The 461373-nt window shown below is 70.7% G+C and carries 399 protein-coding genes, 3 tRNA genes, 2 pseudogenes and 3 riboswitches (2 of these 407 cut by a window edge); of the genes and pseudogenes, 209 read left to right on the top strand and 195 right to left on the bottom strand.

Features of this window, described 5'->3' with window-relative positions:
- On the top strand, window positions 1–2476 hold the 3' portion of the coding sequence (locus ACFSL2_RS18320) for a S41 family peptidase (RefSeq protein ID WP_377199213.1). Its footprint begins 977 nt before the window's first position; 2476 of the gene's 3453 nt are visible here — the last part of the coding sequence; its start codon lies beyond the left edge, outside the window; its stop codon occupies window positions 2474–2476.
- A gap of 70 nt (window positions 2477–2546) precedes the next feature.
- On the opposite strand, the gene ACFSL2_RS18315 is transcribed toward ACFSL2_RS18320, so the two are convergent.
- On the bottom strand, window positions 2547–3305 hold the full coding sequence (locus ACFSL2_RS18315; protein ID WP_377199212.1) for a class I SAM-dependent methyltransferase: 759 nt from the start codon (window positions 3303–3305) through the stop codon (window positions 2547–2549).
- Window positions 3306–3522: 217 nt separating this feature from the next.
- Here ACFSL2_RS18315 and ACFSL2_RS18310 point away from each other — a divergent pair, with 217 nt between their 5' ends.
- The gene (locus tag ACFSL2_RS18310) at window positions 3523–4446 is read left to right on the top strand and encodes a cation diffusion facilitator family transporter (protein WP_377199211.1); all 924 of its coding nucleotides are present in this window, start codon (window positions 3523–3525) and stop codon (window positions 4444–4446) included.
- A gap of 41 nt (window positions 4447–4487) precedes the next feature.
- Here ACFSL2_RS18310 and ACFSL2_RS18305 read toward each other — a convergent pair whose 3' ends face one another.
- Window positions 4488–5492, bottom strand: a complete 1005-nt coding sequence (locus ACFSL2_RS18305; RefSeq protein ID WP_377199210.1) for a sugar-binding transcriptional regulator — start codon at window positions 5490–5492, stop codon at window positions 4488–4490.
- Between the two features lie 135 nt (window positions 5493–5627).
- Between ACFSL2_RS18305 and ACFSL2_RS18300 the strand changes: the two genes are divergently transcribed.
- From ACFSL2_RS18300 to ACFSL2_RS18240, 13 genes are all read left to right on the top strand, one after another.
- Window positions 5628–6725: an alcohol dehydrogenase catalytic domain-containing protein gene (locus tag ACFSL2_RS18300; protein WP_377199209.1), complete on the top strand. Its 1098-nt coding sequence runs from the start codon at window positions 5628–5630 to the stop codon at window positions 6723–6725.
- Window positions 6722–7582, top strand: a complete 861-nt coding sequence (locus tag ACFSL2_RS18295) for a triose-phosphate isomerase family protein (RefSeq protein ID WP_377199208.1) — start codon at window positions 6722–6724, stop codon at window positions 7580–7582. The genes ACFSL2_RS18300 and ACFSL2_RS18295 overlap by 4 nt, the downstream gene beginning before the upstream one ends.
- Entirely contained in the window at window positions 7582–8253 is a 672-nt protein-coding gene (locus ACFSL2_RS18290; RefSeq protein WP_377199207.1) for a DUF2291 family protein, read from the top strand. The genes ACFSL2_RS18295 and ACFSL2_RS18290 overlap by 1 nt, the downstream gene beginning before the upstream one ends.
- Window positions 8250–9911, top strand: coding sequence for a sugar ABC transporter ATP-binding protein (locus tag ACFSL2_RS18285; RefSeq protein WP_377199206.1), 1662 nt, complete (start codon window positions 8250–8252; stop codon window positions 9909–9911). The genes ACFSL2_RS18290 and ACFSL2_RS18285 overlap by 4 nt, the downstream gene beginning before the upstream one ends.
- The gene (locus ACFSL2_RS18280; protein ID WP_377199205.1) at window positions 9908–11047 is read left to right on the top strand and encodes an ABC transporter permease; all 1140 of its coding nucleotides are present in this window, start codon (window positions 9908–9910) and stop codon (window positions 11045–11047) included. The genes ACFSL2_RS18285 and ACFSL2_RS18280 overlap by 4 nt, the downstream gene beginning before the upstream one ends.
- A gap of 80 nt (window positions 11048–11127) precedes the next feature.
- Window positions 11128–12102 (top strand): D-ribose ABC transporter substrate-binding protein, encoded by a 975-nt coding sequence (locus ACFSL2_RS18275; protein WP_377199204.1) that lies wholly within the window; start codon window positions 11128–11130, stop codon window positions 12100–12102.
- A gap of 4 nt (window positions 12103–12106) precedes the next feature.
- Complete coding sequence (locus ACFSL2_RS18270; protein ID WP_377199203.1) at window positions 12107–13870, top strand: dihydroxyacetone kinase family protein; 1764 nt, start codon at window positions 12107–12109, stop codon at window positions 13868–13870.
- A complete protein-coding gene (locus ACFSL2_RS18265; RefSeq protein ID WP_377199202.1) occupies window positions 13870–14409 on the top strand; it encodes a ribose-5-phosphate isomerase in 540 nt (179 codons plus the stop codon). The genes ACFSL2_RS18270 and ACFSL2_RS18265 overlap by 1 nt, the downstream gene beginning before the upstream one ends.
- Window positions 14410–14510: 101 nt before the next feature.
- A complete protein-coding gene (locus ACFSL2_RS18260) occupies window positions 14511–16082 on the top strand; it encodes an FGGY-family carbohydrate kinase (protein ID WP_377199201.1) in 1572 nt (523 codons plus the stop codon).
- Between the two features lie 5 nt (window positions 16083–16087).
- Window positions 16088–17017 (top strand): AraC family transcriptional regulator, encoded by a 930-nt coding sequence (locus ACFSL2_RS18255; RefSeq protein WP_377199200.1) that lies wholly within the window; start codon window positions 16088–16090, stop codon window positions 17015–17017.
- Between the two features lie 80 nt (window positions 17018–17097).
- Complete coding sequence (locus tag ACFSL2_RS18250; RefSeq protein ID WP_377199199.1) at window positions 17098–17895, top strand: amino acid ABC transporter substrate-binding protein; 798 nt, start codon at window positions 17098–17100, stop codon at window positions 17893–17895.
- An 87-nt stretch (window positions 17896–17982) separates the two neighbouring features.
- Window positions 17983–18642, top strand: a complete 660-nt coding sequence (locus ACFSL2_RS18245; protein WP_377199198.1) for an amino acid ABC transporter permease — start codon at window positions 17983–17985, stop codon at window positions 18640–18642.
- Window positions 18629–19477: an amino acid ABC transporter ATP-binding protein gene (locus ACFSL2_RS18240; protein ID WP_377199197.1), complete on the top strand. Its 849-nt coding sequence runs from the start codon at window positions 18629–18631 to the stop codon at window positions 19475–19477. Before ACFSL2_RS18245 ends, ACFSL2_RS18240 begins: the two co-directional genes overlap by 14 nt.
- A gap of 9 nt (window positions 19478–19486) precedes the next feature.
- Here the strand turns inward: ACFSL2_RS18240 and ACFSL2_RS18235 are convergent, their stop codons facing one another.
- The 6 genes from ACFSL2_RS18235 to ACFSL2_RS18210 form a co-directional block, all read right to left on the bottom strand.
- On the bottom strand, window positions 19487–20218 hold the full coding sequence (locus tag ACFSL2_RS18235; protein WP_377199196.1) for an ABC transporter ATP-binding protein: 732 nt from the start codon (window positions 20216–20218) through the stop codon (window positions 19487–19489).
- A complete protein-coding gene (locus ACFSL2_RS18230; RefSeq protein ID WP_377199195.1) occupies window positions 20215–21264 on the bottom strand; it encodes an ABC transporter substrate-binding protein in 1050 nt (349 codons plus the stop codon). The genes ACFSL2_RS18235 and ACFSL2_RS18230 overlap by 4 nt, the downstream gene beginning before the upstream one ends.
- Window positions 21261–22064, bottom strand: a complete 804-nt coding sequence (locus ACFSL2_RS18225; protein ID WP_377199194.1) for an ABC transporter permease — start codon at window positions 22062–22064, stop codon at window positions 21261–21263. Before ACFSL2_RS18225 ends, ACFSL2_RS18230 begins: the two co-directional genes overlap by 4 nt.
- Window positions 22061–22354, bottom strand: coding sequence for a thiamine-binding protein (locus tag ACFSL2_RS18220; RefSeq protein ID WP_377199193.1), 294 nt, complete (start codon window positions 22352–22354; stop codon window positions 22061–22063). The genes ACFSL2_RS18225 and ACFSL2_RS18220 overlap by 4 nt, the downstream gene beginning before the upstream one ends.
- A 346-nt stretch (window positions 22355–22700) precedes the next feature.
- Window positions 22701–23681, bottom strand: a complete 981-nt coding sequence (locus ACFSL2_RS18215) for a Gfo/Idh/MocA family protein (RefSeq protein ID WP_377199192.1) — start codon at window positions 23679–23681, stop codon at window positions 22701–22703.
- 73 nt (window positions 23682–23754) lie between these two features.
- On the bottom strand, window positions 23755–26076 hold the full coding sequence (locus ACFSL2_RS18210) for an immune inhibitor A domain-containing protein (protein ID WP_377199191.1): 2322 nt from the start codon (window positions 26074–26076) through the stop codon (window positions 23755–23757).
- 249 nt (window positions 26077–26325) lie between these two features.
- Between ACFSL2_RS18210 and ACFSL2_RS18205 the strand changes: the two genes are divergently transcribed.
- Entirely contained in the window at window positions 26326–27543 is a 1218-nt protein-coding gene (locus tag ACFSL2_RS18205) for an MFS transporter (protein ID WP_377199190.1), read from the top strand.
- Here ACFSL2_RS18205 and ACFSL2_RS18200 read toward each other — a convergent pair.
- Window positions 27524–28132, bottom strand: a complete 609-nt coding sequence (locus ACFSL2_RS18200; RefSeq protein ID WP_377199189.1) for a septum formation family protein — start codon at window positions 28130–28132, stop codon at window positions 27524–27526. The genes ACFSL2_RS18205 and ACFSL2_RS18200 overlap by 20 nt on opposite strands.
- A gap of 279 nt (window positions 28133–28411) precedes the next feature.
- Between ACFSL2_RS18200 and ACFSL2_RS18195 the strand changes: the two genes are divergently transcribed.
- Complete coding sequence (locus ACFSL2_RS18195; RefSeq protein ID WP_377199188.1) at window positions 28412–29725, top strand: endonuclease/exonuclease/phosphatase family protein; 1314 nt, start codon at window positions 28412–28414, stop codon at window positions 29723–29725.
- A gap of 136 nt (window positions 29726–29861) precedes the next feature.
- Window positions 29862–32165 (top strand): S9 family peptidase, encoded by a 2304-nt coding sequence (locus ACFSL2_RS18190; RefSeq protein WP_377199187.1) that lies wholly within the window; start codon window positions 29862–29864, stop codon window positions 32163–32165.
- Window positions 32166–32170: 5 nt separating this feature from the next.
- Here ACFSL2_RS18190 and ACFSL2_RS18185 read toward each other — a convergent pair whose 3' ends face one another.
- The 8 genes from ACFSL2_RS18185 to ACFSL2_RS18150 all read right to left on the bottom strand — a co-directional run bounded on the left by ACFSL2_RS18185 (window position 32171) and on the right by ACFSL2_RS18150 (window position 41809).
- Window positions 32171–33196 carry a glycoside hydrolase family 3 N-terminal domain-containing protein gene (locus ACFSL2_RS18185; protein ID WP_377199186.1) on the bottom strand — a complete coding sequence of 342 codons (1026 nt, stop codon included), beginning with the start codon at window positions 33194–33196 and terminating at the stop codon, window positions 32171–32173.
- Window positions 33197–33560: 364 nt separating this feature from the next.
- The gene (locus ACFSL2_RS18180) at window positions 33561–34676 is read right to left on the bottom strand and encodes a threonine aldolase family protein (RefSeq protein WP_377199185.1); all 1116 of its coding nucleotides are present in this window, start codon (window positions 34674–34676) and stop codon (window positions 33561–33563) included.
- 110 nt (window positions 34677–34786) lie between these two features.
- Complete coding sequence (locus ACFSL2_RS18175; protein WP_377199184.1) at window positions 34787–35572, bottom strand: ABC transporter ATP-binding protein; 786 nt, start codon at window positions 35570–35572, stop codon at window positions 34787–34789.
- Complete coding sequence (locus tag ACFSL2_RS18170) at window positions 35569–36672, bottom strand: ABC transporter ATP-binding protein (protein WP_377199183.1); 1104 nt, start codon at window positions 36670–36672, stop codon at window positions 35569–35571. The genes ACFSL2_RS18175 and ACFSL2_RS18170 overlap by 4 nt, the downstream gene beginning before the upstream one ends.
- Window positions 36662–37648 (bottom strand): branched-chain amino acid ABC transporter permease, encoded by a 987-nt coding sequence (locus ACFSL2_RS18165; protein ID WP_377199182.1) that lies wholly within the window; start codon window positions 37646–37648, stop codon window positions 36662–36664. The genes ACFSL2_RS18170 and ACFSL2_RS18165 overlap by 11 nt, the downstream gene beginning before the upstream one ends.
- Window positions 37649–37661: 13 nt before the next feature.
- The gene (locus ACFSL2_RS18160; protein WP_377199181.1) at window positions 37662–39095 is read right to left on the bottom strand and encodes a branched-chain amino acid ABC transporter permease; all 1434 of its coding nucleotides are present in this window, start codon (window positions 39093–39095) and stop codon (window positions 37662–37664) included.
- A gap of 320 nt (window positions 39096–39415) precedes the next feature.
- A complete protein-coding gene (locus tag ACFSL2_RS18155; protein ID WP_377199180.1) occupies window positions 39416–40696 on the bottom strand; it encodes an ABC transporter substrate-binding protein in 1281 nt (426 codons plus the stop codon).
- Between the two features lie 258 nt (window positions 40697–40954).
- Window positions 40955–41809, bottom strand: a complete 855-nt coding sequence (locus tag ACFSL2_RS18150; protein ID WP_377199179.1) for an aldo/keto reductase — start codon at window positions 41807–41809, stop codon at window positions 40955–40957.
- 238 nt (window positions 41810–42047) lie between these two features.
- On the opposite strand from ACFSL2_RS18150, the gene ACFSL2_RS18145 reads away from it, so the two are divergent.
- Window positions 42048–42251 carry a cold-shock protein gene (locus ACFSL2_RS18145; RefSeq protein ID WP_036971009.1) on the top strand — a complete coding sequence of 68 codons (204 nt, stop codon included), beginning with the start codon at window positions 42048–42050 and terminating at the stop codon, window positions 42249–42251.
- Window positions 42252–42445: 194 nt separating this feature from the next.
- The gene (locus tag ACFSL2_RS18140) at window positions 42446–43198 is read left to right on the top strand and encodes a hypothetical protein (protein WP_377199178.1); all 753 of its coding nucleotides are present in this window, start codon (window positions 42446–42448) and stop codon (window positions 43196–43198) included.
- A gap of 27 nt (window positions 43199–43225) precedes the next feature.
- Here the strand turns inward: ACFSL2_RS18140 and ACFSL2_RS18135 are convergent, their stop codons facing one another.
- On the bottom strand, window positions 43226–47095 hold the full coding sequence (locus ACFSL2_RS18135) for a TM0106 family RecB-like putative nuclease (RefSeq protein ID WP_377199177.1): 3870 nt from the start codon (window positions 47093–47095) through the stop codon (window positions 43226–43228).
- Window positions 47096–47239: 144 nt separating this feature from the next.
- Between ACFSL2_RS18135 and ACFSL2_RS18130 the strand changes: the two genes are divergently transcribed.
- Window positions 47240–48418, top strand: coding sequence for an excalibur calcium-binding domain-containing protein (locus ACFSL2_RS18130; protein ID WP_377199176.1), 1179 nt, complete (start codon window positions 47240–47242; stop codon window positions 48416–48418).
- Between the two features lie 106 nt (window positions 48419–48524).
- Here ACFSL2_RS18130 and ACFSL2_RS18125 read toward each other — a convergent pair whose 3' ends face one another.
- The 4 genes from ACFSL2_RS18125 to ACFSL2_RS18110 form a co-directional block, all read right to left on the bottom strand.
- Window positions 48525–49880 carry a hypothetical protein gene (locus ACFSL2_RS18125; protein WP_377199175.1) on the bottom strand — a complete coding sequence of 452 codons (1356 nt, stop codon included), beginning with the start codon at window positions 49878–49880 and terminating at the stop codon, window positions 48525–48527.
- Window positions 49877–50716 (bottom strand): SigE family RNA polymerase sigma factor, encoded by an 840-nt coding sequence (locus ACFSL2_RS18120; RefSeq protein ID WP_377199174.1) that lies wholly within the window; start codon window positions 50714–50716, stop codon window positions 49877–49879. The genes ACFSL2_RS18125 and ACFSL2_RS18120 overlap by 4 nt, the downstream gene beginning before the upstream one ends.
- Before the next feature lie 166 nt (window positions 50717–50882).
- Window positions 50883–52304: a hypothetical protein gene (locus tag ACFSL2_RS18115; RefSeq protein ID WP_377199173.1), complete on the bottom strand. Its 1422-nt coding sequence runs from the start codon at window positions 52302–52304 to the stop codon at window positions 50883–50885.
- Complete coding sequence (locus ACFSL2_RS18110; protein WP_377199172.1) at window positions 52301–52966, bottom strand: SigE family RNA polymerase sigma factor; 666 nt, start codon at window positions 52964–52966, stop codon at window positions 52301–52303. The genes ACFSL2_RS18115 and ACFSL2_RS18110 overlap by 4 nt, the downstream gene beginning before the upstream one ends.
- Window positions 52967–53078: 112 nt before the next feature.
- On the opposite strand from ACFSL2_RS18110, the gene ACFSL2_RS18105 reads away from it, so the two are divergent.
- Entirely contained in the window at window positions 53079–53876 is a 798-nt protein-coding gene (locus tag ACFSL2_RS18105; protein WP_377199171.1) for a response regulator transcription factor, read from the top strand.
- A complete protein-coding gene (locus ACFSL2_RS18100; protein WP_377199170.1) occupies window positions 53873–54898 on the top strand; it encodes a sensor histidine kinase in 1026 nt (341 codons plus the stop codon). Before ACFSL2_RS18105 ends, ACFSL2_RS18100 begins: the two co-directional genes overlap by 4 nt.
- Window positions 54899–54986: 88 nt before the next feature.
- Here ACFSL2_RS18100 and ACFSL2_RS18095 read toward each other — a convergent pair whose 3' ends face one another.
- The 10 genes from ACFSL2_RS18095 to ACFSL2_RS18050 form a co-directional block, all read right to left on the bottom strand.
- A complete protein-coding gene (locus tag ACFSL2_RS18095; protein ID WP_377199169.1) occupies window positions 54987–55802 on the bottom strand; it encodes an amino acid ABC transporter ATP-binding protein in 816 nt (271 codons plus the stop codon).
- A complete protein-coding gene (locus ACFSL2_RS18090; protein ID WP_377199168.1) occupies window positions 55799–56770 on the bottom strand; it encodes an amino acid ABC transporter permease in 972 nt (323 codons plus the stop codon). The genes ACFSL2_RS18095 and ACFSL2_RS18090 overlap by 4 nt, the downstream gene beginning before the upstream one ends.
- A 31-nt stretch (window positions 56771–56801) precedes the next feature.
- The gene (locus ACFSL2_RS18085; protein WP_377199167.1) at window positions 56802–57728 is read right to left on the bottom strand and encodes an ABC transporter substrate-binding protein; all 927 of its coding nucleotides are present in this window, start codon (window positions 57726–57728) and stop codon (window positions 56802–56804) included.
- Window positions 57729–58007: 279 nt separating this feature from the next.
- Entirely contained in the window at window positions 58008–58184 is a 177-nt protein-coding gene (locus ACFSL2_RS18080) for a methionine/alanine import family NSS transporter small subunit (protein ID WP_377199166.1), read from the bottom strand.
- Window positions 58181–59743: a sodium-dependent transporter gene (locus ACFSL2_RS18075; protein ID WP_377199165.1), complete on the bottom strand. Its 1563-nt coding sequence runs from the start codon at window positions 59741–59743 to the stop codon at window positions 58181–58183. The genes ACFSL2_RS18080 and ACFSL2_RS18075 overlap by 4 nt, the downstream gene beginning before the upstream one ends.
- A gap of 76 nt (window positions 59744–59819) precedes the next feature.
- A complete protein-coding gene (locus tag ACFSL2_RS18070) occupies window positions 59820–61124 on the bottom strand; it encodes an FAD-binding protein (RefSeq protein ID WP_377199164.1) in 1305 nt (434 codons plus the stop codon).
- A 73-nt stretch (window positions 61125–61197) separates the two neighbouring features.
- Entirely contained in the window at window positions 61198–61578 is a 381-nt protein-coding gene (locus ACFSL2_RS18065) for an STAS domain-containing protein (protein ID WP_253878273.1), read from the bottom strand.
- A 264-nt stretch (window positions 61579–61842) separates the two neighbouring features.
- Window positions 61843–62310 carry an aminoacyl-tRNA deacylase gene (locus ACFSL2_RS18060; protein ID WP_377199163.1) on the bottom strand — a complete coding sequence of 156 codons (468 nt, stop codon included), beginning with the start codon at window positions 62308–62310 and terminating at the stop codon, window positions 61843–61845.
- Between the two features lie 87 nt (window positions 62311–62397).
- The gene (locus ACFSL2_RS18055) at window positions 62398–62727 is read right to left on the bottom strand and encodes a DUF2087 domain-containing protein (protein ID WP_377199162.1); all 330 of its coding nucleotides are present in this window, start codon (window positions 62725–62727) and stop codon (window positions 62398–62400) included.
- A gap of 11 nt (window positions 62728–62738) precedes the next feature.
- On the bottom strand, window positions 62739–64781 hold the full coding sequence (locus tag ACFSL2_RS18050; protein ID WP_377199161.1) for a D-alanyl-D-alanine carboxypeptidase family protein: 2043 nt from the start codon (window positions 64779–64781) through the stop codon (window positions 62739–62741).
- 318 nt (window positions 64782–65099) lie between these two features.
- Here ACFSL2_RS18050 and ACFSL2_RS18045 point away from each other — a divergent pair, with 318 nt between their 5' ends.
- Both ACFSL2_RS18045 and ACFSL2_RS18040 read left to right on the top strand, forming a co-directional pair.
- On the top strand, window positions 65100–65369 hold the full coding sequence (locus ACFSL2_RS18045) for a hypothetical protein (RefSeq protein ID WP_377199160.1): 270 nt from the start codon (window positions 65100–65102) through the stop codon (window positions 65367–65369).
- Between the two features lie 183 nt (window positions 65370–65552).
- Window positions 65553–66029 (top strand): hypothetical protein, encoded by a 477-nt coding sequence (locus ACFSL2_RS18040; protein WP_377199159.1) that lies wholly within the window; start codon window positions 65553–65555, stop codon window positions 66027–66029.
- Between the two features lie 95 nt (window positions 66030–66124).
- Here the strand turns inward: ACFSL2_RS18040 and ACFSL2_RS18035 are convergent, their stop codons facing one another.
- Window positions 66125–66715: a hypothetical protein gene (locus ACFSL2_RS18035; protein ID WP_377199158.1), complete on the bottom strand. Its 591-nt coding sequence runs from the start codon at window positions 66713–66715 to the stop codon at window positions 66125–66127.
- 156 nt (window positions 66716–66871) lie between these two features.
- Here ACFSL2_RS18035 and ACFSL2_RS18030 point away from each other — a divergent pair, with 156 nt between their 5' ends.
- The 4 genes from ACFSL2_RS18030 (at window position 66872) to ACFSL2_RS18015 (ending at window position 73762) form a co-directional block, all read left to right on the top strand.
- Entirely contained in the window at window positions 66872–71557 is a 4686-nt protein-coding gene (locus ACFSL2_RS18030) for a DUF3418 domain-containing protein (protein WP_377199157.1), read from the top strand.
- Window positions 71558–71661: 104 nt separating this feature from the next.
- Window positions 71662–71856 (top strand): PspC domain-containing protein, encoded by a 195-nt coding sequence (locus ACFSL2_RS18025; RefSeq protein WP_377199156.1) that lies wholly within the window; start codon window positions 71662–71664, stop codon window positions 71854–71856.
- 119 nt (window positions 71857–71975) lie between these two features.
- Window positions 71976–72167, top strand: a complete 192-nt coding sequence (locus tag ACFSL2_RS18020; RefSeq protein ID WP_377199155.1) for a PspC domain-containing protein — start codon at window positions 71976–71978, stop codon at window positions 72165–72167.
- Between the two features lie 155 nt (window positions 72168–72322).
- Complete coding sequence (locus ACFSL2_RS18015; protein ID WP_377199154.1) at window positions 72323–73762, top strand: alpha-amylase; 1440 nt, start codon at window positions 72323–72325, stop codon at window positions 73760–73762.
- Between the two features lie 115 nt (window positions 73763–73877).
- Here ACFSL2_RS18015 and ACFSL2_RS18010 read toward each other — a convergent pair whose 3' ends face one another.
- From ACFSL2_RS18010 to ACFSL2_RS17995, 4 genes are all read right to left on the bottom strand, one after another.
- Window positions 73878–76289, bottom strand: coding sequence for an esterase-like activity of phytase family protein (locus tag ACFSL2_RS18010; protein WP_377199153.1), 2412 nt, complete (start codon window positions 76287–76289; stop codon window positions 73878–73880).
- A 150-nt stretch (window positions 76290–76439) separates the two neighbouring features.
- A complete protein-coding gene (locus tag ACFSL2_RS18005) occupies window positions 76440–77666 on the bottom strand; it encodes a hypothetical protein (RefSeq protein ID WP_377199152.1) in 1227 nt (408 codons plus the stop codon).
- A 27-nt stretch (window positions 77667–77693) separates the two neighbouring features.
- A complete protein-coding gene (locus ACFSL2_RS18000; protein ID WP_377199151.1) occupies window positions 77694–77864 on the bottom strand; it encodes a hypothetical protein in 171 nt (56 codons plus the stop codon).
- A complete protein-coding gene (locus tag ACFSL2_RS17995; protein ID WP_377199150.1) occupies window positions 77861–78049 on the bottom strand; it encodes a hypothetical protein in 189 nt (62 codons plus the stop codon). Before ACFSL2_RS17995 ends, ACFSL2_RS18000 begins: the two co-directional genes overlap by 4 nt.
- Window positions 78050–78209: 160 nt before the next feature.
- Here ACFSL2_RS17995 and ACFSL2_RS17990 point away from each other — a divergent pair, with 160 nt between their 5' ends.
- Both ACFSL2_RS17990 and ACFSL2_RS17985 read left to right on the top strand, forming a co-directional pair.
- Window positions 78210–79511, top strand: coding sequence for an MFS transporter (locus ACFSL2_RS17990; RefSeq protein ID WP_377199149.1), 1302 nt, complete (start codon window positions 78210–78212; stop codon window positions 79509–79511).
- A 105-nt stretch (window positions 79512–79616) separates the two neighbouring features.
- Window positions 79617–80021 carry a hypothetical protein gene (locus tag ACFSL2_RS17985; RefSeq protein ID WP_377199148.1) on the top strand — a complete coding sequence of 135 codons (405 nt, stop codon included), beginning with the start codon at window positions 79617–79619 and terminating at the stop codon, window positions 80019–80021.
- 8 nt (window positions 80022–80029) lie between these two features.
- On the opposite strand, the gene ACFSL2_RS17980 is transcribed toward ACFSL2_RS17985, so the two are convergent.
- Window positions 80030–80839: a hypothetical protein gene (locus tag ACFSL2_RS17980; RefSeq protein WP_377199147.1), complete on the bottom strand. Its 810-nt coding sequence runs from the start codon at window positions 80837–80839 to the stop codon at window positions 80030–80032.
- Window positions 80840–80935: 96 nt separating this feature from the next.
- Between ACFSL2_RS17980 and ACFSL2_RS17975 the strand changes: the two genes are divergently transcribed.
- Complete coding sequence (locus tag ACFSL2_RS17975) at window positions 80936–84232, top strand: DEAD/DEAH box helicase (protein WP_377199146.1); 3297 nt, start codon at window positions 80936–80938, stop codon at window positions 84230–84232.
- A 142-nt stretch (window positions 84233–84374) separates the two neighbouring features.
- Window positions 84375–85265 (top strand): HNH endonuclease, encoded by an 891-nt coding sequence (locus tag ACFSL2_RS17970; RefSeq protein ID WP_377199145.1) that lies wholly within the window; start codon window positions 84375–84377, stop codon window positions 85263–85265.
- A 109-nt stretch (window positions 85266–85374) separates the two neighbouring features.
- On the opposite strand, the gene ACFSL2_RS17965 is transcribed toward ACFSL2_RS17970, so the two are convergent.
- Together ACFSL2_RS17965 and ACFSL2_RS17960 are read right to left on the bottom strand one after the other, a co-directional pair.
- Window positions 85375–85854 (bottom strand): hypothetical protein, encoded by a 480-nt coding sequence (locus ACFSL2_RS17965; protein ID WP_377199144.1) that lies wholly within the window; start codon window positions 85852–85854, stop codon window positions 85375–85377.
- Between the two features lie 509 nt (window positions 85855–86363).
- Entirely contained in the window at window positions 86364–87041 is a 678-nt protein-coding gene (locus tag ACFSL2_RS17960) for a hypothetical protein (RefSeq protein ID WP_377199143.1), read from the bottom strand.
- A gap of 239 nt (window positions 87042–87280) precedes the next feature.
- Between ACFSL2_RS17960 and ACFSL2_RS17955 the strand changes: the two genes are divergently transcribed.
- Window positions 87281–87493 carry a hypothetical protein gene (locus tag ACFSL2_RS17955; RefSeq protein WP_377199142.1) on the top strand — a complete coding sequence of 71 codons (213 nt, stop codon included), beginning with the start codon at window positions 87281–87283 and terminating at the stop codon, window positions 87491–87493.
- A complete protein-coding gene (locus ACFSL2_RS17950) occupies window positions 87490–88020 on the top strand; it encodes a PDDEXK nuclease domain-containing protein (protein WP_377199141.1) in 531 nt (176 codons plus the stop codon). The genes ACFSL2_RS17955 and ACFSL2_RS17950 overlap by 4 nt, the downstream gene beginning before the upstream one ends.
- Window positions 88021–88024: 4 nt before the next feature.
- Here ACFSL2_RS17950 and ACFSL2_RS17945 read toward each other — a convergent pair whose 3' ends face one another.
- The 13 genes from ACFSL2_RS17945 to ACFSL2_RS17885 form a co-directional block, all read right to left on the bottom strand.
- Window positions 88025–88906 carry a PKD domain-containing protein gene (locus ACFSL2_RS17945; RefSeq protein ID WP_377199140.1) on the bottom strand — a complete coding sequence of 294 codons (882 nt, stop codon included), beginning with the start codon at window positions 88904–88906 and terminating at the stop codon, window positions 88025–88027.
- Entirely contained in the window at window positions 88903–89481 is a 579-nt protein-coding gene (locus tag ACFSL2_RS17940) for a DUF6318 family protein (protein ID WP_377200850.1), read from the bottom strand. The genes ACFSL2_RS17945 and ACFSL2_RS17940 overlap by 4 nt, the downstream gene beginning before the upstream one ends.
- 126 nt (window positions 89482–89607) lie before the next feature.
- On the bottom strand, window positions 89608–94380 hold the full coding sequence (locus ACFSL2_RS17935) for a LysM peptidoglycan-binding domain-containing protein (protein WP_377199139.1): 4773 nt from the start codon (window positions 94378–94380) through the stop codon (window positions 89608–89610).
- Window positions 94380–94865, bottom strand: a complete 486-nt coding sequence (locus ACFSL2_RS17930; protein ID WP_377199138.1) for a pilus assembly protein TadG-related protein — start codon at window positions 94863–94865, stop codon at window positions 94380–94382. Before ACFSL2_RS17930 ends, ACFSL2_RS17935 begins: the two co-directional genes overlap by 1 nt.
- On the bottom strand, window positions 94862–95353 hold the full coding sequence (locus ACFSL2_RS17925) for a TadE/TadG family type IV pilus assembly protein (RefSeq protein ID WP_377199137.1): 492 nt from the start codon (window positions 95351–95353) through the stop codon (window positions 94862–94864). The genes ACFSL2_RS17930 and ACFSL2_RS17925 overlap by 4 nt, the downstream gene beginning before the upstream one ends.
- Window positions 95350–95730 (bottom strand): TadE/TadG family type IV pilus assembly protein, encoded by a 381-nt coding sequence (locus tag ACFSL2_RS17920; RefSeq protein ID WP_377199136.1) that lies wholly within the window; start codon window positions 95728–95730, stop codon window positions 95350–95352. The genes ACFSL2_RS17925 and ACFSL2_RS17920 overlap by 4 nt, the downstream gene beginning before the upstream one ends.
- 3 nt (window positions 95731–95733) lie before the next feature.
- Complete coding sequence (locus tag ACFSL2_RS17915) at window positions 95734–96021, bottom strand: hypothetical protein (protein ID WP_377199135.1); 288 nt, start codon at window positions 96019–96021, stop codon at window positions 95734–95736.
- Window positions 96022–96107: 86 nt separating this feature from the next.
- On the bottom strand, window positions 96108–97028 hold the full coding sequence (locus ACFSL2_RS17910; protein WP_377199134.1) for a hypothetical protein: 921 nt from the start codon (window positions 97026–97028) through the stop codon (window positions 96108–96110).
- Between the two features lies 1 nt (window position 97029).
- Complete coding sequence (locus ACFSL2_RS17905; protein WP_377199133.1) at window positions 97030–97908, bottom strand: type II secretion system F family protein; 879 nt, start codon at window positions 97906–97908, stop codon at window positions 97030–97032.
- Entirely contained in the window at window positions 97905–100877 is a 2973-nt protein-coding gene (locus ACFSL2_RS17900; protein WP_377199132.1) for an ATPase, T2SS/T4P/T4SS family, read from the bottom strand. The genes ACFSL2_RS17905 and ACFSL2_RS17900 overlap by 4 nt, the downstream gene beginning before the upstream one ends.
- A complete protein-coding gene (locus ACFSL2_RS17895) occupies window positions 100874–101773 on the bottom strand; it encodes a hypothetical protein (RefSeq protein WP_377199131.1) in 900 nt (299 codons plus the stop codon). The genes ACFSL2_RS17900 and ACFSL2_RS17895 overlap by 4 nt, the downstream gene beginning before the upstream one ends.
- 5 nt (window positions 101774–101778) lie before the next feature.
- A complete protein-coding gene (locus ACFSL2_RS17890; protein ID WP_377199130.1) occupies window positions 101779–102480 on the bottom strand; it encodes a hypothetical protein in 702 nt (233 codons plus the stop codon).
- A gap of 508 nt (window positions 102481–102988) precedes the next feature.
- Window positions 102989–103882, bottom strand: coding sequence for a sigma-70 family RNA polymerase sigma factor (locus tag ACFSL2_RS17885; protein ID WP_377199129.1), 894 nt, complete (start codon window positions 103880–103882; stop codon window positions 102989–102991).
- Between the two features lie 191 nt (window positions 103883–104073).
- Between ACFSL2_RS17885 and ACFSL2_RS17880 the strand changes: the two genes are divergently transcribed.
- The 9 genes from ACFSL2_RS17880 (at window position 104074) to ACFSL2_RS17840 (ending at window position 116107) form a co-directional block, all read left to right on the top strand.
- Complete coding sequence (locus tag ACFSL2_RS17880) at window positions 104074–104403, top strand: hypothetical protein (protein WP_377199128.1); 330 nt, start codon at window positions 104074–104076, stop codon at window positions 104401–104403.
- A complete protein-coding gene (locus ACFSL2_RS17875; protein ID WP_377199127.1) occupies window positions 104400–105548 on the top strand; it encodes a conjugal transfer protein in 1149 nt (382 codons plus the stop codon). Before ACFSL2_RS17880 ends, ACFSL2_RS17875 begins: the two co-directional genes overlap by 4 nt.
- A 14-nt stretch (window positions 105549–105562) precedes the next feature.
- Entirely contained in the window at window positions 105563–105850 is a 288-nt protein-coding gene (locus ACFSL2_RS17870) for a hypothetical protein (RefSeq protein WP_377199126.1), read from the top strand.
- A gap of 112 nt (window positions 105851–105962) precedes the next feature.
- The gene (locus tag ACFSL2_RS17865) at window positions 105963–106703 is read left to right on the top strand and encodes a hypothetical protein (protein WP_377199125.1); all 741 of its coding nucleotides are present in this window, start codon (window positions 105963–105965) and stop codon (window positions 106701–106703) included.
- Between the two features lie 6 nt (window positions 106704–106709).
- Window positions 106710–110546, top strand: a complete 3837-nt coding sequence (locus ACFSL2_RS17860) for an ATP-binding protein (RefSeq protein WP_377199124.1) — start codon at window positions 106710–106712, stop codon at window positions 110544–110546.
- On the top strand, window positions 110543–112525 hold the full coding sequence (locus ACFSL2_RS17855) for a hypothetical protein (RefSeq protein ID WP_377199123.1): 1983 nt from the start codon (window positions 110543–110545) through the stop codon (window positions 112523–112525). Before ACFSL2_RS17860 ends, ACFSL2_RS17855 begins: the two co-directional genes overlap by 4 nt.
- Window positions 112525–113151: a hypothetical protein gene (locus tag ACFSL2_RS17850; RefSeq protein ID WP_377199122.1), complete on the top strand. Its 627-nt coding sequence runs from the start codon at window positions 112525–112527 to the stop codon at window positions 113149–113151. The genes ACFSL2_RS17855 and ACFSL2_RS17850 overlap by 1 nt, the downstream gene beginning before the upstream one ends.
- Window positions 113148–114446, top strand: a complete 1299-nt coding sequence (locus ACFSL2_RS17845) for a M23 family metallopeptidase (RefSeq protein ID WP_377199121.1) — start codon at window positions 113148–113150, stop codon at window positions 114444–114446. Before ACFSL2_RS17850 ends, ACFSL2_RS17845 begins: the two co-directional genes overlap by 4 nt.
- A 143-nt stretch (window positions 114447–114589) precedes the next feature.
- Complete coding sequence (locus ACFSL2_RS17840) at window positions 114590–116107, top strand: MDR family MFS transporter (protein ID WP_377199120.1); 1518 nt, start codon at window positions 114590–114592, stop codon at window positions 116105–116107.
- Between the two features lie 78 nt (window positions 116108–116185).
- Here ACFSL2_RS17840 and ACFSL2_RS17835 read toward each other — a convergent pair whose 3' ends face one another.
- Window positions 116186–117463, bottom strand: a complete 1278-nt coding sequence (locus ACFSL2_RS17835) for an SMI1/KNR4 family protein (protein ID WP_377199119.1) — start codon at window positions 117461–117463, stop codon at window positions 116186–116188.
- A gap of 62 nt (window positions 117464–117525) precedes the next feature.
- Between ACFSL2_RS17835 and ACFSL2_RS17830 the strand changes: the two genes are divergently transcribed.
- Window positions 117526–118476: a ribose-phosphate diphosphokinase gene (locus tag ACFSL2_RS17830; protein WP_377199118.1), complete on the top strand. Its 951-nt coding sequence runs from the start codon at window positions 117526–117528 to the stop codon at window positions 118474–118476.
- Here ACFSL2_RS17830 and ACFSL2_RS17825 read toward each other — a convergent pair.
- Together ACFSL2_RS17825 and ACFSL2_RS17820 are read right to left on the bottom strand one after the other, a co-directional pair.
- Window positions 118473–119267, bottom strand: coding sequence for an MBL fold metallo-hydrolase (locus ACFSL2_RS17825; protein WP_377199117.1), 795 nt, complete (start codon window positions 119265–119267; stop codon window positions 118473–118475). The two genes, ACFSL2_RS17830 and ACFSL2_RS17825, sit on opposite strands and share 4 nt — an antisense overlap.
- Window positions 119268–119353: 86 nt before the next feature.
- Window positions 119354–120790 (bottom strand): CCA tRNA nucleotidyltransferase, encoded by a 1437-nt coding sequence (locus ACFSL2_RS17820; protein WP_377199116.1) that lies wholly within the window; start codon window positions 120788–120790, stop codon window positions 119354–119356.
- 152 nt (window positions 120791–120942) lie between these two features.
- Between ACFSL2_RS17820 and ACFSL2_RS17815 the strand changes: the two genes are divergently transcribed.
- The 8 genes from ACFSL2_RS17815 (at window position 120943) to ACFSL2_RS17780 (ending at window position 131953) form a co-directional block, all read left to right on the top strand.
- A complete protein-coding gene (locus ACFSL2_RS17815) occupies window positions 120943–121578 on the top strand; it encodes an NUDIX hydrolase (RefSeq protein WP_377199115.1) in 636 nt (211 codons plus the stop codon).
- The gene (locus ACFSL2_RS17810) at window positions 121575–123824 is read left to right on the top strand and encodes a DUF6049 family protein (protein ID WP_377199114.1); all 2250 of its coding nucleotides are present in this window, start codon (window positions 121575–121577) and stop codon (window positions 123822–123824) included. The genes ACFSL2_RS17815 and ACFSL2_RS17810 overlap by 4 nt, the downstream gene beginning before the upstream one ends.
- Window positions 123825–123908: 84 nt before the next feature.
- Window positions 123909–125633, top strand: a complete 1725-nt coding sequence (gene murJ, locus ACFSL2_RS17805; RefSeq protein ID WP_377199113.1) for a murein biosynthesis integral membrane protein MurJ — start codon at window positions 123909–123911, stop codon at window positions 125631–125633.
- Window positions 125634–125799: 166 nt separating this feature from the next.
- Window positions 125800–127662, top strand: coding sequence for a protein kinase family protein (locus ACFSL2_RS17800; protein WP_377199112.1), 1863 nt, complete (start codon window positions 125800–125802; stop codon window positions 127660–127662).
- A gap of 263 nt (window positions 127663–127925) precedes the next feature.
- Window positions 127926–128900, top strand: a complete 975-nt coding sequence (gene trxB, locus ACFSL2_RS17795) for a thioredoxin-disulfide reductase (RefSeq protein ID WP_377199111.1) — start codon at window positions 127926–127928, stop codon at window positions 128898–128900.
- Between the two features lie 70 nt (window positions 128901–128970).
- On the top strand, window positions 128971–129297 hold the full coding sequence (gene trxA / locus ACFSL2_RS17790; RefSeq protein WP_020017340.1) for a thioredoxin: 327 nt from the start codon (window positions 128971–128973) through the stop codon (window positions 129295–129297).
- 183 nt (window positions 129298–129480) lie between these two features.
- The gene (locus tag ACFSL2_RS17785; RefSeq protein WP_465264540.1) at window positions 129481–130791 is read left to right on the top strand and encodes an aminotransferase-like domain-containing protein; all 1311 of its coding nucleotides are present in this window, start codon (window positions 129481–129483) and stop codon (window positions 130789–130791) included.
- Between the two features lie 133 nt (window positions 130792–130924).
- On the top strand, window positions 130925–131953 hold the full coding sequence (locus tag ACFSL2_RS17780; RefSeq protein ID WP_377199110.1) for a D-alanine--D-alanine ligase family protein: 1029 nt from the start codon (window positions 130925–130927) through the stop codon (window positions 131951–131953).
- Window positions 131954–132032: 79 nt separating this feature from the next.
- On the opposite strand, the gene ACFSL2_RS17775 is transcribed toward ACFSL2_RS17780, so the two are convergent.
- The 8 genes from ACFSL2_RS17775 to rpmH all read right to left on the bottom strand — a co-directional run bounded on the left by ACFSL2_RS17775 (window position 132033) and on the right by rpmH (window position 139732).
- Complete coding sequence (locus ACFSL2_RS17775) at window positions 132033–133307, bottom strand: ParB/RepB/Spo0J family partition protein (protein ID WP_377199109.1); 1275 nt, start codon at window positions 133305–133307, stop codon at window positions 132033–132035.
- A gap of 97 nt (window positions 133308–133404) precedes the next feature.
- On the bottom strand, window positions 133405–134427 hold the full coding sequence (locus ACFSL2_RS17770) for a ParA family protein (RefSeq protein WP_377200848.1): 1023 nt from the start codon (window positions 134425–134427) through the stop codon (window positions 133405–133407).
- A gap of 1894 nt (window positions 134428–136321) precedes the next feature.
- Entirely contained in the window at window positions 136322–137011 is a 690-nt protein-coding gene (rsmG, locus tag ACFSL2_RS17765; RefSeq protein ID WP_377199108.1) for a 16S rRNA (guanine(527)-N(7))-methyltransferase RsmG, read from the bottom strand.
- Window positions 137012–137107: 96 nt separating this feature from the next.
- Entirely contained in the window at window positions 137108–137662 is a 555-nt protein-coding gene (locus ACFSL2_RS17760; RefSeq protein WP_377199107.1) for a Jag family protein, read from the bottom strand.
- A gap of 12 nt (window positions 137663–137674) precedes the next feature.
- Window positions 137675–138826: a membrane protein insertase YidC gene (yidC, locus tag ACFSL2_RS17755; protein WP_377199106.1), complete on the bottom strand. Its 1152-nt coding sequence runs from the start codon at window positions 138824–138826 to the stop codon at window positions 137675–137677.
- A gap of 82 nt (window positions 138827–138908) precedes the next feature.
- A complete protein-coding gene (gene yidD, locus ACFSL2_RS17750; RefSeq protein WP_377199105.1) occupies window positions 138909–139217 on the bottom strand; it encodes a membrane protein insertion efficiency factor YidD in 309 nt (102 codons plus the stop codon).
- Window positions 139214–139591, bottom strand: a complete 378-nt coding sequence (gene rnpA, locus ACFSL2_RS17745) for a ribonuclease P protein component (protein WP_377199104.1) — start codon at window positions 139589–139591, stop codon at window positions 139214–139216. Before rnpA ends, yidD begins: the two co-directional genes overlap by 4 nt.
- Window positions 139592–139594: 3 nt before the next feature.
- The gene (gene rpmH / locus ACFSL2_RS17740) at window positions 139595–139732 is read right to left on the bottom strand and encodes a 50S ribosomal protein L34 (RefSeq protein WP_108493057.1); all 138 of its coding nucleotides are present in this window, start codon (window positions 139730–139732) and stop codon (window positions 139595–139597) included.
- Window positions 139733–140164: 432 nt separating this feature from the next.
- Here rpmH and dnaA point away from each other — a divergent pair, with 432 nt between their 5' ends.
- From dnaA to ACFSL2_RS17715, 5 genes are all read left to right on the top strand, one after another.
- A complete protein-coding gene (dnaA, locus tag ACFSL2_RS17735) occupies window positions 140165–141601 on the top strand; it encodes a chromosomal replication initiator protein DnaA (protein ID WP_377199103.1) in 1437 nt (478 codons plus the stop codon).
- A gap of 637 nt (window positions 141602–142238) precedes the next feature.
- Window positions 142239–143369: a DNA polymerase III subunit beta gene (gene dnaN / locus ACFSL2_RS17730; RefSeq protein WP_357465315.1), complete on the top strand. Its 1131-nt coding sequence runs from the start codon at window positions 142239–142241 to the stop codon at window positions 143367–143369.
- 129 nt (window positions 143370–143498) lie between these two features.
- On the top strand, window positions 143499–144395 hold the full coding sequence (gene gnd / locus ACFSL2_RS17725; protein ID WP_377199102.1) for a phosphogluconate dehydrogenase (NAD(+)-dependent, decarboxylating): 897 nt from the start codon (window positions 143499–143501) through the stop codon (window positions 144393–144395).
- Between the two features lie 26 nt (window positions 144396–144421).
- The gene (gene recF, locus ACFSL2_RS17720; RefSeq protein ID WP_377199101.1) at window positions 144422–145663 is read left to right on the top strand and encodes a DNA replication/repair protein RecF; all 1242 of its coding nucleotides are present in this window, start codon (window positions 144422–144424) and stop codon (window positions 145661–145663) included.
- 37 nt (window positions 145664–145700) lie between these two features.
- Window positions 145701–146195, top strand: coding sequence for a DciA family protein (locus tag ACFSL2_RS17715; protein ID WP_377199100.1), 495 nt, complete (start codon window positions 145701–145703; stop codon window positions 146193–146195).
- Window positions 146196–146353: 158 nt separating this feature from the next.
- On the opposite strand, the gene ACFSL2_RS17710 is transcribed toward ACFSL2_RS17715, so the two are convergent.
- Complete coding sequence (locus ACFSL2_RS17710; RefSeq protein ID WP_377199099.1) at window positions 146354–147040, bottom strand: hypothetical protein; 687 nt, start codon at window positions 147038–147040, stop codon at window positions 146354–146356.
- A gap of 561 nt (window positions 147041–147601) precedes the next feature.
- Between ACFSL2_RS17710 and gyrB the strand changes: the two genes are divergently transcribed.
- The 8 genes from gyrB to ACFSL2_RS17670 all read left to right on the top strand — a co-directional run bounded on the left by gyrB (window position 147602) and on the right by ACFSL2_RS17670 (window position 156104).
- On the top strand, window positions 147602–149683 hold the full coding sequence (gene gyrB / locus ACFSL2_RS17705) for a DNA topoisomerase (ATP-hydrolyzing) subunit B (protein ID WP_377199098.1): 2082 nt from the start codon (window positions 147602–147604) through the stop codon (window positions 149681–149683).
- Window positions 149684–149892: 209 nt separating this feature from the next.
- A complete protein-coding gene (gene gyrA, locus ACFSL2_RS17700) occupies window positions 149893–152553 on the top strand; it encodes a DNA gyrase subunit A (protein ID WP_377199097.1) in 2661 nt (886 codons plus the stop codon).
- Window positions 152553–153860, top strand: coding sequence for a DUF3566 domain-containing protein (locus ACFSL2_RS17695; RefSeq protein ID WP_377199096.1), 1308 nt, complete (start codon window positions 152553–152555; stop codon window positions 153858–153860). The genes gyrA and ACFSL2_RS17695 overlap by 1 nt, the downstream gene beginning before the upstream one ends.
- Window positions 153861–154008: 148 nt before the next feature.
- Window positions 154009–154082: transfer RNA gene (locus tag ACFSL2_RS17690), tRNA-Ile, on the top strand.
- A 35-nt stretch (window positions 154083–154117) separates the two neighbouring features.
- Window positions 154118–154237: a DLW-39 family protein gene (locus tag ACFSL2_RS17685; RefSeq protein ID WP_229872280.1), complete on the top strand. Its 120-nt coding sequence runs from the start codon at window positions 154118–154120 to the stop codon at window positions 154235–154237.
- A 12-nt stretch (window positions 154238–154249) separates the two neighbouring features.
- Window positions 154250–154322: transfer RNA gene (locus tag ACFSL2_RS17680), tRNA-Ala, on the top strand.
- A gap of 177 nt (window positions 154323–154499) precedes the next feature.
- A complete protein-coding gene (locus ACFSL2_RS17675; protein ID WP_377199095.1) occupies window positions 154500–154781 on the top strand; it encodes a helix-turn-helix domain-containing protein in 282 nt (93 codons plus the stop codon).
- 3 nt (window positions 154782–154784) lie between these two features.
- On the top strand, window positions 154785–156104 hold the full coding sequence (locus tag ACFSL2_RS17670) for a tyrosine-type recombinase/integrase (protein ID WP_377199094.1): 1320 nt from the start codon (window positions 154785–154787) through the stop codon (window positions 156102–156104).
- Here the strand turns inward: ACFSL2_RS17670 and ACFSL2_RS17665 are convergent.
- Window positions 156076–157206: a ParB N-terminal domain-containing protein gene (locus tag ACFSL2_RS17665; RefSeq protein WP_377199093.1), complete on the bottom strand. Its 1131-nt coding sequence runs from the start codon at window positions 157204–157206 to the stop codon at window positions 156076–156078. The genes ACFSL2_RS17670 and ACFSL2_RS17665 overlap by 29 nt on opposite strands.
- Window positions 157196–157801 carry a hypothetical protein gene (locus ACFSL2_RS17660; protein WP_377199092.1) on the bottom strand — a complete coding sequence of 202 codons (606 nt, stop codon included), beginning with the start codon at window positions 157799–157801 and terminating at the stop codon, window positions 157196–157198. Before ACFSL2_RS17660 ends, ACFSL2_RS17665 begins: the two co-directional genes overlap by 11 nt.
- Window positions 157802–158313: 512 nt before the next feature.
- On the opposite strand from ACFSL2_RS17660, the gene ACFSL2_RS17655 reads away from it, so the two are divergent.
- From ACFSL2_RS17655 to ACFSL2_RS17645, 3 genes are all read left to right on the top strand, one after another.
- Entirely contained in the window at window positions 158314–159363 is a 1050-nt protein-coding gene (locus ACFSL2_RS17655) for a helix-turn-helix domain-containing protein (protein ID WP_377199091.1), read from the top strand.
- 134 nt (window positions 159364–159497) lie between these two features.
- A complete protein-coding gene (locus tag ACFSL2_RS17650; RefSeq protein WP_377199090.1) occupies window positions 159498–159728 on the top strand; it encodes a helix-turn-helix domain-containing protein in 231 nt (76 codons plus the stop codon).
- Window positions 159729–159871: 143 nt separating this feature from the next.
- Window positions 159872–161449: an NAD(P)H-hydrate epimerase gene (locus ACFSL2_RS17645; protein WP_377199089.1), complete on the top strand. Its 1578-nt coding sequence runs from the start codon at window positions 159872–159874 to the stop codon at window positions 161447–161449.
- Here ACFSL2_RS17645 and ACFSL2_RS17640 read toward each other — a convergent pair.
- Window positions 161376–162608, bottom strand: a complete 1233-nt coding sequence (locus ACFSL2_RS17640) for a helix-turn-helix domain-containing protein (protein ID WP_377199088.1) — start codon at window positions 162606–162608, stop codon at window positions 161376–161378. The two genes, ACFSL2_RS17645 and ACFSL2_RS17640, sit on opposite strands and share 74 nt — an antisense overlap.
- A gap of 182 nt (window positions 162609–162790) precedes the next feature.
- Between ACFSL2_RS17640 and ACFSL2_RS17635 the strand changes: the two genes are divergently transcribed.
- Together ACFSL2_RS17635 and ACFSL2_RS17630 are read left to right on the top strand one after the other, a co-directional pair.
- Window positions 162791–163132: a hypothetical protein gene (locus ACFSL2_RS17635; protein WP_377199087.1), complete on the top strand. Its 342-nt coding sequence runs from the start codon at window positions 162791–162793 to the stop codon at window positions 163130–163132.
- Complete coding sequence (locus ACFSL2_RS17630) at window positions 163132–164256, top strand: HAD family hydrolase (RefSeq protein WP_377199086.1); 1125 nt, start codon at window positions 163132–163134, stop codon at window positions 164254–164256. The genes ACFSL2_RS17635 and ACFSL2_RS17630 overlap by 1 nt, the downstream gene beginning before the upstream one ends.
- 327 nt (window positions 164257–164583) lie before the next feature.
- Here the strand turns inward: ACFSL2_RS17630 and ACFSL2_RS17625 are convergent.
- Window positions 164584–164970: pseudogene (locus ACFSL2_RS17625) on the bottom strand (lantibiotic dehydratase); the annotation flags it as partial.
- Entirely contained in the window at window positions 164879–166120 is a 1242-nt protein-coding gene (locus ACFSL2_RS17620; protein ID WP_377199085.1) for a lantibiotic dehydratase, read from the bottom strand. The gene ACFSL2_RS17620 and the pseudogene ACFSL2_RS17625, both read right to left, overlap by 92 nt.
- Before the next feature lie 621 nt (window positions 166121–166741).
- Between ACFSL2_RS17620 and mobF the strand changes: the two genes are divergently transcribed.
- The gene (mobF, locus tag ACFSL2_RS17615) at window positions 166742–170251 is read left to right on the top strand and encodes a MobF family relaxase (protein ID WP_377199084.1); all 3510 of its coding nucleotides are present in this window, start codon (window positions 166742–166744) and stop codon (window positions 170249–170251) included.
- A gap of 796 nt (window positions 170252–171047) precedes the next feature.
- Entirely contained in the window at window positions 171048–171449 is a 402-nt protein-coding gene (locus ACFSL2_RS17610) for a four-helix bundle copper-binding protein (protein ID WP_377199083.1), read from the top strand.
- Between the two features lie 63 nt (window positions 171450–171512).
- Here the strand turns inward: ACFSL2_RS17610 and ACFSL2_RS17605 are convergent, their stop codons facing one another.
- The 6 genes from ACFSL2_RS17605 to ACFSL2_RS17580 all read right to left on the bottom strand — a co-directional run bounded on the left by ACFSL2_RS17605 (window position 171513) and on the right by ACFSL2_RS17580 (window position 177947).
- Window positions 171513–172961, bottom strand: a complete 1449-nt coding sequence (locus tag ACFSL2_RS17605) for a gamma-glutamyltransferase (protein ID WP_377199082.1) — start codon at window positions 172959–172961, stop codon at window positions 171513–171515.
- A gap of 236 nt (window positions 172962–173197) precedes the next feature.
- Window positions 173198–174310, bottom strand: coding sequence for a DUF418 domain-containing protein (locus ACFSL2_RS17600; protein ID WP_377199081.1), 1113 nt, complete (start codon window positions 174308–174310; stop codon window positions 173198–173200).
- 195 nt (window positions 174311–174505) lie between these two features.
- The gene (locus ACFSL2_RS17595; protein ID WP_377199080.1) at window positions 174506–175102 is read right to left on the bottom strand and encodes a hypothetical protein; all 597 of its coding nucleotides are present in this window, start codon (window positions 175100–175102) and stop codon (window positions 174506–174508) included.
- Window positions 175103–175181: 79 nt separating this feature from the next.
- The gene (locus tag ACFSL2_RS17590; RefSeq protein WP_377199079.1) at window positions 175182–177290 is read right to left on the bottom strand and encodes a heavy metal translocating P-type ATPase; all 2109 of its coding nucleotides are present in this window, start codon (window positions 177288–177290) and stop codon (window positions 175182–175184) included.
- An 84-nt stretch (window positions 177291–177374) separates the two neighbouring features.
- Window positions 177375–177671, bottom strand: a complete 297-nt coding sequence (locus ACFSL2_RS17585) for a YHS domain-containing protein (RefSeq protein WP_377199078.1) — start codon at window positions 177669–177671, stop codon at window positions 177375–177377.
- A 60-nt stretch (window positions 177672–177731) separates the two neighbouring features.
- On the bottom strand, window positions 177732–177947 hold the full coding sequence (locus tag ACFSL2_RS17580; protein ID WP_377199077.1) for a heavy-metal-associated domain-containing protein: 216 nt from the start codon (window positions 177945–177947) through the stop codon (window positions 177732–177734).
- Between the two features lie 209 nt (window positions 177948–178156).
- On the opposite strand from ACFSL2_RS17580, the gene ACFSL2_RS17575 reads away from it, so the two are divergent.
- Together ACFSL2_RS17575 and ACFSL2_RS17570 are read left to right on the top strand one after the other, a co-directional pair.
- Window positions 178157–178639, top strand: a complete 483-nt coding sequence (locus ACFSL2_RS17575) for a hypothetical protein (RefSeq protein WP_377199076.1) — start codon at window positions 178157–178159, stop codon at window positions 178637–178639.
- 97 nt (window positions 178640–178736) lie between these two features.
- Window positions 178737–179366, top strand: a complete 630-nt coding sequence (locus ACFSL2_RS17570) for a DUF305 domain-containing protein (protein WP_377199075.1) — start codon at window positions 178737–178739, stop codon at window positions 179364–179366.
- Between the two features lie 63 nt (window positions 179367–179429).
- Here the strand turns inward: ACFSL2_RS17570 and ACFSL2_RS17565 are convergent, their stop codons facing one another.
- Window positions 179430–180062, bottom strand: coding sequence for a TetR/AcrR family transcriptional regulator (locus ACFSL2_RS17565; protein ID WP_377199074.1), 633 nt, complete (start codon window positions 180060–180062; stop codon window positions 179430–179432).
- A gap of 103 nt (window positions 180063–180165) precedes the next feature.
- On the opposite strand from ACFSL2_RS17565, the gene ACFSL2_RS17560 reads away from it, so the two are divergent.
- From ACFSL2_RS17560 to ACFSL2_RS17535, 6 genes are all read left to right on the top strand, one after another.
- Window positions 180166–180333, top strand: coding sequence for a hypothetical protein (locus tag ACFSL2_RS17560; protein WP_377199073.1), 168 nt, complete (start codon window positions 180166–180168; stop codon window positions 180331–180333).
- A gap of 29 nt (window positions 180334–180362) precedes the next feature.
- Complete coding sequence (locus ACFSL2_RS17555; RefSeq protein WP_377199072.1) at window positions 180363–180851, top strand: DUF2269 domain-containing protein; 489 nt, start codon at window positions 180363–180365, stop codon at window positions 180849–180851.
- A 662-nt stretch (window positions 180852–181513) separates the two neighbouring features.
- The gene (locus ACFSL2_RS17550) at window positions 181514–182356 is read left to right on the top strand and encodes a C40 family peptidase (RefSeq protein WP_377199071.1); all 843 of its coding nucleotides are present in this window, start codon (window positions 181514–181516) and stop codon (window positions 182354–182356) included.
- A gap of 106 nt (window positions 182357–182462) precedes the next feature.
- Window positions 182463–182882 carry a hypothetical protein gene (locus ACFSL2_RS17545; RefSeq protein WP_377199070.1) on the top strand — a complete coding sequence of 140 codons (420 nt, stop codon included), beginning with the start codon at window positions 182463–182465 and terminating at the stop codon, window positions 182880–182882.
- A gap of 188 nt (window positions 182883–183070) precedes the next feature.
- Window positions 183071–183721: a TlpA family protein disulfide reductase gene (locus ACFSL2_RS17540; RefSeq protein ID WP_377199069.1), complete on the top strand. Its 651-nt coding sequence runs from the start codon at window positions 183071–183073 to the stop codon at window positions 183719–183721.
- Window positions 183721–184509 (top strand): cytochrome c biogenesis CcdA family protein, encoded by a 789-nt coding sequence (locus ACFSL2_RS17535; RefSeq protein WP_377199068.1) that lies wholly within the window; start codon window positions 183721–183723, stop codon window positions 184507–184509. The genes ACFSL2_RS17540 and ACFSL2_RS17535 overlap by 1 nt, the downstream gene beginning before the upstream one ends.
- A 22-nt stretch (window positions 184510–184531) precedes the next feature.
- Here ACFSL2_RS17535 and ACFSL2_RS17530 read toward each other — a convergent pair whose 3' ends face one another.
- Entirely contained in the window at window positions 184532–184990 is a 459-nt protein-coding gene (locus ACFSL2_RS17530; protein ID WP_377199067.1) for a DUF2752 domain-containing protein, read from the bottom strand.
- A 96-nt stretch (window positions 184991–185086) separates the two neighbouring features.
- On the opposite strand from ACFSL2_RS17530, the gene ACFSL2_RS17525 reads away from it, so the two are divergent.
- The 5 genes from ACFSL2_RS17525 to ACFSL2_RS17505 all read left to right on the top strand — a co-directional run bounded on the left by ACFSL2_RS17525 (window position 185087) and on the right by ACFSL2_RS17505 (window position 191119).
- A complete protein-coding gene (locus ACFSL2_RS17525) occupies window positions 185087–185446 on the top strand; it encodes a BlaI/MecI/CopY family transcriptional regulator (RefSeq protein WP_377199066.1) in 360 nt (119 codons plus the stop codon).
- Window positions 185443–186453, top strand: a complete 1011-nt coding sequence (locus tag ACFSL2_RS17520) for a M56 family metallopeptidase (RefSeq protein ID WP_377199065.1) — start codon at window positions 185443–185445, stop codon at window positions 186451–186453. The genes ACFSL2_RS17525 and ACFSL2_RS17520 overlap by 4 nt, the downstream gene beginning before the upstream one ends.
- 95 nt (window positions 186454–186548) lie before the next feature.
- On the top strand, window positions 186549–187391 hold the full coding sequence (locus ACFSL2_RS17515; protein WP_377199064.1) for a F510_1955 family glycosylhydrolase: 843 nt from the start codon (window positions 186549–186551) through the stop codon (window positions 187389–187391).
- An 869-nt stretch (window positions 187392–188260) separates the two neighbouring features.
- Window positions 188261–189175, top strand: coding sequence for a c-type cytochrome biogenesis protein CcsB (gene ccsB, locus ACFSL2_RS17510; RefSeq protein WP_377199063.1), 915 nt, complete (start codon window positions 188261–188263; stop codon window positions 189173–189175).
- 1797 nt (window positions 189176–190972) lie between these two features.
- Window positions 190973–191119 (top strand): hypothetical protein, encoded by a 147-nt coding sequence (locus ACFSL2_RS17505; protein WP_377199062.1) that lies wholly within the window; start codon window positions 190973–190975, stop codon window positions 191117–191119.
- Between the two features lie 71 nt (window positions 191120–191190).
- Here ACFSL2_RS17505 and ACFSL2_RS17500 read toward each other — a convergent pair whose 3' ends face one another.
- Complete coding sequence (locus ACFSL2_RS17500; protein WP_377199061.1) at window positions 191191–191697, bottom strand: DUF305 domain-containing protein; 507 nt, start codon at window positions 191695–191697, stop codon at window positions 191191–191193.
- 617 nt (window positions 191698–192314) lie between these two features.
- On the opposite strand from ACFSL2_RS17500, the gene ACFSL2_RS17495 reads away from it, so the two are divergent.
- Entirely contained in the window at window positions 192315–192458 is a 144-nt protein-coding gene (locus ACFSL2_RS17495; protein ID WP_377199060.1) for a hypothetical protein, read from the top strand.
- A gap of 328 nt (window positions 192459–192786) precedes the next feature.
- Here ACFSL2_RS17495 and ACFSL2_RS17490 read toward each other — a convergent pair whose 3' ends face one another.
- Both ACFSL2_RS17490 and ACFSL2_RS17485 read right to left on the bottom strand, forming a co-directional pair.
- Window positions 192787–194088 (bottom strand): MFS transporter, encoded by a 1302-nt coding sequence (locus ACFSL2_RS17490; RefSeq protein ID WP_377199059.1) that lies wholly within the window; start codon window positions 194086–194088, stop codon window positions 192787–192789.
- On the bottom strand, window positions 194085–195161 hold the full coding sequence (locus ACFSL2_RS17485) for a PLP-dependent cysteine synthase family protein (protein ID WP_377199058.1): 1077 nt from the start codon (window positions 195159–195161) through the stop codon (window positions 194085–194087). Before ACFSL2_RS17485 ends, ACFSL2_RS17490 begins: the two co-directional genes overlap by 4 nt.
- A gap of 811 nt (window positions 195162–195972) precedes the next feature.
- On the opposite strand from ACFSL2_RS17485, the gene ACFSL2_RS17480 reads away from it, so the two are divergent.
- Complete coding sequence (locus ACFSL2_RS17480) at window positions 195973–197523, top strand: multicopper oxidase family protein (RefSeq protein WP_377199057.1); 1551 nt, start codon at window positions 195973–195975, stop codon at window positions 197521–197523.
- A gap of 12 nt (window positions 197524–197535) precedes the next feature.
- On the opposite strand, the gene ACFSL2_RS17475 is transcribed toward ACFSL2_RS17480, so the two are convergent.
- The 5 genes and pseudogenes from ACFSL2_RS17475 to ACFSL2_RS17455 all read right to left on the bottom strand — a co-directional run bounded on the left by ACFSL2_RS17475 (window position 197536) and on the right by ACFSL2_RS17455 (window position 200467).
- The gene (locus ACFSL2_RS17475; RefSeq protein ID WP_377199056.1) at window positions 197536–197814 is read right to left on the bottom strand and encodes a sensor histidine kinase; all 279 of its coding nucleotides are present in this window, start codon (window positions 197812–197814) and stop codon (window positions 197536–197538) included.
- Window positions 197769–198479: a sensor histidine kinase gene (locus tag ACFSL2_RS17470; RefSeq protein ID WP_377199055.1), complete on the bottom strand. Its 711-nt coding sequence runs from the start codon at window positions 198477–198479 to the stop codon at window positions 197769–197771. Before ACFSL2_RS17470 ends, ACFSL2_RS17475 begins: the two co-directional genes overlap by 46 nt.
- Before the next feature lie 152 nt (window positions 198480–198631).
- Window positions 198632–199341 (bottom strand): annotated as a pseudogene (locus tag ACFSL2_RS17465) (response regulator).
- Window positions 199338–200003, bottom strand: coding sequence for a hypothetical protein (locus ACFSL2_RS17460; protein WP_377199054.1), 666 nt, complete (start codon window positions 200001–200003; stop codon window positions 199338–199340). Before ACFSL2_RS17460 ends, ACFSL2_RS17465 begins: the two are co-directional and overlap by 4 nt.
- A 14-nt stretch (window positions 200004–200017) precedes the next feature.
- On the bottom strand, window positions 200018–200467 hold the full coding sequence (locus ACFSL2_RS17455) for a hypothetical protein (RefSeq protein ID WP_377199053.1): 450 nt from the start codon (window positions 200465–200467) through the stop codon (window positions 200018–200020).
- 336 nt (window positions 200468–200803) lie between these two features.
- Here ACFSL2_RS17455 and lnt point away from each other — a divergent pair, with 336 nt between their 5' ends.
- The 3 genes from lnt (at window position 200804) to ACFSL2_RS17440 (ending at window position 204213) form a co-directional block, all read left to right on the top strand.
- Window positions 200804–202441, top strand: coding sequence for an apolipoprotein N-acyltransferase (gene lnt, locus ACFSL2_RS17450; protein ID WP_377199052.1), 1638 nt, complete (start codon window positions 200804–200806; stop codon window positions 202439–202441).
- 95 nt (window positions 202442–202536) lie between these two features.
- Window positions 202537–203001, top strand: coding sequence for a hypothetical protein (locus tag ACFSL2_RS17445; RefSeq protein WP_377199051.1), 465 nt, complete (start codon window positions 202537–202539; stop codon window positions 202999–203001).
- 474 nt (window positions 203002–203475) lie between these two features.
- The gene (locus tag ACFSL2_RS17440; protein ID WP_377199050.1) at window positions 203476–204213 is read left to right on the top strand and encodes a M15 family metallopeptidase; all 738 of its coding nucleotides are present in this window, start codon (window positions 203476–203478) and stop codon (window positions 204211–204213) included.
- Between the two features lie 833 nt (window positions 204214–205046).
- On the opposite strand, the gene ACFSL2_RS17435 is transcribed toward ACFSL2_RS17440, so the two are convergent.
- Window positions 205047–205649, bottom strand: coding sequence for a TetR/AcrR family transcriptional regulator (locus ACFSL2_RS17435; protein WP_377199049.1), 603 nt, complete (start codon window positions 205647–205649; stop codon window positions 205047–205049).
- On the opposite strand from ACFSL2_RS17435, the gene ACFSL2_RS17430 reads away from it, so the two are divergent.
- Entirely contained in the window at window positions 205650–206510 is an 861-nt protein-coding gene (locus tag ACFSL2_RS17430) for a DUF6544 family protein (RefSeq protein WP_377199048.1), read from the top strand.
- A gap of 69 nt (window positions 206511–206579) precedes the next feature.
- Here ACFSL2_RS17430 and ACFSL2_RS17425 read toward each other — a convergent pair whose 3' ends face one another.
- From ACFSL2_RS17425 to ACFSL2_RS17410, 4 genes are all read right to left on the bottom strand, one after another.
- Window positions 206580–206864 carry a hypothetical protein gene (locus ACFSL2_RS17425; protein WP_377199047.1) on the bottom strand — a complete coding sequence of 95 codons (285 nt, stop codon included), beginning with the start codon at window positions 206862–206864 and terminating at the stop codon, window positions 206580–206582.
- A gap of 280 nt (window positions 206865–207144) precedes the next feature.
- Window positions 207145–207531: an IS701 family transposase gene (locus ACFSL2_RS17420; protein ID WP_377200847.1), complete on the bottom strand. Its 387-nt coding sequence runs from the start codon at window positions 207529–207531 to the stop codon at window positions 207145–207147.
- The gene (locus ACFSL2_RS17415; protein ID WP_377200903.1) at window positions 207474–207770 is read right to left on the bottom strand and encodes a hypothetical protein; all 297 of its coding nucleotides are present in this window, start codon (window positions 207768–207770) and stop codon (window positions 207474–207476) included. Before ACFSL2_RS17415 ends, ACFSL2_RS17420 begins: the two co-directional genes overlap by 58 nt.
- A 131-nt stretch (window positions 207771–207901) precedes the next feature.
- Entirely contained in the window at window positions 207902–209029 is a 1128-nt protein-coding gene (locus ACFSL2_RS17410) for a metal ABC transporter substrate-binding protein (protein WP_377199046.1), read from the bottom strand.
- Window positions 209030–209149: 120 nt separating this feature from the next.
- Here ACFSL2_RS17410 and ACFSL2_RS17405 point away from each other — a divergent pair, with 120 nt between their 5' ends.
- Window positions 209150–210271, top strand: a complete 1122-nt coding sequence (locus tag ACFSL2_RS17405) for a HAMP domain-containing sensor histidine kinase (RefSeq protein WP_377199045.1) — start codon at window positions 209150–209152, stop codon at window positions 210269–210271.
- Between the two features lie 12 nt (window positions 210272–210283).
- Here the strand turns inward: ACFSL2_RS17405 and ACFSL2_RS17400 are convergent, their stop codons facing one another.
- Window positions 210284–211021, bottom strand: coding sequence for a response regulator (locus ACFSL2_RS17400; RefSeq protein WP_377199044.1), 738 nt, complete (start codon window positions 211019–211021; stop codon window positions 210284–210286).
- 15 nt (window positions 211022–211036) lie between these two features.
- Here ACFSL2_RS17400 and ACFSL2_RS17395 point away from each other — a divergent pair, with 15 nt between their 5' ends.
- On the top strand, window positions 211037–211831 hold the full coding sequence (locus ACFSL2_RS17395; RefSeq protein ID WP_377199043.1) for a DUF305 domain-containing protein: 795 nt from the start codon (window positions 211037–211039) through the stop codon (window positions 211829–211831).
- A gap of 820 nt (window positions 211832–212651) precedes the next feature.
- Entirely contained in the window at window positions 212652–213854 is a 1203-nt protein-coding gene (locus tag ACFSL2_RS17390; RefSeq protein WP_377199042.1) for a beta-1,3-glucanase family protein, read from the top strand.
- Window positions 213855–213936: 82 nt separating this feature from the next.
- Here the strand turns inward: ACFSL2_RS17390 and ACFSL2_RS17385 are convergent, their stop codons facing one another.
- Window positions 213937–214995: a hypothetical protein gene (locus ACFSL2_RS17385; RefSeq protein WP_377199041.1), complete on the bottom strand. Its 1059-nt coding sequence runs from the start codon at window positions 214993–214995 to the stop codon at window positions 213937–213939.
- Between the two features lie 123 nt (window positions 214996–215118).
- Between ACFSL2_RS17385 and ACFSL2_RS17380 the strand changes: the two genes are divergently transcribed.
- Together ACFSL2_RS17380 and ACFSL2_RS17375 are read left to right on the top strand one after the other, a co-directional pair.
- Complete coding sequence (locus ACFSL2_RS17380) at window positions 215119–215658, top strand: peptidylprolyl isomerase (protein WP_377199040.1); 540 nt, start codon at window positions 215119–215121, stop codon at window positions 215656–215658.
- 84 nt (window positions 215659–215742) lie between these two features.
- The gene (locus ACFSL2_RS17375) at window positions 215743–216624 is read left to right on the top strand and encodes a rhomboid family intramembrane serine protease (RefSeq protein ID WP_377199039.1); all 882 of its coding nucleotides are present in this window, start codon (window positions 215743–215745) and stop codon (window positions 216622–216624) included.
- Between the two features lie 158 nt (window positions 216625–216782).
- On the opposite strand, the gene ACFSL2_RS17370 is transcribed toward ACFSL2_RS17375, so the two are convergent.
- The gene (locus ACFSL2_RS17370; RefSeq protein WP_377199038.1) at window positions 216783–217055 is read right to left on the bottom strand and encodes a cell division protein CrgA; all 273 of its coding nucleotides are present in this window, start codon (window positions 217053–217055) and stop codon (window positions 216783–216785) included.
- A gap of 146 nt (window positions 217056–217201) precedes the next feature.
- Between ACFSL2_RS17370 and ACFSL2_RS17365 the strand changes: the two genes are divergently transcribed.
- Genes ACFSL2_RS17365 through ACFSL2_RS17350 form a run of 4 tightly spaced genes read left to right on the top strand, consistent with a single transcriptional unit; the run spans window position 217202 to window position 219695 of the window.
- Window positions 217202–218017: a DUF881 domain-containing protein gene (locus ACFSL2_RS17365; RefSeq protein ID WP_377199037.1), complete on the top strand. Its 816-nt coding sequence runs from the start codon at window positions 217202–217204 to the stop codon at window positions 218015–218017.
- On the top strand, window positions 218014–218850 hold the full coding sequence (locus ACFSL2_RS17360) for a class E sortase (protein WP_377199036.1): 837 nt from the start codon (window positions 218014–218016) through the stop codon (window positions 218848–218850). Before ACFSL2_RS17365 ends, ACFSL2_RS17360 begins: the two co-directional genes overlap by 4 nt.
- Window positions 218850–219008, top strand: coding sequence for a hypothetical protein (locus ACFSL2_RS17355; RefSeq protein WP_377199035.1), 159 nt, complete (start codon window positions 218850–218852; stop codon window positions 219006–219008). Before ACFSL2_RS17360 ends, ACFSL2_RS17355 begins: the two co-directional genes overlap by 1 nt.
- Before the next feature lie 9 nt (window positions 219009–219017).
- Window positions 219018–219695: an anthranilate synthase component II gene (locus ACFSL2_RS17350; RefSeq protein WP_377199034.1), complete on the top strand. Its 678-nt coding sequence runs from the start codon at window positions 219018–219020 to the stop codon at window positions 219693–219695.
- 54 nt (window positions 219696–219749) lie between these two features.
- Here ACFSL2_RS17350 and pknB read toward each other — a convergent pair whose 3' ends face one another.
- The 7 genes from pknB to ACFSL2_RS17315 form a co-directional block, all read right to left on the bottom strand.
- Window positions 219750–221789, bottom strand: a complete 2040-nt coding sequence (gene pknB / locus ACFSL2_RS17345) for a Stk1 family PASTA domain-containing Ser/Thr kinase (RefSeq protein ID WP_377199033.1) — start codon at window positions 221787–221789, stop codon at window positions 219750–219752.
- A complete protein-coding gene (locus ACFSL2_RS17340) occupies window positions 221790–223604 on the bottom strand; it encodes a protein kinase domain-containing protein (protein WP_377199032.1) in 1815 nt (604 codons plus the stop codon).
- On the bottom strand, window positions 223601–225130 hold the full coding sequence (locus ACFSL2_RS17335) for a peptidoglycan D,D-transpeptidase FtsI family protein (protein WP_377199031.1): 1530 nt from the start codon (window positions 225128–225130) through the stop codon (window positions 223601–223603). The genes ACFSL2_RS17340 and ACFSL2_RS17335 overlap by 4 nt, the downstream gene beginning before the upstream one ends.
- Window positions 225127–226284, bottom strand: coding sequence for an FtsW/RodA/SpoVE family cell cycle protein (locus tag ACFSL2_RS17330; protein ID WP_465264539.1), 1158 nt, complete (start codon window positions 226282–226284; stop codon window positions 225127–225129). Before ACFSL2_RS17330 ends, ACFSL2_RS17335 begins: the two co-directional genes overlap by 4 nt.
- Window positions 226285–226603: 319 nt before the next feature.
- Window positions 226604–228142, bottom strand: coding sequence for a PP2C family protein-serine/threonine phosphatase (locus tag ACFSL2_RS17325; protein WP_377199030.1), 1539 nt, complete (start codon window positions 228140–228142; stop codon window positions 226604–226606).
- A 7-nt stretch (window positions 228143–228149) separates the two neighbouring features.
- Entirely contained in the window at window positions 228150–228641 is a 492-nt protein-coding gene (locus ACFSL2_RS17320) for an FHA domain-containing protein FhaB/FipA (protein ID WP_377199029.1), read from the bottom strand.
- A 10-nt stretch (window positions 228642–228651) separates the two neighbouring features.
- The gene (locus ACFSL2_RS17315; protein WP_020017306.1) at window positions 228652–229368 is read right to left on the bottom strand and encodes an FhaA domain-containing protein; all 717 of its coding nucleotides are present in this window, start codon (window positions 229366–229368) and stop codon (window positions 228652–228654) included.
- Between the two features lie 239 nt (window positions 229369–229607).
- Here ACFSL2_RS17315 and ACFSL2_RS17310 point away from each other — a divergent pair.
- A tRNA-Leu gene (locus ACFSL2_RS17310) sits at window positions 229608–229691 on the top strand.
- Window positions 229692–229890: 199 nt separating this feature from the next.
- Here ACFSL2_RS17310 and ACFSL2_RS17305 read toward each other — a convergent pair.
- Window positions 229891–230436 carry a GNAT family N-acetyltransferase gene (locus ACFSL2_RS17305; RefSeq protein WP_377199028.1) on the bottom strand — a complete coding sequence of 182 codons (546 nt, stop codon included), beginning with the start codon at window positions 230434–230436 and terminating at the stop codon, window positions 229891–229893.
- A 284-nt stretch (window positions 230437–230720) separates the two neighbouring features.
- On the opposite strand from ACFSL2_RS17305, the gene ACFSL2_RS17300 reads away from it, so the two are divergent.
- Window positions 230721–231569, top strand: a complete 849-nt coding sequence (locus ACFSL2_RS17300) for a class I SAM-dependent methyltransferase (protein WP_377199027.1) — start codon at window positions 230721–230723, stop codon at window positions 231567–231569.
- Here ACFSL2_RS17300 and ACFSL2_RS17295 read toward each other — a convergent pair.
- The gene (locus ACFSL2_RS17295) at window positions 231547–232380 is read right to left on the bottom strand and encodes an alpha/beta fold hydrolase (protein ID WP_377199026.1); all 834 of its coding nucleotides are present in this window, start codon (window positions 232378–232380) and stop codon (window positions 231547–231549) included. The two genes, ACFSL2_RS17300 and ACFSL2_RS17295, sit on opposite strands and share 23 nt — an antisense overlap.
- A 404-nt stretch (window positions 232381–232784) precedes the next feature.
- On the opposite strand from ACFSL2_RS17295, the gene ACFSL2_RS17290 reads away from it, so the two are divergent.
- From ACFSL2_RS17290 to ACFSL2_RS17275, 4 genes are all read left to right on the top strand, one after another.
- On the top strand, window positions 232785–233282 hold the full coding sequence (locus ACFSL2_RS17290) for a low molecular weight protein-tyrosine-phosphatase (protein WP_377200846.1): 498 nt from the start codon (window positions 232785–232787) through the stop codon (window positions 233280–233282).
- A gap of 63 nt (window positions 233283–233345) precedes the next feature.
- Window positions 233346–234281: an NAD(P)H-binding protein gene (locus ACFSL2_RS17285; RefSeq protein WP_377199025.1), complete on the top strand. Its 936-nt coding sequence runs from the start codon at window positions 233346–233348 to the stop codon at window positions 234279–234281.
- Window positions 234278–235492: an alpha/beta hydrolase gene (locus ACFSL2_RS17280; protein WP_377199024.1), complete on the top strand. Its 1215-nt coding sequence runs from the start codon at window positions 234278–234280 to the stop codon at window positions 235490–235492. Before ACFSL2_RS17285 ends, ACFSL2_RS17280 begins: the two co-directional genes overlap by 4 nt.
- 113 nt (window positions 235493–235605) lie before the next feature.
- On the top strand, window positions 235606–235899 hold the full coding sequence (locus tag ACFSL2_RS17275; RefSeq protein ID WP_377199023.1) for a hypothetical protein: 294 nt from the start codon (window positions 235606–235608) through the stop codon (window positions 235897–235899).
- A 15-nt stretch (window positions 235900–235914) separates the two neighbouring features.
- Here the strand turns inward: ACFSL2_RS17275 and ACFSL2_RS17270 are convergent, their stop codons facing one another.
- A complete protein-coding gene (locus tag ACFSL2_RS17270; RefSeq protein ID WP_377199022.1) occupies window positions 235915–236544 on the bottom strand; it encodes a DnaJ family domain-containing protein in 630 nt (209 codons plus the stop codon).
- 85 nt (window positions 236545–236629) lie between these two features.
- Between ACFSL2_RS17270 and ACFSL2_RS17265 the strand changes: the two genes are divergently transcribed.
- Window positions 236630–237799 (top strand): pyridoxal phosphate-dependent aminotransferase, encoded by a 1170-nt coding sequence (locus ACFSL2_RS17265; protein WP_377199021.1) that lies wholly within the window; start codon window positions 236630–236632, stop codon window positions 237797–237799.
- A gap of 11 nt (window positions 237800–237810) precedes the next feature.
- Here ACFSL2_RS17265 and ACFSL2_RS17260 read toward each other — a convergent pair whose 3' ends face one another.
- Window positions 237811–238284 (bottom strand): DUF6328 family protein, encoded by a 474-nt coding sequence (locus tag ACFSL2_RS17260; protein ID WP_377199020.1) that lies wholly within the window; start codon window positions 238282–238284, stop codon window positions 237811–237813.
- A gap of 159 nt (window positions 238285–238443) precedes the next feature.
- Here ACFSL2_RS17260 and ACFSL2_RS17255 point away from each other — a divergent pair, with 159 nt between their 5' ends.
- Window positions 238444–239991 (top strand): hypothetical protein, encoded by a 1548-nt coding sequence (locus tag ACFSL2_RS17255; RefSeq protein ID WP_377199019.1) that lies wholly within the window; start codon window positions 238444–238446, stop codon window positions 239989–239991.
- Between the two features lie 125 nt (window positions 239992–240116).
- On the opposite strand, the gene ACFSL2_RS17250 is transcribed toward ACFSL2_RS17255, so the two are convergent.
- The 3 genes from ACFSL2_RS17250 to ACFSL2_RS17240 all read right to left on the bottom strand — a co-directional run bounded on the left by ACFSL2_RS17250 (window position 240117) and on the right by ACFSL2_RS17240 (window position 242046).
- On the bottom strand, window positions 240117–240488 hold the full coding sequence (locus ACFSL2_RS17250) for a hypothetical protein (protein WP_377199018.1): 372 nt from the start codon (window positions 240486–240488) through the stop codon (window positions 240117–240119).
- On the bottom strand, window positions 240485–241015 hold the full coding sequence (locus tag ACFSL2_RS17245; protein WP_377199017.1) for a SigE family RNA polymerase sigma factor: 531 nt from the start codon (window positions 241013–241015) through the stop codon (window positions 240485–240487). The genes ACFSL2_RS17250 and ACFSL2_RS17245 overlap by 4 nt, the downstream gene beginning before the upstream one ends.
- 170 nt (window positions 241016–241185) lie before the next feature.
- Window positions 241186–242046 carry an SDR family oxidoreductase gene (locus ACFSL2_RS17240; protein ID WP_377199016.1) on the bottom strand — a complete coding sequence of 287 codons (861 nt, stop codon included), beginning with the start codon at window positions 242044–242046 and terminating at the stop codon, window positions 241186–241188.
- A 144-nt stretch (window positions 242047–242190) separates the two neighbouring features.
- Between ACFSL2_RS17240 and ACFSL2_RS17235 the strand changes: the two genes are divergently transcribed.
- The gene (locus tag ACFSL2_RS17235; protein WP_377199015.1) at window positions 242191–242877 is read left to right on the top strand and encodes a PAS and ANTAR domain-containing protein; all 687 of its coding nucleotides are present in this window, start codon (window positions 242191–242193) and stop codon (window positions 242875–242877) included.
- Window positions 242878–242888: 11 nt separating this feature from the next.
- Window positions 242889–243713, top strand: coding sequence for an endonuclease/exonuclease/phosphatase family protein (locus ACFSL2_RS17230; protein WP_377199014.1), 825 nt, complete (start codon window positions 242889–242891; stop codon window positions 243711–243713).
- An 82-nt stretch (window positions 243714–243795) separates the two neighbouring features.
- Here the strand turns inward: ACFSL2_RS17230 and ACFSL2_RS17225 are convergent, their stop codons facing one another.
- Window positions 243796–244164: a hypothetical protein gene (locus ACFSL2_RS17225; protein WP_377199013.1), complete on the bottom strand. Its 369-nt coding sequence runs from the start codon at window positions 244162–244164 to the stop codon at window positions 243796–243798.
- Between the two features lie 191 nt (window positions 244165–244355).
- Between ACFSL2_RS17225 and ACFSL2_RS17220 the strand changes: the two genes are divergently transcribed.
- The 6 genes from ACFSL2_RS17220 to ACFSL2_RS17195 all read left to right on the top strand — a co-directional run bounded on the left by ACFSL2_RS17220 (window position 244356) and on the right by ACFSL2_RS17195 (window position 251241).
- Window positions 244356–245261, top strand: coding sequence for a LysR family transcriptional regulator (locus ACFSL2_RS17220; protein ID WP_377199012.1), 906 nt, complete (start codon window positions 244356–244358; stop codon window positions 245259–245261).
- 118 nt (window positions 245262–245379) lie between these two features.
- A riboswitch (glycine riboswitch) is annotated at window positions 245380–245507 on the top strand.
- 163 nt (window positions 245508–245670) lie between these two features.
- Entirely contained in the window at window positions 245671–248631 is a 2961-nt protein-coding gene (gcvP, locus tag ACFSL2_RS17215) for an aminomethyl-transferring glycine dehydrogenase (RefSeq protein WP_377199011.1), read from the top strand.
- Between the two features lie 87 nt (window positions 248632–248718).
- Window positions 248719–249888, top strand: coding sequence for a glycine cleavage system aminomethyltransferase GcvT (gene gcvT / locus ACFSL2_RS17210; protein WP_377199010.1), 1170 nt, complete (start codon window positions 248719–248721; stop codon window positions 249886–249888).
- Between the two features lie 32 nt (window positions 249889–249920).
- Window positions 249921–250292 carry a glycine cleavage system protein GcvH gene (gcvH, locus tag ACFSL2_RS17205; RefSeq protein WP_377199009.1) on the top strand — a complete coding sequence of 124 codons (372 nt, stop codon included), beginning with the start codon at window positions 249921–249923 and terminating at the stop codon, window positions 250290–250292.
- Window positions 250293–250506: 214 nt separating this feature from the next.
- Window positions 250507–250722: a LuxR C-terminal-related transcriptional regulator gene (locus ACFSL2_RS17200; protein WP_377199008.1), complete on the top strand. Its 216-nt coding sequence runs from the start codon at window positions 250507–250509 to the stop codon at window positions 250720–250722.
- A gap of 93 nt (window positions 250723–250815) precedes the next feature.
- Window positions 250816–251241, top strand: coding sequence for a (deoxy)nucleoside triphosphate pyrophosphohydrolase (locus ACFSL2_RS17195; RefSeq protein WP_377199007.1), 426 nt, complete (start codon window positions 250816–250818; stop codon window positions 251239–251241).
- A gap of 21 nt (window positions 251242–251262) precedes the next feature.
- Here ACFSL2_RS17195 and ACFSL2_RS17190 read toward each other — a convergent pair whose 3' ends face one another.
- Window positions 251263–252078, bottom strand: a complete 816-nt coding sequence (locus ACFSL2_RS17190) for a 2-phosphosulfolactate phosphatase (RefSeq protein ID WP_377199006.1) — start codon at window positions 252076–252078, stop codon at window positions 251263–251265.
- A 203-nt stretch (window positions 252079–252281) separates the two neighbouring features.
- Here ACFSL2_RS17190 and ACFSL2_RS17185 point away from each other — a divergent pair, with 203 nt between their 5' ends.
- The 6 genes from ACFSL2_RS17185 (at window position 252282) to ACFSL2_RS17160 (ending at window position 260568) form a co-directional block, all read left to right on the top strand.
- A complete protein-coding gene (locus ACFSL2_RS17185; protein ID WP_377199005.1) occupies window positions 252282–255878 on the top strand; it encodes a phosphodiester glycosidase family protein in 3597 nt (1198 codons plus the stop codon).
- Complete coding sequence (locus tag ACFSL2_RS17180) at window positions 255875–256093, top strand: hypothetical protein (protein WP_377199004.1); 219 nt, start codon at window positions 255875–255877, stop codon at window positions 256091–256093. The genes ACFSL2_RS17185 and ACFSL2_RS17180 overlap by 4 nt, the downstream gene beginning before the upstream one ends.
- 227 nt (window positions 256094–256320) lie before the next feature.
- Window positions 256321–257565, top strand: coding sequence for an extracellular solute-binding protein (locus ACFSL2_RS17175; RefSeq protein WP_377199003.1), 1245 nt, complete (start codon window positions 256321–256323; stop codon window positions 257563–257565).
- Window positions 257566–257610: 45 nt separating this feature from the next.
- A complete protein-coding gene (locus ACFSL2_RS17170) occupies window positions 257611–258486 on the top strand; it encodes a carbohydrate ABC transporter permease (protein WP_377199002.1) in 876 nt (291 codons plus the stop codon).
- On the top strand, window positions 258486–259409 hold the full coding sequence (locus ACFSL2_RS17165; RefSeq protein WP_377199001.1) for a carbohydrate ABC transporter permease: 924 nt from the start codon (window positions 258486–258488) through the stop codon (window positions 259407–259409). The genes ACFSL2_RS17170 and ACFSL2_RS17165 overlap by 1 nt, the downstream gene beginning before the upstream one ends.
- Window positions 259410–259503: 94 nt before the next feature.
- Window positions 259504–259619: riboswitch (SAM riboswitch) on the top strand.
- 4 nt (window positions 259620–259623) lie between these two features.
- Complete coding sequence (locus tag ACFSL2_RS17160) at window positions 259624–260568, top strand: methylenetetrahydrofolate reductase (protein ID WP_377199000.1); 945 nt, start codon at window positions 259624–259626, stop codon at window positions 260566–260568.
- Between the two features lie 98 nt (window positions 260569–260666).
- Here the strand turns inward: ACFSL2_RS17160 and ACFSL2_RS17155 are convergent, their stop codons facing one another.
- The 3 genes from ACFSL2_RS17155 to ACFSL2_RS17145 all read right to left on the bottom strand — a co-directional run bounded on the left by ACFSL2_RS17155 (window position 260667) and on the right by ACFSL2_RS17145 (window position 264460).
- On the bottom strand, window positions 260667–261311 hold the full coding sequence (locus ACFSL2_RS17155) for a lysophospholipid acyltransferase family protein (RefSeq protein ID WP_357465371.1): 645 nt from the start codon (window positions 261309–261311) through the stop codon (window positions 260667–260669).
- Window positions 261312–261400: 89 nt separating this feature from the next.
- On the bottom strand, window positions 261401–263293 hold the full coding sequence (locus ACFSL2_RS17150) for a glycoside hydrolase family 2 protein (protein WP_377198999.1): 1893 nt from the start codon (window positions 263291–263293) through the stop codon (window positions 261401–261403).
- Between the two features lie 129 nt (window positions 263294–263422).
- On the bottom strand, window positions 263423–264460 hold the full coding sequence (locus tag ACFSL2_RS17145) for a LacI family DNA-binding transcriptional regulator (RefSeq protein ID WP_377198998.1): 1038 nt from the start codon (window positions 264458–264460) through the stop codon (window positions 263423–263425).
- A 146-nt stretch (window positions 264461–264606) separates the two neighbouring features.
- On the opposite strand from ACFSL2_RS17145, the gene ACFSL2_RS17140 reads away from it, so the two are divergent.
- Genes ACFSL2_RS17140 through ACFSL2_RS17125 form a run of 4 tightly spaced genes read left to right on the top strand, consistent with a single transcriptional unit; the run spans window position 264607 to window position 268947 of the window.
- Complete coding sequence (locus ACFSL2_RS17140; protein WP_377198997.1) at window positions 264607–265965, top strand: extracellular solute-binding protein; 1359 nt, start codon at window positions 264607–264609, stop codon at window positions 265963–265965.
- A 14-nt stretch (window positions 265966–265979) separates the two neighbouring features.
- The gene (locus ACFSL2_RS17135) at window positions 265980–266948 is read left to right on the top strand and encodes a carbohydrate ABC transporter permease (RefSeq protein WP_377198996.1); all 969 of its coding nucleotides are present in this window, start codon (window positions 265980–265982) and stop codon (window positions 266946–266948) included.
- Window position 266949: 1 nt separating this feature from the next.
- Window positions 266950–267861 carry a carbohydrate ABC transporter permease gene (locus ACFSL2_RS17130; RefSeq protein ID WP_377198995.1) on the top strand — a complete coding sequence of 304 codons (912 nt, stop codon included), beginning with the start codon at window positions 266950–266952 and terminating at the stop codon, window positions 267859–267861.
- A gap of 15 nt (window positions 267862–267876) precedes the next feature.
- Entirely contained in the window at window positions 267877–268947 is a 1071-nt protein-coding gene (locus tag ACFSL2_RS17125) for an App1 family protein (RefSeq protein ID WP_377198994.1), read from the top strand.
- A 38-nt stretch (window positions 268948–268985) separates the two neighbouring features.
- Here ACFSL2_RS17125 and ACFSL2_RS17120 read toward each other — a convergent pair whose 3' ends face one another.
- Window positions 268986–270236: an NYN domain-containing protein gene (locus tag ACFSL2_RS17120; RefSeq protein ID WP_377198993.1), complete on the bottom strand. Its 1251-nt coding sequence runs from the start codon at window positions 270234–270236 to the stop codon at window positions 268986–268988.
- A 191-nt stretch (window positions 270237–270427) separates the two neighbouring features.
- Here ACFSL2_RS17120 and ACFSL2_RS17115 point away from each other — a divergent pair, with 191 nt between their 5' ends.
- Both ACFSL2_RS17115 and ACFSL2_RS17110 read left to right on the top strand, forming a co-directional pair.
- Window positions 270428–271045 (top strand): TetR/AcrR family transcriptional regulator, encoded by a 618-nt coding sequence (locus ACFSL2_RS17115; protein ID WP_377198992.1) that lies wholly within the window; start codon window positions 270428–270430, stop codon window positions 271043–271045.
- A gap of 30 nt (window positions 271046–271075) precedes the next feature.
- Window positions 271076–271948, top strand: coding sequence for an LLM class F420-dependent oxidoreductase (locus ACFSL2_RS17110; RefSeq protein ID WP_377198991.1), 873 nt, complete (start codon window positions 271076–271078; stop codon window positions 271946–271948).
- Window positions 271949–271951: 3 nt separating this feature from the next.
- Here the strand turns inward: ACFSL2_RS17110 and ACFSL2_RS17105 are convergent, their stop codons facing one another.
- Complete coding sequence (locus tag ACFSL2_RS17105; RefSeq protein ID WP_377200845.1) at window positions 271952–272548, bottom strand: DNA-3-methyladenine glycosylase I; 597 nt, start codon at window positions 272546–272548, stop codon at window positions 271952–271954.
- Between the two features lie 165 nt (window positions 272549–272713).
- A complete protein-coding gene (locus ACFSL2_RS17100) occupies window positions 272714–273601 on the bottom strand; it encodes a TetR/AcrR family transcriptional regulator (RefSeq protein ID WP_377198990.1) in 888 nt (295 codons plus the stop codon).
- A 131-nt stretch (window positions 273602–273732) separates the two neighbouring features.
- Between ACFSL2_RS17100 and ACFSL2_RS17095 the strand changes: the two genes are divergently transcribed.
- From ACFSL2_RS17095 to rlmC, 5 genes are all read left to right on the top strand, one after another.
- Window positions 273733–274698, top strand: coding sequence for an ATP-binding cassette domain-containing protein (locus ACFSL2_RS17095; RefSeq protein WP_377198989.1), 966 nt, complete (start codon window positions 273733–273735; stop codon window positions 274696–274698).
- Window positions 274695–275462, top strand: coding sequence for an ABC transporter permease (locus tag ACFSL2_RS17090; protein ID WP_377198988.1), 768 nt, complete (start codon window positions 274695–274697; stop codon window positions 275460–275462). Before ACFSL2_RS17095 ends, ACFSL2_RS17090 begins: the two co-directional genes overlap by 4 nt.
- A gap of 70 nt (window positions 275463–275532) precedes the next feature.
- Window positions 275533–276153, top strand: a complete 621-nt coding sequence (locus tag ACFSL2_RS17085) for a DinB family protein (protein ID WP_377198987.1) — start codon at window positions 275533–275535, stop codon at window positions 276151–276153.
- A 33-nt stretch (window positions 276154–276186) separates the two neighbouring features.
- Window positions 276187–277503, top strand: coding sequence for a M15 family metallopeptidase (locus tag ACFSL2_RS17080; RefSeq protein WP_377198986.1), 1317 nt, complete (start codon window positions 276187–276189; stop codon window positions 277501–277503).
- A gap of 55 nt (window positions 277504–277558) precedes the next feature.
- On the top strand, window positions 277559–278770 hold the full coding sequence (gene rlmC / locus ACFSL2_RS17075) for a 23S rRNA (uracil(747)-C(5))-methyltransferase RlmC (RefSeq protein ID WP_377198985.1): 1212 nt from the start codon (window positions 277559–277561) through the stop codon (window positions 278768–278770).
- On the opposite strand, the gene ACFSL2_RS17070 is transcribed toward rlmC, so the two are convergent.
- The 3 genes from ACFSL2_RS17070 to ACFSL2_RS17060 form a co-directional block, all read right to left on the bottom strand.
- Window positions 278737–280260, bottom strand: coding sequence for a sigma-70 RNA polymerase sigma factor region 4 domain-containing protein (locus tag ACFSL2_RS17070; RefSeq protein ID WP_377198984.1), 1524 nt, complete (start codon window positions 280258–280260; stop codon window positions 278737–278739). The genes rlmC and ACFSL2_RS17070 overlap by 34 nt on opposite strands.
- 199 nt (window positions 280261–280459) lie before the next feature.
- Window positions 280460–281992 (bottom strand): RNA polymerase sigma factor, encoded by a 1533-nt coding sequence (locus tag ACFSL2_RS17065; protein WP_377198983.1) that lies wholly within the window; start codon window positions 281990–281992, stop codon window positions 280460–280462.
- 140 nt (window positions 281993–282132) lie between these two features.
- Window positions 282133–282354, bottom strand: a complete 222-nt coding sequence (locus ACFSL2_RS17060; RefSeq protein ID WP_377198982.1) for a hypothetical protein — start codon at window positions 282352–282354, stop codon at window positions 282133–282135.
- A gap of 587 nt (window positions 282355–282941) precedes the next feature.
- Here ACFSL2_RS17060 and ACFSL2_RS17055 point away from each other — a divergent pair.
- On the top strand, window positions 282942–284870 hold the full coding sequence (locus ACFSL2_RS17055) for a class I tRNA ligase family protein (RefSeq protein WP_377198981.1): 1929 nt from the start codon (window positions 282942–282944) through the stop codon (window positions 284868–284870).
- Here ACFSL2_RS17055 and ACFSL2_RS17050 read toward each other — a convergent pair.
- Entirely contained in the window at window positions 284867–285709 is an 843-nt protein-coding gene (locus ACFSL2_RS17050; RefSeq protein WP_377198980.1) for an ion transporter, read from the bottom strand. The two genes, ACFSL2_RS17055 and ACFSL2_RS17050, sit on opposite strands and share 4 nt — an antisense overlap.
- Window positions 285710–285919: 210 nt before the next feature.
- Between ACFSL2_RS17050 and ACFSL2_RS17045 the strand changes: the two genes are divergently transcribed.
- Window positions 285920–286186 carry a GlsB/YeaQ/YmgE family stress response membrane protein gene (locus ACFSL2_RS17045; RefSeq protein WP_377198979.1) on the top strand — a complete coding sequence of 89 codons (267 nt, stop codon included), beginning with the start codon at window positions 285920–285922 and terminating at the stop codon, window positions 286184–286186.
- A gap of 47 nt (window positions 286187–286233) precedes the next feature.
- On the top strand, window positions 286234–287136 hold the full coding sequence (locus ACFSL2_RS17040) for a hypothetical protein (RefSeq protein ID WP_377198978.1): 903 nt from the start codon (window positions 286234–286236) through the stop codon (window positions 287134–287136).
- Window positions 287137–287282: 146 nt separating this feature from the next.
- Here the strand turns inward: ACFSL2_RS17040 and ACFSL2_RS17035 are convergent, their stop codons facing one another.
- Entirely contained in the window at window positions 287283–288032 is a 750-nt protein-coding gene (locus ACFSL2_RS17035; RefSeq protein ID WP_377198977.1) for a C40 family peptidase, read from the bottom strand.
- A 1-nt stretch (window position 288033) separates the two neighbouring features.
- Window positions 288034–288230: riboswitch (cyclic di-AMP (ydaO/yuaA leader) on the bottom strand.
- 165 nt (window positions 288231–288395) lie between these two features.
- Here ACFSL2_RS17035 and ACFSL2_RS17030 point away from each other — a divergent pair.
- The gene (locus ACFSL2_RS17030; RefSeq protein ID WP_377198976.1) at window positions 288396–289307 is read left to right on the top strand and encodes a hypothetical protein; all 912 of its coding nucleotides are present in this window, start codon (window positions 288396–288398) and stop codon (window positions 289305–289307) included.
- A gap of 128 nt (window positions 289308–289435) precedes the next feature.
- Here ACFSL2_RS17030 and ACFSL2_RS17025 read toward each other — a convergent pair whose 3' ends face one another.
- The 4 genes from ACFSL2_RS17025 to ACFSL2_RS17010 all read right to left on the bottom strand — a co-directional run bounded on the left by ACFSL2_RS17025 (window position 289436) and on the right by ACFSL2_RS17010 (window position 292112).
- Window positions 289436–290131 carry a C40 family peptidase gene (locus tag ACFSL2_RS17025; RefSeq protein WP_377198975.1) on the bottom strand — a complete coding sequence of 232 codons (696 nt, stop codon included), beginning with the start codon at window positions 290129–290131 and terminating at the stop codon, window positions 289436–289438.
- Window positions 290132–290484: 353 nt separating this feature from the next.
- Entirely contained in the window at window positions 290485–290931 is a 447-nt protein-coding gene (locus ACFSL2_RS17020) for an SRPBCC family protein (protein ID WP_377198974.1), read from the bottom strand.
- Between the two features lie 66 nt (window positions 290932–290997).
- Complete coding sequence (locus ACFSL2_RS17015) at window positions 290998–291555, bottom strand: PASTA domain-containing protein (RefSeq protein WP_377198973.1); 558 nt, start codon at window positions 291553–291555, stop codon at window positions 290998–291000.
- On the bottom strand, window positions 291552–292112 hold the full coding sequence (locus ACFSL2_RS17010) for a SigE family RNA polymerase sigma factor (protein ID WP_377200844.1): 561 nt from the start codon (window positions 292110–292112) through the stop codon (window positions 291552–291554). Before ACFSL2_RS17010 ends, ACFSL2_RS17015 begins: the two co-directional genes overlap by 4 nt.
- A 103-nt stretch (window positions 292113–292215) precedes the next feature.
- On the opposite strand from ACFSL2_RS17010, the gene ACFSL2_RS17005 reads away from it, so the two are divergent.
- The gene (locus ACFSL2_RS17005) at window positions 292216–293325 is read left to right on the top strand and encodes a winged helix DNA-binding domain-containing protein (protein ID WP_377198972.1); all 1110 of its coding nucleotides are present in this window, start codon (window positions 292216–292218) and stop codon (window positions 293323–293325) included.
- A 79-nt stretch (window positions 293326–293404) separates the two neighbouring features.
- Window positions 293405–293923, top strand: coding sequence for a GNAT family N-acetyltransferase (locus ACFSL2_RS17000; RefSeq protein ID WP_377198971.1), 519 nt, complete (start codon window positions 293405–293407; stop codon window positions 293921–293923).
- 7 nt (window positions 293924–293930) lie between these two features.
- Here ACFSL2_RS17000 and ACFSL2_RS16995 read toward each other — a convergent pair whose 3' ends face one another.
- Both ACFSL2_RS16995 and ACFSL2_RS16990 read right to left on the bottom strand, forming a co-directional pair.
- Window positions 293931–294665 (bottom strand): GH25 family lysozyme, encoded by a 735-nt coding sequence (locus ACFSL2_RS16995; RefSeq protein WP_377198970.1) that lies wholly within the window; start codon window positions 294663–294665, stop codon window positions 293931–293933.
- Window positions 294662–295180 (bottom strand): mycothiol transferase, encoded by a 519-nt coding sequence (locus tag ACFSL2_RS16990; protein ID WP_377198969.1) that lies wholly within the window; start codon window positions 295178–295180, stop codon window positions 294662–294664. Before ACFSL2_RS16990 ends, ACFSL2_RS16995 begins: the two co-directional genes overlap by 4 nt.
- Window positions 295181–295261: 81 nt before the next feature.
- On the opposite strand from ACFSL2_RS16990, the gene ACFSL2_RS16985 reads away from it, so the two are divergent.
- Window positions 295262–295519 (top strand): hypothetical protein, encoded by a 258-nt coding sequence (locus tag ACFSL2_RS16985; protein WP_377198968.1) that lies wholly within the window; start codon window positions 295262–295264, stop codon window positions 295517–295519.
- Window positions 295520–295612: 93 nt separating this feature from the next.
- Here the strand turns inward: ACFSL2_RS16985 and ACFSL2_RS16980 are convergent, their stop codons facing one another.
- From ACFSL2_RS16980 to ACFSL2_RS16960, 5 genes are all read right to left on the bottom strand, one after another.
- A complete protein-coding gene (locus ACFSL2_RS16980) occupies window positions 295613–296119 on the bottom strand; it encodes an FBP domain-containing protein (RefSeq protein WP_377198967.1) in 507 nt (168 codons plus the stop codon).
- 447 nt (window positions 296120–296566) lie between these two features.
- A complete protein-coding gene (locus ACFSL2_RS16975) occupies window positions 296567–297385 on the bottom strand; it encodes a MerR family transcriptional regulator (RefSeq protein ID WP_377198966.1) in 819 nt (272 codons plus the stop codon).
- Between the two features lie 40 nt (window positions 297386–297425).
- The gene (locus ACFSL2_RS16970) at window positions 297426–297935 is read right to left on the bottom strand and encodes a VOC family protein (protein ID WP_377198965.1); all 510 of its coding nucleotides are present in this window, start codon (window positions 297933–297935) and stop codon (window positions 297426–297428) included.
- Window positions 297936–297996: 61 nt separating this feature from the next.
- Window positions 297997–298356, bottom strand: a complete 360-nt coding sequence (locus ACFSL2_RS16965; protein WP_377198964.1) for a DUF3817 domain-containing protein — start codon at window positions 298354–298356, stop codon at window positions 297997–297999.
- Between the two features lie 73 nt (window positions 298357–298429).
- Complete coding sequence (locus ACFSL2_RS16960; protein WP_377198963.1) at window positions 298430–299350, bottom strand: DMT family transporter; 921 nt, start codon at window positions 299348–299350, stop codon at window positions 298430–298432.
- On the opposite strand from ACFSL2_RS16960, the gene ACFSL2_RS16955 reads away from it, so the two are divergent.
- Entirely contained in the window at window positions 299349–300761 is a 1413-nt protein-coding gene (locus ACFSL2_RS16955) for an aminotransferase-like domain-containing protein (protein WP_377198962.1), read from the top strand. The genes ACFSL2_RS16960 and ACFSL2_RS16955 overlap by 2 nt on opposite strands.
- Before the next feature lie 66 nt (window positions 300762–300827).
- Here the strand turns inward: ACFSL2_RS16955 and ACFSL2_RS16950 are convergent, their stop codons facing one another.
- The 3 genes from ACFSL2_RS16950 to ACFSL2_RS16940 are packed head-to-tail and all read right to left on the bottom strand — an operon-like array spanning window position 300828 to window position 304731.
- Window positions 300828–302204: an NAD-dependent succinate-semialdehyde dehydrogenase gene (locus tag ACFSL2_RS16950; protein ID WP_377198961.1), complete on the bottom strand. Its 1377-nt coding sequence runs from the start codon at window positions 302202–302204 to the stop codon at window positions 300828–300830.
- On the bottom strand, window positions 302201–303472 hold the full coding sequence (gene doeA / locus ACFSL2_RS16945; protein WP_377198960.1) for an ectoine hydrolase: 1272 nt from the start codon (window positions 303470–303472) through the stop codon (window positions 302201–302203). The genes ACFSL2_RS16950 and doeA overlap by 4 nt, the downstream gene beginning before the upstream one ends.
- Complete coding sequence (locus ACFSL2_RS16940; RefSeq protein WP_377198959.1) at window positions 303472–304731, bottom strand: aspartate aminotransferase family protein; 1260 nt, start codon at window positions 304729–304731, stop codon at window positions 303472–303474. The genes doeA and ACFSL2_RS16940 overlap by 1 nt, the downstream gene beginning before the upstream one ends.
- Before the next feature lie 317 nt (window positions 304732–305048).
- On the opposite strand from ACFSL2_RS16940, the gene ACFSL2_RS16935 reads away from it, so the two are divergent.
- The gene (locus ACFSL2_RS16935) at window positions 305049–308030 is read left to right on the top strand and encodes a glycoside hydrolase family 2 TIM barrel-domain containing protein (protein ID WP_377198958.1); all 2982 of its coding nucleotides are present in this window, start codon (window positions 305049–305051) and stop codon (window positions 308028–308030) included.
- A 102-nt stretch (window positions 308031–308132) separates the two neighbouring features.
- Window positions 308133–309248 (top strand): mannonate dehydratase, encoded by a 1116-nt coding sequence (locus ACFSL2_RS16930; RefSeq protein ID WP_377200843.1) that lies wholly within the window; start codon window positions 308133–308135, stop codon window positions 309246–309248.
- Between the two features lie 158 nt (window positions 309249–309406).
- Here ACFSL2_RS16930 and ACFSL2_RS16925 read toward each other — a convergent pair whose 3' ends face one another.
- Together ACFSL2_RS16925 and ACFSL2_RS16920 are read right to left on the bottom strand one after the other, a co-directional pair.
- Window positions 309407–309886, bottom strand: a complete 480-nt coding sequence (locus tag ACFSL2_RS16925; RefSeq protein ID WP_377198957.1) for a nuclear transport factor 2 family protein — start codon at window positions 309884–309886, stop codon at window positions 309407–309409.
- Window positions 309887–309942: 56 nt separating this feature from the next.
- Complete coding sequence (locus tag ACFSL2_RS16920; protein ID WP_377198956.1) at window positions 309943–310491, bottom strand: carboxymuconolactone decarboxylase family protein; 549 nt, start codon at window positions 310489–310491, stop codon at window positions 309943–309945.
- Window positions 310492–310619: 128 nt separating this feature from the next.
- Between ACFSL2_RS16920 and ACFSL2_RS16915 the strand changes: the two genes are divergently transcribed.
- Entirely contained in the window at window positions 310620–311264 is a 645-nt protein-coding gene (locus ACFSL2_RS16915; protein WP_377198955.1) for a CGNR zinc finger domain-containing protein, read from the top strand.
- 42 nt (window positions 311265–311306) lie between these two features.
- On the opposite strand, the gene dhaL (ACFSL2_RS16910) is transcribed toward ACFSL2_RS16915, so the two are convergent.
- From dhaL (ACFSL2_RS16910) to dhaL (ACFSL2_RS16900), 3 genes are all read right to left on the bottom strand, one after another.
- A complete protein-coding gene (dhaL, locus tag ACFSL2_RS16910) occupies window positions 311307–311939 on the bottom strand; it encodes a dihydroxyacetone kinase subunit DhaL (RefSeq protein WP_377198954.1) in 633 nt (210 codons plus the stop codon).
- A 67-nt stretch (window positions 311940–312006) separates the two neighbouring features.
- The gene (locus ACFSL2_RS16905) at window positions 312007–313011 is read right to left on the bottom strand and encodes a dihydroxyacetone kinase subunit DhaK (protein WP_377198953.1); all 1005 of its coding nucleotides are present in this window, start codon (window positions 313009–313011) and stop codon (window positions 312007–312009) included.
- A gap of 156 nt (window positions 313012–313167) precedes the next feature.
- Window positions 313168–313818 carry a dihydroxyacetone kinase subunit DhaL gene (gene dhaL, locus ACFSL2_RS16900; RefSeq protein ID WP_377198952.1) on the bottom strand — a complete coding sequence of 217 codons (651 nt, stop codon included), beginning with the start codon at window positions 313816–313818 and terminating at the stop codon, window positions 313168–313170.
- A gap of 255 nt (window positions 313819–314073) precedes the next feature.
- Here dhaL (ACFSL2_RS16900) and ACFSL2_RS16895 point away from each other — a divergent pair, with 255 nt between their 5' ends.
- Together ACFSL2_RS16895 and ACFSL2_RS16890 are read left to right on the top strand one after the other, a co-directional pair.
- Complete coding sequence (locus ACFSL2_RS16895) at window positions 314074–314832, top strand: IclR family transcriptional regulator (RefSeq protein ID WP_377198951.1); 759 nt, start codon at window positions 314074–314076, stop codon at window positions 314830–314832.
- A gap of 168 nt (window positions 314833–315000) precedes the next feature.
- Window positions 315001–315816 carry a DUF1206 domain-containing protein gene (locus ACFSL2_RS16890; protein WP_377198950.1) on the top strand — a complete coding sequence of 272 codons (816 nt, stop codon included), beginning with the start codon at window positions 315001–315003 and terminating at the stop codon, window positions 315814–315816.
- Window positions 315817–315871: 55 nt separating this feature from the next.
- Here the strand turns inward: ACFSL2_RS16890 and ACFSL2_RS16885 are convergent, their stop codons facing one another.
- The 3 genes from ACFSL2_RS16885 to dnaB form a co-directional block, all read right to left on the bottom strand.
- Window positions 315872–317041, bottom strand: coding sequence for an AI-2E family transporter (locus ACFSL2_RS16885; RefSeq protein ID WP_377198949.1), 1170 nt, complete (start codon window positions 317039–317041; stop codon window positions 315872–315874).
- 505 nt (window positions 317042–317546) lie between these two features.
- The gene (locus tag ACFSL2_RS16880; protein WP_377198948.1) at window positions 317547–318170 is read right to left on the bottom strand and encodes a hypothetical protein; all 624 of its coding nucleotides are present in this window, start codon (window positions 318168–318170) and stop codon (window positions 317547–317549) included.
- 249 nt (window positions 318171–318419) lie between these two features.
- The gene (gene dnaB / locus ACFSL2_RS16875) at window positions 318420–320210 is read right to left on the bottom strand and encodes a replicative DNA helicase (RefSeq protein ID WP_377198947.1); all 1791 of its coding nucleotides are present in this window, start codon (window positions 320208–320210) and stop codon (window positions 318420–318422) included.
- A gap of 374 nt (window positions 320211–320584) precedes the next feature.
- On the opposite strand from dnaB, the gene ACFSL2_RS16870 reads away from it, so the two are divergent.
- Window positions 320585–321928, top strand: coding sequence for an MATE family efflux transporter (locus tag ACFSL2_RS16870; protein ID WP_377198946.1), 1344 nt, complete (start codon window positions 320585–320587; stop codon window positions 321926–321928).
- Window positions 321929–321954: 26 nt separating this feature from the next.
- On the opposite strand, the gene ACFSL2_RS16865 is transcribed toward ACFSL2_RS16870, so the two are convergent.
- Window positions 321955–322887 carry a winged helix-turn-helix domain-containing protein gene (locus tag ACFSL2_RS16865; RefSeq protein WP_377198945.1) on the bottom strand — a complete coding sequence of 311 codons (933 nt, stop codon included), beginning with the start codon at window positions 322885–322887 and terminating at the stop codon, window positions 321955–321957.
- 398 nt (window positions 322888–323285) lie between these two features.
- On the opposite strand from ACFSL2_RS16865, the gene ACFSL2_RS16860 reads away from it, so the two are divergent.
- Window positions 323286–327395 (top strand): S8 family serine peptidase, encoded by a 4110-nt coding sequence (locus tag ACFSL2_RS16860; protein ID WP_377198944.1) that lies wholly within the window; start codon window positions 323286–323288, stop codon window positions 327393–327395.
- A 110-nt stretch (window positions 327396–327505) separates the two neighbouring features.
- Here the strand turns inward: ACFSL2_RS16860 and ACFSL2_RS16855 are convergent, their stop codons facing one another.
- Together ACFSL2_RS16855 and ACFSL2_RS16850 are read right to left on the bottom strand one after the other, a co-directional pair.
- A complete protein-coding gene (locus ACFSL2_RS16855; RefSeq protein WP_377198943.1) occupies window positions 327506–328597 on the bottom strand; it encodes an inositol-3-phosphate synthase in 1092 nt (363 codons plus the stop codon).
- Complete coding sequence (locus ACFSL2_RS16850) at window positions 328594–329241, bottom strand: PadR family transcriptional regulator (RefSeq protein ID WP_377198942.1); 648 nt, start codon at window positions 329239–329241, stop codon at window positions 328594–328596. The genes ACFSL2_RS16855 and ACFSL2_RS16850 overlap by 4 nt, the downstream gene beginning before the upstream one ends.
- A gap of 329 nt (window positions 329242–329570) precedes the next feature.
- On the opposite strand from ACFSL2_RS16850, the gene ACFSL2_RS16845 reads away from it, so the two are divergent.
- From ACFSL2_RS16845 to ACFSL2_RS16815, 7 genes are all read left to right on the top strand, one after another.
- Complete coding sequence (locus ACFSL2_RS16845) at window positions 329571–332183, top strand: transglycosylase domain-containing protein (RefSeq protein ID WP_377198941.1); 2613 nt, start codon at window positions 329571–329573, stop codon at window positions 332181–332183.
- A gap of 146 nt (window positions 332184–332329) precedes the next feature.
- Window positions 332330–334915: a transglycosylase domain-containing protein gene (locus ACFSL2_RS16840; protein ID WP_377198940.1), complete on the top strand. Its 2586-nt coding sequence runs from the start codon at window positions 332330–332332 to the stop codon at window positions 334913–334915.
- Window positions 334916–335138: 223 nt separating this feature from the next.
- Complete coding sequence (gene rpsF / locus ACFSL2_RS16835; protein ID WP_377182983.1) at window positions 335139–335429, top strand: 30S ribosomal protein S6; 291 nt, start codon at window positions 335139–335141, stop codon at window positions 335427–335429.
- Window positions 335430–335540: 111 nt separating this feature from the next.
- On the top strand, window positions 335541–336095 hold the full coding sequence (locus tag ACFSL2_RS16830; protein WP_377198939.1) for a single-stranded DNA-binding protein: 555 nt from the start codon (window positions 335541–335543) through the stop codon (window positions 336093–336095).
- A gap of 168 nt (window positions 336096–336263) precedes the next feature.
- Window positions 336264–336500: a 30S ribosomal protein S18 gene (gene rpsR / locus ACFSL2_RS16825; RefSeq protein ID WP_116673133.1), complete on the top strand. Its 237-nt coding sequence runs from the start codon at window positions 336264–336266 to the stop codon at window positions 336498–336500.
- A 17-nt stretch (window positions 336501–336517) separates the two neighbouring features.
- A complete protein-coding gene (rplI, locus tag ACFSL2_RS16820; RefSeq protein ID WP_377198938.1) occupies window positions 336518–336967 on the top strand; it encodes a 50S ribosomal protein L9 in 450 nt (149 codons plus the stop codon).
- A gap of 298 nt (window positions 336968–337265) precedes the next feature.
- Window positions 337266–339401 carry a hypothetical protein gene (locus ACFSL2_RS16815; protein ID WP_377198937.1) on the top strand — a complete coding sequence of 712 codons (2136 nt, stop codon included), beginning with the start codon at window positions 337266–337268 and terminating at the stop codon, window positions 339399–339401.
- Between the two features lie 54 nt (window positions 339402–339455).
- Here the strand turns inward: ACFSL2_RS16815 and ACFSL2_RS16810 are convergent, their stop codons facing one another.
- A complete protein-coding gene (locus tag ACFSL2_RS16810) occupies window positions 339456–340232 on the bottom strand; it encodes a DUF305 domain-containing protein (protein ID WP_377198936.1) in 777 nt (258 codons plus the stop codon).
- A 382-nt stretch (window positions 340233–340614) separates the two neighbouring features.
- Between ACFSL2_RS16810 and ACFSL2_RS16805 the strand changes: the two genes are divergently transcribed.
- Complete coding sequence (locus tag ACFSL2_RS16805) at window positions 340615–341865, top strand: LVIVD repeat-containing protein (RefSeq protein WP_377200842.1); 1251 nt, start codon at window positions 340615–340617, stop codon at window positions 341863–341865.
- A gap of 143 nt (window positions 341866–342008) precedes the next feature.
- Window positions 342009–342791, top strand: a complete 783-nt coding sequence (locus ACFSL2_RS16800) for a DUF305 domain-containing protein (protein WP_377198935.1) — start codon at window positions 342009–342011, stop codon at window positions 342789–342791.
- Window positions 342792–342799: 8 nt separating this feature from the next.
- Here ACFSL2_RS16800 and ACFSL2_RS16795 read toward each other — a convergent pair whose 3' ends face one another.
- Together ACFSL2_RS16795 and ACFSL2_RS16790 are read right to left on the bottom strand one after the other, a co-directional pair.
- Complete coding sequence (locus ACFSL2_RS16795; protein ID WP_377198934.1) at window positions 342800–343618, bottom strand: CPBP family glutamic-type intramembrane protease; 819 nt, start codon at window positions 343616–343618, stop codon at window positions 342800–342802.
- Between the two features lie 52 nt (window positions 343619–343670).
- Window positions 343671–344486: a hydrolase gene (locus ACFSL2_RS16790; protein WP_377198933.1), complete on the bottom strand. Its 816-nt coding sequence runs from the start codon at window positions 344484–344486 to the stop codon at window positions 343671–343673.
- A 253-nt stretch (window positions 344487–344739) separates the two neighbouring features.
- Here ACFSL2_RS16790 and ACFSL2_RS16785 point away from each other — a divergent pair, with 253 nt between their 5' ends.
- The 16 genes from ACFSL2_RS16785 (at window position 344740) to ACFSL2_RS16710 (ending at window position 365473) form a co-directional block, all read left to right on the top strand.
- The gene (locus ACFSL2_RS16785; protein ID WP_377198932.1) at window positions 344740–345888 is read left to right on the top strand and encodes a hypothetical protein; all 1149 of its coding nucleotides are present in this window, start codon (window positions 344740–344742) and stop codon (window positions 345886–345888) included.
- Between the two features lie 260 nt (window positions 345889–346148).
- Window positions 346149–347057: a CPBP family intramembrane glutamic endopeptidase gene (locus tag ACFSL2_RS16780; RefSeq protein ID WP_377198931.1), complete on the top strand. Its 909-nt coding sequence runs from the start codon at window positions 346149–346151 to the stop codon at window positions 347055–347057.
- 69 nt (window positions 347058–347126) lie between these two features.
- Window positions 347127–348689 (top strand): sensor histidine kinase, encoded by a 1563-nt coding sequence (locus tag ACFSL2_RS16775; RefSeq protein ID WP_377198930.1) that lies wholly within the window; start codon window positions 347127–347129, stop codon window positions 348687–348689.
- Entirely contained in the window at window positions 348686–349411 is a 726-nt protein-coding gene (locus tag ACFSL2_RS16770) for a response regulator (RefSeq protein ID WP_377198929.1), read from the top strand. Before ACFSL2_RS16775 ends, ACFSL2_RS16770 begins: the two co-directional genes overlap by 4 nt.
- Window positions 349412–349516: 105 nt before the next feature.
- A complete protein-coding gene (locus tag ACFSL2_RS16765) occupies window positions 349517–351217 on the top strand; it encodes a carbon starvation CstA family protein (RefSeq protein WP_377198928.1) in 1701 nt (566 codons plus the stop codon).
- A 3-nt stretch (window positions 351218–351220) separates the two neighbouring features.
- A complete protein-coding gene (locus ACFSL2_RS16760) occupies window positions 351221–351502 on the top strand; it encodes a cory-CC-star protein (protein WP_377198927.1) in 282 nt (93 codons plus the stop codon).
- Complete coding sequence (locus ACFSL2_RS16755) at window positions 351496–352452, top strand: ArsA family ATPase (RefSeq protein WP_377200841.1); 957 nt, start codon at window positions 351496–351498, stop codon at window positions 352450–352452. The genes ACFSL2_RS16760 and ACFSL2_RS16755 overlap by 7 nt, the downstream gene beginning before the upstream one ends.
- Window positions 352453–352736: 284 nt before the next feature.
- Complete coding sequence (locus ACFSL2_RS16750) at window positions 352737–353081, top strand: hypothetical protein (protein ID WP_377198926.1); 345 nt, start codon at window positions 352737–352739, stop codon at window positions 353079–353081.
- A 654-nt stretch (window positions 353082–353735) separates the two neighbouring features.
- Window positions 353736–354635 (top strand): ABC transporter ATP-binding protein, encoded by a 900-nt coding sequence (locus ACFSL2_RS16745; RefSeq protein ID WP_377198925.1) that lies wholly within the window; start codon window positions 353736–353738, stop codon window positions 354633–354635.
- Window positions 354632–355888: an ABC transporter permease gene (locus ACFSL2_RS16740; RefSeq protein WP_377198924.1), complete on the top strand. Its 1257-nt coding sequence runs from the start codon at window positions 354632–354634 to the stop codon at window positions 355886–355888. The genes ACFSL2_RS16745 and ACFSL2_RS16740 overlap by 4 nt, the downstream gene beginning before the upstream one ends.
- Window positions 355885–357666 carry an outer membrane protein assembly factor BamB family protein gene (locus ACFSL2_RS16735; RefSeq protein WP_377198923.1) on the top strand — a complete coding sequence of 594 codons (1782 nt, stop codon included), beginning with the start codon at window positions 355885–355887 and terminating at the stop codon, window positions 357664–357666. Before ACFSL2_RS16740 ends, ACFSL2_RS16735 begins: the two co-directional genes overlap by 4 nt.
- Window positions 357667–357753: 87 nt before the next feature.
- On the top strand, window positions 357754–359370 hold the full coding sequence (locus ACFSL2_RS16730) for an outer membrane protein assembly factor BamB family protein (protein WP_377198922.1): 1617 nt from the start codon (window positions 357754–357756) through the stop codon (window positions 359368–359370).
- A 52-nt stretch (window positions 359371–359422) separates the two neighbouring features.
- The gene (locus ACFSL2_RS16725; RefSeq protein ID WP_377198921.1) at window positions 359423–361123 is read left to right on the top strand and encodes an outer membrane protein assembly factor BamB family protein; all 1701 of its coding nucleotides are present in this window, start codon (window positions 359423–359425) and stop codon (window positions 361121–361123) included.
- A 31-nt stretch (window positions 361124–361154) separates the two neighbouring features.
- The gene (locus ACFSL2_RS16720; protein WP_377198920.1) at window positions 361155–362831 is read left to right on the top strand and encodes an outer membrane protein assembly factor BamB family protein; all 1677 of its coding nucleotides are present in this window, start codon (window positions 361155–361157) and stop codon (window positions 362829–362831) included.
- 101 nt (window positions 362832–362932) lie between these two features.
- On the top strand, window positions 362933–364603 hold the full coding sequence (locus tag ACFSL2_RS16715) for an outer membrane protein assembly factor BamB family protein (protein ID WP_377198919.1): 1671 nt from the start codon (window positions 362933–362935) through the stop codon (window positions 364601–364603).
- Window positions 364604–364687: 84 nt separating this feature from the next.
- On the top strand, window positions 364688–365473 hold the full coding sequence (locus ACFSL2_RS16710; RefSeq protein WP_377198918.1) for a deoxyribonuclease IV: 786 nt from the start codon (window positions 364688–364690) through the stop codon (window positions 365471–365473).
- Between the two features lie 38 nt (window positions 365474–365511).
- On the opposite strand, the gene ACFSL2_RS16705 is transcribed toward ACFSL2_RS16710, so the two are convergent.
- Window positions 365512–366381: a DNA/RNA non-specific endonuclease gene (locus ACFSL2_RS16705; protein WP_377198917.1), complete on the bottom strand. Its 870-nt coding sequence runs from the start codon at window positions 366379–366381 to the stop codon at window positions 365512–365514.
- A gap of 95 nt (window positions 366382–366476) precedes the next feature.
- Between ACFSL2_RS16705 and ACFSL2_RS16700 the strand changes: the two genes are divergently transcribed.
- Window positions 366477–369164: a phosphoenolpyruvate carboxylase gene (locus ACFSL2_RS16700; protein ID WP_377198916.1), complete on the top strand. Its 2688-nt coding sequence runs from the start codon at window positions 366477–366479 to the stop codon at window positions 369162–369164.
- Window positions 369165–369286: 122 nt separating this feature from the next.
- Entirely contained in the window at window positions 369287–370066 is a 780-nt protein-coding gene (locus ACFSL2_RS16695; RefSeq protein WP_377198915.1) for a sirohydrochlorin chelatase, read from the top strand.
- A 50-nt stretch (window positions 370067–370116) separates the two neighbouring features.
- Here ACFSL2_RS16695 and ACFSL2_RS16690 read toward each other — a convergent pair whose 3' ends face one another.
- Entirely contained in the window at window positions 370117–371049 is a 933-nt protein-coding gene (locus tag ACFSL2_RS16690) for a 5'-3' exonuclease (protein WP_377198914.1), read from the bottom strand.
- Window positions 371050–371208: 159 nt separating this feature from the next.
- Here ACFSL2_RS16690 and ACFSL2_RS16685 point away from each other — a divergent pair, with 159 nt between their 5' ends.
- A complete protein-coding gene (locus ACFSL2_RS16685; protein ID WP_377198913.1) occupies window positions 371209–371586 on the top strand; it encodes a hypothetical protein in 378 nt (125 codons plus the stop codon).
- A 54-nt stretch (window positions 371587–371640) separates the two neighbouring features.
- On the opposite strand, the gene ACFSL2_RS16680 is transcribed toward ACFSL2_RS16685, so the two are convergent.
- The 7 genes from ACFSL2_RS16680 to ACFSL2_RS16650 all read right to left on the bottom strand — a co-directional run bounded on the left by ACFSL2_RS16680 (window position 371641) and on the right by ACFSL2_RS16650 (window position 379799).
- Entirely contained in the window at window positions 371641–372036 is a 396-nt protein-coding gene (locus ACFSL2_RS16680) for a fluoride efflux transporter FluC (RefSeq protein ID WP_377198912.1), read from the bottom strand.
- A 4-nt stretch (window positions 372037–372040) separates the two neighbouring features.
- Entirely contained in the window at window positions 372041–372559 is a 519-nt protein-coding gene (locus ACFSL2_RS16675; RefSeq protein WP_377198911.1) for a fluoride efflux transporter FluC, read from the bottom strand.
- Window positions 372556–373017 (bottom strand): universal stress protein, encoded by a 462-nt coding sequence (locus ACFSL2_RS16670; RefSeq protein WP_377198910.1) that lies wholly within the window; start codon window positions 373015–373017, stop codon window positions 372556–372558. The genes ACFSL2_RS16675 and ACFSL2_RS16670 overlap by 4 nt, the downstream gene beginning before the upstream one ends.
- Before the next feature lie 24 nt (window positions 373018–373041).
- On the bottom strand, window positions 373042–374064 hold the full coding sequence (locus ACFSL2_RS16665; RefSeq protein ID WP_377198909.1) for a sigma-70 family RNA polymerase sigma factor: 1023 nt from the start codon (window positions 374062–374064) through the stop codon (window positions 373042–373044).
- Window positions 374065–374167: 103 nt separating this feature from the next.
- A complete protein-coding gene (locus ACFSL2_RS16660; RefSeq protein ID WP_377198908.1) occupies window positions 374168–376363 on the bottom strand; it encodes a SpoIIE family protein phosphatase in 2196 nt (731 codons plus the stop codon).
- 95 nt (window positions 376364–376458) lie between these two features.
- Window positions 376459–379488, bottom strand: a complete 3030-nt coding sequence (locus ACFSL2_RS16655) for a helix-turn-helix transcriptional regulator (protein ID WP_377198907.1) — start codon at window positions 379486–379488, stop codon at window positions 376459–376461.
- A 65-nt stretch (window positions 379489–379553) separates the two neighbouring features.
- Window positions 379554–379799 (bottom strand): hypothetical protein, encoded by a 246-nt coding sequence (locus tag ACFSL2_RS16650; RefSeq protein ID WP_377198906.1) that lies wholly within the window; start codon window positions 379797–379799, stop codon window positions 379554–379556.
- Window positions 379800–380107: 308 nt separating this feature from the next.
- Between ACFSL2_RS16650 and ACFSL2_RS16645 the strand changes: the two genes are divergently transcribed.
- From ACFSL2_RS16645 to ACFSL2_RS16625, 5 genes are all read left to right on the top strand, one after another.
- Window positions 380108–380812, top strand: a complete 705-nt coding sequence (locus tag ACFSL2_RS16645) for a hypothetical protein (protein ID WP_377198905.1) — start codon at window positions 380108–380110, stop codon at window positions 380810–380812.
- Window positions 380813–380964: 152 nt separating this feature from the next.
- Window positions 380965–381336 (top strand): YciI family protein, encoded by a 372-nt coding sequence (locus ACFSL2_RS16640; protein ID WP_377198904.1) that lies wholly within the window; start codon window positions 380965–380967, stop codon window positions 381334–381336.
- Complete coding sequence (locus ACFSL2_RS16635; protein ID WP_377198903.1) at window positions 381324–382586, top strand: RNA polymerase sigma factor; 1263 nt, start codon at window positions 381324–381326, stop codon at window positions 382584–382586. Before ACFSL2_RS16640 ends, ACFSL2_RS16635 begins: the two co-directional genes overlap by 13 nt.
- Before the next feature lie 137 nt (window positions 382587–382723).
- Window positions 382724–382909 carry a hypothetical protein gene (locus tag ACFSL2_RS16630; protein ID WP_377198902.1) on the top strand — a complete coding sequence of 62 codons (186 nt, stop codon included), beginning with the start codon at window positions 382724–382726 and terminating at the stop codon, window positions 382907–382909.
- Window positions 382910–383093: 184 nt separating this feature from the next.
- The gene (locus ACFSL2_RS16625; protein ID WP_377198901.1) at window positions 383094–385082 is read left to right on the top strand and encodes a penicillin-binding transpeptidase domain-containing protein; all 1989 of its coding nucleotides are present in this window, start codon (window positions 383094–383096) and stop codon (window positions 385080–385082) included.
- 93 nt (window positions 385083–385175) lie between these two features.
- On the opposite strand, the gene ACFSL2_RS16620 is transcribed toward ACFSL2_RS16625, so the two are convergent.
- From ACFSL2_RS16620 to ACFSL2_RS16595, 6 genes are all read right to left on the bottom strand, one after another.
- Window positions 385176–385643 carry a hypothetical protein gene (locus tag ACFSL2_RS16620; RefSeq protein ID WP_377198900.1) on the bottom strand — a complete coding sequence of 156 codons (468 nt, stop codon included), beginning with the start codon at window positions 385641–385643 and terminating at the stop codon, window positions 385176–385178.
- Between the two features lie 208 nt (window positions 385644–385851).
- The gene (locus tag ACFSL2_RS16615) at window positions 385852–386256 is read right to left on the bottom strand and encodes an SHOCT domain-containing protein (protein ID WP_377198899.1); all 405 of its coding nucleotides are present in this window, start codon (window positions 386254–386256) and stop codon (window positions 385852–385854) included.
- Between the two features lie 231 nt (window positions 386257–386487).
- On the bottom strand, window positions 386488–387174 hold the full coding sequence (locus ACFSL2_RS16610; RefSeq protein WP_377198898.1) for a response regulator: 687 nt from the start codon (window positions 387172–387174) through the stop codon (window positions 386488–386490).
- Window positions 387171–388556, bottom strand: coding sequence for a sensor histidine kinase (locus tag ACFSL2_RS16605; protein WP_377198897.1), 1386 nt, complete (start codon window positions 388554–388556; stop codon window positions 387171–387173). The genes ACFSL2_RS16610 and ACFSL2_RS16605 overlap by 4 nt, the downstream gene beginning before the upstream one ends.
- An 85-nt stretch (window positions 388557–388641) precedes the next feature.
- Window positions 388642–389877 (bottom strand): amidohydrolase, encoded by a 1236-nt coding sequence (locus ACFSL2_RS16600; protein WP_377198896.1) that lies wholly within the window; start codon window positions 389875–389877, stop codon window positions 388642–388644.
- Window positions 389878–390009: 132 nt separating this feature from the next.
- A complete protein-coding gene (locus ACFSL2_RS16595; protein ID WP_377198895.1) occupies window positions 390010–390306 on the bottom strand; it encodes a DUF4287 domain-containing protein in 297 nt (98 codons plus the stop codon).
- A 212-nt stretch (window positions 390307–390518) separates the two neighbouring features.
- Between ACFSL2_RS16595 and ACFSL2_RS16590 the strand changes: the two genes are divergently transcribed.
- Together ACFSL2_RS16590 and ACFSL2_RS16585 are read left to right on the top strand one after the other, a co-directional pair.
- Window positions 390519–392591, top strand: a complete 2073-nt coding sequence (locus ACFSL2_RS16590) for an NAD(+) synthase (RefSeq protein WP_377198894.1) — start codon at window positions 390519–390521, stop codon at window positions 392589–392591.
- 93 nt (window positions 392592–392684) lie between these two features.
- Entirely contained in the window at window positions 392685–393443 is a 759-nt protein-coding gene (locus ACFSL2_RS16585; RefSeq protein WP_377198893.1) for a copper resistance CopC family protein, read from the top strand.
- 57 nt (window positions 393444–393500) lie between these two features.
- On the opposite strand, the gene ACFSL2_RS16580 is transcribed toward ACFSL2_RS16585, so the two are convergent.
- Complete coding sequence (locus ACFSL2_RS16580) at window positions 393501–394886, bottom strand: MFS transporter (RefSeq protein WP_377198892.1); 1386 nt, start codon at window positions 394884–394886, stop codon at window positions 393501–393503.
- A gap of 275 nt (window positions 394887–395161) precedes the next feature.
- Between ACFSL2_RS16580 and ACFSL2_RS16575 the strand changes: the two genes are divergently transcribed.
- Window positions 395162–395443, top strand: coding sequence for an HU family DNA-binding protein (locus ACFSL2_RS16575; protein WP_253872310.1), 282 nt, complete (start codon window positions 395162–395164; stop codon window positions 395441–395443).
- Between the two features lie 68 nt (window positions 395444–395511).
- Here the strand turns inward: ACFSL2_RS16575 and ACFSL2_RS16570 are convergent, their stop codons facing one another.
- From ACFSL2_RS16570 to ACFSL2_RS16560, 3 genes are all read right to left on the bottom strand, one after another.
- Window positions 395512–398190, bottom strand: coding sequence for a flippase-like domain-containing protein (locus tag ACFSL2_RS16570; protein ID WP_377198891.1), 2679 nt, complete (start codon window positions 398188–398190; stop codon window positions 395512–395514).
- A gap of 107 nt (window positions 398191–398297) precedes the next feature.
- Window positions 398298–399077 (bottom strand): CPBP family intramembrane glutamic endopeptidase, encoded by a 780-nt coding sequence (locus ACFSL2_RS16565; RefSeq protein ID WP_377198890.1) that lies wholly within the window; start codon window positions 399075–399077, stop codon window positions 398298–398300.
- Between the two features lie 68 nt (window positions 399078–399145).
- Window positions 399146–400666: a S10 family peptidase gene (locus tag ACFSL2_RS16560; RefSeq protein ID WP_377198889.1), complete on the bottom strand. Its 1521-nt coding sequence runs from the start codon at window positions 400664–400666 to the stop codon at window positions 399146–399148.
- Window positions 400667–400853: 187 nt separating this feature from the next.
- On the opposite strand from ACFSL2_RS16560, the gene ACFSL2_RS16555 reads away from it, so the two are divergent.
- From ACFSL2_RS16555 to ACFSL2_RS16540, 4 genes are read left to right on the top strand one after another with little or no spacing between them, the layout of a single operon-like run.
- Window positions 400854–401570: a hypothetical protein gene (locus tag ACFSL2_RS16555; protein WP_377198888.1), complete on the top strand. Its 717-nt coding sequence runs from the start codon at window positions 400854–400856 to the stop codon at window positions 401568–401570.
- Entirely contained in the window at window positions 401554–401865 is a 312-nt protein-coding gene (locus ACFSL2_RS16550; protein WP_377198887.1) for a transcriptional regulator, read from the top strand. Before ACFSL2_RS16555 ends, ACFSL2_RS16550 begins: the two co-directional genes overlap by 17 nt.
- Window positions 401862–402779: an ABC transporter ATP-binding protein gene (locus ACFSL2_RS16545; RefSeq protein ID WP_377198886.1), complete on the top strand. Its 918-nt coding sequence runs from the start codon at window positions 401862–401864 to the stop codon at window positions 402777–402779. The genes ACFSL2_RS16550 and ACFSL2_RS16545 overlap by 4 nt, the downstream gene beginning before the upstream one ends.
- On the top strand, window positions 402776–403618 hold the full coding sequence (locus tag ACFSL2_RS16540) for an ABC transporter permease (RefSeq protein WP_377198885.1): 843 nt from the start codon (window positions 402776–402778) through the stop codon (window positions 403616–403618). Before ACFSL2_RS16545 ends, ACFSL2_RS16540 begins: the two co-directional genes overlap by 4 nt.
- 3 nt (window positions 403619–403621) lie before the next feature.
- On the opposite strand, the gene ACFSL2_RS16535 is transcribed toward ACFSL2_RS16540, so the two are convergent.
- The 3 genes from ACFSL2_RS16535 to ACFSL2_RS16525 all read right to left on the bottom strand — a co-directional run bounded on the left by ACFSL2_RS16535 (window position 403622) and on the right by ACFSL2_RS16525 (window position 406848).
- The gene (locus ACFSL2_RS16535) at window positions 403622–406051 is read right to left on the bottom strand and encodes a heavy metal translocating P-type ATPase (RefSeq protein ID WP_377198884.1); all 2430 of its coding nucleotides are present in this window, start codon (window positions 406049–406051) and stop codon (window positions 403622–403624) included.
- Window positions 406052–406139: 88 nt separating this feature from the next.
- Window positions 406140–406448, bottom strand: a complete 309-nt coding sequence (locus ACFSL2_RS16530; RefSeq protein WP_377198883.1) for a heavy-metal-associated domain-containing protein — start codon at window positions 406446–406448, stop codon at window positions 406140–406142.
- A gap of 31 nt (window positions 406449–406479) precedes the next feature.
- Window positions 406480–406848 (bottom strand): metal-sensitive transcriptional regulator, encoded by a 369-nt coding sequence (locus tag ACFSL2_RS16525; RefSeq protein WP_377198882.1) that lies wholly within the window; start codon window positions 406846–406848, stop codon window positions 406480–406482.
- Between the two features lie 88 nt (window positions 406849–406936).
- Here ACFSL2_RS16525 and ACFSL2_RS16520 point away from each other — a divergent pair, with 88 nt between their 5' ends.
- Together ACFSL2_RS16520 and fdhA are read left to right on the top strand one after the other, a co-directional pair.
- Complete coding sequence (locus tag ACFSL2_RS16520; RefSeq protein WP_377198881.1) at window positions 406937–407641, top strand: rhamnogalacturonan acetylesterase; 705 nt, start codon at window positions 406937–406939, stop codon at window positions 407639–407641.
- Between the two features lie 95 nt (window positions 407642–407736).
- Window positions 407737–408957 carry a formaldehyde dehydrogenase, glutathione-independent gene (fdhA, locus tag ACFSL2_RS16515; RefSeq protein WP_377198880.1) on the top strand — a complete coding sequence of 407 codons (1221 nt, stop codon included), beginning with the start codon at window positions 407737–407739 and terminating at the stop codon, window positions 408955–408957.
- Window positions 408958–409024: 67 nt separating this feature from the next.
- On the opposite strand, the gene ACFSL2_RS16510 is transcribed toward fdhA, so the two are convergent.
- From ACFSL2_RS16510 to hemE, 12 genes are all read right to left on the bottom strand, one after another.
- Window positions 409025–409612 (bottom strand): hypothetical protein, encoded by a 588-nt coding sequence (locus ACFSL2_RS16510; protein ID WP_377198879.1) that lies wholly within the window; start codon window positions 409610–409612, stop codon window positions 409025–409027.
- A complete protein-coding gene (locus tag ACFSL2_RS16505; protein ID WP_377198878.1) occupies window positions 409609–410250 on the bottom strand; it encodes a hypothetical protein in 642 nt (213 codons plus the stop codon). Before ACFSL2_RS16505 ends, ACFSL2_RS16510 begins: the two co-directional genes overlap by 4 nt.
- A complete protein-coding gene (locus ACFSL2_RS16500; RefSeq protein WP_377198877.1) occupies window positions 410247–410738 on the bottom strand; it encodes a hypothetical protein in 492 nt (163 codons plus the stop codon). The genes ACFSL2_RS16505 and ACFSL2_RS16500 overlap by 4 nt, the downstream gene beginning before the upstream one ends.
- Window positions 410735–411262 (bottom strand): hypothetical protein, encoded by a 528-nt coding sequence (locus ACFSL2_RS16495; RefSeq protein WP_377198876.1) that lies wholly within the window; start codon window positions 411260–411262, stop codon window positions 410735–410737. The genes ACFSL2_RS16500 and ACFSL2_RS16495 overlap by 4 nt, the downstream gene beginning before the upstream one ends.
- Entirely contained in the window at window positions 411259–412548 is a 1290-nt protein-coding gene (locus tag ACFSL2_RS16490) for a hypothetical protein (RefSeq protein WP_377198875.1), read from the bottom strand. The genes ACFSL2_RS16495 and ACFSL2_RS16490 overlap by 4 nt, the downstream gene beginning before the upstream one ends.
- 1 nt (window position 412549) lies before the next feature.
- Window positions 412550–412840: a hypothetical protein gene (locus tag ACFSL2_RS16485; protein ID WP_377198874.1), complete on the bottom strand. Its 291-nt coding sequence runs from the start codon at window positions 412838–412840 to the stop codon at window positions 412550–412552.
- Between the two features lie 116 nt (window positions 412841–412956).
- A complete protein-coding gene (hemL, locus tag ACFSL2_RS16480) occupies window positions 412957–414327 on the bottom strand; it encodes a glutamate-1-semialdehyde 2,1-aminomutase (RefSeq protein WP_377198873.1) in 1371 nt (456 codons plus the stop codon).
- Window positions 414328–414406: 79 nt separating this feature from the next.
- Complete coding sequence (gene hemB / locus ACFSL2_RS16475) at window positions 414407–415351, bottom strand: porphobilinogen synthase (protein WP_377200840.1); 945 nt, start codon at window positions 415349–415351, stop codon at window positions 414407–414409.
- Window positions 415352–415484: 133 nt separating this feature from the next.
- Window positions 415485–416237, bottom strand: a complete 753-nt coding sequence (locus tag ACFSL2_RS16470; protein ID WP_377198872.1) for a uroporphyrinogen-III synthase — start codon at window positions 416235–416237, stop codon at window positions 415485–415487.
- Window positions 416234–417280, bottom strand: a complete 1047-nt coding sequence (hemC, locus tag ACFSL2_RS16465) for a hydroxymethylbilane synthase (RefSeq protein WP_377198871.1) — start codon at window positions 417278–417280, stop codon at window positions 416234–416236. The genes ACFSL2_RS16470 and hemC overlap by 4 nt, the downstream gene beginning before the upstream one ends.
- A 70-nt stretch (window positions 417281–417350) precedes the next feature.
- Window positions 417351–418766 carry a protoporphyrinogen/coproporphyrinogen oxidase gene (locus tag ACFSL2_RS16460; RefSeq protein ID WP_377198870.1) on the bottom strand — a complete coding sequence of 472 codons (1416 nt, stop codon included), beginning with the start codon at window positions 418764–418766 and terminating at the stop codon, window positions 417351–417353.
- A gap of 88 nt (window positions 418767–418854) precedes the next feature.
- Entirely contained in the window at window positions 418855–419940 is a 1086-nt protein-coding gene (gene hemE / locus ACFSL2_RS16455) for a uroporphyrinogen decarboxylase (RefSeq protein WP_377198869.1), read from the bottom strand.
- A 49-nt stretch (window positions 419941–419989) separates the two neighbouring features.
- On the opposite strand from hemE, the gene ACFSL2_RS16450 reads away from it, so the two are divergent.
- The 3 genes from ACFSL2_RS16450 (at window position 419990) to ACFSL2_RS16440 (ending at window position 423981) form a co-directional block, all read left to right on the top strand.
- Entirely contained in the window at window positions 419990–421432 is a 1443-nt protein-coding gene (locus ACFSL2_RS16450; protein ID WP_377198868.1) for a glutamyl-tRNA reductase, read from the top strand.
- 145 nt (window positions 421433–421577) lie between these two features.
- The gene (locus tag ACFSL2_RS16445; RefSeq protein ID WP_377198867.1) at window positions 421578–422954 is read left to right on the top strand and encodes a hypothetical protein; all 1377 of its coding nucleotides are present in this window, start codon (window positions 421578–421580) and stop codon (window positions 422952–422954) included.
- Between the two features lie 247 nt (window positions 422955–423201).
- Window positions 423202–423981 (top strand): hypothetical protein, encoded by a 780-nt coding sequence (locus ACFSL2_RS16440; protein WP_377198866.1) that lies wholly within the window; start codon window positions 423202–423204, stop codon window positions 423979–423981.
- A gap of 3 nt (window positions 423982–423984) precedes the next feature.
- On the opposite strand, the gene ACFSL2_RS16435 is transcribed toward ACFSL2_RS16440, so the two are convergent.
- Window positions 423985–425322 (bottom strand): CoA transferase, encoded by a 1338-nt coding sequence (locus tag ACFSL2_RS16435; protein WP_377198865.1) that lies wholly within the window; start codon window positions 425320–425322, stop codon window positions 423985–423987.
- Window positions 425323–425423: 101 nt separating this feature from the next.
- Between ACFSL2_RS16435 and ACFSL2_RS16430 the strand changes: the two genes are divergently transcribed.
- The 7 genes from ACFSL2_RS16430 to ACFSL2_RS16400 all read left to right on the top strand — a co-directional run bounded on the left by ACFSL2_RS16430 (window position 425424) and on the right by ACFSL2_RS16400 (window position 435918).
- Window positions 425424–426248 carry a DUF5926 family protein gene (locus tag ACFSL2_RS16430; protein ID WP_377198864.1) on the top strand — a complete coding sequence of 275 codons (825 nt, stop codon included), beginning with the start codon at window positions 425424–425426 and terminating at the stop codon, window positions 426246–426248.
- A 195-nt stretch (window positions 426249–426443) separates the two neighbouring features.
- Window positions 426444–427241, top strand: a complete 798-nt coding sequence (locus tag ACFSL2_RS16425) for a glycosyltransferase family 2 protein (RefSeq protein WP_377198863.1) — start codon at window positions 426444–426446, stop codon at window positions 427239–427241.
- Between the two features lie 39 nt (window positions 427242–427280).
- Window positions 427281–428399 (top strand): diacylglycerol/lipid kinase family protein, encoded by a 1119-nt coding sequence (locus ACFSL2_RS16420; protein WP_377198862.1) that lies wholly within the window; start codon window positions 427281–427283, stop codon window positions 428397–428399.
- A 26-nt stretch (window positions 428400–428425) separates the two neighbouring features.
- Window positions 428426–432748 (top strand): hypothetical protein, encoded by a 4323-nt coding sequence (locus ACFSL2_RS16415; protein ID WP_377198861.1) that lies wholly within the window; start codon window positions 428426–428428, stop codon window positions 432746–432748.
- Between the two features lie 10 nt (window positions 432749–432758).
- Window positions 432759–434030: a serine--tRNA ligase gene (gene serS / locus ACFSL2_RS16410; protein ID WP_377198860.1), complete on the top strand. Its 1272-nt coding sequence runs from the start codon at window positions 432759–432761 to the stop codon at window positions 434028–434030.
- Between the two features lie 129 nt (window positions 434031–434159).
- Complete coding sequence (locus tag ACFSL2_RS16405; protein ID WP_377198859.1) at window positions 434160–434963, top strand: HAD family hydrolase; 804 nt, start codon at window positions 434160–434162, stop codon at window positions 434961–434963.
- Between the two features lie 70 nt (window positions 434964–435033).
- The gene (locus ACFSL2_RS16400; RefSeq protein WP_377198858.1) at window positions 435034–435918 is read left to right on the top strand and encodes an HAD family hydrolase; all 885 of its coding nucleotides are present in this window, start codon (window positions 435034–435036) and stop codon (window positions 435916–435918) included.
- Window positions 435919–435960: 42 nt separating this feature from the next.
- Here the strand turns inward: ACFSL2_RS16400 and map are convergent, their stop codons facing one another.
- On the bottom strand, window positions 435961–436737 hold the full coding sequence (map, locus tag ACFSL2_RS16395) for a type I methionyl aminopeptidase (protein WP_377198857.1): 777 nt from the start codon (window positions 436735–436737) through the stop codon (window positions 435961–435963).
- Window positions 436738–437013: 276 nt separating this feature from the next.
- On the opposite strand from map, the gene ACFSL2_RS16390 reads away from it, so the two are divergent.
- The 3 genes from ACFSL2_RS16390 (at window position 437014) to ACFSL2_RS16380 (ending at window position 440444) form a co-directional block, all read left to right on the top strand.
- Entirely contained in the window at window positions 437014–438405 is a 1392-nt protein-coding gene (locus ACFSL2_RS16390; RefSeq protein ID WP_377198856.1) for an ABC transporter substrate-binding protein, read from the top strand.
- A 180-nt stretch (window positions 438406–438585) separates the two neighbouring features.
- Window positions 438586–439521, top strand: a complete 936-nt coding sequence (locus ACFSL2_RS16385; RefSeq protein WP_377198855.1) for a carbohydrate ABC transporter permease — start codon at window positions 438586–438588, stop codon at window positions 439519–439521.
- The gene (locus ACFSL2_RS16380) at window positions 439518–440444 is read left to right on the top strand and encodes a carbohydrate ABC transporter permease (RefSeq protein ID WP_377198854.1); all 927 of its coding nucleotides are present in this window, start codon (window positions 439518–439520) and stop codon (window positions 440442–440444) included. The genes ACFSL2_RS16385 and ACFSL2_RS16380 overlap by 4 nt, the downstream gene beginning before the upstream one ends.
- A 90-nt stretch (window positions 440445–440534) precedes the next feature.
- On the opposite strand, the gene ACFSL2_RS16375 is transcribed toward ACFSL2_RS16380, so the two are convergent.
- Window positions 440535–441092, bottom strand: coding sequence for a methylated-DNA--[protein]-cysteine S-methyltransferase (locus ACFSL2_RS16375; protein ID WP_377198853.1), 558 nt, complete (start codon window positions 441090–441092; stop codon window positions 440535–440537).
- A gap of 65 nt (window positions 441093–441157) precedes the next feature.
- The gene (locus ACFSL2_RS16370; protein WP_377198852.1) at window positions 441158–442801 is read right to left on the bottom strand and encodes an AlkA N-terminal domain-containing protein; all 1644 of its coding nucleotides are present in this window, start codon (window positions 442799–442801) and stop codon (window positions 441158–441160) included.
- A gap of 149 nt (window positions 442802–442950) precedes the next feature.
- On the opposite strand from ACFSL2_RS16370, the gene ACFSL2_RS16365 reads away from it, so the two are divergent.
- Window positions 442951–448671 carry an SCO7613 C-terminal domain-containing membrane protein gene (locus ACFSL2_RS16365; RefSeq protein WP_377198851.1) on the top strand — a complete coding sequence of 1907 codons (5721 nt, stop codon included), beginning with the start codon at window positions 442951–442953 and terminating at the stop codon, window positions 448669–448671.
- Between the two features lie 40 nt (window positions 448672–448711).
- Here the strand turns inward: ACFSL2_RS16365 and ACFSL2_RS16360 are convergent, their stop codons facing one another.
- From ACFSL2_RS16360 to ACFSL2_RS16330, 7 genes are all read right to left on the bottom strand, one after another.
- Window positions 448712–449740, bottom strand: coding sequence for an alpha/beta hydrolase (locus ACFSL2_RS16360; RefSeq protein WP_377198850.1), 1029 nt, complete (start codon window positions 449738–449740; stop codon window positions 448712–448714).
- The gene (locus ACFSL2_RS16355) at window positions 449737–450510 is read right to left on the bottom strand and encodes an LppM family (lipo)protein (protein ID WP_377198849.1); all 774 of its coding nucleotides are present in this window, start codon (window positions 450508–450510) and stop codon (window positions 449737–449739) included. The genes ACFSL2_RS16360 and ACFSL2_RS16355 overlap by 4 nt, the downstream gene beginning before the upstream one ends.
- A 44-nt stretch (window positions 450511–450554) precedes the next feature.
- Complete coding sequence (locus ACFSL2_RS16350; protein ID WP_377198848.1) at window positions 450555–451475, bottom strand: LppM family (lipo)protein; 921 nt, start codon at window positions 451473–451475, stop codon at window positions 450555–450557.
- Between the two features lie 108 nt (window positions 451476–451583).
- Window positions 451584–453026: an MFS transporter gene (locus ACFSL2_RS16345; RefSeq protein WP_377198847.1), complete on the bottom strand. Its 1443-nt coding sequence runs from the start codon at window positions 453024–453026 to the stop codon at window positions 451584–451586.
- The gene (locus tag ACFSL2_RS16340; RefSeq protein ID WP_377198846.1) at window positions 453023–453742 is read right to left on the bottom strand and encodes an ArsR/SmtB family transcription factor; all 720 of its coding nucleotides are present in this window, start codon (window positions 453740–453742) and stop codon (window positions 453023–453025) included. The genes ACFSL2_RS16345 and ACFSL2_RS16340 overlap by 4 nt, the downstream gene beginning before the upstream one ends.
- 828 nt (window positions 453743–454570) lie before the next feature.
- The gene (locus tag ACFSL2_RS16335; protein ID WP_377198845.1) at window positions 454571–455332 is read right to left on the bottom strand and encodes a sulfite exporter TauE/SafE family protein; all 762 of its coding nucleotides are present in this window, start codon (window positions 455330–455332) and stop codon (window positions 454571–454573) included.
- Window positions 455329–456042: a FadR/GntR family transcriptional regulator gene (locus ACFSL2_RS16330; RefSeq protein WP_377198844.1), complete on the bottom strand. Its 714-nt coding sequence runs from the start codon at window positions 456040–456042 to the stop codon at window positions 455329–455331. The genes ACFSL2_RS16335 and ACFSL2_RS16330 overlap by 4 nt, the downstream gene beginning before the upstream one ends.
- A 107-nt stretch (window positions 456043–456149) precedes the next feature.
- Here ACFSL2_RS16330 and ACFSL2_RS16325 point away from each other — a divergent pair, with 107 nt between their 5' ends.
- Genes ACFSL2_RS16325 through ACFSL2_RS16315 form a run of 3 tightly spaced genes read left to right on the top strand, consistent with a single transcriptional unit; the run spans window position 456150 to window position 460134 of the window.
- Window positions 456150–457484: an SLC13 family permease gene (locus ACFSL2_RS16325; RefSeq protein ID WP_377198843.1), complete on the top strand. Its 1335-nt coding sequence runs from the start codon at window positions 456150–456152 to the stop codon at window positions 457482–457484.
- A 5-nt stretch (window positions 457485–457489) separates the two neighbouring features.
- Window positions 457490–458683, top strand: a complete 1194-nt coding sequence (locus tag ACFSL2_RS16320; protein ID WP_377198842.1) for a CaiB/BaiF CoA transferase family protein — start codon at window positions 457490–457492, stop codon at window positions 458681–458683.
- The gene (locus tag ACFSL2_RS16315) at window positions 458683–460134 is read left to right on the top strand and encodes a carboxyl transferase domain-containing protein (protein WP_377198841.1); all 1452 of its coding nucleotides are present in this window, start codon (window positions 458683–458685) and stop codon (window positions 460132–460134) included. The genes ACFSL2_RS16320 and ACFSL2_RS16315 overlap by 1 nt, the downstream gene beginning before the upstream one ends.
- Before the next feature lie 56 nt (window positions 460135–460190).
- Here ACFSL2_RS16315 and ACFSL2_RS16310 read toward each other — a convergent pair whose 3' ends face one another.
- A complete protein-coding gene (locus ACFSL2_RS16310; RefSeq protein ID WP_377198840.1) occupies window positions 460191–460991 on the bottom strand; it encodes a sulfite exporter TauE/SafE family protein in 801 nt (266 codons plus the stop codon).
- 156 nt (window positions 460992–461147) lie between these two features.
- Between ACFSL2_RS16310 and clpB the strand changes: the two genes are divergently transcribed.
- A protein-coding gene (clpB, locus tag ACFSL2_RS16305) for an ATP-dependent chaperone ClpB (RefSeq protein WP_377198839.1) crosses the window boundary here: on the top strand, window positions 461148–461373 show its beginning. 2402 nt of this gene lie beyond the right edge of the window; the window shows 226 of its 2628 coding nt (coding positions 1–226); the start codon lies at window positions 461148–461150; its stop codon lies beyond the right edge, outside the window.

Raw genomic sequence — 461373 nt, 5'->3', positions numbered from 1 at the left:
GGTGACCCACCGCGCGGGTCCGGCCCGCGCGCTCGTCGCCGACCCGGCGGTCCGCGTCCGGGAGCCCGTGCTGCTCGGCGACACCGGACGCGCCCTCGTCGTGACCGACGCACCCCGCGGCACGGCGGAGGGCGAGAGCCGGGAGGACGCGCTCGAGATCCACGTGCTGCCCAGCGGTCCCGACGACCCCGGTGCCTCGGCCGCCGAGCCGCGGCGCCTGGCGGGCGGCGAGCTCGGCCGGGTGCTGCACCTCGCCGCGAACCCCGCGGGCGACAAGGTGGCGGCCATCTCGCACGACGGCCGGATCAGCCTCGTCGACGTGCCGGCCGACGGCGCCGACGATGCCGCGGCACCAGGCACCGTCACCCCGCTCGGCCGGTCCGGGAACGGCGAGGCGGAGTCGCCCACGTTCTCCCCGGACGGGCGGTACCTGGCCTGGTCGAGCCCCACGGGCAGCGACGGCGGCCACCACCAGATCCTCGTGGCCGACCTGCACGCCGAGACCCCGGCGGCGACCCCGCTGACGTCCGGCCGGTTCCACGACTCCTCGCCGGCGTTCAGCGACGACGGCAAGTACCTGGTGTTCCTGTCGGACCGCACGTTCGACCCCTCGTACGACTCCCACGAGTTCGCGCTGTCGTTCAGCGCCGCCACCCGGCCGTGGCTCATCCCGCTGGCGGCGACCGAGCCGGCGCCGTTCGGCCCGAGCGCCGACGGATGGCGCCTGGGCAAGCCGGACGACAAGCCGGCCCCCAAGGACGGCGGCACGGGGGGCGACCAGCCCGAGGGCACGGCCGACGCTGCGCCGGAGGCCAAGCCGCACACCAGCGACGATGCCTCGCCCGACATCGACTTCGACGGCGCCGAGGAGCGCGTGGTCCCGTTCCCCGTCACGTCCGGCCGGTACCGGCGCCTGCTCGCCGCCAAGGGTGGCGTGCTCTGGGTGCACGAGACCGACGACGCGGGCGTGCTCGGCACCCGGCACGCCGGTACGGAGTCCGACCCGGTACCCAACGTGCTGCAGTTCTGGTCCTTCGAGGCGCGCAAGGCCACGGACGTCGCGGAGAAGGTGACCACCTACGCGGTGTCGGGTGATCGCGAGCGGGTGGTGATCCGGTCGCGGTTCGGCCTCAGCACGCAGTCGGCGACGAGCAAGCCGGGCGACGACGATCCCAGCGCGTTCGACATCGACCTGTCCCGCATCCGCTACGAGGTGGACCCGCGCGCCCAGTGGCGCCAGATGTTCGACGAGAACGCGCGCATCATGCGCGACCACTACTGGCGCGCGGACATGAACGGGGTCGACTGGGACGGCGTCGTGGCGCGGTGGCGTCCGCTGGTCGACCGGGTCGCCACCCACGACGACCTGGAGGACGTGCTCTGGGAGACGGTGGCCGAGCTCAACACCTCGCACGCGTACGTGCGCGGACCGGACGCGCCGGGCGACCCGTCGCGTCGGCTCGGTCTGCTCGGTGCCGACCTCACCCGGACCGCCGACGGCTGGCGGATCGAGCGGGTGCTGCCGAGCGAGTCGTCCGACCCGGGGGCGCGGTCGCCGCTGCGCGCGGCCGGTGTCGACGCGCGGCCCGGCGACCTGATCGTCGCGGTGGACGGGCGGCCGGTGGACCCGGTCGCCGGGCCGGCGGCAGGCCTCGTCGGCGCCGCCGAGATACCGGTCGAGCTCACGCTGCGGCGTCCCTCCGGCACGGCGGCGAGCACCGAGGACGGCGGCAGCCCGACCGGCGACGGCGGGGCGGGCGGCACCGACCGTCGCGTCGTCGTGGTGCCGCTCGCCAACGAGTCCGACCTGCGTTACCAGGACTGGGTGCGTTCCCGCCGCGAGTACGTCGGCGAGCGGTCGGGCGGCCGGCTCGGCTACGTGCACGTACCGGACATGATGAGCACCGGGTGGGCGCAGCTGCACCGCGACCTGCGGCTCGCCACCGACTGCGAGGGCATCGTCGTGGACGTGCGGTTCAACGGCGGCGGGCACACGTCGCAGCTGGTGATCGCGCGCCTCGCCGCACGCGTCGCCGGCTGGGGACTGAACCGGCACTACGACCGGCCCACCGCCTATCCGGAGCGTGCCCCGCGCGGTCCGGTGGTGCTGGTCACCAACGAGTACGCCGGCTCCGACGGCGACATCGTCAACGCGGCGGCACAGGCGCTCGACGTCGGACCCGTGGTCGGTGTGCGGACCTGGGGCGGCGTGGTCGGCATCGACGGCCGCTTCGATCTCGTGGACGGCACGGGGATCACGCAGCCGCGGTACGCATTCTGGCTCGACGGCAAGGGCTTCGACGTGGAGAACCACGGAGTCGACCCCGACATCGAGGTACGGCACACGCCGGCGGACTACTTCTCCGACGTCGACCCGCAGCTCGAGGCCGGTATGGCCGAGGCGTTCCGCCGGCTCGCGGAACGTCCCGCTGCGGCGCCCCCCGCGCTGCCGGAACCGAAGGTGCGTCGCCGGTAGTCCTGCGGCGACCGTCGGGCCTGCCGGTCACCCGGGTGACCGACAGGCCCGACGGGTGACCGGCGACCGGTCAGCCGCGGGTGGCCTGGACGAAGGCGAGCGGCCCGAAGCGATGCTCCACGCGCTCCACCTCCCGGGCGTCGGTGAACCCGGCCTCCCTGAGGAGGCGCACCAGGTCGCCGTCCGGGGACGGGGCGGCGTGCGGGCTGCCGGCGCCGGCGGAGTGGTCATGCCCCGTGCCGCCGTGCCCACGTGCCGCATGGCCCCGCGACCCATGACCCTGCGACCCATGACCCTGCGGCCCATGACCAGGTCGTCCGTGTCCGGACGCGCCGCCGAAGTCCACGATCGTCACCCGCCCACCCGGACGGAGCGCACGGAGTGCCTCGTGGGCGAAGCGCGTCCGGTCCTGCTCGGGCACGTGGTGCAGCGCGAGGGCCGAGACGACGTGGTCGAGCGACCCGTCGTCGGCCGGGAACCGGTCGGCGAAGCCCTGGACCAGCGTGAGCGGCACGCGGCGGCGGGACGCCTTGCGGGCGGCGGTGCGCAGCGCACTGCCGTCGGGGTCGAGGCCGGTCACCACCGCGGCCGGCTGCGCGCGGAGCACGGCGAGCGACAGGTTGCCGGTGCCACAACCGACGTCGAGCACCGCATCGCCGGGCGCGATGCCCGCGAGCGCCGCCACACGGTCGTGCAGGGCGCGCACACCGGCGAGGCGCGAGTGCAGGTCGTACCACGGAAGCAGCCAGAACCTGCCCATTCCCGGCAGGAACTCACGGTCACGTTCCTCGGGCGTGCGCTCGTCCAGGATCCGCACGGTCGTGTTCATCCGGGTGCCTTCCATCGAGGGGTGTCGCGGGTGCGCTCACGGAGCCGCGGCGCGGGTGTCGCTCGTCCCAGCATCGGACAGCCCGCGGTGCGCGGGCAGGACGGATCTCGGCGGCGATGGCACGATCTTTGGTCGTCCGGTGCTGCGGGGGTGCGGTGGACCGCGCGCCCCGACCCCTCCGACGGTAGCGTCGAGCGCGTCACGAGGGAGGGGACACATGGCGCGGGATCGCGGTGGCTCTGGCCTGACGGTGCTGATCGCGTTCAGCGCCAACTTCGCGGTGGCGGTGGCCAAGACGGTCGCGGCGGTCCTCACCGGTTCGGCGTCGATGGTGGCGGAGGCCGCACACTCCTGGGCCGATACGGGCAACGAGGTGTTCCTCCTGGTCGCCGAGCGCAAGGCGAGCCGCCCGGCCGATGCGCGGCGCCCGCTCGGGTACGGCCGGGAGACCTATGTCTGGTCGATGCTGGCCGCGCTGGGCCTGTTCGTCGCCGGTGGCGCGGTGTCGGTCTATCACGGCATCCACGAGTTCGACGCTGCGGGCGAGGGCGGCTCGTACGGGATCGGCTACCTCGTGCTGGCCGTGGCCTTCTGCCTCGAAGGCGTGTCGTTCGTGCAGGCGTACCGCCGTACCCGTGCCGAGGCGCGGGCGCTCGGGCGGGACTTCCTCGACCATGCGCTGGCCACCTCCGACCCGACCCTGCGCGCGGTGCTCGCCGAGGACGCCGCGGCCCTCGTCGGTCTGGTCATCGCCGCCAGCGGGATGGCGTTGCACCAGCTCACGGGCGACGGCAGGTACGACGCGATCGGCTCGATCCTGGTGGGCGTGCTGCTGTGCGTCGTGGCCGTCGTGCTCTTCGACCGCAACCGGCGGTTCCTGACCGGTGAGGTGGCCGACGAACGGATCCATCAGGCGGTCCGCGAGCGGGTCGAGGCGCTGCCCGGCGTGCACCGCGTGGGCCGCCTGCGACTGGAGTTCGTGGGACCGCGGCAGATCGTGCTGGTGGCCAGCATCGACCTGCCGGGCGACGAGTCCGAGACCCACGTCGCGGTCCGGCTGCGCGATCTCGAGCAGCAGCTCGAACGCACCCCGCAGATCGTCGACGCCGTGCTGACCCCGGCCGTCCCGGGTGACCGGTGAGCTCCTCGGCTCCCGGATAGCACGATCCTTCGTCGGACCCGCTAGGAGCGCCTGCCCGCGGCGAGCGAGTCGAGCACCTGGGCCGCGGTCTCCTCGTCGGTGACGAGGGTGTTGAACCAGCCGGCCCGGGCGCCGGCGATGATGCTGGGCACCTTCGTCGCTCCCACGGCCACCGCGATGGTGTGCGGGATGGCGTTGAGCGTCTCGAACGTCGTGGCGATGAGGTACTCCACCTCGGGATAGGGCAGCGGACGCCCGTCCTCGTCGAAGAACCGGGTGCAGATGTCGCCGGCGGCCGTCCCGAGCCAGGGCGCCTCCCGTGGCACGTAGCCGGGCAGGGACTGCCGTGTGAGCGGGGGCGCGCCGACGCCGAGCACCGCGACCTTCGCGCGGTTCCACAGGTCGAGCACCCGCCGGGTGCCGGGGTCCTGCACCAGCAGGCCGTGCAGCTCCGCGCCCGGTTGCGCGGGGGCGTAGAGGAAGACCGGCCGGCCGTCGAGCTGTTCGGCGAACATCCGGGTGATCTCGTTGGTCTGGTACCAGGCCTCGGGCTCGTCCTGCCCGCCGACGGTGGGTGTCACCACCACGCCCGGGAAGGACGGCAGGGCCTCCTGGCTGACCTCCCACACCGTGCGGCCGGACGAGACCAGCAGGACGTCGCCGGCCTTCAGCCCGGTCTCGGTCAGGGCCTCGCCGAGGCGTGCGGCGAGCGCCGCGCCGACGAGCGACGGGTGGAACCCGGTCGCCGCGAGCACCCGGTTGAGGCCGAGCGCGTCGCGCAGCTCCTCCTCGATCCCGGAGGCGCGCTGGGTCGCCGGATCGACCACCTCGATGCGGACGATGCCGGTGCGGCGCGCCTCGGAGAGCACGCGGCTTACGGTCGCGCGGCTGATGCCGAGCTGCTGGGCGACCTGTGCCTGGGTCGCCTCCTTGAGGTAGTAGAGCGTCGCCGCGGCGTGCATGACCTCGGGGGTGAAGCGGGTTCTGGCGGCTCCCGCGGCCTCCGGGGTGGGCGGCTGACCAGGCGCTCCGGCTGTGTACTCCACGGCACCACTCTTCCATAGCCGAACCACCGTTCGGCGTCCGCTGAGAATCTGTTCTGGACATATGTGCTGCACCTGTGGCACGGTGGCGTCAGCTACAGCGATCACCGCAGATCACCACCGCAGTAGGAGACTCCAATGACGCAGGCATCTTCTGGATCCGTTCCGAGCACCATGCAGGCGGTCGTCAGCCACGGCCCCGAGGACTACCGCCTCGAGGAGGTGCCGGTCCCCGTGCCCGGCCCCGGCGAGGCACTGGTGAAGGTCGAAGCGGTCGGCATCTGCGCGAGCGACCTGAAGTGCTACCACGGCGCCGCGAAGTTCTGGGGCGACGAGAACCGCCCCGCCTGGGCCGAGACCGAGGTCATCCCCGGGCACGAGTTCACCGGCACGGTCGTCGCACTCGACGACGCCGCCCAGGAGCGCTGGGGCGTCACGGTCGGCGACCGGGTCGTCGCGGAGCAGATCGTGCCGTGCGGGGAGTGCCGCTACTGCCGCCGCGGGCAGTACTGGATGTGCGCGCCGCACGACATGTTCGGCTTCAAGCGCCGCACCCCCGGCGCCATGGCCGACTACATGGTCTTCTCCTCCGCCTCCCTGGTGCACCGCATCAGCAAGGACCTCCCGCCCGCGCACGCGGCGTTCGCGGAGCCGCTGTCCTGCTCGCTGCACGCGGTCGAGCGGGCCCAGATCACCTTCGACGACGTCGTCGTGGTCGCGGGCTGCGGCCCGATCGGTCTCGGCATGATCGCCGGCGCGGCGGCCAAGTCCCCGGCCCGCGTGGTCGCGCTCGACATGGCCCCCGAGAAGCTGGAGCTGGCCCGGAAGTGCGGCGCCACCGACGTGGTCAACATCCGCGAGGAGGACCCGGTCGAGTTCGTCCGCTCGATCACCGAGGGCTACGGCGCCGACGTCTACCTCGAGGGCACGGGCCACCCCTCCGCGGTCCTCCAGGGCCTCAACGTGCTCCGCAAGCTCGGGACCTACGTGGAGTACGGCGTCTTCGGCTCCGACGTGACGGTCGACTGGAGCATCATCAGCGACGACAAGGAGCTCGACGTACGCGGCGCCCACCTCGGCCCGCACTGCTGGCCGGCCGCGATCCGGATGCTGGAGTCCGGCGTCCTGCCGCTGGACGAGATCTGCACCCACCAGCTGCCCCTCGCCCAGTTCCAGGACGGCCTCGACCTGGTGTCCCGTGGCACCGAGTCGATCAAGGTCTCGCTGATCCCGTGACCAGCACGACGACCACGACGACGGCGTCCACCTTCTGGCTCGGCACGAGCTGGAAGATGACCAAGACGCTGGCCGAGGCCGGTGACTACGCCGACGAGCTGCGTACCGCCGCGCTGGCCGGGCAGGTACCGCCGGAGCTGCGCCTCTTCGTGCTGCCGCCCGTCACCGCCCTCGCCACCGTCCGCGACCGGCTCGACGGTGCCCAGCTCGACCGTGCCAGGCTGCTGCTCGGCGCGCAGAACGCCTACCCCGGCCCGGAGGGCCCGGTCACCGGCGAGGTCTCCATGGGCATGGTGCGGGACGCCGGCGCCCGAATGGTGGAGCTCGGGCACGCCGAGCGGCGCACCCTGCTCGGCGAGACCGACGAGCTGATCGCCGCCAAGGTGGCCGCGGCGGTGTCGGCGGGGCTGATCCCCCTGGTCTGCGTCGGCGAGACCGCCGCCGAGCGCGACCGCGGCGACACCGCGTCGGTGGTCGCCGGACAGGTCCGTGCCGCGCTCGGCGGCCTCGGACGCCTCGCACCCGCCGAGCTGCTGATCGCCTACGAGCCGCACTGGGCGATCGGCGCCCAGGGGCGGGCCGCCGCACCCGACGACGTCGCCGACGGGCTCGCCGTCGTCCGCCAGGTCCTCGCCGAGGAGCTGCCGGACAGCACGACCGGTGTCCTCTACGGCGGCAGCGTCGACGCCGGCAACGCCGCCGACCTCGCGAGCGGCCTCGACGTCGACGGCCTCTTCGTCGGCCGGGCCGCGTGGACGGCGGCCGGCCTGCTCGACCTCGCTCACCGCTGTGCCGACGCCGCCCGCGCGCACAGCACCACCGACCAGGTGCCCGCAATCGTTCGAAAGGACCGGTGATGGGACGCACCCGCCGCTCGACCCCGCTCCGCGTCGTCGGGGCAGCGGTCGTCGCCGCACTCCTCGTCGCGATGACCCTCAGCACCCGCTTCGTCACCCCGGAGGAGCTCGCTTCGATCGGGCCGGAGGCGTTCGACCCGCAACAGGTCGCCGACGAGCTGTTCACGGAGGCGAACGAGACCCTCCCCGATGCGGCCACGCCGCTCCCCGAGCTGCTGACCGGCCTGGAGCAGGACGTGGCCGGGACGGCCGACCGCCTGGAGGCGGTCACGCCGAACGAGACGACCTACCTGTTCCCCGTCACGGGAGAGGCGACGGTCGTCGCGACACAGCCGCAGGCCGTCGAGATCACCGTGGACGGCGTGTCCGAGAAGACGCCCCTCAGCATCGCGGCCGGTCCCGCCGTCAACGGCACGGTGCTGCGCGACGCGCTCGGCTTCCGGTTCGGCGACGCCTCGAACCAGACCACCTACCAGCAGGTGGGCGACGAGCTGAAGGCGCTCGTCCAGGACCAGATCACCGAGAGCACGGGCGACGAGGGCCCGACCGGGCTCGCCAAGGGAACGAAGCTCAGCTTCACCGGGATCGTCACCGTGACGGACACCGGGCTCCCCCAGTCCCCGGCCAAGCCGGTGCAGGTCCAGCCGCTGACGATGGAGGTCGACCGGTGACCGCCGTGGCCCCTGCCCCTACCGATACCGCGGAGATCGGGCAGGTCGTGCTCCGGGCCGTCGGGATCGCCAAGACCTACGGGGTCACCAAGGCCCTCAAGGGTGTCGACTTCGACGTCCGCGCCGGCCAGGTCACCGTGCTCTTCGGCGAGAACGGTGCGGGCAAGTCGACGCTCATGAAGATCCTGTCCGGGGTGGAGCAGCCCACCGGTGGCCACCTGGTCCTGCACGACGAGCGCGTCGCGCTGGAGAACACCGTCGACGCGGTGGAGCGCGGCATCTCGATCATCCACCAGGAGACAAACCTCTGCTCCAACCTCAGCGTGCGGGACAACATCTTTCTCGGCCGCGAGCTGCACACCCGCACCGGCGGGGTCGACTACGGCCGCGAGGCCGAGATCACCGCGCGGCTGATGCGGCAGCTCGAGGAGGACATCGCACCGGGCACCCCGGTGGCCGACCTCCGGATGGGCCAGCAGCAGATCGTCGAGATCGCGCGCGCGCTGGCCGCCGACGCCCGGATCCTGATCATGGACGAGCCCACGTCCGCGCTCAGCGCCAGCGAGATCGAGGTGCTCTTCAAGATCATCCGGGAGCTCACCGCGAACGGCGTGGCGATCGTCTACATCTCCCACCACCTGGAGGAGGCGATCAGCATCGCCGACCACGCGGTGGTGCTGCGGGACGGCGAGATGGTGGCGCACGAACCGGTGTCGGAGATCGACCTGCCGTGGGTGGTGCACCGGATGACCGGCCGCCAGGCCGAGTACGACTTCCGCGACGAGCCCCGGGAGTTCGGCGACGTCGCCCTCTCGGTCCAGAACGTCACGGTGGCCGACCTCGACACCGGACGCGTCATGGTCGACGACGTCTCGGTCGACGTGCGCAGCGGCGAGATCGTGTGCCTCTACGGCCTGATGGGCGCCGGCCGCACCGAGCTCATGGAGGCGCTCGCCGGCCGGGACCCGATCGCGGGCGGCCAGGTCCTCCTGGACGGCACCGACATCGCAGACCTCGACATCGGCGCCCGGATCGCCGGCGGCCTCGGCCTGGTCCCCGAGGACCGGCAGCGCGACGGCGTCGTGCAGATGCTCAGCGTCGGGAGCAACCTCTCGCTCGCCGGGCTGCGCTCCGCCGTCCGCCGCGGGCTGGTCTCCCGGGGAGCCGAGTCGAAGCGGATCAAGCAGGGCATGGCGGAGGTGCGCGTCAAGGCCTCGGGTCCGGGTGCCCCGATCACCTCGCTCTCCGGAGGCAACCAGCAGAAGGTCGTGATCGGGAAGCTCCTCATGACCGACCCGAAGGTCCTGCTCCTCGACGAGCCGACCCGTGGGATCGACGTCGGCGCCAAGGGCGAGATCTTCGCACTGCTCTTCAAGGAGGCCCGCAAGGGCCTCGGGGTGCTCTACGTCACCTCGGAGATCGGCGAGGCCATGACGGCCTCCCACCGCATCGTCGTGATGAGCAAGGGCCGGGCGGTCCGCGAGTTCGACCCCCGCACGGCCACCCGGGCGGAGGTCATGGCTGCGTCCGGCGAGTCCGACGGCCCGGCGCCCACCCCTACCGCACCGCCCGCCGGCGCCGCACCGCCCGCCGACCCGGCGAGCCCGAGAACCACCGACCCGACCCGCACCCACGGAGCCAACGGAGGCCCGCGATGACCGCCACCGACGCGCCGACCACACCGACACCGACCGGACCGGTCCCGGCCGGGCCGGACGGGACGAGCCTTGCCACCCGGCTGCGCTCGCTCAACGTCGGGTCCGTCCTCGTGGAGGGCAGGGCGCTCGTCGCGCTCGTCCTCATCATCGCGGTGTTCGCGGTGCTGAGCGACAACTACCTCGACCCGGGAAACCTGGTGACCATCACCAAGCAGGTGGCCTTCAACGCGATCATCGCGCTGGGCATGCTGATGGTGATCCTGAACGGCGGGATCGACCTCTCGGTCGGCTCGACCGTCGGCCTGACCGGCGCCGTGGCCGGCAACCTGTTCCGCGGCATCGACATGCCGCTCACCCAGGCGATCATGTTCCCGAAGGTCTGGGTGATCGTCGTGCTCTCGGTGGCCGTCGGCGCCCTCGTCGGGTACCTCAACGGGTTGCTGATCTCCCGGCTACGCCTGGCGCCGTTCATCGTCACGCTGGGGATGCTCTACGTCGGGCGCGGCCTCACCGAGGTGCTGCTCGACGGGCAGAACATCACCAACGAGCTGCGCGGGCAGGAGGGACTGGGCAACACCGGTTTCTTCGAGGTCTTCGCCAGCCGTCCGCTCGGGCTGCCGATCTCGGCGTGGGTGATGGTCGCGCTGGCGGTCCTCGCCTCGATCCTGCTGGTCCGCTCGCCGTTCGGCCGCTGGCTGTACGCCAGCGGCAGCAACGAGCGCGCCGCCGAGCTGTCCGGCGTGCCGGTCACCCAGGTCAAGACCCGCATCTACGTGATCGCCGGCGTGTGCGCGGGCATCGTCGGGGTGCTCCAGATCGCCAACATCAGCTCCGCCACCGCCGACCTCGGCCAGTTCTACGAGCTGAACGCCATCGCCGCCGTCGTGATCGGTGGCGCGGCGCTCTCCGGTGGCCGGGGCACGGTGAAGGGCACGATCATCGGCGCCTTCGTCATCGGGTTCCTCGCCAACGGCCTCGTCATCGTCGGCGTCTCGCCGTTCTGGCAGCAGGTCATCACCGGTGCCGTGATCATCCTCGCGGTCGCCGTCGACCAGATCCAGCAGATCGCCCAGCGCCGCGGCGCCGCGAAGCGCGCCGTCGCCGAGGCGCGCACGGCCGCCGCCGGTGCGGCGTGAGCGACCCCACTACCCGTCCGACCAGCCCTCCCCGCAACCAGGCCGCGGTATCTCCACGGCCGATCGAGAGGAAAGACACCATGAAGCGACTTCTCGCCGGCACCGCCGCCGCCGGGCTCGCCCTGAGCCTGTCCGCCTGCGGAGCCTCGCAGGAGACCGCCGCCGGCGCCGCCGACGGCGAAGGCGGTGGCACCATCGCCATCATCACCGTCGACCCGTCCAACCCGTACTGGAAGGCAGAGGTCGACACCGCCGAGCAGGCGGCGGCGGACCTCGGCTACGAGTCCTACACCGCCGCGCACGAGAACGACCCGGACGAGCAGAACACGCTGATCGAGACGGCCATCAACGACGACGTCGACGGCATCCTGCTCGACCCCGCGGGCGCCGACGAGTCCATCGCCGCCGTCCAGAAGGTCGTCGACGCCGAGATCCCGATCGTCCTCATCAACGCGGAGATCTCCGAGACGGGCCTCGCCTCCTCGCAGATCGTCTCCAACAACGCCCAGGGCGCCACGGTCGGTGCCGAGGCCTGGGCAGCGGCGATGGAGTACGAGGGCACGTACGTCGAGCTCTTCGGCGCACCCAGCGACAACAACGCCCAGGTCCGCTCCGACGGCTACGAGCAGGTCCTGGCCCAGTACCCCGACCTGAAGAAGGTCGGCACGGAGATCGCGAACTGGGACCGGCAGGAGGGCCAGGAGAAGATGGAGGCGCTGCTGGCGAAGAACCCTGACATCGACGGGGTCGTCGCGGGGAACGACGAGATGGCGCTCGGCGCCGTCAACGCCCTCAAGGCCAAGGGCAAGCTCGACCAGGTCAAGGTGCTCGGGTTCGACGGCAGCCAGGACGCCGTCAACGCGGTGCGGGACGGCGACCTCGTCGCGACGGTCGTCCAGCCCATCGTCGAGGGCACCACCACGGCGATGAACCAGCTGGACAGCGTGATCCGGACCGGCGAGACGGGCGTGTCCGAGGAGAAGCAGGCGCTCGACTGCGTCCTCGTCACCAAGGACAACGCCGACACCGTCCAGAACTTCGTGGTCGGCGAGTGACGCGATGACACACGTCTACAACGACCCCGACACCTTCAAGGAAGGCGTGCTGACCGGGTTCGCCGCCGCGCACCCGCGGCACGTCGAGCGGGTCCCCGACGCCTCGGGCTTCGTCCGCGCGGGCGGCCCGCTGGCGGGCAAGGTCTCGCTCGTCATCGGCGGCGGGTCGGGCCACTACCCCTCGTACAACGGCGTGGTCGGCCCCGGTTTCGCCGACGGCGCGGTGCTCGGCGACATCTTCGCGTCGCCGTCCGCCGAGCAGGTCTACCGCGTCGCCCGGGCGGCGCACGGCGGGGCGGGACTCGTCCTGGCCTTCGGCAACTATGCCGGCGACCGGCTCAACTTCGGCGTGGCGGCAGACCGGCTGCGCGCGGAGGGGGTCGACGTGCGCGTCGTCTGGGTGACCGACGACGTCGCGTCCGCCCCACCCGAGACCACGGGCGACCGCCGCGGCATCGCCGGGACCTTCACCGTCTACAAGATGGCGGGTGCCGCTGCCGAACGAGGCGACCGTCTGGACGAGGTCGAGCGGCTCATGCGGCACGCCAACGCCTCGACCTTCTCGTTCGGGGTGGCCTTCGACGGCTGCACCCTGCCCGGGGCGAGCGACGCCCTCTTCCACGTGGAACCGGGCCGGATGGACTTCGGCCTCGGCATCCACGGCGAGCCGGGGGTCAGCAGCACGGACTGGATGTCCGCCGCCGACCTGGCCGACCAGCTGGTCGAACGGGTGCTCGCCGAACGGCCGGCGTCGGCCGACGGGCGTGCCGCCGTGCTCCTCAACGGCCTGGGCGCCACCAAGTACGAGGAGCTCTACGTGCTCTGGGGCGAGGTCGCCCCACGGCTCCGTGCCGCCGGGCTCGACCTGGTCGAGCCCGAGGTGGGCGAGCTGGTCACGAGCCTCGACATGGCGGGCTGCTCGCTCACCGTGACCTGGCTCGACGACGAGCTCTCGCCGCTCTGGCGTGCGCCGGCCGACACCGCGGCGTACCGCCGCGGCGAGGCCACGACCAGCACGCTGTTCACCGAACGGGCCGTGGCCGCGGACGCGACGGTCGCGGCAGCGGAGGAGGTGGCGAGCGAGGCGTCCCGCCGGCACGCAGAGGTCGCGCAGCGGCTCGTCGCGACCCTCGCCGCCACCGTGGACGAGCACAAGGTGCGGCTCGGCGAGATCGACGCGGTCGCCGGCGACGGTGACCACGGCATCGGCATGAGCCGCGGGTCCAGGGCTGCTGCCGAGGCGGCCGTCGCGGCCGGCGTGGCCGGGGGCGGTGTCCACTCGGTGCTGCGCGCGGCGGGCACCGCGTTCGGGGACCGGGCCGGTGGCACCAGCGGGATCCTCTGGGGCCTGCTCCTCGAGACGGTCGGCCGGGACCTGGGCAATCAGGAGGCGGTCACGCTCGACCGGCTGTCCGGCGCCGTCCGGACGGGCGCCGCCCGGCTGCGGGAGTTCGGCCGCGCCGAGCCCGGCGACAAGACCATGCTCGACGCGCTCCTGCCGTTCGCGGACGAGCTCGCGCACGGGGCCGACGCCGACCTGCCGCTGGCCAAGGCCTGGCAGGCCGCCGCGGAGCTCGCCACCTCCGCCGCCGAGGCGACCGCCCCGATGGTGCCGCGTGTGGGCCGTGCCCGTCCGCTCGCCGAACGCAGCGTGGGCACCCCCGACCCGGGAGCCGTGTCGTTCGCGCTGATCGTCACCGCGATCGGTGAACAGCTCACCCAGACCAGCCCCACCACTCCCAGCCCCACCACTCCCGAGGAGTCCTGATGACCGAGCCGGAACGAACCACAGCACAGACGGCAGGGAGCACCGGCGGCGGGCTGCGCATCGCCATCGGCTGTGACGACGCAGGCGTCACCTACCGGGACACGATCAAGGCCGACCTGGAGGCCGACCCCCGGGTGGCCTCCGTGATCGACGTCGGCGTCCTGCCCGACGAGCACACCGCCTACCCGCACGTCGCGGTCTCCGCCGCACGGCTCGTGGCCGACGGGCGGGCCGACCGGGCGCTGCTCGTGTGCGGCACGGGCCTCGGCGTCGCCATCAGCGCGAACAAGGTGCCCGGCATCCGTGCCGTCACCGCGCACGACAGCTTCTCGGTCGAGCGCGCCGTGCTCAGCAACAACGCCCAGGTGCTCTGCATGGGTCAGCGCGTGGTGGGCATCGAGCTCGCACGCCGGCTCGCGAAGGAGTGGCTGGGCTACGAGTTCGACCCCGGGTCGGCGTCGGCGGCCAAGGTCGCGGCCATCGACGGGTACGAGCCCGCCGACCGCACCCGAGGACAGGAGCAACCCACGAGCTGCTGACCCGCCACCTCGGTGGAGCGCCCGACGGGGACGGTTAGGATCGACCGGGCCGGCCGGCACGGCCGGCGGACGCAGCGGTCCGACACGACTCGGGAGGGTGCATGGCCGCCTTGGTCGTGGGTGTCGACGTCGGCACCGGGAGCAGCAAGGGCGTGCTCACCACGCCGGACGGTGTCGTGCTCGCCCGGACGTCCCGCCGCCACCAGATGTCGCTGCCCCGGCCCGGTCACGCGGAGATGGACGCCGAAGCCATCTGGTGGGGCGACGTCGTCTCGATCTGTCGTGAGCTGGCCCTGCACGCGCGGGGCCGGCCGATCGCCGGGCTGTGCGTCAGCGGCATCGGCCCCTGCGTGCTGGTCACCGACGGCGACCTGACGCCGCTGCGGCCCGGGATCCTCTACGGGATCGACACCCGGGCCTCGGCGGAGATCGACGAGCTCACCGCACGGTTCGGGGCCGAGGCGATCGTCGCCCGCGCCGGCTGCGAGCTCAGCTCCCAGGCGGTCGGCCCCAAGCTGCTCTGGCTGCGCCGCCACGAGCCCGAGGTGTGGGCACGCACCCGGCGGTGGTTCGGCTCGAGCTCGTACGTCGTGGCCCGGCTGACCGGGGAGTACATCCTCGACCACCACACGGCCAGCCAGTGCGCGCCGCTCTACGACCTCCCCGCCCGGGACTGGGCGGCCGACTGGGTCGAGGAGACGCTCGGGGACCTCCAGATGCCGCGCCTGGCATGGCCGGGCGAGGTGGTCGGCACCCTGCGGGCCGACGCCGCCGCCGCGACCGGCCTGCCCGCGGGCACGCCGGTCATGGCCGGCACCGTCGACGCCTGGGCGGAGGCGTTCAGCTGCGGGGTGCGGCAACCGGGCGACCTGATGCTGATGTACGGCTCCACGATGTTCTTCGTGCAGACCGGGCGGGATCTCACGCCCTGTCCGCCGATGTGGACCACGATGAGCGTCGAGCCGGGGATGATGACCTTCGCCGGCGGGATGGGCACCTCGGGGAGCCTGCTGTCGTGGGTGCAGGAGCTCACCGGGAACGTCGACATCGCGACCCTCGCCGAGGAGGCGGCGCGCACGCCGCCGGGCTCGGAAGGCCTGCTGCTCCTGCCCTACTTCGCGGGAGAGCGCACACCGATCTTCGACCCGCACGCCCGCGGCGTCGTCGCCGGGCTGTCCCTGCGCCATCGACGCGGCCACCTGTATCGCGCCGTCTACGAGGGCATCGCCTACGGGGTGCGCCAGATCCTCGAGCTCCTCGAGGAGGCCGGCGGGCCCGCGTCCCGGGTCGTGGCCGTGGGCGGTGGGACGCGGAGCGGACCGTGGACCCAGATCGTCAGCGACGTCAGCGGGATCCGTCAGCTGGTTCCCGAGCAGACGATCGGGGCGTCCTACGGCGACGCGCTGCTCGCTGCCATCGGGTCCGGCCTCGTGCCGCCCGACACCGACTGGACCCGGATCGTCGGCGAGGTGGTGCCGAACCCCGAGAACCGGGCCGTCTACGACGAGCTCTTCGAGGCGTTCACCACGCTCTACCCCACCACGCGCGACCACGTGCACCAGCTCGCGGAGATGCAGGAGGCCGCGGGCGGGCCGGGACCGGCCCACGCGCCGGACGGAGGGCCGCGGCGGCCGGCGGCGGCCGCAGGCCGCCGGCCCTGGGACGGGACGTAGGCCACGTGTCCGCGCAGCAGCCCGCCGTGCGCCCTCTCCGTACCGTGCGCCCCGACGGCACTCCCGTGTACGGGCATCCGACCCGCCTGGGCGCGCCGCCGGTGCTGGTCACCCGGGTCGACGCCGACGCCGACCACGCGCACGTGCCGCCGGGCCACCGGCACGCGCACGACTTCCTCGTGCTCGTCTACGTCGAGCGGGGTGGTGGGACCGTCTCGCTGAACGGCCGGGACATCCCGCTGCGGGACGGTGACGTGCACGCCGTCCCGCCCGGGCAGGCGATCGACTCGGGCACGACGCTCACCGGGTTCCACCACTGCCGCGCCTGGAGCGTGGCCTTCACGCCCGACGCCGTCCCGTCGCTCGCCTCGGTGTCGCCCCTCGCCTGGGGCCACCATCCGCTCCTGGCGCTCTTCGCGCTCGCGCCGCCGCCTGCCGGGGCGAGCGCCACCGTCCCCGAGGGCGAGCGCCCGCGCTGGTCGGCGTGGCTGACGGAGCTCCACGAGGAGCTCTCGTCACCCGGCCGGCTGGGGGCCCGGGATGCGGCGGCGGCGCTGCTGACCCGGATCCTCATCGAGGCCGCGCGCCTGGCGCCGTCGGCTCCTGGCCCGCCGGACCCGTTGGTCACGCGCGTCTTCGACGAGATCGAGGCGACGTTCCGGGAACCGGTGTCGGCGGCCGACGTCGCCGGGGCGCTGGGCTACACCCCCGGCTACCTGACCACCGTGGTGCGCGAACGCACGGGCCGCACGCTGCTCGAATGGATCACCGAACGCCGGATGACCGAGGTGCGCCGGATGCTGCGCGACACCGATCTTCCGCTCGGCGTCGTGGCCGCTCAGACCGGCCTGCGTGACGCGACCTACCTGGTCCGGCGCTTCAAGGACCGGTACGGCACCACGCCCGCGCGCTGGCGGCGGAGCGAACGGGTGTGAGTTCACCTCGTATATCAGTTAGTTTTGGGTCGCGCATCGGCAATGCCGATGGGTGCCACTCATCGAACGGAGCCCTCACCATGTCCCGCAACCGCGCCTTCCTCACGGCCGCCGCAGCCTCGACTGCCCTCCTGGCTCTGACCGGTTGCGGTAGCTCGGGCGAGTCCGGCGGCGTCGGCGAGGAGCTCGGGCTCGTGTCCGGCGACACGCTCACGGTGGCCACCGAGGGCACGTACCGGCCGTTCAGCTACCACGACGAGTCGGGCGAGCTGGTGGGCTACGACGTCGAGGTGGCCGAGGCGGTCGCCGAGAACCTGGGCCTGGAGATCACGTTCCAGGAGACCCAGTGGGACGCGATCTTCGCCGGCCTGGACGCCGGCCGCTTCGACACCATCGCGAACCAGGTGTCCATCACCCCGGAGCGCGAGGCCGACTACGTGTTCTCGACGCCGTACACGGTGTCGACCGGTGTGCTCGTGGTGCCGGCGGACAACGACACCATCAAGGGCTTCGACGACCTCGACGGCAAGACGACCGCCCAGTCCCTCACGAGCAACTGGCGGGACCTCGCCGTCGAGAGCGGCGCGGAGATCGAGGCGGTCGAGGGCTGGGCCCAGGCCGTGGCGCTGCTGGAGCAGGGCCGCGTGGACGCCACGATCAACGACAGCCTCACCTACCTCGACTACGCGAACGCCGAGGATGCCTCCAGCATCAAGGTGGCGGCCGAGACCGAGGAGGAGTCGCGGTCGGCGTTCGTCGCCACGCCGGAGCGCGAGGCGCTCACCGAGGCGATCGACGGCGCGCTCGAGGAGCTCCAGGCCGACGGCACCCTTGCCGAGCTGGGCGAGAAGTACTTCGGCGAGGACGTCTCCCAGTAAGGTCCGGGGCGAGCGCTCCCCGTAGCTGATCGCGGACGGGTACCGCTGGTCGCGGCCGAGCACTGCTGAGCGCGTGGAAAGGGATACATGGACTGGCAGCTCGTCGCCGACTCGTTCTGGCCGCTCCTGCGGGGCGGCCTCACCGGGACGATTCCGCTCTCCCTCGCGTCGTTCGCGATCGGGCTGGTGCTCGCGCTCGTCGTGGCACTGCTCCGGCTGTCCCCGAACCGGCTGCTGGCGTGGCTCGGCCGCGCCTACGTGTCGCTGATCCGCGGCACGCCGCTGCTCGTCCAGCTCTTCGTCATCTTCTACGGCATGCCGTCGATAGGCATCGTCCTCGATCCGTGGCCCAGCGCGATCATCGCGTTCTCGATGAACGTGGGCGGCTACGCGGCCGAGGTGATCCGCGCGGCGATCCTGTCGGTCCCCAAGGGGCAGTGGGAGGCGGGCTGGACCGTCGGCATGTCCCCCACCCGGTCCCTGCGCCGGATCATCCTGCCGCAGGCCGCCCGGGTGTCCGTGCCGCCGCTGTCGAACACGTTCATCTCGCTGGTCAAGGACTCGTCGCTCGCCTCGCTCATCCTGGTGACCGAGCTGTTCCGCAAGGCACAGGAGATCGCCTCGTTCTCGAACGAGTTCATGACGGTCTACCTGGAGGCCGCCCTCATCTACTGGATGTTCTGCACAGTGCTCTCGGCCGGGCAGAACGCGCTCGAGAAGAGGCTGGACCGATATGTCGCCCACTGACCGTCATGACCGCACCGACCGCCCGGGGTCCGGGAGCCTGCTGACCGCGCGGGGTATCCAGAAGTCGTTCGGCACCAACCACGTGCTGCGCGGGGTGGACCTCGAGGTCCAGCCCGGCGAGGTGGTCGCACTGATCGGCCCGTCCGGGAGCGGCAAGACGACGGTGCTGCGCTCGCTCAACGGGCTCGAGACGCCGGATGCCGGGGTGCTGGAGCTCGACGGCGGCCCTGTGGTCGACTTCGGGGCGCAGGCCGCCGCCCGGGCCGGCGGCTGGGCGCACCGGCGCGCCGGCGTGCGGCGGGCGAAGGTGGAGCGCGCGGCCCTGCGCGACCGGTCGGCGATGGTGTTCCAGCACCACAACCTGTTCCCGCACCGCACCGTGCTGGACAACGTGATCGAGGGGCCCACGCAGGTCAAGCGGATCCCCCGCGCGACCGCGATCGGCCGCGCCGAGGAGCTCCTGGCGCGGGTCGGCCTCGCTGACAAGCGCGACGCCTACCCGCACGAGCTGTCCGGCGGCCAGCAGCAGCGCGTCGGCATCGTCCGTGCGCTCGCCCTCGGGCCCGACCTCCTGCTGTTCGACGAGCCGACGTCGGCCCTGGACCCCGAGCTCGTCGGTGAGGTGCTGAGCGTCATGAAGGAGCTCGCCGACGAGGGCTGGACCATGGTCGTGGTGACGCACGAGCTGCAGTTCGCGCGACAGGTGGCGGACGAGGTGCTGTTCCTCGACGGCGGCGTGGTGGTCGAGCGGGGCGCGCCGGCGCAGATGTTCTCCCAGCCGGCCGAGGAGCGGACGCGCCGCTTCCTCGACCGGATCCTGCACCCGCTCGACTGACGCCCGGCGTCAGTACTCGAGCGCGGTCAGCACCTTCTCGCGGCTCGGGGCCGCGGCGTCCAGCACCACCCGGCCGGGTCGGGCGCCGAGCACGATCACGCGGTCGGCCAGGGCGAGCGCCTCGTCGACGTCGTGCGTCACGAGCACCACCGCGCGCTGCCCGGTGGTCGTGCTCGCCGCGGTGGCCGTGCCCGCCGTGGTGGCCAGGCCCACGCCTGCCAGCCATTCGTTCATGCGCCGCCGGGTGATCGGGTCCAGCGCGCCGAACGGCTCGTCGAGCAGCAGCACCGGCCGGCCGGCAAGGCAGGTCCGTAGCAGCGCGAGCCGCTGGCGCATGCCGCCCGACAGCTCGTGCGGCCACGCCCGCTCGAAGCCGCCGAGGCCGAACGTCTCGAACAGCTCGGCGGCACGCGCCTCGGCGTCGGGCCGTGGCACCCGGGCGATCCGCGCCCCGAGCAGCGCGTTGGACCAGGCCCGACGCCACGGCAGCAGGCCGTCCCGCTGCGGCATCCACGCGGTGGCCGGCCCGCCGCCGGGCAGGGTGGGGACGCTCAGCGTGCCGGAGACCGCCGCGCTCGGCGGCAGCATGCCGCCGAGCGCACGCAGCAGCGTCGACTTGCCACACCCCGACGGGCCGACCACGGCGACGAACTCCCCGTCGGCCACCGCGAGGTCCACCTCGTCCAGGGCGGCGACGGCACCGAACCGGACGCTCAGCCCGTGCGCGGCGAGCACGCTCACGGCCGTCCGGCCGACCCGGCGGGCAGGAACTCGTCGGTCCAGGCGGCGTCGGTGTCGAAGCCCGGCTCGGTCAGGCCCTCGTCCTCGAGGAACGAGACGAACCCGTCCCACACCTCGGCATCCTGGGTGCCCCACTCGCCCGACGTGTACCGCGGGCCCAGCCACCGCGCGCTCGCCGTGACCAGCTCGGGATCGAGCTCGGGTGCCGCGTCCAGGAGCACGCGCGCCGCCCGGTCGGGGTCGGCCGCCGCCTCGTCGTACCCGCGCGCCAGCGCCGCCAGGAAGCCCCTGGCGACGTCCGGCTCGTCGTCGAGCAGAGCTCGTGACGTCGCGACCAGGGGCGTGTACCAGTCGGGGATGCAGTCGAAGTGGTCACGGAACGCGATGGTGTCGACGTCCAGACCGTCCACCTCACCGAGGCGGATCGTGTCCCAGGCGTCGAACACCCAGGCGGCGTCGAACTGGTCCTCCGTGAGCCCGATCCGGAAGTCGTCGCTGACCAGCGGCGCGAACTCGACCTGGGCAGGGTCGCCGCCGTCGCACTCCACGAGCTTGCTGATCAGGGCCTTCTCCAGGCCGGACTCGTAGGACCCGTACCGCTTGCCCTCGAGGTCGCGAGGGCGGGTGATGCCGTCGTCGGACAGGCTGATCAGGGACGACGTGTTGTGCTCGATGACCGTGGCGACCGAGACCACGTCGGCCCCCGCGGCCCGCGCCGGGACCAGGCCCTCCGCGACGGAGTAGGCGAAGTCGGCCTGGCCGGCCGCGACGAGCTGCAGCCCGGACGTCTCGCCGGGCTCGACGATCTCGACGTCGAGGCCCTCCTCCGCGAACCAGCCCTCGGCCTGGGCCAGGTAGAGGCCGGAGTGGTTCGTGTTGGGCGTCCAGTCGAGCACGACGGTGACCTGGCGGGGGCCACCGATGTCCTCGTCGTCGACGACGAACTGCGGGTCGTTCGGGAGGCTGGGGCCGCACCCCGCAAGGGTCAGCGGCGCGACGACCGCGAGGGCCACCGCACGGACGAGGGAGGTCGGGGAGAACTTCATGATTTTCCTCTCTGCCACGGCGTCGCCACGCGGGTGAGCACGGCGACGAGGGCGAAGAACAGGCCGGACAGGAGCGCGATCAGGACCACGCCCACGAAGATCTGGTCCACGGCGTAGGCCTTGCGGGACCGCTGCACGAACACGCCGAGGCCGGACTGTCCGGCGAGATACTCGGCGACCACGGCCGCACCGACCGCATAGGTCGCGGCGACCCGGAGGCCCGCGAGCGCCCCCGGGACCGACGCCGGCAGCCGGACCAGCAGGAACTGGTCCAGACGGGTGCCGCCGAGGCCGGCCACCATGTCGGAGTGCTCGGCGTCGACGGCGCGCATGGCGCTCACCGCCGAGACGAGCACGGGGAAGAACACGGTGAGCGCGACCAGCACGATCTTGGGCAGCAGTCCGAAACCCGCCCACAGGATCATCAGGGGCGCGAGCACCACGACGGGCACCGTTTGCGTGAGCACGACCAGGGGATATACGGCGTCGCCGGTCACGCGTGAGGCCGTGATCAGGATGCTCAGGAGCAGGCCGGCCACGGCGCCGAGCACGAGCCCGGCCACTGCTTCGGTGAGCGTCGTCGCGACGTGCGGGCCGAGCAGTGGCGCCACCTCGACGGCAGTCCGAGCCACCTGGGACGGCGCGGGCAGCACGAACTCGGGTACGCCGGTCAGGCGGACCCACGCCTCCCAGGTTCCGAGGAGCACCAGCACGGTCAGGAGCGGGGCGACGATGCGCCCCGCCCGCCCGCGCTCGGCCCCGTGCCGCCGCGGACGCGGGACGCGGAGCCGCAGGCTCACGCCCGGAACTTGGTGACGAGATCGGCGATGGTGGGCCCGGCGTCGTCGGCGCCCTCGCTGACCTTGATGTTGGACTGGACGCCGTCGGCGCCCGCGGCGATCGTCGCCTCGTGGACGGCACGCAGGAGCGCCCACACCTCGTCGGGGCTGCCCTGGACGAACGTGCCCATGGCGCCCACCTCGTAGGTGAGCCCGGACTCCTGGATCACGGCGATGGCGGCGTCGACGTGCGCGTACTTGTCGTCGGGGGTACCGCTGGGGCGGGGAGAGACCTGGATCTCGGCGAGCATGTGCGACCTCCGTGGGCATGCCGGAGGTCGCCGGTCCCGACAGGGGGCGCCGTCGCATCCCGTTCCGGGACTGCCTCGACCGAACGCCCGTGCCGCCAGGCACGTCCTTCCGCTGGCATTACCCAGTTCAAGTGATCGGGTCGACGGCGTCGGGCACGGATGCCCAGGTCGTCCTCTCAGCCCGGCTACCCCGAGCTCCCCGCGTTGGCGGACATACCGTACCTTCCCCGCCCGCCCCCCAAAAACCCGCCTGCAGAGTTGCTTGCGGCCGCCGGCGACTGCAGACCTGGTTGCGGCTGAGCGCCGTCCAACCGCAGCCAGGTCTGCACGCGCCGAGCGGGGCTCGTTACTCGTTCGGGTAGGTCAGGCCGATCTGGGCGCGGATCTCGTCCAGCGTGGCCATGATCGCTACCGTCTCGGCGCGGGGCAGCAGCGGGCTGTCCAGCTCGCCGGCGGCCACCAGGCGCTCTGCCTCGGCGGCCTGGAAGTGCATGCCGCGGCCGGTCACCTCGGTGGTGAAGGTCTCGGTCTCGGTGCCCGCGGCGTCGTACACGTGAACCGTCGCCGGGTTGTACCAGACGGCGTCGATCTCGATGCGGCCCTCGGTGCCCAGGATCGAGGCCCGGTTGGGACCCTTCGTGTCCGAGGCCGAGACCGTCGTCGCGACCCGGGCGCCGTCGTACCCGAAGATCGTGGCGATGGTCGCGTCCGCGCCGGTCTCCTTGAACGTCGCGTGCGACTGCACGGTGAGCGGCTCGCCGAACACGTCCCACGCGAACGAGACCGGGTAGATGCCCAGGTCAAGCAGGGAGCCACCGCCCAGGGCCAGGTCGTTGATGCGGTGGGCGGGGTCGTCGGGCAGGTCCTGGGTGTGGTCCACCATCAAGGTCCGCACCTCGCCGAGCACGCCCGAGGCGATGATCTCGCGCACGCGCGCCATGTGCGGCAGGAACCTGGTCCACATGGCCTCCAGCGCCACGAGGCCCTTCTGCTCGGACAGCTCCGCGATCTCGCGCGCCTCGGCGGCGTTCAGCGTGAACGGCTTCTCGACCAGGACGTGCTTGCCGGCCTCCAGCACGAGCTTCGCGGCCGCAACGTGCATCGGGTGGGGTGTGGCCACGTAGATGATGTCGACCTCGGGGTCGTTCACGAGGTTCTCGTACGAGCCGTGCGCCGTCGGGATGCCGAAGCGCTGCGCGAAGTCCTGCGCCTTCTCCAGCGATCGTGACCCCACCGCCTGCACGGTGAAGCCGTTGTCGTTCAGGTCTGATGTGAAGGCCGAGGCGATCCCGCCGGCCCCCAGGATTCCCCATCGCAGGTGTGTCATGCGCCCGAGCGTAGTGCCCACGCCGAGGTAGAACCGTGGTGAGACGGTTCTACCTCGGCGCGCTGCTAAGGGGTCAGTTGACCTGGATGGTCATCTTGCCCCGGCGGGTGTCCTGGCTCAGGACCTTGATGGTGGTGCCCGTGGCGCCGACCTTCACGGAGTGGCCCGGGTTGCTCTCGTCCCAGTACGCGTTCGCGTCGGTGTCGTCGAACGTCGACACCGGCTTCTGCTTGCGCTGGAACAGGGTGGTCATCTCCGTCTCCGACACCTCGCGGTGCAGCGAGATCTTGTCGGTCCGGTCCAGGCCGAACGTCGAGTCGAACGACTGGATCCGGTTGCGGGCGATCGTGCCGTCCGACCAGGTCAGGGCCTCCGGCCGGGCGTCGACCGGCAGCGCCTGGCCGCCACCCGCGTGCTGCGACGTGTTGTTGTCGCCGTACAGGCTGTTCACGTACCAGATCAGCAGGCCGTCCTGGTACGGGAAGTGCTCCACCCGGTCGCTGTTGCTGAAGCCCCAGCCGAAGTTGTACGGGCCCTCCTTGAGCGTCGCGTCGTACCCGCCGTACACGCGGTTCTCCGCCACGTAGTAGTGCTGCTTCGCCTTCTCGTAGGAACCGTCGGTGCCCACGACCACGAAGCCGTCGGTGGCCCACTCGGTGATGTCGGCAACCGGGGCGTCACCGACGGTGACGGCGTCGACGCTGATCCCCAGCTCGTTGACTCCACCATCGGACTGGTAGCGGAACCGCAGCTGCGCGTCCTGACCCGCGTACTCCGAGAGGTCGGCGGTGAGGTCGACCCAGGCGCCGCCGGAGGAGCCGTCGATACCGCCACCGGGGTTGGTGTCGCTCGCCGCGGAGGAGAGGTTGGTCTCGAGCGCCGTCCACGACGAACCGCCGTCGACCGAGATCTCGGCGTACGCGTAGTCGTAGCCGACCTCGATCTCGTAGTTCGCCTTCGCCGCGAGCGAGGCACCGGCCGGGACCACGAACGACGGCGAGGTGACCGTGTTGTTCAAGCCGTTGGCCGAGTCCGAGTACACGTACTCGCCGTCGAACGGGTCGACGACCGGGACGGTCTCCGTGCCGTCCGGCAGGTTCACGATCGCGGCCTGCGCACGCGTCGTGGCGTGGAACGAGGGGCCGAGGTTCACCTTCTCGGTAGCACCCGGCTCCACCGTCTCGTAGTCGAGCCAGCCCAGGAAGAGCTTCTCGGTGGCGCCCATGTGGTTGGGCGTGGTGCCGATGGTGCCGTCGCCGTGACCCAGCCACGAGCCGGAGCTCATGAGGTTCCAGAAGCCGGTGCCGTTCTCGCCACCGTTGGTGTCGTAGTAGTCCGGCAGACCGAGGTCGTGCCCGAACTCGTGCGCGAAGACGCCGAGGCCACCGTTCTCCGGCTCCGTCGTGTAGTCACGGATCCAGATGTCGGAGTCACCGATCTTGATGCCGCCGAGCTTCGGGAAGTCGGCCGGGCCGTCAGACCCGAGACCGCCCTGGTTGACCGACCAGCGGTGCGACCAGATGGCCCACGGCGGCGCCCCGGCCTCCTCGCCCTCGCCGGCGTGGATCGCCTGGAAGTGGTCGATGTAGCCGTCGGCCTCGGACGTGATGCCGTCGCCGTCCATGTCGTAGCGGTCCCAGACGTCGAACGACTTCAGGTACGCGTCGATCTCCTCGGCGCTCTTGCCCGCCGCTACCTGCTGCTCGTACCAGGCGTTCGCGGCGTCCTGGATGTACGCCGTCATACCGGCGCCGGTCTCCGCACCGTCGAGAACGCCGTCACCGTTACCGTCACCGTCACCGTAATAGGCTTCCCGGTGCGGCACGGAGACCCAGTCGGACACGTCGCCCTGCAGGTCGAACCGGCCCGACGACATCTCGTCGTACACACCGGCGAACGACTCCCCGTTCTGGTCCTCCAGGCCGGTGAAGAACATCTCCTTGTAGTGCTCGCGAGAGAAGTCGGGCTCCCAGTAGGTGGAGCTGTCGTCCTCGGCCGGCTCAGGGATCTCGTTGTGCAGCGGGCCGGCAGGGGCGTCGGTGTTGGCACCACCGTCGCCGTCGCCGAACTCGACGAGGATGCTGAACAGCTGCGCCGTCTCCTCGACGCCGTACTGCACGTACTCACGCGGGGCGATCTCCACGACCTTCGAGGCGCGCGACCCCTTGCCGCGGGTCTCGACCTTGGCCTCTCCGGTCGCGACCAGGTCGACGGCGGTCTGCCGCTTCGCGATCTGCTTCTCGGCGAGGGCGTCGGGACGGTTGTCCTCCTTGGCCGGCGCCGCCTGTGGCGGTGCTTCCTCGGCATGGGGTGCTGCCGAGGCGGTGATCGGCACTACGGCGGTGGAGAGCAGCAGAGCGGCTCCCGCGCCGACGGCACAGATACGTCGGTTCATCTTTCCTCCGTGAAGAGAGCTGCGTCCGGGACGAGGAGGTGATTCGGGTCACCGGACCTACCGGGACACCAATGTCCCTGGAGGAGGAAAGCAGGGAAATATTACGACAATGTTGCCTACGACACATATCCCGGTCATGACGTAGAGCGGACACGGCGCGATAGAATCGATTCGAGGCCACGTACGTCCGTCGTACCCGCCGGCCGTTCGTCGTCCGGGTGACAGCCTGCCGACCCGCCGGAGAACAGCATGGACGCGACCACGACCGCCACCGCAGCGAGCTTTGCCGCGCCTCCCGTGAACCAGCGGCGGGCGATCGTCGCGCTCCTCGCGCTCTCCGTCAGCGCCTTCACCTTTGTCACCGCCGAGAACCTCCCGGGCGGCCTGCTCACCCTCATCGCCCCCGACCTGGGCCGCAGCACGTCCGAGATCGGGCTGCTCGTCTCGGTGTACGCCGCCGTCGTCGTGCTGACATCGTGGCCGCTCTCGCGCCTCACCCGCCGGTTCCCGCGCCGCTACGTGCTGGCGGCGACCACCGCGGTGTGCACCGTCGGCACGCTCTGGTCGGCGGTCGCCATCGGCTACGCGGACCTGATGGTCGCGCGCATGGTCACGGCACTGGGACAGGCGCTGTTCTGGTCGGTCGTCACCCCGGCCGCCGCCAGCCTGTTCGCCCCCGCCGTCCGCGGAAAGATGATCGCGCGGCTCGCCATCGGCAACTCGCTCGCACCGCTGCTCGGCGTGCCGCTCGGCACCTGGATCGGGCAGCAGACCAGCTGGCGCACCGCCTTCCTGGCGTTCTCCGTGGTGAGCCTCGTCGCGTGCATCACCATGGCGATCGCGATGCCGGACGTCGACGCCGAGCAGAGCGGCACGGCCGTCGGCACGCACCCGAGCATGCGCCGGTTCCTGGTGCTCATGGCCGTCACCGCCCTGCTCGTGACCGGCGGTTTCATGATGATCACGTTCGTCACCCAGTTCCTGCTGGAGACGGCGGGCTTCCCCGACCGGTACCTCAGCGCACTGCTGCTGTGCCAGGGCGCCGCCGGCCTGGCGGGAACCCTGCTGATCGGCCAGGTGCTCGACAAGCGGCCGTGGCAGACGGTGCTCGTGGCGCTCGGCCTGCTGACCAGCGCGCTGCTCCTGCTCTGGGGGCTCGGTCACACCCCGGCCCTCGCCCTGGTCGGGCTGGCCCTGTTCGGGCTCGCGTTCAGCGCGATCCCGCCCGCCCTGTCGTTCCTGTCCATGCAGGTCGCCCCGGGCGCCACCGAGTCGGCGACCGCGATCTCGAGCTCGGTGTTCAACATCGGGATCGGCAGCGGGTCGGCGCTCGGGGCGCTCGTGGTGGCCACGGTCGGCGTCAGCACGGTGCCCCTGGTCGGGGCCGCGTTCGTGCTGGCCGCCCTGGCGGTTCTCGCGATCGACCTGTGGGCGACCGCGCGACGCGCTACTGCTTTGCGTCCTTGAGGGTTCCCGTCACTGGCTCCTCCGAGCTGACGATGCACTGCAGCGTGCGGTCGTCCAGCTGCTCCCAGCTGTCCTTCGTCGGGAAGAAGCCGGTGTAGCCGTACACCGACTCGTCGTAGGAGATGCCGACGAACTTCTCGAACTCGGCGTAGCACCAGTTCTCGAACTTCTTCGCCATCCCCTTCGCGCCCGGGAACTTGTCGGTCTCCATGACGAGCTCCGCGTAGACCTCGCCGGTGTGCGGCTCGGCGCACGGCACCACCGGCACGGACTCGACCTCGTAGTCCTCGCCCTCGGCGTGATCGGCATAGCCGTCCAGCGCCCCGAGGTCGATGCAGTCGCCCGCCAGGATCTCGAAGGCGTCCGCCTCCGCTGATGCGGTGATCTCGCCGCCCGGCTCGTCCCGCGGGGGATCGCCGCCCGACAGCAGATCGTCGAACGCCGTACCGCAGCCCGTGAGCATCGTCAGGGAGACGGTCGCGGCGGCTGCGATCGCCGACAGCCGGGCCGCGCCACCGGAAGTCCGCCGCTCGGACATCCGGCCCGCACGGCTGACGGCGTCGCGGGCGGAACGGAAAGTGCGCTTCATCGACTCTTCCTCGGAGATCTGCACGACGACGGACGTCGACGCCACGGCCTTCAGCCCGCCCCGGAAAACTATCGTCACCGACCCCCGCCCCGCGCGCCGACCTGCAACGATTGGATCACGGCCTCTCATCGGCCGTGCCGTGCTCGGGTCGCCGGGCTGTTCATCCACCGTTCACCTCTGCGCACCGACTCCGCTCTACCGTGACTGCTGCGGAACGCCCGCAGCACAACCACCGCACGGCTCCCGTGGCATCCACGGTCCGGCGAAGAAGGAGCAGTCATGCGAGCCAGTACCCCCGCACGCCTGACCGGCGCGGCCGCGGCAACAGCCCTGCTGGCCGGGGCTTTCCTCGCCTCGGCAGGCACCGCGTCGGCAGCAGGCACCGCCTCGGCGGGTGCGCCGTCGACGGACGGACCGTCGGCCGGTGCCTCGTCCGGTCCCGGCCGGCCCGACGCCGGGCACCGGACCCTGCGCGCCGCCACCTACAACCTGTCGCTCAACCGCGCGGAGGAGGGCGAGCTCGTCGCCGACCTGTCCACGGGCGACGACGCCCAGGCGGCGACGGTGGCCGAGGTGATCCAGCACGCGAACCCCGACGTGGTACTCCTCAACGAGTTCGACTACTCCGGGGACGCCGACCCGTACGCCGCCGCGGACCTGTTCCGCGAGAACTACCTCGAGGTGCCGCAGGGCACCGGTGATCCGGTGGAGTACCCGTACGCGTTCGTCGCGCCGTCGAACACGGGGATCCCGAGCGGGTTCGACCTGAACGACGACGGCACGGTCGGCGGGGGCGACGACGCGCTCGGCTTCGGTCTCTTCCCGGGGCAGTACGGCATGGTCGTGCTGTCGAAGTACCCGATCCAGCACGACCGGGTGCGCACCTTCCAGGACTTCCGGTGGCAGGACATGCCGGGCGCGCTCCTGCCGGACGACCCCGCCACCGAGGCGCCGGCCGACTGGTACTCGGCCGAGGAGCTGGCGGTGCTGCCCTTGTCGAGCAAGTCGCACTGGGACGTCCCGGTCCGCGTGGGCCACAAGACGGTGCACGTGCTCGCAGCGCACCCCACACCGCCGTCGTTCGACGGCGTGGAGGACCGCAACGGACTGCGCAACCACGACGAGATCCGGTTCTGGGCGGACTACGTGCGCGGTGGCCGCGCCGCTCGGTACCAGTACGACGACGAGGGGCGCCGGGGCGGGCTGCGCCCTGGCTCGTCGTTCGTGATCCTGGGCGACTACAACGCCGACCCCCTCGACGGTGACTCCGTGGACACGGCGATCGACCAGCTGCTGCGGCACCCGCGGATCATCGACCCGCAGCCGACGTCGGCGGGCGGCCCCGAGGCGTCCGCGCTGCAGGCGGGGGCGAACCTCGACCACCTGGGCGACGCGGCGCTGGACACCGCGGACTTCGCCGACTCGGCGCCGGGCAACCTGCGCGTGGACTACGTGCTGCCGTCGCGCGACCTGCGCGTCCGGGACGCCGGTGTGTTCTGGCCGGCCGCTGCCGACCCGCTGTCCCGGCTCACGGGTGCGTACCCGTTCCCGAGCAGCGACCACCGTCTGGTCTGGGCCGACCTCAAGCGCTGAGGACGCCGCGCCCGACTGCTCCGAGATAGAGCCGCAGCGAGGTGGACGAGGTAGAACCGCGGCACGCGCTGCGGTTCTACCTCGCCACAGCTCAGCTTCTGCAGCCGGGGCTGCTCCACGCCGATAGGCTTGCGCGGTGTCCGACGCACCGACTCCCCCAGCGACCGAACCCTCCACCGCAGAGTCCCCCCGGACAGCCCGCCGTCCGAGCGAGCGAACGTTCCACGGCGACACCTTTACCGACGACTACGAGTGGCTCCGCCGCAAGGACGACCCCGAGGTCGTCGCGCACCTCGAGGCTCAGAACGCGTGGACCCTGGCCCGCCAGGAGCACCTGGCGCCACTCCGGCAGACGCTGTTCGACGAGATCAAGGGCCGCACCCTCGAGACGGACCTCTCGGTGCCGTCGCGCGACGGCGCCTGGTGGTACTACGCCCGCACGGTCGAGGGCCAGCAGTACCCGATCCACGCGCGCTACCCCGCCGCCGGACCCGACGACTGGACGCCCCGCGTGCTCGAGCCCGGTACGCCGGTACCGGGTGAGCAGGTGCTGCTGGACCAGAACGCCGAGGCGGACGGCCACGGCTTCTTCGCGCTCGGCTCGCTCGACGTGTCCGACGACGGCGCCCGGCTGCTCCACGCCGCCGACACCGCGGGCGACGAGCGCTACACCCTGCGCGTCCGCGACCTGGCGACGGGTGCCGACCTCCAGGACGAGGTACGGGACACCGCGCCCGGCGCGCTCTTCGCCCCCGACGGCGAGCACATCTTCTACCTCACCGTCGACGAGGCCTGGCGCCCGTGGCGGGTCTGGCGCCACCGCCTCGGCACCCCGGCGTCCGACGACGTGCTCGTGTTCGAGGAGCCGGACGAGCGGTACTGGGTCGGCGTCGGGCTCTCGCGGTCGAAGAAGTACCTGCAGATCGAGCTCGGCTCCAAGGTGACGAGCGAGTCGTGGCTGCTGGAGGCCGACGATCCGACGGGTGAGTTCCGGATCGTGTGGCCGCGTCGCGAGGGCGTCGAGTACACGGTGGAACATGCGGTGCTGCCGCCCGCACTGGTCGACCTGCCGCCGGCGCAGGAGGCCCCCGCCGAGACCGCGGCGTCGACGGGCTCTGCCCGCGACGTCCTGCTGATCCTGCACAACAACGACGCGCTGAACTTCGAGCTCGTCTGGTCGCCCGTTCCCGCACCCGGTACGACGGTCGGCCCGGAAGCGGCGACCGTCGTCGTGCCGCACGATGCGGGCGTACGGCTGGAAGGCGTGAGCGCGAGCGAGCGCTACCTGGTCCTCTACTACCGCCGCGAGGCGATCTCCCGCTCGGCCGTGCTGTCCCTCGTCGAGCCCGACCAGAGCGGTGAGCCCGCCGCGAGCGGACCCCGGTCGGCCTGGGCGTTCCAGGAGATCTCGTTCGGTCAGCCGCTGGAATCGGTCGGCGCGGGCGTGGGCGTGTGGGAGCAGCCCAACCTCAAGGCCGGCTACACGTCCTTCGTGACCCCGCAGTCGCTCTACCTGTACGACGTCGCCTCCGGCGAGCGCACCCTGCTCAAGCAGCAGCCGGTGCTCGGCGGCTACGACCCGGACGACTACGACCAGCGCCGGGAGTGGGCAGTAGCCGAGGACGGGACCCGGATCCCGGTCTCGCTGGTCTGGCGCAAGGACGCCGTGCGGTTCGAGCGCTCGGCGGGCGCTGCGGGCTCGACCACGGGCGCGCCGGACGAGCCGGCACCGTTGCTCCTGTACGGGTACGGCGCCTACGAGTTCTCGATCGACCCGTACTTCTCGGTGCCGCGGCTGAGCCTGCTCGACCGTGGCGTCGTCTTCGCCGTCGCCCACGTGCGCGGCGGTGGCGAGATGGGCCGCGCCTGGTACGACGACGGCAAGCTCGCCGCCAAGCACAACACCTTCACCGACTACGTCGCGTGTGGCCGGCACCTGGTCGACTCCGGGTGGACCGCGTCCGACCGCCTGGTGGCCGACGGCGGCAGCGCCGGCGGGCTGCTCGTCGGGGCGGCCACCAACCTGGCCCCCGAGCTGTTCGCCGGAGTGCTGGCCGGGGTGCCGTTCGTGGACGCGCTCACGTCGATGCTCGACCCGACCCTCCCCCTGACCGTCACCGAGTGGGACGAGTGGGGCGACCCGCTGCACGACCCCGAGGTGTACCGGTACATGCGCTCGTACTCGCCGTACGAGAACGTGCCCGACGACGCCTCGCACTACCCCAGGATCCTGGCGACGACGAGCTTCAACGACACCCGCGTGCTGTACGTGGAGCCGGCGAAGTGGGTGGCCAGGCTGCAGGCGGCGGGTGCTCCGGCGATGCTCAAGATCGAGATGTCGGCGGGGCACGGCGGCGTCTCGGGCCGCTATTCCGCGTGGGAGCAGGTCGCGTTCGAGCACGCGTGGGTGCTGGACGTGCTGGGTCTCGCCGACCACTGACCTCGTCAGAGTGCGGCTTTGGCCGTGACGACCCGGGCCGCCGCCGCGTCCACCTTCGCGGCGAAGTCCGGGTCGTCACGTGCCGTCCGGAGCAGTGCGTCCACCATCGCCGGGGCGACCGAGGGCCGGGCCGAGGCGAGCACCAGGTCCACCCCGGCGTCGACGGCGCGCACCGCCCGCCTGCCCGCCGGAACCTCCTGGACCTGGGCTGCCGCGGACAGGTCGTCCGAGATGACGACGCCGTCGAAGCCCAGCTCACGCACCAGGCCCACGACGACAGGGCTGAACACTGCCGGGTTCTTCGGGTCGATCTCCGTGTAGACCGCCGACGACATCATGACGAGCCCGGAGCCCGCCTCGACGCCGGCCTCGAAGACGGTTACCGACGGGGCGTCCGCACCGGTGACCGTGTCGGTCACCCCTGCCGTGTCGTCGGTGTTGCCGGTGACGCGGCCCAGGCCCGGGAAGTGCTTGATCGACGTCTGCACGTCCGCGTCGCGCTGTCCCCGGGCGAACGCGTTGCCGTGCTCGACCACGGACCGGGCGGTGTACCCGTAGTTGCGCCCGAACGCGCCGATCGGCGCGTTCGACGATGCCGTGGCCCTCGGCACGAGATCGAGCACCGGCGCCAGGTTGAGGTTCACCCCGGCGGCGGCGAGCTCGTCGCCCCAGGCCCGGGACCGCGACCTCAGCTCCGCGGGGGTCAGCTCGGCCTGGTCGAGTGCGCTCGGGATGTCGCTGAAGCCGGGTCCACGGAGCACCTGCACGGCGCCGCCCTCCTGGTCGGTCGCCACGAAGAGCGGCACCTTGTCCGCGGCGGCGTCGACGGCGGCGGCCACCAGGTTCTTCACGGGCTGCCGGCCGGCCGTGGTGCGGCCGTGCAGGAACACCCCGCCGATCTGCTTCTCCCGGAGCATGGTGAGCGTCGGCTGGAACGGTCCGCCGACGGGAAGGCCGACCATGACGAGCTGGCCCACCTTCTCCCGCAGGGTCCAGTCGGCCAGGACCGTCAGGTCCGGGGCGCCGGGCACCGGTTCACCGCCGGGCCGAGTCGTCGGCCCGGCGGTCGGGTTCGCGGTGGGGTTCGCGGTCGGACTCGCTGGGGGGCTCGCAGTCGCGCTCGCGGCAGGGCTCCGGGGTGACGCGCTCCCCGACGAAGCACCCGGACCGGACGGCGCGGTGCTCGACGGAGCACCCTGCTGCGCGTCCGACCGGGCAGGTTCGGGCAGGGTCGTCGGATCAGGCTCCGCCGTCGGACCGGTGCAACCGGTCGTCAGGGCCGCGACCAGCAGGGCCGCCGTCGCGAGAGCGCCACGCGGGTGAGACCGGGTCATGCACCTCAGTCTCACCCACGTGTCCACGTCGCGCGCAAGCAGGCGGCGCGCCCGGAACCGCTCAGAGCACGTCGCTGAGCGCCCGCACGAACCCGTCGACGTCCGCCTCGGTGGTGTTCCATGCGCACATCCAGCGCACCTCGACGCGGTCCGGCGTCTCACCAGGCGCCCAGTCGTAGAACCGCGCGTGCGCACGCAGTCGGTCCGCAGCCGGACGGGGCAGGGTCGCGAACACGACGTTCGCGTCGGTGGGGCAGGTGATGCGGACGATCTCGGTCAGCTCTGCCGCCTCGACACCCGCGCGCAGGCGCGCGGCCATCGCGTTGGAGTGCGCGGCGTTGCGCAGCCAGAGCGGCGCGCCCTCCCCGGTGCCGGACGTCGGCGTCCCCGGCTCGCCGAGCAGGGCGAGAAGCTGCGCCGACACGAACCGGGTCTTCGACGCGAGCTGCATCGTGGCCTTGCGCAGGTACGGCACGGCCTCGGCGAGCCCGGCCGCCGCACCGCCGGACCCGCCGGAGCCCGCCGCGCCGTCGGCCAGCACCACGACCGCCTCGCCCAGCATGCCGCCGTTCTTGGCCGCGCCGAGGGACACGATGTCCACGCCGACGTCACTGGTGATCTCCCGCAGCCCGACGCCGAGGGTGGCCGCCGCGTTCGCCAGGCGTGACCCGTCGACGTGCACGCGCAGGCCGACCGAGTGGGCGGTGTCGGCGAGGAGCTTGAGGTCGGCAGGCGAGTAGACGGTGCCGAGCTCGGTGACCTGGGTGAGGCTCAGTACCGCTGGCTGTGCGCGGTGCGCGTTGCCGAGGTCGCCGGCGTAGCGGTCCACGGCGTCGGGCCCGATGCGGCCCTCCACGCTCGGGGCGGCCAGGATCTTGAGGCCACCGACCCGTTCGGGTGCGCCGTTCTCGTCCGTGTGGACGTGCGCGACGTCGCTGGCGATCACGCCGCCCCAGCGCGGGGTGGTGGCCATGAGGCTGATGACGTTGGCGCCCGTACCGTTCAGCACCGGGAAGATGCGGGCGTGCTCACCGAACACCTCGGTGGCACGTTCCTGGAGCCGGACAGAGACCGGGTCGTCGCCGTAGGAGACCGCGGCCCCGTCGTTCGCCGCGATGATCGCGGCCATGACCTCGGGGTGGACGGGGGCGTAGTTGTCGGACGCGAAGTGCTGCACGCCCCTATTCTCCCCCCGCCCCTTCCCGCCCCTTCCCGCTGAGTGCTGGGTATCTGTCGTGCGGAACCGATTCCGACGCACAAATACCCAGCACTCAGCGGGAGGGGTGGTCAGGAGGCCTTGTCGACGTCCTCCGCCAGCGTGCCCAGGTACAGCGAGATCACCTTGGGGTCGGCCTGGAGCTCCCGGCCGGTTCCGGTGTGCGCGTCCGTACCCTGGTCCAGCACGTAGCCCCGGTCGCAGATCTGCAGGCAGCGGCGGGCGTTCTGCTCCACCATGATCACGGACACGCCGGCCTTGTTGATCATGCGGGTGCGCAGGAACGTCTCGTCCTGCCGCACCGGCGACAGGCCGGCGGACGGTTCGTCGAGCAGCAGGACCGACGGGTTCATCATGAGCGCACGGGCCATCGCGACCATCTGCCGCTCACCACCCGACATGGCGCCCGCTCGCTGCGAGCGCCGCTCCCCCAGGTTGGGGAAGAGGTCGGTGATGAACTCGAACCGCTCCCTGAACGTCCTGGGGCGCAGGAACACGCCCATGCGCATGTTCTCCTCGACGGTGAGCGAGGGGAACACGTTGTTGTTCTGGGGCACGAACCCGACGCCGCGCTCCACGAGCCGGTTCGCCTTCATGCCCGTGATGTCGTCGCCCTCGAGGACCACCTTGCCGCTGTGGATCTTCACGAGCCCGAACAGCGCCTTGAGCAGCGTGGACTTGCCGGCGCCGTTCGGGCCGATGATGCCCACCAGCTCGCCCTTGGCCACCTCGATGGAGCAGTCCTGGAGGATGTTGACGCCGGGCACGTAGCCCGCGACCAGGTGCTCGGCACGCAGCAACAGCTCGGGGGTCTTCGCCTCGGCCTGCTGCGCCTGGGAAACGGTCGCCTCGCTCATCGCTTCTCCTCCTCGGCCTCGAGCCGGGCCAGCACTGCGGGGTCGAGCAGCGCGTCGTCACCGAGATCGGTGTCGTGGTGGGCGCCGAGGTAGGCGTCCACCACGGCCTGGTCCTGCATCACGCTCTCCGGCGGTCCTTCGGCGACGATGCGTCCCTCGGCCATGACGACCACCCAGTCGGAGATGTGCCGCACGGCGTGCATGTCGTGCTCGACGAAGAGCACGGTCATGCCCTCGTCCCGCAGCGACTGGACGTGGCCCAGCAGCGACTGCACCAGGGCAGGGTTCACGCCGGCCATGGGTTCGTCGAGCATGATCATGGTCGGGTCGGTCATGAGTGCCCGGGCCATCTCCAGCAGCTTGCGCTGGCCGCCGGAGAGCGACCCGGCGAAGTCGTCCTTCTTGGCGGCAAGGTTGAACCGCTCGAGGATCCCCAGGGCCTTGGCCGTGTTGCGCTTCTCCACGCCCGACCACAACGGCCGGAACAGGGAACCGAACAGGTTCTCGCCCGGGTTCCCGGGCGCGGCGAGGAGCATGTTCTGCAGCACGGTCAGCCGGGACAGCGCCTTGGTGAGCTGGAACGTGCGGACCATGCCGGTGCGTGCCAGCTTCGCGGCGCTCGTCCGAGAGATCTGCCGGCCCTCGAACTCCCACTTGCCCTGGTTGGGCTTGTCGAACCCGGTCAGCAGGTTGAAGAACGTCGTCTTCCCTGCCCCGTTGGGTCCGATCAGCGCCGTGATGGCGCCGCGCTGCACCTCCAGGTGGTCCACGTCGACGGCGGTCATGCCGCCGAAGCGGCGCTGCACGCCGGTGGCCGTGAGGATCATGTCCGGCTTGGCGACGCCGACCTTGGGGTCCACCCGGCTCAGCGTCTCGGTCACCTTCTGGGCGGCCGCACTGCGCTCGGGTGTCGCCGCAGCGACCTCGGCCGCCGCCGCCGAGCCGATCAGCTCGTCGGAGTCGGCCGGGTCAGGGGTCTCGGCGGCGTCGGCCGGGGCGGCCTCGACCGACTCGGCCGTCTCGACCGGCACAGCGGTCTCGACCGGTCCGGCGGTACCGGCCTGCTCGCCAGGCTCGTTCTCGTTCTTGTCAACGGACATCGAAGGCGAGCTCCTTCTTGTTTCCCAGAATTCCTTGCGGCCGGAAGATCACGATGCACATCAGCGCGACGCCCACCATGAGGCCGGCCAGGTGCTCCACGTTCTCCGCGGGCATGATGTCGGTGAGGCCCGCCCGCATGCCGGTACGGAGCAGCATGTAGACGAAGAAGAACAGCATCGAGCCGAGCACCGGACCCCACAGCGTGGCCGCGCCACCGAGCAGCATGACGGTCCAGACGAAGAACGTCAGCGTGCGGCCCATGTTGTCCGGGGCGACGGATATCGGTAGCACGAACAACATGCCTGCCAAGGATCCGGCGATGCCACCAAGGATCAGCGCCTGCATCTTGTAGGAGAAGACGTTCTTGCCGAGGGCGCGCACCGCGTCCTCGTCCTCACGGATCCCCTTGAGCACCCGGCCCCACGGGCTGCGTGTGATGAGCCAGACCAGGAGCACGGCGACCAGCACGAGGCCCCACGCGAAGATCCGGGTCCACCAGGAGTCCGAACCGTTGTGGATGTACTCGAGCGGCCCGATCGCCGTGCGACCGTCCGGCAGCGGGGAGAGGTCCTGGAAGGTGCCCTTGTAGGAGGTACCGGCCAGGCCTGAGGCGCCGCCCGTGTACTCGGCCCAGAGCGTGGACCGCCCGGCGAACCGGATGATCTCCGCGGCGGAGATCGTCACGATCGCCAGATAGTCACCGCGCAGCTTCAGCGTAGGGAAGCCGAGCAGGACCGCGAGCAGCGCGCCGGCAGCCGCCGCGATGAGAAAGGCGAGCCAGAACGGCGCACCCTCGACGGTGGCGATGGCGAACCCGTAGGCCCCCATCAGCATGAAGCCGGCCTGGCCGATGTTCAGCAGCCCGGTGTACCCGAAGTGCAGGTTGAGCCCGATCGCCGCGAGGGCGTAGGCAGCGGTGGCGGGCGCGACCAGCTGGGCGAGCGCCTGGATGAGGATACGAGTCAGTTCGTCCATGACGATTCTCCTTTCAGCCGACCCGCACGGCGCGGCCGAGCAGGCCCTGGGGCCTGACCAGCAGCACGAGGATGAGGATCAAGAGACCCGACGCGTACCGAAGGCTGCTCGGCATGCCGGGGATGAGGGTGGACATCTCGACCACGAGGCCGATCACGATCGATCCGGCCAGGGCGCCGAACGCGGTGCCCATGCCGCCGAGCGTCACGGACGCGAACATCAGGAGCAGCAGGATCATGCCGAGCGTCCAGGTGAACGAACCGAACGAGATGGCCAGCAGCATGCCGGACAGGCCGGCCAGGCCGGTGGACATGGTCCAGACGATGCGGACGATGCGGTCCGGGTTGATGCCGGTGGCCGCCGCCAGCGCCGGATTGTCCGACACGGCACGGGTGGCGCGTCCGATCCGCGTCTGCGTGAGGAACCAGGCGATGACACCGATCACGCCCAGGGCCACGAGCATCGACAGCCAGGACGCGGCGCTCAGGGTGATGCCGGCGATCTCGACCGGGCGGGCGTTCGACGGCAGCACACGCTGCGACCGGCCGCCGATGAACATCTGGATCACGTACTGCAGCGACATCGACAGACCGATGGTCACGATCATCAGCTGCATGACGGGTGTGCCACGTTTGCGCAGAGGTCCCCACAGGACGACGTCCTGCAACCACCCCGTCGCGGCACAGATGACGATCGTGGCGAGGACGGCGGCCCACACGGGCAGGCCCCACCAGTTGATCGAGATGAATCCGAGCAGGGCGCCGAGCGTCACCTGCTCACCGTGCGAGAACGTCGAGATGCCGGTGGTCCCGTAGATCAGGCTCAGGCCCACGGAGGCGAGCGCGAGCAACAGGCCGAACCGGATGCCCGAGCCGAACTGCTGCCAGACCTGGCTGAAGGCGGGCCACCCGGACACGTTCTCGGTGCTTCCCTCGGCTCCGATACCGCTGGCGTCGGCTTCGTCGTCGCCGCCTCCGGCCGTGGTCTCCGAGGGCTCCGTGGTGGAGCCGGTCTCCGCAGGGGCCCCACCCTCCACGATGCGGAACGCGCCGCGCGCCGTCGAACCCAGCTGGGCGACGACCGTGCGCTCCGGGACGTTCGAGCTCATGCCGTCGGGCACCGTCGCCGGGTCCACGGTCAGGGTGTAGCTGCCCACCGTCGGGACCGCGACGGATACCGGCCCGTCGGTGGAGGTGACGACGCCCTCGAACTCCGGGCCGGCGATCGTCACGTCGACACCGGGTACAGGGTCGTTGTTCTCGTCGAGCACGATCGGGGAGACGCACGCGGTCGTCCCGTCAGGGGTGCAGTCGGTGGCAAGGTCCGCACTGGCTGCGGCGGCAGGTGCGGCGAGCATCGCCGCGCTCGCGGTCACGGCCGCGAGCACCGCCACGCCGACGGCGAGGGTTCGCCGCGCCGCGGACGCGATAGGTCGGTCGGCTGTCATGTGCCGGGTCCTCCGTGGTGTCAGGGGCAGGCGCCGGGGTTCTCCCGGTTCCATCGTTCTCCCCGTGATGTAGCAGCCCTGAACGGGCCGTGTATCGCAAGGGTTTTCACAAGCGTGCCGGAAGTGTAGCCGTGGTTTGTGTCACATCTGGCGGGGCCGTGTCACACGAAAGCGCTAGCATCCGGCTCCTCTCCGCCCATGCGTCAGTGCCCTGGGCGGGGTACGACGACGGCCCGGTCACCCTCCGCTCGGAAGGCGATCGGGCCGTCGTCGTCAGGTGATGGCCGACCGTGGCCGGACAGTCACCAGGGAGGCGCGGACTACTCCGCGACCTTGCCCTCGATGGACCGCGCGAAGACGTTCACGTTGTCCTTGTTGTACTCGTAGACGCCGATGAGCGCGGACGTCGGGTCGTTCTGCTCGTTCAGCGGACCCACACCGGACTGACCCTTGTAGTGGATCTCTTCACCGGCCTCGAGAGCCGCGACGCCCTCCTCGAACGAGGTGACCTCGGTGCCACCCTCGGCACCGGAGACCGCCTTGATGTTCTCCGAGATGGTGGCGCCGTCGGTGCCCTCACCGCGGACCGCGGCGAGCGCGGCCAGCATCACGGCGTCGTAGGACTCGGGACCGTAGGAGTAGTCGTCGAGCGGGCTGCCCTCGTTCTCCTCGTACCAGCCGCTCAGCCGCTCCCGGAACTCCTCAGGAGCCTGCGCACCGGGGATGGTGCCGACGACGCCCTCGAGCGTCCCGGGGTCGAAGTCCTCCTCGTACGACGCGGTGTTGCCGTCGCAGAAGTACGTGGTGCCCTTGAAGTCCCAGTTCTGCGCGATGAGCTCCGAGACGATCGCCTTGGTCTCCTCGAAGGCGATGACCGCGATGGCGTCCGGCTTGGACGCCATGGCGTCCGTGACGATCGAGGAGAAGTTGCTCTCGCCAGGGGGGAACTCGTTGCCGCCACCGGTGGCGCCGTACACGACCTCGCCACCGCCGGCCTCGATGGCCTGCTGGACGTTGTCGCGCAGACCGGTGCCGTAGGCCTCGTCCTGGACGATCATGGCGACCTTCTGGTGCCCGCCGTCGAGGATCAGAGACCCGAGAGCCGCTCCCTGCACGGTGTCCGGCGGTGCGGTGCGGGTGAAGAAGTCGCTCGCACCCGAGAGGTCGGTCGCCGTGTTGGCGGGCGAGATCTGCATGACGCCGGCCTCGGTGAACTGGTCCACCACGTTGAGGCTCACGGCCGACGACGCGGCACCGATCACGACCTGGGCACCCTTGCTGATCAGGTCGGTAGCGGTCTGCTGCGCAACGCTGGTGTCCGTGGTGTCGCCGGAGTCGCCCTGCTCCAGGCTGACGTCGTTGCCGAGCACTCCGCCGGCGTCGTTGATGTCGTCGATCGCCAGACCGACACCGGCGACCTCGGGCGGGCCGAGGAAGGCGAGCGTGCCGGTGAGCGGAAGGATGGTGCCGACGATGAGCGGATCCTGCGAGCCGGCATCGTCGCCGCCGCCAGTCTCCGTGGTCGTGGAGCAGGCCGCGAGGCCCACACTGAGGACAGCTGCGATCGCGAGACCGCGCGCCGCCGTGGAACGTCGAATCATTGCGCTGTTCCCCTTCGAGCGGGAGTGAACCTGACGTGGCGACTTGCCTCGTCGTGGCGATGAACGTAGCCACCTTGTGTGACACGAGTGTGTCTAGTCCGTCACACCGACCCGATCGTTACGAGGATGTTACCCAGGCGTGCGGCACACCAAGAATTGGGGCGAAAACAGGGCTCGAATGAGCAAAAGGAATGGGCCGGCAGCGGCGGCGCGAGGCTCATTTCACCGCCCCGACGCACACCGCCGCCGACCCGCCGGTCAGCTCCTGAACTGCGTGAACGCTGCGGTCGCCGGGTCGGAGCCGATCCGCCCCTCTGGCGTGTCCAACGCATTGATATCGGACATCTGCGCCTCACTGAGCGAGAACGAGAACAGGTCGATATTCGTCGCCATTCGCTCCGGGTTGATCGACTTCGGAATGAGGATCACCCCGTGCTGCACCTGCCAGCGGAGCACGACCTGCCCGGGGGTGACGCCCAGCTCGTTCGCGATGCGGACCACCGCCGGCGCCTCCAGGTCGGCGCCCTGCCCCAGGGGTGAGTACGCCTCGGGGACGATGCCGCCGGCCCGGGTGCGCTCGACCGTGGCGGGCTGCCGGAAGGTCGGGTGGAGCTCGACCTGGTTCACGGCCGGCACCACGTCCGTCTCGCTGACCAGGCGGTCGATGTGCTCGGGGAGGAAGTTGGAGACACCGATGGCCCGGACCGCGCCGTCGGCCAGCAGCTTCTCGAACGCACGCCAGGTCTCGACATAGAGGTCGCGGCTGGGCGCGGGCCAGTGGATGAGGTAGAGGTCGACGACGTCGAGCCCGAGCGCCTGCCGGCTGTTCTCGAAGGCCCGCAGGGCGTTCTCGTAGCCCTGGTCGCCGTTGCGCAGCTTCGTGGTGACGAAGATGTCCTCGCGCGGCACGCCCGACGCCCGGACGGCCGCGCCGACACCTTCCTCGTTGTAGTAGGCGGCGGCCGTGTCGATATGCCGGTAACCCAGCTCGATGGCGGTCTCGACGCACGCTTGCGTGCCGTTGTCGGGGACCTGGAACACGCCCAGGCCCACCTGTGGAATTTCGACGCCGTTGTTGAGCGTGACGGACGGGATGTCGGTGGCAGCGTTCATGTCAACCGTTCTAACACCCGCTCCGAGCACCGTCGATGGCAGCCCAGGAGGTGGGCTTGACACGGGCTTGGCGACACTTCGACGTAAGTCACTCAAGATTGATCGGGCTTTCCTGGCCGCGGGCAGGTAGGGTGGTAGGTGTTGCAGTGCCTCGATCGTTCTTCCGTGAGATGACGACGACACCGTGATTACTGCGATCCCGACGGTCGGGGTCGTCGCCTCATGCAAGGAGCAGTACATGGCATTCGGAACCGTCAAGTGGTTCAACGCCGAGAAGGGCTTCGGGTTCATTGCACCCGAGGACGGTGGGCAGGACGTGTTCGCCCACTTCAGCGCGATCCAGTCGAGCGGCTACCGCTCGCTGGAGGAGAACCAGCGCGTCGAGTTCGACGTGAAGCAGGGCCCCAAGGGCCTTCAGGCGGAGAACATCCGCCCGATCTGATCCCTTCAGAATCTTCGCAGCCTCCGCGGTGAGCTCGTCTGAGCTCGTCGTCGGCTGTACGACGTCGGCCCGGTCACCTTTCGAGGTGACCGGGCCTTCGCCATTTCATCCGGTGGACCTGACGGTCCGATGCGGAACCGTTGGACCAGGCCGGGCGTTCCCCACCTGGACCGTCACCTACGAAGGACGACATCATGGGCTTCCTCGACCGACTGCTCGGCCGCGAGCCGCGCGAACAGATCCCCGGCATGTACCAGGGCGGTAGCGCCCCTCGGCAGAACTACCGGCAGCAGCGGGGCCAGACCCCCGAGTACGGCACGGCGCCCGTCTACGGCTCCGCCGCGAGCACGGGCCGCAGCGAGGACGAGGTGGCGATCGAGCGTTACCGCTACCTGCTCCGCACCGCTCCGCCGGACCAGGTCGAAGAGGCGCACGCCGAAGCGTTCGCCCAGCTCACACCCGAGCAGCGGAGGCAGGTCCAGGACCAGCTGAGCGAGACGGTTCCGCCGAACGAGCGCGCGACGTCGGACCAGCCGCGCGACCTGGCCCGGATGGCGACCCGCGCGGAGATGCGGAATCCCGGGACGCTCGAGCGCAACTTCGGCGCGAGCCGGGGGCCGGGTTTCGGCTCGATGCTCGGCGCGAGCATGCTCGGCACGATCGGTGGCATGGTGATCGGCTCGGCCGTCGCAGACATGATGTTCGGCAGCTCCTTCGGTGACCCGGCGCAGGACTTCGCCGGGGGCGAGGAAGGCGGCGGTGCCGAGGGCGGCGGCGAGGAAGCGGGCGGCGACCCTGGTGCCGAGGCCGGCGCCGAGCCGGTCGAGGCGTCAGGCGGCGACGCCGGAGGCGACGCGGGTGGTGACGCCGGCGGCGGGTTCTTCGGCGACATGTTCGGCGGCGGTGGGGACTTCGGCGGCGGAGACTTCGGCGGCGGGGACTTCTAGACCGAGTCGGTCCGACGGTGGTCTCGATCAGGCTCCGATGAGACGCAGGAACCCTCCGAGCTCCATGAGGCGCCGGACCCCGTCGGCGTCCAGGTCACCTGGCAGGTAGTCGGTGATCCGGGGTGACGAGACCACCACCGCGCGCCATTGTGCGCGCGAGACCGCCACGTTGATGCGGTTGCGCGACAGCAGGAAGCCCATGCCACGGGAGACGTCCTCGGGTGTCGACGCGGCGAGCGTCAGGATCGCCACCGGCGCCTCGCGCCCCTGGAACATGTCGACGGTGCCGACCGGTACCTCACCGAGGCCGACCGCCCGCAACGCCTGGCGCACCAGGTGGACCTGTGCGTTGTACGCGGCGACCACCACGACGTCGTCGGGTCCCAGTGGACGGGGCGGACGGTCGCTGCCCGGTATCCACTCCCGGCCGAGCACCTCCTGCACCTGCCGCACCACCTCGGCCGCTTCCTCGGGCGACGACGTCGAGCGTCCCTCGTGCGGGACCGGGACGTGCACCACACCGGGCGGCACGCCGTCGAGCGAGCGCGTGGTCGTGACCGGGTTGGCCGAGAGCCGGCCCGCATAGGACAGCTGGGAGACGGCGGCACAGACCTCGGGGTGCATGCGCCACGACTCGGGCAGCAGGTAGCCGAGCCCTTCGGGGAGCACCGACCGCCCGGCGGCGAGCCAGGCGAGCGCCGACTTGTCCACGGGTTCGGGGTGCTTTCCCTGGCTGACCTGGGGAAGCTGTTGTGGGTCGCCGAGGAGCAGGAGCCGCTGCGCGGACCGGCCGACGGCGATCGTGTCGGCGAGCGAGAACTGCCCCGCCTCGTCGATGACCAGCAGATCGAGGCCTTCGGCGGGCCACCGCTCGTGCGCGAAGTCCCACGCGGTGCCGCCCACGACACAGCCGCCGGCGCTGCTCGCCGCGCAGTCCGCGAGCTGAGCGCTCGTCAGCTCGCGCCACGGCGGGGCGGCGCCGCCGTCGGGGCCGCCCTTCGCCCGCTGCTTCTTCGCCACCTGCTCGACCGGAACGCCCGCCTTGTCGACGATGGCGCTCAGCATGTTCTCGACCGCCGCGTGCGACTGGGCGACGACGCCTACGCGCCACCCTGCGCCGACCAGCTTCGCGACGACGTGCGAACCGACGTGCGTCTTGCCGGTACCGGGTGGCCCCTGCACCGCGAGGTAGGAGTGGTCCAGCCGCTCGACGGCCGCGTACACGGCTGCCTCGAGGTCGAGACCGCCGTCCCCTTCCCCACCGAGCGCGGGCAGGGCAGCGCCGGGCTGGGCAGCGCCGGTCGACGAGCCGACCAGCCGCGGCGGGCGTCTGCGCAGCAGGTCGACCGCGGGGCCCTCGGGCAGCGTGCGATCCGCGCGCCAGGTGGCGAGCGCCGTGCGCGCAGCGTCCTCGATCGCGCACTCCTGTGCGTCATGGGCGGGTCCAGGCTGGGGCGCGAGGGCCACGGGCACCTGCTCGTGCGGTTCCGCTCCCCCGGACAGCCGCTCCCGCAGGATGAGGACGTCGCGCCCCCGTGGCACGTCCTCCCGGGTGCCGTCCGGTTCTCGCACCTCCACGACCACACCGCCGGAGTGCTCGCCCCGCACCGCCCGCGCCTCCAGGTCGTGGCGGCCGCGAGGCAGGGCGACGGGCGGCACCGGCTGGTCGTACAGCACGTACACGGCGTCACCGTCACCGAGGTCGGACCCGTCGACCCGAGAACCGTCGAGCATGCGGCCCACCAGCTCGAGCTCCCGGGTGGGCAGCCGGTCCCGCCCCACCACGCTCCACTCGCGCAGCACGGTCGAACGTTCCACGTGGAACGTCGACCGCCGACCGGGCCATTCGTCGAGCGGCAGCTCCAGCCGGGCGTAGTGCTCCAGCCAGAACGGCTTGGCCTCGCGCTGGTAGTACCCGACCGCTGCACCCAGCAGCGCGAGCGCCTGGACGTCGAGCGAGCGCTGCCCACGGTCGTCCCCGACCAGCCGGGAGATCTCCTCGCCCAGTGCCAGCCGACGTTCCCGTCCTTCGCGCCGAGCCATGGCCCGAGGCGACTCGTCCTCGACCTCGGAGTCGGTCGGCACGCCCCGCTCGACGTTCACCTCGTCGCCGACGCCGGCGACCTGGGCGGGCAACCGGTCGTCCTGCGGGGCCACGGGCAGCGAGAGCGCGCGCACGTCCTCGCTGCTCCCGGCAGGACCGACAGACCCGGCCGAGGCCCGCGCAAACCTCAGCCAGTCCAGCAACCGCAACGTCGACCGGCAGTCGTACTCGTTGTAGTCCAGGATTCGTTGCTTGAGCTCGGCAGCCCGTTCTGCCCCGTCGGCGGCCAGCTTCGCGTATTCCGCGTACTCTGTGACCGAGGCCGTCGCACTCGTGACACCCTCGCGTGCCGGGTCGTCCTGCATGTAGAGCGGCTCGAGCTTCTTGATCGACTTCGACCGGTTCGAGATGCGCAGGGACGGCCGGACCACGGCGTAGAGATCGACCAGCACACCGTCCCGCAGCAGCTGGTCCACCTCGTCCTCATAGACCCCGTGCCGCGCCGCGATCGAGAGCAGGTGGGTCTTCTCGTAGGCCGCGTAGTGGTAGACGTGCAGGTCGGGATATGTCGCGCGGCGCTCTTCGAGGTAGTCCACGAACTCGACGAGCGCGGCACGCTCCCCGGCCAGGTCGTCGGCCCAGAGTCCGTGGAAGGGTGGGGCCGCGTCGTCGGGGCCAGGGCGTTCCACCCAGCCGAAGAGGTAGTCGAGGCCCATGGCCGGCGCCTGGTCGTCACCGGGCAGGCGCGCGGCCTCCCAGAGCGGGTCGCCCTCGAAGTCGAAGAACACGTCGCCGGGACTGGGCGGCGGCAACCGGTCGATGGCCTCGGCCGCGACGAGCTGCCAGCGCAGGCGCGCGTCGGGTCCGTCCGGGTCGACGCCGTCGGGCACCTGGTCGAGAGCGACCGAGCCGTCGCCGTCGTCGAGCCCGAGCTGGAGGCGCGCCTGGGCGCGCAGCCCGGCGAAGCGGGCGGCGGCCATACCGTCAGGCGGCTCCTCGGCGACGGCGAGCGCGTCGATGGTCGAGAGGCCCGCCGCCGCCAGCTTCACCCGCTGCGCCCCGTAGACGCCGCCGACGAGCAGCACGTCGCGGTCGGCGGCTGCGGCCTCCGCGCAGTCGGGACAGTCGCGGAGCCTGCCGCAGACCAGGTACCGGTCATCCGCCCAGCTCACCGGAGCGTCGTCGGCCACGTGGGCGTCGAGGACCTCGACGAGCCGGGCACGCCGCTGACGGAAGACGGGCAGCAGGTCGGCGAGCCGGTGCGACGTGAGCTCCCCCGTGGCGAGCACGAGGTGCACCTCGGACGTCGGGTCGATCCGAGCCTCCAGCAGCTGGTCCGCGTAGGCGGCCAGCTGGAGCAGCGCGCGCACCTTGGTGCGGCGGGCGAGCTTCGAGTCGTGCACGGCGTACCGCGGCTGCCGGGCGAGCCCCGGCTCACCGAGCGGGTCCCGCACCAGGAAGTCGGCCCGGCCGTGGAACCTGCCGTCGAAGAACGACGCCTGGTAGACCACGTCGGCGCCTTGCTCCATCGCGGCCAGCGTGCGGGCGTGCGCGTCGACCAGCTCGTCACGTACCATCCGGCCCGCCGGCGGAACCTCGAGCACCCCGCCCGGGCGACCGTCCTGTGCCGGGCCGAACCGGCGGAGGTGGCCCTCGAGGACGCGGCGCTCGTGGTCCTCGCCCAGGGCCGCGGTGCGGGCGAGCATCTCGTCCTCCTCCCGGGCCCGGCGCGGACTGCGGCCGAGGAGCTCGTCGAGGCGGCGCAGCAGGCGGAACTCGCACTCGCCGGCGATCACCAGGTCGCTTGCCGAGTGCACGAGAGTGCCGGGGTCGTCACGCTCCAGGAGGAACATGCCCCCAGGTCTACCAGTGACCTCTGACACGAGCGCGCTACTGTCGTCGTGTCAGGCGGTAGATATGTCCGGTTCGGCCCCTTGTTCTGGCGCCAACCCGCCTGAATGGCCGATAGTGGGGCCGACCGTATCGAAGGAGCAACCATGCCCGTGCGCTTCAACCCGCCTCCGGGTTGGCAGGTGCCCCCGGGATTCCGGCCCGACTCCACCTGGGCGCCCGACCCGTCGTGGCCTCCGGCCCCGCCCGGCTGGAACTACTGGGTCGAGGGACCCACGCCGCCGCCCGCTGTCGAGGACCGTGCCGCGCCACCCGCGCCACCCGCACCGCCGGCACCCCCCGGGGCGTCCAGCTCCGGCCCCGTACCCGTCTCGGACCCCGCCGAGCAGGAAGATGCCGGTGCGGACACGAGGACCGTCGCGATCCAGGTGGTCGACGCCGCAGCCGGTCGCCCGGCCCCTGCCATGTCGGCGGCGGACGCCATGGGCGCGACCATGACGATGGCGCCGATCGGCGCTCCGCCGGCGCCGGGGGCACCCCGCCCGGGCTCCGGTCCGCAGCCCGTCTACCCGCCCCAGCCCAGCACGGCGCCACCACCGCCCCCACCCACGGACGGGCCGAGCACCGGTCCTGCCGCGGGCGTCCTCGCCGCGCTCAAGGGCCTGGGCGGCAGACGGTCCGATCCGGCCGCCGACCCGTCGTCGGCGAACGGGCCCCGCACCGGTCCCGGTCCCTTGAGCATCGACGACGCCGGGCCCGCACCGATGGCTGCCGGCCCCGTGCAGGTCGCGCCGGCCAGGCCGCACCCCGGTCCGTCCGGGCGGCAGAGCGGTTCGCGCCCCCCGGGTGCCGGGCTCATGGTCGCGATCGCCGTCGCCGGCATCGCGCTCGGCGTGATCGTCGGCGTGGTCGTCACGGCGGGCCAGCAGGCCGACGCCAACCAGGCGATCACCGACGCGCAGGCCCTCCGGTCGGAGATCGACGCGGAGCGGGCCGATATCGAGTCGCGGCTCAACCAGGTCAAGAAGCAGCGGGACGAGGTCGCCGCGCGCGAGCAGGCACTGGGCGAGCGCGAGGCGCAGCTCGAGGAGCGGGAGAAGGCGCTCGAGCAGCAGATACAGCAACAGCAGCAGCAAGAGGAGGAGGAGAGGCAGGAGGACGAGGAGGACGGGAACGGCAACGGCCAGAACCCGGGCACCGTCTTCTACTGGAACTGCGACGCGGTCCGCGCCGCCGGTGCCGCTCCCCTCTCGAACGGGCAGCCCGGATACCTGCCGCACCTCGACCGCAACGGCAACGGTGTCGCCTGCGAGGACGGGGAGTAGCGGTAGAAAGAGAGCGGGCCGAGGCAGATCCCCAGATTCTGCCTCGGCCCGCTCGTGTGTTCCCGGCCCACGCCATCTCCCCAGACGAGACGCGGACCGGGAAGTATCAACCCCCGAAGAGTCCCTCCAGGAGTTCACCGAGGCCGAGGGGATCCTCGTTCTCGGGAGGTGTGGTGGGCTCCTTGGTGGGAGCCGGGTCGGGCGTCGCCTCGCCGGACGGCGTGGGTTCGCCCGCCGTGGAGGCAAGCTGCAGGGCTTCGCTCAGGTCGATCAGGCACAGCCGCCAGACGTCGGCGTCCACGCCCTTCGGCGCCTGCCCGAAGGACTTGCCCGTGAGGTGCTCGGGTGCGGTCCACCCGCTGTCGGCGCGCTGCGCGACGCAGGCCTCCATCGCGGGGACCTCGTTGGCCTGCGCGTCCTCGACCAGCATCGGGGCGAGCTCAGCGACCATCGGCGCGGGCTCCGCGGCCTGCGGCTCGTCCACGGACTTGTCGGCGACGTCGTGGATGACCGCGCACTCGGGCGACGTGCTGCGGCACCATGAGGCACTCCACGTGTCCTCGTTCGAGTAGATGAACCCCCGCGGCTCCGCGGTCGCGCGGTCCACCTGCAGCACCCGCATCCACACGCTGCCGTCGCCGAGCACGTCGAACGGGTTCACCCGGAGCGACGCACCCGCTTCGGGAGCGCCGGACTCCTCGTCGGGCTCCGGTGCCGCGTGCGCCCCCTGCGCGCCCGCGGCACCACCGGTCAGCGGGTCGTCGAAGACCAGGAACTGGTCACCCGCCGTCGCCGCGGACGAGAAGCCGAACACGAGCGCCGGCCCGCCGCCGAACGGCAGGACCATCGCGTCGGACGTGACACCGCGCCAGAGCAGCGTGCCACCGAGGTTCCCCTGGCGAAGGTTCTCCAGGGCGGTGTCACCACCGGCGAGCACCTCCAGGTCCGTGGCGCTGTGGCGGCCGTCGATCTTCGCGAGGGTCACGACCGCGAGGTAGCGGTCGCCGCCGCCCGCGTCCAGACCGAGGTCGAGCACCACGGTGTCCCGGTCGACGCGGTACGACGCGGGTTCCGCGACGGTGCGCACACCCGGCGCGAGGTAGGCGAGCTCCGTCTCCGGCTTCGCCTCCGGGATATCGGTGGGCGACGGCGAGGGCGGGTGCACGTCGACCTCGGCCTCGCCGAGCGTCGAGGCCCCGTCGGTGCTCTCCACCTCGACGGGGGCGTTGCTCCAGAGGCCCGGGATGCCCGGTAGCGCACCCGCGGCGCCTGCCCCCGCGGTGGCGAGCGCCAACGTCGAAGCCAGGGTCACGCCCGCCCGCCGCGTGGCGTGCTTGCGGCGGCTCGACCGCAGCACCCGGTCCAGATCGAGGGTCGACGCGGGTACCGCCGCGTGGGCCGACTCGCGGACCCGCGTGACGAATTCGTCGTCGGGGGTGCCGTGGGAGTGGTTCGTGTTCATCGGGTTCCGCCCAGTGGATCGGCGTCGAGGATCGCGCGCAGGTGGGCGAGGCCGCGCGAGGCCGTGGACTTCACGGTGCCGAGAGGGATGCCGAGCTCGCTCGAGACCTCGGACTCCGACAGGTCCAGCAGGTGCCGCAGCACCACGACACGGCGCTGCTTCAGCGGGAGACGCAGGAGGGCGCGCACGACGGCGTCGCGATCGTCCACGGTGCGCGTGGGCATCCTGGCCGCCGCCCGAGCGACGCGGGCATCGTCCTGGGGCAGGTCGTCGGGCCCGGTCAGGACCTCACGCCGCGTGCGCCGCCAGGCGTCGATGCGCAGGTTGGCCAGCACACGACGGGCGTAGATCAGCGGGTCGCCCTGCCGCGCCTTGTGCCAGTGCCGGTAGCACCGCTCGAAGGTCTGCTGGGTGAGCTCCTCCGCACGGTGCGCATCACCGCTCAGGAGGAACGCCATCCGGTGGAGGGGATCCCTGGCCTCTCGCATGAACGCGGTGAACTCTTCGTTCTTCGAGATCTGTGCGTTCCTGCGCGCGTGAGTGGCCGTAGGCCGGTCTGTCCGCACGGGCAGCGAGGTTACGTCATCGGCGGCCGCCGACCCACCTCGGACCAGTCTGAGCGACCGGGTCGCGGGCACGGGATCGGTCTGTGCCGGGGCGCTGTCCGACTCCGGCTCCGGCGTCGTCGTGGTGGAAAGGGAGTCTGGGGTGTTCTGCTCGGTGGTCACGTTCTCCAGGTCGTCCGCAGAGCTGGAGTCGGCGCGCACGACGTACAGCGTCACGGGCTCGGGGACCCGGGACTCTGGCGCTGGTGCGCGCGGACTCGTGACTGTCACGAACGGAACACGGGCCAGCCGGGGTGAAGGTTCCATCCGGTTTCGCGAATTTCCTCGGAACCGGTGTGACCCGGGTCACCGACCGCACGACGAAGGGCACGTGTCAGACGGGCAGATCACTCGCGTGACCTGCGCGTCCGACACGTGCCCGAGGCTGCGGTTCCGGTCAGCGCCGGAAGTCGAGCGACCCGAGGAAGGTGTGCAGGTCCTTCCAGCCCTGCTCGCCGCCGTCGAAGTCGACCACGAGGAACAGGTTCTCGCCCTGGTCCGCCTGGTGGAGGTAGATGCTCGCGGTGTAGTAGTCCGGTTCTCCGTCCACGTTGTTGAGCACCGGCTGCACCTCGGCGTAGTCGGCGCCCGGGACCTTGATGAGCTGGGACGTCGGCGCCGACATCGTCTGGCTCCACCAGTTCCCGCCAGGCTTGCCGCCCTGCACGTAGACCCGCTCGTACGACGTCGTCTCCCGCGCCGCGCGCGCCTTCTCCTTCTCGGAGGCGTCGGTCCAGAGCTCCAGCGTCGCCGCGTCGATACCCGGCGTCACGTGCGTGACGGTCCTGCCGGTCCACTCGACGCCCGGTGAGAACTGCCCATCGGTCGGCTCGGAGCTCCAGCCCTTCGGCACCGCGAACTTCAGGTCGTTGTGCTCGGTCTTCGTCCAGCCCGCCGGGACGCCCGGTTCGACCGGGTCCAGCACCGGGGTCTCGAACTGGGGCTTGTACCAGTCGGGCTCCCCCGCGTCCTTGAGCCAGAGGTTGCCCACGAAGTTCCGCAGCATGGCCTCGCCCTGCGCGTTCGCCCGGAACCGGGTCTCGATGACCCAGCCCTCCGCACCGCTCCGGATCCGGATCGTCGCGGGACGGACCTTGCCCTCGCGCTCGTGCTGCTCGATCACGACGAGGTCGGCACCCTCGATGTCCAGCGTCATGGCCCCCGAGTCGCGCGAGGGCACCGTCCAGTCGGCAACATCGGTCACGTTGCGCAGCTCGAGCGCCGCGTCCACGTCGTCGATGCTCATGTCGAGCGTGCTGGGCTCGACGCTCATCGCTCGCGGGTCGTCAGGGTCCAGGAACCCGGCCACCCCGCCTGCGTTGACGTCACCGACCGCCGACCACCCACCCGGCGGGACCTCGTACCAGAGCCCGCCAAGGATGTACGGGGCATGTCCGGGACCGTCCACCACGCCACGCTCGACGCCCGGCATCACCGGCAACGTTCCCCCGCCGGTCTTCATGAGCACGGCGGGCGCGTCCTCCGGCGCGCCGCTCGGGCTCGCCGAAGGGCTCGGCGTGGCCGACGGCGAGCCGCTCGCCGGAGCCGACTCGACGGACGTCCGGTCCGTGCCCGGCAGGGGCTCCTGCCGGTCCGCGTAGATCGCACCGGCCGCGCCGATGCCCGCACCGGTCAGCGCGAGCGCCGCGACACCAGCCGTCGCCGCGACCACTATCCGCCGCCGGCGCACGGCGCGCACCGCCCGCGTCGCCATGGCGGCGCCGTCCAGCGACCGGGGCGGGTCGATGGTGGAGCCGGCCGCGCGGAGCCCGGCCAGCATCGCCGCATCCTGCTTCGCGTGGATGTCGTGCACGTTCATGATCGGCTCCTCTCGCCGTCGGAGCCCACGAGGGTGCGCAGGCGTGCCAGGGCTCGTGAAGCAGTGGACTTGACCGTGCCGGCAGAGATGCCGAGCTCCGACGCGGTGTCGGACTCGGAGCGGTCGAGGAGATAACGCAGGACCACCACGCGTCGCTGCTTGACCGACAGCGCCATGAGGGCGCGGACCAGGCGGTCCCGCTCGGCCAGCTCGGCGTCCGACGCCGGAGCGCTCCGCTCCGCGGTGTTGCTCGCCGGGTCGTCGGTGAGCACCTCACGCCGGGTACGGCGCCACGTGTCGATGCGTGCGGTCGCCAGCACACGCCGCGCATACGCGAACGGGTCGCCGTCGCCGACCTTCTTCCAGGCCTTGAACGTGCGCTCGAGCGCGAGCTGCACCAGGTCCTGTGCCCGGTGCTGGTCGCCGCACAGCAGGTAGGCGATCCGGTACAGCGCCGGCGTGCTGGCCTGCGCGAACGCCGTGAAGTCCGCGACGGGGTCCACGCCGCTCCGGACGACCGCGATCTCGCCGGTGCCAGGCTGTACGGCTGGACTCACCGCTACCTCGCTCATCCGGAACACCGCCCGGAGCTGGGGCCGGGGACGTGCCCCGGCACTGGTGCGCGGCGCCGTGCGCGCCGCTTCGTGTACGTCATGCACCATAGACGCAACCCAGGACCACCGGGGTTCCGCTCTTCTGCGAACCGGTTCTTACGAGATGCTGACGATCGCACTCCGCACCGGGTTCCTGCCGTCGTCGCCCGTACCCTGAGGCGTGGCCCGAGTTCTCGTGATCGACGACGACGCCACCGTCGCCCAGGTGGTCGTCGCCTACCTGGAACGCGCCGGCGTGGTGGCGGAGCATGCCGCCGACGGCCCGGCCGCGCTGACGGCCGCCGCGACCAACCCGCCCGACGCCGTGGTGCTCGACCTCATGCTGCCCGGCATCGACGGGCTGGAGGTGTGCCGCCGCCTGCGCGCTGCCCGCGCCGACCTGCCCGTCCTGATGCTCACGGCCCGGGGCGAGGAGGAGGACCGCGTGCTCGGCCTGCAGATCGGCGCCGACGACTACGTGGTCAAACCCTTCAGCCCCCGGGAGCTGGTGCTGCGCGTGCAGTCGCTCCTGCGCCGCGCGGGGACCGCCGTCGCCCCGGCAGCGAGCGCCCCCGGGACGTCGGCGCCGCCACCGCCGGCCGGGAGCCCGGTGCCCGCTCCGCGGCCGGCGGCCACCCTGTACGACGGCGACCTGCGCCTCGACCCGACAGCGCACCGCGTCACCCGTTCCGGCACGGAGCTGCAGCTCACCGTGCGCGAGTTCGAGCTGCTGCGCTGGTTCCTCGCCCATCCGGGGCAGGTGCACGACCGGGAGGCGCTCATGCGCGGCGTCTGGGGCTGGGAGTACGGCGACCAGTCCACGGTGACGGTGCACGTCCGGCGCCTGCGCGAGAAGGTGGAGGCCGACCCGTCCCGGCCCACGCGCCTGGTGACCGTCTTCGGCGTCGGCTACCGGTGGGACGCGACACCCCCCGCGGGGCCGGGCACCGGCGCGCCGGGGCCGGGAGGTGCCGCATGAACGACCTCGAGGGCGTCGCCCTGTCCGTCTCCGTCGCCGCCGGGGTAGGGGCAGTGGGCGTCATCGCCCTGTTCGCCCTCGCCAGGCGCCGGGTGGCGCTCGCCGCGACCCTCGCCCCGCTCGTGGTGGTGGGATCGGTGGCGGCGGGCGTCTACGCGAGCGCGCGGGCGATGTTCCTGTCCGACACCGACTCCACGACCGTCCTGCTGCTCCTGCTCGCGACCGTGCCGGTGGCGCTCGCCGTCGGGCTGGTGCTGACGGCCCGGATCCGGACGGTCACCACGCAGGCCGCCGCGGAGAAGGCGGCCGCGGAACGCGACCGCGAGGTCGAGGTGCGGCGCCGCGAGATGGTGGCCTGGGTGTCGCACGACCTGCGTACCCCGCTCGCCGCGGTGCGCGCCCTGGCGGAGGCCCTGGAGGACGGCGTGGGGCCGGTGGAGGAGCACGTGCCCCGCATCCTGGCGGAGAACCGGCGGATGGCCGCGATGGTCGACGACCTCCTGGCGCTCTCCCGTCTCCAGTCCCCCACGGCGACGCTGCGGCGGGAGCCCGTGGCCGTCGCCGACCTCGCCTCCGACGCGATCGCGGCCGCGCAGCCGCTTGCCGACTCCGGCGGCGTGACCCTGGCATGGAACGTCACGGACCCGGTGGTGACGTCGCTGGACGCCCAGCAGGTCGGGCGGGCGCTGGAGAACCTGCTGGTGAACGCCATCCGGCACACGGGTCCCGGCGGCACGGTCCACGTCGCGGTGACGTGCGAGGAGGGCGGTGGCGCGGCTCCGACCGTGGTGATCGCCGTCGAGGACGAGTGCGGCGGCATCCCGGAGGCCGATCTGGGCCGCGTGTTCGAGGCGGGCTGGCGCAGCTCGGGCGCCCGCACGCCGGAACGGGGCGACAGCCCGGGAAGCGGAGCGGGCCTCGGCCTCTCCATCGTTCGTGGAGTGGCCGAGGCCCACGGAGGTACGGCGAGCGTCGCCAACGTGCCGCGCGGATGCCGTTTCGACCTCCGCCTCCCCGCCTGACTCCAGCGTCGAGTGCTGGATGTTGAGTGCTGGATATCTGCGGGCTGAAAGGTCTCCATCCCGCAAATAGCCAGCACTCAACGGACAGTCAGAGGACGTGCGAGAGGAAGTCCCTCGTGCGCTCTTCCTTCGGGTTGTCCAGGACCGCGCTCGGCGGCCCGGACTCGACGATCATCCCGTCGTCCATGAACACGACGTGATCGGCGACCTCACGGGCGAACCCGATCTCGTGCGTCACCACGATCATCGTCATGCCGGACTTCGCCAGGTCCTGCATCACCGACAGCACCTCGCCCACGAGCTCCGGGTCGAGCGCCGACGTCGGCTCGTCGAACAGCATGAGCTCGGGGTCCATCGCGAGCGCCCGGGCGATGGCGACGCGCTGCTGCTGACCGCCCGAGAGCTGTGCCGGGTAGTGCTCCATCCGGTCGGACAGCCCCACGCGCTCGATGAGCTCCAGCGCGCGCTGCTTGGCGGCCTTCTTCGACATCCCGCGCACCTGTACGGGCGCTTCCATGATGTTCTCGAGCGCCGTCATGTGCGGGAACAGGTGGAACCGCTGGAACACCATGCCGATGCGCGAGCGTTGCTTGGCGACCGCCCTGGGGTGCAGCCGGTGCAGCGTTCCCTTGGCGTCCTTGCGGTAGCCCATGAGCTCGCCGCCGACCTGCACCGAGCCGCCGGTGATGTCCTCCAGCTCGTTGATGCAGCGCAGGAGGGTGGACTTGCCGGACCCGGACGGGCCGAGGATGACCGTGACCTCGCCGCGCGCGACGTCGAGGTCCACCCCCTTCAGGACGTGCACGGCGTCGTGCCCGTGGCCGAAGACCTTGTGGACGGCCCGCACGCAGACCATGTCCGCGGCGTTGGCCGGCGCCGCGGCGGAGTCGGTGACCGTACTCATGGCGTCACCTCCTTGTTGACGTCCTCATGTACCGTCCCGGCGGCAGCGATGGCGGCCTGTCTGCCGTCCGTCGGCCCCTTGTTCCGGCCCCGGCGCCCGGTGGCCGTGCCGAACCCGCGTCCGTAGTACTGCTCCAGGTAGTGCTGGCCCACCATCAGGATCGAGGTGATCAGCAGGTACCAGAGCGCCGCGATCACCAGCAGCGGGATCGGCAGGAAGTTGCGGTTGCCGATCGCGCTGGTCGCGTAGGTCAGCTCGAGCGTGAACGGCACCGCGACCACGAGTGATGTGGTCTTCAGCATCGAGATCGTCTCGTTGCCCGTCGGCGGCACGATGACGCGCATGGCCTGCGGCAGCACCACGCGGCGCATGATCTTGCCGTCCTTCATCCCGAGCGCCTTGGCCGCCTCGGCCTGGCCGGGGTCCACGGACGTCAGCCCGGCGCGCACGATCTCCGCGAGGTACGCGGACTCGTTGAGCGCAAGACCCAGCAGGGCTGCCCAGAACGCGGTGATGACGTCGTCCGTCCGGAACGTGAAGAACTCCGGCCCGAACGGGATACCCAGCGACAACCGGGGGTAGAGCACCGCCAGCAGCCCCCAGAAGATGAGCTGCGTGTAGATCGGCGTGCCGCGGAAGAACCAGATCCAGACCCAGCTCACCCACCGCATCACCGGGTTGTCCGACCGGCGCATCATCGCGAGCGTGACGGCCAGCACGACGGCGATCGCCATGGACGCGAACGTCAGGATCAACGTCCACATCACGCCGCGCAGCACCACGACGTCGCGCAGGTAGAGCCAGACCACGTCCCAGCGGAAGTTCTCGTTGGTGATCAGCGCGTTGGCCGCCATGGCGGCCAGCACGACCACGACCGCGGCCGCGACGAGGCGGCCGGGCCGCGGCACGGGCCGCGCGTGGATCCGGTTGGGCACAGGGTCGGCCACCGGAGTGTTGCTGGAGCTCATCGCACCCCTCTTCTCAGTTCTGGGGCACGGCTCACTCTGCGGGGTTGAGCTCGGCCTCGTCGACGACGACGCCCTCGCTGCCCCAGCTCTCGAAGATCTCGTCGAGCGTGCCGTCGTCGATGAGCTTCTGCACGGCGGCCTGCACGGCACCGGTCAGGTCCTCGTCGTCCTGCGCGACGACGATGCCGTAGGGCGCCGCGTCATTGATCTCGCCGATGGTCTCGACCTCGCCGGACGTCTGCTCCACGGCGTAGGCGGTGATCGGCGAGTCGGCGTACATGGCCTGCAGCTTGCCGCCCACGAGGTTGGTGGTCACGTCGGCCTGCGACTCGTAGCGCACGACCTCGATGGGCTCCTCGCCGTCCTCCTCGCACGTCTTGGTGGCCTCGGTGAGCTCGTCGTCCTGGATGGTCGACGTCTGCACACCGATGGTGCTGCCGCAGAGGCTCTCGGGGTCGAAGTCCTCCGGGTTGTCGGCCGCGACGCCGAACTGCGAGCCCGCGACGGCGTAGCTGATCATGTTCGCCTCGGCGGTGCGGTCATCCGTGATGGTGAACGCCGAGATGCCCAGGTCGTACTTGGAGCCGATGGCGGGGATGATCCCGTCGAAGGGGGCCGACTGGACCTCGGCCTCCAAGCCGAGCACGGAGGCCACCGCGGCTACGGTGTCGATGTCGAACCCGACCGGTGTCTTGCCGTCGACGTCGATGAACTCAGCGGGCGCGTACGCCGTGTCGGAGCCGACGGACAGCGTGCCCTTGTCGGCGATCTCCTTGGGGAGCATCGCGGCGATCTCCTCGTCGACCTCCACGGTCGACGGGTCGAACGATGCCTCGGCGCTGGCCTCGTCGGTGGCGGCATCGCCGGTGGGCTGCTGCGACGCGTCGGTGCATGCGGTGAGGACAAGAGCAGCAGCGGTCAGTGCCGAGGCAGCGGTGAAGGCGGGAAGCCTGCGCATCAGGGGTCTCCTGGGTCGGATCGTTGGTGTGTCACGAGGCGGTACGACCCGGCAGATCTCCGTCGTCAGGGGAGCAGAGGACCCGACGGCGCACATGGCGCCTCGTGTGCGAGTCTCACCTAACCGTGACGTGCCGCTGACGTAAACCCGGAAGATCGAGACCGATGTCACATTGTGATGTATTGCGCATGTCGTGAACGTTTCACCCACGTCTGTGTGTGGTGACCTGCGTAAAGACCCCGGCAAGCCGGCCAGGAGGCCGACTTGCCGGGGTTCCGCTCACGTGTCGTGCTCGACCGGTGCGTCGGGCCGGTCCTCAGGACCGCCCTCGTGCTGCCAGCCGTCCGGCCAGTCGGTCCGTTCCGGGCGGCGTACGAGGGCCACGATGCTTGCCAGCAGCCCACCCCACACGACGATGAGCGAGACGACGAGCAGTGCGATTGCTTCGCTGGTCATGACTTACCTCCGAACCTGGGCCACGCATCGAACGCGTCGGGCTCGACGCGCCACCGCATGAGAGTGAGCAGTGCGGCGCCGACGACGAGCACGACGACGGTGCCCCACCCGGCGATGCCGAGGTACGCCTCCGCGTACCCCTCGTACCCGTCCTGGACGAGGCTGACGATGCGCGAGACGAGCATGTAGGTGAGCACCACGGGCCCGAGCACGATGATGCAGAAGGACCACCAGCGACCCACCCTGATCGTCGACACGGCGTTCAGGTGGAACCGCATCTCCCCGGAGCGCCGCAGCACCCAACCGATCACCACGGTGGTCGCCACCGCGGAGGCGACGATGCCGATGTTGTTGGCCCAGTTGTCGACGGTGTCGAGAGCGATCAGGCCCGTGGTGGTCGAGAAGCCGACCACCGAGAGCACCGCCGCCACCAGGCCGATGCGGATCGCGGCCTGCACGCGGGTCCAGCCGAACTTCTCCTGGAACGACGCCGAGACCACCTGCAGGATCGACAGCAGGGACGTGAACCCGGCCATCACGAGGGAGCCGAAGAACAGTGCCCCGAAGAGGCCTCCCGCCGGCATCTGGGACACGATCGCCGGGAACGTGACGAACGCGAGGATGGGTCCGGTGATCCCCTCGAGCTCGGCGATGGCCATCCCCTGCTGGTTCGCGAGGAAGCCCAGCGCGGCGAACACGCCGATGCCCGCGAACACCTCGAAGCCGGAGTTGGCGAACGCGACGACGAAGCCGGGCGACGTCAGGTTGGCGCGGCGCTTCCGGTAGGAGGCGTACGTGATCATGATTCCGAAGGCGATGGACAGCGAGAAGAAGATCTGTCCGTACGCGGCGATCCACACGTTCGGATCGGAGATCGCGCTCCAGTCGGGGGTGAACAGCGCGTTGAGGCCGTCGGCGGCGCCCGGCAGGAACAGCGCGCGCACGACCAGCGCGCCGAACGCGAGGAGCAGGAGCGGGATGAAGATGAAGTTGACCTTCTCCAGGCCCTTCGCGACGCCGGCGGCCAGCACCACGATCGTCGCCACCCACACCAGCACCAGCGGGATCAGGACGGCGGGCACGAAGTCGAGGGTGAACCAGGGGTCGGTTCCGCCGACGTCGGCCAGCTGGAGGTAGGTACCCGTGAAGAAGCCCGCGGTGTCGTCACCCCAGCGAAGGTCGAAGGAGTACACGAAGAAGCTGAGTGCCCAGGCGATGATCACCGCGTAGTAGATCGCGATCACGAAGCAGATCATCACCTGGAACCAGCCCAGGCCTTCCAGCCAGCGCTTCACCCGGCGGAAGGCCAACGGTGCCGCACCACGGAAGCGGTGCCCGATCGCATAGTCCAGGAACAGGATCGGGATGCCTGCCGTGAGTAGCGCCACCAGGTAGGGCACCATGAACGCGCCCCCACCGTTCTCGTATGCCACCCCCGGGAAGCGCCAGATGTTCCCAAGCCCGACAGCGGAGCCGATCGCGGACAGGATAAATCCCAGCTGTCCGCTGAATTGCTCACGCTTCTCGGGCTCCGCGGTAGTTCTCTGCGCGTCGCTCATACCCTGATCTTCTTGGGAATTCCCCCCGAATGGGAAATCGGCTCGCCGGGAACTTCACCAAAACTTCACCGCGGGGTCACTGCGAGGCTCGCCCGGCGAGCAGTTCACCCACGTATCCGCCGCGGAACTTGCCCGTCGGGTCGAGTCGCGTGGCCAGCTCCGCGAAGTCGTCGAACCGCGGGTACAGGCCCGGAAGGTCGGCCACGGGGACGGTGAAGAGCTTGCCCCAGTGCGGGCGCGCGCCGAGCGGCAGGAGCGCCGCCTCCAGCCCGGGCAGCACCGCCCGCACGGCCGGCCAGTCCTGCTTCCACGTGAAATGGAACGCCAGGCTGTCCTCGGGCGTGGTGCTGAGCCAGAGGTCGTCGCCGGCGATCGTCCGGATCTCCGACGTGAGCAGCAGAGGGCCGATCCGGTCGCCGAGAGCACGTACGGCACGTACGGCGTCCGGCCCCGCCGTGCGCGGCAGGAGGTACTCCGACTGCAGCTCCTCCCCCAGCGACGGCGTGAAGTCGAGCCGGAAATGCGGCAGCCGCTCGAACCACGGCCCGGGTACCCCGCCCTGCTCGGTGCATGCCACGGCGGCGACGTCGGGCAAGGGATGCATCGGCCCGGTGGCGGGTTGGGCGCCCAGGCCGGTCAACAGCTCGGCGGCCGGACCGCCGGCCGGACCCCCGGCCGCGCCCGCCGCGTCGGACGAACCGGTCGAGGCCTGCGACTTGCACCAGACCATGCGGACGTCGGGCTCGAACCAGCTGGTGAAGACGCTGACGGAGTACGCGCTGCCCATGACGGCGTCGAGGTTCTCGAACAGCGCGTCCCACGGCAGCCCGGTGAAGACGTCCTGGCGCACGTCGAACGTCGGCACGGTGGCCAGCTCGACCCGTGTCACGACGCCGAGGGCACCGAGCGCCACCACCGAGCCGGGGAAGTCGGCGTCGCCCCGGCGCAGGGTGAGCACCTCGCCGGCGGCGGTCATGAGCTCCACGCCGACGACGTCACCCGCCAGCGAGCGCGTCCCGTCACCCGAGCCATGGGTGCCGGTGGCGACGGCCCCGGCGACCGAGATGTGGGGCAGGGAGGCCATGGCGGCCACCGCACGGCCCTTCGCGTGCAGGTCCGCCACGACGTCGCCGTAGCGCAGACCGGCGCGCACCGAGGCGACCCCCGTCCCGGGGTCGACCTCGAGAGCCGGCCTGCCGTCGTCGAGCAGGTCGAGTTGTACGTGCACGCCCGTCGTGTCGGCGACGTCGCAGAACGAGTGGCGCGAGCCGAGAGCCCGGACGCGGGGCTCACCGGCGACGATGCCGGCGAGCTCCGCGAGGTTCCGGGGGCGCTCAATGCGCGCGGAGGAGTAGGTGAGGTTCGCTGCCCAGTTCTTCACCGGACAAGGGTGCCACTCCTTCGTCCGAGCCGGACCTGCGGCTCAGGGTGTGGGCCGAGGAACGAGGCGTCGCTCAAGCGCTGGCGGCGGCCTTGCGGACGACGGGGATCCGCTGACTGATACCGACCATGTCCAGGACCTCCATCACCACGGCGGACGGCTCACGAAGGAGGACGGGTGAACCCGTCTCCTCGCCGAGCACGAACACCTGCAGGATGAAGGCCACCCCGGAGGAGTCGATGAACGTGACATCCCGCGCGTCGACGATGACGGGCTCGGGATCGGGTCGTGCGGCGAGCGTGGCCATCGCCTCGCTCGCGTTCTCGCGCAGCAGCGCGTCGATGTCACCCCAGAGGGTCAGCACCGTGCCCTCGTAGGTGTTCCGGCAGGCGATGCCGGATCCCGGGCGTCCGGGAACCAGGTCCTGCGCTGAGTCTGACGGGAGAGGGTCCATGGGGTCATTCGCTCCGTCCTGCATTGGTCGAGCCTCGACTTCGCTAGACACTGACTTCTACACACTGACTTGCACTCTGACTTGGACGCTTCTTGGTGCTCTCTGACCGCCCCTTGATCGGGCTGGGCAAGAATTGCCTAGGGCGAGTGTTCACCCGACATGGGACTTCCGTCCACCCCCACGGCGTTACGGTCACGTTGCACGAAGGAGAACTACCGGCCTCCGCTTCCTTGCGGGCCTGCTCGGCGCCTGCCCGAGGTGCCCTCAGACAGGGTCGGTCACGTCCGCAACCGTGGCGTCGAGCGCCGCCGTGAGTTCCACGGCGTCGACCGTGGCGCCCACACCGTGAGCACCTCCGCCGATCGACACCGGCCCCGGCTCGCTGAGCCGGGAGTCCGCGACGACGGGCCACCTGTGGAACGACCCGAACGGGGTGATGGTTCCCCTCTCATAGCCCGTGACCTCGAAAGCCACCTCCTTGCTCGGCATCGACAGCCGTGAGACGCCCAGCAGGGCACGCAGCTTGGGCCACGAGATCTGCCGGTCACCGGGGACCAGCACGAAGAGGTAGTCCTCGTCCGCCCGGCGCACGACGATCGTCTTGATCAGCCTGGCCGGCTCGACCCCGCGGGCGGCTGCCGCCTCGGCGAGGCTCGCGACCTGGCCGTGCCGCGTCACCTCGAACGCGATGCCCGTCGCCTCGAGTGCCGCGACGGCACGTGCTTCACTCATGACATTTCCTATCCTGAAAATGCGAGTCTTCGTTGTCTCGCAATATGGTCAAGACATCGCCTCGGGGCAACTCGAGCCCCGGACGAGTCACCCGAGGTCGTGCTCGGTGCGTTCGGTACGCCAGTACTCGGCCCCGTCACGCGTCCGCTGCACCAGGCCCTGGTCCACCATCGCACGCCGTAGGCCGGCCGGGTCCTGGGTCAGCTCACGCAGCCGATCGGTGAGCTCACGCTCCGTCATCGGCTCCAGCAGCGTGGGCATCGCCTGGACCGCCAGGTACCGCGTCACGGCGATCTTGTCGCGCCACCGGCGCGGCATCGCCTCGAGGAGCCCGGAACGCAGGAAACGCCGAGGGTCCCCCGTGGACCCTACGGCGCCTGCGGTCGCCCGCTCGTGCGGCGTCTGCTCGACTGTCACGCGACCGCCCGTCAGTCCTCGGCCTGGTCGTCGACCGGCGCGAGCTCGTCGTCGCGAAGTGTCGCCGTCGGGCTGGACGATGCCGAGGAGGTCGGCGTGGGGTCCGGTTCGTCGGTCGGGCACGGGTCATCCGCGCTCTGCTCCTCCTCGGTGGCCGACACCGAGGCGTCGCTCGACGTGGCCTCGCCCTCGTCCGTGCACGCCGGGTCGGACGGCTCGGGAGATCCCGATGGCTCTTCGCTCGGCTCCTGCGAAGGTTCCTCGCTGGGCTCCTCGGACGGTTCCTCACTGGGCTCTTCCGACGGTTCCTCGCTCGGCTCCTCGGACGGTTCCTCACTGGGCTCTTCCGACGGTTCCTCGCTCGGCTCCTCGGACGGTTCCTCACTAGGCTCCTCCGACGGTTCCTCGCCGCCCGAACCGCCGTCTGCCGGCGGCTTCGACGCCCCATCGCCTGGCTTCGTCGGCTTCTTCGACGGCGGGTTGCCGCTCGGCTTGTCCGACGGCTTCTTCTCCGGCGCGCGCAGACCGTCCCCGGACTTGTCGTCCTTGCCGGACTTGCCGTCGCTCGGCTTGGGGTCGAGCGCCGGCTTGTAGCGGGGTGTCGTCGCATCGGTCGGCGACCAGGTACCGACGTCGGACGGGTCGATGGCACGGTTCGGGACGGAGCCCGCCGCGAAGAACTCGAAGTGCCACGGCTCCGGCTTGGAGCCACCGAGCCGGGCCCACGACGGGTTGTCCCAGCCGTAGTCCGGGCCGTGCACCCGCAGCCAGACGTACTCGGAGGAGTTGCCGCCTGCGATGGGGTTGCCCAGGTCCACCGCGATACCCCAGCCGTGGTTCGAGGTGCCAGGGATCGCCGCGAGGTGTGGCTTGGCGCTGGCCACTGCCACCTGGAGATCGTAGGACCGGTAGGAGTCGGTGATCGGGATCGGGTAGCCGAATTCCCTCTCGAACTGCTCGTTCAGCGCGGTGAACCGCTCCGCCGCGTCGCAGCGCAGCATGTGGCCGGGTGCGAAGTCGAGCGGGCACAGGACGTCGGCCGGGATCCGGCCGTTGGCGTACCCCGTGGTGGTGCCGCCGAACCTGCTCACGACGTCGAGCAGGTTCGCACGGAGCGAGAAGCCCCGGCGCTGCTCGGCCTTCTGGTCCTCGCCCTGCACCTCGACCAGCGCGTTGGGGACCGACGGGTCCAGCATGTTCGCGAGGCGCACCGCCGCGATGACCACCTCGTCGTAGGTGACGTAGCCGGCCTGCGGGTCGTCGTCGTGCGGGTCGATCACGGAGGTGCGCTCGTTCGACACCTGGACGGCGGGCGGGACCTCGTCCTCAAGCCCGGGCACCTCCGGGGTCTTCTCGCGCTCGGTGCCCGTGTCGTCCTGTTCGGTGTCGTCCTGCTCGGTGTCGTTGCGTTCGGTGTCGTTGCGTTCGGTGTCGTTGCGTTCGGTGTCGTTGCGTTCGGTGTCGTTGCGTTCGGTGTCGTTGCGTTCGGTGTCGCCCTCGCGCCTGTCGGCACCGCGCTTCTCACCGTCGCGCTTGTCGGCACCGCGCTTCTCACCGTCGCGCTTCTCGCCGTCGTCCGTGTCGGAACGCCCCGCGTCGTCGGCGGCCTGCTGGGACCCGCGCGCCACTGGTGCGTCCTCGATGCGCAGGCCCTCGTTGTTCTCGCCGAACGCCAGCTGCTGCATCTGATAGGTCGTGTAGAGCATGCCGAGCTCCGCGGCGGCCTGCGCGACGGCGGGGCTGAAGTCGGGCCCCTGCTCGTGCGCCTGCTCCTCGGCACGTTCGAGAACCGCCACGATCTGGCTCAGCGTGACGCCCTCCGGGGCGGTCTCCGCCTCGCCCACCGCGACGCTCTCGATGAGCCCGTAGAGCCGGATCGGCAGCTCGCCGTCGTTGCCGCCGGACGGGTGCGAGTCGGGAACACTCGCCGACGCGGTGAACAGCACGCCCGCGGCGATCACGGTGGCGACCACGCCGGTCCAGGCAGGACGGGCGAACCTGTGCAAACGGGTGCGGAAGCGCTGCGGAACGAGCTTCTTCGGCTGGTCGTTCACGCGTCGCCCCCTCGGTCGGTGCGCCATCTCATGGTGCGCAGTACGTGCCGTTTCGGATCCTTGCACAGGACTATCACGCCTAGGTGAACTCAAGTGGCGTAATTTTCAGCGCTCAGGTGAACCGCTCTCCCCCCAGGGAGAGCACAGGCCCTGGCATCGGGTGACGCACCACGACCCCAAGGGTAACGATTCGGGCGAACAACGCAATGAAGGCTTCCGGGTACATCTCGGATGATCCACACTGGCCCGCGTCCGTACGAGCGCACCCGCGCCCGCAGTCGAACGGCCGGAACAGTGGCCGTGAAAGGAACGTCCCTCATGACCGAGACCCCCACCGCGACCGCCGTCCCGGGCGCGGTCCAGGACCCGCAGGCGAACACCCTGGCCATCGTGGGCTTCATCCTCGCGTTCATCGCTCCCCCGATCGGGATCATCGTCTCGGCGATCGCCGTCTCGAAGGCCGGCAAGGCGGGCCTCGACAGCAAGCTCTCGAAGTGGGGCCTGGGTCTCTCGATCGTCTTCACGGTGCTGTACCTGGTGCTGGTCGGCGCCGGCGTCTATGCGGCGCTCGCCATCCCGACCATGTGACTCGAACCGGTCGAGGCGTCCGCGCGAACCCGGCCGCGTCGCCAGCAGCACAGAGGCTGCCGCTCCCGGAGCGGCGGCCTCTGCCGCTGGAGTGGCCGATACCGGCCTATCCAAGACCATTCGGATACACCACAATATGGCCTGACATTTCATAATGACCTGCAACCAGGGGAGCATGACCACATGACCACGCCCGACACCACGACTCCAGAGGCCACCGTCGACGAGAGCACGGCAGCGGCCGCCACCCAGGTCGTGGAGGCCGAGCCCGCAGCGTCGGAGGTGACGTCCGAGGTGCAGGCGGAGACCGAGGCCTCCAGCACGGCGGACCCCACCGAGGCCGTCACCGAGGCCGCGGTCGCCGTGGCCACCCCAGCGCCCGCCGAGACCGCCGTCGCCGCCCCGGGCGCCTCCGCGGAGGCCGCCGAGGAGGAGGACCCGCAGACCACGGTCTTCAGCCTCCTGACCTTCTTCCTCGCTGCGCTGCCGGTCATCGGCGTCGTGCTGAACGCGATCGCCGTCGCCCGCGCCGGCAAGGAGGGCTTCGACCTGTGGCTGGCCCGCTGGGGTCTCGCGCTGGCCATCATCGAGACCATCGGCGCCCTTGCCCTGGTCGGTCTCGGCTACTACCTGGGCATGCTGACCGCCGGCGCGGTCTGAGCCGGCCGAGGCGGCGCACCCGCCGCACACCCGCGAGCGTGTCAGAACCTCAGGTCACTCGAGTGACCTGAGGTTCTGACATGTTCCGGGGGCGGTTACTGCGGCTGGTCCGGGTGGCTGACCCGGACGTAGGAGAGTGCCGCGTAGAGCGCCTCTTCCGCGTCCCGAGCCGACTCGTAGGCGTCCTGGCAGGCGGCGTACCCGGCGCAGGCGAGGTCGAGCACGGCGATCGCGGCCTGGGAGGCTCCCTCGGCGCGGTCCGGGTCTCCGCCGCTGTCGATCGCCGGAAGCACTGCCGCGCGCTGCTGGGCGACGCGGAGGCTGGCGATACCCCCGGCATGCCGCGCTCGTCCGGACTCCAGGGCGGACGCGTAGGTGTCGAGCACCTCGGCCACGGCTCCGAAGCCGGGCGCACCGTCCCGCACGGTCCGCGCCCCTGCCCGGACCGCGACGGGATCGCCGTCGGGCAGGCGGCCCACCGCGGCGTCCCAGCCGGACGCCGTGACTCCCAGGTCGGCCAGCATGCTCGCGACCCGCTCCGGCGCACCACCGTGCTCGAACGCCTGCCGGGTACGGCTGAGACCGTTGATCCGGCCCTCGCACAGCTCGATCAGCTCGGCGAGCGTCATGTCGGCCCGTCGGCGACGGTCCGCCGCACCGGCGTCTACCTCCAGCTGCTCACGCATCTCGCTCCCTCTCTGGCATCCCCGCACGTCACAAGGATCTCGGCAGCCTAGGTCCGATCCGGAACCGACGACATGGGGAGCGATCCCCATGCTCGACAGCAGGCCGCCGCGTGATCGCAGCAAATCACCTTGCCGCGCCTGGGACAATGAGGGGTTGTGAGTACCGAGCCTTCTTCCGCCCCTGTGTCCGACGGCGATCGCGGCCGCCCGGGCGGAGGCCGGAACCGTCGCCGCGGGGCGGGCCGACAGACGGACAAGCAGAACCGCCGACCGCGCCGTACCGGGCCGCACCGTGTCTCGACCGCCCAGCTCGAGGCGGCCGCCGCCAAGCGAGCCGCCGTCGAGGTGCCGCCCATCACGTACCCGGCGCAGCTCCCTGTCTCGGCGCGCCGCGCGGACATCTCTGCGGCGATCCGCGACCACCAGGTGGTGATCGTGGCGGGCGAGACCGGCTCCGGCAAGACGACGCAGATCCCGAAGATCGCGCTCGACCTGGGCCGGGGCCGACAGGGCCAGATCGGCCACACGCAGCCCCGGCGGCTGGCGGCGCGCACGGTCGCCGAGCGCATCGCCGAGGAGCTCGGCACGCAGCTCGGTGGTGTGGTGGGGTACCAGGTCCGGTTCACCGACCAGTCCAGCGAGGACACGCTGGTCAAGGTCATGACCGACGGCATCCTGCTCGCGCAGATCCAGCGCGACCCGCAGCTGCTCGCCTACGACACGATCATCATCGACGAGGCACACGAGCGGTCGCTGAACATCGACTTCCTGCTCGGCTACCTGTCCCGGCTGCTTCCCCAGCGGCCCGACCTCAAGCTGATCATCACGTCGGCCACGATCGACTCCGAGCGGTTCGCCGCGCACTTCTCCCCCGCCGCCCTGGCACGCCGGGGCGGGGCACCGGACTACGTCACCGACGTACTCCCCGACCTCGCGCCGATCGTCGAGGTCTCCGGCCGCACGTTCCCCGTGGAGATCCGCTACCGCCCGCTGTCGCCGGACGAGAGCTCTGACACCGGTCCCGCCGCACGAGCCGAACCCGCCGAGACCGACCGACCCGGCCGGCAGGCGCCAGCGAAGAGCTCTCGACCCGGGCGGCCGGCGGCAGGACCCCGGTCCCCCAAGAACGCGCGCGAGGAGAAGGACCTCGTCACCGGCATCATCGAGGCCTGCGACGAGCTGTTGCGCGAGGGCAACGGCGACATCCTGGTGTTCCTCTCGGGCGAGCGCGAGATCCACGACACCGCCGACGGTCTCGCCGGCCACCTCAAGGAGCGCGCCCGGGACCCGAAACATCCGCAGCACGTCGAGATCCTGCCGCTGTACGCGCGGCTGTCGAGCGCGGAGCAGCACCGGGTCTTCCAGCAGCACTCCTCGCGGCGCATCGTGCTCGCCACCAACGTCGCCGAGACCTCGCTGACCGTCCCGGGGATCCACTACGTGGTCGACCCTGGCACGGCCCGCATCAGTCGCTACTCCAAGCAGACGAAGGTGCAGCGGCTCCCCATCGAGCCCGTGTCCCAGGCCTCCGCCAACCAGCGCAGCGGCCGGTCCGGCCGCGTCGCCGACGGCATCGCGATCCGCCTCTACTCGGAGGAGGACTTCGACGGCCGCCCGGAGTTCACCGAACCGGAGATCCTGCGGACGTCGCTCGCGTCGGTGCTGCTCCAGATGATCTCCGTCGGCGTGGTCGCCACGCCGGACGACGTCGCTCGCTTTCCCTTCGTCGAGCCCCCGGACACGCGCGCGATCCGCGACGGCGTCCAGCTGCTCACGGAGCTCGGCGCGCTGGAGACGGTCCCGACCGGCGAGAGCGGCTCGACAGGCGGGACCGTCACGCGGCTCACCGACGTCGGCCGCACGCTCGCCCAGCTCCCCATGGACCCCCGTCTGGCCCGCATGGTCATCGAGGGTTCCCGGCACGGCGTGGCCCGCGAGGTGGCGATCGTCGCGGCGGCGCTGTCCATCCAGGACCCGCGCGAACGCCCTGCCGAGCAGCGCGCGCAGGCCGACCAGCAGCACGCCCGGTTCGCCGATCCGCGCTCCGACTTCCTCACGTACCTCAATCTCTGGGAGTACGTGCGCGAGCAGCAGCACCTGCTGTCCGGCTCGGCGTTCCGCCGCCAGTGCAAGGCCGAGTACCTGAACTTCCTGCGCATCCGGGAGTGGCAGGACGTCGTGGCGCAGCTCCGCGAGATGTCGAAGCCCCTGGGCATCGAGATGTCGTTCCAGCCGCGTCGCCGCCCCACCGACCGACCCCGGATCTCGCCGGACGACGGCGACCGCGCGGCGGCAGAGGGCGCCGAGGCGGCGTCGTACCGGCAGACCTGGGACGACGACACGATCCACAGGTCACTCCTGGCCGGGCTGCTCTCGCAGCTCGGGATGCAGGACACCGGTGAGGTGAAGGCTTCGGCGGTGGCCCACCTGCGCGGGCAGCAGCGAGAGGTGGCGCTGAAGCGCGCCAAGAAGCAGGCCCGCAACGAGTACATCGGCGCCCGCGGGGCGCGGTTCGCCATCTTCCCCGGCTCGCCGCTGTCGAAGAAGCCGCCGGTGTGGATCATGGCGGGCGAGCTTGTCGAGACCAGCCGCCTGTGGGCCCGCGACGTGGCCCGCATCCAGCCCGAGTGGGCCGAGGATCTGGCCGGGCCGCTCGCCAAGCACACCTACTCGGACCCGCACTGGTCGTCCAAGCAGGGTGCGGCGATGTGCACCGAGAAGGTGCTGCTGTACGGGGTACCCATCGTGTCCGACCGTCGCGTGCTCTACGCCAAGGTCGACGCGGAGGCGGCGCGCGAGATGTTCGTGCGGCACGCGCTCGTGGAGGGCGACTGGACCACGCACCACCGGTTCTTCCACGACAACCGCGCGCTCCTGGAGGAGGCCGGCGAGCTCGAGGCCCGCTCCCGGCAGCGGGGCCTGGTCGCGGACGAGGACGACCTGTTCGCCTTCTACGACGAACGCGTCCCCGACTCGGTGGTGTCCGCCGCACACTTCGACCGCTGGTGGTCGCGTGCGCGCAAGGAGACGCCCGACCTGCTCACCTTCACGATGGAGCAGCTCGTCGGCGACGCGTCGGTCGACACCTCCGAGTTCCCGGGGGCGTGGCCCCAGGGTGAGCTCTCCCTGCCGCTCACCTACCAGTTCCAGCCCGGGTCCGACGCCGACGGCGTCACCATGCACATCCCGGTCGCCGTGCTCGCGCGCGTCGTGCCGGACGGGTTCGACTGGATGGTGCCGGGACTCCTCGAAGAGCTGACCATCGCGACCATCAAGTCACTGCCCAAGGCGGTGCGGCGCGAGCTGGTTCCGGCGCCCGACGTCGCGCGCGACGTCGTCGCCTGGATCCGCGCGGAGTGTCCGGCCTGGGAGGACATCATGCGTGCCGGCGACATGGCTGAGTCCTATGTCGCCGCGTTCACGCGGGCGGTCCGGGCCCTGCGCGACGTGGTGGTGCCACCGGAGGTCTGGGACGACGAGCGGGTCGCGCGCCTGCCCGGCCACCTCCGGATGACGTTCCGGGTGATCGAGGAGCGCGGGCGGGGCCGTGACGCGTCGTCGATCGTGCTGGACGAGTCGAAGGACCTGGTGCTGCTGCAGCGCAAGCTGGCGGGGCGGGCCGAGGCTGCTGTGCGGTCTGCTGTACGTGGTGCTGTGGGGGCTGCTCTGGCTGAGGCTCGGGCCGCTTCAGGGGTTTCCAGGGCTTCGGGGGAGGCGGGTGCGGCGGGCGAAGACCCGCGCGCGACACACTCACCCGCCCCAGGGGGCGCTCCGTTCGGGGATACGGTCGCGCGCGGGTCGTCGCCCGCCGCACCCTCCGTAGTGCCGTCACCTTCCGAGGTGGGGGCACGCGGCTCAGGTGCTGAGGGTGGTGTCGTCGGGGAGCAGAGCGGGCTTTCTTCTTGGCCTTCGGGGCTGCCTGACGGTGTGCTTCCGCTCTCCGTGTCTACCGATGTGGGGGCCGGGGTCGTCGTGCGCGGGTTCCCTGCGCTCGTGGAGGAGGCTGCTCCCAAGGTGAAGGGGCAGGCTCGGTCCATGGGGGTGGCCCTGCGGATCCTGGCGGACGAGACGCAGCGGGACACGCAGCATGCCGCCGGGGTGCGGCGGCTGTTGCTGTCCGAGGCCGCGCTGGGTACCGGGCGGATCACGTCGCGATGGACCGGGACGCAGTCGCTGACGATGGCGGCCTCGCCGTACTCGAACACGGAGGCTCTGGTCGCTGACCTGCAGCTGGCGGCCGTCGTCTCGCTGACCTCTGTCGGGGACTCGGCGCGCTACGACACTCCGCCCGGCGGACCCGACGCCGCGTCGATCCGTTCGGCCGCGGCCTACGCCGACGCGCTGGCGTTCGTGCGCCGGCACCTGGAGGACGAGGTGTACCGCGTCGTCGGGCACGTGGTGGCCGCACTGTCCGCGAGCCGGACGCTCGAGGCGGAGGTCCGCGCGTCGGGCAGCCTGGCACTGCTGAACACGCTGCAGGACCTCCGCGAGCACCGTGCGTCGCTGATCCACGACGGGTTCGTGTCCGCGACGCCGCCACGGCGGCTGCCGCACCTGGCCCGCTACCTGCGCGCGGACTCGCACCGCCTGACGAAGGCCGCGGACAACCCGGGACGCGACGCCGACCTCGCCTGGCGGATCGGCGACGTGACGGCCGCGTACGAGAAGGCGCTCGCCACGTACGCGGCGGGCTCTCCCGACGCCGCACGCGCCGCCGAGCTGGCCGACGTGCGCTGGATGCTCGAGGAGCTGCGGGTCTCGCTGTTCGCGCAGCAGCTCGGCACCGACGGCCCGGTCAGCGAGAAGCGCATCCGCAAGGTGCTGGCTCCGAACGGGTGGTGACACCCACCCGGGAGGCCGGACGTGCCACTCCTGGGGTTCGTTCAGGGACAGGCCAGGGGATCACCGGATACTTCGAGCGCCGCGTCCCGCGTAGCGTCGAGGACATGAGCACACCTCGACTCTTCCGGCCCCGTCAGGGGCGCATCATCGGCGGCGTCTGCGCCGGTATCGCCCGGCGATTCGGCTGGGACCCCACGGTCGTGCGGGTCGTCACCGTCGCCTCGATCCTCATCCCCGGACCCCAGGTCCTGGCCTACCTGATCTGCTGGGTCTTCATCCCGAACGAGCGCACCGCCTGACTGCCGCAGCCGCCACCGTCGGCGCGGATCTCACCCTGAGAGCTCCCCGGGCAGGATCAGGGACCGACCGGGGCATCACCGGATACCCTCGTGCCGCCGACGTACGTACCGTCGATGACATGAGCACAGAGACACTTTCCCGCCCGCGCCGGGGGCGCATGATCGCCGGCGTCTGCGCCGGCGTCGCCCGCCGATTCGGCTGGGACCCCACTCTGGTGCGGGTCCTCACCGTCGCGTCCTTCCTCATCCCCGGACCGCAGTTCCTCGCGTACATCGCGTTCTGGATCCTCATGCCGAACGACCCCGAGTAGCGCGGCGCCCACTTCCGACACGCCAGGACCCGGAACTTTCACCCGGGGGGGCCTGGCGTGTCGTCGTACGTTTCTGCAAGGCTTGCAGCAAGATCCGGAAAAGGGCGTGCAACGCCGCACGCACCCCAGCCGGGACAACGCCGCAAGGAGCCGCAATGACGCGCCGTCCGAACGTGCCCCGACGCCTGCTCGCCACCCTGACGACCTTCGCCACAGCTCTCACCCTCGGCCTGGTGGCGACCACGGCCACGCCCACCGCCGAGCCCGCCCGTGCCGCGACCCCGGTGCACGGCGACGGAGACGTCATCCTCAACCTGTTCCAGTGGACCTGGGACTCGGTCGCCGCGGAGTGTGCCGACGTGGTCGGCCCGGCCGGGTTCGGCTACGTGCAGGTCTCTCCGCCGATGGAGCACGTCCGCGGCTCCCAGTGGTGGACGTCCTACCAACCGGTCAGCTACCGGATCGACTCGAAGCTCGGAACCCGCGCCGAGTTCGCGAACATGGTCGCCACCTGCGACGCGGCCGGCGTCGGTGTGATCGCCGATGCCGTCGTCAACCACATGGCTGGGGCCGGCCAGTCGGGGACCGGAGTGGCCGGCACCGCGTACTCGGACGACAACTTCACCGGCACGTACGGCGCACAGGACTTCAACGACTGCCGCACCGATATCGCGGACTACACGAACCGCTACGAGGTCCAGCACTGCCGTCTGGTCGCGCTGCAGGATCTCCGCACGGGCTCCGACTACGTCCGCGGCAGGCTCGCCGCCTACCTCGACGACCTGGTCGCGCTCGGCGTCGACGGGTTCCGGATCGACGCCGCGAAGCACATCCCGGCGTCAGACCTCGAAGCGATCAAGGCGCGGATGAGCAATCCGGACGTGTACTGGGTGCACGAGGTGATCGGCGCCGCCGGCGAGCCGATCCAGCCGTCCGAGTACCTGGGCAGCGGCGACTCGCACGAGTTCGACTACGCGCGGCAGCTCAAGCACGACTTCGACGGACAGATCAAGAACCTGCGGTTCATCGGCGACGGCAAGCTGCCGTCCGAACGGGCCGGCGTCTTCGTGGCCAACCACGACACCGAGCGCAACGGCGAGTCCATGAACTACCGGTGGGGCGCCAAGTACGTCCTGGCCAACACGTTCCTGCTGTCCTGGCCGTACGGCTCCCCCACCGTGTACTCGGGCTACCGGTTCTCGGACACCGACGCGGGCGCACCCGGCGCCACGTCGACCACCGTCGCCGACGCGACCTGCGGCGTCGGGCAATGGACCTGCACCCAGCGCTGGACCGAGATCCGCGGCATGGTCAGGTTCCACAACGTGGTGGCCGGCACCCCGGTCACGAACTGGTGGGACGACGGCGGCAACCTGGTCACCTACGGCCGGGGCGACCGGGGGTACGTGGTGCTGAACAACACGGCGTCCACGGTGCAGCGCTCGTTCCGGACTCCGCTCCCCGCCGGCACGTACTGCGACGTCGTCGCGGCCGCGGACTGCTCGGTGACGAGGACCGTCAACGGCGACGGCTGGTTCACGGCATCGGTACCGGCCTACGGTGCGCTGGCGATCCACGTGGGTGCACGAGGCTGAGCGCGTCGCCCGGGGGCGACAACACGCCTGCGGGGTGGGTTGCGCTGGGTAGACCGTGTCTACTCAGCGCAACCCACCCCGCAGGTCTGTGGTTGCCGTGAGATGCCAACCGCACTCAGTGGAACAGCTTGCGCGCCTTGCCCAGGTCGAGGAAGACGGTCTCCCCCGTCGCGTCGTCGACGCCGTCGTTGTCCGTCACCGCGTACACGCGGCCGTCGCCACCGATCGTGAGGCCCTCGAGCTTCTCCTGCGTCCAGCCGTTGGTCGCACGCAGCGCGGGCAGGACGTCGATCGCGAGCTCCTTGTCGAGCACCGGGACCTGCCCCGGGCGCGGATCGCGCTCCGGGAGGTCGACCGTGTAGACGGCCTTCAGCGCCGCCGCCGGACCGTTGAGCTTGTCCCGCTCGATCACGGCGAGCGTGTCGCGGTCCACCACCGTCACCTCGGACAGGCCCACCCAGTCACCGTCGGCGGTCGGCGCGGACAGCGGGTAGCCGAACCAGGTCCACTCGCCGGTCGCCACGTCGTAGCGACCGATGCGCGCGTAGCCACCCACGCCGGCATCGCTGGTCAGGCCGCGCTGGAGCGCGACGAACAGGTGCTCGCCCGTGCGGTCCACGGTCCCGGTCACGCCCTCGATGCCCCACTTGCCCAGGCCGGCGACGACGTCGTCGGGCAGGCTCACACGCTCCTGCACGTGGCCCGACGCCGACACACGCACCAGCGCGTTCTCCGGTCCGGTAGCACCCTCGACGCCGAGCCAGAAACCGCCCGCCCTGCCCTTGACCGACGGCCTGGCCCAGATGCCCTCGGCGTCCAGGCCGACGGGCTCGCCGCCCTCCGTGAGGACGATCTCGCGGTCGATCACGGCAGGAGCGGCCTTCTTGCCCCGCTGGCCGGCGGTCGAGACGGAGAGGATCGACGTCGGCGACATGGCCGCGTCAGTCACGGTCCACAGGTGGTCGCGCCTCGTCGGGTCGGCCGAGAGCGCACCGAGCGCGGTCCAGCCGATCGGCCTGGCCACCCCTGCCGAGGTGCGCACGTCGGCGGACACGATCGACGGGAAGGCGGGCGTGCCTGCCGCACGCCGGTAGCCGTTCCCCTTGCCGAACACGGAGACGGAGGCCCGGACGCCGTCCTCGGCCGAGTCCTCTTCGGAGGAGACGACGAGCAGGTTCCGCGACGGTACCGGCAGGAGCCCTTCCGGACCGTTGGTCGTGGCCAGGACCTGCACGAACCGCGGGGAAGCCGGGTCGGACACGTCGTAGACGGCCACGAAGTTGGACCGCTCGGAGCCCACGAACGCGTACCGGACGCCATCGAGCGTCGCGACCGCGAGGCCCTCGATCTCCACGCCCTTCTTGCCGGCACGGTCATCGTTGTGCAGACCCACGCGGACGGCGAGCTCCTCGAGGTCGGTGCCCGCGTCCCACACGACGTCGCCCGTCGTGGAGTCGAACACCGTCCAACCGCGCGTACCGCCCTTCCAGTCGCCCTCGTTCGCGGTGGCGACGTGCTCGTCGTCCACCCAGCCGATCGCATCGGGCTCGCGCGGAACCGCCTCGATCGAACCGGTCTGGTCGATGGCACCGTCGTCGTCGACGTCCACGCCCTCCAGCGCGACGTCGCCGGCCGAGAACACGCTCTCGAGCGCGCCGGAAACGACGTCGAGCACCGCGACGCCGTTGTTCTCCTGGAGCGTCACCGCGACCTTGGTGTCGGACGGGTTGATCGCCACGTACTCCGGCTCGACGTCCTGCGGGGTGTCGAGGCCGGCCGCGGCGAGTGCCGCGACGTCGAGCGTGACGGGGCGGGTCTGCCAGGTCTCCGGGTCGGTACCCGCGAGATCGACGAACTGCAGGAATCCGGCGGGCGCCTGCGGGAGGTCACCCTCCTCGCCCGCGCCGGTGTCGGCGAGCACGTCCTCGTCGCGCTGGTTCTCCATGGCGATCACGGCCCGGGTGCCGTCGTGCGTGATCGCGATCGAGTCGGGCTGGCCACCCAGGTCGATCGAGCGCACGCGGGTGCGGGTGGCGAGGTCGACGACGTCGAGGCGGCCGGACGGCGCGGTGAACGACGTCGAGCTGTCGACCACGACGAGCACGTGATGACCGACGACGGCGACCGACGTCGGCTCGTCGTGCTCCGAACCGAGCTCGGCGAGCGAGAGCGAGCCGAGGCCCTGGGGCGCATCCGGGTCGCTGATGTCGAGGAACCCGATGCGGCGCGCGGCGGCGTCTGTGTGGACGAGGGTGTTGCCGTCCTCGCTGACGGCGGAGATCTCGGCGACCGTCTCGTCCTCGGGGTCGGTGCCGGCGGGGGCGTTCTGGAAGACGGGGTAGGTGGCGAGCCGGTGGAAGGTCTCGTGGTGCTTGGCCGAGCCGGGGCCGAACGTGCTCGCCGAGAACCCGCTCGTCGAGCTCGTCGAGACCTGGTGGCCGACAGCGGATGCCGGGAACGCGCTCAGCCCCAGTGCGAGGGCGGCGCCGGAAGCGATGAATGCCGCGTGGCGGCGGTTGGGGGACACGCTGCGCACGCTGGCCTCATCGGGTGGCGACCCGGCTGACCCGAGATGTCGGCAGGGCGACCTCGAGGTGAACTTCCCTACGGGCGCGCGGCGTGGGAGGCAGGTCTCGCACCCGCGCGTCGACCCGAGCCCTGCTCCGGCGTGCCGGGGTCAGAGGACGCGGAGACCTGCCTCCGCGGCCTGTCGGCGCAGCTCGCCGACCGCCGTGCAGGTGAACGGCACCTGGGAGTCGTCGTCGAGCACGAGCCAGTGCCGACGCGACGCGAGGGCGCGCGGCTCTCCGCTGATCAGCGCGCGCGCCGTCGCCTCGAGGCCGCCAACGCGCACCCTGCCGCCATCGTGCAGCTCGATCCGGGTCTTGCCTGGTGGAACGGAGGTCGGTCCGGGAGGAGGCACGTCGTCGGACAGCACGTGTACCGCGAGACCGGGGCCGCCTGATCGGGCAGCCAGGTCCCTGACCAGGAACGAGCCGTAGATCAGAAGGGCCGGGACCGCGACGATCCCCACGCCGGCCACTACCTCCGTGGTGGTGATACCGGACCGGGCCCGGACCGCGAGCACGAGGACGCCCGCGAAGGCCACCGGAAGCATGCGGAGCCCGTGCCGACGCCAGCTCGCTCCGGATCCGGCGCGTGGCTCGTCCTGCCCGCGCAGCACCCGCCAACCGGTCCAGCGGCGCACGTCGTCGTTCTCGAGCGCGATCAGCGCCATCCCGTCACCGAAGCGCCACCAGGCCCGAGCGGTGGCGAACAGCGCGGTCAGGAACACGGGCACCGCGGCGGGGAGCAGCACGGCAGTGCCCGCGAGGTCGTCCTGGTCAAGGGCGATCACGACGAGGAGCAGTCCCACGGCGAGGACCACGGGATAGAAGCACGCCCGGAGGAAGTCGAGAAACCCGTCGACGCCACCGTGGGAACGGAATCCGAAGGTGTTGACGAGCTCGGCGCGGTCCCGGGTGCGATAGACGCTCTGGTTCTCGGGATCGGTGCCCCACTCCGACGACGTGCCGCGCTCGGGCAGCGCCAGGACGTCGGGTCTGCGGATGGCTCGCGACCAGGCGTGACGCAGTCTTCGCGCTCGCGCCCAGTCGCGGCGGTACCAGAACCACCAGACCAGGGTGCCGAGCACGAGCGCCGCACCGACGACGAGCGCCGCGGTGTCCGCTTCTTCCCCCGCGCTACCGCCCCCGAGCAGCACCACGAGCGGTGCCGTCGCCATGTTCAGGCCGACGACGGTGAGCAGCAGCATCCCCAGCCCGGCCACGAGCCGCCGTGCGCCGGAGTCCTTCTTCTCGGCCCGGCCCAGGTTCACCGCCGCCAGGTCGTGCCAGTCGCCGAACGTCGCCGGGAGCGGCACCTCGTCGGGAAAGGGGGGCAAGGGCCGTCGCGTTCTCCTCGCCATCGATCAGGCCTCCGACGGCGGGGCACTCGCCCCGTTCGTCGGCGGACCGGAGGCAGGCTCGTACTCGGCCGCCTGGTAGACGAACCCGGAGAGATCCACCCAGTCATCGGGGACGCGGGTGCTCAGCGTCCAGCGCGTCGGGTTGTCGGCCTCGGCCGAGGTCGGGACCGTCACCGGGCCTCCTGGTTCTCGAGAGTGTTGGCAAGCAGCGCGCCGTCGCCGTCCCGCTTGACGTTCCACCCCATGTTCATGGCACCCAGCGGGTTGGTCACGATCCAGGTGGCTTGGTCGATGGTGACGTCCAGCGCGCGCCAGCCTAGCTCGGCGGTCGTGGCGATCGACCCACCCCTGGCCGCCATGCTGAAGAAGCCGGGGAACGCGGCGAAGACCGCCCCTGCACCGAGGGCGGTACCGATGGCCCCGACGATGACCCTGTCCCAGTACTCGTCCTGCTCGGCCTCGGTGGCGTCGTCCCCGGGTAGCCCTACCCATGTCCGGCGGCCCCACTACTGTGAGCGAGTGACGGTCCTTGCAGAACTACGTGCGCTGCTGCGCCTACCCGGGTTCCGCAAGCTGTTCGCGGTGCGCCTGGTGTCCCAGGCCGGCGACGGCATGTTCCAGGTAGGCCTCGCCAACCTGCTGTTCTTCAGCCCGGAGTCGCAGGGGTCGGCGGCGGCGATCGCCGGTGCGTTCGCCATCATGCTCGCTCCCTTCACGCTGGTCGGTCCGTTCGCGGGCGTGTTCCTGGACCGGTGGCAGCGGCGGCAGGTGCTGGTGATCGGCAACGCCGTCCGCGTGCTGATCACCGGCACGATGGCCGTACTCATGCTCACGCAGGGCGTCACGCCCGCTATCTACGTGCTGGGGCTCGCGGCCCTGAGCGTGAACCGGTTCCTCCTTGCCGGCCTCTCGGCGGGCCTGCCCCGTGTGGTCCAGGGCGACCTGCTGCTCACGGCGAACGCCCTCACACCGACGCTCGGTGCGGGGGCGGCCTTCCTCGGTGGCGGCCTGAGCTTCGTGCTGGGCTTCGCGATGCCGGCCGGCCGCATCCAGGACGCGACGGCCCTGACCTGCGCCTGCATCGTCATGGGCTGCGCCTCGCTGCTGGGGCTACGGATGTCTCGCACGCTGCTGGGCCCGGTGCGGCCCGCCGTGGGCTCCATCCGCAACGAGGTGGTCGTCGTGGCCCGCGGCCTGGTCGACGGCGCCCGGTACCTGGCCGCCCGCCGCACCCCCGGCCAGGCGCTGCTGGTGATGGCGATGCACCGCTTCCTGTACGGGGTGGTGTTCATCGCGTCGATCCTGATGTCCCGCAATCTCCTGGCCGAGCCGGGCGACCGCACCGCGGGCCTCGCCACGTTCGCCACCGTGATCGGCGCCACGGGTGTCGGTGGTGGGCTCGCGATCCTGCTCACCGCCGTGCTGGCACGCCGCATGGCCCCGCAGTCCTGGATAGCCGTCATGCTGCTCGTGGCCGGGGCGTCCCAGCTGATCCTCGTGCCCGAGCCCGGCGTCGTCGCGGTGGTCACGGCGGCCGCGTTGCTCGGACTCGCGGCGCAGGGCGCGAAGATCGCCGTCGACACCATCGTGCAGCGCGACTCCGAGGATGCCTACCGAGGCCGCGCGTTCGCCTTCTACGACGTCCTCTACAACGCGGCCTTCGTGGGCGCGGCCGCCCTGGCGGCCTTCCTCGTGCCCGACGCCGGATGGTCGCCAGGACTCTTCGCCGCCCTGTCCGTGGGGTACCTGGCGGCAGCGATCCTGTTCGGCATGCGAGGCGCACGCACGGCGGCGCTGGCGAGGCAGTCCCCCAACGGGTGAATTTGTGGATGAGGTCCGGTCCCTGGAGCCGATCATGTCTGATTTGCGTGCAGAACGGTGCAAGGATTGAGACAACTTATCTACAGGGACTGGAGGTATCCGCTCATGTCCGACGCACCCGCCGTCACCCCCACACCCAACTGGGGCGAGGTGTTCCCCTGGTTCCGCGAGGTCATGGCCGAAGACGACGCCTGGTACGTCGGTCGGGTCGACACCAAGACCGACGTCGGCACCGCCCGCCTTGCCGAGGCCGCCGTGACACGACTCAAATCGCTGCCCGTCGGCCGCCTCTTCCCCGCAGTGCGGCGGGTAGAGCGCCTCGACGACCTCGGCTGGCCCAAGCACCGACTCCTCAACGCCCTGCACCGTGGCGGCTGCTTCACCGGGGACGACCTGTCCTACATGGTGATCGCCGAGATGCTCTCGTGGGAGTCCGTCGGCCCGATCATCGTCAAGCAGATCCTCGAGGTCGTCGCGCTCGAGGAGATCCGGGTCAGCTCCGCGAAGTAAGGGCCGGATCAGCTGCCGGCCTGGCCGACGCCGGGCCGGCGGGCCGCCGCGAGCCGCCGCGCTGCCAGGACGGCGAACGGCACGGCCGCCAGGGTGATCAGCCCCTGCACGATCAGGACTACCCCGTAGGCCTCGCCGAAGAAACCCACCGCGCCGGTCACCGCCACGATCCCGAGCACTCCCACGACGGCGGCCAGCAGGGCACCGATCCGCCGCGTGGTCGGCGCGGCCCAGCCGCACAGCGCCGCCGCCGCGACGACGAGCAGGCTCAGCACCATGTTGAGGAGCAGGGACCAGATCATCCCGGTCGGTGGCCCCCCGTAGGGCAGCGTCGCGACCACCGGCAGCAGCACACTTTTCCACAGTGTGTGGATAACCGCTCCGACCAGGGCGACGACGAGGCCGGCCCGCCGCGCCGTCGCCGGAGCCCGCACGAACCGGGCGAGCAGCACACCCGCCAGGGCCAGCAGCAGCACGAGGATCCCGGCGAGGGTGCCGAGAACCAGCTCGGGCCGGGCGCCGTCCAGGAGCTGTACGCCTGCGGTACCGACCTGGAGCAGCAGGTGCAGCCCGACCACCACCACCGCTCCGGTCAGGACTCGCCGGGCCCGGACCGCCGCGGCTCCGACCGCGAGCACCACGGTCCCCGCCATCGCCGCATTCTCGATCACGAAGACCGCGTTGTTCACGGTGAGGTCCAGGTCGAGCTCGTTGCCGGGTATGAGCAGGCGCAGCGGGACCGCCATCCACAGGGCGATCGCGAGGACGAGGACGCTGAACGCGGCGGGCCGACGTCCGGCATCGGGCAGAGTGTGCATGGCGACACTCTCCCAGAGGGCACCAACACGGTGGGATCGACGGCACACTGTGGATAACTTCGCGGTCCGGTCGTCCGGTCGTGGAACCATGGAGGGGTGCCCACGCCCGTCCCCGCCCCGCGTACCCACCCCGCGGCGATCAAGCTTCTGGTGGGCAGTGGCGCCTTCCAGCGCGGGGAGGACTACCAGCAGCAGGGCCGGGTCATCTCGTGGGAGTGGCTACCGGACGACCTCCTCCTCATCTCGTGGGTGCGTGGCAGCGGGCGCAGCACCTACTCGTGCTCCATCGAGTTCAAGACCAACGCGCCCGGGCCGCCGGTCGTCGTCGGCACGGACTGCACGTGCCCGGTCAGGTCGGCGTGCAAGCACGTGGCAGCGACACTCCTCGAGGCCGGGTCGGACGGGCTCGCCTCGATGGTCCGGCCCGCGTCGTCCCTGAAGCGCACACCGCAGGTGCCGGGCTGGAAGGCGGCGGTGCAGCAGCTCGTTCCGACGGCGCCGACCGAGCCGGCGCCCGCGCAGGCGGCAGCCGAGCCGCGACCCGAGCTGGCACTGCAGTTCCGCGTCGACGGCACGCCCTCCGCCGACAGGCGGTCCCTCTCCATCCGGCCGGTCCAGCGCAACGACCGCGGTGCGTGGGTGGGCGGCACCGCCTCCTGGAACTACATCCGACACGGGTTCCTCCGCGGCCTCGACCCCAGCGTCCGGGAGTGGTTCACCACGCTCGACGCACTGCGTGCCACCAGCCCGCGGGGGTACGGCTACGTGAGCGCCGGCGACTGGATCGGTCTGGACGACGTGCTCCCCCGTCCGTTCTGGCGTCATCTCTCCGACGCCGCGGGCCTCGGCATCGAGCTCGTCGGTAAGTCCAAGCGGGAATCGGTGCGCCTCGCCGGCGAGGCGACCGTCGCCCTGGACCTCTCGTTGCCCGACGGCGGTGCGCGCCTCGAACGGACCGTCGCCTTCGACGGCGCCGTCAGCCTCGCGGCGTCCGTGGGAGCACTCGGCCACCATGGTCTGTTCGCGGTGGAGGAGTCGTCCTCGGGCCGCACCATCACCCTCGGCCCGACGGCGGCGCCGCTCACCGATCAGGAGCACGCGGCGGTCCACCTGGCCGACGTCGCGATCCCTGCCGACGCGGTCGACGAGTTCCTGGCCGACTACCTGCCGCTGCTCCGCCGCGAGGTCCAGGTCCGCGCCGACCCCGGCGTCGAGCTGCCGGAGCTGCCCCGGCCGGAGCTCGTGGCCACGGTCAAGGCGGTATCCCCCGCAGAGATCAGCGTGGCGTGGCGGTGGGCGTACCCGCCGTCGGACAAGGAATATCCGCTGACGACGGCCCTGGAGGCGGGCGCGGACCTGCGCGACCTCGCGGCGGAGGCCGCGACCCTGGGCTCCGTGGTCGCGGCCGCGCGCGAGGTCCCGGGCTTCGGCCATTTCCACGTGGCACCGGAGGTGTTCCGGGGCCTGCAGGCGATGGACTTCGCCACCATCCTGCTGCCGGTGCTCCGGGAGCTGCCGGACGTTCGCGTCGAGAGCGACGAGCTCCCCGAGTACCAGGGCCTCGAGGCCACCCCCGTGGTCAGCATGCGCGCGGACGACAGCACCGACCTGGACTGGTTCGACCTGGGCGTCCTGGTGACGGTCAAGGGTCGCGAGATCCCGTTCGGACCGCTGTTCGACGCGCTCGCCCGGGGCAAGAAGCGGTTCATGCTGACCGACGGCACCTGGCTCCGCACCGACCTGCCCGTGTTCGCGCAGCTGCGAGCGTTGATCGACGAGGCGCAGCGACTGTCGGACCAGCCCGGAAAGCTGCGGATCAGCCGGTTCAACGCCGGCCTGTGGGCGGAGCTGGAGCAGGTCGCCGACATCGTCGAACAGTCCGACCGATGGCGGCGCTCCGTGAGCGACCTCGTCGCGCTGACCGCCGACGACGTCGACGGTCCGGAACGCATACCGCCGCCAGTCGGGCTGAAGGCCGAGCTGCGGCCGTACCAGCAGCACGGCTTCGAGTGGCTCACCTTCCTGTGGCGGCACGGGCTGGGCGGGATCCTCGCCGACGACATGGGGCTCGGCAAGACCGTGCAGACCCTCGCGTTCGTGGCGCAGACCCGGCAGGAGCTGCCCGCTCATCCGGGTGCGCGCGGTCGTGCTCCGTTCCTGGTGGTCGCACCGGCTTCCGTGGTCAGCAACTGGGCGGCGGAGGCCGCCAGGTTCACGCCCGACCTGAAGGTCGCCACGCTGTCGACCACTGCCGCGAAGGCACGGACCACGGTCGCGCAGGTGGCGGCGGACGCCGACATCGTCGTGACGTCGTACGCGATCTTCCGGCTCGACTTCGACGCGTTCACCGATGTCGAGTGGGGCGGCCTGATCCTGGACGAGGCGCAGTTCGCGAAGAACCACCAGACACGGGCGAACGAGTCGGCCCGCCGGCTCAAGGCGCCGTTCAAGCTGGCGATCACGGGCACCCCCATGGAGAACAACCTCATGGAGCTGTGGGCGATGCTCGCGATCGTGGCGCCCGGGCTGTACGGGTCGCCCACCAAGTTCCGCGAGGACTACGTCAAGCCGGTCTCGGGCGAGGGTGATTCGACGCCGCTCCTGGCCCGGCTCCGCCGTCGGATCCGGCCGCTGCTGCTGCGCCGCACGAAGGACCAGGTGGCGCCCGAGCTCCCCGAACGGCAGGAGCAGGTGCTCCGCGTGACCCTCGACGCCAGGCACCGCCGGATCTACGACACGCACCTGCAGCGAGAACGGTCCCGCCTGCTGGGCCTGCTCGAGAGCTTCGACGAGAACCGGGTGGCCGTCTTCCGCGCGCTGACCACGCTGCGCCGCATGGCGCTGGACGCGTCGTTGGTGGACCCGGAGTACGAGGGGGTGCCGTCGGCGAAGCTGAGCCTGCTCGCGGAGCACCTGGCGGAGGTCGCGGCCGAGGGACACCGGGCGCTCGTGTTCTCGCAGTTCACGTCGTTCCTGGCCAAGGCGGCCGAGGTCTGCGCATCGCTGGGCATTCCGTACGAGTACCTCGACGGGTCCACCCGGAAGCGGGCCGAGGTGATCGGCCGGTTCAAGGAGGGCAGGGCGCCCGTGTTCCTGATCAGCCTCAAGGCCGGCGGGTTCGGGCTCAACCTGACCGAGGCCGATTACGTCTACCTGCTCGACCCCTGGTGGAACCCGGCGACGGAGGCGCAGGCGATCGACCGGACGCACCGCATCGGGCAGACGCAGAACGTCATGGTGTTCCGAATGGTCTCGGAGAACACCATCGAGGACAAGGTCATGGCGCTCAAGGAGCGCAAGGCGCGGCTCTTCGACGCGGTGCTGAGCGACGACGCGGGGGCGTTTGCCGGGGCGCTGGGGGCCGAAGACATTCGGGGCCTGCTGGAGGGTTAGTCGTTGGTCGCGGACCCGGTCGAGCGGCTCGGTCACTGGTGGCACCTTCGCTGTGGGTGTGGTGGACGGCATTGTCCGATCCGCGAGCAACTCACCCCGTCAACAGGTATCCCGTCCGCCCTTCATCTGATGAGCTGTGCCCATGGAATCCGCGGTAGAACGTGCCCTGCGCACCCGCATCATCACCTGGGTCCAGGAGCGCGCTGAAGCCAACGGGGGCTTTCTCCACCGACTCGAGCTCCTGGACTTCCGGATCGATGATCAGAAGCTGCCCATCATCGACTATTCCCGCGGCATTCGTAACCCGGCGTCCTTCGAATCGACCCTGTCGATCGTCAGTGCCACTGATGGCCCTTACGACGATACGGAGTCGGGTGATGGCTTGCTCCACTACGCCTACCGCGACGGCGACCCGTGGTCCGGCGACAACCGGAAACTACGCAATGCGATGACCACGGGCGCACCTCTGATCCTGTTCCGGAAGGAGGTGCCCAACATCTACACGCCAGTCGCCCCGGTCTTTGTCGTCGAGGACTATCCGGAGGAGCGCACGTTTATCATCGCGCTCGATGAGTCGTTCAGCTTCGTGCCCGACATCCGACACATGCCCGAACCCCAGCGCGACTATGCTCGCCGCCTGGCGAAGCAGCGGTTGCACCAGCCGGCATTCCGCACCCGGGTGCTTGTCGCTTACGAGACTCGATGTGCCGTGTGCGAACTCAAACATGGTTCCCTGCTCGACGCCGCGCACATCGTTCCCGACTCCGACGAACGTGGCGTCCCCACGGTGAACAACGGCCTCGCGCTGTGCAAGATCCACCACGCGGCCTACGACCAGAACATGCTTGGCGTGACACCGGATTTTGAGGTTCGCATCGCCCACAAGCTCCTCGCAGAGGTAGACGGACCGATGCTGAAGCATGGGCTCCAGGAGATGCACGGGCGCTACATCGAGCTTCCCAAGCGACGGGCAGATCGGCCTAGCCCGGAACTGCTCGCCTGGCGCTACGAGAGTTTTGGAGCGCACGCCTGATCCAGCCCCTTGCCTCTGGCGACGCCCGCGGGCAAATGCGACGAGCGATGATGGCGCGCGTCGAGTGGAATCTGCCTATTGGCTTGTGACGGCTCGCGTGCCGGTGGGACTAGTCCTGCACGAGCATCTGGAGCTCGCCAATCCGGATCTGTGTGCTGTTGCTCGGCGCCGTGAAATCGATATGGCCCTCTTCCGTGCCACCCTCCCATTCGACCGACCAGTGCGCCGTACCCGTCAGGGTCAGGTTGCCGGGGCTATTGTTCAGGTCGGCCCCGAATCCGCACGTGGGCGACGGTTCCGCGACGTTGCGGCCGTCATAGGGCGTGCCCGGAGCGTTGGCCCCTTCGCACGAAATTGCGCCGACTGTGGTGCCATTCGCGTTCGTCAGAGTCCACTCGACCCGATCGAGCGTTCCCGTGGCGGTGACGGTCAAGGATCCACCACTCGCTGAACTGACTATCGGGCCGACGGCGTTTTCTGAATCGTCGGCGATCCACAACCAGACCGGGAGGCCAATCGTGCCCACGGAATTCGGGGCACTACTGGAGGATGGCGGCGTCGATCCGATCTGGCCGGTGGTGAGGTTCATTTGGGCGACGGCGCGTTGGGCGAGCTCTTCTGCGGAGGGACCGACAGGAGCGGCCGGAGTGGCTGACCAATAGTACGAATGCCCCGGGCAGTTCTCCAGGTTCCCGCCTGCTTCAGCACAAGCAGGCGGCGTGCACTCAAGGACCACCCCGTCGCCGTCGGGTTCATGACCTTCCCACGCCGGGTCACCAGCAGGGGGCTGCGGGCTTGCATTTCGCACATAGCAGTCGCCGTCCCATGCACCATACTCAGTGCCACATGGCACTATTTCGTCAAGGTCGCGGCAGATATTTGAGCCTCCGCCACCGCCCGTATCGCCGCCATCTTCTCCCCCACCTTCGCCACCATCACCGTCATCCGTGCAGGGAATCACAACGCCGTTTGGAAGCGGCGTAGGCGTACATTCGTCTGCGACTGCAACAGGAACTGGCAGGAGCACGACAATAACCGTCGCCATTACTGCGACTGAGGCGATCAGGCGTCGTTCAAGCATCTGTGTCAATGGCGAGATCAGCATGCCTGCTCCGGATGCGGGTGCTGCTCGTTAATCGTCCAGTAGCTGTCTGGCCCCTGGTGACGCATTACATAGTCGAATTGGTAACGAACAGGAGCACCAGAAGTTCGAGGAATCTCCTTGCCGTCTTGCGAGAAGTTGCGCACGTCACCAAAATGGACGCAGGCGTTGAGATGCACCTCTTCGTTGCCAACGTCCGAAGTCTTGTATTTGGTTGGATTCATGGACTCAACTGATGCTGCGCCGGTCGTGTAATCACCCGACGCGGCAGAATCCGAATAGGCAGCTCGAAGTGACGAACGCAACGCCGGGTGCCCCCAGAACGGCCTAAGTTGCGTGTCCCAATCCTTATATCCGTTATTCGCCACCGCCGCCGTGGTCTCGTAGTACTCCACGAGCCGGGCCTTCGCCTCAGCGATGTTCTTCGCCTTGATCTGCGCCGGCGTGGTCGGCTCGGGCGACGCCGTCGGAGTCGGGGACGGCAGAGCCGTAGGGCTCTCGGAGGCTGAAGGAGAAGCGGACGGTGATGACGAGCCAGGACCGGGGATCGCACCTTGGACCGTCTCCGGCTCGAACACTCCCGAGCGCACGACCGCGAACCCGGCTACCGCAATGACTGCGACTCCGATGAGGACGGCGATGGTGCGCGTGGGCGTGATGGCGGACGAGACCATCCGGCGACTCCCTCAACTTCGGGCAGAACTCAATGAACACGGCCGTAAGCAAGGGTGCGCTACATCGGTCTTCCTAGCAAGGTGTCTCCGTGATAATTCACAACACCTCACCAACGTTGGACAACGAAGGTCCAGTAACTCGTCATGAGTCGGCTCCAACCCGTAAGCCGCTCGTGTGTTTTCGTTGCTTATATGCAACTCGGGTAGCGGATGCTGAAGTATCTCTACAGGCTTGGTCCATGAGCGATTCCAACCACTGTGCCAGCGAAGCGGAGCTGGTCGACCATGCCGAGTACATCGCGGACCTCAAGCCCCACGTCCGCGACGCACCGTTCCGCGCAGCCCACGCTGCGTGCACCGGAGCACTGCGCCGCTACTGGTCGACTGGTCTCGATCTGATCAAGTGCCGGGCTGCCGTCGTCACTGATGAGATCACGAGGACCCGGTCATGAGCTTCTTCCAGCGCACCGAGGACTTCCGGCCCGAAGGGTTCGAGGACGTCGTCGGCGAGCTCGTCGAGTCGATCCGCCGCTCGTTCACCGGCGTCGTGGTGGACCATCTCGAGGACCTGCTCGCCGTGCCACCACGCCATATGTGCCTGGTCGACCGACACCTGAGCATCACCGAGGACGACCGCGACTACACCATCCACCTGCTGCTCTTCCACGTCATCCAGATGCGCTACATCGCCATCCAGGTCCAGGCCGGAAGGTTCGATCCCGCCCTGGTGGCCCGCACTCGCTACACCCTCGATCTTGTCGACGACCTGGTCCGGGTCCCGGAGGCCCACCGCAGCAGCGTGGGGGTACTCCTCTGCACCGACGGCCCGGCCGACAAGGAACCCGGCCCGGTCGCCATCACCCTCTACGACGACGTCACACCGGCCGAACAGGCCGAGCTCCCGCTTGCGCTCGAGCTCACCGCAGTGATCGACCGTTGCCTCGATACTCGCGGCGCACCTCCCTCGGCGGCTCCGTAAGCACTTATCCGCCGTACAGGTCTTCCACCAGCCGCGCCCTCGCTTCAACGATCTCCAGGCTGTCCGACGACGACACCGTGGTGCCCTCTCCCGCCACGTCGTGCCAGGTCGGCTCGCCTGCCAAGCGGAACTGACCATGCCAGGTAGTGGTGAGCGAGATGGTGGCCACGCCCTGCTTCGCGTAGGCGTGCGCGATCGTGTGCGCGGGATAGGGCGTACCGGGGTGCGTGGTGACCAGAGGTGCAGACCCGTCACCGAAGTCCCACGAGTAGTTGCTCGGTATCGCGCGGATCTCGACGGGTATACCGAACAAACTGGTGCTCATTGTTCGGGGCGTGGTGTCAGTGAAGGCGATCGTCTCGACGTTGACCAGCGTCCATCCGTCCGGTGGTTGCACATTGATCTCTGACGGTGCGATCTGCATCTCCTGGAACGCCCGTGCCGCGGCCGCCGGGATATCGACCTGCTGCCGGCGTTCGGCCAAGCAGGACTCCTCCTCGACCATGTCAGCGTCCGACCATCCGTCCGACTCCCGGCGCTGCTCGAACAGGGCACCGACCGCCTGCTCATCCTCCTCGCAGTCGATCCCGGCGTAAGCGAGCTGACGGCCCTCGTTGCAGGACTCGGCGAATGCGGTGGCCCCGCTGAGGTCGCCCAGCAAACACATTGCGGGTGTGACACGCCATTGACGCACAGGAGGAGCTGTCGCTGCCGCATTGGTGTTAGGTGAGTCCGTTGGCGCAATCGCTGCACCCGGCTGCGCAGGAAGTTCCGCAGCAACGTTCACACTCCCACCGGAGGATTCGCAAAACATATCATCACTGCAGAATTCGGGACGGGTTAATGCGAGCCCACTGGCCAACGACAGCATCAGGAGCGCACTCATGACTCGGCTCCAGGAACTGGCGCAACAGTCACAACGACCCAGGCGCCATCTTGCCGGCCCATCTCTATCCGACGGATATCTGTCGCCCTTTTCGATTCATCGATCACCTTGCCGCTGGAACTTCTGGTCGTATATGCAGCCTGAGTGATTTGGATGTCGAGAGGGAAAATCCCTGTCAAATCGTCCCGAACGTACTCATCGAGCACCTCCGTGGCGAGTTTCCCACCCGTGAAACTTTCCCCATTTGCCTTAATTTCTTTCGCCCGCTCGCTCACGGTCTTACAAAAGCTGCACGCTCGATGCGACATCGTGTTCCACTCTTCGGTATCACCAGTCGCCTTGGTGTAGGAGTAGAGGGATAAGTAGTACTCCGCCGCAGCAGCAGCACCCTTCGCGTCCTTCCGCTTCATCGCATCCGGCCGCTCCGGCTTAGCCGGCCCGGGCGGAGACGAAGACGGACCAGGGGCCGGCGCAGCCGACGTCGGCTCACCGGACGGAGAAGGTTCCGCATCCGGAGGGCCGGTACAAGCGGACAACGCCAACCCGACCCCTACGACCAGCCCCGCCACACGCATCGTCGCGCTACCCATTCCGCGTCCCCTTGCCGCTCACGCCCCGCCGTTGCGTATCCGCAACAGCCGGTCACGACGCTAACCGGCCCTACTTGATCCGGAAAGCGGGCCCTGTGGAAAACCTGTGGATCAAGCCCGCGGTGTCCGGCCCGCGTCGGCTCCACGGCGACGGTCCTGCTCGTCCACCTGCGCCAGCAGCTCCTCGGTGTCCGGCTCGGGTTCCATCGCGAGCTGCTCCAGGTGGTCGCGCAGACGGTCCACGAGCCGGCCCACCGCATCCCGCCGTCCGGAGGCGATCTCGGCGCGGATCCCGTTGCGCCACGATCGCTCGTCCACCGGGTCGGCGAGCCGGCCCACCTGCGAGGCATGCCGTGCCATCGCCACGTCGCCCGCGAGCAGTGCGCGGCGCGCCACCTCGTGGGACACGTCCACCACGCCCGACGAGATCGTGTGCATCAGCTGCTCGGCCCAGACGTACTTACGCAGCGGCACGCCCTCGAACGGCCGTCCACGCACCAGGTCCAGCGCGGCCAGCAGGTCCGGCGTCGGGGTCTGGGTGAGATCCGAACCGACCAGGTCGCAGAACGTGTGCCAGTCCGTCTTCACGCCGCGCAGCCGATAGCCGGCGGACTCGAGGTCGGCCTGGCCGCCGTCGTCCGCGGACCAGTAGCGGGGCAGGTACTCGTAGCCTCCTGGGTCCGTGCCCAGCCAGCGGCGGGCCCGCGACACGGCGGAGCGCCGGGTGGCGAGGTTCGGCTCGCGCGACGGCCACAGCGCCTGCGAGATGTCCGACCCCCGCGAGCCCGGGTTGAACGCCAGGAACGCGATGAGTTCGGTCGCCTGCCGCTGGTGCGTGGACGGCAGCTCCACGCCCGTCGTACCGGCAAGCTCCACACTGCCGAGCACCCGTACGACCGGTGCCTCGACCGTCCGCGGTTCCGCTTCGACGGGCTCGGGGACCACACGGGTCTCGATGGTCTCCGACGGCTGGGCCTGCACCCCGGGCTCGGTCCGCTGGCCAGGCACGACCGGCGTGCCCAGCGGCGGTGTCGCCACGCTGACCGCAGCCGTGGCCCACGGTGCGAAGCTCTCCCGTCGCCGGCCCGACGTCGTCGGGACCCCGCCAGTGCCGCCGGTCCCGTAACCGGGCGCCGGTGCGGGTCCCGACGCCTCGCCCACCGCGACGTCCGAATCCGCGGCACCGGCGCGGACACCGTCGTCCATGGGGATCTCCTCCAGCGTCGGTTCCGTGCGGTCGATCGAACGGCTCCAGCTGGGGCCAGGTGCGGTCTCGGGGTCGGCCAACAAGGCAAGCGCTTGGGCGTAGGTGACGGCGTCGAGCTGCTGCGGGCGCACGGCGATGTAGGCGGGCATGAGGATGCCGCGGGTGGTGTCGCCGTTGGTGAGCTCACCCGTGAGGTCGAGCACCCAGTCGCCGACCTCCGCACTGGAGGTCACGGCCGCGATCCCCACGCCGGGCACCCGCTCGACCAGACCCGCGAGCTTCGCGCGCTCGACCAGGCCGAGCTGCTCCCCCACGAGCAGGATCTCGGGTGTCCAGGCATCCGTCGCCAGCCCGCGACCGCGCGCATCTGCCACCGAGGTGGCCCCCACCTGGTCGAGGGTGCGGTCGACGTCGGCCGCACGGGCCTCCAGCTCGCGGATGATGCCCGCCAGGCTGGACACGTGCCGGACCCGGCCCGTGTCGACCACGCCCGGCAGCTCACCGAGAGTGCCGACCACGGTGACCTGGAGATCGTCGGCCCAGAGACTCGTGGCCAGCTCGACGGCGAGCGCCGCGAGCGTGGCCTGCGCGGCGGCGTCCGTGCCGCGGATGTCGAGGCACCCGAGGTGCTCGAGGTCGAGCATGAGGTGCGTGTTCTCGTCGTCGTGCCCGACGGTGACGAGGGCCGGGTAGGGCGCTTCGCCGTCCTCGGCGGTCGGGGTGGTCGCGACCTGGGCCGCGGCGTCGGCGTCTCCGGCCGCGAGCTGCCAGACGAACTGGTCGGTGGTGCTGGCCCAGGGCTCGGGCAGGTCGGCCGCGCGCTCCAGATAGAGCTCGACGAACTCGCCGCTCTTGAGGCGGGCGAAGCGCAGACCCGGCAGGGGCAGTCCGCGTTCACGGTGCCATTGCGCGAGGCTGCGCAGCGCACGGTCGACCTGGTCGCGCCCGAAGGGGTCCTCGACGGTGCGCAGGTCGCGCTCGAGCGCACCCGCCGCGGTGTCGGGTCCGGGGACGACGATGGTCTGGCCGGGCTCCCGGCTCTTGCGCGCCCGGCGTCGCTTCACGGTGACCAGGGCGAGCAGCCCTGCCGCGAGCAGCCCGCCGACGCCGGCTGCCGTGCGGATGCCCACGGACTCGTCGACGTCCTCGATGGCGTCGGAGACGACGTTGCCGACCGTGTCCAGCAGCGGTGCGGCTTCGCCGGCGGCCGTGGCGGCAACGCCGCCGGTCGCATCGGCGGTGGGTACCGCCGTGGTGGCTCCCGCCACGTCGACGGGTGGGAGCGTCTCCCGGGCTGCGGCTGCGTCCACAGGTGCATCGACGGGCGCGGCGGCTTCCGTGGGCACGAACGTCTCCACGGCGACCTCGGGGGCGCCGTCCTCGACGATCGGCTCGTCCCCGGCGATCTCGTCGGGCAGGACCTCGTCGGTCACCGACCCGCCGGCCGACCCACCGACCGAGCTGTCGGACTCGGGCACGGCGGGCACGGTCGGCGCGGACTTCTCGGCCGGGCCTTCTCCACGGTTCTCGACGGCGGCGTCGCTGTCCGGCGTCGAATCGCTGCCCCAGGTCGTCCCGTTGCCGGACGCCGTCTCCTGGTCGGAGGGCTTGTCGGCTCCGTCCTGCGGCAGGAGCTCGTCGGCGATCAGGCCTTCGCCGGGGATGGGGTCGCCCGGCGCGCTGCCGCCCAGGGGCTCCGACTCGCCCGGCTCGAGGTTGGGGTCGTTGCGGAGGTCCTCCGGCGTGACCTCGTCGTACTGGGGCACAGGAGTGTCCCGTGGGGCCGGCGGAACCTGGGGAACGAGAGTCCCCTCCGCCGTCTTCTCGGGCGCGGGCTCCTTCTTCTCGGGAGCAGGATCCTTCGCCTCGGGGCTACCGATACCCGCGGTCCCGGTCCCGACGTCGGCGGGGTCGGGTGTGTCGGACCCTTGCTGCCCCGCGCCGCTCTGCCCAGCATCCCGGCCCGCACCGTCCTGGTCCGCGGCGGGCACCTTGGGCCCCGCGTTCTGGCCCATGCGGCTCGGCTGCGGACCGACCGGGGTCTCGCCCGCCGGCTGCTCGCCGCGTGGCCGCTCCGCGGACGGCGTGTCCTGCTCGACCAGGTCGTTCCCCGCGCCGCCAGGCTCCTCGATGTCCTCGGGCTCGACCTCGACGGCGCCCTCCGGCGTCACCTCCGCGGACGGCGTGCCCTGCTCCGACCCGGACTTGTCGGACTGCTCGGCACCCGGCCGCTCGGAGCCCAGACCGGCAGCCCCACCGGCGGATTCCGCCGTGTCCGGCTTGTCAGCACCGGAGCCCTCCGGCGTCGACTCCGGTGACGCGGTCGACTCCCCGGCCGCATCGTCAGGGGTCGCCTCGTCCGCGGCGGCCTTCTCGTCTCCAGCGTCGGAGGCTGCATCAGAACCTGCGTCGGCAGCCGCGTCGGACGACGTGTCGGCAGACTTGTCAGCGCCCGGTGACCGCTGAGCGGCGTCGTCGGTGCGCCCGCCCTCGGTCCGGGCCCCCGACGTCGACTCTCCCGCACCGGGGACGGTCACGGTCCAGCCGGGAAGGATGAGGTCGGGGTCGGTGAGCCGCGCCCCGCCCGGCTGTTCCGTGTCCCGGGACGCCTCGAAGACCTCCGGGTACTTGGTCCCGTCGCCGAGCTCCTCCTCGGCGATGCCCCACAGGGTGTCGCCGGACTCGACGACGACCTCGGCGTTCTCCGGCGCAGCGCCACGGTTGCGCACGTCGACGGTTCCCACCGAGTCGTCCGCGGCACCCTGGTCATCAGCGCCACCGCCGGCCTGCTCGTCCCGGTCGTCCGAGCCCGCGCCCCGCGCGGAACCCTCGTCGTCCGAGCTCTTCGACGGTGCGATCCCGACCGGTTCGTCCTCGCCGGCACCGGCACGGCCGGTCGACGTCGGCGTGACTCCCGCCTCCGCCGACGCTTCCGCCGGCAGCAAGAGCACCCAGCCCGGCTCGATCCAGTTCCCGGCGTCGAGCGCGCCTCCGTCGGCCTGCGGCACGCCGTAGTTGAGGTCGGCGATCTGCTTGAACCGCGCGCCGTCGCCGAGGGTCTGCTCGGCGATCCGCCACAGCGAGTCCCCCGGCTGCACGGTGTAGGTCGGCGGCGGCGCCGCGTCCTCCCCCGCGTTCTCTCCGGCCTCCGCCGCCACGCCACCGGTCGGCACGGCGGCACCCGGCAGCACCGGCGCGGACACGACGGTCCCGCCGGCACCGGTCTCGAGCGGCGTGGTCGCGGCCATCGCCGGCGCCACTGACGGCGCCGCGACGAGCATCGTGATCACCGCACCGACCAGTACCGAGGCGGCACGCTGCTGCGCCCCGAGCCCGCGCACGTGCGGCGAGCGACGGCCACGCAGCGCCGCGACGACCTCGATCACCACGGCGATCGCGAAGGTCAGCCACCCGACCCAGCCGACGACCTTGACCAGCCCGAGCAGCACCGACCCCGTCACGTCGGGGCTGCTGAGCACCGAGACGACGCGGCTGAGGCTGACGGGGCCGGTCCAGATCGGCCCGCCGAGGAGCCACAGGCCGATCGGGATACCGACGACGAGCGCGACGAGCAGCAGGGCCGCGCCCAGCCCCCGCACCACGCGTGCGCCCGTGCCGCGCCGCGGTTCGTCGGGCCCGCCCGACACCGCCCTACCCTGGACCGTCGAGGTGCTCATCAGGGTTCCTCCTGCCCTATCCCGCGGACTGCCCGCGCCTCGGCGTCAGCCGTGACACTGAGCGAGCTGATTCCGATCAACGTCAGGAACGTGGTCTCGTAGGTGACCTCGGTTCCCACGTTGACGGTGGCGCCGTTGACGGCGGTCACGCCGCCCTGCACCCCGAGCGCACCGAGCGTCTCGGCGGCAGCCTGGTTCGCGCGCGCGGGGTCCACCTCGGGTGGCAGCCCCAGCTGGGCGCGGTCGATCCGGATCTGTTGTGCCGCGGCCCGTGCGGCCTGGTCGGCGGCGTACTCGGCCTCGTCCTCGGCGTGCAGCCGCCCGCCGCCGTCGACCACCAGGCCGATCGCGATGATGAGCGCGGGCACCATGCCCGCCGCGAGGATGTTGACCTCACCCCGCTCCCGTACCGTCGCCCGTGCACCCCACGGTGCTCCTCCGGTCCGCACACGCCACCCCCACATCCGCCCGACCCCCCTGGTCATGACCGCCCCCGGTAGGCGTCGAGCACCGACGTCCCGGTAGCGCTGATCGTTCGTGAGCCGGGCGCGCCCGGCAGGCCGAGATCCCGCAGCGGCACCACACACTCCACCCGCACAGTGATGGTCCCGACGGTCCCGAGCGGCAGCGCGAACGCGTCGGTCGCCGGGTCCACCGACGTCGACGCACACCGCACCCCGGAGTTCACCAGCGTCGAGGTCGCCGTCGACCTCGCCTGCGTGTCGGCCATGCTCACCGTCCGGCTGATCGACGCCGCCCGCGCCGCCTCGTTCGCGGCCGACTGCACCACCCCCTCGGCCAGCACCAGCCGTCCCGCCATCACGAGCAGCAGCCCGATGAGCAGCAGCATCGGGAAGACGACGGCGGTATTGATGGCGACGTTGCCGCGCTCGGGACGAGCATGCATCTGCTGCCAGGCCGAGGCGATTTCTGGCAGCAGGTGCGTGGTCACCTCTCGGTGGCCGCCGCTCATGGCCCCACCACCGCCGAGGTGAACCGCTCCACCGGCCCCGTGGCCGACTGCTCGACCCGCAGCCCCTGGAATCCCGGCACGATCGACGGTGCGAGCCCGGTGACCCGCGCGGTGGCCATCTCTTCCCCGCGCGTGACCGACACGTTGACCGACGCGAACGCGTCGCCCCCACGATCGAGGCGCGACGCCGCCTCCGCGTAACCGGCGTCGACGCTGCCGCCCTCGACGCGCGCGGCCTGGACGGCCCCGTTCGCCACGGACTGAGCCGTGTTCTGCGCGTGGAAGTAGAGCATTCCTTGCACCATCGCGAAGATGAGCATCAGAACGATCGGGTACGTCAGAACGGTCTGGAGAGATGCGGCACCACGCTCGTCCATGCTTTACGGCCCCCCGAGCTGCGCCATGTAGCGGTCGACAAGTCCCTTGATCGCCGCACCGAGCGCGATGGCGATACCGAGGCCCACGACCGACAGCACGACCACCTCGATGGACTCCAGACCGGCGTCGTCCTCCGAGTCGGCGGCCAGCCGACGGCGGAGCTCGGCCGAACGCTCGGCAAAGCGGGTGTTCAGGGCGTCGACGCGACCACGCGCCGCCGCCGCGCCCAACGACGCCCGTGCGGCGACGCGCGACGTCGCCGACCGGCCCTGGCTCAGGTGCTGGTTCATGTTGACTCCTGGGGTGCTGTCGACTTCAACAAATGGGTAAGAACCGGTTCGTGTGACACGGAGGCGCCATGGGGGACGTCCCTGGTTCAGGGGGCAGTCTGAAACATTGTGACCCCGATCGGGAAAATGAGCATCAAAAAGTACACGAAAACGGTCATGGTTCCCGGCACCGTCATGCGGACCGTCGCATCGTGAGCAAGCTGCTGCTCGACGTCCAGCTGCGCGTCCCGCATCGCCGCCGCCTTGGACTGCAGCTGGTCGTGGATCGCCGAGCCCTGCGTACCGGCGAGCTCCACGATGGAGGCGACCTCACCGAGCGCGTCCACCTCGACCTCCTCGCCCAGCTCTCGCAGCGCCACCCACGGCGCCTGCCCCTCCCATCGGCTCCGTTCGAGCGTCGCGGCGATCCGCCGGAAGGGCCATGAGCCCGCGACCTGTGCCGCGGCGAACGTCGCCTGCGTCGCGCCGGCGCCGGAGATGCGCTCGATCGCGAGCAGCTCGAGGTACGTCGACACCGCCCGGGCGAACTCCTGCCGCGCCCGCTTCGCCTTCGCGCGGGCGTCGAGGTCGGGTAGGAACCAGGCGCCGAGCGCGAACACGAGCGACGCCCCCAGCGGCACCGAAACCGGCATCCCCAGGTTGAGCAGCCCCACGCACAGGCCGAGGAACGGCACGGAGACCAGCGCGATGACCGTGCCGAGGGCCTTCTCGCCGTAATGGTCGGTGGCGGTCTTGCCGATCAGGTCGAGGTCCGCGCGGGTCGGGCCGCCCCGCCCCAGCACCGAGACGGGGAGCCGGCGCTGGGCCCAGGCACCGAACACCTGGGTGTACCGCTGGGTGGCGGTGAGCTCACCGCCGTCGGACACCGTGATGGGCTCTACCCGGTCGTCGCCGCTCAGGCGGTCCAGCGCGGACTGGAGGCGGGGTGTCGACGGCAGCAGCTCACGCACCACGAGGAACAGACCGAGCCCGGCGACCAGGCCGCTTCCCACTGCCCATGGCCACATGTCAGACCCTCCGCTCGTCGGGGAGGAACCGCGGGATGGGCTGGCCCAGGCTGATCTTGCGCATCCACAGCAGGCACACGACGTAGGCGCAGAAGAGGACGACCGCCACGACCTGGCCCAGCGGCGAGTCGTAACCGCTGAGGTATCCGGACATCGCCGTGGCGGCCAGCACCACGAGCGTCACGATGGTCACCCAGCGCACCGTCGCGCGACCGGTCGAGCGTTCGGTCTCGATCTCCCGGCGGGCCTTGGCCTGTGCCGACAGGGACTCGGCGAGCTGCCGGAGCGCCGGTGCCACGGCTCCCGTGCGGTTGTCCGACTCCAGGATCATCGCCGACGCGATCATGTCCGCCGAGTAGTCGTCCATCTCGTCGGCCCACCGGTACAGCGCCGGCTTGATGGGCTGGCGCGCCTCCAGGCGCGCGACGAGCCGCGCGAGCGAGGGCCGCACGGAAGGTGCCGCGCTGTGCAGGGTCGCCGCGATCGCCTGCTCCAACCCGACGGCGCCGCCGGACAGCACGCCGATCAGCGATCGCACCCAGGCGGTCAGGTCGGTCAGCTTCTCCACCTCGTTGGAGTGCGTGGTGGTGCGGAACAGGGACGGCAGGCCCACGATCAGCACCGGCACGATCAGCACGAGCGACCACCAGCCGGTCACGATCCCGGCCACGAGTCCCGCGGCCGCACCGATACCCAGGATCTTGCGCTGCGGGTACAGCGGGCCACCCTTGGTCAGACCGAACAGCCGGAGCAGACCGTGGAAGGGCGGAGTGGACCGGACCGGCTTCGGCGTCGCCTCGTACTTCTGCGCGCCGACGACCACGAACCACAGACCGAGGCCCAGACCGAGGCCGGTCAGCACGGCGATCAGCATGGTCATGCGGTCCCCCAGAGCCCGTCCCGGTAGTTCAGGAGGTTGGCGTCGAAGCCGACGGCCTCCAGGTCGGCGAGGAAGGACGGGGTCGTCTTCGGCACCGCGCGACCGTTCGTCCCTGGCTCGAAGACGTCGGTGATCGCCACCGGGTTGCCGGCCTCGCCCCGCGTCACCTCGATGACCTCGGAGACGTAGCGGTGGCGGCGGCCGTCGCCGGCCGCGTCGACCCGGAGGAACACGATGAGGTCCACCGACTGTGCCACCTGCCGGTACGCGTACGTCTCCGACAGCGTGGAGTCCTGCACGGCCATGCCGACCAGACGTTCGACGACGTCGCGTGCGCCGTCGGCGTGCACCGTCGACAGCGAGCCGTTGCCCATCTGCATCGCCTGGAACATGGACACGATCTCGGGCCCGCGCACCTCGCCGACGATCACGCGGGAGATGTTGTGCCGCAGCGACTCGTACACGTTGACGTTCGTGTTGATCTCGCCCACGCGGCGCCCCGTCGCGTTCATCTCGCCGGAACCCTCGCGCGTGCGCAGGGCCACCACCCGCTTGTGCTTCTCGGGCTCGAGGTGCAGGTAGAGCTCGTAGTCGGTCTCGATGGTGGCGATGGACTCCCAGGAGTCCAGTCCTGCACAGAGTGCCCTGAGCAACGTGGTGTTGTGAGTCGCCACGAACTGCCTCGTCACCAGGTATAGCGACGACGGCGAGTCCACGGTGATGCATCGGACCGGCACCGAACGGACGGGGCGGATGTCGACCACGTAGCGCCACTCGGGACCGCCACGCTTCCCGAGCGCCTGCCGCTCCAGCTTGCGCGGGAGCCTGAACATGGGGTCATGGGTCGTCCATGACACGGTCCAGCTGTGACCGACGAACTGGCCCTTGAAGATCACGTCCTTCTTGCGCATGTGTGGCTTGTAGCCAAGGCCCGCGGTCAGTTCACGCACCTGCTCGGCCAGTACCTGGAGCGTCGAGCTGAACTCGCACGTGCCCGTCTTGGTGCACGTACCGTCGGAATCCATCAGTCCCTGGAGCAGTGCCAGGCGCTGATCGACATCTCCGCGCAGGTAGATCGCCGGGATGTGCTTGTCACCGATGAGTCGCTGGTGGCGAAGCTTGCTCTGCAGGTTTCCGGCGACGCCGTAGTCGTACTTCGTCCGGCCGACCTTCGTGCACGGGTAACCGGCGTGAGCGAACTCAGACAGGACTTCCGGGTCAGCCGTCGCGATACGGGCTGTAGCGGTCGCACCGTCTCCGAGCCAGACCCCAAGCACATAGGGATTGATTGGCTGGTCGGTCCGTTCGTACTGGATCGGCTTCGTCAGGTTGATGGCGAAGTCGCGTGTCTTCCACTTCGCCTCACTGTGGCTCCACAGGCCGCTGTCGACCATCTCCTGCGTGGTCATGACGACCGTCTCGGGTGCTCGCCGATTGGCGCCCTTGGTCGGAGTGTCACGTGCAACAGACAGTGCCTTGGCCAGATCCTGCCGGGAGTACGCCTTCATCGGACGTCCGCCACGGAGGCCGTCGTGCCGCACCCACGACACGTAGGTGTGGCCAGCCGGCCCGAGACGGTTTGCTTCCCGCTGGATGATGTCGCGGTGCTGCGCACCGGCCTCCTGCGAGAACTCGGGCACCGTGACCAGACGATCCTCGTCCTGGCTGGCCCGCTCAGCGAGAGCTCGGAGCCGGGCGCGCTCGGCCTCGTCGACGTAGTGTGCGGGATCCTTGCGCCGTGCGAGGTTCGCCTTCTGGTGTGCTTGCCGAAGAGTCCGGCGACTCACTCGCCAGAGGTGGTCCGCATCCGCCGTGATCACCGTGCCGTCGTCGAGCTCCACCTCGTAGCAGGCGCGGTCGTACTGGTAGTCGTGAGCGGCGAGAACGGTGCACGGCGTGCCGTCCTCGGCGAAGACCTGGTCGCCCGCGTTCAACGCGCCCATGGTCGTCCAGCCGGACGGCGTCGGCACCTCGGTTTCGAGGGCAAGCGCCTTGCCGCTGCCCTGGCCCTGCCCCGACACCACTATCGACTTGCGGGCGCGGACCGCCGCGTTCAGGAACTCGGCCAGCACGGTGTCGACCGTGCTGTTCCGGCGCAGCAGCTCGAGGTCGACGGACTGCAGGCGCTGCAGGCGGATCGTGACACGCGGCCACGGCACCACCCAGCCGACGGCGGCGAGCCGCACGCGTCCGGGCAGGTCCAGGTTGAGGAACGGGTTGGCCCGCGTGAACGACCGCTCGTTGGCCGGGTCGCGCGCCGCGAGGAATTGGAGGAAGTCGATGAGCTCGGCATCGGAGTCGGCGATCGGCTCTGCGTACGTGCGGCGCCCGTCGCCCATCAGCAGGAGCACGGGCGCCGTGCCCGTGATCTCGATGTTCTCCACGTCAGGGGTGTCGATGAGCGGCTGCAGGCGGCCGAGCCGGAAGAGCGCGTCGAACAGCGCACGCGTGACCTCCACCTGGTACTCGGGCGTCCAGTTCCGCTGACCGCCGGAGAGCAGTGCGTCGTTGTGGTCCCGCACCACCTGCTGGATCAGCTCCTGGCCCAGCGCCTCGCGCTGCTCCTCGTCCAGCTCGCGGGTCGCCAGCGCGGTCGTGAGGCGGGCGGACACCTCGCCGCGCAGGCTGTTGACCTGACGCCAGAACTCGGAGTCCCGCAGGCGGGGGTTGCCGGGCTGCCCGTGGTACTCCCGGCCGGCGCGGGCGACCGCCCCGACCCAGGGCGAGGTGCCGTTGCCGGACGAGGGCGGAGCTCCGCCGTTCACCGTGGCGGGCCCCGAGGCAGCGCCCTGCCGCCTCCCGTTGGTCTGCTCGACCGGAACCGCTCGGCTCCGGGCCGGGGCCGAGTGCCCGCCCTGTCCCGGAGCACCGTCGGTGGGACGGGTGCGTCGCGGCAGTGCGCGCGGCTCGTCGTCGGCGTCGTGGAAGATCGGTAGCGACGAGAGGTCGGGGAACTCGGGCGGGGTCATGCGTTCCCCCGGCCCTCGCGCCACGGTCCGCCGCCCTGCACGGTCGCGGCACCGTCCGCGTACTCGGGCGCGCGCCGGGGTCCGGAGGCGCTGCCTCCGTCCCGGGGGCCGGTGGCGAACCGAGCGCGACGCTTCTCGATGCGGTCCTGGATGCGCGAGATCACGGGCCCGGCGGACCGCACGAGCGGCGACGTCGGGTACCGGCGCCCCGCGGGGGAACCCACGGACAGCACCTCGGCGTTGACCGGGTCCCAGGCCAGGGCGCCCACGGTCCCGAGGCCGAGCGTCCGTGCTATCTCGCCGGCGTCGTACGGGCGACCGGGGCCGACGGTGAGCGCGGTGAGGTTGGTGAGCTCCCGCGCCGCGGCGTCGACCACGGAGGTGCGGGACTTGACGAGCTCTCGTGTCACCGCGATGTCGGGCAGGCGGGAGCCGCTGGTGATCAGCACCTGGTCCGCGAGGCGGACGATCGGCTCCCGGTCCTCGCGCACGACGCCGCCCGTGCCGAGTCGTCCGAGGTCGACCAAGACGTCGATGCCACCGCGCTCCAGCGCCACCAGCTGATTGGCCAGCGGTCCCCAGAGGTTGGCGACGGCGGGAGCCGTGTGCGGGCTGACGATGCCGGGCAGCAGCTTCTTGTCCGGATCGTTGCGCACGAGCGGGATGGCCTGCTCCCAGAAGGAGGCTTCGAGGTCACCGTGGGAGTGCGCGATCGCGAGCGGCTGGAGGCCACGGTCGTGCGGCAGCTGTCCCCGGAAGTACCCCGCCAGGATCGACGATCCGGCGAGGTCGGCCTCCACGAGCAGCACGGGACGGGGCCACTGGAGCGCCAGCACGAGGGCCGCCGTCGTGGTGCCCGGCGAGCCCTTCGCGTTGGCGAGGGCGACGAGAGCCACGCGGATCACCCGTCCCCGTCGACGATGAGGGCGACGCGGCCGGTCGCGGCCCGGGCGGCGAGCGCCGGTGCGTCGCTCGAGGCGACCTCGACGTCGACGACCGTCTGGTCGGCGAGCATCTCGTCGTCACTGACGCCGAGCACGACCGCGGAGATGGTGAACGGCGCCTCGTCGGGCGGTTCGCCGCCGGTCGCGGGCGTCTCGACCACGCGCACGGTGTCGCCGGCCTTCAACGGCTCCACACCGGGCATCTGGTGGGCCGCGAGGGCGATGCCGACGACGGACCGGCCGGCGGCCGGCTGGAGCTCGTCCGCGAAGCTCGCGGACGTCAGGAGCTGACCGTTGCGGAGGTCAGCCGTTGCGACCTTGCCCTGGTCCGCGATCTGATCGAGCTGCGCGGCGGGCAGCGACTCGAGCGAGGTGGGCCCGATGGGCAGCTCGACGACTCCGATGTGGGACGACTCGATCTCTGCGCCGCGCGGGACGTCGGCCGTGACCGCGAGCACCCGCTGGGTCTCGCCCAGCGTGGTGGCGAGGTACACGGAGGCGAGCACGCTGAGGGCGACGAGCGCGAGGCCCAGGGCGATGAGCGCCGGCCGACGGCGGGCGCGCGTCGGTTTGAGCGGCCCGGGGGGTGCGGGCCGTTGGGGTTGTGCCGCTGGCCGGGCGTGCTTCTCCTGGTTCGCGACCTTCGTGTTACTGCTCACCGTGCCGTCTCCTCCGAGCCCGTCGGCGGAGTCCGCCTCGGGTTCCCCCGGTGCGGGACCCATCGAGGTTCCCATCCGTGCGCCTGTCTCCACCGTGCTCCTGCCCGTGCTGATCGAGGGCTTCCCCGCGGTGGCACACGTGTGTCACCGCAGGCAATCCTCAACCACACGGGCTGACCCGGCAGGTTGAACGCTAATCAGGGTTCCGGGTGCCCGCTAGGTCAAGCAGACTTCAAAGTTGTGGAGATGGCTTGAATATTGAGTGACCTTGAAACGATCTGCCGCTTACGTGCCAGAACCACAGTCGTGGTGTTGACTCCGCAGGTCAGGCCGTGAGAATAGCGTCTCGCACGCCCTGCCCTCCGCAAAGGCCATCCCCGGGTGACCTTTACATTTGGTGCGGTTCGGGAGGTATGCGGACAGAACGAGAGGGCCCCGCTGGCGGTGGGGCCCTCTCGCGATGAGGTGAACTTCGAACGACTTCAGGGCTTCACGCACCCCCCAGTGCTCAGCCCGTCGGTCGTCCTCGTTCCTCACCGTCCCGTTCGCCCGGCTGTCCCCCAGACAGACCACCGGACTGAACGGCTTCCGCCAGCCGTCGCACTGCGCGACTCGCCCGCTGGCGCAAGGCTGCGTGCGAGATGCCCAGCTCGTGGGCAACCCGCCGCTGATAGTTCCCGCGACCCGAGCCGAGCTCGGCGTACTCCGGGAGATCGGGGTCCGGCGCGTACAGCCGCGCCAGAAGAGCTGACTCGTCCCGCGTCAGCGCGCACTGGTCGAGGCCCCACGCGATGACGTCGAGCACCTCGCCCGTGGTGCCGAGGGACATGCTCGAGAGCGAGTAGACGACGTCCGGCCCCTGCTCGGGGGGCGTCGGCCGCTCGAGCACGGTCAGGGTGAACGCGTCGGTGGGGATCTCGGCGACCCGCGGCCCGCGGCTCGCCCGGCCACCCTGGGCGTGGGGTGCCCGGTCGCCGACGACGCGGGTCAGGGTGTGCCCCTGCAGCCGCATCGCGACCCGGCTGCTGCGGTCGAGGTCGTAGTGGGTGATCGCGTCCCACATCGCTGCGGCGGCCTCCTGCTCGAGGTCCTGCACGTCCGGGTAGTGCCGGCGCGAGCGACGCACGATGGTGCGCACCGCGGGGAGCATGCACTGCAGCACCGCCCGCCCGGCGGCGAAGCTGCCGGCGGCGTGCTCGACGATGAGCGCGTACAGCACCTCGTCCGCCTCGTCGGGAGCGAGCTGGACCGCCTCGCCCGTGCGCAGTCCCGCGATCTGCGGAAACCGCGTGGCGAGACGCTCGATCTCGGTCGCGAACGATCGTGTGCGGACCAGGTCGGCCCAGTCGTGGTCGAGCTCGCGCATCAGCGTCCCTGCTGGTGCAGGTGTCCGTGCAGGCATGGCGGTTCCCCCCTCCGGTCTGCCCCGAGTCCATCGGGGGGGTGTTGCCCGCCACTGTTGCCCGCTCCTCCGGAACTGATGTGACCTGCGTCACAGTTGGCAGAAACCCGTGGACTACCGATGTCACACGAACTCGTCACCTGCCATTTGTGCTCAGCAGACGTAAGAGACGGAGAAACGGGAGAGGCGAGATGAGCAAGGACGAGCTCGACCAGGCGCCCGGCGCCGGACTCGGCGGCACCGACCTCGGCAGTGCGGGCGTCCGTAGTGCGGAACCCGACGCACCGGACTTCGACCACACGTGGTCCCTGCTCCGCGACACCGCCGAGGTGCACGCGGCCCGCGGTGAGGTGGCGCCCCTCGTGCGCGACCTCATCGCATCCCTCACCGAGGATCCCCTCGGCGAGGAGGACACGACGGTCCGCCTGACCGAGGCGCTCGACAGCCCCCGCGCGCGCAGCGCCCGTGAGGCCCGCGAGCGCATCCGGGCAGACCTGCAGAACGAGGTGCGGACCCGATGAGCTCGCTCCTCGTCCGTCGGCGTGGCAAGAAGGCCGCCAAGCCGGCCGAGCTGCCCGCGCCGGCCGACGGCGCCTCCAGTACCGGCTCGCCGTGGACCGGCGGGCCCGACCGGCCCGCGACGCCCCCTTCGTCGTCGGGCGGCAACGGTGACGGCGAGAAGCCGGCCCCCCAGGTCGTGGAGTGGTCCAACGGACCCGCGCTCGTGACCAAGGCATGGGGCGCCGTGCTTGCGCTCGCGCTGCTGGCCGGACCCGCCGCGCTGGTGTGGACCGCGCTGCGGCCGGAGCCGGCCCCGGTGGCCGCGTCCGCCGGTGGGGCGAGCACGACGGAGGCCGCTGCCGCGAACGAACGGGCGGTCGAGCTCGTGGAGACCTGGCTCCGGGCCGACAGCAACGACCAGCAGCTCCTCGCCTCACTGACCAGCGCGCCGGTCGGCTCTCTCCCCCAGGAGGGTCTGACCATCCGCGACTCGTCGGTGGCGCAGGTCGAGCAGGCGGACGACGGTGTGTGGTCGGTGACCGTCGGCGTGGACGTCGCCGAGCCCGCACCCGGCTCCCCGCCCCCGGGAGAGGGCGGCGGCGCCAAGGCCGACAAGAAGGCGGAGGTGTCGCTCGTATGGGTGCGGCGCTACTTCCAGGTGCCGGTCCTCGTGGAGCGCACGGACACCGAGTGGTCCGGGCCGGACCTCGCCGTGACCGCCCTCGCCCTGCCCGCGCCCGTCCCCGGCCCGGCAGCAGCCGCTGATCCGCCGGACCTCGACTACTCGGAGACCATCTCGCCGACGTCGGCGGCCGGTCAGTCCGTCGCCGGGTTCCTCACCGCGATGGTCGCCGGCGACGGCGAGATCACGCGCTACCTGCGCCCCGGGACGTCGATCCCCGCGGTGACCCCCGCCCCGTACTCGGCCGTGGCCGTGACGGGCATCAAGGGGTCGCACGAGGTCACCGAGGACCCGGCCGACGGCGACGGCACGCACGCCCTGACCACCGTCGAGCTCACCCGGCTCGACGGCGAAACGACCACCGCCCAGTACGTCCTCACGCTGGTTGCGCGAGACGGCCGCTGGGAGGTTGCCGGCCTCGAGCCGGCCGTCCGTATCGACACGACGCCATCCGGCACCGACCCCGGCACCGCCGGGAAGTAACGAAGGAGAGAACCATGATCAACGAGATCGTCATGGCCAGTGGTGGCTTCCTCGACCTCATCACCGTCAAGTCCGAGGAGGTCAAGAGTGCCATCGAGTCGGTGACCTTCGTGGTCGTCATCCTCATGGTCGTCATCACCGCCGTGAAGACGAAGATGTCGATCGCCGCGATCCTGATGTCCGCGATCGTGGGAGGACTCGTCCTGTGGCTCGTGAACGGAGGCATCAACGTTACCTCCGACCTCGCGAGGGACGAGTTCGACTCCGCACCGGCGATCGTGAACACGCAGACGGTTCTCTGACTGCCGCTGGGGCCCACGAGGCCAGGAATATGGGCAGGACGCCGAGGGCACGACACAGGGTTGGTCAGGCGGGCGCGTTCGCGCGCCCGGCATGTGGTGAGGAGGGTGACCGGTGACCGAGACCGCGAAGTTCTACACGAAGGCCCGACGCATCCCCATGCTGGTGGGGAAGCTACCCAGCGGCGGGCGCATCTGGGGCGGCCCGTACACGATCACTCAGGTGGGAGCGGGCGCCGTGGTGGCGTTCGCGCTGTGGAAGACCGCTCCGCTGTGGGCACAGCTGGGCGGGTTCATGAACATCGTGGTCGCCGTGGGGGTGGTCGTGGGCGTGGTCTGGGCCACCGGCAAGCTCCCGAGCAGTGGCCGCAACCCCATCGCGTTCGTCATGGACGCGATGAACCTGACCTCCAGCCCTGGGCGGCTGGTCGGCGGTCAGGTCGCGCTGTCCAAGCCGCGGTTGCTGACCCACCGGGTCATGGTGGTGCTGCCGCGGCCGGCCACGGTCGCCGCTCCGCGTGCCGAGGCGCCCGCCGACCTGCCGGCGGCCCGGGCAGTCGAGCCGCAGCGGCCCGCTGCGGTCCAGCCGATCCCGACCGAGCTGCTCCCGGAACTGACCAGCCGGGGACCGGCGGACGCGACCCTCGAGGGCCGGCGACTCCACCCCGCACCGGCCCGGGAGGCCCAGCCGCTCCCGGACAAGCGCTCGCCGGCGGACTGGGCGGCGGCCGCCGCGACCGCCGCGACGACGGCGCCGGACCGCAAGAAGGCCGACCTCACCGGCGTCGGGCAGCTGCTCGCCGGGAGACCGCAGCATCCCGACCACACGGCACCCACCACCCCGCGAGAGGACTGAGCCCCCATGCTGAGCCACATCTCGGCCCTGACCGACGGCCTCATGTGGACCCGCACCGGGACCGTCTGGGCGGTCTGGCGCGTGTCACCCGTGCCCTACGCATTCCAGCCCGACGACAAGAAGCACGCGGCGCGGCGGCACCACACCGCGCTCTACCGGGCGCTGCGTGGCGAGTCCCTGCACCTCGGCCTCACGGCCGCGACCGACCCGGCGTCGGTGGTGCTCTCGATGATCGAGGGCGTCGACCTGACCGAGCGCGAGGCGTGGGCCGCCGAGTGCGAGGCCACCCTCGACTTCCTGGAGCAGATCCCGATCGGACGGCGCGTCCACTGGATCGCCGCACCCCTGGCCAACCCGGGCGCGAAGGCGTTCCTGGAACCGCTCCACGCGAGCTGGACCACGCTGCAGGACACGATGATGATGCCGCGCTCGGTGCCGGGCCGGCACGCGATCGGCGAGCGGGCCGCGCAGGCGGAGGCGCTGCGCAAGGAGATGCCCTCGGCGTTCGACCCCCGGCCGGCGACCGTGGCCGAGATGGCGTGGATGTTCGGGCACGCGATGCAGCGTGGCCTGGGCCTGGACACCGCGGTACCCGTCGACGGATCGCTCGACGCCGAGATGCATCTGTCCGGGCCCTCCGTGCTGCCGTCCGCGCTCGTGGACCCCGCCGGGCAGACCGACTCGGAGAAGAAGCTGGGCCCGCTGCAGATCCTGAAGCGGCCCTACGTCAAGGTACTCGACCCGACCAGCCCCGAGCTGGCCTCGTACCAGACGACGCTCGTGGTGAGCGACACCCCGTCGGGCGGCATCGTGTATCCCGGCTGCGAGTGGATCGGGCGCGTCGACGAGTCGGGCGTGCCGTGCGACTGGGCGATCCGCATGACCGTGCGCTCGCGCGACGAGGTGACCAACCGCAACCGGCGCGCGGTGCGCACCCTGAACGACCAGTTCGACCAGCGCTCCGAGGAGGAGCGCGCCGGGTCCTCCCTGGACACGACGGCGCGCGCCCTGGGCGAGTACCAGGCGGTCATGGACGCGGACGAGCTCGAGGTCGAGGTCGACGCCACCACGATGTTCACCGTCTCCGGCCACACCCCCGAGCAGGCGCTCGACGACGCCCGGGACCTGACCAAGTACTTCGCCGCCATGCAGTTCTCGCTGCGCACCGACCCCACCATCCAGCCGACGCTCTTCGAGGCCACCCTGCCCGGCATGCCGACGCCGCGGGCTGTGCGGGAGTACTCGCAGATCACGACGGCCCGGGCGTTCTCGGCCGCGGTGCCGTTCGCGACCACCGAGCTCGGCGACACCTCCGGTGCGCTGTTCGCCCTGGAGATCTCGAACGGGGCCGCGCGGCCGAACCCGGTCTTCGTCAACCTGGCAGGCGCTACGGACAAGCTGGACGTGGCGCTGGCCATGGGATTCGTCGGCGAGCTCGGTGCAGGTAAGGCGCTCGCGCTGGACACGCCCATCCCGACGCCGAGCGGCTGGACCACCATGGGCGACCTGGCGCCGGGCGACCGTGTCTTCGACGAGAACGGTGTGCCGACGGAAGTCGTCGGTGTCTCCCCTGTCATGCGGGATCACCAGTGCTACGAGGTCGTCTTCTCTGACGGATCCACCATCCTGGCCGACGCCGACCACCTGTGGACAACCGTCCCTCGTCGCGCGCGCGACCACCAGGCGAAGCTGAACCACAAGCGCAAGCAGCGTGGCGAGGCGTCCGTCGACCTGCTTGACGTAGCGCTCGACCTCAGCGGACCCGGATGGCACGAACACGGCACGGTCGCGACGACCGAGCAACTCCGCGAGACGCTGCTGGCGGGCAGGCAGCTCAACCACGCGGTACCGGTCGCCGGTGCCCTGAAGCTCCCGCCCATCGACCTCCCGATCAATCCGTACTACCTCGGCCTCTGGCTCGGCGACGGGAGCGCTCGGCGCTCCGAGATCACCACCGCGGACCCCGAGGTGCTCACCCGTCTCGAGCTGTGCGGCTACGAGGTCAGTAAGCTCTCGGCCACCTACGCGTACGCCGTCCGGCTCCCGCACGAGGCGGACGACGCCTGCACACCATTACAGCGGGCCTGCATACAGTGCGGAGCCGAGTACGTCGCGAGGTACGAGCAGCGCCGCTACTGCAGCAAGGCCTGCGAGTCCGCCGGCCGCAAGGCCGGTGTGCCGCCTCTGCCACCGCGCCGGTGCGGGCGTTGTGACAAGCCCATGCTCAGGACCAGCACCGGCCGACGTTGTTCGGACTGTCGCAAGGCCTCCACCATGACCGGGCGGCTGGACTCGCTCGGCGTGCTCAAGAACAAGCACATCCCCACCGCATATCTGCGCGCAGGAACGATCCAACGCAAGAGCCTCCTCGCCGGTCTGATGGACTCCGACGGCACCGTGACTCCGTCGGGCAGCGTGGAGTTCACGAACACGAACGAACTGCTGGCGCGGGATGTCCATGAGCTCGCACTGTCACTCGGGTACCGGTCGGCCCTCCGGGAGGGCCGTGCCCGCCTGAACGGGCGCGAGATCGGCCCGAAGTGGACGGTCACCTTCACGACCCCGGACGACGTCTTCATGCTCCAGCGAAAGGTCGATGCGCATCTCGACCGCGGTGAGAACGTCAGCCGCGCCCGGAACGCCTACCGGTACATCACCGAGATCCGGCCAGTTGGCTCCGTGCCGGTGCGGTGCATCCGGGTTGCCGCGGAATCGAGTCTCTTCCTGGCCGGGGACGCGATGATCCCCACCCACAACTCGGTCAGCATGAAGACGGTCGCCATGGACAACGTCGACATGGGTGCCACGCTCATGGCGGTGGACCACACCGAGATGGGTGAGTGGGGCATCGCAGTGTCCGAGATCCCGGGGTCCCAGGTCGTGGAGATCTCGGAGGACGCTACGGTCTCGATGGACCCGCTGCGGATCCTGCCGCCTGCGCAGGCTCCGCGTGTGGCTCGCTCCTTCCTCACCGTGCTGCTGTCCGTGCAGACCAAGTCCGAGCAGAACGTCCTGCTGTCCAAGGTGCTGCAGACCGAGTACATGTGGCGGCACAAGATCACCTCACTCGGTTCCCTGGCGCGGCACCTGGAGATGGACTGCGAGTTCATGGGCGCCAAGCAGCTCGCCGACGAGATGCGGATCTTCTCCGAGCTCGACTTCGGGCGTGCGCTCTTCGACGACACGCTGCCTCCGCTCGACCTGAGCTCGCCGGCGATCGTGCTGCACACCCACAAGATGCAGCTGCCGTCCAAGGCCGACATGGAGCACGGGCACCTGTTCGCCGAGCTCAAGGCGGAGAAGGTGTTCGGCCGTGCCACCTTCGCGCTGATCGCGGCCCTGGCCCGGTACCGCTGCTTCGCCGACCGTTCCCGCCTCGACATCTTCGCCGCCGACGAGGCGTCCAAGACCATGTCGTCACCGGAGGCCGCCGAGGAGATCAGCATGTTCATCAGGGACGGGCGCAAGCACAAGGCCGCACTCCTGCTGGGCAGCCACGACGCGGAGGAGGACTTCGGCAACGAGGTGGTCCGCGGACTCATCCCGTTCCGCGTGCTGCTGCGCCACCGTGACGCGAACCTCGCCCGCCGCGGGCTCCGCTGGCTACACGGACTGCCTCACGACGCATCGGTGGACGAAGGCCTGGTCAAGCTCGTCACCGAAGGTACTGCTCCCGTGATCGACATCTCGGGCGTACCAGAGGAGCGCCGCGGAGAGTGCCTGATCCGCGACTTCCAGGCCCGGTACGGCCGGGCGAAGGTCATGGCGCCCCTGGTGGACAAGCGCGCAGCCACGGTCAAGACCACACCGACCAGCTCGACCGGCGCGGTGATCGGGTCATGAACCGGCTGGCTCCCCTGCCGTCCGCCGACCCGGGGGGCGGCCTGAACCTCGAGGACACGCACGGCGTGGGCGTCGACCGGTTCACCCTCCAGTGGGACACGGGCTCGCCGTGGAACCCCTTGAACGTCGACTCCGAGATCTTCTCGACCCTCGCCGGCATGTTCTGGGTCTGGTACCGGGACATGGTGGCCGTGCAGATCTGGGTGCTCGACTGGGTGCTCGGGATGGACTGGCTCGGCTACATCCTGGCGCCGCTGGCCGGCCTGAGCATCATCGTGCAGGGCATGATCGCGCAGATCGGCCTGCTCAACCTGATGCTCATCATCCTGGCCTTCGTCGTGGGCTTCTGGCTGCTCAAGGGCAGGTTCGCGGGCGGCTTCATGGAGCTCCTGATCGGCTGCCTCATCGCAGCCCTGGCCACCGGATTCCTCGCCAACCCGATGGCGACCGTCGGCGGCGATCAGGGCGTCATCATGCAGTCACGGAACGCCGGCATGGACATCGCCACCGGCTTCGCGACCGAGGGCGCGTCCTTCGAGCGGGACTCCACGGTGATCCGCGACGGCCTCAAGGGCCAGCTCGTGGACACGCTGCTGCGCGCACCGCACCAGATCATCAACTACGGCACGGTCATCGACGGCACGGGCTGCGAGGACACCTACACCGAGAACGTGGGCCGGGACGACGCCGTCGACGAGATCGGGTCCTGCGACTCGGCCTACGGGGAAGCGGCCTCCACGGTCGACGCCGGCACCGTCGTCTCGACGCTCAGCCTGCTCACCACCGGGTTCGTCTTCCTCCTGCTCTCCGTGGTGATCGTCGGCGGCACCATCTTCGCGGTGCTGCTGCTGGGCTGGTCCGCGATCAAGCTGCTGTGGCAGCTGCCCGTGGGTGTCGTCTCGAGCGGTACCCGCGCCCAGCTGTTCCGCACGTTCGCGAGCGTGGGCTTCGGCTGCATCCTCGTCGCGATGGCCACGATGTTCCTGGTCGCGTGGATGAAGATGCTGCTCGGCTTCTACGACGCGACGAGCGGCCTGCCGTTCCTCGTGCGGCTCTACCTGTTCAACACGCTGGTGATCGCCGGCGCCGTCTTCTACGTGCTGATGGGCGCGAGCGTGCGGCAGGGCCTGCGCGCCCTGGCCGACAAGCTGGCCGCGGCCGGCGTCCCCTCCCAGGTGGGCGAGCCCGCCGCGATGCCGTGGGACGGCACCGCGAAGTGGCGCGGCCGCTACAACAAGGCCAAGGAGTGGGCGGGTGTCGGTCTCGGCCCGGCACCGGTGAAGCCCAACGACCAGGCGCTCGACGTGGACGACGGCGACGTCCCCGCCGCGGGTCCGGCCGCCATGGACGGAAACCCGGGCGGTGGCACGGTCGGCAGCACCACGGGTGGTGTCTCGGGCGGTGCCTCGGGTGGTGGCTCAGGTGACGAGAACCGCACCATGCCCATCCCGGTCGACGGCTCCGGCGCACCGGGCGGCGCACCCGGCGACGACGGTCGCGGTAGCGCGTGGACGGCTGCCGCACGCAGCGTGCAGGACGGTGCGCCCGACGGGGGCCGCGCCGGGGGCGACCCGCTGCCGGACGGCACGAACGCCGGCGAGAAGCCGTCGAACGAACCGAGCCCGCACCTGCCGCCGACGGCCGGCGAGCGCCTCAGCGACCGGCTGGGCGGCGCACGCCGCACCGGAACGTCGGTCGCGCTGCAGGCGGGGGCCATGGTCGCGAGCGGTGGCACGTCCGGCGCGGCGGTCGGGGCGTCGCGGGCGCTCAGCGTGGTGCAGAAGGCCCGGCAGGCCAAGCAGGCCCTCGGGGCCGCCCGCGGCCTGGGCCGCAGCGGCGAGCGGTCGCAGAGCGCGGCCCGGCTCGCCCAGTCGCTCAACGCGGCACGTCAGGGCGGGGCGCCGCAGGCCGGCGGGCCACAGCCCTCGGCGATCGTGCACAACCCCGGCCGCCGTCAGATGCGAGGGCTGGGTCGCTGATGAAACGTGCAGTCATCGTGGCGATCACGGTGGTCGCCCTCGCGATCGGCACCTGGGTCGGCTGGCCGCGTGAGGGCGGCCCCGTCGACCCCACCGCCCAGGAGAGCGCGGGCGTGCTCGCGCCCGGGGGGCAGGACGACTTCGATCGCCCTACGGGTCCGCCGGGGAACGACACGGACGGCGCGACCGCCACCGAGGAGGTCGAGGGGCAGCCGGAGGCGGGCGACCCCGCGGTCGAGGTGTCGGCGGAGCCCGAGTTCGACGAGACGGCGCCCAGTGAACCCGTCGAGGCATCCTGGGACGAGAACGTCCGGACGGCGGCGCGCGACGCCGCGCGCGCGACCATCACCGCGTTCGCGCAGACGGACCAGAACGCGGACGCCTGGTGGTCCGGCCTGAAGCCGCTGCTGACCCCGCAGGCGCGCCCCGTCTACCAGGACGTCGACCCACGGCTCGTCCCGGTCACCGAGGTGACGGGCGAGCCGGAGGTCACCGACGAGACCTCGACGCTGCTCGCCGAGGTAGCGGTGCCCACCGACATCGGCCCGTACACGGTGCTCCTGACCCGGGCCGACGGCGGGGCACCCTGGCTCGCCGAGCAGATCAGGCCGCCGGAGGGGTCGTGAGCGGGCGGGGCACCGCAGGGCTGGCGACGCGCGTCGCCGCGCAGGCGGTCCGGTCCCGCGGCGGGCGGCCGGGCAGGGGCGGGCGGAAGGACGACGCGACGCGGCGAGCCGTGCTCGTCCTGGGCGTGCTGGTCGCCGCCGTCTTGGCGGTGCCCGCGGCGGTCGTCGCGATGGTCGTGCTGGTGGGCGGCGCCGTGAGCGAGAGCCATTCGCAGAACGGCTGCAGCCTGTCGGCGTCGGTGGTGCCGGCCGGCGGGCAGGCCACGTCGGCCGGCGGCTTCACCGGCGAGCAGCTGCAGAACGCATCGGTGATCCTCCAGGTGGGGCAGGAACGTGGGGTGCCGGGCAGGGCACAGGCCATCGCCGTGATGACCGCCCTCGGTGAGTCCGGCATGCGCAACCTCGACTACGGCGACGACCGGTACGGGGTGCGCAACCCCGACGGCACGCTGACCTCCTCGATCGGTATGTTCCAGGAGCAGAAGTGGTACGGGACGGTCGAGGAGCGCCTGGACCCCGTGCAGTCGTCGGGTCGCTTCTACGACCGGCTGCTCGCCGTCACCGGCTGGGAGACGCTCGAGCCGACCATCGCGGCGCACAAGGCCCAGCGGAACGCCGACCCGTACCACTACCAGCAGTACTGGGACCAGGCGCTCCAGGCCATCCAGCTCGCCAGCGGCGCGGACGAGCAGGATCTCGAGGCGCTGTCCCGGTCCATCCAGGGAGCGGCGGCCGGCGCACCCTGCATGACCGGCTCGGTGAGCAGCGCCGCCGTCGGCGCCGGTGGCTGGGCCAACCCGGCCGTCGGTGCCAAGGCATCCGGGTTCGGGCCGCGCAGCACCGGCATCGCCGGGGCGTCGACCTACCACCTGGGTCAGGACATCGCTGCGTCGTGCGGCACCCAGGTGTTCGCGGCCGCCGCGGGGCGCGTGGTGATCTCCGGGGCGACCGGCTGGGGAACCGGCAACACGATCCGCATCGAGCACGGCATGGGCCTCGACTCCACGTACGGCCACCTGCTGACCGGCACCAACCTGGTGCGCGTCGGCGACACGGTCCGGGCGGGACAGCAGATCGCGGCCATGGGTGGCGACTCGCGCATCGACCCGGCGGGCGCCGGCACGTCGTCGGGCTGCCACCTGCACTACGAGGTGCGGATGAACGGTCAGGCGGTGAACCCGGAGCCGTTCATGGCTCAGCAGGGCGTGACCCTCGGGGTGGCGGCCCCGGTCACGGAGTCGGTGGCGCCGGACGACGCACCGGACAGTGTGGAACCGGCGGACGCGGACCGATGATTTCTGCTGGCGGCAGACGTCGGTAAAAAGAGGTCGCGATCTTCGGCGGGAATACCCGACGATGATCCGGCGTCGTTAGACGTAGGTCGTGTGCAGTGTCGCTCCCGATCTCGGCCCGCGCGCACCGTACCGAGAGGGAACGCATGAGTACCGACACCATAGGATCGCCCGACCAGCTGAGCGATCCACCCACCGACCTGCCCTCGGCGAGCGAAGCCGCCGCCCCGTCGCGCACCGACAAGCTGGCCCCCGGGCACTTCCGGGCGATCGCGCTGCTCATGGCGAGCGCGTTCACGGTGATCCTGAACGAGACCACGATGTCGGTGGCGCTCCAGCCCATCATGGATGACCTGAACATCACCGCGACGACCGGTCAGTGGCTCACCACGGCGTTCCTGCTGACGATGGCCGTCGTCATTCCGGCCACCGGGTACCTCATCAATCGGCTCGGTACACGCGGCGCGTACCTGTTGGCGATGTCGCTGTTCACCGTGGGTACCGCCCTGGCGATGGTCGCGCCGAACTTCGCGTTCCTGGTGACCGGCCGAGTGGTGCAGGCGATCGGTACCGCGATCATGCTGCCGCTGATGATGACGACGGTCATGACCATCGTTCCGGCGCACATGCGGGGCCGCGTCATGGGCAACGTCACGCTGGTCATCGCGCTGGCACCGGCGCTCGGCCCCACGGTCTCGGGCGCCATCCTCGAACCGCTCGGCTGGCGCTGGGTCTTCGGCGTCGTGCTCCCCATCGCGGTGCTCGCGCTGGGCGCAGGCCTGCTCTGGATCCGGGACGTGTCCGACAAGGAGCACCACCACCTCGACCCGCTGTCGCTCGTGCTCGCGCTGATCGCGTTCGGTGGCGTCGTCTGGGGCCTCTCCGGGCTGGGTGAGGCGGCGCAGCACGGTACGCCGATCAACCCGTGGATCCCTCTGGGTGCGGGGCTCGCGACGCTCGGCCTCTTCGTCTGGCGGCAGATCGCACGGCAGCGCACCGACTCCGCGCTGCTCGACCTGCGCACCTTCCTGCAGCCGAACTTCCGCCTCGGGGTCGCCATCATCGCGGTCGCGATGATGGCGATGCTCGGCACGATGATCATGCTGCCGCTCGTGCTGCAGGACGCCCTCGGTATGGCGCCCCTGACCGTCGGCCTGATCATGCTGCCGGGCGGTGTCGCGATGGGTCTGCTGGGGCCCGTCATCGGCCGCCTGTACGACCGGGTCGGCCCGCGGCCGATCATGATTCCCGGTACCGCGCTCGTCACCGTCGCGGTCGGCATGCTCGCGTTCCTCACGCCCGAGACCTCGCTGTTCTACGTGCTCGGCGCGCACATCCTGCTGATGATCGGTCTGGCCTCCGTGTTCACGCCGCTGTTCAGCTCGGCGCTCGGGGTGCTGCAGCCGCACCAGTACTCGCACGGTTCGGCCACGATCAACACGGTGCAGCAGGTCGCGGGTGCCGCGGGCACCGCGCTGTTCGTCGCCATCATGACCATCCGTTCCGAGGCACTGACCGCGGCCGGGGCCCCGCCCGCCGAGGCCATGACCGGTGGCGCGGGCCTTGCGTTCGGGATCGGCGCCGGGGTGATGGTCGTGACGATCTTCCTCGCGTCGCTCGTCAAGCGGCCGGAGACCGACGGCGAGTTCCACGGCGGCCACTGAGCCAGCCGGCTGACGAGGGCGGGAACCCAGGTCCGGGTTCCCGCCCTTCTCGTGTCCGGAACGGCCCGTGGCGCCGCGTCAGCGGTCGAAGAGCCGGTCGAGGAGGCCCTTGCGCTCCGGACGGGTCAGCCGAGTGACGTCGATCGGTGCGAGACCCCGCAGTTCGAGCAGGCCGTTCGCCGCCGAGATCACGTCGGGCAGAGCCGGCGGGTGCGCGCCGTCGGGCACCAGGCCCGCGGCCTTCAGCGTGGCCGGCACCGACCCGGCGGCCAGGCGCCGGGTCCATCCGGCCGGGTCCAGGTTCAGGAACTCGTCCCGCGCGGAGTGGTCACTCCGGGCAGTGCCGTCGTCGGGGTCGGGCGCCGCCCGGCTCGTTCCGCGGGACGGTTCCGCGGAGCTCGCCGTCCGCTCGACGAGCAGGGCGGTCAGGCTCTCCGCCCGGTACACGGCCCCGGCGCGCAGCTCATGGTCCAGGAACACGATCTGCCCGAGATGACCGTGCACACCCGGGGCAAGATCGGCGGCGTAGACGTTCCCCGCCCCGTCGGTCCCCACAGGGAACCAGAGCGGCGAACCGATTGCCGCCCGCACCCGCCCCGCGGGATCCTCGGGCGCGAACGTCCCCGCGTCGGCGGTCCACGTGTCGAAGCGGGCGGCGGGCAGGAACGCCTCGCGGAGCAGGCTCTCGTTCAGCGGCACGATCTCGAACCCGCCGAACAGGCCCTCCGCCGGCGAGAGCGTCAGGCTGCCCGACCGGGCCGCCGCGTACAGCGCCCGCACCTCCTCGGGCAGGCGGACGCCGCCGGGCAGGGCAGCCTCGGCGGCGGCGATCGCCTCGGGAGCGGCGCCGACGGCGTCGGGCATCCGTTCCGCGACCACCCGCGTCACGGCGTCGGGATCGGCTGACCCGGCCGGCACGGCGTCCGGGGCGGGCCTGATCGGTTCCAGGTACTGCGCCGGGAGGGCTCCCGGCTCCAGCACCACCTCCAGCACGGGGGTGTAGCGCCCGGAGACGACAGCGGGCGGCATCGTGATGAGCTCGACCACGTCGTCCTCGACCCGGTCGGCGGCGCAGACCCGCACGGACCGCTCGGCGTCGGGCGTGAGCTCGGCGATCGCCCGCAACGCGTCGTCGAGGTCGGCCCGGGGACCCCGGGTACCGGCGCGTGCGGCCTCACGGGCCAGCTTGCGGTCGTGCCGGCGGCGGGCCTCGGTGTCGCCGTCGTCCCGGTACGTGCCCTGCCACGTCCCGCGGCCGACGGTGCCGACGAACTCGCTGACTTTCGTACCGGGCGGCGCGGAGCGGCGCAGCGCGTCGACGAACGGTTCCCAGGTCTGCCACTCGGTGAGGCTCACGAGCCACATGATGCCGTCTCACTGCTAGGCGTGGCGGCTCGACGTTCCGTAGACTTCCAGCCATGGCCGAGGTGCGGGTCTTTGCTGGTACCGGGGGTCAGCGCTTCGCTCACGAGATGTGCGCTGATCTCGACGTCGCGCTGAGTCCGATCTCGATCCAACGCTTCGCGAACGACTGCCTGCAGGTGCAGCTGTTGGACAACTGCCGTGAGCGCGACGTCTACCTGGTGCAGTCGGTGGTCCGTCCTGCGCAGGAGAGTCTGATGGAGCTCCTGCTCATGGTCGACGCCGCCAAGGGCGCGTCGGCCGCCCGGATCACCGCGGTCATGCCGCACTTCGCGTATGCCCGCTCGGACAAGAAGGACGCGCCGCGGATCTCGCTCGGTGGCCGGCTTGTCGCGGACCTGCTGGAGACGGCGGGGGTGAACCGCATCCTGACGATGACGCTGCACGCGCCGCAGGTGCACGCGTTCTTCCGGGTGCCGACCGATCAGCTCAATGCGCTGCGCGAGCTGGCGGGGCACTTCCTGCCGAGCGACCTGTCGAAAGCGACCGTGGTGTCGCCGGACCTGGGCAACGCCAAGAGCGCCTCCGCGTTCGCCAAGATGCTCGGCATACCCGTCGCGGCGGCCGCGAAGGAGCGGTTCGACGGTGACCGGGTCGAGATCACGTCCCTGATCGGTGACGTCACGGGCCGCGACATCATCGTGCTCGACGACGAGATCGCCAACGGGTCCACGATCATCGCCATCCTCGACCTGCTGCGCGAGCACGGCGCACGCACGGTGCGGATCGCCTGCACGCACGGGATCTTCGCCAACGACGCCGTCCACCGCATCGCGGCCGACCCCGACGTGGTCGAGATCGTCACGACGAACACCGTGCCGTCGGCCGGCCTGCTGGCGCACGACAAGCTGACGGTGATCAGCGTGGCGCCGGCGTTCGCGGAGGCGGTGCGCCGGATCCACAGCGGCGAGTCGGTCAGCGCCCTCTTCGACCCGACGCACGTCTAGCGACCGCGCCCCAGCGCCGCAACCATGAACTCCTCGGGGTACGGCGAACGCGCCACTGCCTGCTCCACGCCGAGCGTCCCGGCGGCGACCTTCCGGCACAGCTCGGCGACCAGCTCCAGCTCCGCGCGCTGACCGTGGACGAAGTCCCGGCCGACCGGATCGCCGTGGCCGGGCACCACGATCGGCGCGTCCAGGGCGAGGATGCCGTCCAGCGCGGCCGGCCAGTCCTGTGGAAAGGCGTCGCCGAACTGTGGCGGCGCACCGTGCTCGACGAGGTCGCCCACGAACACAGCGCCGGCGTCCGGCACGTGCACGACCACGTCGTGGTCGGAGTGCGCGGGCCCGAAGTGCCGTAGCTCCACACGGCAGCCGCCGAGATCCAGCTCCGCGCGGTGGTCGACCAGGTGGTCGGGCAGGACCAGGCGCACGGCCGCGATCCGGTCGCCCACCTCCACCTCACCCCGTTCGCGGTATCGCCGCGCCCACTCCTGGCGTTGCCGCTCACCGGTGGCCACGAGATCGGCGTGGCACCGCCGATGGGCCCACACCGTGCAGGGGACGAAGGCTTCGGTACCGAAGCTGTGGTCGAAGTGGGAGTGAGTCAGCACGACCTGCCACGGCAGCGACGTCACCTCGCGCACGGCGGCGGCGAGCTCCGCACCCTGCGCCGCGTCGCCGCCCGTGTCCACGACGAGGCACGAATCGTCACCCACGACGAGCCCGATGGAGAGGTCCAGCTCCTGATAGCGCCGCACGAGCACGCCGTCCGCAACCTCGGTCCACGCGTCCATGAGCCCGACCCAAGCAGACCGACGAGACCGGCCACAACCAGAGCCGGTCGCCGTCGGACCGACCGCGACCGGACCGGGTCAGCCAGCTACCGCTGGGCCCACCACTTCTTGAGCTCCTCCGTCGCCAGGTCCTCGCCCAGCGGACCCTGTTCCATGCGCAGGCCCAGCAGGTACTTGTACGCCTCGCCGACCTGGCGGGACGGCGGGATCCCGAGGATCGCCATGATCTGCGTACCGTCCAGATCGGGACGGATCGCGTCGATCTCCTCCTGCTCACGCAACGCGCTGATCCGGTTCTCCAGGTCCGTGTACGCGTCGGACAGCCGCTGGGCCTTGCGCTTGTTGCGCGTCGTGGAGTCGGCACGGGTCAGGCGGTGGAGGCGCTCGAGGAGCGGTCCGGCATCCGTCACGTAGCGGCGGACGGCGGAGTCGGTCCACGCGCCGTCGCCGTAGCCGTGGAACCGCAGGTGCAGCTCGACGAGCCGCGACACGTCCTTGACCACCTGCTTCTCGAACTTCAGGGCCTTGAGCCGCTTGGCCGTGAGCTTGGCCCCGACCACCTCGTGGTGGTGGAAGCTGACTCCCCCGCCGGCCTCGAACCGGCGGGTGGCCGGCTTGCCGATGTCGTGCAGCAGCGACGCGAGACGCAGCACCAGGTCAGGCGCCGGCACAGGGCCGTCAGGGCCTGTCTCCTGTGCGATCGCCTGCTCCAGCACGGTGAGCGAGTGCTGGTAGACGTCCTTGTGCCGGTGGTGCTCGTCGATCTCGAGCTGGAGCGCGGGCAGCTCCGGCAGCACCTGCTCGGCAAGGCCCGTGTCGACGAGCACCTCGAGACCGGCACGCGGGTTGTCGCTCAGGAGCAGCTTGGTGATCTCGGCCTGCACGCGCTCCGCCGAGACGATCTCGATCCGCTGGGCCATCGCGACCAGCGCCGCGAGCGTCCCTTGTTCCACGTGAAACGAGAGCTGAGCGGCGAACCGCGCCGCGCGCATCATGCGCAGGGGGTCGTCGTCGAACGAGCGCTCGGGCGCGATGGGGGTACGCAGCACGCCGGCCGCGAGGTCGCTCAGGCCGCTGAACGGGTCCACGAAGGTCAGGTCGGGCACACGCACGGCCATCGCGTTCACCGTGAAGTCCCGGCGGGACAGGTCGCCGTCGAGCGTTTCCCCGAACTCGACGAGCGGCTTGCGCGACGCCGGGTCGTACTTGTCGGTCCGGTACGTCGTCACCTCGACGACGACGTCGCCCCGGCGCGCGCCGATGGTGCCGAACTCCCGGCCGATGTCCCAGTTGGCGTCGCCCCAGCGCGCGAGGATCTTCTGCGTCTGGCTCGGCGAGGCCGACGTGGCGAAGTCCAGGTCGTTGCTCGCGCGGCCGAGGAACGCGTCCCGTACCGGTCCGCCGACCAGCGAGAGCTCGTAGCCCGCGGCCAGGAACTGGTCGCCCAGCTCCAGCGCGGCGGGGGCCATCTCGGTCAGCACGCCGAGCGCGCGCCGCAACAGATCCTGCTCAGGGGTAGACACAGCCCAAGATTCTCCCAGACGCGACCCGACAACACGCACCGCAAGACCGAACCGCTCGGGGTCGCCGCGCTGCGCGCCGCGACGACCGCTGTGCCCGGAACCGCCCGCACCCCCTGACCGGACCCACCGTGCTCAGTCGGTAGTGTTGGGGCATGTCCACCCCTGTTCCGGCGAGCGACCGTCCACATGGTCGCCCGGAGGTGCCTCCGCCGCCCGGCGGAGCACCGTTGCGGGTGAATCCTGCCCGGCGGGCCGTCTCGACGAGCAGCCCGGCACACCTGCCCGTCGTGGACGAGACGTCGGCGGGCGGCCTGGTGCTGCGTGGCGGTTCCGAACGTCCCGAGGACTTCAGCGCAGCAGTGCTGCTGCGCCGCAACCGCACCGGCCGGCTGGAATGGTGCCTCCCGAAGGGACATCTCGAGGGCCGCGAAACGCCGCAGGAAGCGGCGATCCGCGAGATCCACGAGGAGACCGGCATCCGCGGCTCTATCCAAGCGGAGCTCGGCGTGATCGACTACTGGTTCACCGGTGAGGACCGGCGAGTCCACAAGGTGGTGCACCATTACCTCTTGCGCGCGGAGGGCGGTCGCCTGACCGTGGAGGACGATCCGGACGGCGAAGCCGAGGACGCCCTCTGGGTCAGGATCGACGAGCTCGCCGAGCGCCTGTCGTACCCGAACGAGCAGCGACTGGCCGCTGCCGCCCTGGACCTCCTCGTCTCGTCGAGGAACCTCCGGGACGCGCTGCGGGCTGACGCCTTCCCCACGGAGCGCCCCGACCTGCCATGACGCAGCACCCCGACTTCCTCCGCAGTTCCGCTCCCCGCCGACTGACCCGCCGTACCGGCACGTCGGTCGCCGTGCTCCTGGCGGCCGTGCTGCTGGTCGGGCCGATGACCGTCCCGGCCGTCGCCACCGGTCCGGCGCCGGAGCGATCCGCCGTGCGCAGCAGCGCCGAGACCCACCCCCCGACGCGGTCCGCCGCCCAGGGATCGATCGACGTGTCGATCGTGAAGATCTCGCACCCGGTCGCCGAGCCCGGCGACGAGGTGACCATCCGGGCGAAGATCACCAACACGAGCGACACCACGTTGACCGACGCGGTAGCCGAGCTGACCGTCGACCACCTCGCACTCACCACCCGCGCGGACATCACCGAGTGGTCCACGGCGGACCTGCTCGACCCGGTCCGGGGCGAGCCCACGGCGGAGCCGGTGTCCGAGCTGGCGCCGGGCGAGTCCACGAACGTCTCGTACACCTACGACCCGGCAGCCCAGGTGTTCCGGGGCTTCGGCGCGCGCCGCCTCGCGGTCGCCGTGAGTGACGCATCTGGGCGGCTGGGCATCGCCCGCTCGTTCCTGGTGTACGACGCCGACGGTCTCGAGCGCGAGCCCATGCGGATCAGTGTCCTGGCCGCCGTGACGAGCCCGCCGACCGACCCGTCGGACCCGAGCGCTGCCGAGATCGAGCTGGCACAGCAGACCGCCGACGGCCAGCGCCTCGACGGTGTGCTGCAGGTTGCGGAGGACACCGACCTGTCGCTCGCGATCGACCCCGACGTGCTGGCCAGGGCGGTGAAGTCGGAGGACCCGGCACTCACGGAGTGGTCCGACCGGATGCTCGACGCGGCCGAGCAGACAGCTACCTACACACTCCCCAACCATGACCTGGACCTCGCCGCGCTCGCGCACGCCGAGGCGTACGCCACGGGGCGGCGGAGCTTCGTGCGCGCACCCACCATCCCCAGCTGGACGGTTCCCGAGGGGTGGAACGAAGACCTGGCCTGGCCGGCGGACGGTGTGGTGCCTGACCTCGAGACGCTCGACCTCGCCGTATCCACAGGGAGGCAGAACGTCGTGGTCGGCGGGGGCGGGCTCGCGTACGAAGGGTTCGGCACGGTGACCGGCCGGGCAGACGTCGAGACGCCGTCCGGCACCGCACGCGCCGCGGTGACCGACACGGTGCTGACGGAGAGCTTCGTCTCGGCGACCGACCTGTCCGGGGTGGGCGCCGGGTCCACGGAGGAGGTGAGCAGCACCGCGGCAGACACGTCGACCGCAGCCACCACCGCGGAGGGTACGCAGCGCCTGCTCGCGGACACGGCCGCGATCGTGAGCCAGTCGCCGACCGCCCCGCCGACGGTGTCGATAGTGGCCCCCCGCAGCTGGACGCCGGACGCCGAGGCCGCGATCTCGATCCTCCGTACGCTCAACGACGAGGCGGGGTGGGTCGAGACCACGACGCTCGACACCCTGCTCCGGCAGGACGCTCAGGACGAGGGTCGCACTCCCCTGCCGAGGCACCGCGCCGCCAAGGCGGAGATCAGCCCCAACGACGTGGCGGCGCTCGAGCACGCGCGCGACGCGGTCGTCACGTTCTCCTCCGTCGCGGGCGATGCCGGGGCGCAGATCTGGCGCCCGGGCGTGGTCCGTCTGATCGCGCCGCTGTCGGTCGCGCACCGTCAGGACCCGGGCCGCAGGGACGTGATCGTCCAGCAGGTCCTCCAGGCCACGAACGAGCTGACGCACGAGTCGATCAAGGTGGTGCCTCGCCAGGACATCAACTTCATCACCGACGTCGGCAACATCCCGGTGCGCGTCCGCAACGAGCTCGACCTGGACGCAACGGTCACCGTGGTACTGCGCCCCGACCATCCGCGACTCACCGTCGACGCCCGCCGCGCGGCGACCATTCCGGCTGGTCAGGAGGTGGACGTCCAGGTACCCGTGCGCGCTATCGGCTCGGGTGACGTCGAGGTCACCGCGCAGATCCTCACGCCGACCGGTGCCAAGATCACCGACGACTCGTCGTTCCAGGTCCGCGTCCGTGCGGGCTGGGAGGAGGTCGGTACCTGGATCGCTGCCGCGCTCGTCGCCCTGCTGTTCCTGGCCGGGATCTGGCGCACGGTGCGTCGCGGGAAGTCGCCGTACCGTGCCACCAGCAAGGACGTCGAGGAAGCGGCCGGCACGTCTGCCGAGACGCTGGAATCACCGCCGACCACCTCGGCGAGCTCGATGGCCGTCCCGGCGGAGTAGTGTTTCGGCCGCCGCACCTGTCGGCAGAACCACGTCGGGCAAGGCCCAGACCACGGGAGTAGTCGCTTGACCCAGGAGAACACCGTGACCGTACCGACCGATCCCGCCTCGGACCCCGGCGCCGAGGCCGCGAGCGGTCCGGGCGCGTCCGCCGCGCCGCCGTCGCGCGGCCTGGGCCGCAACTCGATGGTGATGGCGGCCGGCACCGCCGCCTCGCGTCTCGGCGGCCTGGTCCGCAACATGATGCTGGTGGCCGCGATCGGCTCCGCCGGCACGGTCGCGAACGCGTTCGACGTCGCGAACAAGCTGCCCAACGTGCTGTTCGCGATCCTCGCGGGCGGCATGCTGAACGCCGTGCTGGTCCCGCAGATCGTCAAGGCGTTCCGCGCGCACAACGCGCAGGAGCGGATCGACAAGCTGCTCACCGTCTCGGCCGTCGGCATCCTCGCCATCACCGCGATCCTCACGGGCGCCTCCGCGTGGGTGGTGATGCTCTACACGGACGGCTGGACCGCCGAGCAGCTGGCGCTGGGCACTGTGTTCGCGTACTGGTGCATCCCGCAGCTGTTCTTCTACGGCCTGTACACGCTGCTGGGCCAGGTGCTCAACGCGCGGGAGCAGTTCGGACCGTTCATGTGGGCGCCGGTGGCCAACAACGTCGTCTCCGTCATCGGGTTCGGCATCTTCCTCGTGGTGTTCGGCACTGCGCCGGAGCTCGGGATCAACGACCTCTCCGAGTGGGACACGCCGCGCACGGTCCTGCTGGCGGCCACGGCCACGCTCGGGATCGTGGCTCAGGCCCTGGTGCTGCTCGTCCCGCTGCTGCGCTCGGGTTTCCGCTGGAACTTCCGACTCGGCGTGCGCGGCATCGGCCTGCGCTCGGCCGGGTCCGTCGCCCTGTGGACGTTCGCCGCGGTGGTCCTGGAACAGGCAGGCGTTCTCTACCTGACCCGGGTCGCGGCCGAGGCCGGGGCCTCCGGCGGACCGGGAGTCGAGTTCGCTGGTAACGCGGCGTACACGCAGGCGCTGCTCATCTACCTGCTGCCGCACTCCCTGGTCACGGTCTCCATCGCGACCGCGCTGTTCACCGGCATCAGCAAGGCCGCGCACGACGGCGACACCGACCGGGTCCGGGCCGATCTCTCCCTGGGGCTGCGCACCATCGGTGTCTTCACGGTCTTCGCCACCGCCGCGCTCACGGTGCTGGCCGCGCCGGCCACGGCGTTCATCGTGCCGACGGCGGGCGCGGAAGGCACCGCGCTCATCGCGCCCGTGCTGGTCGCCCTCTCGTTCGGCCTCGTGCCGCTCGGCGCCATGGCCCTCATGAAATGGGTCTACTACGCCTACGAGGACGGCCGCTCCGTCTTCTTCATCACCGTGCCGTCGACGCTCGCCCTGGTGGGCGGGCTCGTCGCCGCACAGATCTGGCTGGCGCCGCAGTACTGGGTCATCGCTGCCGGTGGTGCGTACGCCCTGTCCAACTGGATCACGGTGCTCCTACGCACCGGTGGCCTCCGCAGGAAGCTCGGCGGACGGCTCGACGGAGGCCGCGTGCTCGCCCTCCACGCGAAGACGCTGCTCGCAGCCGCGGTCTCGGGGGTCGCCGGGTGGGGCCTGTACCGGCTGGTCGGCGGGTTCGACGCGCTCTCCTTCGGCAGCGGCTGGGTGCTGACGATGCTCAGCGGCCTGTGGGTGACGGCGCTCTGCGGCCTGGCGATGCTCGGTGTCTACGTGCTGCTCCTCCGCCTGCTCAAGGTCCGGGAGCTCGACCGTCTGCTCGGTCCGGTGCTCGCTCGGCTCAAGCGCTGAACCACCCGCGCGGCCAGGTCGCCGGAACGGACGGCCGGTTGACACTTCGGTTGCGAAGGGGCGACATTTCGGCGGGTTGACGGCGGATCCGCGTAGCATGGCGACGGTGCGTGATCCGTGCGGTCACGTACCTGCTACTGTCCCCCGACCGAGCGAGGAGGTCCGCGTGAGCACCGTCGAGCCAGGCAGCGTGCTGGTCGAGAGGTACAGGCTGAGCCAGCAGGCGTCGACCGACCTTGCCGCGGCAACTGCCTGGGAGGCACACGACCTGGTACTGGATCGTGCGGTCCGGGTCACGCTCGTCACCGGCCCTTATGCCGGCGACGCCCTCGACTCTGCCCGCCGCGCTGCACTGGTGACCGACCCTCGTCTGGTCCGGGTGCTCGACGCCGGCTCCGACCCGGATGGTCGCAGGTACGTCGTCACCGAACCGCACACCGGCACCACCCTGACCGAGATCGTCTCGAGCGGACTGGTGGACGAGCAGCAGGCCCGCGCGATCGTCGGTGAGGCTGCCTCGGCCCTCCGGGTGGCACACGCCCGCGGCGTCCACCACACCGCACTGCGCCCCGAGGCGGTCCGCGTGGACGGCCACGAGATCCGGGTCACGGGTCTCGGCCTCGACGGCGGACTCGCCTCCGGTGACACGCTCAACGTCAAGCCGGTACAGCTCGATGCCCAGGGTCTGGTGGCTCTGCTCTACTACGCGATGACGGCACGCTGGCCCGGTCAGGACCTCGAGGCAGCCTGGATCGCGAAGGACACCCTGATCCCCCTGCCCGCACAGCTCGACGATTCCGGCGCTGTGGCGCCACTGTCCACACTGGTTCCCCACGTGGACACCGACATCGATGCCCTGGTGGCCCGGGCGTTCAACGCGCCCGGTGGTACCGACGGACCGATGAACCCCGACGACGTGACCGCGGCTCTTCAGCCGTGGGGAGAGGTTTCCGTAGTGGCATCGCTGCCTGGATTTGTGCAGCCCGAGCCGGAGGGGCCGCGGCGGCAGTCCATCGCCGACGCTTTCGGGGGCGAGGGCACACCGCCCGTTCGACGCCCCGTCACCGGCCGGATCGCGCGTAACGACGAGACGATGGCGACGGGGGCGGGCAACGTGCCCGCCGGCTACCCGGAGCCGCAGAACGACTACACCTATGAACCGCAGGCGTACGGCGGGCATGCGCCGGTTCCGCCGCCACCGGACGGCGCCCCGGCCGGTTACGACCAGTTCGGTCAGCCGGTCGCCCAGGGCCAGTACGGCTACGACCAGGCGCAGTACGCGCAGGAGGGTGCGCCACAGCAGTATCCACCGCAGTACGCGCCGGGCGGATACGACCCCAACGCCGGCTATTACGAGCAGGACGGCGGGTTCGCCACCCAGCCCGCACCCAAGCGCGGTGGCGTGAACCCGACGCCGATCGTGCTGGGCCTCGTCGGCGTCGCGGTCGTGGCCGGCCTGATCTGGGCGATCAACGCCGTGCTGGCGCCGACGCCCGACGTCATCGCCGACGCCTCCCCTACGCCGACGGTGAGCGCGTCCGCGGGTGGCGAGAGCGAGGACGAGGGTGCGGGCAGCGCGCCTCCGTCGCCGCCCGCGCAGACCGAGGCGCGGCCCGTGATCGACTCGGCGGCCCTGCTGGGCACGCTCGACTGGGAGGGCCAGACGATCGACCACCCGGAGACGGTCGAGCGTGCCTACGACACCGACCCGGCCACCTTCTACTTCACGACCACGTACCAGCAGGCGGCGTTCGGCGGGTTCAAGGAGTCGCTCGGGATGGAGCTAAGGCTCCGCGAGCCCGCCTCGGTCACCAAGGTAGAGCTGCTGACCAACACCCCCGGTGGCAAGGTGCAGATCCTCAAGGGCGGCGCCGGTGGCGAGGTGCTCGCGGAGGGGGCGTTCGCGGAGACCACGACGTTCGAGCTGAGTGAGCCGGTGGTGAGCAACTCGTTCACCATCTGGATCACCGAGCTGCCGCAGGTCCCGGACGGCTTCCGGCTGGAGCTGAACGAGGTAGTGCTGAGCTAGCCGGATCTCGGACCGCACCGGGGCGAGCCCTCGCGCGCGGACGTCGCAGCTTCCCGACAGGGAGGACCCCTCGTGGTCCGCGAACACGTCCGCGCGCGAGGGCTGGCCCCGTTCTTGTCCCCCGGCCCTGCCATACATCGATGTCTGTCGATATTATGTGGCGAGACTCACGCCGACGATCGCGCCGCAGTCGGCATCGGCTGGAACACTGGGACCCGCCCGCGTGTTGTTGCGTGTGCCCCATGGAACTCGAGGAGATCGCCTTGACCGAACAGACCACAGCTCCGGCTGCCGGGACAACCGACGCCCCCGTGCTCGACGTCGTCATCGTGGGGTCCGGCCCCGCGGGATACACCGCAGCCATCTACGCGGCGCGAGCAGGCCTTGCGCCCGTTGTCGTCGCGGGCTCGGTCACCGCGGGCGGCGCCCTGATGAACACCACCGAGGTGGAGAACTTCCCTGGGTTCCCCGCGGGGATCCTGGGTCCCGACATGATGGACGCCATGCGCGAGCAGGCCGAGAAGTTCGGCGCCCAGGTCATCTGGGACGACGCCGAGCAGGTCGAGCTCACCGGCGACGTCAAGACGATCGTGACGGGTGGTGGCGACGCCTACCGCGCTCGCTCCGTCATTCTCGCCACCGGTTCCGCGTACCGGGAGCTGGGCCTCTCGGACGAGAAGCGGCTCTCCGGCCGAGGCGTCTCGTGGTGCGCCACCTGCGACGGCTTCTTCTTCCGTGACCAGGACATCGCCGTGGTGGGCGGTGGCGACTCCGCGATGGAGGAGGCGACCTTCCTCACGCGGTTCGCCTCGAAGGTCACCGTCGTGCACCGCCGCGACGGCCTGCGCGCCTCGAAGATCATGGCCGAGCGGGCCATCGCGGACCCGAAGATCGAGTTCGCGTGGAACAGCGAGATCGCAGGCATCACCGGCGAGAGCAAGGTCTCGGGCATCAGCCTGCGCGACACCGTCACCGGCGAGGTACGGGACCTGGACGCGACCGGGCTGTTCGTCGCCATCGGTCACGAGCCCCGCACCGACCTGGTCAAGGGCCAGGTCGAGCTGGACGAGAACGGCTACATCCTCGTCGAGGGCCGGAGCACGCGCACCAACCTCCCCGGCGTCTTCGCCTGCGGCGACGCCGTCGACCACACCTATCGCCAGGCGATCACGGCCGCCGGCTCGGGCTGCTCGGCAGCGCTCGACGCCCAGGCGTTCCTGGACTCGCTGAACGACTGATCTCCCGGTCGGCTCCCACCGACCGCGCCCCACTCGGCCCCGCACGGGGCCATGAACAAGGAGATGCTGGATGAGCACCATCAAGGTCACCGACGACACCTTCAAGGCCGAGGTCCTCGACTCTGACATTCCCGTCTTCGTCGACTTCTGGGCCACCTGGTGCGGGCCGTGCCGCATGGTCGCGCCGATCCTCGAGGAGCTTTCCGACGAGTACGAGGGCAAGATCAAGATCGTCAAGATCGACACCGACGAGAACCGGCAGACCGCCATGGACTACGGCATCGTGTCGATCCCGACGCTCAACGTCTACAAGGGCGGCGAGGTCGTGAAGTCGATCATCGGCGCCCGGCCCAAGCGTGCACTGACCGAGGAGATCGACGAGGTCCTCGCGGGCTGAACCTTCGCCCCGGGGGCTAATCCCTCGCACACCGCGACGAAGAGCACGTGCCCGTCCCGCCTGATCACCTCATCAGGTGCGGCTCCTGGCACGTGCTCTTCGTCGTCCGGATCCCCGTAGTCTCACCGTTTCGCCACGAACGGACACGGAGCCGCACACCGGCCGCGTGCGAGACTGGGCGTCGTGAACGAGCTTCCCGAGACCGCCGGTACCCGCCTCGACCCGTGGTTCGGTTCGTACGCGGCGCGAGCGCACGGCATGCGCGCCTCGGAGATCCGGGCACTCTTCTCGGTGGCGAACCGCCCGGAGGTGGTCTCGCTCGCGGGTGGCATGCCGTACCTCGAAGGTCTCCCCCTCGACGTCATCGCCGAGACGATGCAGCGCCTCATCGCCACCAAGGGCACCACCGCTCTGCAGTACGGCTCCGGCCAGGGTGAGGAGAGCCTGCGCGAGCACATCACGCAGGTCGTCGCGCTCGAGGGCGTGTCGGCACACCCTGACGACGTCGTGGTGACCACCGGTTCCCAGTCGGCACTCGACCTGGTCACGCGCATCTTCGTCGACCCGGGCGACGTGGTGCTCGCCGAGGCGCCGTCGTACGTCGGCGCGCTGGGTGTCTTCCGGTCCTACCAGGCCGACGTGGTCCAGGTACCGCTCGATGCCGACGGCCTCGTTCCCGCCGAGCTCGACGCGACGCTCACCCGGCTGGCCGGCGAGGGCCGCCGCGTGAAGTTTCTCTATACCGTCCCGACGTTCCAGAACCCCGCCGGTGTCTCCCTGTCCGCCGAGCGGCGCCCGCAGGTGCTGGAGATCTGCCGCCGGCACGGCGTTCTCGTCGTCGAGGACAACCCGTACGGCCTGCTCGGCTTCGACGACGAACCGCTGCCAGCGCTGCGGTCCTACGACACGGACGGCGTGCTGTACCTCGGATCCTTCTCCAAGACCTTCGCCCCCGGTTACCGGGTCGGTTTCGTGATCGCGCCCCACGCGGTACGGGACAAGCTCGTGCTGGCCAGCGAGTCCGCCGTCCTCTCGCCGTCGAACGCGTCGCAGCTCGCAGTGGCGACCTATCTCGAGACGTGCGACTGGAAGGCGCAGATCAAGGCCTACCGGGAGCTCTACCGCGAGCGACGTGACGCCCTGGTCGGCGCGCTCGGTGAGCACCTCCCGGGCGCCTCGTGGAACGTACCCCGGGGCGGTTTCTTCGTGTGGGTGCGGCTCCCCGAGGGCCTCGACGCCCGGGCGATGCTGCCGCGTGCGGTCACTGCGCGCGTCGCGTACGTGCCCGGCACCGCCTTCTACTTCGACAGCCGCGGTGCCGACCACATGCGGCTGTCCTTCTGCTTCCCCACGCCGGAACGTATCCGCGAGGGCGTGCGCCGCCTGGCGGGCGTCGTCAACGGCGAGGCCGAGCTGGTGCAGCTCTTCGGCACGTCGGCGCACCCGGACCCCGACACGGACGACGTCGAGGCCCCCGGTCCCGACCTGGCGTGACGCTGCGCCCTCGTGCCTGCGCCCTCGTGCCTGCGCCCTCATGCCTGTGACCGGAGCCCGGGCGTCGGCTCGCCCGGGTCTCTGACACGATGGCGCTGACCCGTTGACCGATCTCGACCGAGTGAGTCCCTCGATGACCAGTTCCGCCGCCGCACCGGCCCCGTCCGACGCTCCCGCCGGCTTGTCCGCGCCTCCCTCCAGTCGTGACGCCGCGGACGGCACTCCCCTCGTCGTCGTGCTGGCCGGCGGGCTCTCGCACGAGCGGGACGTGTCCCTCCGCTCCGGTCGTCGGGTTGCCGAGGCCCTCCGCTCCACCGGACTCGAGGTCGTACTGCACGATGTCGACGCGGACCTCCTGGCGTTCCTGCGCGAGACCCGGCCCGACGTCGTCTGGCCGCTGCTGCACGGCGCGTCCGGCGAGGACGGCTCCGTACGCGACGTGCTCGACATGCTCGGTCTGCCCTATGTGGGCACGGGCCCGCGAGCGAGCCGCGTCGTCTGGAACAAGCCGATCTCCAAGGCGGTCTTGCTGGAGGCGGGCCTCGCGACGCCCGACTACGTGACTCTGCCGCAGAGTCTGTTTCGCGACCTCGGGGCGCAGCCGGTGCTCGACACGATGGTGCGCCGGCTCGGTCTGCCCCTGGTGGTCAAGCCGACCGAGGGCGGCTCCGCCCTCGGGGTCACCGTCGTCACCCGTGCCGAGCACCTGCCGAGAGCGATGGTCGAGTGCTTCGCCTACGGCGAGACCGCACTCATCGAACGAGCGGTCACCGGGGTCGAACTGGCGGTCAGCGTGATCGAAGGCCCGCAGGGACCCGAGGCGCTGCCCGCCGTGGAGATCGTCGCCGACGGCGGCTACGACTACGCCGCCCGCTATGTCGCCGGCGAGACCGAGTTCTTCTCGCCGGCTCGCCTCACCGCGGACCAGGCCGCACAGGTCGCCGACGTCGCCGTCCGAGCCCACGAGGCCCTGCATCTGCGGCACCTGTCCCGCACCGACCTGATCCTCGACGGCGCAGGCACCGCGCACGTCCTCGAGGTCAACGTGGCTCCAGGGATGACGGAGATGTCCCTTCTCCCCCAGGCGGTCGCGGCGAGCGGCCACGACCTCGCCGGGCTGTATCGCAGGATCGTCGACACCGCGCTGGCCCGGGCACGGTAGTGCGCACCACGTGAAACGACACCGGGCCGGCATCTCCCAGGAGGAGAGGCCGGCCCGGTTCTCGCAGGTGCGGTAACCGTCAGGTGTCGGACTGCGGCTTGAGCAGGCCACGCTCCTCCGGGGCCATGACATTGAGGATCCGGTTGAGGTCCTCGACCGACGCGAACTCCACGGTCATGCGGCCCTTGGTCTTGCCGAGTGCCACCTTGACACGGGTCTCGAACCGGTCGGAGAGCCGGGTCGCCAGCTCGTCCACGGCTTCACTCCGGGTGCCCGCGCGGGGCGGCTTGCGCGTCTTGCCGTTGGTGCCGTCGGATTCCGTCATCATGACGATCTCCTCGGTTGCGCGGACCGAGAGTCCTTCCGACACGATGCGCTGAGCGAGTCGTTCGATCTCGGCTCCGTCACTCAGCCCGAGGAGCGCACGAGCGTGGCCCGCCGAGAGCACACCCGCCGCGACACGGCGCTGCACCAGCGGAGGGAGACGCAGCAGACGCAGCGTGTTCGAGATCTGCGGGCGGCTCCGCGCGATCCGGATGGCAAGTTCTTCGTGCGTGCACCCGAAGTCGTCCAGGAGCTGGCGGTATGCCGCTGCCTCCTCGAGCGGGTTGAGGTCCGAACGGTGCAGGTTCTCCAGGAGCGCGTCCCGGAGCATGTCGCCGTCCTCGGTGTCGCGGACGATCGCCGGGATGGTCTCCAGCTCGGCGGCCTGCGTCGCGCGCCAGCGCCGCTCACCCATGATGAGCTCGTACTCGCCCGGGTGTTCCTTGTCGGGCCGCACGACGATCGGCTGGAGCACGCCGATCTCCTTGATCGACTCGACGAGCTCGTCGAGGTCTCCCTCGTCGAACACCGTGCGCGGCTGCCAGGTGTTCGGCCGGATCGCGCTGACAGGCAGCTCGGCGAAGCGCGCTCCCGGGACCGGCACCAGGTCTGTTGTTTCACGTGAAACGTCGCCTGGCGCACCCTGCTCACGGCTGAAGAAGGTGTCGTCCAACGCTGAGGCGGAACCGCCCTCCGCGGCCTCGTTGGCCACGGACAGCCTGCCGCTGGCGATCGCGGAGTCCCACTTCACGGTGCTGGGACGCGGTCCGGAACTCTTGACCGTCTTCTTCTCCGTCGACGTCTCAGCCGGAGCGGAGCTGACCGAGACCGTGCTGACCGGGATCTCGTCCGTCGCGTCGAGCGCCGGCGACGGTCGCTCCTCGACGACGGTTGCTACGGATCCGCCCAGTGCGTTGTCGGCGCCGTCGGACTCGCCCGATCCTGCTCCGGGTGCCTGCTCGTCCAGCTCAGGACCCGTCGGGATCAGGGCGCCCAGGCCCCGCCCGAGCCCGCGTCGCTTCGCACTCATCGTGTCTCCTCGTCGGTTCCGGTCGCGCGCCCCGCGCGGACTGGCTTCGTCTCCATCGTCACGGTGCGCATCCGGCCCCGTTCGGCACTGCGAACCATCAGTCCTGCGCCCCGACCGGCTCCGCCTGTAGCGCACGGCGCGGGCTCGACCCACCCTGGCCGCGCTCCGCCAGTTCACGGGACGCCTGAAGGTACGCCAGCGCACCGGTAGATGTCGCGTCGTAGGTCATGACCGTCTGGCCGTAGCTCGGAGCCTCGGAGATGCGGACCGAGCGCGGGATCGTCGTCTTGAACGTCTCCGCCGGGAAGTGCGACCGCACCTCCCCCGCGACCTGCTGCGCGAGGTTGGTCCGGCCGTCGTACATCGTCAGCAGGATCGACGAGACGCGCAGTTCCGGGTTGAGGTGGGAACGAATCAGGTCGATCGTCTTGAGCAGCTGGCTCAACCCCTCGAGCGCGTAGTACTCACACTGGATGGGGATGAAGACCTCACGGCCCGCCACGAACGCGTTGACCGTCAGGAGACCCAGGCTGGGCGGGCAGTCGATGAGCACGTAGTCGATGCGCTCCTCACCAGCAGCGACACGGTCGGCAAGGTACTTGTCGATCGCCTTGCGCAGTCTCGTTTCACGTGAAACGAGCGAGACCAGCTCGATCTCGGAGCCCGAGAGATCTATCGTCGCCGGCACGCCCCAGAGGTTCGGGACGTCGGGGCACGGCTGGACCGTGCTCGCCAGCGACTCGCCCTCCACGAGGACCTCGTACACGGACGGTGTGCCCGCTCGGTGCTCGATCCCCAGCGCGGTGGAGGCGTTGCCCTGGGGGTCGTTGTCGATCACCAGCACGTTCAGGCCGGACTGTGCCAGCCCGGCGGCGACGTTGACCGTGGTCGTCGTCTTGCCGACGCCGCCCTTCTGGTTCGCGACCGTGATGATGCGGGTCTTCGGTGGACGCGGGAACCGGCGCCCCTGGAGCTCGATACGTCGGCGAGCGTCCATGGCGAGCTCGGCGGCGACAGGAGTCGTGTCGTCAACGGCCGGGACGGTTGCGATGAGGGCTGATCGACGCTCGTCATCGCCACCGTGCGGGCCGCCCGTGGGCTGCTGGGTGCCATGGGGCATCTGCACGGGCCCAGCAGTTTCACGTGAAACACCGGGAGCGGAGAGGCCCTGCACAGGAATCGGATCCGTCACGCGGCTACTGTAATCGCTGGCCGCACCATCTGGCTCGGACTCAGACTCAGTTTCTCCGGCGAAATGTGCGAGTTCGGCATCCACCAGGGAGCCTGCCTCCTCCTCCGGCGGGCGGGAGGCGGATCCGATGACCGCCGGCGCCGCGTTGACCGCTGCGTCCAGTGCCTCGCTCGCCCGTCTGATCGCGTCCGCGGGAACTGGTCGATCAGTGGGCGCCTCTTCCATCTGATCCGGATCCTCGTTCTCTGGACCATCGGGCTGTTCCGTACCTGGCCCCGCCTGCGGTTGTGCTTCCTGCGCCGCACCGGACTCGGCCCGCGCAGGGATCGCCTCCTCGGCCACACGGGAGAGCTGCTCCTTGTCTCCGGGCGCCGACATCGTGACCGACTCGATCAGCTGGCTCAGCGCGGCCACCTTCGTTCCCTCCGGTTCGGGACGATCCTGGCCCCACACCTCGTCGCGCGGGCCGTCACCCACGATCTCAGGCAGGGGTGGCGCCATGTCCTCGGAGGACGGCACATCCGCGGCGGCCGCTCGTTCGAGGACCGACGGGGTCGTCGGCGCCGAGACTCCCCCGGACCCTCTCTGCTCCGGACCGGCCGGACCATGTGCGCCATCCTGGAGCTGGCGGTCGGGGGCAGGGCTGTCCGCACTGCCGTCATCGGCTGGGTCGTCGCCGTCGGTGCTGCTCTTCGTGACGTCCTCATCGACTTCGCCGTCGGTACTGCTCGTCGCCGCGTCGTCAGCCGCGCCATCAGCGGCTCCGACGCTCTCCGGAACGCTGCCGTCCGTCGCCTGCGAGGGAGACGTGGCGTCAGAAGTGGCGTCGCCAGCATTGCTCCGCAGCACAGCGTCGATCTCGGAGGCGCTCCCGCCGTCCGCCGCGGAAGTATTCTCATCGTCCGGCGTGGCAGATCCCTCGCCGAACTGGAACTCGGGCTTCGACCCAGGATCAGGCTGGGCTGTCGACAGGGGCTCAGGCTCGTCAGGGTGGTCGCCTCCCGCAGGCGTTGCGGTCCGGGCCGCCGGACCGGCGAACCCCTCCGTCTCGGGCGAGCTATCTGATCCCGACTGCCCGTCCTCCCGTGCCGCATCCGTCGGCGCGCCCTGCGCGACCAAGTCGGGCGCCTCAGATTCCGACGCCTCGCCGGCACGGCCCGGCGTGGACTGATTCGGGAGCACAGCGCCAGTCGTCGTCTCCGGATTGGCCGCGCCGGATCGGGCTGGCTCTGCCGCGGACTTCCCCGGAGCAACGGCCGGTTCAGAAGCGGACGAGTCGGACGCCGTGGCGGTGGCAGCCGACGCCGCAACGGACTTGGCTGCCGCTACTCGCTTGGACTTTCGTCTGAAGAAGCACACGCGTGTAACGCTAAGGTCGTCAGCCTGCTCAGGCGTGTCGAAACGCCGACTCCAGGCTGATCGATTCCTCGTGCCGCCCTGATTCCTTCTTTGCGTCCTGGGGCACCGGCAACAAGCTGGCCTACAACTCGTCGTTGACCCGCCTTCCCCGCCCGCGGACCGGGCGTGCGGCTTCGGGGTTTCACGTGAAACAGCGACCCGGACGGGACTGGTCCTCCGGTGCCGGGTGTTCCCACCTCCCTGTGTCAGCTTCACGCGATGAGGTTCTGGCGTCGACGGTTTCACGTGAAACCGTCGCCGGATCGGCGCCTGGCTATGAGCCGCCCGTCGTCGAGTTCGCCCACCCCGGTGACGTCCCGGGACGCAGTTCAATCCGCGGCACGGGCTACTCGCAGAGAAGACGGGAGCGGCCACCTCCAGGCAGCCGCTCCCGTTCCACGTGAAACATCGTCCTCAGTACCGACTACTTACCGCGCCGCACCCGGACGATCGTCGTTGCCTCCACACCCTCGACAGTGCTGCCCTCCAAGATGTCCGGATCTCCCGCGCCGTACTTTCGGAGAACCTTGCGCGCCGGCTCCACCTCTTCGGCCACGCTGCGCCCCTTGAGGATCACCATCTCGCCGCCCACGCGGACGAGCGGCATGCTCATCCGTACCAGCTTCGACAGTGCAGCCACGGCACGGGCCGTCACGACGTCGACCTCGAAGGCGCCGTGGTACTCCTCTGCCCGGCCGCGCTTCACCTCGACGTTGGTCAGCCCCAGGCCTGTCACGACCTCGGTGAGCCAGGTCGTACGTCGCTCCATCGGCTCGATGAGGATCACCTGGAGCTCCGGTCGCATCGCCGCGATCACGATGCCCGGCAGCCCGGCGCCGGAGCCGATGTCAGCCACCGTGCCGACCGGCGGAAGGTGCGGGACGACCGCAGCCGAGTTCAGGATGTGCCGCTCCCAGATGCGCGACACCTCCCGCGGGCCGATCAGTCCTCGCAGCTCGCCCTGATCTCGGAGCATTTCCGCGTACTGCGCGACGCCGTCGTACGCGTCGCCCAGGTACGCCCTGACAGCGTCGCTCGCGCCGAGCGTCTCGCCGTCCGGTACCTCAGCGCTTGCGCCGGTCTGCCCCTGCGCCGCCACGTCCGAACCTTCCACGTCCCGTCCTCCAGTCGCTCTTGAAAGTAGCCAAACACAGCGAGGGCCGGCGCACGTCCTCGGGACGCACACCGGCCCTCGGCCGAGGCCTGTGAATCAGTCGGTGACCGACGCCGTGTCGGCCGCCGGCTGGACCACGACGTAACGCTCGGGCTCGACGCCCCGCGAGTCACTGACCAGGCCCGCTGCCGCGACGGCGTCGTGCACCACCTTGCGCTCGAACGCGTTCAGCGGGTCGAGCTCGACCTCGGCGCCGGAGCTGCGCACCTGCTCGACCGCAGCCTCGGCGATACGCGTCAGATCGACGCGGCGCGCTGCCCGGTAGCCACCGATGTCGAGCATCAGCCGGCTCCGCTCCCCTGTGCGGGTCTGAACTGCGAGGCGCGTGAGCTCCTGCATCGCATCGAGCACCTCGCCCTCGTCACCGATCAGGTGTGCGAGCGACGCGGAGTCGTCCGCCACGACCTCCACCGCGGCACGGTCGTGCTTGATGTCCAGGTCGATGTCGCCGTCGAGGTCGGCGATGTCGAGGAACTCCTCGAGGTAGTCGGCGGCGATCTCGCCCTCTTCTTCGAGGCGCTTGGTCCGGTCCGCCGGATCCACCACTGGAGCCGCGGGGTCGGGCGCGGCCGTACCTGTGCTCGCGTTCATCGCGTCTTCCTCCTACTTCTTCTGCTTGCGCTTGCCCGACGACGTCTGGGAGGCCCCAGGCGTCGTGCCGGACGGCTTCGGCTTGGAGCCAGGCTGCTTGCCCGGCGTGCCGGACGGCTTCGGCTTGGACCCGGCCTGCTTCCCGGACGTCGTGTCGGGCGCATCCTGCGGTGCGGACTGCGCGATGGCGGGCCGCGTGGGCTCCGGGCGAGTCGCGCCCTTCTGCCGGTCCTTGCGCTTGGGCTGCACCCGCTGACCGGTCTTGGGCTGCTCGACCACGGGGGTCTCTTCCTCGATGACCTCGCCCGTCTTCGCAGCACGCTTGGCTGCCTTCGCCGCCTGCCGCTCCTTCATCTGCTTCTCGGCGATGGAGCCGGGCGTCGGCATGCGCTTGATCGTGTAGTACTGCTGCCCCATCGACCAGATGTTGGTGACCGTCCAGTAGATCAGCACACCAACGGGGAAGTTCACGCCGGAGATCGCGAAGACGAGCGGCAGCATGTACAGCATCATCTTCTGCGTCTGCGCCATCGGGCCCTCGAGGGCCGACGGCGGCATGTTCTTCATCGTCAGCTGCCGCTGCGTGGTGAAGGTCGTGACGCTCATCGCGACGATGAGCACGATGACCACCGCCCGCGAGGCCCAGGAGTCGGTCTGGAGGAAGACGTCGCTGAGCTGGGCCCCGAAGAGCGTGGACGACTCGATGTCCGCGGCGACGGACTGGGTGATCGGGCCGATCGGCTCCGCGTCACCGGTCGAGATGCTCTCCAGGCCGTTCAGCACCCGGAACAGGGCGAAGAAGATCGGCGACTGCAGCAGGATCGGCATGCAGGAGGCGAACGGGTTCGTCCCGTGCTTCCGGTAGAGCTCCATGGTCTCGCGAGTCATGTTCTCGCGAGAGGCAGGGTCCGTCTTGCCCTTGTACTTCTTCTGGACGGCCTGCAGCTCGGGCTGGATCATCTGCATCCCGCGCGAGGCTTTGATCTGCTTGAAGAAGAGCGGGATGAGGACGATGCGGATGACGATCACCAGGGCGACGATCGACAGTACCCAGGCGGTGCCAGGGCCGGCCGCCATCCCGAGTGTCGTGAAGAGCCAGTGGGACCCGTAGATGATCCAGGCGACGACCCATTCGATCGGCCAGAGGAATGCGAAGAAGTCCATCGGTCAAGAAGCTCCAGAGTTGGTGACGCGAAGTCTGCGGGGAGGTGCGGGTGTCGTGTGCGGCACCACGAGCCGGAGCCGGTCAGCCCTCGGTGTGGGTGTGTGCGCCGCGCGCGGGCGGCACGTCGTCGACACCGCCGAGACTCCACGGGTTGCACCGCAGCAAGCGCCACAGCGCCAGCCCCAGCCCGCGCAGCGCACCATGGCGACGGAACGCGATCAGGGCGTACTGCGAGCAGGACGGGTAGTACTTACAGCTAGGGGGGCTCATCGGGCTGATGAACGCCTGGTAGAACCGGACCATCCCCACGAGGAGGGTCACCGGAAGCCGGCCGATCAGCGAGGGCTCTCGCGGCGGCGCCTCGCCGTCCGGTGCGGGGGCGGTCGTCATCTCTTCGCGTCCCCGGTTGCGCGTGCGACGGCACGGCGCAGGCACGAGTCGAGATCGCGCTCGAGGTCGGCGAACGTGGCCGACGAGGACGGTGGGAGGGCACGCACGACAGCGCGGGCAGCACTCGGCATCGCCGAAAGCTGCCCGGACGCGGCGGCACGGAGCCGACGCTTCACCAGATTGCGCTGCACGGAGTTACCCACAGCCTTGGAAACGACAAAACCGACCTGTGGAGTTCCCGATCCTGGGTCCGAGACGTTTTCGTCCGGCACCAGGAGGTGAACCACCACGGTCGATCGACCTGCACGCGTGCCGCGGCGCACCGTCCGCTCGAAGTCGACGGAACGGCGCAGTCGGTGCGCCGCGGGCAGCATGGCTCAGGCTGAGAGCTCGGCGCGACCCTTGCGACGGCGGTCCGCCAGGATGGCGCGGCCGGCGCGGGTGCGCATGCGCAGCCGGAAGCCGTGGGTCTTTGCACGACGGCGGGTGTTCGGCTGGAAGGTCCGCTTGCTCACGAGGTACTCCAAGAACGTCGGGGTAGGCACACCGTCAGTCCTCGACGATGCAGTGAATGTTGGCTGATCCGTACAGCGATCTGCCGAGCCGACCCGGGGCCTGGTCCACTGGTCGCGGCCAGCGTCTGAGAGACGCGGCTCGAATCCGTGTGTGGGCGCGCAGAAGTACCTGGAACGGCTGTATGACGTTACGCCGTCCGCACCCTTCCGGTCAAACCAGAACGGCGGGACGATGCCTGTCAGGCGCACCACACCGGGCCTGTCCGACGGGCCGTACGGAGGGCTCGATGACCTGCCCGTGTACCACTTGTTCAGCGGTGATCCGCGCCATCCACAACCTGTGGACAACTGTGTGGACGGTGCCCCATCATGGCAGACTCCAAGTCACCCCCCAGTACTTGCGGCACCCGCGCACGAGACGAAGGAAAGCCAGTGGCCAACCCGGACGAGAACATCGGCGACGTCTGGGCACAGACCCTGACGGCGCTCGAGGCCCGGCCCGACATGAGCCCCCGGCAGCTCGCCTTCATCCGCCTGGCCAAGCCGATGGCCGTCCTGGACGACATGGTGTTCATCGCCGTCCCGCACGAGCAGACACGTACCTATCTGGAGACGGCAGTTCGCGACGATCTGGTCTCGGCCATGTCTTCGGTGCTCGGCCGCGACGTGCGCTTCGGCATCACCGTGGACCCCGAGCTGAGCAGCAGGACGCTCGCCGGGCCGTCGCAGATCTCCGGTCCCGCCGCGCTCTCCCTGGAGCACGAGCCGCCGGAGCCCGAGCAGGCGCAGATGCCGATCGCGCCGCAGCCGGCCCCGAAGCCCTCGGCCGAGCCCACGAGGCTGAACCCGAAGTACATCTTCGAGACGTTCGTCATCGGCTCGTCCAACCGGTTCGCGCACGCGGCAGCCGTCGCTGTCGCCGAGGCACCGGCCAAGGCCTACAACCCGCTCTTCATCTATGGCGACTCCGGGCTGGGCAAGACTCACCTGCTCCATGCCATCGGGCACTACGTCCACAACCTGTACCCGCACATCCGCGTGCGGTACGTGAACTCCGAGGAGTTCACCAACGACTTCATCAACAGCATCGGTGAGGGCAAGGCCGGCGCGTTCCAGCGCCGGTACCGCGACGTCGACGTGCTGCTCATCGATGACATCCAGTTCCTGCAGGGCAAGGAACAGACGATGGAGGAGTTCTTCCACACGTTCAACGCCCTGCACAACGCCAACAAGCAGGTCGTGATCACCTCGGACGTCCCCCCGAAGCAGCTGAACGGCTTCGAGGACCGCCTGCGTTCCCGCTTCGAGTGGGGCCTCATCACCGACGTCCAGCCGCCGGACCTCGAGACCCGCATCGCGATCATGCGGAAGAAGGCGGCGAGCGAGCACCTCGACGTGCCGGCCGACGTGCTCTCCTATATCGGCTCCCGCATCTCGACCAACATCCGAGAGCTGGAAGGCGCGCTGATCCGCGTCACGGCGTTCGCGAACCTCAACCGCCAACAGGTGGACCTGGCCCTCGCCGAGATAGTCCTCAAGGACCTCATCACCGATGACGACGACACCGCGGAGATCACACCTGCCGTCGTCATCGCGCAGACCGCCGCCTACTTCGGCCTCACCATCGACGACCTGTGCGGCTCCTCGCGGTCCCGTGTGCTGGTGACCGCCCGGCAGATCGCCATGTACCTGTGCCGTGAGCTCACCGACCTGTCGCTGCCCAAGATCGGCCAGCAGTTCGGCGGACGCGACCACACCACGGTCATGCACGCGAACAAGAAGATCGCGGGCCAGATGGCCGAGCGTAGGTCGACCTACAACCAGGTCACCGAGCTCACGAGCCGGATCAAGCAGCAGCAGCGCGGCTGATCCCAGGACGGTCCCCCGCCCGGCCATAACTCCGGCACTCCGCCTGTTTCCACACTTATCTCCACCCCTGTGCACAGCTCGTCCGGTGCGCAGGAGTGTTGCATATGCGCACCTCCACAGGTCTATCCACATGCAGATCCCCGGGTTCCGGCGGTTCGGCTTCCTCCGTCCCCAACGCTGTGGACGAGAACTGTGCAGAACTCGACCTGCGGCGCTGACCTGCCGATACACACCTGGGGACAAGGCTGTGGACGGCTGTGGACGAACCCCAATTTTCTGTGGGCGGAGACCCCTCGATCGGTGGACGGCCTGTGTGTAAAAAACGGCCCTCCACAGGGACCCCTAGTTCATGCACAGCTGGACCCACAGTTCCTCCACAGGCGAAAAGGGGCTCTGACCTGCGCCAAGACCGGATATCCCCAGTTTCCACAACACCTACTACTACTACGACATCTATCTCTAAGGGGGAATCTGCGCGCCTTCATCAGGCGGTCCGAGCGCTCGGGGCACCTCTTCGAACACTAGTACGAGAGCCAAGGCGAAGTCCATCCACAGCCCTGCCCTTCGAGTGCCACGCGGTCACCAACTCGCGTAGGGTTTCCCTCGACAGTCCAGGAACAAGAGGAGATGCAACGGCATGAAGTTCAGGGTCGAGCGCGATGTCCTCGCCGATGCCGTGACATGGACCGCTCGCACGCTCCCCACGCGCCCGCCGGCTCCCGTCCTTGCCGGCGTCCGTATCGAGGCCGACGCACAGGGCGTGATCAACCTCGCGAGCTTCGACTACGAGACGTCCGCGCGGTCGGAGATCCCCGCCGAGGTGGCAGAGCCGGGCACTGTGCTGGTCTCCGGCCGGTTGCTGGCAGAGATCTCCCGGGCGCTCCCCAACAAGCCGGTGGACGTGGCGCTCGAGGGCAACAAGGTCATCGTCACCTGCGGTGCCAGCCGGTTCACGCTCCTCACCATGCCTGTGGACGAGTACCCGGCGCTGCCGGGGCTCCCGGAGGTCAGCGGCACGGTCTCGGGTGACGCGTTCACCCACGCCGTCGCGCAGGTGACCGTCGCAGCCAGCCGCGACGACACCCTGCCGCTCCTGACCGGCGTCCGGGTGGAGATCGAGGGCGAGCGCATCACGCTCCTGTCCACGGACCGCTACCGGCTCGCTCTGCGCGAGCTCACCTGGACCCCCGCGACGCCCGGCTTCTCCGCCGTCGCCCTGATCCGTGCCCGCACGCTGAACGACGTCGCCAAGTCGCTCGGATCGGGCGGGCTCGTGAACCTTGGGTTGTCCACAGGCCAAGGCCTCGACCTTGTGGGTTTCGAGGCGGGCGGTCGCCAGACCACCTCCCAGCTCGTCGAGGGCGACTATCCCGCGGTCCGCCGTCTGTTCCCCGACAGCACGCCGATCCACGCCGTGGTGGCGACCGCGCCTCTGATCGAGGCCGCGAAGCGCGTGAGCCTGGTCGCAGAGCGCAACACCCCGATCCGGCTCTCGTTCAGCGAGGGCCAGGTGGTGCTCGACGCCGGCCACGGCGACGACGCGCAGGCGTCCGAGGCGCTGGAGGCAGTGCTGGTGGGGGAAGACATCGCCGTGGCGTTCAACCCGCAGTTCCTGCTCGACGGACTCGGCGCTCTGGGCACCGACTTCGTTCGGCTCTCGTTCACCCACCCGAACAAGCCGGTCGAGTTCACCGGTCAGGGCAGCCTGGACGGCGAGGACGACTCCGCCTACCGGTACCTGCTGGTCCCGATCCGCTTTACCGGCTGACGGGCCGGGGCACGCCAGCGGACGTGCCCCGGTATCCACAGCCCACAACCGCCAGTCTGCACAGCCAGCCTGCACCAAGGACGGCCGCCACCAGCGAGCCCGTTGATCGACCCTGGAGGAAGCACGCACATGGTCACCCACATCGGCCTCGTCGGCCTGGGGAAGATGGGCAACAACATGCGGTCCCGCCTGCGGAACGGCGGTATCGACGTCACCGGGTTCGACCCGCGGCCCGAGGTGTCGGACGTGGCGACGCTCAGTGACCTGGCGGCGGCGCTCCCGCCCGAGAAGCGGGTCGTCTGGGTCATGGTCCCCGCCGGCGAGCCGACGCGTGGTGTGCTCGACCAGCTCGCTGAGATCCTCTCCGATGGCGACATCGTCATCGAGGGCGGCAACTCGCACTACGTCGAGGACCAGGAGCGTGCCGCGGAGCTGGCCGAGAAGGGCATCGGCTACCTCGACGTCGGCGTGAGTGGCGGTGTCTGGGGTCTTGAGAACGGGTACGGACTGATGGCGGGCGGCACGGCGGCGGACGTCGAGGCCGTCATGCCGGTCTTCGACGCGCTGCGTCCGGAAGGCCCCCGCGAGGAAGGCTTCGTGCACGCCGGAGGCGTCGGCGCGGGCCACTACGCCAAGATGGTCCACAACGGCATCGAGTACGGCCTCATGCAGGCCTACGCCGAGGGCTACGAGCTCCTGGCCGCCAAGTCCGACGTCATCACCGACGTGCACGGCACGATGCGGGCGTGGAGCCGCGGCACCGTCGTCCGCTCCTGGCTCCTGGACCTCATGGTCAAGGCGCTCGAGCAGGACCCCGAGCTGGCGCTCCTGGACGACTGGGTCGACGACTCCGGCGAGGGCCGGTGGACCGTCGACGAGGGTATCGACATGGCCGTTCCGCTGCCTGTGATCTCTGCCGCACTGTTCGCCCGATTCGCCTCCCGCCAGGAGCAGTCGCCGGCCATGAAGGCGGTGGCCGCACTGCGCCAGCAGTTCGGCGGACACGCGGTGAAGTCGGCGGAGTAGCGAGCGGGACGTACGATCACCTACCGATGTACGTCTCCCACCTCTCCCTGCTCGACTTCCGGTCGTATGCGTCGGCCGACGTAGAACTCGATCCCGGGGTCAACGCCTTCGTCGGGCGCAACGGTCGGGGCAAGACCAACCTCGTCGAGGCGATCGGCTACGTCGCGACGCTCGGTTCGCACCGGGTGGCCACCGACGCGCCGCTCATCCGGTCCGGTGCCGACCGTGCCGTCGTCCGCACGCGGATCGTCCGAGGGGACCGCGCGAGCACCGTCGAGCTGGAGATCACCCAGGGCAAGGCGAACCGGGCGCGCATCAATCGTGGCCAGGCGGTGCGGGCGCGGGACGTGCTGGGGGTGCTGCGCACGGTGCTGTTCGCACCCGAGGACCTCGCGCTGGTCAAGGCAGAGCCCGACGGGCGACGGCGGTTCATGGACCAGCTGCTGGTCCTGATGATGCCTCGGGTGTCCGCGGTGCTCTCCGACTACGAGCGGGTGCTCAGGCAGCGGTCCGCACTGCTCAAGTCGGCGCGGGCCTCGCGGCGAGCGGGCGGCTCGGCACGAGCTGAGAGCGCTGCCGCTGCCGAGCTCGCAACGCTCGACGTCTGGGACGCTCGGCTCGCGGAGCTCGGTGCCGAGATCCTGTCGCTGCGGATCCAGCTCGTCGATGCGCTGCGCCCGGCCGTCGCCGCGGCGTACGAGCAGGTGAGCGATGCTGATGGGCATGCGGAGATCAGCTACCGGTCGTCTCTTCCCGCGCTCTCGGCGGGTTATACACCGGAGTTGTCCACAGGGTCTGGGGATAACTTCGCGGACGTGGGACAGCTGCGCGACCTGTTGCTGGACGCCCTGGTCACAGCTCGTCCGCAGGAGCTCGACCGCGGGGTCAGCCTCGTCGGCCCGCACCGGGACGACCTCGTCCTGACGCTCGGCGGACTGCCGGCGAAGGGCTATGCGAGCCACGGGGAATCCTGGTCGTTCGCGCTCGCGTTGCGGCTCGCCTCGTTCCGTCTTCTGGGCGGAGATCCGCAGAATTCGGCCGATTCACCCGCCTTTTGGGATCCCGAGCTGGGTACCGATGCCGATCCGGTGCTCATCCTCGACGACGTGTTCGCCGAGCTCGATGTGCGCCGGCGCCAACGCCTCGCCGACCTGGTCCTTCCCGCTCGCCAGGTGCTCGTGACGGCCGCCGTGCCTGAGGACATCCCAGCGGCTCTGGAAGGCGTACGGTTTCACGTGGAACCCGGGACGGTGACCCGTGACCGATGACTCTCCACAGGGGCCTGTGGATAACTCTGAGCCCCCGTTGACGCCCGCCTCCGAGGTGGCGCGCGCAGCCCTCAACCGGGCGAAGGCAGCGGCCCGCGCCCGCGGGCTGCGGCCCGGATCGCCGTCGCGTCGCTCTCCCCTGGCCGAGCCGCGCTCGAGCGGAGCGGGACCCGGTGCGCGCGACCCGCAGCTGCTCGGGGCGGTGGTCGGCCGGCTGCTACGGGAGAAGGGCTGGACCGAGGACGTCTCGGTGGGCGGCGTCATGGGCCGGTGGCGCGAGGTCGTGGGCTCGGAGATCGCCGACCACTGCACGCCGGAGACGTTCGAGGACAAGGTGCTCGTGGTGCGGGCGGACTCGACGGCCTGGGCAACGCAGATGCGGCTGCTGGCGCCGACGCTGCGACGCAGGATGGCGGAGGAGATCGGCGAGGGCGTCGTCGAGGAGGTCACCGTGCTCGGACCTGCAGGCCCTGGGTTCCGGAGAGGGCCACGATCGGTACGAGGTCCGGGCCCACGGGACACCTGGGGCTGAGCCACTCCCCCGGTTCGTCTGTCACTGCGGACGGACTCGGCACGAAGGCAGCAACGATCGCAGACAGCAAGAAGGGCTCCCCGGCTACTACCGGGGAGCCCTCCTCGAATCAGCCGCGCCGCAGCGTCAGCCGGGGGCTATGGGTTCAGGCGTTGTGTTCAGGCGTTCTGCATGCGCCTACGGGCCCAGACGAGGGCGATGCCACCAGCGGCGAGCAGTGCGGCGAACGCGATGGCGCCACCGACGGTCGCACCGGTCGCGGCGAGCACCTCGGGCTCCTCGGCGGCGGGGCTGGGCGAAGCGCTCGGCTCCTCGGTGACGGGCGCGACGGACGCCTCGTCCGTCGGCTCCGTGGTGGGCTCGGTCGGTGCGGTCGGCTCCTCCGAGGGCTCCTCCGAGGGCTCCTCCGACGGCTCCGCGGTGACGGGAGGTTCGGTCGGCTCCGGGGTGGGCGCTGCCTCGACGCAAGCCTCGATGGTGCCGCCGAAGTCCTCGACCCCCTGACCGTCCGGCGAGTCGAAGGAGACGGACCAGCTGTGTTCGATCGTCGGGTCGAGCGTGTCGAACTTCTTGTCGTAGCTGTACTCGTACTGCGCCTCGTTGTTGCCGGACTTGAAGCCGATCTGGTCGAACGTGCCTGACTCGACCTGCTCACCGTCGATGATGACGGTGACGCTGGCGTCGGCGGGGTACATCTTGGCCTGGGCCGAGACGTAAGCGAGGTTGGACTCAGCGACGCACTGTCCATCGGCGCCGGGGATGTGGGCGGACGCGGGTGCCGCGCCGACGACGAGGCCGCCGAGCGTGAGAGCGGCGAGGGCGCCGCCCGCGAGGAGTTTCTTCACAGGGAAGTCCTTCGAGAGAGACTGGGCGCAAGTTGCGCATATGACCGGTCGGCGCCATTAGAGCAGAAAACGACAAATTAGAGAAACATCACCTTCTACCCAGAAAGGAGTTGCCCTTCGTCATACAGGGGCGTGACGAATCGCAGACGCATTCCGGTGCTGCCGGCGCCGCCTACCGAACGTGTGTGCGGTGGTTGCGCCGGCATCGCCGGTCACCCCGGGCAGGTGTGCAGGGACTCCGATCGAGGGTCCGACGGTCGCTCGCGAACCCTGTCAGGAGCGCAAAAATCACCCTGTGGAGAAAGGTTGTGGAGGAGTGGCCACAAACCGCCTCGGATCCCGGGTTTTCGCCGCTCAGAAGGTAGTATGAGGGGGTCAACCGCGCCGGGTTCCCAGGATCGTCCTGAGGGCCCGGAACGCTGAGCACCGACGAGCCGTCGGACCGTATGTCAGCACCCGAGCACGGCATGGACCCGAGGGGTCCGAGCCGCTCGTGCAGCCCGCTGGTACGTCCGTCGTCGTGCACATCGTGTGCCTGAAAGACGAGGAGCAACCCCGCCCGTGACAGAGCGAATCGACGGCGGCTACGACGCCGGGAACATCACAGTCCTGGAAGGTCTCGAGGCCGTTCGTAAGCGACCGGGCATGTATATCGGATCGACCGGTGAGCGTGGGCTCCACCACCTTGTGTACGAGATTGTGGATAACGCTGTGGACGAGGCCCTCGCGGGCCACGCCTCCGAGATCGACGTGCGGCTCATGGCCGACGGCGGCGTCCGGGTCACCGACGACGGCCGAGGCATCCCGGTCGCGATGCACCCCACCGAGGGCAAGCCCACCCTCGAGGTCGTCATGACGATCCTGCATGCCGGCGGCAAGTTCGGCGGCGGCGGGTACGCCGTCTCCGGCGGCCTGCACGGTGTCGGCATGTCCGTGGTGAACGCACTGAGCCACCGGTTCGTGTCCGAGGTGCGCCGCGACGGGTACCACTGGCGCCAGGAGTACACCGAGGGCGGCAACCCGGTCACGGGTGTCGACCGCCTCGAGCCGCTGGGTCCGGACGAGCACACCGGTACGACCCAGACGTTCTGGGCCGACGGGTCGATCTTCGAGACCACCGAGTACGACTTCGAGACGCTCCGTGCCCGGTTCCAGCAGTACGCGTTCCTCAACAAGGGCCTGAAGATCACGCTCACCGACGAGCGTGCAGGCCACTCCTCCCCCACCGACGAGGTCACGGGCGCCGAGCCCGAGGTCGCGGCGGACGAGGTGGTCGGGACCGAGATCCTGCCGGACGCGGACGGGCAGCCGCTGGACGCGGACCAGGCTCCGGGGAGCTGGCGCACCGTCACGTACAAGTACGAGCACGGCCTCATGGACTACGTCCACCACCTCAACTCCGCGAAGCGGGTGGAGTTCATCCACCCCGAGGTGATCTCGTTCGAGAGCGAGGACACGGAGCGCAAGATCGCCGTCGAGGTCGCTCTGCAGTGGACCAGCGCCTACAGCGAGTCGGTGCACACGTTCGCGAACACGATCTCCACCACCGAGGGCGGAACGCACGAGGAGGGTTTCCGCGCGGCGATGACCACGCTGGTCAACAGCTATGCGCGGGACAAGGGGATCATCAAGGAGAAGGACGACAACCTCACGGGCGACGACATCCGTGAGGGCCTGACGGCTGTCATCTCGGTGAAGCTCGGCGAGCCGCAGTTCGAGGGACAGACCAAGACGAAGCTTGGCAACACGGAAGCGAAGACCTTCGTGCAGCGTGTGGTGCGCGAGCAGCTCGTCGACTGGTTCGACGCGCACCCGAACGAGGCGCGCGACGTCATTCGTAAGGCGATCTCGGCCTCGCAGGCCCGCATCGCGGCACGCAAGGCGCGCGAGGCCACGCGCCGCAAGGGTGTCCTGAACGGCGGCGGCATGCCGGGCAAGCTCAGGGACTGCCAGTCCCGGTTCCCCGACGAGTGCGAGATCTACGTCGTCGAGGGTGACTCGGCCGGCGGTTCGGCGGTGCGCGGGCGCAACCCGCACAACCAGGCGATCCTCCCGCTGCGCGGCAAGATCCTGAACGTGGAGCGGGCTCGCCTCGACAAGGCGCTGTCCAACGCCGAGGTCCAGGCGCTGATCACCTCCTTCGGCACGGGCATCGGCGAGGACTTCGACATCTCGAAGCTCAAGTACCACAAGATCGTGCTCATGGCCGACGCGGACGTCGACGGCCAGCACATCTGCACCCTGCTGCTCACGCTCCTGTTCCGGTACATGCGTCCCCTCATCGAGCACGGCCACGTGTACCTCGCGCAGCCTCCGCTGTACCGGATCAAGTGGAGCAACGCCCCGCACGACTACGTGTACTCGGACCGGGAGCGTGACGCGTTGCTCGAGGCCGGCACCGCGCAGGGCAAGCGAGTCCCCAAGGACAACGGCATCCAGCGCTACAAGGGTCTGGGCGAGATGGACTACTCCGAGCTCTGGGACACCACGATGGACCCGGACCACCGGACGCTGCTGCAGGTGACCATGGACGACGCGGCCGCGGCCGACGAGATCTTCTCCGTGCTCATGGGTGAGGACGTCGAGTCCCGCCGCACCTTCATCCAGCGCAACGCCAAGGACGTGCGGTTCCTCGATATCTGAGGAGTGAGCTTGCGAGCCCCGGAGGATATCGAAAACAGCAGAGTTTTCCTGAGGAGTGAGCTTGCGAGCCCCGCAGGATATCGACATCAGCAGAGTCCTCTGAGGCGTCCCGGAGCGGCCACCCCTCAGGGGGTGCGGCACCAGGGCACGACATGGCGGCCCAGAAGACGAAGTGACACGCCCACCGGCGTGGAAAGGAAGTACAGACGGTGACGGACGAGACTCCCGGCGTGGACAACTCCGACGACGGCATTCCCCTGGAGGACGCGCGAGTCGCGGTGCACCACGGCCGCGTCGAGCAGGTAGACCTGCAGCTCGAGATGCAGCGATCGTATCTCGACTACGCGATGAGCGTGATCGTGGGGCGTGCACTGCCCGACGTGCGGGACGGCCTCAAGCCGGTGCACCGTCGTGTCATCTACGCGATGTACGACGGTGGCTACCGCCCTGACCGTGCGTTCTCCAAGTGCTCGCGCGTCGTGGGCGACGTCATGGGCAAGTACCACCCGCACGGTGACACCGCTATCTACGACACCCTGGTCCGCCTGGTCCAGGACTGGGTACTGCGCTACCCGCTGGTCGCCGGCCAGGGCAACTTCGGCTCACCGGGCAGCGACCCCGCGGCCGCCCCCCGGTACACCGAGTGCAAGATGGCACCGCTCGCCATGGAGATGGTGCGGGACATCGAGAAGGGCACCGTCGACTTCCGGCCGAACTACGACGGCCGTACGCAGGAGCCGGTGGTCCTTCCGGCACGCATTCCGAACCTGCTGGTGAACGGGTCGGCCGGCATCGCGGTCGGTATGGCCACGAACATCCCGCCGCACAACCTGCGCGAGGTGGCCGAGGGCGTCCGGTGGCACCTCGCGCATCCTGAGGCCACGCGTGAGGAGCTGCTGGAGGCGCTCATGCAGCGCATCAAGGGCCCCGACTTCCCGTCGGGGGCACAGATCCTGGGCCACAGTGGCATCGAGGACGCCTACCGCACGGGCCGTGGCTCCATCACGATGCGTGCCGTGGTGAACGTCGAGGAGATCCAGAACCGGATCTGCCTCGTCATCACCGAGCTGCCGTACATGGTCAACCCGGACAACCTGGCCTCGAAGATCGCGGATCTCGTCAACGACGGCCGCGTCCAGGGCATCGCGGATATCCGTGACGAGACGTCCGGCCGCACGGGGCAACGCCTGGTGATCGTGCTCAAGCGCGACGCCGTGGCGAAGGTGGTGCTGAACAACCTCTACAAGCACACGCAGCTGCAGGAGAACTTCAGCGCCAACATGCTCGCGCTGGTCGACGAGGTGCCTCGCACCCTGAGCATCGATGCGTTCGTGCGGCACTGGACCACGCACCAGATCGAGGTCGTGCGCCGGCGCACCGAGTACCTCCTCAAGGAGGCGCAGGACCAGATCCACATCTACGAGGGCTACCTCAAGGCCCTCGACGCGCTCGACGAGGTCATCGCGCTGATCCGTCGCTCCCCCGACGCCGACGGCGCCCGGACGGGCCTGATGGACCTGCTCACCATCGACGAGCAGCAGGCGAACGCGATCCTCGCGCTTCAGCTGCGCCGCCTGGCCGCGCTCGAGCGCCAGAAGATCCTCGACGAGCACGCGAAGCTGCAGACCGAGATCGACGACTACCTGGACATCCTCGCCAAGCCGGAGCGGCAGCGGTCCATCGTGGGCGACGAGCTCAACGAGGTCACCGACCGCTGGGGCGACGAGCGGCGCACCACGATCCTCCCGTACGACGGCGACATGTCGATGGAGGACCTGATCCCCGAGGAGGACGTGGTCGTCACCATCACACGGGGCGGCTACGCCAAGCGGACACGGACGGACAACTACCGTTCGCAGAAGCGTGGGGGCAAGGGCGTGCGCGGCACCCAGCTGCGCGAGGACGACATCGTGGACCACTTCTTCACGACGACGACCCACCATTGGATGCTGTTCTTCACCAACCTCGGCCGGGTCTATCGGGCCAAGGGGTACGAGCTGCCCGAGGGCAGCCGGGACTCCAAGGGTCAGCACGTCGCGAACCTGCTCGCGTTCCAGCCGGGCGAGAAGATCGCCCAGGTGCTCGACATCCCCGACTACGAGGCGGCGGAGTACCTGGTGCTGGCGACGCGTCGCGGGCTCGTGAAGAAGACCCGCCTGAGCGAGTACAACTCGCCGCGTTCGGGTGGTCTCATCGCGATCAACCTGCGTGAGGACGCCGACGGCGCCGCGGACGAGCTGGTGTCGGCTCGGCTCGTGAACGCCGACGACGACCTCATCCTCGTCTCGCGCAAGGGTCAGTCGATCCGCTTCCACGCGGACGACGAGTCGATCCGTCCGCTGGGCCGTGCCACGTCGGGCGTCACCGGGATGAAGTTCCGGGAGGACGACGAGCTGCTCTCCGCCGCTGTCGTCATCGAGGGAGCCGACCTCTTCGTCGTCACCGAGGGTGGCTTCGCGAAGCGGACCCGCATCTCGGAGTACCGGATCCAGGGTCGCGGGGGCCTGGGGATCAAGGTTGCGAACCTCGTCGAGGCGCGGGGTGACCTGGTGGGTGCGCTCGTCACCTACGCCGACGACGAGGTGCTGGTCATCATGGAGCGCGGCAAGATCGTCCGTTCCGCTGTTGCCGAGGTCAATCTCACCGGCCGGAACACGCAGGGGGTAACCTTCGCAAAGCCGGACAAGGGCGACAGGATCATCGCCGTCGCACGCAACGCTGAGCGTGAAGATGTGGTCGATGTTGCGGGTGCTGTGGACGAGAACTCCGACGGCGAATCCGCGGAGCGGGTTACCGTGGAAGAGATTCCGAACCCTGACGAAGTTCCGAGCACCCCTGAGCAGGACAGCACCGGACGCGAGGACAGCTGATGACCAGTGACAAGAGCGGGCCCGTTCGTACGGCGTCGCCTGCGCTCGACGAAGACCTGGAGACCACCCGGGTGCGGAAGGACGTGACCGGGGATCAGGCTCCGGCCGAGGCACCCGGTGCTGAGCAGTCCGAGTCGGGTTCAGGCAACGGGACGGCGTCGAAGAACGGTGCCGCCTCGAACGGTGCCGGCTCGAACGGTGCCGCCTCGAACGGCGCTCCGCGGGCTGACCAGAACACCGAGCCGCGGTCCGGGCCGGGAGCGGTACCCGCGCCACCGCCGCCGGCACCGGCGCCGTCCGGGTCCACGTCGCCCGCCGCCCAGCCGCGCACCGAGGCGCCGGTCCCTCCGGCACCGGAAGACGCCGGTCCGGGCGTTCCGACGACCGGAGGTGTCTGGCGGTCCGCGTACGAGGCTGGCCGTCCTGGCAAGGAACCCAAGCCCGCCGGCCCGGCCGCGGCCGCGAAGGGCGAGCCCAAGGCCCCGCCGGGGCTCGTCTCGGCCATCGGTCGCGTGTCGGAGAAGCCCGACGCCACGGCCGCCGAGGGAACTCCGACTCCGCCGAGCGCTCCGGCGCAGGAGCCGGACACAGACGCGAAGTCCTGGAACCGGGTTCCGGCGCCCGGTGCCCCGCCGGCCCCTCCGACGGGTGCCGCCGAGGGTACGGACGGCGTTCGGGCCGGTGCGATGAAGGCAGCCCAGGCTGCCCTCGACGCGGCCCGCAGTGCAGCCAAGAAGGTGACGTCGATCATGCCTGACGATGAAGGGCGGACGGCCACGCCCGCCGACGAGTCCAAGACCCGGCCCGAGATGCACTACACGGCGGCAGGGGTACGTGGGACCGCCACGCCGGCCGACCCGCAGACGGCGCCCGCAGGCGGGCCCACGGCTCCCGCACAGCCGACGTCGGCCCCGACGCCAGAGGCGGCGCGTCCGGCCCCGGCAGGTCCGCGGCGCGTGCGTCTCGCCATCTCCCGGGTGGACCCGTGGTCCGTCATGAAGCTGGCGTTCCTGCTGGCCGTGGCGATCGCGATCATGACCGTGGTCGCTACCGCGGTGTTCTGGTCGGTCCTGAACAGCTTCGGCGTGTTCACCACGGTGCAGGAGTTCGTGGTGGATGCCGTGGGGCCCCAGAGCAACGTGAACCTCACCCAGTTCGTGGAGTTCCCCCGCGTGATCTCGCTGGCGACCCTGATCAGCATCTGTAACATTGTCTTGTTGACGGCGATCGCCACGATCATGGCGTTCCTGTACAACATCACCGCAGCACTCGTCGGCGGCGTGCACATGACGCTGACCGACGACTGACGTTCTTTTCGGCGTCACCCAGAGCGTTCTCGTGCGCAGTTGCGCGCGACTCGACGCACGTCACACCGCGGACCGCGATTTCGGTTTGGGACATCGTCCCTACCTGGGGTAATCTCCAGTGTCGCGTGAGCGTGCGGAACGCTCGCCCGGGGCTATAGCTCAGACGGTTAGAGCGCTTCCCTGATAAGGAAGAGGTCGGAGGTTCAAGTCCTCCTAGCCCCACTCCCGGACCTGCAGAGGCTCCTCAGGAGGAACTCGTGAAGAAGCTGCTCGTAGTGCTGCTCGCTGCCGGCGCTGGCTACGTTCTCTGGCGCAAGCTCAGTGAGGACGCGGCAGGGCGCGACCTCTGGTCCGAGGTCACCGACTCGATTGACTGAGCGGCCCTCAGCGGGGCCATGGCGCAATTGGTAGCGCACCTGCTTTGCAAGCAGGGGGTTGCGGGTTCGAGTCCCGCTGGCTCCACCTGGTGAAGGCCGTTGACCTGCTGGTCAACGGCCTTCGACGTTCCTCGTGAGGCATCGACGAAAGAGCGATGCGATGAGGATGACACGGTTCGTGACACGGTTGCGGCGCCGATGGTTGCCCGCGACCGACGGTGAATGCGCGCGAGACCTGGTCGCTACTGGACTCGTGATGGGTATGAGCACGACGCCCGACGAGCAGCAGTACCCCCGGTTGGACCGCACTCCAATGTGGACGCTGGAGGAGTTGTGCGCGCTGGTGCGCACGACGCCGGCCACGGTGCACACGTGGCGCAAGCGCGGCACTGGTCCGCGCGCTTACAAGGTCGGGCGACACCTGCTGTTCGCAGAGGCGGACGTGGCCGCGTGGTTGGCCGCATGCGCCGCCGCTGCGGAGACGGACATCGACGGTGAGTCGCACGGCGAGCGAGGCTCTGCTGGCAACGGGTCGGGGTGGTGACTCGTGGGCAAGCAGAAGCTGCAGCCGGGCGAACATGGAGAGATCTTCCTTCAGGAGACCGGCCCGAACAAGTGGCGTGGCCGCACGCGGCTATGTCTGTGGGACAGCTCAGAGGTGTGGGTCTCCCGCAACGCGCCGACCGACGATGCGGCCCGGTTGAAGGTGCAGAAGGGAGTGACGGAGCGCCTCACCGCGGCGCGCGGCTCGGACGACCTGAAGCCAACGTCGAAGGTCGGACTCGCGTGTCGGCAGTGGATCGAGGAGATGCGGGAGCGGTCGTCTTGGCCAAAGCCGCCGATCCTCCCGCAGTCCGTGGACGAGTACGAGCGGGTCATCGGCAACCATGTCGTCCCGCACCTGGGCCAGCGGCGGTTGAACGAACTGACACCGGCGCTGTGCCAGAAGTTCCTGGACTCCCTTCTGAAGCAGGGCAAGGGCGGCAAGAACAACATGGTCACTACGACGCGGCAGGCTCGAAACGTGGTGAACCAAGTGCTTGACCGTGCCGTCGTGCACGACGCACTGCGGGACAACCCGATGCGCAAGACGATCGCGCCGTCGAAGGTGAAGCCGGTACCGAAGGCGATCACCGCTCTGGAGATCGGCCGCCTGCGAAGGATCGTGCGTAGCTGGGAGGCGTCGAGGGAAGGCAAGTTGGGGCCGAAGCCGACCGGGCACCTGCGCGTGGCGGTCGACGTGATGCTTGGAGCCGGTCTGCGGATCGGGGAGGTAATGGCACTGCGTTGGGGAGAGGTGAACCTCTCCCCCGACGGTCTGCCCACGCTCGCCGTGGAGGCCACCATGACCGACATCAAGGGTCAGGGGGTGGTGCGGCAGGGGAAGCCGAAGACCGAGGCCGGCATGCGCACGATCATCCTCCCGCCGTTCGCGGTTGATGCGTTGAACTCGATCCGGCCCGCCGTTACGTCCGCCGAGATGGCGGTGTTCCAGGGCCGGCTGTTCAAGGACGGACGCAACGCTGGGCGGCCCGTGTCGACGCACAACCTCCGCCGAATGCTGCGCACAGCGCTGGAGCTCGCGGACATGAAGGGAGCGGTGCACCCGCACCTGTTGCGCTCGACCGTGGCGACTCAAGTGGCCCGCAAGATGCGAACAGCAGACGCAGCCGCGCTGCTCGGTCACGCGATCGACGCCGGAATCACCGGCAGGTACTACATCGAACGACTCCGGCTGGCGCCAGACACCTCGGCGGTGCTGCAAGCCATGGTCGAGGCTGGAGACGCGGAAGCGGCACGCGAAGCAGCCGAGAACGACGAGGTCGCAGCGGGCGCACCTACCAGAGCGGTGGCTGCTCTTCGTTGACGGCGTGACCCTGTGCTCCGGATGGCTTCTTGCGCCGGAGCGCAGGGTGTCGCTTGTGGCGGGCGGCGTGGATGTCAGTGCACAGGTGGTCGAGGCGTTCGGTCGCGCGGTGCAGACGGGCGAGATCGACGCTGGTCGCGCTTGCGGAGAGAGCATCGACGTCGGCGTGGTCGATCCACTCGTCCAGGTCTGCGACCACCTCGGCAAGCGGCCGTGTCGCAGCTGACATCGTTGATTGACCACCGTCGTCGGGCGAGCGTGTCTTGGAGCGCGGTTTGCGTGGTCGGGCGAGCGCGGCCTGTGCGACGGCGGCCAGGTCAGCGGGATCGTCCTGCGCGTCGTCTGCTGAAGGCGCGGCGCTGGTGGCGTCGTGTTCAGTGATCGCCGCGCGGATCTGCTTCCACTGCTTTTCGGGAGAGGCACCGTTGGTGGTGATGTCGTGCCAGGCGGTCTCGGCCATGGTGCGAATGTGTTCGGGCATGTCGGGGTCGTCGCGGGTGTCCTTGATCCGACCGGTGTGTTCAAGGCGGGTATAGGACTTGGCGCCGGTGACCATCTGGGCGGCCTTGGCACGCGCGTCACCATTCCGGCCCGGAGCTGCCTCGGTCTCGTGTCCCGGTCCCGCCGATTCGGCGGGGCCGTTGCTGTCCCTTTTGCCCCCGCCGTTCGTGTTGCCGTCCTTCCAGCCTGCGTTGGTCGAGTTCTTGGTGGCGCGGAAGCGGGTGTTGTGCTGGCGCAGGGCGGCTTGTTCGGTCTCGGCGGCCTTGTATTCGCGGTACAGCTCTTCGGCGGTCTCCAGCGGCAGGGGTTCGCGGATAGTGTTCTCGTCGTGCTCGGCGATCAGGTCGCGCAGCCCTTCCGTGGCACGGCGGACGAACACCGGAACGGTCTTCCAGCCGAGCAGCTTGACGGCTTCCAGGCGTCGCCACCCACACAGCAGCAGGCCGTCCGGGGTGACGGTCAGGGGACACAGCAGCCCGACACGACGGATCGAGACACACAGCGCCTGGAGGTCTCCGAGATCGCGCCGGTGCCGGTACCCGACGGTGATGGAGTCGACGGCGCGGTCCAACCGCAGTCCGTCGGTGTCGTCATGCGGCATGTCCGGCCTCCCGAGCATCGAGGTGGTGTGGCGGGGTCAGGTCGTGTGCGTCCTGCTTGATTACCAGTCGTGCCGTGTCGCCGGCCAGGAGGCGGTGCAGCAGACCATCGCGGGTCGGAGTGCCGAGCACGGCCGAAACCAGGCGGGTCCATACCGACTGGTCGACGTCCAGCGCAGCAGCTGGCTGGCGGTCCTTACGGAGCCGTTCCCGCGCAGCGGGCACACCTCCTGCGGCGGTCAGGATGGTGCTGATGTGCTCCAGCCCGCGCCGGGCCACGTCGTCGGGCCACCCGACCGCGACCAGAACCGCGACCGCCGTCCGCATCACAGCCCGGACCTGGCGCACGACCTCGGCCGTCCTCGGGTCGACGTCGCCGGCCGAGGTCATGCCCGGGCGTGCAGTGGCCAGCGCCAGCTCGAGCCAGGGCGCCGTCTCACCGCCGTGGGTCGCGTTCGGGACGGAGGGGTCCCCGATGCGCATGGCGGGTGGCAGGTCGGTGCGGGCCATCAGGCGCCGCGCGCGGTCCCGGGAGCACAGCAGCTCATCGGCCCGGGCCTCGGCCCGCAACGTACGGGCCACCGCAGTGGTGACCACCGCCCATGGGTTTCGTGCTCGTCGCACCGCTGGGCTGCGGAGCGCCTCGAACGCCGCAACGGCGGCATCATGTTTGGTGAGGTGATGCTTGCGTGCCAGGTGTCGATACCGGTCGGCGCAGTACGCCAGCAGCTCCGCAGCCTCGGGGGCGGTCGCCCACGCATTGTCACCTGCCTCGGCGAGACGATCGAGCAGTGCGCGGAGTCCTTCCGGGGTAGCGAAGGATGGCTGAGACCCGGCGTGGCTCGGGCCTTCGCGGTCGGCAGGAACGGGCTCGACAGTGCCGTCTGGGCGCGACAGGATCTTGGCGGGCTCGGATTCGGGGTGGCGGTCCGGCCCTGCCGTCCGAACTGCGCCCGTTGTGTCGTCGCTCATCATCAGCCCCAGCCACGGCTCGCGTCGGCGAACAATGGCTTGTGTACCACGGTAAATCCCAGGTCCGGAATGTGCAAGGCTTACACACAACCAACTCGGGTGCTCGGAACATGCACTCTCTGGATAGCCTGGTGCTCATGGGACAACCCATCGAGCCTCAGCACCCCGGCCCGCGCGCCGGAATCGGCCGACCCGGTCGCGCACCCACGCATGACGATGGCCAGGCGTGGTCGAGTTCATGGACCGCGGGCATCGGGGAGCGATTGCGCTCCGCCCGCCGGGCCGCCGGGTTAACGACGCAACAGGTCGCCGACCGGACCGCCGAGCTGGGCTATCCGATGGCTCGAGCGAGCATCGCGAACCTGGAGACCCGGCCACGGGAGAAGATCTACCTGCAGGACGTCACCGTGCTCGCCGCAGCCCTCGGAGTCTCGCCGATTGAGGTGCTGTACCCGCTAGAGGCCAGCACCGTCCCGATCGCCACACCTACGCCAGTTGGTGTGGTTCGTCGCGGCGTACTGAAGAACACCAGCACCCAGACACTGCCCGGCCACACCGAACGCACTCCGGTCGCCGCCGCGTGGTTCACCGGCGGATACGGCCGAGTCCTCGAAGCGCGCCTGGCGGCAATCACCGCCTACGGCAGGTTCGAAGCCCGCGGCCAGCTCCTGGCGATGGTCATCGACGAAGAAGAAGCCGGCACTCTGGAAGCCAGAGCCCAAGCTGCTGAGGCACCCGCACCTGCCCAGTTCATGAGCGTGCTCCGGATGGAGGTCTACGACCTCGCGCGACGGGCCCTCGGCGCGATCGCCACCCACCAGCACCTCGCAGCCAGGGTTGGCGACACCAGGCCGGCGGTCGGCGACGAAGAACGCGAGATCGCCGAGCACATTGCAGCTGCGCCCCCGGCTGGGTACGTCGAGGACCCGTACGCACGGCCCTACGTACACGGAGTGCTGACCATCGGCGCCCCTGAACCTGGAGCCACACCCTTCTACCTCCAGGACGACCCCGATGACCGCTGGACCCCACCCGACCTGACCCGGCCCGCCACCGCATTCGAAACCACCCCGCAGAACACACCACGCCGTACCAAGCCCAAGCCGCAACAAGCCGAGCCCTGGCCCTTGCCCGCCGGCCCACCGCGCCGACGAGGCGACGGAGGCATCGCTGCACCTGGACTGTAGGAGCGCCGCATCGGGACAAGCATTGAGTGACGCGACGTCGGACCACTCGGGGTCGGATCGGGGACAGCCTGCGCCGCATGGTGAGTCCTGACGGACACCGCGCGTAGGACGGACTGCTGCGGCACGATGGTTTCGTGATTGCCCGACTCACCGTTGACGAAGCAGCCGATGTGTCCCGCCGGCACCGGGTCACGCTCTACAAAGCCCTGCAGGCGAAAGAACTGCACGGCACTCAGCGCATCAAGCGCGGCAAGTGGCTGATCGAGCCCGATTGTCTCGGCGCCTGGATCGCGAACCGCCAATGCCCACACGCTGCGGTGACCGACCTTGGCGCCTACCGGGCTGGCCGTGGGAGGAGCGCCTGAAGACCCTACAAACTAGACACCCGCTTAATGTAAGCGGGTGCGCACGACGCTGGCAGCGCCAGGTATGTAGGCCGAATCAACACGGGCGGGAGAATATGAGCCCTCGGTGGCACTCGACTCGGCTGGTGTGACACGGTATCGCCGTGACCTCGGGCAGTGTTATCGACGCGTACACCAGCGAGCAGGTACAGACGGCCGTAGCAGGCGCCCTGGCGGTTGCGCGCAGCGATGACGAGCTGATCCGGAGGGCCGCGTTCGGTCTGGCACAGGTGTGCCTGACGGAGCTGCGGGACAGGTTCGGATCGGCGCATGGACGCACCGTCGTGCTCCTAGCCGGCATGGGCAAGAACGGCGCGGACGCGATGGTCGCGGGCAAGCATCTGCGTGAGCGTGGAGTCGCGGTGCGCGCGGTCGCGACCAGCGGCCACGTGGATGCGATCGGGACGCGTCATCTCCAGGTCCCGGTCATCGATGCGACCGATTCAGCGGGACTCAAGCAGGCCCTCGACCTGGTCGCGGGTGCGGACATGGTGGTCGACGGGATCGTCGGTGACGCGATGGTCGGTAGCCTCCGCACTCCGGCGAGCGATCTCGTACAGGCGATCCCGGACACTGCTCTGGTCGTCGCGGTGGATCTGCCCAGCGGTGTGGACCCAGACTCGGGCGCGATCAGCGGCGTCCATGTACGGGCGGATGTCACGGTCACGTTCGCGGCATACAAGCGGTGCCTGCTGCTGCCTCCGGCCTCCCAGGTCGCGGGACGCGTGGTGTTCGTCGATGTCGGGATCACGCCCCGCCTCGCCCCTATCGGTCAAGTGCAGCGCCTGACCCCGTCGGGTGTCGCGGATCGTTGGCCGACGCCAGGACCGGGCGATCACAAGTATTCGCGTGGTCTGCTTGGCATCGTCGCCGGATCGGACCGATACCCAGGGGCGGCGGTGCTGGCGTGCCTGGGCGCCTTCGGGACAGGCGTCGGCATCGTCCGCTACACAGGCCCACGCCATGTCGGAGACCTGATCCTGCAGCACGTTCCAGAGGCCGAGCGGTACCCCGGGAAGGTCGACGCCTACCTGCTCGGCTCAGGGGTTCTCGATGACGCGGACCAGGATCGCGCGATCGATGAGGCTCTGGCGACCGGGTTGCCCTGCGTCGTTGACGCCGGTGCGATCGAGACGTGCGTGAGCCGACGCGCGGGGGGCGACCGCCCCACTCCCGGAGATCGCGTCCTCCTAACTCCGCACGTGGGCGAGCTGGGACGATCGTTGTCTGCGATCGGGTACGACGCGACGACGGCCGGCATCCTCCAGCGGCCTTATGAGCACGCCCTGAGGGTTGCGGACGCGGCCGACGTGACGGTACTGCTGAAGGGCTCGACCACGATCGTCGTTGGGCCGGATGGGCGGTCCTTCAGCCAGGATGACGGGCCTGCGTGGCTGGCGACCGCTGGCTCTGGTGACGTCCTGGCCGGCATCGCCGGAGCGCTCACCTCTGCAGGCCTCCCCGCACTGGACACAGGTGCCATGGCTACGTTCGTGCACGGGCGCGCGGCAGCCCTCGCGGCGAACGACGGGCCGCTGCGAGCCAGTCAGATCGCCGAGCACGCGCCGACGGCGGTGCGGGAACTGCTGGTGGAAAAGGAAACGTCGGTCAGGCCGCGAGCAGGCCGCCGCGGCGGGCGAGTCCGTGGACATGCGGGCGGGCGCGGGCGCGGTCGCGAATGATCAGCTCGCGCAGCAGCTCGCGGACGATCGTGGAGTCGTGAACCTCGTCGGAGGAGATCAGTTCGGCGTCCAGCAGGACCAATGCTGCGGACTCGTCCTCGCCGCGTCGCACGAAGCCGCGCGCCGTGGAGATCAGCGCGGCTGACCGGCGCTCCACGCTCGGGATGTTGTTCAGGTTGAGGCGGGCGGACAGCTCGACGACGTCGTCCGGTCGCCCGAGCTCGGCGTTGATCGCCACGGCATGGATGTCGACGTTCCCCGCGCCGAACTTCGTCCACGGGTCGTAATAGCCAGGCCCGAGAGCATGGGCGGCGTCTTGCGCGACGCGGTGGAACGCCCAGGCGCGGCCGTCCTGATCGGACTGTGCGGCGCTGACCGCCGCCGCCAGGTGCAGCATCCCGTACGCGCCCAGGAGGTCCTTGCGCGGATTCGCAGGGTCGATGCGGGTATGCACCTCGTCGGCAGCGGCCAGGCACAGCCGGGTGGCTTCGTCCTGGTGACCGGCTCTCCGGTACGGACCGGACAGCGCCCAGGCAGACAGTGCGATGAGGTACGGGTCGTCAGCCTCGCGAGCGATATGGGCAGCGCGGTCGGACACGACCCAGGCCAGGTCCCCGGACGGGACGTGGTGCAGCCACTGGCGCGTGATCTGGTAGGCGCCCGCCAGCGCACGAGCGCTGCGCTTTCGGTCCGACGACGAAGCGTGGGCGGCGTGCGCATCAGCAACGAGCGCGGGAAGTAGGGCGCCGACGCCACGGTGCGCCGAGGGCGACTCATGCCAGATCGTCCAGGCGTCGTCGACGCGCTCTGCCACGTCGGTCAGGTCGGGTGCCAGGTCCGTGATCGGGATCGGTCCGGCGGTGCGCATGATGACCTCGCGCAGCGCGGTCACGGTCTCGGTCTGCGAAGGACCGGCGCCAGGGGTCAGAGCATCCAAAGGTCTGCCGATCAGGTCATCGACGGTGCAGCCGATGACCGACGCGATCCGGACCAGGTCGGTGAGCCGCTCGGCATGCCGGCGGCCCTGTTCCACAGCGGAGACCCACTGCACGGACTTGCCGATGCGCTCGGCGAGCGAAAGCTGCGTCACGCTCGCCGCACGACGGTGAGCGGCGATTGCCGCTCCCACGCCACGCAACAGGTCGGCGTCGTTTGTCATGACCACCACGATAGGCGGCTTGCGGGGTAACCAACAGGCTCAGACTGCTACGCGTGTAGCAGCCATCGCAGGTCGCTCACTCATAGCGTCGTTCCTCGTCGGCGGGCCGCGCCCCAGTAGCGGCCCGCCGACCGCCAGAGCACCGACCACGCAGAGCACCGACGCAGCTGCACGAGGGAGACGTGATGGGACTTCGAGGCCACGACCTGGAACTGGTCATGCACGATCGTCCGGCGCCGGTCGATGAGCGTGCACCGCACGACGATCTAACGCGTGCGCTGGACGACGCATTCACTGCAATTCGGGCCGCCGGTCCCGACCGGATCGAACTGGTCACCGTGACCAAGGACCGGATCTGCCTCCAGCCCGCAGACCTGGAAGACGGCGAGCAGATCGCGCACGCTCTGGGCTGCGATATTCCACTAGATCACCGGATGCTCGTACCAGGGCACACGCTCTGGACCGGAACTCGCCACGGCCTGGAAATCCAGGTCCGGTCAGTGCTGCGTCAGATGGTGGACTGATGAGCGCCGCGACCGTCACATGCACCCGAATGCTCGTGGCTCTCGACATCGACGGGACGCTCGTGGACGACGGGAACAAGATCCCGTCCGGCACCGTCGAAGCGCTGGACCTGGTCCGTGCCGCCGGGCACGAGGTCGTGCTCGCCACCGGTCGATCACTGGTCGGACTGGTGCCGCTCGCAATCCGGCTCGGGCTGACCAATGGATGGAGCGTCTGCTCTAACGGCGCTCTGACAGTCCGTCTGGACCGGACCGCGCCCTCAGGCTATGACGTCGTTGCCGCCCGCACCTTCGACCCGGGCGCGGTGATCCGACGCGCCGTGGACATGATTCCGAGTGTGCGAGTCGCGGTGGAAGAGGTCGGTTGGGGCTGGCGGACCAACGCCCCGTTCGAACTGGGCGAACTGAATGGCCAGCAGAAACTCGTCCCGCTGAACGACCTGCTCGCGGAGTCTGCCACCCGAATCGTGCTCGTCGCGCCGGGAATCCGTAGGTTCATCGAGGCACTGCACGCCACCGGGGTCACCGTCACCCCGATGGGACCGGACTGGCTGGACATCGCGGCCCGGGACGTGAACAAGGCGGTCGCGCTCGACTACGTGCGCCGACACCTGAACATCCTGGCCGAGCGCACCGTGGCTGTCGGGGACGGGATCAACGATCTGGGCATGCTGGCCTGGGCCGGACGCTCTGTCGCGATGGGGCACGCACCCGCAATCGTGCGCAGCGCCGCCGACGAGACCACCGGCACCATCGATCAGGCCGGCGCCCTGTCGATCCTGCACTCCGTCATCCCTGAGGTAGACGGTTCGTTGTCACCACTGGCCGCGCAGATCGCTACCGCCGTAGCCAGTGCACCGGGCCCGGTGGTCTTGCGGGTGTGGCACGGCACAGGTGCGGACCTGTCTCGGTGCGAGGCCTGGAGGCTTCAAGCTGGTCAATGGGTGAAGCATGCGCCGATCCCGTCCGGCGTCGGAACCACGATGCGCGCCATTGAAGCCGCCGCGCGGGAGGCGGACCTGCCCTTCCCGCGCGGGGATGAAGGCCGTCGCCGCGCCCAATGGCGCAGCGTCACCACAAACACCGGCCCGGCCGGGTTCGAACTCCCACTCAACAGTCCCTGACAACCCAGACTGCAGCCGCTCCCGCAGCTCGCCTGACTGCCCGCCAACCCCAAACTGGACGGGCAACCCCAGCGGTGGGCTGGTCCACGCCCCTGGTCCGGCCCGTCTACACCCCCCGCCACGACGCCTCGCACGAACTGACGGATCGAGGGAAAGCATGCGCAGCACGAGAACGCAGACGACACACCAGCTCGTCGCCGATCGCCTGCCCCAGCGGCTTGCAGGGGCCGACGTTGTGCCACGGCCCGGCTGATCCCGGGGGCGCCGTAGCACCAGATCGTCCAGAGGAAGGTCGTCCGGCCCGGGCTCCGTCCCGACACCGATCCTGGTCGGGGCAAAGCCGGTCGGCATGGCAACCGTGCCCAGCCTCGACGAGCGAGGGCGAACCACCACCTCCGCTATCGGCGCCTCGTCGCTGTCGCGCTGCTCGACGTCCATGGGTAGCAGCGAAGCGAAGCGGCCGATGCTTGACCCGGCATCCGCGGTGCACCCGAAGTACGCAGCGAGCTGGTACCGCCCAGACGCGAAGTCGTCCTGTGTTGCCGCGACGACGCGGGCATAGAGCTCGGCGCTCGGAGACGGTAGGACACCCTCGTCAGGAACCCGCAGAGCATTGACCGTCTCATCGTCGAGAACTACCGCTGCCTGACAACTCGCTGTGGCTGCAGCCACGAGTCCCGACAGGACCCCGGGTGCGGGCTCGGTCGGGCTCATCGCGCCCACGGCTCGGCTCGACATCCGGGTCCCCGAGGCCGGCTACGGGGTCGACGACATCGAGCAGCGCAACCCGCCTGTCCGTCCCGTACTTCTCGACGAAACGAGCATGGTAGGAGTCCAAGGTGGCATTCGTGGGGGTGATGCTCCACAACACCCCGGCAACCTCCGCGGCCTCGGCGAGCAGCCGTGCCGGGAGACGAATGTCCGCGTCAGCCACGACATCGACGGTGATTGGGCTCTCTTGGCGGGCGATCGTGTCGCACAGATCGCGCGCCGTTGTCAGCGCCACGACCCGTTCCGACGCGCCCGGCGGGTACAGGTCTGCCTCGTGGAGGTGCTTGCGGATCACGGACAGGGACTCGGTCAACCCATCATCCGCAGGAAGCATCGACAACACCTGCCCCAACGGATCGTCGGCGACGTCGCCGGGAAGCAGATCAGTCAGGAGATAGCCGCTGCGGACCATTTCCAGGACCACCTCACGGACTCGATCCCCGGGAGCCTGCGGCCAAGCGGCAGCGACCGCCGCGATGACGGCCTCAAGGCCAGCGCCGTTCCGACAGACCTCGAGGATCAAGCTGACGGCCGGCGTTGCCCGCATGGTGATCCGTGCCGACGACGTCGTATCGGCTGTCTGCTCGTTCTCGTAACGGCCTCCGCGCCGTACGACCAAATTGTTCGACGTCAACCGTAGGCGCGGCAGGACGCCTGGCGCCTCGATGAGCCGCTTGGACAGGTCGCTCAGCCAGGCCGACGACGGCATACTCCGCGCCCGGTGAGCCGAACCCATCCGGAAGCTCGCGGAAGAGTCCACTGCGTGGGCGACCTGGACGCCTGCGAACGACCCGCGCGGCGTCGCGCGCATACGAGCCCGTGACTCATATGCACGCACCGTCGTCGCAAGCCGCCCGCCAGCATCCAGATCGCCAGGCGTGACGCTGCCGAGGGAACGAGACGCGAACCGCACCGCTTCAAGAAGCGGCCCAGCCAGGACCTCCTCATCCGGGTCGTCCGGTCTCACCGGAAGCATCGGGATGCGTGCCAGGACCGGGAACTCCTCGTCCCGGGTGTACGTCCGCGCCCGTCCCATCGGTGCGCCGCCTACTTGCAGTTGTTGCAGGAGGGGGTGCAGGTACAGCTCGGGCACTCCGTGCCGGTGCACCCATCCTTCGTGGTATCCGTATCGGCGGCCTCCCACACGCCGGGCACGGGCATGACCCGGACGTCGAGATCGAACAGATCGGCTGTAGCGCGGTCCAGGACCGCGGTGTTGTCGCTCATGGATTGCCCTTTCGGCTGGTCGTGACACTGGTCAACGACCATCGAACGTGCGCAGAGCTCCGGGGTACAGAGCATTCACCGGGCATGTTCCGAGCAACGCTCAGACAGCACCGCAAATGACCGGGAGGTACCTGGCCGCGTTGGGCTTGGCCCCACCTGGGATGCGTCACAGAGCATGGTCCAGGACCCGCGGAGTGCGGCGACTCCGACGATGGGCGGGGGTCCCCCTCCCGCGGCTCATCCCAGATCTACGCCCCCCGCTTGGCCCTCCAGACCACTCCCACACCACCCCAGACCCGCGCATCTCACCCCCAAATCCCTGCAGCCCCACCATTCCCCAACAAATCAGTCTCCCAATACCTCCCCCAGATCCCTTCCCAGGCCCCTCCCCCAAATCCCATCACGCCTCTTGCAGATCGAGGCACCTAGAGCTATCTGGCTCGGTGGTGCGGGCGGGACACCTCCTGCTGTAGGAGGTGTCCGGCGGATGACTGTGACGATTGCCGTGATGTCGGCGGGGGACGGGTACTCGTACTTCATGAAGTCGGTCGCGGCCGGTGATGGCGACCGGTCGATGGGTACCCCGCTGACGCGGTACTACACCGAGACGGGCACGCCGCCGGGCCGGTGGATGGGTGCCGGGGTTGCGAGCCTGGGTTCGGATGAGCTAGGTCGCCTGCTCGTGGGGGGCCTGGTGACCGAGGAGCAGATGGCCCAGTTGGCGGGCAAGGGCCTAGACCCGATTACCGGCGAACAGCTCGGCCGCGCCTACCCGGTCTACGGGAAGGGCAGCGGCGGAAAGCCTCGGCGTGCGGTGGCGGGGTATGACTTCACGTTCTCCTTGCCGAAGTCGGCCTCGGTGTTGTGGGGTGTGGCCGATGCCGGGGACCAGGAGCAGATCGTGGCTGTCCACCGTGCCGCTGTGGTCAAGGTGTTCGAGTTTATGGAGCGCGAGCTGGCCGCGACTCGGACCGGTGCGTCTGTCGCCGGGAACGCGGCGAGCGAGGCGGGGGAGGGCGGCGCAGTCGCCCAGGTCGGTGTCACCGGCTTGATCGCGATGACGTTCGATCACTGGGATTCGCGGACCAACGACCCGCACCTGCACACCCACGTCGTGGTCTCCAACAAGGTGAAGACGCTCCTGGACGGGAAGTGGAGGTCGCTGGACGGGCGGGGGTTTCACGCCGCGACGGTCGCGATGTCGGAGCTGCACGAAGCGATCGTGATGGACGACCTGACCCGCACCCTCGGTGTGGGATGGGAGCTGCGGGCCAGGGCCGGACAGGGCCGCAACCCCGGCTGGTCGATCAAGGGCGTCACCGACGACCTGGTGGCAGCGTTCTCGCAGCGTTCCGAGCAGATCAACCCCCGCGCCGATGAACTGATCGCGCAGCACGTCAAGAAGTACGGGCGCCGGCCCGGCCGGAGCACGATCGACAAGTACCGGCAGAGGGCCAGCAAGGAGACCCGCCCGGACAAGACCCACTACTCCCTGGCCGACCTCACCACGGTGTGGCGGCAACGCACCGCCCAGATCCTGGGCCGCGACCCCGCCAAGTGGGCGAGCAATCTCGTATCCGGGACGCCGCCGCGGACGCTGCGGGCCGACGACGTCCCGCTGGACCTCATCGACAGCCTCGCCCAACTGGTCGTGGTCGCGGTCTCGGAGAAGAAGCCGACCTGGCGGCACTGGAACCTGTACGCCGAAGCTGTCCGGCAGACCAAGGCCCTGCGGTTCGCCACCGCGGAGGACCGCATAGCCGTGGTCGCTGCGATCACCGCCCGGGCCGAGGCTGGTTCGGTGCGGTTGACGCCACCCGACCTGGCCGCCACGCCCGCCGAGTTCGCCCGCGAGGACGGCACCAGCATCCTGCGGCCGAAGGACTCTGCCCTGTACTCCTCACAAGCCCTCCTGGATGCGGAGGCCCGGCTCCTGAACCGGGCGGGTATCCGCACCGCACCGACCATAACCCTGGACGCCGTCGACCATGCCATCACCAGGGGCGTCCCCGGTGGGTGGTCGTGGGTGGTCTCGGGCGAGCAGGCCGAAGCCGTTGCCCGTGTCGCTGTCTCGGCCCGGCAGGTGGACCTCCTGGTCGGCCCGGCCGGGACCGGGAAGACCACGACTATGCGCGCACTACGGGCGGCGTGGGAGCACGAGCACGGGTCAGGGTCCGTCGTCGGGCTCGCGCCGTCCGCTGCTGCCGCAGCGGTCCTGGCCGAGGACCTGGGCATCGCGTGCGAGAACGCCGCCAAGTGGCTCTACGACCACGTCCACCAGGCCGCCGACTTCCGTGCGGGGCAGCTCGTGATTGTCGATGAGGCCACGCTCGCCGGGACCCTCACCCTGGACCGCATCACCGCGCACGCAGCCGAAGTGGGTGCGAAGGTACTGCTGGTCGGTGACCCGGCCCAGCTCCAGGCCGTCGAGGCGGGCGGAGCCTTCGCCCTCCTGGCCGCCGCCCGTCAGGCTGAGGACGGTGTCCCGGAGTTGAGCGAGGTGCACCGCTTCACCCACACGTGGGAGAAGCACGCCTCCCTCGCCCTACGTCACGGGCGCGACGAGGCGATCGACGCCTACCTGGACCACGGCCGGGTCCGCGACGGCGACGCAGACGCGATGGTCGAGGCCGCGTACGCCGCCTGGCAGGACGACCTCGCCGCAGGCAAGGCCTCCGTGCTCATCGCCGGGGACAACGAGACCGTCCGGGCCGCAAACGAACGAGCACGAACCGAACGACTCCAGACCGCAGCCACCGACCCCGGCCAGTCCGTCAACCTCGTTTGCGGGCTCCAAGCCTCGGCCGGGGACGCGGTCATCACCCGACGCAACGACCGCCGCTTACGCACCCGCAACGGTTCGTGGGTGCGCAACGGCGACCGGTGGACCCTCGTCCGAGTCCGCGACGACGGATCCGTCGTCGTGCGCCGCCCCGAGGCGAAGTACGGCAACACGATCGTGCTGCCTGCCGCCTACGCCGCGGAGCACCTCGACCTCGGCTACGCCGTGACCACCCATCGTGCCCAGGGGCTCACGGTCGACACGAGCCACCTCATCACCGGGCCGGGCATGACGCGGGAGAACCTATACGTCGGCCTGACCCGCGGCCGGGAGACCAACACTGCCTACGTCATCACCGACACGCCACTGGAGATCACACCCGACGACCACGAGGACCCCACAGCCAGGAACGTCCTGGCCGGGATCGTCCGCACAGTCGGAGCCGAGAAGGCCGCCACCCAGGTCGGCAAGGATGAGGCGGAGCGGTGGGGCTCGGTCGCGCAGCTCGCAGCCGAGTACGAAACGCTGGCCGGCGCAGCGCAGCGCGACCGCTGGACCAGACTGCTCCACCAGTGTGGACTCTCACCTCGGGACGCCTACGGGGTCATCACCGCACCCGCGTTTGGCGCACTGACCGTCGAACTGCGCCGCGCCGAAGCCGACGACCACGACGTCAAACACGTGCTGCCACAACTCGTCTCCCTGCGTGGCCTGGATGATGCCGACGACCCCGCAGCCGTACTGCACCACCGCCTCGCTACCGCCACCGCACGACCGGTCCGCCACGACGGGCTGACCATCCAACGATGCGCACCCCGCCGAATCGCCGGCCTCATCCCCGAAGCCGCAGGGCCCATGACCGACGAGTACCGGCAGGCGCTGCAGGAGCGGGCGTACCTGATCGAGCAACGCGTAGCTGCCCTCGTCCATCGGGCTACACGCGACCACGAGCCCTGGATGGCCATTCTCGGTTCCGAACCCGACGACATCGACGCCCGCCACAACTGGTTGGCCGCCGCCCGCACGATTGCCGCCTACCGGGACCGCTACGGCATCGCTAGCAGCGCACCACTCGGGGACAACGCAGTCAGCACCGACGCGCAGGCTGTAGACGCCGCGCGGTGCGCTGCATTACTACGTCGAGTGCCACGACACCAGTCGGCGCATAGACGGCGGCTAGACGCTACAAGCCGCGAGCGAAGCATCGGCATTTAGCGATGGTCCTCGCAGCGTGTAAGGCGCGCGCCCCTGCCTAAACCCTTTGAAGATATCGGCGAAACTTAGGTACGGCTGGGGAGTACGGCCTGTACAATTTCGATTGCGCCAACGCAATTATCTTGGCGCGCTGTGTGTTCGATCGAATTGCTCATTGGCCTTATCTCCGAAGATTCCTGTTGACCATTGAATCCGACCCGGGTGTCCAGCGCCGTGGCTGGGAGCCATAACGGCGGTAGCGACGTCTCCAGGTGCGCACTCAACTGCTTCGCAGAGTCGGGCCGGCTCTTGCACCACGATGAGCAGTTCCTGTGTCTCGGGCACCATTTCCACAGTGGCTACCCTTCTCCATGAATCCAATCCGGCGCTGCGGTGCCCTCGCGACGCCATCGTTGTAATAAGGACCATGCACCACAAGGTATCGTCCAGGAAATGGCGATGCGACCGTGCTCGAAAACAATGACGAGTACGGCCGCATCGCACAGGTTCCACCCGATCAGATGGTCGACGCAGTCTACACGGCCCTGGGAGTGAGGCGTCGGCGGCGGAGAAAGCGAACGTGATGGTCGCTGAGGCCACCACCGTCGTGTACGACCTGCCCCCCAGTGCGCCTGTGATGATCGCATCCTGATCGGTCGGACCAGTCCAGGTTCGGGGCCTGGCGGTGCTCGGACAGTTGAGTCGGACGCCCAGCCGTGCTGATTGCGAGTCGCTAGGTGCATTCTTACCGTGAATACGACAGCGGCGGCGTGGCCCGACGGCAGCGGCGCCTCAGAGGACCCGGAGAAGAGACGCCATGAAGACCAGCGAGATGCTCGAGACCTATCCGAAGTCGATGAACCTCGACCGCACGCTACTGGCGAGGGTGATCGAAACCATCGTCGAGTGCTCCCAGGTGTGTTCCGCATGTGCAGATGCGTGCCTCAGCGAGGACGCTGTGGCGGACCTACGCAAGTGCATCCGCACCAACCTGGATTGCGCCGACGTCTGTGACGCGACTGCTCGTGTGCTGTCGCGGCACACCGGCTATGACGCGAACATCAGTCGCGCGCTGCTGGAGGCATGCATCGCCGCGTGCAAGGCGTGCGGGGACGAGTGCGAGCAGCACGCGAGCGTGCACGAGCACTGCCGGGTGTGCGCCGAAGCCTGCCGCGCCTGCGAGGCGGCCTGCCGGGAGCTGTTGAGCACGATGCGCTGAACAGACTCCCGACAGGAACCAACCGGACCGAAAAGGGTTGGCCGCGTGACCGACGCTCTCGCGTCAGCCGTCCGCTCTGCCCACAACAAAGCCTGCCGATCGTCGTTTGTCGGCGAAGCTGCTCACCCCGCCGGTCTCCCAGTCGATGGCGAGTGCCTGGACGGAGCCGTAGTTGGCCTGGGATGCCTCGTCGGCTACGACGACGTCGTAGCCCAACGCGCGCGTTCCGTCGGCGAGCTGTGGAGTCTCCAGGCGCAGCTCGCCGTCGGTCAGGATGAATCGGCCGGCGGGGATCGCGGTCTTCAGTGGCTGGCCGTGCAGGGCCCAGCGGGTGATGACGCTTGCGGTGGTGCTAGGTATCTGGCGGCCGCCCGGGGTGCCGATCACGAGCACTGGCCGTTGTTGCGCGTCGAGGAGCATGGTGGGCGAGCTCCAGGTCACCGAGCGGCGCCCGGGCTCGGGAAGGTTCGTGCTGGCTGCGCCGATGTCGCTGAACCGTTCGAGCTGGTCGTTGAGGAAGAACCCGGCGACGTACTGCCCGCTTCCCCAGTAGTTCGTGATGGTGTTGGTCATTGAGACCGCCACCCCGTCCGCGTCGATCACGGAGATGTGCGTGGTGTTGGGCGCGCTCTCGTATCCGCCGAGTGCGGCTGATCTGTTCGTCGTCTCGGTGGCGTTGGGCAGGGTGGCGGCGATCTGTGCGTTCTCCTGTGGATCGGTCAGCCGCTCCACCGGGACGTCCACGAAGCGGGGGTCGCCGAAGTGCTGCTGCACGGAGGCGTCGGCGACCTGCCATGCGCGGGACAGAAGGTCGACGAACTCGGGTGATTCGGGCTCGACGTCGGCGATCCCGGAGGCTTCTGCGATCTGCACCATCTGGATGATGGCGGCGCCGGGCAGGGCCGGCGCCCCGGAGAGCATCGTGTACTCGCCTACCGGGCCCGCGGCGGGCTCGAAGACGTCGACCTGGTAGGCGGCCAGGGTTTCCTTGTCGATCCCGGGGGTCTGGCTCAGTATCTGGGCGAGGGTGCCGGTGTAGACCGATTCGGGGCCCTCCTCGGCGAGATTGCTCATGGTCTCGGCCAGGTCTGTCTGGACCAGCAGGTCGCCCTCCTGCAGGGGCGTGCCGTCCTCGCGCTGAAACTGTGGCAGGGATCCGGTGATGGCTTGGCCGTACGGGCTGTTGATCGAGGAGGCGAGGTAGCGTGAGACCGGCCCGCCCTCGTCGGCGATCTGGATCGCGGGGGCGAGGAGATCGGCCCACGGCAGGTTCCCGTGGTCGCGGTGCAGGCGTTCCATCCCGGCGACGAAGCCCGGGATCCCCGCACCACTTTCAGGGATCTGGCCGACTTGGTTGACCACCTCGCGGTACTCGTAGTTGCTCGCTTCGCCATCCGCGACGACGATCGAGACGCCTCCGCCGCCGATGCCGGAGCTGGCCGGCTGCATGACGGCGTCGGCGAATGCGGCGGCGATCGCCGCGTCCACCGCGGTGCCGCCGCGTTGGAGCATCTGGTCCCCGGCCTGGGCGGCCAGTGGGTGCCCGGCGCTGACCCCGTATCCACCTAGCGCCGGCTCAGGCGCAGGCGCAGGCGCGGGGGCTGAGGGCGAGATCGCCGTGGTCGGGGTCTGGCGAGACGGAGGCGGGGGCGATGTCGCCGCGCAGGCGCTGAGCCCTACTGCGACAGCGGCGGTTACGAATGCCGTCACGATGCCGGGCCGCCTGCTCTGATCACTCTTCGTCACTGTTATTTGGTCCTTTCCGACACAAGGGTTGTCTGCTTCTGGGTGCGCGTGGGCGCTGCGGGCTGGTAGAGCCAGGTAGTGCGCAGTAGCCGTTCGAGCGGGCCGGGCCACCCCGTCCGTTCCCACAGGACGGCGAGCATGAGCACCGCGGACACGAAGGTGACACTGACCAGCAGGCCTTCTCCGAACGTGAAGCCCTGTTCTGGCTTGATCAGTGCGAGCACCACAAAATGGGCCACGTAGAGGGTCAGTGAAAGTCGGCCGCACTCGACCAGCCAGCCGAGGACTCTCGATCGGTTCGACCGGCGCAAGACCAGGGAGCAAACCGCGACCACGGCGAGCGCTCCTGCGATGCTGCTGGCCAGCCACAACGGCATCTGGCCGTGGGCGGCGCCGGTCAGCAGCCGCCACGGGCCGCGGTTCGCTCCGGGCCCGATGAGCGCGTACGTCAGCTGGGAGACAGCGGCTGCCCCGACCGCCACAGCAGTACCCCCGACGGCAAGGCGCCGCAGGACCCGCGTGTCAGTGAGATCCAGCCGGGCGACACACAGGCCGACGACGAACGGCACGGTCCAGCTCGCCAAGGGGTACGGGCCGGTCAGGGCGAGTGAGTGCACTGCTTCCCATGGTCCGGTGCCGAGGGTGACCGGGTCGAGCAGATGTGGTGCTGGCCGGATCATCTCGTGGCCGACGATGATGGCTGGCCCCACAAGCGCGAGCGCGATTCCGCCCCCCAGGAGCAGAACCCGGGTGGGTAGCCGCCATAGCAGCGGCGCCAGCAGGAACAGGACGGCATAGGTGGGCAGGATGACGTTGACCCGGTCGGTCAGTCCCTGGAGTGCGACACCTCCGGCGAACAGGAGCAGGGCACGCCAGGTGACGGTCGACCACCGTTCCCGCTCCGGGCGCCGCGTCAGGAGGTACCCCATCCCGATGCCTGCAACGACGACAAAGAGCACCGAGGCCCGCCCGTAGGGCAACAGGTAGAGACGTTCAGCAAGGGACTGCGGGTTCACGGGTCCCACGTTGACGATGATCATCCCGAGCAGGGCAAGGCCCCGTGCGGCATCAACGCCGACGATTCGGTGCTGTCTGGTTTCGCTGGCAGGCCTCACGGCCGTTTGCCGAGCAGGGCGGTGCGACTCGCGCGCAAGGGCGAGCGCAATGGTTCTGGATTCACTTCTCTCTTCACTTTCCCCGGAACGGCCGCGACGGCCCGGTGCGTTGCACTCGGGCGGCACCCGTCCGTGTACGACACGCAACCCGCGACGGGTGTACGCCCGTGCGAGGTCGCTACGACAGGATGAGGATCAGGTGAGGGAAGTGATCGAAGGTGGTGCGCGGGACCCGCCTGGCAGGCTGGTCCACAGCGTGAAAAGCGGGTGGTGCGCCTGGTCCAGCGCCCCGCTGGTCCGGTCGGCCGGTGCAACACCGGGCTGGTGCACGAGCCGGTGCAGGGCCACCCGGATCTGGCGACAGGCCAGGTAGGCAGCAGCGGCACCACACGCCTGCACGACGGCGGCGCCGGCAAGCGCAAGCGCGAGCGGCGCGGCGTGTAGGACGGCACCGTCCAGCACGTAGAGGGAGTCAAGGGCGAGCGACGCCACGAGCGCGACGAATGCGATGTCCAACGCGGCGGCCCGGGCATTGTTTGAGCCGCCAGGGCCGGTGTCTGGGTGTGAGCTGCGCAAGGCGATCCTGCCTGCGCCGGTCAGACCCACCACGGCCAACATGGCCAGCACCACTGGCGCAAGCGCAAGCATGGTGGACGACACCGCCGAGGACACCAGGCCGGCGCGTTCAAGCATCCCGCCGTGCAACCAGTGCGTTGTCAGGACAACCGAGAACGCGAGGCCGACGGCTGCGGCACCGGAGGTGGGTCCCGACGACACGACGGGATCGCTCATCGCTCCCACCTCCCGGACGCCGCAGCACAGATCACCGAGAAAGTCTCGCATGCCCGTGGCGCGGCTCAACCACCACCGCTCACTTGCTCGGGCGCAGGTCGAGCCGCCGTAGCAACTGGGCGTTGAGCGCGACCACGACGGTGGAGAGCGACATGAGGACTGCGCCGACGGACATCGGCAGGACGAAACCGATCGGGGCGAGCACGCCCGCGGCCAGCGGTACGGAGATGAGGTTGTACCCGGCTGCCCACCACAGGTTCTGCTTCATCTTGCGGTAGCTTGCACGGGACAGCTCGATCACCGAGAGCACCGAGCGCGGGTCGTCGCTGGCCAGGATCACTCCGGCGGACGCGATCGCGACGTCGGTGCCTGCACCGATCGCGATCCCGACGTCGGCCTGGGCGAGGGCCGGGGCGTCGTTGACGCCGTCGCCGACCATCGCGACCTTGCGTCCTTCGTCCTGCAGCTGACGGACCTTCGCGGACTTGTCCTCCGGCCGAACCCCGGCGAAGTACCGGTCGATGCCGAGCTCGTCGGCGACGGTCTTGGCCACGGCCTCGGCGTCGCCGGTGATCATGACGACCTGCACACCCTGGACGTGCAGCGCGTCGACGGCCTCGCGGGACTCGGGGCGGATCTCGTCGGCGAGCTTGAGCGCACCGGCGACCTGACCGTCGACGAGCACGTGCAGGATGATCGCTCCGTCCGCGCGCCACCGGTCGCCGACCTCCAGCTCGCTGGCGCCGTGCTGGTCGAGCAGGTAGGGGCCGCCCACGGCGACCTGCCGGCCGTCGACGGTTGCGCTGACGCCCACGGCCGGTGACGAGGTGAAGTCGGAGGCGCCGGGAACCTCGAGGCCGCGGGAGCGAGCCGCCTGCACGACCGCGCGTGCCAGCGGGTGCTCGGAGTCGGACTCGGCGGCAGCGGCCAGCGCCAGGATGTTGGTGGCGTCGTTGTCGTCAGTGGGGTGGACGTCGGTAACGGTGGGCTGACCCTTGGTGAGCGTCCCGGTCTTGTCGAACAGCACGGACGTGACGGTGCGCATGCTCTCCAGGGCGAGCCGGTCCTTGATCAGCACGCCACCACGTGCCGCCCGCTCGGTCGCGATGGACACCACCAGCGGGATGGCCAGGCCGAGCGCGTGGGGGCAGGCGATGACCAGCACGGTGATCGTGCGTACGACGGCGGCATCCGGCATCCCCATGACCGACCAGACCAGCGCGGTGATCACGCCGGCACCCAGCGCGAACCAGAACAGCCACCCCGCGGCGGTGTCGGCCAGCCGCTGCGCCCGCGAGCTGGAGTTCTGGGCGTCGGTGACCAGGCGCTGGATCCCGGCCAGGGCAGTGTCCTGACCCACGGCGGTGACCTGGACGCGCACCCCGGAGTCGGTCGCGACGGTACCGGCGACCACCTTGTCCCCGTCGCTGCGACGTACCGGGCGAGACTCCCCGGTGATCATCGACTCGTCCATGCTGGCCGAGCCCTGCACAACCCGGCCGTCGGCGGGCACCCGGCCGCCCGGCCGCACGACCACGACGTCACCCACCCGTAGGTCGGACGGCGCCACTGTAACCACGCCGTCGCCCTCGACGCGTTCCGCCTCGTCGGGCAGCAGCGCGGCCAGCGAGTCCAGCGCCGAAGTCGTCTGGGCCAGTGACCGCATCTCGATCCAGTGGCCGAGCAGCATGATCACGATCAGCAGCGCCAGCTCCCACCAGAAGTCGAGCTGATGGTCCAGCAGCCCCAGCCTCGCGCCCCAGGACGCAAAGAAGGCGACCGTGATCGCCAGCCCGATCAGGAGCATCATCCCGGGCTTGCGTGCGCGGATCTCCGATACCGCGCCGGTCAGGAACGGCTTCCCGCCCCACACGTACATCACCGTGCCGAGCACCGGGGACACCCAGGCCAGGCCCGGCACGTCCGGCAACGTGTAGCCGAGGATCATCGCGAACATGCCCGACAGCGCCACTACCGGCACGGCCAGAACGAGCATGATCCAGAACAGGCGCCGGAACTGGCCGACATGGTCGCCGTGCCCGCCGTGCCCGCCGTGCCCGCCGTGCCCGCCGTGCCCGCCGTGGTCGGCGTGCATCGCGTGCTCATCGGCTCCGCCATGCCGGTCGTGCGCCGGATCGACGACGCCCTGGCTGACCTGTTCGTGGTGGTGCTGGTGGTCCTGGCTCATGGTGGACAGCCTTCGCTGGGTCGGGTGAATGGGCAAGAGGGGGCGGTCGTGGGCGGCCAGGTGGTCGCCCACGACTGTCGGCGGTCAGGCCGCAGTGACGTACCGCTCGGGGTCGGCGTCGAACAACGGCCCGCACGCGTCGCAGCAGAACCAGTACCGGGCGCCGTCATGGTCGCGGAACAGGCCAGCTGCCTCGGCGTCGGCCTTGATGACGGAGCTGCCGGGCATGACGGGGCAGTCCGCGACGTCCTCGGTGTTCAGTCCGCTGGTGTCCGCGGCGTGCCCGCAAGCGGCGGCCGGTGCGGCGCCGTCGTGCGCGTCACCGTGGTCGTCCGAGCTGTGCTCAGGGGTGCCGTGGTCGTGGGTGTGCTCGTGCGACATGAGAAGTCCTCCGGGTCGAGGTTCGGTAGGGTCAGGACGCGTTCCCGCCGGTGACAGCGCTCAGGCCTTCTGGGCGCTGTAGCCGGCCTCGGCGACCGCAGCCAGCACGTCCGAGTCGTTCACCGGAGCCGAGCTCGTCACTTCCAAGCTCCCCGTCGAGGCGCTGACCTTCACGCCATCGACCCCCGGTATCTGAGTGACCTCCTCGGTCACGGACACCTCGCAGTGACCGCACGTCATTCCGGTGACTGCATAGGTCGTCGTGGTCTGGCTCAAGGATCTATCCCTTTCGTCGAGTACCCATAGGGGGTATGTTCGGGTGAACATACCCAGCCGGGGTAGCCTATGCAAGGGGTAAAGGTGGACGAGTTCGACGCGGTCGTGGTGGGTGATGGTGCGGGCCGCCGCCCGAGGACTCGGGCATTCGGTCTCACGCGCCTGAGTGCACTTACAACTCTGCTACTCGCGATTAGGCTGAACCAGTCATGAACGTCATCGCCACCCTCCGGTCGCTGCTCGCGATATCTCAGCGAGGCGCCACTGGTGTGCTCCTGATCGCTGTGGTGATCGCGGGCGTGGTGTCGATGCACTCGATGAGCGGCTCACCCAGCGCGCACATGCCGCCGCCCGGAGTGGTCGCGCCGCACGCCGTCGGGCAGCATGGCTGGTCCGGAGCAACGTCAGCCGAGGCTGTTCACCCGACATCGACCCAACCGGACGCCCCGGCAGTGCGCGCTGCAGACGACGCCGTGGGCTGTCCGGCTGGCTGTGGTCCACACGACGCGCACGACATGACGACGGCGATGTGCCTCATGGTGCTTGTCGTCCTGTTGACCCTCGCCGCACCGCCGGCGAGCTTCTTCAACTCGATGTTGCTGTCGCTCGCCCGGCGGATCCTCGTGGACGTGCCGCACTGGCACCTGGCCCCAGCGCCGTCGTTGCATGCACTGGGTATTTCTCGGACGTAGAAGCACACGCTCGCCGACCACTTGCAGGTCGGCCGTCCCGCGACCCCTCGAGGCCGCGCCGTGTGTCAGCTACTTCGAACCGAAAGGCCCTTGAACCATGAAGCGCATCCTTGCGCCCAGCCTCGTGCTGGCGACCGCCCTGGCCCTCTCTGCCTGCGCGGGCTCCGACGACCCGACGATGGACATGCCCGGCATGTCCGCGTCCGAGAGCCCATCATCCTCGGACGGCGTCCACGATGGCGAGGCATTCAACGACGCGGACGTGATGTTCGCGCAGATGATGATCCCGCACCACGAGCAGGCCATCGAGATGTCCGACGTCATCCTCGGCAAGGAGGGGATCGACCCGGAGATCACCGACCTGGCTACCCAGATCAAGGCGGCCCAGGGCCCGGAGATCGCGCAGCTCAACATCTGGCTCGACGAGTGGGGTGCCGAGCAGCCCGACGACTCCATGGGAGACATGGACCACGGTGACATGGGTGACGAGTCCATGGACGGGATGATGAGCGAGGAGGACATGCAGGCGCTCGAGGGTGCCGAAGGCGCTGAAGCCGGTCGGCTGTTCCTGGAGCAGATGATCGTCCATCACCAGGGGGCCGTCGAGATGGCCCAGACGGAGGTCGAGGACGGCTCGAACGCGGCCGCCATCGAGATGGCCAGCACCATCGTCAGTACCCAGTCCAGTGAGATCCAGACGATGGAGGACCTGCTCGCCGGTCTGTGAGACCCAGGGTGGTGCGCCGCAGTTCCGCGGCGCGCCACCCGCTCTGCTCATCGCGTGGCACAGCTAATGGAGTCGGCGATGATTCTTGACCACTGAGGTCTGGCCGCTGTCCCGGGCCTGCGTTGGGTAACCGAGCCCGTCCAGAACCACCCGCGTCAGGCGGGCGGCTGTGTCGAGGTCTCTCGCCTGGCCGGACGCTTCCAGTGCGTGGCGGCAGTACGCGGCGAGCTCATCTGGGCTGGCGTCGGTGCGCACCAGACCTCCTGCTGCTGCCTCCGCGATCAGGTCGACGAAGAGGGTGTGCAGGCGAAGCTCCGCGTCGGCGACCTCGGGTCCTCGATGAACCAGCGCGCTGATGTCGGCGGACGCATGCCGACCGCGATGGAAACAGATGGACGCATAGGCGTGAGCGACCGCCGCGAGCCGAGCGCCCGGAGACGCGGATTCTCCGCGAAGGTCCTCAAGGGCCCGGAGGTGTTCGTCCACGTGTCGCGCGTGGTGAGCCACCAGGATCGACTCGATGTCCGCGAAGTACTTGTAGAGCGTTGCGCGCCCGATCCCAGCCGCCCCTGCTACCTGGGACATGGTCAGTGACAGAGGGCCGTGTTCCTCGGCCAACCGCCAGGCGGCGTCTGTGATGGCGTCGCGCACTGATCGGCGATGCTCGTCGATCGATTCCTCCCACAGCTTCGGCACCCCATCATGATACGCCTCGTCACTGGCGCGACACATTGACGTTATGCGATACACTTTGTATCGAAAGGTCAGTGTGACGATCAGGCGACCCGAGGAGACGAAGATGGCTGAGAACGCACCGGATCCGACGGCGGGCAAGGCGCCGCAGGGCCATCCTGGACTGCCTCGATGGGCCAAGTTGCTGGCGCTGGGCGTCGGCATCGCCCTCGTCGTGCTCGTGGTGGCGATGTTGCTTGTCGGTGGCGAGCACGGCCCCGGGATGCACGGCTGATGCAGATGTCTCCGGGGTTTCGGAAACTGATGCTGACCGTCCATGTCGCCAGCTCGGTGGGCTGGATCGGCGCGATAGTCGCGTACATCGCCCTCAACATGCCCGTCTATTTCAGCAACGACGAGGAGGCCGTGCGGGCGGCGTGCCTGATGATGGAGCCCGTTCTGCGGTATGCCCTGATCCCGCTCGCCGCGGTGGCGCTGGTCACCGGGATCGTCCAAGCGCTAGGTACCCCCTGGGGCCTGCTGCGCCACTACTGGGTGACGATCAGCCTGGTCCTGACGGCCTTCGCTTTCGTGATACTCGTGCTCCACCTGCCGGCGGTCGAGGCGATGGCCGCCGTCGCGGCGGACCCGATGGCCGACACGGGCCAGCTCGGCGGTGACCTCTTCCACGCCGTGGGCGGCCTGGTGGTGCTGCTGGTCCCACTGGTCCTGAACATCTACAAGCCGCGTGGGATGACCCGCTACGGCTGGCGCCGCGCGCAGGACCGTCACACCGCCAGCCCACGCGCTTGACCTGCATCGTCAGTGCCCCTTGTGGCGTGAGCGAGGATTTGGACGGCCCGCATTGCAGCGCGGTGTTGCCCAGTACCGTGTCCATACCGTTACTCTGGGGCTCGCTATGAACCTGACACGTGCCGCTCGCTCGCAGCTCGCCGATCCTCGGCGTGGTTTCGCGAGCGTCGTGACGGTCATGTTCCTCGTGCTCGCTCTCCTGGGCGTACAGGCCGTGTGCAGTGTCCATCTCGACACGGCCGACCACAGCAGTGGGGCCACGCATGGCACTGTCGGGCAGCACGCTGCGCCCGCCGCAGCGGCGGCTTCGGATCAGACCGCGCACTCGGACCGGGGGCATCACGGCGAGGACCCGTCCGACTGCGCTGAAGACCGCACGGTGACAGCGCGGTACGACCGGACGGCGTCGCCTTCCACGGACCTGGACGGTGCGCCGCCTCGGGCCGTGCAGTGGCACGTGCCCGGCATCGCGCCCGACCGCCCCCGGGCGCCTTCGGGCCTGGCTGCGGCGCCCGCGCCGTCGCTGCACGCCTTGGGGATCTCCCGGACGTAGACCACCACCTCCCGTCGACACCACCCCATACGGGTGTCGACCGGTTCAGCGCGCCCCGAAACCGGGCCGCGTGTGTGGTTCTACTCCGATCCGAAAGGTCCCAGCTTTCATGGAGCCCAGCTTCAACTCGAACCCGACCGTGCGCGGTCGTGGTCGTCATCGGGCGGCACACCGCCCTGTCCTGGCCGACGTCGCCCGAGCCGCCACCGAGCACGTCACCACCTTCGCCGGGCGAACCGCCGTGGCCGCCGCGGCCGGTTCCGGCGTCCTGCTGTCTCTGGTGGCCACCCCCGCCCAAGCAGCACCGGCCACGGAGTCGGTCAACACCGCTCTGGCCGGCAAGGCTGTCAACGGCGCGCTCAACGCGGTCGACCTGAACGCCTTGACCTCTCAGGCCCGCGAAGCAGTCGCCGCGGCCCCCGTTGTGACCGTCGCCCCGGATGCGGAGCTGAAGGTCGAGACGGCGGCAGTCTCCGTCGTCTCCGCCGAGGAGAACGACGAGTACCAGGCGCAGCTTGCCGCCGAGGCGGAGGCCGAAGCCGCCGCGGAGGCCGCCGCAGCCGCGGAGGCAGAAGCAGAAGCGGCTGCCCAGGTGGCCGTGGACATTCCCGCCTCGGCCAAGGGGTCCGCGATCGTGTCGATCGGGATGCGCTATCTCGGAGTGCCGTACCTGTGGGGTGGGGAGACCCCGGCCGGGATGGACTGCTCTGGGTTCACCTCGTACGTCTTTGCACAGGTCGGGATCACCCTGCCCCGGACGTCGTCCGAGCAGCGCTACGCCGGCACCGAGGTGCCCTGGTCCCAGGCGCAGCCCGGTGACCTTCTCTGGTCGCCCGGACACATCGCGATCTATGCGGGTGATGGGATGCAGATCGAGGCACCGGTCCCGGGCCAGACGGTCCGGTACAGCCAGGTCTGGCAGTCCAACCCGGTCGTCCTACGGGTCGCATGACTCACCCGGTGTGAGGGGCGGGCGGTCTGCCAGCCCCTCACACCGCCCACCGGGCGGCGCGCTCGGTCATTCTGAGTTCTAGGTACCACTTGAGCCGAAAGTTCCCATGCGCACTCACGTCGGTCTTGCTCAAACGGAGGCCGCGACGCCGACCCGCCGCTCCCGACTGCTCGTGACTGGTGTCGTACTGGCGATGCTGTTGCCGCTCGTGCTCGGCCAGCTACTCGCGGCCGGGCACGACGAACCGCTGTCCTCCACCACGTCCACCACACCCACGGCCGGGGTCACACCGTCCCCATCCGAAGCCCAGATGCTCGACCGGGCAGGGCTGAGATCTGTCTCCGTAGTGCCCGCAGCGCGCTCGTCGGAAGCAGCAACGAGCGAACACCACCCCACTGTGGCGGGGGTCCCAACCCCGATCGCCGTGCCTGTCGGCGCGATCGTCCTGGTGCTCGTGGCCCTTCTGGCGGTCACGGCACTCACGCGGCGTCGTCATTACGGTGCTGACCCAGGCAAATCGACCTGAGTAGCGACAGCGTCGAGCAAGGTATCGCGACAATCGTGTGCCTTGGGTCTCCCATGCCCCGTGAGGCCAAGCCAGTACCTGCTGGAGACCTCGTGCATGAAGCTGGCTGGAGGGCGCCGACCCATAACTACTATGCTGTCTAGTAGTAGACTGGGTGCAGTCCGTCAGTCACGAGGAGGAACGCGTCGATGAGTGTCACTGGTATCCCCGGGCGGGCTGGCGCGCCCGCAACGACGTGGCGCGTTCGTGGTCGTCGTCGAGCTATCGCGGCACTCGCCGTGGGCCTGGCCACGGTCGTTGCCGGATGCGCTGCTCCTTCTGGTGCAAGCCAGGTCGCAGACCAGGGCTTTGTCTCCGGTGACGGTTCGGTACGGACCTGGGATCCGGGTGACCGCGACGGTCCCGTACGGGTCGCCGGAACCGACTTCGAGGGAGTGGAGATCGACACGGACGAGTGGGCAGCTGACGCACTTGTGCTGAACACCTGGTACGCCGCGTGCCCGCCGTGCCGCGCAGAAGCGGCGGACCTGGCGTCCATGGCCGAGGAACTCGAGTCGGACGGCGTGCGATTCCTCGGGATCAACACCGAGGACGAGGCGCCGACCGCTCAAGCTTTCGAGCGCACCTTCGACGTTCCCTACCCGAGCATCGAAGACCACACCGGTCGGGTCGTGGCCGACCTGAACGGCGTGGTCCCGCTGCAGGCGGTCCCGACCACCGTGGTGGTGGACGGCGACGGGATGGTGGCCGCACGTGTCATCGGACAAATCGACCGGTCCACGCTCGAGACGCTGGTCAAGGACGTGCTCGCCGAGGGCGCGGCGTCGGGGAGCGCCTGATGGCGACTGGTTTGGCCGATCTGGCGTTCAGCGGCTCGATGCTGCTCGCCGTACCGGTAGCAGTCCTCGCGGGCGCAGTGTCGTTCGCGTCTCCGTGCGTGCTGCCGCTCGTGCCCGGGTACGTGGGCTACGTGAGCGGGATGGCGGCGTCCGGCGCGGCGTCCTCGGGCTCGCGCTCGGGTGGGACGCTGGCGCGCGGACCGGGCTTGTCCGGCCGCGGTCGTGTGGTGCTCGGCGTCGCGCTCTTCGTGCTCGGCTTCACCGTCGTGTTCGTGTCGCTCATGGCCGCGGCCGGCGCGATCGGCGTGTACCTGGTCCGTTGGGAAGGCGTACTCACGCGCGTCCTGGGCGCCGTCGTGATCCTGATGGGCCTCGCGTTCCTCGGCGCCGTCCCGTTCCTGCAGCGTGAGGCACGGCTGCACGTCGGCCCCCGCGCCGGCCTGTGGGGCGCGCCCCTGCTAGGCATCGTGTTCGGGCTGGGCTGGACGCCCTGCATGGGACCGACCCTTGCGGCCGTGCAGGCGCTCGCCCTGGACGAGGCGTCGGCCGGGCGCGGGGTAGGCCTGGGCCTGGCTTACAGCCTGGGGCTCGGCGTCCCGTTCTTGTTGGTGGCGCTCGGCCTGGGGTCGGATCGGATGCTCGGGTTCCTGCGCCGGTACAGGCTCGCGATCATGCGGGCCGGCGGCGGGATGCTGGTGCTGATCGGCCTGGCCCTGGTCACGGGTCTCTGGAGCTACCTGACCGGCCAGATGCAGGGGTGGATCGGCGGGTTCGAGACGCTCCTGTAACACGTGCCGATACGTGTCGGGGTCAGAGCCAGGTGTGGGTGCCCTCCATGAGTAGATCGGCCCGCAGCTGCTGGCGGACTTCGAGCGAGACCAGCAGCACGAGGGCGACGGCGATTGTCCAGCGCCGTCGGGCGGGAGTCCATCCGATCTTCAGCGTGAGCCAGCGCTGGGTGACCAAGCCGACCCCAGCCCGGGCGACCGCAGCCAGTGCGCCGTACACGATCACGATGCTCAACGGGTTGTAGCGCCACGCCTCGGCAAGGTTCCCTTGCGCGGCGTACCGGGCCGCGCGGGTACCACCGCAGAACGGGTCCATGGCCCCGACCAGGTGTAGCGGTCCGTGCAGGTCGACCGGAGGCAGGCCGAAGGTGGCGATCACGGCCGCAGCGGCGAGGGTGAGCGCCGCTCCGGCTGTCAGCCACCGGTGGCGATCAACGCGCTCGACCCGAAGACAGAGGAAGGTGTCCGTGGCTGTCGGCATGCAAGACCTTGGGTCGTGGGGAACGCTGATCTACTATCCTGCATAGGATATGCCGCCAGGGCGGGTAGGCAAGGTCGGTGACGGATGGGGGCAAGGATGCGGAAGCTGGGTGACCTGGAGGCGCTCGTCATGGAACAACTCTGGGCTTCGAGCGAGCCACTGTCGGTGCGCCAGGTGCTCGAGGCGCTACCGGACGGGCGGCCCCGTGCCTACACCACCGTCATGACGGTGCTGGACAACCTCTTCCAAAAGGGCTTCGTCGAGCGGGAGCGTTCCGGCCGGGCCTACGAGTACTGGGCGACGCAGGACCGTGCCGCACACACTGCTAAGGCGATGGAGGATGCACTGGCCAGCGGTGGCGACCGCGGCGCGGCGCTGATGCACTTCGTCGAGCAGCTCACCCCCGAGGAGTCCGCGCAGCTCAGGGCACTCCTCGATGAGGCGAATCCGTCGTGACGGCCGCACTTCTGCTCCTTCTCGCCGTCGTCGCTATCGGCATGGTTGCCGCGCAGCTGCTGGTGCAGGCCCCGTGGGCGACGTCCGTACCTCGGCTGGCCGTCGCCTCCTGGCACTTGCTCGGTCTCGCCTCGCTCGCGTCGGTGCTGCTGGTCGGCTTGGCATCGGCGCTGCTCGTGGTGCCGCCGAGCATGGTCGACGCGCTGGGCGACTTCCTCGCGCACTGCGCGCTGGCCCTGCGCTCCGAGTCCACCGGTCCGCACGGGGCCGCTCTCGGCGTCGCCGGGATGCTGCTGGCCCTTGCGGTCGGGACTCGGCTGCTGGGAAGCCTCATCCGGGAGTCCCGGCGGGCGCGGTGCGAGCGGCTCGACCAGCTCGACCGGCTCGCACTCGTCGGGCGGCGGCTTCCTGGTGTACACCGGGAGGACCGCGTTCTCCTTGACGATGCCCGTCCCGCCGCGTACTGCCTCTCTGGTGGCCTGGCGGGCAGGGGCACGATAGTCGTGAGCTCGGGCGCTCTGGCCTTGCTCGACGACGACCAGGCGCGGCTCGTGCTCGCCCACGAGAGTGCGCACCTGCGTCAGCGGCATCACCTGGCGACGCACCTGTCCGTGGCCCTGGTGCATGCGTTCGGCAGAATATGGCTGGTCCGACAGGCGGCGCAGCAGATTCCCCGGCTCCTGGAGATGGCGGCCGACGACGGAGCCATGCGCGTCGAACGCGCGGCGACCGGGACAAGAGATCGGGCTGCCGTACGCCGTCGGCTGGCTCACGCACTCGTGACAATGGCAGGCGCCCAAGCCGCTCCCGCAGGCGCGCTCGCCGCAGGTGGTTCGGCGGTGGCACGTGTACGCCGGCTCAGCACGTCCCGCGTGCAGCCGCGGCCGGTCGGAGTCGCCCTGCTGACCGTCGGTTTCGGGGTGGCGCTGGCCGAGCTACTGTTCGTTGCCACCTCGCCTGCAGTGTGCGCGGCGGCAATGCCGGTCTGCACGGCCGGACTGGGCTGACCCGTCATCCGCATCATCTACTATTCGCTATAGTAGAAGCAGTTCAGGAAGTACTACCGAGAGGCTCAGCCGTGGCTCGACGAAGGTCCGTTCTGATGGCAGTGGCCGTCATGCTTGCCATCGGCCTCGTGGTGGCCGCGGTCTTGGTCCTGAGAATGAACGACGAGCCTCCTGCCGACGCCGGCGGTGGAGCGTCCGCAGAGATGGAACACATTCACGGGATCGGAATCGATCCCGGCGACGGCTCCGTCTACGCGGGGACGCACTACGGTCTGTTCCGGATCGCTGACGGCAGCGCGACGCGGGTCGCCGACCGGGTGCAGGACTACATGGGGTTCACCGTCGCAGGAGCGGGCCACTTCCTGGCCAGCGGGCATCCCGGGGAAGGGCAGGGTGGCCCGAGCTCGGTCGGGCTCATCGAGAGTACCGACGCCGGCGAGACCTGGGAGACGCTCTCCTTGAGTGGTGAGGCGGACTTCCACGCGCTCGAGTACCGCCACGACCGCGTGTACGGGCTCAATTCCATGACGGGCCAGATCCTGACCAGCACTGACAAGCTGTCCTGGGCCGAGATCAGCAGCGCGGAGATCGCGGACTTCGCAGTCAGCCCAGACGACCCCGACGTGCTCGTGGCGACCACCCAGCAAGGCCTGACCCGAAGCACCGACGGCGGGGCCACGTTCGAAGCAGTTGAGTCAGCACCGATAATGGTCTTCGTCAGCTGGGCCGACGACGGAACGCTGGCCGGCGTGACTCCGGACGGCGTCGTTTACACGGCACAGGAACCGGCCGGGGAATGGACCGAGCAGGCAGCCCTGGACGGACAGCCCGAGGCCCTGACCATCGATTCGGCCACGCAGATCTACGCTGCCGCCAACGGCACCGTACTCGCCTCCACCGACGGCGGCGCCACATTCCGGCCGATGCTCGATCGGTGAACTGTGCCACGGTCCCGACGGCGTGCAGGGGCACGGGTGCATTGGTCTGCACCTCTTCATCGCTCACGTGCCGTTCAGTTGGTGTCCCCAGCGGGAATCGCCCTCGCCGTGGTGCCCGCTCGCCGAGACCTTCGTCGGCAGGTTGTTCGGGAGCATCGAGGCGCCTCTAGTTTGATCCGCACGATACGTGTCCCAGCCCGACGTCGAGCAGGTTCGAGCGCCGTGCAACTCGTGCTGGTGATCGCGCTGCTTGCCATGACCGGATTAGCCGGCGCTACCGTCGCGGGGCCACGGGCTGTGGCGATGAGCGTGGCGCCTGCGGTCGAAGCGACTCCCGGGTCCGGCAGCGAGGTTCCAGTCTTGGCCGACGACGACCGATCGCATGCCCGCGACACGATCACCCTGCTGTGCCTGTGCGCGCTGGCAGCGGTCGGGATCCTTCTTACCGCGGGGCTACGAGCGCCGCGCCACTGGTCGCGGCGACGTACTCAGCGGACTGCACTGCTGCCGCGCTTGGCGTGTACTTCCTCTCCGTTGATGTCGGCGGACCCGTTGTCGTGGGGCGTGTGCCGGATCTAGATCGCGCGGGCGTTCGATGGTGAACGCACTCTCGCCGTGCTGCCTCTTAACCGCTTCGGCGCCCAGCCGGTGTGCGACCGGTTACTTCGCTGACTACTCGAACATGGCCACATGGCCACATGGCCACATGGCCACATGGCCACATGGCCACATGGCCACCGTTCAACGGTGATTGGTGACACCGCCGCTGTTCAGAGTCATTCTTCCGCGCGTGTTCCGCGCCGTCTAGAACTGCCATTGGCCCACCCGCCGCGCCGTGGGTTCGGCCGATTCTCTGAAAGGACCCTCTGATGGAGATCTCTGCCCTGAGCGTGCTGCTTGTCTGGTCGACGGCCACCGCCCTGGTGGTGGCGCTCATCGCTTTCGCGATCGACCTGTCACGACAAGCGGAACATCGTGCAGCACCCGTCTTTGCCGGGCTGCCCGTATCCATGGCTCCCCGCCGCGCCGCGGGTGTCGGCGTGTCTACGACGTGGCTGGCCACAATTCTTCTGATTGTGGCAATCGTCTTACGCGGTGTCGCGGCCGGTCGTACGCCGTGGTCGAACATGTACGAGTTCACGCTCGTGGGAGCGTGCGCGTCGCTGCTCGCGTTCGTCCTGCTCAATCTGCGTCGGGACGTGCGCTTCCTGGGAACGTTTGTGACAGGCGTCGCGGCACTGTTCCTGGTGCTGGCCGTCAATGCGTTCTATCTACCGGCGACCGGTCTGTTCCCGGCCCTGCAGTCCTACTGGCTGGTCATCCATGTCGGCGTCGCGGTGGGCGCGGCAGGGATCTTCACCGTCAGCTTCCTCATCTCGTCACTGCAGCTCCTGCGCGACTCCCGCGACGACGGCGGCGCACTGACAGGGCGGGACGGGTGGCGTTGGCTGGAGAACCTGCCCTCCGCCAACACTCTGGAGGCGCTGTCATTCCGGCTCAACGCTGTCGGGTTCGTGGCCTGGACGTTCACCCTCATCGGCGGAGCGATCTGGGCCGAGAGCGCCTGGGGGCGGTACTGGGGGTGGGATCCCAAGGAGGTGTGGAGCTTCATCATCTGGGTCGTTTACGCGGCCTATCTACATGCCCGTACTACCCGCGGCTGGGCTGGCCGCAGGAGCGCGTACTTCGTGCTCGTCGGGTACGCCTGCGTGCTGTTCAACTTCACCGTGGTCAACTTGATCATCAACGGCAAGCACTCCTACTCGGGACTGACTGCTGGGTGAACGCATTTTCCAGCAGGTTCACGGTTTCCGAAGCCGACGGCAGCTGGAACTCAAAGGCTTGACGCTCGCGCAGCTGTGATTCTGCCGTGAGTTCAGTACAGGCTGACATGCAAGAGCCCGTGCAATGAGCGCGCACCACGTGCGACCACCTGGCGAGGTTTCTGAGCCGTAGCGAGCTCTCGCAGTCCGGCACTGAGTGCGTCCACACCGCGAATCGTAAGCGGGTCCCCGAGCTGAGTCGGAGCCCGCTTCGTTGTTCTTCCGGTTCGCCCGCGCGGCGCCGGTGTCCTCAGCCACGCCTTCGGCCTGGAGCGCGAGGTCGCCGGGGCAGACGCCGGTCTCGGGTAGGGCGAGTTCGACGGTCGTCACCGCAATCACGGCTCCCACTTCTACGTGGACACTGTCTGATCTCTGAAATAGAGCACGTCCGCGTGGCTTCGTAGCTGATCTCAGGGGCCACGGTTCACCGACCGACGCCCGCGATTCGGTCCGAGCCTGGATCGCCTGGCGGCCGGGACGAGCGGATCGAGACACATGCAGCGTCTGGAACTAGAGTTCATGCAACTCTTGGTGATCGCCGCTGACAACTCAGCGGCACCTGGCTTGGCGCGCCCGACTGAGCCCCAACACGACCTTCAGAATCGTCTACGGGCGCACCCCACCAGCGCGCGGCAACCCCGTCATCCAAGGGCCCCTTCGACTACGGTCCTTGGCAGGTACCCCAGCTGGGAGTAGCCTCCATTGCAAACGGCAGTCGGCAATGGTGCCCCCGGCCGCGACAGTGAGGGCTCCAATGAGAAGAAGAAGATTGACTGCGAGTCAATCTGCGGCGCTGATGTTGCTAACGATCACATCTGTGCCCGCGCACGCCTCCGTGCCAACGACGGCCACACCGCTGCACGACGTGGTCTGTACCTCCACCATCGGAACCCCCTTTAAGTCCACGGCTACGGCGGTCGGGGTCTACGGCGAAGTCCGGTGCAACTATTCACCTGACGCAGCAGTGACCACTGTTCAGTTGCAGCGAAAAGTCAACGGCGTCTTTCAAAACTTCGGGAATTCCGTTAGCAGCTCCAGCACCGCTACGTACCTGAGGATCTATGATGGGGCGGGTGTATCCTCGGGTTGCCATCGCTTTCGGGGTCGGATTCATCGTGAAGCCTTTCACGGAACCTGGGGTTATACAACCAAGTACGGCACGCCCGTGGACATCTGCTTCTGAGAGAGGTACTGACATCACTTCCTGGCGTGACACAAGACATCGCCTTCAAGCCGGCAACAGGACCATCCTGGTCGAAGCTTCTGATGACTCGGTCTACGTTGCGCTCGTTCTCGACGAGGCGTATCCGCTGACGGCTCGCGCACATGCGTTGGTCGTGCGTGCCGACGATGGGCGTGTTCACGAGCTGAATCCTATGCTCGCCGTGCAACTGACAGATGAGGAAGCTCTCTATACCGGTGTAGTCGCTGCAGAAAAGGACGCCCCTCCGTTCGTCCACTTTGTGTTTGCGAAGGGTGCTCCGGGTCGAATCGCGGCGGGCCTAGCTCCCGATGGTTCGCCCGTCGCGGTCGACCTATCCCCTAATGGATGGGGAGCAGCAGTCCACGCAGCAGATTCGCGTTCACCAGGTTTCGAGTTCTGAGAGCGTTATTCAGCCGCTCGGGCGTGGTCATGTGGACATAGTCGCGTGGCCCGCATCGTTGCTGGTCAGCGTCAGGATTGGACATGTAGTGCACGGGCCCTTGCGTCCGGTTTGATCGGGTTGTCGAGATACGATCGAGCCGAACGAAGGACCCGTGCGCTACAACGCTACTACCGGACTGACCCCTGCCCAGAGCACCGAGCTGATCGCCCGCATGTGGCAGGTTCAGACCGCCCGGCCACGCGGTGAGCGGTACGACTTCACGATGCCGTTCGGTGAACCGGCTACCGCGGCAGGCTGAGCGAACTACCAAGCGTGATCCACATGATCACAAACCTCGAGTTCTACCGTCAGGCCACATGAATAACGCACTCAGCCTGTGGGGCACTGACGGCTCGCAGGCTCCGAGAACTCCGGGACGGCTCGGGCCTGGGCCTCTGCAGGCGTCTCCGCGATGCCGTTGCGGGTGATGTCGTCGATCAGCCAGTCCATCTCGAGGATCTCGCGGCGCTGGGCCTCGCTGATCTCGACGGCGAGCTCACACACCCGTACGTCCTGGATCTGCGCGCGCTCGGAACGGGTGATGGCCAGGGAATGGTGGGGGATCATCGCGCGCATGAACGCGGTGTCATCCACCGTGACCTGACTGCGGTCCAGGAACGCTCCGCCACCCAGAAGCAGAACACTCACCCCTACCACCGCGACGTTGGTCTTGGCGCTCTTGTACATGTTGAGCATCCACGCGAGCATCACCAGGCCCATCGCGCCGCCCATGGTGAGAGCCATGAACACGCGGCTCTGGCTGAAGCGAACGTGGCTCCACTCCCACGACCCGACGAACATAGTCCAGTACATGACCACCATCGCGGTGAGGATCATCGCAGCGAACCGCAAATACATCCTCGAACCATGAGACTGCTGCTGCTCGGCGTGCTTGCCAGGTTCTATCGTCGACACAGGTCGAACTCCTCACTGGGCTCACGGAAGATTTACTCCCTCGGTCGGCCTCGAACGAACCACTTTCCTGTCGGAGATGGCTTTCAGCGACGCGGAGCAGGTGGGTTTGTCGATTGCACGGGCGAAGCTTCCGGTCGAGGCTGATGCTGGGCCGGAGAGGCCTTGAGCATGGTCGTAGTCTCATGGCCTCTCCTCCGGGGCGCGGTGTCCACTGGCCAGCCCAACCACGCTATTGAGCGTCATGACCGCTCGCACTCGGGCGGTCTACCAGTTCGCCAACAAGGACTCTTGAGATCCATCCCGCCCATGGCAGCCCTGGGCGGAACACCGGCCAGGCTCGGTGTCGGGTTCTGCGCCACCGACGTGGTGAACTTCCCCGTCATCCTCGGCTGGTCCGAGGTCGCGGAGGCCATGTGCCCGGCCACCGGGCTGCGCATCCGCGTCGTGCTCAGCCCTACCAGTGTGCTCGAGCTGGACCTGCCCAAGGCCGTGGTCTCCAAGGTGCATCTGTCCCCGCCGGTGAAGAACGTGCGGGACCTGTGCGACTTTTTCAGCTCCCCGCAGATCGCCGGGGCTGGCCACGGGCGCACCCCGAGGGCGAGGTCGTCCCCGTTGCCGAAGAGTTCGAGATCGGCTGGCGCGCGGTGGACAAGCTGGGCTGGACAGCACTCGCGACGGGCTGAACTATACGAGAGTTCGTGCTGATGTCCGGCGCGTCGGCGGTGTGGCGACACCATCGGCTGGTCCCATGCTTCGCTCATGCGCTGAACTGTCGAACGCCGCCATGCCCCCGCTGGCCGCCAGGGGGATCGACGCCATCCATGCACCGATGTTCTGTTGAACATAGATCAGCGACAGCACGCGCTCACTCGGGCTGCGCCACTATTCTTGGCGGTCCATCCAGCCGAACCACCAGAGGCCCCTGGCCGCGACACCGATACCAAGCGCTCGCGCCCGAGGGCCAGGGGCGGGCAGCAGGGTACTGCCCGCCCCTGGCCCTCGGGTTCGGGATCAGACCGTCGCGGGCCGTAGCTCGGTCGAGGCTGTGGGCGTTGTGAGCCTGCCGGTGCGGTGCAGGCCGTACACAGCCGCCGCGCACACGAGACCGAGCGCGACGAGCGTGATCCATGGCAGCGCGGGCATCCCCGCGCTACGGGCCGCGTCCATGGATGCCCCCGTGAGCAGGTTTCCGAGCGTGATGCCGACACCGCAGATCGTGTTGTAGAGCCCGTAGTGCGTGGCCACTAGGTGGTTGCCGGAGAGGCGGACGATCATGTCCATCTCGAAGGGGTAGGCGATCATCGTGCCGACTGCGAGCAGCAGTGCGGTAAGCATCGGTGGACCCGCCGCGAGAAGCCACAGTCCCACCCCGGATTCGGGAACGGGCACGACGGTGGCCAGCACGAGCGGGACGAACGCGAGGCCCATGACGGCCAGGCCTCGCACCAGTGTCTGGCCGGGGTCGTACCGAGCCCTGCACCAGGCGGTCACCCTGGTCTGGCCGATGATCGTGCTCAGTCCGGAGACTGCGAAGAGCATCCCGACTGCCGCCGTGCCGAGCTCGCCGTCTCCACCGAGCCGTCGGATCTCGAGCGGCAGGGCCAGGTAGACCTGGAACGTGAGGACGTACGAGCCGATCATGGCGCCGGAGAAGAGCAGGAATGGCCGGTTGGCGACGATGCCGCGCCACTGTGCCAGGAGGCCCTGCCGGCTGTCGCCGTCCGGCCCCGCGGGTTCCTTCTTCCGGGCGGGCAGGGCGCGGATCTGTACGACGCTGAGCAGCGCGAAGATCCCCGCCGACACCAGGCAGGTGATGCGGAAGTCGACACCGGTCAGCAGCATTCCCACCAGCGGACCCAGCAGGATTCCGGCTTGGTAGAAGACGTTGAACAGTGCGAACGCCTCGACCTTGCGCTCCCCCGCGTCGGCGGCGAGGTAGGCCCGGACCGCTGGGTTGAACAGTGCCCCGGCGAGCCCGATCGCCGCGGAGGCGGTGATCAGCGCGGCGAGCGAGTCGACCAGGCCGAGGGTGGCGAAGCCGACCGTGCGCAGCATGCATCCGGCTACGATCAGCGGCTTGTAGCCGAACCGGTCGGCGAGCGCACCGCCGACGAGGAACATGCCCTGCTGGCTGAAGTTCCGCACGCCGAGGACGAGGCCGACGACCCAGCCCGCCAGTGCGAGGGTGCCGGAGAGGTGGGCCGCCAAATACGGCATCAGCATGTAGAAGCCGAGGTTGATGCTGAACTGGTTCATCATCAGCAGCTGGGTGCTGCGCTCGTAGGTGTGTACCTGTGCGAAGGTGCTCTTCATTCCGGCAGGCCCGCCCGGGTGAGCGGGTCGATCACGTCGGTGCACCTGGTCCAGCGAGTGACTTCTTTCTCGTCCACGCGACCGATGGTCTCGGGTTCGGCAGCCGGTGGGGAGTCGAGCAGGCCGTGGGCGGCGCAGTAGTCATCGTCGAACACCGTCCCGAGATAGCGCTGCGGGCCGTCGGGGAAGACTGCCACGATCCGGGTGTCGGCGGGCGTCGTCCTGGCCAGCCATCCCGCGACCAGGGCGACCGCCCCCACGCTCCACCCGCCGCTGGCGTAGTGCGAGGCGGCCAGCTGCCGGCACGTCCACACCGCCTCGGCCGGGGCTACCCAGTGCACCTCGGAGAAGTTCTCGTAGGCGACGTTGCGGGGGTAGATGCTCGATCCCAGGCCCCGCATCAGCCGCGGCCGGGCCGGCTGCCCGAAGATGGTGGAGCCGATCGCGTCCACCCCGACCACCTTCAGGTCGGGGTAGAGCTGCTTCAGGACGCGGGCGACGCCGGCGGAGTGCCCGCCGGTGCCCACACTGCACACCAGCACATCGATGTGCCCCAGCTCAGAAGCCAGCTCCAGTGCGAGGGGTGTGTAGGCGGCGACGTTGTCGGGGTTGCTGTACTGGTCCGGGCACCACGAACCGGGGTGTTGCGTCAGCAGCTGCGCCACGCGGTCACGGCGGGCCTGCTGCCAGCCACCGGTGGTGTGGGGCTCGGCGACGACGTCGACCGTGGCGCCGTACGCGGTCAGCAGGCGGACCATCGAGATCTCCAGGCCCGGGTCGGTGACCAGGGTGACCGGATGGCCGTGCACCATCCCGGCGAGGGCCAGCCCCAGACCGAGTGTGCCGCTGGTGGACTCGATGATCCGGGCGCCTGGCCGCAGGTCGCCTCGGGCGCGGGCGCGTTCCACCATGTGCAGCCCGGGCCGGTCTTTGATTCCCCCGGGATTGAATCCCTCTAGCTTTGCCCAGAAGCCGCGGTCCATGGAGGTCAGTGGCTCGGACACCCGCAGCAGCGGTGTGTCCCCGACCAGAGCCGACAGGGCGGACCGTTCAGGCGTGACAGCAGTATTCATAGTGACTGCACCTCTTTGTTCTAGTTCGATGAATGCGCTACGTGCGTGCTCATCTCGCGCGACGGCCACAAGGCCTAGGGACGGACTTGTGCAGCCGTTGCGCGGCAGCCGGTACGGCTGGCTGCGATCGAGAGGTCTAGACGCGCCAGCGGGAGGTGCGGACGAGGACTGCCCGGCCCGTGCGCGTCCTTCGGCGCGTGGGCGGTCCACTGCGTGCCTGTGGTCGGCCCAGAACCGCAGAGAGACTGGCGAGTGCAACCCATCCCGCACCCGACGCCGGGTGCTCTTCAGCTTGAACCGCCGCGCGGACGGCGCCGTCCGAGGAGCATTCCTCGTCCTCGTCGGGATGGGGCTCGGGTGGCACCGCATCGTCCACCGCTGACACTGCGGATGCGGTGCCGGGCGGCGCCGGCAGGTCTGTCTCGTTCGTCGGCCCGGCGTGTACGACGGTGCACAGGCCAATCGCTATCAGCAGGCTCACCAGCGCCAGCGAGCTGAGCGCGCGCAGCCGTCGTGCGCTGATCAAGGCGCGCCGGAAGGGAGACTGCGAATGGGGGCGTGGCGGCACAGGTCGTCCGTGCACCACCGCATCCGGCCACGGCGGCCGAGCCAATATCACCCGGTGAGGCTAACTTCGATGACGACTTCCCGCAGACCTTGACGCGAATACGGCCTCCTCGCCTCGTTGGTCGACGGCGGCAGCAGTGCCGAACGCCGACCACAGGACGGCACTCTTAGGCAGATCTTCATCGAAAGACGACCTCAGATGCAGTCCAGGTCGACGACGGTGGAGTGCGTGAGCAGAAATCCGATGCCTTCGATGACTCGCCGTACCTTCGTCCGCGGTATCGCCGGCCTGGCCGGCGCCGTCGCCCTCGGCGGCCTCGCGGCCTGCGGCAGCACCGGCCCGGGCCCGAGGACGGTGGGCCCACGTTCAGCCGCCGTACTGGAGGCCGAGCGGGCGCGCCGGGTCGCCGGCCGCTCGACCGTGACCGCCCGGCTGACGCCGCGGCCGGTCACAGTCGATCTCGGCGGCCGGACCGTCAGGACCTGGGCCTACGGCGACGAGCTGCCCGGGCCGTTGCTGCGGGCGACGGCGGGTGACCTGCTCAAGGTCACCGTCGACAACCAGCTCCCGGCCGAGACCAGCGTGCACTGGCACGGGCTTGCCCTGCGCAACGACATGGACGGCGTCCCGCACCTCACCCAGGACCCCATCGCCGCCGCCGGGTCGTTCGCCTACGAGTTCGTCGCGCCGCACCCGGGGACGTACTTCTATCACCCGCACACCGGCGTCCAGCTCGACCGCGGCCTGTACGGGGCGCTGGTGATCGACGACCCGGCCGAGCCAGGTGACTACGACGACGAGTGGGTGGTCGTGCTCGACGACTGGATTGACGGCACCGGCCGGACCCCTGACGACGTCTACACCGAGCTGACCAAGAACAACGGTTCCGGCGGGGAGGACTCCGGCGACTCGATGGAGGGCATGGATCACGGGCCCATGGACATGGGCGATGACATGGATATGGAGGACATGCCCGGCATGGAGGAGTCGATGAGCTCGCCGCTGCTCGGCGGAGCCGGCGACGTCGACTACCCGCACTACCTGGTCAACGGCCGCATGCCGGATGCGCCGCAGCAGCTCACTGCCCGGCCCGGGCAGCGGGTCAGGGTCCGGTTCGTGAACGCCGGTACGGACACCGCGTTCCGGGTCGCCGTCGGCGGGCACCGCATGACGGTCACCCACAGCGACGGGTTCCCCGTCACGCCGGTGACCACGGACGCTCTCCTGCTCGGGATGGGCGAACGCTTCGACGTCACCCTTACCCTTGGCGACGGGGTGTTCCCGCTGGTGGCGTCCGCCGAAGGGAAGAAGGGCCACGGGCGGGCGCTCGTTCGGACGGGCGGGGGCCGCGCACCGTCCGCGGACGCGAAGATTCCCGAGCTGAGCCGGCGAGTGCTGCTGGGCACCGAACTGACCGCCGCGGACTCGGTGCTCCTCCCGGCCGGCAAGGTCGACCGGCGGCACGACGTCACCCTCGGCGGATCGATGAGCCCCTACCGGTGGACCCTCAACGGCGCCACGTTCCCGGACGCGCCCCCGCTGCCGGTCCGATCGGGCGAACGGGTGCGGCTGCGGTTCGTCAACGACACGATGATGTTCCACCCGATGCACCTGCACGGCCACACGTTCGGCCTGGTCGACGGCGGCGCCCGCAAGGACACCGTCATCGTCCGGCCGAAGGAGACGCTCGAGGTCGACTTCGACACGGACAACCCCGGCCAGTGGGCGCTGCACTGCCACAACATCCTGCACGGCGAAGCCGGCATGATGACCAGCCTGTCCTACCGCGCCTGACGCGGTCGCTGCTCAGGCGGCGGGGCCGCGCTCCGGGAGCACGACGACGAAGGTCGCGCCCCGGCCGGCCCCGTCGCTGTCGGCGCTGATCGTCCCACCGTGGGCCTCGACCAGCGCCTTCGCGATGGCCAGCCCGATGCCGGAGCCGCCACGCTGCCGGTCGCGCGCGGTGTCCACCCGGTAGAACCGCTCGAAGACATGCGGCAGGTGGGCCGGGTCGATCCCGTCGCCAGTGTCCGCGACGGTCAGCCGCAGCCCGCCGCCGTCCGCGCGTGCCGCGCCGACGCGCACGATTCCGCTCGCGGGAGTGTGTGCAGCAGGGCGTTGTCCAGGAGGTTGCCCAGCACCTGGCCGATGCGGTCGCGGTCGACGACGACGTCGGGCAGGCCGTCGTCGGTGTCCACGATGAGGCTGACATCGCGGGCCGCGAACCGGCCCCCGGCGGAGCGTGCCGCCACGGTCAGCAGCTCGGCGGGGGCGGTCGGCTCCGGGTGGAGAGCGAGGTCGCGGCTTTCCGCCCGGGTTACGGCGGCGAGCCGGAAGAGCCGCGAGCCCTGCGCGCGCAGGACGGCGATCGTGTCCGGGGTCAGGGACTCCACCCCGTCCCCGACGCCCTCGAGATAGGCGGTGATCGTGGTGACCGGGGTGCGCAGCTCGTGCGCGACGTCGGCCAACAGCCGACGGCGCAGCGCATGGCTCTCGTCGAGCCGGGCGGCCATGTCGTTGAACGCGACCGCGAGGTCCTCGAACTCCGCACCGATCCCCGGAGGAGGGACGCGCGCGTCGAACCGCCCGCCCGCGACCCCCGCCGCGGCGGTGGACAGCGCGCCCAGCGACCTGTCGATCCGGCGGGTCAGGAGCAGGCTGGCCACCAGCGAAGCCAGCGCGGCAGCGCCGAGCGCCAGGCCCAGCGACGTCGCGCTCGCGGACCGAAACGCCTCCTCCGCGTGCAGCATCCTCGTCCAGGCCCGCCGCCAGCATATGCCGGCGGAAGATGCCGGGTCCGACCGCACCGACGACCAACCAGGCGGTCAGCCCGCCACGAGTGCCATGGCGACCAGAAGCCGGCCGGCGATCCCTGGCCTCCCGAACCTGCCCGGGGCTGCCGTCATGTGCCCGGACCGATCCGGTAGCCGACGCCGCGAACTGTCCGCACGAAGCGCTGCTCGGCGGCCGTATCACCGAGCAGCACGTGCACGTCCACCAGATGCTCGTCGCCGACCCAGCCTGTCCCCCAGACCGCCTCGATCAAGGCCCGCCGGGTGAAGACCGCCCCGGGGACGGGACGCGAGGGCGGCCAGGATGTCGAACTCCGTGCGGGTCAGCAACACCGGGTCGGCGTCCACGTGCACCTCGCGGCCCTCGAGATCGATCCGCAGCCGGCCGACGGTCACCGGCTCGGATCCGGGCTCGGCAGGGCGGACCGCCTGGGCGATGCGCCGAGGACGGCGGAGCAGCACCCCGACCCGGGCGGCCAGCTCGCGCGGGCTGAACGGTTTCGTCACGTAGTCGTCGGCGCCGACGGATAGGCCGACCAGGGTGTCGACCTCGTCCGCGCGGGCCGTGAGCATCACGATGTAGCAGTCGGAGAAGGTTCGCACCTGGCGGTACATCTCGATGCCGTCCAGGCCGGGCAACCCCAGGTCCAGCACGATGACGTCCGGGTCGACGGCGCGCGGCCTCCAGTCCGCCCGGACCGTCGAGCGCCTGGTGCACCTCGAGCCCGTCGCGCTCCAGATAGCCGGTAACCAGGCGAGCGAGGTCCTGCTCGTCGTCAACCACCAGGGTACGCCGGGCCGGCGGCGGAACAGCTGTCATGGAATCATTGTCACCGGCCGCTGGACCGCCCGGAGTGCCACGACGACTACCGCCGCGCCCAGGCCGTAGATCGGGCCCCCTGAGACGACCCTGCGCCGGGGAACCCTGTCACCGGTGCCGGCGGGCTCGTAGAGAGCCTTCACCTGGGTCGTACGCGGGAGCTCTCCCCCCGCGATCGCCGGCAGCCACGCCTCGACGAGCGTGCCGTCGTGGGTGAGTTCGGCGTCGGTGAACCATCGGCCCGTCGAGGGCACCTCGAGGGTGCCCTCGAAGTCAAAGCCGTCGCCGGTCTGCCGCAGGTCAGCGGTGACCTCCTCGCCCGTGCGCCGGGCGACCAGCCCGCGGGGTACCAGGTCGTCGCAGTGCTCCGCCACCGCCGTGCTCATCGTGATCTGACGACCGGAAACCTCCGCCGTGATCGTGGCCGGCCCGACGTCCTTGCCCTGGCCGGGATCATGCGCCGACGCCGGTTCGGGAGCAGACAGTACGAGGACCGCACCGAGCACGACCACCGCTGCCGCGGGGGCCGCCCGGACGGCGAAACGCCGGAGCATGACCACCGCGAACAGGACGGTGACCGGCAGTGCCGTGATCGCCACCGCGTCGGCGGCTGGGCTCGCCAGCCCGGTCAGCGGTTCACGACGTTCTCCCTGATAAGCCAACTGACCAAGTGGGGCTATGGCGCTGTGGCGGGTCGGAGGCCGATGAACTTCATCCGATCTTCGCCGTAGAAGCAGGTCTGCAAGGCGAGGTCGCCGTCGAGTCCGATGAGGTCGTGTGTAGTAGCCCAGGTCTTCGGTGTGTAGCGGATATCGACGACCTCGTAGATCTGGTCGCTGCCCTCGATACGGACGTTCTGCCCGGTCTCCCAGGGCAGGATGGCATCTCCGTCGCACGAGTTGTGTGCCGCCCAGACTGGCGGCACGTCATCGTGTGCGTAGGACTTCATCTCAGTGAACGTGCCGTCGCACCGGTCGAGTTCGGGTATACCACCGGAGGCTCCCAATCGAATGGTCGGAATTTCGCCGGTGAAGCGTTCGCGGGTGGTATCGATCACGCCATCGGTAGTGGTTTTCATCGTTCCGTATACCCCTTCGACCGCCTGCGGGGCAAAGAAGTTGCCCACGCTGAGCGACCCCCCGGCGGCGAGTAACAGGCCTCCAATGAGACCGACCACGGTTTCTATCCGACGGTGCCGGGACCTGCGTGCGTGCCGCCTATGCGGCGCCGCAACCGAACGTATGAACGCCATGACCACATCATGCCCGCAGAACTACTATTCTGCATAGTTGACAGTGTGGAATCGTGGGAGTCGCCGACGCCACGCCGCGACGATCGGACACCAGCCGAGCATGGACGGATCAAGCCCTTGACACGAACAGTCAATCCGTGGCCAACGAATCGGTTCGCCGACGCCGCTGCCGGGCCGCACCGACGATGGGCGGGCCGGACCGCACACACGATGGTGGACGCCGAGCGTCCGCTCGTGCCGTTGCCGGCAGCTTTCGTTGTGGCAGCGGTTGGCGGGGTCGCGCTCGACGCGTCGTTCCCCGCGCTCGGCTGGTGGCCGCTCGCGTTCGTGGCCGTCGTGCTGGCGCTGGTCTCTCTCGTCGGGCGGACAGTGTGGGACGGGGTGCTCGTCGGTGCGGCCTTCGGTGCGGCGTTCTACTTCCCGCACGTGTCGTGGGCCTCGCAGTTCCTCGGCGACGACCCCCTCGGCTGGGTGCCCTGGGTGGCGCTGGCGACTGCGGAGACCCTCGTCCTCGCGGCGCTCTCGCCGCTCGTCGTGCTCGCCTACCGATGGCTGCCGCGCTGGCGGGACACCCCCACCGTGCGCCTCGTGGTGCTGCCGGTACTCGTGGCCGGGGCGTGGATGACGCGGGAGCTCGTCCTGGGCTCCTGGCCCTATGGCGGGTTTCCGTGGGGGCGCCTGGGGATGAGTCAGTCGGAGAGCCCGATCGGTCCCGTCGCGTCCTGGCTGGGCGTGTCCGGGCTGGGGTTCTTGATGGTCGTCCTGTGCGCCGGCGTCATCGAGGTCGTTCGGTGGGAGGCCCGAGGACACGCACCGCTGGGTACGGACGGCAGTACCCGGCCGCGATTCGATGGTGTACTGCCACGTACGATCCCCTTGGGTCTGCTCGCCGTGGTCATGCTGTTCGTTCCCCAGTTCCCGACCGCCGACGCCGGCACGATCCGGGTCGGTGCCGTGCAGGGCAACGGGCCCGCCGCCTACGCTGACGAGCGCGCAGCGCTCGAGGTGCTGGAGTCGCAGTTGGCAGCTTCGACGCCGCTGGAGAGCGCGCAGGTGGACGTGGTGCTGTGGCCGGAAGGCGGCGTCGACAGCGATCCTGTCGCGGAACCGGATGCCGCACGGATCCTGGACGCGGCAGCGGCCTCGTACGGAGCCCCGGTCCTCGTCAACGCCGCATCCGCAGTCGGAGACCTCTTCTACAACACCTCGTTCCTATGGACGGACAACGGCGCGGAGGCGACGCACGCGAAGCGCCACCCCGTCCCCTTCGGTGAGTACGTGCCGAACCGGGACGTGTACGGCGCGATCGTCCCCGGCCTCGTCGGCCTCCTGCAGCGCGAGTACAGCCCTGGCGAGGACTCGCCGGTCTTCGACCTGGGCCAGGCGAAGGTGGGGCTGGCGATCTGCTTCGACGTGGCCTTCGACGACGTCATCCAGGAGGGCGTGGACGACGGCGCGCAGGTGTTCATGTTCCAGACGAACAACGCGGACTTCCGGGGCACCGACGAGAACCTGCAGCAGGTCGCGATCGCACGCATGCGCGCGATCGAGACCGGGCGCAGCGTGGTCAACGTGTCCACGACGGGCACCAGCCAGATCTTCGCGCCCGACGGGAGCACGGTTGAGACGCTTGCGAGCGACGAGTCAGGACTCATGGTCGAGGAGATCGAGCTGCGCGACGGTCTCACCGCGGGTGTTGTGCTCAGTCCTTGGATGCAGGGGACCCTCTTGTGGGGAACCGTCCTGAGCCTGGCCGTCCTGGCTGTCCGCGTCCCACGGTCGATGAACCGGCCGCGCGGCAATGCCGGGCCTGCCGGGGAGGCTGTCCCCGCGGTCTACCCGGTCTGACCAGCACGGCCGCCGTCCGGGCCAGCACGACTCCCTGCGCGCCGGCCGGGACGGTGGTTCCACGCCGTTACCTTTCCGTTACAGTAGTGCCCACCATGATCCTGACACGTCGCCTCCGCTCGCTGATGGCCGGTTCCCGGCACGGAGCGACGGCCGTGGCCGCTGTCATGCTCCTTGTGCTTGCCGTCGTCGGCGCGCACAAGGTGTGCGTGCACCTGACCGAACACACGGGCGGCGTCGCGCAAGCTCATGGGGGACATGGTCACGGCGGTGAGCACTCGCGCGGTGGCGGGGCAATGGCCGTGCACGCCGTGGCGACGGGTCGAGTCGACGTCGTTGAGCCCGAGACCGACGGTTCTTCCGGCTGCGCCGACCACGACACCGTCACGGCGCAGGCCCAACCGCTCCTTCTGCCGTCGTCCCTGGTCTTGGCCGCATCGCCAGAACGTACGGCCATCCGTCTGCCGCGCGCTGCCGTGTACCAGGACCATCGGATCACTTCCGCCTTGGCTAGGGCGGCTGCGCCGTCGCTACATGCCCTGGGGATCGACCGGACGTAGACCAGCGCACCGCCGACCTCACCCGAGCGTCGGCCGGTTCAGCGTGCCCGTAGAACGGGCTACGCCAGTGGTACTAGTCCGATCCGAAAGGTCCCCGCTTTCATGGAGCCCAGCTTCACCCAGAACCGGCCAGTGAGCGGCCGTGGTCGTCATCGGGCGGCCGACCGCGCGATGCCAGCCGCCGTCGCCCGAGCCGGCTCAGAGCACGTCACCGCCTTCGCTGAGCGCCCCAGCGCAGAGGCCAGGTCCGGTGCCCGGCGGTCCCTGACCGCTACCCCCGCAGTTCAGGGGGCACCGACGTCCCCGTGGCTGAGCGCTGGGCTGTCCAGTAAGCCAGTTCAGGGCGCGACCAACTCAGCGGACACCAACGCCGGCTCGGCGACGCGGGCGCGGCGAACCAGAGGACGCCGTAGCAAGGGCCGGCACGCGGCCTCGCCGAAACCTGCGCTGCCCCCTGCAACCGGGCGGTGGCCGTTGACACTCGGTCTGGGGATCGCTCTGGCCACCACGACGTCGTTCACGGTCGCCGCTGTCGGCGGTTCCGGGAACGACGAGCGCGTCCAGCCAGGGGAAGCCGGCGCCGCGGTGGCATTCACCGGTCCGTCGTCGGGCGCGGCGGCTGCGGTGCCCGATCGGCAGAGCGGTGCCTCGCGCAACCAGGAGCGCGAACCACTTGAAACTCCTCGAGCTGGCATCACCGTCCCACGTGACGCGTCGATGCCCGTCGAGGAGGCGGCTCCCGTGCAGGTCGAGGCGCCGCCTGTTCTGCCTGGCTGTGATGGTGAAGCGACAGGCTCTGGGCTCAACGGTCAAGTGCCGGAGAGCGAGTTGTGCGCCTTGTGGGACGGGTACCCGCCGATCCGGGCCGACGCGGCCGTCGCCCTGGCTCGTCTGAACCTGGCGTACACCGAGCAGTTCGGCGAGCCGATGTGTCTCACGGACGGCTACCGCAGCTACGCGCAGCAGGTCGCGGCGAGGGCGGCAAAGCCGACGCTGACAGCAACGCCAGGACGGTCCAACCACGGCTGGGGCCTTGCCGTGGACATCTGTGCGGACAGCTACGCCGGTGAGCGCTGGGACTGGCTCAAGGCACACGGCCCGGAGCACGGGTGGGACAACCCGCGGTGGGCACAGCCCGGCGGCTCCGGACCGTATGAACCGTGGCACTGGGAATTCACGGCGGCCGTGGCACAGATCGATGACCACCACTGAAAGTGCTGCCTGCCCCTGGGTGTCATGAGTACGGCGATCGCCGTACTCCGGGCACTAGTACTACAGCCGTAGATCGGGCCGCTGGGCTGCGGTGATGCTGCCTTCGCGTCTTTGGTAGTGGGCGCGGCGGGCGTGGTGTTGGTGTCGTCGTCTCCAGCGGACCAGGCCAGATCCGTTCGACGGTCCTGGAGGCGGTCGCGGTGAGGGCGGTGAACAGTCGTCTGGCCTCGCCCAGGGTGATCGGGACGAGCCCGCCGCTGTCGTGGTCGGGCACGGTGTCTTTCGTAATGGTGGCGAGGATGGTGAGGAAGGCGTGGGCGAGCATCGCCAGGGTGGTCCACCGGTGCCAGGAGTCCCGGCGGCGGACCTGGTGCTCGTCCAGGCCGGCGTGGCCCTTGGCGGCCTGGAAGTTCTCCTCGACCGGCCACCGGCCCCCGCCACGCGGGCCAGGTCGCCGATCGCGACCAGGCGCGGTGTCCAGCAGCGGTACCAGGCCAGCTCCCGGTGGTGTCGTTGCGCTCCCACGTGCGCTGCGTGGTGAGCGGGACGTCCAGGATTTCGACCAGGAGTTGGTCGATCGGAACGCGCTGGCGATGTGCGCTGCCGGCCCGACAGACAAGTAAACCCCAACTGCTCAACTTTTCAGCCGCCGCTACCTGCTCAGTTTTCGGCCGCCGTCGACGTGGGGTGCCGTTGCGCTGGAAATGAGGCGCGCAGGAGGGTCCCTGCCCAGTGGCGCGGCCGGCGCATTCCGCTTGTTCCGGCCATCCTCCCGGCGGAGTCGAGCCCATGAGGGTCGGAGGGGCGTGATCCTCGTTCTCGGTGGTGTGGGTCTACCGCATCGGCTCTGTTGCGAGGAGATCCATGAGGGCCACGGTGAGTACCTGACGAAGGCCTTCGAGGTCCGCATCGCCGGGATGGAGTGCCCATTGCTGGGAGATGCCGTCCAACATGCCGAGCACGACCAGGCCCGGCTGATGGCGCAGCCGGACGCACCTGAATCGGCTCGCTGCGGCCTGGAGCAGTTCATCGAGGGCATCACGTAGGGCGCGGTAATAGCCGCCCAACAGCGCGGCGGCTTCAGGGTCACGGACTGCCTGCAACCGCGACTCCAGGGACAGCACGACCGCCTCCGGAAGGTCGCGGATCTGCGCCAGCCAGAGCTCGACGAGACCGTCTACGAGTTCCGGCAGGGACTGAGCGGTCTGGGCCAGCGCACGCAACGGCTCCAAGCCGGAGGCACGATGGGCGATCAGGGCCTGGAAGAGGGCGTGCTTGCTTGCGAAGTGATGGTAGACCGCCCCCTTGGAGGCGCCTGCCTCGGCAGCGACGTCATCGATGGTCGCCCTGCCATAGCCGCGACGTGCGAACACCCTTGCTGCGGCTTCCAGCAGCAACTGGCGGGTCTGCGCGGCCTGACGCTGTCGCAGTGTCACGTGACTCAGCCCTTCTCCGTACGAATCTTGACGTATTCGGGCGGTCCTACAGACTTGCCAGTCGGTCACATACTAGCCAGTCTGTCAATCCAGCCCGACATCACACGAAGGGAGCTGTCCTCCGTGGACACATCCAGAGCCGGTTCCTCCCACAATCCAGAGCACGCTCCTCCTGGCCCTCTGTCCGGACAGGTGCCGCCGGACGCCGCCCGCTATCTCACCCGTGCCATCCCACCGGGAAGGCCACTAGCCCGGCAGGTGGTGATCACCTTCTCGGGGTGGGTACGTTTCAGGCCCGGCGGGCCACGAATGCCCTTCCGCGCCACCGAGACGATCCGGGCCGGAGTCTCCTACCAGGTGACCGCGCACGCCCGCCGGGGACTCGTTCGGGCAACCATCGAAGACGCGTATGAAGGCGGGCAGGCGAGCTTCCGTGTGCGCGCGTTCGGGATCATCCCCGTTCGGATACAGCGCGGGCCCGACCTGGCACGCTCCGCCCGCTCCCGACTTGTCGTCGAATCCACATGGCTGCCGTCGGCTTTCCACCCGTCGCTCGGAAGTGAATGGTCCGAGGGCCCTGACGGGAGCCACCTCACGATGCCTGTCGATGGGCAGGACATTCACGCTGACTTTCTCCTCGGGTCACGCGGTGAGCTGGCCGAGCTACGCCTGTCACGGTGGAGCAACCTCACCGACTCGGGAGCGTACGACTGGGTCTCTTTCCGAGCGCGCACCGAGGCGGAGCGTTCGTTTGACGGTTACACGATCCCCTCGGAGATCCGGGCCAGCTGGCGGGCGGGTAGTAACCAGGAGTTCGACTTCTTCCACGCCATCGTCGAAAACGCGCGCTTCAGCGCTTGACGTCTTGCACCAGTTGGGCGATCACCGGCACACGATTCCGGCCGCCCCGGGCACGTCTTCGAGCTGGTACTACAGCCGTAGATCGGGCCGGTGGGCTGCGGTGATGCTGCCTTCGCGTCTTTGGTAGTGGGCGCGGCGGGCGTGGGCGAGCATCGCCAGGGTGGTCCATCGGTGCCAGGAGTGCCAGCGGCGGACCTGGTGCTTGTCGAGGCCGGTGTGGCTCTTGGTGGCCTGGAAGTTCTCCTCGACGGTCCACCGGCGTCCCGCCACGCGGGCCAGGTCGCCGATCGCGACCGGCCGCGGGGCACAGCAGCGGTACCAGGCCAGCTCTCCGATGGTGTCGTTGCGCCGCACGAGCAGGGCGTGGTGACCGGACCGAGGTCGGGCCGTCGGGCTCAGCCTGCAGCTCGAGGACGGCCCAGGAGTACCAGCGCCGCCCTTTGGACCCGTCGCCGCACGACATCCGAGCCCAGGCGCCGGGCGGGAGCAGGTCGGTTGCCTTGTCGGCGCGCAGCGGTCTGGCGCCGGTCGGCGCGGCGCGGTTGCAGCCGATCGCGAGCACGTAGGACAGCCCGAGGCGTCGGCAGGTGGCGCGTAGGTGCCGGTCGGCGCCGTAGACCTCGTCACCGGCGAACTACCGGGCCGGTGTCCCGGCGGCCAGCGCGTCGGTGATCATCTGCGTGGCCAGGTGCGGCTTGGTCGCGAACTCGGCCTCGTCCGGGACGCCCGCCTCGTGGCGACGGGCTGGGTCGCTCGCCCAGGAATCGGGCAGGTAGAGGCGCCGGTCGACGAACGCGTGCCCGCGCCCGACAGCGTAGGTCAGGAAGACCGCGACCTGGCAGTTCTCGATCCTCCCGGCGGTGCCGGAGTACTGCCGCTGGACCCCGACCGTGGCGGTGCCCTTCTTCAGGTCGCCCGTTTCGTCGACGACCAGGACCGCGTTGGGGTCGGCGAGCCGGGCGATCACGTAGTCGCGCACGTCGTTGCGGACGGCGTCGGCATCCCAGACCGCCCGGCCCAGCAGGTGCTGGAGCCGTGCGGGCTCTCGTGGCCGGCGTGCTCGGCGATCGTCCAGCAGTTCTTCCGCTCCAACGGGGCGACCAGCCCGGCCAGCAGATCCCGGGCCGCCCCGCGGGCGTCCCGGCGCGCGAACCGGGCCGCGACCTGCTCGAACGCCGTCTCGAACTCGGCACGCCACGCTTGAGGGTCTACGCTGTTGGCCGCGGCCACCGCCACGGTCTTCTTGTTCCACACAAGCAACGAAGCATCCAGGCGGTGGCCGCCCCGCGTCCAGCGTCATTGCAGGTCAGCGACCGATCTACGGCTAGTAGTACTAGTGCATGGAAGCCCCGCACCGCAAACGTGGTGCGGGGCTTCGCGGCGCCGTTCGGTCAGGAGCAGGTGAGCCCGTCGGCGAGGGCGTCGAGGTTGGCCTCCATGACGTCGAGGTAGTCGGCGTCGGCATCGGTCTGGCCCTCCACCGGGTCCAGGGTCGCGGTGCTCACCCCGAGGTCGGACGCCAGGGCCTCGACCGCCTGGGGGTCGGCGATCGTCTCGACATAGATGGTCGAGACGTTGTCGGCCCGCACGATCTCGCGGATCTCGCGCATACGAGCGGGCGCGACCTCGGACTCGGGGTCGATCCCGGCGATGCCGACGAGGTTCAGGTCATAGCGGCCGGCGAGGTAGCCGAACGCTTCGTGCGAGGTAACCAGCGTCGCGTCGGCGCATGGCGTGAGCCGTTCGGTGTACTGCTCGTCCAGTGTGACCAGGTCCGCGTCGAGTGCCGCGGCGGCCTCGGCATACGCATCGGCGTTGTCCGGGTCGACTGCGGCGAGCTCGTCGGCGACCTGCTGCGCGACCGCGGCCAGCCGGACCGGGTCGAGCCAGAAGTGCGGGTCCGTCCCGCCGTGCTCGTCCTCGGCGCCCTCCTCGCCCGCTTCCTCTTCGGCGTGCTCCTCGGCAGCCTCGCCTTCATGGCCGCCGGCGGGGTCCTCTTCGAGTTCCGCGGCGTCGGTGGCGTCCACGACATGCTCGGGCGCGCGCTGCTCGACGCCGTCGTCGACGGCGGGCTGGAAGCCGGGGAGGTAGACCACCAGGCCCGCGTCTCCGATCGCACGGACCTGAGCCGGGGAGAGCTCCAGGTCGTGCGGCTCGGCGGACGGCGGGGTGAGGTTGTCGACCGTCACGTGCTCGCCACCGACACGCTCGACGACGTATTGCAAAGGGTAGAAGGATGCGAGCACCTGGACTGTGTCCGCCTCGTCAGTACCGCCGGGCGCGGCCGAACCGCACGCCGTGGCAGTCAGGGCGAGAGCGGCGATCGAGCCGGCTGAGAGCAACCGTGATATCTGCATGGACGCATGGTTGGGTAGGTGAGAATGAAAGTCAACATCACCTCGGTCGCCGCGCTTGCGCTCGTCCAGGTACTTCGACAGCGTGAGCCGGGCGACGGCGTCGGCCTTGATCCGGCGTAGCCTGTCGAACCGGCCGTCGGACCGGGGGGCCGAGCGTCTCACCCATGCAGAGATCGCAGGCGGTCAGGCCGGGGACGATCGGGCATCGCGCGGCGTCTCGTGCAAGAGGCGAGGTCTACTCCCTACGGGTTTGAGCTCCTGGGTCGCGGAGAGGAGTCGGGTGTGAGGTTCGGCGGTCGCCTGGTCGTGTCGATGGCCCTGGTGATGCTGTGCGGCGTCCTTGTCGCCTGGCTGGTGGCGCAGGCCGTCGGTCCAGGGGTGTTCCGTGACCACATGGAGCGGGCGTCGCACGAACCGGGCAGTGTTGCCGCGCACGCCCTGGAGGCGTTCGTCTCGGCGAGCACTGCCACGCTGGCGGCCGCGCTGGGCGCCGCGGTTGTGACCTCGTTGCTCGCTGGCTTCCTGGTGTCGCGGCGCGTCGCGTCGTCGCTGCGAAACACCGCGACGGTCGCGGCCCAGGTGTCGGCCGGCCGGTTCGACGTGCGGGTGATGCCTCCCGGCATTGGTTCGGAGTTCGACGAGCTGGCGGGCGCGATCAACGCGATGGCCCAGCGCCTGGGCCGTAACGACGCGATGCGCCGGCGGCTCATGGCCGATATAGCGCATGAGCTGCGCACACCGGTCGCCACAATTTCCGCGTACCTCGACGCACTGGACGACGGCGTGGAGGTGCTTTCCCCGGCGACGACCGAGGTGCTGCAGGCACAGGCCTCGCGCCTGACGCGCCTGGCAGACGACCTCGGCGCGGTGATGCGGGCCGAGAGCGGCGCGATGCCTCTGGACCTGGTGCCGGTCGACCCGCACGAACTGATCGAGCTGTGCGCGGAATCGCTCCGGCCCCGGTACGAACGGTCGGGGGTGGCGCTGGTGACGGAAGTACGTCCGGGTACGCCACGGATCCTGGCCGATCGGGACCGCATGGGGCAGGTCCTGGGGAACCTGGTCGACAACGCCGTGCGGCATACCCCGGCCGGGGGCACGGTACGGCTCACCGCCGAACCCCATGGTGCCGTGGTCCGGTTCGCGGTCGCCGACACCGGCGATGGCATCGAGGCCGAGCACCTGCCGTACGTGTTCGAGCGGTTCTACCGGGTCGATGTGGCTCGCGACCGCGGGCACGGCGGGTCCGGGATCGGGCTGGCGATCGTCCGCGCGCTGGTCCTGGCCCACGGTGGGACGGTGTCGGTGCTCAGCCCTGGAAAGAGCATGGGGACCACCTTCGTCGTCGACCTGCCTGCCCGGCCCGACGGGCCCCGCTGGCACCCCTTCTCCCGCGGCCACTGACGGGCGGGATGCTCATGCTCCCGTTCCTATCCGGTACCCGACCCCGCGGACGGTACGGACAAACCGCTGGGCGGTGGCCGAGTCGTTGAGCTTCTGCCGCACGTGCAGGACGTGCACGTCGACCATGTGGTCGTCGCCGTACCAGGCGGGGCCCCAGACGGCGTCGACCAGGGCCCGGCGGGACATGGCCCGGCCGGGGTGGGCCGCCAGGGTCGCGAGCACGTCGAACTCCGTGCGTGTCAGCGGCACGGGGCGCTCGTCGAGGAACACCTCGCGCGCGTCGACATCGATCCGCAGCGGCCCGATCTCGATCGCCGGGTTGCTCCCCGTAGAAGCCGGAACCGCGTAGCGCCCCCGGCGTGGCCTACGCAGCATGGCCTGCACTCGGGCCATGAGCTCGCGCGGCCGGAACGGCTTGGTCACGTAGTCGTCCGCTCCGACAGACAGCCCGACGATCGTGTCGATCTCCTCGGACCGCGCGGTCAGCATCATCACATAGCAGTCGGAGAACGTGCGCAGTTGCCGGCATACTTCGACCCCGCCAAGGCCCGGCAGGCCCAGGTCGAGCACGACGACGTCCGGATCGACTTCGCGCAGGACGTCCAGCGCGTCCAGGCCGTCGTGGACGAGACTCGTCTGGAAGCCCTCCCGCTCGAAGTACCCGCCGACCAACCGGGCCAGCGGGACCTCGTCGTCGACGACGACAGCACGCAGCGGAACGGGGACGGCAGTGGGGTTGGGCGGGTGCACGAAGACATTCTGCCGATGCGCACCAAGGCCCTGCCCGAAAGCGGCCTCCAGCAGGGTTCTTCATCGAATCTTGATCGACCGGCGAACGGACCCGCGTCCCGCACGGCACAGACTTGTCACTGCCGGGCCCGGACATCGAGGCCCGACACCACCGCCGCAGCGGCCGCGGTGCAGCCAGAAGGGAACCTCTTTTTCGTGAACCTGAACCTCCGTCGAATCATCAGCGCCACCACCGTCGCCGTCGTGCTCGGCACGACACTCGCCGCCTGCTCCGGTGCCGATCCCGCCGACGACACCGCGTCGCAGGCTGGTTCGGGTAGCAGCGAGCACAACGACGCCGACACGCAGTTCGCGCAGATGATGATCGTCCACCACCAGGGCGCACTCGAGATGGCTGAGCTCGCCGGTGAGAAGGCGCAGGACCCTGCCGTTCAGGAGCTGGCCGCCGGGATCGCCAGCGCTCAGCAGCCCGAGATCGACACGATGACCGGCTGGCTGGAGGCATGGGGCGAACAGTCCGACGGCATGGCGGGCATGGACCACTCCGGCATGGACATGGAGGGGATGGACATGAACGGCATGTCCCAGGAAGACGTGATGGCTCACCTCGAGACACTGGACGGCACCGAGTTCGACGCATCGTTCCTCGAGCACATGATCGCCCACCACGAGGGCGCCGTGACCATGTCCGAGGCTGAGATCGAGGACGGAACCAACCAGGACGCCACTGCCCTGGCGCAGGCCATCATCGAGGACCAGACCGCCGAGATCGCCGAGATGGAGCAGCTCACCAGCACCATCACCCAGTGACCGTGGGTCCACGGGGTGGTCACGAGGTGCCCCGGCGGGCTGCCCGCCGGGGCAGGGGCGATTTCGGCTCAAGTCTGTCCGTATTGCGGTTCGAGCCGTGACACGATTCCTGACACGGTTGCCGCCCGTGACACGCAACATGACACGGTTCCAGTGACCACCGGCGACAACGCTTGCCTACGAATGCCAACCGTGTCAGGCTGATCCCGAGCGGCGCAGGAATGGCGGAATCTAGCCGTTTCTGCACCACCAACAGGGCTAACACCAGCCCACTCAAGACAGCCTTGTGAGCGAGCGTCGAGACCCGCTCCACCAGCAGGGGGTTGCGGGTTCGAGTCCCGCTGGCTCCACACCGTCCCACCTGCACTGATATCCATCGGTGCAGGTGGGTTTTTTCGTTCTCGGGCCGAAAGGCCCCGTCGGGGCCGATGGTGCGTCATCGTCGTGATCCGTCGGCCTGATGAGCACCGGAGCATGCGCATGGACGCCACCGGCACCAGGAGCCATGTCCGCTCGCCGGGAAGCTAGACCACCGGAGAGCCAGCGAACTTCTCGAGCAGTTGTGTTCGACAGGAGTGAACTTCCGAGGCCGTCTCGCACTTGCGTCCGGGCTTCTGTCGTCTCCGTGGTCGGGCCCGCCCGAGGCAGCGGAAACCCGTAGGCCGACCCTGTGGGTTTCTCGTAAATTCGCCCGTTCCGGGCAGTTTTCACCCGCGATCGCGGCCGGGGCACTGACAAGTCAGGACCCCTTCCATAACCTCGAACGCGAGGGGCACGCACCACCCAACCGACCGGCCCCTCGTGACCCGAGGAGGACCGCGTGTCCCTGACCAGGAAACTCATCGGCACCGTTGCTGCGCTGACCGCCGCTCTGTCGGCAGTGGTCGTCGCCATGCCGGCAGCCACCGCAGTACCCGACTCCATCCCGCTCACCATCACCAACGACTCGGGTCGTGGCGACCAGGTGTTCGTCTATGTGCTGGGCGAGTCGGGTGGCGAGCTCGGCTACGCCGATGCCACCGGCACGTTCCACGCCTGGCCGAACGCGGGAAGCGTTCCAGAGCCGGCTCCGGACGCATCGATCGCCGGCCCGGCGGACGGGCAGGACATCACGATCCAGCTGCCCAAGCTGTCGGGCCGCGTCTACTTCTCCTACGGCAGCAAGCTGGACTTCAAGATCGTCAACGACGGTCAGCTCGTGCAGCCGGCCGTGCAGAACCCGAGCGACCCCAACCGGGACATCCTGTTCAACTGGACGGAGTACACGCTCAACGACTCCGGCCTGTGGATCAACAGCACCCAGGTCGACTTCTTCTCCGCGCCCTACCAGACCGGCCTGCGTTCCTCGAGTGGCGAGCTCCGGCACACCGGCATGCTCAAGCCGGACGGGTGGGACAACGTCGTCTCCGCACTGGCGCAGCAGGACGGCTGGGACGGTCTCGCGCAGACCGGGCCCGACGGGTCGGTGCTGCGTGTGCTCTCCCCCGGCCACGCGGTCGGCACGGGCCAGATCGATGCGGACATCATGTCCGACTATGTCGACCGGGTCTGGAGCAAGTACGCCGGCGAGACCCTGACGGTCGTGCCCTACGGCGACCGGCCGGACACGAAGTTCCTGGGCACCGTCTCCGGCAACACCATGACGTTCACGGACACCTCCGGTGCTGTCATCGCGACGTTCCCGAAGCCGTCGGGCGAGTCGATCTTCGGATGCGCAGGCGACCTGGCTGCCCCGAACGACGACGTCGGCGCCATCGCCCGCACCCTGTGTGCCGGCTTCAACCGGTCCTCCCTGCTGGACAGCGCCACCCAGCCCACCCAGGACCCGGCCGGCTTCTACCAGGACCCGGTGACCAACTACTACGCCAAGTACATCCACGCGCAGATGGCCGACGGAAAGGCGTACGCCTTCGCGTTCGACGACGTCGTCAACCAGGAGTCGCTCGTCCACGACGGTGACCCGACGGCGGCGTTCATCCAGCTCGACCCGTTCACCGGGGCAGCTACACCGATCGGCGGTTGAGGCGGCGATCTCCCCCGAACGGCACAGGAGGGCCCGACCATGGTGGCCGGGCCCTCCTGTGGCGCTCAGGGAGAAGTCGAGGTCAGCCCTCCTGCCTGCGCTCCTCCACCGGCTCGGGATCCGCGGGCTTGTCGACGACAGGGTCGCCGACCGCAGGCTCTGTCGGTGTCGACGTGCCTACCTCGGAAGCAGGGACGGCGGCGGCGGGACCGAGGTCGGCCGCCTCCGGGGTCGCCACGACGGGGTCGCCACTGTTGGTGCGGCCCTTCTGTGCGGCGTCGGACATGGCGCTGCTCGCCTTCTGTGCCGACGACCACGCGGCGTCGAAGACCGGAGCGGCCTTCTCCTTCGCGGCGTCGAACACAGGCGTCGCCTTGCCCAGCACCGGAGCTGCCTTCTCCTTGGCCGCCTCGAACGCGGGGCTCGCGGCCGAGTATGCGCGGACGCCGAGGTCCTTGGCCGTCTGTGCGGCCCTGGCCCCCGCCTCCTTGCCCTTGGCGACGGCGGAACCAGCCGCTGATCCGACGCCGGACGAGTGCCTCGCGGAGCCATCCGTGTAGTCGGCGCCGGTGGCCTGCTCCCAGGGCTCTGCCCACGGGTCGGTCTGCGGCTGCGCGCGCTTCCAGAAGACGTAGCCCGCGACGGCGACGCCGCCCGCGGCCAGCGCCACGAGCCAGCCCTTCTTGGAGCCCTTCTTGTTCGCCTTGTCCGCCGCGGCAGTGACGGATGCGGCGAGCGACGCCTTGCCCTGTGCCGATGCGGCGTTGGACGCGGCGTCGTTGAACGTGGCGACCATCTTCGGAAGCAGGTCGTCCACGAGCTTGTCGTGTGCGGTGTCGATGAGCGGCGCCGCCTTGCCCGCGACCTTCTCGACCTGCGGCGCGGCAGCCTGGAGGCTGTCCTGCCAGGCCTTCTCGGCCCGTGGCGTCAGCCAGGCGATGAAGTCGTTGACGCGGGGCTGAGCCCAATCCTTGGCGCTCGAGGCCTGGCCCTTCGCCTGTGCGGCGAGAGCCTCGGCCTGGACAGCGGCCCTGGAGCTGACGTCGGACAGCAGGGCTGAGGCCTCCGCGGCCCTCTCTTTGACCTTCTCGGTGTCGATCTTGCTCGTATCCACGTAGTCGGTCACCTTCTTGCGGGTCATGAAGCTCCCCCCGAACTGTTCAAATACTCCTCAAGGTGCCACTCTGCCACCGCCTGCCCCTGCTGGCGAGGCCGGGCGAAGACGATGCAGCGCCGGCGGGCCGCTCCGTGGGAGGATTGATGCATGTTCGCAATCCTGCACACCACCTCCGGTGACATCCGAATCGAGCTCTTCCCGAACCACGCGCCCAAGACTGTCGAGAACTTCGTCGGCCTCGCGACCGGTGAGAAGGCCTGGACGGACCCGCGGACCGGTGAGGAGCGCAAGGACCCGTTCTACGACGGCCTCATCTTCCACCGCGTCATCGACGACTTCATGATCCAGGGCGGCTGCCCGCTCGGGACGGGAACCGGCGGTCCGGGGTACACGTTCAACGACGAGATCCACCCGGAGCTCCAGTTCAACGAGAAGTACATCCTCGCGATGGCCAACGCCGGCAAGCGCCGCAACCCGGTGACCGGCGAGATCGAGGGGACCAACGGTTCGCAGTTCTTCCTCACCACCGCAGAGACCCCCTGGCTGAACGGCAAGCACACCATCTTCGGCAAGGTGGCTGACGACGCGTCGCGACTGATCGTCGACGAGGTCGGCAAGACGCGCACGCGTCCTGGCGACCGCCCCGTTGAGGACATCACGATCACGTCCGTCACCATCGAGCCCTGAGGCTCGGCGGCGAACGCGCGGCTCCGGCTGGACCAGCACGTTCCGGAGAGTACTGAGGACCGAGGGGACTGAGGACGTATCGCGATGAACGACCCGGCCGCCGAGGAGCCGACCGAGGCCGAGGCTCCCGTCTGCCCGCGCCACCCCGACCGGGTGGCCTACGTGCGCTGTCAGCGCTGTGGCAGACCGGCATGCCCCGAGTGTCAACGGCCGGCGGCCGTGGGCGTGCAGTGCGTCGACTGCGTCCGGGAGTCGAAGCGAACGGCCCCTCGGGTCCGGACGGTCTTCGGCGGTGCTGCCGACAGCGCCGCCGTCAACGGACGCCCGATCGTCACCCTGACGATCATCGGGATCTGCGTCGTGAGCTGGCTGCTGCAGCTGGTGACGTCGGGTGCGTGGACCGAGATGCTGTGGTTCTGGCCGTGGGGCGGCCTGATCGAGCCGTGGCGCTTCCTCACGGCCTCGTTCCTGCACTCCACGTCACCGATGCACATCCTGTTCAACATGTATGCGCTGTGGATCACCGGGCAGTTCCTCGAGCCGCTGCTCGGTCGGCTGCGCTTCGGGGTCCTGTGCCTGCTCTCCGCCGTGGGCGGCTCGGTCGGTGTGCTGCTCCTCGCGGGCGACCCGGCCACGTCGGACGCCTGGGTCACTCCGGTGGTCGGGGCCTCCGGGATGGTGTTCGGCCTGTTCGGTGCGATGCTGCCCGTGATGCGGCGGCTCGGCCGGAGCATGGGTCAGATCCTCGTCCTGCTCGCGATCAACGGCGCCATCGGGTTCATCGTGCCGAACATCTCCTGGCAGGCGCACCTGGGCGGGCTCGTCACGGGAGCCCTGGTGGCCGCGGCATACGCGTATGCACCGAAGGACCGCCGGGCGGCCGTGGCCTGGGCAGTTCCGCTGGTCGGCATGGCCCTTCTGATAGGCCTGGTCGTCCTGCGCTACAGCTCGGTGGGTGTCCTGTGAACGACCGGAGCCGCCTCGGCAGGTCCGAACAAACCGCGGAACCGGGCCGATCTGCAGGCCTGGCGGTGTACCACCACTCTCTTTTCCCCAGCTTTACCCACAGCTGTGGATAAATGGGGACACAGTTCCGCGGCCGCCTCGACGCGGCCGCGGAACCGTCACTTCCAGCGGGTCGTGAGACCGAAACCGACGATGATCAGGCCGAAGCCGACCGCGAGGTTCCACTGGCCGAGCTGTGGGATCGGCAGGCCGAGGTCCGAACTCGTGAGGTAGAACGTCACGATCCAGACGAGGCCCAGGATCATCAGGCCGAGCATGACCGGGGCGAGCCAACGCGGGTTGGTCGCCTCGCCGGGCAGGCCGACCTTGGCCTCGGACTTCTCAGTCTTGGGCGTGGCCTTCTTCTTGTTGCGGGACTTCGACTCGGGCACGAGGCAGGCTCCTGTCCTGGTGTGGTCCGCCCGACGGGTGTGCCGAGCCGACGTCTGACTTGCTCGTGGACTAGCGTAGTGCTCCACAGGCCGCAGGCGTGACCAGACGCGTCCGTGGGTTTGTCGAATATTGCAGGAGGGACGCGGTGACCGGAGCCGAGCCGACCCCCGTGCCGTCCCCCACGGGTGGCGCGACGGGCTTTTTCCGCGCCACGATGCGTGCGCGGTGGCGCTCCTGGGTCAGCGTGGGCGGGGTGGCGGTGCTGGCCGGCCTGATGTTCAGCGCCAGCGCGCGACTGGCCGACGGCGGCGGCGCCGACACCCGGGACCCGCAGGACCTCGCACAGCTGGTGGACGCCGAGGCGGAACGGGTCACCGAGCTCACCCAGCGCACGAGCGACCTCGACCGCGAGATCGAGGCGCTGAGCGCGCGGGCAGGCATCACGGTCCCCACCCAGGACGGCGACCTCGTGGCGCGCGAGGGCGTGGTGTCGGGCTCGGAGCCGGTCTCGGGCACCGGGCTGACCGTCACGCTCGACGACGCGCCCTCGACGTCGGTCGGTGCGGGCCCCGGTGGCGTGGAACCGCAGCCCGACGATCTGGTGGTGCACCAGCAGGACCTCCAGCACGTCATCAACGCGCTGTGGGCCGGTGGGGCCGAGGCGATGACGCTGCAGGGTGAACGCGTGACCTCGACATCAGCGTTTCGGTGCTCGGGGAACATCCTGTTGCTGCACGGAAAGGTGTTCTCACCGCCCTACAAGGTGACGGCAGTCGGAGACCCGGCGAAGATGGAGTCGTCGCTGATGAGCTCCGAGGGTGTCCAGACGTATCTCGAGTACGTCGACTGGGTACACCTGGGCTGGGATGTACGACGCAGCGACGACCTGGACCTTCCGGCGTATGACGGCGGCGGTCTGCAGTATGCGACGGTTCCCGACGGTACGGAGGTCTTTGGATGACCCACGCGCAGGCCGGCCACAATGTGCCGCTGTCACAGGAGGTCTTCCCCATCGCGTATCAGCGCGGTCCCTCCGGCATGGGCCCGCGCAATGCGCGGCGCCCCCAGCGCGGTTCGACGGCACCCATGCGGCCCGTCGCCTGGCTGATCGGTGTGCTGGGTGAGCTCCTCGTCACCGCCGGTCTCGTGCTCGGGCTGTTCGTGGTGTGGCAGCTCTGGTGGACCGACGTCGAGGGCGCGCGGGCCCAGAGCGAGATCATCGCCGAGATGGACTGGGAGTCCGCTCCGCAGGGGCCCGGTGCCGCCACCGAGAACCATGGGCCACCGCCGGTCATGAAGGAGCCGCCGGAGGCCGGGGGGCTCTTCGCCCAGATGTACGTCCCCCGGTTCGGCGACGACTACGTCAAGCCGGTCGCGGAGGGCACGGACAAGGCGACGGTGCTCGACACGATCGGTATCGGACACTACGTGGACACGGCAATGCCCGGCGCCCTCGGCAACTTCGCCCTCGCCGCGCACCGCACCACGTACGGCAAGCCGTTCAACCAGATCGCCGAGCTCAAGGACGGCGACGCTCTGGTGGTCCGCACCAAGGAGACCTGGTACGTGTACAAGGTGACGGAGTCGAAGATCGTCTACCCGCAGAACGTCGAGGTGATCGCGCCGGTGCCCGGCGTGACCAGCGACCAGCCCATGCCCGAGCCGACCAAGCGGTTCATCACGCTGACCTCCTGCCACCCCATGTTCTCCGCTACCGAGCGGTACATCGTGCACGGTGAGCTCGAGTACTGGTCGCCGGTGGGCGAAGGAAAGCCGAAGGAGCTGGTGAGCTGATGTACGCGCTCCTGTGGCGGGTGATCCCCGGACCGGGCTGGTTCAAGTTCCTGGTCTGCCTCGTGCTCGTGTTCGGCCTGGTCGCCGTGTGCTTCACGCAGTTCTTCCCGTGGCTCAGCGACTACATGCCGTTCAACGAAACCACCGTCGGCGCGTAGCATTCCTGCATGACGCGCATCCTCGTCGTCGACAACTACGACTCGTTCGTCTATACGATCGTCGGCTACCTCGACCAGATCGGCGCCCGGACCGTGGTGGTCCGCAACGACGCCGTGCCCTCCCCCGACGCCGACGGCCGCTACTGGTACGACGCGGGGGACGGCTCCCCCGTGCCCTACGACGGCGTGCTCGTGTCGCCCGGGCCCGGGACGCCCGCCGAGGCCGGTGCGTCCGAGGACGTGATCCGCGCCTGCGCCCGGTCCCGAACCCCGATGCTCGGCGTCTGCCTGGGACACCAGGCGCTCGCCGAGGTGTACGGCGGCAAGGTGACGCATGCGCCCGAGCTCATGCACGGCAAGACGAGCCAGGTGTTCGCACAGGACACCGGCCTGGACCGGCCGACCGTGCTTGCCGGTCTGCCGGCGCCGTTCACCGCCACGCGCTACCACTCGCTCGCCGTGACCCCTGACAGCGTGCCGGCGGAGCTCTCGGTCACGTGCGCGACGGAGTCGGGCATCGTCATGGGCCTGCAGCACCGCGAGCTGCCGCTGCACGGCGTCCAGTTCCACCCGGAGTCCGTGCTCACCGAGGGCGGGCACCGGCTCCTGGCGAACTGGTTGGAGACGTGCGGGCTCGACGGTGCCGTGGAGCGGGCACAGGGAATGGCGCCGCTGGTCACCTCGTGACCGACGACGCCATGCCAACCCTGCGCTGACCGGTTCCCCGGTCAGCGCAGCGGACTACGGGAAGATGGGCTCTTCCCCGCCTTCACCCCCGCCTTCTCCTTCGTCCCCGCCGTCACCCTCCGGGTCGGACGCGATGACGAGGCTGATGGTGGCGCCCTGCTCGACGGTGGTGCCCGGCTCCGGTTCGGACCGGATCACCTGGCCGGGCTGGACGGCGGTGGACGGCTCCTCCGACCCCTTGACGCAGGTGACCTGCGCTCCCGTGCACGAGACCTGAGCTTCCTCGAGCGTCTTGCCGACAAGGTCCGTGGGGACCGTCGTCTCCTTCGGTTCCGGCGCCGTCGCGATGTAGACCGTGACCGTCGTGCCCTGGGGCACATCACCGGCCTCGGGGTCGGTGCGGGCGACGGTGCCGGCCGGGACCTCGTCGCTCTCCTCCTCGTCCCAGTTGATGGTGCCGAGGCCGATGTTCGTCAGCTGCGGCTCGGCGGCCTCCCTGGTCTGCCCGACGACGTTCGGGAGCGTGGTCTGGCCCGTCGAGAGGTACAGGGTGACCTCGGCGCCCTCCTGCACCGTCTGCCCGGCGCTGGGCTCGCTCTTGGTCACCATGCCCTCGCTGACGCTACGGCTGTTCTCCGACTCCGTACCGCCGACCGTCAGGTTGTCCTCCTCGAGCCGGCTCCGGGCGTCGCTCTCGGACAGTCCGCTCACGTCCGGGATGGTGACCTGGCCGGGCGCGCCCGCGACGAAGACGACGACCGACGAGTCCGGTTCGACCTCTGAGCCCGCGGACGGCTCGGTCCGACCAGTGGTCTGACCCTCTTCGAGGTCGGACTCCTTGTCGATGGCCCGCTCGAACGTCAGGCCCGCCGCCTCGACCTGGGCACGGGCCTCGTCGACGCTCAGGCCCTCCGCGATCGTGGGCACGGAAACGGTCGTCGGCTCCTGGTTGGCCGCGTTCTCGATCGCCACGGCGATGGCGATGGCTGCGACCGCCGCCAGGGCGATCCCGAGGAGCCACCACATGAGCGCCTTGCTCTTCTTCTCGGGCTCCTCGCCGCGGGTCGGCTGGCCCGGGTATCCCCCACCGGGGGTGACCGGGCTCTGGGTGGCCGTCGTGGGGCCCCAGTTGGCCTGGGTCGGCGACATGACCTGAGTGGCACCGTATGCGGGCTGGCCGGCGACCTGGGTGGCGCCCATCATGGCGGCACCGACCATCGGCGCGGTGACCTGGCCGCCGCGCATCGCGGACTCCAGGTCGCGCCGGAACTCGGCGGCCGTGCTGTACCGCTGCTCGCGATCCTTGGTCAGTGCCTTGAGCGTGATGCGGTCCAACACGTCGGGAACGTCGGTTGCCACCTCCGACGGGCGCTGCGGCTCCTGGCCCACGTGCTGGTAGGCGACCGCCACGGGCGAGTCGCCCTGGAACGGCGGCCGACCCGTGAGCAGCTCGAACAGCATGCAGCCGGTCGAGTAGAGGTCCGAGCGGGTGTCGACCTGCTCGCCGCGGGCCTGCTCCGGGGAGAGGTACTGCGCGGTGCCGATCACGGCGTGCGTCTGCGTCATCGTCGCGGCGGAGTCCGCCATGGCGCGCGCGATGCCGAAGTCCATCACCTTGACCGCGCCGGTGGGCGTGATCATCACGTTCGCGGGCTTGATGTCGCGGTGGACGATGCCCGCGTGGTGCGAGTACTCCAGCGCACTCAGCACGCCGACGGTGATCTCGACGGCCTCCTCGATGGGCACGGCGGCGCCGTCGGTCAGGATGTCGCGGACGGTGTGGCCCTCCACGTACTCCATGACGATGAACGGCACGTGCACGTCCTGGCCGGAGGCATCCTGGTGGATGTCCTCCCCCGTGTCGTACACCGCGACGACCGCAGGATGGTTCAGCGCGGCGGCCGACTGCGCCTCGCGCCGGAACCGCACCAGGAAGGACGGGTCGCGGGCGAGGTCCGAGCGCAGCACCTTGATCGCCACCGTACGACCGAGACGGGTGTCATGGCCGATGTGCACCTCGGCCATGCCGCCACGGCCGACCAGCTCGCCGACCTCATAACGGCCGGCGAGTACGCGGGGCGTGTTCTCCACCACTCATACGTCCTTTGATGTCGTGGCCGTCTGCCTCAAGGCATACGGCTCGTTGAAAAGCATCATCCCAGAAGCGGCTGTTGCGGCCGCTGCCGGGGAACTCAGCGTTTCGGCGTAGATTTCGGAGGAACCCCACGGCTCCTGGAGAGCGCTGTCGTTGCCGCTTCCGGTGACCAGCGTGATGATGAGCACCACCAGCAGCAATGCGACCAGTGCGACGAGCGGCCAGGACACGCGGACGCCGATTCGGTCCTCGATCCCGCCCACCCAGCGTTGGATGTCCGACGACAGATTTCGTCTCTTCCCAGGGTGCCCCCCGGAACGCCCTTGCTGGGGGACCCTTCGCCCGTCCTGGCGTGTCGAGTGCAGATCGCGGCGCGACGGGTACGACCGCGCGCCGTTCCCCGCTCCGGTGCCGCCTCCGCTGCCCGACGGCGGAGGGGCGTACCCGGAACCGTGGGGGCGACCGTAGGCGTCGGTGCCGTGCGCGCCGGACGTGGTGCCGTATCCCGCGGAGTCCGTGCCGTAGCCGGCCGAGTCGGAACCGTACCCGGCCGAGTCCGTGCCGTACGGACCTGATCCAGGGCCACCGGCCGGTGTACCCGGAGCCGGCGAGTACGGACGTCCGTAGGAGTCTGTGCCGTAGGTGCCCGACGTCGTTCCGTACCCGGCCGAGTCGGAACCGTAGGCCCCCGACCCGAAGGGACCGGAGCCGTAACCGCCCGCCGGAGTTCCCGAACCGTAGCCGCCTGCGGGCGTGCCCGACCCGTAGCCGTGGGCGGGTGTGCCCTGCTCGGGGCTGGGCGGCGCCGACTGCGCGTTCGCCACCGTGGTGTGCCGGCCGCCGCTGGACTGGCCGAACGGCGCCTGGCGGCGCGCATGGGACGGGCCCGGCTGTGCCGCGCTGCTCCGGCCGTTGCCGGACCGCTGCGAGCTGGACGGCTCACCGTCGCGGCGGTTGCGGCGGGCGAAACGCGAGCTGCCGAACGGGTCCTCCGCGATCTCCGCGGCGAGCACGTCGAGGTGCCGCGCGAGCTGGTCCGCCGAGGTGATGCGCTGCGCCGGGTCCTTCTCCAGCATCTTGGTGATGGTCTCGGCGAGCCCCGGATGGACCGACGTCGGCAGGAGGGGGACCGGTGCGTTGACGTGCGCGATCGCGATGTCGACCGGTGTTCTTCCCGTGAACGGCCGTCGGCCGGCCGTGGCCTCGTAGGCGACGACGCCGAGCGCGTAGATGTCGGACGCGCCGGTGGCCGACTGACCGACGGCCTGTTCGGGCGACAGGTACTGGGCGGTGCCCATGACCATGCCGGTGGCAGTCATGGGCACCTGGTTCTGCGCCACCGAGACACCGAAGTCGGTGATCTTCACGGTGCCGGAGTGCTCCAGCAGGATGTTGCCCGGTTTCACGTCGCGGTGCACCACTCCGGCGAGGTGAGCGGCGTGCAGGCCACGCGCCGTCTGGGCCAGGATCGGCAGCAGGCGGGCCGGGGGCAGCACCGGCTCCCGCTCGAGCAGGTCCGCGAGCGGTTCGCCCAGGACCAGCTCCATGACGAGGTAGCCGGCGCCACGCTCCTCTCCGTAGTCGAACATCTGCGCGATGTTGGGGTGAACGAGGGTCGACGAGTTCCGGGCCTCCGTGCGCAGGCGACGAAGAAAGTCCTCGTTGCCCGTGTACTCCTCGCGGAGCACCTTCACGGCGATCTCCCGCGCGAGCTTCTCGTCGCGCGCGACCCAGACCTCGCCCATGCCGCCCATGGCGATACGCCGCACCAGCGTGTAGCGCTCACCGAGCGACAGACCCTCGACCGGCCTCATTTCGAGATCGCCGCCTGCATGATCTGCTGGGCGATAGGGCTGGCGAGTGCGCCACCGGTGGTCTCGTTCGTCGACTGGCCCTGGTTCTCCAGCACCACGGCCACGGCGACCTCCGGGTCGTCGGCCGGGGCGAACGACGTGAACCACAGCGTCGGCGCCCGCGTGTCGTCCTGAGCGGTGCCCGTCTTACCTGCCACCTCGACACCCGGGATCTGGGCGCCCGTCCCGGAGCCGTCGTTGACGACGGTGACCATCATCTCGGTGAGCGCGTCGGCCGTGGAGGACGAGAACGGGCTCTTGTAGCGGCTCGGCTTGGTCTGGCTGACGAGCTCGAGGTCGCTGTCCCGCACGCTCTGGATGAGGTAGGGCTCCATGAGGTCGCCGTCGTTCGCGATGGCAGCCGAGATCATTGCGACCTGGAGCGGCGTCATGCGCACGCTTCCCTGACCGATCCCGGACAGCGCGATCCTGGCGTCGGAGTCGTCGTCGTGCTCACCACCGATGAGACCGGGGTAGGCGCCGATCGAGGTCGACATCGGGACGTCGATCGACTCGGTGAAGCCGAACTCCTCGAACATCCGCTGCATGTCGTCCTTGCCGACGTCGACGGCCAGGTCGGCGAACGCGGTGTTGCAGGACGTCCGGAGGGCGTCCTTGAGCGTCATCTCGCCCGTGTCGGAGCAGGACCCGCCACCGAAGTTACCGAGCGGCGTCGACGTGCCGGGCAGGATGTACTCGGTCGGCGCGGGGATCTGGGTGTCCGGCGTGATCCCGCCGTACTCGATCGCTGCGGCAGACGTGAGCAGCTTGAACGTGGAACCGGGCGGGAACGTGGCGTTGATCGTCCGGTTGATGGTGGGACCGTAGATGCTGGGCACCTTCGACCCGTCCTCCGCGTTGACCTCAGGCTTGGCGTTGATCAGCTCCTCGGAGGCTTCCTTGACCGCCGCGGCGTCGTGCACGGCGAGCTCGTTCGGGTCGTACGACGGCTTGGAGACCATCGCCAGGATGCCGCCGGTCTTGGGATCGATGGCCACAGCGGCTCCGACGTAGTCGCCCAGAGCGTCCCAGGCCGCCTTCTGCACCTTGCGGTCGATGGTGAGCTCGACCGAGGAGCCCTGCGCCTCCTCACCGGTGATGAGGTTCTGCAGGCGGTCGAGCCACAGCGAGTCGTCCTCGCCCGCGAGGTAGCTGTTCGCGTACCGCTCCATCCCGGTGACCGTGCCGTTGATCGCGAAGTATCCGGTGACCGGCGCGTACACGCTGGCCGCGCCGGCGTCGCCCTCGGAGTAGGTGCGCTGGTACTTGAAGTTGTCGTCGACCGGCACCGAGGTGGCGATCGCCTCGCCGCCGCGCACCACGATGGGGCCGCGGTCACGCGCGAGGGCGCTGTAGATGCCCCGCACGTTCCTCGGATGCTCGTTCAGGTCGCCCGCGGCGACGAACTGGATCCACGAGGTGGACACCATGAGGGCCATGAACATGACCAGCACGACGGTCGACAGGCGGCGCAGGGTCGCGTTCACCGGTCCACCCCCCGCACGATCTGGGTGGCGTCGTCCGGCGTCCCGCCGCTGCCGGCACCGGCCTCGGTCTCCGCCTGGACGGGGTTTCCGCCCCCCACCTCGATGGCGCCACCGCCCACGACGGCAGGCGCCGGGTCGGCCAGGGCGCCGCGGGTCGGCAGCGCGGACGGGCGTCGGGCAGCATCGGAGATGCGCAGCATGAGGGCGATGACTATCCAGTTCGCGAGCAGGGACGAGCCGCCCTGAGCCATGAACGGCAAGGTCAGGCCGGTGAGCGGGATGATGCGGGTGATGCCGCCGACCACCACGAAGAGCTGCAGGGCCATGACGAACGCGAGGCCACCGGCGAGCAGCTTGCCGAAGCCGTCCCGCACACCGACCGCGTGCCGCAGGCCGCGCTGCACGATCACCAGGTAGATGAGCAGGATCGCGAGCATCCCGGTGAGGCCGAGCTCCTCGCCGAGGGCGGCATAGATGAAGTCGGAGAAGGCGAACGGCACGTACTGCGGGTAGCCCTCGCCCCAGCCGGCACCGAACATGCCGCCGTACGACATGGCGAACAGGCCCTGGACCAGCTGGTACGACGGGCCGTCCATGAGGTCGGGGTTGAGCGCGTCCAGCCAGATGTTCACGCGGAGCTGCACGTGGCTGAAGATCGACCAGGCCACGACGGCACCGCCGGCGAACATCGCAAGACCGATGACGATCCAGCCCACCCGGTCGGTGGCGAGGTACAGCATGCCGACGAACAGGCCGAAGAACAGGAGGGAAGTACCGAGGTCCTTCTCGCCCACCAGAACAGCCAGCGACACGGCCCAGACGATGAGGATGGGGCCGAGGTCACGCAGGCGGGGAAGCTGGAGACCCATGAACTTCTTGCCGGCCAGCGCGAGGGTGTCGCGGTTGGCGACCAGGTAGCCCGCGAAGAAGACGGCGAAGGCGATCTTGGCGAACTCGGCCGGCTGCGCGGAGAACGGGCCGATGAAGATCCAGATCTGTGCGCCGTTGATCTCGCGGCCCAGGCCGGGATCAGCGGCAGGATCACCAGCACGATGCCGACGATCATCGCCGTGTACGTCAGGCGCCGCAGGCTGCGGTGGTCCTTGATCAGGAAGAGGACCACGCAGGCCACGATGATCCCGAGCGCCGTCCACATGAGGTGACGTGACGCGTCGGCGCCCCTGATGTCGACGAGGTCCTGCCGCAGGATCATCGCCATGCTCACGCTGTTCAGCAGGACCACGGCCGGCAGGATCACCTGGTCGGCGTAGGGCGCGCGGAGCCGCAGCACGATGTGCGCGGTGAAGGCCAGGGCGGCGAGCACGATCGAGTAGGTCCAGAACCCCTCGGGCAGGCTGTCCTCGAGCGAGTAGCCGACCATCCACATGCCGCCCATGCCGAGCGCGAGCGCGACGACGAGCAGGACGGCCTCCGCCATGCGCGACGGGGCGTTCTCCTCGGGGCGGAGGGCGCTCATCCGTTCTTCTCCTGGCCGGAGTCGTTCTGGCCGGAGTCGTTCGAAGCCTTCTGGGCGTTCGGCGAGGAGTCTCCGCCGGGCTCGTCGGTCGCGGTGGGCGTCGGTGTGGACGTGGGTGAGGGCGACGGGGAGGGATCGGTCTCCTCGACGGCCTCCGCGACGAGGCGGTCGGCGCGCCCCCGGGCATCCTCGAGCGACGTGGCGCGGATGGTCTCGTTCACGCGGGCGGCGACGAACTCGGGCAGCTCGTCGACCCGCGTGCCCGTGAGCTCGACCGGGGTGGAGAAGGTCAGTGGGCCTACCGTCGCCGGGATACCGCGGAACACGGCGACCTGGCCGTCGGACTCGCCGACGTAGTACTGAGTCTGGGTCCAGCGGAAGCCGCCCCAGCCCGCGAGGACGAGGCCGACGACGAGCAGCAGCGCACCGAGAACGGTCAGCCAGACACGCTTCCTGCGCGGGGTCTCCTCCTCGTCGGCCGCACCGTCCGCGTCGTCGTCGGGCTGGATGTCCGGCTGGTACTGCTCCTCGTCGTGCCCGCCCGCGATCATGGCCTGCTCGAGCGTGTCGGCGAGGCCGTCCTGGGCCACGGCGTCGGGCAGCACGCTCACGGCGATGGGCGAGGTGGTGGGCTGCCCACCCCCCGGGACCGTGGACCGGGTAAAGCTGGTCACGGTGTCGCCGTCGATGTCCGAGCCGGGCAGCGCGGTGGGCGAGAGCGGGTCGGCGCCGCCCGCGGTCACACCGGCGAGAGCGGCCGAGCCGACGATCTCGGGGGTGACGGTGGCGGCGGTCGTGGCCGCGGCGGCCTCGTCGAGGACGTCGGCCACGACGACGGTGATGTTGTCGGTGCTGCCGGCGCGCATGGACATCGAGACGAGCCGCTCGACCGCGTCCTGCGGCGTGGTGACCGAGCTGAGTACCTCGGCGATCTCGTCGTCGGGCACGAACCCGGACAGACCGTCCGAACAGAGCATCCAGCGGTCGCCCGGCACGGCCTCGCGGATCGACAGGTCGGGCGTGAGGTCCAGGTCGAAGTCGCCGAGCACCCGCATGACGACGTTGCGCTGCGGGTGGGTCTCCGCCTCGTCGGGCGTGATGCGGCCCGTGTCGACCAGGTGCTGCACGAAGGTGTGGTCGACCGTGACCTGCGCCAGGGTGCCGTCGCGCAGGAGATAGGCGCGTGAGTCACCCAGATGGGCCATGGCCAGTGTGTTGCCGGACTTCAGCACCGCCGTGACGGTGGTCCCCATGCCGGCCAGGTCCGGGTCGGCCGTCGTCGCGTCGACGAGGTCCTGGCGCGCGCGGTCGATCGAGCGTTCGAGCTCGGACATCGACTGGTCGGAGCTGTGGTCGGGCCGGTCGAGACCCACCAGGGCTGCGATCGTCAGCGCGGACGCGACGTCGCCGCCGGCGTGCCCGCCCATCCCGTCGGCCACGACAAGGAGGTTGGGACCCGCGTAGGCGGAGTCCTGGTTGTTGGAGCGGACGAGGCCGACGTCGGAACGCGCGGCATACCGCAAGGTCACGGTCACGTGATGGTCATCCCTGGAGCTCGACGACGGACTGTCCGATCTGCACGCCCACACCTGGAGCCAGCGGGATGATGCCCTGTACCCGCTCCTCACCGATGTAGGTGCCGTTCGTGGACCCGAGATCCTCCACGAACCACTGGCCGCCCTGGGGGAAGATCCGTGCGTGCCGGGACGACGAGTAGTCGTCGTCGAGCACGAGGGTGCAGCTCGGCGCGCGTCCGATGAGTACGCCGGACGACGTGAGCGGGATGGTGGTGCCCGTGAGAGGGCCCGCCACCACGACGAGCCGCGAGGGGCCACCGCGCTGGGGAGCGCGGGGCGCGCCGCCACCGGGGGCCGGCGTCGCGGCCGGCCCCGCGAGCTCCGGCCGGCGCCGCCGGCTGCTGGCGGTGCGTGGTCCGGCCAGGTCGCGCCGGAGCACGGCGACGGCGGAGAGCACGAACACCCACAGCAGCACGAGGTAGCCCAGCCGAAGCAGGGTGAACGTCAGCTCGCTCATGTCGGGATTTTCACCAGTCCTCGTTGTCTGCACCGGAGGCACTGCCGGTCCAGAACATGATGCGGGTACGGCCGATGGTCATCGTGTTGCCGTCGAGCAAGGTCGCGGCGGGGACCTGGTGGCCCTCCACGTACAGGCCGTTCGTGGAGCCCATGTCGGTCGCCACGACGCCGTCCGGCGTCACGCGGATCTCGAGATGGCGCCGGGAGACGCCCGGGTCGTCCACCACGATGTCCGCCTCGGCGTCCCGTCCGATGACGGTCACCGGGCCGGTGAGCAGGTAACGCTGTCCATCGATGTCGATGAGCGGGTGTCGGCCGGTCGGCGCGCCGGACGTCGCCGGGGCGACGCTCCCCTGCACGCTGCGCGAGCGCACCGTGAAGCGGCCGGGAACCAGCTCGTACTGCTCGTCGAACGTCACGCTCACGGGGCCCACGAACGCATAGTGCTGCGTCGCGGCGTACGCCGTGATGTTGGACGCGAGCTCGTCGGCGAGGGTCTGTGCGCCCCACGCCTCGATCTGGGCGAAGTCGTCGGGAGCGAGCTCGATGGTGAACTCGTTCGGTGCGACGGTACGGTCGCGTCCGACGACCGCGGCACGGTCATCGAGCTCACGCCGCAGCCTGCTCGCCAGTTCGACCGGCTTCACCTCGCCACGTCCCACCTTGGCGAACGCGTTGTTCATCATGCGCTCCACGCTCTTCTCGAAGCGGTCCAGGGCGCCCATGCCACCTCCTTCCGGGGTCTGCGCCGGGCAGACTACCTAGATCGTATAGACCGGTAGGTCCCCGCAGACTCCAATACTGTGGATGTCCTGCGGATCTTCTCCGATCTTCCCTCAGGTGGCGCGGTGAAGAGAGGTGTGGGCGGGTCCGCACGCTACTAGACCTGCGGCGGGACGTGAACCACCTCACGGTTATTGGATTCGGAGTCACCGTCCGTACCGTGCTAGCCTCAACCAGCAGCGCGCGAGTGGCGGAATAGGCAGACGCGCACGGTTCAGGTCCGTGTGCCCGAAAGGGCGTGGGGGTTCAACTCCCCCCTCGCGCACGTTGTTACGAAAGGCCCCGGCTCATCGAGTCGGGGCCTTCGTCATGCCCTGGGAGCCCGGTCTGGGGTGGCCTCGCGCCGCGAGTTCGGTCTTTTGGCGGCCCCGTAGCTCGACTTCGGTCCGTTGCATCGAGATCGGTCCAGTGATTGACCGATCTCGAAGCATCCGACCGATCTCGCATTTTGTGGCGGGCATCCCTCAGATGCAGCGCGCCATCTCGATCTCTTGGCCGAGCGCGCCGTCCAGCCGGACCCCTGTCGGTTCGAACCCGCACTTCCGGTAGGCGTCCTTGGCCCGACGGTTCTCCGCGTGGACGTAGAGCCTGACCCGGCTCAGGCCGCGTTCCTGCGCCCAGTCGAGGCTCGCCTCGAAGAGCCGCTCGACCAGCCCGGATCCCCGGTGCCGCGGTTCGATGAACACACCGACGACGTGGCCGCCAGAGCTCTCGACGGTTCTGCCCTCGAAGTCCTTCTCGCCCGCCGACTCGACGATGACGACCGACGTGCCGACCCAGCCGTCGTCGTCCGCAACCGCCACGAACTGCCGGGCGCCGGCTTCCGGCCCCGCGTCGACAGAGGACCCGGCCGCGCGGTCGATCCAGAAGCTGTCGGGCATCGCCGCACCCTCGTCGTAGGACTCGACGAAGGCGAGCGGAGCCGCGTCGTCCTCGAGCCCGGCGAGGCGCAGGGCACGAACCTCCCGCCACTCGGAGGCCCGGATCGGTCGGATCGTGTAGTTGCTCACCCCGCAGCATCTTGCCACCTTGCCGATGCCGAACCTGCCGCGACGACGCGTCACACGCCGCCGGTGACGTGCAGCGTCGCGGCGTCGAGCAGCGCGCTGGCCGGGCCGGTGCCGACGGCGTCGTGGGAGGTGCCGGACATGAGCCTGACCACCCGCAGCGGAGGCGATGTCTGCGCAGGTGATGGTTCGTTTCTGGGTATCGGTTCCCCCATCGGACCGACTCCTCCGGTCGTGTTTGCCCCAGTGTTACCCCCTTGGCCCTACTTTGCGCCACAATCTCCACCATGCTCGACGTCTCGATCGCCCCAGCTCCGGCGCCGGACGCGCCGTTCGAGGACCACATCGAATGGGCGCGCAACGCCCCCGCAACCCCCTTGACCCCCACGGCGCTGTTCGCCGGCGGCCTCGCCGACACTCCGGTCGACGACCGCCTCACGATCGATGCGCCGGAGTGGGACTACCCCGCCCTCGCTCGCGAGGCCGTGCTCAGGTCCCGAGGTGCCGTGCTCGACATCGGCACCGGCAACGGTGACTTCTTCGCCGGCCTCGGGCCGCTCCCGAAGGGTTCGGCCGCCACGGAGACGGGCCCGGCCTTCCTCACTGCTCGTCGCCGCCTGGAACCGCTCGGCATCGACGTGCGCCGGGCCGAGGCGTCCTGGACGGGCGACGTGCTGCTGCCGTTCTTCGACGGTCAGTACAGCGTGGTGCTCAGCCGGTTCAGCACCATCGAGCCCAACGAGGTGGGCCGCGTGCTGGAACCGGGCGGGACGTTCCTCACCGAGCAGGTGGACACCCGGGACGGCATAGTCCTCAACCGAGCACTCGGCGTGCCGCTCGGCTGGGACCCGGACGCCGTCACCCTCGACGTCGTCTCCGACGGTCTCGTCGCCTCCGGCCTCGAGATCGTGGAAGCCACCGAGTACGCGGGCACGCGCACGTTCAAGGACCTGTCCTCCGTGCTCTGGTACCTCCGGATGGCCGCGTGGCAGGTGCCCGGCCTCGCCGACCTCACGCCGGCAGCCGTCGCGCGGCACGAGGCGGGGCTCCGCGCGCTCCACATGCACTTCGCGACGGGGAACGAGCTCGTCGACGAGGCGCCGCGCATCCTGGTCACCGCCCGCCGGTCCTTCTGAGCAGTCCCGCGACGGCGTCCGCCATCGCTTCCGGGGGCACGTCCGTGCCGTGCCCCGGCAGGGTCACCCGGCGGCCTGCCGGCAGCACGGCGGCCAGCGACTCCGCGGCGACCGCGACCGGGGCGGCGCTCGCGGCGCCGTCGACCACGAGGACCGGCTGGCCGATGGTGTCCCACCGGCCCATCAGGGCGCGCCGGCCGAGGGCGACACCGGCGAGCACCCGGCCGTCATAGGCGATGGTCGGTGCGATCGCCTCGAGGTCGGCCCACGACGGCGACTCCCGCATACGCGGCAGCAGCCGGCACGGCATACCGACCACGTCGAGGAACAGCTCGACGGCGCTCCCGGGATCACCCACCTCGATGCAGTTCTCGACCCCCGCGATCATCCGGGGGTCGGTGGGCGCGGCGCCGCTCGCGACGTCGTACGGGGGCTCGTAGCAGAGCACGCCGGTGACGCGGGACCCGAGGTCTGCCGCCGCGCGCAGCGCGAGAAAAGCACCGGACGAGATGCCCAGCAGCGCCGCCGGGCCTGTCACCTCCAGCAGTGCGGCGAGGTCGTCGATCTCCCGGTCCACGCTGTACGGGGGAGTGTCGCCGCTGTCGCCACGACCGCGCCGGTCGTAGCGCAGGGTGGTCGCGCGGTCGCCCAGCTCCGTCGCCACGGCGAGCGTGATCGGCAGCCGATGGGCGAGCACGCCGTCGACCACCACGATCGCCGGTGCCAGACCCGGGTTCGGACCGGTCAGGTCATAGGCGATCCGGGTGCCGTCTGCCGACGTCGTGAAGGCGTCGGCGGTGGTGGTCGTCATGCAGGGCTGACGGACGGGAGACGCAAAAGTCGTCGCTCCCGAGCCGGTGCGGCGCGCCGAGGATTTCGCCGCGAGGAAAAAACCTGGGCGCCCGCCCTCCCGAGGCGTAGGTTCGTGGGCACATGAGAAGGGAGGTGATCCGAGTAGTGATTTCACATCGGACCCATGAGGTGGTCGCGCGCTAGTCGCGTGACGCGCAAGCGTTTCGCGTCGACACAGGTCGGCAGGCTCAGCACGGGGCCTCGCTGATCTGTCCGGCGCAACGGGACATGGTGGCGAGTTTCTCGCGACCACCGGAGCCCGCGGGTGCCGTGCCCTCGTCCAGCACGGCTGACTCAGGTCGCCCCGCGGGCTTTCCCGCGCCTCCGGCCGGAGAGAATGGACGCGTGACTGCCTATCGCGTGATGACCGTCTGTACGGGAAACATCTGCAGGTCGCCGATGGCCGAGATCGTGCTCCGCGACCGCCTCGATGCCGCGGGGCTCGGCGACTCCGTCGTCGTGGACTCGTCCGGCGTGAGCGACGAGGAGCACGGCAACCCGGTGGACCGGCGCGCCCGCGCAGTACTTGCCGAGCACGGCTACTCCACCGGTGTGGGGCATAGCGCGCGCCAGGTGACCGCGGACGACGTCGGATCCCGGGACCTGCTCCTGGCCATGACGACCCGGCACGCGCGCGGGCTGCGCGACCTGGCCGGTCGGGTGCCGGGCGACGCCACCATCCGGATGTACCGCTCGTTCGACCCGGCGGCGGACGGGCTCCCCGAGAACGAGCTGGACATCGCCGACCCCTGGTACGGCGGTCCCCACGACTTCGAGGTGTGCCTGGCCCAGATCGAAGCGGCCGCGGACGGCGTGGTCGAGTTCGTCCGAGCGCGGCTCGGCGTGCCGACCGACACATGATCTGCGCGGGGTTTCACCCCGTGCTGCCCGCCTCCGTGACGGTCTGCCGATTACCGTGTGGGAATGACGTCCGCGTCGCCCGGCCGGCTGGTCGTCCTCACCGGGGCTGACGGCCGCCTGGGATCCAGGCTCGCCTTCCGTGTAGCAGCGGCAGGTGGCCAGCAGCGCCTGCTGGTGGGCGGCCGAGGTGCCGCGCCACGGCTGCCCGACGGCACCCCGCTGCCGGAGACGGAGATCGTCGCCGTGCCGTCCGGAGCGGGCTCCAGGATGCTGGCCGGTGCGTTCGACGGCGCCTATGCCGTGTTCCTGGCGCCCGGCAGGGAGCATCCCGGCCGGCTCGGCAGGCACCGCGCGGTGATCGACGCGGCGGTGCTCGCGGGCGTGCGGCACGTGGTCTACGTGTCGTCGGTGGGTGCGGCGCCGGACGCCGTGGCGTCCGTGGCCCGTGACGACTGGCTCACCGAGGAGTACCTGCGCGGTACCGACCTGGCGTGGACGATGCTGCGGACCGCGATGTTCCACCGCACCCTGACCTTTGCCGTCTACGACGAGTCGCACGGGTCCGGGGCGGGCGCGGTGCTCCGTGCGCCCGCGGGCGACGGCCGGGTCGCCTGCGTGTCGCACGACGATGTGGCCGACGTCGCCACCGCGGTACTCCTGGACGAGGACCCGAGCCGGCACGCGGGGCGGATCTACCACCTGACCGGCCCGGAGGCATTGCGTCTCGACGAGGTGGCCGCGGCCCTCTCCACGGCCGCCGGACGGACCATCCGGTACGTGCCGCAGACGCTCGACCAGGCGCGCGCCCTGTTCTACCGGTCGACCGCCGCCGAGGTCGAGGACTGGATCACCCAGTGCCAGGCGATCGCGGAGGGTGCGCTCGCCGAGGTGAGCCCGGACGTCAGTCAGCTGGCCGGGCGGCGAGCGCGTTCGCTGGAGGCGTGGCTCGACGACTATCCGACGGAGTGGGCGCACCTGCGGTTACCGTCGGTGGGATGACGAGCCTCTCCCCGGGTCTGGACGACGGAACGACGCCGGAGCCCGTGTGGGAGCCCGACGTGCTGCCGGGCTTCGAACGCCTGACGCTGCCCCTGCAACCCGACGAGGACGAGCCGGAGGTCGTGGCGACCCTGGTACGCCGCGCTCGCCCCGTACCGGACGAGGACTCGGTGGAACCGCCCGACGACGCCGAGCCGCGACGCGGCATGCGCCGCGTGGGCGCCGACAACCCGCAGGTGGCGCGGCTCTGGGACGAGCTGTCGGAGCTGGGGCGGCGGCTGCACCTGCGGGGTGCGGCACGCCAGCACCCCGCTGCGGCGGCCGAGGTCGAGGCGGGCACGGCACCACCGGCACCGGTGCCCGACGCCGGCACCGACGTGCTGTACGTGCACGGGTGGCTCGACTACTTCTTCCAGACCCACCTCGCGGACTTCTGGGAGGCGCAGGGTGTGCGGTTCCACGCCCTCGACCTGCGGCGGTACGGCCGCAGCCTCCGAGCGGGCCAGACGCCGGGATACGTGCGCAGCCTGACCACCTATGACGAGGAGATCGAGGCCGCGCTCACGGCCATGGGCCACGGCCGTGACGCCGCACCGGAGCGCAAGCTCCTGCTCATGGGCCACTCCACCGGGGGGCTCACCGTCAGCCTGTGGACGGCACGCAACCAGGAACGGGTGGCGGGGCTCTTGCTGAACTCGCCGTGGCTGGAGTTCCAGCCCCGGGAGGCCGTGCGCAAGATCATGGAGCCGGGCATCCGGGTGCAGTCCGCGCTCGTGCCGCGCAGCCAGCTCGTCAACCTGGACCGTGGCCTGTACGCCCGCTCCATCTCGTCGCGGTTCGACGGCGAGTGGGACTACGACGTCGACTGGCGTCCCGACGCCGGCTGGCGCGCCACCCCTGCCTGGCTCTCGGCGATCTTCCGCGGGCAGGACCAGGTGGCGCGGGGACTTGGCATCGACGTGCCGGTCCTGGTGCTGCTCAGCACGCGGAGCACCATCCCGACCCGGTGGAGCGAGGACATGAAGAGCACCGACTCGGTGCTGGACGTGGTCGGGATCGCCCGCCGCGTGCCGGATGTCGGGTCCCGCATCACCCTGGTGCGGATCGCCGGCGGGCTGCACGACGTGACCCTCTCGGCGAGGCCGGTCCGTGAGCAGGTGTGGCGCGAGACGGGCCGCTGGCTCCGCGGTTACGTGCTTGCCCAGGACTGAGGCCCTGCCTCGCTCCCGCCTACCCGGGCCCCTGGCGAGGGCGCGGTCATGGTGCGATCCTGGAAGGGAATCGAGGTGCCCACACCGATGTTGGGCACGAGGGGCGATGCGCCATGACAACGCACCAGGAGACCCATCCCCGGGCTCGCCGGGGCGGGCCGTTTCTCGCTCGCGGGGAGACCGCCGCAGGGCTCGCCGCGTTCGTTCTCGGGATGCTGATCTCGCAGGGAACCGCCGAGGGGGTGACGATCGCCGGCTGTCTCGCCATGGCCGCCGGAGCGCTCTCGAGCAGGTTCGGCTCCGGCTGGGGCCGGATGGCCGTGGCAGCGGGGCTGGGCTTCACGCTCGGTTCCGTGCCCTACTGGCTGATGACCGTCCTGGTCATCGCGACCACGTACGGGTTCTGACCCGCAGCCGGCACGTCACCAGAACTTCCACCACGGCCGGACCTTCGACGTCGCCGGCTCCCGCCGGGTAGTCGGCGTCGGGTTCCGGCCTGCCGCTCGGCGGGCGGCTCGGCGGGCTTGCCAGCTGCGCACCTCCTCGTCGACGTCCCGGGTGGGGGTGACGACGGGTGGGCCGCCCTGGAGCTGGCGCCGCGCGTCGACGATCCGCGAGTTGAAGTCCGTGACGATCTCCCGCACCCGCTCCTCCATCGCCTCGAGGTCGAGCCTGGCGTCCAGCTCCGCGTCGTCCTTGCGCAGCTGCGCCGACGGCAGGACGCCGGTGATGTTCTCGCGCTCGATCAGGCCCTTCAGCCACCAGTCGGGGTCGTGCGTGCCGCTCAGGCCGGGAATCGGCTTGCCCTGCAGGGGCAGGTTGTCGAACTCGCCGCGCCGCATCGCCTGGTCGACCACCGTGTCGACGTAGCGGGAGCGTTCGTCCGGGCTCATGCTCCGGGTCGAGGGCTGGACGGTGACGTCCTCCGGCGCTGCTTCCTCGGGCTCGGCGTCCCGCGCGGCGCTCTCCTCGTCGGCCACCCGGTCCACGCGGTACTGCGCGGCCCTGCGGAGCGGGTCGTTGTCTGCGTCGGTGCGCCGTTCCTGCGCCATGGCGCCATGTTACGACTTTCACAAGCGGCCCGGAAGGGCCGGGCCGTTCACGCGAACACCGCCGGATCCGGGCATGATGGGCAGCATGAAGGTTTCTCGCCGGTCGCTCGTGCCCCCGTTCGCCGTCATGGAGGTGCTCGCCGCCGCGAACGCGCGCCGCGCCACGGGCGCGGACGTGCTCAACCTCTGCGCGGGGGAGCCGTCGACCGGAGCGTCCGACGTGGTGCGCGAGCGTGCGATCGCTCTCCTCCGGGACGGGACCCTCGGCTACACCGAGGCGATGGGTGTTCCGGCGCTGCGCGCGGAGATCGCCGGCCACTACGCGCGCTGGTACGACGTCGACGTGGATCCGGCACGGATCGCCGTCACCACGGGTTCGAGCGGCGGGTTCGTGCTCGCTTTTCTCGCGTCGTTCGACGTCGGTGACCGGGTGGCCCTCGCCCGGCCCGGTTACCCCGCCTACAAGAACATCCTGTCGGCGCTGGGCTGCGAGGTCGTGGAGCTCGACTGCGGCCCGGAGACCCGCTACCAGCCCACGGTGTCGCAGCTCAACGAGGCGTACTACGGCGGAGGGCTCGACGGCGTCATGGTCGCCTCTCCCGCCAACCCGACCGGCACGATGATCACGCCGGCGGAGCTCGCCGCCATCGCCGAGTGGTGTGCCGAGCACGAGGTGCGCCTGATCAGCGACGAGATCTACCACGGCATCGCGTACTCGCACGAGGTGGCCCAGGCGACGGCGGCGACGTTCGTCGGCCAGGGTGCGGTCGTCGTCAACTCGTTCTCGAAGTACTGGGCCATGACGGGCTGGCGGCTCGGGTGGCTCGTGCTGCCCGACGAGCTGGTCGCACCGGTCGATGCCCTCGCGGGCAACGTGGCGCTCTCGCCCCCCGCGCTCGCGCAGCACGCGGGGATCGCCGCGTTCACGCCCGAGGGGTACGAGGCCGCTGCGCAGAACGTGGCGCGTTACGCGGCGTCGCGCACCCTGCTCCTGGAGCGGCTCGGCGAGCTCGGCTGGCGGCCCGTGGCACCGGCGGACGGTGCGTTCTACCTGTACGGGAACATCTCGGCGTTCGGCCTGGACTCCGTGACCTACTGCGCGCGGCTGCTCGCCGAGGCCGACGTGGCGATCACGCCCGGCACGGACTTCGACGGGGTGCACGGGCACGAGTGGGTGCGGCTGTCGTTCGCGTCCTCCCTGGACACGGTGTCGCGTGCCGTCGACCGGATCTCGGCCTGGCACAAGACGCTCTGACCGGCTGCTGATCAGTCGCGGCGGCGCAGCACCTCGGGGAGCACCACCCAGACGATCGAGAGCAGTACCAGCACGCAGGAGCTGACCACTATCCCCTCGGTCCGTCCGACCACGACGTCGAAGACGAGCAGCGTGGCGCCGGTGATCACCAGACCGAGCACCCCGAGGGCGACCCGCGTCAGCCGGTCGCCGAGGGTGACGATGTGGGACTTCATCTGCTTGCGGAAGAGCGACCGGTGCACGCTCACCGGAGCGACGATGAGCGCGGTGGCCGTCACCGAGGTCACGACCAGGACCAGGTAGACCGTGCGCTGGTAGCTGTCGAGGTCGGCGAACCGCGCCTGGAACGGCAGCGTGAGCAGGAACCCCGTGAGGATCTGCACGCCGGTCTGCATGACCCGCAGCTCCTGGAGGAGCTCGTTCCAGTTGCGGTCGGCCCGTTGGGCCGGTGACTCACTGCGTCCGTCGCTCTCCACGGTTCCCATTGTGGCGCGATTCGGGCGGTCCGGGCAGCCGGAACACTTTTCACCCGCTCGCATCACCACCTCCCGTGGCCCGCCTCCCTCGACCGGGAGAACATGCGGCTGGGGCGGGACGCGTCCGCGTCCCCCGGGACGAGGGGGCCTGTAGTGATGAGATCGATGATGCGAGTACCGCTGAGCGTCGCGCTCGGCGCGACACTGATGGTGAGCGGCGTGGCGGTGACGCCGAGCGTCGCCGCCGACGTGGGGTCGGCGGACACCGCTGGTTCGACGGGTTCGACGGCGATGACCACGCGGGTCGACGATGTCGTCGTCACCGCGAAGATCTCGCTCCCGCCGGGGTCACAGGTGGAAGGGTCCATCGTCGGGACGTTGAGCATCACGCACAACGGAACGTCCGCGGCGATGCGCTCCGGGCGGATGACGATGGTCGACCCGGAGGGCCGGGACCTGGTGGGCGCGCAGTTCGTCGCCTCGGGCACCGCCAACGCCTGGACGTCGACAGTGCCGCTGTCCGCGGACGCAGCATCGGGGATCTATCAGGTCAGCGTGGCCGCGGAGGTCGCGATCACCACCGACGACGGTGTGGTCAACGTGCCGATCCGCACGTCGAACCCCGTCGCGGTGCCGTTCCGGTCGCAGCGGAACATCCCCATGATCTGGACGTCGCCGTCGAGCGCGCCGGCGGGCTCGACCATCTCGGTCTCGGGCGCCGCCAACATGAAGAACCTGGGCACCGGCGACTACTCGCCGGCGACGGCCCAGGAGGTCAAGGTGTACTTCGACCCCGCCGGTGACGCCCCGGAGACGCTGCGGGCGACCCTCACGACCGACGCGCGCGGCTACTTCACGACCCGGCAGAAGGCCGGCGCGTCGGGAAAGTGGCGTGCGGAGATGCCGATGACCGACTCGGGTGCGCGGGCCGTGTGGACCATCACCTCCGCGGAACGGGAGCGTAAGACCCGGCTGCGGCAGGGTTCGGTCAGTGCTACCCAGAACGGCTTCACGGCGGGCGACCACCTGATGACGCACGACGTGGTGGTCGGTCTCGCTCCCGTGCAGCGTCGGGTCGACGTCGGCAGCCTCGGCTTCAGCATCGGTGGGAAGTCGGGCTGGGTCAGTGCCGACAGCCGGCGCGGCGAGGGCAGCTTCCCGGACGGGTTCCGGGTGCAGAAGGAGCTGGTGCACTCCGGCGTCGGTACGAGCCACGTGACGTTCACCTTCAACCCGACGCTGCCTGCCGGTGTCTACGACCTCGGCATCCGCGACGCCATGAAGGCCTGCTCCGCGCCGGACTGGGTCGAGAACGACGCAGCCAGCGGTGCGAGCAACTGCACGCACGACGTTCTTGTCCAGGACCCGACGGTCGCGGTCATGCGGGTCAGGCGCGCCAGCACCACCACCGTCTCGGCGTCCTCGACGTCTCTCCCCAGCTCCGGGACGATCACGCTGCGCGGTGAGGTGCGCAAGGTGGTGCTCGTGAGTGGCGGCGGTGCCCAGGACAAGCCGGCGCCGAACACGGCGGTCAAGCTGTACTTCGACCCGGCAGGTTCGGCAGGGCCGGTCTACAAGAAGACGGTCACCACCGGATCGAACGGTGCCTACTCGACCCGGGTCGTGACGAGCACCTCGGGCCGGTGGATCGCGAAGTACACCGGTACGGGTCTGCAGGCTCCGTCGCGGGCGAGGGTGGGCATCACGGTCGGCTAGCTCGAACCCGGCCGACCGAGCCACAAGGGTCCGCCTCCGCCCCGCGATCCGACATGCGTTCTCGTCCGAGAGCATGCCGGATCGCGTGGTGGAGGCGGACCCATCTGCGTGCCTGGGACCGAACCTCAGTCGTAAGTGGGGAGCGTGGCGTTGTCCGGGACGGTCACGCGCGGTGCTGCGGGTACCGCACGCCCTCCGGGGCCGGGTTCCAGCGGAACGACGCGTTGACTCGGGTCGATCCCCACCAGCTCACGCAACTGTGCGCCACCCGGCACTGCTAGATCACCCACCCCCGGTACGGGCACCGGTCCCGCCAGGGCCAGCGAGAAGACGACGGCGGCCGCCGTCGTACAGGCGCCCACCGCCTGCCAGGACCGCCGACGCCGCAGCGCGCGCCGGCTGGTAGCCAGCACGAGGGCTGCGTCGAACCGGTGCTCCTCGACCGTGTCGACACCCGCCCGCAGGAGGGTCAGCACTTCCGTGTCGTCGAACGTCATCGCGCACCCTCCCCGAAGATGTCGCGCAGGCGGGCGATCCCGCGCGCGTTGGCGGACTTCACGGTCCCGAGGGCGATCCCGAGCTCGCGGGCGGTCTGCTCCTCGGTGAGGTCGAGCAGGTGGCGCAGCACCACCACCCGGCGCTGCGCGAGGGGCAGCCGGGACAGCGCCCGCATCACCTCGTCCCGCACGGCGACTCCGTCGGCGGGTCCGATGACCGCCTCGGCGGGGACCATCTCGGACACCACCTCGTGACGTGCCCGGCGCCAGCCGTCGATGCGGAGATTGAGCAGGATCCGGCGGGCGTAGGCGCGGGGCTCACCGTCACGTGCCTTGTGCCACGACCGGTAGGCGCGTTCGAAGGTCGCCTGCACCAGCTCCTCGGCCCGGTGCGGGTCGCCGGACAGGAAGAGGGCAGTCTTGTAGAGGTACGGCCCGGCGTCGTGCACGAACGCGGTGAACTCCTCGTCCTTGGTCCGGGCCACGTCGATCCGGACCAGCGGGTCGTCGCTCACCTGGGTGGACATGGTCGTGCGCTCTCCCTCGTCATGTCCCCCACCACGCACGGGGTTGCGAGAAAGGTTCCACGCCAGGGAGAGCCGGTCGAATCCGCAGGTCAGGCCGTCTCAGCGCACCGATCGACCGCACTCGTGGACGCGGGTAGCGCAATCTGGCCGGCCGAGGCCCCCCGGCCCGCTCAGAACACCGGCTTGCCCCCGGTCACACCGAGCACCGTGCCGGAGACGTACGACGCCGTCACGGGAGACGCGAGGAACACGAACGCCGGTGCCACCTCCGCGGGCTGCCCGGCACGGCCCAGGGGAGTGTCGGAGCCGAACGACGCGACCTTCTCCTCGGGCTGGGTCGCCGGCTGCAGCGGTGTCCAGATCGGTCCGGGAGCCACGGCGTTCACCCGGATCTTGCGCGGCCCCAGCTCGGCGGCGAGATTCACCGTGATGTTGTTGATGGCGGCCTTGGTGGCCGCATAGTCCAGCAGCGAGTTCGACGGCTGGTACGCCTGGATCGAGGAGTTGTTGATGATCGCACCGCCCTCGCCGATGTGCCCCAGTGCCGACTGGGTCACCCAGAACAGGGCGTAGAGGTTGGTCTTGAGCACGCGGTCCAGCTCGTCGGTCGTCACGTCCTCGACCGAACCGCGCCGAGCCATCTGGTAACCGGCGTTGTTCACCAGCACGTCGAGTCCGCCGAGCTCGCCGGCCGCCCGGTGCGCGACCCCGCGTGCGGTCGCCTCGTCCCTGAGGTCTCCGGGGAGCAGGGCACACTGGCGTCCCGCCTTGTGTACCCACTCCGCCGTCGCCCTCGCGTCCTTCTCCTCCTCGGGGAGGTAGGAGATCGCGACGTCGGCTCCCTCGCGCGCGAACGCGATGGCCACCGCCCGGCCGATGCCGGAGTCACCGCCCGTCACGAGCGCCTTGTAACCGACCAGCTTCTCGCTGCCGACGTAGCTGGCCTCGCCGTGGTCCGGCGTGGGGATCATCTGATCGGTCGTGCCGGGCGGATTCTGCTGCTGCGGTGGGAAGGGCTGGTCCTGGCTCATCTTGTCCTCCATCGTCGTGGGCGTGTCCGACCGACGTGGTGGCCTCTCCTCGACCCTCGAAAACACGCTAGCCCGAGCGCTGTCATGTCGCATATCCCGTACTGTCAGAGCACCGGTTCTCCGAACTGTTCTGGAAGGAGCCTCGTGACCTCCCCAACGACGCCCAGTGAGCCTCCGCTCGACGAGACGCTCGAGGAAGCGCTTGCCGGAGGCGCCCGCCCGCCCGTCGGGCGGTATCGGCTCGATCTGGCCACCGGCCAGTGGGCATGGTCGGACGAGGTCTATGTGATGCACGGATTCGATCCGGGGCAGATCGTGCCGACCACGCCGCTCATGCTGTCTCACAAGCACCCCGACGACCGGGCACGGGTCGACGGCCTCCTGCGCCGTGCGGCCGAGACGGGGCAGCCGTTCAGCTCGGTGCACCGGATCCGTGACGCCCAGGGAAAGACGCGGACCCTGGCCGTCACCGGGCAGGGGCGGCGCGACCCCGCGACGGGCCGGGTGACGGAGCTGTTCGGCTACTTCATCGACGTCACCGAGTCGCACCGGGAAGCGGCGGCGCGGGACGCGACGGCCTCGATCCGGGCGTCGGCGGAGCGACGGGCGGTGATCGAGCAGGCCAAGGGCGTGCTCATGGTGGTCTACGGCACCGACGAGGAGTCGGCGTTCGAGCTGCTGCGGCAGGCCTCGAACCTGGCCAACATCCCGGTCCGAGACATCGCCCAGACGCTCGTGCACCTGTTCTCCGGACCGGATGTCACCGTGTTCCCGACGCGCGAGGCGATCGACGCGTTCCTGGACGACCCGGTACCGCCGGGCGACGTCTGACGTCTCAGCACGTGCGCATCGCCACGTTCAACGTCCAGCACGGCCGCGGCCCCGACGGCCGCGTCGACAACGACCGGCTGGCCGACGCGGTCGCGGCGCTCGACGCCGACGTGGTCGGGCTGCAAGAGGTGGACCGCGGGCAGGCGCGGTCCGGGGGAGCGGACCAGGCGCGGCTCTGCGCCGACGCGACGGGGGCGGTCGACCACCGGTTCCTGCCCGCGCTCGCCGGGCCGTTCCGCTACCCCGGCGTGCGGCGCCGCGCCCGCAGGGTGGAACGGCCCGATGTTCCCGGATACGGCATAGCGCTGCTCTCCAGGTACCCGGTGCGGAGCTGGCACGCGGTCCTGCTACCGCCCGCCACCCCGTGGGTGTGGGGTCGGGTGCAGCTCGGAACCGACGAGCCGCGCGTGGCGCTCGCGGCACAGATCGACGCGCCGTCGGGTCCGCTCACCGTCGTGTGCACGCACCTCAGTGTCTACCGGTTCCCGGACACGACCGGGATGGCGGGGCTGGCCCGGCGTGCCATGGGTCATCGCAGGGGCACGCCGGGAGAACGGCACGCGGAACGCCAGGTGGACCACCTCCGGCGTCGGCTCGCAGGGCTGCCACGGCCAGTGGTTCTGCTGGGTGACTTCAACCTGCGCGGATCGGTGCCGGCCGTCCGGACCGGCTGGCACCCGCTCGCGAGCGGCGACACGTTCCCCCGGCACGACCCGCGGTTCCAGATCGACCACATCCTGTGGGACGGCGGGGTGGCGCCGGCCGCCGAGGGCCGTGCGGTCGACACGGGGGTCTCGGACCATCGGGCGCTGGTCGTGGACCTGGCCACAGAATGACCGCGGAATGACCATGCACCTGCTGCCGATCAGGGCCTCAGATCGGCAGCAGGTGCATGGTCATTCCACGGTGCGCAGCGCGTCAGGCGGCCTCGGCGTAGGCGCGGTGGCTGACGGCTGCGGGCTGGCCCAACGAGACCGGCTCGTCCTGCACGGTGTCCTCGACGACCGTCAGCGCCGGTGCTTCTTCCTGTGCCCGGCGGATCCGGCCGCGGATCACGGTGAAGAGCGCGTTGCCGCCGATCACGATCACCACGATGTTCGAAGCGGCGGACGGCCAGACGCCGTTCGCCGCGGCCACGGTCATCAAGATGGTGGCCGCCAGCACGTTGGTGCCCTGGAACGCGAAGGAATCGGCGCTCCAGCGACCCCGGCTGACCATGGCATAGGCCACGAGCCCGGCGAGCGCGCCGAACCAGCCGAGGACGGTGACGACCATCATGAGGGTCATGGCAATACTCCTGGGAAAAAGACGGATCGAAACGATTCGAGGATGCGGTGGAGACCGAGAGCCGGAATCCATGTGGGGGTGTGGGCATCTGGTCGGAGGAGCTCGGTCCGACCGCCGCCAAGATCAAGCATGAGGCCTGATCGCGTTCAGCACAATCGAATGTTTGTGACTCCGGGATGTAGCATTGCTACATGCCAACCGACCCGCGCAGACTCGCCTTCCTTCTTGCCGTGCATCGTGCCGGCGGAGTGCTCGCAGCGGCTGATCTACTGCATGTGACGCCGTCCGCAGTCTCGCAGCAGATCGCCCGTCTGGAGGCCGAGGAGGGTATCGACGTCCTGGATCGAGGGCCGCGCGGAGTAACCCTCACGCCGGCCGGCCGGGTGCTCGCCGACGCGGCCGAGAGCATCGAGGCGGAGCTGGTCCAGGCGCGCCAGGCCGTTGCCGCGTTGGGCGGTGAACTCACCGGACGGGTTTCGGTCGGCTCGATCCAGACCGCCATCCGAACGGTCGTCGCGCCGATGCTCGTCTCGCTCGCCGAGCGGCACCCGCACATCGAGGTGGACGTGCAGGAGTATGACCCACCGGAGGCGACCCGTCGCCTGCGCGCCGGCGACCTGGACGCCATCGTGCTCGAGCGGGACGTCGAGGTCGACGCCCCGGCCCCGCGCGGCGCCCACGACGTGCCGCTGCTCGACGAACCGTGGCGCATCGTGGTTCCCACGAGCCTGCCCGAGCCGGAACGCATCGACGACCTCGCCGGACTCGTGTGGGTGGGGCCGCAAGCCGGCTCCGCCGCGGACCGCGCGGTCGGTCGCCTGGCCGCCCAGCTCGGTACCGCCTTCGACATGCGGCACGCCTACAACGACTTCGACACCGCGATCTCGCTCGTCGCGGCCGGCCAGGGCATCGCGATGCTGCCCGCGCTGGCCCTGCAGCAGGACGTGCCCGACGGCGTCGCCGTGGTGGCGCTGGCCGGTCTCGGCTCGCGGCGCATGGTGGTGCGCCACCGGCAGAACCGGCACGAGCCGGGGCCGGCGGTGCGGGCGGTCGTGGACGAGATGGTGGCGGCGGCTCGCGACATCGACCTGGGGTAGCGCTCGCTTCCGGGCTCCCTTTCCGGTGCGGGTGCCCACGCCGCTACGATGTGGGCATAACTGAAGATCTTCAACGGTCCCGGGGCTCGAGGAGCTCGACCACCGGGGCCGTGCCGCCAGAACCGTGACGGGAGAGTCCGGCCGGGCGCGCACCACCGCCGTCGGCGGAGCGCCTCCGGAGCACCGGCGCCGAAGGAGCAATTTCCTCCCCGGGAATCTCTCAGGCCCCCGTACCGTCACAGTGAGGCAACTCTGGAAAGCGAGCAGTCGCGGCCGGGCAACCGGCCGTGGAGGCTCCACCGACGGTGCAAGTCGGCGCGTCCCGCGCCTCCCCGGACGTCCGGGGAGGTCACGACGGACCGGCAAAACTCTCAGGTAGACGTACGCCCCCGCGCGGGCACGGCGTCCGATGACAGAGCGGGGAGGGACCGCAGTCGTCCCCACGCCCTCGGACAGCCAGGAGCCCGCCGTGAGCACGCCCCACAATCCCGACGTCTTTGCCGACCGGCACCTCGGCCCCCGCGGCCGCGAGGTCGCCACCATGCTCGACCAGCTCGGCATCGACACCATGGACACGCTCGTCGACCGGGCCGTCCCCCAGGCGATCCGCAGCCAGAAGCCGTTGAGCCTGCCCGCCGCACGCACCGAGCCCGAGGTGCTGGCCCACCTGCGCGAGCTCGCCGGCAAGAACCAGGTCAAGACGCAGATGATCGGCCAGGGCTTCTACGGCACGCACACGCCCGCCGTCATCCGCCGCAACGTGCTCGAGTCGCCCGCCTGGTACACGGCCTACACGCCGTACCAGCCGGAGATCAGCCAGGGCCGGCTCGAGGCGCTCCTCAACTTCCAGACCGCCGTCGAGGACCTCACCGGTCTCGAGATCGCGAACGCCTCCCTGCTCGACGAGGCCAGCGCCGTCGCCGAGGCGGTCGCCCTGATGTGGCGCGGGTCGAAGGCCACGGAGGGGTACGTCGTCCTGGACGCCGACCTGTTCGGGCAGTCGCTCGCGGTCGCTCGTGGCCGCGCCGAGGCGATCGGCCTCCCGGTCGTGGTGGCCGACCTGAGCAACGGCCTCCAGGCAGGCCTCCCCGCAGAACTGCCCGCCGGCCCCATGGTCGGTCTCGTGGTGCAGCAGGCCGGGGCGTCGGGTCGCGTGCTCGATGCGCGCGGCGTGATCGCCGAGGCCAAGCAGGCGGGTGCGCTCGTCACGGTGGCCACCGATCTGCTCGCCCTGACGCTCCTGGTCAGCCCCGGCGAGCTCGGTGCCGACATCTCCGTGGGCTCCGCGCAGCGCTTCGGCGTCCCGCTCTTCTACGGTGGCCCGCATGCCGCCTACATGGCGGTCCGGAAGGGTCTGGAACGCCAGCTGCCCGGCCGCCTCGTCGGCGTCTCGGTCGACGTCGACGGAGCCTCCGGCTACCGCCTCGCCCTGGCCACCCGGGAGCAGCACATCCGGCGCGAGAAGGCCACGAGCAACATCTGCACGGCTCAGGCGCTGCTGGCCATCGTCGCCAGCATGTACGCGGTCTACCACGGTCCCGAGGGCCTCAAGGCGATAGCCCAGCGCGTCCACACCCACGCGACCACCCTGGCCGAATCACTGCGCGCGGCAGGCGTCGAGATCGAGCACGACACCTTCTTCGACACGATCCGCCTGAACGTTCCCGGCAAGGCGAAGGATGCAGCAGCCGCGGCAGCCGAGGCGGGCTACAACCTCTTCGTCCCGGACGCCGACCACGTCCAGATCAGCCTCGACGAGACCACCACGCAGTCGGATACCGAGACGGTCGCCACCATCCTCCTCACCACGCTGGGTCTAGAGCCGAACGCAGAGGCTCCCGCGCGAGCATCCGTCGACTTCCCCGCCGGGCTGAAGCGGGAGACGAACTACCTGCAGCACCCGATCTTCCACACGCACCGCTCCGAGACCAGCATGCTCCGCTACCTGCGCAAGCTCTCCGACAAGGACCTCGCGCTGGACCGGACCATGATCCCGCTGGGCTCCTGCACCATGAAGCTCAACGCGACCGCCGAGATGGAGGCCATCTCCTGGCCCGGTTTCGCGGACATCCACCCCTACGCACCCGTCGACCAGACCCACGGCTACGTCGAGCTGGTCTCGGCGCTCGAGAGCCAGCTCGCCGAGATCACCGGGTACGCGGCGGTCTCCCTGCAGCCCAACGCCGGCAGCCAGGGTGAGTTCGCGGGTCTGCTCGCGATCAAGGGGTACCACGCGTCGCGCGGCGACGCGGGGCGCGACATCGTGCTCATCCCCGCATCGGCGCACGGCACGAACGCGGCGTCGGCGGCGCTCGCGGGCCTGCGGGTCGTCGTGGTGGCGACGGCGGACGACGGGGAGATCCTGCTGGACGACCTGCGCGCGAAGCTGGACCAGCACGGTCCCCAGGTCGCCGGGATCATGATCACCTACCCGTCCACGCACGGTGTGTACGAGGAGCACGTGCGGGAGGTCTGTGACCTGGTGCACGACGCCGGCGGGCAGGTGTACATCGACGGCGCGAACCTGAACGCGCTGGTGGGGCTGGCGCGACCGGGCGAGTTCGGCGGCGACGTCTCGCACCTGAACCTGCACAAGACGTTCTGCATCCCGCACGGCGGCGGCGGCCCCGGTGTGGGTCCGGTCGCGGTGGCCGAGCACCTCGTCCCGTTCCTCCCCGCCGACCCGACGCCGGGGGCGGGAGCGCCCGAGGCCTCGACGGGTTCGACCGGCACCCCGGTGGCCTCGACGCGGTACGGCTCCGCCGGCATCCTCCCCATCTCGTACGCCTACGTGGCCCTGATGGGTCCGGACGGGCTGACCGAGGCGACCAAGGCCGCCGTCCTGACGGCGAACTACGTTGCCTCGCGCCTCGACCCGTACTTCCCGGTGCTGTACACGGGCCCGAACGGGCTGGTGGCACACGAGTGCATCCTCGACCTGCGCAAGATCACCGCGGAGACGGGCGTCACCGCCGAGGACGTCTCGAAGCGGCTGATGGACTACGGCTTCCACGCGCCGACCCTGGCGTTCCCCGTCCCGGGAACGCTGATGGTGGAGCCCACCGAGTCGGAGGACCTGGCGGAGCTGGACCGGTTCATCACCGCGATGATCGCCATCCGGGGCGAGATCGACGCCGTCTCGGACGGCCGCTGGACCGTCGCCGACTCGCCGCTGCGCGGGGCGCCGCACACGGCGGCCTCGCTGATGACGGACAAGTGGGACAAGCCGTACCCCCGCGAGCTCGGGGCCTTCCCCGTCGCGTCACTCCGTGCGAACAAGTACTGGCCGCCGGTCCGCCGCATCGACGGGGCCAAGGGCGACCGCAACCTGGTGTGCTCCTGCCCGCCGGTCGAGTCGTACGCCGAGTGAGCTGTCAGACGATTCCCCACTGGTCAGAAGCACAGGACACCCCGGTGACCTCTCCTCCTGACCACCTGCAGACGAGAGGAAGTTTCGATGGGTGAGGACCGCAAGACACCCCTCCACGACGAGCACGTGGCGCTCGGCGCCTCGATGACGCCGTTCGGCGGCTGGCTCATGCCGCTGCGGTACACGTCCGACCTGGCCGAGCACCGGGCGGTGCGCGACGCCGCCGGGCTGTTCGACCTGTCGCACATGGGCAACATCAACGTGACCGGTGCCGATGCGGCCGCGTTCCTCGACCACGCTCTCGTCGGGTACATCTCGAAGGTGCGCGAGATGGGCGCGCGCTACTCGATGATCTGTGCCGAGGACGGCAGCGTGCTGGACGACCTGATCGTCTACCGCATCGGCGCGGGCGAGTACTCGGTCATCGCGAACGCCGCCAACGCGGAGCTCGTCCTGGCGCAGCTCCAGGAACGTGCTGCCGGGTTCGACGTGGTGCTGGAGGACGTCCAGGCCGACCACGCGCTGCTCGCCGTCCAGGGGCCGCGGGCCGCCGAGATCCTGCGCGCCACTGCCGGCCTCGCCGAGGACGCCGAGATCTCCGGCGGCACGGCGTTCGCCGACCTCAAGTACTACGCCTGCCTGCGCATGCGCTTCGAGGGCGAGCCGGTGCTCGTCGGCCGTACCGGCTACACCGGCGAGGACGGGTTCGAGATCTGGGTCGCGGCAGGCCAGGCCGTCGCGCTGTGGCGTGCGCTGCTCGCGGCCGGCGAGCCGCTGGGCCTCGTCCCGGCGGGTCTGTCGGCGCGCGACTCGCTGCGCCTCGAGGCCGGCATGCCGCTCTACGGGCACGAGCTCGACACCACGACCACGCCCTTCGAGGCGGGCATGGGCCGCGTGGTGCGCCTCGACAAGGTGTCCGACGACGGTACGCCGGTCCCCTTCGTGGGTCGCGACGCCCTTGCTGCGCGCAAGCAGTCGGCGCCCGCCCGCGTGCTCGTCGGCCTGCGCGGTGAGGGCAGGCGGCCCGCGCGCGCCGACTACGACGTCGTGCGCCGGGGCCCGGGCACCGAGCCGGGAACAGCCGTCGGCCGGGTCACCTCCGGCGCGCCGTCGCCCACGCTCGGCTACCCGATCGCGATGGCGTACGTGACGCCGGAGGTGTCGGCGGAGGGCACCGAGCTCGCCGTCGACGTGCGCGGACGGGCGGAACCGTTCGTGGTCGTGCCCATGCCGTTCTACCGTCGTCCCCAGAACTGAGATCCTCCACCCGAGACGCGCAAGGAGCTGTCATGGCTGACTTTCCCGAGAACCTGAAGTACACCACCGAGCACGAGTGGCTGGACGGGTCCACGCCCGCCGTCATCGGCGTGACCGATGTCGCGGCCGAAGCGCTCGGTGACGTGGTCTACCTCGAGCTCCCCGACGTCGGTGCCACCGTCGAGGCGGGCGCCGTGGTGGGCGAGATCGAGTCCACCAAGTCCGTGTCCGAGCTGTACACCCCGGTCAGCGGCACCGTCACCGAGGTGAACTCCGAGGCTGTGGACAACCCCGAGATCGTGAACCAGGACCCGTACGGCAAGGGCTGGCTCTTCAAGGTCGAGGTCACCGGCGCGGGCGAGCTGCTCACCGCGGCGGAGTACGCGGCGCACACCGGGAGCTGACCGCCCGCCGCGTTGCGAGACCGGTCCCGAACCGCCCTCCAGGTCGCCCTTGTGCGCATCTGGGGGGCGGTTCTGGTCTCGGAAAGGTAACGGTCAAAGAGATCATCCAGAACCGCGTCATGAACTCCGTACGAGCGGCTTTATCTCGTAGCAGCAACCGTAGGCCGGAACCCCAGAACCGGCCGCTGTGTGGAGGAAACCGATCATGACTGCGATGACCCTTGACCACCGTGTGCCCAGCCTCACCCGTCGCGAGCGGGTAATCCTGGCGAACCTCACCGAGGACGCCACGCTCGAGCAGATCGCTCGACGCCTGTATGTCACCCGTAACACGGTGAAGACGCAGGTGCGTAGTGTCTACCGCAAGCTCGGCGTGTCCTCGCGTGCGGAGGCCATTGCGAAGGCGAACGAGTACCAGATCGCTGACTGACACACAGGTCTACGACGACGGCGCCCGTCCCCAGAGGTGCCGTCGTCGTCCTGTGTCGGTCGCCGAGCGGCTCCGGATGGAAGACTGCTCGGCATGCAGGAGACCTTGATCGACGTCGTCGCCGCCGTGATCGTCGACGACCTCGACCGCCCTACCCGGCTGCTCGCCGCCCGCCGGTCGGCCCCGGAGGCGCTCGCCGGCCGCTGGGAGTTCCCGGGCGGCAAGGTGGAACCGGGCGAGGAATCCCTGGCAGCGCTGCGCCGCGAGCTCACCGAGGAGCTCGGGGTGGCGGTTGCCGTCGGTGCCGAGCTGCCGGGGCCCGACGGCGGCGCGTGGCCGATCACCAGCAAGCACCGGATGCGAGTCTGGTTCGCGGGGCTGCGAGCCGGCACGCCACAGCCGTTGGAGGACCACGACGAGCTGCGCTGGCTGTCGGCGGCAGAGCTGGGCGACGTCCCGTGGCTGGACGGAGACGTCCAGATCGTGGCGGCCCTCGCCGACCACCTCGTCCGGAACTGAGCCCCGGCGAGCCGGACCGGCTCAGCGCGCGCCCGCGCCCACGCCCCTGCGGGCGGCCGCGACACGGTGTCCGAGCGGCACGAAGGCGCCGTCCATCAGGACCGGCACCACATCCGTCGCGTCGACCTCGGTGGCGATCGTGACGTCGTCGGCGAACCCGGAGTCGAGCAGCTCGCGGCCGCTCGCGGTGCCACCCACGGAGTCCACGGTGTCCGTGGTGCCCTTCCACAGGGTGACGGTCGCGGCGGTCTCGGGCGAGATGCTGACGGTGGGCAGCATCGCGGTGAGCCGCGCCGCGATGGCCCCGACGGCGAGGTAGTCCTCGAGGGCGGGACGCAACGTGTCGTCGGGCCACCGCTCGCCCACCGGGACCAGCACCACGTCGTGCTTCTCCGAAGCGTCGAGGTGGGCCGCCGCGAGCCCGGCCACTGCCTTCGCGTTGCGAAGGCTGCCCGCCACGATGAGGGCACCCCGGTTGGCGATGGTGTGGCAGATCTGGGCGGCGCTGGGTGATGGGATCACGAGGCGTTCGGCGTCGAGGTCCTGCAGGGACGCGGGGGAGATGCTGATGCCGTCCTCCCAGCGCGGGCCGGCGAGGGCCGCGCGCATCGTCCGCGCGAGCCGGGCGGCACCGGCGGGATCGTGGTACGGGAACGGATAGACGCCGGCGCCCTGCTCACAGGCGACGGTGACCGTGGTGGAGAAGGAGAGCACGTCCACGACGACCACGAGCGACGAGCGCGCATCCGTAGCGGTCAGGGCGAGCGCGCCGGAGATGCCCCAGTCCGTGCGCACACGGGCGGGACGCTGGTCGAAGGCGGGGGACGTATTTGCCACGAACGCATCGTAGTGTCACCCGAACTCGCCCATGTTTCGCGCTCAGCGAACAGCGTTGCGGTTCCGTCACTATTCACGCTCCCGCCGCCGGGCCATAACCTCGCCGCGCCACGCTGCCGCCGAACGCTCCCCCCGAGCCCCCAGAAGGAACGAGCATGCGACGAGTGATGCCAACGGTGTGGACGGCTACGCCACACCGAACCTTGACCAGTGCGCTGACCTGCGGAATCACCGCCGTCCTGCTGATGACGCCCGCCGTGGGGGCCTCGGCCGCACCGAGCCCGTGGCCCGACGACGTGCCCCGCAGCGCCACCGCGCTGACCGCCCCGACACCGTTTGCGAAGACTCCGCCGAGGTCCGGGCGGCCTGTCGAAATCGCCCCAGATGTCACCCGGCTCGACCTGGATGACGACGGCGACGCCATCGTGACGCGCCGGGACGAGCGGCGCATCGCGTCCGGGCTGGAGCTCACCCAATTCGCCCGGATGAGTGCGGACGGCTGGCTGAGCGGCGAGGTGCTGGTCGCGGACCTCGGCTCGTCGGACGGAGGAGCGGCTGGTGGCGAAGGGGTGCGGGTCGGCTACGTCGGTCCCGACCACGTCGCCGACAATGCCACGGTCTCCGAGATGGCGGCCTCCCACGGAGCGATCGCCGCGGTGAACGGCGACTACTTCGACATCAACAACTCCGGCGCGGCGCTCGGCGCGGCCGTCGACGACGGCACGCTGATCAAGTCCGCGTCCCCCGGCCGGGAACGTTCGGTCGTGTTCGGGTCCGACGGCGCGGGACGGCTCGCGCAGATCTTCCTCGAGGGCTCGGTGAGCTGGGACGCGACAGCGGGTTCGGGCCACCGCACCGAGCTCCCCGTCAGCGGCCTGAACGTGACGGCCCTGCCCGCGGGCGGGGTGGCCGTGTACGACGCCGGCTGGGGCGACTTCACGCGGACGCGTCCGCTGGCCGCCGGCGAGCGCGGCGTCGAGGTGACGGTCGACGCCGACGGGACCGTCACCGCCGTCGGGCAGCCCACCGGCGGGCAGCTGCCGGACGGGACCCGCGCCGTCGTGGCGCGGCCCGGTGCCGCGGCCGAGGCCCTCGCGGGCCTCCGGCCCGGTGACCACGTCGACGTGACCTACGGTCTGCGCGAGGACGCGGGCGACGTCGCCGTCGCGATCGGTGGCGGACCCGAGGACCCGCTGCTGGAGGACGGCGAGGTCACGTCCGCCACCGGCGACCACGTCGAGCTGCGGCACCCCCGCACCGCCGTCGGCTTCGACGAGTCGGGCGACCGCGCGTACTTCGTGGTGGTCGACGGCCGCCAGTCCCACAGCACCGGCATGAACCTGTACGAGCTGGGTGAGCTCATGGCGCAGCTCGGCGCCGACGACGCGATCAACCTCGACGGCGGCGGTTCCTCCGAGATGGTCGCCCGCCTGCCCGGGGACACCGGCACCACGATCCTGAACAGCCCGTCCGACGGCTACGAGCGCTCCGACGCCAACGGGCTCGGTCTGTTCGTGCCGGCGGGCTCGGGCCGGCTCGAGGCCTTCGACGTGCGCACCACGGTCCCGGCCCCCGATGCCGACCGGGTCTTCCCGGGCCTGCACCGCACCCTGGTCGGCAAGGGGTACGACGACGCGATGGGCCCCGTCGCCACCGAGCCGTCCTCGTGGCGCACCCGTCAGGGATCGGTCGCGTCGGTGCGGGACGGCGTGGTGACCGGTCGCAAGCCCGGCAGCACCACGGTCACCGCTGCGTCCCTCGGCCGTACCGGCCTCGCCACCGGGACCACGGAGATCGAGGTGCTCGGCAGCCTGGTCCGGACCGGTGTCGACACCCCGGTGATCGGGCTGGACGACGCCGATGCCACGGCGCCGCTGGTCCTGACGGGCTACGACGCGCAGGGCTTCGCCGCGCCGATCGAGGCGCGCGACGTCACCGTCACGGTGGCCGGGGCCGCGACGGGCACGGCGGGGGACGGCCCGGTGGCCGAGCTCGTTCCGGCGCCCGACGGTTCGTTCGAGGTCCGTGCGCTCGCCGAGGTCGGCGGCACCAGCTTCGAGCTCTCGGTGCCCGGCCCGGACGGGACGGAGCTGACCGCCGAGGTCGCCGTGACGGTGAGCCTGGAGGAGGAGGTGGTGGCGGACTTCGCCGATGCCGCCTCCTGGACGTCGGCCCACGCCCGCGCTCCGGGCGGCTCGGTCGCGCCGGCGGACGGGTACGACGACGCTGCTGGCCTGCGGATGACCTACGACTTCACGCAGTCCACGGCGACCCGCGGCCAGTACGCGGTGCTGCCCGAGGCCGCGACGGGCGGGCGGGAGCTGCCTGGCGCGCCGCGTGCGGTCACCATGTGGGTGAACGGTGACGGCAACGGGGCCTGGCTGCGGCTCCAGGTGCGGCAGGGCGACGGCGTGGTGAGCCAGCTCGACGGACCGGAGGTCACCTGGACCGGGTGGCGCCAGGTCACCTTCCCGGTGCCCGACGGTGTCGAGCTCCCGCTGCGGCTCCAGCGGATCCGGGCCCTGGAGACGGCGGCGGGTACGCAGTACTCCGGTGCCCTCACGTTCTCCCGGGTCGCGGCGCAGGTCCCGCCCGCCGTGGACGCTCCGGAGTCTTCCCGCGTCGAGGACCCGACGGTGGCCGCGGACGGCGCGACCGACGGCTCGCCCCTGCGGGTGGCCGTGCTGTCGGACGCGCAGTTCGTCGCCCGTGACCCCGGGTCCGGGGCGGTGGCCGGCGCACGGGACGCCCTCCGCGAGATCGTCGCCGACGAGCCGGACCTCCTGGTCATCAACGGTGACCTGGTCGACGAGGCCTCGCCGGCGGACTTCGACCTCGCCCGGCAGATCCTCACCGAGGAGCTCGCCGACGCGAGCTTCCCCTGGTACTACCTGCCCGGCAACCACGAGGTGATGGGCGGTTCGATCACCAACTTCGAGGAGGAGTTCGGCGACCGGACCCGGGTGCTCGACGTGCCGACGCCGGGCGGTGCCGGGACAGGCCGGGCCGCCGGCGGGACCACGCGGCTCGTCATGCTCGACTCGTCGGCGGGCCGACTGGGCGCGGACTTCGCGCAGGTGCAGATGCTGCGCGACGCGCTCGACGACGCCGCGGCCGACCGTTCCGTCACGGGCGTCGTCGTGTTCGCCCACCACCCTCTCGACGATCCGCTGCCGACCAAGGCCAGCCGGCTCACCGACCGCCTGGAGGCGGACACGCTGCGCGACTGGTTCGAGGACTTCCGGGAGACCTCCGGCAAGTCGATCGCGTCCGTCGGCTCGCACGTCGGCGTCTTCCACGCGAGCACGCAGGACGGCGTCCCGTACCTCGTCAACGGCAACTCCGGGAAGGGGCCGGCCAGCACCCCGGCCGACGGCGGTTTCACCGGCTGGTCCATGCTGGGCGTCCGCCCGGCGTCGGGCGCCGACGCGCGGGGCACGTGGCTGTCCTGGGAGGTCAACGCCCGTGCCGAGCAGGTCACCGTGTCCGGACCCCGGTCGCTCGAGGTCGGCGGGTCCGCAGCGGTCACCGCCGTCGTCGTGCAGGACGGGACCCGCGAGGTGCCCGTCGCGTGGCCGGTGTCGTCGGCCTGGGCCGGCGAGCGGGTGTGCACCACGGACGAGACCGGTCGTGCGGCCCTGCGCGAATGCCCGCGTGGCACGGTGCTCGCGCTCGACCCGGACACGCACGAGCTGACCGCTCTGCGCGCGGGTGAGGCCACGGTGACCGTCACGGTCAACGGGCAGACCGGCGAGCTGTCCGTCCGGACCACCTCGGAGGACGGTAGATTTGCCTCATGAGTGATTTCGAGGTGGCCCGTAGGCAGAAGCAGGAGCCGACCGCGACCCTGCTGGTACGTGCGATCGTGTGCTTCGCGCTGTTCCTCGGTGGGTTCGCGCTGATCGGTATCGGCGCGATCGGTGGCGCGGCGTCGTCGCCGTACCTGTTCGTGGCCGGCATCCTGGCCGTCGGGCTGGCGTTCGGCCTGCCGATGGCAGGTGCCACCGAGCGCTGAACTCCGAGCGCTGAACTCCGAGCGCTGAACTCCGGCGGGGACTCCGCCGACCGAGCGAAGAAGGGCCGTAGCCGCGCGCTGCGGCCCTTCTTGCTGCCGTTTTTCCGGTTCCTACCGTGCTGTCGGAGCCCTATGTCACTCGTCGGTCACAGGTTTGTTAGAACTGTTGACAGATTCGGGGGCAAGTGCAAACGTGACCTGCACCACCACGAAGGAGAGGGACGGTAATGGCTCAGTACAAGAGGCTCGGCGGGATCATGGCGATCACGCTCGCCGCGACAACGGGACTGACGGCCTGCGGGTTCGGCGGGTCGAGCGGTGAAGAGAGCGGCGACGGAGCCACCCTCGATCTGCTCGTCCCCAGCTACTCCGACGCGACCCAGGGTCTCTGGGAAGACGTGATCACCGGCTTCGAAGATGCGAACCCGGACATCAACGTCAAGCTCCAGGTCGAGTCGTGGGACAACCTCGAGTCCGTCATCGCCACGAAGATCCAGGGCGGCGACGCGCCGGACATCTACAACGGCGGCCCCTTCGCCGGCTTCGCCGCCGACGATCTGCTGTACCCGGTCGAGGAGGTCACCTCCGACGAGACCTACGCGGACTTCCAGCCAACGTTCCTCGAGAACGCTCAGGTGGACGGGACCACGTACGGACTGCCGTGGATCGCCTCGTCCCGCGCGCTGTTCGTCAACGACGCGCTCCTCGAGGAGGCGGGCGCCGAGGTGCCGACCACCTGGGACGAGCTGCTCGAGTCGGCCAAGAAGGTCTCGAAGCTGGGCGGCGGCGTGGCCGGCTACGGCATGCCGCTCGGTTCCGAGGAAGCGCAGGCCGAGGCAGCGGTGTGGCTGTGGGGCGGCGGCGGAACGTTCGGCGACGCCGAGCAGATCACCATCGACACCCCCGAGAACCTCGTGGGCGCAGAGTTCGCCGAGAAGATGATCGACGAGGGTGCGACGCAGGCCGACGCCGGTGCGTCCGACCGCAGCCCGCTCTTCGACATCTTCGTCCAGGGCAAGATCGGCATGCAGGTCGGCCTGCCGCCGAGCGTGGGCCAGATCGAGTCGGACAACCCGGACCTCGAGTACTCGATCCACCCGATCCCCACCGAGGACGGCAGCCCGTTCACGCTGGGCGTGGCCGACCACCTCATGGCGTTCCAGAACGACGGTGACAAGCAGGAGGCCATCACCTCCTTCTTCGACTACCTGTACACGGCCGACGTCTACGTCCCGTGGGTCGAGGCGGAGGGCTTCCTCCCCACCACGCTGTCCGGCTCGGAGCCGCTGGCCGACGACGAGGCGCTCGCCCCGTTCCTGGAAGGGTTGCCGGACGCACAGTTCTACCCGAGCACCAACCCGGACTGGAACGCCGCGGACTCCGCGTTCAAGGCGCTGTTCGGAAAGCTCGCCGGCGACACCTCGGCGAAGGACACCCTCGCCGAGATCCAGGCACAGGTCGACGCGGGCTGATGCCTCCCGCACACGCAACGCTGAACTGAAAGCGCGGGGAGCCTCGTGAAGGACCTGTTGAAGGCCCTGCCGTGGATCGGGCCCGCGGTCGCACTCATCGCGGCCGTGGTCCTGTTCCCGGTGGGCGTCATGTTTTGGAACTCGACGCGCGACATCAGCCAGAGCGGGCTGGACGACGGTGGGGTAGGCCTCGCGAACTTCGCGGCCGTGGTCGGTTTCCAGTATTTCTGGCCGATCCTCGGACGCACCGTCGTATGGGTGGTCGGCGTCGTGGGCGCCACCCTCCTGGGGTCGCTCGCGCTCGCCGCGCTGCTGAACAAGTCGTTCCCCGGTCGCCGGCTGGTGCGCATGGCCGTCATCGTGCCGTGGGCGTCGAGCGTGGTGATGACGACGATGGTGGTGCACTACGGCCTGGAGCCGTACTTCGGCATCATCAACTCGTTCCTCGTCGACGTCGGCCTCATCGCGTCGCCGGAAGGCTACGGCTGGACCAGGCACCCCGTCACGGCCTTCGCCTGGGCCATGGTGGTCGCGGTCTTCGTGTCCTTGCCGTTCACCACCTACACGATCCTGGCCGGGCTGCAGACCGTCCCGGGCGAGACCGTGGAGGCCGCCCGCCTCGACGGTGCCGGCGGGCTACGGACGTACTTCAGCGTGGTGCTGCCCCAGCTGCGGGGTGCGGTCTCGGTGGCCGTGCTGATCAACATCATCAACGTGTTCAACTCGCTGCCGATCCTGCGGGTCATGACGGGGTCCATCCCGGGCTACAGCGCCGACACCATCATGACCATGATCTTCAAGTATCTGCAGAACCAGCGGCAGATCGACCTCGCCAGTGCACTCTCCGTGATCGCGTTCTTCGTGGTCATCGTCATCGTGGCCGTGTACGTGCGGGTCGTCCGCCCCCTCAAGGAGGTCTGATGACTGCGATCGCCGAATCGGGGACGACCCCACGCCAGGCGACCCGTCCGCCGTCGGACAACCGCCGGCGGGTGCGGAAGTACACCGCTGACCAGGTGCCGATCGGGTCGGTCCTGCTCCGCATGTTCACCGGGCTCGTCGTGGTCGCTGTGTTCCTGCTGCCGTACCTGATCATGTTCTTCGGCTCGGTGAAGACGAAGGCGGAGATCAGGTCGGTCGATCCCACCTACTTCCCCACGGAGTGGCACTGGGAGAACTACGTCACGATGTGGTCGACGCCCGAGACCCCGCTGGCGCAGAACGTCATCTCGACCCTGGTGATCTCGCTCTGTGCCACCCTGCTCGTGCTAGCGGTCGCGCTGCCTGCCGCGTACTACACGGCGAGGTTCCGGTTCCGGGGGCGGCTCGTCTTCCTGTTCCTCGTGATCGTCACCCAGATGATCCAGCCGGCGGTGCTCACCTCGGGCCTGTTCCGCGAGTTCATCGCCATCGGGATCCTCGACACGTGGGCGGCCATGATCCTGGTCAACGCGGCGTTCAACCTCTCGTTCGCCACCTGGATCATGCACAGCTTCTTCGCGGCGATCCCGCGGGAGGTCGACGAGGCGGCGCAGATCGACGGCGCCGGCACCTTCGCCGTCCTGACGAAGATCAACCTGCCGCTCGTGTGGCCGGGCATCGTGACCGCCGTCATCTTCACGTTCGTCGCGTCCTGGAACGAGTTCGCGGCCTCGCTGGTGCTGCTGACGACGCCGGGCAACCAGCCGTTGTCGGTGGCGCTCACCAAGTTCGTCGGCCAGTACGAGACCTCCTGGCACTACGTGTTCGGGGTGTCGATCGTGGCGATCGTCCCGGTGATCATCCTGTTCATGGCCATCGAGAAGCGGCTGGTGGGTGGCCTGGTGGCGGGCTCGGTGAAGTAGCGAGGCGCCGCCCTCGGGTACCAGGTGAACCAGGGCGTCTCGACCGCCGGACGGAATCCGTCCCAGTGCTGGACAATCGCTTAGCATGGTGGCGATCCCATCCAGAGCGGTCGAGAGTCCTGGCTCCCTGACACCGCAGCAACCTGCAGACTTCCTGCCCCGCAGCCGTGGCGCGTGGACGTAAGGTGCTCACGCCAGGTTCGATGGAGCAACCATGGTTGTCGAGGCATATCCGCACCGCCCCACAGTGTCGTTCGAGCTGATGCCACCGCGTCGGCCCGAGGCCGCGCCCAACTTCTGGGAGACGGCACAGCGGCTCGTGGCGGCACGGCCGGACTTCGTCTCCGTCACCTACGGCGCCGGCGGGGGTGACCGGGCCACCTCGCGCGAGGTGCTCGCCACGCTGCTCCGGGGCACCCCGGTGCTTCCGGTGGCCCACCTGACCTGCGTGGGGGCGTCCCGCGAGGACGTGTCCGAGGTGATCGACGAGTTTCTCGAGGCCGGCGTGCGCTCCTTCCTCGCCCTGCGTGGCGACCCGCCGCGCGACGAGCCGGACTGGCGTCCGTCGCCGGACGGTGTGCGCTCCAGCGTGGACCTGGTCCGGCTGCTCACCCAGGTGGACCAGCGCCGCGTCGCCGCTGACGCCAGCGCCGCCCTGCGCGCCGCCACGCGCCCGCTCACCATCGCCGTTGCGACGTTCCCGGACGGGAATCCGGGAGCCGGCACCACCCGGGACCAGGAGGTGCGGCGACTGCTGGAGAAGCAGCAGGCCGGTGCGAGTTTCGCGATCACCCAGTTCTTCTACCGGGCCGAGTCCTACACCGGGTTCGTGGAGGCTGCCCGGTCGGCCGGGGTGACCATCCCGATCCTCGCCGGGATCCTGCCCACCACCGAGGCACGCCGGCTCCGCCGCGTCCAGGAGCTCACGGGCGTGGTCGCACCCGCAGGCCTCCTGCGGGACCTCGACGGGCTCACCGCGCCCGACGGCGCCGTCGACGCGGAGGCGCAGCACGAGCACGGCATCCAGTACTCCGCCGCCCTGGCCCGCGAGGTGCTCGACGCCGGTGCGCCCGGTGTGCACGTCTACACGTTCAACAAGCACCGCCCGGCTCTCGACCTGCTAGAACGCGTAGGCCTGTCAGGCCGCGCCGCCGCCTGACTGCCGGCCCCCGTGATTGCCGAGCGCAGAGTTGGTCGCGGTTGAGGACTCTTCAGCCGCGTCCAACTCTGCACTCGGCAGCCGCGGCGGTAACCATGTCAGGTGTCGGCGCGCTCCTGGCCGCTCATCGCCTGGATGGACTGCATCACCTGTTCGGTCAGCTCTCGTCGCGCCTGAGCGGGCTTGGTGCCGGCCGCGATCTGCCGCGAGGGGTCGATCGGCACGCCGAAGTGCAGCTCGACCCGGGCGAACCGCGGCATCTTGCCGATGGGCTTCACCTTGTCCGTGCCGAGGAGGGCCACCGGGACCACCGGTGCCTTGCCGGTCAGGGCCAGCCAGGCGACCCCGGTGTGGCCCTTGTGCAGCTTGCCGTCGCGTGAGCGGGTGCCCTCGGGGTAGATGCCGAACGCGCCGCCGCGCTGCAGCACGGCCAGCGCGTCCTCGAGCGACCGCTGCCCGGCGCGCGGGTCGTCCCGCTGCACCGGGATGTCCCCCATCTTGGTGAAGAACCAGCGGGAGAGCCGCCCCTTGATCCCCTTGCCCGTCCAGTACTCGGCCTTGGCCAGGAACGCGACGTGCCGCGGCGCCATGATCGGGATGAGCAGCGAGTCGATGAACGACAGGTGGTTGCTCGCCAGGATCACGGCGCCGCGCTTCGGGATGTTCTGCAGGCCAGTGACGCGCGGGCGCAGAAGCACGAGCACGAGGATCGAGAGGATGAGCTTGAGGAACCGGTACGTCACCGGCCTATTGTGCACCCCTCAAGCGACCCTGTGGACGGGGTGATATGTGGTGAAAAAGACTAAAGAGACCTACAAACCCCCGGGGGAGATCAGGAGGCTCGGTCGCCCGAGTCCTCGCCGCCGTCGACCGTCTCGACCGCCGCGACCTGGGTCTGGACCTTCCGGACCCGGGCTACGTCGAGCTTCTCGCTGCGGTCGAAGCGGTAGACGCCGTTCTCCTCCTGAAACACGTCGGTGAGCTGCGTGTAGCAGTAGCCGAACATACGGGGGTCACCGAGCAGCGCCTCGGTGAGCCCACGGAACCGGGCGTGGAACTCCTCCTCGTCCGCGACGCGCTGGCCGTAGCCCCAGGAGTCCGGTGAGCTGCCCGAGGCGGTGGCGGCCGCCTCGGGATTCCACCAGATGCCGCCGTACTCGCTGACGAAGTAGGGCTGGCCCCGGTACGGCACCGACAGCTTGGTGCCGTTGTCACGCGTGTTCTCGTACGGGCGCCCCTCGGCGAGGCCGCCCACCTGCTTCGCGAACTCGGCCGGCTCCTGCTCGTACAGGTGCGAGTCCCAGATGTCGGTCTCGAGGACGCGGTGCGAGTAGCCACTGGCGTCCAGCACCGGCCGGGACGGGTCGGCCACCTTGGTGGCCAGCCACATGGCGCGGGTGACGTCGTCGAGCTGGGTGATGCGGTCGTGCAGGTCCTGGTGCGTCTCGTTGAGCGGGCACCAGCCGATGATCGACGGGTGGGAGTGGTCGCGCTGCAGCGCCTCCATCCACTCCGCGACGAACGACGTCGTGGGTCGCTGGCCGTCGGCCGGCGTGCCGTAGCCGCTGACGCCCCAGTCGCCGAACTCGCCCCACACCAGGTAGCCCAGCCGGTCCGCGTGGAACAGGTAGCGCTCCTCGAAGACCTTCTGGTGCAGCCGGGCGCCGTTGAAGCCGGCCGCGAGGCCCAGCTCGATGTCGTGTGTGAGCGCGTCGTCGGACGGCGCGGTCATGAGCGACTCGGGCCAGTAGCCCTGGTCCAGGACGAGGCGCTGGAACACCGCATCGCCGTTGATCCGTACGACCTGCCCGTCGATGGAGACGGAGCGCAGGCCGGCGTAGGAGCGCACGGAGTCGACGAGGGTGCCGTCGGCGTCGTGCAGCGTGATGTCCACGCCGTACAGGTGCGGATCGCCGGGGCCCCACGTGCGCAGCCGCTCGGACGGGACGACGACGCGCAGCGCCGGTGCCAGGTCCAGGTCGGCGCGGGCGGTGGCGGTCGCCACCTCGCCCTCGGCGTCGGTCACGGTGACCGTCACCGCGTGCCCGCGCCGGTTCGCGGACAGCGGCACCACGACGTCGAACGCCGAGCTGGCGAGGTCCGGCGTGATCCGCGGGCGGCGCAGGTGCGTGGCGGGTACGGGTTCGAGCCACACGGTCTGCCAGATCCCCGTGGTGCGGGTGTAGTTGCACTCGAAGTTCGCGTAGCGGTTGCTCTGCTTGCCGCGGGCCTGCGGCCCGTGGCGCGTGTCGCGGGCCCGCACGACGACGGTCACCGTGTCGCCGGGAGCCGCGATGCCGTGCAGGTCGGCCGTGAAGGGCGTGAAACCTCCGCGGTGTCGGACGACCTCCGTGCCGTCCACCCACACGGTGGCGTCGTGGTCGACGGCGCCGAAGTGCAGCAGGACGTGCGGGTCGTCGCCGACGGCGGACCAGTCGGCGGGGACGGTGACCTCGCGGCGGTACCAGACGGCCTCGAGGAAGTCGGTGTTCTCGATGCCGGAGAGCTGTGACTCGGGCGCGAACGGCACGACGATCTCATTCTGGAGCGGCCGCTGGACCAGCCCGCGCTCCAGGCCGGAGTCGCCCGGGTCGATCTCGAACTGCCAGGTGCCGTTGAGATTGAGCCAGTGGTCCCTGGCCATCTGCGGGCGGGGGTACTCGGGGCGCGGCACGGCGGTGGCCGTTGGAGCGCCGGCGGGTGAGAAGCGGTCGAGGAAGGTCATCAGCTGCTCCATTGCGTCTACGACAGGTGCGCGGCGATTCAACACGTCTTCCGATCGGAATGCAACGTTGTATCACCGAAGCGCGCGTGGCGGGCACGCCGTCGGGGGCCCCGCAGGCCCCCCGACGGCTCAGCCGCGGCTGCTCTCGCGGACCAGCAGCCGGTGCGGGACGAGCGCGTCGACCGGGTCGGCGGCCTGGTCGGCGAGCTGCGTGATGATCCGGTCCACCGCGGTCTCGGCGATCGCCCGCAGGTCCGGTGCCACGGTGGTCAGCGAGGGGTTCGAGAACCGGCCGTCCTCCGTGTTGTCCCAGCCCGTGACGGCGAGGTCGGCGGGGACCCGTACCCCGTTCAGGCGCAGCGCGTGCAGTGCGCCGAGCGCCAGCTCGTCGTTGGCGCACACCAGGCCGTCGATCTCACCGATCCGGGGCAGCACCTGCTCGACGGTCGCCGCGCCCGACGAGCGGGAGAACTGGGGGACCTGGAGCACCCAGCGCTCGTCCGCCTCGATGCCGGCGGCGGCGTGGGCGTCGAGGAAGCCCTGGACCCGCTGGGCACCGGTCCGGCCGGCACCGCGTGGCTCGGCACCCAGAAACGCGAGCCGGCGGCGGCCGCTCTCCAGCAGGTGCGCCGTGACCTGGGCGGCGGCATGGACGTTGTCGATGCTCACGTGGTCGGTGCGGCGCTCTCGGGCCGGGTCCGGATCGGCGCGCTCACCCAGCAGCACGAGGGGTACCGAGCCGCGTGCCTCGTCGATCTCGGCAGGCGTCAGCTCCAGCGGCGAGAAGATGATGCCGTCGATCGCCTGGACGTCGAACCCGCGCGCCACCTGGAGCTCGGTGTCGCGGGAGGACCGGGTCTCCTCGATGAGGACGCGGTAGCCGCGTGTGCTGCCGACGTCGATCACCTCGTGGGCCAGTACCGAGAAGTACGGCGCGTGCACCCAGGGCACGGCGAGGGCGAGGGTGTTGGTGCGGCCCCGACGCAGCTGCCGTCCGGCGAGGTTGGGCCGGTAGCCCAGCTCGACGATCACGGCCTCCACCCGTGCCCTGGTCGCGTCACCGACGCGGCCGGTGTCGTTGACAACGTTGGAGACGGTCTTCCAGGAGACCCCTGCCGCGGCGGCCACCTCCTTGATGCCGACTCGGCGGCCCGCTTGCTCCGACAACCCTTCACTTCCTTCCGCACCGTTGCCCCTTGACGGGACGCCCGGCCTAGTCCATCGTGATCCAACGTTGGAGCGCAACGTTGCACCATAGGAGGTCGACGATGACCGTGCTACGAGGACGTGGCATCCCGGGGCAAGGCAGCCCCGTGACCGCGTCAAGAACCCGCAGTCGTGCGGAGAATTCCGGCGGCCTGAGCCGCCGCGACCTGCTTCGCGCCGCCCTGGTGGGCGCCGGCGGAGTGGCGCTGGGCGGGACGCTCGCCGGCTGCGCCACGCCGGACGCCGCCGGCTCCGGCCGGACGGCGGTCATGATCTGGGACCTCTTCTCGGGCGGCGACGGTGCGCTCATGCAGGAGATGGTCGGCGTGGTCGCGTCGGCCAACCCGGACATCGCCCTCGACTCGACGACTCTCGCCTGGGGGCCGCCCTACTACACGAAGCTGGCGATGGCGTCGTCGGGCGGGCGACCGCCCGAGGCCGCCGTCATGCACATGTCACGCCTGGCCGGGTACGCGCCGGGCGGGCTCCTGGAGCCGTTCGACCTGGACGCGCTCGCGGACCTCGGAGTGGGCGAGGAGCACTTCGCCCCCGCCGTGTGGGAGAAGGCCCAGTTCGACGGGCAGCTCTATGCCCTCCCCCTGGACACGCACCCGTACATCGCGTTCCACAACCCGACGCTCATCCAGGAGGCGGGTCTGGCGACGCCGGACGGCAAGCTCGACCTGGACGCGGTCGCCGGGGCCGACAACTTCCTCGCGTCCGGCCGTGCGCTGGCCGAGGTCACGGGGGAGACCGGCGTCGGATGGGGCTACCAGCGCGACCCTGCCGGGTGCTGGCGCATGTTCTGGGGCCTCTACTCCCAGAACGGCGGCGGCTACGAGCTCACGCCGGGCCGGCCGGCCGCCCTCGACGAGGAGGCAGCGGCCGAGGTCTTCGAGTTCCTGCAGGCCATGGTCGACGGCACGGTGGCCGCGAAGAACCAGGACGGCAACGCCGCGTCCGCCCGTTTCATGGCGGAACGTACGGGCATCATGTTCGCCGGCGAGTGGGACCTGCCGATGTTCCGCGACGCGTTGCCGGACGTCGGGGCCACGCAGTTTCCCGCGATCTTCGACACCCCCGCGAACTACGCCGACTCGCACGCGTTCGTGCTGCCCCGGCAGGCCCAGGCAGATCCCGCCGCCCGGGAGGCGACGTACCGGGTCCTCGCCGGACTCCTCAAGGAAGGCCTCACCTGGGCCTCGGCCGGGCACATCCCCGCCTACCAGCCCATCGTCGAGCAGCCGGCGTACCAGGAGCTCACGCCGCAGCGTGACTACGCACCCGCGGCAGAGGTCGCCGTCTTCGACCCCGATGCCTGGTTCACGGGTGGCGGCAGCGACTTCCAGACGCGCATGGCCGACGCGATGACGGACACCCTGGCCGGCAAGGCTCCTCCGCGTACCGCCGTGACCCGGATGCTGAGCGAGATGGACCGGTTCCTCGCTCTGCCCAACCCCGCCTGATCGAGAGGACGACGATGACCGCCTCGAACGCCAGCGTCACCGCGCCCCCTGGGCGGGCAGTGCCCGTCCGGCGGGGCTCCGCGAGCCAGTCCGGCACGCGCACCGAGACTTTCCGCAGATCCATGCGCGAACGGGACCGCTCCGGCTACCTGTTCGTCGCACCGTTCGCCGTCGCCACCGGGCTCTTCCTGGTCGTGCCGACGCTCTACGGCCTCTGGATGAGCTTGACCAACCAGAGCCTGACGGGCACCGGGAGCGAGTTCATCGGCTTCGCCAACTACCTCGAGGCCTTCGGTGATCCGCAGGTCTGGCAGACCCTGGGGAACACCGTGTGGTTCACGCTCCTCAGTACCGTCCCACTGGTGCTCTTCGCCCTGGTGATGGCGTTGCTCGTCCACACGGGTCTGCCGGGGCAGTGGGTGTGGCGCATGTCGTTCTTCGCGCCCTACCTGCTGACCAGCGCCGTGGTCTGGCACCTGAGCAACTGGATGTTCCAGCCGGACATCGGTCTGCTCGACACCTGGATCAAGGGTCTGGGCCTGCAGCCACTCGGCTGGCTCACCGACGAGAACGTCGCGATGTTCTCCATCGCGGGGGTCACCGTGTGGTGGACCGTCGGGTTCAACTTCCTGCTCTACCTCGCGGCGTTGCAGGGCATCCCGGCCCAGCAGTACGAGGCGGCGACGATCGACGGTGCGGGCGGGTGGCGGCGGCTGTACTCCATCACGCTGCCCCAGCTGCGCACGATCACCGGCGTCATCGTGGTGCTGCAGCTGCTGGCCTCGCTCAAGGTGTTCGACCAGATCTACATGCTCACCGCGGGCGGGCCGAACGGCAGCACGCGGCCGATCCTCGAGTACATCTACGACACCGGCTTCACCAACTACCGGCTCGGCTACGCCTCGGCGATCTCCTACGTGTTCTTCGCGCTGATCCTGGTATTCACGCTGGTGCGGCTCCTGCCCGCCCGGAAGGAGGCTTGAGATGGCTGTCGCCGACATCACCGACGTCCGCCGGACGAAGGTAGCGCAGGACCGGGCCGAGAACCGGGCCCTCACCAAGCTCACGATCGGCCCGTCGCCCTGGGCGCGCGCCGGGGCCCTGGCGGCACTCGTCGTGCTTGCCGGTATCTGGCTGGTGCCGCTCGCCTGGGGCGCGGTCACGAGCTTCAAATACGAGGCCGAGGCCGCCCTCCCCGCGTCGTGGTGGCCCACCATGGGCTGGACGCTCGACGCGTACCGGTCGGTGCTCAACAACAGCGACCTCCTGCTGTGGATGTGGAACAGCCTGGTGGTCGCCGCGCTGGTCACGGCGCTCACGGTGCTGATCTCGGCGATGGCGGCCTTCGCGTTCTCGCAGACCCTGTTCAAGGGCCGGGCGCTGATGCAGTGGCTCACCCTCGCGTCGATCATGATGCCCGGGCAGATCCTCATCGTGCCGCTGTTCCGGGAGATGCAGGTCCTGGGGCTCGTGGACACGTTCGCCGGCATCGTGCTGCCGCAGATTGTGGCGCCCGTGATGGTGTTCATCCTCAAGCGGTTCTTCGACGCGATCCCGCGGGAGCTGCTCGATGCCGCCCGGATCGACGGCGCCGGGCCGTGGCGGCTGTTCTGGACGATCGTGCTGCCGCTGTCGAAGTCGATCCTCGTCGCCGTGGCGATCTTCGTGTTCATCGGTGCGTGGAACAACTTCCTGTGGCCGTTCATCGTCACCACCGACCCGCAGTTCATGACGCTGCCCGTCGGGCTGTCGACGGTCAAGGACGCCTACGGCGTGCAGTACGCCCAGAACATGGCCTCCGCCATGATCGCGGCGCTGCCGCTGCTCATCCTGTTCATGCTGTTCCAGCGACGCATCGTGCATGGCGTGGCGACGACCGGCATGGGTGGCCAGTAGCAGCCACAATCGGGTGTGGCTACTCCTACTCCGCACCCCTCACAGCGCCCGCACCTCGCCGCGGTGGTGGAGGACCACTTCTACGCCGCGGCGGGGTGGGCGCTCGCCCGCGCCGGCTGGCGGCCCCGCATCGAGACCTATACCGGGTACGGCACGCCGGACCAGGTGCGGGTGCTCGCGCGCGTGCTGCTCGCCCGGCCCGGGCCGGCCGCACCGAACCGTGACGCGCTGCGCGCGGGTCGGCGCGGGTTCCGCCACTTCTTGACCGTGCCGGCGCCGCACCGGCGGGTACGGCTCCAGGTGGGTGACCACACGTCCGTGGCGACGAGCGACCGCGCCGGCTACGTCGACGTCGAGCTCCCCACCGACGCCCCGTTGCCCGCCGGCTGGCGGTCCGCCGTCCTGACGTACCTCGACGGGCCCGATCCGTGCCCGACCGACGCCGCGCTGCTGATCCTGGACGGGCACACGCGGTTCGGGGTGATCAGCGACATCGACGACACCACCATGGTGACGGCGGTGCCGCGGCCGCTGCTCGCGGCCTGGAACACGTTCGTGCGGCACTCGAGCAGCCGACGCGCCGTGCCGGGCATGCCCGAGCTGTACCGGGAGCTCCACCAGGCACATCCGGACGCGTGCTTCTTCTACCTGTCGACAGGGGCGTGGAACACCGCGGGCACGCTCCGGGCGTTCCTCTCGCGTCACGCGTACCCGTCCGGGCCCCTGCTCCTGACCGACTGGGGACCGACTCTCACGGGATGGTTCCGCCGGGGCCCGGCACACAAGAAGGCGAGTCTCGAGCTGCTGATGTCGTGGTTCCCGCACGTGCGCTGGGTGCTCTTCGGCGACAACGGCCAGCACGACGTGCAGATCTACCAGGAGGCCGTGCGGCGCCGGCCGGACCAGGTGCGGGCCGTGGCGATCCGCCGGCTCACCGGCGGGCAGCAGGTGCTCGCCGGGAACGTGCCGGACCCGGATGCCGAGGTGGAGGGATCCGACGTGCCGCAGGTGCCGACGGTCACCGGTCGCGACGGGGCCGAGCTCGGCCGCCACCTCGCCGCCGTGCCGGGCGTGCTCGACGGGTGAGTGCTCCGTGCGCCTCCGGCTCAGAGGCGATCCGGCTCTCAGGCGGTGATCAGGTAGTCGTCGGTGTCGTCGTCCCAGGCCAGCGCAACCGTGCCGGCGGCCTCCGCCGCCTTCGCGAACTGGAGAAAACCGCGGAAGCCGAGCGCCTTCTCCGAGAAGTCCGGGCGCTTCTTGCGCACGGCGTTCTTCAGCCCTGACAGGGCGGCCGAGCCGCCGGACTCCTGCACCACGGTCCGCAGCAGACCGAAGGCCGCGTCGGTGTCGCCCTGCTCCGGCAGCGACACCTCGGGGTCACCCGCCGACGGTCCCGTCGCGAGCTCCACGAAACCGCGGTCCGCGAGGAAACGCAGGAACTCGCCGAACGTACGGAAGCCGTAGTCGGACTCGCTGAACGTCGCGTCCTTGCGCAGCAGGGTCCGCTTGAGCGCGGACGCGGTCACAGGGCCGCTCGTGGAGGACTGCAGGTCGGCGAGGGTCTGTGCCACGCGCACCTCCATCGGCGCGTCGCTCGACGCCGGTGCCTCGTCCTCCTGCTCGGCCACGTCGATCTCGGCCTCCGGCGCGACCTCGACGGGCGCGGGGACGGGCTCCGCCTTCTTACGACGGCGGGTGGCCGGCTTGGTCTCCGCCTCGGGCTCGACCGCGGCCGGTGCGGCGGGCTCGGCGACGGCCTCTGCCACCGCTTCGGCGGCCTTCGCGCGGCGTGATGTGGTGGGGGCCTTCTGGGTCGCGGCGCGCTCCGGCGTCGCGGCGGGCTTGCGCGAGCGGGTGCCGCGCTTCGGGGCGGGTGCGCGCTGGTCCTCGTCGGGCACCTCGACGCCTTCGAGGCGGTCGTAGAAGAGGAACTCGTCGCAGGCCGCGGGCAGCAGGCGGGACGTCGACTTCTCGACACCGACGCCGATGACCCGCTTGTTCAGCTCGCGGAGCTTGTGGACGAGCGGCGAGAAGTCGCTGTCGCCCGTGCACATGACGAAGGTCGAGATGTAGTCGCGCTCGAAGGCCATCTCGATGGCGTCGACCACCATCTTGATGTCAGCCGCGTTCTTGCGGGAAGCGCCCATGCGCTGCGTCATCTCGATCAGCTCGACCTGGTGCCGGGTGAGCATGCGACGGTCCTCGTCGAAGTACGACCAGTCCGCGTAGGCCCGGCGCGCGACCACCCGGCCGCGCACGGCCAGGGCGTCGGCGATCGGGCCGAAGTCGAACTGCATCCCGCCCAGGTGCTCGCGGGCGCCCAGCGCCAGATTCTCGTAGTCGATGAAGACAGCAAGGCGTTCTTCGAGGTCCATACTCGCCACCCTATGGGGTTTCCAGGCCACAGGTTTCGTGTCCGTCCGCGGCCCGGGGCGGCCGAAGCGGGTCGGCCGGCCGGGCGGGCACGGAGGGACCGGACCGCCGGCGAGCGGCGCGAAAGGGTGAAATCTGCCGTGTCGGGCGTGCTGCCCCGGCCCGGATGCCGCCCCCTGCCTACGATCGAGGCATGGCCGAGGCGACAGCTGGGTACGACGATGCGATCTCCAGCCGGAGTCGGATCATCGCTGCCGCGGTCCGTCTCACCTGCGCCGACGGCTGGTCGAAGGTGACGATGGGACGGCTGGCGACCGAGGCAGGTGTGAGCAGACAGACCGTCTACAACGCCGTGGGCAGCCGTGAGGACCTCGCCGAGGCGATGGTGCTCACGGAATCGGCAAAGTTCATCTTCGAGATCGTCGGGGGCTTCGAGAACCACCCGGACGACCTGCTGGCGGCGATCCACGAAGCGGTCGAGAACACACTCGTCCTCGCCGAGGGGAACGCGCTCCTGCGGGCAGTCGTCTCCGCGACGCACGGAGCGGACACCGAGCTGCTGCCGCTGCTCACCACACACTCGGAACCACTGCTCGGCACGCTGCTCGTCGTGGTCCAGGACCGGGTGGACCAGTACGAGATCGATCTGGAGCCCGAACGGATCTCGGCGGTCATCGACATCACGGTGCGGACGGCGCTGAGCCATGTCATGCAGCCGACGGCGACACCCCGGCAGACCGCCGACTCGATCACCTGGCTCGTCGCGCGGGTCCTGGGCCGTACGGACGAGCTCGTCGCCTCTCGCACTTGACGCCGCGGGACGGCGTAGGAGGATCGAGGCATGCGAATCGGCACCCACTTCATGCGTTTCGACTCGATGGAGCCCGCCCGGATGCGGACCGAGCTGGCGGACGCCGCCCGGTATGCGGACGACGGCGGCGTCGCGTGGATCTCCGTGATGGACCACTACTTCCAGATGGAGCACCAGGGCTTCCCAGCATCGGACCCGATGCTGGAGGCGTACACGACCCTGGGTTACCTGGCGGGCGTGACCGAGAACGTACGGCTCGGCGCACTGGTCACGGGCGTCACGTACCGCTACCCGGGCCTGCTGGCGAAGATCGTCGCCTCGCTCGACGTGGTCTCGGGCGGGCGGGCCACCTACGGCATCGGGGCGGCGTGGTACGACAAGGAGCACACCGCTCTCGGGGTGCCGTTCCCGCCGCTCAAGGAACGCTTCGAGATGCTCGAGGAAACCGTGCGGATCGCGCGCCAGATGTACGACCCGGACAACGACGGTCCGTTCGAGGGCAAGCACTACCAGCTGGCCGAGACGATCTGCTCCCCGCCCCCGCTCTCCGGACCGGAGATCATGATCGGCGGATCCGGGGAGCAGCGGACCCTCCGGCTCGTCGCGCAGTACGCGGACGCCTGCAACCTGTTCGCCGAGACGCCCGAACGGCTGCGGCACCTGCTCGAGGTGCTGCGGCGGCACTGCGACGACGTCGGACGCGACCCGGCCGACATCCGCGTCACGATGCTGCACCGCGGCGCACCGATCGGTCCGGGGGACACCGCAGCGTTCGTCGAGGAGATGCGCGGGTTCGCCGAGCACGGCGTGGACACCGTGATGCTGCGCCCGCCGGCCACGTCGCTCGCCGAGTGGGTGCGCGACGCCGTCCTTCCGGTCGTGGAGCCGTGCGCGGACCTGTGACGCTCAGCTAGCCGATGCCGGCCGGGCGCGCCGCAGCACCACCGGGCAGGTGGCGACATGGTCGTCGACGAGACCGCAGGCCTGCATCGCGGCGTAGGCGGTGGTGGGCCCGATGAACCGGAATCCCTGCTGCTTCATCGCCTTGCTCATGGCCTTCGACTCGGCGGTCCAGCCCGGTACGTCGCCGAAGCCGGCCGGGCGCTCGCGGTCGACCGGACCAGGTGCGAAGGACCAGAAGAGCTCGTCGAGGGTGCGGCCCGCGTCGTGCAGCGCGACCACGGCCCGCGCGTTGTCGATGGTGGCCTCGATCTTCATCCGGTTACGGATGATGCGGGCGTCGGCGAGCAGCCGCTCGACGTCGTCGGCGCCGAAGGCAGCCACCCTCTCCGGGGCGAACCCCTCGAAGACCTCACGGAACGCCGGACGCTTGCGGAGCACGGTGATCCAGGAGAGCCCCGACTGGAACCCCTCCAGGGCTATGCGCTCCAGCAGGGCCTCCTCGCCGTGCACCGGCACGCCCCACTCGTCGTCGTGGTAGGCCTCATAGAGCGGATCACCGTCGCCGAAGCACCGCGGGCCCGCACCGGCCGGCTCCGGCACCGTCTTGTCGTCTGTCCTGGGATCACTGGTCAGATCACTGGTCACGGCACCACTCTGACGCACCTCACCCACACTCCACACGTTCCGGCCGCTCACCTGTGGAAGGCGTCCGAAAGTCGCTGCCTGTGGTCGCGCCAGGACCGGTGTGCTGCCGTATCGAGGGGCTCATGACCCGTCGTCGGGAATCGCGCCGCGTTGCCGCAGGTAGGCCTCGACACCGTCCAGGACGATGGTGATTCCGAACGCGATGTCGTCCGCCAGCGGTGAGGGCTGCGACGGCCCCGTCCAGGTCGAGAAAGCCTCGAACAGGTGGGCGTATCGAGTGGGTTCGGCGTACTGGGCGAGCACCGTCTCGAAGTCGGAGTAGGGGTCGGCCGCTTCGATCGCCGCGGGATCGAGCTCGGACTCGGGCGTCCCCTCGGGGAGCCCGCCGGCCCGCCGCACCTGCTGGACGGCCGCGCGCCGGGACTCGATGTGTACCCGAGCCTCCCCCAGGACGTGCTGTGCGAGCAGGCCGATGATCGCGAGCTTCTCGTCGGCGGCGAGGTCGACCTGCCGCAGGACGCCGAACGCCTGGTCCATCCAGCGCAACCGGTTGGGTCCTGGCAGCACGGCCGACAGCGGCAGGTCGAGGATCCACGGCCGGTCCAGCCCCAGGTCGATCTGGATGCGCGTCCAGATCTCGAGCCCGGCGCGCCAGCCGATGTCGGCCGGCAGGTCGGGCAGGTCGCGCGCCACGGCGTCCGACATCAGGACCAGCAGCTCGTCCTTGCTGGAGACGTGCCGGTACAAGGCCATCGGGGTGTACCCGACGGCCTGCGCGACCCGCGCCATCGAGACGGCGGCGAGGCCCTCGGCGTCGGCCAGGTCCATCGCGGCCTGCACGATCTGCGCGACGGACAGCGCGGGCTTGGGCCCTCGGCGGCGCGGCGCGGCCTCCCCCCACAGGCGTTGGACGGCAGCGGGCAGCTCGGCCCGCGGGCCCGCGTCCTGCGGCCGCTCGTCGTGGCCGTGCGGCCGCTCGACGGGCTCGGGCGTGCTGTCGGTGCTCATCGGTCTCCATCCTGCCCGATCCGCGGCGGGCCCGGGCGCGAAACTCTCTTGACCACATACTGTTTACGGGTCACACTAAAACGCGTACGGCATAAACAGTATGTGTTGACGTCGAGAGGAAGAAGAAGACCATGGCCGCGATCGTCACCGCAGAAGGCCTGCACAAGTCCTTCGCCCGGCGAGGTTCGACGGGCCCGCCCGTGCTCGACGGGCTCGACCTCGAGCTCCAGGAAGGGCAGGTTCTCGCGCTGCTCGGCCCCAACGGCGCCGGCAAGACCACCACCGTCCGCATCCTGTCGACACTGCTGCGGCCCGACGCCGGCCGGGCCACGGTCGCCGGGTTCGACGTGGTGCGGGACGCGCGGCGCGTCCGCGAGATCATCAGCCTCACCGGCCAGCAGGTCGCCGTGGACAACAAGCAGTCCGGGGCCGAGAACCTCACGATGATGGGCCACCTCGCGCACCTCCCGCGCCGGGTGGTGCGCAGCCGGGTCTCCGAGCTCCTCACGGCGTTCGAGCTGGCGGACGCCGCCGGGCGCCGGGTCGATACCTACTCCGGCGGCATGCGGCGCCGGCTCGACCTCGCCGCCGGGCTGCTCACCCGGCCGCGCATCATGTTCCTCGACGAACCGACCACGGGCCTCGACCCGAGATCGCGGCAGGCGCTCTGGGACGTGGTCCGTGGCGTGGTCGACGAAGGCACCAGCGTCTTCCTCACCACCCAGTACCTCGAGGAGGCAGATCGCCTCGCCCAGCGGGTCGCGCTCGTCGACGGCGGCCGCGTGGTCGCCGAGGGCCCGCCCGCGCAGCTCAAGCGGGAGGTGGGTGACGCGGGCGTCGAGCTCACCTTCGCCTCCGTGTCCGACGCCGACCGGGTCGCCCCGGCCCTCGCGGCCACGGTCGACGGCGCGCGGGTGCGGGTGCCCACCGACGGTTCGGTCGCCCACGTCCGGTCCGTGCTGTCCGCCGTCGAGGCGACGGGGGTGACGCCCGACCACTGGGAGGTCCGCGCACCCACCCTCGACGACGTCTTCCTCGCGCTGACCGGCCACGTCGGCCAGGAGCACTCGGCGCGACCAGCGGGGGTGGCAGTATGACGTACCTGCTCCGAGACATCTCGACCATGACGGTGCGCGGCCTGCGCCTCGTCTCGCGCGACCTGGACGCCATGATCACCGCGGTGGTGCTGCCCGTGATCATCCTGCTGATGTTCGTGCTGGTCTTCGGTGGCGCGATGGACACCGGTACCGGCTACGTCAACTACGTGACGCCGGGCGTCATCCTGCTGACCGCCGGGTTCGGTGCCGCGAGCACGGCCGCGTCGGTGGAGTACGACATGTCGAGCGGCATGGTCGAACGGCTGCGGTCGATGCCCGTCACCGCCTGGACCGTGCTCTCTGGACACGTGGCCGCCAGCCTCGTGAAGAACCTGGTCACCACCGCCATCGTGTTCGGGGTCTCGATCCTGTTGGGCTTCCGCCCCGAGGCCTCCCTGCTGGGGTGGCTCGCTGCCGTCGGGATGATCCTGCTCTTCGTCGGGTGGGTCACGTGGCTCGCGGCCCTGGTGGGAGTGCTGGTCCGGTCGCCGGAGGCCGCTGCCGGCTTTTCCTTCTTCGTCATGTTCCTGCCCTACGTGTCCAGCGCGTTCGTGCCCGTCGAGACGCTCCCGGGCTGGCTGCGCGGTTTCGCGGAGCACCAGCCCGTGACGCCGGTGATCGAGACGGTGCGCGGCCTGCTCGCCGGCGACGTCGCGGGTATCGCCGACCCCACCGGCAGCGCCGTGCTCGCCGTCGTCTGGTGCCTCGGCCTCGGGCTGCTCTTCGCGGTGGCAGCAGGCCTGGCGTTCCGCACCCGGCGATGACCGCCACCCGGCAACGTGCCCGGGTAGACCGGGCTCGTGAGATGTCGGTGGCGGGGGACACACTGTCTCCATGGCGCAGACGACTGACAGTTCACCCGGCGACAACGAGCTCGAACAGAAGCAGATCCTGAAGCAGTACCTTGCCGAGACCCGTGAGGCCCTCGTGTGGAAGCTCGAGGGCCTCACGGAGAAGCAGGCGCGCTGGCCGCTCGTGGCGTCGGGCAACAACCTGCTCGGCGTGGTGAAGCACTGCGCCAACACCGAGATCGGGTACTTCGGCGTCTGCTTCGGCCGGGAATGGCCCCACCCGGAGGAGATCCCGTCCGACCAGGCGCTCGACGACGACCCGCAGGCCGACTGGTACGCGACGGCGGACGAGTCGATCGCCTCGATCGTGGACCTCTACCGGCGGGTCTGGACGTTCAGCGACGAGACCATCGACACGCTGCCGCTGGACACGGTCGGGCGAGTGCCCTGGTGGGGCGACCGCGAGGTCACGCTGTTCCGCATCATCACGCACGTAGCCAACGACATCACCCGGCACGCGGGCCACGCGGACATCCTGCGCGAGCTCACCGACCGGTCCGTGGGACTCCTGCCCCACAACACGAACATCCCGGACTGGCAGGCCGGCGAGGCCGCCGTGTACATCGACAAGCTCAAGAACCTCGCGGAGCGCGCAGACAACTAGCGCCAGGGTCGCGGATTCGCCAAACTTCGGGCCATGTCCCTCAACGTGGAGCCGTCCGCAGCCGCCGAGCCGCCCGCAGCCGCTGACCCGTCCGTGGGTGCCGAGCCGCCCGAAGGCGCCGATCGGTCCAGGACGGACGCCCCGGCGGACGGCGGCTCCATGCGCCCGCTGATCGTCTTCCTCGTCACCACGGCGGTCGCGCTGGTGGCCAGCATCCTGTTCGCGCTCGTCCACGCCGAGAGCGAGCGCGAGCGGGCGGCGGCCCGCACCGACGTCGTGCAGGCCCTCGACGACGGGCGCGCCACCCAGGAGGACCTGGCCGAGCAGATCACGAAGGCTGAACGAGTCCTGGCCACCTCCCGGGGCAAGGTGGCTGACGACGCGGTCCGCACCGACCTGGCCGAGCACATCGCCGCGGCCAAGGAGCTCGGCGCCGCACAGCCGCCGCCCGTCCCTGGCCCCGGCGGGCTCGAAGCCCAGGAGGACATCGACGCCCTCGGCACCCAGGTGACCGAGTGGACGACCAGCCTGCGCACCACGTCGGCCACGCTCACCACGGCGACCGAGGACGTGCGGACGGCGACCCGGAAGTGGCGGCAGGACCGCAAGGACGCACAGGCCGAAGCCCGCGCCGCCGCGGAGCAGGCGAAGAGGACGGCCGAACGCCTCGAGACGGCGAAGAAGACGCTGACCCTCGTGACGGCACAGCTCGAGATCTCCGTGCGCGACTCCGAGTACACGCTGAGCTGGAGCGCGGACAACGGCGCCCCCGCAGCGGTCCGCGACACCCTCGCGACGCACCGCGCGGAAGGCCAGGCGGCGCTCGCTGCCGGGGCCGACCCGGACGAGCTGAGCTCCGTGGAGGACCTGGGCGAGCGGCGTGAGGCGGCGCGCGCCGCCATAGAGGAGGCAGCGTGGGGCGCCCGCGCCACCGTCGCCGACGGCTCCAACGGGCGGCTCGACCTGGCGGATCTGTGCAAGGTCGGCATCGGACCGGAGGGACAGGACCAGTACCTGCGATGCGATGCGGCCGAGGCATGGAAGAAGCTGGGGGCGGAGTTCGAGACGAAGTTCGGCAAGCCGTTGCGCGTGGAGTACGGGTACCGGCCCTACGACTGGCAGCTCCAGGCGCTCGACGAGTTCGGCAGCGGCCAGGTGGCGGCACCCGGGACCTCGAACCACGGCTGGGCCCTGGCGATCGACGTGCCCACGGACGACGGCTTCCGCTTCGGCCGGCCCGAGTTCGAATGGCTCGCCGCGAACGGGCCCGAGGTGGGCTGGCACCATCCGGAGTGGGCGCGAGCGGGCGGTGGCCGCGAGGAGCCGTGGCACTTCGAGTTCACCGGATGACGGCCCCACGCGGACGCTGAGCGGGGCGCTTGCGCAAGGGCTGGATAATGGGAGGGTGCAGTGCCCCCACTACGACGCCGGCCGCTGCCACTCCTGCACCCTCCTGGAGATCGACTACCCCACCCAGGTGCTCGACAAGGAGCGGCACGTCGCCACGCTCCTCGAACCCGTCTCGACCCGCCCGACCAGCGCGCGGACCGGCCCGACCGCCGGCGCGGGCCTCACCTGGCTCCCCGCGGTCAGCAGCCGCGAGTCCGGCTTCCGCAACAAGGCGAAGATGGTGGTCAGCGGAACGGTCGCCGAGCCGGTGCTCGGGATTCTCGACCGCGGTGGCCACGGGGTGGACCTCACGGACTGCGGCCTCTACCCGCCGGCCCTCCAGGCCTCCTTCGCGCCCCTGGCGGCCTTCGTCACGCGGGCCGCGCTGGAGCCGTACCAGGTCGCCGGCCGGGGCCGACGTGCACAGCAGCGCGGCGAGCTCAAGTACCTGCTGGTCACCCTGTCGCCCGACGGCGAGCTCATGGTGCGGTTCGTGCTGCGCTCGCAGGAGGCCATCGCCCGGATCCGCAAGCACCTGGACTGGTTGCGGGCCGAGCTACCGGCGCTCGCCGTCGCGTCGGCGAACATCCAGCCGGCGCATGCCGCGGTGCTCGAGGGCGATCTCGAGATCCCGCTCACCGAGCGCACCACGCTGCCGATGCGCATCGACGACATCTCGCTCGACCTGCGCCCGCAGAGCTTCTTCCAGACCAACACCGCGGTCGCCACGGAGCTCTACCGGCAGGCCCGCACCTGGGTGGACGAGGTAGGGCCGAGCACCCTCTGGGACCTGTACTGCGGCGTGGGTGGTTTCGCGCTGCACTGCGCCGCGGCAGGCCGCGCCGTCACGGGCATCGAGATCAGCGCGGAGGCGATCGCCGCGGCGTCGGGCACGGCGGACAGGCTCCGTGCGGGCGACGGGGCCGACCGCTTCCGTGACGTCACGTTCGCCGCGGGCGACGCGACGGCGTTCGCGGTAGGACCGGGTACGTCCGAGCTGCCCGAGATGGTGATCGTGAACCCGCCCCGTCGGGGCATCGGCACCGATCTGGCGCAGTGGCTCGAGGCTTCCGGGATCGAGCACGTCCTGTACTCGAGCTGCAACGCGGTGACGCTCGCGCGGGACCTCGCCGCCATGCCGTCCCTGCGGCCGGTGCGGGGGCGTCTGCTGGACATGTTCCCGCAGACGTCGCACTACGAGGTGCTCGTCCTCCTGGAACGGGCGTGATCGGGCGGTCCCGTTCGGCGGTCCCCGTCGTCTCCGCGAGCACTGTCCGGCACGGGGTGCGGGCTTCCCTGCCCGCGGCTCGGTCCGGCCGTTACGGACCCGTCCGGGCGGCCCGCCGACCCTGACCTGCCGGGCGACGTGCCGTCCTTCTCCTGAGCCGGCGCGAGCTGCTCCTGCCTCGTCTGGCCCGGCGGATCGATCTTCTGCTTCGACTGTCCGGGGGGAGTCCCGCCGTTCTGCGCGAGGCCCGGCGGTGTGCGGCCCGTGCCCGGCTGCCCGGGCGTGGCGACCGTGCCCGGCTCCGTCGGCATGGCGGGGTCGTCGACCCCTGCTGCCGGGCCTGTCGGCGGCGCCTCCTGCCTGGCCAGGCCGGGTGGCACGACGTCCTTCTTCCCGAGGCCCGGCGTCGTCCCACCCTGCTTGGCGAGGCCCGGTGGCACGGCGTCGCCTCGTGCCAGACCTGGGGGGACGAACCGCGTCGACTCCGGACGGTCCGACGGGTCCTCCGCCGGGGACGTCGGCACGACGTCGGGCACCGCGGCCCGCGCGTCGTCGGGTGCGGAGACGGAGACCGTGCCCATCTCGAGGAACGCCGGCAGTGCTCCGGCGTCCCGCGCCACTCCGGTGGTGACGGCGGTGGTGAGGAAGATCCCGCCGGCCACGGTCGCCGTCAGGCTGACGGGGTCGGTCAGCGCACTACGGATCGTCAGCATCACGCGCGTGCTCAGCGTGGCGAGCCCGCCGCCGAGGCCGGCGCCCGTCGCGGCGACACCCGCACCGGTCGCGACCGCGGTGCTCGACTGCGCCGCTGTCACGGCGCCGAGCAGCAGGACCGGAGCCGCGGCGCGGAGCATCCAGTAGGACTCCCGGACGTCGACGAAGGCGCGGGTGCAGCCGGCGCACTGCACCGTGTGGTCCTCGACCTCCTGGCGGCGGCGCGGCAGAAGACGGTTGCGGACGAAGTCGTGCAGCGCGGACCGCGTGGACTCGCACTCGACGTCGTCGGCGGTGCCCGTGTGCGTCTCGGCAAAGCTGCTCGCGAGGCGGTTCTCGGCGCGGCGCAGGCGCCGCTTCGCGGCGTACGGGAGCACGCCGATCTCGTCGGCGATCGCGGCCACCGGGCGGGATTCCACGTGATGATCCCAGAGCAGCTGCTGGTCCCCGGCAGGCAGCCGTTCCATCGCCGTGGTCAGCACCTCGAAGTCGAGAGCTCGCCGCACCGGCGCCGTCATGACCTCGCTCGGTGCGCCCTGGCCGTCGGGTGACGGTTCGTCGTGTGCCATCGCCAGACCCACGTCCACCGCTGCGGCGCTCCAGAACACGACGGGGTCGGGCACGTCGCCGTGCTTCAGCAGCTCGAGACACAGGAGCTCCAGGCCACGGCTCGCGGCCAGCTCCGGATCGATGCCGGGTACACGGCGGGAGACCGTGAGGACGACAGCACGGCGGTGCGCTGCCCACTGGCTGAGGTCCGCGCTGGTGACGGTCACGTCTCCCCCCTCCTGCACACGACGGGGCGCCGCATGCGCCAACGGCGCACGAAGCCTCGGGCGTGCATGGTCGCAAAGAATGCAACCGCATGGAAGGAAGTGGCGTGATCAAGGGGCGATCTTGGGCTGTCGCCCAGAAGGACTGTGCGTTCGCACAGCAGCGAGGAGGTGCGGGCCAGGTACCGAGCCCGCACGGCCATCAGTCCCCGGTCGCTGTCTGCGCGTCGTCGACGGCCTGTCCGGCGCCGGCCGCGGCCGTACCGAAGAGCAGTGCCCAGACCTCGTTCAAGGTGGTGGTCGCGATATCGACACCGGGCAGGTCGCCGAGACCGAGACTGGCGAGCAGGTCGTCCACCGCGGTGCCGAGGCCCGGATCGGCCGGAGCCTCCGGCGGGTCCGGCAGGCTGGGCGGCGGCTCGGCCGGCTCCTCCGGGGCGGGCTTGATCGGCGGCGGGTCGGTCGGCGGAGCGGGGTCGGGCTTGTCGGTGCCGTCATCCGGCGCCGGGTCGGGGCCGGGGTCCGGACGGGGTGCTTGCGGTGCGTCGTCCGGCGCGGGAGCCGGGGCGGTGCCGGTCGCGCCCTGATCGGCTGGGGCCACCGGGTTCGCCGCCGGGACAGCGTCTTCCTTGGGCGTGGTCGCCGGGCGCGGCTGGGGGTCGGCGGGCGGGATGGACGGTGGCTGATCCTGCTGGGGCTGCTCCGGGGAGTCCGAGGGACCGTCGCCGGTGCCGGCGTCACTGCCCGCACCGCCGCCACCGCCACCGTTGCCGCCCGCGCCGCCGCCGCCCGCACCGTCGCCACCTGCGGCGGCGCCCGCACCGTCGCCACCTGCGGCGGCGCCCGGGTCGTGGATGGCCTGGGCGGGGGGTTCGTCGTTCTGGTTGGCGATCAGGGCGGCCGCGCCGCCGCCGATCGCGAGGGCGGCCAGCACGCCGGCGGCGACGGCGGTCTCCTTCGGGCCGAACGACCGTGGCCGGGTCCCCGCAGCACCCACGCCGGCGAGGCCGGCACCGGCCGCACCGGTGACCAGCCCGCCGGCCACGAGATGCTGACCGAGGTCACGCAGCATCCAGGACACTTCCCGCACATCGATGAACGCCCGGGTACATTCCCCGCACCCGTCCATGTGGACCTCCAGACGCCGCTGCCGCCGCGGCAGGAGGCGTCCCTTGAGGTAGTCGTGCATCGCGGCGCGGGTGGTGCGGCACTCGGGCTCGTTGACGCCCTGGGCGTGCGCGGCGGCGAACGCGCCGGCCAGGCGCTCCTCGGCGCGGCGCAGCCGCATCGTGACGGCGTGCGGGCGCACACCCAGGTCGCCCGCGATATCGGTCACGGCCTTGTCGTGCACGTGCCGTTCCAGCAGGATCTGCCGGTCGTCGTCGCCCAGGTCGGACAGCGCGGAGCGCAGCATGCTGACGTCGGCCTGACGTTCGGCGTCCAGCTCGGCACCGGCGACCGGGGGCGTCAGGCCGTCCAGGGTGTCGTCCTCGACCGGGCGGGTGCGTCCGGCCTCGCGGGTCATGCTGATCGCCTCGTTGACCGCGGCGCGTCGCCAGTACGGGGCGGGGTCCTCGATCGTGCCGCCGGTGGACACGATCCGGACCATCTTCTCCAGCGCGCGGCTGGCGGCCTCCTCGGCATCGATCCCGGGCACCCGAGCAGCGACCGAACGCACGACATTAGGACGATGCACGACCCAGTCGTCAATCCGCAGATCACCAGTCGTGGTCACGCGGTCCTGGCCCCCTCTGCCCTGTGTGTCCGGTTTTGATGCGCTGGCCAATGATCGCACCACAACTCCGGTTCTGCGCAAGTCTCCGGGGTCGTCGGCTCCAGGATCTTCGGCGGCGGAGTCGGTTCTGTTCATCGGTGTTACCTCCGGTTCGTCGAGAATGTGGTCGATACCGCGTCGAGGCCCTGCGGTCCGGCGGTCGCGTGGATCACCGCGAGGGCGACTTCGCAGGTGGCGGCGATGAGATCGCTTGCACCCCACGCGTCGGCGAGGCGGTAGAGATTGACGGCATCGCCGTCCGCGTACGCGCGCAGGTATTGGGCGCCCAGACGAACAAGTTCGGGGTGCTCGGTGTGTTCCATGCAGCCCAGACGCGCGAGACGCCGGGATGTCACAGCACTTGTGGGAGTTTCTTCGATTTCTTCTGCTCTGTCCGGTTTCGAGGGCGTGCCGACCGTATGGCACCGCGGTATCTGGCCGCTCGTCCCGCGGCGTTCACCGTGCGCCGTGCGACAGGATCCGGTAGGTGTGTGACCCAGGCCACATGAAAAAGCATCCTCAGTGCTGTGACTTCCGGGACGTGCCTGCGTCCTAGGTGCGACGCGGACGACGTTCGGACCTCGCTGGGGGCGGGCCGAGCTGCGGCGCGTCGGACGGGAGCCGTGGCTCGGAGTGCGCTGGGGGCACGCCGAGCCACGGCCCCCGTTCTCGGCGCGAGCGCCGGCTCGGACCTCGCTGGCGGCGGACCGAGCCGGCGCTCGCACCTCTACGTCATGCCTTTACGCCGTGCGGCCGGCCCGCATATCGTGGGGGCATGCGCCACGCACGCTCGCTCCTCGCCTAGCCGCATCGGATCCGCCCTCGATCGGGCACAACCGGTGCGGCCGCCCCTCCTTGCGAGGGGCTTTTTCGTGCCCGGACCCGATCGACGCACCGGAGGACGAGAGCGATGACCGAGACGTACCGCACCCCAGGCCCGCCCGGAGAGGTCCCGGCGGAGGGCCACCTGTTCCAGGCGTCCGACGACGGCGCCCGTCCACGCCGCTATGTGTTGACGATGTTCCCGTACCCGTCGGGCGACCTGCACATGGGCCACGCCGAGGTGTTCGCGATCACCGATGTCGTGGCGAGGTACTGGCGGGCCAAGGGTTTCGACGTGCTCAACCCGGTCGGCTGGGACTCGTTCGGCCTGCCGGCGGAGAACGCGGCGATCCGCCGGGGCGAGCACCCCGCCGTGTTCACCGAGGCGAACATTGCCACCCAGGCGGCGTCGATCCGTCGCTACGGCGTCTCGTTCGACTGGTCGCGGCGGCTGCACACGCACGAGCCGCAGTACTACCGCTGGACCCAGTGGCTGTTCGCCCGGCTGCACGAGCGCGGTCTGGCCTACCGTGCCGCGGCAGAGGTGAACTGGTGCCCGAGCGACCGGACGGTGCTGGCGAACGAGCAGGTCGTGGACGGCACGTGCGAGCGCTGCGGAACGGCCGTCGTCGGCCGCACGCTGACGCAGTGGTTCTTTCGCATCACCGCATATGCCGATCGCCTGCTGGACGACATGGCGGTGCTGGAGCCGGGCTGGCCGGCGCACGTGCTGACGATGCAGCGGAACTGGATCGGCAGGGAGCACGGGCCGGCCGGCACCACCTACCGGCTGCACGACTGGCTCGTCTCGCGGCAGCGCTACTGGGGTGCGCCGATCCCCGTGGTGCACTGCCCGGCGTGCGGGGAGGTGGTGGTGCCGGACGACCAGCTGCCCGTCGAGCTGCCGTACCTGGAGGGCGACCAGCTGGTGCCCGGCGACGTCTCGCCCCTGGCGGGGGCGCACGACTGGGTGCGGACGACCTGTCCACGGTGCGGTGGTCCGGCCGAACGGGACACCGACACGATGGACACGTTCGTGGACTCGTCCTGGTACTTCCTGCGCTACCTCTCGCCGGGCTACGACGGTGGCCCGTTCCGCCCGGAGGACGCGGCCCGGTGGATGCCCGCGGCGCTGTACGTCGGCGGTGTGGAGCACGCGACGATGCACCTGCTGTACGCGCGGTTCGTCACCAAGGTGCTGTACGACATGGGCCTGCTGCCCTCACCGGAGCCGTACGCCCGCCTGCTCAACCAGGGTCAGGTGGTCAACCGGGGCCGGGCGATGAGCAAGTCGCTGGGCAACGGCGTGGACCTGGCGGCGGAGCTGGACCGGCACGGGGTCGACGCCGTGCGGCTGGCGATCCTGTTCTCGGGGCCGCCGGAGGACGACGTCGACTGGGCGGACGTGTCGCCGGAGGCGATGCGGAAGTTCCTGGCCCGGGTGCTGCGCCTGGTGCCGTCCTCGTGGTCGAGCCGGTCGAGATCCGGGCCGAGGGGTGCCGGCGCCGACAGCCTGCGCCGGGCGGTGCACCGCACCGTGCACGACGTCGACACGCTCGTCGCGGCCGGGCGGTTCAACGTCGCCCTGGCTCGGCTGATGGCGCTGGTCGGCGAGGTGCGGCGGGCTGGGTCGGCCGGCGCCGGTGTGGCCGACGGGGACGGTGAGCAGGTCTACCGCGAGGCGGTCGAGGCGGTGGCGGTGCTGCTCGGCCTGTTCGCGCCGCAGACGGCCCAGGAGCTCTGGGAGCGCCTGGGGCACACGACGCCGGTGGCGGGCCGACCATGGCCCACCGTGGAGCCGGAGCTGCTGGTGACGGCCGACGTGGAGGGAGTGGTCCAGGTGGACGGCAAGGTCAGGGACCGGCTGTCGGTGCCGGCGGACATCGCGGCGGCCGAGCTGGAGCGGGCCGTGCTGGCCCGTCCGGCCGTGACGCGGGCCGTCGGCGGGCGGCCGGTGCTGCGCGTCGTGGTGCGGCCGCCCCGCCTCGTCAACGTGGTGGTGGCTCCACGCCGTTAGGAGTCGGCACGGTCCTCGCCGACCGTCGCGCGCAGCGCGCGCAGCGCGCGCAGCTCGGCGAGGATCTCGCGGTTCTGCTCGGCCAGGGCGTCGAGCCGCTCGTCCTTCTGCTCGTCGTCCTTGCGCTCCTCGTCGGTGATCTCCTCCATGCCGCTGACGATGACGGCGATGAACAGGTTCAGCACCGCGAAGCTGACCACCAGGATGTAGAGCACGAAGAAGACCCACGCGGAGGGGTGGGCCACCATCACCGCGCGCGCGATGTCCGGCCACGCCTCGCCCGTCATGGCTTGGAACAGCGTGAACAGCGAGATCCAGAGGCTGCCGAAGTACTCCTCGGAGGTCTCGCCGAACAGTCCGGTGGCGATGACGGCCGACACGTACATGACCAGGATCAGCAGCGCGCCCACGGCACCCATCCCGGGTACGGCGCGCAGCAGGCCGTCGACCACGCGGCGCAGGGACGGCACCACGGTGATCACGCGCAGCACCCGGAGCACCCGGAGCGCACGGAGCGCCGAGAGCGAACCGCTGGCCGGCAGGAACGCGACACCGACGACGAGGAGGTCGAACACGCTCCACGGGTCGGTGAAGAACCGCCGGCCGTTGGCGAACAGCCGCAGGAGCAGCTCGACGACGAAGAAGACGAGCATGGCGTGGTCGATCGTGTGCAGCACGGACAGCGCCGTCCCCGTCACCATGGTCTCCGCACCCAGCACCAGGGCGTTCGCCAGGATGACGCTGAGCACCAGGCGGCTGAACCACGTGCGTTCGAGCAGGATGCGGACCCTGCCCCGTAGCGTCCGCGGCTCGGCCTCCGCGCCGATCACCTGGTTCATCGACTCCCCTTGTCCGTCACGTGCCCGGAGGCCACGCTCCGGTACCACTTCTCGCACTTGCCCGGGCGAACTGTAGCGCGCCGATGGTCCGCCGATTCACCGGGCGCATTGTCCGGATATGCGCCTGATTCGGCGGGTCCGGTGGCGCGTTCGTTCAATCGGTGCTGGGGTGGTGCGCAAGCAGTCAAACCACTCTGGAGGAAACACACCATGGGCTTCTGGGCCTTTCTTATCCTCGGACTGATCGCCGGCGTCATCGCCCGCATCGTCATCCCGGGCAAGCAGCCGGGTGGCTTCTGGCTCACCCTGCTCCTCGGTGTGCTCGGCGCCATGCTCGGCGGCTGGTTGGGCGGCCTCATCTTCAACGTCGACCTGATGGAGAACTTCTGGTCCTGGTCGGCATGGCTCACCTCGGTCGTCGGCGCCATCATCGTGATCCTGATCGTCCAGGCGATCTTCGGCCGCAAGAAGGCCTGATCGCAGCATCCCGCGGCCGCGCCGTCATCGTCGTCCTCCTGGCGTCGTTGACCGGTGCGGCCGCGGTCTCGTGTGCGGCGGGCGGCCCACGGCCGCCGTCGTCCACCGTGGGCCCGGTACCCGACGACGTCGGCCCGCACCTCAGCGTCGAGGTGGAGCAGGGCCGTACGCAGTACGCCGACCGCGAGATCCTCCTGGCGGTCACCAACGGCTCGGACCGGACGATGACGCTCCTGGCCGGGGCGTTGCACGCCGACGGGTTCGGGCCGTCGCACCAGACCAAGGACCGCCCGCGTACCCTGCGGCCGGGCGCGACGCGGGACGTCTACGTCGGGCTGGGCGAGGCGGAGTGCACGGGGTTCCCGGCAGGGCCCGCAGAGCCGGAACCGGACGCCACACCGTCCGCCACGATCACGGTGGCCCTGGGCGAGGGCGACGACCACGGTCCGGCGACCGACCTCACGGTCCGCGAGGTGCGTGACACCGCCGGGCACCTCGCCCGCAACCACGCCGTGGACTGTGCCCGGGCAGCGGTGGAGACCGGCGTGCGACTCGCCGTGCAGCCCGACGTGCCGGTCGAGATGCGCGACGGCGAGCTGACGGCGTTCGTCACCGTGCGGGTCGAACCGGTCGACGGCGGCCCCGAGGTCACGATCGACCACGTCACCGAGACCACCCTCCTGACCAACCCCGACACCCGCGGAGGCGCCGCGGGCTGGACGGGGCGCAGGCTGGACGGGCAACGGTCCGGCGAGATCGTTCTTCCGGTGGTGCCCACCCGCTGTGACGCGCACGCCGTGGGCGAGGACAAGCGCGGCACGTTCCTCCCCGTGCTGGCGAGCGTCGACGGCACGGCGCAGCACGTGTTCTACGTGCCGATGCCGGACGCCGCGCGCGCTGCCCTGTACGACTTCATCGGGGACAGCTGCGGCTGGCCGGAGGCGGAGTAGCCGGGCCGAGCCCGACGTCACATGAGCCGGTGATCGACCCGGGCACGCGAACGGCGCCGCCTCCGGTGCCGGACGGTGACCCGGCACGGAGGCGACGCCTCGCGGTGCACTGCTACGGCGCTCGCGCGCCGGTGACTCAGACCACGTCAGACGACGCGGATGAACGTCGGGTTGTTCTGCCACATCTCGGTGTAGCGCACGGGCATGCCGGCGGCCCACGCCTCGATGACCATGCCGTCACCCGCATACAGCGCGACGTGGCCGGGCGTCCAGACGATGTCGCCGGGCTCGGGGGTGGTCACCTGGTAGCCCGAGTTGAGCTGGGCGGTGGACTGGTGCGGCAGAGGCACGCCGAGCTGGGCGTACACGTACTGGATCAGCCCCGAGCAGTCCATGCCCTCGGCCGGCGAGTTACCGCCCAGCACGTACGTGATGCCGAGGTAGTTGAAGGCGATATTGATGGCCTGCTGGCCCACCGGGACGGGGTCCGGTGCGTCGACCGAGACGACGGCAGGGCCTTCGCCCTCCTCGCCGCTACCCGTCTTGCCGTCCGCGTCGGACGAGGTGCCCAGGGCTTCCATCTCGATCGGCATCTTTGCGTCGGCCGGGACGGTCACGGTGGGGGAGTTCACGACGGCCTGCTTGGCCACTGCGGTGAGGGAGTTCAGGTCGACCGAGTTGAGCTTCGCCGTCTTCACGTCGGTCTTGAGGTCCATCGCCGGGGCCGCGTGGGCCGTCGTCGCGATGGTCGAGATCAGAACGCCACCTGCAGCTGCGGCGATGGCGCCGCGGCGGGCGACGGTGCCGGCGTTCTCCGTGGCGGTACGAGCAAGGATGGTCAGTGGTGTCATGGCCGGCCGGCTGTCACGATGCCGGCCGCGGATGGAGTTCGTCACCTAATGTCTCCTGTACCGCCTGCGAGGTCAGCTGTCGGGTTCGGGTAGGAGTACACACCCGGCCGCACGGCTACTGGGGGGTTCCGTCCGGCTTCACCCCGAGGGTGACGATCGTGCTGTCACCCGGGAAGTGGGTCCCCCGCTCCTGTCTCGAACGTCTGGTCATGAACCGGTGACAGGATTCGGCGTCCGGCTCACGGCTCCACCGTTGCGGGGGAGCAGAAGTCAAAGTACACACGTTCACGGAAAAAGTCACGATCGGGTTACGCATTACGGTCTGACCCCACGAAGGCGCAGATTTACGCCGTTCCGGTCTTGAGTGGTTATGACCGGCATCACACACATCCGCTACCGTTCGGCGGCATGGCCGAAAGTGCGTACCGCATCTCCGCCTGGTGGGTGCTTCTCATCAGTGCCGCCGCCTGGTGGCTCTGCGGCTTCCTCCCCTGGCTGCTTCAGGCGTTGTACGAGGTCACCGGCCTTGTCGGCGGTCCAGCGGTGGGCGGCGCAGGCTTTCTGCCCCTCCCGTACACCGCCGACGACGCGGTGGCCGGCCTGGTCGTCATGGCCCTGATCGGCGGCCTCCTCGGGGGCGCCACGGCAGGCATCCCGGCGTCGGCCAGGGCGGGGGCCGCCGCGGCGATCGTGGGCACCGTGCTGGCGATGGCCGCCACCGGTGGCACCTCCTGGTGGCTCGCGCTGCGGGGGAGCGTGCCCGGTGACGGTGCGCCGTTCGGGATGCTCGTGATCACAGGCGTCGCCGGATCGGTCGGTCTGGCGGCCGGCCTGCTGACCGCGCTCGGCCCTGCGCCCCTGCGTGGTCTCGCACTGGCGCTGCCGGTGGTGCTCGTCGACGGCTGGCTCTGGGGCCTCCTGCCGGGCAACGCGGTGTCCCCCACCGGCACGTGGTGGCTCTTCGCGGTGGCCCTGGGCGTCGCGTTCGGGCTCGCCGTGGACAGCAAGCCGATCGAGCTCCTGGGCTGGCTGCCCGCCGCCGCCGTCGTGTGGGTCCTGCAGGCCACCTGGCCGGCCCTCCTGGCCGTGCAGGAGAACATCTGGCCCGGGTCCGAGCTCACCGAGAACCCGCTCGTCGCAGCGGACATCGTCTGGAACGAGCTCGCCTCGGCGGCGATCGTGCCAGACGGGCACCAGCTCGGCGCCTGGGTGGTCGCCCTGTTGCTCGGCGCCACCATCGCGGCCCTCCGGCTCTCGCGCGAGGCGGAGCGGAAGACCGGCGAGGAAGCCGAGGACGAGCTCTCGCAGGCCTGGGCCTGAGACTGCTACCGGCCTCCGGTCGGTGGGCGTGCTCGTCGCGACGAGACCTTCGTCCGAGGCGCCACGAGCACACCCACCAGCCAAGGGGGCCGGCCAGCAAGGGGTGCCGGCCAGCAAACGGGTGCCGGTCAGTACGGGCGGATGTAGACCGCGTAGTCCTGCCACTGGGCGGTGTGGCGGACCGGTGTGCCGTAGTTGGCGGCCTCGACCACCATGCCGTCGCCCGCGTAGAGGGAGACGTGCCCCTGGGTCCACACGATGTCGCCGGGGATCGGCGACGTCACCTGGTAGCCGGAGGACACCATGGCCGACGACGAGTGCGGCAGCGGGACACCGAGCTGGGCGTACACGTACTTGATCAGGCCCGAGCAGTCGAAGCCCGTGCCCGGCGACTCGCCGCCGTACGTGTAGGCGATTCCCAGGTACTGCATGGCGATCGCCACGGCCTGGGCACCGATGGACCCGTCGGACGCGTAGTCCGGGGTGGCCGGCTCGGCCGGCTCGACCGCCGCGGCCGGCTCGGCCTGCGCCTCGGGTTCGGTGCCGGCCTCGACGACGGGCTCTGGCTCGGGCTCTGGTTCGGGAGCGGGGGTTACCTTGACGGCCTTGCTCTCGATGCGGAGCTTCGCATCGTTCGCGACCTGTACCGCCGGCGCCGCCGCGAGCTCCTTGCGGGCGTCCTGCGTCAGTGCGGTCATGTCGACGCTTGCCAAGCGGTTCGAACCGTCTCCCATGACGGCGTGTGCGCTGGGTGCGAACGCCGTCGCGAGAAGTCCGGACGATGCCGCGATCAGTGCACCCGAACGGGCTGCTGTACGGGTCACGGTCATCAGGGGAGTGCTAGGAGCATGATCGGCGCGGTGTCGACCGCGTCGGACGGTGGTACTCACCGATGTTCTCCAAGTCGCCGGTTGCGCGGGCCCGTACCGATCTGGGGAATGGGGCCCACGGTCGTGCCTCCGGTGGCACAACGGATCCGACGCTACATACGGGTTACGACCTTGTCTCGATCAGATAACAGTTGTCGTGAAGTATCAGGCTCTCTGGAACGCGCGTAATTTTTCGACCAGATGCCTTTTGCCAGCGTAAGAGGCCATTGTGAAGGGCAAGACGGACATCCGGACGGCACAAAAAAGGGGAAAAGAAATGTTGCGACACGCCGGTCTCCGGCGGCGTGTCAGCTCCTGTCCCGGGCGCGGGCCTCGGACTCGGACTTCAGGTCGGCCAGCTCCGTGTCGACGAGCTCTCGGGCCCTGGAGCCCTGGACCAGGTTCGTCAGCCCGGCGAGCATGCCGCTCTGCGCGACCACCAGGGTGACCTCGCACGCGGCGTCGGACACGGGTGCGACCTGGTGCGCGGCGCCCGTGCGGACACCAGGGGTGGTGCTCGACCAGGAGAAGCCGCGGCCCTCGACCAGGCCGTCGACCTCCCAGGTGGCCTGGGGGAGGCCGGGCTGCAGGACCTCGACGCGGGAGCCGACGGCAATCCTGGCCGCCGGCCGGACCAGGGTCACGCTGGTCATGGAGCTGGTCCAGGAGGGCATGCGCTCGACGTCGGACAGCACCTGCCAGACGATGTCGGCGGGTGCCTCTACCCGGGTGCTGGTGCGGTACGCGTGGGCCACGGGCCCCAGGCTACGCGCGGCTGCGGAGCGGCCGGTACGTCCGGAGGCCCGTGGCGAACCGCCAGGTCAGGGACCCGTGGAGAGCTGGAGGGTCACGATGGAGCCCCAGGTGCCCAGGGTGCCGGCCGCTGGGTCGGACGAGATGACGGTCCCGGCCGGCACCGTGTCCGACGTGGTGTCCACGACCGTGCAGGTGAGATGTGCCTGCTCGCAGGCGACCCCGGCGTCCTCGACGGTCATCGCGGTGAGGTCGGGCACCACGACGGAGTTCTCGACGGGCTCGCCCTCGTCGCTCGGCCGGTCGTCGTTGCTCGAGGTCGAGGGTGGTCCGCTCGGATCCGGCGACGGTTCCACCTCGAGCGTCATCGAGCCGCCGGGCAGGGCGGTCCCGGGGGCTTCCTGCGTGATGGCGGCCCAGGCGCCCCCGCCGAGCACCAGTCCCAGGGCCAGGGTGGCACCGCCGACCCGCGCGGCCCGCCGTCGTCGTGCGGCGGGGACCACGTGGGTGACGTCGACGTCGATGGTCGGCGCCACCCGGCCGACCCGGTCGCGCAGGATCTCCACGAACTGCTCGTCGTTGTTCATGACCCGCTCCTCACGCTCGTGGTGTCCGGTGTCGTTCATGACGTACCCGCCGCGTCCTCGGCCTCGAGCACCTCGCGCAGGCGGGTGATGCCGCGCGAGGCCGTGGACTTCACCGTGCCGACGGAGACGCCCACCGCGTCGGCGACCTCGCGTTCGGTGAGTCCTTCGAGGTGTCGGAGCACCACGATCCGGCGCTGCTTGGTCGGCAGCAGCAGTGCGCGGGTCAGGCGGTCGCGCTCGGCATGCTGATCGGCCGGGCTCTGGCCGGTGTCCGTCCGGTCGGGCAGGGCGTCGGAGGCCATGAGGACCTCTCGACGGCGCCGGCGCCACCGGTCAATCCGCAGGTTGGCGAGGACGCGCCGCGCGTAGGCGAGCGGTTCTCCCTGCCGGGCCTTCGGCCAGGCCAGGTACGTCTTCATCAGGGCCTGTTGCACCAGCTCCTCGGCCTGGTGGGTGTCACCGCACAACAACCAGGCGGTCCGTGCCAGGGCGGGAGCCGACCGGGCCATGAAGCCGGCGAACTCGGCCTCCGTGTCCGCCACCACCACGATGTCTATCGCCTGGACCTTGTCGGGGCTCGATCTCCCCGCGACCATCGGCATGCTCATGCCTCCTTCACGGTCCGGGAGGCCAAAAGGTTGAGTGGACGCTCGACAGCGCGTGTCGGTCCCTCCGTATCCTCGCCCGTATCCTCGCCGCATGGCCACGCATCGGCTCACCGTGCAGCAGGCACGTCGTATCGCGCTCCGTGCCCAGCTGCTCGACGCCCGGCGTCCGGTCGACCTGGTGCACCTGGTGGAGGACCTGACATTCCTCTCGGTGGACCCGACGTCGGCCCTGGCTCCCGCGGTCGACCTCGTCTGCTGGTCGCGGCTCGGCAACGAGTACTGGCAGGGCGCGGTGGACGACGCGATCTCCGACCGCATGCTGTTCCAGCTGCGCGGCACCGTGCGGTCCATGAGCGACCTGCCCCTCTACCTGGAGCAGATGGACCGGTGGCCGCAGAACGAGACGATGCGGCAGTGGCTCGCCGACAACGCCGGCTTCGCGCGCGAGGTGCTGGAGCTGGTCGAGGCGGACGGGCCGGTACTCGCCAAGGACGTGCCGGACACGGCCCGGGTGCCGTACACCTGGGGCGCCGAGGGGTGGAGCAGCCGGCGCAGCGTGGCCGAGATGCTCGAGGCGCTGAACATGCAGGGCCGGCTCGCGATCGTGGGCCGCAAGGGCAGGCAGCGGCTGTGGGACCTGGCGGAGCGCGCGTACCCACAGGTCGAGGCGGTGCCGCTGGAGCAGGCCCTCGTGGAGCGGGTGGAGCGGCGGTTGGCGGCGGAAGGTATCGCCCGGCGCCGCACGCAGGGTCGAGCGGGCGACGGCGTCTACTGGGTGGATCTGCCGGGCGAGGCGGTGCAGGTCGAGGGGGTCGACGGCGAGTGGCGGGTCGACGGCGACCTGCTGGAGCGTGCGGACGAGCCGTTCGAGCCCCGCACCGCCCTGCTGTCCCCGTTCGACGCGATAGCGGCCGACCGGCCCCGGCTGCTCGACCTGTTCGGCTACGAGTACATGCTCGAGATGTACAAGCCGAAGGGCAAGCGTCGCTGGGGCTACTTCGCGCTGCCGATCCTGCACGGCGAACGGTTCGTGGGAAAGCTCGACGCCAAGGCGGACCGCAAGGCGGGCGTGCTGAACGTCTTCGCCGTGCACGAGGACCTGCCGTTCGACGGAGCCACGATGGACGCGGTGCACGCCGAGGTCGAGCGGCTCGCCGCATGGCTGGGGCTGGGCCGGATCGACTATGCGAAGGGCGCGTAGCCCCGCTCCTGACCGCGGGTCAGGTGGTTGAAAGTTTCACCAGTCCCAACCGGCTGGAAATGCGACTATCATCCGCGAGGTGACGTCGCAGATGATGGTCGACCTGGTCCCTGTGGACGAGGCCGTGCTCGAAGATCTCCTCGCCCTGGCCGTGGCCGAGGCCCGACCTGGCGAGGTGATGCCGCCCGCAGCCGGAGAGACGACTACCGAACCCCGCACGACCTGGACGGATCAGCGGAAAGAGGCGTTCCGTGACTATCACCGCCGGTGCCGGGTCAGCACGCAGGCGCCGGTCGCCGAGGTGACCTGGGCCGTGACGGCCGGCGGCCGGATCGTCGGTGCCGCCCGCCTCGCCCTGGTCGACGACGACCCGGAGGGCCGGGAGGTCGGCCTCTGGCTCGGCGAGTCGCACCGGGGTCAGGGCATCTCCGGTGAGGTGGCCTACTGGGCCCTCGCCGCGGCACAGACGATGGACGCCAAGCGGCTGGTCGCCCGCACGACGGTGAGCAACTCCATGGCGCGACGGTCGCTGGAGCGGATCGGCTTCGAGCTGGCCCACAGTGGCAGCGACCTGGTCGGCACCATCTCGCTGCCCTGAGCCGGGATCAGTCGAGTGTGAGCGCTTCGAGCTCGGCGCGGTCGCCCACGAACACGTTCATGTCGATGTAGGGCTCCACGCCGTCGTACCCGCGCAGCCGGTCCCGGTTCGAGTACTGCCAGACCGTCCAGTCGCGACCGTCCGACAGCCGGGGTGCCCACGCCACCGACCGGATCCAGACGGGCAGGTCCGGGTAGCGGCCGGCGAGGTACAGGTCGTACGCGTCCTCGGTCGCGTACACGATCGGAGCGGCACCGTAGTGCTCCTCGATGCCGGCGACGAGCGGGTCCAGGATCGCGTGCGCCTCGTCCGCCGTCGGTCGGTCCTCGTGGAACCCGCCGTAGAACTCGAGGTCGATGACCGGCGGCAGCGTGCCGGCGGTGGCGGGTACCTCGGACGCGAGGTGTGCGGCCTGGTCGGCACCAGGGCTCTCGAAGCTCATGAAGTGGTACGCCCCGACGAGCAGGTCGGTCTCGGTGGCGTCCGCCCAGTTCTCGGCGAACCGCTCGTCGGTGTGCGATGAGCCCTCGGTGGCCTTGATCCACGCGAAGTCGAGATCCTGCGCGGCCAGCACGTCCCAGTCGATCGCACCCTGGTAGTGCGCGACGTCCACACCGCGCACGTCGTACCGGGCGGCGAGGATCCGGTTGGGCCAGACGATCCCGTTGGCCACGAGCAGGCCGAGCACCGCCACGAGCATGACTCCTGCTGCCGCTGTCCACAGGGCTCTGCGAGTCCTCATTCGCCGGTCATACCGCCCGCCAGCTCGGCCGAGATGTCCAGGTGTCCCGCGTGCCGGGCGTACTCCTGCAGCACGTGGAAGCAGATCCAGGCGAGGGTGGGCGGGTCTTCGGTGAACCGGCCTCCGAGCGCGCCGTGCTCGTCCAGGCCGTGCGTCGCGAGCACGTCACTGGTCCTGCTGCCGCCGGTGTGGAGCGCCTGGAGCAGCTCGTCCAGGCCGACGCCGTCGGGCACCACCCACGGACCGTGCGGCTCCTGGCCCGCATGGTCGCCCCAGGGGCGGTCGACCGGCTCGGCCAGGAAGCCCCACCGGAACCAGCGCTGCTCCATGTGCACCAGGTGGACCAGCAGCTCGAGCGGCGACCAGCCGGACGGGAGCCGGGAGGTGCGCAGCTCGGCGTCGGACAGGCTGCGCAGCTTCCGGTCGACGGCGTGCCGGTAGTAGTCGAGGTAGCCGGCGAACAGGGCAGCGGGATCGGTGGTGTGGGGAGGTGGCTCGCGGTCGGAGAGGGACACGTCGTGAGGCTACTGCGAGACACCGACAAACTCGGTCGCCGAAGTGCTGTGACATCGGAGCGGTCGGTGCGTCCGTAGTGCATGACGCAGACAAAGGGCAGGACCTACGGCCTCGCTTCGAACCCCTCGGAGTGGGCAGCGCACCGCCGGGCCGTCGTCTTCTCCGTGCACCGGATGTTCCCCGGGGTCGACGCCGAGCGCGCGGCGACCGAGGGCCTGGGCGAGCTGTGCCGCCAGATCGTGGTGCACGGCGCCGTCGACCGGCCCGCCGTCGTGTGGTGCGAGGCCGCCATCGCGGCCGCCGCGCGCCTGCGGACCGGGGCGGGCTCGCCGGCATGAACCGACGATGGTGCGCCCCGCCACCGACCGCAGTGCCCCACGTGCGCATGTCGGACGCACAGGCCTACGGGACCTGTGCGTCCGACGGGTACGTCAGCGCGTGCTGCCGACCTCTGCGACGAACCGTGCGGCCCGCTCGCGCAGACCGGCGATGCGACGGGCGGTGATCAGCTCCTGCATGTCCGGGTCGTTGCCGGCCTCCGTGAACGTCGGTGGGCGCCGAACGTTCCGTGAACAGCCGAACTCGGTACAGATGAGCGTGCCGATCGTGTTGCCGTTGCGCCCGGAGGCGCCGCCTCGGCGGGCGACGTACAGGGACACGTCGTCGGTGACCACGACGTCCTCGCACCAGGCGCACACGCCCTTGGCCCGAGGACGGCCGCCCTTGGCGTCGGCGGCGCGCAACAGCACGCCGGTGGGCCGGCCGTCGAGCTCGAGCACGACGTACGCGGACAGCGGCGCCTTGCGGTCGCGCCAGCCGACGTAGTCGAGGCGCTCCCAGTCGAGCGCCTCGAGGTCGGGCAGGGTGGCCTGCGCGGCCTCCCGCTTGCTCGTGTTCAGGAAGGACGCGCGGATCTGCTTCTCGGTCAGGGGATTCATGGGTATCGGCTTCCGGTCGCTCGGAGGGCGCCGGCAGGCGTGGCTGTCGTGAACGTGCACGGTGAGCGTGTACGACGGCGCCGCGGTCACCGAGGCGTATCGGTCACCGGGCCGGCCAGCGGCAGGGCAGGGGACGATGCCGCGCCCGCCCTCCGACGTCGGGCCGCTGCCCGCACGACCGCCGCAGCGGTCGACGCGGCGTGCTGCCGTGCCTGGTCAGAGAGTCGTGACGCGGGTCGGGAAACTGCCCGAGCAGGCCTGTACGGCCGCCCCGCATCCCGCGGTGAGTTCCCGCATCTCTCGCTCCTCGTGTCCGATGGGCCGGCCGGGCACGAATGCCGCACGGCCGACGGCTCGATGCTACGACACGGCTCCGGCCGAGGTACACATGGTTTTCGACACGCCGTTTTCGGCACAGCGTTTTCGGCACAGCGTGCCGGTGCCGACTCACTCCCAGGTCGCGGTCTCGGGGTCGACGCCATGGGACCGGGCGTTGGCGTCGATCGCCTCCTTGAGCCAGTCGGCGAGGCCGGGCCCGAGGTCGTCGTGAAACGCACGGAAACCGGGGTCCGTGACGTACGTACGGCCCAGGCAGATGTGCATCGAGTGCGTGCAGTCGAAGGAGGAGCCGAGCGACGCCCGGTGCCGCTCGGCCAGGGCGTTCGCCTCCGCGCTCCCGGGACGCACGCTTCCGCGGGCGGCCTCGGCGAGGTCCGTGTGCAGCGCCTCGACGTCCTTGCTGATCCGGCGCCAGTCCTCGGCGCTCCGGCCCGCCGAGCGTTCCGCGTGCTGCGCCCACTGGAGCGTGTCGCCCCAGCGCTCCCGCGCGCCGGCCTGCCAGGACGGCCGCCAGTCCTGGCCGAAGATCGCCACCTGTTCCTCGGGGGAGAGCAGGATGCCGGACCGGCGGGCCTCGATCAGCCGGTCGAGCGCCTCCGCGGACCGCTCCAGCTGCTGGATGCGCTCGCGGACCTGGTCACGCTGCGTACGCAGGGACAGCTCGGCGTCGTCGGCCGGTGCGTCCAGCAGCGCTGCGATGTCGGTGAGGGGCACGCCGAGGTCGCGGTAGAGGCGCACCCGGTGGAGGCGGGCGACGTCGGCGGCGTCGTAGAGCCGGTGGCCACCGGAGGTGCGCCCTGACGGGCGTGCCAGCCCCGTCTCGTCCCAGTGGTGCAGGGTGCGCACGGTGACGCCCACGACGGACGCGGCGCCGCCGACGGTCAGGCCGTCCGGCGGCACCGCGTCGTGGCTGCCCGGATACGTCATCCTTCCCAGTCTCGCAGCCGGGCCGGGTGGCCGGTCGGCGTCACGCCGAGGGGCCCTCGATGCCCAGGTCGTCACGCAGGTTCTGGGCCTCGGCGCTGGTCGGGTCGTAGGGACGAGCGGCGGTCATGGTGACCCGCATGTTCTCCGGCGTGATCACGTCCACGTCCATCGTGTTCCAGGGTGTCGGGCGCGGACCGGTCGTGCTGCCGGGCAGCAGCTCCGCACACGCCGCGGCGATCTGGTCGAGCTGGTTCAGCACGCACGAGAAGCTCACCGTCGCCGCAGGCGGGTTGTCGGCGGCCTGCGCCGGGACCAGCAGGACGTCCTGGAACGCCCACCGGCGCAGGTGCGTGACCTGGCCGGGGGCCGAGAAGAACTCGAAGAAGCCGAGGCCACGTGTCCAGAACTCCACGGAGGCGGCCAGGTCGCCGGTGGGTACGGAGACGAACATCGGCATGCCGTAGATGCCGCGAAACAGCTCGGCGGGTTCGGCGTCGGTGGCGGGAAGGGGCACGGGGCCCATGTCGAAGGCAGGGTAGATCTCGGTCATGCAGTCAGCGTTGTCCCTCACGTGGCGTGAGGTTCAAGCCGTGCCGGCTGACCAGGAGGAGCTACCGGGTGGCCTGCAGGTCCGCCGGTGTCCGTGCGCCCGCACGATCGGCCGGGTCGGCGAGGTGGCCGGACCGCTTCAGCCACCACTCGGCGAGCAGCGTCGTCAGCGGCGGGATCGACGAGGCGAGCGCCACCAGCGTGCGGAACCAGCCCCAGCGCAGCTTGACCGCCACGAACAGGGTGACCGCGACGAACAGCACGAACGCCCCGCCGTGGAGTCGGCCGAACAGCCAGACCCCGGCCTCGGTGGTCTCGGTGACGTACTTGAGGAACATCCCGACCAGCAGTCCGGCCCAGGTGAACGCCTCGATCCAGGCGACGATGGCGAACAGGCGGCCGAGGCGAGACAGCGGGGGCATGCGGAACCTTCCGGAGGCGAGGCGGGTGCTCCCCCAGTCTGCCCGACGTCCGGCGGTGCTCCGTATCGCCCCTCTACCGCAGCCGGGACCGGACGGCGACACCCGCGCACACGATCACCGCCGCCCCGCCGAGCACCGTCGGCCACGTGATGTGCTCGCGCAGCAACAGCGCCGCCCAGCAGATGGTCAGCACGGGCTGGACGAGCTGGACCTGGCTGACCTGCGCCATCGGGCCGATCCCGAGGCCTCGGTACCAGGCGAAAAAGCCCAGGAACATGCTCACCACCCCGAGGTAGCCGAACAGCGCCCAGTCGAGCGGGGTGCCGGTCGGCGTCCGCTGCGCCATCGTGAAGACGGTGACGAGCGCCATCGGCACCCCTGCGAGCACGAGCGCCCAGGAGATCGTCTGCCACGCGCCGAGCTCACGGGCGAGCAGCCCGCCCTCCGCGTAGCCGACGGCGCACGCGACGACTGCGGTCAGCAGGAGCACGTCGGAGCCGCGCAGGCTGCCGAGCCCGCCGCCTTGAACCGCGGCGAACCCGACCGCGGCGATCGCGCCCAGTGCGGCCATGACCCAGAACGACGTGCGCGGCCGTTCGTGCCCGCGGAGCACGGCCAGGACCGCCGTCGCCGCGGGCAGCAGCGCGATGACGACGGCGCCGTGGCTCGCGGACGCCGTCTCGAGCGCGAACGACGTCAGTACCGGGAAACCGACGACCACACCGGCGGCGACGACGGCGAGCCGCACCCACTGCCCGCCGCGCGGCAGACGCTGTCGCGTGATCGTGAGCGCGGCCGCCGCGAGCACGGCGGCGACGACCGCACGGCCACAGGCCACGAACAGCGGCGACATCCCACCGTCGTCGACCACCACGCGGGTGAACGGAAGGGTGAACGAGAAGGCGGCCACGCCGAGCAGGCCCCACCAGAGCCCGGCCCGCGAGGTAGATAGCGGCGGCGCCGCCATGAGAGTAGCGCTACTGTTGTCTGTCATGTATGACGATAGCAGTGCACGGATCGTCGCAGGCCTGCACGAGTGGATGGCCACCGCAGCCCCGGGAGCCCGGCTACCGTCCAGCCGTGCGCTGGTGGCGCAGTACGGCGCCAGCCCGGTCACCGTGCAGAAGGCGCTGCGCACCCTCGCCGCGCAGGGAGCGGTCGAGAGCAGACCGGGCGTCGGGACCTTCGTCCGGACGGTTCGGGTGGCCCGCCCCAACGACTACGGCTGGCAGACAGCGGCCCTCGGCCCGCGGCCGAAGTCCGCTCACCAGCTGGCCACGGCCCTGCACACCCCTCCGAACGACGTGGTCGCGCTGCACTCGGGCTATCCGGACCGTGAGCTGCTGCCCGAACGGCTGGTCCGGGCCGCGTTCACCCGGGCTGCCCGCAGCGCCGCCGCCGTCGCCAGACCGCCGGCCGCCGGGCTCCCGGAGCTGCAGAGCTGGTTCGCGGCAGAGCTGGGCGGTGCGGCACCCGCCGGCGTCGCGCCGCCGGCGCCGAGCGACGTCGTGGTCTTTCCCGGGAGCCAGACCAGCCTCAGCACGGCCTTCCGTGCCCTGGTCGGTGCGGGGCGACCGCTACTCGTGGAATCGCCTACCTACTGGGGCGCGATCCTCGCCGCGGAGCAGGTGGGCGTGCAGCTCGTACCGGTGCCCAGCGGGCCGCACGGGCCCGACCCGGAGGAGCTCGCGCGGGCTTTCGACCGGACCGGTGCGCGCGCCCTGTACGCGCAGCCGAGCTTCGCCAACCCGACCGGCGCCTGCTGGTCGCCCGACCTGTCCGACGAGGTGCTCCGGCTGGCCCGCGAGCACGGCGCCTTCGTGATCGAGGACGACTGGGCGCACGACTTCGGGATCACCCAGGACGTGGTCCCGCTCGCCGCCCGGGACGACGGCGGGCACGTGGTCTACCTGCGCTCCCTGGCCAAGAGCGTCTCGCCCGCGGTGCGCGTCGCCGGGCTCGTCGCCCGGGGCCCGGCCCGCGAACGGATCCTCGCCGACGCGCAGGCCGAGGCCATGTACGTGAGCGGCCTGCTGCAGGCGGCGGCCCTCGACGTCGTGACCCAGCCCGCCTGGCGCACCCACCTGCGTGGTCTGCGCCAGCAGCTCGCCGCCCGCCGCGACCTGCTGCTCGGCGCGCTCCGGGAGCATGTCCCGGAGGCACGGGTGGAGTCGGTCCCGCAGGGCGGGCTGAACCTCTGGGTGCGGCTGCCCGACACGACCGACGTCGCACGCCTGGTCCGCGACTGCGAGGCCGACGGCGTCATCGTGGCCGCGGGCGATGAATGGTTCCCCGCCGAGCCGACCGGTGCGTACCTCCGGCTCAACTACTCCGGGCCGAATCCCGGGGCCTTCCCGGAGGGTGTTCGGGTGATCGGCGAGATGCTGGCGCGGCAGCCGACGTGAGTGTGGTCAGCATGCATCTGCTGCCAGAAACCAACGGTTCCTGGCAGCAGATGCATGCTGAACGGATCAGTCCTTCTTGGGGCCCACCCAGACCTGCTGGGCGTTCACGAACTCCCGGATGCCGTGCGGCCCCAGCTCCCGGCCGTAGCCCGAGCGCTTGATGCCGCCGCTGGGCAGTCGCGGGTCCGACTTCACGATCCCGTTGACGGAGACCTGTCCGGCGAAGAGGTCGCGGGCCATCGCCTCGCCGCGCTCGGCGGTGGTCCAGACGCTGGCCGCCAGCCCGTACGGCGTGTCGTTGGCCAGGGCGACCGCCGACTCGGCGTCGTCCGCGGCCAGGACGACGGCGACCGGACCGAACGTCTCCTCCCGGCAGGCGGGCATGTCGGGACCGACGCCGGTCAGCAGCGTGACCGGGTAGAACCAGCCGTCGCCGTCGGGCAGCTCGCCGCCGAGCACGCACTTCGCGCCGGCCGCGACGCTCTCGGTGACCTGACGGTGGAGGTTGTCGCGCAGGTCGGACCGTGCGATCGGCCCCACCTGGGTGGCATCGTCCCGCGGGTCGCCGACCACCAGGGCGCTCAGTCGTTCGGCGAGCAGCTCGACCAGCTCGTCGTGCACCGGCCGCTCGACGATGATCCGCTTGGCGGCGATGCAGGACTGACCCGCGTTGATGATGCGGGACAGCGTGATGACGTCCGCTGCCTGGACCAGGTCGGCGTCGGCCAGGACGATGCAGGGGTCGGAACCGCCGAGCTCCAGCACGGTGGGCTTGATCTCGCTCGCCGCGATCGAGGCGACCGCCGAGCCGCCGCGCTCGGAGCCGGTGAACGACACCGCCTGGATCCGTGGGTCGCGGATCGTCTGTTCCACGTCGGCGGTCTCGGCGAGCAGGGCCTGGAAGATGCCGGGCGGGGCGCCGACGGCGTCGAAGGCTCCGGCGATCGCCTCGGCACAGCCGGGCACGTGCGGATCATGCTTCATGACGCAGGTGTTGCCGGCCATCAGCGCCGGTGCGCAGAACCGGAACGCCAGCCAGAAGGGGGCGTTCCAGGGCAGCACGCCGAGCACCGGCCCGAGGGGCAGGTACTGGACGTAGCTGGAGGTCGCGTCGGAGGCGATGACGTCGTCGGCCAGGTATGCCTCGGCGTGCTCCGCATAGTGCTCGGCCGCCCAGGCTGCCTTGTTGACCTCGCCCCGCGACTCGGTCATGGGCTTGCCCATCTCCTCCGTCATGACCATGCCGAGCTCGTCCACGTTGTCGCGCATGTAGGCGGCCACCGCACGCAGGACGTCGCTGCGCTCCTCGAACGACGTCGTCCGCCAGCTCTCGAAGGCCGTCTGGGCGCGGTCGATGGTGGCCGTGATCTGTTCCGGCGTCGCGGCGGGGACGCGCCGGACCACGGCGCCGGAAGTCGGGTCGGTAGCGGTGAGGAAGCTCATCGTTCTCCTGTTCCTACGGCTGTCGCTACGGTGGCCTCGGCCTCGGCGGGCTCTCCGCCCGTGTCGGGCTCGAGGTCGGCCACCGGCGTCAGCGTCGCCTGGTCGGTGGCGTGCACGACGAAGTCCTCGTCCAGACTGAAGAACGACTCGCACCCGTCGTCGGTGATGCGGATGGTGTCGGAGATGCCGACGGTCTTGTCGCCGTCGACCCCCCACATCCACGGGATCACGTGGAAGGTCATGCCCGGCTCGAGCACGGAGAAGTCGCCGGGGTTCAGCGAGAGGATGTACCCCTCGTCCCAGGACGGCGGGAAGGCGATGCCGATCGAGTACCCGGACCGGGTCACCAGCCTGGCACCGACCTCGTTGTCCGAGATGATGCGTCGCACGATCGAGTCGGCGTCGGACACGGTCATGCCCGGGCCCATCAGGCTCTTCAGCTCGGCCAGCGCCAGCTTCATGCGTTCCTGCGACCGGTACATCGAGTCCGACAGCTCGCCGGTGACCGCCGTGCGCATCATCGCCGTGTGGTACCTGCGGTAGCAGCCGCCGATCTCGAGGAGCACGTGGTCGTTCGGCTGGATGACCCGCCCCTCCCACGTGGCGTGGCCGATCATCGACCGGGGTCCGGACGCCACATAGGGCATCACCGACGGAAACTCGCCGCCGGCCCGGAACATGGCGGACGAGATGGCGGCGGCGACGTCGTTCTCGGTGGCTCCGGGGACGGCGGCCGCCAGGCCGGCGGCCATGCCCGCCTCGGTGGCGCGCGCCGCCTTCCGCATCACGTCGATCTCGACGTCCGACTTGCGGAGTCGTCCGGCCTCGACGATGCCGAAGCAGTCCAGGAGCACCCCGTGCTGGAACGAGGTGTGGATCCGGTCCTGCTGATAGGCGGGGAAGAAGTAGCTGTTGCGTTCGTAGCCGACCCGTTTGTGGCCGAGCCCGGACTGGTTCAGTGCCAGCACGAGCTCCTGGATGGCGTCGCCCGTGTCGGGGTACGGCCGGGTGTGGTCCACCCAGGTGCGCTCGATGACGTTGGACTCCTCCATGGCCCGGGTGATCATCAGCGGGTCGCCGTCGAGCGGGACCACGAGCGCCTGGAAGAACGAGTACCCCGTGGTCTGGTAGTCCGTCAGGTACATCAGGTTCTCGGGGTCGGTGATGACCACGGCGTCCAGGCGCCGTCTGGCCATCCGTTCCCGCAGGTCGTGCAGCCGGCGCTCGTACTCCTCCGGTGGGAAGGTCATGTCGTCGCGGGCGCGCATCACGCCACCTCCGCCGCCGTCGCGATGGCCTTGTCGAGGATGTCCAGGCCCTCTGCGAGGTCCTCGTCGGGGATCGTCAGCGGCGGGATCAGCTTGATCACCTGCCCGCCGGTCCCACAGGGGCCGATCAGCAGGCCGGCCTCGAAGGCCGCCTGCTGCACCCGCTTGGCGAAGGCGCCGTCGCCGGTGTCCAGACCCTGCATCATGCCGCGACCGCGCACCTCCCAGTCCTGCTCCGGGTGGGCGGCGGCGATGGCCTCGAGGCGCTGCCGCAGGACGGCGCCCTTGGCCGCCACCTCGTTCATCAGCACGTCGTCGGTGAAGTAGTCCAGGGCGACGGTGCCCGCGACGAACGACAGGCCCTGGCCACGGAACGTGCCGGTGTGCGCGCCGGGCGACCAGTTGTCGTCGACGGACGGCTTGTTCAGGTTCATCGCGATCGGGGTGCCGAACCCGCCGAGGCCCTTGGCCAAGGTGATGATGTCGGGGTCGAGGCCCATGCCGTCGAACGAGAAGTAGCTGCCGGTGCGCCCGCAGCCCGCCTGGATGTCGTCGATGATGAACAGCGCGCCGACCTCGCGGGCGAGGTCCTGGATCTGGTGCAGCCACTCGGCGGTGGCGAGGTTGACGCCGCCCTCGGCCTGCACGACCTCGACGAGGAACGCGGCCGGCGGGGTCAGACCGCTGGACGCGTTGCGCAGCGCCGCCCCGTAGTCGGCGACCGCGGTGTCACCGCCCGGCGAGGTCTCGAACGGCAGGCGCACGACGTCGGCCAGTGGTACCCCCGCCCACTTGCGGAACGCGTCGTTGGCGGTGGCGGCCAGGGCGCCCAAAGTCATGCCGTGGAAACCGTTGCTGAAGGCCACGATCTCGCGGCGTCCGGTGGTCAGCCGGGCCAGCTTGAGGGCGGCCTCCACCGCGTTCGTCCCGGTGGGACCCGTGAACTGCATGCGGTGGTCCATGCCCCGCGGCTTGAGCACGACGTCCCGGAACTTCTCGATGAAGTCCCGCTTGGTCGTCGTGTAGGTGTCGAGGCTGTGGGCGACGCCGTCGCTCTCGAGGAAGGCGATCATCGCCGCCTTCATCCGGGGGTTGTTGTGCCCGAAGTTCAGCACTCCGGCCCCGGCGAAGAAGTCGATGTAAGACGTGCCGTCCTCGGCCGTCTGCCGTGCGTTGGACGCCGAGGCGAACACGGTGGGATAGGCGCGGCTGTAGCCGCGGACGCTGGATTCGGACTGCTCGAACGGGGTCATGTCCATGCCGCACCTCTTCGGGTCGTACAAAGGGTCTGTTGTGGGTCTCCTCGTTGCCGGCGGTTGCCGGGATGGCAAAATGCGAAACTTCCTGCGTCGGAGGTGTCTTCACCCCGGAGCAGGAAGCCAACAAGTACAGAGTGAACCCCAACCTGTCCGGGGGCAACCCCTGTCCTGGCACCTCTTTCCGGCGGAAATCTTTCCGCGATCCGGCGCTGTGATCAGGGGGTTTGATGCGGGCTCGGCGGGCGATCCGCTGTAGCGTCTCGACCGGCACATTTGCCGATCCATTGCCTCACCCGCTCCCGCCGCCTGGAGGAGTCATGACCATCACCCACGAGTCCGTCGCCACGCCGGACGGCGTTGTCGCACCGCGGTTCCGTCCGCCGGCCGGTGCCTCCAGCGCGGCCGTCCTGGCGCTGGACGGTGAGTGGCGGTTCCGCCTGTTCCCGCACCCTGACACCGGGGTGGACCGCACCGAGCGTGGTGACGACTGGGACCGGCTGACGGTGCCCGGGCACTGGCAGCTCGCGGAGGCCCCGTACGCCTGGCCCTACGGCGTGCCCGGGTACAACAACGTGCTCTACCCGTTCCCGGTCGACCCGCCGCACGTGCCCGACGACAACCCGACGGGCGAGTACCGCACGACCTTCGGGCTGCCCGCCGACTGGCCGGAGGGCGGCCGCACCCTGCTGCGCTTCGAGGGTGTGGACTCCTGGTTCCAGGTGGCGCTCGACGGCGAGCCGCTCGCCACGTCGCACGGCTCGCGCCTGCCCACCGAGGTGGACCTGACCGGCCGGCTGCGCGCGGGAGGCGAGCACCTCCTCGCCGTCCGTGTCGCCAAGTGGTCGGCCATGTCCTACCTCGAGGACCAGGACCAGTGGTGGCTCTCCGGGATCTTCCGCAGCGTCACGCTGGAGCACCGGCCGGACGGCGCGCTCGACGACGTCCGCGTGCACGCGGCGTACGACCACACGACCGGCGTCGGCACGCTGCGGGTGGACGCCGCGACCGTGGTACCGACCCCCGGTGCCGTACCGGCGCGGGTGACGGTGCCTGAGCTCGGCGTCGAGGCCGTGGCCGGCGAGGAGCTGCGGGTCCCGGTCGAGCCGTGGAGCGCGGAGCAGCCGCGGCTCTACGACGTCGTCGTGGCGACGGAGACCGAGACGGTGACCCTGGCCGTCGGTTTCCGTACCGTCTCGATCGAGGACGGGGTGTTTCTCGTCAACGGCCGGCCGGTCAAGCTCCGCGGCGTCAACCGGCACGAGTTCGACCCGCTGCGCGGCCGGGCCGTGACGCCCGAGCGGATGCTCGAGGACGTGCTGCTCATGAAGCGGCACCACATCAACGCCGTCCGCACGAGCCACTACCCGCCGCACCCCCACTTTCTCGACCTCTGCGACCGGCTCGGCCTGTACGTCGTCGACGAGAACGACCTCGAGACGCACGGTTTCCAGCCCGGCGGCTGGGTCGGCAACCCGGTCGACGACCCCGCGTGGACGGAGGTGCTGGTCGACCGCGCCACCCGCACGGTGCGCCGCGACGCCCACCACGCGAGCATCGTCATGTGGTCGCTGGGCAACGAGGCGGGCGGCGGGCGCAACATCGCCGCGATGGCGGACGCCGTCCGTGTGCTCGACCCGAGCCGACCCGTCCACTACGAGGGCGACTTCTCCAGCGACCACGTCGACGTGTACTCGCGCATGTACGCCGGCAGCGAGGAGGTCGAGCTGATCGGCCAGGGCGTCGAGCCGCCGCTGGAGCGCGCCGACGCCGATGCCCGCCGTCGGGCCATGCCGTTCGTGCTGTGCGAGTACGCGCACGCGATGGGCAACGGCCCGGGCGGCCTCGCCGACTACGACGCGGCCTTCGACCGGCACCCGCGCCTGCTCGGCGGGTTCATCTGGGAGTGGATCGACCACGGCCTGACCCGGGCCGACGCCGACGGGAACCTGTTCTCGGCGTACGGCGGCGACTTCGGTGAGCAGTTCCACGACGGGACCTTCATCGCCGACGGCCTGCTGCTGCCCGACCGCACGCCGTCACCCGGGCTGCTCGAGACGGCGGCGGTGTTCGCGCCGATCCGCATCGACGCGCAGCCGGACGGCACGCTGCTCGTCCGCAACCGTTACTCCTTCCGCGACACGAGCCATGCCGAGCTGCGCTGGACGCTGCACCGCGGTGCGGACGAGCTCGCGACGGGCGTCCTGGACCTGGTGCTGGAGCCGGGGACGTCGACGGTGGTGCGCCCGCCGTCCGACCTGGTGCTGCCGGACCCGGGCGACGCCCCGGTCTGGTGGACCGTACGCGCCGTCCAGCAGAAGGCGGAAGCGTTCGAGGAGGCGTGGTTCGAACCCGGGTTCCAGCTCGGCGCGGGGCAGCTCCTCCTCGTCGCGCCCGCGTCGCTCGCGGCCCCCGCGGGCCGGGTGTCCACCGAGGCGGACGGCGGTTTCCGCGCCGGTCCCGCCCGGTTCGACCGCCGGGGCGACCTCCGTACGCTCGCCGGCCGGGCGGTGCACGGCTTCCGGGTCGATGCCTGGCGTGCCCCGACCGACAACGACCGCCGTCCGGCGAAGTGGCGCGGGTCGGCCGACGAGGAGAAGTGGCGCAGCGCGGGCCTGAACCTGCTCGCCGAGCGCAAGGACGGTGTCGGGGTCACGGACGACGGCGCGCTGGAGGTCGACGCGCGGATCGCGGGGCCCGCGACCCGGGCCGGGTTCGCCGCACGCTACCGCTGGCAGCCCGTCACCGACGCGCCGGACGCCGTCGACCTGCTCGTCGACATCCGGCCGGAGGGCCGCTGGCCCGAGAACGTGGCCCGTCTCGGGCTGCTGTTCGCGCTCGACGAGCCGGCGGCCGCCGAGACCGGCGTGCGGTGGACGGGGCTCGGGCCCGACGAGTCGTACGCGGACTCCCGGCAGGCGGCGCTCGGGGGCTCGTGGCAGCACACCGTCGCCGACTGGCAGACGCGGTACACCCACCCGCAGGAGAACGGTGCTCGGCGGGGTGTGACGAGTGCCGTCCTGTCCTTCGCCGACGGCTCCGGTCTGCGGATCGATGCCGGCGACGTGACGGTCGGTGCGCGGTCGCGGCTCGGGTTCGAGCTGTCGCTGCGTCCGTGGTCCGACGACGCGCTGGATCGTGCGGCCCACCCCCACGACCTCGTGCCGGACGGTCGGCTGTGGCTGCACATCGACGCGGCCCAGCACGGCGTCGGGAGCGCTGCCTGCGGGCCGGGTGTCCTGCCGGACGCACAGCTCCACGCAGCGCCCGTCCGGATGCGGCTGCGCCTTACCGCTCTGTGAACACCTGCCCGCTCTGTCGCACAGGGGCGGGCATGATGTATACAAGAACGGCTATGCAAGGTCGGTTATACAAGGGCGACGACGAGGAGTGCACCCGTGAAGATGGGCTTCCGCTGGTACGGCGACGGCAACGACACCGTGACCCTGGAACAGGTACGCCAGATCCCTGGCGTGGAGACCATCGTGTGGAGCCTGCACCACAAGCAGGCCGGTGAGGTGTGGGAGCAGGCGGAGATCGACGCCGAGGTCGAGCGGATCACCGGCCTGTCCGACGAGGTGCGTGCCCAGGGCGTGACACGGACCTTCGACGCCGAGGTGGTCGAGTCGGTCAACGTGCACGAGTCGATCAAGCTCGGCCGGACCGTCCTCGGGATGAGCCGGGACGAGGCGATCGCCAACTACGTGACGACGATCGAGCGGCTCGGTCGCGCCGGCGTCAAGGTGGTCTGCTACAACTTCATGCCCGTCTTCGACTGGCTGCGCACCGACCTGTGGCACCCGTTGCCCGACGGCTCGACCGCGCTGTTCTACGAGAAGGCCGTCGTGGACAAGATGTCGCCCGAGAGCCTCATCGCCGACATGGAGGCGAACACGCACGGGCTCACCCTCCCGGGCTGGGAGCCGGAGCGGCTGGCGAGCTTCAGCGAGCTCAACGCGGCCTACGTGGGCGTGACCCACGACGACATGTACGCCAACTACCGGTACTTCCTCGAGGCGGTGATCCCCACCTGCGAGAAGTACGACGTCAAGCTCGCCGTGCACCCGGACGACCCGCCGTTCGACGTGTTCGGGTGGCCGCGGGTGGTCTCCAGCAAGGAGGGGCTGGCCCGGGTGCTGGACCTGCACCCCAGCCCGTACCACGGCCTGACCCTGTGCCTGGGCAGCTTCTCCGCCAACCCGGAGCATGACGCCGTCGACGCCGTGCGCACCTTCATGGACCGCATCCACTTCTCGCACGTGCGCAACATCAAGCACTTCGACAACGGTGACTTCACCGAGGTGGCGCACCGGGCCGCCGAGGGCAGCGTCGACACGACCGGGATCATGAAGGCGTACGCCGAGGCGGACTACCAGGGCTACATCCGGCCCGACCACGGTCGTCACCTGTGGGACGAGAACACCACGAACAAGCCTCGCCCCGGATACGGGCTCTACGACCGGGCACTCGGTGTGCAGTATCTCCTCGGTGCCTGGGACGCTTTCCGCTACCGGGGCTGAGCGGCAGCACGACCGCGGCGGGGGGCCACGCGCCGTGGGGAACGTCTACCTCGCGGGGGCGTGTTGCTGTGCGCAGACACTGTCTACGCACAGCAACACACCCCCCCGCGAGAGCTACTTCGGGTGCACGCTCCGCCCCGGCGTCCTCGCCGCCCTGGTTACTGGAGAGGGATGTCCTCGTTCGTCCAGAAATCCACGCCTCGCTCGTGCTCGGGGCGCGGGCCGAACCAGCGGCGGTCGGTCTCCGTGATGGTGGTGTCGTTGATGCTTGCCTCGCGGCGGCGCATCAGCCCGGACTCGTCGAACTCCCACAGCTCGTTGCCGTAGCTGCGGAACCACTGCCCGGTCTGGTCGTGCCACTCGTACTGGAAGCGGACGGCGATCCGGTTTCCACCGAAGGCCCACAGGCTCTTGCGCAGTGCGTAGTCCTGTTCGCGTTCCCACTTCGCGGTGAGGAGCTCGACGATCGCCGCGCGGCCGGTGACGAAGGTGTCACGGTTGCGCCACACCGAGTCGGGTGTGTACGCGAGGCTGACGCGGTGCGGGTCGCGGGTGTTCCACGCGTCCTCGGCGGCCTGCACCTTGGTCAGTGCACTGTCGAGGTCGAACGGTGGAAACGGTGGCCGGGACTCGGTCATCGGGAATCTCTCCTCGCTGGATGGACGGAGCGGGTCGGGTGGCGGAGCGCGTCGCGTCAGACGGTGACGCGCGGGGTGACGACCGGCCAGTCGTTCTCGACCTGGCTCAGCACGTTGAAGTAGTTGGTCAGCACGTTGAGCGCGATGTGACCCACCACCTCGCCGATCTCGGTGTCGGTCACGCCGGCCTGGCGGGCGGCCTCGAGGTCCGCGTCGTCGATGGCGCCGCGGGCGCCCAGGACGGCGTTGGACAGGGTCAGCAGAGCGGCGGTGTGCGGGTCGTTCGACTCCGCCGACCGGGCACGCTCGAGCTCGTCGGCCTCGACATGGGCGATGTTGGCGCCGATGTAGGTGTGGGCCGACAGGCAGTACTCGCAGCCGTTGGTCTCCGCGGTCGCAATGGCGAGACGCTCGCGCACCGCCGCCGGGATCACGCCGCCACCCAGGGCCCCCGACAGGGCGAGGTAGCCCTTGAGCAGCGCGGGGCTGTTGGCCATCACCTTGGTCATGTTCGGCGTGACGCCGAGCGACTTCTGCACCTGCGCCAGGAGCTCGGCGGCTGCGCCGGTCGCGGTTGCGGGATCGATCTGAGGCAGCTTCGACATCGGGGTTCCCTCTCCAAATTCTAATGGTTAGCACGTTTGCTAACCGTGAGAGCATCATGCACACATGCCGGGGCATCTGTCAAACGGTTAGAGAGGTCCCTAACCGTTAGGTGCGGTAGACTGGGTGCATGACCCCCACTGCTGAGCCGACCCAGGCACCACTGCTCGGCGAACCGCTTTCCGTAGAACTGATGAACACCGTCTGGGCAGACCGCGGGCACGTCCACGACGCGCTCAGCACCGACGGCGAGGCACTCGCGTGGCTGCGCGCGGTCGGTCCACGCCTCACGGCGATCGCCCCCGACGTCGCCACCTGGCTCACGACCGACCGGCCTGTCGACCTCACCACGACGGCCGCCGACCTGCGCCGACTGCGCGACGCGCTGCGCCGCCTGGCGGCCGACGCCACCCACGACCCCCGGCCCGCCGCCGCGTCCGCCCTGCGCGACCGCGACGCGGCACGCGCGGTGCTCAACCAGGCCGCGGCGGCCGCCCCGCCGTGGCCGGCCCTCGACTGGTCGCCCGACGGCGAACCCGAAAGCACCCTGCACGTCGCGCACCCGGCGGGGGCCGGTATCACCGCACTGCTCGCGACCGAGTTCATCGACCTGCTCACCGGCGAGCAGCGGTCCCAGCTCCGAGCCTGCCTCGCACCCGGATGCGTCCTCTACTTCGCCAAGGACCACAACCGCCGCGAGTGGTGCTCCCCGGGCTGCGGCAACCGCGCCCGCGCCGCCCGCCACTACCAGCGGCGCAAGTCCGCCCAGGCCTGACAGCGCCCACACTTCGTCGACCACATCGTCTGGCCGGCGGGCTCAAGCGCTGAGCGCCGCTGCCCCCGCCTCGAAGAAGATGGCCACGGTGACCGCGCCGGGGTCCTCCACGCCGAGCGCCAGGTCGCCGACGTAGCTGGCGCGACCGCGTGCGGCCAGGAGGTCGGCGGTCGAGGCTGCGCCTGCTCGCGCCGCGCGCGCCGCCGAGGTGAGGGCCTTGTCGACGGTCAGACCGCCGGTGGACGCGTCGAGGAGGGCCTGCGAGGCCGGGGCGAGCGCGTCGATCATGGTGTTGTCCCCGACCGAGGCACCACCGAGCGTCTGGACCTTGGCGAGCCCTGCCGCGACGCCCTGCGCCAGCAGGTCGGTGTCGGTGCCCTCGGTCGCGGTCGACCGCGAGACCGCTCGGAACCACATCCCGAACAGAGGGCCGCTGGTGCCCCCGGTGGCGAGGAACCCGTTGGCAGTGGCTGTGAACACCGATGCGAAGGTCGCGTCGTCGGCGGTGGGCAGCTCGGCAACGACCTTGCGCAGTGCCGAGGCGATGTTCGTGCCGAAGTCGCCGTCGCCGGCCTGGCGGTCGAGGTCCGTGAGCGCCTGCTGGGCGGCGTGGAAGTCCTCGGTGAACGTGTTCATCCAGCTCAGGGCGAGTGCGCCGTCGATGTGGTCGGTCATGTCTGTCTCCTGTGCTCGGTGTCGGTGTCGGTGTCGGACTGCGCGGTGTCGGACTGCGCGGTGCGGGTCACCAGGTGAGGGACGGCGTCCGCACCGGTGCGTCCCACGCGCTGACGAGGTCGTCGTCGGCGACGGTGAGGGTGACCGAGGCGCCGTGCATGTCCAGCGACGTCACGTAGGAACCGGTCAGGGTGCGGGCCACGGTGATGCCACGCGCGGCGAGAAGCCGGTGGACCTGGCGGGTGATGACGGCCAGCTCGAGCGGGTAGGTGCTGCCCAGGCCGTTGACCACGGCGATCACGCCGTCCCCGCGCCCCAGCGAGAGGTCCTGCACCAGGGGGTCGACCAGCTGCTCGACCAGCTCGTCGGCCGACGCGAACGGGATGCGGCCCGTGCCACGCTCACCGTGGATGCCGACCCCGAACTCGACCTGGTCGTCGGGCAGGTCGAAGGCGGGCCGGGACTCGCCAGGATGCGTGCAGGCGTCGAGGGCGATGGCGAGGCTACGGGACCGGGCCACCACGTCCCGGCCGCGGGCGGCGACCGTCGGCAGGTCGGCGCCGGCCTCGGCGAGCGCGCCACAGACCTTCTCGACGACGACCGTCGCCGCGGTCCCCCGTCGGCCGGGGCCGCCGTTCGTGCTGGTGGTGGCGAGGTCGTCGTCGACGAGCACCGACTCGACGGAGACGTCGTCCTCGGCGAGCTCGGCGGCGATCTGGAAGTTGAGCACGTCCCCGGTGTAGTTCTTCACGATGTGCAGCACCCCGGCACCGCTGTCGGCCAGCAGTGTTCCCGCGCGGACCTGGCTGGCGGTGGGGCTGGCGAACACCGCGCCGGCGACTGCGACGTCGAGCATCCCGGCCCCGACGAGGCCGGCGTGCAGCGGCTCGTGCCCGGATCCGCCACCGGACAGCAGTCCGACCTTCTGGGTGGCGGGCTCGGCGCGTGAGACCAGGCGCTCGGACGGGTCGAGCTTCAGCAGACGCGGGTTGGCCAGCACGAGGCCCTCGAGGGCCTCGTCGATGACGTCGTCCGGGGCGTTGACGAACTGACGGCGTGCAGGCGTTGACATGGCTGCTCTCCCTTGAACGACGGTGCGACCGACTTCGGCCTCACCGAATGGCATTCGGCATTATCGAATGCTGTCTCCGCAGGGAGATGTTGTCAAGAGGGGTGGAACCGGAGTTGGCTGCTCGTGTCGAGTGCCGGGCAGGGGCGAAGCGCCGGCCTATTCCTGGGCGACGGCCTCGGCGAGGGCGATGACCAGCATCGTCGCCGACGCGGCCCCAGGGTCCACGTGACCGATCGATCGCTCGCCCAGGTAGCTGGCCCGGCCCTTGCGCGCCAGCATCGGCGCGGTCGCCTCGCGTCCCGTGACGGCCGCCGCCGCGGCGGCAGCGGTCGCGGGTCCGAGCCCTGCGCCGTCGTCGGCCGCCTTCCGCAGTATCTCGACCGCGGGGTCGAGTGCGTCGAACATCGTCTTGTCGCCGCTCTCCGAGCTGCCCCGCCGCACCAGCTCGACCAGCCCCGCCCGCAGGCTGTCGGCCAGCTCGTCGGCATTCAGCCGGGTGCGCTCGCCGGCGGCAGCACCGGCCCCCAGGAACAGGGCACTGTACAGCGGGCCGGCCGCCCCGCCGAGGGAGGTGAGCAGGTCGTTGCCGACGTGCTGGAGGAGGGCGCCGGTCGAAGCGTCGGGCCCGGTGGCCTGGCGCTGCAGCATCTCGACCACCTGTGCCAGGCCGCGGTCCATGTTCACTCCGTGGTCCGCGTCGCCGATGGCCGAGTCGAGCTCGGTCAGGTAGGCGCGCTGCTTGGCGACGATGTCGTGAAACCGGGCCAACCAGTCGATGATCACCTCGTTGGTCACTGCGGTGGCCATGCTCTGTCCTCCCGTGAAGCTCCCGATGCGTGGCACCGGATCGGTGACACCGTGCGCCGGTCCCTGTACGAGCGTGCCATACGGTGAATGCCCCGGCCTGCGGGTGCGGCCGACGGCGACAGCAGGTCCCGTCGTCGGAACCTCATTCGGTGATGCCGAAGCCTCTCCGCTGTCGTGGGACCGTGTCAAGGCTCCTGTGTACGGTTGCCCACAGGGCTCCTCATGCAGAGGTGGAATCCGAGGAGGGACAGACCCGTGATCCAGGCCATCGACCGTGCCGCCATGGTCCTGTCGTCGTTGCAGGGGGCGCGGCGGCTGGGGATCTCCGAGCTGTCGACCGCGCTTGCCCTGCCCCCGTCGACGGTGCACGGCATCGTCAAGTCGCTCCAGCAGCACGGCTTGGTCGCCAAGGAGCCCGGGGGCAACAGATACATGCTCGGGCCGGCGTTGCTGAAGCTGAGCAACGTCTACCTCGACACCCTGGACGTGCGGGCGCGTGGCATGCGGTGGACCCATGAGCTCGCTCGGCGCACCGGTCTGGCGGTGCGTCTGGGGGTCCGGCTGCTGGACGAGGTCGTCATCATCCATCACGACAGCCGGCCCGACGGCAGCGAGCAGATGCCGGAGACGGGCCTGGCGATCCCCGCGCACGCCTCGGCCATGGGCAAGGTCCTGCTCGCCTACCAGCCGCACGACCAGACGGCGTCGCTGAGTCTCCGCAGCCTGACCGGGGACACCATCACCGATCCGGGAGTGTTCCGCGCCGACCTCGAGAAGGTCGTCGACGAGGCCCTGGCGACGGAGAAGAACGAGGCGATCCTGGGGGAGTCCTCCGCCGGGGCGCCGGTGGTCGACCACTCCGGTGCGGTCGTCGCGGCCGTGGCCGTGGTCATGCCGACCACCGAGTTTCCCCCCGCACCGACGGTGCTCAACGACCTGCGCGAGACGGCCCGCAACATCTCCCGCGAGCTGGGTGCGGCCCAGTGGCCGCCGTCAGCGACTCTGGTCCGATGACCGCACCGGCGTGGACATCGGCACGGGCGGCGGCACGATGAGGTATGGGAGCGCGAACCCGGCCGGGTACTGATGGCGTGTCGTGCTCCGCGCAGGGGTGCGGACCGCGTTGAAGTACGCGATGGTGTTTCTCCGCCGCGATCGGCGCGGCCCGACGGAGGTGTGCGCGTGTCCGAGAAATCCTTTCCGGATGCCCCCGACGCAGCCCGGCGGGCCCAGAACAATGATGCCGTGCGGGGCCTGGCCCGCGGGGGCTACGTCGCCTCGGGCGTGCTTCACCTGCTGGTCGGGTGGCTGGCGGTCCAGCTCGCGCTGGGCAGGCCCGCGGCACAGGCCGACGGATCGGGAGCCTTCCGCATGCTGGCCCAGATGCCGGCCGGCGACGTCGTGCTCTGGGCGGTTGCCCTGGGGTTCGCCGCGCTGACGGTGTGGCAGCTCGCAACGGCCGTCGTGGGAGTGCCGAACACGAAGCACCAGGCGGCGGCACGTGCCAAGAGTGTCGCCAAGAGCGTGCTCTACGGGGTGCTGGCGGCGACCGGCGTCCGGAACGTGCAGGGTGCGGGCGGATCGAGCAGCAGCGAGGAGAGCATGACCGCCGGCGTCCTTGGCATGCCGGGTGGTCCCTGGCTGGTTGGCCTCGCGGGTCTGGCCATCGTCGCTGTCGGCGGCTACCACGTCGTCAAGGGGGTGCGGAAGAAGTTCCTGGACGACCTGACCGGGACGGGCGGCAGTTCCGTCCGCCCGGTCGTGGTGCGGCTCGGCCAGGTGGGCTACGTCGCCAAGGGGATCGCGCTCGGTGTCGTCGGTGGTCTGCTCGTGGCCGCTGCGGTGACAACGAATCCGTCGCGGGCCGGTGGGCTGGACGAGGCGCTGCGCACCATGCGCGACCAGCCGTTCGGCACGGCGCTGCTCCTGGTGATCGGGCTAGGGATCGCCGCCTTCGGCGGCTACTCGTTCGCGCGTGCCCGCTTTGCCCGGCTCTGAGCCGGACGCCGCCGGAACGGGGCGAGCGTGCACGGATCTGATCGGCTGCGCGCCCTCAGACCGTCTCGGCGCGCTTCTTGCGGGCGAACCGTGCCGGCAGGTCGGGTCCGTCCCACACCTGGATCGCGCGCCAGAGCGACGCGGCGATGGGCACGGCGAGCACGGCGCCGGTGATACCGACGAGCACCGTCCCCGTCGTCAGGGCGAACAGGATCACGAGCGGGTGCAGCCGCAGGGTCCTGCCCATGACGATCGGCTGGAGGAAGTCGCCCTCGAGCTGGTTCACGCCCACGACGATGGCGACGACGATGAGCGCCTCGACCGGTCCGACGGCGACGAGGGTGACCAACGCCGCGAGGATGCCGGCCAGGGTGGCGCCGACCAGCGGGATGAAGGCGAGCAGGAAGACGAGCACCGACAGCGGGATGACGAGCGGCACGCCCACGATCGCGAGGCCGATCCCGATGCCGACCGCGTCGACGGTCGCCACGATCGCCGTTCCCCGCACGTAGCCGCCGAGCGTGCGGATGGTCGCGCCGCCGACCCGCTGCCCGCGCTCGTACCGGTGCCCCTCGAACGGTCGCAGCAGGAACTCCCACATCGCGGGGCCGTCCTTCAGGAAGAAGAACAGCACGACGATCATGATGAAGAAGCCCGCGACGAAGTCGGCTGTCTGTGAGACACCGGCGATGGCACCGGAGCCCACGGCGTCGGACTGCAGCAGGCTCACGGCGGACTCGCGCACCGACGCGATCTGCTCGTCGGTGATGTTGAAGGGCAGGTTCTGGATGTAGGTCTGCAGGGAGTCGAAGCCGTCCAGGGCCTGGCTCCGCAGCTCGTCCCACTGGTCCACGACGGCCAGCACGACGAGCCACACGATCGCCGACAGCAGCGCGACCAGCGTCAGGAGCGAGATCCACGTCGCGAGCAGCGGCGGCAGTCCGTGGCCTCGCAGGAATGCGACCAGCGGGTAGATCGCCGCGGCCAGCACGAGCGCGATGAGGACGGGGACCACGACCAAGGTCAGGCGGGTGCCCACGAAGCCGAAGACGGCGACGACCGCGACGACCGCGAGGATCTGCAGCGACCGCGTGCCGACGCGGCCGAAGCCGTCCGACCACAGCCGGGACGCGCCGCGATCGACGTGTCCGTCGTGCTCGGCGGGCGGCCGCGCCTCGACGTCCGGACGGGCGGGGGGCGGTGTGCGGCGGCGGAAGAGACCCATCGTCTGACCTCCTTGTACTAGGTCCGGCGGGCGCCGGATGTGTTGACGCTATTGCGGCCGGGCCCAGGTCGCGCGGTGGCCTCAGCGGAAGACGGCCGATGTTCTGCCGGTAGGTTCGCGGGACTGGTCGAGATCAGTCGATCGACCGGGTCCCGCGTGGTGATGCCGACACACCTCCGGTCTTCTCCAGGAACCGCTCTGCGGGTTCGACTATGCGTTCGGCAGCCGGAATCGCGTCGGCGACGTCATCCATGGTTGCTGTCGGTCGGTACTCCTCGCGGTACTCCGTGTCGTTGTGCGCGCGGCGTCGTACGCCATCACGAATGCTGCGGCGACATCGTCTGTCGTCGCGAGCAACCGGGCAGAACCCAGATGCTTCCGAGCCTCCGCAAGGATCGCCAGCGCATGGCCGGGGTTGGCATTGACCTGCTCGATCTGGCCGCGTCCGAGCAGATAGGCGGTGGCCGGTGCATCTGGCCGCCAGGCAAGTCCTGCGGCGCTCTGCTCACGTGGACCGTTCGCTGGAACTTTCCCCGCCCGGACGGCCGGTCTGCGCCCCCGTCAACTGAACTTTCGGACGCGATGCGACCGTGGCAAGGAACGGATCGGTCCTCGCCGCCCACGCTTCAGTCGACGTCCGATGGACATTGACCTCGGTATGCAACCTCGCACTCGCCGCCTCGGCGACATCGAGTAGGTCCGTGCGTGACGCCGTGCCGACCACCAGAACGTCGAGATCCCGTGGCGGCGGGCCGGGCTGGCCCGCACGGCGCGCCGCCCACGATCCGTAGAGGTAAGACTCAACGACACCGGAGACGTCGGCAAGCAAGCCCTGCAATACGGGCACGGGCCCATAGGTTTCAATGACGAGCTGCGACATCAAAGACCACAAGGGATGCTCTGTGTTTGCGCGGACGAGCCGGTTGTTGCCGTCTCGTCGGTCATGCAAGACATCGGCTTCGATGAGTCGTGTGAGTTCGCGGTGTGCAACGGCTGGCAAGACACCTGCTCTGCGCGCCACCGATGCGAAGGAGAGTTCGACGGCAGGGTCGAGCATCGTCTCCGCGAGAATCGCACCCTGTGCGTCCGAGCGGAGGAACGGTGTCAGCGCGGAGTGCCCGGTCTTCACATAACGTGATGCTACGTTCACGTTATGTGAATGGCAGTCTGGCGGCCCGACCTGTTGACGCGCAGTTCAGAATGCGCGAAGACCGGGTTTGAGCGCGGCTATCGCGGCGGACGGGTCATCCTGATCGCTTGAGCACCGTCGTCGATCCTGCTCCGCCCGTCGGTCAGGCCCCGCGCCTTGCTCATCGCCGCGTGCTGGCCACGAGCCATGAGAAGAGTTGGCTGCGCGTCGACAACCGGTGCAACGCCGTCACACCTGCATGTCGACGAACCGCTGGTAGTGGCCCTGGAACGCCACGGTGATCACGTCGGTGGGCCCGTTACGGTGCTTGGCCACGATGAAGTCCGCTTCGCCGGCGCGCGGTGACTCTTTCTCGTAGGCGTCCTCACGGTGCAAAAGGATCACAACGTCGGCATCTTGCTCAATTGACCCACTTTCGCGCAAGTCTGACATCTGCGGCTTCTTGTCGCTGCGCTGCTCAGCGCCACGGTTCAGCTGCGAGATCGCGATCACGGGCACCTCGAGCTCCTTCGCGAGGAGCTTGAGCGAACGCGAGAACTCGGAGACCTCCTGCTGACGCGACTCGACGCGCTTGCCGGACGACATCAGCTGGAGGTAGTCGATGACCACGAGCTTGAGGTCGTGCTTCTGCTTGAGCCGTCGGCACTTGGCGCGGATCTCCATCAGCGACATGTTCGGCGAGTCGTCGACGAACAGGGGCGCGTCGGAGACCTTGCCCATGGTCGCGGCGAGCTTCTGCCAGTCACCGTCGTCCATGTTGCCGCTGCGCATCTTGGTGAGTGGCACGCGAGCCTCGGCAGCAAGCATTCGCATGACGATCTCGTTGCGGCTCATCTCCAGGGAGAAGATGACTGCGGCCTGGTTGTGATGAATCGCTGCGTGGGCGGCGACGTTGATACCAAGAACCGAGTTGTGGGTCGGGACCATCGACCGGCTCGCCAGATAGAGGTGCGACGGGTGCTCCACCTCGACGCAGCGGACGGCTACCGACTCGATCTGCCGGACGGACTTGAACCCGAAGACCTGGCGCGCGCCGGCGTGGCCTGGCCCGATGGACAGGTCAGCGCCACCGGCGAGCTTCCCAGCGATCTCTTCGGTTGTCAGGATCTGAGCGTCGGCCGCCGCGCCGACGGCCCACTGGTGCTGAGCATCCGCCACGATCACCGTGCCGTCGTCGAACTCCACCTCGTAGGTGGGGCGACCGTGCATGACCTCGGTCGCCCCGACCACCCGTGTCGGGGTGCCGTCCGCAGCCAGGATCATTTCGCCGACGGCGACCTCGCCCATGGTGGTCCATCCGGTGGGCGTCGGAAGTGGTGTGTCGAGGGCCAGCGCCTTACCCACTGCAGGTCGGGCAGCCACGACGATCATCTGGCCGCCGTGCAGGCCGTTCGTCAGGCGGTCGAAGTCCGAGTACCCGGTGGGCACGCCGGTGAGTCCCTCACCACGGCCCTGTGCGGCGTCGATCTCGTCGAACGTCGGTCCGATGATGTCGGCCAGCGGCAGGTAGTCCTCCGACGCCCGGCGTTCGGTCACCGCGTAGACCTCGGCCTGCGCGTTGTTGACGACGTCGTCCACCTCGCCGCCGTCGGTGGCATAGCCCATCTGGACGATGCGGGTGCCCGCCTCGACCAGGCGGCGCATGATGGCGCGCTCGCGCACGATCCGGGCGTAGTAGCCGGCGTTCGCGGCCGTGGGCACACCGGCCATCAGGTCGTGGAGGTACGGGGCACCGCCGACCCGGGCGTGCTCGCCGCGACGCTGCAGCTCGGCGAGCACCGTGATGGCGTCGGCCGGCTCGCCCCGACCGTAGAGGTCGATGATCGCGTCGTAGACGGCCTCGTGCGCCGGGCGGTAGAAGTCGTTGCCGCGGATCTGCTCGATCACGTCGGCGATCGCGTCCTTGGACAGCAGCATGCTGCCCAGCACGCTCATCTCGGCGGCGATGTCCTGTGGCGGCGTGCGGTCGAGGCCGGGGTTCCGGCCGGAATAGCTCGACTCGAGCTCCTCGATCGACATCCGCACCTCCTGCCTTCCTCGTCTCATGACACCCCGGCGCACGCTGCGCGCGCGCTCGGTCGGCGTCCTACATCTGTTCTACTCCTCGCCGCTCGGCACTCTCGGGACGTCGACCACGACACGCCTTTGTGTCGTGCGCGACGGTCCCGAGGGCATCGGGCCGGCAAGGAGGTTCCGCTGACGGTAAGCCCCTGTGGACCCCGACGCAATGAGACCTGTGGACAGGCCTGTGTACATCATGTGGAAAGGTGGCCCTCGCCTGTGTACAGCAGGGTGGACAACCCTGTCCCCAGCTGTGGATAAACCCTGTGTAAAACGTCACCATGTGGTCTGACCTGCGTCGACGTAACCCCCAGCCTGTGGAGGAAAGAAAGTTGGGCGAGCCTCGCCACACCCCGGGTCTTCCGCGGTCGATCGACCGGGAGATCCTCGCCCTCGCGGTACCCGCGCTCGGGGCGCTCGTCGCCGAGCCGGTCTTCGTGCTCGTGGACAGTGCGGTGGTGGGGCACCTCGGCACCGCCCAGCTGGCCGGCCTCTCGCTCGCGAGCAACGTGCTGCTCACGCTCGTCGGCCTGTGCATCTTTCTCGCGTACACGACCACGGCGTCGGTGGCCCGGCTCACGGGCGCGGGCAAGGAACGCGCGGCGCTGCAGTCGGGCATCGACGGGATCTGGCTCGCCCTCGGGATCGGTGCCGTCCTGGTCGCCGCGCTGCTGCTCGGTGCCCCGCTGATGGTGACCGCCCTGGGAGCCGACGGCGACGTCGCCCAGCACGCGGTGACCTACCTGCGGTGGTCGGCTCCCGGGCTCGCCGGGATGCTCGTGGTCCAGGCTGCGACGGGCGTGCTCCGCGGCTTGCGCGACACCCGCACGCCGCTCGTCGTCGCGGCCTCCGGTGCCCTGCTGAACACCGTGCTGAACGTGGCGCTCGTGTACGGGGTGGGGATGGGGATCGCCGGTTCCGGCCTCGGGACGGCCATCACCCAGCTGCTCATGGCAGTGGTGCTCGGCGTCATCGTGGTGCGTGGAGCCCGGAGCCGCGGTGCGAGCCTGCGCCCGCACCGGGCGGGCATCCTGTCGGGTGCTCGTGCGGGCGTACCGCTGGTGATCCGGACCTTGAGCCTGCGCGCGGCGATCCTGATCACGGTGGTCGTCGCGACCGACCTGGGGGCCGTCGCCCTCGCCGGGCACCAGGTGGTGAGCTCGCTGTGGGGCCTCGCGGCGTTCGCGCTCGACGCGCTCGCCATCGCGGCACAGGCGCTCGTGGGCCACGGCCTCGGTGCGGGCGACGTCGGCCACGTCCGGCTGCTGCTGCGCCGGTGCCTGCGCTGGGGGATCGGGTCGGGCGCCGCGATCGGTGTCGTCCTGGCGGCGTCGGGCTGGTGGATCGCTCCCCTCTTCTCGCCCGATCCCGACGTGCGCGTCGCGATCACCCTCGGCATCGCGGTGTGCGGGGTGCTCATGCCGATGGCGGGCTGGGTCTTCGTGCTGGACGGCGTGCTCATCGGTGCGGGCGACGGCCGCTACCTCGCCTGGGCGGGCATGGCGACGCTGGTGGTCTACCTGCCGTTCGCCCTCGCCGTCTCGGCCTGGGCGCCCGACGGCGCGCGCGGGCTCGCCTGGCTCTGGCTCGCGTTCGCCGGCGTGTTCATGGCGGCCCGAGCCGTGACGACCGGGTGGCGCGCCCGCGGTGACCACTGGCTCGTCACGGGAGCATGACCGAGGCCGGACCCCCGCCGGACCGCCTAGACCCGCACGTTGAGCCGGTAGCCCACGCCACGCACCGAGGCGACCTCCACGTCGCGCACCGGCGCCAGCCGCTTGCGCAGCCGCTTCACCGCCGACGTCACCGGGTCGGAGTCGCCGAGGTAGGGCAGCTGCCACACCCGTGCGGTGAGCTCGGCGAACGACCACACGCGCCCTGCCTCCAGGGCGAGCGTCGCGAGCAGGTCGAACTCGCGTGCCGACAGGTAGACCCGCCGGCCGAGCGCCGTGACCTCCCGGCCGGCCAGATCCACGAGCAGCGGTCCCGCCACCAGCGGTTCGACGGTGGGCGGCGCGACCATCGGCACCGAGCCGGTGACGGCGGACACGGCACCCGTGTCCGTGCGTCGTGGGCGGGGTCCGGGGCCGGGGCCGTAGCCGGTGCCGCCCGTGGCGGGCCCGGCGGTCCCGGTCGCGGGCCGTCGTGGTGCCGGGAGGGTCGCGTGCAGCACGGGTTGTGCCAGCACGCTGCCCGATGCCGGCCGGAACCGTCCGCGGCGACCGGCCGCCCCCGCGTCGGGCCGCCCGGGAACCGGAGGTGGCGCAGCGGCCGGGGACACTGCCGGCGAAGGCTGCTCCGCGGCGCGGGACGACGCCTCCGTGGGGTTGTCGCGCTCGGGGAAGCGGCCGCCGGGATGCTCCGGGAAGTGCCGGCCATAGGTCTGGTCGGCCGTCGGGCCGGGGTTGTCGTAGCGCTCGGACTGCGCGTCGCCACCACGCCGGCCGACGACGCCGTCGGTCCGCCGGGGCGCGGCCTGGTTGTCCAGGACGGCGCGGGCGCCCTCTGCGTCGGGCGTGGCGAGCACCGTTGCTCGGCCACGGAGCAGATGAGCGATCTCGATGATCTGGTCGGAAGGGAGGCCTACGCAGACGACGAGGCCTGGGGCGGAACCTGGTGCGGGGTCGAACGTCACGTGCGTCACCCTCCATGGGTCGGCCGTTCAGGTGCGTCCGGGTCGGACCCGGGCAACGCGTGTCAGTTTGCCCCCGAGTCGTACCGTTGAGGTCAATTTTTCGTTACCTCCCGGTTGCGTGCCGGAAATGACACATTCCCGCCTGGTTGGCGCTTTTACGCCAGTGGTGTCCTGATAGCGGGTGAATTCCTGTGATAGCCAGGGTGAAAAAAGCGGCCGACTATTGACAAGGGCAATTGCCGTTTGGTCGACCACATTTTGACCGACAAATGACCCACGCCTGACCGTGAATCGACCTTGTCGCAGAGAACTGCGCAAACGACGGTGGGGGCTGGCCCACGACCGTGGTCCGTCCAAGCGCATCCGATGTCGCGGATGCGCCGGGTAATGGAGGGTTCATGCACCGTCGAACTGCTCTCGCACAACGCTCGGCAACCGCTACAGCGGTTCTCGCGCTTGTTGCGACATCAGCGCTGAGCGTCGCCCCGGCGGCGTTCGCAGGAACGTCACCGACAACGGCAGCGACCACGACGAAGACCGTCGCGGCCGATCCAGAGGACAAGTTCACCGACTTCGCCAGGGAGATGCTGACCGAACGCAAGACCGCCGACTTCTGGGTGGAGCTGGCCGACGAGGCCGACCTCTCGGAAGCTCGCGGCATCAGCAGCTGGGACGAGCGGGGCCAGTACGTCTACGACGCGCTGACCAGCACCGCCAAGACGTCCCAGGCCAGCCTCATCAAGGAGCTCAAGGCAGTCGACGCCGACTACGAGAGCTACTGGATCAGCAACCGGATCCTCGTCGAGGACGGCACCCTCGCCCTGGCGGACAAGCTCGCCAAGAGCGCTGAGGTCCAGCGGATCAGCGAGACCGTCCAGCTGAACCTGGTCGAGCCGGTCAAGCGCGCACCGGTCGGCGACCAGGGCACGCAGGCCGTCGAGTGGGGGCTGGACGCCATCAATGCCCCCGAGGTCTGGGACATGGGCTACACGGGCGAGGGCATCACCGTGTCGAACATCGACACCGGCGTGCAGTACGACCACCCGGCGCTGGCCGACAAGTACCGCGGCATGCAGCCCGACGGCACCGTGGTCAACGACTACAACTGGCAGGACACCAGCGGGTCGGCCGAGCTGCCGTTCGACGACAACGGCCACGGCACGCACACCGTGGGCACGATGGTCGGCGACGACGGTGCGGGCAACCAGATCGGTGTCGCCCCCGGTGCCGACTGGGTGGCCACGAACGGCTGCGACACCTGCGCCGACGTGGACCTGCTCGAGTCGGGCCAGTGGATCCTCGCCCCGACCCGTACCGACGGCACCGGAGCCGACCCCTCGATGCGGCCGCACGTCGTGAACAACTCGTGGGGCGCCCGAGCGGCCGGCTCCATCGACGACTGGTACACCGAGACCACCGCGGCCTGGGAGGCCTCGGGCATCTTCGGCACCTGGTCCGCGGGCAACTCGGGACCGTCGTGCCAGACGACGTCGTCCCCCGGTGCCAACACCGGGTCCTACTCGGTCGGCGCGTTCGGCGTGTCCGGCGCCATCGCCGACTTCTCGTCGCGTGGTCCGGGTCAGGACGGCATGGTCAAGCCCAACATCGCGGCCCCCGGCGTGAACGTGCGGTCGTCCGTCCCCGGTGACGGCTACTCCGCCTTCAACGGCACCTCCATGGCGGCCCCGCACCTCGCGGGCGCCATCGCACTGCTGTGGAGCGCCGCACCCGCGCTCGTCGGTGACATCGAGGGCACGCAGGCGCTGCTCAACGAGACCGCCGTCGACACCGACGACACCTCCTGCGGCGGCACCGCCGACAACAACAACGTCTGGGGCGAGGGCAAGCTCGACGCCGCCGCCCTCATCAACGCCGCCCCGATCGGCGCCACCGGTTACGTCGCCGGCACCGTGACCAACGCCGACGGCGCCCCGATCGCGTCCGCCGACGTCGTCATCGACGGTGAGCACGACCGCACCGTCCGCACCGGCACCGACGGGACGTTCACCGCGCGCGTCGCCACCGGCGACTACGCGGTCTCCGCGTCCGCCTTCGGCTACCTGCCGTCGGCCCCGGCCGCGGCGACCGTCACGGAGGACGGCACGGTCGACGTGCCCATCACGCTCGAGGCCGCCCCGTCGCACGCCGTGACGGGCACGGTCACCTTCGCCGGGTCGGGAGACCCGGTCGCGGGTGCCCCGGTCAGCCTCGGCAGCCACTTCGAGGACGTCACCACCGGCGCCGACGGCACCTTCGCCTTCGCCGACGTCCCCGAGGGCACCTACCCGCTCACCGTGACGATGGGCGGCTGCGCCTCGTCGTACGAGAGCGAGGTCGTGGTCGACGGCGCGAAGGACGTGCCGGTCGAGATCACGGCGGTCACCGACGACTTCGGCTACTCCTGCGCGACGTCGACCGGTGACTACCTGCAGGGCGACACCCTTGTCGACCTCACGGGCGACGACGTCCAGACGTCGATCGACCTTCCGTTCGACTTCCCCTACTACGGCGTCGGCTACGACTCGGCGTTCGTCACCTCCAACGGTCACCTGAACTTCCTGGGTGCCAGCACGACGTACACGAACAGCACCATCCCGAACAGTGCGGTACCCAACGCCGCCCTGTACCCCTTCTGGGACGACCTGCGCATCGACGCCGAGTCGGGCCTCTACACCGGGACCACCACGGTCGACGGCGAGGACGCCTTCGTGGTCGAGTGGCGCAACGTGCGCAAGTACTCGCCGTCGACCGACCGCCTGAACTTCTCGGCCACGCTCGTCGCGGACGGCACCGTGCTGTTCGGCTACGGCGCGACCACCGACACGGACACCGCCAAGGGCAGCTCCGCGTCGATCGGCATCGAGAACGAGTCCGGCACCGTCGGGCTCCAGTTCTCGAACAACACGCCGGTTCTCACCGAGGGCCTCACCGTCACCTACACGGCGCCCGTGCTCTCGTACCTCGACGGCACGGTCACAGACCGCAACACCGGTGAGCCCGTCGAGGGCGCGACCGTGACCGCGGTGTCCGGCGACATCACCCGGACCGCCACCTCGGGGGCGGACGGCACCTACACCGCCATCGCGCTGCCGGGCGAGTACACGGTCGACATCACGGCACCCGACTACGAGGCCACGTCCGGCGCGGTGACCCTCACCCCTGAGGACACCAGCACGTTCGACGCGGCGCTCGCGGCGGGCATGCTCGCGGTCAGCACCGAGTCGATCGACGCCACCCTGCCGATGGGCAGCTCCACGTCCAAGCGGTTCACGGTGACGAACGAGGGCACCGCGCCCGCCGCCGTCGAGATGCGGGGTACCGGTGGCGCGTTCGAGATGCTGGGCATGGACGGCGCCGCCACCATCCAGCACCCCGAGGGCAAGGCCACCGTGGTCGAGTCCACGAAGCCGTCGGTGACGCTCGGCGGTTCGTTCGGTACCTCGGACTCGCGGCTCCAGGCCGCGGGCAAGGGCACCACGGGGCAGAGCGTGACACCGGAGTCCATCCCGGTGCGGCCCGACGCCACGAACCTCACCCACTCGGCCTCGCAGGAGATCACCGAGCTGAACTCGGCGTCGTGCGGCAGCATTGCCGGAACCACGGAGAACCATTTCTTCCGGACGTTCACGCTGAGCGACTTCGGCATCGACGGCGGCTTCGACGTCTCGGAGGTGTCCTTCGGCGTCGAGAAGGCCACAGCCCAGACGCTGACCGTCAACCTGCACACGCTGGACGGCGAGCTGACCTTCGCAAACCTGACGTCGATCGGGACGGCTGAGGTGAACATCCCGGCGTCGACGCTGACGATGGTCTCGGTGCCCGTGACGGGTGAGGTGCCCGCGGGCGCCACGCTCGTGGTCGAGGTCGTCTCGCCCAACCAGCAGTCGAGCGGTGGAGTCTTCTACATCGGGTCCAACGCCGCGGGGCAGACCGCGCCGTCGTACCTCTCCGCCACCGACTGCGCGCTCCCGGAGCCGGCGACCACCGACTCCATCGGCTGGCCCGACATGCACATCGTCATGAACGTCTCCGGTGAGACCGCCGGCGGCGGCATGGACTGGCTGACCATGGACCCGACCGAGTTCACGCTCGAGCCGGGCCAGAGCAAGACGATCACGGCAGCCATGAGCGGTGTGGTGGCCCAGCCCGGCACCTTCACCGGTTCGCTGGTGGCCGACGCGGAGACCCCGTACACCGCCCCGTCGGTGGACGTCTCCATGACGGTCAACCCGCCGAAGAGCTGGGGCAAGCTGGCCGGCACCGTGGGCGGCTTCACGCCCGACGGCGTCGTCTCGCTCGGCGACTCGGTGGTCCAGCTCAACGGCTACTACTCGGCGGTCACCCTGGTCACCGGGGCGGACGGCGGCTACGAGTACTGGTTCGACAAGTCGGAGCGCAAGACGCAGATCATCGCCACGGCCAACGGGTACGTCCCGGAGGTCGCCACCGCGAAGGTGGCGGCGGGTACCACCGTCGTGACCGACTTCGAGCTGGACCCGATGGAGTAGACGGGGTCTGATCCCTTCGTTCGGCAAAAGGTCAGGTGATCGGCAGCCCGAGCTGCCGATCACCTGACCTTCTACCGACTATCCGGGCCCGGCGCCCGGCGCCGGGGGCTTCAGCGCTCGATGTCGCCGCGGATGAACGACTCCAGCTGGGCGCGGCCCGCGGTGTCCTCCATCTGGACCGGCGGCGACTTCATGAAGTACGTGGACGCCGAGAGGATGGGGCCGCCGACGCCGCGGTCCTTGGCGATCTTCGCCGCCCGGACCGCGTCGATGATGATGCCCGCGGAGTTGGGCGAGTCCCAGACCTCGAGCTTGTACTCCAGGCTGAGCGGCACCTCACCGAACGCGCGGCCCTCGAGGCGTACGTACGCCCACTTGCGGTCGTCGAGCCAGGCCACGTAGTCCGACGGGCCGATGTGGACGTTGCGGTCGTCCTTCTTGCCGGCCAGCGCGCCCGTCAGGTTGGAGGTCACGGACTGTGTCTTGGAGACCTTCTTCGACTCCAGGCGGTCACGCTGCAGCATGTTCTTGAAGTCCATGTTGCCGCCGACGTTCAGCTGGTACGTGCGGTCCAGCACCACGCCGCGGTCCTCGAACAGCTTGGCCAGCACGCGGTGCGTGATGGTGGCGCCGACCTGCGACTTGATGTCGTCGCCGACGATCGGCACGCCCGCGTCCTCGAACTTCTTGGCCCACTCGGGGTCCGAGGCGATGAAGACCGGCAGTGCGTTGACGAAGGCGACACCCGCGTCGATGGCGCACTGGGCGTAGAACTTGGCGGCCTCCTCCGAGCCCACCGGCAGGTAGCACACGAGCACGTCGACCTCGGCGTCGCGCAGGGCCGCCACGACGTCGACGGCGTCCTTCGTGGACTCGTCGATCGTCTCGCGGTAGAAGTCACCCAGGCCGTCGAGGGTCGGTCCACGCTGGACGGTCACGCCGGTCGGCGGCACGTCGGCGATCTTGATCGTGTTGTTCTCGGACGCGGTGATGGCCTCGGCCAGGTCGAAGCCGACCTTCTTCGCGTCGACGTCGAACGCCGCGACGAACTCGAGGTCCGACACGTGGTAGTCGCCGAACTGCACGTGCATGAGGCCCGGAACGGTGCTCGCCGGGTCGGCGTCACGGTAGTAGTGCACGCCCTGGACCAGGGACGAGGCGCAGTTTCCTACGCCGACGATGCCCACGCGGATGGAGGTCATCCTCGCTCCTTCTTCGTTTGTTCCTGCTGCGGTGGGCGGTTCTGCGCCGCGGCGCGTCCCCGCTCGGTGGAGATAAGGCTGTCGAGCCAGTGCACTTCGCGCTCGACCCGCTCGAGCCCGAACCGCTGGAGCTCGAGTGCGTATTCGTCGAGCCGCGAGCGGGGGTGCGCCGCGGCCTGGCGGAACGTCTCCAGGCGCTCGGTCAGCCGGCTACGCCGGCCTTCGAGGACTCGGAGACGGGTCTCGGCGTCGGTCTGCGCGAAGAGCGCGAACCGCACGTCGAAGTTGTCGTCCTCCCAGGCCGCGGGCCCGGCGCTGGCCAGGACGGTCTGGAGGTACTCCTTGCCCTCGGTGGTCAGCTCGTAGACCACACGACGCCGTCCGAGGGGCTTGGGCTTGGGGGTCCGCCCGGGAATCCCCGCCTTCGTCCTGCGGGGCGGGGGCGGCAACGGGTCGGTCTCCGTCGTCGCGATCAGACCACGCAGGACCAGCGCCTTCAGGGCCGGGTACAGGGTGCCGTAGGAGAAGGCGCGGAACGAGCCGAGCACCAGGTTCAGGCGCTTGCGCAGCTCGTACCCGTGCAGCGGGGACTCGTTGAGCAGGCCGAGCACGGCGGTCTCCAGTACCTCGGACCGGCTGCGCACGGTGGCCTCCTCTCGAGCCCGGCGCGGTTGCCCGGGCAAATCAGTTGTGGACGATGTATCGACTCGATACATCGTGAGGATAAGCATCCGGATCGTCGCGCGCAATTCGCCGCACCGCACCGGCCTCCGCCGGTCCGCCCCGTGGACGAAGTGTGAAGCGGGAGCAGACGGACTGGGCTGACTCTGGGGTAAATGTCCGGAAGCGGGGTCGTGGGGCCGCCTCGGGGTACTGCGGCCCGCAGGGAATCCCCTAGGGTTTCGGGTTGTCTGCCGTGGCATGTGCGTCAACCGCGCCGGCGGGCGCAAGTCGAACCGAGGAAGAGGCTGACGTGTCGAACTGGAGTCCCCCTCCGATCTGGCCGCAAACTCCCCGACGGCGGCAGGGAATCTGGAACTACCCCCGTCCGCACCGCACCGGGCTCCGGGCCTGGATCCCGTCGTGGCGGTTCGTCGTGGGCGCGCTGCTGACCGGTACGTCGCTCGTGGCCGGCGTGGTCATGGCCGCCTGGGTGAACGTGACCGTTCCCGAGGAGCTGGGCACGGTCCGCTCCGAGACCACCACCGTGTACTACTCCGACGGCAAGGTGCTCGGAACCTTCGCAGAGCAGAACCGCACCATCATCTCGTTGGACGACCTGCCGCCGCAGGTGACGGATGCGATCGTCTCGTCCGAGGACCAGAGTTTCCGGTCCCACCCCGGCATCAACCCTCAGGCCATCGTCCGAGCGGTCCTCAACAACGTGACGGGTGGCGCGCAGCAGGGTGCCTCCACCCTGACCCAGCAGTATGTCGAGAACTACTACGTCGGCGTGGGGGACACGACGTACGTTGACGAGTTCCGCGAAGCGATCCTCGCCCTCAAGGTGACGCAGCAGCAATCCAAGGACCAGGTCCTCGAGGGATACATCAACACCATCTACCTCGGACGTGGCGCGTACGGCGTCGAGGCGGCGTCGCAGGCGTACTTCGGGCACTCGGCCAAGAAGATGACCATCTCGGAATCGGCCTTCCTCGCTGGGATCATCCCAAATCCCACATACTGGGACCCCCGCCAGGGCGAAGCGGCCGAGGCGCAGGCGAAGGCCCGCTGGGAACGCACCCTGAACCTGATGGTCGAGCAGGGCAACATCACCGAAGAGGATCGCGCCGCCGCGGAGTACCCCAAGGTCATCGAGTACAAGCAGGGCTCGGGCAACAATCGGACCGCGTACCTGCTGGAAGCAGTGGCCAGAGAGCTCGCCGATCCCGACGGAGCCGACATCTCCGAGGATGCGTTGACCAGGAACGGTTACACCATCAAGACCACCCTCGACTCGAGGCTGCAGAAAGCGGCGACCGACGCGATGACGCTCCCGGAGGATGCGGATCCGCGAATCCGCGCGTCGCTCACGTCGATCGACCCCTCGTCGGGTGCGATCAGGGCGCTCTACGGGGGGCCGGACTACTCGGAGTACAAGACCAACGCGGCGACGCAGGACATCGCCCAGGCCGGATCGACCTTCAAGCCGTTCACCCTGGTCGCGGCCCTGGAAGAGGACATCCCGCTGACCAAGACCTACGACGGTACGTCGCCGCAGGAGATCGAGGGCTACACCACCTGGAACGCCGAAACGGGGGAAGAGGAGCAGGCTCCACTTACCAACTTCGGTCCTCTGCCCTACGGCGAGAGCTACCCGAACGTCTCGCTGCTCGACGCTACGGCGTACTCGGTCAACACCGCGTACGTGCATCTCAACAAGGAGGTCGGGCCGGACAGGACGAGGGACGTCGCCCTCCGGGCGGGCATACCGCAGACGAATTCGGGAGGCGACGAGATCGTCGCCGCGAACCTGGCGAACGTGCTGGGAACTGCGAGCGTGCGCAACATCGATATCGCACACGCCTATTCGACTTTCGCGGCGCAGGGTAGCCGTACCACCCCGCACCTGGTGGACGAGGTGCGCAACGGTGACAATCTCACCCACGAGTGGAGCGGGATCCCCACGGAGGAGTTCGACTCCGAGGTGATGGCCGCCGCGACGTACGCCATGACCCAGGTTGTCGAGAAGGGCTCGGGCGAGCCTGCGTCGGAACTGACGGGTCCGAACGGCGAGAAGCGGCCGGTTGCGGGCAAGACCGGTACGTCGAACAGCAATAAGTCGGCTTGGTTCGCAGGATACGTGCCACAGCTGGCGACGGTCGTCGGTCTCTACCAGTACGACCTCGAGGCGCGGGACGGCAAGGGCGAGTACATGCAGATCGCTCCGTTCGGCGAGTGGAAGGACATGGGGGTCACCGGCATGACCGGTGGTTCGTGGCCGGTCACGGCCTGGGCGGACTACATGGCGAAGGCGACCGAAGGCATGGACGTCGAGGAGTTCCCCGAGTACACGCCGCCCGCGCCGCCGGAACCGACGCAGTCGCCGTCGCCGTCGCCGTCCACCAGCCCGTCGGAGGAGCCCGAGGAAGAGAAGGTCGAGGTGCCCACGGGTCTCGTCGGCAAGCAGTACACCGCTGCCGCGTCGGCACTCGCCGGGGTCGAGCTCATCCCCCACCAGGTCGACGTCGACAGCGACCAGCCGGCCGGCATCGTGCTCTCCGTCGACCGCGAGGGCCAGGAGGTCAACCGCGGCGACACGATCCGGGTCGAGGTCTCGAACGGCTCCCAGGTGGAGCAGGAGACCACGACAGTGCCCTGGGGCCTGACCAACCAGGACCGCGGCTACGCCGAGGAGCAGGTCCGTGCCGCGGAGCTGACGCCCGTCGTCCAGGAGGCGCCGTCCGACTCGGTGGCCGAGGGACGCGTGATCTCGGTCGACCCGAGCGAGGGTTCCGAGGTACCCAAGGGCAGCCAGGTCACGCTCGTCGTCTCGACCGGGCCGGAGGAGGGTGGCGGTGACCCGACCGGCGATCCGACCGGTGGCGGCGACGGGGACGGTGACGGCGGGGGAATCTTCGGGTAGGCGGGTGAAAAGCGGGCATAACCGCTGCTCGAACACGGGGCGTACACAGAGAAACCGCGTTTGTACTACTTGGTGTGAACATCGATCCTCTATCGTTTTCGGGTTCAGTGTGCGATCACTGGATCGATACGAGGAACGAGGAAGACGTGGCGAACAGGAGTCCTTCTCCGATCTGGCCGCAGACGCCCCGGCGCCGACGGGGAGTCTGGAACTACCCGCGACCGCACCGCACGGGCCTCCGTGCGTGGGTGCCGTCGTGGCGCGTTGTCGTCGGTACCGTCCTGACCGGGATGTCGCTCGTGGTGGGCGTGTTCACGGCAGGGTGGATCGGCTGGGCCGTGCCCGACGAGCGTAAAGAGGTCGGTTCGGAGACCACTACCGTCTACTACGCGAACAACCAGGTGATGGGTAAGTTCGCGGCGGTCGACCGCACGATCCGGAGCCTGGACGAGATGCCCCCGTACGTGGGTGCGGCCGTGCTGGCGTCCGAGGACCAGAACTTCGAGAACCACATGGGCGTCGACCCCATGGGCATGGCCCGCGCCGTGATCAGCAACGTGACCGGTGGCGCACGGCAGGGTGGGTCGACACTGACGCAGCAGTACGTGGAGAACACGTACTTCGAGCCGGGCCAGACGTCCTATGCGGACAAGTTCCGCGAGGTCATCCTGGCCATCAAGGTGGACCAGGAGAAGTCGAAGGACGAGATCCTCGAGGGCTACGTCAACAGCATCTACCTCGGCCGTGGTGCCTACGGTTTCGAGGCCGCCGCGAAGGCGTACTTCGACAAGCCGGCCGCGAAGCTGACCATCTCCGAGACGGCGATGCTGGTGGGGATCATCCCGTCGCCGTCGTACTGGGACCCGCGCTTCGGCGAGGAGTCGCGGGCCGTCGCCGAGCAGAAGTGGGCGCGCGTGCTGCGCAACATGGCCGAGCAGGGCGTCATCTCCGAGGAGGACCGCGCCGCTGCCACCTTCCCCGAGCCGGTCAAGTACAAGCCGGTGTCGCGTGCGGGACAGGTGGGCTACCTGCTCGAGGAGGTCCGCAAGGAGCTGGCCGACAAGGCCGACCTCGATGAGGACGACCTCATGAACAACGGGTACGAGATCCACACCACGATCAACCCGAAGTGGCAGAAGGCCGCGGTCAAGACGGCGAACACCATCCCGACGGAGGGTGAGGCCGCCGCGTCGAAGCGGCTCGGTGTCTCCATCGTGTCCGTCGATCCCAAGGACGGTGCCATCCGGGCCCTGTACGGCGGCAAGAACTACGAGAAGAACCAGTACAACGCCGCCACGGACGGCGAGGCGCAGCCCGGCTCCACGTTCAAGCCGTTCACCCTCATCGGTGCACTCGAGGAGGGGCACGAGCTCAACGAGTACTACTCGGGCAACAGCCCCATGCAGATTCCGGGCTGGACCGACGTGGTCGACGGCGTCGAGCAGGAGAAGGAACTCACCAACTTCGGCCCCGTGGGCTCGGGCGGCGAGTCGTTCGGTGACATCGACCTGATCGACGCCACCGCGAACTCCGTGAACACCGTCTACGCGCAGCTCAACGTGAAGATCGGGCCTGAGAAGTCGCAGGATGTCGCGATTCGCGCCGGGATCCCGAAGGAATCGACGAACGCCACCCTGTCCAACGTGCTCGGCACCGAACCGGTGCACGCCGTCGACCTCGCGGGCGCGTACGCCACCTTCGCCGCGCAGGGCACCCGCACCGAGCCGCACATCGTGACCTCCGTGAAGGACGGCGAGCAGCTCCGCTACGAGTGGTCCGGCATGCCCCAGCAGGGGGCCATCGATCCCGAGGCGATGACCAAGGCCACGTACGCGATGCAGCAGGTGGTCGAGAAGGGCTCCGGCACGCCGGCGCTGGAGCTCCTCGCCCCCGACGGCAACCCGCGTCCGGTCGCCGGCAAGACCGGGTCCACCAACGACAACAAGTCGGCCTGGTTCGCCGGCTACACGCCCCAGGTCGCGACGGTCGTCGGCCTCTACCAGTCGACGGAGGACGGGGGCCAGGCCCCGATCACACCGTTCGGCGAGTGGGCGGACGTCAGCCTGACCGGTGGCACGTGGCCGGTCTGGGCGTGGACCGACTACATGAAGACGGTGACCGACGGCATGGAGGTCCAGGAGTTCCCGGCCTACGAGCCGCCGCTCCCGCCGGCGCCACCCTCGCCGAGCCCGACGCCGTCGCCGACGATCTCAGACGACGCGGAGGAGAAGGTGCTGATCCCGGCCGGGCTCGTCGGGCAGCAGATCACGCCGGTCGCGGCGGCGCTGTCCAACGCCGGAGTGAATCCCGTGCCGGTCGAGTCCGAGAGCGAGTACCCCGAGGGGACCGTCCTGTCCGTGCAGCACGAGGGCCAGGAGGTCAAGCGCGGCTCGGACATCCGGGTCGAGGTCTCGACCGGCCCGGCCGAGGAGCAGACGACGCGTGTACCGAACGGTCTGATCGGCGGCGACGAGGGCAACGCCCGGGGCAAGATCCAAGGTGCCGGGCTCGAGCCGGTCGTCGAGTACCAGGCGTCCGAGGACTATCCGGAGGGCGTGGTCATCAACGTCGATCCCGGTGAGGGCTCCGAGGTGGCCGCCGGCAGCAGTGTGCGAGTGCTTGTGTCCTCCGGACCAGCGGACATCGGCTTCCCGACCGGAGAGCCGACGGACGGGGACGGCAACGGCAACGGGAACGGGAACGGCGGCGGAGGCGGGAACGGCTCTCCGTAACCACCGTCGCGCCGTTCGTCCCACGGAGGGGCCGTCTCTGCCGGAGACGGCCCCTCCGCGGGTTCCGCGGACGCCAGCCGAACTGCGGACCCGCGCGTGTGAGAGGGGTCTCGCCCGCTCGATTCCGCCGTCGTGCACATGGCAGGTAGGCTTGGCCCTTGCTGTGAACCCTCCTGTCACGGAACGACCGTGACCGCTGAGACCAGAGGAGGTGGGTATACACATGCGTCAGTACGAACTGATGGTGATCCTGGACCCGGAGGTCGAGGAGCGCACCGTTGCCCCGTCGCTCGACAAGTACCTGTCGGTCATCACGACCGAGGGTGGCTCCGTCGACAAGGTGGACATCTGGGGGCGCCGCCGTCTGGCCTTCGAGATCACGAAGAAGACCGAGGGCATCTACGCCGTCGTCGACTTCACCGCGACGTCTGCCACCGCCAAGGAGCTGGACCGTCAGCTGGGCCTCAACGAGGTCGTGCTGCGTACCAAGATCCTGCGCACCGGCGACAAGTGAGTCGTCGGAGCTGAACCTTCCTGCGCCCGCGCGAGTGTCAGTGGTTCGTGGTTGCATTCACCGCGAACCTAGATATCGCGCACGGAACGTCGACTGAATCGAGGAATTGGCATGGCTGGTGAAACTGTCATCACAGTGATCGGGAACCTGACCGGGGACCCGGAACTGCGCTTCACCCCTTCAGGTGCTGCGGTCGCCAACTTCACGGTGGCGTCGACCCCGCGGACCTTCGATCGCCAGAGCAACGAGTGGAAGGACGGGGAGACCCTGTTCATGCGCTGCTCGATCTGGCGCGAGGCCGCGGAGAACGTCGCGGAGTCGCTGACCAAGGGCACGCGCGTCATCGCGCAAGGTCGCCTGGTCCAGCGCTCCTACGAGACCCGTGAGGGCGAGAAGCGCACCGTTGTCGAGCTGCAGGTGGACGAGATCGGTCCGTCCCTGCGCTACGCCACGGCCAAGGTCACCCGGGCCCAGCGGTCCGGTGGTGGCGGCGGCTTCGGTGGTGGCGGCGGCGGTGGCTTCAGCGGCGGAGGCGGTGCCCAGCAGGGCGGCGGCTCCGGTGGAGGATTCAGCTCTTCCGGTGGCGGTCAGAGCAATGACGACCCGTGGGCCACGGCAGGCCCGGCGTCGTCCGGTGGTTCGTTCTCGGACGACCCGCCGTTCTGATGCGACAGAGGGCGCAGCGCAGGGTGAGAGCCGAGGAACGAGGCACTCGCCCGAAGCGGAGCCCGACAGAGCATCAGTACTAGATCTGATCGACACCCCCCGTTCACCTTTTTTCGCTCGTCCGGCCCGCCAAGCCGAGTGAGCAGCACCTGACAAAGGAGCAACGCCATGGCGAAGCCTGTGGTGCGCAAGCCCAAGAAGAAGATCAACCCGCTCAAGTCGGCGAAGATCCACAACATCGACTACAAGGACACGGCGCTCCTGCGCAAGTTCATCTCCGACCGCGGAAAGATCCGCGCTCGTCGTGTCACCGGCGTCTCCGTGCAGGAGCAGCGTCAGATCGCGAAGGCCGTGAAGAACGCCCGCGAGATGGCCCTGCTGCCGTACACGTCGACGGCTCGCTGAGGAAGGGATCGAGAACAATGGCAAAGCTGATCCTGACCCACGAGGTGACCGGCCTGGGTGAGCCCGGCGACGTGGTCGAGGTGAAGGACGGGTACGCCCGTAACTTCCTCATCCCGCGTTCGCTGGCGACGCCCTGGACCAAGGGCGCCGAGTCCGACATCAACGCGATCCGCAAGGCTCGCAAGAGCCGCGAGATCGCCTCGCTCGACGAGGCGAAGGCTCTGGCCAGCTCCCTCTCCGCGAAGCCGGTGACCGTCACGGCGAACGCCGGCCCCGGTGGCCGTCTGTTCGGTGCGGTGACCACGGCGGACATCGCCGGTGCGGTTGCCGCCGCCGGCGGCCCGTCCGTCGACAAGCGCAAGATCGAGATCGGTCAGACCATCAAGGCGACCGGTGACTACACCGTGTCGATCCGCCTGCACCCTGAGGTGTCGGCCAAGATCGGCGTGAAGGTCGTCGCCGACTGAGCTAGTGCTCGGTTGATCGTCTGATCACGAGAGGCCCCGGCTTCCCCTTGGGGAGCCGGGGCCTCTCGCATGCCGGGACGAGATTCGGGAGACCCGGCATCAGGGGGTGATCTTCCGTCTCTTTACTGAGTTGTGATCAATAGAGCGTTCCGCAGGGCACGAACCGCCGGTACCTTCAGCGCAGACGCCCGCGATATCGGGCTTCGTGCTCGCCAACGGCGGCGAGCCCGGCGGACAGTGGCGCCGGTCGGACAACTTTTCGCGGGGCGACGACGCCCGCGGGACGAGAGGCGAACCGATGACGCAGTTGCACGCATCCCGAGCAGCACAACCAGGGCCGGCACCCACGATCCTGATGGCGGTGGGCGTTGCCTTCCTGCTCATCGGCGCGATCGCGGCCACGGCCTTCATGCTGCTGTTCCACGGCTCCGTCGCCGCAGGCGCCGGCCAGCTGGCCAGCGGCGCCGGTGAGCTGAACGACGGCGTGCAGGCCGAGCTGGTCTCGGGCGTCGGGGACCTGAGCGCTGGGGCCACCGACCTCGACGCGGCCGTGCAGAACGACGTGGTGCCGGGCGTCGAAGCCTTGGCAGACGGTGCAGGCCGGCTCGACTCCGGTGCCGGCGAGCTGCGGGCGGGTGTGGTCAAGCTGCACGACGGCTCGAAGAAGATCGCCGACGGCACCGCCGAGACCGCGAAGGACGTCGCCGACCTGGCTGACGCGTCGCTGCGGCTCACGGCGGGTTCCACGCAGCTGAATGACGGCCTGGGCACACTGAACGGCAAGGCGCCGGAGCTGGCTGACGGTGCCGAGCGGCTCGCGGCGGGGTCCGGCGAGGTGCGGGCTGGCGTCGCGAAGGTGAGCGACGGTGTGGCGCCGATCGACGCCGGTGCGCAGCGCTTGGCCGGCGGGTTGAAGAGCGTGGCGGCAGGGGCCGGCCAGGTCGATGCCGCTGCGATCCAGCTCGCTGACGGTTCGTCGCAGATCTTTGCGGGTAGCCAGGTGCTCAACAACGGGCTGTCGCGGCTGGCTGCGGAGAACGACGCCATCCTGGGCGGGATCTCCCTGCTCCAGGAAGGCGCAGGCAAGCTCGCCACGGGGGCAGCGGTCCTGGACGCCGGCGCCGACCAGGTGGCTGGTGGCCTGCACGAGCTCAACGCGGGTGCACCGGAACTGGCCGCGGGTGCCGACAAGGCGGCGACCGGGGCTCAGGATGTCGCCGATGGCGTCGGGGCCGTGGCCAGCGGTGTCAGTGCTGCGCATGGTGGCGCAAACACTCTCGCAACAGGCATCGGCGACGTGGTCGACGGGGCGGCGGGTGTACAGGGGGGAAACGAGGCGCTCTCGGCCCAGCTGACGCAGCTCTCCGAGGGCAGCGACGACCCAGGGCTCAAGGAAAAGCTTGAGGCGCTCGCCAAGTCGGCGGGCACCCTCGCCCACGGGGCGGGGGAGGTCAAGGCCGGTGCCGAACGGGCACGGTCCGGTGCCGCCGACCTGGGCACATCGCTCGGGGCCCTGTCGGTCGGGGCTACCAAGGCTTCGACCGGAGCGTCCGATGTTGCCGCGGGTACGGCGAAGGTGTCCGCAGGTGCGAGCCGGGTCGCGAGTGGGCTCGGCCAGCTCTCGCCCGGCGCGAACGGCGTCGCCGTCGGTGCGGAGGAGATCAAGAACGGCAGTGCCAACCTCCACGGAGGGTTCGGGCAGATCGCTCCGGGCATGCGGACCTACGTGGCCGGCGTCGGTTCGGCGTATGCCGGAAGTGCAACGTTGGTCGCGGGCTCGGGACTCGTCGCTGGAGGCAGTGCTCAGCTGGCGCAGAACACCCCAGTCCTTGCCGCCGGCGCGGCGAAGTTGGCGGACGGAAGCCTGGAGCTGGCCGCCGGAACCGGCCGCCTCAAGGGCGGCCTGCCCGCGCTGCTCTCCGGTGCCACCCGGGTGGCTGACGGCAACGCCGACCTGGCCGGCAAGACACCGGAGCTCGTCGACGGTGTCGGCAGGCTGCACGCCGGCTCCGGTCGCCTCGTCGACGGCATCATCGAGGTCCGTGACCGCGTGGTGCCGAAGGTCGAGAAGTCACAGCGCCTCGCCGATGGGTCGGTCAAGGTCCGCGACGGGCTAGAGGACGCCCGGCAGGGCACCCGGACGCTCGTCAACGGCACGGGTGCGCTCGATGACGGCACTCAGGCCCTGGCCGCCGGCGCCGTCACTCTCGCGGACGGTACCCAGCAGCTCGCCGACGGCTCCGTCCAGCTCGCCTCGGGAACCACCGAGGTGGCGTCCGGCACGGACCGCCTGTCTGCTGGGACCGGCAAGCTCCGTACCGATGTGGACGCCGCACCGGCGGGTGTCATCGGCATCGGCGCCGTCCTCGCCGCGGCGCTCGGTCTGCTGGCAGCCCTCGCGGGCCTGATCCTGCTGAACCGGCGCCGCGCCTGACCTGACCGGTCGCCGGGGCGGGCGGAACCCACCGTTCTGCCCCGGCGACCGCGATCACAGCTCGGCGAGCATGTCGGCCATCCGGTCGATCTCAGCCATCTGGTCGGCCGCGATGTTCGTCGCCAGCTCGATGACCCGCTCCTCGCTGCCGGAACCCGCCACCTCCTCGCACATGGTGAGCGCACCTTCGTGGTGCTTGATCATGCCCTCGAGGAAGAGCCGGTCGAACTCCGCCCCGGACGCCTTCTCCAGCGCAGCCATCTCGACGTCCGTCAGCATCCCGGGCATGTCCTCGGCGTCGTGCTCGTGCTCCGGAGCACGGGGTCCGGAACCGTCGCCACCCTCGACGTCGAGGGGGACGGGATACTCGTTCTCCTCGAGCCAGCCGGACATGAGATCGATCTCGCTGTCCTGCACCACGTCGATGCGGGCGGCGAACTTCTGCACCTGCTCGGACGCACTGCGCTCGGGGACCAGGCCGGCCATCTCCGTCGCCTGCCCGTGATGCAGGATCATGTCGCTCAGGAACCTGGCGTCGGCCTTCGTGAAGGGCGCCCGCGGCGCCGGACCCTCGTAGTCCTCCGGGGCGATCGTCTCCGCCTTGTCACCGGGCTTACCTGGTTGCAGAACGACGGAGCTGGGTGTCGAGACGGCTTCCGGCTCGTCGTCCGACCCGGTGCACCCGGCCAGCCCGAGCGTGAGTGGCAGCAGGGCGACCAGGCCTGCAGCGGCCGCTCGGGGTGGCAGCAGGAACCGCCGTAGCGCGCGGTGCCCGCGTGCCGGGCCGAGCCGCAGGACCTTCGGGGACCCGACCTCGATCTCTGTCTCCACGCGACGATCCTCCCGGCACTTTGTCACTGCTCGGACAATGCTTGACTCAGACCTGGCCTCAAATTGAGGTGTTGTACGGCACTCGCGATGGACCATACCAAGAAGGTGGTGGTCTGGTGTCGCTTGGGGCAATTGTCACCACTGTGTAAAAAGTCGCCAGGAATCCTGGTGCTGGGAGCTTCCTGTGGGTGAGACTGCCTCAACCGACCTAGGAGGTGTGACGCCCGTGCGTCGTCCAACCTTTACTCGATCTCGCGCTCGGGGCGCCACTGGCGTCGCCCTGACAGCGTTCTTCGCTGCGGCGGCTGTGGCACTCGCAGGACCCGTGGCGGCCTCGGCCGCCGAGCCGGACGTTCCGCCCGGTGAGACCGCGTCGTGGAACATGACCCACTTGAGCAACCAGCCCAAGAACGGCGCGCTCATGAGCACCGGCTCGGACATCGCGTTCCAGGGCAAGTACGCGTACGCCGGCAACTACGACGGGTTCACCGTCTACGACCTGTCGGACAAGGAGAACCCCGAGCAGGTGGTGCAGGTCTCCTGCCCGGGTGGCCAGAACGACATCTCCGTCTACAAGGACGTACTGGTGCTGTCGACGGACTACTCGCGCAGCGACGACTCCTGCGAGTCGACGTCGATGGACGCCACGGAGAAGGAGGCGTGGGAGGGCATCAAGGTCTGGGACATCTCGAACCCGCTGGAGCCCGAGTACGTCCAGTCCGTCGAGACCAGCTGCGGTTCGCACACGCACACCCTGGCCCCGTCGAAGAACGGCAGGACGGTCTACGCGTACGTGTCGTCGTACTCGCCGAGCGCCGCGTACCCGGACTGCCAGCCGCCGCACGACAGCATCTCGATCGTGAAGATCCCGGTGAAGGACCCGGCAGCGGCCGAGCTGGTCGCCACGCCGAACCTCTTCCCGGACGGTGGCTACGAGGGTGACCGGGACCGTCGGGCGTCCACCACGAGTGGCTGCCACGACATCACCACCTACGTGAAGTACGACCTGGCTGCCGGTGCCTGCATGGGTGACGGCATCCTGATGGACATCAAGGACCGCGAGCGTCCGCGCGTGATCAGCCAGGTCCGGGACACGGAGAACTTCGCGTTCTGGCACTCGGCGACGTTCAACAACGACGCCACGAAGGTGGTCTTCACCGACGAGCTCGGCGGCGGCGGTCTCGCCACGTGCACCGAAGAGTTCGCGCCGGAGCTGGGCGCCAACGGGATCTACGACATCGAGCGCTCGCGCGGCACGACGGAGCTCGAGTTCGCGTCGTACTACAAGATCCCCCGGCTCAACACGGCCGCGGAGAACTGTGTGGCGCACAACGGGTCGCTCATCCCGGTCAAGGGCAAGGACCTGATGGTCCAGTCCTGGTACCAGGGCGGCGTCTCGGTGTTCGACTTCACCGACTCCAGCAACCCGCGTGAGGTCGCCTGGTTCGACCGTGGCGAGGGTGTGAGCGGCGGCGGTACCTGGTCCACGTACTACTACAACGGGTACGCCTATTCGAACGACCTCTCGATCGGGTTCGACACGTTCGACATCGACGACTCGATCGATGGCAAGGCCGAGCGGGTCAAGCAGCGGGAGCTGAACCCGCAGATGCAGATGCCGTTCCGCGGCTGACCGTAGCGGCGTCGTCGCAGCGAGGGCCGCACTCACCCCATGGGGCGGGTGCGGCCCTCGCCGCCGTCCGGCGAACCGCCCGGTGGACGGGCGGCAGGTCCAGGCCTGGCGCTGCCTCGACGATGTATGGGAATCTCCCCTCCATGACAACCCGGGACGCCACGACCGACGACACGACCCTGCCGTCGGGCGACGCGCCGGACACGACGGAGGCCACGCCGCCGTCGTCCGCGTACGGGCTGGGGCGCCGCCTCCGGATCATGGGTGCGGTGCTGGCCGGTGGGCTCGCCGTCGTGCTGGCGCTGCTGCTGTGGCTCGGTGTGCTGGTTCCGGCGAAGCAGGAGGCGGCCGGGTACTCCGCCGCGGACTCCGCGTACGCCGCGGTGGCGATCGAGCACAACGCGCAGGCGGTGCAGCTCGCTGCGCTCGCGCCGGGGCGCTCCACCGACGATGACGTGCTCGCCCTCGCGGTCGAGGTGGGCGAGACCTCGGCGAACCGGGTGGGTGCGCTCGCGGCCTGGCTCGAGGAGCGGGAGATCGCGGTGCCCGCCGCCGGCCGGGAGGCACTGGCCCTCGCCGCGGACGGTCTCGACACCGAGCTGCCCGACAACGGCAGCGGCCCCCGGGCCGGGGCCGGCGCGCATTCCCACGAGGGCGGCAACCACGGCATGCTCACCGACGAGCAGGTCGACGCGATCGCCGCACTCGACGGGTCGGAGTTCGACATCGCGCTGCTGTCCGCGCTCGTCGAGCACCACTACGGCGGGCTGCAGCCGGCCGACGAGGAGATCACCGAGGGGAAGGACGCCGACGCGAAGGCGCTGGCGCAGGCCGAGGTCGACGCCATCCGCGTGGAGGTCGTGGAGGTCCGCGCCGTGCTGGCCGCCATCGGCGGCCCGGGGTCCAACGACGGGTCCGGTTCCTAGCCGAGCGGTCAGGGAGCCGTGACGAAGACGTCGAACAGCTGCGGGTGGTGCCCGTGCACCAGGACGGCGAACACGACGGCGTCGAACAGCAGGTGCACTGCGACGACGTAGCTGAGCGACTTGAACTTCGCGAAGATCCAGCCCTGGACGAGGGCGAACGGGACCGTGAGCAGCGGGCCCCACTCGCGGTAGCCGAGCTCCCACAGGAACGACACGAAGATCATCGACTGCAGCAGGTTGGCCTGCCACATCGGGAAGTGGCGGCAGAGCAGGGCGAACACCACGCAGATGAAGAACAGCTCGTCCCAGATGCCGACGGCGTTCACACCGACGAACAGCCGCCAGATGTCCTGCGTGCCCTCCAGGTCGGGCCAGTTCAGGTACGCGCCCGAGCCCAGGAAGTAGAACGGCAGCAGCACGTACCCGAGGGCCACGACGGCGGCGAGATAGACCCACTGCCCGCGCGTCCAGCGGCGCCCGGTCAGCACCGGAAACTGGATGGTGTCCTGCTTCAGTACGAACCGGGACAGTGCCCAGGGCACGAGCACCGACCCGCCGAGCGCGAGCGTGAAGCGCAGCATCCCGGCGTCGGACAGGTCCGCCTGCAGCGAGATCATCGAGATGATCCCCATACCGACGCCGATCAGCGCCAGGTCCCGCCCCAGAGCGCGGTCGGCCCACAGGCCCAGGGCGATGCCCACCACGAGCGGCACGTAGGCGACCGGTCGGATGTGGATGGCGAAGAGCAGGATCGCCGAGGCCGACACGAGAAAGGCGGCGGTCAGACGCGCTGGGCCGACCAGTGAGGCCGGCAGAGTGGAGGTCACGGGGTCGAGGCTCCCACATCCCGGACCTCCCGTGCGCCGAGCGGCACGTCGGCTAGGTGAGGTGGTCGAAGTCGCCGCGTGTCCAGGCGGCGTGCCGTTCTGCGGACCGCAGCACGATCTCGCGGGCGTTGGTGGGGATGATGCCGTCGAAGTTGTTGTAGAGCCGGTCGAACTGGAAGCGGCTGACGTGGTGGGCGATGCGTTGGACCACTGGTCCGGACAGTGGGATCCGGTTGGGGTAGCTGCGCATGAAGGACACGGAGGTGCGGTCGGGGTTGGCGAAGATGGTGTCGCCGCTGAGCAGTACGCCGTGGTCGGAGGCGCCGGCGGACCAGTGGGCGACGGCGGAGCCGGGGAAGTGTCCGCCGGGTTGGCTCAGGGTGATGCCGGGCAGGATCTCGCGGTCGCCCTTCCAGGCTTCGATGGTGTGGTCGGGGCGGGCGAGCCATGTGGTGTCGGGTTCGCTGATGAGGATGGGGACTTCGCCGAGTCGGTGGCTCCATTCGACCTGGACGCCGTACATGTGGGGGTGGCTGGCGACGATGTAGGCGAGGCCGCCGAGGTCCTGGACGGCGGTGACGGCGTTGTCGTCGAGGTAGCTGGGGACGTCGAACATGAGGTTTCCGGCGGTGGTGCGGACGATCTTGGCGGTGGGTCCGATGCCGACGTCGGGCACGGTGCGTAGGCCGAACAGGTCGGGTTCCAGCTCGTGGACCGTGATGCGTTGTCCGTCGGTGGCGAGCTCTTCCAGGGTGGTCCAGTGCTGCCCGTCCGCCGGCACCCACTGGCGTTCGTCGGCGCAGATGGCGCACACATCGGGCCGGGACTCGTGCTCCACGCCGCACGTGCGGCAGATCCAGAACGTCATCGTCGACAGCTCCCCTTCGTCGGGCCGGTGCATCGTCACGATGCGCCAACGCGGTGGTCGTGTCCAGCATTTCCCGCGCGGACGCGAAAAGCTCCGGCAGCCCGCGCGGCGTGGCGCACCGGCGCGTCGGCAGGTGAATCGTTTTGGATCGGCGCAGACCCTGGTGCGGCGGCCGTTTCGTCCATACGCTCGGGACAACGATCTACAACGTTGTAGTACAGGAGCCCTCAAGAGTCCTCAAGGAGGAGTGACCATGGCACCAACGTCACAGCGTCGCCCGCGGCTTTTTGCCGCAGGGGCCGCAGCACTGTCGATAGTTGTCTCCCTGCTCGTCGCACCCGGAGTCGCTGCCGCGCCCAGCGGTCCGGCCCCCAGCGGTACGACCTCCGGTGTCGTCCAGGCGGCTGCCTGTGGCGACGGTGCTGACGCCCTCGTCACCGGGAGCCAGTCGTCCGGGTTCACTGCGACCTATCACGGGCAGACCGTCTACCAGGGCCCGTACTACATCACCGCGATCTGGGAGGCGATCGGCGCGCTCGACCCGGGCCGGACCAGCCAGCAGAAGGTATCCGTCATGGCCAGCGCCTGGATCGGCAACAACACGATCGACCTGCCGAGCCACACGGCGTTCGAGGTCTGCGGCACCCTGGACACGGGGAACGTCGCGGGCCGGGGCGCCATCCAGGCCATCGGGGTGCGGGACGTGTCCATCCCCCACCTGAACATGACCGGGGCGCCGTACTTCGGCCTGCGCTTCGCGGACGTGCACGGCTTGCACCTGGGGCAGATCAACCTGCGGATGAGCGGAGGCCTGGGCATCCGGTTCGAACGTGACCTGCCGGGCAGCACCGACGTGCGGATGGACGACATCTACGTGTCGGGCACGGGGAACCACGGGGTCGAGACCTGGCACGTGGACGGGCTGCGGATCGGGACCATCACCGCGCGCGACGTCGCGTACGCGGGCCTGCTGCTGAACAGCACGCGCAACGCCACGATCGGCACGGTCGACGGCGAGAACGTCGCCACCGGTACCGGCTACGCCACGTTCCGCATGGCCAACGGCAACGGGCCCGGCATCACCGTGGACCGGGTGCGCTCGCGCGGCGGCGGCCGGGGCGTGTTCTGCGTGTCCAGGTCGCAGGGCGCGCGCATCAACTCCGTCGACCTGGCGAACAACGGCAACAACTCGATCCTCATCGAGAACTGCTCGGACATCACCATCGGTGGTGGAACCGTCAACGGTGGCGGCGAGGTGCGGCTCGCCGCTCGCTCGGAGTTCCCCAACAACCGCAACATCGACATCACGCTCCGCGTGGACAACACCTCCGTGCGCGAGTCGCCGTGCGGGGAGAACACCACGTGGAACCTGAGCGGGAACGGCGCGCGCAACATCTGCTGACCCGGCACGGCCTGCGGCCGCCGTGAGCACGACCTGCGGCCGCCGTGAGATGTACTGCGGTACTGACTCGCCGTACCGGGTACGGCGAGTCGGTACCGCAGTCCGACACCGGTCCAGACCCGCGCCGCTCGGTCTCCGGCTTCGGACTCCCGGCTCGGTCGCCCGGCTCCGCCTCAGGGCGGAGGCGGTCCAGACCCTGCGGCTCCTACGTTGGGCGCCATGGAGACACGTACGCGCGCCTCGAGCCGACGGACCCTGCCATGAGCCGGCCGGACCCGGACGCCACGACGGCGCCCGACGGAACGCCCGCCGTCCCCCCGGCGACCGCTCCCTACGCCTGGCTACCTTCGCTGATCGCCGCGGGATGCCTGGTCGCGGCAGTCGTGGCCGGGGGCCACCCCGTTGTCGGACCGGTGACCGCAGCGGTCTCCGCCGCACTGGTCGCCGGGCTCAGCGGGTGGTTCCGGGCACGCCACCGCCCGCCGTCCGGTGCCCGGCCGTCCGGTGCCAAGAGTGTCGCGGCGCTCGCGGCCTGCGTCGTGGCGGCCGTCTGGGTGCTGCGCGTCGCCGGGGGAGCACTGGAGGGCGCGGGCTTCGCCGGTGCGAGCTCCATGGCGCTGTGGCCCCTCCCGCTCGTCCTCGCCCTCGGTCTGTACGTGCCGCTCAGCCGGGTGCGAGCGCTCGGGCTGGTGGACGACTGGCTCTTCCGGGGCACGGTGGACCGGCGGGGTCTCTGGCTCCTCGCGGCGATCGTGCCGGTCTCCGCGCTGGCGCTGGTGCTGTGGGCGTGGACGACAGGAGAGGACGGCAGCGGGTTCGCGGCGTACCGCCGGATCGTCGCCGACCACGGCGTCGTCGTCATGGCGCTCGGGGCACTCGTGTTCTCGTCGGTCAACGCCGCCGCGGAGGAGTGTGCCTACAACGGCGTGGCGCAGCGGGCGTTCGGGCTCGACGTGGGCCGCGTCGTCGCGGTGGTGCTCGCCGCCGCGATGTTCGGCGCATCCCACTGGTACGGGTTCCCGAACGGGTGGTGGGGAGTCCTCCTCGCGGGCGGCTACGGCCTGGTGCTGAGCGCGCTGCGCCAGGTCTCGCGCGGGCTGTTGCTGCCGTGGGCGGCGCACGTGCTCGCCGACCTCACGATCGTCGCCGTGCTCGTGACGCTCTGGTGACGTCCGCGCTGGGCTGACTCCTCCTTGAGGCGGAAGCGATCTCGCGCGCGGAGTTCTTACCCTGGGGGCATGGTCCATGCCCCGCCCCAGCCCGACGGCGCCCGGCCGGCCGGCGCCCAGTCGGACGTCGGCCGGTTCGGTGCGTCTCGGCCCGGTGTGCGCCGGTCCGTCGAGAGCCTCGCCGGTCGGCTGCTCGACTGGTTCGGCGTCGACTCCGACTGGGAGCGGGTGCCGGCCGGACGCGACGCCTACCGGAAGGATCTGCTGCTGGGCGCCGGGTTCGCCGTGCTGGCGGCCATCTCCGTCGAGCTCGGCCGCAGTATGGGCCTCTTCGAGGAGGTGCGGGAGCCGCTGTGGCTGATCATCCTGCTCGCGGTCGTCAGCACCGTGCCGCTGGCCTGGCGCCGTCGCTACCCGCTGGTGTCGCTCGCGCTCGTGTACGCGGTCTGGCTCGGGCTCGGCCTGACGATCAGCGGGATCACCGTGCTCATGCCGATGCAGGTGATGTACTTCGTGGCCCTGTTCACGGCGGTGGCCTGGGCGCGCGACCGGCGGGCGATGCTCGTCGTGGTCAGCATCTGCGTGCTGATGATGTTCACCTGGCTCGTCTGGATGTTCGCGGTGGGGCAAGGCATGGAGACGCTCTTCGACGAGTACTCGACGCGTGCGGACTGGCCCGGCGTCGTGGAGCCGTATCTCGCGAACGCGGTCTACCAGTTCATCACCAACATCGCGTTCTTCGGCGGCGCCGTGGTGGCCGGTCAGATGCAGTGGAACGCGGCGCGCCGCCGGCAGCAGCTCGCGGGCCAGGCGGTCACCATCGAGAAGCAGGCCGCGGCGCTCACCGATCAGGCCATCGTGGCCGAGCGGGTACGGATCGCCCGCGAGCTGCACGACGTCGTCGCGCACCACGTGTCCGTGATCGGCATCCAGGCGGCCGCCGCCCGCCGAGTGCTCGACCGGGACCCGGCCAGGACCGCGGAAGCGCTCGTCACGATCGAGCGCGAGTCGCGCGAGGGGGTCGCGCAGATGCGCAACCTCGTCGGCACGCTCCGCGCGGTGCCCGACGGGGGCACCGCGGGCGGCTCGACGGGGCCGGACGGCGGGGCCTCCCGGTCGCCGGAACCTGGCCTGGCCGACCTGCCGACCCTCACGGCTGCCGACCACGACGGTCTGGACACCACGTTCCGTCAGGTCGAGGAGCCACCGGGCGCCGTGGCAGACGTACCGGACCCCATGGGGCTCAGCCTCTACCGCACGGCCCAGGAGGCGATGGCGAACGTGCGCAAGCACTCGACGGCCCGGTCCGCGACGGTCACGCTGCGCGTGGTGCGGACGCCCGAGACGCTGGCGGGCCGGCAGTTCGAGCACGGCTTCGCCGAGGTGGAGGTGCTCGACGACGGCCGCCCCCGCCACGGCACGTCCGGCTCCGGCCTGGGGCTCCTCGGCATCCGGGAGCGGGTGGCGACGCACCAGGGCGTGGTCGAGATCGGGCCGCGCGCGACCGGCGGGTACCGGGTCCGGGTGCGGCTACCGTTGCCTGCGCCGGGTCCCGCTGCCGTGTCGTCCGCGGAGCCCCCGGTGACGACGGCGGGTGCCGCGTCGACGGCCGAGTCGGAGGTTGGCGGATGACCCGTGTGCTGCTGGTGGACGACCAGGCGCTGGTGCGTTCCGGCTTCTCCCTCATCCTTTCGGTGGAGGACGACTTCGAGGTGGTCGGTGAAGCGGGTGACGGCGCCAGGGCGATCGAGCTGACCCGCGCACTGCGCCCCGACGTGGTGCTGATGGACGTGCAGATGCCGGTCATGGACGGCATCGAGGCCACCCGCCGGATCGTCGCGGAGGATCTCGCCAAGGTGCTGGTGCTGACCACGTTCGACCACGACGAGTACGTGTTCGACGGGCTCGCCGCCGGGGCATCGGGCTTTCTGCTGAAGAACTCCGACGCCGAGCACCTGGTGGAGGCCGTGCGCACCGTTGCGGCGGGTCACGCCCTGCTCGCGCCGCAGATCACGCGGCGGGTGATCGAGCAGATGGTGGCGGGGGAGCGGTCGTCCGCTCCGGTGGTCACCCTTCGGCAGGGCGCGGAGGCGGCGCCCGTGGCGAACGCGAGCGCGCGGCCGGCCCCCGAACCCGGTAACGAGGCGGCCCTGGCCGGTGTTGCCCTGCTCACTCCGCGCGAGCGCGAGGTGCTGGAGCTGGTGGGCACGGGGCTGTCGAACGCGGAGATCGCCGCGACCCTGTACCTCGGCGAGGCGACGGTGAAGACCCACGTCTCCAACGTGCTGTCCAAGCTGCACCTGCGGGACCGGGTCCAGGCGGTCGTCCTCGCCCATCGGGTCGGTTTGGTCTGAATCGGGAAGAAAGTGCCGGAGGGCCGGTCAACCCTCTGTATAGGGAATCATCGAAACTAGTATGGTATGCCGGTCCCCCGTCGACGATGACCCTGGAGGCCCCCCGTGAACTCCCTCGTCCTGGCCGTCATCGGTATTGCACTGATGGTCGCCGGATACCTGCTGTACTCGAAATATCTCGGTAAGAAGGTCTACCGACTCGACCCCGCTTTCAAGACCCCCGCGCACGAGCTGAACGACGGTGTGGACTACGTCCCCACCAACAAGTTCGTGCTCTGGGGCCACCACTTCACCTCCGTAGCGGGTGCCGCCCCCATCGTGGGGCCGGCCGTCGCCGTGATCTGGGGCTGGCTGCCCGCGGTCCTGTGGGTGACGATCGGCACCATCTTCTTCGCCGGCATGCACGACATGGGTGCCCTCTGGGCGTCGCAGCGCCACAAGGGCCAGTCGATGGGCATGCTGTCGGGCAAGTACATCGGCCCGCGTGGCCGGGCCCTGTTCCTCGTCGTGATCTTCCTGCTGCTGCTCATGGTCGTGGCCGCGTTCGCCGTGGTCATCAAGAACCTGCTGATCGGCACGCCGAGTGCCGTCATCCCCGTGTGGGGCGCGATCCTGGTGGCCCTCGTGATCGGGCAGATGATCTACCGCTGGAAGATCAACCTGCTGGTCACGACCATCATCGGCGTCGTGGCGCTCTACTCGCTGATCATCGTCGGCAACGCCAACCCCATCGTGCTGCCGGACCCGATCCTCGGGATGTCGCCGGCGACGTTCTGGATCGTGGCGCTGTTCGTCTACGCGGGCATCGCATCCCTGCTGCCGGTGTGGGTGCTGCTGCAGCCGCGTGACTACATCAACGGCGTGCAGCTCTTCATCGGCCTGGGCATCCTGTTCGGCTCTGTGCTGCTGTCGGCCCCGGCGATCGTCGCCCCCGCGATCAACCAGAACGTCCCGGAGGGCACGCCGCCGCTGGTGCCGCTGCTCTTCGTGACGATCGCGTGCGGTGCCATCTCGGGCTTCCACGGCATGGTGTCCTCCGGCACGTCGTCGAAGCAGCTCGACAAGGAGACGGACTCCCGGTTCGTCGGCTACTTCGGTGCCGTCGGCGAAGGCCTGCTGGCGCTCGGTGCGATCATTGCCGCCACGGCCGGCTACCGGACGCTCGCCGACTGGGAGGCCGTCTACTCCGCCTTCAACGAGGGCGGCGTCGCAGCGTTCGTCGAGGGGGGTGGCAACATCCTCAACGCCGGCCTCGGCCTTCCCGTCGGCCTGTCGGCCACGATCCTCGCCACCATGGCCGTCCTGTTCGCGGCGACCACCATGGACACCGGGGTGCGGCTGCTGCGCTTCGTGGTCCAGGAGGCCGGCGAGCTCGTACGCGTCAAGATCGGCGGCCTGCTCGGCACCGTGATCGCGCTCGTCGTGGCCGTCGGCCTGGTGTTCAGCCTCGGCGCCGACGGCGCGGGCGGCATGCTGATCTGGCCGCTGTTCGGTACCACGAACCAGCTGCTCGCGTCCCTGACACTGTCGGTGATCGCGGTCATCCTGCTGCGCAAGAAGATCAACCCGCTCCCGGTCATGATCCCCCTCGCGGTGGTCATGATCATGTCGATCTACGCACTGGTGCTGCAGCTGGGTACCTTCTACGCCGAGCAGAACTGGATGCTGCTGGTGCTGGACGTCGTCATCCTCATCGCGTCCCTCTGGGTGGCGCTCGAGGCGTTCATCGCCATGGCCAAGGCCCGTGGCGGCATCGAGGACGAGGACGACGCCGACAACAAGCCCGTCGCGAGCGTCGAGGGCTGACACGTGCTCGGCCGCCGGTTCGGCACCGCCCGCCGGCGGCTGAGCGCTGTCTCCGACGGGTTGCGCGAGTTCTACGTGGCGCCATACCGGCGCACGTTCGCGCGGGCCCAGCGGGACGAGGACGACCTCTTCATGCTGCTCGTCCTGAGCGAGGTCCTCGGGGTGCCGAACCCGGCGTCCTACTACACGGCCGAGCTGCTGCCGCTCGTCTACGAGCGGGTGCACGAGTGGCACACCCGTATGGGCATGGACCGATCACCGCTGGAGGACGTGTCGTGCTGCTGACCGACGTCGTACGGGGTCGGCGCGTGCTGTTCCTGGGGGGCAAGGGCGGCGTCGGCAAGACCACGACGGCGTCCGCGCTGGCGCTCGTGCAGGCCCAGGAGGGGCGACGGGTGCTGGTCGTCTCGACGGACCCCGCGCACAACCTGGGCCACCTGTGGCAGCGAGAGGTCGGGGACACCGTCGTGCCGCTGTGGCGCGGCGCGGGGCTGCTCGACGGGGTAGAAGTCGATCCGCGGCGGACCACCGACGCGCACCTGGCCCAGGTCGGCTCCACGCTGCGCCGCCTCATGCCGGACCATCTCGCCAAGGAGGTGGACCGGCATCTCGACCTCGCCAGGGACGCTCCGGGGACCCACGAGGCAGCGGTGCTCGAGCGGATCGCCGACGCCGTGGAGACCGGCCTCGCCGACTACGACCTGGTGGTGTTCGACACCGCGCCGTCGGGGCACACGGCCCGGCTCATGGCGCTGCCCGAGACGATGTCCGCCTGGACCGAAGGGCTGCTGCGCCGGCGGGACCGGGCCGACAAGTTCTCGGGCGCCCTCTCCGGGCTGGGCGTGCGGGACCCCAAGGCCGAGCGGGACAGCGAGATCCGGCGCACGCTGCTGCGGCGCCGGGAGCGCTTCGAGCGGCTGCGATCGGTGCTCACCGACCCGGAGACGACGTCGTTCCTGCTGGTGCTGGCCGCGGAGCGGCTGCCGGTGCTGGAGACCGTCGAGCTCGCCGGCACACTGCGGAAGCTCGGCGTGCCGGTGGGCGGGCTGGTCGTCAACAAGCGCTCCCCCGACGGCGCGGGCGGGCTGCTCGCTGCCCGGCGTGCCCACGAGGACGAGTGGCTGGCCGTGCTGGACGCCGAGCTGGGTGACCTGCCGCGCGTCGAGTGCGAGCTGTTGCCCGGTGAGGTCACGGGCGCCGCGGGGCTGGAGCAGTTCGGGGCAGCGCTGCGCTAGAAATGTCAGCGGTCTCTGACATTCGTGGCTTTGCCGTGAAAGCACGCAGAAGCGAGACCTCGGGAAAGGAGCTCGCTTCTTGGTGCCCGGTTATGCCGGAATGTCCAGCAGTAAAACTGGACTATTCGGAAGGTGCCGTTGAAGGTTCGGTTGACGGCTCGGTTGACGGGTTTGTCGACGGGTCCGGAGAGGGCTCGCCCGAGGGCTCCTCCGACGGTTCGGCGGTCGGCTCCTCGGTCGGGTCTGCCGGCGGCGGATCGGTCGGTTCTTCGGAGGGCGGGTTCGTGGGCTCCTCCGACGGCGGGTCTGTCGGCTCAGGATCCGGCGTCGGTGTGGGCTCCGGGTCCGGCGTGGGCGTGGGCGTCGGAGTGGGCGTCGGGTCCGGCGTCGGTGTCGGCTCCGGCGTCGGCCGGGGCGACTGCGTCGGTGGCGTGGTCGGCGACTGGCTGGGCGGCGTCGTGGGATGCACCGTGAACCCGTCCGACGGCGTCGAGGGGCTGCTGGACCACGCCCCCTGGCCGAGGCCGGGGGGCGGCGGCGGCGTCATCGTGAAGCTGCTGCCCGGCTGGTCCGTGGGCGTGTCGGCCATGTGCTTCGGGCTGTACGTCGACGTGGGCGGGGGTGTGTAGGTGAACGGGTTCTGCTCGGGCGCGGGCGTCGTGCGTACGTCGACCGTGCCCTTCTCACCCCGGTGGGACGTGGGCTCGCGCTTCACCATCATGGGCGGCAGGCCCTGCAGCGCGTCGGGCACGACGGGTGCCGCCGTCGTGTCCCGGTCCTGCTCCTGCTCGGGCTGCACTGCTACGGCACCCACGATCCCCGCCGTCAGCACCATGGCCGCGGCTGTTCCTGTGACGATCAAACGCTTGCGCACGCTTAGCTCCCCCTGCGGGTTCAGATACTGCCTTGTGCCCCTGTGCTGTGACGTTTCGGCCTGGTGCGCCGAACCGCGAAACATCCGCCGGAATGCGGTGCTCGGCTCTCCGGGGACGGGCTGTTCAACCGTGCAACGCCGCTATCGTTCGTGCGGCGTTCCGGATGGGACAATACGTGGCAGAACACCATCGGCAACCGGGGCCTGTAATACCAGGTCAGGGGCCCCGTGAATGCATGTGCACATACTGCGGTCGGCAGAATGTCATGAGATCGGCAACTCGAAATACCGATCATCGGACAATTTGCCGACCACCCGGCTGCGAGGCCGAGCAGGCCCACCAGAAGGCGGAGGAGGGTTCCACCTCGCGGCGGATCCCTCGCCGCCGGGGGACCCATAGCGTGCTGCCATGAGCGATCTGGAAGTGCGGGAGCTGACCCGCGTGTTCTCGACGGGCGGCACGCCCCGGCGAGCGGTGGACGGGGTGTCCTTCACCGCATCGTCGGGCCTGCTCACGGGGTTCGTGGGCGGCAACGGTGCCGGCAAGACGACGACCATGCGCATGATCATGGGCGTGCTGGCGATCACGGACGGCGAGGTGCGGTTCGACGGCGCACCGGTCACCCGGCACGACCGCCGCGAGTTCGGGTACATGCCCGAGGAGCGTGGTCTCTACCCGAAGCAGCCCGTTCTGGAGCAGCTGGTCTACCTGGCCCGGCTGCGCGGGATCGCGGCGCCGGTGGCCCGGCGCGAGGTGCTGGAGCACCTCGACCGGCTCGGCCTGGCCGACCGGTCGAAAGACCACGTGGAGAAGCTGTCGCTCGGGAACCAGCAGCGCGTGCAGATCGTCGCGGCGATCATGGGGCGACCGAAGGCACTCGTGCTGGACGAGCCGTTCAGCGGCCTGGACCCCGCCGCCGTCGACGCCATGGCCGACCTGCTGCGGGAACACACGCGGCGCGGGGTCCCCGTGCTGTTCAGCTCCCACCAGCTCGACCTCGTGGAACGGCTCTGCGAGCAGCTCGTGATCCTCGGCGGCGGCCGGGTCCTCGCGAACGGCACGCCCGACGACCTGCGCGCCCAGGGGGTGACGCGGCACCGGCTGGTGCTCACCGGCGACGCCGGTTTCGTCCGCGGCGTGCCCGGCGTGCTGGCGGTGGACGTCGACGGCCCCTCCGCGCTGGTCGAGGTGCACGACGACGCGGCGGCCGGCCGCCTCCTGTCCGCCGCCCTGGAACGGGGCGCGGTCCGGGAGTTCTCCCCGGTACGGCCCACGCTGGCCCAGATCTACCGCGAGGTGACCGCATGAACCGGAACGAGGCCGCCGGCTCGACGAGCTCGACGAGGAAGGGCGATGGCGTGAGCAACGCATGGATGGTCGTGGCGACCCGCGAGATCGTGGTGCGGGCGCTCAACAAGGGATTCCTGATCGGCCTCGGGGTGACCGTCGCCATGATCGGCGGACTGATCGGCTTCACGTCCTACATGGAGAGCCGCACCCAGTCGTTCGACGTGGCGGTGGTCGCCGGCGACGAGTCGGCGGCGACGGCGCTCGAGTCCGCTGCCGCGGAGGCGGCGTCGGACGACCGGAAGGTCGAGCTGAGCGTGGTGCGCGTGGACGACGTGGCCGCGGCCGAGCAGGCCCTCGACGAGGAGACCGCCGACGCGTGGCTCAGCTCGGGCGCCACGCCCGGCACCGACGGCTGGACCCTCTCGGGCTGGCGGGAGCCCGACACCGACCTCACCCAGCTGATCGAGACCACGGTGCGCGACCAGGTGCTCGCCGGGCACGCGGCAGAGGCCGGAACCACGATGGCCGCCCTCACGGCGGGCAGCGAGGTCGAGACCGAGCGCCTCGACGGCAACCCCGTCGACCCCGAGATCGTGTTCGTGGCCGGCTTCGTGCTCGCGTTCCTGTTCTTCATCGGCGCGGTGGGCTCCGGCCAGATGATCGCGGGCAGCGTGATCGAGGAGAAGCAGTCCCGGCTGGTCGAGATCATCGCGACGGCCGTACCGCTCCGGCAGCTGTTGGCGGGCAAGATCATCGGGAGCTCGGTGATCGCGCTGGGCCAGAACCTGCTGCTCGCCGTCGTCGGGCTCGTCGGTGCCTCGTTCACCGACCTGTCGGCGATCCTGCCTGCGATGACGACCACCATGATCTGGTTCGTCGTCTTCTTCACCGTGGGCTTCGTCGCGGTGGCGGCCCTGTACGCGGTGGCCGGTTCGCTCGCGTCGCGCACCGAGGACCTGCAGTACACGACCAGCCCGCTGATGATGCTGCTCATGGGCGTGTACGTGGTGACGTTCTCCGCGGACGGCGTGCTGGAGCGCGTCCTGTCCTACATCCCGCCGGCGTCGATCGTCTCGATGCCGGTCCGGGTGCTCAACGGCGACGCGCTCTGGTGGGAGCCGCTCGTGGCGCTCCTCATCCTCGTGCTGGCGACGTTCGGTGCGGTGCTCCTGGCCGAGCGGGCCTATCGCGGAGCGCTCATGCAGACCGGCGGCCGGGTGACCTGGAAGACGGCCTTGGCCGCGGATCGGGGCACTACCCTCGGGGCGTGACCGAACGCACCCAGCACGACGATGCCGCGCCCGGGAGCCCTGAGCCGTCGGAGGTCCACACCTTCGACCTGATCGACGAGGTTCCCGGCGTGTCCGGCGGTGCCGACGACCCGGACGGTGCCGATCCCGACCCGGAGCACCCGCCCGCCGGTCCGGACGAGACCGACGAGCCGGCCCCCCGGTCGCCCGGACGCCTGGCGCTCGCGCTCACGAGCGCCCGCGCCGCCGTCGCGCGGACGGTGCGGCGGGGCGGCGCTGCCGTTCGGCGCCGGCTGCCCACGTCTCGCCGGGGGCGGGTCCTGCTGGTCGGGGGGACGGTGTCCGTGGTGGTGGTGGCCGTGGCGGCCGGTGTGCTGGTGGACGCCCAGCTGCGGGAGCGTGCGCTCCTCGCGACGCCGGGCGGGGTGCGGAGCCTGGACGTGCAGCCGGCCGAGCGCTGGTCGATCGATCTCGACAACCCGATCGCCGCGACCCTGATCGAGATGCCGGGGGTCCTGGCGGTCGCCGGCGGCACGGAGGTGCGTGGCGTGGACCCCGCGTCCGGTGACGTGCTCTGGACCGTCGAGGTCGGGGACGACGCGCACTGCGGACCGGGGACGCCCCTGGGGATCGGGGGTCCGGCGTCGGCGGAGCCGGCCGACCCGCTGGTCTGTATCGCGTCGTCCGGCGGCGGCGCCGGCGGCGGCGACGAGAGCCCGCGGGTCGTCACGGTCATCGGCGCGGACGGTGCGGCGCGGACGCGTGAGCTCGACTCCGATGCGGTGGTGCTGCCGGCCGCCGGTGGCCGGCTGATCCGGCTGGAGCCGGCGGGGGGCGACCAGGAGCGGCGCCCCGTGGTGGTCGACAAGCTGGGTGTGCCGCACCTCCCGAAGGACTTCGCGGGACCGGACCTGACGGTCCGGGTGGAGGACGCCGCGACGGGCGCCGAGCGCTGGAGCGACACCGTGGAGTTCGGGGCCGCGCGCCCGGACAGCTGTGTGACGTATGCCGACAACGCGCCGGTGCTGGATGTCGTCGGCGCTCTGGGCTGGGACCTGCACGGCAGTCTCCTGGAGGTCCAGGGCTGCGGTGTCTCGGCGGCGTTCCTGCTCGACGGCACCCGGCTGGACGATCCGGCGGACCCGGCGGACCCGCCGGCGGACGGCGTGGACACCGCGTCCTTCGCGCCGTTGCCCGGTGGCGGATGGGTGGGGCCGGACACGACGGCCGCCGAGGGCACGGTCTCCGGAGACGTGGTACACCTGGAGCACGGGGGCACGTTCGCGCTCGACGGCCAGGCCCTGGTGCCCTGGGCCACGGACGGCCGCGACCCGGGTCTGCTGCTGGAGCGGGCAGGCACCCGTCTGGGGGCCAGGTCCACCGCCGAGGACGACGCCGGGGCGCGGCTCTGGTCGATGGCCGACGTCCGGGCGACGACGGTGCTGGCCCGCGTGTCGGGTACTGCCGTCGTCGTGGACGAGGACGGCGCGGTGCGTGCGATCGACGTCGGTACGGGCGCGGACCGTTGGACGCTCGATCCCGAGGTGCTCTCGTTCGGCGACCAGGTCTGGGCGGCGGAGTCGACGATCTTCGGGGCGTACACGGACGGCAACACCCTGCTGCTGCCCGTGACCGCCGACCCCAGCGGCAGCACTCCCGGCCTACGGCTGCTCGCGGTAGACCTCGAGGACGGCGCGGTGCGCTGGGAGATCGCACAGGACACCCCGTACACGCAGCTGATCAGCATCGACGGCCATCTCGCGCAGATCACGCAGCAGGGCGTGGTAGGCCTCGGCTGACCGGCAGGCTGGTGGTTGAGCCGCACCGCGCCCGCGCCGTCGGCAGGGCTCGGACGGACCCGCAGGTCGCGCGAGTAGGCTCCGGCCATGCCACGGCCTGACGAGCAGGAGTCCGTTGTCTTCGACCTGGTCGAGGGCCAGGGGCCGGACCCAGCTGCGGGGGATGCTCGGGTCCACGTCGACGAGGCCGCGGACGACGTGCCGGGCCGGGGGCCGGGCCGCTGGTCTCGGCCGCGGGGCCTCTCCCGGCGCACCTGGGTGGTCGCCGCGGCGGTGGTGACGGCTGCTCTGCTGACGGTCACGGCGGTCGACCTGGTGCGCGACCATCGGCGCGCGGAGCTGATGCGCACCTCGTCGATCGGCCTGACCTCGCTCGCGGAACCGCCGACGGAGACCTGGACCGTGCCGTTCGACGTGCTGGCCGGGCAGGGCGATGTCTCCTTCGACCAGGAGGTCGTGACCATGGGGGGTCTGCTGGTGGTGCCCCCGTCGAGCGCACAGCACTTCTGGGTCGACGCGTCCACGGGCGGGACCGAGCCGCGTCCGACCGGGTTCGAGGACGTGGTGGCCATCGAGCCAGGGTCTGGCGAGGTGGCCTGGCGGGTGCCGTTGGGCGAGCGCCCGGACTGCGGCCCGACCGGTTTCGACGCGTCGGCGTCGACCGACACGCTGGTGTGCGTGCACGGTCCCGACGACGCGCGGGAGGTACTGGTGATCGCACCGGACGGGACCGCTCGCACGCGGTCCGCCGACTTGGCCACCGGCGAGCAGCTGTTCGCCGGGCCCGGTGGCACGGTGGTGCGGACCGTCCGGACCGGGGAGCCCGTGGGGACGGTGGAGTGCGACTCGTCGGGAGAGTGCCCGCCCGAGGCGGTGGCCGCTGGCCGCGACCTGCTCGTCACAGCAGAGGACGCGGGCACGGGCGTCGAACGCTGGGCGAGCACCGTGGAGTTCGACCAGGACTTCGCGTACGGCTGCCAGGCGACGTACCCGTCCGACACCGGGTCGGACACCGGACCGGCGATCGACCCGGACGCGGTCACGGCCCGCGCGGCGGTCGAGCTGGTGTACGTCGACGGGTGCGGTGTCTCGGCGACGTTCTCCCTGCCCGGGGCCCGGCTGGACCAGGCCGGTGACGGCACGACGCCGCGCTGGGTGGACGAGCTGGGCTCCGGCCGCTACGCCGTGGACCGCAGCGGCATGACCACGCTGGTGGTGGACGCCGCAGGGGAGGTCGTGCGGACCCTGGACGGGAGCCTGCGTACCGACCCTTCGGCACCCGACGCGCCCGACGACATCGTGTTCGTCACCCGGCCGTCCGGCAGCGGGTTCGAGGCGGTCCGCGAGGACGGGTCGGTGGCCTGGACCGAGCGGTCCGCGCGGGACGCGCTGCTCGTGGGCCGGGACGTGGTGGTCGTGGACCGCGGGAACCGGCTGGTGGGTCTCGACCGCACCACCGGTGCCGAGCTCTGGACCGCCGGTGCCGAGGACCTGGCGACGATGGCTCGGCTGCGCACCCTGACCGACGGCGAGACCGTCGCCGCACAGTACGTGCCGAACGACGGTGCGGAGGGCGGCATGCTGGTCGCTCTCGACCTGGCCACCGGCGAGCGCCTCTGGGACGTGCCGATGGCGGGCAGGGCCATCGCCGTGGACGGGCACCTCGTCGAGATCACCAGGGAGGGCCTGCGGGGCCTGGGCTGAGGTGCGCGGGGACCGGCTGAAGCGCGGGACGCCCGGCGCTACGCTCTGGCGCATGGCGCGGGACCCGGAGGAGGGGGATGCGTTCGTCTTCGATCTGGTCGAGGACGACGCGGCCGGTGCTGCGCCGGCGGGGTCCACCGCCGGGTCGGCCGCGGGCGCGGGCGACGCCGGGGACGACTCGGACGGCCTCGCGAGGGCGGGACCGTCCGCGGCGGGCAGCCCGGGCCGGAAGCGGCGCGCGACGGCGCAGGCCGCGGCGGTCCTCGCGGTGGTGCTCGGGACGGGCGTCGCGGTCGAGGGCATCCGGGACCACGAGCGGATCGAGCGGATGCGTGAGCTGCCCGGTGGCGTCGCCGACGTGTCGTCGCCCCTGACGGAGACGTGGGCATGGCACGGGACCGTCGGCCCGGACGGGAGCACCACCGACGTCGCCGTGCTGGGGGACGTGCTGGCGTTCGTGTCGGACGGCGAGCTGGTCGGGCTGGACCCGGCGACCGGTGAGGAGGCCTGGACGGTGGCGCTCGGTGCGGACGCGGAGTGCGGGCCGACGGCCTGGTCGCCCCCGAGCGGTCCCGCGACCTCGTCGCTGGTGTGTCTGCAGGGTGCGAGCGCCGACCGGGAGGTCGTGGTGGTGGGCCCGCAGGGGGCGGCCTCGGCCCCGCGTACGCTCGACGACGCGGCCGCCCGCCGCCACGGCCCGCCGCGTATCGGTCCGGCCGCGACGGTGCTGCGTGCGAAGCGGGTGGGTCCGCTGTCCGCGATCGACGTCGCGGGCGTCCGGTGTACCGACGGGGGCGAGTGCAGGGGCACCGTCGAGGCGGGACGTGACCTGGTGCTCCGTGCCGAGGACGCGGCGACCGGCGTGGAGCGCTGGGCGGTGACGGTCCCGTTCCGGGCGGCGGACGCCACCCAGTGCACCCGTACCTTCGGTGGGTCCTGGGGGAGCTCGGCGACCCGCCTGGTGTTCAGCGGGGAGCTGGCCCCGGACGCTTTCGGCGGGTGGGCCACGCCAGATCGCATCGACCTGAACGGCTGCGGCATCCAGGCGGGCGTCACGCCGGACGGCGTGGTGCTCGGCACCGAGCTCGAACCGGGCAGGGGCGGTGTGGTCGGTCTTGGTGCGACCGGGTACGCCGTGACGAGGTTCGACGGCGTGGTGCGCGCCACCGTGCACGCCGTCGACGGTGCCGTGGTCGGTGACGTCACCGGTTACCCGCTCGTGCCGCGGGCCGTCGACGAGGCGGGGCCCACGATGGTGCTCGGGGTGGATGAGGTCGGGCGGCGCCTGCGCGCCTACGGGCCGGACGGGACGGCCCGTTGGGACATCCCGCTGCAGTCCGGTGGGCAGGACTTCCTCGCGCAGGTGGGCGAGGTCGCCGTGGTCACGACCGGGGCAGGCGGTGTGCGCGGGCTGGACCGGGGCACGGGGGCGGAGAAGTGGGACTGGAACGGGTCGGACCCGGCCTCGGGGGGCGGCTCCGGCTACTTCGGCACCGCCTACGTCGTCCAGGCCTTCACGGACGGTGAGTCCGTGCTGCTGCGGACCGAGAGTGACACCGGCGGGACGCACGGCCTGGTGGCGCTCGACGCGGCGTCCGGCGCCGTGGTCTGGGACCGGCCGGGTGGCCGGCCGGTGCCACCCTTCGACCCGTTGGGCGGCGACGTGCTCGGGCAGGGTGTCGTCGGGGACCTGGTCGCGGTGGACGGGCATCTGCTGGAAGTCACCCCCCGTGGTGTCCGGGGTCTTGGGTGAAACGGCGGCAGCCCGACATACCCTCGTTCGCATGGCACGCGATCCGGACCAGACTGGTGCGTTCGTCTTTGACCTGGTCGACGACGACACCGACCTCGAGCCACCCGCCGCCGCAGCCGGCTCGGCTGCCGCGGAGACGCCGGACGACGACGGCGCGGAGCACGTCGGCCCACCGCCGTCGGGCTGGCTGGGCGGTCGGTTGCGCGTCCTCGCTCCGGTCGCGGCGCTCCTGGCCGTCGTGCTCGGTACGGGGTTCGCCGTCGACGGCGTCCGGGACAGCGTGCGGATGGAGCGGATGCGTGATGCGCGGGGCGGAGTGGTGGACGTGTCGTCGCCGCTCGAGGAGACGTGGGCCTGGGAGGGCGCGGTCGGCCCCTTCGGGTCGATGACCCGCGGATTGACCAACGACGTGGCCGTGCTCGGTGGTCTGCTCGCGTTCCAGTCGGAGCGCCGGCTGGTGGGCCTGGACCCGGCCACCGGTGACGAGGCCTGGGTGGTCGAGCTGGGCGCCGCTCCGGACTGTGGGCCGATGGGGTACGCGGGCCTGGCCGAGATCACGACATCGACCCTGGTGTGCGTGGCCGGTCCCGACCGGGACCGGCAGGTCACGGTGGTCGGCCCGGACGGTGTGGCCGGTGCTGCCCGGAGCCTCGGTACCGCGGACCTGCGCCGGTACGGACGCGCCCGTCCCGGGTCGGACGGCACGGTGCTCCGCGCGCAGCGGGTCGGGCCGGAACCGGTGGGAGCCCTCGACTCCGTCGAGTGCACGGAGTCGACCTGGGAGTGCACCGGCACCGTCGAGGCGGGTCGCGACCTCGAGATCCGTGCCGAGGACGCCGTCACCGGCGAGGAGCGCTGGTCCGTGACCGTCCCGTTCCGGCCGACGGCGGCCGACCGGTGCAACAACTGGTCGGGCACGTCATGGAGCAGCACGGGCGGAACGACGGACTTCGAGCAGATGATCGACACGGAGGGCTTCGGCGCACGGACCACCGGGGAGCTCGTGCGGCTGTACGGCTGCGGCATCGAGGCCGGCGTGACGACGACGGGGGAGGTGCTCGGCCTGGGCCTCGAACCGGGGATGAGCGAGGTGTCCCCCGTCAGCGGCGGCGGGTACATCGAGTACGAGTACGACGAGGACGAGGACGATGTCCGCATCACGCTCTACTCGGCCGAAGGTGACGTGGTCCGCGAGTTCGACGGGCGTAGGCGTGTGCTCGAACCTGACGCGGTGGACACCGTGGAACCGGGCCTGCTCATCGCCGTGGGGCCGGACGCGCCGCGGTTGCGAGCCTACGAGGTGGACGGCTCGCAGCGCTGGGGCGTCTCGTCGCCGGCCGATGTCACGCGCTTCATCGCTCAGGTGGCGGGGACCGCCGTCGTCGCCTCGTGGTCGGGGGCGGTCCACGGGCTGGACCTGGCGACCGGTGCGGAGCGGTGGTCGTGGAACGGCTCGGACACGGACGAGGCCCAGCCCGGAGAGTGGTACGAGATGCGCGGGTTCACCGACGGGGACTCCGTGCTGCTGGCCACCCACAGCGGAAACGGGGGCATCGGCATGGTGTCGCTCGACGCCCGCTCGGGTGCCGTGCTCTGGGAGCGGGAGGCGTCCGCCGACCGTACTGGCGGGGGATTCGACAGAGGCCTCGTCGCGGTGGACGGCAACCTGGTCGACGTCACGCCCCGGGGGGTACGCGGCCTCGGCTGAGCGGCAGGTCGCGCCGGTCGCGCCGGCCTGCCCGGTCCCTGACCGGCAACGAACCGGCCGCTATCGGTGAACCCGCGTTCCGCCCGGCATACTCTCGGCGCATGGCACGTGAACCCGAGGAGGACGACAGCCTCGTCTTCGACCTCGTCGATGACGCGGTGGGTGATGACGACGCGGCGGGCGACGACGCGCGCACCGGTGCGCCGGACGGGGCGGATGAGCCCGGGTCCCGGACGGGCGGCCTCCTCGGGGACACCGGCGTCCTGAGCGCACGACTGCGCACCCTGGCCCCGTTCGCGGCGGTGCTGGCGATGGTGCTCGGTACGGCGTACGCCGTCGACGGGGTGCGGGAGGCCGACCGTGTCGACCGCATCCGTGCCGTGAACGGCGGTGCGGTGGACGTGTCGTCGCGGCTCGACGAGCTGTGGGAGTGGAAGGGCACCGTGGGTTACGGCGGATTCGGCAGGGAGGGCGGCACGGCCCAGGTGGCGGCGCTGGGCGACCTGCTCGTGTTCGTGTCGGCAGGCGATCTGCTGGCCCTGGACACGGCCTCGGGCGCGGAGGCCTGGGAGGTCCCGCTGGCCGAGGAGCCCGAATGTGGACCAGTCGGCTATCCGGGCTGGGAGCCGGTGGCCACCGCGAGCGTGGTGTGCGTCCACGGGCCACGCACCGACCGGGAAGTCGTCGCCGTGGGCCCGGACGGCGTCCCGTCCGCACGGGTGCTCGACGCCGCGGACACGGCCCGGTACGGGACCGCCCGGCCCGGTCCGGGCGGAACGGTGCTGCGCGCCCGGCGCGTCGGTCCTGCGGCGGCGCCGGACCTGGGAGCTGCCGTGTGCCGGCCGTCGGGCGAGTGCACGGGGACGGTGGAGACCGGCCGGGGCATCGCGGTACGCGCCGAGGACGCGGTCACGGGCGCGGAGCGCTGGCAGGTGACCGCTCCGTACGTGGCCACCCCGGCCGCGGCCTGCGTGCTGCCGTGGGACCGGTCCTGGGACGGGCTGCCCAGCCGCGGCCGCGACGGCGACCTGCCGGACACCGAGACGTTCGGCGCGCAGATCAGCGCCGATCGCGTGGACCTGTACGGCTGTGGTGCCCATGCCTCGGTCACGTCGGACGGCGCGCTGCTGCACGAGGCGGGCGAACCCGGGGACGCCGGCCACATCGCAAGCCTCTCTACCGGCGGCTATGTCGCGCTCGGACTCCGCCGCGGTACGCGCGACATCCTCTACTCCGCCGACGGTGAGGTGCTCGAGACCGTCACCGACAACCCGTTCGAGGCCAGCGTCATCGACGGCACGGGCATGCTGCTCGGCACGGACACGGACACGGGCACGGGCGAGTCCCGCCTGCAGGCCTACGAGTCCGACGGGACGCCGCGCTGGGCGGGCACGTCCGGGGCGACGTTCGTGTGGTTCGCCGCCGAGGCCGCCGGGACGGCCGTGCTCCTGGCGGAGGACGGTGCCGTGCACGGCCTGGACGCGACCACCGGCGCGGAGCGGTGGGTGTGGGCCCCGGCGGCACGCCGCGACGGCGCGCCGATCTGGAGCAGGTTCCCGCACCAGGCGTTCACCGACGGCCGGTACGTGCTCCTCTACCTGGAGGATGAGGCCGGCAGTGCGACCCTCGTGTCGCTCGACGCCGCCTCCGGCCGGCTCGCCTGGGACGTGGCCATGGCCGACGTCCTCAGCCTGCGGCAGGAGACCCCGCTGGTCGCGGTCGACGGCAACCTGCTGGCCGTCAGTGCGGGGAGCGTGCGCGGGCTGGGCTGATGCCGGGTGCCGACCCGCCACCGCCGGCACCGGGCGCCACTGCGGGCCGTCGCCGTGTCGGTGTGCCGTTCTATGGTGGGGTCCATGGTGAAGATCGGCGCACACGTGGACCTGACCGACGCGATCGGGGCGGCCAAGACGCTCGGTGCGGACACGGTGCAGGTGTTCCTCAGCGACCCGCAGGCGTGGAAGGTCCCCGAGCTGCCCTACGAGGGTGGCGCTGAGGCGCTGCGGGCCGACGCCGCGGCGGCCGGTCTCGACCTCTACGTGCACGCCCCGTACGTGATCAACGTGGCGTCCACCAACAACCGGATCCGCATCCCGAGCCGCAAGCTGCTGCAGCAGATCATGGACGGTGCCGGGGCGATCGGTGCCAAGGGCGTCGTGGTGCACGGCGGGCACGTCACCGCGAACGACGAGCCGGCCAAGGGCTTCGACAACTGGCGCAAGGCGATCGACGCCCTGGAGACCGACGTGCCGGTGCTCATCGAGAACACGGCGGGCGGCGACTACTCCATGGCGCGCCGCCTGGAGCGGATCGAGGCGCTGTGGGCGGCCGTGACCACGGCGAACGGTGGGGACAACGTCGGGTTCACCCTCGACACCTGCCACGCCTGGGCGGGCGGGATCGACCTCGTGACGGCCGTCGAGCAGATCCGTGCGATCACCGGCCGCATCGACCTGGTGCACGCCAACGACTCCCGGGACGTCGCCGGGTCGGGGGCCGACCGGCACATCCACTTCGGCGAGGGCCAGATCCCGGAGGAGCTGCTGGTCGGGGTGGTCGCGGCGGCGAACGCCCCCGTCATCTGCGAGACGAAGGGCGACATGGCGCCCGACATCGCCTGGCTGCGTGAGCGCCTGGGCTGACCGCCCACCGTAGTCACGGCCACGTCGGTCGAGACCGCTCAGGTGCGGGGCAGGACGATCTGGTCGCTCGTCCTGATCTCCGACCACGTTCGCGCGCGCGGGAGCCGGTGGATGGTGATGTCCGTGGGCCGGGTGCCCGCCGGTGTCGGGGGCGGCACCGCGAGCACGTCGGCCGCGGGGAGTGGGCCGAGGCCCAGCCGGGTCAGCGCCGCGACGTCGGCCACCGGTACCTGGTAGGTGCGGAACGGGCCCAGGGGCGGGATGTCGTCCCGGGCCAGTGCCTGGGTGGTGACCTCGTCGAGCCGGGCGTCGTCGAGCTGGGGGGTCTGGTCCAGCACGAAGCCCGTGCACCGCAGCACGTCGCCCGGACCGACCCACGCGACGACCTTCCAGAACAGGCGCGGGATGTGTACTCCCCGGTAGGGCGGGTCGTCGGCGGCGAAGACCGGCCCGGTCTGCACGGCGATGCGGTGGTCGTGGGCTGCGGCGTACGCGAGCACATGGTCCTCGAGGCCGTTCCACAGCTCCTTGGACTGGTTGAACCTGTTCACCTGCGGTGCGGCGTTCGGGTAGGTGAACGTGTCGTGGTTGGCCCGGGTGGCGGTCTCGGCGTCGCCCCAGACGGGGTCGAGGCGGCGCACGAGGTGACCCCGGTCGAGCGGGTTGCCCGAGTACAGCTCGTTGCCCGACTGCTCCTCGGTCGGGACCCGTTCGTCGAGCCGCCACCGGCCCGTCCGGCGCAGGGCGAGGAGGGATGCGCCGTCGACGACGCAGGCGGTGGCCGCTGCGAGGCGGCGGTCCGGGTCGAGCAGGACCGAGAAGTGGGTGTAGTCCAGCACACGAACCTCGACCGGTGAGACCGGGAGCGGGACGGTGAAACCGAGGAACTCTGCGTCATAGCCGGTCACAGACAGACAGCCAACCAGAGCGGGACAGGTCATGACCAGACCAACAACCGGACACGATGAACAGGCATTGGCAATCTCGTCCTAGGCTCTAGCCCGTGAGTGAATCAACTCAGACCGTTCGCGGCAACGCCCGGCACGAGGTACCCGACCCGCTGCGCGAGGACGTGCGCCTCCTTGGCGGCCTTCTCGGCAGGATTCTCCGCGAGGACGGGGGCCAGGACCTGCTGGACGACGTCGAACGTCTGCGAGAGCTGACCATCCGTGCCTACGGCGACCCATCGCCACGCGCCCTGGACGAGGCGGCGGACGTGGTGGCGTCCTTCTCGGTCGAGCGTGCCGAACAGGTCGCCCGCGCGTTCACCTGCTACTTCCACCTCGCCAACCTGGCCGAGGAGTACCACCGCGTCCGTGTGCTGCGCTCCCGGGAGGCCGAGGCGAGCACCGGACCGGCCGTCCTCGAGGACACCATCCCCGCCGCCTTCGCCCGGCTCACCGAGGAGGTGGGGCGGGACGAGGCGCTGCGCAGGCTCGGCGAGCTCGAGTTCCGGCCGGTGCTCACGGCCCACCCGACCGAGGCTCGCCGCCGCGCGATCAGCGGCACCATCCGCCGGCTGGCGGACCTGCTGGCCGAGCGGGACACCCGGCGCCCCGGCGGGGTCAGCCTCGCCGAGAACGAGCGGCGCCTCCTCGCCGAGATCGACACCATGTGGCGCACCGCGCCCGTGCGGACCAGCAAGCCGTCGGTGATCGACGAGGTCAAGACGGTCATGGGCGTGTTCGACGCCGTGCTCGTCGACGTCTTCGGCGACGTGTACCGCCGCCTCGACGACTGGCTCCTGGCCGACGACGCCGGCCGCGCCACCCCTGTCGCCAAGCCGTTCGTGAAGCTCGGGACCTGGATCGGTGGCGACCGCGACGGCAACCCGAACGTCACCGCGGAGGTCACGCGCCAGGCCGCGACGCTCGCGGCCGACCACGCGCTGGCAGCGCTGGAACGCCAGGCGGTCGAGACCGGGCGCAAGCTGACGCTCGACGCCGAGGGCACCACGCCGTCGTCGGACCTCAATGCGCTGTGGCAGCGGATCCGCCAGATGTCCGACGGCGTGGCCCGCCGTGCCGAGGCCGCGTCGCCGAACGAACCGCACCGTGCCGTCATGCTGGCGCTCGCCGAGCGGGTCGCCGCCACCCGGTCGCGCGACGCCGACCTCGCGTACGCCAACGCCGAGCAGTTCGAGGCGGACCTGCTGGTGGTGCAGGACTCGCTGGTGGCGGCCGGCGCCGCACGCGCGGCCTACGGAGACCTGCAGCGCCTGGTCTGGCAGGTGCAGACCTTCGGGTTCCACCTGGCGGAGCTCGAGGTGCGGCAGCACTCGCAGGTGCACGCCGCGGCGCTCGAGGAGATCCGCGAGCTGGGCGTCAACGGGGCGCTGAGCGACAAGACCCGCGAGGTGCTCGACACCTACCGTGCGCTCGGTGCCATCCAGCGCCGGTTCGGTGAGCGCGCCGCGCGCCGGTACATCGTGTCGTTCACGCAGGCGCCGGAGCACCTCGCCGCGGTCTACGAGCTGGCCTCGTACGCGTTCGCCGACGACCCCGAGGCCGGACCCGTCATCGACGCGATCCCGCTGTTCGAGACCTTCGCGGACCTGCAGAACTCGGTGCCGATCCTGGACTCGATGCTCACGCTGCCCGCCGTGCAGAAGCGGCTGGCCGAGAACGGCCGACGGGTCGAGGTGATGCTCGGCTACTCGGACTCGTCCAAGGACGTCGGCCCGGTGGCGGCGACGCTCGCCCTGCACGACGCCCAGTCGCGCATCGCCGAGTGGGCACGTAACAACGAGCTGAAGCTCACCCTGTTCCACGGCCGCGGCGGTGCGCTCGGCCGCGGTGGTGGCCCCGCCAACCGGGCGGTGCTCGCCCAGCCGCCGCACTCGGTGGACGGCCGGTTCAAGCTGACCGAGCAGGGCGAGGTCATCCTCGCGCGGTACGGCGATCCCGTCATCGCGTCCCGGCACATCGAGCAGGTGGCCGCCGCGACGCTGCTCGCCTCCGCGCCGTCGGTCGAGGCCGTGAACGAGAACGCCACGGCCAAGTTCGCCCCGCTCGCCGAGGCGCTCGACGCCGCGTCCCGCGATCGGTTCCACCAGCTCGTGAAGGCCGACGGGTTCCCGCAGTGGTTCGCGCAGGTCACGCCCCTGGAGGAGGTGGGTCTGCTGCCGATCGGGTCGCGCCCCGCCAAGCGTGGCCTCTCGGTCAACTCGCTCGACGACCTGCGTGCCATCCCGTGGGTCTTCTCGTGGTCGCAGGCCCGAATCAACCTGGCCGGCTGGTACGGCCTGGGTACGGCGCTGGCGGCGTGCGGCGACGTGGAGCTCCTGCGGTCCGCCCGCAACGAGTGGCCGCTGTTCGCGACGCTGCTCGACAACGTCGAGATGTCGCTCGCCAAGACCGACGAGCGCATCGCGGCGCAGTACCTCGCCCTGGGTGACCGGGACGACCTGGCGGAGATGGTGCTCGACGAGCTGCGCCTCACCCGCGAGTGGGTGCTGAAGATCAGTGGCAACGAGTGGCCGCTGGCTTCCAAGCGAGTGCTGGGCCGGGCCGTGCAGCTGCGGTCGCCGTACGTCGACGCCCTGTCGTTGCTCCAGGTCCGCGCGCTGCGCGGCCTGCGCACCGGGTCCGACGGAGGCTCCACGGTCGACGGCGCCTACGCCGGCCGACTGCAGCATCTGCTGCTGCTCACGGTCAACGGCGTCTCGGCGGGCCTGCAGAACACGGGCTGAGGTGGGCGGTCGGCCGCTCGCTGGCCGGGAGTGAGTTCGGTCGGTTGATCTGAGTTCGGTCAATTAATGGACCGATCTCACGTCAACCGACCGAACTGAGGCTAGAGGGACGAGGAGAGACGATGAGCGCGGTACTGGTCGGGACATCCCACGGCACCGACGACCCCGCCGGGCAGGCGGCCGTGCGAGCCCTGCTCGCCGGTGTCCGCGCGGCCCGGCCGGAGCTCGACGTACGCGAGGCGTTCGTGGACGTCCAGCAGCCCGACGTCGGCGAGGTACTTGTGGGTGCCGTGCGGGACGCGGGTGCTGCCGTCGTCGTGCCGCTGCTGCTGTCCACCGGGTATCACGTGCGGCACGACATCGCGCAGGCGGTCGCGGGGGTCAACGCCAACGGCCCGGACGGCGGCGCCGCCGGTGCGGACGGAATCGTCGCCGGTGCGGTTGCCGCCGATCCGCTCGGGCCGCACCCGCTGCTCGTCGACATCCTCGCCGACCGGTATGCCGCTGCCGAAGCGGCACACGGCCCGTTCCGGTCCGACGACGCGGTCGTGCTCGCCGCGGCTGGTTCCTCGGTAGCGGCCGCGGCGACCGCCGTCGAGGAGGTCACGAGCGCCCTGGCCCAGCGCCTCGGGCGTCCCGTGACCCCGTCGTACGGTGCGGGCGCGGAACCACGGGTGCCTGCGGCGGTGGCGGCGGCCCGAGCCGCCGGCCAGGGGACACGCGCGACGCGAGTGATCGTCGTGTCGTACCTGCTGGCGTCCGGATACTTCCTGGACCGCGTGCTGGAGGCGGGTGCCGACGTCGTGACCGACCCGGTAGCAGGACCGGCCGGAGCCGAGAAGGCCGACCCGCGCCTGGTCCAGGTGGTGCTGGACCGCTACGACGCGGCTGTCCGAGCCTGACCCACGTGCCTGACCCACGTGTCAGACGCTGACCGACCCGTCGTGGGGGCTCAGGCCCAGCCGAACGCGGTGCGTACGCGCTCCACGCTGGACTTCAGGCCCCACTGCGCGGTCAGTGCCTCCAGCGCCGCCGGGTCGGCGGGGGCCGCTGGCACCGCCGGATCGAAGGCGGGCAGCGGCACGTCCCGCGCCACCTGCACCACGACGGGTGCCACCCGCAGGTACGGGTCGGCCTCCTGGAGGCGGCGACGCTGCGTGGTCGTCAGGCCCTTGTCCCCGTCATCGCGTGCCGTGAGGATGCCGGCCAGGGTGCCGTACTGGGCGAGCAGCTTGGCTGCCGTCTTCTCGCCGACCCCCGGAACCCCCGGCAAGCCGTCGCTCGGGTCGCCCCGGAGCGTCGCCATGTCGGCGTAGGCCTGGCCCGACGTGACGCCGTACCGCTCGGCCAGCCGCGCCTCGTTCACCACGTCGGGATCGCGGATGCCCCGGGCGGGATACAGCACACGCACGCCCGCGGCGTCGTCGACCAGCTGGAACAGGTCGCGGTCGCCGGTGACGATGTCCACGGGACCGGCCTGCTGCTCGACCGCGCGCGTCGTCAGGGTGCCGATGACGTCGTCCGCCTCGTAGCCGGGTACGCCGACGCGCGCGATGCCGAGCGCCGCGAGCACGTCCGCGATGATCGGGACCTGGGCGCGCAGCACCTCCGGCACCTCCTCGATGCCGGTGGTGCCCGGCACCTCGTGCGCGACGCGGTGCGCCTTGTAGCTCGGGATCGCCTCGACCCGGAACGCGGGGCGCCAGTCGTCGTCCCAGCACGCGACCATGCGGTCGGGTCCATGGGTCGTGGCCAGCCAGGCGATGGTGTCGAGCAGCCCGCGGACGGCGTTCACGGGCATGCCGCTGGGCGCCCGCAGCGAGTCGGGGACGCCGAAGAAAGCGCGAAAGTACAGCGAGGCGGTGTCGAGGAGCATGAGGCTCATGGGGGGAAGCCTGCCACGGCACACCGACACGCGTACGTTGAGCACGCTGGAAGCGCCGTAGGCCGCAGTACGGGAACAATCTGGGGGAAATGCCGCCCGAAGACCGGTTTCGGCGTGGCGTGCCCGTAGTGTCCGAACATGGCAAGCAAAGAACAGCAGGTGACCGAGGTCATCGAGGGCCTCGGCCTTGGCCTGGCGGCGATCGGCGAGGTGCGAGTGACCTCCGCGAAGGCGGATCTCGATCGTGCGCTGAGCTACGCGTGGTCGAGCTGGGAACACACCAGCGACTACCCGTTGATCGAGCGGGTGCAGAAGCCGGAGAACGAGCTCCGGGCCGGGATCAGCGGGTCGAGCCGGCGGACGAACGCTGCGGTCGTGTGGCGGGAGGGCGACGGCTCGTTCGTCGTCGACATCGCGCTGGTGAACCGGACGCCTGAGGAAGCGGCGCGCTTCGTCGGCGATCGACCGCTCAAAGAGTGGACGCACCTGGCGGAGCTCTTCCGCAGCGCGATCAACCCTGGCGAGGCGCCTGTGTGAAGAACGCCCGGAGCGCACCGCCGACGGCGACCGGCGGTGGCGCTCTGACGCAGGTCAGCTGAACAGGGCGCCCACCGCCGTACCCAGCCCGGCGGCCAAGACCGTCACCGCCAGCGTGCCCAGGGCGTTCGCCAGCGCGAGACGCAGCCGGCCGGACTGCGCCAGGCGTACCGATTCCACCGTGGCCGTGGAAAAGGTGGTGAATCCGCCGCACAGGCCCACGGCGAGGGCGATGTGCAGCAGATGGGCCAACTCGCCCGGCACGCCCCGCTGGACGAGCGCGAAGAACAGCATCGAGAACACCCCGATGAGGAACGAACCCACCACGTTCACGACGAACGTGCCCCACGGGAACCCGCCGTTGTGGCGGCTGCGGATCTCCCCGTCGACCATGAAGCGCGCGGCGGCACCCACACCGCCGCCGACGGCCACGACGAGCAGCTCGATCATGTCGTCACCTGGCCCCTCGACGTCGGGCGGCGCGAGCCGCGACCCCGATGCCGCCGAGGCACGCCGCCGTGCCGCCCGCGAGGGTGAGCACGACGTAGAGCACGGCGATCCCGACCGGAGCCTCGACGAGCAGCCTCTGCACCTCGAGCGCCAGCGCCGAGTACGTGGTGAAACCTCCGAGCACCCCGGTGCCGATGCCGAGCCGGATCTTCCGGCGCCGCACGGTCTCCCGGCCCTGGCGCGAGAGGGCCTCCAGGAGGTATCCCAGGGCGAACGCGCCCAGGACGTTCACCACGAACGTGCTGACGGGGAACAGGAACAGCACGGGGACGGCGATGGTGCCGGCCGGCACCGCGTTCAGCGGCGCGGTCGCCCAGGCGCCCACGAGATACCGGGCGGCCGATCCGCAGGCGCCGCCGAGCGCCACGAGCCCGACATAACGCCAGTCGCGGTGCGGCGCGTGTGTCACCCGGTGCGTCCCCTCGTCAACGTCCGACAGGTTGAGGAAGAACCTATCGCTCATGAGGCCGACGCCGGCTCAGGCAGTACCACGACGGGGCGGGGCTGGTTGTGGATGAGCCGGCCGGCCACGGTTCCCCCCACGACGTTCGTCGCCCAGCTGCGCAGGCCGGGCCGACGGGAGCCGACGACGATCATCGCGGCGCCCACCTCGTCGGCCACCCGCCCGAGCTCGGCGGCCGGGTCGCCCGCGCCCCGCAGTGCGCACCAGGGCAGTCCGACGTCGGCCATCGCCCGGTTCAGCCCGGCCAGGACGTCGGCACCGTAGGCGTCCGAGGACACGGCGATGTCCGGGTCCACCGAAACGGTGAATCCTCGTGAGTCGGCGACGGCTGTCTCGTCGACCCACACACATACGAGCTCGATCAGGCTTCCACCCAGGGACTGGACGAGCGCCGCTGCTCGTCGAGCCAGGTCCGGGTGCTTGTGGTCAACGCCGACCACCACGGATCGCACAGTCACCCTTGTGAGGGTATGGCCAAACGCCTAGTCCAGGTGGTCCGGCAGGCCGAATCGGGAGAACCACTTCTCCGTGTCGAGAAATGTGGTGATGCCGGTGACGTGCTTGCCGTCGTTCTCCAGCACGACGATCCCCCACGGGAAGTGGCCACCCTTCGGGTCCGGCCGGTACTGGGCGAACCCCGGTGTGCCGTTGACATGGATGGGCACGCAGCGCGAACCCTCGCACCCGTAGCCGGGACCGGTCAGCCACGCCTGGATGTTGTCGATACCCTCCAGCCACATCGCGTACGGCGGCATGTTCATGACCGCGTCCTCGCGGAGCAGGTTCGCCAGGGCCTTCATGTCGTACCGCTCGAACGCCGTCACGTACCGCTCCAGCAGCTCGGACTCGTCCGCCGACGGCGGCGTCGTCGGCTCCGAGGCGCCGGACCGGTCCGGGGCCTTGTCGGCGAGGGTGGCGCGGGCTCGTTGCAGCGCACTGTTCACGGACGCCACCGAGGTGTCCAGCAGCGTGGCCACCTCCGCCGCGGGCCAGCGCAGCACCTCCCGCAGGATGAGCACCGCACGCTGCTTGGCCGGCAGGTGCTGCAGCGCCGCGACGAAGGCGAGCCGTACCGACTCCCGTGCGACGGCGGTGTCGGCGGGGTCGCTGGCGCCCGGGAGCACGTGGTCGGTCGGGACCGGCTCCACCCACGCGTACTCGGGGAGCACGGTCGCGAGGCTCTCCTCGACCGGGTCGACCGCGGCGCCGAGGCCCATGGGGCGCTCGCGCTTGGCGCGGCTGGAGCCCAGCTGGTCGAAGCACACGTTGGTGGCGATCCGGTACAACCAGGTGCGTAGTGAGGAACGGCCCTCGAACCGTTCGTACGACCGCCACGCGCGCAGGAGGGTCTCCTGCACCGCGTCGTCGGCGTCGAAGGCGCCGCCCAGCAGGCGGTAGCAGTATCCGGTGAGCTCGCGGCGGTAGACCTCGAGCTGCGCGGAGAGCTCGTCCGCTGCCAGGCCCTCATCGGTGCTCTGCCTAGGGTGTGACGCTGTCTGTGCCATGGATCACACGGTACGCGGCACCACTGACACGCTCCCGTGGATTCGATCCAGGCCGAAGCCGGCACCCCGAGCCCCCGGTCGGGTGCTGCCGCATCTCGCGCGGTCAGTGCAGGTCGAGCTCGAACCAGACGGTCTTGCCGGTCCGCCGGCTTCCCCGCCGGCCGGCGCGCTGCTGCGTCGTCGTGGGTTCGCCGTGGCGGTCCACGCCCCACCGCGACGCGAGCCGTTCGAGGAACTGCACGCCGCGGCCGCCGAAGTCGGTGACCGTCGGGTCGCGCAGCTCGGGCTGCGCCGTGGACGAGTCACGCACGCCCACGCGCAGGCGCTGCATGTCCACCTCGACGGTGGCGGTGAACGGCGCCTGCCCGTGGTCGACGGCGTTCGTCAGCGCCTCCGACGTCAGCAGCATCACCGTGCGGCGCAGGGGCATCGGTACGCCACAGCTCTCCAGCACGTCGTCGACCCAGATGCGGGCAGGTCCCACGTCGCAGAGCGACGGGGCCAGCTTGCGTTCCGCGGTGGCGGGTCGGCCCGGCGACGGCGGGCCGGACGGCGAAGCGGCCCGCACCCGGACGGCGAGCACCGCGACGTCGTCCCGCTGCTCGTCGGACGCGAGGCGGCGTACGAGGGTGACGGGCAGCGCCGCGGTCGCCGTGTCGCCCAGCACGCCGAGCGTCTTCTGCAGGCGGTTCAGCCACTGGTCGGGCGTGGTCCCGCGCTGCTCGGCGAGCCCGTCGGTGTAGAGCAGGAGCGTGTCGCCGGGATGCAGCGTCGTGACATGGTCGGTGCGTTTCGCCGTCGGACGCACGCCCAGCATCATGTCCGGCTGCACCGAGAGGCGCTCCACCGAACCGTCCTCCCGGAGCACGAGCGGAGGCGGGTGGCCGGCGGTGGACCAGGTGAGCTGGTAGGACCCGGCGACCCGCTCCAGCCGGGCCACCACAGCGGTTCCGCTGGCAAGCAGGCCCAGGCCCGCATTGGCCTTGTCGAGCAGGGACAGCAGGGCCGACGGCGACTCGTCGTGGCTCCACGCGAACGCCCGCAGCAGGGACCGGAGCTGGCCCATCTTCGCGGCGGCGCGCATGTCATGACCGGTCACGTCGCCGATCATGAACATGGTCGCGTCGTCGTCCACCGCGACGGCGTCGTACCAGTCGCCGCCGATCTGGTCGGAGCGCGTGGCGGGCGAGTACGTGGCCGCCATGTCGAGGTGCGGCACCTCCGGCAGGCGGCTGAGCATCGCCCGCTGCAGGGTCTTCGCCGACTCGCGGCGCTCCTCCAGGAGGCGGGCGCGTTCGAGGGCGTGCCCCGTGTAGTGCGCGAGGCCGGTCTGGAGCGCGTACGAGTCCTTGTCCGGTCCGCGGTCCCGTTCCCAGGCCAGCACGATGACGGCGACCACGACCCCGGCCGTCACCACCGGGAGGAACGCACGGGCGCCGACCCCCGGGTCGCAGAGGTCCGTGAGCGCCGGGAACGCCGACAACATCTCGTCGCTGGTCCGGAACAACAGGGGCCGCCCGGTGCGCGCCGCCTCGGAGACCGGTCGGTGGTCGTCCAGCTTCGCCTGCCGCATCCGCTGCGGGAACTGGGGCTCGGCGTGGACGAGCGACCGGTAGGTGATGCCCCGCCCGTCGGCGTCGGCCACGGCGAAGGCGCAGTAGCGCGCGCCGATCCCGGCGGTACCCACCTCGACGATGACCGCCTCGACCTGGTCCATGGTGTTGGCGTTCGCGAACGCCTCGCTCAGGGAGAGCAGGAACCGGCTGCGCCGGTTGGCCCGGACCGCCGTCTGCTGGATCCGGCGTGCGCGCTCCCGCTCCGCGCGCAGGCGCAGCTCGGCGGTGCAGGCGGCGGCGAGGTCGGCAAGGGACGCGCGGTCGTCCTCCGACCACTCGCGTGGCTCGTCCACCACCGCGCACAGGGCGCCGACTGCGCGCCCGCGCAGATCGAAGACGGGATAGCCGGCGACCGCGACGAGCCCCATCTCGCGCACGAGGTAGCAGTCGCGCAGCACCGGGTCCAGGCGGGCGTCCGACAGGACCAGGGGCTCCGCGCGCGTGGCGATCAGGGTCGTGAGCGTGCCGGGGTACTGCAGCAGGCGCTTCGACTGGAGGGGCTCCGGCATCCCGGACGCGCCCGCGAGCACCTGTCCCTCCGGGACCACGAAGTACACGACCGCGGCCGGCACCTTCAGATGGCGCCGGACCAGGCGCGCGAAACGGTCGAAGGCCTCGTCGGCAATGGGTGCACCGAGACCGACGTGCTCTAGGTCCCGCAACGCCTGGAGGTCCGTCGGCATCTTCTCAGTATTGCGAGAGAAGGGCGTGTGCGCGACAGATGTACCGGATGTGTCCCTTTTGCGCCTGGCAGGTAACCTGCGGCCTCCTCGTCACGTCAGACCTCGAGGAGACCCCGCTGATGCGCGAGGCTCACGGCCTCCGCCCGGCCCGAGGCACCGAGCTTCGCCAGCAGGTTGGACACGTGCACGCTCACCGTCTTGGTGGAGATGAACAGGCGCTCGCCGATCTGCCGGTTCGACAGCCCCTGTGCCACGAGGCCGAGCACCTCTTCCTCGCGGTCGGTCAGGGTCGACGCGGTGGCGCGGCGCACACCCGGCAGGTCGAGCCGTGCCCGCCGGGCCAGCGCGCGGACGGCATCGGCCAAGGGGGTGGCGCCCATGCCCTGTGCCTCCGAGAGGGCCTCGGCCGCCTCGACCTCCGCCGCCTCGCGCTCGCCGGCGCCGAGCAGGGCCTCGGCCCAGCGATAACGAGATCGCGCCACCTCGTAGCGGTAGCCGAAGTCGAACGCGTTCACCGTGTCCTGCCAGGCCGCGGCGGCTTCCCGCCACAGCAGGCCGGGGGCCGGCTCGTCCCCGGCCGCGTCCATCGACGCCGGCACGTGCCCGGCGGCGGCGTGCAGGCGGGCGTTCTCCGCGGTCGCGCGCTGGAGCCACGCCTGGCCCTCGGGGCCGAGCACGCCACCGCGCGGGCGACCGCGCTGGGCGGTCTCCCTGGCGATGGCCAGAAGTGAGTCGCCGCGCTCGATCCGGGCGGCCGTACGAGCCTCGACGGCGGTCGCGGCGGGCGAGCCGGGTGCGCCGACGCGGCCGGCCGACCGGTCGGCCTCCGCCGCGTCCGCCAAGGCGGCGATCGCCAGCGCCGACAACCAGATCCGGCCGAGGAACACCTCGGTCCACACCTCGCCGAGATGATCGGTGATCCGCACCGCCAGGGCCGCCGCGTCGTCGTACCGGCCCGCCCACGTCAGGGCGTCGACCAGGCAGCCGCCGCCGAGCAGGGCGATCTGACCGTCGCTCTGCCAGTGGTCGAACAGGGCCTCGCCGCGAGCGATCACGTCGTCGTCCCCCCGGGCGACCGCCGCGTACATCCGGCTCGCGTCCAGGATGTGCTTGGACGTGGCGGGCACGCCGTCAGCGGCACGTGCCGTGAGATCGCCACGGAAGTAGAGCATGACCTCCCGCAGGATCCGCAGGTTGACGGTGGGCGCGCTCCAGGCCAGGCCGAGCTCCTCCGCCCGGTCGAGCGCGTGCTGTACCCGCTGCTCGGCGGGTTCGAGCTCACCGGCGTAGAAGCGGTTGGCGGTGGCGCTGTACAGCGTGCGCATCTCGGTGAGCGCGTCCCCCGCCTCGATGGCGGCCGTGCGAGCCTCGTCGAACAGCGCCGCGGCGCGGTCGGGGTCGGCGACGTCGAGCACGGCGAGCGTCGACAGCGCGGCCGCGAGGGCGCCGGACTGCCCGACGGCTCGCGCTTCCTCGATGGCGCACTCGGCGTGCTCACGGGCGTCGTCATCCTGGTCGGGGATCATCAGGACCCGGGCCAGCAGGGCGTTCGTCCAGATCCGCTCGGGGCTGCGCTGCGGAAGTATCTCGAGGGCAGATCGCAGGTCCGCGATCGCCGCCTCGACCTGGCCTGGCTCCTCGTCCCACGTCGGCAGGTCGAGGTACCGGTGCACGAGCACGTGCTGCAGGCCTGCTCGTCGCACGGGGTCGTCGACGCCGTCGGCCGCGCGCTGGGTCAGCTTGACCGCGCGCATCGGGTTGCCCGCCCGGGCGGCCGAGTCGCCCGCGAAGAGCGCGACGTCGACCCGGTCGCAGCCGAGCCGTTCCTCGGCGTCGGGCACCGACTCCCAGAGGGCCAGCACCTGCTCCCAGTGCCGTAGCTCCTCCTCGGGCGCGAGCAGCCGGCGGGCCCGCAGGGCGGCGTCTCGCGAAGCGCTCAGCGCCGCGGGCAGATCGTGGCCCTCGAAGGCGTGGTGCGCACGCTCGGCCGCGCTGCCGATCGGCATGCCGTCGGGGCCGTCCTGCTCGATCACCGCGAGGTAGGCGCGGTGCACCGCCGAGCGTTCACCCGGAAGCAGGTCGGCGTAGAGCGCCTCGGCCAGCAGTGCGTGCCGGAACTCCAGGTGCGTCCCCGACACGACGAGCACCTGCTGCGTCACGGCCTCGCGCAGTGCGGCGTCGACGTCCAGCGTGCCCCAGCGCGCGCTGGCGGCCCGCAGCAGCTCCTCCCGCACGCGGCGTCCGGCGACCGACGCGATGCGCAGCACCTGCTGCACCTCGGGGTCCAGCCGTTCGAGCCGGGTACGGAGCACCTCGGTGAGCGTCCAGGGCAGGCTGGCCGAGTCCGGCCCGGCGTCCAGGAGCTCCTCCGCGAAGAACGCGTTGCCCTCGGACCGCTCCAGCACCTCGGCGAAGCCGGAGGCCGCCAGCGGCCGGCCGGCCAGGGCGGTGGTGAACTCGCGCAGCTCGGCCTCGTCGAACGGCCGCAGGTCGATGCGCTCGACGTGCTCCAGCCGGGACAGCTCGGCGAGCAGGGGCCGCAGCGGGTGGCGCCGGTCGACGTCGTCCGCGCGGTAGCTCACCACGAGCAGGACGTGCTCGGACCGGGCGCGGGCCGCGAGGAAACGCAGCACGTCACGCGTCGAGGCGTCGGCCCAGTGAGCGTCCTCGACCACGAGGACGAGCGGCCGCTCGGGCGCGCCCGCGACCGCGAGGCCGCGCGCGATGCCCTCGAAGAGCTGCAGCCGCTCGTCATGGTCGGCGTCACCGGTACCGCCCGGCTCCAGGAGCCGCCACAGGGCCGGCCGCTCGGCCACGAGCTCCGCCACCCGGGCGGCGGCCTCCGGTCCGGCCGCTCCGGCCTGCAGCTGGGTCAGCGCCTCCGTGAAGGGGAGGTACGGGATGCCGACCTGCCCCAGGTCCACGCAGTGCACCACGACGGCGCTGGCCCCGGCCTGCTCCGCCGCCTGGGCGACATGGCTGAGCAGGCGCGTCTTGCCGACGCCGGCGTCGCCGCCCACGAGCACCAGGCCGGGGCGGCCCGCCGAGGCGCGCCCGACCGCCAGGAGGAGGGAGGCGACCTGCTCCTGCCGGGAGATCAAGGGGATCGTCGTAGAACGTCGCACCTGCACATCGTCCCACCGGCCACCGACAGTGCCCGCCACCTGGTGCCCCTCGGCGCTCCCGTGGTTCACGCGAACCGGCCGCGGTGCGTGGTGCCCGCCACCGGACGCATACCGGCGATGCCCTCCCTGATCTGCTCGGTGCGGTCGGCGCGCACCCGGTGCGCCGACCTGCGCTCGGACCGGCGTGCCGCGCGGCGCCGGGACCGGATCAACCGGTCCGCACCGCTCGCCCGGTGGCCTGCCCATGCCTTCCGTACCTCTGCCTGCCGGTACTCGACCTCCGCCTCGATGGCGGGTCCCCACAGCGACATGATTCCTCCGGATGTCCCCGGCGGGCCGTGTGCCCGTCCGGCTGCTGAGGAAGACACTCGTCCTGAGCCCGGGGGTCGCGGATCGGTCGGTCGGGCAGTGCTGGCGGGTGAGGCACGGCAGGCCCGCGTCTGAGGTACCCCTGAGGTGCCTCTGAGGTGGCCCCGACGCGGTCTGAGGTGCCTCGGGCTCGTCTCCGGGCACCGGTGCGGCGGCCGCGATCCAGGCAGTTCACAGGCTCGCTATTGCGATCTACGTCACACCAGACGCACACTGGAACAAGAAGCGGACCCAATTCGGGGGTGGAATCGTGACCGGAACCGAAGCTGGAACGTACGACATCTTGCCCATGCTCGGTCGTGGGAAGCACCGCAACCCCAAGAAGGGTGCGTGCTTCATGGAGCTGGCATCCTTCCTCGCAGGCGAGAAGTGGAGCGACCACCCCGCCTGTACGCACCCGCTGATCGCGATGCTGGCCCGTGCGGTGAACGACCTCACGGCGGACCAGGCCCGCCCCCAGCTCGCGCCACTCATCCCGTCGGTCATCGGCCTGACCAGCACCGATCCGCGCTGGGACGTGCGTATCGCGCTGCGTGCGGCGCAGACGGCGCTGCCCGTGTCGCCCGCCGACCGCCAGCAGACGCTGGCCGTCGCGATCCTCGGGTCCGAGCGCATGCTCGACGTCCTGGAGGACCGCCCGTCCGGCACCCTCGCACCGGAGAGCAAGGACGCGCTGGCGGCCGTACCGAAGACGGCGGCCTGGGCCGAGCGGTTCTGTGCGGGCACCAGCGTGCGGCCCAAACGGTTCGTGCGCGACGCCGCACCGAGCGTGGTCTCCACCGCGGTGCAGGGCATCTCGGAGGCCTTCGTGCCCGACGTCGACGCGCGGCTCCGGGAGCTGCTCGCGGCAACGATCGCCGATGCGCGCCACTGGGCGGGGAACGCGGACGACGATGCCCGCTCCCTCGACCCGCTGGCGTGGGGCCCGGTGGTGAAGGCGGCGCCGACCGCCTGACCTGCCCGGCCGAACAGGGGGAACCGGGTCGGGGCGCACCAGGGGGTCGCCCCGGCCCGAGTCATGTCCGACGAGTTCGGCGGTTCTGTCGATCGGGTGCCCACGAGATCGTCACCCCAGTGTCAGACAGACACCGACCGGAGGACAGAACCATGCGCTACACCATCCTGCTGCACTACCCGGAGCTCACGCCGGAAGACCTCGGCGCCGGCGGCTGGGAAGAGGGCGAGCGCGCGTTCGACGCGTACGCCACCGCACTCGACCAGGCCGGGGTGCTCCTCTCGGCGGAGGTGCTGCAGCCGTCGTCGTCCACGACGACCGTCGCCGTGCGCGACGGGGAGCTGCGGGTCCAGGACGGCCCCTTCGCGGAGACGAAGGAGCAGCTCGGCGGTACCTTCGTCGTCGACGTACCGGACCTCGACGCCGCGCTCGCCTGGGCCCAGAAGGCGCCATCGGTCCAGTGGGGCGCCGTCGAGGTGCGCCCCTCGGCCACCCACTTCGAGAACGGCTCGTGGACGCACTGACCGGGCACGACGACGTGCGGGCCGTCGCGGAAGCGGCGGCCCGCACGTCGTACGGCCGGCTGCTGGCGCTGCTCGCCGCCCGCGACGGAGACATCCAGCGCGCCGAGGATGCCCTCGCCGAGGCGTTCGAACGTGCCCTGCGGCACTGGCCGGACGACGGTGTGCCGCACAACCCGGACGGCTGGCTCCTCACCGTGGCCCGCAACCGCCTGCGTGACCTGTACCGCTCCGCCGCCGTGCGGACCGCGGCACCGGCGGAGGCGGCATCCGACGCAGCGGTCCCGGCCGAGGAGCCCGACCCGGACGCCCTCGGCGACCGTCGGCTGGAGCTCCTGTTCGTCTGCGCCCACCCTGCGGTCGAGGCGGGGATCCGCACCCCGCTCATGCTGCAGACCGTGCTCGGCGTCGAGGCACGTGACATCGCCGCGGCGTTCGCGGTGCCCGCGCCCACGATGGCGCAGCGCCTGGTGCGAGCCAAGCGTCGCATCCGCGACGCACGCATCCCGTTTCGCGTCCCGGCCCGTGACGAGGTGCCCGACCGCCTGCCCCCGGTGCTGGAGGCCGTGTACGGCGCGTACGCGATCGACTGGCGCGGCGCGGCGCCCGAGGTCCGGGACTCGCTCACCGGTGACGCGCTCACCCTCGCGCTGCTGCTGGCGCACCTGCTGCCCGAGCCGGAGGTCCTCGGCCTGGCGGCGCTGCTCTGCTTCTCCGTGGCACGTGCGGGCGCTCGCGAGTCGGACGGAGTCTTCGTTCCGCTCGACGAGCAGGACGTCACCCGCTGGGACGGGGCGCTGATCGAGCGGGGAGAAGCGCTGCTCCGGCGTGCCCTCGGTGGTTCGGAAGCCGCGAGCGAGCCCGCAGGCCCGCCAGGCAGGTTCCAGCTCGAGGCCGCCGTCCAGTCCGTGCACTGCGCCCGCGCCCGCACCGGGCGTACGGACTGGCCGGCGCTGCTCACCCTGTACCGGGCGCTGCTCCGTGTCGCCCCGACGCTCGGCGGACGGGTGGCGCTCGCGGCGGTGCGCGGCCGGGTCGACGGCCCGGAGGAGGGGCTCGCCGAGCTGGACGAGATCGCGGAGCTGGACCCGGCATCGGGCCGGTTCCAGCCGTGGTGGGCCGCCCGCGCGCATCTCCTGGCGCAGGCGGGCTCCGTCGACGCCGCCCACGCGGCCTATGCCAAGGCGCGCTCGCTCACGACCGACCCGGCCCTGCGGGCCTTCCTGGCCGGCCGGGACGCAGCTGTCCGATGACGGCCGCGGCCGGGTGAATATTGTCGCCGCGGTCACAAACCGCGGGGTGGTTCTCTCCCTACCCAACGAAACGAGCTCCAGGTACGTCCTGTTCAACTGAGGGCGCCCACTCGAGGGGCCGGGAACGGGGACCGACCATGACGACCACGACAGCAGCGCTCACCGGCAACAGCGTCGCCGCGATCGAGCGTGACCTGCGGCGCATGGAGCTGCTCAACCGGCGGGAGCACAGGATGCGTGCCGCCGGCCGTCCGGCGCCGATGATCTCGTATCTCAAGCTCGCCACGCGCCCTCGTGACCGCTGGCGGTACCCGGACGCGTGACGTGTCGACGGGCGGGGCCGCAGATCCAGGGGGTTCGGCGGCCCCGCTCTCTTTCACCCAGGAAATTGCACGTGGCCCCCATGACGTTCCCCTTAGGCTCCTGAGCATGAGTGGACACCCTTCACCCCATCTGCCTGCGGACGGTCATGCGCCGGTACCGCCTCCCCCGGGTGGGTACGCGGCGGTGCCCCCGACAGCAGGACCGCCTGCCGCGCCGCCGGCTCCACCACGGAAAGGCCGCCCGGCGCTGATCGTCGGCATCGTCGTCGTGGTCCTGCTCGCCCTGGGCGCCGGTGCCTGGTTCCTGTTCCGGGAGCCGCCCGTTCCCGAACCGGAGGCTGCCGCAGCGGAGCTCGCGGCCGCGCTCGAGGCCGGCACGCCCGCGGAGGTCCCGCTCGCGCTGGAGACATCCGCGTCACCGGACGAGCAGTACGCCCGCGTGTTCGAGCAGCTCGTCGCCGCCGTCGGCGAGGACGCGGGGACCGTCACGGTGAAGAGCGTGACGCCGGTGGAGGAGGGCGCGGACGGCACGGCCACCGCCACGGCCACCCTGGCCTGGACCTGGCCCGTCGCGACGGAAGCCGCCTGGGAGTACGAGACGGTCGCGAAACTGACCTACCCCGGCCCGGTGGACGGCGAAGCCGGGGCCTGGGAGGCGACCTGGAACACAGGGGTGCTGGTCCCGGGACTGGAGCCGGGCGAGCGGCTTGCCGTCGACCGCACCGAACCGGCGCGCGGCGAGATCGTCACGACCAGCGGCGAGACGATCGTGGGCATGACGCCCGTGCACCACGTCGGCATCGACAAGACCCGGCCGGGCTGGGACACGGCAGCCTCCCAGCTCGGCGACGTGCTGGGCTTCGACCAGGAGACCACCGACGGCATCGCCGCCCAGGTCGACTCGGCCGGGGAGAAGGCGTTCGTCGAGGTCATCACCATCCGCGAGAACGACCCGGAGTACGACTTCGACGCCGCCATGGCGATCGACGGCGTCGTGGGGATCCCGGACGAGCTGCCGCTCGCCCGGGACCGGGACTTCGCGCGTGCCCTCCTCGGTACGGTCGGTGAGGCCACCGCCGAGATCGTCGAGGAGTCGGAAGGCACCATCAAGGCAGGCGACATGGTCGGCCTGTCCGGCCTGCAGGCCGCGCACGACGAACAGCTGCGCGGCGTACCGGGCCTCGCCGTGACCATCGAGCCCGCCGAGGGCGGCGAGGGCCGTGAGGCGTTCACCATCGACAAGAAGGATGGCGAGCCGGTAGCGGTCACGCTCGACCCCGCGACGCAGGTCCGCGCCGAGGCGGCACTGGCCGGCTTCGACAGCCTGGCGAGCGCCATCGTGGCGATCAAGCCGTCGACCGGTGCGGTGCTCGCCGCGGCATCCGGCCCCGGTTCCGAGGGGTACAACACCGCGGCGCTGGGCCAGTACCCGCCCGGGTCCACGTTCAAGATCGCGACGGCGCTCGCGATGCTTCGTTCGGGGATCACGCCGGAGACGCCGCTGCCCTGCACCGCGACGATCAACATCGAGGGCCGCGAGTTCCAGAACGTGCCGGGGTACCCCGAGCCCGCGATGGGGGACGCCGTGCCGTTCCGTACGGTGTTCGCGAACTCGTGCAACACGGGCTTCATCTCGCAGCACGAGAAGATCTCGCAGCAGCAGCTGCACGACGCCGCTGCGTCGCTCGGCCTGGGCGTGGAGCCCGCTGCCTTCGGGGCGGCGGCGGCGCTCGGCGACGTCCCGACGGAAGCGGCGGGCACCGAGCATGCCGCGTCGATGATCGGCCAGGGTCAGGTGCTGGCCACGCCGCTCGCGATGGCGACCGTCGCGGCGAGCGTGTCCGCGGGGCACACCGTCTCGCCGTGGCTGGTGGAGGCGTCGGGCGAGGAGGCGGCCGAGGCGCCGTCGGGCGATCTGACCGCTGACGAGGCGGCCACGCTGCGCGACCTGATGGGCGGTGTGGTCAGTGAGGGTTCGGCCAAGGCGCTGCAGGACGTGCCCGGGATCGTCGGGGCCAAGACGGGTACCGCGCAGTTCGGCGACGGGAGCAAGGCGCACGTCTGGATGCTCGCCATCGCGAACGACCTGGCGGCGGTCGTCTTCATCGAGGAGGGCGAGCTCGGTTCGACGACGGCCGGCCCGGTGATGCACGAGTTCCTCACGGGCAGCTGACCCGGGAGCTGCTCGCCACCGGTCGGGCGGGCCGCCGGTGGCCGGGCTCGTCGAGACCCGTCTCGACGAGCCCGGCCACCGGGCGCCGGGGCGTCAGCCCTTGAAGCCGGCGTCCTTGCACGTGCGCTCGTAGTCCTCGATGGCCTTCTCGACCGCCGTAGGGCGGGCGATGGAGCCGTCGAGCGCCTGGTCGAACGGCGCGCGCACCGCCTCGAGGTGGGCGATGCTGACCTCGTCCGACTTGCCGATCAGCAGGCCGAGGCTGCTGCTGATCTTGCTGACGACGCCGGTCAGATCCTCGTCGAGCGGAGCCTGGACGGCGGCCGCCGTCTCCGAGACCCTGGTGACGATCGCGCCGGTGAAGAACGCGTTGCACGACTCGACGAGGTCGTACTCGCCGGTGCTGACGGGGGAATCGACGACGGGCGAGGGTTCACTCTGCTGGAGGTCCTCGCCCGAGGGGCTGAAGTCGCTGGCCATGTCTTCGAGGGCGGCGCATCCGGACAGCAGGAGTGCACAGGTGACCAGTGCGGCCGTTGCCCAGTTCTTGCTGGTGCTCACGATCTACTTCCCTCACGTCATCGGGTCAGAAAAGTGCAATTCCGTCGCACTCGCCCGCGAGTCTAGCGGCACGGTCGCAACAGAGGGCCAATCGTTGCCGGCCCCGGCTCGCTCCCGCATCAGGCACCCGACCGCCGACGTGCCGGGCGCCCGGGCCACCGGAGTGGCCCGGGCGCCCGGCACCGTGCCGAGGACCGTCGAACGACCGTCAGCGGTCGCCCTCGGCGGGCGGCTCGTCCTGCGGTGTGGGGGCCGCGGGCGGCGCGTCGTGCGCCGTGGGGCCGGCGGTGGGGCCGGCACCCGGGTGGGCCGTCGGATAGGGGTCCGCCGACCGGAGCACGGCGAGGCGAGAGCGGTACTCGGCCTCGTCGATCTCCCCGCGGGCGAACCGGGTGCCGAGCAGCGTCACCGGATCGGTACCGGCCGCCGCGTGCGCCGCCCACGGGCCGCCCCATCCGCCCCGTGGCCCGCGGCGGGCACGCCGGGCGATCAGGACGATCACTGCCGCGAACAGCAGGAACCAGAGCAGCGGGATGATGAAGAAGAACGGGCCGGGTCCGTCCCAGCCCTCGTGGGGCCCGTTGGCGAGGACCTCCGTCGTCGCGGTGAGCATGTCGACCTCCAGCATTCGGTGCGGCCGGACGTTCCGGCACGGCACCAGGCTCCCGCCGTCCGCCGCCGTGGTCGTCGGCCCCGCGTACCTGCGTCCCTACCCCCGTGGTGCCGTATCCCGGCCTCCGGGCGGGTGCCTCGTTCCTCAGCCCCCACCCTGCGCTGCACCTCCGGCCCAGCTCAGCGGTTCCGGCTGGGCCTGCGGTTTCGCTCCGGGCGGGTGCCTCGTTCCTCAGCCCCCACCCTGCGCTGCACCTCCGGCCCAGCCGGGCCGGACGAGGCCCGCCTCGTACGCCAGCACCACGAGCTGAGCGCGGTCCCGTGAGCCGGTCTTCATGAGCACTCGCGAGACGTGGGTCTTCACCGTCGACTCCGAGAGGTACAGCCTGCGGGCGATCTCGTCGTTCGCCAGCCCTCCGGCGACCTCGATGAGCACCTCGCGCTCGCGCGGCGTGAGCTCCGCCAGCGCGGGCACCGGCCGCACGGTGCGCGTCGCCTCGGCGACCTTCGCCAGCAGGCGCCGTGTCACCGTGGGCGACAGGAGCGCGTTGCCCGACGCCGCCACCCGCACCGCACGGACGAGCTCCGCCGGTTCCGTGTCCTTGACCAGGAAGCCGGAGGCCCCGGCACGGATCGCCTCCGTGACGTACTCGTCGAGCTCGAACGTCGTCACGACCACGACGTGGACGTCGGCCGCACGCGGCTCGGCGATGATCCGCCGCGTCGCCTCGAGCCCGTCCAGTCCCGGCATCCTGATGTCCATGAGCACCACCTGGGGCAGGTGCTCGAGCGTGAGGGCGACGGCGTCGTCGCCGGTCGCGGCCTGAGCCACGACGCGCATGTCGTCCTCCGAGTCGATCAGCGCGCGGAAGCCACCACGCACCAGGGCCTGGTCGTCGGCGAGGAGGACATCGATCATGTGGGCTCTCCGGGCTCGGGTGGGCTTGCCGGCCGCGCGGCGGGATCGCCGTGGGCCGGCTCGGCCGGCGGTTGCGGTGCGACCGGGAGCGTAGCCCGGACCTCCCAGCCCGTGCCGTCCGGGCGCGGGCCCGCGGTGAGCGTGCCACCGGAACCCTCGACGCGTTCCCGCATCCCGAGCAGCCCGTAGCCCGGCTCGACGGGTTCGCCGGCGCCGCGTGCCTGGACGCCGTCGTCGGCCACCACGACCACCACACCCGCGTCGCGGGTGACGCGCAGGCTCACCCGGCGGGCCGACGGCGCGTGCCTGCGCACGTTGGTCAGTGACTCCTGCACCACGCGGTGCACGACGCCGGCGACGTGGTCGGGCAGTTCCCCGAGACCGGGGTCGAGCTCGACGGACACGTCGAGCCCGTCGGCGCGAGCCTGGTCGGCCAGCTGGCGCAGCCCGGTGAGGTCCCAGGTCGGCGCGAGCGGGACGGTCTCGTCGGCCACCGTGCCCGGAGCAGGCGTGACCGTCCCCTCGCGCACGATCCCCAGCACCGTCCGGACCTCGCTGAGCGCGTCCTTGCTGGTGTCGCGGATGTTGGTCAGCGCCTCGCGCGCCTGCCCGGGATTCTTCTCGAGCAGGTGCAGCCCCACGCCCGCCTGGACGTTGATGGCGGACAGGGAGTGGGCGAGCACGTCGTGCAGCTCGCGCGCGATCCGCAGCCGCTCTGAGGCGACGGCGGTGCGCTCGCGTTCCGCCGCGGTCGCCCGGGCCGCGGCGCGCGCCGCCGTCCGCCGTGCGATCCGGTCCCGTGCGGTGCTCGCGATCAGTAGCGCGACGGCGAGCCACGCGGCGCTCGCGATCATCGACTCGGGCGCGAGTAACCAGAAGCCGTCCCCGTCGCCCCAGCCGGCGTCAGGCCCCCACCGTCCGTGGGGCCGGTGCGACACGTCGGAGCGGAACCGCTCCACCCGCGGCGCGATCAGTGCGCCGGCGGTACCGACGCCACCGGCGAGCAGGGCGGCGCCCGACCACGCGATCAGGCGGGCCCGCCGTACCTCACCGCTGAGCATGACGCCCGCGAGCACGGCGACCGGCCCCAGGAAGACCGGGCCCCACGGGTGGCCGAGCAGCAGGAACGTGACGGTGGCCGCCACGGACAGGACGGTGGCGAGCGCGGGGCGGCGTGGCAGGAGGAACAGCAGTGCCGCCGGCGCGACCAGCAGCAGGAGCGTGCCGAGGAGGCCCGGTTCCGAGGCCCACGCCTGGCCGCGGGACGCGGCGATCGAACCCAGGTGGGTGACGACCGCCACGGTCACGGCGACGAACGCGCGCGGACGCGTTCGGTCGAACGGCCCGGAGGCGTCGTTCGGAGGTCGAGTGGTGCCCAGCATGCTCGCACGCTACGCCGGGTTGCGGTCCGCCACGTCGGTCTGCGGTGCCGGTGCGCGTCGTACCGAGGTACTGGGATGCGTCCGGTCAGGCGAAGCGAGCAGAGCGTTCCACCACGCGGCCCGCGCCACGGCCGCCGTCCGCGGCGGGGTCCCAGGCGTAGACCTCCGTGCCCGTGATGAAGACGCGCTCCGCACGCGCCGTGGTGTCGAGCGGGTCGCCCGACCAGAGCACGACGTCGCCGTCGAGCCCCTCCTTGATCGCGCCCACCTGTGCGTCCAGGCCGAGGAACGACGCCGGGTTGGTGGTGATGGCGGCCAGTGCGGTGGTCCAGGGCAGCCCGTCGCGGAGGGCGAACGTCGCCTGGTGCACCAGGAAGTTGATGGGGATGACGGGGTGGTCGGTGGTGATGGCGACACGGACGCCGGCGTCGGCCATCTTGACCAGGTTGAGGATCGACCGGTCGCGCAGCTCGACCTTGGAGCGGGACGTGAACATGGGGCCGTAGATGACCGGCACGTCCTTCTCGGCGAGGACGTCGGCGATCTTGTGGCCCTCGGTGCCGTGGTTGATGACCAGCCGGTAGCCGAACTCCTCCGACAGACGGATCGCCGTGGCGATGTCGTCGGCCCGGTGCGTGTGCTGGTCCCAGGCGAGCTCGCCGGCCAGCACGCGAGCGAGGGTCTCCTTGGCGAGGTCGCGCTCGAACGGCTTGCCCTCGGCCACTGCGGCGTCGCGCTTCGCGACGTAGTTCTGCGCGTCGACGAAGGCCTTGCGGATGACGTTGGCGACGCCCAGGCGGGTGGACGGCAGCTGGCCCTTGTCCCCGTAGACCCGCTTCGGGTTCTCGCCGAGGGCGGACTTCACCGACACGCTGTCGCTCACGAGCTGTTCGTCGACCGTGCGGCCGCCCCAGGTCTTGATCGCGACGGTCTGCCCGCCGATCGGGTTGCCCGAACCCGGCTTGATGACCGCCGTCGTCACGCCGCCGGCGAGAGCGTCGCGGAAGCCTTCCTCGTCCACCTGGATGGCGTCGAGCGCGCGCAGCGCGGAACCGTCGGGACCCGTCATCTCGTTGGTGTCGTTGCCGGCCCACCCCTCGCCCTCCTCGTGCACGCCGAGGTGGCCGTGGGCCTCGACGAAGCCCGGCAGGAGCCAGCGGCCCTGGGCGTCGATCGTCTCGACCCCCTCGGGGACGGCGACGTCCTGGCCGACGGCGGTGATCACGCCGTCGGTGATGAGCACTGTGCCGTTCTCGAGGGGTTCGGTGGCGACGGGAACCACGTGGGCGTTGACGATGGCGATGGTGGAGCGGGTTGTCATGGGTACATCATTACCTGGGCTAACGAGATCCCGGCAATGCGCTCGGTCAGGTCGAGCCGGGCAGGGCGACCCCGACACTCGACACGCCATCCTCGGCGTGTCGCAGGCATGGTGTTGGGGTCGACGGCTCGGTCAGCCCGGCGTGGCCGGGTTGGTGGCCTTGCCGTCGATCCACAGGGTGTCGGTCGCGTCGCGGTGCGTGCCCGACGAACCGACGTGCTTGGCGCTGATCTGCGGCCCCTTGGTGATGACATGGACCATGGCCATGCCGTGCCCGCGGCCCAGGCCGTAGTCCTCCTTGAGCCACTCGAGGATCGGTCCGGCCTTGGTGGACGCGTCGAACCCGCGTTCCTCGGCCAGCGTGATGAGCTCACGCGGGGTGTGCCCGGTCTTGTCCTCGACGGCGTCGAGGTAGGCCTGGAATGACATGGGACTTCCCTTCACATGGCGGTGCGGTGCCGGTCGGCACCGCGCTCTAGCAGGTCAGACGTCGGCGGATCGCGGAACTCATCGCTCCGTCCAGCCGCCGCGTCTCTACCCAGCGATTCCGCCCGAAGACCCCGGGGTGTTCGGGCGGAATCGCGGGGTAGAGACGCACCTCGCGACGCACCCCCTGCGAACGCATCCATAGACTCGACACCGTGGACTTCTACAACGCCTACGCCCAGGGGTTCGCCCGGGTCGCGGCCTGCACCATTCCCGTGGCCGTAGCCGACCCCGCGGCCAACGCCGCGGCGGTCCTGGACCAGGCCCGTCGCCTGCACGCCGACGGCGTCGCCGCCGCGGTGTTCCCCGAGCTCTGCCTGAGCGGCTACGCGATCGACGACCTCTTCATGCAGGACGTGCTGCTGGAGTCCGTGCTCGACGCGCTCGCCGACATCCGGCAGGCCACCCTCGAGCTCACCACGATGATCGTGGTGGGCGCGCCCCTGCTGGTCGGCAGCCGCCTGCTGAACACCGCCGTCGTGCTGCACCGCGGGCGGATCCTCGGCGTGGCGCCCAAGTCGTACCTGCCGAACTACCGCGAGTTCTACGAGAAGCGGCAGTTCGCCCCGGGCGACGAGCACCGCGGCACCCTCAGCCTGCTCGGCGAGGACGTGCCGATCGGCGCCGACCTGATCTTCCGGGCCGACGACGTCCCCGGACTCGCCGTCCACGTCGAGGTCTGCGAGGACATGTGGGTGCCCGTACCGCCGAGCGCCCTGGCTGCGCTCGCGGGCGCGACCGTGCTGCTGAACCTGTCGGCGAGCCCCGTGACCGTGGCGCGCGCCGAGGACCGCCGTCTGGTCGTGCGGAGCGGGAGCTACCGCTGCAGTGCCGCCTACGTCTACACGGCGGCGGGTCAGGGCGAGTCCAGCACCGACCTGTCCTGGGACGGCCAGACGATGGTCTACGAGGCCGGTGACCTGCTCGGCGAGACCGAGCGGTTCCCCGAGGGTGCCCGCGCGACCGTGGTGGACGTGGACCTGGACCGGCTGCGCCAGGAGCGCCTGCGACAGGGCACGTTCGACGACAACCGGCGGGGTCTCGGCATGGCCGCCACCGGTGCGGCGGACGGGGCCGGCGAGTTCCGGGAGATCACCTTCGGTGTCCAGCCGCCGTCGGGCGACATCGGCCTGCGGCGCAAGGTGGACCGCTTCCCGTTCGTGCCCGACGACGTCGACCGTCTGGCCCAGGACTGCTACGAGGCGTACAACATCCAGGTCACCGGGCTCGAGCAGCGCCTGCGTGCCATCGGACAGCCGAAGGTCGTGATCGGCGTCAGCGGCGGTCTGGACTCGACGCACGCGCTGATCGTCGCCGCCAAGGCGATGGACCGGCTGGGCCGGCCGCGCACCGACGTCCACGCGTTCACGATGCCGGGCTTCGCGACGGGCGCCGAGACCAAGGACCGGGCGGTCCGGCTCGCCGAGGCCCTGGGAGTGACGTTCCAGGAGCTCGACATCCGGCCCGCCGCCGAGCAGATGCTGCGTGACCTGGACCACCCGTTCTCCGACGGGATCAAGCAGTACGACGTGACCTTCGAGAACGTGCAGGCCGGCCTGCGCTACGACTACCTGTTCCGGCTCGCGAACCATCGTGGCGGGATCGTGCTCGGCACCGGTGACCTCTCGGAGCTGGCGCTCGGCTGGTGCACGTACGGCGTGGGCGACCAGATGTCGCACTACGCCGTGAACACCGGCGTGCCCAAGACACTGATCCAGCACCTCATCCGGTGGACGATCGACAGCGGCCAGTTCGCGCCCGAGGCGGACAGCCCGGTCAACGCCGTGCTGTCCGAGATCGTCGAGCAGGAGATCACGCCGGAGCTCATCCCGACCGAGGAGGGCGAGGTCCCGCAGTCCACGGAGGCGACCGTCGGCCCCTACGCGCTGCAGGACTTCACGCTGTTCCACGTGCTGCGCCGCGGCTACCGGCCGTCGAAGATCGCGTTCCTGGCCTGGCACGCATGGGCCGAGATCGATGCCGGCGACTGGCCGCCGGGTTTCCCGGCCGCGGGGCGCACCGCCTACGACCTGGCGACCGTGCGGCGCTGGCTCGACGTGTTCGTGCGCCGGTTCTTCGCCTCGCAGTTCAAGCGTTCGGCCCTCCCGAACGGGCCGAAGGTGTCCCCGGGCGGCACGATGTCGCCGCGTGGTGACTGGCGCATGCCCTCGGACGCGACGGCCGCCGCCTGGCTGGCGGAGCTGGAGAAGAACGTCCCGGAGGCCTGATTCCCTGCGCGGGTGCCGCCGGGCCGTTGCGCTCGTCGCGGACAGGCTGCCGCAACGGTCCGGTGCACATCCTGGGCGAGTAAGGTGCCCCACATGCCTGCTGTCTCCGTAGCCCTGGCTCGGCCCGGGAACCGTCGCCTCGTCCGCGTGATCACCGTGTTCGCAGCGGTCCTGACCTTTGTCGCGCTGCTGCTGGTGGGTGGCCCGGCGAGCGCGCACGACCAGCTCCTGTCGTCCGACCCCGAGGACGGCGCCACGCTCGACCAGCACCCGGCGAGCATCACGCTCACCTTCAGCTCGTCGCCCCTCGACACCGGCATCGAGGTGGCGCTGATGGGCCCCGACGGCACCACCACGAAGGGCCAGGACATCCAGGTCGACGACGAGGTGGTGACCGCCCGGCTGGACGGCGACCTGCCCGCGGGCGCCTACGACGTCGCGTGGCACGTGGTGTCCTCCGACGGGCATCCGATCGACGGTGAGTTCAGCTATGTGGTCGAGGAGGCCGCCGGGCCGAGCGAGACGCCGAGCGGCGAGCCCACTGCCGAGCCGACCGGCGCCGCCGCCGTTCCCACGCAGGAGACCGAGGCCCGTCCGCTGCCCGAGGGCGCGGAGGAGACCACCGCGCCGAGCGAGCTCGCCGGCGCGGGTGACGGTGCGGGGGCGAGCGGCCTGGCGATCACCGCCGGCGTCCTGGCGGCGGTGCTCGTGGTGCTCGGCGTCGTGGTGATGACCCGCCGCAAGATCCTCGAGAACGACAGGCTGCGCCAGGCCAACGAGGCCGACTCAGAGGGCCTGGACGGCGACAAGCTCAACGAGAACCCGGACGACAAGGACAAGCCGTCCAACTGAGGCGCGGACGGGGTGCGGGCGGTCCGCCCGCACCCGCCGGACCGGCCCGCACCCGGGCTAGGGCGCCGGGCGTGCCCGGACGGCGAGGATCACGGTCACCACGGCGGGTACCAGCAGGACGGCGCCTGCCGTGTTGACCGCCTGGAACCCGCCCCATGCGAGCAGCGGGCCGGCGAGGGCCGCGGCACCCGCACCGAAGTAGTTCATCAGCGCGTCCGTCGCGCCCTGCAGCGGGAGCTTGACGTGCGGCTCCGCCACGGACGCCAGCACCGCCGACGACGCGATCACGCACGCCGACCAGCCGAGCCCGAGCAGCACGAGCGCCGCCGCGGTGAGCACCTCCGTGTTGACCACCGGGACGGCGGCACCGTGCCCGGCGTGCGTCCCGGCCGCGGGCACCAGGGCTGCCGCGGTGAAGCCCAGGGCGACCGCCGCGCCCTGGAGCGCCATCCCGCCGACGGCGACGCGCAGCGGGCCGAACCGGTCGGCCAGCCAGCCGAACACCGGGCTGAACGCGAACATCCCCAGCACGTGCAGGCTGATCACGATGCCCACCAGCCGCAGCGACATCCCGCCGTGCTGCATGTGCACCGGCGTCATGACCATCACCATGATCATCACGCCGTGCGCCACGGCGGTGGTCACCACGGCGAACCGCGCCCGGGGGTGGGCCCAGGCCCACCGGAGCGCGGCGAGGGCCCCCGTCCGCCGGGGCTCGGCGGGCCGCGGCTGCCCGACGGCGGTGGTGGCGCTCGCCACGGCGGCACTCCCCACCGGGTCGCGGTACAGGGCGACGAGGAGCAGTCCGGCCAGGAGGTACGCGACGATCGAGAACAGGTACGGCCCGCCCAGGTCGGGGACGCCGAACCCGCTGCCCAGCGCCGCGCCGGGCGCCGCGAGGTTGGGCCCCACCACCGAGCCGACGGTCGTCGACCAGAGGACGATCGACATGGTCCTGGCGCGGGTGCCGGAACCGACGTTGTCGGCGGCCGCGTAGCGGGACTGCAGGTTGGTCGCGTTCGCCACGCCGTAGAGCGTGAGGCCCACCAGCAGCACGACGAACTGACCGAGGACGGCCGCCGACACGATGAGCAGTGCGCCGACCGTGGAGAGGCCGTACCCGAGGGACAGCGCCCAGCGCCGTCCGCGGACCTGAGCGAGGGTCGCGAGCGGGATCGACGCGATCGCGGCGGCGAGCACGCCGACGGCCTGGGAGAGGCCCGCCATGGACGTGCCGCCCAGGCGCTCGGCGAGCAGCGCGCCGACGGCGGCGCCGGACGCGACACCGACACCGGCGAGCAGGTTGCTGAAGACGAGCACGACCAGGTTGCGGCGCGCGTGCGGCAGCTTTTCGGGCACCGGAGCGGCCGGTTCAGCGGCGGTCCCGGTGGTGTCCACGGCGCCCGCAACGGTGGCTGGGACCTCGGACGGCGGTTTCTCCACGATTTCCTCTCATTGGCGTAGCACCTACCGGAACGGTAGACCGCTATGGGTTGCGGAAGTCATCGGATAATGCGAGGTGACACTGCCTCAGGAGCCTCTGCACCGTCGTCGTCCACAGGCTCGTACACAGGTTCGCGTCCTCTGAGAGCAGAAAGTTACCCACGACTCGCCGTAGAAGTGCCCGTTCTCCGCGAATTCCTGCCGATCTGCTGGCAGTATGGGGCCTCGTCGTCGGGCGGGTACCGCCGCACGACGTGACCGAAGAAGGGAACCGCATGTCGCTCAACAAGTCCGAGCTCGTCTCGGCCATCGCCAACAAGGCTGAGATCAACAAGACCGAGGCCGAGGCCGCGCTCAACGCCTTCCAGGAGGTTCTGATCGAGTCGCTCGCCAAGGGCGAGGCCGTCAAGGTGACGGGCTTCCTCTCGGCCGAGCGCGTCGAGCGTGCCGCCCGCACGGGTCGCAACCCGCGCACCGGCGAGGAGATCCAGATCCCGGCGAACTTCGGTGTCAAGATCAGCGCCGGCTCGCTGCTGAAGAAGGCCGTCGCGAAGTGACGCTTCGCCGCTGATTTCTACAGCGACGCGAAGGCCCGGCTCCCGCAGGGGGCCGGGCCTTCGCATGTTCAGAGATCGCCCTTGCGCTCGAGGTACCGCATGGCCACCCAGCCCAGCGGCACCCGGCCCCAGTAGGTGCACAGGCGGTACAGGATGGTCACCGAGAACGCGATGGTCGCGGGGATGCCGGCGGCCGACAGGCCGGCCGTCAGGGCGCCCTCGACACCACCCAGGCCACCGGGCGTCGGGATGAGTGCGCCGAGCGCGTTGCCCACGAGGTTGACGAGGGCGATGTCGACCAGGGAGAGCGACTCCCCGAACGCCGCGAGGCAGCACCACAGGGCGACGATGTAGCCGAGCGTCATGATGAGGTTCCCCGCCACCCCGAGCGCCAGCCGGCCCGGGTGGCTCAGCATCTGCGCGAGCCGCGGCCACACCTGCCGGATCCGCGGCCGCACGTACCCCATGCCCCACCGCCGCACGGGCGGCACCAGGAGCGTCGCGACGACCGCGAGCGCGACACCGGCCAGCGTGATCAGCACGGCGGGTGACGGCAGCTCCACGAGCGCCCCGGACCCGGTGAAGATCGACAGGGCCACGAGCAGCAGCACGGTGACGACGAACTGCGACACCTGTACCAGCGCGACGGTGGCGACCGCCATCGACATCGAGACGCCGCGCTGGGTCAGCAGCCGCAGGTTGAGCGCGGCCGGGCCGATCCCGGCGGGAGCTGCCAGTGCGACGAACGAACCGGCGGCGGCGGTGAGCGTGGCCCGCCCGATCGGCACGCGGGCCGGGGAGAACGCGACGAGCGTGAGACCGGCCCCGAGCCAGGTGAGGATGGCCAGCGCGAAGGCCAGCGCGATCCACCACGGGTTCGCCTCGCGCACTGCTTGGGCGATCTCGTCGAAGTTGATGGTGGTGACGATCACGGCGATCGCGATGATCATCAGCGTCGTGGTGAGCACCGTGCGGGCACTGAACCGGGAGATGCGCTGCGGCTGCACGCTGGCCTCGGGCAGGCGTTCGACGAGGGCGTCGCGCAGCTCCCCCAGGAGGCCCTTCGAGCGTCGCACCTCCTCGCGCGTGGTGCGGGGCAGGGCGATCGACTGGATGAGGGGTCCGATGGCGGCGATGTCGGCGTCGGGCAGGGCGCGGACCGCGGAGGCGACGGCGCGGCGTGGCCCGACCCGCAGGCCGAGGAGCGCGAGCATCTGCACGAGGTCGAGCCGGCGGGACAGCGGCGACGAGGCGATGTCGCCCTGCTCCCAGCCGGTGATCCACACGTGCGCGCCACCACCGCCCCGCGCGGGGCTCCCGCCGGCCGGGGGCTGCTCCGGGGAGCCTGCCGGGACGGGGTCACGGTGCGTGAGCAGGACGTCCTGGGTGAGGGCGCGGTGCGTGAGCCCCACGGCGTGGGCCCGGCCGAGCTGTTCCCAAGCCTCGGCGAGGAGGTCGTCGTGCACCTCGTCGTCGGGCAGGTCGCGGAGCGAGACGGCGGGGGAGGCGTGCTCGAGGACCAGCGCTATCGAGTCGCCGAACTCGCCGATGCCGAGCAGCCGTGGGGTGCGTACCCCGGCGGCGGTGGCCGCGTAGGACAGCAGGGCGGTGCGCTCGGCGACCGCCTTGAGCGAGATGGCGGCACGGCCTTCGATGCCCCGTAGGCGCAGGGCTCGCCACAGGCGCGTGATGAGGCCGACGACCTGGCGGTCGCCGTCGAGCACGACGACGTCGCGGCGTACACCGTCCTCGCAGTCCAGGGCGTACACCCGATGGTCGCCGGCGCGGCTGAGGGCGATCGCTACGGCGTCGTCGGCCGTGGCCTCCGGCGGGGCGCCTGGCTTGGCGTCCTGCGGGGCGGCCAAGGGGCCGGCGTCGGCGGGGGCGCGGGTGCCGCCGTCGGGTGCCGTGTCCCCGGGGGTCGCGCCGTCGGCGTCCGGTTCACCGGTGTGTGCAGCCGGGGAGTGCACCCGGACGAGCGACGTCGGCCGGTAGCCGGCGCGGCGCACGGCGGCCACCAGCTCGGCCCCGTAGGCACGCTCGCTACGGGTGCCGGACACGTACTGCACGGACGAGCCGGCGAGCCGGCCGAGCAGCAGCGCGACGAGCACCCCCGGCAGAGACACCTGCCCGGTGATCAGCACGATCAGCAGGGCCGCGAACAGGAGGTTCCACGAGATGCGGACGGTACGGCGCCGGGTCGCGGGCCCCGCGACGGTGAGCAGCGCGGTCACGGCGACGGCGTACTCCGGGATGGTCAGCACGTACCCGGTGCCGCGCTCCCACACCGACAGGCCCCGTACGAGCTCGTCGGAGCCGAAGTGGAACACGAGCACCGTGGTGAGCACGCCGATGAGCAGGCCGAGCACCGCGGCGACGATGGACTCGACGATCTGCCGGCCCAGGCGGCGGACCCCCAGCTCGATGAGCACGGCGACCGGGGCGAACAGGCTGACCAGACCCTGCAGCACGGCGACGGGGATGAACAGGATGGTCGCCAACAGGTCGTTGAAGCCCCGGACGTCCTCGGTGACGCCCTCGGTGGTGCCGTGCGCGACGACGGACAGGATCATGACGCCGGCGATGCCGAGCGCGCACGCGACCATCCAGACCAGCGCGCGGGGGTGCCGCACCCGCTCCTCCGGCGAGTCGACGACGCGGACGAGGCCGGGCTCGGCGGGCGCTGTCTGGGGTGCGTCGGACGGTTCGGCACCGGCATCAGCGCGGCCGGTGCGCGAGGTGGACATGTTCCGGATTCTAGGGGCGTTGGCCAGCACATGACCGGAGGGTCGAGGGTGACGCCCGTTATATCCGGGTCAGGTCGCGGGCGCCCCTTGGGTCTGCCGCACCGCGCTCACCGGATCCCCAGTGCCTCGCGCCATTCCGCCGGCACCAGCGCGTAGCCGACGAAGGCCACCACGTCGAGCAGCGTGTGGGCGACGATCAGCGGTATGACGCGGCGCCGTCCCTCGGCCTGGAACCTCGGTGAGGTGTAGAACCACGAGAAGACGACGCCCATGACCACGTTCCCCAGGAACGGCCCGATGCCCTGGTACAGGTGGTACGACCCGCGCAGGAGCGAGCTGGCCACGATGAACTTCACCCGGTTCCAGCCGAGCTGCCGGGTACGTTCGTAGAGGTAGCCCACGGCGATCACCTCTTCGACCACGCCGTTCTGGAACGCGCTGAGCAGGAGCACCGGGACGGTCCACCAGTGGACGTCCAGGGCGCTGGCCTGCACCTCGACGGTGATGCCGAGCGCCCGACCGAGGGCGTAGAACGCGAGGCCCGGGATGCCGATCGCGGCAGCGAGGACCACGCCCCACCCGAGGTCGCGGCCGGGCCGGCTACCGTCCAGGCCGAGGCTGCGGACGGCGCTGCGGCCCTGCCCGCTGAGCAGGTACAGGGCCAGCGCCACCGGGACCAGGGCGAACCCGATGCTCAGCAGCTGGTACACGAGGTCCAGGTACGGGCGCTCGGACTGGCTCGCGTTGAGCGTGGCGGTCTGCTCGGCCAGCGGCGTGCCGGCGGTGAGCCGGGCCGCGATATTGACGAGGGCGTACACCGCGGACTGGCCCAGGCTGAGCCCGAGCACGATCCACACCTCGGCGGCGACGCGACGGTTGGAGGACACGGCCCGTTTATAGCAGCCGCCGCTGAGCACGGGCCGCACCTGCGCTCAGCGGCGGCCGGGGAGCCGGGTCAGTGGCGGTGGGACGTACGACGCACGAAGTCCGCGAGGTCGGCCGCCTGCGCGGTCCGCGACTCCGGGTGGACGTACATCATGTGTCCGGCCGGGTACACCCGCGTCTCGATGCGGTCGCGGTAGGACGCCGGGATCGCCATCTGGTCGAGGCTGTACTCGATCGCCTCGACGGGGACACCGCCGTCGTACCGGCCCATGGCGATGTGGACCCGCAGGTGCGGGTTGATGATCATCGCGGTGGCGAGCTTGTCGGCGACGTCGACGGCCTGGCCCTCGAACTCCTTGTAGGACCACGGGTGCACGTGGCGGGACAGCACCTCGTAGACCGCGTCGTGCTCGTACCCGAGCTCGCCCCGCAGGTAGTGGTGCAGCGCCGCCGTGTACGGCCCGGCGATGGCGGTCATGAACGGGTCGTACGGCATCTGCTCGTGGATGTAGTGGTCGGCAGGCCCGGTGAACCGGGTGTCGAGGCGGCCCGTCACGAGGCGGCGCGAGCGCAGCAGCTCCGCGTAGACGCGGGTGTGCTCGAGCCGCAGGTTGGCCCGGTCGACGTAGTCCTCGCTCAGCCCGGTCAGCGAGGCGATCTTCGTGACGGCGGCGGCGCGCTCGTCGTCGGGCACGCGGGCTCCGCGGGCCAGGACGGAGGCGTAGGTGCCGGCCCAGTCCCGGGCCTCCGCCACCACGTCGTCCAGCGTCCGGTCGCCGAGCAGGCCGTGGTACTGCGCCGTCGCGGCGTAGAGCGGCAGGAACAGCGGGTGCGGCAGGTTGGAGTGCTCGCCGTCGAACAGCGCCTCCAGGTTCAGTGCGGGTGCCACCAGCATGACGCCGTTGAAGAACATGCCGAAGCGCTGCTGCAGGTACTCGGCGAGGGCCGCGCCGCGGGTTCCGCCGTACGACTCGCCGATCAGGTACTTGGGGCTCATCCACCGGTCGTTGCGGCTGGTCCACAGGCGGATGATCTCGCCGACGGACTCCAGGTCGCCCGTGAACCCGTGGAACGGCTTCGCCTGCTCGCCCTCGGTGGCGCGGGAGAAGCCCGTGGAGACGGGGTCGATGAACACGAGGTCGGAGACGTGCAGCAGGGTCTCCAGGTTGTCGACCAGGCCGTACGGGGGCGGGGTGAGGTCGTCGACGTCACCCGAGTCGACCCGGCGCGGGCCGAGCAGACCCAGGTGCAGCCACACCGACGACGATCCCGGGCCGCCGTTGAACGCGAACGTCACGGGGCGGCGCGTCACGTCGATGTCGGAGTCGCCCGGACCCGTCGACGAGTCGAGCGTGTAGTAGGTGATCGAGACCTCGGCCTTCGCCTTGCGGCCGTCGTACTTGTCCTCGGTCAGGACCTCCTGGCGCAGCACGACCCGGCCGGTCGTGGCCGTGTAGGCGAGGTCACCCTGCGGGGTGTGCAGGGTGTGGCTCGTGGTCACCAGGTCGTCGGCGGGCTCGGGCCGCTTCGGCTCCTTCGGGGCCGTCGGCGTCGCTGCGTCGGTCTGCGTCGTCTTCTCGTCGTCCGTCACGCGGGGAACCTACCCCGACCGGTGCGGCCGTCTCCAGGGCGAATCCGTTCGGCAGTTCGTCAGGAGGTCGGCAGCTCGGGCTACCGATCTCCTGACATCCTGCCGACCACACCGGAACTTCCTTGCATTCTCCTGGCGTGCACGGCAAAGTAGTTTGCAGTACAAACCAAACGACGAGGTGGGGACGATGACGGACGACAACCCGGCGGGCGAGCGGGCTCCAGCAGGTGGCGACCCCGAGACCGTGCCCGACGGCGAGCTGGGCCCCGCGGAGACGCTCCGGATGATCCGGCAGCAGCAGGAGGCGGCCCGGGACGCCACGGAGCCCGACGGCCGCCTGTTGTTCGCGGCCTGGGGACTCGCGTGGCTGATCGGGTACCTGACTATGTGGATCACAGCCCGCGACACGGGCACCCCTGAACGCTGGGCCGGGTGGGTGCTCGGCGGCTGCATCGTCGGCGCGATGGCGTTCACCATCGTGCACAGCATCGCGCGGACCGCCGGCACCCGCGGAGCGAGCGCCCGCACCGGCGCCCTGTACGGGTGGACCTGGTTCCTGGCGTTCACGACCTTCGGGGTGCTCCTCGGTGCCCTGGGCGACGCCGGCGCGTCCTCCGAGGTGATGGCGATCGCCGCCAACGGCGTCGCCTGCCTCATCGTCGGTCTCATGTACATCGCCGGCGGCCTCCTCTTCGAGGAGAACCGGATGTACGCCGTCGGCGCGTGGATGCTGGTCACCGCCTGTCTCGCGGCGCTCGCCGGGATGCCGAACACCTACCTCGTGATGGCCGTGGCGGGCGGTGGCGGGTTCCTCACCATGGTCGTGGTGGAGCAGGTCATCCGCACCCGCCGTCGGTCGCCCCGAACCGCCGCACGGCCGCAGGGCGGTGTACGGAGTGCCTGACGAGCTCGACCCCGTGATCCACGCCCCGGCCCGGCTGCGGGTGGTGGCGGCGCTCGCGGCGCTGGGCCGCGGCGACGAGGTGGCCTTCCCGAAGCTGCGCAAGCTGCTCGACATGACCGCCGGAAACCTGTCGACCCACCTGCGCAAGCTGGAGGACGCCGGGTACGTGCGGGTCACCAAGACGCACGAGGGCAGGATGCCCGCGACGTACCTCGCCCTCACCGATACCGGCCGCACCGCGTTCGCGGACTACCAGGCGGCACTGATGGACCTGCTGAAGGGAGCACACGGATGAGCGCGGTAGAGGTCAGGGGCGTGACACGGCGCTTCGGCGACGTCGTCGCCCTCGACGACGTCTCGGTGGAGGTGGGGCACGGCGAGCTGGTGGGCATGCTCGGCCCCAACGGGGCCGGCAAGTCCACGCTGCTGTCGCTGGTCAGCGGCCAGCGACGGCCCGACTCCGGTGCCGTGCGCCTCGGCGGTCGCGACCCGCGCGACCCCCGGGCGCGCACCGTGCTCGGCCTCACCCCGCAGGAGACAGGGCTGCCCCCGACGCTGCGGGTGCGCGAGGTGGTCGACTTCGTGGGCGGCCACTATCCCGACCCGGTGCCGACGGCCGAGCTGCTGGAGCAGTTCGGGCTTGCCGACCTGGGCAGACGCCAGACCGGCTCGCTGTCCGGCGGGCAGAAGCGCCGGCTCGCCGTCGCGCTGTCGCTCGTGGGCCGGCCGAGCGTCGTGCTGCTCGACGAGCCGACGACCGGGCTCGACGTGTCCGGCCGCACCGCACTGTGGGACGCCATCCGCGAGTACCACGCCGGCGGCGGCACCGTGCTGCTCACCTCGCACTACCTGGAGGAGGTACAGGCCCTCGCCGAACGCGTGGTCGTGATCGACCACGGCAAGGTGCTCGCTGACGACTCGCTGACGGCCGTCCTGAACCGCGTGGGCATGCGCAGGGTGCAGCTGACCACCCGCGGGGCCGACGTGCCGGGTGCCCCGGCCACCCGGACGACCTCGACGCCGGACGGGTGGGTGCGGCAGGAACACCTCGTCCCCGACTCGGACGCCTTCGTGCGTGACCTCGTCACGTCCGGCGCCGAGTTCCGCGACCTGGAGATCCAGGGCGCGTCGCTGGAGGAGGCGTTCGGGCAGCTCGTCGGCCACGAGGGCACGGCCACGACCACGGCCACGGAAGGAGCAGGCCGATGAGCGAGGCGACCAGCACGACCACCACCGCACGGACGGAGCGAGCGGTCACCGACCCGCCCGCTGGACCGGCCGCCGGCGGGTACACCCGGCCCTTCCTCACCCTCTCCTGGCTCCACCTGAAGTACCAGTTCCTGGAGACCGTCCGGATCCCCATCGCGGTGCTCGGGAACATGCTGTTCCCTGCACTGTCCATGTTCTTCTTCGTCGTGCCGCAGCCCGTGGTCGCGGACAACCCCGAGTTCGCGACCACCGCCGTCGCCGGCCTCAGCCTGTTCGCGGTGTGCTCAGCGAGCCTGTTCACGTACGGGCTCGGCGTGGCCGAGGACCGCCAGCTGCCGTTCTACCCGTTCCTCCGGTCGCTGCCCGCCGGGCCCGGACCCCAGATGGTGGCGCGTGTGCTGAACGGCGGGATCTTCTCGCTGTTCGGCCTCCTGCCGCTGATCCTCATCGCCTGGCTGTTCACGGCGGCCACCGTGACGCCGGCGCAGCTCCTCGCGGGCATCGGGACCATCCTCGCCGTCTCCGCACCGTTCGTGCTGCTGGGCATGGCCATCGGATACGCGCTGTCGGCCAAGGCCGCCCTGCCCGTGGTGCAGGTCGTCCTGTTCCCGATGGCCTTCGCGGGTGGACTGTTCCTGCCGCCCCAGATGTTCCCCGGCTGGCTGAACACGATCTCGCAGCTCACGCCCGCCCGCGCCGGCCGTGACCTGCTGGTCCAGGCCACCACGGGGGCGGAGGCCTACGCCCTGGCCCTCCCGATCCTGGCCGGCTGGACCGTGCTGTTCGCCGTGCTGGCCGTGGCGGCCTACCGCAACGACGAGGGCCGCCGCTTCCGCTGAGGGTCAGAGCGTGTTGCGGAGGCGGAGGGAGTTCGTCACCACCAGGAGGCTGCTCGCCGCCATCGCCCCGCCCGCGATCATCGGGCTGAGCAGGCCGGCCGCCGCCAGCGGGATCGCCGCGACGTTGTACGCGAACGCCCAGAACAGGTTCTGCTTGATGACCCGCAGAGTCTTCCGGGACAGGCGCACGGCGCTCGCGGCGGCCCGCAGGTCACCGCGGACCAGCGTGATATCGCTCGCCTCGATGGCGACATCGGTGCCGGTGCCCATCGCCAGACCGAGGTCGGCGGTGGCGAGGGCGGCGGCGTCGTTCACACCGTCGCCCACCATCGCCACCGTGTGCCCCTCCGCCTGGAGCCGAGCGACCACGGAGGCCTTGTCGGCGGGCAGCACCCGGGCGATGACGTCGGCGACGGGGATGCCGACGGCCAGTGCGGCCACGCGGGCAGCCCCCGGGGAGTCCCCGGTGAGCAGGTAGGGGCGCAGGCCGAGCTCCTGGAGCTCGGCCACCGCACGGGCCGACGTCGGCTTGGCCGGGTCCCGCAGCGCGATCACCCCGCCGGCGGTGCCGTTCCAGGCCACGGCCACGGCCGTGGCTCCCGCCTCCTCCTGCTGCGCGACGGCGGTGCGTACCTCCTCCGGGACCGTCACACCCTGTTCCGCGAGCCAGACGGGCCGGCCCACCAGGACGCGGCGCGTGTTCAGCGCACCGCCCGGTGCGAGCCCGGAGTGTGAGCGGCGCACCAGGCCCTCGACCCCGCCGCCCGCGTGCGCGACGAAGCCCATGACCTCCAGTGGGGACTCGGTGTCCGGCTCGGCGGCCGCGCGCCCCGCCGCGGTGATCGCCTGCGCGATCGGGTGCTCGCTCAGCGACTCGACGGCGGCGGCGTACCGGAGCACGTCGGGCGCGTCGGTGAGGTGGTTGGCGTCGTCGGCGGTGTCGACCGCCTCGGCGGGTGGTCGCACGCCCGGCTGCTGCCGGGTGCCGGTGCCCCACACGTCGACCACGCGCATGCGGCCCTCGGTCACGGTGCCGGTCTTGTCCAGCACCACGGTGTCGACGCGCCGCGTGCTCTCCAGGATCTCCGGCCCCCGGATCAGCACGCCGAGCTGGGCGCCGCGGCCCGTGCCGACCAGGATCGCGGTGGGGGTGGCCAGTCCGAGCGCACAGGGGCACGCGATGATCAGCACGGCGACGGCGGCGGTGAACGCGGCCTCGGCGTCGCCGGTCACGGTGAGCCAGGCCGCCAGGGTGAGCACGGCCAGCACCAGCACCACCGGTACGAAGACCGCCGAGATCCGGTCCGCGAGCCGGGCAACGGGCGCCTTGCCGGTCTGGGCCTGAGCGACGAGCCGCCCGATCCGGGACAGCATCGTGTCCTCGCCCACCCGCGTGGCACGCACCAGCAGGTGCCCGGAGGTGCTCACCGTGCCGCCCACGACATCGTCGCCGGGCGCCACGTCGACCGGCACCGGTTCGCCGGTCACGAGGGAGCTGTCGAGGGCGGTGGCACCCTCCACCACGGTGCCGTCCGTGGCGACCGTACCGCCGGGGCGCACCGCGAACACGTCCCCCACCTGGAGGGCGGCGATGGGCACCGCGGTGGTGCGCCACCCACCGTCGGGCAGGTGCAGCGGGGTGCCGTCCGGGCCGAGCGCGATGCGCTCCGCGTCCTTGGCGCCGAGGTTGAGGAGGGCGCGCAGCGCATCGCCCGCGCGGCGCCGTGACCGGTGCTCGGCGTACCTGCCGGCCAGCAGGAACGTGGTGACCACGGCGCCGACCTCGAAGTAGAGGCCGGGCCCCGGACCGGCGTCCGCGGGCCGGACCAGGTCGGCGACCAGGATCCACAGCGACCACAGGGTCGCCGCGAGCACACCGATCGACACCAGGGTGTCCATCGTGGAGCTCCCGTGCCGCGCGGCGCGCGCGGCGGCGGTGTGGAACGGCCAGGCACCCCAGGTGACGACGGGCAGCGCCAGGGCGGCGACCAGCCACTCGCTGCCCGGGAAGAACAACGCCGGGATCATCGACAGCAGGAGCACCGGTGCCGTCAGCACCGCGGAGACCCGCAGACGGCGCAGCAGGTCGGCACCGCGGTACTCGGCACCGACGGCCGCACCGGGGGCGCCGCCGCCCTGGGCCTCGGTTCCCGGTGCGGCGTCCGCACCGAGTGCCCGGTCCCCGTCCGAGGTCCGCCGCCGTGTCACGCGCGCCTCGTACCCGGCCGACTCGACGGCACCGACCAGGTCCTGGTCGGTGACCTGTGTCGAGAGCACGACGTGCGCGGACTCCAGCGGCAGGTTGACGGTGGCGGCCACCCCGTCGAGCCGGTTGAGCTTGCGCTCGACCCGGGCCACGCACGAGGCGCACGTCATCCCGGACACGGCGAGCTCTACCTCGCCGACGGGATGCTCTACCTCTGCGGTGGTCACGGACTCTCCTCGAAGCTGGTCGGTGCTACCCAGCGGAGGTCCTCCACCGGCCTGGCGATGTGCGGGGCGGCGGGCGCCGCCCCCGCGATCAGGACGAGACGATGGGCAGCGTCCGGTTCGCCTGGCGGGCGGGGGCCTGAGCGGCGGACTCGGCGGCGACCGCGTTCTCGAGCACGTCGACGTCGGTCACGTCGTAGCCCGCCTCGTCCACGGCGTCCCGCAGGGGAGCCTCGGCGAGCGGCAGCTTGGAGATCACGCGCACCAGCGAGGTCTCGCCGGCGTGCAGCTCGACGCTGACGTCCTGGACGTCCGGCACCTCCTTGAGCTCGTTGGTCACGGCGGACACGCAGTGCCCGCAGGTCATTCCGGTCACGGCCAGCTTGGTCACGGTGGTCATGGCATCTCCTCTGTTCGCGGCGGGTGGGGCTTCACATGCGGACGAGGCGGGCGATCGCCTCCGAGGCTTCCCTCACCTTGGCGGCGCCCCCGTCGTCGGACGCCTTGGCCGCGTCCACCACGCAGTGCCCCAGGTGGTCCTCGACGAGCGCGAGACTCACGGCCTGCAGGGCCTTGGTCACCGCGCTGACCTGGGTGAGCACGTCGATGCAGTACTCGTCCTCGTCGATCATGCGCGCGATGCCGCGCACCTGCCCCTCGATCCGGCGCATCCGCTTGAGGTACGCGGGCTTGTCGGACGTGTAGCCGTGCGGACCCTCGTGCGAGCCGTCCGCGTCGTGGTGGTCGTGGTGCCCGACGGCGACCGCTGCCGCCTCGGTGGTCTCCGTCGCCTCGGTCATCTCTCCATCACATACCCCTCCGGGGTAAAGAGTCAAGTGCCCAGGCCACGCCGCTATCATCCAGGTTTCCGTACGAGAGGCCTAACCCATGCCCCAACGCATCCACATCGCCGGCGATTCCACCGCGGCGCAGAAGTACGCCGTCGCCGCTCCCGAGACGGGCTGGGGGATGGGGCTGCCCTGGTTCCTGGCGCCCGGGATCGAGGTGGCCAACCACGCGATGAACGGCCGCAGCTCGCGGAGCTTCGTCACGGAGGGGCGCCTCGCCGCGATCGTGGACGACCTGCGGCCCGGGGACCTGCTGCTCGTCCAGTTCGGGCACAACGACCAGAAGACCGATCCGCTCATCGGTACCGACCCGTGGACCTCCTACCGGTCCCACCTGCGTCGCTACCTGGACGCGGCGCGGGAGCGGGGCGCGGAGCCCGTGCTGCTGACCCCGGCGGCGCGCCGGCGGTTCGACGACGACGGCAACGCCGCCGCGTCCCACGGGTTCTACCCCGACGCCATGCGGGCGCTGGCCGCGGCCGAGGGCGTGCGTCTGATCGACGTCACCGCGCAGACCCTCGCGCTGTGGCAGGAGCTCGGGCCGGACGGGAGCCTGCGCGTCTTTCTGCCGGAACGGCAGGACAACACGCACTTCAGCCCGGCGGGCGCCGGACTGGTCGCGCGCCTGGTGGCGCGCGGGCTGCTCACCACCGGGATCCTCGCCGAGCACGAGGTGCGCCGTCTCGACGAGGACGTGCCCGTGGAGTGGTTCACCTGGCCCGAGGCGGCGGTCGCTCCGGGCTGAGGGCCGGCGTCGGCGTGCGGCCCTGCCGGTATCGCGCGTAGCGTGACAAGGGACCGACACCCAGCTCAATGACGATCTGGAAGGGGTAACCCGATATGCCTGGAAACAAGGCCATCGCCTACCGCGAACCCGGGGTGGTCGAGGTGGTCGACATCGACTATCCGACGTTCGAGCTCCGGGACGGCCCGGGGGTCAACCCGGCCAACGTGGGCCGGAAGGTACCGCACGGCGTGATCCTCAAGACCGTTGCGACGAACATCTGCGGCTCCGACCAGCACATGGTCCGCGGCCGTACCACCGCGCCGCCAGGCCTGATCCTTGGCCACGAGATCACCGGCGAGGTGGTCGAGAAGGGCTCCGACGTCGAGTTCCTGGACGTCGGCGACATCGTCTCCGTGCCGTTCAACATCGCGTGCGGACGATGCCGCAACTGCAAGGAGCGCAGGACCGGCATCTGCCTCAACGTCAACCCCGAGCGGCCGGGGTCGGCGTACGGGTACGTCGACATGGGTGGCTGGGTCGGCGGGCAGGCGGAGTACGTCCTCGTGCCGTACGCGGACTTCAACGCGCTCAGGTTCCCTGACCGCGACCAGGCGCTCGAGAAGATCATGGACCTGACGATGCTCAGCGACATCTTCCCCACGGGCTTCCACGGGTGTGTGAGCGCGGGCGTGGAGGTCGGGTCGACGGTGTATGTCGCGGGCGCTGGGCCGGTGGGACTGGCCGCCGCGGCGTCGGCGCACCTGCTGGGGGCGGCCGTCGTCATCGTGGGCGATCTCAACCCGGACCGGCTGGCGCAGGCACGGTCGTTCGGCTGCGAGACGGTCGACGTCTCCGCCGGGCCGGTCGGCGACCAGATCGCGCAGATCCTGGGTGAGCCCGAGGTCGACTGCAGCGTCGATGCCGTGGGCTTCGAGGCCCGCGGGCACGGTGCCGATGCCTCGACCGAACAGCCGGCCGCGGTGCTCAACAGCCTCATGGAGGTGACCCACGCGGGCGGTTCGCTCGGCATCCCCGGTCTGTACGTCACGGGCGACCCCGGCGCGGCGACCGAAGCGGGAAAGGTCGGCTCGCTGTCCCTGCGGCTGGGCCTGGGCTGGGCCAAGTCCCACACGTTCACGACCGGCCAGTGCCCGGTGATGAAGTATCACCGCGGCCTGATGAAGGCGATCCTCCACGACAAGGTGGAGATCGCGAAGGCCGTCAACGCCCAGGCGATCCCGCTGGAGGAGGCACCGACGGGGTACCAGGCGTTCGACGAGGGGGCGGCGAAGAAGTTCGTGCTCAACCCGAACGGGTACATCCGGACGTCCTGATCCCGGTGGGCTGTCGTCGCTGGTCCTGGCGTGCCGGACCAGCGACGACAGCGCAGCGGGCCGCTGCTCACCGGCTCGCGGCGTCGGGCTCCGGATCGGTCTCGCCGGAGCTGATCGACGCGGCGAACGCGTCGATCAGGGGCAGGACGCTCTCGAGCTGGACGAGGTTCGACGTGCCGAACGTGACGACGACGTCCTGCTCCGCGGTGCGCCACGCCCAGTTGACGCCGGCGACGATGTCGTAGCCCAGCTCGGCCACCGCCATGTACCGCACGGCACGACGCCCGCTCCCCAGGCGCCCCTGGATCGGCTCGATGACGGCGGGACTGGTCATGCGCTCGTCCGGGAGGCCGAGCAGCACGTCGTCGTCGATCTCGTCGGTGTGGGGCAGCTCGTGCACGTCGACGGACAGGAATTCGGCGTTGGGGAGGCCCATCATGATGAACCGGTGCTCCGCGCCGGCCCGGGGCCGCTCGGCGTGCAGCAGGAGCTCCTCCTCGAGCTGGGAGCGTGTCCGTTCGTCGTACTCCCACGTCTCGGCCGCGAGCTCGGCGATCAGCCTCGCCCAGACCTCCGGGCCGGTGATCTCGCCGGCTGGATAGGCCTCGGGTACCGACGTCCAGTGGTAGGTGTCGAGATCGATGTGGATGCTCACTGCTCTCCCCCCTGCACGGGCTCCGCGGGAGGGGCGTCATCGAGGCCCGTCCATGCGAGCGAACCCATGATGGTGTCGCCGAGCTCCGTCAGGGCGTCGGCAAGTGGCGCGAGCCCGGGGTCACCGTCGCCCGAGACCGAGAACGTCCCGAGCAGCAGGCCGGCGCCGGCGTCCGGCGTCTTCCAGACATGGTGCACCGTGCGCCACACGGTCCTGCCATCACCCATGGCCGAGCCGTCGGGTGCCTTGGCAGTCTCGAACTCGGGGACCTTCGGGCGCTCGTCGACGCTGCGCAGCGCGCTGCCCGCCCGGGTCCGCACCACCGTCCCTCCGGGATCGGTGTCGGGGCGGGCCGGGCCGAAACCCATGCCGATGGACAGCGGCGCGTTCCAGTAGTTGCTCACCGGCAGGACGATGTCGACGACACCCCGTCGGCCGGCGTTCGTGGCGTACTCGGCCAGCTTGCGCTCGGCCAGCGCCAGCCGGCCCCGTGTGCGGTCGTCCAGCGTGTCGTACAGGGCACGCACCTTCGCCCGGACCGTGGCCGCGACGTCGCCGCGGGTCGGGATCAGGACGAAGCCTGGCGGGAGAATGAGGGCGTAGGCGGGACTGGGCCGTGAGCGTTCGGTCGTGGTCATGTGCTGCCCTCGGAGTCGGTGCTGTCGGTGCTGTCGTCGGCCGGTGCGTCGCCCGCTGGCCGCGCACCGGCGATGGCCGTGAACAGGGTGATCAGGAGCACGAGAAGTACCGGGATCCAGCGCAGCCACAGGACGACGGCCCCGGGGTCGCCAGGATCGTTGGTCGTGAGCGCCACCGTGACGATCGCCGTGACGATCACGCCGAGCCCACCGTCGAACACCATTCGCGCGGGGCGGACTCCGGTGATCCGGTCGCGGGCGCTCGCCGGTGCACGGAGCCACGCGATCACGTGCGCTCCGTAGGCGGCGGCGACGAGCCAGGTGACGAGCGCGAGAGCCGGATAGAACGGGGCCGCCGCCATGCCCGACGCGTCCTGCCCGTGCACCGCGGTGTTGCGCACCACCCCGACCATGACACAGACCACCGCCGCCACGAACGTGAGCCAGTACAGCGTCCGGAGGTGGAGCGTCGTCGCCGTCGTCGTCACCGGCGACCCCCCTTGGCGCGAAGGTCGTCCTCCGTGACCTCTTGCCAGGCGTCCGGGACCCACCCGAGAGCTCCCGCGAGGGAACGGAGCGCGACGAGTCCCGCGGAGGCGAGCAGGACCCAGGCGGCCGGTACGACGGCCGGGAACGGCCCCGACCCGAAGACTGCGAGCCAGGGGTCGTCATAGGTCAGGGCGATGTGCTGGGCCTGGACCACGATCGCGGCGCCCAGGCCGTAGCCGAACATCGCGGGCCTTCCGACACGCAGCCCGTCCGGATCATCCAGCTTGCGGACGAGCTCGGTGGGGATGCGCGGCGTGGGAAGATTCAGGACCACGGCTACCACGTGCGCCGCCGCGGGCAGCCACCAGTGCCATTCGATGACATCGGTGAACCCCGCGAAGTTGCTCAGCACCCCGACGGGTAGCGGTGACGCGAGGCACCAGATGAAGACGCCGAGGGCGAGTCGACCGGACAGGCGGTTGCGCGCGGTGCGGGCAGCGAGCTGCAGCGTCGTCCGACTCACTTCCCGTCAGCTCCCACCAGATCGCCCGTCGCCTGGTGCGCCTGCCAGCCGCTGAGGCCGACTCCCCCCAGCAGGTTGTTTCCGTTCTCCATCCAGCGCCCGAGGTTGGCGTTCGCCATCGGGATGAGGTCAGTTCCGCCGGTCCGCCCGCGCGTGGCGTTCTGTGCTACCTGTGCGAACCGGGCGCCGTCGACGCTCCCGTTCCTGAGTACGTCAGCCGCCAGCCGTGGGTTCCGCACGTAGGTCATGAGTCTGGGGTCCGCGTCGAGCCGGAGGCCGTGCCGCATCGCCCGGTCGAAGTTGCGGCTGACTCGTCCGCCCTGCTGAACTACCGCCCGGCTCAGGCCGGTGCCCCGACGGGTCGCCAGCTGGGTGAGCCGCATCGTCCGGTTCATCTGCAGCATCGAGCGGGCACCCTTGACCATGCCGCCCGCCGCTGCCCCGATACCGAACGAGAGCAGGCCGACCGCATCCCAGGCGACATCCGCCCAGGTCCCGTTACCGGTGGCCGCCAACGTGAGACTCAGCGCGAACGTCGCCACCGCGAGGGCGAGCGCGAGTGGCGCGAGGACCGGGAAGAAGATCGAGAGGATCCCGACGACCGCGGCCAGAACGGTGAGAACGTTCTTGAGGATCTTCAGGACCGGGGCCGCCCAGTCGACGAACGAGTCGATGGCGTTGGTGATCTCGTCCAGGACGCCGTCGCTGAGGCCGTCATTGTCGATGACGTCGTTGAGCGCCTCCTCGGCGGTCTCGGCGCGGTCGTCGACGTTCTCCTTCGCCGTCTGCCACGCGGAGTGCGCACTCGTGATCGCGGTGATGTGTGGCTCGGCTGCTCCCTCGAGGCGGTTGACCTCCTCGGCGGGGGTCGGGCCGTCGTCGCCGGGCCGCGGTAGCGGCTGCGCGCCCGCCTCCATGATCTGGCCCTGCAGCCGCTGCAAGTCGTCGACGTGGCTGTTGCGGGTGTTGACCGAGCTGCGGGCGGTGCTCTGTGCCTCCGACAGGACGCCGGCGAACGCGGCGAGCTCGGTGCCTGCCACCTCGTAGCGACCCTTGACCTGCTCGATCTTCGGGATCACCTCTTCGGTCTTGGCCAGCCACTTGTCGGTCGACAGGGCGCTGTACCGCTCCGGGTTGTCGGTGATGAGCCGCAGGTCCTGGGCTGCGCGGGAGACGATCTCCGCCATGTCCGTGTACTTCTTGGCCTGCGCCAGGATGCCGTCGGCGTCGCCGGGGATCTCCGCGATCTCGTCGGCCATGACGAGGGCCTGGTGAGGACTGGTCACGTCAGCTCCTCTCCATTGCGCCGGCCAGCTCCGCGTCGACGTCCGTGAACGCCCTGAAGATCTGCTCGCCCGCCGCGTGGGCCGCCTCGACCTTGCCGATGATCTCCTCGCGGGCCTTGTTCCAGTCGTCGCCGAACTTCTCGACGCAGCCTGCGAGCCCGTCGTGCGGGATCATTGCTGCCACGGTCGCGGCGTCGTTCACCGCACCCCGCAGGTTCTCCGCGATGAAGCTCAGCTTCTCCGAAGTCGTGTCGACTTCCGCAAGGTCGATCTTGAGCAGCTCGCCGCCCATGGCGCCCCCTCGTTCGCGCTGGTCAGGTCCCGGCCAAGGATGCCAAGGGACCGGACCAGCGTCGATGGATAGACCTACCCATAACTCCCATCACCGCGTTCCCGACGGGAGCGGCTTCAGGGGCGGGCGGCCGCTGCCGCCCTCGCTGCCGCGGGCAGCGCCTCCAGGATCCGGTTCACCGCGGCGTCGTCGTGCGCGGCCGACACGAACCAGGCCTCGAAGACCGACGGCGGCAGGTTGATCCCCGACTCCAGCATGGAGTGGAACAGGGCCGTGTACCGGAAGCCCTCCTGCGCCTGGGCCTGCGCGTAGTCGCGCACTCCCGACGCCGCGGCCAGCGGACCGAAGAACACCGAGAACAGCGAGCCGGCCCGCTGCACGCGGTGCTCCACACCCGCGGCGGACAGGGCGTCGCCCACCGCGTTCGACAGCGTGGCGGCCACCTCGTCCACCCGGGCGTACACCGCGTCGTCGGCCAGGCGGAGGGTCGTGAGACCGGACGCGACCGCGACGGGGTTACCGGAGAGGGTTCCTGCCTGGTAGACGGGACCGAGGGGCGAGAGGTGGTCCATGACCGCCGCCGGCCCGCCGAGGGCCGCTACCGGCATGCCGCCGCCGACGACCTTGCCGAACGTGAAGAGGTCGGGCGTGTACCCCTCGCCCCCGGCGGCGCGGATGGCGTCGTTCTCGACGCCCCACCAGCCGGACGGGCCCACGCGGAACCCGGTGAGCACCTCGTCCATGATGAACAGCGCACCGTGCGTCGACGTGATCCGCCGGAGCCCTTCGTTGAACCCCTCGCTGGGCGGCACCACGCCCATGTTCGCGGGCGACGCCTCGGTGATGACCGCGGCGATCTCGGAGCCGCGCTGGGCGAACGCCGCCTCGACGGCCGCGAGGTCGTTGTAGGGCAGCACGAGCGTCTCGGCCGCCGCTGCCTCGGTGACGCCGGCCGACCCCGGCAGCGCGAGCGTGGCCACACCCGATCCGGCCTCCGCCAGCAGCCCGTCCACGTGCCCGTGGTAGCAGCCGGCGAACTTGATGATCAGCGAGCGGCCCGTGAACCCACGAGCGAGCCGGATCGCCGTCATCGTCGCCTCGGTGCCGGTGGACACGAGGCGGACGCGCTCGGCGGCGGGCACCCGGCGCCGGACCTCCTCCGCGAGGTCGACCTCCGCGACCGTAGGGGCGCCGAACGACAGACCGCGCGCGGCGGCCTCCTGGACTGCCGCGACGACGTCGGGGTGCGCGTGCCCCAGCAGCGCCGGACCCCACGAGCACACCAGGTCCACGTACTCGCGCCCCGCCACGTCGGTGACGTACGGGCCGCGTGCCGACGCGAGGAACCGCGGGTCGCCACCCACGCTGCGGTATGCGCGCACGGGCGAGTTCACACCACCCGGGATGGCGCCCTGCGCGCGCAGGAAGGCGGCGTGGTTCGGCTCGGGCTCCCGCCGCAGCCCCTGGGTCTCGATCGCGTCGCTCATGCCTGTCCTTCTCGTTGAGTGCTGGGTACTTGCGGCCTGGGTGCGTGCGGGGCAACGAATACCCAGCACTCCGCGGAGGTCAGCGGAGCCAGTCCGCCAGCTCCAGGGCCCAGTACGTGAGGATCACGTCCGCGCCCGCTCGCTTGATGCTCGTCACCGACTCCAGGACCGCGCGGTCGCGGTCGATCCAGCCGTTCGCGCCCGCCGCCTCGATCATCGCGTACTCGCCCGACACCTGGTACGCCGCCACCGGCACGTCGCTCCGGTCGGCGACGGCGCGCAGCACGTCCAGGTACGACCCGGCCGGCTTCACCAGCACCATGTCGGCGCCCTCTGCGAGGTCCAGGTCCGCCTCCCGCAGGCCCTCGCGACCGTTGGCGAAGTCCATCTGGTACGTCATGCGGTCGCCCCGGAGCTCCGAGTCCACGGCCTCCCGGAACGGGCCGAAGAACGCGCTCGCGTACTTGGCGCTGTAGGCCAGGATGCTGGTGTCGACCAGGCCAGCATCGTCGAGGGCGTCCCGGATCATCGCCACCTGCCCGTCCATCATGCCCGACGGTGAGATCACGTCCGCCCCGGCCCGCGCCTGCGCCAGCGCCATGGACGCGTAGCGGGCGAGGGTCGCGTCGTTGTCCACAGCCCCTGTGGACGTCAGGACACCGCAGTGCCCGTGGTCGGTGAACTCGTCGAGGCACGTGTCGGCCATCAGCACCGGGGTGGCCGCACCCGCGGGGACGTCGTCCAGCACCTCGCGCGACGTCCGCAGCGCCCGCTGCAGGATCCCGTCTGCGGCGTCGGCCTGGGAGCCGTTCGCGTCCTTCACTGCGGGGATGCCGAACAGCATGATGCCGCCCAGGCCGGCGTCGCGGGCGGCCCGCACCGCTCCCGCCAGGGATTCCTCGGTGTGCTGCACCTGCCCGGGCATGCTCGTGAGCGGGACCGGCTCCGTCAGCCCTTCCTTGACGAAGAGCGGCAGCACCAGGTCGGCCGGGTGCAGCCGGGTCTCCGCGACCAGGCGACGCATACCCGGTGTGGCGCGCAGACGACGCGGTCGATACACGATCCCGGTGGAGCTCAAGGTGTCCTTCTTTCTGTTCGGCTCATGAAGGTGTCGGACGCCCCGGTCACCAGGGTGACCTGGGCGTCCGACCAGTGGATCAGGTTCTGACGAGTGCCTCGGTCACGGCGTCGGCGAGCGCCGCGTCGGTCGGCTCGGCGGCGACGGCGAGCACGGTGTGCCCGACGTCGCCCGCTGCGCGGGCCGACGGCTCCCCGATCGCCACCACCCGCTGCGGGCCCAGCTGGGCGGCGACCTGGCGGGCGGCCGAGCCGGAGGCGACCACGACGACGTCGTGCCGATGCCGGAGCTCCGGGGGGAGCTCCCGGGTGACCGTCCGGTAGGCCGTGACGACGTCGACCGCCCAGCCCTTGGCCGCGAGGCCCGCACGCACCGTGTCGGCCGCGAGGTCCCCGAGCGGGAGCAGCACCCGGCCCCCTTCGTCCCCGCCGCGCGTGCGGGGGAAGGCGGCGGCGAGCCCCGCGCCGGTCGCGGTCGTGGGCACCAGCGCGACGGTGACGCCGTACCCGGCCAACGCCTGCTGTGTGGCGGGCCCGACGGCGGCCCAGCGGACGGGTGCGGTCAGCGGGACCTCCGGGCCGAGCAGCGCGTCCACCGCGTTCACGCTCGTGACGACGACCCAGGCGTAGGCGCCACGGACGAGTGCCGAGCGGGCGGCGTCGAGCTCCGCCGGGTCCTCGACCGGCGCACGCTCGATCACCGGCGCCGCCACCGGCTCGAGACCACGCCCGCGCAGCAGCGCGAGCAGACCGGCGGCTCGTTCCGGGGAACGCGCCACCAGCACGTCAGGCCGTTCGGCGGTCCTGGCCACCGGGGAACCCGGTTCGGTCACGCCTTCTCCGGGACGACGGTGCTCAGCGGGGCGAGCCGTTCGGCGCCGTCGGCCAGGAGCCGCTCGGCGACGGAGGTACCCAGCGCGCGAGCGGAGTCGTCGAGGATCTCGGGGGCGACGTCCTGCGAGAGCTGCACCTCGCCGCTGTGCGTCATCTGCTCCGAGCCGTTCACGGCGGCCACCACGGACCGCAGCCGCAGCACGTCGCCGGACACCGTGGCATACGCGCCGACGGGTGCGGCGCAGCCTGCCTCCAGCCGTGCCAGCACCGAGCGCTCGGCGAGGACGGCGAGCCGGGTCGGGCGGTGGTCGAGCAGGTGGATCGCCTCGGCGAGGCTGTGTGCCGAGCCTGTCGAAGGGTCGGCCACGATGTCGGCGGTCCGAACCTCCACGGCGAGCGCGCCCTGCCCGGGTGCCGGAGCGACGACGTCGACGTCGAGCGCCTCGGTGACCACCTCGGTACGGCCGAGCCGCGCGAGGCCCGCGTAGGCGAGGACCACGGCATCGAGGTCGGCCTCGGGCCCCAGTGCCCGGTCGAGCCGGGTCCCGACGTTGCCGCGGATGTCGACCACGTCCAGGTCCGGCCGCGCCGCACGGATCTGCGCGGCCCGCCGGGGGGACCCCGTGCCGACCCGCCCGCCGCGGGGCAGTGTCGCGAGGGTGAGGCCGTCGCGGGCGCACAGGGCGTCGCGCGGGTCCGCCCGCTCGGGGGTCACGAAGGTGAGGTGGGGTGCGGGGGTGGTGGGCAGATCCTTGAGGGAGTGGACGGCGACGTCGCAGCGGCCGTCCAGCAGTGCCTCCCGCAGGGCCGTGACGAAGACGCCGGTGCCGCCCAGGCTGGCGAGGCTCCCGGTCTTCACGTCGCCCTCGGTCCGGATGTGCACCAGCTCGACCGGTCGACCGGTCAGCTCCTCCAGGCGCTCGGCCACCAGGCCGCTCTGGGTGGTGGCGAGCGCGCTCGCGCGCGTCCCGAGGCGGATCGGCGCGGTGCCCTCCGGGGTGCTTCCGGGGGTGCTGACGGAGAGGGGGGTCGGGGTCACCATCCCAGTCTCTACCCCAACCCCCGCCCGGGGGAAACCCGGGGGCTCATCTCACAGGGTTGCTGGCGGTCTGTCAGAACGTGGCGTCAGAAACCGGCTCTCCGAGCGGCTCGGGCCCGAGCCGCTCGGCCGTGCCACGCGCGTGCCTGACGACCGCCGCGAGCCCCGTTCCCGCGATCCAGCCGCCGGTGGCATCGAGGCCCGGCTCGGCCAGCACCGCCTGCTCGAACTGCTTGGTCGCCGTCCGGTAGCCGGGGGTCGGCGGGGGCAGCGAACCGTCCCAGCGCTGGTGCAGGCCTTCCCGCACGCGGCCGGTCAGGTCGACGCCGAGGAGCGCCGACGCGTCGCGCGCGGCCTCCTCGGCGGTGGGCTGCGGGATCGTCTCGCCGGTGCGGCCGTAGCTGAGCCGCACCACGTGCCACCCCGGCCCGGCGGCGTCGCGCACCCGCCGGGCGAGCCACGGCCACTTCGCCGTCGCATGGGTCAGCGCCTTGGCGCGGACCGCGCCGGGCGTGCTGCCCGGTGCCACGAGCATCCCCGAACCTCGCGGAGCCACGTCGAGCTCCGGCGCTTCCAGGAGGAGGGTGACCAGGCGGATGTCGGCGCCGCGTTCGGGAGCAGGCGGCAGGTAGAGCTCCGGCTCGGCACCGGCACGGGGCAACGGGCCGAGCTCGGTGCGTGTCGCGAGCACCAGTCGCGGGGCGCGCAGCACCTCGCCCCCGTCGGTGTGCACCTGCCAGCCGCCGGCGCGCTCCACGTTCGTCACCCGCGCCCCGAACCGCACGTCCAGCCGGTCCAGCAGTGCGTTGACCAGCGCGTGGATGCCGCCGTCGATCCCGCGCACCGCGGAGCCAGGGGGTGCCGCCGCACGCAGCGTCGCCACGGCCCGCGAGAGGGACCCGCTCCGCGAGTAGGCCTCCAGCAGCCCGGGTGCGACCGCGGCGACGTCGAGCCGGTCGAGCGGGGCCGAGTGCACGCCCGCCGCCACCGGCGTCACCAGCCGGTCCGCCACCCGGGAGCCGAGCCGGGACCGGGCGAACGTCCCGAGGTCCGTGGTGTCGACGAACCGGGGCGGCAGCACGCGGTCCAGCGCACCGCGCAGCACACCCGGCCAACCGATCACGCGGCGCACGTCGGCGGCCCATGGCCGCGCGGGAATCCCCAGGACGCCGGCGGCCGGCAGCGGGAACGCACGCCCCGCGGCGTAGCCCCAGGCGGGGAGCCCCGAGGGCGCCTCCACGGACAGCCCGAGCTCCTCGACCAGCCGTTCGACCGCGCCTCCCCGCACCGCGAACGATTCGGCCCCCAGGTCCAGCGGCACGTCCGGCAGGGTGGTGAACGCCCCGCCCCGGACCGGCCCACCGGCTCGCTCGGCGGCCTCGAGCACGACGACGCGCAGCCCGCGCGCCGCGAGAGTGTGCGCGGCGACGAGCCCGCCGATCCCGGCCCCGACGACGACGGCGTCGGCGGCCTCGCTCCGCGTGGTCACCGAGCTGACCACGCACCTGCTGCCAGCCGGGACCTGATCCTGGCAGCAGGTGCATGGTCATCGGCGGCGACGACGGCCGCAGCGGCCGTCACAACGAGTGCACCAGCTCGACCACCCGGGTCAGCACCGTCGGGTCCGTCTCGGGCGGCACACCGTGGCCCAGGTTGACCACGTGCGCGGGCGCCTTCCGGCCACGCGTGACCACGTCGCGCACGTGCGCCTCCAGCACGTCCCAGGGCGCGGCCAGCAGGGCCGGGTCGATGTTCCCCTGCAGCGGCACCCCGGGCAGCAGCGCGGCGGCCTCGTCGAGCGGCGTGCGGTAGTCGACGCCGACGGCGTGGTCGGTGATCCCCGCGGAGACCAGCACCGACCGCATGGCGGGCAGCAGGTGCGCGGTGCCGGTGCCGAAGTGGATGCCGGGCACCTCGGTGTCCGCGACGTGGGCCAGCGCCCGCGTCGATGCCGGGGCGACGCGGGACGTGTAGTCCGCGAGCGAGAGCGACCCGGCCCACGAGTCGAACAGCTGCACGGCGCTCGCGCCCGCCTCGACCTGGGCCCGGAGGAACGCCCCGGTGAGGTCGGCGGTCCACGCCACCAGCGCGTCCCACGTGGCGGGGTCGGCGTGCATCAGGGTGCGTGCCGCGAGGTGATCGCGCGAGGGCCTGCCCTCCACGAGGTACGCGGCGAGCGTGAACGGCGCTCCGCCGAAGCCCAGCAGCGGCGTGGAGCCCAGCTCGGCCACGGTCAGCGCCACGGCCTCCCGGATCGGGTCGAGGGCCGCGTCGTCGAGCGTGCTGGACACGAGCCGCGCGACGTCGTCGGCGGTGCGGTACGGCTGGTCCATGACGGGACCGACGCCGGCCTTGATGTCCACACCGACCCCCGCGAGCTTGAGCGGCACCACGATGTCGGAGAAGAAGACCGCGGCGTCCACGGCGTGCCGGCGCACGGGCTGCAGTGTGATCTCCGACGCCAGCTCCGGTCGGAGGCAGGCCTCGAGCATGCCGGTGCCCTGACGGACCTCGCGGTACTCGGGCAGCGAGCGGCCGGCCTGCCGCATGAACCAGACAGGCGTGCGGCCAGGCCGATCACCCCGGAGGGCCTGCACCAGGGGCGCGGCAGAGGTCCGCCCGTCAGCGAGCGGATGCGTGGGGGCGATCGTGGTGGACTTCACGCTTCCCGATTCTGCCCTGCCGGGCCACGGTGCATAAAGTTGGAGCACTGTGGTTCTCCTCTCCCTCACCGCCAGCCACCGCGAGCTCGACCTCGACGCGCTGGAACGCCTGTCCACGGGCTCGTCGTCAGTGGGGCGCGTCGTCGTCGGCTCGTGCGGCCCGGTCGCGGGCGCCGTGGTGATCTCGACGTGCAACCGTTTCGAGCTCTACCTCGACGTGGAGGCGCCGCTCAGCGGTGACGCCGTGCGGCACGCGACCAGGCACGTGGCCGAGCTGGTGGCCCACGCGTCCGGCGTGACGGGAGACGTCGCCGCCCGGAGCTTCACCGTCCGCACCGGCCCGGAGGTCACCGAGCACCTGTTCGCGGTGGCATCGGGCCTCGACGCCATGGTGGTCGGCGAACGGGAGATCGCGGGCCAGGTGAAGCGGTCGCTCGTGGTCGCCCGCGAGCAGGAGACCACGTCCAAGACGCTCGAGCTCCTCTTCCAGACGGCGTCGCGCACGTCCAAGCGGGTCGGCACCGACACGGAGCTCGGCGCGGCCGGCCGGTCCGTCGTGGCGCTCGCCCTCGAGCTCGCCGAGCGCGAGCTGCCGCCCTGGGACGGCACGCGGGCCGTGCTCATCGGTACCGGCTCGTACGCGGGCGCGTCCGTCGCGGCCCTGCGCGCGCGCGGCTGCGACGACATCCGCGTCTACTCGCAGTCCGGCCGCGCCGAGGCCTTCGCCGAGTCGCACGGTGTGCAACCGGTGGACTCGCTCGTCGAGGCGCTCGCCGACGCCGACCTGGTGGTCAGCTGCAGCGGTGCACGCGGTCGGGCGCTGACCGCGCAGGCCGAACCGTCGCCGGCCGGGCCCGGTGCCCGCGGCCTGGTGAGCGAGGACGGTCCCGAGGCGAGCCTCGGTCACGTCCTGGACGCCGCCGCGCTGGTCCGGGCGCGGGAGCGTGCCGCCGACCGGGCCGGGGACGAGCCGGAGCCCCGGCCGCTGGTGATCCTCGACCTGGCGCTGCACCGCGACGTCGACCCGGGGGTGGCCGACGTGGAGGGTGTGCTGCTCTTCGACCTCGCCACCCTGAAGGCGCACGCACCGGCGGTGGCGCACGACGTCGTCGCGCAGGCGCAGGGGATCGTGGACCGCGCCGCGCGCCGTTTCGAGGAGACCCGCCTGGGCCGGGAGGCCGACGCCGCGGTGGTCGCCCTCCTGGACGAGGCGGAGGTCCGGGTGGTCGCCGAGGTCGCCGACGCCGTCATGCGGCTCACCGCCGAGCTGGACGCACGGGGAGAGCCTGCCCCGGATGAGGCCGACGTCGAGGCGATCGCCCGCGCGGTGCGCAAGCGGGTGCACGCGGAGCTCCACGACAAGATCGTCGCCGTCCGGGCGAGGGCGACCGCCGAGGCGCGGGCCGCGGAGGCCGCTCTGGTCCACGGTGCCGAGGCCCTGACGATGCACGCGTCCGCCCAGCGAGACGCCGGCCCGTCCCGCCGCCGATAACGCTTCCGCCGAGAACCCGCGGAACAAGCCGGACGGACCGCCATTCAAGGGCCAATTCGGTCCTTGTTACATGATCGTAACAAGGGTGATTTTATTCACCCGGTGGTGGGGACTAGGTTCGGGGGCTCAAGGACCGAACGCGCAAATGCGCAACGAGATGCTGGAGCAACTTTTGAAGCACGCAGCACCCAAGAAGAAGACCGCATCGGCGGGCGCGCGGACCATCGCGACCGTCGCCATCGCAACCGCGGCCACGAGCATGGCCGCCCCGGCCATGGCGGCAGACGCCTCGCCGCTGGACTCCCTCGGTGACCTGGGCACCACGGCTGAGGGCCTCAAGGCCGGCCTCCCGGCCATGTCGTCGACGTCGATCGACCTGGGCGAGCTCACCGACGCCGTCCCCGCCACCGACGCCGTCCCCGCCACCGACGCGGTGGCCAAGAAGCTCCCCGCTTCGATCGCCCCCACCACGGCCCTCGAGCCGAACTACGAGCCGGCCCAGTTCGTGTCGGGTGCCCTGAAGGGCGCCGCGCCCCAGGCCGCCTCGCACGCGCTCTCCGGCGTGGCCCACGGCTCCGCCGTCTCCGGCGTGGCCGGTACCGGCCACTCGGCGCTGGCAAACGTGCTCGGCGGCAACGTCGCCGGCACCGCGACCGGTATCGCTTCCGGCGTGGCCGGTGGCGTGGCGGGCGGCGTGGTCGACAACGCGCGCGGCACCGTCTCCGGTGCCGTCGGCGGAGTCACCTCCGGTGACGTCGTGGCCGGTGCCACCGAGACCGCGACCGGTGCGGTGTCGGGCGCGCCCGACACCGTCGCCGACGCGATCCGCAACGTGCCGAACGTCGTGGGCGGCGTGACCGGCCCGGCCGCCGGCCTGGCGGCCACCCTGCCGGGCGTGATCGGTGGCGTGGGCAACCTGGTCAACAGTGTCGTGTCGCAGGTCCCCGGCGTGGTCGCAGGTGTTCCCGGCGTCGTGGCCAAGGTCACGACGCCGGCTGCCGGTGCCGTCGAGACCGTCGTCGGGGACGTCGCCGTCGACGGCGTCGTCGAGCCGATCGCCACGGAGATCGTCCCGGGCGCCGTGGGCTCGGTGCAGGACAACGTCGTGCCGGGCGCCACGTCGACCGTCGGCCACGTGAAGGACTCCACCGTGCCGGGTGCCGTGGGCACCGTGCGCGACGACGTCGTGCCGAGCGTCGTCGAGGGCATCGCGAAGCCGGTCGTCGGCGACGTCGTCCTCGACGGTGCCGTCCAGGGCGTCGTCAAGGACAACGTGGTCGACAAGGTGGCCAAGCCGCTGGTCAAGGACACCGTCGTGGACAAGGTCGCCAAGCCGGTCGTGCAGGACGTCGTCGTGGACGGCGTCGCCGAGCCGGTCGTGGAGACCGTCAAGGGCACCGTCAAGGGTGCCGCGGGCGGTGCCGTGCAGGGCGTTGCCGGTGGCGCGACGGACACCGCGGACGGTCTGACCGGCGGTGCTGTGAGCGGCGTCACGGGCGGGCTGCTGGGCGGCCTTTCCTGACCCCAACCCCGAGAGGACCCCAGCCTCTTCGGTCTTGACGTAGCAAGGTGGAGCGCCATTGGCGCTCCACCTTGTTTACGTTTTCCGGCCTTTTGTCCAGGTTCCATTGCGGCGCCCGTTGTTATCGAATCGTTACCACTGGGGTGGGTATTTCCTGTCCACCCCTTTTTCCCCGATTCTTGATCCGGTAGCGTCGTCGCGTCCCCGGGTTCCGGGCCGTTGTAGCCGATCAGCTGGAGCAGCTCCCATGAAGCACGCCGCCGTCAAGCCTTCGTCCGTCGCCAAGTCCACGGCCTCCCGCGTCGTGGCGACGATCGCGCTCGCCACCGCGGCGACAGCGGTCGCCAGCCCGGCGATGGCCCACGACGGCGGTCACCGCGGCCAGGACGGTCACGAGCAGGGCTACGGACAGGGCGGACGGGACGGCGGCGGCTCCCACGACGCGCCGCCCTCGTACGAGCCCTCGCAGTACACCGAGCCGAACTACGACATGCCGCAGTACGGGTCCCGGCAGGGCGACTGCGACCGCGACGGGACCGACGCCGGCTCCGACCGGTACGAGTCCGACCGGTACGAGGAGGACGACGAGGGGGCGCGCGAGGCCGTCCGGGAGGACATGGACGAGGCCGAGCAGCCCGCGCCCGCGCCGAAGCCCGCAGCCGGCGAGACGGCGGCGCAGCCCGACGCCACCACCACGGAGAAGGCGGTCCCGGTGCAGGAGGCGACGTCGGAAGCCTCCACGCCTGCCGCGTCGGAGCCGCCGCTGGCTGTCCAGGCACCCGGGCAGCAGTGGGAGGGCAGGCCCTCGGCGGCCGACACGGCCGGGGCCGAGCTCACCGCCTACGTCCCGGCCGAAGGGGCGGGCGTCGAGGACGCGTCCGCGCTCACCGAGGTCACGCTCGACGCCCCCGTCAAGCTCGCGACGACCGGCGCGGAGGCGGCCGCCCTCACGGCAGCGGCCGGAGCGCTGGTGATCGGTGGTGCGGGCTCGCTCCTGGTCGCCCGCCGCAGCCCCGTCCGCGTCTGACTCTCAGATCGAGCGAGGATCCTGCGGCGTCGCCGCGCCCCAGACCGGGGCGTCGACGCCCCACGGGTGTGCCGGGCGGGCGTAGTCGTCGTACCCGGGGAGTGCCGGCCGCGCCGTGGTGACTCGTCCGTGCGTCACCGTCTCGCCGGCCGCCCCGGCGAAGGCCTCGGCACGGTGCGGTACCGCGGCGGCCGGATGCCGCGGGTCCCGTCCCGGCAGGTCCAGGAGCCAGGTCGCCGTGCGCGCCAGTGACACGGACACGTCGTGGCCGGGGCCGTCGTCCCGGAGGGCGAGCGCGTCCACGATCCCGGCGGCGAGCAGATAGCCGGAGGCGTGGTCGAGCGCCTGGGCGGGCAGTGCTCCGGGCGTGCCGTCCTGGCCCTCCAGCAGCGCGATGCCGCTGGCCGCCTGCACGATCGAGTCGAACCCCCGCCGGCCCGCCCACGGCCCGGTGTCGCCCCACGCGGACACCCGTCCGGTGACGACGCCGGTCGGCACCCGCAGGCCCAGTGCCTCGACGGCGCCAGGGCGATAGCCGGTGACGAGCACGTCGGCGGTGTCCAGCAGATCCTGCGCCGTGCGTCGGCCGTGCGGGTCCCGGAGGTCCAGCACGGTGCTGCGCTTGCCCTGCCCCGTGTCGAGGTGCTGCCACTCGATCTCGGCGGGGTCCGGTGGGTCGACCCGCAGCACGTCGGCACCGAGCAGGGCCAGGGTGCGGGTGGCCACGGGGCCCGCGATCACGCGCGTGAGGTCGAGCACGCGGACGCCGGCGAGCGGCACGTCGCCCCGCGGCAGGTCCGTCGGGGGCCGCCGTGCGGTGGCGCCCGGCGCGCGCCGTCGACGGCCCGTCGGTTCGTCCGCCCGCCGGCCGGTGCGCACCAGGGGCCCGCACGCAGCGGCCCGCCCGGCCGGCGACGCCCGCCACTCCTCCTCCGTCCGGACGCGCGCCACGATCGCGCCCGCGTCGGCCGCGCGGTCCTCGAGCTCCTGTCCCGGCAGCTCGGCGAGGCGGCGGGCGAACGCGGCGCGGCCGACGTCGTCGGGCAGGCCGGCCAGGGTGGTCAGGCGCGACCGGTGGTGCGGGTAGTTCGCGTGGGTGCGCACCCAGCCGTCGGCGGAGGCGAAGAAGCCGGACAGCGGGGCGAACCCGGACACCGGCCGTCCGTCGAGCGCGAAGACCCGGTCGGAGGCGAGAGCCGCGGCGAGCCGCGCGGGGTCGGGCGGGGCAAGGTCGCGTGCTGTCCCTCTCCGGCCGGCCCGGGCGGAGGCGCGCTGGACTGCGCGGACGGCGTCGAGTGCGAGGTCGAGCACGGGCAGGTGGGCGGCGAGCCAGGGTTCCACCCGCCCATCATCGGCCCCGGGAGCCGAACGACGACGGGCCGCTTTCGAAAACATCACCGGCCGGACAGATCTGGGCCCATCCGCGCGGATAGACTCGCCGCATGGCCAAGAACCCCTCCTCCGACTTCGTGCTCCGGCCCTTCGAAGGTCTCCCCGGAGAGACCGACTGGGTGGCGATGCGCGAGATCGTCCCGTCGGCGACCGCGACGGCTCGTACGACCGCCGAGTACGGATCCCGCGACGTCACCGTCGTGACGCTGCTGCCGGGCGCCTGGACGGCGCTGCACCGTGCCGACGGCGCGATCCTGCTCGCCGTGCAGGGCATCCTGGGGTCCGGCGACGTGAGCCGCGACCTCGCGGCAGCGCTGCTCGAGGCGCTCGAGCTCGAGCCGGGCACCGCCGTCGAGCCGGGCGAGCTGCCGGGTCCGGGGCCACGTCTGCAGGACGTGCTCGACCCGAGCGTGCCGTTCGAGATCACGGTGCACGAGACGTTCGACTTCTGGCTGGACCCGAGCGCCGACGTCACGCCGGAGCTCAAGGAGAGCCTCGAGGACGCCGCCGACGGCGCGATCCCCACCGTGAAGGTGTCCTCCGTCGAGTCGGCCTACTGGTGCAGCATGACGCGCGAGTTCCTCCGCTGGGCGCGTCCCGAGCCGGAGGACGACGTCATCGACGCACTCTCTCGCCTGCACGCAAAGCGCGAGTCAGGGCTCGCGGGTGGGAGGTTCGTGGGAGCGTTTCGTGCGTCCGGGCTGGTCGTACCCGTCTGGGAGCTGCCGAAGGGCACCGAGGCGGCGGAGCTGGAGGCTCCGGCGAAGGAGCTCGGCGACAAGCTCGCGAAAGCACTTTCCATCACGGAGCCGCTTGATGCGAACGAGCGACGTGCAAGAGCGGGTATCGTCTCTCGGCAGGTCACCCTGCGCTAGTCCGGACGCCCCGGCCGGTCCTGTGCGAGCGGCCCGGAACGCGTCGGCAGTCACCGAGGATCGCCACGAGTGGTCCAGGTTTCGGCAACTAGCGGACCAAGGGAGTAGGATTCCAGGGGTAAACCTTTGCACTCACCAAGCAAAGGGCTATCCGGTCACCCACCAAGGCAAATCGACGCTTCAGGCAGGACAGGTGTGAACGCTCTCCCGGTCGCGAAGACCACGCGTCCCGGCAATGCTCAGGCAGGTAAGAACGTCCAACGGGTTGCGGCCGTCATCCCCGCCAAGGACGAGGCCGAGCGCATTGCCGCTACCGTGCGCTCTGCGCGTGCGATCCCACACGTCGACCTCGTGCTCGTGGTCGACGACGGCTCCGAGGACGACACGCAGCATGTCGCGCGTGCCGCCGGCGCCGTCGTCGTGCGCCATTCGCACAATCGTGGCAAGGCCGCCGCGATGGAGACGGGTGCGGCAGTGGTGGCGATGCGCGACGCCGACGGCCGTCCCCCGCGCCTGCTCATGTTCATCGACGGCGACCTCGGCGACACCGCCGTGAACACCGCCCCGCTCGTACGTCCCGTCCGGGAGGGCGTGGCCGACCTCGCGATCGCGCTGCTGCCCAAGCAGGCCGGTGCCGGCGGACGCGGCATCGTGGTCGGTGCGGCGCGCCGGGCGATCGAGGCGATGACGGGCTGGAGCCCGTCGCAGCCCTTGTCCGGCATGCGCTGCCTCACCCGCGAGGCGTTCGAGGCAGCCACCCCCCTCGCCCGCGGCTGGGGCGTCGAGACCGGCATGACCATCGACCTGCTGCGCAAGGGGTACGTCGCCGTGGAGGTGCCGTGCGACCTCAAGCACCGCGCGTCGACGAACGACATCAAGGGTCAGATCCACCGGGCTGCCCAGTACCGCGACGTGCTGCTGGCGGTGAACGCGCGCAAGATGCGTGGCGCGGTCGACGCGGTGCGGCACGCGGGCTCGAACGTCCGCAGCTGATGCGCGGTCGCCGCGTCGCCTGCCCCGTACTCTGATCCCATGGGGTGGCAGGTCTGGCTCGGGATCGCCGCGATCGTCGTCGCTCTGCTGGCGCTTGCCGTCGCCACGGGCGTCTGGACGCAGCAGGCGCGCATGCGGCGCCGGGACCACCGCCAGGCGGCGCCGCAGAGCGTCGAGGCCGCACCGCAGCTCGCGGTGGTCGTGAACCCCTCCAAGCAGGGTGCCGGGGGCCTGCTGGTCCAGGTCCGTGCCCACTGCATCGCCCACGGTCTCCCGGAGCCCCTCTGGTACGAGACCACGGTGGACGACCCGGGCAGGGGGTCGGCGCGGCAGGCCCTGGCCGACGGCGCCGACATCGTCATCGCGGCGGGCGGTGACGGCACCGTGCGAGCCGTCGCCGAGACCATGGTCGGCGCGGACAAGCCGATGGGCGTGCTGCCCGTCGGCACGGGCAACCTCCTGGCCCGGAACCTGGAGCTGCCGCTGACGAGCGTGGACGGGGCCCTCGACGTGATCGTGCACGGCCGCACGCGTGCCATCGACGTCGGCTGGCTGCGGGTGACCGATTTCGCCGACGCCCCGCGCAACGGGGAGCACCCCAACCAGCCCGACCACGAGCCCGACACCGAGCGCGAGCACATCTTCCTGGTCATCGCGGGCCTCGGCTTCGACGCCGCGATGGTCGCCACGGCCGACGCGGACCTGAAGAAGCGGGTGGGTTGGGTGGCCTACTTCGTGGCGGGACTGTCGCACCTGCAGGCCCGGCGCATGCGCGCCCACCTCCAGCTGGACGACAGCCCGCCGGTGGAGGCCCGCGCCCGGTCGATCATGGTCGGCAACTGCGGGATGCTGCCGGGAGGCGTCACCCTCCTGCCCGACGCCGTGCTCGACGACGGTGTGCTCGACGTCGCCGCCGTCGACGTCCGTGGCGGGGTGCTGGGCTGGGCCCAGCTGACGCTCGAGATCGCGATGCAGGGTGTGGGCGTGCGCAACGACCTGCCGGAGAAGCTCGGTCGGATCGATCACACGAAGGCACGGCGGGCGCGCATCCGAGTTCCTGCGGGTGAGGAGGCCCAGGTGGACGGTGACCCACTCGGGCGGGCCGTCGAGATCGACGTCCGGGTCCAGCCGGGCGCGCTGCTGGTCCGCGCACCGTGACCCCGCGCGCCATCTACCCTGGGCGGGTGAATCCCCGTTCCACACGAGCCTTGGTCGTGCCCGCAGCCCTGATCATGCTCGTGGCGGCGCTGCTCGGCCTGCTGGGTTCGACGGCGGCGTCGGCGACATCGCGGGGCGGGCTCGCCGGGGTCACCGAGCCCGACGCGGGGCCGGCCTCGACCTCGGCGCCGGAGCCCGCGGCGCCCGTGGTGGTGGTCGGCGTGGCAGGTCTGCGCTGGACCGACGTGTCCCGCAGCACCACCCCGAACCTGTGGCACATGATCGGCGGCGGTTCGGTCGCCTCGATCAACGTCCGCACCGCCGCACCCGCGACCTGCCCGCTGGACGCCTGGCTCACCCTCTCCGCCGGCACCCGCACGGTCTCGGAGGGGAGCGCCGAGCGTGCGGAGGCACCGGCCCCCCAGCAGGAGGACGGCCAGGCGCCCGAGGCACGCGGAGCGACGTCGTGCACCCCGGTACCCCAGGCCACCGGGGCGGTCGGCGCCGAGCCGGCCACCGCGACGGTGGACGGCTGGGCCCAGCTCCCCGAGCAGGAGGAGGACGCGGAGGAGCCCGAGGAGCAGGCCGGTCCCACGGAGACCCCGGCCCCTGGCCTCCTCGGCGAGATGCTCGCCGAGGCCGGCACCTGCTCGACCGCCGTCGGTCCGGGCGCAGCCGTGATGCTCGCCCGCGAGAACGGGACGGTGGAGCGGTACGTCCCGTCGCTCGAGGCGCTGCTGTCGGCCGAGGACTCGGAATCGACGGACGCCGCGGGGTCGGGCGATCCCGCCTGGAGCGACACCCTGGCCGAGTGCCCCGTGACCGTCATCGACGCCGGGAGCCTGCCCGAGGGACCGGAGCGGGCCGCCGCGCTCGACGAGCTCGACAGCACCCTCAGCACCCTGCGGACGGGCCTGCCGACCGGCACCCGGGTGCTTGTGGCGGGCATCGCGGACACCCCGCTCACGCAGCAGGGGCTGCAGGTCGTCGTCGACTGGGTGGTCGACGTGCCGCGCGTGCGCTGGCTGACCTCGGACGCGTCCCGCAGCACCGGGTTCGTCCAGCTCACGGACCTCACCGCGACCGCGGCCGAGGCCGCCGGCGCGCTCCCCGATCCCGAGGCGGAGGAACCCGACCCGGGCCCGGCCGTCGAGGAGGCGGTGATCGACGGCATGCCGATCGAGGTGGGTGAGCCGCGCCGGACCACGGTCGCCCGCACGGTCGAGAACCGGCAGTACGTCAACGTGCTGGCCGGCACGATCCCCGCCCAGGTGCCCGCGTTCGCCGGCGCGATCGCGCTGTTCCTGCTGATCGCCGTGCTCGTACTGGTGCTGCCGCGCCGAACCGGACGGCCGCGCCGGGAGCCCGGCCCGTACCGGAAGCGCCTCGCGCTGAGCGCGGCGCTCCTCGCCGCCTCGGCCCCGGCGGGGGCGATCCTGGCGACCCTGACGCGCTGGTGGGTCTGGCCGGCGCCCGAGTTCGGCCTGGCGCTGTCGCTGACCGCCGCGACCGTCCTCGTCGCGCTCACTGTCCGCGGCCTGTCCCGGCTGCTCCCCCCGGCCCCCTGGCGCAACGCCGTCGCCGCGGCCGGAGTCACGTGGCTGGTGTTCACCATCGACGGGGTCACCGGGTTCACGCTGCTGCAGGGCTCGCTGCTGGGCTCGTCGCTCGCCACCGCCGACCGGTTCTACGGATTCTCCGACGTGGCGTTCCTGCTCTACGCGCTCGCCGGGCTCGTGCTCGCGAGCGGCCTCGCCGCCTACGTGGTGCGCGGTCGAGCGCCCGCCGCCACCGCCGCCGGGTGGAGCGACGGCACTCCCGACCACCACACCGAGCGGTCGGACCGCCGGGTGTGGCGCGCGGCCGGCGCGGTAGGCCTCGTCGCGCTCGTGACCATCGGCGTGGACGCCGCGCCCTTCCTGGGGGACCGCTTGCGCGGGCTGTTCCTGGTCGTGCCCTTCGCTCTCGTCGCGCTGCTCGCCATCCGGTCCGACCTCGTCAGGCGGTTCCTCGACGATCGCGGCTGGCTGCCGTCCTCGTCCCCCCGGAGCTCCGGCGCCCCGCGCGCCGTGCGGCGCCCGGGCCGGCGCTCCGTGCCCGTCCGTGGTGTGCCGTCCGCCGTGCTGGCCCTGTCCGGCGCGCTGCTGCTCAGCCTCCTGTTCGCGGCGGCGGTGCTGCCGGCACCGGGCGCCGATGCGGCAGGCGAGGAGTCCGGCTCGCTCAGTTCCGCGGAACCGGTGGTGCCGCCCGGCGGCAGTGTCGTCGTGATCGGTACCCAGGGCATGCGGTGGCCCGACGTCCAGCCGTCGCTGGACACCGGTACGGCACCCGCACCGACGCTCTACGGGCTCCTGACCGACGGCGCGGACGCCGCCGGGCTCACGCTGCCCAACGGGCGCGCGGCACGCTGCCCCGAGAGCGGCTGGCTCAGCCTGTCGGCGGGCCGTCTCGCCGAGGTGGCCGACGAACGCGACGCCGACAACCACTGGATCTGCGAGGGGATCTCCGTGACGCCGGCCATGGACGACGAGCCCGCCGTCGTCGACCAGTGGGACCGGTTCATCGAGCTGCAGCGGGGGTCCGGCTACGCCGCGCACCCGGGCACGCTCGGCTCGGCCCTCGCGGACGAGTGCGCGACGGCCGTCGGCCCGGGGGCCGCGGTGGCGCTCGCCGAGCGGGACGGAAGCGTCGGCAGGTACTACGACTTCGACACGGCGGTGGCCGAGGGATCGGGCGCCTGGGAGTGCCCCGTCACGTTCGTGGACGCGGGCTCCGCTCTGCTGGACGTCGACCAGCGGGCGGAGCTGGAGAAGCTGCCCGACGGCGACGAACAGGTCGAGGCCCTTCGCGACGAACTCGTCTCCTCCGTCGACCTCGCGGTCTGGCGGGTGCTCGACTCCGCCCCCGCGGACACGACGGTGCTGGTGATCGACGTCGCCACCGTGCCGGAGCACCCGCTCGAGCTGGGTCTGGCGATGATGCGCCCGTCCGCGGCGAACGAGGGGCTGCCGCGCTACCTCGCCAGCACCGCGACCCGTACGGAGGGAGTGGCGCGCCTGATGGACGTCCCGGCGGCCGTGCTCGGTGCCGTCGACGTGGACCTGCCCGCCGACATCGACGCGACGCCGCTGGTGCGGGGTGGGCTGCGGCCCGCCTCCGCGTGGCTCACCGCCGACGAGCTCGCCGACATGACCGCCCGTGACCACGTGCGCCGTGACGCGTACATCTGGCTCGTGGACGTGCCGTTCTGGCTCGGGCTCGGCCTGGCGGCGGTCTGCTGGTGGGCGTCGCGCTGGTACCGCGGCCGCGGTCGTGGCGACGTGCCGAGGGGATGGCGCCGCGTCGCCGAGGTGGGTGCGACCGCACTGGCCGCGCTCCCCGCCGGCGGGTTCCTGGTCTCGTTGACGGGCTGGTGGCGGTTCGACCTGCCGGTGCTCGCGATCGTGGGCGCCACGGTGCTCGTGACGGCAGCCGTGGCCGGGCTGAGTCTGCTCGCTCCTCGGCGGCCACTGTGGGCGGCGCCGGCGGTGATCGCCGGCATCACGTTCGTCGCTCTCACGCTGGACGCGCTCTTCGGTACGCCCCTGAACCGGGCGGCGCCCCTCGGCTCGGCGCCGACGTTCGGCGCGCGGTTCTACGGCTTCGGCAATCCCACGTTCTCGGTCTACGCGGTGGCGGCGATCGTGCTCGCGGCGGCGCTGGCACAGCTGCTGGTGTCCCGTGGCCGGCGGATCCTGGCGACGCTGGCCGTGACGGTCGTCGGCGTGATCGCCATGGCGGTCGACGTGTGGCCCACGCTCGGTGCCGACCTCGGCGGCGGGCTGGTGCTGGTCCCGGCGTTCGTGGTGGTCGGTACCGCCGCCTCCGGGCTGCGGCTCACGTTCTGGCGGTTCCTCGGGGTGGGGGCCGCCGGTGTCGGGCTGGTGGCCCTCGTCGGGGTCCTGGACTGGCTGCGGCCACCCGAGTCCCGCTCGCACCTGGGCCGGTTCGTGGGTCAGGTGGTCGACGGCGAGGCGGTCTCCACGGTGCTGCGCAAGGCCCTGTACGCGCTGAACTCGATCACCGGGGGGCCCGCGGTGTGGGTCACCGTGCTGGTGCTCGTGGTGGTCGGGCTGGCCCTGTTCGGTCCGCCGGCCTGGCGGCGGCGGCTGAGCCCCGCGTGGTTCGGACACGCGCAGGAGCGCTGGGAGTTCCTGCGGCCGGCCCTCGTCGCGATGTGGGTGATGGCCGTCCTGGGCTCCCTGGTCAACGACTTCGGGCTCCGGATCGCGATGATCGCGCTGATCCCGGCCGTGCCGCTCCTCACGATGGTCGCGCTGCGCGCCACACCGCGGGGGCAGCCCCGATAGGCTCAGCCCCGTGATCGATCTCCGACTTCTGCGCGACAACCCAGACGTAGTCCGCGCGAGCCAGGTGGCCCGCGGCGAAGACCCCGACCTCGTGGACGTGGCGCTCGACGCCGACGCGCGCCGCCGCTCCTCCCTGTCGGAGTTCGAGAGTCTGCGCGCGGAGCAGAAGTCCCTGGGGCGGCAGGTGGCCAAGGCCCAGGGCGACGAGAAGCAGGCTCTGCTGGCGCACACCAAGCAGCTCGCGCAGGACGTCAAGAGCCACCAGGCCACGGCGACCGAGGCCGAGCAGGAGCTCGACCGGGTCCTGTACTCGATCTCGAACGTGATCGCGGGGGCACCGGCGGGCGGCGAGGAGGACTTCGTCGAGCTCAAGCAGGTGGGCGAGCGCCGCGACTTCGCGGCCGAGGGCTTCGAACCGAAGGACCACCTGGAGCTGGGCGAGGGGCTGCGCGCGATCGACACCAAGCGTGGGGCCAAGGTGTCCGGGGCCCGGTTCTACTTCCTCACCGGCATCGGCGCGCGCCTCGAGCTCGCGCTGCTGAACATGGCGATGGACCAGGCGGTGCAGGAGGGCTTCACGCCCATGATCACGCCGACCCTGGTCACCCCGGAGACCATGCAGGGCACCGGGTTCCTCGGCGCGCACGCGGACGAGATCTACCGCCTCGAGAAGGACGACCTGTACCTCGTCGGCACCTCGGAGGTGGCCCTGGCCGGCTACCACGGCGACGAGATCGTCGACCTGACCGACGGGCCCCTGCGCTACGCCGGCTGGAGCGCCTGCTACCGCCGTGAGGCCGGCTCCGCGGGCCGCGACACGCGCGGGATCATCCGCGTGCACCAGTTCCACAAGGTCGAGATGTTCAGCTACTGCGCCCCCGAGGACGCGGAGGCCGAGCACCAGCGCCTGCTGGGCTGGGAAGAGGCCATGATGGCCAAGGTGGAGCTGCCCTACCGCGTCATCGACACGGCGGCGGGCGACCTGGGGTCGTCGGCGGCCCGGAAGTTCGACTGCGAGGCCTGGCTGCCCACGCAGGAGAGGTGGCTGGAGCTCACCTCGACGTCGAACTGCACAACGTTCCAGGCGCGCCGCCTCGGTGTGCGCGAGCGGACCGAGGAAGGGTCCACCCGGAACGTCGCCACCCTGAACGGCACGCTCGGCACCACGCGCTGGATCGTCGCCATCCTGGAGAACCACCAGCAGGCCGACGGCTCGGTGTACGTGCCGAAGGCGCTGCGCCCGTACCTGGGCGGGCTCGAGGTGCTGGAGCCGGTGAAGTAACCACGGCGCCGAGCGGCGTGGTCGTGGGCGGGACGTCCCGGCCCACGACCACGTCCGATCACGTGACATTTCGCCGATCTGGTCCCGCTGGTCGTCCGGTGTTCACGTCCGGGTCGGTAGGCTGCCCGTGTGCCCAGCAACATCGATCGAAAGCTCGTAGCCCTCGACATCGACGGCACGCTCGTCACCTATGACGAAGTGCTCTCCGATGCCGCCCGCGACGCCGTCGCCGCCGTCCGGGCTGCCGGGCACCATGTGGTGCTGGCCTCGGGCAGGTCGCTCATCGCCATGACGCCCATCGCGGCGGAGCTGAAGATCGAGGAGTCCTGGATCGTCGCGTCGAACGGCGCGGTCACCGCGCGCCTCGATGCGACGGCCGACACGGGCTACACGCTGGAACGGGTCGAGACGTTCGATCCGCAGCCGGTGCTCCGCATGCTCAAGGAGGAGCTTCCGCACGCACGCTACGCGGTCGAGGATGTCGGCGTAGGCTTTCGGATGACCGAGCTCTTCCCCGACGGGGAGCTGAACGGCGAGCACCGTGTGGTCGACTTCGAGGAGCTCTGGGCCGGTCACGTCACCCGCGTGGTGGTGCGCAGTCCTGGCGAGACCAGCGACGAGTTCCACGAGATCGCGGCGCGTCTCGGCTTCGACGACGTCACCTACGCCGTCGGCTGGTCCGCTTGGATGGATATTGCACCGCAGGGCGTGACCAAGGCGTCCGCGCTGGAAGAAGTGCGCAAGGAGCTCGGCATCGCGGCCGAGCACACCGTCGCCGTCGGCGACGGCAGCAACGACATAGACATGCTGCGCTGGGCCGGTCGGGGCGTGGCCATGGGCCACGCGTCGGACACGGTGCGGTCGGCGGCCAACGAAGTGACCGGCTCGATCGACGACGACGGTGTTGTGGAAGTGCTTAGATCCCTGCTTTGAGGGTAAAAATAGCCAACGGCTCGAGCCGCGGGTGAAAACTATCCGTGCAAAGGTATGGATCACCTGCCGAATGCCTGTACATTTGGGCGCGATCCGTCGAGGGGTGACGGCGCTCACGGTGCCATGGGGGTACGTGATGATCCTGGACGACCAACCGGTGTCCATGCGAGTGCGCAACGACGCGCCTCACCTGGTCGCCCTCGACATCGACGGGACCTTGTTGGTCACCGGGCAGCGGGTGCCCGAGCCGACGGTGCTGGCCGTGCAGCTCGTGCGCGGCCGGAAGCATCACGTGGTCCTGGCGTCGGGTCGGTCGTTGACGGGAATCCTCCCCGTGGCCAAGGAGCTGGGCATCACCGACGGCTGGGTGGTCGCGTCCAACGGCGCCGTGACCGCGCGGCTGTGCGACACGTGCACCAACGGCTACATGCTCGAGGACGTGCTGACGTTCGACGTCGGTCCCGTCGCGCAGATGGCCCTGAGCCGCTTCCCGGACGTGCAGATCGGCGTGGAGGAGATCGGCGTCGGCTACCGCGTGAACCGGACGTTCGAGCCCCATGAGGTCAACGGCGCCCAGCGGGTCGTGGCGGTCGACGGGCTCGGCGCGCTGCCCGCCTCGCGCGCGATCCTGCGCGGGCCGGACGTGCTGGACCTGCTGGAACCGCTGCGTCGGCACGGTGTCACCGCCACGCAGGCCGGGGTGGACTGGATCGACGTGACCCCCCGGCACCTGAGCAAGGCGACATCGCTGGAGAACGTCCGCTCGGCGCTGGGTGTCCCGCGGCACAACACGCTCGCCGTCGGCGACGGGCTGAACGACATCGAGATGCTGAGCTGGGCCGCCCGCGCAGTCGCGATGGGGCACGCTCCCGACGCGGTGAAGGCGATCGCCACCGAGACCGTCGGTGACATCAGTCAGCACGGCGTGATCCAGGCGCTCAAGACCCTGATCTGAGCTGCCGAGGTAGAACCCGGGTCCTACCTCGGCACGAGGGGGTCAGCGCGCCGTCAGGATCAGCGGGCCGTCCTCCGTGATCGCGATGGTGTGCTCCGAGTGAGCTCCGCGGGACCCGTCCGCCGAACGCAGCGTCCAGCCGTCGGCGTCGGTGTAGATCTCGGCCGTGGTCTCGAGGAACCACGGCTCGACGGCGATGACGAGGCCCGGCTTGAGCGGGAAGCCACGGCCGGCGCGTCCGTCGTTGGGCACGTGCGGGTCGCCGTGCATGGTGCGCCCCACGCCGTGCCCGCCGAAGTCGGTGTTGATCGAGTACCCGGCGCCGTGCGCGACCTCCGCGATCGCTGCGGAGATGTCGCCGACCTTCTTGCCCGGCTGTGCCGCGGCGATGCCTGCGTCGAGCGCGACCTCGGTCGTGCGGATCAGCTTCGCGTCCGCCTCGGCGCGCTCCGGGGCAGACGTACCCACCACGAACGACATCGCGGAGTCGGAGACCCAGCCGTTCACGGACGCGGCGAAGTCGATGGACAGCAGGTCGCCGTCCCGGAGCCGGTAGTCGAACGGCAGGCCGTGCAGCACGCCGTCGTTCACGGAGGTGCACAGGGTCTTGCCGAAGGGCATCGCGCCGAACGACGGGTGGTAGTCGATGTAGCAGGACTCCGCGCCGCGGTCACGGATCATCTTGTGAGCGACCTCGTCGAGCTCCAGCAGGTTCACCCCCACCCCAGCGGCGGCACGGACGGCGAGCAGCACGTCCGCGACGAAGCGTCCCGCCGGGCGCATCTCCTCGATCTCGCGCGGCGTCCTCAGCTCGATCATGTCCGTCCTTCCGTAGGGGCACCAGTGATCTGGCGGCATAAGCCTACGTCCCGCCGGCAGCGCACGGTCGGGCGCTCCCGATGGGCATGCGCCGGGCGAGACTCGGTGTCCGTGACGCGCAGGATTGCAACGATTTCGTAATGCAAGGCGATGCTGTATGGGCTTGCATTGGGCAGTGAACCACGGTTGCGTTGAGGGAGGGCAACCTGGCAGTCCGCCGGGCCGTACCCGCACGTCAGAGGGTTCTGAGCCCACGAAGCAGTGGAGGAGCACGAGATGACTATCCGGATAGCTTCCAGGCGCCGCGCCGTCGCCCTTGTGGCGACCGGCGCGAGCCTCGCCCTGGTCCTGTCGGCCTGTGCCGACACCGAGGACGGCGGTGAAGGCGGGGGTGGTGAACCCAGCGCGTACGGGATCGACTGCACCGCCTACGACGAGTTCGGCGACCTGGACGGCACGACCGTGTCGGTCTACACGACCATCGTCGAGCCCGAGGCCGAGACCCAGCAGGAGTCGTACCAGCCGTTCGAGGACTGCACGGGCGTCGAGGTCGAGTACGAGGCGTCCCGCGAGATGGAGGCCCAGCTCCCCGTGCGCGTGCAGGCGGGCAACCCGCCCGACATCGCGATCCTGCCCCAGCCGGGCCTGTTGAACACGCTGGTGACCCAGTACGAGGCGGTGCTCCCCGCCCCGGAGCAGGTCGAGGCGAACGTCGACGAGTTCTGGTCCGAGGACTGGAAGGAGTACGGCACGGTCGACGGCACGTTCTACGCCGCGCCGCTGGGCTCGAACGTGAAGTCCTACGTCTGGTACTCGCCGTCCATGTTCGAGGAGGCGGGCTACGAGGTGCCCGAGACCTGGGACGACATGATGACGCTCACCGAGGAGATCGCCTCGAACAACGAGGGCGCGACCCGGCCCTGGTGCGCAGGGGTCGAGTCCGGTGACGCCACCGGCTGGCCGGGCACCGACTGGATCGAGGACGTCGTGCTCCGTACCGCGGGACCCGACGTCTACGACCAGTGGTACACCCACGAGATCCCGTTCAACGACCCGCAGATCGTCGAGGCCTTCGACACCGCCGGCGAGATCCTCAAGAACCCGGACCACGTCAACGGCGGCCTGGGCGGGGTCGACTCGATCGCGACGACGCCGTGGACGGACGCGGGCTACCCGATCCTCGACGGCAACTGCTGGATGCACCGCGCGGCGAACTTCTACCAGACGCAGTGGCCCGAGGGCACCGAGGTGGCACCGGACGGCGACGTCTACGCCTTCTACCTGCCGTCGATGAGCGCCGACGAGCGGCCGACCCTGGTGGCCGGCGAGTTCATCGGTGCGTTCACGGACCGGCCGGAGGTCCAGGCCTTCCAGACGTACCTGTCGAGTGCCGACTGGGCCAACGCGAAGGCCGCCGCGACGCCGGCCGGTGGCTGGGTGAGCGCGAACAACGGGTTGGACCCGGAGCTCCTGGCCACCGAGTTCGACCGGCTTTCCGCCGAGATCCTGGCCGACCCGGCGACGGTCGCCCGGTTCGACGCCTCCGACCTGATGCCGTCCGAGGTCGGCACGGGGTCCTTCTGGGCCGGCATCACCGAGTGGTTCGCCTCCGACGCCAGCAGCCAGGAGGTCACCGACACCATCGAGAACTCCTGGCCCAAGAACTGACATCTGGTTCTCGGTCCTGAGTGACGCGCGGAGGCGCGGGACCTCGTGTCCCGCGCCTCCGTCGCCCTCGGGCCGCGAGCAGGCCCGGACGACGACGACCGGTGCCGACGACCAGGATCTGGAGGATCCGTGGACTGGTTTCTGAGTGCCGGGGACGACCCGGTACACAAACTCTTGCTGATGATCATCGCGATCGCGCTGTTCGTCGTGGTGATGGCCCTGATCCTCTTCGTGGTGGACCGGCGGCGGAACCCGTCGAAGTGGTTCATCGCGGGCGGATTCGTCGGCCCGGCGCTGCTGCTGCTGGCGGCCGGCCTGCTCTACCCGGCGGCCGGCACCATCGTGAACTCGTTCCAGAACCGCAACGGTTCCGCGTTCATCGGTCTCGACAACTACGCGAGGGCGTTCAGCGAGCCGGCGTTCCTGCTCGTCCTGGGTAACACCGCACTCTGGGTGCTGGTGGCGCCGCTCCTGGCCACGTTCATCGGTCTGGTGTACGCGGTGGTCGTGGACCACAGCCGGTTCGAGAAGTTCGCGAAGGCGCTCGTGTTCCTGCCGATGGCCATCTCGATGGTCGGTGCGAGCATCATCTGGCGGTTCGTCTATGAGTTCAAGCCGGCGAGCGTGGAGCAGACAGGTCTGCTCAACCAGCTGATCGTCTGGATGGGCGGCACGCCCGTGCAGTTCCTGCTGGAGCGCCCGGGCAACACCTTCCTGCTCATGGTGGTGCTCATCTGGATCCAGACCGGATTCTCGATGACGCTGCTCTCGGCGTCGATCCGCGCCATCCCCACCGACATCGTCGAAGCCGCGCGCCTGGACGGGCTCTCCGGCTGGGGCATGTTCTGGCGCATCACGATCCCGAGCATCCGGCCGGCCCTCGTGGTCGTCCTGACCACCATCGCGATGACGACGCTCAAGGTCTTCGACATCGTGCGCACGATGACCGCGGGCCGGTACGGCACGTCGGTCGTGGCGAACGAGTTCTACGAGCAGAGCTTCCGGCAGAACAACGCCGGCCTGGGTGCCGCGCTCGCGGTGCTCCTGTTCGTCATCGTCATTCCGGTGATCATCTACAACGTGCGCCAGATGCGCCTGGCTGAGGAGGTCCGATGAGTACCACACAGCCGGCCGTGGCGCCCAAGGCCGTTCCACCGCCGCCGGACCTGCAGGAGCGGGCGCGCAAGGCGAAGAACAAGCTCACGTCGCCGTGGGCGAGCATGATCGCGGTGGTGATCGCACTCGTCTGGACGGTGCCGACCTTCGGGCTGCTGGTCACGTCGTTCCGGCCCGAGATCGACATCCGCCGCAGCGGCTGGTGGACGGTCTTCGGCGACGCCTTCGCGGGCGAGGGCGTCTTCTCGCTGCGGAACTACGAGATCGCGCTGTTCAGCCGTTCGACGAGCCTGATCGACTTCTTCGTGAACTCGTTCGTGATCACGCTACCCGCGGTGTTCATCCCGATCACCATCGCGCTGCTCGCGGCGTACGGGTTCGCGTGGATCGACTTCAAGGGACGCGACATCCTGTTCGTCGCGGTGTTCGCGCTGCAGATCGTGCCCATCCAGATCACGCTGATCCCGCTCCTGCGGGCTTACGTGGACACCGGGATCAACGGCACGTTCTGGCCCATCTGGCTGTCGCACTCGATGTTCGCCCTGCCGCTGGCCATCTTCCTTCTGCACAACTTCATGCGGGACATCCCGAGGTCCCTCGTCGAGGCGGCTCGGGTGGACGGTGCGGGGCACGTCAAGATCTTCTTCCAGGTGATCTTGCCGCTGCTCGTGCCGGCGATCGCGGCGTTCGCGATCTTCCAGTTCCTGTGGGTGTGGAACGACCTGCTCGTCGCGCTGGTCATGGGCGGCACCGAGACGTTCCCGCTCACCGTGCGGGTGGCCGAGCTGGCCGGCTCGCGTGGCGGTGACTGGCACGTGCTGTCGGCCGGCGCGTTCATCTCGATCATCGTCCCGCTGATCGTGTTCCTCGCGCTGCAGCGCTACTTCGTGCGTGGTCTGCTGGCGGGCTCCGTCAAGGGCTGATCCCGGTACGGCGCCGAGACGAGCTCAGGACCGGAGCATGCTTGCTGCTCCGGTCCTGAGCTCTGTCCCGGCACTCTGGCTCGCCACGTTCTAGCTCGGCGAGGCCTCACGGGCCAGCAGGCTCTCCTTGACGGGCAGGCCGTACCGGAACCCGCCCAGGGAGCCGTCGGTGCGCAGGATGCGGTGGCACGGCACGAACAGCGCCGCCGCGTTCATGGCGCAGGCTCCGGCCGCCGCGCGCACGGCGGCCGGACGGCCGGCTCGCCGTGCGTACTCGCTGTACGTCAGGCGCTCGCCCGCCTTCACGTCGCGCAGCACGTCCCACGCGTGGGTCCGGAACGGCCCGCTCGCCTGCCGCACCGGCACCCGGCCAGGCGCCCCGTGGTCACCCTCGTAGTAGGCGCGGACGGCGTCGGCGGCCTCGGCGAGCACCCCGTCCGGTGTCACCGGACGGGAGAGCTGGTCCGCGCCCGTGGTGGGCCGGAGCGTCGGGTGCACGAGGCCGAGCAGGGCGTCGAGGTCCGTGGTCCAGCCCGCGGCCAGCACTGCTTCCTGGCTCGGGCCACCGGCGGTCTCCGAGGCCTCGGGGCCGGCACCGACGAGGACGCTGAAGGGGCCGTCCGGGGTCGTGAGGGTCGTGGCGTTCATGGTGTTCCTTCCGTGAGATGAGCTGTCGCGCGTGCGGGCGGCTCCCGCGGCCGCGGTCCGAGGCATCAGGCCGACCGCCAGAGGTGCATGGCAGCGTACGAGCGCCAGGGCGCCCACACCGCGCCGCGGCGGGCGAGCTCCTTGAACTGGTGGGGCCGGGGCTCCTCCGCGGAGACGAGGCCGAGCCGGCGTGCGCCGGCGAGCAGGGCGACGTCGCCGTCCATGAGGACGTCCGGGTCGCCGAGGACCCGTAGCGCGACGTATCCGGCGGTCCACGGACCGATGCCGGGACGGGACACCAGGCGCCGGCGCAGATCGTCGGGATCGTCGCCGACGCTCAGGGCGAGGGCGCCGTCCGCGAGGTCCCGGCCGGCGTCGAGCACGGTCGCCAGGGTGCGCGCAGGCAGGCGGAGGTACGCCCGGGCGCCGTCGGCACCGTGCGGCGCGCCCGGGCGAGGACCCGCCACCTGGGCGGAGGTGGGGAAGAGTCGCGTCAGCCCTTCGAACGCGGAGGCGTACGGGGTGCCGACGCCGCTCGCGAGACGGGACAGGTGCGTACGCGCCGCGGCGACACTGATCTGCTGGCCGACGATGGCGCGGACCAGCAGCTCGGCCGGGTCCAGGGTGCCCGGCACCCGGATCCCCGGGATCGCGGCGACCGACGGCGCGAGCACCGGGTCGGTGGCGAGGGCGGAGTCGACGGCCACCGGGTCCGCGTCGAGGTCCAGCAGCCGCCGCACCCGCGCGACGGCGACGGGCGCGTCGGCCAGGTCGGCCAGCTCGAGGTCGAGCTCGACCCTGCCACTGCCGGGCCGCGGCACGCGCACCTCGAACGCGCCGGGACCGTGCGGCAGGGCGACCGTCCGGGCGTACCGGAGCCCAGTCGCCTCCTGCGCCGAGCCGGTGCCCAGGTTCGCCGACTCGACACCCTCGACCGCGCGGACCGCCAAGAACTCGAGGACGCCCCGGGCGTCGAACGGCTCCCGCACGGGCAGGGTCAGGGAGATCCGCACCGGCTGGTCGCCGGCGGGCGCGGGCTCGGTCGTGCCGTTGCTGGCCGTGCCGCGGGCTGCCGCCGCGGTGACCGCTGCGACGGTGGTCCGTGCGGCCGCGGGAACCCGACCGGAACGCCGTGCCCGTGCGCGCAGGTCCGTGGGCGTTGCACCGAAGACCTCGGCCACGGTGTCGTTGAACTGCCGGATCGAGCCGAACCCGGCGGCGAAGGCGACGTCGGCCAGGCGCAGGGAGGTGCCGACCAGGAGGGCGCGCGCCGTCTGCGCGCGCTGTGCACGGGCCAGCGCCAGTGGTCCCGCGCCGAGCTCGGCCACCAGCAGACGGTGCAGCTGTCGCTCGGAGTAGCCCAGCCGGTGTGCCAGCCCGGACACCCCCTCGCGGTCCACCACGCCGTCCGCCACGAGGCGCATCGCCCGGCCCGTGAGGTCACGGCGCAGGTCCCAGGCGGGGGTGCCGGGGGCTGCCTCGGGCAGGCAGCGCTTGCACGCGCGGAACCCGGCCTCGTGCGCGGCCGCCGACGTCAGGTAGAACGACACGTTCTCGGCCTTCGGCGTGCGGGCCGGGCACGACGGCCGGCAGTAGATGCCGGTCGTGCGGACCGCCGTGTAGAACTGCCCGTCGAAGCGGGAGTCCCGCGCGGCGATGGCGCGGTAGCGCTCGGTGAACGCGGGATCGCGGAGCTGGACGTCGGTCATAGCCACCATCCTGCGCTCCGTCCGAGAGTGTCGGCTAGCGGGATTCGGACACGGCGGTGAGTCGTGGAGACCGTGCGCACAGGATCCTTGCGCTCCTCACCCTGTGGATACATGGCGCCCACGCTGCCTGCTCCGCCAGGATGGCGGGCATGCCAGCGACCTGGGCCGGCGACGTCGTCGCCCGCCTCACCGACACCACGAGGTGTCCCGCCTGCGGGGAACACCTCGCAGCCATCGTCTGCGCTGCCTGCGGACTCGATGTCTCCGCGCGGCGCGCGCAGGACGTGTGGCGGTTGTCCGTCACCGCGGCGGACGCTCTCCGGGAGCGGGAGACGGTCCTCGACGCGATGCGGCGGGCGCAGACGGTGGCGGTGGGGACCGGTTCGGACGGTCGGACGGCGGACGGTCGGACGGCGGACAGCCGGCCGCGTGGTGTGCGCGCGGACGATGGCGTGCCGGCACCCGCGCCGCCGGGACCGGTACGGCCTGCACCGGTGCTGCGAGAGGCCGAGCGGGCATCGGCGCTGCCAGAGGCCGAGCCGGCAGCTCCGACGCCGGCGGCCACGCTGCCGCCGACGTCGGCCCCGACGACAAAGCCGACGCCGTCCACAGCGCCGTCCACAGCGCCGCCGACCGCGCCGGCGACGTCGCGCCCGGCCAGGTTGCCCGCCGCCGTCCGCCAGGACGAGCCGGTGCGGCGTCCTGCCGGGCCGGGAATCTCTCTCCAGCCGATCCTCGCCGGAGCCGGCGCCACGCTGCTGGCGGTGTCCGCAGTGGTGTTCGTGTTCTTCACGTTCGGCGACAACCTGGCGCTGCGCGCCGTCGTCACGGGGATGGTCACCGTGGCGGCGGTGACGGTCGGCGCCCTGCTGCGCCGGGCCGGGCTGCGTACGACGAGTGAGGCGGTGGCCGCTCTCGCGGTGGTCCTGGCCTGGGTGGACGTCGAGCTCGGGCTCCAGGCCGGCCTGCTCGGACAGATCGACCCCGCGCTGGCGCGAGCCGCAGTGCTCGCGGTGCTGAGTCCCGGGTTCGTCGCGATCGGGTCCTGGCTGCGGGTGCGGTCCTGGGCGTCGGCGGGGCTGCTGGCGGCCTCGGCCGTACCGGTGCTGGTGGCGGTCGGCCTGCCCTGGTCGGCCTGGTCGGCGTGGTGGTGGGTGCTGGCCCTGCTGCTGATGAGCGTCGTGGCGTGGGCGGCACTCCGCACGGCGCCCCTGGTCGGGCGGCGGTCCGGCACCCGGCTCGTCGCCGAGATGTCGGTGCTGCGGGTGGTACGTGCCTCCGGGCCACCGCTCGCCCTGCTCGCCTCCGTCGGAGCGCACACGGTGCCGCCGGGCATGCCGGGGGCGACGGCCCTCCTGTGGTCCGGTGTGGTGGTGACCTCGGTGCTGCTCGGCACCCGGCTGCGGGTGCGGTCCTGGGTATCGACAGGTCTGGTGGCGGCGCCGGTGGTGCCGGTGCTGATCGTGCTTAGCCTGCCCGGGATGGTGGGCTCGGCCTGGTGGTGGGTGCTCGCGCTGCTGCTCGCGGCGGTCGTGGCCTGGGCGGCCGTGCGGCTGCTGCCGGTGTTCGCCCGGCGGCTCGCGGATACCGCGACGTTCGAGCTCGAGATCGGGGCACTGGCGGTGCTGTGCGCCGCCGGACCGCCGCTCGCCCTGCTCGTCTCGTTCGGTGCCGAGGCCGTGCCACCGCTGACGAGCCCGAGTGCGACGGCCGTGCTGTGGTCCGGGGTGGTCGGGTTCTCGGCGGTGCTCGGACACCGCCTCCGGGTGCGCCCCTGGGTGTCGGCCGCACTGGTGGCCGCGCCCGTGGTGCCGATCCTGGTGGTGCTCAGCCCGCCCGTCTCCGTGTGGTCGGCCTGGTGGTGGGTGCTCGCTCTGGTGCTGGTCGCGCTGACCGGATGGGCGGCCGGACGAACGGTGCCGGCACTCGCCGACCGGCTCGGCGCGTCGTTCGCCGTCGAGCAGATGACCCTGCGTGTCGTGCGCGCCGCCGGGTTCCCGCTCGCCTTGGTGGCGTCGTGCGTGGCGGAGCCCGTGCTCGGGCTCACGAGGCCGGGTACCACCACGGTGCTGTGGTCGGCAGCGGTGTTGTGCTCGGCGGTGCTCGGGTACCGGCTCCGGGTGCGTTCCTGGTTGACCGCCGCAGTGCTCGCCGCCCCGGCGGTGCCGGTGCTGGCGGCGCTGGGCGTACCCGACTCACCGTGGTCGGCGTGGTGCTGGGTCCTCGCACTGGTGCTGACGGCAGTCCTGGCGTGGGCGGCGATACGCCTGCTCCCGGCGTTCGACCGGCGCCTCGACCCGCTCCGTGGCCCCATGTTCGCGGTCGAGGCGGGGTTCCTGCAGGTAGCACGCGCGGCCGGCCTGCCAGCTGCGCTCGCGGCGTCCGCCCTGGCGGTGTTCGCCACGCCGGTGGCGCCGCTGTCCGGGCCGGGGACCACCGCCGTGCTGTGGTCGGCCGTGGTGGTCACGGGCCTGGTGCTCGGTCACGGGCTGCGGGTCCGCGCATGGTCGTCGGCCGGAGTGCTCGCCGCTCCGGCGATCCCTCTGTTGCTGCTCGGCACCGTGGAGCTGTCCGACGGATCGTGGCTGCCTGCGGTCGCGGTCCTCGCGACCGTGCTCACCACGCTCGGTGCACGCGCTGTCGGTGTCGTCTCCGGGCCACGCCTCGGCTCTCGGCTGCGGGCCGAGACCAGGGTGCTGGACGTCGTGGCGGTCGTGGCGGTGCCGGTCGCCGTGCTCCTGTCCTTCGGGGTGCGGCAGCCGCAGTCGCTGCCCGGCCTGGGCGGCACCGCGGCGCTCGTCGCCCTCGCGGCAGTGACCGTGGCAGTCCTGCGGCGGGTCACCCACCACCGGCACTGGACCGTCGTCGGTGGCGTGCTCGCCGTTGCCGGTGGTGGCCTGCTGGGGGCGGTCGGCGAGACATCGGGACCGGGCTGGGTGCCGTTCGGCGCGGCGTGCGTATGGACGGCGCTCGCGATCCTGACCGCTCCGCGCCTGCTGCGGGCGACCCGTCTCGGTTCGGTCCGTGCTGCCCTGCATCCCGGCACGCGCGACGACCTGCTGCTGAGCGGCTGGATCACCGTCGCCGTCTGCGCGCTGCCTGCCATGCTGCTGGTGCCGATCCGGGTGACGGACGCCTGGGTCGCGGCCTGGTCGGTCCCGGCTGCCGGATGGGCGCTGCCCGGCGGGGCGCTGGTCACGGCCGCACCGGTGGACCCGACGGTCGGGGACGCGGCGGCGCTGATGAGCACGAGCCTCGTCTGGGCGCCTCTCGGCACCTTCGCGCTCGCGGTCAGCACGCTGCTCGCTGCTCGTCTCGCCGATCGAGGGCGGCGGGTGGAGGCCGTCGCCGCCCCGATCATCGTGCTGCTGGCGGTCATCGGCATCGCGCTCGACCCCCGCCTCCTCACGACGGTCTCGCTCACCGCCCTCGCGCTGATCGCGGTCGCTCTCGTGGCGGCGACCGCGGAGCGACGGACGGCCTGGCGCGGGCTACGGCCGGCCGTCGCGGCCGTCCAGGGAACGGTCCGCGCCGCGGTCCGTGCGTCCGGACGCCTGCGCCTGATCGGCGGGACCAGGGTCACGTCCGCCGACCTGCGCCTCGCTCGTGCGACGGCGGTCACCGGGGTGTTCGTGGCGACCGGCATGCTGCTGGCCTTCTCCTGGGTCTCCCGCCCGACGGCCGCCGGAGGTGCTCTCGCGGTCTGTGCGCTGCTGCTGTCGCTGCGCGGTGTGCTGCGTTCGGCCACCCGCCCCTGGCTGGTCGGCGTCGGGTACGTCTACCCGCTGGTCGTGCTGGGTGTCGTGCTCGCGTGGCTCGATCTGTCCGTCGTGGCGGCGATCTGTACGGTCTCGGCGGTCGCCTCACTCGTGGCCATCGCGGTCACGCTCGGTACGCGCACCTCACGGACCGAGTGGTACGTGGTGCTCGGCGTGACCGCGGGGCCGTTCGCGGCGGGTGTGGTGACGGTCGTGTTCGAACGCACCTGGTGGTCGGCGGGCGCCGCGGCGGCGATGCTGACCCTCGAGCTGGTGCTGCTGCTCACCGCCCGTGCAGGCCTGTCGGGCCTGCTCCGGTCGGGAGCCGCCTTCCTCCTGCTGCCCACGGCGTCCGTCATGGTCACGAGCGCGGGTGCGATGCTCCTGGAGGTCTCGGGATCGCCGTACGTGCTTCCTGCCACCGCCGTGCTGGTCTCGGCGGTCGCCGGTGGCGCGGCACGCGTGGCGGAACGGATCGCCGCGCGCGTACCTGACGGCGGGCCCGAGCTCGCGGCAGGCGTGCGCCGGAGTCTGGAGCGGTCCGCGCTGCTCACGGGCGCCATCACGGTCCTGCTCGCCTACGCCCGGCCTGCGGCGGGGCCGAACGTCGCCGTGGCCGTGCTGCTGCTGCTCATGGCCGGGACCGCGCTCGTGGCCCGCGAGCCCGGGCGCCGGCGCGCGTGGCTGCTGGTCGCCGCGCTGGGGCTCGCCGCGCTGTGGACGGCGCTGGCCGGCGGTGACGTGGTGCTGATCGAGGCCTACACCCTTCCGCCGGCGCTGGGTGCGATCGGCGTGGGTGTGTTCCTGGCCTGGCGCCTGGGCCGTACTCAGGCCGGTGCCGATGCCGATGCCGATGCCAGCGTTGGGCCGGCTCCGGGCGGCCGTGCACCGGCTACGGCGGTGACGCATGCCTGGCGGCTTGCCGCGGTCGGCGCGGGGCTCGCCGTGATCCCCAGCCTTCTGGTCCACCTGACCCGCACGGAACCGGCTGACTGGCGGGCGTTCGCCCTGGTGGGCGGGGCCGTGACGGCGCTGGCGGTGGCGTTCGCCCTCGGGCTGCCCACCGTTCGGGAGCGGTTCGTGGTGCTGCGCGACCCGTGGACGCAGCCGGCGGGGCGCGGGCTCGCCGCCGTGGCGGCGGTGGCCAGCCTGAGTGCCGTCATCGAGTCCCTCCAGGTCGCACGGGAGCCGGTGTCCTGGTTCGGGTTCGGCACGCGGACGCCGTCCGCCCTGCCCCGCCTGACCTGGTACGACGGCGCGCCGCTGGGGGTGCCGGTCAGCGCGGGCTGGGTGTTCGCCGTCGGGCTCGGGTGGGCGCTCCTCGCCGGAGCGCTGCTGCTCGTCGCGGCCGTGGTGGCCCGCCGTGCGGCGGACGGGCGCTCGGCGGCCTGGCTCGACCGGTGGGGCATGGTGCCGGGCCTCGTGCTCGGGACGCTCGGCGCGGTGGCGAACACCCGACCGGTGTGGCCGTCGATCGTGTCGCTCCTCGTGCTGGAGCTGGTGCTGCTCGCGGTGCTCGTCCTGGTCACCCGGCGCGCCGGACGGTCGGGCATCGGCGCACCGCCGTGGCTGGTCTGGCTGTGTGCCACAGCCGTCGCGATCGCCGCCTGGTCCCCGCGCGAGCTGCGGGTCGAGGCGTTCTCGGTGATGCTGGGTGCCGGCCTGATCTGGTCGGGTGCGACGGCACTGCGCCGCTGGGTGGCGGCGGGCGAACCGGCGGGTGCCACGGGCACCCTCATGACCTGGCCGGTCGGTGACCAGGGCTCCTGGCGCACCATCGGCTGGGGCATCGCGGCACTCGTCGGGCCGTCGGTGCTCTCCACCGTCACCGATCCCCTGACGATCCGTGCGTCCTGGGTGGTGCTGGCCGCGCTGGCGGCCGTCCTCGTCGGGTCACGTCTGCGGCTGTCCGCGCCGTTCTGGATCGGCGTGTGGACCCTGGCCGTCGAGGTGCTCGTCGTCTTCGCCAAGCTGGGTGTCGGCGTCTCGCCCCTGCCGTGGATCCTCACCCTCGTCCCGGCGGCGGTGGTCCTGCTCATCATCGCGACGCTCGACGAACGGAGGACGGCTGCCTCCGGGGGCACGGCGGCCTACCTGCGCGACCTGCGCTGACGGTGTTCGGTGCCCCGCCCGACCCTGCCCGTGCTGGGTGTCAGACCTTCGCGTCCAGCCAGTCCAGCACCGTGGTCAGGTACTTCTCGCGGGCCGGCCGGGGAGACAGTGCCAGGTCGTGGGCGCCACCCTCGATGACCGCTACGTCCACCGCCGTGCCCACCCGTGGCGCCCGGGCGTGCATGTGCGCGACGTCGAGGATCGCGTCCGTGCTGAGCATGACCTCGGCGGCCCCGCCGTCGGGCCCCGTGGCGCCGCTGGTGCACACGAGCGTGGGGCACTCCACGGTCAGGCCACGCGCCAGCCTGCGGTGGCCGCGCCGGATCGCGGCCAGCCAGCCGGCCCGGACGGGGAAGCCGCCGTGCGGTTTCCAGCGCAGGTCGTACTCCCACTCCCCGCCCGTCGCCCGGTGCAGGGCGCGGCCGTAGTCCTCGCCGAGGTGGGTCAGGACGGTGCGCGGCGCCACCCGGCCGAGCCCGTACACCAGCTGGGTGACCAGGGTCCGGTCCGACCAGCTGCCCCTCAGGTCGAACCAGGGGCTGTTCAGCACCAGGGCCGTCACCCGGTGGGCACGGGCGTGCGCGTACACCGAGGCGATGAGACCGCCCGTCGAGTGCCCCATGAGCACCAGCCCGGTGTGGCCGTCCGCGGCGATCGCATCGGCGGCGGCATCGAGGTCCTGCTGGTAGAACTGCAGGCTGCTGACCATGTTGGGGTCGCCGCCCGCCGCCGTCCAGGCGTCGATGGAGCGCCCGTGCGCACGCAGGTCGATCGCGTAGAACGGGTAGCCCCGCTCGGTGATCGCCTCGGCGAGGTGCCGCTGGAAGAAGTAGTCCGTGTACCCGTGCACGTACAGCACGGGCGGGCGCCCGACGCCGGGCCCCTCCCTGGGCGTGTAGCGGACCAGTGTCGCCTCGGTGTGGTCCTGCGCGGGTCTCCCGCGCCGCGCACGTGCCCGCAGCGCCCCCGACGGTCCCGGTAGCCGCAGGGTCCGAGCCGTGAAGCCCTCGCCCAGCACGTCCTCGGTCCACTCGTCCCCGCTGTCGTCCATGTCGCTCCTGTGCGTCATGCCTGCTTCTGGTGGGCCTGTCGTGCGCGCTGCCGTCGGTCGACGATATAGGTAAGCAGCCCCACGACGACGAGGATCAGGAACGTGGCGAGGGTGATCGGTGCGCCCCAGTCCGAGATGATGCCTTCCGCGGGATGCGCCTCGTGGGACGGTGTCTCCGCGACGGTGGGCATGGGGCCGACGCCGGACACGGGGACCAGGCCGCGTGCCGACAGCCGCGTGGCCCGTTCGGCGTCCGGACGCCAGGTCACGGTGTTTCCCGTGACCTCGCCGTTGGCTTCCGTCACGGGGCCGGGAAAGGTGAGCGCGACGGTGGCGTCGACGCCGCCGAGCGTGCCCTCGGGCAGGTTCTCGATCCCCTGCACCCGGGTCGACAGGTCGAGCACTCCCGAGACCACGTACCCGTCGCCGTCCCGGACGACCTGGAGGTCGCCGTCGCTGATCGTCGCCAGCGTCGTCACGGGCTCGTCGTCGAACACGTAGCGCGAGCCGGTGTAGCCGTCCTCGGCGTACGGCTCCTCGGTGACGGTCTCGGGGACGTCGCCCACCACCTCGTCCTTGTACTCCGCCCACACCTGGGCGGGGTCGCCCCCGAAGAGTCCTGCGGCGTCGTCGGCCACGGCGATCACGAGTGTGCCGTCCGCCGTGTCATGGTCGGTGAGCGTGGTCTGCAGGTCGACCCGGACACACCCCGTCAGCGCCAGGGCGACGAGCACCGCGCCGACCAGGGCTCGGGCGGTGACGCTCTGGACGGCAGAACCTCCTCGCACGACCACTGCTTTCACCCGGCCAGTCTGCCCGATGACCGTCCCGGTCAGTACCCGGGAGGAAAGCTCGGCGGCAGGTTCTGGTCCGGAGACGTGGACCGCTCCTGCGGCGGTGCGGCCCCGTACGGGCTCGACCCCGTGCCGTGCTGCGGTGGCAGGCTGCCGTACGGCTGCGGCGCGGGCTGGGCAGCCGGCGGCTGCGGCGCTTGCTGCTGCGGGTACGGCGGGTCCGCGCCCGCCCCCGGACGTCGGTCGCGCACCCGAAGCATGGCCTGCCACACGACGACGCCGATGAGCAGCAGGATGACCAGCCCGCTCACACCGAGCGCCAGGACCATCCACTCCGGGACGACGGGTAGCGTCACGACCTCGGCGGCTCCGGTCGCCTCGTCCGCGTCCGGCTCCGCCGGGCCCTTCGCGGCGCCGCGTGCGTGGATCTCGACGGCTTCGCCGACAGCCGGCTCCCAGCGCACCGAGTTGCCGTCGACGATGCCGTTCGAGTCCTTCACCTTGCCCGGGAAGCTGATGTCGACGGTGATGCTCAGGTTGTCGATGGCGGCACCGCCCCGGCTGTCGAGGCCCTGTTCCGTGAGATCGAGCGTGCCCGACACCAGGTAGTCGCCGCCCTTGCGGACCACCTTGATCGGCCAGCCGACCCGGGTGCCCACGTCGCCGACCTTCGTCTCGGGGTAGACGTAGCGCGTGCCGGTGTAGCCGTCCTGCTCGAAGTCCTCGGTGCGGACGGCTTCCCGCGCCGGATCCTCCTGGCCCTCGGTCAGGGTGTCGATGACGTCGTCGGGCGACTGCCCGGTCTGGTCCAGGTAGGCGTCCTCGACGGCCAGCACCAGGTTCGACGTCGCCGCGCCGTCCTCCTGCAGCGCGACCTCGACACCCATGCGCACGCACCCGGACAGAGTCAGGGTCAGTACGGCGAGGGCGGCGACTGCCACGACGCGGGAGCGGATCACTGAGACAGCATGCCGGTCACCACCTCGTATCGAAAAGCCTGATTGAGGGGAGTTGTCCCCATGGGCGGGACGCCGGGTAGCAGGTAGAGCCCGGCGCGACGGGCCGTGTCAGACGGCGGATGTGGTCGTCGTGACGTCGGCATCCTCGGTGGCGGTGCTGGCGGTGCTGGCGGTGTTGCTGGTGGCGTCGGCGGCCGCGCGGGCGGCCAGCATCCGTTCCCGGCGCACGGCGGGAAGGAAGCAGGCCGCGCCCAGGGTGCTGAAGGCCCCGGCGAGCACCATCGCAGCTGACGTGGACAGGAGGTCCGCGGCCCAGCCGAGGGCCGGACCGGCCAGGGAGAACGCGGCGAAGGCGACCATCGAGGCCATCGACAGGACCGTCGAGCGGTTCCGGGACTCGGCCTCGCGGTGCAGGAGCGCCTGGTACGCGGGACCGCAGGCGCCGTGCAGCCCGTACGTCACCAGGTACGCGGCGACCAGTCCGACCGGGCCGAGCGCCAGACCCATCCAGACCGCGCCGAGCCCGTTGAGGACCCGCGCCAGGATCGCCGTCCGCGCGACGCCGAGACGGGGCGTGACCAGACCGGTCAGCGCGGCGCCACCCGCGAACACCGCCCAGCCAGCCGCTGCGGCCGGGCCGGCTACGGCGGCACCGGCCGCGGTGCCGCCCAGCATCTCGGAGAGCCGGATGGGTTGGAACGTCTCGAACACCACCATGCCCACGCTCCAGAACACCTCGACCAGGAGCAGCCAGCGCAGCACCCGGTTGTCCCGTGCGAGACGTAGGCCGTCGCGGATGACGCCGGGCGCCTGCCGGGCGGACTCGAGCACCCGGCCGGCCACGCGCGTGCCCCCGGTGTCCGACGGTGGGAGGGCCGGGGTCACGCCGGGGCCATTCGCCTCGGCGTCTGTGTCCGCGGGTGTGTCCGCCTCGGTGCGGGCCGCGGGCGCCAGGACGCGGGGCGTCTCCCGGACCAGGACCGTCACGGCGACCAGGTGCGCCACCGCGAGGATGGCGTACACCGCGTAGGGCAGGGTCAGCGCGGACCACGCATCGAGCGGGTGCCACCAGACGAGCCCACCCGAGACGAGCGCCCCGGTGGCGATCGACACACCCAGCACGGTGCTGTGCGCGGCCAGCGGCCTGTCGACGTCGGCGCCGGGCTCGGTGGCGTGCACGGTGTCGACGAACCAGGCCTCCAGCGGCCCGGAGTCGAGCGCCCTGAAGGCGCCCGTGACCGCCGCGGCCAGGGCAAAGGCCCAGAAGGAATGCGCGGTCAGGAAGAGAACGGCTGCCGCCACCTGCAGCACGGCCGCCAGGACGAGCAGGGGGCGTCGGCCCAGGGAGTCGGCGAGGCCGCTGGTGGGCAGCTCCAGGAAGAACACGGTGAGCCCTGTGACGGACAGCGCCGTCAAGGCCTGCGTGACCGAGAGCCCTCGCTCGAGCGGCAGCAACGTGGTCACGGTGACGACGAGTCCGACCGGGAACCACCGGGTCGCGGTCAGCAGCAGGAAGGCCCGCTGGGCCTGGGCCGGCGTCAGGAGCGTCATGATCGGTTCCTGTCGGTGTCGCCCTCGGCGGATGCGGTGCTGTCGGTGTCGGTGTCGGTGTCGGTGCGGTCGGTGCGGTCGGTGCGGTCGGTGCGGTCGGTCCGGTCGGCGACGTCGTCGGCGTCGCTGGTGGCGTCGCTGGTCGCCGGGACGTCGTCCGGGTCGAGAGGGAACGCGGCCGCCCAGAAGGTCACCCGGCGAGCGTCCGGCCCGGTGCCTGCCTCGCGGTAGCGCTCGAGCACCTCGTCGAGCTCCCGGTGCATCTCCTGGAGCTGCTGGGCGTTCACGGTGACCCATGCGTCGCCCATGCCCAGCCCGTCCTGCCACTCGCGCGGCCAGGAGTCGGCGACGTCGAGCCAGTGACCGAAGTCGGTGCTGAACAGGCGCAGGTAGTCCCGCTCCAGCCAGCCGAGCGCGGTGGCGGCGTCCTCGTCGTGCGCCATCGCCGAGCGCTCCCAGCTGTGGGACTTCGTGGCGGCACGCCACAGGCGTTGCTTGCCGGCCCCCTCGCCGGTGTCCGCGACCAGTCCGACGGACTCGAGCTTGCGCAGGTGGTAGCTGGTGGCACCGGTGTTGGTGCTCAGGGCCGTCGCCAGCGTGGTCGCTGTCGCCGGGCCGTCGCGCCGCAGGGTGCTGAGCAGGCGCGAGCGCAGTGGGTGGGCGAGGACCTTGACGGCCTCGGGAGTAAGTCGGAAGTCGTCCTGAGGAGTGGCCATGCGTGCACAATAACCATGCACAGGTTCTGTGCACAATAGTTATGCACGAATGTTGTGCACGCGTTGCTAGGAGCCCGAACGCTCGTCGGTGCTCGGTCGGGTGCTCGGTCGGGGTTTCAGCGGGTTCAGCGGGTTCAGCGGACTCGGTGGACTGGGTGGACTCGGTGGGCTGGGTGACTCGGCGGACTCGGTGGGCTTGTCGGGCGTCGAACCGCACGTTGAGAGTCTGTCGTTGTTCGGCTCGCCGCTGGACCGCAAGAGCCGAGACCGCGGGGGATGCTCGACGCCGCCGAGCCGCAAGATCTATGTCCGGCGGCCACTCGGCCGGCATCGAACCGCAAGCCCGACGTCCGGCGGACCGCTCACGGGCCCGAACCGCAAGATCCATGTCCAACGGCCTCGTCAGCCGCCACCGAACCGCAAGATGCGCGTCCGGCGGGTCGATCGCTGTCGCCGAACCGCAAGATCCGAGTCTGTTGGCCCGTCAGCCGGCGTCGAACCGCAAGGTGGTCGTCATGTGAGGCGCCGAGCCGCAACCTTTGAGTCGATGTAGGTGTCGGTGGACGTGTTCGCTGCGGATCGGCACACCGGATCATGTTCAACGTGCGGTTCGGCGCCAGCGCCTGGCTCCCTTGACGTGGATCTTGCGGTTCGGCGCCAGCGCCTGGCCTGTTGGACGTGGAGCTTGCGGTTCGGCGCCGGCGTCTGGCCTGTTGGACGTGGAGCTTGCGGTTCGCCCCCGGCACCCGGCCCGCCGGACACGCATCTTGCGGTTCGGCACCAATCCACACCCCCACCAGCAGCCACTCCCGCCCCGAACGCCCCCCGTCAGAGCAGCATGAGCACCGCGGTGCCACCACCCGCGATCACCACGAGCACCCGGAACACGACCGGCGGCATCTTGCGCCCCAGACGTGCTCCGATGTACCCACCCACCACCGACCCGGCCGCGAGCAGCCCGATCGCCAGCCAGTCCAGGTCCGCGACCACCACGAAGATGGCGGTCGCCACGACGTTCGCGGCGAGCACCGCCAGGGTCTTGAGCGCGTTCACGATCCGCACCGGGAAGTCGGTGCCGAGCCCGAGCACCGCGGCCATCATCACGCCTGACCCGGCTCCGAAGTAGCCGCCGTAGGTGCCCGTGAGGACGGCGAACACCACGGTCGCCGGTGACATGTCGTGGCGCAGGCGGGTGGGCTCGTTCCGGGTGCGGCGCAGCCACCGGCTGATCCACGGCTGCGCACCGACGAGCAGGCAGGAGAGCAGGATCAGCCACGGCACCACGGCCTCGAACACGCCGGGCGGGAGGGCGAGCAACAGGATCGCTCCACCGACGGAACCGACACCGCACGCCGCGAGCACGACCAGGACCGTGCGCGGGTGCTCGCGCAGCTCCTGGCGGTAGCCGACCGCGCCGCTCAGCGCGCCGGGCACCAGGCCGACGGTGTTCGACGCGTTCGCGACGACCGGCGGCAGCCCGATGGCGAGCAGCACGGGAAAGCTCAGGAGCGACGCGACACCGACCGTCGAGGTGAGGACACCGGCGCCGAGCCCGGCGCCCAGGACGGCGAGCTGCTCCCAGCCGGTCACGGCTCCTGGTCCCGCAGCAGGGCCACGTCGCTCACCATCTCGACATGGGCGTGCATGGCGGCCGCGGCGGCCTCCGGGTCGCGGGCCCGGATGGCATCCGCGATCGCACGGTGCCCGTTGAGGGAGTTGCGGGGCCTGCCCGGCTGCGAGAGCGACTCGATCCGGCTCTCCCGGATCAGGCTCGCGATCTCCCGCATGGTCTGGGCGAGGAGGTCGGAGTGCGCGGCGGTGGTGACCGCCGCGTGGAACTGCTCGTCGGCGTCCACGCCTCGGTCGCCGTGCGCGATGGCGGCGTCCATCGTGTCGAGTGCCGCGTCGATCGCCCGCAGGTCGTCCTCCGTGCGCCGCTGGGCGGCCAGTGCGGCGATCTTGGTCTCGAGGGCGTCCCGGATATCGATGATCTCGGGCATCCGGTCGGCGTGCGCACGGATGGCCTCGACGATGCGGCTCTCGCTGTGCTTGCCGGTCAGTACCGTGCCGTCCCCGTGCCGCACCACGACGGCGCCGACCACCTCGAGCGCGACGAGGGCCTGGCTGAGCGTCGCGCGGCTGACACCGAGGCGCGAGGCGAGCTCGCGTTCGGGCGGCAGCCGGTCACCGGCCGCGAGCCCGTTCTGCTGGATCCACGTGGTGATCTGCTCTGCCACCTGTTCGTACAGGCGGGTACGGGCCAGCGGGGTCGGCAGTTCGGCGGAAGCCTTGGGGGTCACCCTGCCGAGAATACTTGACAGATGGCGCACTGGACTATTGGCTAGGCCACTGATCCATCGTGCCTCGTCGGTCAAAGGTGTCCGCCACGATGGGAAGAGGAGTTCTCATGGGTCCTGAGTGGATAGCGATCATCGCGCTCGTCGCGTTGTTCGTCGTCGGGACAGTCCTACCGATCAACATGGGCGCGCTCGCCTATGTCGCCGCCTGGTTCGTCGGCGTCTTCGCGCTGGGCATGGACGACGGCGAGGTGCTCGGCGGGATCAGCGCCAGCCTCGTGCTGACGCTCATCGGCGTCACCTACCTGTTCTCCATAGCCAAGAACAACGGCACGGTCGACCTGATCGTCGCGCAATCGATCAAGATGGTCGGCGGCCGGGTGGCGCTCATCCCCTGGGTCATGTTCGCGGTCACCGCCGTGCTGACCGCCATCGGCGCGGCCAGCCCGGCGGCGTGCGCGATCATCGGCCCGGTGGCGCTCGGCTTCGCCCGCCGCTACAAGATCAACCCGCTCATGATGGGCATGTTCGTGGTGCACGGCGCCCAGGGTGGCGGGTTCTCCCCGATCAGCATCTACGGCACCATCACCAACTCGGTCATGGCCGACGTCGGCTACGAGGGCACCGAGATGGCCGTCTTCATCGCGTCGCTCGCGTTCAACCTGGTGATGGCAGTCATCCTGTTCTTCGCTCTCGGCGGGCGCCGCCTGATGAACGAGCGGGTCGACCCCGCGGACGCTGCCGGCCACACCGCCGACGGTGTCGTCGACGGCCTGCACACCGGCGGACAGCCGGTCACCGGCAACGGTCTCGGCACCAGCGTCGCGACCGTCACGCGTGGCGTCGGCGTGCGGCGCGACCACGTGCTGACGCTCTTCGCCTTCGCAGCGGTGGCCGTGACCGCTCTCGCCTTCGAGATGGACATCGGGTTCGTCTCGATCACGGCCGCCGTCGCCCTGGCGATGCTGTCCCCGCGCCAGAACAAGGACGCCGTCAAGCAGATCGCGTGGCCCACCGTGCTGCTCGTGGCCGGCGTGAGCACCTACGCCACGGTCTTCACCGAGGCGGGATCGCCCGAGTACATCGGTCTCTGGGCGGCGGGCCTCGGCATCGTCACCATCGGCGCGCTCGTCCTCTGCTACGTCGGCGGCATCGTCTCGGCGTTCGCGTCCTCCACGGCGCTGCTGCCGGTGATCATCCCGATCGCCGTGCCGCTCATCGCCACCGGCGGCGTGAGCGCCTGGTCCATGGCGGCGGCCCTCGCCGTCTCGTCGACCATCGTCGACGTCAGCCCCTTCTCCACGAACGGAGCCCTGATGCTCGCCAACCGCCCCGACACGATCTCGGAGCAGGCGTACTACAAGCAGATCCTCGGCTACGCCGCCATCGTCACCCTCGTGGGACCCCTGCTGGTGTGGGCGATCCTCGTCCTGCCGGGCTGGTGAGCGCCATGACCGGACCGCTGGCCGATGTCGTCGTCGTCGATCTCTCGCGTGCCCTCGCGGGGCCGCACGCCACGATGATGCTGGGCGACCTGGGCGCGCGCGTCGTCAAGGTGGAGGTGCCCGACCGGGGCGACGACACGCGGGGCTGGGGCCCGCCGTTCGTCGGTGAGGAGGGTGCCCGCGAGTCGACCTACTTCCTGTCCGCGAACCGGAACAAGGAGTCGATAGCGCTCGACCTCAAGGCCGACGCCGACCGGGCGGTCCTCCTGGAGCTCGTCGACCGCGCCGACGTGCTCGTGGAGAACTTCCGGACCGGCGTGCTGGAGCGGCTCGGTCTCGGAATCGACTCGCTGCTCGAGCGCAACCCCCGCCTGATCGTGCTCTCGATCACCGGGTTCGGCCACGACGGTCCCGAAGGTGGCCGTGCCGGGTACGACCAGATCGCCCAGGGCGAGGCCGGACTGATGTCCCTCACCGGGTCCGGCCCGGACGACCCGCAGCGCGTGGGTGTGCCGATCGGAGACCTGCTCGCGGGGATCTACGGCGCGTACGGCGTGCTCGCGGCGCTGCACGAACGGCACACCACCGGCGTCGGCCAGGTGGTCCGGACGTCGCTCCTTGCCGCCGTCACCGGCGTGCACGCGTTCCAGGGCACGCGGTGGACCGTCGCCGGGGAGGTGGGGCACGCGCAGGGCAACCACCACCCTTCGATCGCGCCGTACGGCCTGTTCCGCTGCCGTGACGGCGCCGTCCAGATCGCCGTCGGGTCCGAGGTGCTGTGGCAGCGGTTCTGCCAGGCCTTCGGGCTCGACGCCGACGCCCCGGGCATGCGGAGCAACGCCGAGCGGGTGGCCCACCGCGACCAGATCATCGAGGCGGTCGAGGCGGCGTTCGCCGCGTTCGACGCCGACGCGCTGCTCACCCGGCTCGCCGACGCCGGGATACCCGGCGGCCGGGTGCGTACGCTCGACGAGGTGTACGCATGGGAGCAGACGGCGAGCCAGGGCCTGCTCGTGGACGTGGAGCACACCAGCCTCGGCACGGTGACGCTGCCCGGACCGCCGCTGCGGTTCTTCGACCCGGCCGGTGACGAGGTCACCCGGCGCGACCACCAGGCGCCTCCGGTCCTGGACGAGCATGCCGCCCGCATCCGGGCCTGGCTCGACACGCCCGTGGCCGAGGAGCGGGAGGCGAGCTGATGACGCGCAGGTGGACCGCCCGCGAGCTGCTCGAGCTCGTGCTCGACGCGGACAGCTTCGAGTCCTGGGACGAGCCGGTCGACGTCACCGGACACCCGGCCGAGTACCAGGCGGTGCTCGCCGCGGCCGCCGAGAAGGCGGGCACCGACGAGTCGGTGCTCACCGGCCGCGGCCGCGTCCGTGGGCGTCCCGTCGTGGTCGTCGTCAACGAGTTCCGGTTCCTCGGGGGATCCATCGGACGCGCCGCCGCCCGGCGGATCACCGCCGCCGTCCGGCGCGCGACGGCGGAGCGGCTGCCCCTCCTCGCCACAACCGCGTCCGGTGGCACCCGGATGCAGGAGGGTACCCCCGCGTTCCTCCGCATGGTCGAGATCTCCCGCGCCGTCATGGACCACCGCGACGCCGGCCTGCCCTACCTCGTCTATCTCCGGCACCCCACCACCGGCGGCGTGTACGCCTCCTGGGGTTCGCTCGCCCACCTCACCGTGGCCGAGCCGGGAGCGCTCATCGGCTTCCTCGGACCCCGGGTCGTGGAGGCCCTGACCGGGCAGGCGCTGCCCGACGGCGTCCAGTCCGCCGAGAACCTCGCCGCCAAGGGCGTGCTCGACGGCGTCGTCGCGCCCGAGAACCTGCCGGCGCTGGTCGACCGGGCGCTCGCCGTGCTCGTCGACCCACCGTCGCCGTCGGGCCTTCCGCGCAGGGAGGGCCAGCCGTCCGGGACGACGTCGGCCTGGGACTCCGTGCTGCGGACGCGGGCCGCAGACCGGGTCGGGGTGCGTGACCTGCTGCGCTACGGCGCCTCGGGGACCGTGCGGCTGTCCGGCACGGACGAGGGCGAGCGTGACGAGTCGATGCTGGTCGCGCTCACGCGGCTGGACGGCGTGCCGTGCCTCGTCCTCGGCCAGGACCGGACCCGGCAGACGGAGAGCACGCCGATGGGTCCCGCCGCGCTCCGGGTCGCCCGGCGGGCGATGGGGCTCGCCGAGGAGCTGCGGCTGCCTCTGGTCGCGGTGATCGACACCCCCGGGGCGGAGCTCTCGCAGGGTGCCGAGGAAGGCGCGCTCGCCGGCGAGATCGCGCGCTGCATGGCCGCGCTGACCCGGCTGACGGTGCCGACGCTGTCGGTCATCCTCGGCCAGGGGTGCGGCGGCGGGGCGCTCGCCCTGCTGCCGGCGCAGGTGGTGATCGCCGCGGAGCATGCGTGGCTGTCCCCGTTGCCGCCGGAGGGCGCGAGCGTCATCGTGCACGGCGACACCGGGCACGCCGCGCAGATGGCGGAGGAGCAGCACGTGCGTGCCGTGGACCTGCTCGCGGAGGGCGCCGTGCAGCGGGTGGTCCCGGAGCACGACGGCGACACGGCGCGCGACGTCGCCGTGGCGGTGGCGGCGGAGTGCGCGGCGGTGCTGCGGCCGACCGGCCCGATGATCGGCAGTTCGTCAGGTGATCGGTAGCCCGGGTTGCCGACCACCTGACGAATGACCGACCACAAGGTGTGGGCGGCCGGGGGTCAGGGTCGGTGTCGCTGCAGGGCCTTGCGCACCTGTTGTGCCAGCGCGAACACGAGCAGCGCGGCGAACGCGATCGACGCGATCCTGGGCGGCAGCACGACCGACAGGCTCGCGCCACCGAACGAGAAGACCGAGGCCACGGCGCCGATGATCGCCGCCGTCCGCAGGTGGACCAGGCGGTTGCGGGTGTTGACCCAGGTACCCGAGACGGCGGTGGGGATCATCGCCACCAGGGACGTCCCCTTGGCGAGCGCTGGTGCGAAGTCGAACAGCGCGGACAGACCCGGGACGGCGATCTGGCCGCCCCCGATGCCGAGCAGCCCGGACGCGATCCCCATGACGAGACCGAGCCCGATCATCCCCGCACCGTCGAGCAGGCTGGGCAGGCCTTCGGCGCTGTCGACCGACGGCGGCTCCCCGAACGCGTCGAGCAGGGTCCGCACGATCCCCAGCACGAGCACCCCGACGAACATCCAGCGCAGCAGGGTCTCGGGGACGCGGGCGAGCAGCCGTGCCCCGACCACGGCGCCGATCACCGCACCCACGACGAGCAGCCCGGCGGCGATCAGGTCGACCGCGTCGTGCGTCAGGTACGGGATGGATCCGACGATCGCCGCGGGGAGGATCGCCGCGAGGGAGTAGGCGCTCGCCCGACGTTGCGTGAGGCCGCCGAGCGAGGTCAGGAGCGGCACCATCACGATGCCGCCGCCGAGCCCGAACAGACCGGAGAAGGCTCCACCGACGATCCCGACGACGGCGGCACGAGGTGGAGTCAGGGAGTCGTCAGTCTGCTCGGTCACCTTGAGATGATCTCAGGTGTGCGGCGATGGCCTGCGCGCAGCTCGTCGGGTCGGTGCGGGTGGCACGCACTACAGTGAATTCCAAGGTTGAGCGGGGTAGACTCAACTTTGACCTCGTTTCATCTCGTGCAGACTTCAGCATCCCTGGGAGGCCTCATGGACACCAAGTTCACGACCATGTCGCAGCAGGCGATCGGCGACGCCATCCAGTCGGCGTCGGCAGCCGGCAACCCGCAGCTCGAGCCGATCCACCTGCTCGCGTCGCTGCTCCAGCAGGAGCGCGGTGTCGCGACCGGGCTGCTCGACGCGGTCGGGGCGAACGCGCAGGCCATCGGCCAGCAGGTACGCGCGGCCCTCGTCGCGCTGCCCCAGGCCAGCGGCG

It is taken from the genome of Promicromonospora aerolata, assembly GCF_042682255.1.
Taxonomy (GTDB): Bacteria; Actinomycetota; Actinomycetes; order Actinomycetales; family Cellulomonadaceae; genus Promicromonospora; species Promicromonospora aerolata.
Note: the sequence above shows the minus strand (reverse complement) of the source record. Positions and strands in the feature narration are given on the sequence as shown.

Bases quoted from the DNA above. Each gene is read 5' to 3' on its own strand.
- ACFSL2_RS17855 (WP_377199123.1), top strand. From the start codon at position 110,543: ATGAACCGGCTGGCTCCCCTGCCGTCCGCCGACCCGGGGGGCGGCCTG.
- ACFSL2_RS16600 (WP_377198896.1), bottom strand. From the start codon at position 389,877: ATGACAACCCGCTCCACCATCGCCATCGTCAACGCCCACGTGGTTCCC.
- ACFSL2_RS17905 (WP_377199133.1), bottom strand. From the start codon at position 97,908: ATGACCATGCTGATCGCCGTGCTGACCGGCCTCGGTCTGGGCCTCGGT.
- ACFSL2_RS16400 (WP_377198858.1), top strand. From the start codon at position 435,034: ATGCCTGTACATTTGGGCGCGATCCGTCGAGGGGTGACGGCGCTCACG.
- ACFSL2_RS16905 (WP_377198953.1), bottom strand. From the start codon at position 313,011: ATGTCAACGCCTGCACGCCGTCAGTTCGTCAACGCCCCGGACGACGTC.
- ACFSL2_RS17945 (WP_377199140.1), bottom strand. From the start codon at position 88,906: ATGAGTGCGCTCCTGATGCTGTCGTTGGCCAGTGGGCTCGCATTAACC.
- gcvH (WP_377199009.1), top strand. From the start codon at position 249,921: ATGGCTGACTTTCCCGAGAACCTGAAGTACACCACCGAGCACGAGTGG.
- ACFSL2_RS17885 (WP_377199129.1), bottom strand. From the start codon at position 103,882: ATGCCTGCACGGACACCTGCACCAGCAGGGACGCTGATGCGCGAGCTC.
- ACFSL2_RS16715 (WP_377198919.1), top strand. From the start codon at position 362,933: ATGGCACGTGAACCCGAGGAGGACGACAGCCTCGTCTTCGACCTCGTC.
- ACFSL2_RS17955 (WP_377199142.1), top strand. From the start codon at position 87,281: ATGAGCGATTCCAACCACTGTGCCAGCGAAGCGGAGCTGGTCGACCAT.
- ACFSL2_RS17585 (WP_377199078.1), bottom strand. From the start codon at position 177,671: ATGTCGCACGAGCACACCCACGACCACGGCACCCCTGAGCACAGCTCG.
- ACFSL2_RS17010 (WP_377200844.1), bottom strand. From the start codon at position 292,112: ATGGTCGCGGGGAGATCGAGCCCCGACAAGGTCCAGGCGATAGACATC.
- ACFSL2_RS16860 (WP_377198944.1), top strand. From the start codon at position 323,286: ATGCACCGTCGAACTGCTCTCGCACAACGCTCGGCAACCGCTACAGCG.
- ACFSL2_RS16320 (WP_377198842.1), top strand. From the start codon at position 457,490: ATGACCGGACCGCTGGCCGATGTCGTCGTCGTCGATCTCTCGCGTGCC.
- ACFSL2_RS17965 (WP_377199144.1), bottom strand. From the start codon at position 85,854: ATGAACCTCACCACCGGCCAGATCGGATCGACGCCGCCATCCTCCAGT.
- ACFSL2_RS16675 (WP_377198911.1), bottom strand. From the start codon at position 372,559: ATGAGCGATAGGTTCTTCCTCAACCTGTCGGACGTTGACGAGGGGACG.
- ACFSL2_RS18100 (WP_377199170.1), top strand. From the start codon at position 53,873: ATGAACGACCTCGAGGGCGTCGCCCTGTCCGTCTCCGTCGCCGCCGGG.
- ACFSL2_RS16690 (WP_377198914.1), bottom strand. From the start codon at position 371,049: ATGAGCCTCATGCTCCTCGACACCGCCTCGCTGTACTTTCGCGCTTTC.
- ACFSL2_RS16915 (WP_377198955.1), top strand. From the start codon at position 310,620: ATGACCCCCACTGCTGAGCCGACCCAGGCACCACTGCTCGGCGAACCG.
- ACFSL2_RS16730 (WP_377198922.1), top strand. From the start codon at position 357,754: ATGCCACGGCCTGACGAGCAGGAGTCCGTTGTCTTCGACCTGGTCGAG.
- ACFSL2_RS17950 (WP_377199141.1), top strand. From the start codon at position 87,490: ATGAGCTTCTTCCAGCGCACCGAGGACTTCCGGCCCGAAGGGTTCGAG.
- ACFSL2_RS17280 (WP_377199024.1), top strand. From the start codon at position 234,278: ATGACGAGCCTCTCCCCGGGTCTGGACGACGGAACGACGCCGGAGCCC.
- ACFSL2_RS17220 (WP_377199012.1), top strand. From the start codon at position 244,356: ATGCCAACCGACCCGCGCAGACTCGCCTTCCTTCTTGCCGTGCATCGT.
- ACFSL2_RS17960 (WP_377199143.1), bottom strand. From the start codon at position 87,041: ATGGTCTCGTCCGCCATCACGCCCACGCGCACCATCGCCGTCCTCATC.
- ACFSL2_RS16630 (WP_377198902.1), top strand. From the start codon at position 382,724: ATGACGACCACGACAGCAGCGCTCACCGGCAACAGCGTCGCCGCGATC.
- ACFSL2_RS17910 (WP_377199134.1), bottom strand. From the start codon at position 97,028: ATGTGGCCATGGGCAGTGGGAAGCGGCCTGGTCGCCGGGCTCGGTCTG.
- ACFSL2_RS17290 (WP_377200846.1), top strand. From the start codon at position 232,785: ATGACCGTCTGTACGGGAAACATCTGCAGGTCGCCGATGGCCGAGATC.
- ACFSL2_RS18315 (WP_377199212.1), bottom strand. From the start codon at position 3,305: ATGAACACGACCGTGCGGATCCTGGACGAGCGCACGCCCGAGGAACGT.
- ACFSL2_RS18245 (WP_377199198.1), top strand. From the start codon at position 17,983: ATGGACTGGCAGCTCGTCGCCGACTCGTTCTGGCCGCTCCTGCGGGGC.
- ACFSL2_RS18135 (WP_377199177.1), bottom strand. From the start codon at position 47,095: ATGTTCCTCCTGGAGCGTGACGACCCCGGCACTCTCGTGCACTCGGCA.
- ACFSL2_RS17110 (WP_377198991.1), top strand. From the start codon at position 271,076: ATGCGAATCGGCACCCACTTCATGCGTTTCGACTCGATGGAGCCCGCC.
- ACFSL2_RS18240 (WP_377199197.1), top strand. From the start codon at position 18,629: ATGTCGCCCACTGACCGTCATGACCGCACCGACCGCCCGGGGTCCGGG.
- ACFSL2_RS17605 (WP_377199082.1), bottom strand. From the start codon at position 172,961: ATGCTCCAACGCGGCGGCACCGCGGTGGACGCGGCGATCGCCGCCGCA.
- ACFSL2_RS17135 (WP_377198996.1), top strand. From the start codon at position 265,980: ATGACCGCCTCGAACGCCAGCGTCACCGCGCCCCCTGGGCGGGCAGTG.
- dnaB (WP_377198947.1), bottom strand. From the start codon at position 320,210: ATGTCGATCGAGGAGCTCGAGTCGAGCTATTCCGGCCGGAACCCCGGC.
- ACFSL2_RS18025 (WP_377199156.1), top strand. From the start codon at position 71,662: ATGAGCACACCTCGACTCTTCCGGCCCCGTCAGGGGCGCATCATCGGC.
- ACFSL2_RS18090 (WP_377199168.1), bottom strand. From the start codon at position 56,770: ATGAGCTCCAGCAACACTCCGGTGGCCGACCCTGTGCCCAACCGGATC.
- ACFSL2_RS16930 (WP_377200843.1), top strand. From the start codon at position 308,133: ATGGGCTTCCGCTGGTACGGCGACGGCAACGACACCGTGACCCTGGAA.
- ACFSL2_RS18110 (WP_377199172.1), bottom strand. From the start codon at position 52,966: ATGGTGCATGACGTACACGAAGCGGCGCGCACGGCGCCGCGCACCAGT.
- yidC (WP_377199106.1), bottom strand. From the start codon at position 138,826: ATGGACTTCTTCGCATTCCTCTGGCCGATCGAATGGGTCGTCGCCTGG.
- ACFSL2_RS16370 (WP_377198852.1), bottom strand. From the start codon at position 442,801: ATGACCGACGTCCAGCTCCGCGATCCCGCGTTCACCGAGCGCTACCGC.
- ACFSL2_RS17560 (WP_377199073.1), top strand. From the start codon at position 180,166: ATGGCTGAGAACGCACCGGATCCGACGGCGGGCAAGGCGCCGCAGGGC.
- ACFSL2_RS16790 (WP_377198933.1), bottom strand. From the start codon at position 344,486: ATGACGTTCTGGATCTGCCGCACGTGCGGCGTGGAGCACGAGTCCCGG.
- ACFSL2_RS17775 (WP_377199109.1), bottom strand. From the start codon at position 133,307: ATGAGTGCGAAGCGACGCGGGCTCGGGCGGGGCCTGGGCGCCCTGATC.
- ACFSL2_RS17595 (WP_377199080.1), bottom strand. From the start codon at position 175,102: ATGAGCGATCCCGTCGTGTCGTCGGGACCCACCTCCGGTGCCGCAGCC.
- ACFSL2_RS17760 (WP_377199107.1), bottom strand. From the start codon at position 137,662: ATGAACGCGAGCACAGGTACGGCCGCGCCCGACCCCGCGGCTCCAGTG.
- ACFSL2_RS16585 (WP_377198893.1), top strand. From the start codon at position 392,685: ATGCCTGCTGTCTCCGTAGCCCTGGCTCGGCCCGGGAACCGTCGCCTC.
- ACFSL2_RS16595 (WP_377198895.1), bottom strand. From the start codon at position 390,306: ATGTCATTCCAGGCCTACCTCGACGCCGTCGAGGACAAGACCGGGCAC.
- ACFSL2_RS17120 (WP_377198993.1), bottom strand. From the start codon at position 270,236: ATGGACCTCGAAGAACGCCTTGCTGTCTTCATCGACTACGAGAATCTG.
- ACFSL2_RS16740 (WP_377198924.1), top strand. From the start codon at position 354,632: ATGAACCGGAACGAGGCCGCCGGCTCGACGAGCTCGACGAGGAAGGGC.
- ACFSL2_RS17860 (WP_377199124.1), top strand. From the start codon at position 106,710: ATGCTGAGCCACATCTCGGCCCTGACCGACGGCCTCATGTGGACCCGC.
- ACFSL2_RS17115 (WP_377198992.1), top strand. From the start codon at position 270,428: ATGGCCGAGGCGACAGCTGGGTACGACGATGCGATCTCCAGCCGGAGT.
- ACFSL2_RS16390 (WP_377198856.1), top strand. From the start codon at position 437,014: ATGACTATCCGGATAGCTTCCAGGCGCCGCGCCGTCGCCCTTGTGGCG.
- ACFSL2_RS17030 (WP_377198976.1), top strand. From the start codon at position 288,396: ATGGCCGAAAGTGCGTACCGCATCTCCGCCTGGTGGGTGCTTCTCATC.
- ACFSL2_RS17695 (WP_377199096.1), top strand. From the start codon at position 152,553: ATGACCAGTGACAAGAGCGGGCCCGTTCGTACGGCGTCGCCTGCGCTC.
- recF (WP_377199101.1), top strand. From the start codon at position 144,422: ATGTACGTCTCCCACCTCTCCCTGCTCGACTTCCGGTCGTATGCGTCG.
- ACFSL2_RS16925 (WP_377198957.1), bottom strand. From the start codon at position 309,886: ATGACCGAGTCCCGGCCACCGTTTCCACCGTTCGACCTCGACAGTGCA.
- ACFSL2_RS18125 (WP_377199175.1), bottom strand. From the start codon at position 49,880: ATGAACACGAACCACTCCCACGGCACCCCCGACGACGAATTCGTCACG.
- ACFSL2_RS17385 (WP_377199041.1), bottom strand. From the start codon at position 214,995: ATGACCCGCAAGAAGGTGACCGACTACGTGGATACGAGCAAGATCGAC.
- ACFSL2_RS16680 (WP_377198912.1), bottom strand. From the start codon at position 372,036: ATGATCGAGCTGCTCGTCGTGGCCGTCGGCGGCGGTGTGGGTGCCGCC.
- ACFSL2_RS18045 (WP_377199160.1), top strand. From the start codon at position 65,100: ATGACCGAGACCCCCACCGCGACCGCCGTCCCGGGCGCGGTCCAGGAC.
- ACFSL2_RS17825 (WP_377199117.1), bottom strand. From the start codon at position 119,267: ATGGACGCGTGGACCGAGGTTGCGGACGGCGTGCTCGTGCGGCGCTAT.
- ACFSL2_RS17240 (WP_377199016.1), bottom strand. From the start codon at position 242,046: ATGAGCCAGGACCAGCCCTTCCCACCGCAGCAGCAGAATCCGCCCGGC.
- ACFSL2_RS18145 (WP_036971009.1), top strand. From the start codon at position 42,048: ATGGCATTCGGAACCGTCAAGTGGTTCAACGCCGAGAAGGGCTTCGGG.
- ACFSL2_RS18060 (WP_377199163.1), bottom strand. From the start codon at position 62,310: ATGAGTGAAGCACGTGCCGTCGCGGCACTCGAGGCGACGGGCATCGCG.
- ACFSL2_RS17540 (WP_377199069.1), top strand. From the start codon at position 183,071: ATGAGTGTCACTGGTATCCCCGGGCGGGCTGGCGCGCCCGCAACGACG.
- ACFSL2_RS17830 (WP_377199118.1), top strand. From the start codon at position 117,526: ATGGCCGAGGTGCGGGTCTTTGCTGGTACCGGGGGTCAGCGCTTCGCT.
- ACFSL2_RS17160 (WP_377199000.1), top strand. From the start codon at position 259,624: ATGGTTGTCGAGGCATATCCGCACCGCCCCACAGTGTCGTTCGAGCTG.
- ACFSL2_RS16545 (WP_377198886.1), top strand. From the start codon at position 401,862: ATGAGCGCGGTAGAGGTCAGGGGCGTGACACGGCGCTTCGGCGACGTC.
- ACFSL2_RS17095 (WP_377198989.1), top strand. From the start codon at position 273,733: ATGGCCGCGATCGTCACCGCAGAAGGCCTGCACAAGTCCTTCGCCCGG.
- ACFSL2_RS16420 (WP_377198862.1), top strand. From the start codon at position 427,281: ATGGGGTGGCAGGTCTGGCTCGGGATCGCCGCGATCGTCGTCGCTCTG.
- ACFSL2_RS18085 (WP_377199167.1), bottom strand. From the start codon at position 57,728: ATGCGCAGGCTTCCCGCCTTCACCGCTGCCTCGGCACTGACCGCTGCT.
- ACFSL2_RS16695 (WP_377198915.1), top strand. From the start codon at position 369,287: ATGAGCGCGGTACTGGTCGGGACATCCCACGGCACCGACGACCCCGCC.
- ACFSL2_RS18200 (WP_377199189.1), bottom strand. From the start codon at position 28,132: ATGAAGCGCACTTTCCGTTCCGCCCGCGACGCCGTCAGCCGTGCGGGC.
- ACFSL2_RS17555 (WP_377199072.1), top strand. From the start codon at position 180,363: ATGCTGACCGTCCATGTCGCCAGCTCGGTGGGCTGGATCGGCGCGATA.
- ACFSL2_RS17130 (WP_377198995.1), top strand. From the start codon at position 266,950: ATGGCTGTCGCCGACATCACCGACGTCCGCCGGACGAAGGTAGCGCAG.
- ACFSL2_RS17320 (WP_377199029.1), bottom strand. From the start codon at position 228,641: ATGAGCGAGCTGACGTTCACCCTGCTTCGGCTGGGCTACCTCGTGCTG.
- ACFSL2_RS18040 (WP_377199159.1), top strand. From the start codon at position 65,553: ATGACCACGCCCGACACCACGACTCCAGAGGCCACCGTCGACGAGAGC.
- ACFSL2_RS17575 (WP_377199076.1), top strand. From the start codon at position 178,157: ATGAACGTCATCGCCACCCTCCGGTCGCTGCTCGCGATATCTCAGCGA.
- ACFSL2_RS17875 (WP_377199127.1), top strand. From the start codon at position 104,400: ATGAGCTCGCTCCTCGTCCGTCGGCGTGGCAAGAAGGCCGCCAAGCCG.
- dnaN (WP_357465315.1), top strand. From the start codon at position 142,239: ATGAAGTTCAGGGTCGAGCGCGATGTCCTCGCCGATGCCGTGACATGG.
- ACFSL2_RS16805 (WP_377200842.1), top strand. From the start codon at position 340,615: ATGACCCACTTGAGCAACCAGCCCAAGAACGGCGCGCTCATGAGCACC.
- ACFSL2_RS17840 (WP_377199120.1), top strand. From the start codon at position 114,590: ATGAGTACCGACACCATAGGATCGCCCGACCAGCTGAGCGATCCACCC.
- ACFSL2_RS16575 (WP_253872310.1), top strand. From the start codon at position 395,162: ATGTCGCTCAACAAGTCCGAGCTCGTCTCGGCCATCGCCAACAAGGCT.
- ACFSL2_RS18095 (WP_377199169.1), bottom strand. From the start codon at position 55,802: ATGAGTACGGTCACCGACTCCGCCGCGGCGCCGGCCAACGCCGCGGAC.
- ACFSL2_RS17610 (WP_377199083.1), top strand. From the start codon at position 171,048: ATGAAGACCAGCGAGATGCTCGAGACCTATCCGAAGTCGATGAACCTC.
- ACFSL2_RS17225 (WP_377199013.1), bottom strand. From the start codon at position 244,164: ATGACCCTCATGATGGTCGTCACCGTCCTCGGCTGGTTCGGCGCGCTC.
- ACFSL2_RS17380 (WP_377199040.1), top strand. From the start codon at position 215,119: ATGTTCGCAATCCTGCACACCACCTCCGGTGACATCCGAATCGAGCTC.
- ACFSL2_RS16555 (WP_377198888.1), top strand. From the start codon at position 400,854: ATGACGGACGACAACCCGGCGGGCGAGCGGGCTCCAGCAGGTGGCGAC.
- ACFSL2_RS17530 (WP_377199067.1), bottom strand. From the start codon at position 184,990: ATGCCGACAGCCACGGACACCTTCCTCTGTCTTCGGGTCGAGCGCGTT.
- ACFSL2_RS16855 (WP_377198943.1), bottom strand. From the start codon at position 328,597: ATGACCTCCATCCGCGTGGGCATCGTCGGCGTAGGAAACTGCGCCTCG.
- dhaL (WP_377198952.1), bottom strand. From the start codon at position 313,818: ATGGCCACCGCAGTGACCAACGAGGTGATCATCGACTGGTTGGCCCGG.
- ACFSL2_RS18275 (WP_377199204.1), top strand. From the start codon at position 11,128: ATGAAGCGACTTCTCGCCGGCACCGCCGCCGCCGGGCTCGCCCTGAGC.
- ACFSL2_RS16650 (WP_377198906.1), bottom strand. From the start codon at position 379,799: ATGTCGCTGTGGGGACCCGCCATCGAGGCGGAGGTCGAGTACCGGCAG.
- ACFSL2_RS18310 (WP_377199211.1), top strand. From the start codon at position 3,523: ATGGCGCGGGATCGCGGTGGCTCTGGCCTGACGGTGCTGATCGCGTTC.
- ACFSL2_RS17285 (WP_377199025.1), top strand. From the start codon at position 233,346: ATGACGTCCGCGTCGCCCGGCCGGCTGGTCGTCCTCACCGGGGCTGAC.
- ACFSL2_RS16970 (WP_377198965.1), bottom strand. From the start codon at position 297,935: ATGACCGAGATCTACCCTGCCTTCGACATGGGCCCCGTGCCCCTTCCC.
- ACFSL2_RS16640 (WP_377198904.1), top strand. From the start codon at position 380,965: ATGCGCTACACCATCCTGCTGCACTACCCGGAGCTCACGCCGGAAGAC.
- hemC (WP_377198871.1), bottom strand. From the start codon at position 417,280: ATGGTGACCCCGACCCCCCTCTCCGTCAGCACCCCCGGAAGCACCCCG.
- ACFSL2_RS17360 (WP_377199036.1), top strand. From the start codon at position 218,014: ATGACCCACGCGCAGGCCGGCCACAATGTGCCGCTGTCACAGGAGGTC.
- ACFSL2_RS18155 (WP_377199180.1), bottom strand. From the start codon at position 40,696: ATGATTCGACGTTCCACGGCGGCGCGCGGTCTCGCGATCGCAGCTGTC.
- ACFSL2_RS16780 (WP_377198931.1), top strand. From the start codon at position 346,149: ATGAGCCGGCCGGACCCGGACGCCACGACGGCGCCCGACGGAACGCCC.
- ACFSL2_RS16725 (WP_377198921.1), top strand. From the start codon at position 359,423: ATGGCGCGGGACCCGGAGGAGGGGGATGCGTTCGTCTTCGATCTGGTC.
- ACFSL2_RS17395 (WP_377199043.1), top strand. From the start codon at position 211,037: ATGCGCACCAAGGCCCTGCCCGAAAGCGGCCTCCAGCAGGGTTCTTCA.
- ACFSL2_RS18165 (WP_377199182.1), bottom strand. From the start codon at position 37,648: ATGGACGAACTGACTCGTATCCTCATCCAGGCGCTCGCCCAGCTGGTC.
- ACFSL2_RS18250 (WP_377199199.1), top strand. From the start codon at position 17,098: ATGTCCCGCAACCGCGCCTTCCTCACGGCCGCCGCAGCCTCGACTGCC.
- ACFSL2_RS17920 (WP_377199136.1), bottom strand. From the start codon at position 95,730: ATGGACGAGCGTGGTGCCGCATCTCTCCAGACCGTTCTGACGTACCCG.
- ACFSL2_RS16955 (WP_377198962.1), top strand. From the start codon at position 299,349: ATGTATGACGATAGCAGTGCACGGATCGTCGCAGGCCTGCACGAGTGG.
- ACFSL2_RS17180 (WP_377199004.1), top strand. From the start codon at position 255,875: ATGAGTGATTTCGAGGTGGCCCGTAGGCAGAAGCAGGAGCCGACCGCG.
- ACFSL2_RS16340 (WP_377198846.1), bottom strand. From the start codon at position 453,742: ATGGCCACTCCTCAGGACGACTTCCGACTTACTCCCGAGGCCGTCAAG.
- ACFSL2_RS16315 (WP_377198841.1), top strand. From the start codon at position 458,683: ATGACGCGCAGGTGGACCGCCCGCGAGCTGCTCGAGCTCGTGCTCGAC.
- ACFSL2_RS17985 (WP_377199148.1), top strand. From the start codon at position 79,617: ATGTCCGACGCACCCGCCGTCACCCCCACACCCAACTGGGGCGAGGTG.
- lnt (WP_377199052.1), top strand. From the start codon at position 200,804: ATGGTGGACGCCGAGCGTCCGCTCGTGCCGTTGCCGGCAGCTTTCGTT.
- map (WP_377198857.1), bottom strand. From the start codon at position 436,737: ATGATCGAGCTGAGGACGCCGCGCGAGATCGAGGAGATGCGCCCGGCG.
- ACFSL2_RS16430 (WP_377198864.1), top strand. From the start codon at position 425,424: ATGGCCAAGAACCCCTCCTCCGACTTCGTGCTCCGGCCCTTCGAAGGT.
- ACFSL2_RS17630 (WP_377199086.1), top strand. From the start codon at position 163,132: ATGAGCGCCGCGACCGTCACATGCACCCGAATGCTCGTGGCTCTCGAC.
- ACFSL2_RS16380 (WP_377198854.1), top strand. From the start codon at position 439,518: ATGAGTACCACACAGCCGGCCGTGGCGCCCAAGGCCGTTCCACCGCCG.
- ACFSL2_RS17150 (WP_377198999.1), bottom strand. From the start codon at position 263,293: ATGACCTTCCTCGACCGCTTCTCACCCGCCGGCGCTCCAACGGCCACC.
- ACFSL2_RS17300 (WP_377199027.1), top strand. From the start codon at position 230,721: ATGCTCGACGTCTCGATCGCCCCAGCTCCGGCGCCGGACGCGCCGTTC.
- ACFSL2_RS16540 (WP_377198885.1), top strand. From the start codon at position 402,776: ATGAGCGAGGCGACCAGCACGACCACCACCGCACGGACGGAGCGAGCG.
- ACFSL2_RS17900 (WP_377199132.1), bottom strand. From the start codon at position 100,877: ATGACCCCGCCCGAGTTCCCCGACCTCTCGTCGCTACCGATCTTCCAC.
- ACFSL2_RS18035 (WP_377199158.1), bottom strand. From the start codon at position 66,715: ATGCGTGAGCAGCTGGAGGTAGACGCCGGTGCGGCGGACCGTCGCCGA.
- ACFSL2_RS17485 (WP_377199058.1), bottom strand. From the start codon at position 195,161: ATGAATACTGCTGTCACGCCTGAACGGTCCGCCCTGTCGGCTCTGGTC.
- ACFSL2_RS16980 (WP_377198967.1), bottom strand. From the start codon at position 296,119: ATGAATCCCCTGACCGAGAAGCAGATCCGCGCGTCCTTCCTGAACACG.
- ACFSL2_RS17100 (WP_377198990.1), bottom strand. From the start codon at position 273,601: ATGAGCACCGACAGCACGCCCGAGCCCGTCGAGCGGCCGCACGGCCAC.
- ACFSL2_RS17980 (WP_377199147.1), bottom strand. From the start codon at position 80,839: ATGCACACTCTGCCCGATGCCGGACGTCGGCCCGCCGCGTTCAGCGTC.
- ACFSL2_RS17870 (WP_377199126.1), top strand. From the start codon at position 105,563: ATGATCAACGAGATCGTCATGGCCAGTGGTGGCTTCCTCGACCTCATC.
- ACFSL2_RS17195 (WP_377199007.1), top strand. From the start codon at position 250,816: ATGCAGGAGACCTTGATCGACGTCGTCGCCGCCGTGATCGTCGACGAC.
- ACFSL2_RS18205 (WP_377199190.1), top strand. From the start codon at position 26,326: ATGGACGCGACCACGACCGCCACCGCAGCGAGCTTTGCCGCGCCTCCC.
- ACFSL2_RS16660 (WP_377198908.1), bottom strand. From the start codon at position 376,363: ATGCCGACGGACCTCCAGGCGTTGCGGGACCTAGAGCACGTCGGTCTC.
- ACFSL2_RS16615 (WP_377198899.1), bottom strand. From the start codon at position 386,256: ATGCTCACCGCGACGACGGAGGTCCTCGCCAACGGGCCCCACGAGGGC.
- ACFSL2_RS16710 (WP_377198918.1), top strand. From the start codon at position 364,688: ATGGTGAAGATCGGCGCACACGTGGACCTGACCGACGCGATCGGGGCG.
- ACFSL2_RS16975 (WP_377198966.1), bottom strand. From the start codon at position 297,385: ATGACGTATCCGGGCAGCCACGACGCGGTGCCGCCGGACGGCCTGACC.
- ACFSL2_RS17675 (WP_377199095.1), top strand. From the start codon at position 154,500: ATGAGCACGACGCCCGACGAGCAGCAGTACCCCCGGTTGGACCGCACT.
- ACFSL2_RS17165 (WP_377199001.1), top strand. From the start codon at position 258,486: ATGACTGCGATCGCCGAATCGGGGACGACCCCACGCCAGGCGACCCGT.
- ACFSL2_RS16920 (WP_377198956.1), bottom strand. From the start codon at position 310,491: ATGTCGAAGCTGCCTCAGATCGATCCCGCAACCGCGACCGGCGCAGCC.
- ACFSL2_RS16570 (WP_377198891.1), bottom strand. From the start codon at position 398,190: ATGTCCACCTCGCGCACCGGCCGCGCTGATGCCGGTGCCGAACCGTCC.
- ACFSL2_RS17545 (WP_377199070.1), top strand. From the start codon at position 182,463: ATGCGCACTCACGTCGGTCTTGCTCAAACGGAGGCCGCGACGCCGACC.
- mobF (WP_377199084.1), top strand. From the start codon at position 166,742: ATGACTGTGACGATTGCCGTGATGTCGGCGGGGGACGGGTACTCGTAC.
- ACFSL2_RS17350 (WP_377199034.1), top strand. From the start codon at position 219,018: ATGACGCGCATCCTCGTCGTCGACAACTACGACTCGTTCGTCTATACG.
- ACFSL2_RS17925 (WP_377199137.1), bottom strand. From the start codon at position 95,353: ATGAGCGGCGGCCACCGAGAGGTGACCACGCACCTGCTGCCAGAAATC.
- ACFSL2_RS18130 (WP_377199176.1), top strand. From the start codon at position 47,240: ATGCCCGTGCGCTTCAACCCGCCTCCGGGTTGGCAGGTGCCCCCGGGA.
- trxA (WP_020017340.1), top strand. From the start codon at position 128,971: ATGAGCACCATCAAGGTCACCGACGACACCTTCAAGGCCGAGGTCCTC.
- ACFSL2_RS17880 (WP_377199128.1), top strand. From the start codon at position 104,074: ATGAGCAAGGACGAGCTCGACCAGGCGCCCGGCGCCGGACTCGGCGGC.
- ACFSL2_RS17770 (WP_377200848.1), bottom strand. From the start codon at position 134,427: ATGCCCCATGGCACCCAGCAGCCCACGGGCGGCCCGCACGGTGGCGAT.
- ACFSL2_RS17655 (WP_377199091.1), top strand. From the start codon at position 158,314: ATGGGACAACCCATCGAGCCTCAGCACCCCGGCCCGCGCGCCGGAATC.
- ACFSL2_RS17780 (WP_377199110.1), top strand. From the start codon at position 130,925: ATGACCAGTTCCGCCGCCGCACCGGCCCCGTCCGACGCTCCCGCCGGC.
- ACFSL2_RS16520 (WP_377198881.1), top strand. From the start codon at position 406,937: ATGCCCCAACGCATCCACATCGCCGGCGATTCCACCGCGGCGCAGAAG.
- ACFSL2_RS18075 (WP_377199165.1), bottom strand. From the start codon at position 59,743: ATGAGCGACGCGCAGAGAACTACCGCGGAGCCCGAGAAGCGTGAGCAA.
- ACFSL2_RS16525 (WP_377198882.1), bottom strand. From the start codon at position 406,848: ATGACCGAGGCGACGGAGACCACCGAGGCGGCAGCGGTCGCCGTCGGG.
- ACFSL2_RS17570 (WP_377199075.1), top strand. From the start codon at position 178,737: ATGAAGCGCATCCTTGCGCCCAGCCTCGTGCTGGCGACCGCCCTGGCC.
- ACFSL2_RS17525 (WP_377199066.1), top strand. From the start codon at position 185,087: ATGCGGAAGCTGGGTGACCTGGAGGCGCTCGTCATGGAACAACTCTGG.
- ACFSL2_RS17090 (WP_377198988.1), top strand. From the start codon at position 274,695: ATGACGTACCTGCTCCGAGACATCTCGACCATGACGGTGCGCGGCCTG.
- fdhA (WP_377198880.1), top strand. From the start codon at position 407,737: ATGCCTGGAAACAAGGCCATCGCCTACCGCGAACCCGGGGTGGTCGAG.
- ACFSL2_RS17480 (WP_377199057.1), top strand. From the start codon at position 195,973: ATGCCTTCGATGACTCGCCGTACCTTCGTCCGCGGTATCGCCGGCCTG.
- ACFSL2_RS17815 (WP_377199115.1), top strand. From the start codon at position 120,943: ATGTCCACCCCTGTTCCGGCGAGCGACCGTCCACATGGTCGCCCGGAG.
- ACFSL2_RS17640 (WP_377199088.1), bottom strand. From the start codon at position 162,608: ATGACAAACGACGCCGACCTGTTGCGTGGCGTGGGAGCGGCAATCGCC.
- gnd (WP_377199102.1), top strand. From the start codon at position 143,499: ATGGTCACCCACATCGGCCTCGTCGGCCTGGGGAAGATGGGCAACAAC.
- ACFSL2_RS17265 (WP_377199021.1), top strand. From the start codon at position 236,630: ATGAAGGTTTCTCGCCGGTCGCTCGTGCCCCCGTTCGCCGTCATGGAG.
- ACFSL2_RS17050 (WP_377198980.1), bottom strand. From the start codon at position 285,709: ATGAACCAGGTGATCGGCGCGGAGGCCGAGCCGCGGACGCTACGGGGC.
- ACFSL2_RS17355 (WP_377199035.1), top strand. From the start codon at position 218,850: ATGTACGCGCTCCTGTGGCGGGTGATCCCCGGACCGGGCTGGTTCAAG.
- rnpA (WP_377199104.1), bottom strand. From the start codon at position 139,591: ATGCTGCCCGCGGCGCACCGACTGCGCCGTTCCGTCGACTTCGAGCGG.
- ACFSL2_RS17935 (WP_377199139.1), bottom strand. From the start codon at position 94,380: ATGAGCACCTCGACGGTCCAGGGTAGGGCGGTGTCGGGCGGGCCCGAC.
- ACFSL2_RS16530 (WP_377198883.1), bottom strand. From the start codon at position 406,448: ATGACCACCGTGACCAAGCTGGCCGTGACCGGAATGACCTGCGGGCAC.
- ACFSL2_RS16785 (WP_377198932.1), top strand. From the start codon at position 344,740: ATGGCACCAACGTCACAGCGTCGCCCGCGGCTTTTTGCCGCAGGGGCC.
- ACFSL2_RS16345 (WP_377198847.1), bottom strand. From the start codon at position 453,026: ATGACGCTCCTGACGCCGGCCCAGGCCCAGCGGGCCTTCCTGCTGCTG.
- ACFSL2_RS17470 (WP_377199055.1), bottom strand. From the start codon at position 198,479: ATGCTGCACGCGGAGGAGGCGTTTCGGTCCGCGAGCGCGACGTCGCTG.
- ACFSL2_RS17295 (WP_377199026.1), bottom strand. From the start codon at position 232,380: ATGACGACCACCACCGCCGACGCCTTCACGACGTCGGCAGACGGCACC.
- ACFSL2_RS17850 (WP_377199122.1), top strand. From the start codon at position 112,525: ATGAAACGTGCAGTCATCGTGGCGATCACGGTGGTCGCCCTCGCGATC.
- gcvT (WP_377199010.1), top strand. From the start codon at position 248,719: ATGGGTGAGGACCGCAAGACACCCCTCCACGACGAGCACGTGGCGCTC.
- ACFSL2_RS17250 (WP_377199018.1), bottom strand. From the start codon at position 240,488: ATGACGTTCGACGACACGGAAGTGCTGACCCTCCTGCGGGCGGGTGTC.
- ACFSL2_RS17970 (WP_377199145.1), top strand. From the start codon at position 84,375: ATGGAATCCGCGGTAGAACGTGCCCTGCGCACCCGCATCATCACCTGG.
- ACFSL2_RS17590 (WP_377199079.1), bottom strand. From the start codon at position 177,290: ATGAGCCAGGACCACCAGCACCACCACGAACAGGTCAGCCAGGGCGTC.
- ACFSL2_RS17535 (WP_377199068.1), top strand. From the start codon at position 183,721: ATGGCGACTGGTTTGGCCGATCTGGCGTTCAGCGGCTCGATGCTGCTC.
- hemL (WP_377198873.1), bottom strand. From the start codon at position 414,327: ATGAGCGACGCGATCGAGACCCAGGGGCTGCGGCGGGAGCCCGAGCCG.
- ACFSL2_RS16365 (WP_377198851.1), top strand. From the start codon at position 442,951: ATGCCAGCGACCTGGGCCGGCGACGTCGTCGCCCGCCTCACCGACACC.
- ACFSL2_RS16960 (WP_377198963.1), bottom strand. From the start codon at position 299,350: ATGACAGACAACAGTAGCGCTACTCTCATGGCGGCGCCGCCGCTATCT.
- ACFSL2_RS16770 (WP_377198929.1), top strand. From the start codon at position 348,686: ATGACCCGTGTGCTGCTGGTGGACGACCAGGCGCTGGTGCGTTCCGGC.
- ACFSL2_RS17060 (WP_377198982.1), bottom strand. From the start codon at position 282,354: ATGGAACACACCGAGCACCCCGAACTTGTTCGTCTGGGCGCCCAATAC.
- ACFSL2_RS18300 (WP_377199209.1), top strand. From the start codon at position 5,628: ATGACGCAGGCATCTTCTGGATCCGTTCCGAGCACCATGCAGGCGGTC.
- ACFSL2_RS17200 (WP_377199008.1), top strand. From the start codon at position 250,507: ATGACCCTTGACCACCGTGTGCCCAGCCTCACCCGTCGCGAGCGGGTA.
- rpsF (WP_377182983.1), top strand. From the start codon at position 335,139: ATGCGTCAGTACGAACTGATGGTGATCCTGGACCCGGAGGTCGAGGAG.
- ACFSL2_RS17550 (WP_377199071.1), top strand. From the start codon at position 181,514: ATGGAGCCCAGCTTCAACTCGAACCCGACCGTGCGCGGTCGTGGTCGT.
- ACFSL2_RS16940 (WP_377198959.1), bottom strand. From the start codon at position 304,731: ATGGACATGACCCCGTTCGAGCAGTCCGAATCCAGCGTCCGCGGCTAC.
- ACFSL2_RS16610 (WP_377198898.1), bottom strand. From the start codon at position 387,174: ATGATCGATGTCCTCCTCGCCGACGACCAGGCCCTGGTGCGTGGTGGC.
- ACFSL2_RS16775 (WP_377198930.1), top strand. From the start codon at position 347,127: ATGGTCCATGCCCCGCCCCAGCCCGACGGCGCCCGGCCGGCCGGCGCC.
- ACFSL2_RS17810 (WP_377199114.1), top strand. From the start codon at position 121,575: ATGACGCAGCACCCCGACTTCCTCCGCAGTTCCGCTCCCCGCCGACTG.
- ACFSL2_RS18140 (WP_377199178.1), top strand. From the start codon at position 42,446: ATGGGCTTCCTCGACCGACTGCTCGGCCGCGAGCCGCGCGAACAGATC.
- ACFSL2_RS18290 (WP_377199207.1), top strand. From the start codon at position 7,582: ATGGGACGCACCCGCCGCTCGACCCCGCTCCGCGTCGTCGGGGCAGCG.
- ACFSL2_RS16605 (WP_377198897.1), bottom strand. From the start codon at position 388,556: ATGCTGGGCACCACTCGACCTCCGAACGACGCCTCCGGGCCGTTCGAC.
- ACFSL2_RS17665 (WP_377199093.1), bottom strand. From the start codon at position 157,206: ATGCCGCATGACGACACCGACGGACTGCGGTTGGACCGCGCCGTCGAC.
- ACFSL2_RS18080 (WP_377199166.1), bottom strand. From the start codon at position 58,184: ATGACCAGCGAAGCAATCGCACTGCTCGTCGTCTCGCTCATCGTCGTG.
- ACFSL2_RS17940 (WP_377200850.1), bottom strand. From the start codon at position 89,481: ATGCGTGTGGCGGGGCTGGTCGTAGGGGTCGGGTTGGCGTTGTCCGCT.
- ACFSL2_RS17915 (WP_377199135.1), bottom strand. From the start codon at position 96,021: ATGAACCAGCACCTGAGCCAGGGCCGGTCGGCGACGTCGCGCGTCGCC.
- ACFSL2_RS16445 (WP_377198867.1), top strand. From the start codon at position 421,578: ATGCGCAACGAGATGCTGGAGCAACTTTTGAAGCACGCAGCACCCAAG.
- ACFSL2_RS16665 (WP_377198909.1), bottom strand. From the start codon at position 374,064: ATGGCACAGACAGCGTCACACCCTAGGCAGAGCACCGATGAGGGCCTG.
- ACFSL2_RS17995 (WP_377199150.1), bottom strand. From the start codon at position 78,049: ATGGCGGCCAGGGGTGGGTCGATCGCCACGACCGCCGAGCTAGGCTGG.
- ACFSL2_RS16440 (WP_377198866.1), top strand. From the start codon at position 423,202: ATGAAGCACGCCGCCGTCAAGCCTTCGTCCGTCGCCAAGTCCACGGCC.
- ACFSL2_RS17005 (WP_377198972.1), top strand. From the start codon at position 292,216: ATGGCCACGCATCGGCTCACCGTGCAGCAGGCACGTCGTATCGCGCTC.
- ACFSL2_RS16505 (WP_377198878.1), bottom strand. From the start codon at position 410,250: ATGACCACGACCGAACGCTCACGGCCCAGTCCCGCCTACGCCCTCATT.
- ACFSL2_RS16830 (WP_377198939.1), top strand. From the start codon at position 335,541: ATGGCTGGTGAAACTGTCATCACAGTGATCGGGAACCTGACCGGGGAC.
- ACFSL2_RS18150 (WP_377199179.1), bottom strand. From the start codon at position 41,809: ATGAACGCTGCCACCGACATCCCGTCCGTCACGCTCAACAACGGCGTC.
- ACFSL2_RS16965 (WP_377198964.1), bottom strand. From the start codon at position 298,356: ATGCCCCCGCTGTCTCGCCTCGGCCGCCTGTTCGCCATCGTCGCCTGG.
- ACFSL2_RS16360 (WP_377198850.1), bottom strand. From the start codon at position 449,740: ATGACGCACAGGAGCGACATGGACGACAGCGGGGACGAGTGGACCGAG.
- ACFSL2_RS17490 (WP_377199059.1), bottom strand. From the start codon at position 194,088: ATGAAGAGCACCTTCGCACAGGTACACACCTACGAGCGCAGCACCCAG.
- ACFSL2_RS18175 (WP_377199184.1), bottom strand. From the start codon at position 35,572: ATGAGCGAGGCGACCGTTTCCCAGGCGCAGCAGGCCGAGGCGAAGACC.
- ACFSL2_RS17340 (WP_377199032.1), bottom strand. From the start codon at position 223,604: ATGAGGCCGGTCGAGGGTCTGTCGCTCGGTGAGCGCTACACGCTGGTG.
- ACFSL2_RS16745 (WP_377198925.1), top strand. From the start codon at position 353,736: ATGAGCGATCTGGAAGTGCGGGAGCTGACCCGCGTGTTCTCGACGGGC.
- ACFSL2_RS17930 (WP_377199138.1), bottom strand. From the start codon at position 94,865: ATGACCAGGGGGGTCGGGCGGATGTGGGGGTGGCGTGTGCGGACCGGA.
- ACFSL2_RS16885 (WP_377198949.1), bottom strand. From the start codon at position 317,041: ATGGGTCTCTTCCGCCGCCGCACACCGCCCCCCGCCCGTCCGGACGTC.
- ACFSL2_RS17085 (WP_377198987.1), top strand. From the start codon at position 275,533: ATGGCGCAGACGACTGACAGTTCACCCGGCGACAACGAGCTCGAACAG.
- ACFSL2_RS17175 (WP_377199003.1), top strand. From the start codon at position 256,321: ATGGCTCAGTACAAGAGGCTCGGCGGGATCATGGCGATCACGCTCGCC.
- ACFSL2_RS18195 (WP_377199188.1), top strand. From the start codon at position 28,412: ATGCGAGCCAGTACCCCCGCACGCCTGACCGGCGCGGCCGCGGCAACA.
- ACFSL2_RS16720 (WP_377198920.1), top strand. From the start codon at position 361,155: ATGGCACGCGATCCGGACCAGACTGGTGCGTTCGTCTTTGACCTGGTC.
- ACFSL2_RS17255 (WP_377199019.1), top strand. From the start codon at position 238,444: ATGCGAGTACCGCTGAGCGTCGCGCTCGGCGCGACACTGATGGTGAGC.
- ACFSL2_RS17270 (WP_377199022.1), bottom strand. From the start codon at position 236,544: ATGGCGCAGGAACGGCGCACCGACGCAGACAACGACCCGCTCCGCAGG.
- ACFSL2_RS16385 (WP_377198855.1), top strand. From the start codon at position 438,586: ATGATCATCGCGATCGCGCTGTTCGTCGTGGTGATGGCCCTGATCCTC.
- rplI (WP_377198938.1), top strand. From the start codon at position 336,518: ATGGCAAAGCTGATCCTGACCCACGAGGTGACCGGCCTGGGTGAGCCC.
- ACFSL2_RS17015 (WP_377198973.1), bottom strand. From the start codon at position 291,555: ATGAACGACACCGGACACCACGAGCGTGAGGAGCGGGTCATGAACAAC.
- ACFSL2_RS16935 (WP_377198958.1), top strand. From the start codon at position 305,049: ATGACCATCACCCACGAGTCCGTCGCCACGCCGGACGGCGTTGTCGCA.
- ACFSL2_RS16325 (WP_377198843.1), top strand. From the start codon at position 456,150: ATGGGTCCTGAGTGGATAGCGATCATCGCGCTCGTCGCGTTGTTCGTC.
- ACFSL2_RS16815 (WP_377198937.1), top strand. From the start codon at position 337,266: ATGACGCAGTTGCACGCATCCCGAGCAGCACAACCAGGGCCGGCACCC.
- gcvP (WP_377199011.1), top strand. From the start codon at position 245,671: ATGACAGAGCGGGGAGGGACCGCAGTCGTCCCCACGCCCTCGGACAGC.
- doeA (WP_377198960.1), bottom strand. From the start codon at position 303,472: ATGCGCGCCCGCGACGACATGACCTTCCCACCGGAGGAGTACGAGCGC.
- ACFSL2_RS16985 (WP_377198968.1), top strand. From the start codon at position 295,262: ATGACGCAGACAAAGGGCAGGACCTACGGCCTCGCTTCGAACCCCTCG.
- ACFSL2_RS18230 (WP_377199195.1), bottom strand. From the start codon at position 21,264: ATGAAGTTCTCCCCGACCTCCCTCGTCCGTGCGGTGGCCCTCGCGGTC.
- ACFSL2_RS17315 (WP_020017306.1), bottom strand. From the start codon at position 229,368: ATGGGCGCCCTGGACCGCTTCGAGAAGAGCGTGGAGCGCATGATGAAC.
- ACFSL2_RS18265 (WP_377199202.1), top strand. From the start codon at position 13,870: ATGACCGAGCCGGAACGAACCACAGCACAGACGGCAGGGAGCACCGGC.
- ACFSL2_RS17055 (WP_377198981.1), top strand. From the start codon at position 282,942: ATGACCGAGACGTACCGCACCCCAGGCCCGCCCGGAGAGGTCCCGGCG.
- ACFSL2_RS18220 (WP_377199193.1), bottom strand. From the start codon at position 22,354: ATGCTCGCCGAGATCCAGGTCTCTCCCCGCCCCAGCGGTACCCCCGAC.
- ACFSL2_RS17500 (WP_377199061.1), bottom strand. From the start codon at position 191,697: ATGATCCTCACCGCGATGGTGGTCATGTACTGGACTATGTTCGTCGGG.
- ACFSL2_RS17275 (WP_377199023.1), top strand. From the start codon at position 235,606: ATGACAACGCACCAGGAGACCCATCCCCGGGCTCGCCGGGGCGGGCCG.
- ACFSL2_RS16800 (WP_377198935.1), top strand. From the start codon at position 342,009: ATGACAACCCGGGACGCCACGACCGACGACACGACCCTGCCGTCGGGC.
- ACFSL2_RS17515 (WP_377199064.1), top strand. From the start codon at position 186,549: ATGGCAGTGGCCGTCATGCTTGCCATCGGCCTCGTGGTGGCCGCGGTC.
- ACFSL2_RS17260 (WP_377199020.1), bottom strand. From the start codon at position 238,284: ATGGGAACCGTGGAGAGCGACGGACGCAGTGAGTCACCGGCCCAACGG.
- yidD (WP_377199105.1), bottom strand. From the start codon at position 139,217: ATGACGACCGCCCCCGCACCGGACGGCGAGGCGCCGCCGCGAGAGCCC.
- ACFSL2_RS18215 (WP_377199192.1), bottom strand. From the start codon at position 23,681: ATGACACACCTGCGATGGGGAATCCTGGGGGCCGGCGGGATCGCCTCG.
- ACFSL2_RS18270 (WP_377199203.1), top strand. From the start codon at position 12,107: ATGACACACGTCTACAACGACCCCGACACCTTCAAGGAAGGCGTGCTG.
- ACFSL2_RS17375 (WP_377199039.1), top strand. From the start codon at position 215,743: ATGAACGACCCGGCCGCCGAGGAGCCGACCGAGGCCGAGGCTCCCGTC.
- ACFSL2_RS18260 (WP_377199201.1), top strand. From the start codon at position 14,511: ATGGCCGCCTTGGTCGTGGGTGTCGACGTCGGCACCGGGAGCAGCAAG.
- ACFSL2_RS18065 (WP_253878273.1), bottom strand. From the start codon at position 61,578: ATGGACCCTCTCCCGTCAGACTCAGCGCAGGACCTGGTTCCCGGACGC.
- ACFSL2_RS18020 (WP_377199155.1), top strand. From the start codon at position 71,976: ATGAGCACAGAGACACTTTCCCGCCCGCGCCGGGGGCGCATGATCGCC.
- ACFSL2_RS17445 (WP_377199051.1), top strand. From the start codon at position 202,537: ATGATCCTGACACGTCGCCTCCGCTCGCTGATGGCCGGTTCCCGGCAC.
- ACFSL2_RS17080 (WP_377198986.1), top strand. From the start codon at position 276,187: ATGTCCCTCAACGTGGAGCCGTCCGCAGCCGCCGAGCCGCCCGCAGCC.
- hemB (WP_377200840.1), bottom strand. From the start codon at position 415,351: ATGCGTCGCCTGGTCGCGGAGACCCGGCTGCACCCGGCCGACCTGGTG.
- ACFSL2_RS18115 (WP_377199173.1), bottom strand. From the start codon at position 52,304: ATGAACGTGCACGACATCCACGCGAAGCAGGATGCGGCGATGCTGGCC.
- ACFSL2_RS16485 (WP_377198874.1), bottom strand. From the start codon at position 412,840: ATGGGCGGCGAGCTGCTCAAGATCGACCTTGCGGAAGTCGACACGACT.
- ACFSL2_RS16950 (WP_377198961.1), bottom strand. From the start codon at position 302,204: ATGAGCTTCCTCACCGCTACCGACCCGACTTCCGGCGCCGTGGTCCGG.
- ACFSL2_RS17245 (WP_377199017.1), bottom strand. From the start codon at position 241,015: ATGTCCACCCAGGTGAGCGACGACCCGCTGGTCCGGATCGACGTGGCC.
- dhaL (WP_377198954.1), bottom strand. From the start codon at position 311,939: ATGACCGACCACATCGACGGCGCACTCGCCCTGAGCTGGATGAACACG.
- ACFSL2_RS18170 (WP_377199183.1), bottom strand. From the start codon at position 36,672: ATGTCCGTTGACAAGAACGAGAACGAGCCTGGCGAGCAGGCCGGTACC.
- ACFSL2_RS18280 (WP_377199205.1), top strand. From the start codon at position 9,908: ATGACCGCCACCGACGCGCCGACCACACCGACACCGACCGGACCGGTC.
- ccsB (WP_377199063.1), top strand. From the start codon at position 188,261: ATGGAGATCTCTGCCCTGAGCGTGCTGCTTGTCTGGTCGACGGCCACC.
- ACFSL2_RS16375 (WP_377198853.1), bottom strand. From the start codon at position 441,092: ATGAACGCCACGACCCTCACGACCCCGGACGGCCCCTTCAGCGTCCTC.
- rpsR (WP_116673133.1), top strand. From the start codon at position 336,264: ATGGCGAAGCCTGTGGTGCGCAAGCCCAAGAAGAAGATCAACCCGCTC.
- ACFSL2_RS18160 (WP_377199181.1), bottom strand. From the start codon at position 39,095: ATGACAGCCGACCGACCTATCGCGTCCGCGGCGCGGCGAACCCTCGCC.
- ACFSL2_RS17045 (WP_377198979.1), top strand. From the start codon at position 285,920: ATGGGCTTCTGGGCCTTTCTTATCCTCGGACTGATCGCCGGCGTCATC.
- ACFSL2_RS18210 (WP_377199191.1), bottom strand. From the start codon at position 26,076: ATGAACCGACGTATCTGTGCCGTCGGCGCGGGAGCCGCTCTGCTGCTC.
- ACFSL2_RS16995 (WP_377198970.1), bottom strand. From the start codon at position 294,665: ATGAGGACTCGCAGAGCCCTGTGGACAGCGGCAGCAGGAGTCATGCTC.
- ACFSL2_RS18015 (WP_377199154.1), top strand. From the start codon at position 72,323: ATGACGCGCCGTCCGAACGTGCCCCGACGCCTGCTCGCCACCCTGACG.